Raw genomic sequence first — 454,487 nt, 5'->3', positions numbered from 1 at the left:
CATTGAGCTGGCCGCGCACCTGCGAGGTTGCCTCCGAAGCCAGCGCATAGAGCCCCTCGGCCTGTTCAACCAGACGCTTGGCCTCTTTCAGCATGATCTGGCCGATCGGCGTCAGCGACAGGCCCTGGGCGTGGTGGCGCACGAACAACTGCACATCGAGCTCGCGTTCGAGATGCGAGATCGCGGTGGAGATCGAGGGCTGCGAGATGTGCACCCGCTCCGAGGCCAGCGTAATGCTGCCGGTCTCCGCCGCGGCGATGAAATAGCCAAGCTGGCGCAACGTGTAACGCATGCTACGCCCTGATCATCCGCTGGCCGGCACGGCGGGACCGGGGCTCAGCGCCGCTTCAGTCGGCGTTCGATGCAGCGCTTTCCGACGAGGCACTGCGGGTTGTCCCCGGTTGGAATCCAGGCGGGTTCGGTGGTCTGCGTCAGTTCGCAATAGCCGGCATCGGTGACGAAGCGCTCATAGAGGTTGGGGCCGGTGCCGATGACCACCGCACCGGATCGCTGAACCAGGCCATAGGTCGCGGCACAGCTCATTCTCAGGGAATCCGGGCGCGCCTCGGCAAGCGTCGACGTTGCCATGACGATGAGGGGGACGGCGAGTAAAGCGGTTCGCATAATGCAGCCTCGTGCAGGACCCGCCCTACAATACCCGCTTCCGGTGTCTTCTGGCGACATCTCGGGCAGAATGAAGTTTTTGTGAAGCGTGCGCAGCACTTTCGGAAGACGAGGCAGCGATGTTGAGCCGCGATGTTGACTCGGTCCCTGGGGCCGCCCCGATAGATCGGCGGTCATGCAGCGACGAGGTGATTCGTGAGTTCGTCCGCCCGGTTCCTGAACGCTTCCGAAGCCGCAGGACAGCTTGGCGTGTCCGCCAAGGCCCTCCGGCTCTATGAGCAGCGCGGCCTGATCGCGCCGGTCCGCACCGTTGCCGGATGGCGGGCCTATGGTCCCGACCAGATGCGCCGGGCCGCCGAGATCGTCGCCTTGCGCGCGCTGGGCTTCAACCTCACCCAGGTGGCGCGGGTGCTGAACGGCGATCCCCAGGGCCTGGAGCCGGCCCTTGCCGCACACCAATCGGTTCTCGAGAGCCGGCTCCACGAGCTTGTCGGCACGATCGAGAAGCTGCGCGGCCTGCGGGGCGATCTTGCGCGCGGCGCGGCGCCCACCGCGGGCGAACTGGCGAAGTTGGCGGGCGCCGCCACGGCGCCCGGCGTCGCCTTCGACCTGCCCTGGCCCTGGGGCGGCGAGCGGTTCGAGCTCGGATACTTTCGACCGCTGAACTACATCATCGGTCCGCTCGGCAGCGGCAAGACCCAGCTGGCGCAGCGCTTCGCGCAGACGCTGCCCAACGCTGCCTTCCTCGGCCTGGACCGCCTGGCCGATGGCGGGGCGGCGGCGCGGGCTCGCATGGCGGCCGATCCCGCCCTGCGCTCGCGGGTCGAGACGGCGCTGGCCTGGCTCGTCGAGGATGGCGCAAGGGTGTCTGACGCGTTGACCGCCCTGCTGGGAGGATTGGAGGACGACGGTCCGGCCGTCACCGTGGTCGACATGATCGAGCAGGGGCTGGACCAGGCGACCCAGGAGGCGCTCATCGCCCATCTGCGCCGCCGCGGGCCCGATGCCCGGCCGCTTTTCATGCTGACCCGCTCCAGCGCGATCCTGGATCTGGCGGCCGTGGGCGCGGACGAGGCGATCATCCTCTGCCCGGCCAATCACAGCCCGCCATTCGAGGTCGCGCCCTATCCCGGCGCGCCGGGCTTCGAGGCCGTCGCCACCTGCCTGGCCTCGCCCGAGGTGCGGGCCCGCACCGAAGGCGTCATCGCCTGGCGGCCCCACGCGACGGCGGGTTGAAGGTCGGTATGGCGAGAGGCAGGGAAGCGGGCGGCCGGAGCGCGCTCTGGCCCGGCTTGGAAAATCGGAAGCCGAAGCGCTGAAAAGGGTAATCGATCGGCACGCGGCTCTAACTCGGGATGGACGGAAATTTGCATTGCCGGCATCGCCGTTCCGGCGCGTTGCAGGGAGACGTCCGTCTTATGAGTGTCGTGGCGCACAAGGATCCGAAGCTCGCGGGCAGGGCAATCGAACTCCCCGAAGGGCCGGAATGGGTGAGCGCGCTGCGCGTGTTCGATGGCCATGTGGCCGAGACGCTGGCGAGCGTGGCCCACACGCTCTACCCGCATGACGGCTTGCCGGAGCGGGTCTATCGCCGGGTGGTGGCGCAGTTCGACCGCATGGCGGCCGCCTCGCCCAATGCAGCACAGATGATGGCGCAACTCGTCGACCTCGTGGACGAGGCCATGCCGCTGCCTTTCGTCGAGCTGTCGGATGGCTATCGGACCGAGGTGCTGAAGCGCATCGAGGGCACACCGGCATTCCGGCTGGTGCAGCGCTCCACCGTGCGCTTCCTCTATGACGATATCGAGGTGTGGCAGGCCTTCGGCTATGAGGGCGCTTCCGTCCATCTCGGCGGCTATGTGAAGCGCGGCTTCGACGATCTCGACTGGCTGCCCGATCCCCCGGCAGCCAGCTGACCCCCTTCGCGCCTCAGCTTTCCGCTCAGACTGGACCTTCGCCATGGACGCCATTTCCACCCCCAAGCGCTACGACCTCGACGATGACGGCGTCGTGGTGATCATCGGCTCCGGCGCCGGCGGCGGCACGCTTGCCCATGAATTGACCAGGCGTGGCGTCGAGGTGGTGCTGATGGAGGCGGGCAAGCACCTCACTGCCGAAGATTTCGTCAATGACGAGTGGGGCGGCTACGAGATGCTGTCCTGGCTCGACAAGCGCACCGCCTCGGGAAGCTGGCGGGTGGCCAAGGACCATCCGGAAGCGCCGAGCTGGCATTGCCAGGTGGTCGGCGGCACCACCACCCACTGGTCCGGCTGCTGCTACCGTCTGATCGCCGACGAGATGCGCGCGCGCTCCGTCTATGGCGAGATCCCCGGCACCAGCCTGATCGACTGGCCGATCACGCTCGAAGAGCTGGAGCCCTATTACGACCTTGCCGAGACCAAGATGGGGGTCACCGGCACCAATGGCCTGCCGCCTTTGCCGCCGAACAACAATTTCAAGGTGATGTACTGGGGCGCATCGAGGCTCGGCTTCGATGTCTCGACCGGGCGCCACGCCATCAATTCCGTGGATTATGACGGCCGCCCCGCGACGATCCAGGACGGTTTCACCATCACCGGCGACAAGACCGGCTCGCGCTGGTCGACGCTGAATGTCGAGATTCCTCGCGCGCTGGCGACCGGCAAGCTCGACCTTCGCCCACAATCGCGCGCGGTGCAGGTCGAGCATGACGCGGCGGGCAAGGCGTCCGGGGTGGTCTATGTCGATGGCAATGGCGTGCGCCAGCGCCAGAAGGCGCGGGCGGTGGTGCTCGCCGGCAATTGCGTCGAGAGCCCGCGGCTGCTGCTGCACTCGGCAAGCGGGCGCTTTCCGAACGGCCTCGCCAATGGCTGGGGCCATGTCGGGCGGCATTATCTGCGCCATGTCATCCAGACCGTGTGGTCGGTGTTCGACAAGCCGGTGAACATGCACCGCGGCGAGATCATGACCGGGCTGGTGCGCGACTTCGTGCGCCATGACCCCGCGCGCGGCTTTGCCGGCGGCTATTATGTCGAACTGAACTCGATGGGTCTGCCGACCACGGCGGCGTTCCTCGAACCCGGCTGGTGGGGGCGCGACTTCGTCTCCGTCATCGAGCAATACAGCCATATGGCCGGCATGCTGCTGTCCGGCGAGGACATGCCGCAGCCGGGCAACCGGGTGACGCTGACCGATGAACTCGATGCCTTCGGCGTGCCGGTCGCCAACATCCACTATGACGACCACCCGAACGACCTGCGGCTGCGCAGCCACGGCTACAAGACCATGACGGCGATCCACAAGGCGGCCGGTGCGAAGCGCATCATCGAGGCGCCGGCCTATCCGGCGAGCCACAATCTCGGCTCCAACCGCATGGCGGCGCGCGCCGAGGACGGCGTGCTCGACGGCAATGGCCGCGCGCACGAGATGCGGAACCTGTTCGTTGCCGATGGCAGCAGCTTCGCCACCGGCGGCGCATGCAACCCGACACTGACCATTGTCGCGCTGGCGATCCGGCAGGCCGACTTCATCGCCGGCCAGATGGCCAAGGGAGAGCTGTGAGCGAGCGGGGCGATTTCACCGAGCCGACGCTCGCCTATTGGCAGGAGCTGACCGGCGAAGTGCCGGAGCGTTTCTCGGCGACGCCGCCTTATCGCTTCGGCTATCCGGTGGCTCTGCCCTGCGGGCGTTATCTCGTGCTGCCGTTGCGCGCCTTGCCGGACAAGGGGCTCGCCGTCGCTTCGCTGATCGCCAACCAGGCTTCGCATACGGTGGTGGCCGCGCTCGCCGACCATATGGCGGACGAGGCACGCTGGCTTGGCGCCGAGGTCGTGGTCGGGCTTCCGACGCTGGGCCTTGCCTTCGCTGCTTTGGTGGCCGAGCGGCTCGGGCAGCTGCGTTATGCCCCGCTCGGCTATAGCCGGAAGTTCTGGTACGACGACGCGCTTTCCGAGCCGGTCTCCTCCATCACCAGCCCGGAGGCGGGTAAGCGGCTGCGCCTCGATCCCAATCTTGCGCCGCTGGTCCGCGGCCGCCGCGTCGTCATCGTCGACGACGCCATCTCCACCGGCACCACGACAATCGCCGCCTGCCGGCTGCTGAGGCGCCTCGATGCCGAGGTTGCCGGCATCGTGGTGGCGATGAAGCAGACCAATCGCTGGCAGACACCGCTCGCCGCGCTGGCACCGCCACCGCCGGTGCGCGCCGGCTATGGCTGTCCGCTGTTCGAGCTGAGGGAAGACGGCTGGTGGCCGTTGCCCGCGACGATGCCGGACGTGCCATAGCGGAGATTGAGTGAAGCTCCCTCTCCCCGAGGGGGAGAGGGTTGGGGTGAGGGGGCCTTCCGCGGCTCCGCAATCGTGCTTCCCCTCACCGACCCGCGTCGCGGGCCACCTCTCCCCAACGGGGAGAGGGAATTTCAGCCAAAGCTCTAGCCTTGCTTCGCCGCCTCGATCGCTTCCCACACCCGCGACGGCGTGAGCGGCATGTCGAGATGGGCGATGCCGAGATGGGCCAGCGCATCGACCACCGCATTGACGAAGGCCGGCGGCGCGCCGATGGCGCCGGCTTCCCCGGCGCCCTTGATGCCGAGCGGATTGGTGGTGCAAGGCACGTTCTGCGTCGCGAAGTCGAAGAAGGGCAGGTCGTCGGCGCGCGGCAGGCCGTAATCCATGAAGGAGCCGGAGAGCAGTTGCCCGTTGTCGGGGTCGTAGACGGTGCGCTCCAGCATGGCCTGGCCGATGCCCTGGGCGATGCCGCCATGGATCTGGCCGCCGAGCAGCAGTGGATTGAGCACCCGGCCGAAATCATCGACCACGGTGTAGCGCTCGACCTCGATGCGCCCGGTCTCCAGATCGACCGCCACCTCGCAAATGTGCGCGCCATTCGGGAAGGTGCCGTCCTCTTGCGTGAAATCTCCGACACCGGTCAGCCCGCCAGCGGAGGCCGCGACCTCCAGCAGCCCGACATGGCGATTGGTGCCGGTGGCGCGGAAGGCGCCGCTGTCGAACTCCACCGCCTCGGGCAGCACATCGAGCAACTGCGCTGCGAGCGCGCGGCCCTCCGCAATCACCGCTTCCGCGGCAAGCTTGAGCGCACCACCGCCATGCACCATGGAGCGCGAGGCGACCGTGCCGCCGGCCGAGGGCAGCGGCTGGCGGGTGTCACCGGTCTTCACCGTGATGGATTCCGGGGGAACATCGAGCCGCTCGGCCAGCATCTGCACATAAGTGGTCTCGTGGCCCTGGCCGGTCGACTGGGTGCCGACATGCAGCACGATGCGGCCATCCGCACCGATCTCGACCACCGCGCCTTCATTACCCGGCACGCCGGTGCGCTCGATGTAATAGGCGAGGCCGATGCCGCGCAGCCGGCCGTCATTGCCCTCCCGCCGGTTCGCGAAGCCATGCCAGTCCGCCGCCGCGAGGCCGGTGCGCATTACCGCGGCGAAGTCACCGGAATCATAGGTGACGCCGGTATCGGTGGTATGCGGCATCTCCTCCGGCGCGATCATGTTGATGGCGCGTAACGCGTCCGGTGCGATGCCGGTCTCGCGTGCCGCCTTGTCGACGAGGCGCTCGATCAGATAGGCCGCCTCCGGCCGGCCGGCGCCGCGATAGGCGTCGATCGGCGCGTTGTTGGTGAAGGCGATGCGCACATCGGTCGCGACCTTGGGAATGCGATAGACGCCCGGCGCCATGGGCGGGCCGGACAGCGTCGGGCAATAGACGCCGAAGGCGGAGAGCGCACCGCCGCAACTCGCCAGCGTCTCCACCTTGAGCGCGGTGAAGCGGCCCTCGGCATCGAGACCAAGCCGGGCGCGCGAATGATTGTCCCGGCCCTGCGTGTCGGAGAGGAAGGCGTCCGAGCGCGAGGACTGCCAGCGCACCGGCCGCCCCAGCTTGCGGGCCGCGTAGAGCACCAGCGCCTGTTCGGGGTACGGCACCGCCTTCATGCCGAAGCCGCCGCCGACGTCGGGGGTGATCACCCGCAGCCTTTCCGGCGGCAGAGCGAAGACCGGTTCGAACAGCCACTCGCGGATCATGTGGCTGCCCTGCGTGCCCGAGATCAGCGTGAAATCGCCGGCCTCGGGCTCGAAGATGCCGATGGCGTTGCGCGCCTCCAGCGAGTTCACCACGATGCGGTTATTGACCAGATCGATCTCGACCACGCGGTCGGAGGCTTTGAGCGCGGCGTCGGCCGCCGCGATGTCGCCGAGCGTGAAATGCAGCGCGAGATTGCCCGGGGCTTCGTCGTAGAGAAGCGGTGCGCCGTCCGTGAGCGCCGCCGCCGGCTCGACCGCGACGGGCAGATCCTCGATGTCGATCTCGACCGCCTCGGCGGCTTCCACCGCCTCGATCAGCGTTTCCGCCACCACGAAGGCGATGGGCTCGCCGAGATAACGCACCTTGCCGCGGGCGAGCAGCGTGCGCGGCGGCACCGGCATGGTGCCACCCTCGGCATGGTCGAGCACGACGACGATGGGCAGCGTGCCGATGCCGTCGGCTTCAAGATCGGCAGCGGTGAAGACGCCGAGCACGCCCGGCATCTGCCGCGCCGCCTCGGCGTCCACCGAGCGCAGCACGCCGTGGGCGACACGCGAGCGCACCACCACGGCGAAGGCCTCGCCCGGGTGGCGATGGTCGTCAGTGTAGCGGCCGGTGCCGGTGATGAAGCGCAGATCCTCAACGCGCCGGAACGGCTGGCCGACACCGAATTTCATCATCGTTCCCCGCGCCCGCCGGGTGCCGACGAGGCATCCGGTTGCCAATGATACTATTTGTGCGAAGATCAGCACATAGCACTTGATATCGTCGATAATCGAATAAGATAGTGCATCGCACAAGGGGTTGGCGGAGGCGTTTGTGAGGCCCGTGGAGCAGCAAGTCGGTGAGCCCCGCGCCCATCGCGGTGTCGGCGCCTCGGTCCGCCGCAAGGAGGATGCTCGCCTGCTCGAGGGCCGCGGCCGCTTCATCGGCGATATGCGATTTCCGGGCCAGTTGGAGGCCGCATTCCTGCGCTCGCCGATCGCCCACGGGTGGATCAAGGCGATCCATATTCCCGAGCATCTGGAAGGCCGCGCCTTCACCCATGCCGACATGGTCGGGGTGAAGGACATCCTCGCCCGCACCGGCCTGCCGGGCTTCCGCGTCTCGGTGCAGCCCTCGCTCGCCAGCGACAAGGTGCGCTTCGCCGGCGAGCCGATCGTCATGGTGCTGGCCGACACGCGGGCCGAGGCCGAGGACCTGCTGGAGGAGATCTCCATTGAGTTCGAGGAACTGCCCGCCAATTGGGACATGCTGCGCGCGGTCGAGCCCGGTGCGGCGCTGATCCATGAGGACTGGCCGGAGAATGTGTTCCTGGTTTCCGCCGCCGAGAAGAATTTCGAGGCGCGGCGCGCCGAGCTTGAGGCCGCGCCGATCAAGGTGACGCGCCGGGTGCGCACCAGCCGGCAATGCATGGCGCCGCTGGAGGGCAAGGGCTGCATCGCGGTCTATGAGCGCCATATCGAGCAACTGGCGCTGTGGACCTCCACCCAGATGCCGCACATCGTGCGCTCGGGCCTTGCCGAGTGCCTGGGGCTGGACCTGCGCAAGATCCGTGTCGTGGCGCCGGATGTCGGCGGCGGCTTCGGCTGGAAGGGGCTCTTGCAGCCGGAGGAGGTGTGCTGCTCCTGGGCGGCACTCAGGCTCGACCGGCCGATCAAATGGCTGGAGGACCGCCGCGAGCATCTGATCGCCGCCGCCAATTGCCGCGAGCATCATTACGAGATGACCGCCTGGGCCGATGCCGATGGCCGGCTGCTCGGCCTCGACGCGGTAGCCCATGTCGATGCCGGCGCCTATTCGGCCTATCCGTTCTCGGCGTGCCTGGAAGGCGCGCAGGTCGTCTCGAACTTGCCGGGGCCCTACGATTTCGGTGCGTATCGCTGCAAGGCCTATTCGGTGTGCAGCAACAAGCCGCCGATCGTGCCCTATCGCGGCGTGGCGAGGACCGGGGTGTGCACCGCCATCGAGCTGATGGTCGACGCCGTCGCCCGCGCCGCCGGGCTTGAGCCCTGCGAGGTGCGGCTGCGCAATCTCGTCAAGCCGGAGCAGATGCCGTTCCGCAGCATCACCGGCAAGGATTTCGACATGGGCGACTATCCGGAGAGCCTGCGCCGGGCCCGCGCCATGATCGACCACGACGCCGTCCGCGCCCGGCAGCGCGGCGGCGAAATGGATGGCCGGCGCATCGGCGTCGGCTACGCGGTCTATTGCGAGCAGGGCGCGCACGGCACCTCGGTCTATCATGGCTGGGGCATTCCCATGGTCCCGGGCTTCGAGCAGTGCGGCGCGCGGCTCACCCCCGATGGCACGCTGGAAATCCGCGTCGGCAACCAGAGCCACGGCCAGTCTATGGAGACCACGCTGGCGCAGATCGCCTGCGAGGTACTCGGCATCGATCCTGAACTGGTCAATGTGGTGCATGGCGACACCGCCATGACGCCCTATTCCACCGGCACCTGGGGCTCTCGCTCGGCAGTGATGGCGGGCGGCGCGGTGGCGGCGGCCTGCGAGAAACTCGGCGAGCGGCTGAAGCGGATCGGTGCGCACTTGCTGCAAGCCGATCCCGGTGCGGTGTTCATCCGCGACGGCGAAGTGCATGGACCGGCCGGCTCGGTGACGTTCAGCGAGATCGCCGCGACCTGGTACCTCAAGCCGCAGAACCTGCCGGCCGATGTCGACCCGGACGGACTAGATCTCGTCGCCGGCTACCGGCCCGTAGTCGATACCGGCACCTTCTCCTATGCCACCCATGCCGCCGTGGTGGCGGTGACGCCAGGCACCGGCGCGGTCGAGATCCTCGATTACGTCGTGGTCGAGGATGGCGGCGTGCTGCTGAACCCGATGGTGGTGGAGGGCCAGATCTATGGCGGTACCGCGCAGGGTATCGGCACCGCGCTCTATGAGGAGATGGCCTATGACGAGAACGGCCAGCCGCTCGCCTCGACCTTCGCCGATTATCTGCTGCCCGGCGCCAACGAGATGCCGGACGTGCGCATCGCCCATATGCAGACGCCCTCGCCGAACACGAAATTCGGCCAGAAGGGCATAGGCGAGGGCGGCGCCATCGCGCCCCCGGCGGCGATCGGCAATGCCATCAATGATGCGCTGGGCGATCTCGGGGTGGAACTCGGCACCTGCCCGATGACGCCGCGCCGGGTGCGCGAGGCGCTGCAGGCCGCGCGTGCGGGGTTGCCGTCATGAAGGCCGCGCGGTTCGACTATGACCGGCCGGAGCGGCTCGACCAGGCGGTGGCGATGCTCGGCGGGGAGGGCGCGCGCGCCTTCGCCGGCGGCCAGAGCCTCGGCCCGATGCTGAACCTGCGCCTTGCCCGCCCGGTGGCGCTGGTCGATATCGCGCGACTGGCGGAACTGCGCCATGTGGAGGAGCGGCCCGACGGCGTGTTCTTTGGCGCCGGCATCACCCATGCAGAATTCGAGGACGGCGCGGTGCCGGATCCGACCGGCGGCGTGCTGGCGAGCATCGCGCGGGGCATCGCCTATCGCGCAGTGCGCAATCGCGGCACGGTCGGCGGCAGCCTCGCCCACGCTGATCCGGCGGCCGACTGGCCGACCACGCTGAGCGCCATGGGTGCGAACGTGTATCTCGCCGGCCCCGGCGGGCGGCGCGAAATGGCGGTCGAAGATTTTCTCCATGGCGCGTTCCAGACCGCGCTGGCGCCAGGCGAAATCATCGCCGGGGTCTTCGTGCCGCGGCTCTCGACGTCCGCCCGCTGGGGCTACCGCAAATCCTGCCGCAAGGCCGGGGAGTTTGCCGAGGCGATGTGCGCGGTGCTGCTGGATTCTGCGCGCAATATTTGCCGGCTCGCTATCGGCGCCACCGAGGGCAAGCCCATCGTGCTGACGGCGGCCGATGTGTTCGTCGCGAACCCCGACCTGATCGATCCCTATCTGGCGCAGGCCGGGCTCGCCGCGGATCCGGCGACGCTCGACCTGCATCGTGCTGTGTTCCGGGAGGCCATCGCAGCGATGGACGCGTGGGGGCGGCCCGCATGAAGCCGGTGCGCCTTGAGGTCAATGGCAGGCCAATCGCGGCGGACATCGAACCGCGCCAGCATCTGGCGGATTTCGTGCGCGAGGAGATGTTGCTCACCGGCACCCATCTCGGCTGCGAGCACGGCGTGTGCGGCGCCTGCACCGTGTTGATCGACGGCGCGCCGGCGCGCTCCTGCATCGCCTTCCCGGTGGCTCTCGATGGCGCGAGCATCACCACCATCGAAGGCCTCGCCGACGATCCGGTGACGGCGCGGCTCCGCGAGGCGTTCAGCGTCGAGCACGGCCTGCAATGCGGCTTCTGTACGCCCGGCATGCTGATCATGGCGCGCGATATCGTGCTGCGCCGCCCCGGAGCGTGCGCCGACGATATCCGCCACGAACTCGCCGGCAATCTCTGCCGCTGCACCGGCTATGTCGGCATCATTCGAGCGGTGCAGCAGGTGGCGGCGGAGCGGATCGGGGAAGCGGCGGTGATGACAAGGGGCACGACGGTGCCGGCGCCGGCCTATGTCTCGCCGCTGGCCCTGCCGATCGCGCCATCATCGGTCGCGAAGGCGCCGGAGCCGGCATGGCCCGCCGCCTCGCCGCAAGAGACGGCCGTTTCACTGGAGCCGCTGCGCAATCCGGTCGAACTGGTTGAACAGTTCCGGGTACCGGCCGATGCGGCGACGGTGTGGGCCTTCTTCCAGCAGCCCGACAAGGTGATTGCCTGCCTGCCCGGCGCCCGGCTCGTCGCGCCCAGCGACGGACGCAGCCTTGAGGCCGAGATGCTGGTGAAGCTCGGCCCGATGCAGGCGGCGTTCCGCGGCGCGGCGCTGCTCGCGGCCGATCCCGCGACACGAACCGGCACAATCAACGGCCAGGGCGTCGACACGAAGGGCGCGTCGCGGGTACGGGCGATGCTGACCTATCGGCTCGATGCGGTGGAGGGCGGCACGGCGACCGACGTGCATGTCGATGTCGCCTATGAGCTGAAGGGCCCGCTCGCCCAGATGAGCCGCGGCACCATCGCCCGCGACCTCGCCGGCCGCATCACCCGCAGCTTCGCCGAGAACCTCGCGGCGGCGCTATCGGGCGCTGCCCTTCCGGAGCAGGCGCGCTCCCTCGATGCCGGATCGCTGGCGTGGTCGATGCTGAAAGGCTGGATGGCCCGACTGTTCGGGCGGCGCTAGTGCTCACCCTTCCCGATTGGGTGTCCCGAGCACATGCGTGTTCGGCGGCAGCATGATCTGGTCGAAGGTCTGCGTGAACATCGCCGCAGCGAAGAAGGCGACGGCGCGCAGCGTCTCGGTGCCGGTATTGACGAGGTCGTGCCGCACATCCGTCGGCAGCACGAACACACTGCCGGGCCCGACCGCATGCTTGCCATCATCCATGAGCAACTCGCCGGTGCCGGCGATGATGTACTGGGTTTCCTCGGTTGCGTCGGTGTGCCAGCCAAGATGCCCGCCGGGCTCGATCTCATAGACGATGGTGGAGGATTGCGTGGCGTTATTTCCGCCGCACGTCGCAAAGGCTCCAGCCCAGTTTACGGATTTGTCCGCAGCACCCTGGACATGCGCGCGCGCAAGCATTGTGGAATCGACAACCGGGACCATAGCTTCCTCCGAAGTTATTTTTAATTTATGAAGTATTTGGAGCTTATTGAAATCGTTGGCAGAACAATACTATCGGCTCGCAAATATAACTTGCAAGCAAAGTCTTCGGCTCGGTGTCCCGTGTGTCGTCCGGTCCTGGCAGGGAGCCCTATTGCAGCAGGTCGATGTCCAACTGCACGCAGTCGCCGCGATAGATGATGTCGGCGACATAGATGACGACGTCGTCCGCGTCCGCCACCACGAGATGGGCTTCCACGGTGGGAAAGCCGATGCCCGTCGCCAGCAGGTTGGCGACGCGGGGCTCGACGGTGCCGACGATGAAGGATTGCCGCGCCCGCTTCACCTTCAACTCCTCCAGCGAGGCGACCACGCTGATGGTGGGCTCGCGCCCGAAGCGTTGATCGGCGAGGCGATAGACATTCTCGTCGAGATGCACGCGGGCGAAGGAATAAGGCTGGCCGCGCCGCGACTGCACGCTCTCCATATAGCGATAGTGCGCCGCCGGCGTGCCATCCTCCGGCTTCAGCGGCGGCTCCGGGGCGGGCGTGGTGACGGGCAGGAAGCGCGGCACGTTCATGCCGATGGTGCTGGCCAGCGAGCGCCATTTGAGGTCGAGCTTCAGCCAGCGCTTCTCCTCGACCGAGCCGGAGACGAAGGTGCCCTTGCCCTGGATGCGGCGGACCAGGCCCTCGGATTGCAGCAGTTCCACCGCCTGCCGAACGGTGACGCGAGCGACGCGGAACTCGGCCTCCAACTCCTGAAGGGTCGAGATCTTCTCGTTCGGCCGCCAGACGCCATCCTCGATGCGGCGCCGGATTACGCCGGCGATCTGCAGATAGCGCGGCACCGGGCTGCGGCGATAATCGGGACTGGCGAGTGCCGAGGCGGCATCCTTGGGCATGGGTCGTCGATCCGGCGAGATGTTCCAAAGCGAGGTGATTCCTCCCGGAATCAACCCGAACGTGCTGTCTTCTCTATCATGTAATGCCGTTCCCGCGGCAGAGCGGTGATTCCGTCGTGGCAGGTGAAGCGGGGCATCTCAATCGTCATGGCCGGGCTTGTCCCGGCCATCTCGGCCTCCGATGCGCAGTCCGGAACCGAGATCCCCGGCACAAGGCCGGGGATGACGGCGATCCTTGATTCAAGGAGCGTCCAGAGCGGTGACGACACCCGAAATGAGATTGGCCGAGAACAGCGCCCTCTCGTCGATGCTGGCCGCCTCGCGCACGGGCGCCATGCTCCCGATCAGTCGCGCAACTTCGCGCTCCAGCGTGCGGCGGGCCGCTTCCGCCTCGTGGACGCTCACCGGGCGGAAGCGGATCGCGGCGCCGGGCAGCAGCCGGCCGGCGGCGGGGAGATCGGCCGAGATGACGGTTGCGATCTTGGCGTAGCCGCCAATGGTCTGGTGGTCGGCGAGCAATATGATCGGCTGGCCGGAGCCCGGCACCTGGATGGCGCCGGTGGCGATGCCGTCGGAGACGATGTCAGCGCCGCGGAAGAAGGTGAGCGCCGGTCCCTGAAGGCGCATGCCCATGCGGTCGGCCTCGCGGGAGACCTCATAGGGCGTGTCGAGGAAGGTGGCGAGGCCCTCCGCCGTGAAGGCGTCCGATTGCGGGCCGAGCACGACGCGCAAGGTGCCGGCGAATTCCAGGGACGGCGGGGAGGGGAGTTCGAGCTCGGGGCCATCCAGTGGCGGCCGGTTCACGCCGATGATGTCATCAGCCCGCAACGCCCGACCCTGATGGCCGCCGAAGCCACCCTTCAGGTCGGTGGAATGCGAGCCCAGCACCTCGGGCAGATCGAGCCCGCCAGCCACTGCCAATATCGCGCAGCCGCTGCCGCGCAGCGCGCCGACCCGCACGGTTGCGCCCGCCGGCACGGTGACGGCGCGCCAGGCAGGGACTTGCCGTGTGTCGCCATCCATGTCGATTTCGATCGAGGCGGACGCCCCGGCAAGTGCAAGGCGCACCGGCGCACCTTGCACTTCGAAGCTTGGACCGATCAGCCGGCATTCCAGCGCGGCGGTGCCTTCCGCATTGCCGACCAGCCGGTTGGCAAGCCGAAGCGCGACCGGATCGAGCGCGCCGCAGCTCGGCACCCCCAGCGCCTGGAAGCCGAAGCGGCCGAGATCCTGCACCGTGGTCTGCGGCCTCGGCTGGAGGATGTGCAAGGTGGGCTTGGCCGCGCTGGTCATGGCCGCGTCTCGCATTCGGGCACGTAGTTGCCCTGCGCGACGACGGCCTTCACCCGTGCATGCTCGCTCGCCTCGACCGGCACGAAACGCACGCCGTCGCCCGGCGACAGCAAGGTCGGCGGCGTGTGCGCCGGGTTGAAGAAGCGCAGCGGCGTATTGCCGAGCAGCCGCCAGCCGCCCGGGGATTCCACCGGATAGACCCCGGTCATGCGTTGCGCGATGGCGACCGAGCCGGCCGGCACCCGCACCCGTGGCGTGGCGAGGCGCGGCAGGTCGAGCCGCTCCGGCAGGTCGCCGAGATAAGCGAAGCCCGGCAGGAAGCCCTGCACATAGACGCGGTACACTGTGTCGGCATGCAGGGCCACGACCTCGTCGGCGCCGAGCCCGAGTTCCGTGGCGACGGCTTCGAGGTCCGGGCCGGCTTCGCCGCCATAGAGCACCGGCAGATGCCAGATGCGCGTCGGCGTGGTCACTTCCACCGTGCCGAGATCGAGCGCTTCGATGCGCTGCTGCAACGCCTCGGCGCTGGTGAGGCGCGGATCATAATGCACCAGGAGGGAACGGAAGGTCGGCACCGTCTCGGTCAGGCCCTCGGGCGCCTCCGCTGCCAGCACCGCGGCGGCGCGGTGGACCATGGCGTTGAGCAGGGGATCGATGCGCGTGCCGAACTCGATGGCGAACGCCGTGTCGCCCACCGGCAGGAAGATGGCGGCGTCACCGAGGCGGGTTCCGTTTGGTGCTAGTTTCTCCATCATCCAAGCATCCGATCAATCATTCTAATGATAGTATGTTTCCTCTTGAAAGCGATGAAAACTTAATGCGTTAATGCCGTGAGACGCGGGAGCAGAGAGGGCTGGCGATGACGCTGCGGATGAACATCAATGCCGATATGGGCGAAGGCTACGGCCATTATGACATCGGCAACGACGATGCGATCCTCAAGATCGTGACCAGCGTGAATGTCGCCTGCGGCCTGCATGGCGGCGACGCCACGGTGATGCGCGATGTCTGCCTCAAGGCGAAGGAGAACGGCGTCTCGGTCGGCGCCCATCCCGGCTTCAACGATATCTGGGGCTTCGGCCGCCGGCAGATCCAGATGCGCCCGTCGGACCTCGAATATATGGTCGCCTACCAGCTCGGCGCGCTCGCCGGCATGGCTGCCTATGCCGGCATCAAGGTCACGCATGTGAAGCCGCACGGCGCGCTCAACAACATGGCCGCGGTGAATGCCGACTACGCGCTCGCCATCGGCCGCGCCATGAAGACGGTGGACCCCTCGCTCTGGTATCTCGCGCTCTCCGGCACCGAGATGGAGAAGGCGGCGCTGGCGCTCGATGTGCCGCTGGCGCGCGAAGCCTTCATCGACCGCATGTATGACGATGACGGCAATCTGCAATCGCGCGCCGTCCCCACCTCGGTGATCAAGGACCCGGCGGTGGCGACGCAGCGCGCCATCCGTATGGTGCTCGACGGCGAGATCATCTCGGTGACCGGCAAGAAGATGCCGACCAAGTTCGACTCGCTGTGCCTCCACGGCGACGAGCCGACCGCCATCGCGGTGGCAAGCGCGGTGCGCAAGGGCATGGAGGATGCCGGCATCAAGGTCGTCACGCTGCCGGAGATGATGGTGGGCTGAGGCGGGCGGGCGAGGGATGGGCTCGATAGCCGTGGGCGCGATCACCGAGCGTATCCTTGTGGGTGGCCGCCTCGGGCGCGACGAGGCGATGGCGCTGGCCGGCAACGATGACATTGCCGCCTTGGCCGCCGCAGCGGCGCGGATCCGCGATGCCGGGTTCGGCGATATCGTCACCGTCTCGCGCAAGGTGTTCATCCCGCTCACCCAGCTCTGCCGCGATGTCTGCCATTACTGTACCTTCGCCCATCCGCCGCGGCGCGGCGAGCGCGCCTTCCTCACTCCCGACGAGGTGCTCGCCATAGCGCGCGCCGGCGGCCGGGCCGGCTGCGACGAAGCTTTGTTCACGCTCGGCGACAAGCCGGAGCTGCGTTACCGGCAGGCGCGCGAGGAACTCGCCGCGCTTGGCCACGCGACCACGCTCTCCTATCTCGCCGCCATGGCGAGGCTGGTGCTGGAGGAGACCGGCCTGCTGCCGCACCTCAATGCCGGGGTGATGGGCGAGGACGACCTTGCCGCGCTCAAGACGGTCAGCGTCTCGCAGGGCACCATGATCGAGACCACCGCGACGCGGCTGTCGCAGCGCGGCGGCCCGCATTTCGGCTCGCCGGACAAGCACCCAACTGTTCGGCTCGCCACGCTGGAGGCGGCCGGCAAGGCGCGCGTGCCCTTCACCACCGGCATATTGATCGGCATCGGCGAAACCCGAGGCGAGCGGATCGAGGCGCTGCTGGCGATCCGCGACGCCCATGAGCGCCACGGCCACGTGCAGGAAGTCATCATCCAGAATTTCCGCGCCAAGGCGGGGACAAAGATGGCGGAGGCGCTTGAGCCTTCGCTGGACGAGCATCTCTGGACCGTGGCCGCTGCCCGGCTGGTGCTCGGGCCGGGCATCTCGATCCAGGCGCCGCCGAACCTGCAGCCGGACGGGCTGAAGGCGCTGGTCGACGCCGGCATCAATGATTGGGGCGGTGTCTCCCCGGTCACCCCCGACCATGTGAACCCGGAGGCGCCCTGGCCGGCGCTGGCCGCGCTCGGCGTCGCCACCGCGCGCGCCGGCAAGGTGCTGGCGCCACGGCTCGCCATATATCCGCGCCATCTCCACGCCGCGAACACCTGGCTCGATGCCAAGGTCGCGCCTCACGCGCTGCGCCGGGCCGATGGTGGTGGGCTGGCACAGGAGAGCGGCTGGCGCGTGGGCGCGTCCGTGGGAGAGGAGCGCGTCGTCGCATGGCCGGCGGCACCCGCGGTGGCGGCGAATGCCGCGCTGACCGCCTCGCTCGACGGTGTGTTCGCCGGCCGGATGCTTGGCGAGGACGCAATCATCCGCCTGTTCGAGGCGCGGGGCGCGCAGGCGAAGTTCGTCTGCGAGGCGGCGGACGAACTGCGTCGCGAAGTGGCGGGGGACGATGTCTCCTACGTCGTCACCCGCAACATCAACTACACCAATGTCTGCGCCTATCGCTGCGGCTTTTGCGCCTTCTCCAAGGGGCGGGCCAACGAGCATCTGCGCGGCCGGCCCTATGAGCTTGATCTCGACGAGATCGCCCGCCGCACGGTGGAAGCCTGGGAGCGCGGCGCCACCGAAGTGTGCATGCAGGGCGGCATCCACCCGGATTTCTCCGGCGAGACCTATGTCGCCATCCTGCGCGCGGTGAAGCGGGCGGTGCCGGAGATGCACGTCCACGCGTTCTCGCCGCTCGAAGTGCGGCACGGCGCGGCGACGCTTCGCATCCCGATCGCGGAATTCCTCGTGCGCCTCAAGGAAGCCGGCCTCGGCTCGCTGCCCGGCACCGCGGCGGAGATCCTCGATGACGAGGTGCGCGCCATCATCTGTCCTGACAAGCTCGACACTGACGAATGGCTGGAGACGGTGGCAACCGCACATCGGGTCGGCCTCAACACCACCTCGACCATCATGTTCGGCCATGTCGATGGCTACCATCATTGGGCGCGGCATCTGGCACGGCTGCGCGCCTTGCAGGCGGAGACCGGCGGCATCACCGAATTCGTGCCGCTGCCGTTCCTGCACATGGAAGCGCCGCTCTATCTCAAGGGCGGCACGCGGCAGGGGCCGAGCCATCGCGAGGCGATCCTGATGCATGCGGTGGCGCGCCTCGCGCTGCATCCGCTGATTCCGAACATCCAGGCCTCGTGGGTGAAGCTCGGAGAGGCCGGACTCACGGCTGCGCTACGTTCCGGTGCCAACGATCTCGGCGGCACGCTGATGAACGAATCCATCAGCCGCGCCGCCGGTGGCGCCCACGGCCAGGAGATGCCGCCGGAGCGGATGCAGGCGACGATCCGCGCGCTCGGCCGCCACCCCCGCCCGCGTACCACGCTCTATGCCGATGCGCCGGCCGGGCAGACCGCGCGCTCCTTCGCCGCCGCGCCGCTGACGGCGAGCATCGAGCCGCCCGCCGGCAAGAGGTCGCGGATCGGCGGCCTGGCGGCGCGTGGCTAGAGCGGTAACCGGTCGGCAGGACGCTCTCCCCACTCCGCCAAGGTCGGTGTCGGCATATCGAAGCGGTCGCGGATGGTGGCGCAGGTACTGCCGCCGAGCCGGGCAATGGCGTCGAGGCCGGCGGGATCGACGCGAAACCGCTCGGCATCGACGACATCGGCGCGATAATGCGCATAGACGATCTCGCCGAGGATGATCTGCCGGGACTTGCCGAGTTCCAGCGTCAGATGCCGGCGGCATTCGAAGGCGGCCGGGGCCTCCCTGATCCAGGGCGAGGCGACCTTCGCGCCGGGCATTGCGGTCAGCCCGGCGGCGCCGAGCTCATCGGTCCCCGGCGGAAAGCCGACCGCACAGACATGCATCGCCTCGGCAATCGCATGCGAGACGATGTTGACGGTGAACACCTCGGTCAGCCGGATGTTGAGCGCGGTGTCCTTGAACGACATGTCCGGATGGTTCTCGACGCCGAGCGCCAGGATCGGCGGATCGGCGGAGAGGCAGTTGAAGAAGCTGAAGGGGGCGGCGTTGACGCGGCCCTCGGCATCGACCGTCGTCACCAGGGCGATCGGCCGCGGGACGATGGTGCCGATCATCAGCTTGTAGCGCTCGCGCTCGGAGAGCGCGCGGAAATCGAAGGCCACCGTCCCAGTGGCGTCGTCGCGAATGGCGGTCATGGTCATAGGCCCTTGATCCGCGCCGCATAGGGCGCCAGCACATCGCGAATGTCGCGTTCCGCCTTCTCCTGGAGCAGAGCGCGGCTGGCGACCGAGGCGACGTGATGATCCATCAGTTGCGAAGCGCGGGCGGCGTCGCCCGCGATCAGCGCGTCGACGATCTCGATATGCTCCGACACGCCGCAATCGGTAGAGTGCGGGCGGCCATACATGGCGAGGATGAGCGAGCAGCGCGAGACCACTTCGGTCACGTAGCGGATCAGCACGTGGTTGCCGGTCAGCCGGGCGAGCAGGAGGTGGAATTCGCCGGCGAGGCGGATCGATTCCACCTCGTTGGCGCCGGCGGCCCGCTGCTCGAGCGCGACATGGGCACGGAGCTGTTCGATCTCCGCGGGCTTCAGCCGGCCGGCGAGGCATTCGGTGACGATGCGCTCGAGGCCGCGGCGGACCACGAAGACATCGCGGCCCTCGTCGAGGCTGGGATTGGCGACGAAGGCGCCGCGGTTCGGCTTCAGTTCGACCAGCCCCTCCACCGCGAGGCGCCCGAGAGCCTCGCGGGCGATGGTGCGGCTGGCGCCGAAGGCGTCGCCGATGGCGTCCTCCGGGAGCTTGGCGCCGGGCTGCAGGCGCTGCTCGATGATGGCTTGCCGAAGCGCTTCGTGGACGGCCTCGGTACGCGAGATGGCGATGGTCTCGGCGCTGGGGGCAGGGGGGCCCTTGCCCTTGGCGGTCGGGTCGTTGACGGAGCGTGCGGCTCCCCTGGCGGATCTCTCGGTCTTCATCGTCACACGCCCTGCGCTGTCGCCGCCTTGCGGGCCATGGCCCAGGCATCGAGAATCGCGACGGCCTCGCCGTCCATATGCTGGTGTGCCGGCATCGCGCGTTCCTCGACAAGGGCTCCCGCCGAGCGGCGCAGCGCGTCGGTATCGATGGGGTGACGCTCGGCAGGCGTGAGGTCGGCGAAGGCGCGGCCGGCCTGCTTCATCGAGGCGGCGTAATAGAGCCTGGAGATGCCGGCGACCTCCATGGTCGCGACACACATCGCGCAGGGTTCGCACGAGGTGTAGAGGTCGCAGCCGGTGAGGTCGACGCATTGCAGCCGGCGGCAGGCATCGCGGATCGCCTCCACCTCGCCATGCGAGGTCGGGTCGAAATGGGCGAGCGAGTGGTTCAGCCCCTCGCCGACAATGGTGCCGTCCTTTACGACGACGCAGCCGAACGGCTCCGTCCCCGGCTGTTCCAGCGCCTGCCGCGACAGCTCGACGGCGCGCTTCATGAAGTGTTCCTGGTACATGCTTTCCTCCTTGAAATTCAGGCGGCCTGCGGCAGCAGCCAGGCGTGCCGCGGGTCCCAACTCAGATTCACCTTGCGGCCGGGAACGAGGTCGAGCGCCTCGATCTCGTGCTGCTGCTTCTGCACGCGGAATTCGATGCCGTCGGCCACCTCCACGAATACCGTCTGCACCGAGCCGACGAACTCCAGGCCGAGCACCGTGCCGGCAATGCCGCCTGCCGGGCCGTCGTCGTTCGCGGCGCTGAGCGTGATGCGGTCGGCGGCGACCACGAAGCTCGCCTTGCCGACAGCGCTGCGGCCATCGACCATCGGCACCTTGAAGCTGCCCAGCCGGCTGTCGATGTCGAGCAAGCCGCCTTGAACGCCGCGCACATCACCGCGGATCAGGTTGTTCATGCCCATGAACTCGGCGACGAAGGCGTTGGCGGGTGCGCGATAGACGTCCTGCGGACGGCCGACCTGCTGGATGCGGCCCTCGCTCATGATGACGATGCGGTCGGCCAGCGCGAAGGCCTCCGACTGCGCGTGAGTGACATAGACGAAGGTGATGCCGAGCTGCTTGTGCAGCCGGGCGAGCTCGGTCTGCATGCGCACTCGCAAATGCGCGTCGAGCGCCGAGAGCGGCTCGTCGAGCAGCAGCACCGCCGGCTCGGTGACCAGCGCGCGGGCGATGGCGACGCGCTGGCGCTGGCCGCCGGAGAGCTGGGAGACGTGCCGATCCGCCATGCCGGCGAGGCCGAGCTTGTCCAGCCAGTCGAGCGCGCGCCTGCGCCGCTCATTGGCGCCGACCTTCTGCATGCGCAGCGGGAAGGCGACATTCTCCGCCACCGTCATGAAGGGGAACAGCGCCAGGCTCTGCCAGACCATCGGCGTGTTGCGCTGGAACGCCGGTACGTCGCGCATGCTGACGCCGCCAATCCGGATGTCGCCGCCGCTCGGCTGGTCCAGCCCGGCGATCAGCCGAAGTGTCGTCGACTTGCCGCAGCCGGACGGACCCATGATGGCGACGAATTCGCCGGCGGCGATATCGAGATCGATGCTGCGGACCGCGTGATGGTCCGGGTACTGCTTGTCGAGCGCTTCGAGCGCGAGGAAGGGGGATGCCATCGGGCTCTCCGGCTCAGGATTGGGAACTGCGGCGCCCGACGCGGACACCGGTGAAACGCTGGGCGATGAGGACGAGCACCACGCTGATCACCAGCACCACGGTGCCGATGGCGTTGATCTTCGGGTTCACCTGGCCCTGCAGCAGATTGAGGATGCGCACCGGCAGCGTCTCATGCACGCCGCCGACGAACCAGGCGATGAGGAACTCGTCGAACGAGACCGCGGCCGAAAGGAAGAAGGAGGCGATCAGCGCCGGCTTGCAGAACGGGATGACGACATGGAGCAGCGCCGCGGATGGCGAGGCACCGAGGTTCCAGGCTGCGGGCTCAAGATCCCGGCTCAGATCGTTCATCCGCAACCGGATGATCGCCATCGAGAACGAGGTCGCGATCGCGACATGGCAGGCCATGATGGTCTCCAGCCGCCCGAACAGGCCGATGCGCGACAGGAAGGCCAGCATCGCCATGCCGAGGATCGTCGCCGGCACTGCCGGCGGGATCGCCACCAGCAGCACGAAGCCGAGCTTGAAGCGGAAGCGGTAGCGGAAATCGACATAGGCGGCGGCGAAGCCGAGCACGGTGGACAACGCCGCGGTGCCGCAGCCGACCAGCACGCTGTTGACGAAGGCGTCGCGGATCATCGGATCGGCGAGGATCGCCCTGTGCCATTGCAGGCTGAAGCCGCCCCAGGGAATGGTGGGGAAGCGGTTGGCGTCGAACGAGAACACCACGATGACCAGCATGGGCATCGCGATGAACACGAACAGCGCGGCCAGGAAGGCATATTGGGTGAGCCGCGAGACGCGGGTGAGGAGCATGCGGTCCATCAGTGTGCTCCCGCCTTGGCGGTGCGTCCGCGCGCCAGGAACTGGCCGAGGCCGACCACGAGAGCAAGCACGACCAGCATGGCGACGCCGATGACCGAAGCGCGCGGCCATTGCGAGCCGGACTTCACCGTGTCGACGATGAGGATGGAGAGCGTCGGCGGCTTGCTGCCGGTCATGAAGAGCGGGCTGATATAGTCGCCGAACGCCAGCAGGAAGCTGGTGGTCGCGGCCAGCGTGATGGCCGGGCGCACCGCAGGCACGATGATGTGGGCGATCACCCGGCTGCGGCGGCAGCCGAGATTCTCCGCGGCCTCGATCAGCGTGTTGTCGATGCCCGACAGCGCGAACACCAGGATCAGTACCGCGATGGGCAGTGTCAGCGTCAGCAGGCCGACCTGGAGCGAGAAGGCGCCGCCCAGCAGCGGCAATGCGCCGATGCCGAGCCAGGCGAGCGCGCTGTTGGTCATGCCCTCCGGGCTCAGCACGATCTGCCAGGCATAGATGCGCAGCATGTAGCTGGAGAAGATCGGCACGATGAGGAAGGCGACGGTGAGATCGCGCAGCCGCGCCGGCAGCCGGAACGCGATGGTGTAGGCCGCCGGGAAGGCAATGAGCACCGCCAGCACCGTCGTCATCGTGGCGACGATGAAGGTGTGTCCGAGCGCACGCTGGAAGGTGGCCGAGAACAGGATGCGCGACCAGTTGTCGAGCACGAAGGCCGGCTCCAGCCGGAACGACTTGACCTGCCAGAAGGTGACGATGACGAGGAAGAGCAGGGGGGCCGCGAAGAACACGGCCTGCCACCCGACGACGGGCACGCCGAGCATTGCCGGCATCACCGCCGGCGCGCCCGACGTGCGGGCCGCCCCCGGGAAGGACCATCGCGGGGCAGCGATGGCACGCGCATTCGTTGAGACAGCCATGGCGGCAGCTCCCCTGCTCATGGTTGCTCTCAGAGGCTCTTGAACTCGCTCCAGGCGTCGTTCCAGTCGCCGATCTCCTGCTGCTTCGGCAGCTGGCGGAACTGGATCTTCTTGGCCTTGTACTCGTCCATGACGTTCGGCCCGGTCAGCGTCATGCGCAGGATCTCGGCCTCCTTCGGCATGGTCTGGTTGAGCAGCTTCCAGCCGGCGATGGAGGGGATGCTCTTCTTGTTGTCGACCTTGGTGGCCATCTTCACCTGGCCCTCGGGCGAGGTGGTGTACTGGATGAACTTGCGGGCGAGGTCCTGCTTCGGCGTTCCCTTCACGATGGAGAGCGACTCGGTCCATTGCAGGCCGCCTTCCTCCGGGATGATGGTGTCGACCGGCACGCCGTTCATGCGCAGGCCGAGCGTGATCCACTCGCCGATGCCGGGCACCAATTGGGCGCGGCCATTGGTGAGCGAGGAGAAGATGTCGGCGATGGTGTAGAAGCCCGAGGCCTGCGGCTTCAGCGAGAACAGCTTCTCCTTCATGGCGTCGAACTTGGCGGCGTCGATATCGAACGGCGGACGATTGCCGTTCGACAGGCTCACCGAGCCCATGGAGGGCAAATACCAGTCGAAGAAGCCGACCTTGCCCTTGGCCTTTTCCGACCACATGGCGGCATAGGAGGCGACCTCCTTCGGCGTGAATTCCCTGGTGTTGTAGGACAGGCCAAGATAGCCGAAATCGGTCATCACGCCGTAGAGCTTGCCGTCGAACCAGTGCAGCGGGAATTTCTGGAATTCCGGCCAGTAGTCCTTCAGCGGATAGTCGGCGGGATCAAGCTCCTCGACGAAGTCGGCCTCGTGCAGCAGGTGCATATATTCGGCGTCGGCCAGCACGACGTCGAACGAGCCGGGCGGCGACTGGTTGATGACGGCGAGCATCTGGTCGCCGCCGACATATTCCTTGATGCGGATCTTGACGCCGTTCTCCTTCTCGAACTGCTCGACGAGATAGGGATCGGCATTGCCCGGCCAGGACAGATAATTGAGCACCTTGGGATCATCGGCGGCGGCCGGCGACCAGCGGGAGGTCGCGGCGAGCGCACCGGCGGCGACGCCGGCCTTCAGGAAGGAGCGACGACTGATATCGCCGTGTAGCTGGAATGGATTGGACATTGGACTGACCCTGCTCTGGATTTGTTGATCGCATGCAGTTAGTGCATGCACAAATCACTATGCAGAGAGTGTGCCAACTCGCTGTTGGACAAAGTTCATCGCAAAATCAATGAATTGCGATTCAAGTGCTCCATTTCAAATGGAGTCCAGGTGCGTAATATGACAGCGCGTTGATCAAATCGCATGCAAATAGTGTATGCGATTGAGTGTTGCGTTGTGTTGCAGTTTCGCATGCAATCAGGTGTGTGTCGTGCGCGGGACGCGCGCCTACTGCCCGCAATAGCAGGCGGTGAAGCCGGCAGGGTCGACATGGCCGATGGCGCAGACATAGGCCGGGAGGCCCTCTGCGGGCAGTTCGCCCTTCTCGACATTATAGAGGCGTCGGAAGGTGTCGTCGGCTACCCCCTCCGCCTCGAACGTCCGCCATGCGGTCTCGACGCCGGCCGGCGAGTAGCCGCTCACGTCATAGGCCTTGGAGAAGATGTACTCTTCCCTCCATTCGGCCGCGAAGGGGTTCAGCGCCGTGCCGAGATTGGCGAGATAGCGCGTCGAGAAATCGGCGAGCGCGCCGGTCGTGCGGTCATAGCTGAAAATGTGGAAGCCCGGATTCTGCCCGAAGACCGGACTGATCGCCGGCGCGATCTTCTCCACGCCGGCGACCGCGCCATCGGCGTCGCGCAGCAGCCGGTAATCGTCATGGTGGATGTGGCCGCTGAAGCTCGCGGTGACCGTGCCGCCATACCGGACGAGCAACGCCACGAATTGTGAGGCGAACGGCTCGGCCAGCATCGGCACGATGCGCTCCTTGCAGGTCGCCTTGCGGGAATGGGTGGTGGCATAGGCGTCGAAACCCACCGGGATATGGTGGGCGAGCCAGACCTTGCGGCCAGCGGCCTTCGCCTGCGCCAGTTGCTTCTCCAGCCAGACCATCATGGCGTTGGCGCCATCGAGGCCGGTGGTGCTGCAGCCATTGCGATACCAGATCGACCACAGCACATCGTCGAGCACGATGATGGTGGTGTCGGGCAGCGTTGGGTGCTGGGCGGCATAATAGCCGCCGGCGAGATAGGTCTCGTCGAAATCCGCGGCGACGCGGCCGGGGCCGACCAGATCGCGCACCGCCTCGCGGGTGGCGGCGAGATAGGTGCCGCCGGGATCGATCCGGTAGTCGCCGCAGCTTGAATCATTATTGCCCAGCGAGACGAACACCGGCTTGCCGGGCGCGGCCGCGCGCAGGCGCTCCGCCACGAACAGCGTGGTTCGCACCGCGAAGGCGGCATTGGCCGGGGAGCCCTGCGGGAAGCCCAGCACGTCCTCGACATTGTCCTCGAAACGGTGGGCGATAAGGTCGCCGGTGACCAGCACGAAGTCGGCGTCGGCTGAAGCCTTGGCAAGCGCATCGAGCGAGGTGGCGAGCAGCGCGTGGTTGGTGTCCTCGCCCCACGTCGCCAGCGTCTGGTCCGGGTCGGCGGCGAAGAAGGCCGGCCAATCCTCGATCGGCATGCCGGCCAGCGCGCGGGCGCGCAATGGCGGGTCGAACGGATTGAAGTGGATGTCGGAGACGTGCACGAAAGTGCCTGTGTCGGCCTGCGCCGCGGGCGCGGCCAGCACCAGGGCTAGGGCGAACAAGACGGCGCGAGCGTTCATGGTGGAGGCTTCCCGGACGGCGGCATCATTATACGCAACGGACCGGCTACCAACCTGCCGATCGATGTTGCCGCCGGCCATCTCGCGCCCAATATCTGCCCTAACGTTATCTGGCGCCGGATCGCACGGGGTTGCCGACACATGTCGACAGGGACACTTGTACCGTCAATGCCGATCTCGTCGCGCGATGTCGCTTGGCAGGAATGGTCCGAGGTGCCGCGCTTCGGCGTGCGCTACCGCCATCTGACCCGCGCCGCGGTCGGCGAGGATTATCGCGTCGGCGTCGCCATCGAGGAACTGGCGCCGGGCAAGCAGAGCGCGCCGGCGCACTACCACGTCTTCGAGGAGGAGCATGTCTATGTCCTGGAAGGCGCGCTCACCGTGCGCATCGGTGCCGACAGCTATGAGATGAAGGCCGGCGACTATGTCTGTTTTCCCGCCGGGCAGCCGGCCGGACATTGCCTCATCAACAATGGCGACGCGACCTGCCGCTATGTGATCGTGGGCGAGCGCAATCCGAACGAGGTGGTGGTCTATACCGACTCCGGGAAAGTGCTGGTGCGTGCTTTGGGCCCGCGCGCCATCTTCGACCTCGCGGCGACGCGCGGCTATTGGGATGGGGAAGACACCGGTCTTCCCGCGGGTGCGATCCCGCCGTCCGATGCCGTGCGGCTCGTGCCCCCGATGGCGACGAAGCCGCGCCCGCCGATCTCCTCCCATGAGGTGAAACTGGAAGAGGCGAGCGAGGGCACGCGGTTCGGCGGCAGCGCCAGGCATCTCACCTATGCGGCCATCGGCAGCACCGACTATCGCGTCGGCGTGCTGATCGAAGCGCCGGCGCCCGGCCGGCGCCTGTGCCCCTTGCACTATCACATGCTGGAGGAGGAGCACGCGCTGATCCTGGAAGGGCAGGTGACGCTGCTGCTCGGCGATGAGCGCTACGAATTGAGACCGGGCGACTATGCCTGCTTCCCCGCTGGCCGTGAGGTCGGCCATTCCTTCATGAACAGCGGCTCGGGCCCGTGCAGCTACCTAATGATCGGCCAGCGCATCGCCAGCGACGTCTGCGTCTATCCGGACTCCAACAAGATTGGGGTCTATGCCGTGGACACCGTTTTCGACATGTCCGGCGCGCGGGGATATTGGGACGGCGAGCAGACCGGCTGATGAAGGCCTTTATTGCACGGCCGGCTTCGTCGCTCGCGATGATGTCCACGCACGATCGTCTGATCGAAGCAGGCTAATAATATATATGATATATCCGTATGTATAATAATGAACTCGCCTTGCCCCACCCATATCCGGTGAGCTTTCAAACGTTCTGAAGGCTTAGAGGTAAAGGAGAGTATCATGACGCGAGCAATGCCAATATTGGCGACCGCCGTTCTCGGTGCGGTGCTGGCGATCAGCTCGACGATGCCGTCCATGGCTCAGGCCACCACGCCGTCTTCGGTTCAGGTGACGAACGCCGTGTCGACCCCGGGCGATGCTTCGCTGATCTATGTGAGAGGCGGGGGCGGTGGTGGCGGAGGTGGAGGCGGCCATGGCGGCGGAGGCGGCTTCGGCGGCGGTGGCTTTGGCGGGGGAGGCTTTGGTGGCGGAGGCTTCGGTGGCGGCCATGGCGGCTTTGGCGGTGGCTTCGGTGGCACCCATGGAGGGTTCGCCGGTGGCTTCGGTCGTAGCCCGGCAGGCTTCGGCGGTGACCATGGAGGCTTCGGCGGCAACCATTTTGGTGGTCGCGATTTCTTCCATGGGCGCCGGCACCAGTCGGCGAGCTATGACGATAGTTACTGCGACTACCCGTATTCCTTCTTCCCGTACAATTGCTGGTGATCGCAGACTGGCGCCTCGAATCCGGACCGCGCAATATGGGCGCGGCCCCGGGTTTGAGCGCGCGAAAACGCTCGCGGCTACTGCAGTTGCGGGCGCTTGAGGAAGTCGCCGCGGTCGGCCGAGCGGACCCGAAGCCAGCTTTCGCGGCCGTTGCGGATGATCCTCATGGGAACCTCCGAACCGGCGGGCCCGCTCGCCCAGAGCTTGCGGTAGAAATCGGCCAGGCCTTCCACTTCCGCGTCCTTGACCTCGGAGATGATGTCGCCCGGCTGCACGCCCGCCTGCGCGGCTGGCCCGCCTTCGGTCACGCTCATCACCACCACCCGTCCGTTGTTCTCGGCCGAGAAGGTGCCGAGCCAGGGGCGCGGCGGCTTGTCGACCCGGCCCCGGCTGAGCAGATCGCCGAGGATCGGCGGCAGCAGGTCGATCGGCACCACCATGTTGATGTCCGAGACCTCGCCGTCCTGGCTCATCTGCAGATGCAGCGAGCCGATGCCGAGCAGCTTGCCGTCCGCATCGAGGAGCGCCGCGCCGCCCCATGACGGGTGGGCGGGGGCGGTGAAGATCGCCTCGTCCAGCAGATACTCCCAATAGCCGGCGAATTCCTGCCGGGCCACGATGTTGGCCTGGACGGTCTGGCCTTGCCCATCGGCGATCACCACCGCCTCGCCGATCGCGGCGCCGGCGGCATCGCCGAATTCCACCGGGCGCAGATCCAGCCGGTCGAGCGCCTGCACCACCCCGAATCCGGTCGCCTGGTCATAGCCGACCAGATGGGCGGGAACCACGCGCCCGTCCTGGGTGGTCAGCCAGATCTCCTCGGCCTCGGTGATCAGATAGCCGATGGTGAGCACCAGCCCGTTGTCGCCGATCACCACGCCGCTGCCCTCCCGGCGAGTGCCGAGGGTGGAGGCGGTGAAGGCGTCATCCGGAACATGGGCGCGCACGCCGACAACGGAACGCAAGATCGGACCGATATTCATCATTCCATCCCGAACGGAAGCTCCGGCGGGCGCCGGATATATCCGTTAGGTATGGACCGGCCCGATCATCGCAAGAGCTTGGCGAGCGCCCGGTGGATTCTCAATCCAGCGTGAAAGCCTCATGGACGGCGGATTGCAGCGAGCCGCCGAGCACGGCGCCGCCGCCCGCCACATAGATCCGGTCGCCCAGCACGGTCGCGCCCACCGCATGGCGCGGGGTCAGCATCGGCGCATGCTGCTGCCACGTATCGCTCTTCGGATCATAGCTCTCGGTCTGCCCGAACACCTTGGCCTGTTGCGGCACGCCCTTGTTGAGGATGCCGGCCTCGCCGCCCATGGCGAACAGGCGATCGTGATAGACCACCAGCCCGTGGCCGAACCGCGCCGTCGGCAGCGGCGAGCGCTCCTCCCAGGTGTCGCGCTCCGGCAGGTACACATGGTGCAGATTGGTGTTGTATTCGAACGTGTTGAAGCGACCGCCAATGATGTGGATCACCCCGTCATGGGCGACGCAGCCGACATGGTCGCGCGCGCCGGGCAGCGCCTTCCGCGCCGTCCATTGGTCTGCCTGTGGATCATAGACCTCATGCCAGCCGACGCTCGCCCGCTCCGCGGTCGGCGCACCGGCGCCACCGATGAGGTGGATCCTGCCGTTCAATGCGACCGCCGCGGCGGCGCCGCGCGGGCGGGGCAGGGGAGCGATCGAACTCCATCGGTCCGCCCCGACGTCATAGGCATAGGCGTTGGTGTCCGGATTGCGGTTCTGTTCGATGAAGCCGCCAAGCGCATAGACCTGCCCGGCATCCGCAGCGACTGCCACATGGTTGGCGCCGCGCGGCAGCGGCGCGGCATCGAACCAGCGATCGGCCTGCGGGTCGTAGACATGGTGATAGGCCCGATCGACGCGGCCTTCGCCATAGCCGCCGATAATATGCATGCGCCCCGCCCAGGCGGTCGCCCACGCCATCTCGCTGCGCGGCAGTGGCAACGGCGCCCGGGCAATCCAATGGCCGGGCGGCCCCTTTGACGCCGGGCTGTCGAACACGCGCTGCGCTTGCTGCGCCGGTTCGAGGTGATGCACGAAGCCGCCGCCCTGAAGCCGGGAATACGGCGCGGGCGAGGGCGGCGCTTCCTTCAGCGGCGGCAGATGATTGGCGTGCTGAGCACGCGCTTGCACTCCGAGCGCGAGCGTCGCGAACCCGGTCGCCAGAAAGCGTCGCCGATCCATCGAGGCCTCCGGGATGAGATCGTCGGAGCATGACGATAGGGAATGGAAGCAGCCTCGATCGCAGGGTGCAAGTCGTCGTGAAGCGTGATGCGTTCACGCCCTTGCGAGTTGTGGCGGCGCCCTCCTATTCGCTCAGCCGTCCGCTTCGGTGGGCCATCTGCATGCGGGACGCGTACATGGTCGGCGAGCGCTTGCCGGGCATGTTGGCGTCGAGGACAAGCTGCTCGACAAAGCCCTGGTTCATCTCGAATTCGACGCACTCGTCGAGCTTGTCGACGATCCAGAGCATGTATCTGTCCACACCGGTCGAGACTTTGTCGTTCTTCAGATCGTACCCGCAGTCATCAGGGGGTATTTTCTGAGGGAATACGGGGATCAGCATGATTTTAGGCTTTGGAAGATCGTAACAGTGCCCCTCATACGCATATCCGACAATAAGTCCGCACGAGAGAAGCTTACCCGTCTCTGATGCTTCCTTGAATGTCGTCACCGCGGTCAGGAAAATGTTTCCCAGTTTTCTCATATCCAGGGCAATCTGAAATGACATGCCAGAAAATATTGGGATTGTAATATTCTGCTTTACCAAATGGGCAAATTTATCCATGTCAGACATTTGTCTGTCAGGAACCATGTCGTTGATCACTTGCATCATTTGAGCGCGGGCTCGTTCGTCCTCCTCCGGGCTACCCGTCGACAAATTAGCCGATACAGAGATGTTGGCGCCGCCCGCCGCTCCGGACTCCCCGGCGAATAGCAGCCGGCCGACCCCCGGGAGGCCATAGAGGCGCACCTGGCTCGCATTGTAGGCGCCGTTGGGAAACGTCAGGGTAGGCCGGTGGAACTCGTCGCCCATTGCATTTTCCTCCCTAGGATCGTCGGTTCACGCAATCTCCCGCCATCGGAAGTTCTCTTCGAAGCCCGCCGCCACGTCCGCGCCCACGCGATCCGCCTTCTCCATGACGGTTGCGGCGGCGTCGGCGAAGGTGAGATCGTCGGGATCGAGGGCTGGCCATGCCTGCGCGAGCGCAAGCGCAACGGCGTCGCGCGCCTTGATCAGCTCGCTCTTGAAAAGCAGCGGACGGGCTTGGTACGCCTCGGCCGTAAAGCGGGAGATGCGCTGCATATCCGCCTGGCCGAGCTCCCTTATATCGAGACCGAGCAGCTTCTCGTCGGCGAGCCCCTGCCGCACCAGTCCGGCGTGGTAGAGATCGACGAGCGTATCGAAGACGGCGCCGGTAAACGGCCGCGAGCGGTCATGCATCTCACCCGTCACCTCCGACATCTTTCGCGCATTGCTGGCGAGCCGGATTTGCCGGTCGCCCGTGAGTTCGGCGATGCGGTTCAGTTCGTTGAGGACCAGCAGATTGGCCTGGCAATGGCGCAGCAGCCGGTCCATCCCACTATCGAAATGCAGGAATGACAGCAGCGAGATCAGGTCGGCGCTGGCTTCATGGAATGGACCGAAATCCGCGTCTCCCAGCCCTTTCGCCGGAATGCCGAAAAGCGAGAAGAGAATGGCGTGCCCCATTTCATGCGCGATGACGTCGAAATTGAGCGCGTAGGGATGGCCGCGCCCGTCCGTGCCAGCCTCCCGCCCGAGTTCGAGATAGCCATACCCCGACTGGGCGTTCTCCCAGTCCACATAGGGAATGATCTCGAGCCGCTCATAGGTATCGGCGAAGTACCAGGCCACCGGTTTGCCGAGATAACTCTCCCAGACGTCCAGCACCCGGCTCGCCGCGCCGAAGGCGTGCGCGGCCAGAAACTGGCGTGAGCTCACCGTAATCTGGTCGAAATGACCATCGAACCCGGCTTCCGCCGGGGGAAAAGTCGTGCCGACGAACGGAGGCAGATTCGGAAATTCGTAAGGCTCCTTGTCGAGAACCGGATCGCGCACGTACATGCGCCGATCTTCCGGCCCGGGATGCACCTGTCCTGGCGGCGTCGAGATCCACACCGTCTCGGGTCTTTCATACCCGGAAATTTGAGGTGCCTGAGGATAGAGCAGAAAGCGCGTTCCGGCCGACGGTGCCCCCGGGCCGGCCGTTTCAGGCGCGTTAAGCTGCTCAGACCCTCTCATGGGTGGTCATAGTACCATCTTTCTACTTCAGGTAAATTGCAGAAAGAATTGGCACAGTAGCCGTCAAATCGACAGGCCAGCTTCTTCCAGATCTCGGAGAAAGGCCGCCGTCACCTTGAAATGGGACAGCGATGTTGTCACGAGCGGGCTTTCGTTCAGAAGCTTTATTGCTTGAAGAGCGTCGTGCTTCTTCTGCTGGACGAAGGCCGCCCTCAGGACATTTGCACACATATCGATCTCGGCATCATTGCGGGCCGGCAGGCCGGCGCGAACCATGCGCTCCAGCGCGCGCTCGCGGAAGTTCAGGGACCGCGCCGCATCCTCCAGGCAAACGGCGACGTCGTTGGCGATCAGCCGGCGACGCCTCGCGGCTCGCACCGTCCGCCGCAGGTCGACAAGGGCGTCGGTGAGTGGGGAGAAGTCGACCGCCTCAGGACCGTGGAGCACGGCGACCGCGTCGTCCGGTGCGAACGCGTAGCGCCGATACCAGCGATATATGAGGCCGACCCCGCGCATATGGGGATGAAGCTCGGCGGCGCGCAGTGCGCCCATGCTGGCGGCGCCGATGACCGCAACGCCCTGGCTGATCGCCCAGAGAATCTCCTTGTGCCGCACTGCCGGCTCGGTCTGGAAGCCGCCATCCACGATCACGATGGCAGCGGGGTCATGGTGCTGCACGGCGGCCACGATGGAGCCCTGCACGGCCGGGGGGAGGCAGATCACGTCGGCCGCACGCCGTGCGTCCGCGTGTGAAAGCGTGGGGCCGGTGAATACGAGCTTGGGTCGCATCGGATCACGCCAGAAGAGGAAGAAGCTCGGGAACGACGACCCGAACGGCCGAGAGTCCCTCGCAAGGTTCGGTATCGAGGCCGACAACGAACAGATTTCCCACGCCGCTGGCCTCGAGACGAGCGAGGAGAGCGGGCAGGGGGGCTTGATTGTCCTTCGGCACGTCGGCGCAAAGCGCGGCGAAGTCGATATTGCGCGGACCTTCGGTAATCAGCCGGCGGTGCGCCGCGATCATCTGCCAATCCGGGTATTTGGGGTAGCACGCGCGGGTCACGTCGTCCCTGGCACCGGATATCGCGGCGAGCCGCGCCTGAGCCGCCTCATGGATCGCATGGATGATGGCTGCGGCCGGATCGAGCGCGGCTGCGGAGCCTTCTGCCGGGAGGTGCAGCAGTGCCGTCTCGCGCGGACCGCTCTCCAGCAGATGGCACCAGATCGCGGGCACGCCGGTTGGCGAAGGCGCCAGCCAGAGGCCGACGAGCAGGCCCTTTGCCGCGAGTTCGTCCAGCAGCGCCAGAACCCCGTCGTCCTCGATCGTCGCCGGATCGATGCGGCTGTGCTGGAAGAAGCCGTGTCTGCGGTGCGCGCGCGCCAGGGCGTCGCGCTCGACACATTCCAGCACGCCATGGGTCACCGCGTCTCTGGTATCGAGGGCGACCGCCAGTCCTGTCGTGGTCGCGATGAAGATCCCATCCGTCGGGCTCGGTGGGACGACATAGGCCGTGTGCACCAGTTCCAGCGGAACAAGGTGGCGCCCGCCGCCCATAAGATCATCCGCGGCGACCCACGCCGTCACCCTGTCCTGCCAGTCGGCCGGCACGTCGTCGCGAAGATGCAGCGCAAATCGCGCGTACGGCAGATCCAAGGCCGCGGCGGATGCCTCGACGATGTCGAAGCGCTCGGTGCGCTCGGCGAAGAAGCTCTCGGCGGATTCAAGGATCGCCGATATCGCTGCTCGGCCGAGGCTCGTCCCCTTGCCTTGAGCTACGGTGTTCGACAGCGAACACGGCCGCGTCACCTGGACGACGGGAATGCCGACGCGATCGAGCCCGGTAATGTCCGCCACGCGCGTAATGCCGAGGGTCTCGCGCATCCGCATCAGCGCCGCCAGTGTTGCATCCGGCGGCGGACCAAAGCGGGAATACTGCTCCAAGGCCGCCTAGCCCCACAGCGACGGTTCGGGGTTCACGATCAGGGGCGCGCCGGGTTCCACCGAGGCCTCGGCCGATCGGACGCGGTCGACGTAAAGCCGCAGCAGCTCGGGCGCGACGCGCGTCTCATTGAGCGTCTCATAGGCGCCGATGAGGAGCGGCACCGCCTGCTGCGTGGCTGCGGTGGCGAGGCTGCGCTCGAACGCTGCCGCTGCAAGACCCGGATCCGCGCCAGCTTGAAGGAACAGCAGTGCGGTTCGCCGATGCAGTTCGGCCAGCCAATAGCGGCTGCCGCCGGTTTCCGCCTGTTCCACGGCCGAGCGAAGCAGGGCGTGTGCCTCGTCGATCTCGCCCGACCGCGCCAGGAGTTCCGCGAGCATGGCGCAATAGACCGGTTCATCCTCCGGCGTCTGCACCTCGCCGTGCAGGCCGAGGCCCTCGCGCATCTTGGCCTTGCCCTCGTCAAGGCGGCAGGCATTGCCGTCGCACCAGCCTTCGAAGATCTGCGCCGAAACCGCGAGGGACGGAAGCTGGTGGCGCTCGGTCAGCTCGCGCAGGTCGGCGATCACGCCGCGCAAGGCGGCGAAGTCGCGTCGGTAGCAATGCAGCATCGCCTCGTTGATGCAGGCATGGGTGATGCTGCTGACATGGCCGGTCTGCCTGGCCCACGCCCTGGCCTCGGCCATGGATCGCAGGGCACTCGCCGCGTGCCCGATGAACCACTCCGACAGGGCCCGGTGTGCCAGGGCGCACACGCGCGCATCGTGCCCGCCGAAGCGGGTCGCGTTCGCATTGCCCTGGCCGGCGTCATAGAGCGGCAGGGCGGCGTCCACGGCCGCGATGCAGCCGTCATGGCTGCCACGGTTGAATTCGACCGCCCACAGGCAGTGCTTGGCCTGCAGCCGGACTTCCGGATCATCGACATCGCGCAGGTCGTTGACGACCGCCTGGGCGCGCTCGCCGTCGACGATCGATCCCGTGAACCACCACCCCCAATAGATGGGAAACCACTTGGCCCGTTCGGCCGACGGTCGCCGCCGGGCGATCTCGACGCCTCCCTCGTAGAGCTTCCGGGCGTATGTGGAGTTCGGCCCTTCGGCGGCGGTCAGGATGGGTCCGAGCGCGACCATGGCGGAAAGCTGCAGTTCGTCATGTCGGCCCGGCTCGGCCACCTGCCGGCAGAGATCGATCGCGTGTTCCAGCAGCGCTCTCGCTTCCGGTATGGCCGACCGGGACGAGCTTTCCACCCCTGCGCCCACAAACGCGCAGATCGCCTGTTCCAGAAGTCCGCCCCGTTCGGCGTGTTCGGCCAGTGCCGCGGTCGTCAGCCAGCCGGCAAGGTGGCGATCGCTACTGGCACTTGCATAGAGGCGCCGGTGCAGGTCTTGCCGGTGCTTGCGCAGCGTGTCGGCGTAGATTGTTTCCTGGATCAGCGCGTGCCGGAAGCCGTAGAGCGGAGGGTCGGACGGCCTCGAACGGACGACGAAGCCGGCCTCGGTGAGTGCTTCGAGCGCCTCGGCGATCTCAGGCCGGTCAAACTCGGGCAGCAATCTCTCCAGCAGTGCGGGGCTGAACCGATTGCCCGCCGCCGCCGCCGCGCGCGCGACGTCGCGTGCGGGCCCGAGAGATTCCAGCCGCGCACCGAGCACGCTCTCCAGTACCGAGATCCTGCTGGGCGAGGCGCCCTTGGGCAGGCGCCCGGTCTCGAGGGTCTCATTCTCCGCCAGCCACTGGCAGACCTCCTCGATGAAGAACGGCACGCCGCCGGTGACGCGCTCCACCAGGTCGACAAGCTCGGGTGCGACATTCCCCAATCCGGGCGGCCATAGTGTCTCGATGGCGCGCCGGGTGTCGGCATGATCGAGCGGCGCCAGTGCGATGCGTTCGTGCTCGACGTCCAGCCGGTCGCTGGAGCCGGGTCGTGTCGTCGCGATCAGAAGCGCCGGACAGTCCGGAACCGTCCTTGCGAGCTCGCCGAGAAGCTGCCTCGATGTCAGATCGATCCAGTGGATATCCTCGACGACGAGTATCACCGGTCCGCCAGCGCACATTGCGTGCAGCGCCGTGCGCACTGCAGCATTGGCCCGTGCCCGGATCGCGCCCGGATCCAGCTCCTTCAACTCCGCCGGCGCTCCTTCCAGCCCGAGCAGAAAGGAGAAGACGTCGACCACCTCGCCGTCGCGGACATCCTGAGCGGCGAAGATCTCGGCGGCGCGCTGCGCCGTCATCGCATGCCCGCTTTGACCCAATTCGCTTTGGAGCGCCTGCCGGAGCGGGTGGAGCGAGGAATGCGAGTTGCTAGGCATGCACTGGAAGAAAAGCAGCTTGTTGCGTTGCAGGCGCGTGCGCCGGCGCACCTCGTGGAGAAGGCGCGACTTGCCGACGCCGGCTTCGCCCTCGATGAGGATGACATGGCCGTGCCCGGAAACGGCGTCGTCCCAGCACCGCTGGATGAGCGCGAGCTCGCTGGTGCGATTGATCAACGGGCCGGCGAGGCGCCCAAAGGCAAAGAAGCGGTCGACCTCGCGCTTGTGGCGCAGCGCCTGCCAGACCCGCTCGGGCTGCGCAAAGCCCTTGAGCGCATGGACGCCGCAATTGCTGAAGACGTGGGAGCGCCGCGCCAGGCGGCGCGTTTCATCGGAGACGAAGACGCTGTCCGGGCGCGCCATGGCCTGCAGCCGAACCGCCATGGCGAAGGCGGCGCCCGTTTCATTGTCCGGCGCGGAGACTGGATCGCCTTTCAGTATCAGCGTGATGGAGGTTGCTACCCCGACCCTCACATGAAGGTCGCTGCGCCCATTCTCCGCCGCGACGCGCCGGCATGCCTCGATGATTCCCAAGCCGCATCGGATCGCCAGCGAAGCGGCGTCCTTGTCTCCCATCCTCGTAGGGAAGACGGCGATGCCGCCATCGCCGGCCTCTGCCCGCATCGTTCCCGAGCAGGAGCTTACTACCTGCTTCGCGGCTCGCTGGAACGCGGAGATCAGAGCTTCGAAATCCTCGATGTCGAGCTTGCCGAGCAGGGCAGTCGAGCCGACGAGGTCATAGGACAGGACGGTCAGGATTCTCTTCTCGTGGCGGGCTTCGCGAGAACCATTCTGTTCCGCACCCTCGCCGACCGGAGGGTCCAATTCGGCCCCGGCTCCCGGATTGGCGTTGTGCTTGGTGTCCGGCATGGCGGATGCCCTGGCTGCGAGCGCAGGTGTAGCTTAGCAAGAATCCAACCATGCACGAACCCGCAAAGGCATTTCTCCGCGAGGTGGCAAGAGTACCTCACCCATTCGTATTCAAGTGGCCAACGAGACACGATCGGTCTGAGCCGCTCGACAAGATTGCGAGCGCGAAGCGCCAGACTGGTACATCGAACGCTCATGTGGCGCATCCCGCCGATGCTCGCCCGCCGGTTTGCTTGCGTGCTGCATCTGAGATGCACGGACTTCCGCGCCGCGCGTCGCGTTGCTGGCATAGGTTCGATGGCTCTGCTTGTGACAAAGAGTTGGGCATGCAAGCATCGCTTGCGGCTACGGCGTCGGTAATGATTGCCGAGGAAAAATATAAATTTCTGCTTTATTTCCGTTTTATCATCCTAAGATGAGAGGGCGCGGCAATGTCTTTACCAATCAAGCGAGTGCTTCAGGCAAAATATCTTAACTGGGTGGGGCCTCTTAAAGATGATCTCGTAGATCTTCTCGAATTCTACTCCGGAATCGTGGAGATCAATGATCAGGGTGGCGCCCCGATTATGACGATATCTTATGCATTTTTTGTTCCGGTCAACATGTCGCGATCTATTCGGGATTATAAACGCAGCGAAGATCTCGAGTTTTCTCTGTCATCGGGACTGTCCACCATTAGCGTTGGCGGAGAAACTTCGCTCGTCGGCATCGATTTGGTAAAAATCGACACGGGACGCCAAAGGTTTCCTGGCGGCGCTTTGGAACGTGAAGTGTTGGTGATGACGGCGAGCGTTCCGACGCTTAGAAGTAATCTGGTGCGGCTTAATTACAATCTTGTCGTCAAATCCAGATGTCCAAAAGACGATAAGTCTGAAGAAGGGGTGCCTTTTCTTAGCAAATTCACGGTCGATTCGGAGTCCTCACCGCGAGAGTGAGCCAAATTAATCTTGGAGTCAGAAAGATGAATCCAACAATTCGTATTAGTAATCTTGGATTTGGCACGGACGGATTCGGAAATCCTGTCACGCTTATCACTGTGTACTTAAAGTCTGACCTGCTTGAGACGCCTATAGAGCTAAGTTTTCCACAAGACGAAAACCTGGGCTACACATTTGATCTCGCTGTCCAGCAACTGAGGAATCTTTCTGATCAAATCATTCTGGCGCTAGATGAGGGGCTAAAGTTCGAAGGCTCGGTGTAGATGATCTGCCAGGCCGCGTGATATCGCCAGTCTTCGACGTAATCAGCACCGTGCGCTGCGCGGCGCCAGCTTAAGTCTCGCCGTAACTTCAGATTCCACCGCCCATCACGCCCGGCGCCTCACCCCCGCAGCAGCGGCAGCACATCGCGCGCCAGCGCGTCGACCTGCTCGGCCTCGTAGCGGTACGGCACGAAGACGATCTTCTTCACCCCGCAGGCAATGTGGGCGGCGATCTGTTCGGCGCACTCTTGTGGGGTGCCGACTATGGCGCTGTCGAAGGTCGAGAGGCTGCCCTTGGAGAGGTCCCACTCGGCGTGCAGCCATTCGGTCATCTTCGCCATGCCGGTCGCTCGGTCGCCGACATAGATCGGCAGCTGGTTGAGGCTGTAGAGCGAGGCGGGATCGCGGCCGGCCTCCTCGGCATAGGCCGAGATCTTCGCCCAGGCTTCGTTGAAGCCTTGCGGCGTGTAGAAATAGGTGAGCCAGCCATCGCCCTTGGTCGCGGCGCGCTTCAGCACGACATCGACATAGCCGCCGATCAGGATCGGCGGATGCGGCTTCTGGATGGGTTTGGGGAACATCACCGCATTGCGCAGATTGAGCTCGTCCCATTCGCCGGTGACCGAATCCTCGGTCCAGAGCCGACGGAGGATGTCGAGGTTGCGGTCCATGATCTTGCCGCGACGCTCGAACGGGATGCCGACGGCGTCGAACTCGCGCTTGTACCAGCCGACCGCGGCGCCCAGCATCAGCCGGCCCTTGCTGATGAGGTCCAGCGAGGAGAGCTGCTTGGCGAGAATGACCGGATTGCGCAGCGGCAGCACCAGGACCCCGGTGCCGATCTTGATCGTGGTAGTGCGTGCGGCGACCGCGGTGAGCAGCGACAGCGAATCGATGATCGGGAAATGCGGGTCGGTGCCGAGCAATATGTGGTCCCAGACCCAGAGCGACTCGAAGCCCAGCTCCTCCATCCGCACGCCGTAATCGATCAACGCGCCGGCATCCGGCAGCTCCGGGAAGCGCGTGAAGTTGCGCATGGCAACGCCGAAGGCCGGGGTCGTCATCGGGCTCTCCATGAGGACAGGGAACTTCAGGCGGTGTAGAGCCGCTCGGGATCAAGCTCGCGCAATATGGTGAGCTCCACGGGCGTCGGCGGCTCGGTCACCGCGACATCCGCCGGCACCGGAAGCGGGAAGCCGGTATTGGCCTGGATCTGCGCGGCGGAGACGCCGGGATGCAGCGCCACCACCATCATGGCGCGGGTCTGCGCATCGAAGCCGAGAATGCCGAGATCGGTCACCACGCGGAACATGCCCCCGGCGGGCAGCCCGGAGGCGGCGCGGCTGTCGCCACCGTCGAGAAAGCCGGGGCTGGTAATGAAATCCACCTTCTCGACGAAGCGGCGCTTCTCGTGGCGCATGGCGACGATCATGTCGGCGAGGCTGGCAATGTCGTTGCCGCCGCCAGTGCCGGGCAGGCGAATCCTGGGCTTGTCGGCATCGCCGATGAAGGAGGAGTTGAGATTGCCGTAGCGATCGATCTGCGCGCCGCCCATGAAGCCGACATCGACATAGCCGCGCTGCAAGAGCAGCAGCACCTCGGTGATCGAGACCAGCATGTTGGCGCGCCGGGCGCAGCGCTGCTCATTGGTGGAGGGCGGCAGCCGACCCGGCACCACGAACGGCCCGATCACGCCGCCCTCGAACAATATGGTCAGCCCCGGCGCATGGGTGCGCTGGGCGAGGATCGCCGCCAGCAGCGGGATGCCGACGCCGGCGAACACGGTCTGGCCGTCCTTCAGGAGCCGCGCGCTCATCACCGCCAGCAATTCGGAGGCGGTGAAGTCGGCCCGCGCCTCGTCGGGCGGCAGTGCGGCGAGGGCCTCAATCGTCATTGATGCTGCTCCCGCGGCGCCGGGCATCGAGCAGTTCGGCCATGCCGATGCGGCCGAGATAATCGGCCCAATCCCGGGGCTCGTAATGGAAGCGCTCAAGATAAGCCTTGGCGCCAGCATCGGGGTCCCTGGCGGTCATCTCGGCATAGAGGTCCATATGGCCGTAGAACGGTTCATAGAGGCCGTAGCTTTCATGCGGCGCGGAACCGAACGGCACCTCGACCACCGCATCGACGGTAAAGAAGCCGATTTTGGTCTGATCCGGCGCGCGGCGGATCTGCTCGTTGGAGACGATGCGCTCGGTGGTCAGGATCACCCGCTTCGCCGCCATCGCCAGGTCGACATCCATGAAGGTCAGGCCGTCGATCTGCGCGTTGCCGAAGGCGTCGCAGCGCTGCACATGGATCAGCGCCACATCCGGGTTGAGCGCCGGCACCAGCAGCAGCGTCTCGCCGGTGAACGGGCATTCCATGGCCCTGGCGCCCTCCGCCCGATCGAGCACACCGGAGCCCAGCATCGAGCGCATCGGCAGGAACGGCACGCCCATGGCGCCGGCGCGATAGCGCAGGCCCATCGCCATGTGGCTCCATTCCTCGAAGCGCGCCCGCCCGGTCTCGGTATAGGCGCGCATCACCTTGGAGACACCCCAGACGATGCCCTGGCTGAACCAGCTGGTGATGATGTGGCTGGAGGCGCCGGAGGCGTAGAGCAAGTCGCCCTCGGTGGAGACGATGGAGCGTGAGACGGTCAGGTCCCGCGTCCCCGCGCGGATCAGCGCCCACAGCATCGCCATCGGCGTGCGGGAAGCGGTGCAGCCGCCGAGCGCGACGTGCTCGCCATTGCTGACCAGTTTCGCCGCTTCCTCCAGCGACATCACCTTGTCGCGCAGGCTGCGGTCGCGCTCGCGCGTCGCCTGCCTGAGTTCGAGATAAGGGGTGACGGCGCTCATGCTTGTCCTCAGGCGGCGATGGCGACGCCGGCGTCGCGGTTCATACGGGCGATCAGTTCGTCGAAGGCGCCGAGCTGGGCGTGCAGGCCCTTCCAGAACGACTGGTGGCGGCGGCGCTCGAAATCCTCGATCGCAATGCCCTGCTGCTCGACCCAGGTGTAGTAGCCGAGATTGAACACGCGCTGGCGGTCGCGATGGTCGAGTTCGAGCACATGGTCGGCATCGCCGCCGAGCAGATGCTGGCCGAACGCTTCCGCCGCATCGATCTGGTCGTAGCTCCCGCCCTTGCGCGCCAGATGCAAAGCGCGCTCGCTGCCATAGAGTTCGGCACCGTCGGTGGCGATGGTGAGGATCGCGTCGTCCGGCCCGAGGTCGAGACGGCGCGCGGTCTTGATCGCGGCCAGCACATTGGCGATGCCGGACAGTCCGAGCGTGCCGAGCGCCTCGACGAGGCCGGGCTCAAGCCCGCGCCGCTCCATCAGATAGGCGCGGCCCGCCGCGCTGCCGAACAGTAGGGCGAGGTCGTCCGAGGCCTGGTCGGAGACGCCGGCGATGATGTCGGTGTTGGTGACGTTGTGGATCAGCGGCACATGCTTGTCGCCGATGCCCTGGATGTTGTGCTCGCCGAAGCCGTTATAGAGCAGGGTCGGGCATTCCACCGGCTCCATGGCGACGATCTTCGCGCCATGCTCTTCCTTCAGCCGGTCGCCGGCGCCAAGCGTGCCGGCCGATCCGGTGCCGGCGACGAAGGCGGCGAGCCTGAGAGCCGGCGCGCCTTCGCGATGAGCCTCGAACAGCGCGGAGGCGGCGGCGCCGGTCACGGCATAATGCACGAGATAGTTCGGGAATTCGGAGAACTGGTTGAGGATGACATTGGCCTCGTCCTTCCCGATCTCGGCGCAGGCGTCATAGATCTCCTTGACGTTGGATTCCGTGCCGGGGGTGCGCACGATATCCGCCGGGTCGGTGACCCATTGCTCCAGCCAGTCGAAGCGCTCCGCGCTCATGCCGCCGGGCAGCACCGCGACGCCGCGGCAGCCGAGGATGCGCGATATGGCGACGCCGCCGCGGCAGTAATTGCCGGTCGACGGCCAAACCGCGCGATGGCGCGTCGGGTCGAACCGCCCGGTGACGAGGCGCGGGGCGAGGCAGGCATAGGCCGCCAGCACCTTGTGCGCCCGGATCAGCGGGAAATGCCGCCCGAGCATGACGAAGATGCGCGCCGGCACGCCGGTGACGCTGCTCGGCAATTCGATATGGGCAGGCACCTCGCGTCCCGCGACGCTCATCGCCGCATTGTACCAATGCACGCCGAACAGATTGTGCGGGTCGGGCGCGCTCGTGTCGGCCAGCGCCGCCGCGGCGCTGCGGCCGGCGGGCATGAGGCGAGGCTGCGCCAGTTCGGCGAAGCTCGGCAAGGCGATCCCGCGCCCGCGCAAATGAGCAACCGTGACGCGGTAGGCGGCGGGATCGGCGATGTCGGCAGTCAGTTCGAACGGATTCATGCGATGCCCGGTACGGTGACGCATGATGCGCCGGAACCATTATTCCCTATCGTTCTAATAATAGAACCATTGAGACAGAATTTCTTTTATTTACATGCATGTCAATTGACTAAATAGGCGGCGCGGCTGCCCGGATTGCGGGCAGATGGTGCCAGGGGAGCTGAAGTCGGACGACACAGCGCCCAGCTGCTCCGCTCGGCGGTGTGATGGCACGCCGGTTGCTGGATGGGGTAGCCGGCGTCGAGGCGCCGCAAGAATGAACTCGCGACCGGGAACGCGCCATGCCTCTCCTATCCATGACGGTGAACGGCGCTGCCGTCACCGCCGAGATCGACATACGCATGCTGCTGGTCGATTTCCTGCGCGAGGAATTGCGCCTGACCGGCACCCATGTCGGCTGCGACACCAGCCAGTGCGGCGCCTGCACGGTCCATATGGATGGCGAAGCGGTGAAGGCCTGCGCGGTACTCGCGGTCCAGGCCGAGGGCGCGCGGATCCTGACGATCGAAGGCGTCGGCACGCTGGCGCAGCTCCATCCGATGCAGGAAGCCTTTCGCGAGCATCACGGCCTGCAATGCGGCTTCTGCACGCCGGGCATGATCATGGCCGGCATCGACATCTCCCGCCGGCACGGTACCGAACTGGAGGTAGCGACGGTGCGCAGCGAACTGGAGGGCAATATCTGCCGCTGCACCGGCTACCACAACATCGTCACCGCCATCATCAGCGGCGCGCGCGCCATGGGCGATGCGTCCGCCACGTCGCATGCGGCCGAGTGAGCGGGAGCGCGCCATGTTCAGTTTCAACTATCACCGCCCGGAAAGCCTTGAGGCCGCGCTGGCGCTGGCGAGTGCGGGGGAGGATGCGCGGTTGCTTGCCGGCGGGCAGACACTCATCCCGACGCTGAAGCAGCGGCTGGCCAGCCCCAGCGACCTGATCGATCTCGCGGGCGTCCCGGCGTTGCGCGACATCGTGCGCGAAGCTGACGTCCTGCGCATCGGCGCCATGGTTCGGCACGCCGATGTCGCTGCCTCAAAGGTTGTGCGGGAAGCGATCCCGGCGCTGGCCGAGCTTGCCGGGCTGATCGGCGATCCCGCGGTGCGCCATCGCGGCACGCTCGGCGGCTCCATCGCCAATAACGACCCGTCGGCCGACTACCCGGCCGCGCTGCTTGCGCTCGACGCCACGGTCGAGACCGACCGCCGGCACATCGCGGCGGAAGATTTCTTCCTCGGTCTGTTCGAAACCGCGCTGGAGCCGGGCGAGATCGTCACCGCCGTCGCGTTCCCGGTGGGTGCGCGTGGCGCCTATGAGAAATTCCCCAATCCCGCCTCGCGCTACGCCATGGCCGGCGTCTTCGTGGCGCGGGGAGAGGGCAGGGTGCGGGTAGCCGTCACCGGTGCTGCGCAGGGCGGCGTGTTCCGCTGGAGCGAAGCCGAGGCAGCGCTGGAGACCGACTTCACTGTGGAGGCGCTCGTCGGGCTCGCTTTGCCGGCCCACGACATGATCGCCGATATCCACGGCACCGGCGCTTATCGCGCGCATCTCGCGGCGGTTATGGCGCGGCGGGCGGTGGAGAGGCTCCTCGGAGAGGTTGGCTAATCAACCCCTCTCCCCCACAGAACTCGGCTGTTGCCGAGTTCTGCATTCCAAGCGGTCAAAGTCGGATGCATCCGACTTTGACGGGAGAGGTGGCCCGCGAAGCGGGTCGGTGAGGGGGAGCGCGATTGCGGAGCAAGACCCCTCACCCCATCGCTCTCCCCCGACGGGGAGAGGGTGCTGCAACGTAGCAAGCGGCAGTTACGACAACAGCAAATTCAATGCTCGTCGTCCTTGATCTCGTTGCGCAGCAGGTCGAGGATCCGGCGTTTCACGGCGATGAACTCGGGGTCCATCACCATGTCGAGCGAGCGCGGGCGGGCGATCGGCACCTTGATCTCCTGCTTCAGCCGGCCGGGGCGCGCGGTCATCACATAGATGCGGTCGCCGAGCAGGATGGCCTCGTCGATGTCGTGGGTGACGAACAGCACGGTCTTCTGGTGCTGTTCCCACACCCTCAGCAGCAGCTTCTGCATGCTGGAGCGGGTCTGGCTGTCGAGCGCGCCGAACGGTTCGTCCATCAAGAGGATCTTGGGATCATTGGCGAGGGCTCGGGCAATCGCCACGCGTTGCATCATGCCGCCGGACAATTGCTTGGGATAGGCATCGTGGAAGGCGGCGAGGCCGGTTTCGTTGAGGTAGCGGTTGACGATGTCCTCGCGCTCCTGCGGCGCCACCTTGCGGCGCTTGAGGCCGAACTCGACATTCTCGCGCACGGTTAGCCACGGGAACAGCGTGTAGGACTGGAACACCATGCCGCGATCGGCGCCGGGCCCGTCGACCACGCTGTCGCCGAGCAATATGTCGCCCTCGGTCGGCTCGGCGAGGCCGGCGACCAGATAGAGCAGGCTCGACTTGCCGCAGCCCGAGGGGCCGACAATAACGGCGAACTCATTGTCGGGGACGTCGATCGAGATGCGATCGATGGCGGCCACGGTCTTGCCGCTCGGCATCTGGTATTCGAGCCGCACATCCTTGATGCGCAGGCGCGGCGGTGTGTCGATCCTGCCATGAGCATCGACCGCAGCGTCGAGGGGAATGACGGACTTCAGGGCTGCTGCAACGTTCATCGAGCCGTTTTCATCATCTGGAGGAAGGGCCTCGTGCCCGACATGCTCGGCACCGGGCGTCACTGCGCCCAGCCGACCATTTTCATGCGGATCACCCGGAAGATCAGGTCGGTGAACAGGCCGAGCAGGCCGATGACCGCGATGGCGAGGAAGATCACGTCGACCTGGAAGCCGCGCATCGCCTTCATGCTGATATAGCCGAGGCCCGAGGAGGCGGCGACGAGTTCGGCGACCACCAGATAGGTCCAGGCCCAGCCCATGGTGATGCGCAGCGTGTCGATGATGCCGGGCAGCGCCGCCGGGGTCAGCACATGCAGCAGCGCGTCCCGCCGGCTGGCGCCGAGCGTGTAGGAGGCGTTCAGGAGGTCCTTCGACACGCCGCGCGAGACATCGGCGATCATCACCAGTTGCTGGAAGAAGGTGCCGAAGAAGATGACGGCGATGCGCTGCTCGATGCCGATGCCGATCCACAGGATGAACAGCGGTACGAAAGAGGTAACCGGCAGATAGCGGATGAAGTTCACCAGCGGCTCGAGCCCGGCCTGCACGACCCGGAACGTGCCCATCAGCAGGCCGAGCGGCACCGCGATGATCGACGAGATGACGAACCCGATCACCACCACCTGGAGGCTGGCCCAGATGTGCTCGGCGAGCGTGCCATCACCCAGCAGGCGGAAGAACGCACCGGTCACGGCGGAGGGAGAAGGCAGGAAGATATCCTGCATGAAGCCGCCATAGGTCAGCAGCGACCACACCGCGATCACCGTGAGCCACACCGCGGCGGATATGACGAATTTGAGCGAGCCCGGCACATCGGCCTTGGGGGTCAGGCAGAGATCGATCAGGGAACGTTTGCGCGCCATTCAACAACCTGAAGGTCTGAGAGGTCCGGGCGCAGGCAGGCCCGCGCCCGGAATGTTCGGCTCAGGGATGGATCACTGGGTGAAGCCGGGATCGATCACGGCGTGGTAGTCGATCGTGGTCTTCATCTTGCCGAGGTCGGACCAGATTTCATTGCCGAGCTTGATCACGTCGGCGATCTGGCCCGGCTTCTCCTTGGTGCCGAGATAGGAGATCGTCATCGGCTTGTCGTAGAACTTCACGCCCGAGGCGGCGTCGGCGAAGTCCTTGGGCTCCTTGAGATAACCGCCGACGCCCTTGGCCATGATGGCGTAGGCCTTGTCGGGGTTGGTCTTGATGTAGTCGACCGCCTTCTGCAGCGCGGCGACGAAGCCCTTCACGTCGTTCGGCCGCTCTTCCAGCACCTTGCAGGAGATCTCCAGCACGTCGACGATCACGCCCGGGGTGGCGGCGCTGTCCATCAGCACCTTGCCGACCTTCTTGGTCTTCACCAGCGTCAGGTTCGGCTCCCAGGTCACGGCGACTGGGACCTGACCGGCGATGAAGGCGGCGGCGGCGGCGTCCGCGCTCATGTTCAGCACGGTGACATCCTTGAGCGGGATGCCCTGCTTCTTGAGCAGATAGGAGAACCAGAACTGCGAGGTGGAGCCCTCGTTCAGCGCCACGGTCTTGCCCTTGAGGTCGGGCAGGCCCTTGATGCTGTCGAGCGAGACCATGCCGTCGCCGCCATGGCTTTCATCGAACACCGCGACCGCCTTGAAGCAGAAATTGTCGGAGCGGTACTTCAGGATCTCGTCGACCGTGGTGGCAGTGCCGTCGAGCTTGCCGGCGGCCTGCGCCGCCATGGCGAGCGCGGAATCATCCACCACCTGGAAGTCGACATCGACGCCGTTTTCCTTGAAGTAGCCGAGCTCGCGGGCCAGATAGAGCGGGCCGTAGCCGACCCAGATGGTGTGGCCGATCGAGATCTTGCCGGCGAAGGCGGACGAGGTGGCAAGGGGCGCAATCATGGCCGCCATCACCGTGCCGCAGACCAGTCCGGCGACGCGCCGGCCGAGAACTTTATTGAGCATCGTCTTTATCCTTGGATCATGCCTCTATCGGTCGTGCAGGCGCAGACATCTTCGATGGTCCACGAACAGATGAAGGCCCGACCTTCACCGATGTGTTCGGGGGTTATCCCGCGGGGCGGAGCTGCAGGTCGGCTCCACCCGCCAATTAAAAGCAATTGCTATGCCAAGGCGCGGCCAGCCTGAAAACTGACGAGGGCAGGGGGCTAGATTTGTCGCCGGGCGCCACTTCTTTAGGCGCATGCCGCAAGGCGACCGACGATGCTTTGTTTTATTGGAAGTTGCGGCGCTCATTACGCCGATTCATGAAGAAGCACCGCCGGCGCCAATCAGCGCCACGGCTTCATTCACACGTCCGGTCGACCAAATGCCGGTCGCCGCCGGGCGAGAGACTTGCGCGGCCGGGATGGATTCAAAAATACATTTAATTGTTGCCCAGCTTCAGGATTGCCTATCCAGCGGGCGTGCCTTCCGGAGCGGCGGGGCAATGCCGCGCCGGTCAAGCGGCCAATTCCCGCGTCATGGCCGGCCTTGTGCCGGCCATCTCGGCGTCTGACGCGCTGTCCGGAATCGAGGTCCCCGGCACAAGGCCGAGGATGACGATCGTACCAGACGTTTTCGGTCGGGCAGGCTGAGGTCGTTCTGTGTCCGCTTTTCCGCCGTTCACCGAAAAAACTATCCGCAGCAACAGCTAATAATATTTTACCGACCCCGTCGGCTCTCGCACAAGATTTGATCACGAGAAAGGATGGGCAGGATGATCCGCACGGGTGATGAGTATCGGCAGGGGCTGCGCGATGGCCGCGAGGTCTGGATCGATGGCGAGCGCGTCGCCGACGTCACCCGGCACCCCGCCTTCAAGCCGATCGTCGATGTGCGGGCGCGGATCTACGACATGGCCCACGAGGCTGCCTATCAGGACCGCCTCACTTATGTCGCCGACAATGAGCGCAACACCATCTTCTACAAGCCGCCCCGCGAGACCAGCGACTGGACCGACAAGGTCGAGGCGGTCGATGCGGTGATGAAGGACATTGGCGGCGTCGTCACGAGGGTCGGCGACGAGACCATCGGCGAGGTCTGGTCGCTGATCGATGGCCGCGACGTGCTGGCCGAGTACGACCCGCGCTTTGCCGACAATGTCGACCGCCACGTCGCCAGCATCCTCGACAACGACATCTTCCACGTCTCCGCCAACACCGATCCGAAGGGCGACCGCTCGCGCGCCCCGCAGGACCAGGACCCGGACATGATGGTCCATGTAGTCAAGGAGACCGATGCCGGCATCGTCATCCGCGGTGCCAAGTACGAGACCGCCGCGGCCTATGCCGACCAGGCCTTCCTGAAGCCGACCGTCGGCGCCTGGACCAACGAGACGCTGTCGGACTATGCGGTCGGCGGCATCGTGAAGATGGGCGCGCCGGGGGTGAAGCACATCTGCCGCTCCGGCTTTGCCGGCAGGAGCGACCCGGCCGACTATCCGCTGGCCAACCGCTTCGACGAGGTCGAGGCGATGGTGATCTTCGACAATGTGCTGATCCCCTGGGAGGACATCTTCTTCTACCGCCACACCAAGGCGGCGCAGCATGTGCGCGGCACGCTGCACCGCTATTCGGCGTTTCCCTATGTGCAGCGCCTGCTCTATGTCGCCGACATGATGATCGGCGCGGCGATGTGGAACGCCAGGCAGACCGGTCTCGACAAGCTGCAGTCGGTCCGCGAGAAACTGGCGGACCTCGTCTGCTACCGCGAAGGCATCAACGCCCACCTGACCGCCTCGATCGCGATGGCGCAGAAGAGCCCCGGCGGGCTTTTGATGCCGCACCAGTCGATGCTCTATGCCGGGCGGGTGCATGCCTGCGCCAACCTGCCGGCGATGATGCATATCGCCCGCGAACTGTGCGGCGGGCAGATCTGCGTCACGCCGAACGCCGCCGCCTTCAACGCCGAGGGTTCGGGCGACTGGCTGAAGAAGTTCTACACGCTGAACGACCAGTGGGAGGCGGAGGACCGCCGCAAGCTGCTGGCGTTCGCCCGCGACCTGCTCAACTCCGACTATGCCGGGCACCGGCTGACCTTCGTGCAGTTCGCGCAGGCGCCGCACTTCAATCACCTGGCCGCGGTCTATAACAGCTTCGACTTCGAGGGCCCGCTCGACTTCGTCCGCAAGTCCGCAGGGCTCTCGGACAAGATCCTTTCCGACAAGGTGAAGGGCGGACGATGACGAGGCTCGAAGGCAAGGAGACTTCGCCGGATATCACCGCGATCCTGGGCGATCTCATCGCCTTCGAGAGCGTCAGCCATCGCTCCAATCTCGACATTGTCGATTATATCGGCGCGCTGCTCCGAAAGGCGGGCGTGCCGTACCGCCTGATCCCGAACGCCGCCGGCGACAAGGCTTCCATCCTCGCCACCATCGGCCCGGTCGAGCGGCCCGGCATTGTGCTCTCCGCGCACACCGATGTCGTCCCGGTCGAGGGGCAGGACTGGTCGAGCCCGCCCTTCGCGGCCACGCTGCGCGACGGCCGGCTGTATGGTCGCGGCTCCAGCGACATGAAGGGCTTCGTTGCCAGCGTGCTGGCTTATGTTCCCGTCTTCGCGGCTTCAGCCCGCGCCATGCCGGTGCATCTGGCCCTCTCCTATGACGAGGAGATCGGCTGCGCCGGCGCGCCCGATCTGGTGGCTGCCGTCGCGGCGCTGCCAATGCGTCCCTCGCTCTGCATCGTCGGCGAGCCGACCGGCATGCGCGTGGCCTATGCGCACAAGGGCAAGCTGGCGCGGCGCGTGACCGTGCTGGGCCGCGGCGGCCACTCCGCTTTGCCGCACCGCGCGGCGAACGCCGTGGAAGCCGCCGCCGCCATCGCCTGCGACCTCGCCGCGCTCGGCGCCGAACTGCGTGTCGTCAGCAATGAGGCGTTCGATCCGCCCTGGTCCAGCGTGCATGTCGGCTCGCTGCATGGCGGCGGCGCGCTGAACCTGGTACCCGACCGCGCCGTGCTCGAATTCGAGGTGCGCACGCTGCCCGGCACCGATGCCGCGGACGTCATCGCCCGTATCGACGCCATACTGCAGCGTGCGCGCCGTCGCATCCGCGAACAGGCGGCCGAGGCGGATGTGCGCGTGGAAGAGATCAGCGCCTATCCCAGCCTCGATACCCCCGCTGACAGCGCCGCCGTCGGGGCGGCGCGCGAACTCGCGGCGAGCGACGCACCGCCCTTGACGCTCGCCTTCGGCACCGAGGCGGGACTTTATGCCGAAGCCGGCATTCCCACCGTGGTCTGCGGCCCCGGCGACATCTCCCGTGCCCATAAGGCCGACGAGTGGATCGGCCTCGATGAACTCGCCGCCGCCGGCCGCATGATGCAGCGCCTGGCGGATCGGGCAAGCCAGGTTCCGCAATAATTGCAAGTCTTTGTCGGCGGAATGTGAATCACTTCATCAAGCGGTAATGCGCCGCTGCGGCGCAAGCCGCCTCATAGATAGGCGCCGACCTCCCCGGAGCCGCAGTCCTCATCTGCGTCCCTCTCCGTATAGAGCGACAAACGATCTTCCGGCGTCGGCCGCCCCGCATGCAATGGCGTACACGAGAAGGGCGGCTGTTCGGAACATGGCACGTAGGGAGCGCTCGCCGTCTGATGCACGGACGGCGCGTCGTAGTCTTCTTCTCGGGGGGCTCCCAGCGCGGACAAGCCGATGAGCGCCATTCCGAACAACAGGCAGCCGGCGCCGATGTCGCGCCATTCGATGATGAAGTCGTGCGGGTCGTAGGACATGTGAACCTCGATGATGGGATCGCCGTCGCACAGGCGCAGAGATGCGCGCCCGCTGAGCTGGCAAGCGTGCCGTGGAGTGCGGAAGCGCTATTTGTCGAAGGCCGCGCGGAACTTCGCGAGGTCGTCGGCGCTGGCGTCGGTGACCGCCCAGAACGCCAGCCCGTCGTTTGACCAGTTGGCCAAATTATAGCCGTCGCGCATGGCGGTCGTGGCGTCCCCGGGCGGCGCCGGCCAGATGAAGACATTGATGATGTGGCCGTGGCGCCGATACACCAGCGCCGCGACGACGCGCCCGCCAACATAGTCGACGCGTCCGCCGACCAGCGGGAAGCCGCTGGAGGCGAGATCGACCACGGGCGGCGCGAAGTCGATCTTGCCGTTGAACCACGGTTTCACCGTGTGCTGGTCCGAGGTCGCGACATCGGTGAGATGGTCGACCTGAAGCGATCGTATATGGCTCGCCAGCAATTCGTCTTCGAGAGTGCCCTGGTGCTGCCCCGGCAACACTACCAGGAACAGCATGGCCGCCAACGCCGCCAAGGTCGGCACGAAGCTCCATTGGCGGATGAAGGCGTAGAGGTCGAAGCGCCGCGGCGCCGGCTGCGCCTGCCATGGCGCGGGATAAGCCGCCCGGCCCGCGCTCGCCTCCCGCTCGACCGCCGCGAGGACCTGCGCCCGCAGGGCGTCGGTGGCGCGCCAGCGCACATCGGACTTGCCGATCACTCTTTTCATCGCGCGATATTTCGCGACCTCGGCGGCACATTGCGGGCATGCCGCGAGATGCTGCTCGAATTCGAGGGAATGCGCGGCATCGAGCTCGCCATCGATGAAGCCATGCAGCATCAGCGAGCGTTCGGTGCAGGCGGCATCGGATAAAGTCTTCATGCCCGCGCCTCCGCCGGGTCGGACGACCAGGACTTGGCGAATTCGCGGCGTGCCCGGGCAAGGCGCGACATCACCGTGCCGATCGGCAACGTGGTGATCTCGGCAATGTCGCGATAGGACAGATCCTCGATCTCGCGCAGCACCAGGATTTCGCGGAGCGGCCGCGGCAGCGCCATGAGCACCGTGCGCACCGCCTCGGCCTCGGTCTTGCGCAGCAGGCTGGTCTCCGGAGTGTCCGCCTCCGAGGCGATGGCATCGAGAGGAGATTCGTCATCTTCGTGGATTGAGGTCACTTCGAAGCGCGTTACTCGCCGCTTGGCCATCATCCAGTCGCGATAGCAATTGCGCACGATGGCGAAGACCCAGGCGCGGACATCGCCGCCCTTGAAACCGCCATAGGCGCGGAACGCCTTGACGAAGGCGTCCTGCACGATGTCGTGCGCCGCATCGCCGTCCTTGCAGAGAAAGCGCGCGAAACTGTAGGCGGCGTCGAGTTCCGGCAGCACCGATTGCCGGAAGCGCTGCGCCAGCTCGTCGACCGCCGGACCGGTGATGGTCTCCTGCCGGCTCGTCGAGCTTGCGAACAGGCGCGACTCCACCTTGCTCATCAGGATCGCCACACCGGCGCCGCGTCGCGCGGGCGCTGACGGCAATCCCATCAATTGTCTGGCGAATGCGCGGAATGAAAATCCTCGCGCGGGTCCGAACAGGATGCCCAGACCGATCGCGTTCGTCGAAGCCATTGCGCGGCTCATCACGTGCCCCCGGATGCGTGGCGCTTCAGTTCCCCTCCGGCGCGTCCGATCGATGATCGGTTTCGCACGCGGACGGAGCGGCGCGGCAGATACCGCAGCCAACCAGCACAGACAGTCCGACGCGCAGTTTTATTCCCGTTTCCGGAAAAATTCGCCGTCCCAAAATAATTTTCGGGGATCCGAGAATATATCCGCGCCGCCTCCGGTCTCTCCCACAGCGGGGGCATTCGTCCATGCACCACACCCCGCTCAAACGATCGCCTTGATCTTGGGAGAGCTGGAAATGTTCATCATGTCACGCCGCACCGTACTCGGTGCGGCCACCGCTATGGCTGCCTTGGGCCTTGGCAAACCTCTGGAATTCGTCCCGCCCGCATTTGCGGAGACACCACTGGAGCCGACCGTCGGCTTCTACAGGTACAAGGTTGGCGATATCGAGGTGACCGCGGTCTATGACGGTATCTGGCGCAAGCCTCATGATCCCACTTTCATCAAGAACGCCACGGTCGACGAGACCAAGGCGGCGCTGGCGAAGGCGGGCCTCACCACCGAATTCATGCCGATCCCACTGACGGTGATCGTGCTGAAGATCGGCGGCAAGTACATCATGGTCGATGCCGGCTCGGGCGTCGGCCAGTGGCAGGCCAACGCCACCCATCTGCCGGCCAATATGCGCGCCGCCGGCATCGATCGCGACCAGATCAACACCATCCTCGTCTCGCATTTTCACCCGGACCATGTCTGGGGGCTGATGGAAAAGGGGACCAACGCGGCGGTCTTCCCGAACGCCGAGCTGGTGGTCAACGCCACCGAATATAATTGGTGGACCGATCCGGGTCGGGTCGAGAAGCTTCCCGAAGGCCGCCGCGCCGCCGGCAAGCGCATCGCCGAGGTGTTCCCGACCTGGAAGAACTGGAAGCTGGTCGGCAAGGATGCCGAGGTCGCGCCCGGCGTGCGTATCGTCGAGGCGTTCGGCCACACACCCGGCCATTCCGCCTTCCTCGTCACCTCCGGCAAGGACCAGCTCATGGTGTCCAACGACACCATGTATGTGCCGGCTCTGCTCGCGCCGCACCCGGAATGGCAGGGCACCTACGACCAGGATGGGCCCACCGCCATCACCGCCCGGCGCGCGCTCGTCGACCGCGTCATCGCCGACAGAATCGCGATCTGCGGCGCGCATTTCCCGTTCCCCGGCGCCGGCACCTTCGTCAAGGACGGCAACGCCTACGCCTTCACCCCTGTCGTCCAGTCCTGAACGCTCACCGAGAAAGGAACATCCCATGAAGAAGCCGTCCCATCTGCGCGGCCTCGCCGCCGCCTTCGGTTGCGCCGCGGTGCTCGCCCTGAGCGTTCCCGCCTTCGCGGTCGACAACATGACGTCGAGCGACGAGGTCGACCTCACCTCGGTGCGCGCCAAGATCAAGGCCAAGGACTACAAGGCGGCTTTGGCCGAGTTGCGCGACCTCGCCGAGGATACCCAGCAGGCCGACGTCTATAATCTTCTCGGCTTCACGCTGCGCAAGACCGGCGATACCACGACCTCGCTGACCTATTACAACAAGGCGCTGGAGCTGCAGCCGGACCACAAGGCGGCGCGCGAATATCTCGGCGAACTCTTCATCGAGACCGGCCATATCGACAAGGCCAAGGAGCAACTCGCCGCGCTGGAGAAGCTCTGCCCGGCCGGCTGCGAGGAACGCGAAGACCTCGCACAGGCGATCGCGGCCAAAGCGGGCAATTGACCGGCCATGAGAAACCGATACGCGGAGGCGGGCGCCGTGGCCCGCCTCCATATCCTCCAACTGATCGTGGCTATGGCCGTGCCGCGCGTCCTTGAGGACGGCGTATTGCTCGCCGCGCGCGTGCTGCTGTCCACGATCTTCCTCCATGAGGCCGCAGTCCTCCTCGCTGCCGGCAATTTCGCGGCGACGGCGGCAGCGCTCGGCATACCCGCCGCGCTCTTCCTGGCGACCATCGCCCTGCAACTGGTGGCCGGGCTCGCCATCCTGACCGGCGGCTATACGCGCCTCGGCGCCGCTGCACTCGGTGGCTTCTGCCTCGCCACCGCCGTGCTGTTCCACACCAATTTCGGTGTTCGGAACGAACTGCTGCATTTCGAGAAGGACCTCGCCATCGCCGGCGGCATGTTCGCGCTGATGGTTCACGGGCCTGGCGGATGGTCGCTGGATCGGCATCTGGGGCGAAGATGAGCCCTGGCTGCCGGAGGCAGCGACCTGAGCGGTCGGGGTTTCGAAGCGGTCCATCCCGCTCTCGTTCGACAGGCCCCGACCGCTCTCCATTCAATCCTCGCCCTTGCCGCCACCTCTTGCCTTGCCGGCCGCGCTGTCCCTATCTGCCTTCCCCATGAGAACCGTCGCGATCATCGTGTTTCCCGGGGTGCAGGCGCTCGATGTCGCCGGCCCGCTGGACGTGTTTTCCGAGGCCAACGGCTTTCTCCCGGACGGGCAGGGCTATGAGGTGGTGGTGGTCGGCACCGAGGCCGGGCCGTTCCGCGCCTCCAACGGAATGCGCATCGTCCCAGACTGCACGCTGGAGACGGCCGAAGGTCCATTCGACATGGTGTTCGTCGCCGGCGGTCCGCTGCTGCCCGAGGCCGCGCCCAGCGCAGGGCTGTCGGATTGGCTGAGGCGCGAGGCCGAGCGGGCAGGGTGCTTCGGCTCGATCTGCACCGGGGCTTTTGCGCTCGGCCATGCCGGGCTGCTGGACGGCAAGCGCGCCACCACGCACTGGCAGAATGCCGAGGCGCTGGCGAACCGCTTCCCACAGGCGAGCATCGAGCGCGACCGCATCTTCCTGCGCGAGGGCGCGCTGGTGACCTCGGCCGGCGTCACCGCCGGCATCGATCTCGCGCTCGCCCTGGTCGCCGAGGATCATGGCGCCGAGATCGCCCTGGCGGTTGCCAAGCGCCTCGTCGTGGTGGCGCAGCGCCAGGGCGGCCAGTCGCAATTCAGCCCGCTCTTGAACATGGTGGCGGACGATGCCTCGCCCATCGCCAAGGCGCAGGACTTCATCGTTCGCAACATCGCCAGGAACATAAGCGTGAAGCAACTCGCATCGGTTGCCGGCATGAGCGAGCGCAACTTCGCCCGCCTGTTCGTCGAGACCGCCAGGGTCACGCCGCACCAGTTCATCGAACTCGCCCGCGTCGATGTAGCCCGCAATCTGCTGGAGGCGGGCGACAAGCCGCTGAAGGCGATCGCGCGCGATTGCGGCTTCGGCTCGGCGGACCGCATGCGCATCGTCTTCATGCGGCGGCTCGGCCTCACTCCGGTGCAGTATCGGGCGAGTTTTTCGCACGGCGCGAACGTCGGCTGAGCGAGCGGTCCGTCGGATCCTGCCAAATCGCAAGCCATTGCTGCCAAACTATAATACCAGGCTGGTCAGCGGCTTGCGCGCGCGCTGACGCTCCGCATTTTGGGACCGACCGCTTCTCGTTGAGGAGCCCAAATCATCCCAAGGAGCCACGCCATGACCAAGCCGCTCGAAGGCATCAAGATCATCGACTTCACCCATGTCCAGGCCGGACCGGCCTGCACGCAGATGCTCGCCTGGTTCGGCGCCGATGTGGTGAAGGTCGAGCGTCCTGGCGCCGGTGATGTCACCCGTACGCAGCTGCGCCATGTGAAGGATGTCGACGCGCTCTATTTCACCATGCTGAATTCCAACAAGAAGTCGCTCACGCTCGACACCAAGACCGCCAAGGGCAAAGAGGTGCTTGAGCGGCTGATCCGCGAGTCAGATGTGCTGGTGGAGAATTTCGCCCCCGGCGCGCTCGATCGCATGGGTTTCACCTGGGAGCACATAAGCGAGCTCAACCCCGGCATGATTGTCGCCTCGGTGAAGGGCTTCTCCGACGGCCATCATTACGAGGACCTGAAGGTCTATGAGAACGTCGCGCAATGCGCGGGCGGTGCGGCCTCGACCACCGGCTTCTGGGACGGCCCGCCGACGGTGAGCGGCGCGGCGCTGGGCGACAGCAACACCGGCATGCACCTCGCCATCGGCATCCTCACGGCGCTCCACCAGCGCGACAAGACCGGCAAGGGGCAGAAGGTGGGGGTCTCGATGCAGGACTCCGTGCTGAACCTCTGCCGGGTGAAGCTGCGCGACCAGCAGCGCCTGGAGGCGGTCGGCTATCTTGAGGAGTACCCGCAATATCCCCATGGCGAGTTCGGCGATGTGGTGCCGCGCGGCGGCAATGCCGGCGGCGGCGGCCAGCCCGGCTGGGTGCTGAAGTGCAAGGGCTGGGAGACCGATCCCAACGCCTATATCTACTTCACCATCCAGAGCCAGGCCTGGCCGAATGTCTGCAAGGCGTTGGGCCGCGAGGAGTGGATCGAGGATCCGGCCTACAGCACGCCGATCGCCCGCCAAGACAAGATCTTCGACATCTTCGCGGTGATCGAGGAATGGCTGGCCGACAAGACCAAGTTCGAGGCCATCGACATATTGCGCACATTCGACATCCCCTGTGCACCGGTGCTGTCGATGAAGGAGATCGCCAACGATCCCTCGTTGCGCAAGAGCGGCACCATCGTCGAGGTCGCCCACCCGACGCTCGGCACCTATCTGACGGTCGGCAGCCCGATCAAGTTCTCGGACCTCGATGTGGAGGTGACCGCGTCGCCGCTGCTCGGCCAGCACACCAACGAGATCCTGACCGGTCTCGGCTATAACCAGCAGGAAATCGCCGAACTGCACGACGAGAATGCGGTGTGAGGTCTTCCTTCCATTGAACCTCATCCTGAGGTGCGAGCGTAGCGAGCCTCGAAGGGTGCTGAAGCAGAGGAGCGGTCATCTGCGTGGGCATCCTTCGAGGCCATCTGCGACGGCACCTCAGGATGAGGTGGATTATTAGCGGCGCCAGTTTTGGCGCCGTTTTTCTTGTGATCGATATGTCCGTAATCGACGCAGTATTGGCGGATACCGACGCGTTGCTTTCATTGAGCGCGATCGTGGATCGGCAGAAACTCCGTTCACCTCAGATGAAGGAGAACATCCATGTCCACGAGCATAGGCGGCATCAGCATTCCCGACAGCAGGCTGGCGCGGGCGGTCACAGAGTTGGTGCGCGACACCGAACCCGCGCTGCTGTTCCACCACTCCAGCCGGGTCTATTATTTTGGCGCGCTGGCCGGGCTGCGCCGCGGCCTGAAGTTCGATGCCGAGCTGCTCTATACCGGCGCCATGTTCCACGACATGGGGCTGACGCACCAGCACAGCAGCCCGCACGAGCGCTTCGAGGTCGATGGCGCCAATGCCGCGCGGGATTTCCTGCGCAGCCACGGCATCGCCCAGGCCGACATCGACACGGTGTGGACCGCGATCGCCCTGCACACCACGCCCGGCATCCCCCAGCACATGCACCCGGTGGTGGCGCTGGTCACCGCGGGCGTCGAGATGGATGTGCTCGGTCTCACCTATCGCGAATACAGCGATGCCGAGCGCGAAGCCGTGGTTCACGCCCATCCCCGCACGCCACACTTCAAGGAGGACATCATCCAGAGCTTCTATGAGGGCATAAAGCACAAGCCGGAGACCACCTTCGGCAACGTGAAGGCGGACGTTCTGGCCGACAAGGATCCAGCCTTCCAGCGCGGCAATTTCTGCAGCGTCATCCGCGGCTCGGCGTGGGTGGGATGAGACTCCCTGTTCGCTGACCGTCGCGGCGGGATATCGAAGACGAGCGCATTGTGTTCTGGTCGGAAGGCGCAAATATCCGCTTGCCGATTCCGTTCCGCGGATCGGCGCCTTGAACTGGCGCACGCCGCCGACCAGACCTAACCGCTCCGCTCATGTCCTCCTTCAAATTCCTCCATGCCGCCGACCTGCATCTCGACAGCCCGCTGCGCGGTCTCGCCCGGCGCGGCGCGATCGCCGGCGCTTTCGTCGAGGCCTCGCGCCGGGCGCTGGAGAATCTGGTCTCGGTGGCGATCAGCGAGCAGGTGGCGTTCCTGATCATCGCCGGCGACATCTATGATGGCGACTGGCGCGACTACGCCACCGGGCAGTTCTTCGTGCGGCAGATGGGGCGGCTGGCACGCGCCGACATCCCGGTCTTCACCATTCGCGGCAATCACGACGCCGAATCCGTCGTCAGCAAGAGCCTGCCGCTGCCGACCAATGTGCGCAGCTTTTCGGTGCGCGCGGTGGAATCGGTCGCGATCGAGGAATTGCGCGTGACACTGCACGGGCGCGGTTTCGCCAACCGGCACGTCGCTGACAATGTCGCGCTCGAATATCCGCCGGCAACGCCCGGCTATTTCAATATCGGCCTCCTGCACACCTCGCTCACCGGTCGCGACGGCCACGATGTCTATGCGCCGTGCTCGGTCGAGGATCTGGAGCGGGCCGGCTATGATTATTGGGCGCTCGGCCATATCCACCAGCGCGAGGTGGTGCCGGGGCGGAGCACCATCGTATTCCCCGGCAATCTCCAGGGCCGCCACGCCCGCGAGACCGGCCCGAAGGGCGCCACGCTGGTCACCGTCACCGACGGGCGCATCGCCGGATTGGAGGCGCTGACGCTCGACGCCGCGCGCTTCGAGCATGTCATGCTTGATCTCTCCGGCATCGAGGCCAGGGCCGCGCTCGAGGAGCGGGTGCGCGATGCCATCAGGGCCGCCCGCGAGGCCGCCGACCGTCCGCTGGCGCTGCGCCTGACGCTGCATGGCGAGACCGTGCTCCACGGCCATCTCTCCGCCAATGCCGGGCAGGTGGCCGAGGACGCGCAGGCCATTGCCGCCGAGGTCGGCGACGACGTGCTGATCGAGAAGCTGCGCAACGCCACGACCGGCCCGCGCGGCTTTGCCTTGTCCGCCGCCATCGGCTTCGACGAGATCCTCGCCGCCATTGCCGCCGAGCCTGGCTTCCGGGACGACATCGCCGGCACGCTGGCCGAGATCCGCGGCAAGGCCCCGGCGGATGCCCTGAAGCTGCTCGGCGACGACACCGCCGATATCGGGCAGGTGGCGGTAGCTGCAATTGCTTCCGCGCAGCAGGCGGTACTGGCCGCGCTCGGCGGCATTGCGACCGAACCCGGCGAGCCTCAGCCATGAGGTTCCACAGCCTCGGCCTCGACCGTTACGGCCGCTTCACGGACCGCGTGCTGGAGTTCGACCCAAACTCGCGCGTTACCATCGTCCAGGGTGCCAATGAGGCGGGCAAGACCACGGCGCTGGCGGCGGTGACCGATGCGCTGTACGGCATCGAGCTGCGATCCCGCTTCGATTTCCTGCATGCATCGAAGGATATGCGTATTTCCGCGCGCATCGCGGCAGTGGACGGGCGCGGGCTCGCCTTCGCCCGGCTGAAGCGCCGTACCGCCACGCTGGTCGATCTCGAGACCGGTGCGCCGCTGAACGATGACTGCCTCGCGCCCTTCCTCGGCGCGCATGACCGGCGGGCCTTCCTCGACATTTTCGGCCTCGACCAGGCCCGCCTGCGCGCCGGCGGGCGCAGCCTGCTGGCCGGCGGCGGCGATCTCGCCGAGGCGCTGGTGGCGGCGGCGCCCGGCCTCGGCCAGGTGGCCCGCTTGCGCGACGATTTCCAGGCACGGGCGGCCAAGACCTTCAATCCCGACCGCCGCACCGCCTCGCACGAATTCTATGTCGCGATGGAAAGGCGCAAGGCCGCTCATGCCCTGGTAAGCGAGCAGGAAGTGCGCGTCACCGAAGTAAGACGCCTGCGCGAGGAAGCCGAGGCGGCGGCCGCGGCCCGCGGCCACGCGGTTGGCGCAGAGACTGATGCCGGTCTTGCCGCCGACCGCGCCCGTGCGCTCGGCCGGGCGGCGAGGGAGCTTCGCACTCTCGATATCCAATTGGCTGCCCGTGCGGCGCTGGGCGATGTGCCCTCCATGCCGGCCGGCTTCGTCGCCCGGGCGCGCGACCTGCTGGCGGCGATCGAGAAGGCGAGGGCGGCTGTCGCCACGGCCGACGGCGAACACGCCGCCGCCGAGGCAGCGCTCAACGCCATCGCGCTCGATGACGAAATCCTTGGCCTCGCTGAGGCGATCGAGAGCTCCGACGAGGCGCGCGCCGCGGTACAGGCCGAGCTGCGCAGCCTGCCCAATCGCCGTAACGAGGCGACCGAGGCGCGCGGCGCGCTGGTGCGCATCGCTACCGGCCTCGGCCTTGCCGATGTGGAAACGCTGCGCCAGCGCCTGCCCGGCGCGCCGTTGCTGGCGCGCGCCGATGCCCTGGTCGACCGGCTTGCCGCGGTCGAGGTGCGCAGCGCAACGCTTGCCGACGCCGAGCGCAATCTGGCGGCGCGGCGCACTGAGCTGGAGCAGGGGCGCGGCGCCGACGCGCCGGTCGAGGATCCGGCCTCGCTGCGGCGCCGGCTTGCCGCGCTGGACGGTGCCGAGGCGCGCGAGCGCGCCTTGCGCAGTCTCGATCACCGACTGGCGGCGAGCCGCACCGATCTCGCCGAGCGGGCCACGCGCCTCGCCATCGGCATTGCCGACGCTGATGCGCTCGCCGTGCGGCCGCTTCCGCTGCTCGCCGCAGCGGAAGCCGGCCTGCGGCACACGCGGGAGACCGCTGAAGCGGTGACGCGTCAAGGGCAAGCGCATGCCGACCTCGTCGAACAGCTCGCCCAGCTGGAGACGCGGCTTGCCGCCATCAATGCCGGCCGTCCGGCGCCGACCGATGCGGCGATCGAGACCGCCCGCCGCGAACGCGACGCGCTATGGGGCGCGGTGCGTCCGCTGGTGCTGCTGGAGCGCGGCCCGGCGGAAGGCGACCGCGCCGCCGCTTTGGGGCTCGACCGTGCCCTCGGTGCCGCCGATCTGCTGGCCGATGAGCGCCTGCGCGAGACCGAACGCCTCGCCGACCTCGCGAGCGCCGAGCGCGACATTGCCACGCTGAAGATCCGCATCGACGCCGCACAGCTACGCCTCACCGAAGCCGACGCGCGGCACGAAGGCTCCAGCGCGGCCTGGCGCGAGCTGTGGGCGGCAAGTCGCCTCGCGCCGCCGGCGGATGAGAGCGCCATCGCCTTGTTGCGCGAGGCGGAGACGATCCGCGTCGCCCGCGAGACGGCACGCAAGGAGGCGGCCGAGGCTGCGGGCCAGCGCGAGGAGACGCGCCGCGAGCGCGAGGATTATGCCCGGCTGCGCGCCGATCTCGGCCTGCCGGTGGCCGGCGAGGCGCCGATGCGCATGGCGGAACTGCGCGATGCGCTGGGTGAGCGCGAGGCGCGCTTCCAGCAGGCCCGAGACCGCGAGCGCGACCTTGGCGGACTCGGCAAGCAGCAGGCCGATCTCGCCAACCGCAGCGCCGAGATCGCCCGCGAGCGCCACGCGGTGGCCGAGGAAGCCGCCACGGTGTTTCCGCTGCTCGCCATCCGCACCGGGGCGCCGGTCGAGGAGGCGCGGGCGGCGCTCGGCCTCTGGCGCGAGGCGCTCACCTTCGACGAGAAGCTCGGCACCGCGGAGCACCGCGTCGCCGGCATCGAGCGCGACGAGGCGAATTTCATCGCGCGGGTCCGCGACGCGCAGCAGCGCGCCGGGCTCGCCGCCGAGGGCGACGCCTTCGAGGCGGTGCGGCATCTGCGATCACGGCTCGACGCCGCCCGGCAGGCGCGTTCACGGGCCGATGCCGCCGCCACGGCGCTGGAGACCCGGCGCGCGGCGCTGGAGCAGGCGCGCGCGGCACTGGAGCGCGGCGAGGCGGCGCTCGCCATTCTCGTCGAGCCGTTGCCGGCGGCTGCGCGCGAACCCTTGCCGCCATTGCTCGACCGGCTGGAGCAGGCGGTGACGATCGATGCCAGGCTCAAGGAGATTGGCGAACGGCTGGCTGATCTGCGCGGCTCGCGCAGCGAGGCCGATATCCGCGCCGATATCGCGGACCGGGACGACGAGGCGCTGGCCCGTCTCGCCGCCGAGGCGGACGCCGCCCACGCCGCAGCACGGCAGGCGCGCGATCTGGCGGTGGAGCGCGATACAAAGGCGCAGACCGCGCTGAAGGCACTGGACCAGCGCGAGGGCGCGGCCGCCGCGGCGCAGGACGAGCAGGACGCGCTGGCCGAGATCGCCGGCGCGGTAGAGCGCTTCACCCGCGATCATGTGGCAGCGCGGCTGCTCGGCGCCGCCATCGAGCGCTACCGCCAGCAGCACCAGAACCCCATCGTCGAGCGCGCCTCGCACGCCTTCGCCGCGCTGACCGGCGGGCGCTGGGAGGGCATCGGCATCGATTATGACCAGGACCCACCGCGGCTGGCCGCCTTGCGGGACGGCCAGTTGCTCGGCGTCGAGGCGCTGTCGGAAGGTACCGCCGACCAGCTGTTCCTCGCATTGCGCATCGCAGCCATCGAGGAACATGCCCGCCGCGCCACCCCCTTGCCCTTCATCGCCGACGACCTGTTCGTGACCTTCGACGAGCCTCGCACCGAAGCCGCGCTGCGCCTGCTGGCGGAACTCGGTGCGGTGACGCAGGTGATCGTCTTCACCCACCACGAGCATGTGGTGGAGTGGGGCACGCGGGCCTTGGGCGATGGAGTAGGGGTAATCCGGCTGTAGATCGAACTATGACAGGAATACAAAAAGGTCGATTCCTTAGTCGCTCGGATTGATCGGTGTTGTTGAACCCAAGCGGTTCAACCGGGCAGGGACGCAAGATATTTGCCGATCGCGCGAACGGTTTGCTCCGTGCGCAGCCGAGTGTCGTGGCGGCTTTCTAACCCCATATGATCAACTTCGATGTTCTCTAGGTAGCGCACGCACTCTTCCTCACTTGCCTTCTGTCGAAACAGACTGGCGACGTGTAGAAGATAACTATCATATTCGTCGGCAGGCGGACTGTCCTTCCACGCGTCCTTGATCGTTGCCAAGCCGATCGGGTCCCAAAGCGACCAGCCGATATCACGCAGTCGGGAAAGCTGTATCTTCGGGTATGTCGTCATGACCTGAGCATAGCTGCGGCAACAGTTCCAAGCCATTGCCGAGTGCGATTCCCCGGCGGGCGACGCAGTGGACGCGATCCGACGGCAGGCGGAGTTTGAAATTTTTCTTTGCTCGGCGCGTTCTCTGACGTTCCGACCTCTCTAAGTCATAGAAAGTATAAATCAGTGCCGAAGTCGTGATCTTTCGTAAAACTGGCCATAGGCGCGCGTACCCGCTTCGTGCTTCGTAAATGACCTGATTGACTGCATCGATTAGGCTTCACACCCCTCCAAGCGAAACTTTGCGGTATCCTCGACGTGAAGTTGTAGCCTGATTGACCCTCTGCGCGATGGAGCTTCGCGTTTGGGCCACAGCAGCGCGACGACGCCTTGTCAGCGACAGGAACTGCCCAAAAGTCACCGTGAAATGGGCCGCGGCGCGGCCGTCCGCGCTGTCACGCGAGCGTCGTCCAACTCTCCTAGCTGTTCCTAAGTCATTGCAGAATGTAGGAGAAATGACATGAAGCGCGCTCTTGCCGCCGCCGCGGCTTTGGTCGTCAGCCTTGCCGTACCGGCATATGCGGACAGCTCCGTCGTGACCATCTATTCGGCCGACGGCCTCCATGACGGCAAGGGTAGCTGGTACGAGACCCAGTTCGACGCCTTCACCAAGGCGACCGGGATCAAGGTCCAGTACATCGAGGGCGGCTCCGGCGGCGTGGTCGAACGCATCGCCAAGGAGAAGTCAAACCCGCAGGCCGACGTGCTGGTGACGCTGCCGCCCTTCGTGCAGCGCGCGGCCGCCGACGGGCTGTTGCAGAATTATACGCCGGAAGCTGCAGCGCAGATCGATGGCGGCGCGCCGATGTACCAGCCGCTCGTCAATAATTACATGAACTTCATCTATGACAGCGCCAAGCTGTCGGCGGCGCCGGCGAGCTACAAGGATCTGCTCGATCCGAAGTTCAAGGGCAAGATCCAGTATTCCACCCCCGGCCAGGCCGGCGACGGCACCGCCGTCATGCTGCAGGTCATCCACGCCTTCGGCAGCGAGGAGGCCGGCTTCGATTTCCTCAAGAAGCTGCAGCACAACAATGTCGGCCCGTCGGCCTCCACCGGCAAGCTGACCGCGCTCGTCAACAAGGGCGAGCTGTTCGTCGCCAATGGCGACCTGCAGATGAACATGTCGCAGATGGCCGACAACCCGAACATCAAGGTATTCTGGCCGGCCGGCACGGATGGCACCCGCTCGACCTTCGCACTGCCCTACTATATCGGCCTGGTGACCGGCGCGCCGAACGGCGACAACGGCAAGAAGCTGATCGACTTCCTGCTTTCGAAGGATGTGCAGGCGACCGTCTCTTCCATCGCCATCGGCATCCCGGCGCGCAAGGACGTCACCCCGACCGACGCCAACTTCACCCGGCTGCATGACGCCATGCAGGGTGTGACCGTGTGGCAGCCGGACTGGAACGAGGTGCTGCGGAAGCTGCCCGCCTACGTCAAGCGCTGGAACGAAGCGACCGGCTCCTGACCATGCCGGCTGTCGCTCTCGTAGCTACGGACGCTTCGGATATCGGCGCTGCGGAGGTTCGCGGCGCCGGCTCCAATGTCGCCTTTGACCGGGTCAGCGTCGCCTATCGTGGCCATGTGGTGCTGAAGCCGCTGACGCTGGACGTGGCGGCGGGCGAGATCCTGGCGCTGATCGGGCCATCGGGTTCGGGCAAGACCACGGCGCTGCGTGCGGTCGCCGGCTTCGTCAAACCGGCGAGCGGCCGCATTCTGATCGGCGCCACCGACGTCACCAATCTGCCGCCCTATGAGCGCGGGCTGGGCATGGTGGTGCAGAACTACGCGCTGTTCCCACATATGCGGGCGGCAGATAACGTCGCTTTCGGCTTGCGCGCGCAAGGCGCGGAGAAGGGGCTGATCGCCCAGCGGGTCGATCATGCGCTGGGCATCGTCGGCATGTCAGCCTATGCTAGGCGCTTTCCGCGCGAACTATCCGGCGGCCAGCAGCAGCGCGTCGCCATTGCACGTGCCCTGGCGGTGCGCCCGCGGGTGCTGCTGCTGGACGAGCCGCTCTCCGCGCTCGACGCACAGATCCGCCGCAACATGGTCGAGGAGATCGCACGGCTGCATCGCGAGCTGCCGGGCCTCACCATCCTCTATGTAACCCACGACCAGACCGAGGCGCTGACGCTGGCCGACAAGATCGCCATCATGCGCGACGGCGCGGTGTCCGCCCACGGCGCGACCGCCGAACTCTATCGGCGCCCGCCCAACCGCTTCACCGCCGAGTTTCTCGGCCGCGCCAATCTGGTGCCTGTCACGGTAGCCGAAGCACCGGGATCAAACGGCTTCGCGCGCGTCCGGATGGGCGAGACCATGCTCACCGCCGCCGGACGGGATGAGAAGGCGGGCGACGCCGTGCTGCTCTGCGTCCGCCCGCAGCATCTCTCGCTCACGCCGGACGGGGACCACGCCAATTCCATGGTCGGCACGCTGCGCGACGTGAACTGGCAGGGCGAGTTGACCCATCTGGTGCTCGACGTCGCAGGCACGGTGGTGCGCGTCGCCGCCACCCGCCTGCCGCTCGAATTGCCGGAAGCCGGCACGGCGATGACGCTCTATTTTGCGCCCGGCGACACCTCGCTGGTTCCGGAGGATGCCGGTGGCTGAGGCCGTCGCCACATCGCCGCGAACGAGGGCCGGGATCGGCGGCTGGTGGATCCTGCCGCCCGCCACGCTGCTTGCGCTGCTGTTCTTCTACCCGCTGGCCCTGATCGTGCGGCAGGCCTTCCTCGATGATGGCGGGGCGCCGAACGCCGCCGAATTCCTCGGCGTGCTCCAGTCGCGCTTCTTCTTCAACGCGCTCATCAACACTGTCACCATCTCGCTCTCGGCGACGCTCGGCTGTCTGGTGGTCGGCTTCGTGCTGGCGTTGATCCTCGCCTTCGTGCCGTTCAAGGGCAGCGTGTTCATCGCGCGGCTGATCGACACCTTCATCGCGCTGCCGACCTTCCTGGTCACGCTGGCCTTCACCTTCCTCTATGGCTCGGCCGGCGTGCTGAACGGCGCGCTGATGCATGCCCTGGCGCTGCCGCTGCCGCCGGTCGATTTCCTCTATTCGCGCTGGGGCGTCATCCTCGCCGAGGTCACCGTCTATTCGCCCTTCGTGCTCAGGCCCTTGCTGGCGGCGTTCTCGCTGGTCGACCGCGGCCAGATCGAGGCTGCCAGCATTCTCGGCGCTCGCCCGGCACGCATCGTGGCGCAGGTGATCCTGCCGGCGGCGCTGCCGGCCCTGATCGCGGGCGGCAGCCTCTGCCTGCTGCTCACCGTCAATGAGTTCGGCATCGTGCTGTTCATCGGCGCCAAGGGCGTCATCACCTTGCCGTTGCTGATCTATTCCAAGGCCATCCAGGAATCCGCCTACCAGGTCGCATGCATCGTCGCGGTGGTGAACATCGCGCTGTCGCTCGGCCTGTTCAGCCTGTACCGCTTCGCTGCGGCGCGTTTCGGGAGCTGACGATGCTGGTCTGGTCGCTCTCGGGTCGCGTCGCGCTGTGGGCCATCGCCGCGCTGATCTTCGGCGTGCTGTTCCTCTGCCCGCTGGCCGTCATCTTTCTCTCCAGCATCGCCCATCAGTGGAACGGCCTGCTGCCGAGCGGTTTCACGCTGGAGCATTATCGCGACGTGCTGTCGGGCGCTTCCTTCGATGCCGTCAAGGCCAGCCTCTTGACCGGTTTCGCCGCGTCGCTATTGGCCCTGGTGAGTGGCACCTGGGCGGCGCTGGGGCTGCGACTCCAGAGCGAGGGCGTGAGCAAGCTGCTCGGCCTGCTGTTCTTCATTCCCAGCGCGGTGCCGTCGGTGTCGGTCGGCCTCGGCCTGCTGGTCGCCTTCAGCCAGCCGCCCTTGCTGCTGAACGGCACGGTGGCGATCGTGATGATCGCGCATTTCACGCTGATCTCGGCCTTCACCTTCGGCAATGTCTCGGCCGGCCTGTCGCGGCTCTCGCCCGAATTCGAGCAGGTCGCCTCCAGCCTCGGCGCGCGTCCGGCCTATCGGCTCTGGCGGGTGACGCTGCCGCTCATCGCGCCCTATCTCGTCGCCGCGTTCGGCCTGTCGTTCGCGCTCTCCATGGGCGAACTCGGCGCGACGGTGATGGTCTATCCACCCGGCTGGGTGACGCTGCCGGTCTCGATCTTCTCGCTGACCGATCGTGGCGACATCTTCTCCGGTGCCGCGCTCACCATGATCCTGGTGGCGGTGACTGTGCTGTTACTGCTGGCTCTGGAGCGACTGGCGGTGCGTATTGCTCAGGCCTAGAGCGCCTTCCAAGATTATCAAGCCCCGTAATGTCAATAATGTTGTCCCATCAAGTTAGCCGTACCGCTATTCGGTCAAAGTATACATAATATTTTTAGATTATCCTCGATGTGATGTGGTAATATGTTACGACTGTCCACTCGTTTGTTACCCAACAACATCAAAACCCGGCGATGATGCTGCGTTGCTTATAGACAGCGCTGGCATAAGGGACGAACCATGTTGGCCGCATGATCGGGAGGTTCTCCATGGAACGACGCTCTTTCCTGCTCGGGCTGTTTGGTTTTGCCGGCTCAGCCGCGCTCGCCAGCACGCTTATTCCGACCGCCGAAGCGACCCCGCTTGACCAGCTCAGAAACCTCGCGCCTCCAGATGACATGCTGGATGCGGAAGAAATCGACGCCTCCGGCGAAACGCCGGACGGCACCCCGGTCGAGGAGGCGCAATATCGCCGCGGCCCGGCGCGCCGCACCGGCCGGCGCACGGGCCGGCGTACCGGCCGACGCTATCGTCGCGCAGGCCTGCCTTATGCGCGCGGATACCGGCGCGGATATCGCCGCGGTTACTGGCGAGGCGGTACTCGTCGCGGCCGCTATTGGCATGGCGGCCGTTGGTGGGGCGGACGTCGCTGGGTCTGCCGTACCCGCTTTGATCGCTGGGGCCGTCCGTTCCGCAGCTGCTTCTGGACCTACTGGTAAGCGGCAAGGCGCCTTGATCGACGCGGGCGCCCCGGGATTCTCCTGGCTGCGCCCGCTGCCTTTCATGGTATCTGCGGCCTTGGCGGCATCCGCCGTCCACCCTATGTTCGCCCTCGCATTGTCAGGCGGGGAGGGTGAGCGCGTGCCACAGCAAGATGCCAAGCACATCCGGGTCGGTGTCGGCGGCTGGACCTTCGAGCCGTGGCGCGGAGCGTTCTATCCGGACGGGCTGGCGCAGAAGCGCGAGCTGGAATATGCCGCCTCCAAGCTCACCTCCATCGAGGTCAACGGTACCTATTACGGCTCGCAGAAGCCCGAGAGCTTCGCCAAATGGCGGGCCGAGACGCCGGACGGTTTCATCTTCGCGCTGAAGGGCCCGCGCTTCGCCACCAATCGCCGGGTGCTGGCGGAAGCCGGCGAGTCGATCGAGCGCTTCTTCAAGAGCGGAGTGACCGAACTCAAGGAGAAGCTCGGCCCCATCAACTGGCAGTTCATGGCGACCAAGAAGTTCGACCCGGACGATTTCGCCGGTTTCCTTAAGCTGCTGCCCAGGAGCGTCGACGGCCACAAGGTGCGCCACGCCGTCGAGGTGCGCCATGACAGCTTCAAGTCGCCGGATTTCATCGCGCTCGCCCGCGAGCACGAGGTTGCCATCGTGCTGGCCGGCGACAGTGAGTTCCCTCAGATTGCCGATATCACCGCGCCCTTCGTCTATGCCCGCATCATGGGCACCAGCGAGGACGAGGCCGCCGGCTATTCGAAGGCCGATCTCGACCGCTGGGTGAAGCGGGCGCAGGCGCTGGCCGGCGGCAAGGTGCCGGACGATCTTTCGAGCGTGGCCAAGCCCGGGAAAGCCGGCCCGCACGAGGTGTTCCTTTATGTGATCAGCGGCTACAAGGTGCGCAATCCGGCCGCCGCCATGGCGCTGATCGAACGCCTCTGACCTGCCTGCTCACGGAAGACAAATGCCCGTCACCATCTATGGCATCAAGAACTGCGACACCATGAAGAAGGCGCGGACCTGGCTCGACGGCCACGGCGTCGCCTATGCCTTCCATGACTATAAGGAAACCGGCATCGACCTCGCCCATCTCAAGGCCTGGGCGAAGAAGGTGGGGTGGGAGACACTGCTGAACCGCAACGGCACCACCTTCCGCGCGCTTCCCGAGGCTGAGAAGCAGGATCTCGACGAGGAGCGCGCCTTCGCGCTCATGATGGCGAACCCGTCCATGATAAAGCGCCCGGTGCTCGATCTCGGCCGCGGACGCATACTGGTCGGCTTCAAGCCCGAGCTGTACGCGGCCAACGTCGCCGGTTGAGGAGCTGACTCAAAATTCACTGGGCCGAGGCGACCCAATTTACGCCCTCATCCCCGGGCTTGACCCGGGGATCCAGCCACGCCGCATGTACCCCGCCGAAGTCTGGGTCCCCGGGTCAAGCCCGGGGATGAGGGCCCTCTGGGCGTTACTCCGCCCGCGTGCCCTCGCGGTAGAACACCATGCCGCCATGATAAAGCACGTCGCCCTCGAACCGCCCGTCGGCGGTGAAGCCGGTGTCGTCCCAATAGTCGATATGGTTGCCCGTCACCTTGTAGCGCCCTTGATAGGCACTCTTGCGCGTGCCACGGGCTTCGTCATAGCGCCCGTTCGGCAGCAGTTGCTGCCGGATGTGGCCGTCGCCGGTGATCCACATGCCGATATAGGGGTGGTCTGCCATGCCGGCCTCCGTGCCGTGGGACGGGGTGCCCGTGAGCAGCGCGGCGGTGGTGAGCGCGGCGGCAAGCGCGGCCCGTGTCGAGACGCCCATGAGAGCCTCCATCCGATTGGTTTCAATGGAGGCAGTCTCCGGCAGCTACGGCCGACAGCGGTAGATCAGGGCTGGGCGATCCTTGCACGATCCTCCAGCCGCCGCGGCACTTTGGGCAACGCAGGCCGGTAGCGCAGCGAGGCGATGGCGAGGCCCCAGACCGCGCCCATCAGCAGGAAATAATGCCGCCAATGGTCGGTATCGATGATGAAGCCCTCCAGCGCCACGCCGAGATAGGTGGCGTAGACCGCGATCAGCGCCGGCTGCCAGGGGGCCCGCACCAATAGTCCCTTGAAGCCCACCACCAGCGTCGTGACCACCAGCACCGAGTAGGCGAAGCCGCCGATCCAGCCATGGGCATAGAGCGTGGCGAGATAGACATTGTGCGGGTCCTGGCCGAACACCACGGCGAAATATTTCGGCCCCACCCCGTTCGGATAATCGAACATATGGAGGAAGCCTTCGAGCTGGCGACCGAAACGCCCGCTCGGCGCGTCGGTGTCATAGTAGTTTATGAGGTTGGCACGCTGCGCGAACATGTCCTTCACCGAACCGAAGGACAGAAGGAGCATCAGCATCGCCGCAATGCCGCCGGCGGCGGCGAGCGTCAGCATGACGAGGCGGCGGCGGAAGCGCGGGCTCGGGCTGGTGAAGAACATCATCACCACCATGAACAGCGCCGAGCCCACCGCATGGCCCCAGGCGCCGCGCGAGAAGCTGAGGAACAGCGCCATCAATATGACGAGGCCGGTCACGATGTGGCGCAGCCGGAGGCCGCGATAGAGGAATTCCTGCACCAGGAACAGCAGCGGCAGGATCAGATAGGGGCCGAAGACGTTCGGGTCCTTGAAGGTCGCCTTGGCGCGGTCATTCTCCACCAGCAGGCCGCGCAGCCCGGGGATGACGTCGAAATAGCCGATGATGCCGAGGATCGCGGCGATCAGCCCGGCGACGATGTAGGAGCGCTGCAGCGTCAGGAGCCGCCGCTCGGTGTGCTCGGCGAACAGGCAGGCGAAGATCAGCGCCGAGATCGCGAGATACACTGAGACCAGGTAATAGGTGAGCGACTGGGTATTTTCGATCACCGGCATCAGTGCAAAGGCGCCGAACACCGCCCAGATCGCGATCAGCAGGATCATCGGCGCCAGCAGCCGGTCAACCCGCGCCCCCGCGAGCACGAGGGCGAGCGCCAGCAGCGCCACCAGGCCCTCATAGGGCGCCGGCTCGATGATGACGAGGAAACTGATGAGGATGGCGCCATAGAGCGCGCCATTGACCAGCGCCTCCGCGGAGACGGTGAGCGAAGATCGGGCGGTGGCGTGGGCGTTGGTGGCCATGGCTCGGTCGCGGTGGGGCAGGGCGCTCGGCTTGGGCATCCTTCGAGGCTCGCTGCGCGAGCACCTCAGGATGAGGTCGCTGTGAGAACCACCTCATCCTGAGGTGGCGCCATAGGCGGCCTCGAAGGATGCTCGAGCAAAGCTACAGCCACGCTACCCCTTCACCGCTTAACGAACGTACCCACCCGCCACCCTTGATCTCGCGCGGCTTCGCTGCGACATACGCGCCATGACCGACACAGCCATCATCGCCCGCTCCAACCAGCCCTCGCCGATTGCGCGCGAAGTGGCGCGCCGGCGCACCTTCGCCATCATCTCGCATCCGGACGCCGGCAAGACCACGCTCACCGAGAAGCTGCTGCTGTTTGGGGGTGCCATCCAGCTGGCCGGCCAGGTGCGGGCGAAGAAGGATCGGCGGTCCACCCGTTCGGACTGGATGGCAATCGAGCGCGAGCGCGGCATCTCGGTGGCCACCTCGGTGATGACGTTCGAGTTCGAGGACCATGTCTTCAACCTGCTCGACACGCCCGGCCACGAGGACTTCTCCGAGGACACCTACCGCACGCTGACCGCGGTCGACGCCGCGGTGATGGTGATCGACGGCGCCAAGGGCATCGAGGCGCGCACCCGCAAGCTGCTCGAAGTGTGCCGGCTGCGCGACATCCCGATCATCACCTTCATCAACAAGATGGACCGCGAGAGCCGCGATCCGTTCGACCTGCTCGACGAGATCGAGAAGACGCTGGCGCTCGACACCACGCCGATGACATGGCCGGTCGGGCGCGGGCGCGATTTCGTCGGCACCATGGACGTGGCCTCCGGCGGCATGCGGCTGCTCGACGGCGACGAGGGCAAGACCGGCCCGCTGCGGCAGATGAGCATGAGCGCGATTGCCGGGCTCAATGCCAGCCTCGACGAGGCGGCCCTCGGTGAGGAACTGACCCTGGTGCGCGAGGGCTGCAACCCTTTCGATCTCGATTCCTTCCTCGAGGGCCATCTGACGCCGGTGTTCTTCGGCTCGGCGCTGCGCAATTTCGGCGTCGGCGACCTGCTCGAAGGGCTCGGCCGCTACGCCCCGCCGCCGCGGGCGCAGGATGCCGATTTGCGCCGGGTCGAAGCCGAGGAGCCGCGCATGTCGGCCTTCGTCTTCAAGATCCAGGCGAACATGGATCCCAACCATCGCGACCGCATCGCCTTCGCGCGGCTCTGCTCCGGCAAGCTGACGCGCGGCATGAAGGCGAAGCTGGTGCGCACCGGCAAGCAGATGAGCCTGACGGCGCCGCAATTCTTCTTCGCCCAGGATCGCGCCATCGCCGACGAGGCCTATGCCGGCGACGTGGTCGGCATCCCCAATCATGGCGCGTTGCGCATCGGCGACACGCTGACCGAGGGCGAGGACCTGAATTTCGTCGGCGTGCCGTCCTTCGCGCCGGAAATCCTGCGCCGGGTGAAGCTCTCCGACGCCATGAAGGCGAAGAAACTGAAGCAGGCGCTGCAGGAAATGGCGGAAGAGGGCGTGGTGCAGGTGTTCCGCCCGACCGACGGCTCGCCCGCCATTGTCGGCGTGGTCGGCTCGCTGCAGCTCGACGTGTTGAAGAACCGCATGGAGGCGGAATACGGCCTCGATATCGGCTTCGACATGTCGGAGTTCCAGCTCGCCCGCTGGGTGTCGAGCGAGGACAAGAAGAAGCTTGAGGATTTCGCCACCGCCAACCGTTCCTCCACTGCGGAGGATCTCGACGGCGACCTGGTCTTCCTGGCCTCGTCGGCCTTCATGGTCGGCTATACCGGCGACCGCTGGCCCGGCATCGTCTTCACCGACATCAAGGACGTGAAGAAGGTCGGCTGAATCGAATTCAAAAGAATAACGTCATCCTGAGGTGCCCGGCAACGCCGGGCCTCGAAGGATGCCCACCCCAGCGGCCGCCCCCTGCTAGAACATCCTTCGAGGCTCGCCTTGCTCGCACCTCGGGATGACGTGGCTATGTTGAGTCACTAGCCTCCGAGCGTCCCAAAACTGCGCGCCACGTCCCGCATTCGCACGCCCGGGCGCCGGGCGACTTGACGGCCCGCCCACCCGATCCATTGACATGATCTTAGCCCGCGCGGCGCGCGTGCGGGCGATCATGTCACGCGGGTACCCATGGCTGCCGAACAGACGCAGAAATTCTCCGTCTTCACTTTGACCGCCATGGTGGTCGGCTCCATGGTCGGGGCCGGCATCTTCTCGCTGCCGCAGACCTTCGGCCGCGCCACCGGCGTCTATGGCGCGCTGATCGCCTGGGCCATTGCCGGCGGCGGCATGCTGATGCTGGCCTTCGTGTTCCAGACCCTGGCGCGCCGCAAGCCGGAGCTCGATGCCGGCGTCTATGCCTATGCCAAGGCCGGCTTCGGCGAATATCCCGGCTTCCTCTCCGCGCTTGGCTACTGGACCGTGTGCTGCCTCGGCAATGTCTCCTATTTCGTACTCATCAAGTCGACGCTCGGTGCGCTGATCCCCGTCTTCGGCGACGGCAACACCGTGCAGGCGGTCGCGGTCTCCTCGGTGATCCTGTGGACCGTGCATTTCCTGATCCTGCGCGGCGTCAAGGAGGCGGCGAGCCTCAACCGCATCGCCACCGTCGCCAAGATCATCCCGATCATCCTGTTCATCGTCATCGTCGCGGCGGCGTTCAAGCCGGACGTGTTCGCCGCCAACCTCTCCGGCGGCGCCGGCGCCGAGACCCCTAACCTGTTCGCCCAGGTGCGCGGCACCATGCTGGTGACGGTGTTCGTGTTCGTCGGCATCGAAGGCGCCAGCGTCTATTCGCGCTATGCCCGCCGGCGCGAGGATGTCGGCCTCGCCACGTTGCTCGGCTTCCTCGGCGTGCTGGCACTGATGGTCATGATCACCGTGCTGTCCTATGGCGTGCTGCCGCGCGAGGAACTGGGCGCCCTGCGCAACCCCTCCATGGCCGGGGTGCTGCAGGCGGTGGTCGGGCCTTGGGGCGCGGTGTTCGTCAGCGCCGGCCTCATCATCTCGGTGATGGGCGCCTATCTGTCCTGGTCGCTGCTCGCCGCCGAGGTGCTGTTTTCCGCCGCGAAGATGGAGAGCATGCCGGCCTTCCTGGCGCGGGAGAATGCCCGCGCCGTGCCGGCCGCCGCGCTCTGGCTCACCAATGCGCTGGTGCAGAGCTTCCTCATCATCACGCTGTTCGCCGAGCAGGCCTTCCTGCTGGCGCTGAAGCTCACCAGCTCGATGATCCTGATCCCCTATCTGCTGGTCGCCGCCTATGCGCTGAAGCTGGCTATAACGGGCGAGAGCTATCGTCCGGTTGCGCCGGAGCGGCGCGGCGATCTGGTCCGCGCCGGCCTCGCCACGCTCTACGCGCTTGGCCTGATCTATGCGGGCGGGTTGAAATTCCTGCTGCTGTCGGCGGTGATCTATGCGCCTGGCACGCTGCTTTATGTCATCACCCGGCGCGAGCAGGGGCGACCGGTGTTCACCGTCATCGAGGTGGTGATGTTCGCCGTCGCCGTGGCCGGCGCGCTCGCCGCCGCGTACGGGCTGGCGACGGGGCAGATCAGCGTCTGAAGCGCGGGCTCGGTTCGACGAGGCGCAGGCCGGCGGAGGCGATGCGGTCGCGCCCGGTGCGCTTGGCCTGGTAGAGCGCCTGGTCGGCGGCGTTCAGCACCGCCTCGAAGCTGCTGCCATGGGCCTCGCCGAAGGCGATGCCGGCGCTGGCGGTGCAGGCGAGACCGCCCTGGTGCAGCGCCAGCGCGGCGAAATCGGACCGAACCCGCTCGGCATGGCGCAGCGCGGCCTCGGCACTCGATTTCGGCAGCACCAGTGCGAACTCCTCGCCGCCGAGCCGCGCCGCGGATTCGCCGCCACCGAGGCTCTCGCGCAGCGCTTGCGCGAACAGCGAGATGACGAGGTCGCCGGTGGCGTGGCCGTGCTCGTCATTGATGCGCTTGAAGCGGTCGATGTCGAACAGGATCACCGCCATCTGGCCGCGCAGCGGTCCGCTATCATGGGCATCGAACAGCGCGCGGCGGTTCAGCAGCCCGGTCAGCGGATCGGTCATCGCCTCGCGCTTGTGGGTGCGGGCAAGGCGCGTCTGGTTGAGTGCCAGCGACATCGCGCCGATGCCCGGCACACCGGCGATGACGATGATGAGATTGAGGTCTTCCGCCCAGTTGCTCGGTGGCCCGTCAAGCACCAGCTTGCCGTCGAGGCTCAGCACCAGTCCGCACAGCGCGAAGGAGATGCCGACCAGCAGATAGAGCGCGGCGATGCCGGTGATGGCGCTCGGCGCCTCATGGCGTCCGATCCAATATTCATGAGCGGTGATGGCGAGCAGCAGCGCCGCCGCGATGTTCACCAGAGCGAAGCCGACGCCGTCATAGCCGATCCCGATCGGCGGCAGCGCGATGCCGAGCGAGAGTACGCCCGCTATCAATGTGCGACGCCACGGCAGGCGACCGAGGCGGAACTGCCGCGCCGCGCCATAGAGCACGCTGAGCCCCCCGAGCAGGAAGGCGAAGGCGATCACGCCGAGCGTCGGGCTCGGGGCATCGACATAGACGCTGTAGGTGAAGACATTGCCGACCACGCAGGCGGTGCCGGCTGCCCAGGTCAGCAGGAAGCCCTCGGTGCGCGCGGTGAGCCATGCGGCGAACAATATGGCCGACAGGCAGACAGCCGAGAAGCCGATGGACAGCAGGAGCGACGTGTAGTCGAGCAGCATGGGCCCTTCCGCGGCCGCATGCGCGACCTTGTCCGCCCGCGAAGGCGGACCGGGAGCACGATAGCATCATCGACCGGAGCACAAGTTCACATGTGGTGGGGCGTGTGAGCTAGCGTGCGATGACGATCCGCGTGTTGCCTTTACCGTATGATTGCACCAGCGAATAGAGCGTTGCCGCATTGCCGGGCGCCAGCCGGATGCAGCCATGCGAGGCCGGTCGGCCGAGCTGCCCCATATAGTTGGTGCCGTGGATCGCGTAGCCGCCGCGGAAGAAGATCGAATGCGGCATCGGCGAGTTGTAGTACTTCTTCGAGAAGTAGCTGCGGTACAGGCGCTGCGGCCGGTAGCTGCCGGTCGGCGTATTGAAGCCGCGCCGTGCGGTCGACACGGCCCAGCTATAGCGCGGCCAGCCGTCGACCGAGACGTTCATGCGCTGGCTGGAAATATCGACCCTCGCCACGACATTGGCACTGGCCACCGTCGATGACAAAACGCATGCAAGTCCTGCAAAGGCCATGCTTGCGAAGGCGGTGATGATCCGCTTCATCGCACTCCCCTCACTTCTACCCTGCCGCGATATTGCCACGATTGATCCTCCTGCGGGAAGCACGGAGCGTTCACATGGTTGAGGGCAGGTGACGACGAGCCGGAGAAATCGAGGAGGCGGTTTAAGAATTGGGAAGCGCGACAAAGAGACATGTCGATAGGTCAGCTCTGTCGGTGACTCGGTTGCACGCCTGAAATATGCTCGCCGCTCTTCAATTGGGGGTTGGCATGAACTGGTTTTTAGCGCTTTGCGCGATGATCGCGCTCGGCGCGTGTGCGAAGTCGGCTGACAAGGTCGCGGCGGCCTATGTGTCGCCACTGAGTTACCAGCAATATGACTGCGCACAGATCAGCCAGGAGGCGGAGCGCATTTCCGCACGGGTGCAGCAATTGACCGGCGTCCAGAACAAGAAGGCCACCAGCGACGCAGTGGCGACCACGGTGAGCATCGTGGTGTTCTGGCCCGCGCTGTTCTTCATCGGCGGCGATGATGCGACGACGGCCGAACTCGCCCGGCTGAAGGGCGAGATGGAGGCCATCGAGCGCGTATCCATCGAGAAGAAATGCGGCATCGTCTTCGAGCGCCCGCCGGAGCCGCCGCCGATCCAGCGCGAGGCGAAGGCAGACCGCTGAGATCGCTCACCAGAAACGCTTTGATCAAGCGGCGACGTACCATATTTTGGTACGTACCAGATCTTGGTACGCATGCTCTGATCGTCAGCTTTCGTGGGAACGAGGCGCAAGCTCTTTTGAGGGACGCTTTGTACGCGGCGTGCCGCCGGATGTTTGCAAAAGGACCGTGAAGAAGCTGTTCCTGCTGGATACGGCCGTCTGGCTGGAGGATTTGCGTGTGCCGCCTGGCAATCGACTGGAAAAGTTGGGCGGCAACCGAGCCGGGCAGCATTCGATCCGTGTAAACGACCAATGGCGCATCTGCTTCATCTGGTATGACGGCGATGCCCATGACGTCGAGTTTGTCGATTACCACGATTGATGGAGGCGACATTGGCAAGAGAAATTCCCCTTCCGCATCCCGGCGTTATCCTGAAGGAAGAGTTCCTCGATCCGATGGGCATCTCGGTCTACGCGCTTGCCAACGCCATCGGTGTATCCCGCGGCCAGCTGAACGATTTGTGCCATGGCCGCCACCGCATCACGGCGCCGCTCGCCCTCAAGCTCGGTCGCTATCTCGGCGTCGATGCGAGTTGGTTCATGAACATGCAGAGCAAATATGATCTTGAGGTTTCTCGGGAGGAGATGTCCGACGTTCTTGCCGCCATCGAGCCGCGGAATGCCGCGTGATGTGAGATCGTTTTGCTTCGGCATCCTTCGATGCCCACGCAAAGCGCGCGCCCTCATCCCCCGAGACCCTGTACCGCGGGCCGGGCGCGTGGCGCGTGGATTGGAATCCATCTAGCTTGCCGGCGACCTCAATCCTCCCGGAGCCGTCGCCATGATCCTGATGCTCGTCGGCCTTGCGCTGTTTCTCGGTGCGCACATCTTCACCACCCGCCGCGAGGCGCGCGCCGCGCTCATCGGCCGGATCGGGGAGGGGCCGTACAAGGGGCTCTATTCCGCGGTCTCCGCCGCCGGCCTGGTGCTCGCTGCCTATGGCTACGCGGCATGGCGGGCGCAGGGCCCGGCGCAGCTCTGGGATCCGCCGGTGGCGATGCGGCACATCACGCTGCTCCTGATGCTGTTCGCCTCCATCTTCGCCGCCGCCGCCTTTGTGCCGAGCCATATTCGGGCGACGCTGAAGCACCCGCTGCTGGTCGCGGTGAAGACCTGGGCGCTCGCGCATCTGCTGGCCAATGGTGATGCTGCCACCATCACCTTGTGCGTCCTGATACTGGCCTGGGCGGTCTATGACCGCATCGCGTTGAAGCGCCGCGGCGATCCGCTGCCGGTCGCGCCCTCCGGGTGGGGCGGCGATGTCGTTGCGGTCATTGCCGGTCTCGTGCTTTATGCCGCGCTCGCCTTCCTGTTCCACCCTTATGTGGTGGGCGTGCCCGTAATGCCGAGCTGAACATCATGTCCCTACAGTCCGCTGCCCGCAGGCTCACCGCGCCCGATATCCGGGCCCGCAAGGGCGGCGAGCCGATCGTCTCGCTCACCTCCTACCATGCCCATACCGCCCGGCTGATCGACCCGCATGTCGACTTCATCCTGGTTGGCGATTCGCTGGGCATGGTGATGCACGGCATGGAGACCACCGTGCCGGTCACGGTGGAGATGATGATCCTGCAGGGCCAAGCGGTTATGCGGGGTTCTTCACGTGCCTTGGTGGTTGTCGACCTGCCGTTCGGCTCCTATGAGGGCTCGCCGCAGCACGCCTTCGCCACCGCCTCGCGGGTGCTGAAGGAGACCGGCGCCGGCGCCATCAAGCTCGAGGGCGGGCGGCGCATGGCGGAGACGGTGCGCTTCCTCGCCGACCGTGGTGTACCGGTGATGGGCCATGTCGGCCTCACCCCGCAATCCATCAACACGCTCGGCTCGTTCAAGGCGCTGGGTCGCGACGAGGCCAGCGCCGACATCATCCGCGACGATGCCCGCGCCATTGCCGAGGCCGGCGCCTTCGCCATCGTCGTCGAGGCCGTGGCGGAGCCGGTGGCGCGCGCCATCACCCGGGAGGTCGCGCCGCCGACCATCGGCATTGGCGGCTCGGCTGCCTGCGACGGGCAGATCCTCGTGCTGGAGGACATGCTCGGCCTGTCCGACCGGGTGCCGCGCTTCGTCAAGAAGTTCGCCGATATCGGCCCCTCGATCGGCGCCGCCGTGGCGGATTACGCCGCCGAGGTGCGGGCCCGCAGCTTCCCCGGTCCGGAGCATGTTTACGCTGCGAAAAAGGGCTGATCCCGATACCTCGCGGCGGTTTGCCTTGATGAGGCCGCATCGCTAACTTACGCGGCCCTCAAGGCTGGCGCTCACCTGCGCTTCGCCTGCCGCCCAACGGATAAGAAATGGCTGATATTTTCAACGAGATCGACGAGGATCTCCGTCGCGAGCGGTTGGGCAAGATCTGGTCCCGCTTCGGCTCCTACATCATCGGGCTGGCCGTGCTCATCGTCATCGGCGTCGGCGCCTGGCGCGGCTATGAATGGTGGCAGACCCGCGAGGCCGCGGCCTCCGGGGCGCGCTTTGCCGCCGCGCTCAAGCTCTCCGACGAGGGCAAGCACGCCGAGGCGCAGGCCGCCTTCGCCCAGATCGCCAAGGACGGCACCAGCGGCTATCGCATCCTCGCCCGCTTCCGCGCCGCCACCGAGCTTGCCTATACCGACAAGGCCGCTGCGGTCGCCGCCTATGATGCGCTGGCGAACGAGAATGGCGTCGATCCGCTGGCTCGCGACGTCGCCCGCATCCGCGCCGGCCTGCTGCTGGTCGACACCGCGCCGCTTGCCGACATCGAGGCGCGGATGAAGCCGCTCGACACCCCGACCGGCGCGTTCCGCAACTCGGCGCGCGAGATCCTCGGCCTCGCCCAGTATCGCGCCGGCGACTATGACGCCGCGACCAAGACCTTCGAGGCCCTGCTCGCCGATGGCGAGTTGCCGCCTGGCATGCGCCAGCGCGCCGAACTGATGCGCACGCTCGCCACTGCCGGCGCCCCGCCGGCTACGAGCACCGCGCCTGCGCTGCCGGTGCCGAACGCGCCGATACTGCCGGTGCCGACCGCGCCCGTGCTACCGCCGGCCTCCGAGATGCCGACCTTGCCCGGTGCTTCGCCGATTCCCGAGGGATCGCTGACGCCGCCGGCCCCGGCCGCGCCCGCGGTGCCCGCCGTGCCGGAGGTTGCCGTGCCGGCGCCGGAACCTGTGGTGCCCGCGCCGGAAGCCGTTGTGCCGGCCGCGCCCGAGGTGACCGCTCCGGGGGCGACTGCGCCGGAAGCCGCCACGCCCGCGCCGGCCGAATCCGCGCCTGCGCCCGCCGAGCCTACGCCGCCTGCATCCGCCGCCCCGGCCCCTGCGCCGGACGCCGCTCCGCCCGCGGAGCCGGCTCCCGCGCCGGCAGCGCCGCAATAGGAGAACGCCCATGACCCTCCGGCAGCGCCCGCTCTATCGATTGGCTCTCGTCACCGCCGCACTCGGCCTTGCCTTGGCCGCGGCGGGCTGCGAGACGCTGGACGCGCTCAATCCGTTCGACAAGGAAAAGAAGTTGAGCGGCACGCGCGTGCAGGTATTCCCCGAGGGCGTGCCGGGCGTGGACTACAATGCGGCGCCGCCGCAGCCGGCGACGGCCGGCAGCTACGGCGCCGCTCCGACGCCGGAATCCCCGGCAGCCGTTGCCGCCAAGCCCGCGAAACCGGCGCAATAATCAGCCATGTCCCTCACCGTCGCCATTGTCGGCCGGCCGAATGTCGGCAAGTCGACGCTCTTCAATCGCCTCGTCGGCAAGCGCCTGGCGCTGGTCGACGACCGCCCCGGGGTCACCCGCGACCGCCGCGAGGGCGATGGCCGGCTCGGCCATCTCGAATTCCGCGTCATCGATACCGCCGGCCTTGAAGAGGCCAAGGCGGAGAGCCTGGAAGCCCGCATGCGGGCCCAGACCGAGGCCGCCATCGCCGAAGCCGACGTCCTGCTGTTCATGATCGACGCCCGTGCCGGGCTGACGCCGTCGGACCGTGCCTTCGCCGAACTGGCACGCCGCTCCGGACGTCACACCATCGTCGTCGCCAACAAGAGCGAGAGCCGCGACAGTGAGTCCGGGATGCTGGAGGCGTTCTCGCTCGGGCTCGGTGAGCCGGTCGCGATCTCCGCCGAGCATGGCGAGGGTATGGGCGACCTGTTCCGTGCGCTGAAAGAGTGTTTCCCCGACGATGGTGGCGAGGAGCCGGAAGAAGACGTGGCGGAGGAGGGGGCCGCCCGTCCGATTCGTGTCGCCGTGCTCGGCCGGCCCAACGCCGGCAAGTCGACCCTCATCAATGCGCTGCTCGGCGAGGACCGCTTGCTGGTCGGTCCCGAGGCCGGCATCACCCGCGATTCCATCGCCGTCGATGTCGAGCGCCATGGCGTGAAGCTGAAGGTGTTCGACACCGCGGGCATGAGGAAGCGCGCCCGCGTCGAGGATAAGCTGGAGAAGCTCTCGGTCGCGGACGGCCTGCGCGCCGCCAAGTTCGCCGAGGTGGTGGTGGTGCTGATGGATGCCACCCACGCCTTCGAGGAGCAGGACCTGCGCATCGCCGACCTGGTGGTGCGCGAGGGCCGGGCGCTGGTGGTGGCGCTCAGCAAGTCCGACCTCGTCAAGGATAGCGGCTTCGCCTCCCGCCTGCGCGAGGAGGCCGACCATTGGCTGCCGCAGGCGAAGGGCATGCCGGTGGTACTGGTCTCCGGCCTGACCGGCGCCGGCCTCGACCGGCTGGTGCAGGCGATCCAGTCCGCGCACGAGGTGTGGAACCGCCGCGTGGCGACCAATCCGCTGAACCGCTGGCTGAGCGAGACGGTGGACACCCATCCGCCGCCGGCGGTGTCCGGCCGGCGCATCAAGCTGCGCTACATCACCCAGCCCAAGAGCCGCCCGCCGAGCTTCGTGCTGTTCTGCTCGCGCGCCGATGCGCTGCCGGAGAGCTATATCCGCTATCTCACCAACGGCCTGCGCATCGCCTTCGACCTGCCCGGCGTGCCGATAAGGCTGACGCTGCGCGAGAAGGACAATCCGTACGCGGAGAAGGATTGAGGGCGCGCTGCTTCAGCATCCTTCGAGGCCCGGCTTTGCCGGGCACCTCAGGATGACGTTGCGCCTATAACCACGTCATCCTGAGGTGCGAGCGCAGCGAGCCTCGAAGGATGCCCGCACCGAGCGACATCACTCCGGAAGCTTGAACTCCAGGAACTTCCGCGCCGGGAAATTGTAGAGCCTGCCGGTCTCTTCGAAGCTCGGCAGGCAGAGTGCGAGGATGGCCTGAGCGGTTTCTTCGGGGGGCGGGAGCACCTCGGGATCTTCTCCCGGATAGGCCTTGGCGCGCATGCGGGTGCGGGTCGGGCCGGGATTGAACAGGTTCACCTTCAGGTTCGACAGATTCTCGGTTTCCGCCGCCCAGGTGCGCGCCAGCATTTCCACCGCGACCTTGGTGACGGCGTAGGGGCCCCAATAGGCTCGCGCCTTGTGCGCGGCGCTGGACGAGATGAGCACCGCGCGCCCGGCGGTCGAGAGCCGCAGCAGCGGATCGAGCGAGCGGATGAAGCGCCAGTTCGCGGTGAGGTTCACGGTGAGCGTGTCCGCCCATTCCTTCGGGTCGATCTGCGCCAGCGGCGTCATCGGGCCGAGCACGCCGGCATTGCCGACGAACACGTCGAGCCGGCCGAACCGCTCATAGAGCGCGCCGCCGAGACGGTCGATGCCGTCGCCATCCTTCAGGTCGAGCGGCACCAGCGTCGCCGTCGAGCCGGCATGCCGGATCTCGTCGTCCAGTTCCTCCAGCGCGCCCGACGTGCGGCCGATGGCGATGACGTGCGCGCCGGCCTGGGCAAGGGCGAGGGCGGTCGCCCGCCCGATGCCGCGCGTCGCGCCGGTCACGAGGGCATAGCGGCCGGCGAGCGGTCCGTCTGTCATGTCGGGGATTCCTGAAATATGCGGTCAGGCGTCGTCGGTGATGACCACCGAAGGCGCGGAGCGCGTTGCCGGACCATGATAAACCGCCTCGATATTATTGCCCTCGGGATCGAGGACGAAGGCGGCATAATATCCGGGATGGTACTCGCGCAAGCCCGGTCCGCCATTGTCGCGCCCGCCATTGGCGATCGCGGCCTGATGGAAGCGCTGCACGGCATCCTCGTCGCGGGCCTGGAAGGCGATATGGGCGCGCCCGGTCATCGGCACGCCGGCGCTGACGAAGAACTCGTCGCAGAAGAAATAGCCGGTGCCGTCGGTCAGCGGCACGCCGAGCGCTTCGAACACCGCGCCATAGAAGCGCCGGCAGGCGGGCAGGTCGGCGACGACGATCTGGATATGGTCGATCAACCGGCCGCGATGCCATTGATTGAGTTCGACCATGCCGTCCCCCCAAGCTTTCTTCAGGCGCCGGTCGGTGCCGGCATGTTCGGTCTGCCTCTCAGCTGGCTTCGGCCAGCAGCGAGAGCTGGCGCGGCGCCATCTCGCCCCTGAGGTCGGTGAGCGGCGTCGGATATTCGCCGGTGAAGCAATGGTCGGTGAATTGCGGCTGCGCCGGATTGCGGCCCTCATAGCCCATGGCGCGGTAGACGCCGTCAATGGAGAGGAAGGCGAGGCTGTCGGCGCCGATATAGCGGCGCATGCCTTCCACATCGAGGCTGGCGGCCAGCAGCTTGTCGCGGTCCGGGGTGTCGATGCCGTAGAAGTCCGGATGGGTGATGGGCGGCGAGGAGATGCGGAAATGCACCTCGCGGGCACCGGCCTCGCGCATCATGCGGACGATTTTGACGGATGTCGTCCCACGAACCAGGCTGTCGTCGAGCAGCACGATGCTCTTGCCCTCGACCACCGAGCGGTTGGCCGAATGCTTCATCCGCACACCCTGGTCGCGCACCGACTGGGTCGGCTGGATGAAGGTGCGGCCGACATAATGGTTGCGGATGATGCCGAGCTCATAGGGGATGCCGGAAGCCTGGGCATAGCCGATCGCGGCGGGCACGCCGGAATCCGGCACCGGCACCACCACATCGGCCAGCGCAGGCGATTCCAGCGCCAGCTGCTGGCCGAGCGTCTTGCGCACCTGATAGACGCTGCGCCCGCCGACGATGGAATCCGGCCGGGCGAAATAGATGTATTCGAAGATGTCCGGGCGCGGCGACACGACGGGGAAGGGGCGCAGCGTCTCCACCTTGTCGGAGGAGAACACGATCACTTCGCCGGGTTCGATGTCCCGCACGTGGCGCGCACCAATTATGTCGAGCGCGCAGGTCTCGGAGGTGAGGATCGGGTGGCCGTCGAGCTCGCCGAGCACCAGCGGGCGAATGCCGAGCGGGTCGCGGGCGCCGACCAGCTTCTTGTTGGTGAGGCCGACAAAGGCATAGGCGCCTTCAAGCGTGCGCAGCGCGTCGATGAAGCGATCAGTGAAGCGCGCCCGTTTGGAGCGCGCCACCAGATGCAGCATCACTTCGGTGTCGGAGGTCGACTGGCAGATGGCGCCGTCGCGAATGATCTGGCGGCGCAGCGTCAGGCCATTGGTGAGGTTGCCATTGTGGGCAATGGCGAAGCCGCCGCCGTCGAGTTCGGCGAACAGCGGCTGCACGTTGCGCAGTATGGTTTCGCCGGTGGTGGAATAGCGCACATGGCCAACCGCGACCTCGCCCGGCAGGCGCTTGATCGCCTCGCCGTCGGAGAAGGCGTCGCCGACCAGGCCCAGCCGGCGTTCCGAATGGAAGCGGCGGCCGTCATAGGTGACGATGCCGGCGGCTTCCTGGCCGCGATGCTGGAGCGCGTGGAGGCCGAGTGCGGTGATGGCGGCAGCGTCGGGATGGCCATAGATGCCGAACACGCCGCATTCTTCGCGCAGCCGGTCGGCATTGGGGTCGAAGGGCTCGAAATCCGCGACCGTCGCGCCTGCGCCGTCACCGCCAGATGCCATGATGGATCTCCTCAAGCGCGGATTGGGACCGCGCGCGCTCCGTTCCTGCCACTGCAACGAAAAACCGCCGAAACGATGTCCGTTCCGGCGATCCCTCCGCAATTACTGTGCCGGCGGCGCGGGCTGCTGCGGAGCGACAGGCTCCGGCGGCGGCTCGGTGGCCTCCTGGTCGGTATCCTTCGGCCCGCGAATTTCGCGGATCAGCTTCTCAGGATCATCCGGCAAAACGGAGATGAGCCAGTCACCGGCGCTTTGCAAGACCACCTTGGAGCGAGCGTCGCGAATCCACTCGGGTTGTCCCTGTTCGTTCTGGGCCAGCCAGTTGAAGAACAGGAAGGCTACAACCATAATGAGGAATCCGCGCGCCAGCCCGAACAGGAAGCCGAGCGTGCGGTCCAGCGCGCCGATGCGGCTGTCGAGAATGGCGTCGGAAATCCTGACCGTGATGATCGAGACGATCAGCAGCGTCAGCAGGAACACGCCGCCGATCGACACCGCCATGGCAAGGGTGTCCTGCGAAATATACTGCTTCGCGTAGGGCAGCGCGTGGGGATAGGCATAGAGCGTTACCACCGCCGCGATCACCCAGGACGCGATGGCGAAGATCTCCCGCATGAAGCCGCGCACCATAGCGAGCAGCCCGGAGACCAGCATGACGGCGAGGAGAATTATATCGAGCAGCGTCAAGGATTTGGCACCGTGACCGAAGCGCGTTCCGCCGGAGGAACAGGAGAATCGGCACCGGTAGAACCGGCCCGACCGGGAGCGCGCGAGGTATAGCGCGGCCGCGCGTCCGCGTCATCCGTCTTGTGGCACCGCACGCGGCCGTTTCGGGGCATTTGCCGCAATATCCGCCACCAGTTCGCCCAGGGAGGCGACACGAGAGGTGGCGATGGCGGTGTCCGGCGCCTCGCGGCCGCCATTCTCGCGCGCGGCGGGCGAGGGGATGACGGCGCGGGAGAAGCCGAGCTTCACCGCCTCCTTCAGCCGCGCCGGGGCGTGCGAGACCGGGCGCACCGCGCCAGTCAGGCTGATCTCGCCGAAATAGACCGCGTCCGCCGGCAGCGCCGCGCCGCTGAGCGAGGAGACCAGCGCCGCCGCCACCGCCAGGTCCGCCGCCGGTTCCGAGATGCGGAAGCCGCCCGCGACATTGAGGTGCACGTCGTGGCCCCCTAACTTCACGCCGCAGCGCGCCTCCAGCACGGCGAGCACCATGGAGAGCCGGTTATTGTCCCAGCCGACCACGGCGCGGCGCGGCGTGCCGAGGCTGGTCGGCACCACCAGCGCCTGGATCTCCACCAGCACCGGGCGCGTGCCCTCCATGCCGGCATAGACCGCAGTGCCCGGCGCGCCGCGGTCGCGATTGGAGAGAAAGAGTTCGGACGGGTTGGCCACCTCGGCGAGGCCGAGCCCGGTCATCTCGAATACGCCGATCTCGTCGGTCGGTCCAAAGCGGTTCTTCTGCGCGCGCAGGATGCGGAACTGGTGGGCGCCGTCGCCCTCGAAGGAGAGCACGGCATCCACCATGTGCTCGACCACGCGCGGGCCGGCGATCTGGCCGTCCTTGGTGACGTGGCCGACCAGCACCACGCTGGCGCCGGCGCGCTTGGCGTAGCGGATCAGGATCTGCGCCGAGGAGCGCACCTGCGTCACCGTGCCGGGCGCGGATTCCGCCGTCTCGGTCCACATGGTCTGGATCGAATCGACCACCAAGAGCGTCGGCGCCTTGCCGGAGGCGAGCGTGGCGACGATGTCCTCGACATTGGTCTCGGCGGCGAGCTCCACCGGCGCGCTGGTGAGGCCGAGACGGTCGGCGCGCATGCGCACCTGCGCCACCGCTTCTTCGCCGGAGACATAGATGACACGGTGGCCGCCATTCGCCAGCGCGGCGGCGGCCTGCATCAGCAGCGTCGACTTGCCGATGCCGGGATCGCCGCCCATCAGCAGCACCGAGCCCGGCACCAGCCCGCCGCCGGTGACGCGGTCGAACTCGGCAATGCCGACCTTGGCGCGCGGCGCCTCCTCGCTGGTGCCCGTGAGGCTTTCCAGCGGGAACACGCGGCCCTTGCGGGAGGTGCGCTGGGCGATCGGGGTTGCGTCGGTTGCCGCCTGTTCCTCGGCGATGGAGTTCCAGGCGCCGCAGGAATCGCATTTGCCCTGCCAGCGCAGATAGGTGGCGCCGCAATTCTGGCAGACGAAGCTGGAGGTACGCTTCGCCATCAGCCGATGCGCCGGTGATAGCGCCGGCCGAGCGAGGTCAGGATCTCATAGCCGATGGTCTCGCCATGGCGCGCCAGCTCGTCGACGCCGATTTGCCTGCCGAGCAGCGTCGCGAGGTCGCCGGCCTTCACCGCATCCTCCGGCAGGGCAGTGATGTCGAGCGCCATCAGGTCCATCGAGATGCGCCCGATCAGCGGGCAGCGCCGGCCGGCGATGATGGCCTCGGCGCCTCCGCGCGTGTCCGAGGAGCCGGCGAGGCGGGGAATGCCGTCGGCATAGCCGGCAGCGAGGATGGCGATGCGCATGGGCTCGCTTGCGGTAGCGGCGGCGCCATAGCCGATGGTCTCGCCCGCATGGACGTCGCGTACTTGGCTGACGCGCAATTCGAGCGTCACCACCGGGCGCAGCGGCGCCATGTCGGCGCGCGAGCGCCCGCCATAGAGCGCGATACCCGGCCGCACCAGGTCGAAATGGAAATCGGGTCCGCTCAGGCAGCCGGCGGAATTGGCGAGCGAGGCCGGCACTCCGGGGAAAAGCGCGGCGATAGCGCGGAAGTCTTCCAGCTGGCGCACGGTGAGCGGATGGCCCGGCTCGTCGGCGCAGGCGAGATGGCTCATCAGCAGAGCGAGTTCGAAGCCGATCTCCTCGCGGGTCTCGGCCAGTCCCACCGCTTCGCTCGGCGCGAGGCCGAGCCGGTTCATCCCGGTGTCGACATGCAGGGCGGCGGGAAGCCTGTTGCCGATCCTGGCGCAGAACGCGGTCCAGAGCGCAATCTCGGGCAGGCTGCCGAGCACCGGGCGCAGGCGGGAGTCGCGATAGGTCTCCTCGGTGCCCGCGAACAGGCCATTCAGCACATAGATCGTCGCGGCCGGCAGCACGGCGCGCAGCCGCTTTCCTTCCGAGAGCAGGGCGACGAAGAGGGTACGGGCGCCGGCATCCCACAGCGCCTGCGCCGAGGTCTCGAGCCCGGTGCCATAGGCGTCGCCCTTCACCACGGCGGCGCACTCGGCCGGCGCCACGCGGCCGGCAAGGTCGCGCCAGTTCGCGGCCAAGGCGCCGAGATCGACGGTGAGGATGCCGCCAGCTTCGGCCTGCGGAATGGCAGCGCGATCGATACCGCTCATGAATGCGGCACCGGCAGCCGGTCATCGCGGGCGAGCGAGGAGAAGCGGGTGAATTGCGGCTCGAACGCCACCCTCACGGTGCCGGTCGGGCCGTGGCGCTGCTTGCCGATGATGACTTCAGCGGTGTTCTGCACCGCCTTCAGATCGGTGTCCCACTTGAACCATTCCTCGGTGCCTTCCTTCGGCTCCTTGCCCTTCAGATAATATTCCTCGCGGAACACGAACATCACGACGTCGGCGTCCTGCTCGATCGAGCCGGATTCACGCAGGTCCGAAAGCTGCGGGCGCTTGTCGTCGCGGCTCTCGACCTGACGCGAGAGCTGGGACAGCGCCATGATCGGCACGGCGAGTTCCTTGGCCAGCGCCTTGAGGCCGGTGGTGATCTCGGTGATTTCCTGCACGCGCCCTTCCGAGGCCCGCTTGGAGGAGCCGGTGAGCAGCTGGAGATAGTCCACCACCATGAAGTCGAGCCCGCGCTGGCGCTTCAGCCGCCGCGCCCGGGCGCGCAGCTGGGCGATCGAGATGCCGCCGGTGTCGTCGATATAGAGCGGAACGGTCTGCATCATCTGCGCGCCGGCGGCCAGCTTGTCGAAATCGGATTCCGAGATATCGCCGCGGCGGATTTTGTAGGAGGGGATTTCGGTCTGCTCGGCGAGGATACGGGTGGCGAGCTGTTCGGCCGACATTTCCAGCGAGAAGAAGCCGCAAATGCCGCCATCGACCGCACGCACCGAGCCGTCCGGCAAGGTCTCGCCGCGATACGCGGCGGCGACATTGTAGGCGATGTTGGTGGCGAGCGCGGTCTTGCCCATGCCGGGGCGGCCGGCGAGGATGATCAGGTCCGACGACTGCAGGCCGCCCATGATGGCGTCGAGGTCGTCGAGCCCGGTGGCGAGACCGGAGAGGTGGCCGTCGCGCTGGAAGGCGCGGCTCGCCATGTCGACGGCTTCCTTCAGCGCGTCGGTGAAGCGCAGGAAGCCGCCATCGTAGCGCCCGGTCTCGGCCAGCTCGTAGAGCCGCTTCTCCGCTTCCTCGATCTGGCCCTGTGGCGTCGCGTCGATCGGCGCCTCATAGGCCTCGTTGACGATCTCCTCGCCGATCGCGATCAGGTCGCGGCGCACCGAGAGGTCGTAGATGGTGCGGCCATAATCCTCGGCATTGATGATGGTGGTGGCTTCGGCGGCGAGGCGCGCGAGATATTGCGGCGCGCTCATGCCGCCGACGTCGAAGTCCGCCGGCATGAAGGTCTTCAGCGTGACGGGAGTGGCCACCTTGCCGGCGCGAATCAGCGCGGCCGCGGTCTCGTAGATGCGCACATGGATCGGCTCGAAGTAGTGCCGCGGCTCCAGGAAGTCCGACACCCGGTAGAACGCCTCGTTATTGACGAGGATGGCGCCCAACAGCGCCTGCTCGGCCTCCACATTGTGGGGCGCGGTGCGGTAGCTGGGTTCGGACGCCGCCGTGGGGCGGGCGGGGGAGTCGAGCATTTCGTTCCAGATCTTCCGTGTTCGCGGTGCTTGTCCACCTCAACAGCTAACCCTCCGCGAGCGTCGAGTCTCACGCGATTCGGGCGGCGTTATTTTGTCCTGTGGAGCGGCTGTGGACAGCGAAATCGCGCTTGACCGTGACGTGGGGTGAGTCGGTGTCCGACTCATATGTATGTCTTCATCCCGGCCGTCGGCGAAGTCGGAGAGCCGGGATCGCGTGAAGGTAGAGAACGTCACGCGATCCCGGATATTGCCTGCGGCAATTCGGGGATGACGGATCGTGGGAAGGGGGTCACTCCCCTGCCAGCCGCAGGCCGGGCCGGTTGCGGTTCTCGGCGGCGCGCAGGCGCGTCTCGGCATGCGGGATATAGTCCCGCGTCATCGGCACCACGCCCTCGCGCCTGGCGAGCTGCACCTGGAACACCATCATGCCCTGGTGGCGGAACGCCATCTCGGAGGCGGCGAGATAGAACTCCCAGAGCCGGCAGAAACGCTCGTCATAGAGCCGCTCGGCCTCCTCGCGGTGCGCCATGAAGCGCTCGCGCCAGGCTTTCAGCGTCTCGGCATAATGCAGGCGCAGGATCTCGATGTCGGTGACGTAGAGCCCCGCTTTCTCGATCGCCGGCAGCACCTCGGACAGTGCCGGGATGTAGCCGCCCGGGAAGATGTAGCGGGCGATCCAGGGATTGGTGATGCCCGGTCCTTCCGAGCGGCCAATGGAATGGATCAGCGCGACGCCGTCGTCCTTCATCAACTCGGCGACACGGGCGAAATAGGTGTCGTAATGGCCGACGCCGACATGCTCGAACATGCCGACCGAGACGATGCGGTCGAACGTGCCCGGTGTCTTGCGATAGTCCTGAAGGCGGAACTCGGCGCGCCCATCCAGCCCGCGCTCCTGCGCGCGGCACTGGGCGATGCCGAGTTGCTCCTCGGAGAGCGTGATGCCGGTGACCCTGGCTCCCGCATTCTCCGCCATATAGAGCCCGAGCCCGCCCCAGCCGCAGCCAATGTCGAGCAGTTCGAGATCGGCCCGGTCGAGCAGCAGCTTGGCGGCGATGTGGCGGCGCTTGGCGAGCTGGGCGTCGTCCAGCGTCTGGCCCGGGCGCTCGAAATAGGCGCAGCTATATTGCCGGTCTGCATCGAGGAAGAGTGAATAGAGCCGCCCATCCAGGTCGTAATGATGCGCGACATTGCGCCGGGAGCGGTCCGGAGGGTTGAACTGGGCCAGGCGTCGCAGCAGATAGCGTAGCCCCAGCAATGCTTTGGCTGGGACAACCGGCGGCTTCAGCCCGACTTGCGACATCAACAGTGCCAGCACGCCGGCAATGTCGCCGCGCTCCACCACGACGCCGCCTTCGGTAAAGGCTTCGCCGAATTTCAGCTCCGGATCGAGCGCGATTGCGCGTTGCCACTTTTCCGAATTGAAGCGTATGGCGAGCGGTGGGCCGGAACCGTCGCCGAAGCGGCGGGCCTCGCCCGAGGCGAGGGTGACGATCAGGTCGCCGGTGCGAACCACCTTCGACAAGGCGCGAGCAAGCAACCGTTCCATCGGCCGCCTCCCTGGAATACCAGCGGCCGGTAATCAGAACCGCCTGCCCACTGAAGGGGCATGTTTCCCTTTGATGAAGATAATTGCATCATAATATTCGAGGCGTAGCAATGATGCCGTCGCATACCTGAATCGCAAAAAAGCCCGGCCGAGACCGGCCGGGCTACGCAATTCGACGTATGACGTTAGGTCAGTATCCGCGAAGGCGTCAGGACTGGGCTTCGTCGGCCTCGTCAGCCGCCTCGGAGGCCGCTTCCGCCTGAGCCTCGAGCGTCTCCTCGTCCTCATCCTCGTCGTCGCGATTGACCGAGAGGTCCTCGCCACGCGACTGGCGCACCGCCTCTTCGACGCTGCGGGCGACGTTGGCCTTCACCGAGACCTCGACTTCCGGGTGCAGCGTGACCGGCACCGCATGCAGGCCGATGGTCTTGATCGGGTGGTTCAGCACGATCTGGGTGCGGGTCACGGTGAAGCCGGCGGCGGTCAGCGCATCGGCGATGTCGCGGGTCGACACCGAGCCATAGAGCTGGCCGGTTTCGCCGGCCTGGCGCACCAGCGTCACTTCCGTGCCGTTGAGCTTCTCGCCGACCTTCGAGGCTTCCGACTTGAGTTCGAGGTTGCGGGCCTCGAGCTGCGACTTCATCGAGTCGAAGCGCTCCTTGTTGGCCTTGGTGGCGCGCAGCGCCTTGCCGGCCGGGAGCAGGAAATTGCGGGCGAACCCGTCCTTCACACGCACGGTCTCGCCCATCTGGCCGAGCTTGGCGACGCGTTCTAGCAGAATGACTTCCATCTCAGTTCTCCGTTTCTTGTCTGTGTCGTGATCGTCTCTAGGAATTCAATTCAAAGGTCGTTGGCGGCCGGCGGGCTGCCGGGCGGCCGGCGGTTGCGCATCCGCGCCCGCAGATCGAGGAAGAGGTCGGCGACACCCAGCATCGCCAGCACCGCGAACGGCCAGCCGAGCACCAAAGCGGCGAGCCATACGGTGGCAATGACGAGCGTGCGCCCGGCCGCGCCGCGGGTGGTGGCATGCACCACCGCGAGCCCGGCGAAGGCGAAGGCCATGATCAGTGTCGCCGACAGCGTCTCGGCGATCAGGCCGACAAAGCCGCTCATCAGCGCGGCAATGCCGATGGCGGCGCCGAACAGCACGATGGCGCCGCGCGGCAAGGTAAGGGAGGCGAGATCCGGCCAGGGCCGCATCAGCCGGCCCGAGGTGCGGGCGACCCGCCCGGCGAGCCAGAGATTGCCGAGCTGGGTCACCATGGTCAGCACCGCCGCGGCCGGCGGCATCACCAGCACCAGGAAGTCGGTGAGCCGGTCGGCGTCGGGCGGCAATTCGCCGGCGCGCTCCTGCAGCATGCTGGTCATCAGCGATTTCAGCGCCGCCTGATAGGCCTCGACATCGCCGGCGACCAGCGGGATCAGGGCTGCGACGGCGAGCGAGCCGAGAATGGCAGCTGCGAGCACCAGGCGCCCGACCGGGAACCATTCGAGTTCGCCCGAGGTCGGATTGGGCCGCGCCATCAGCGTGAGATAGGCGAGCGCATAGGCCGGGAGGCCGACGCCGGCCACATAGGCGACCAGCAACTCCACGCCGAACAGCACTCCGAGGCCCACCGCCGCTGCCGAGGCGGCGATCAGCGCGGACATTTGCGACCAGCCGAGGCCGACAATGAGCACGGGCAGGGGGGCGAGATAGAACAGCGGCACAGACAGCGCGCTACCCGTCGCAACCGTGGCGACGAGGAGGGCGGATGCCGCGCCGGCACCCAGCGCTATGAGGAGCGTCTGTATCATTCGACCAGCTGTCCCGCTTTCGAGCGGTTAGAGGCGGATCATGTCCGCCCCAGCCAAGGCCCGCGGGACCATTCCCGAAGACCTGTCGTTATCTGTCTGGCGTCCCCGGCACCCGGCCGGGGACGGAAGTCAGGTCCGGCTCAGCGGATCACGAAGGGCAGCAGGCCGAGGAAGCGCGCGCGCTTGATCGCGGCGGCCAGCTCGCGCTGCTTCTTGGCGGAGACCGCCGTGATGCGGCTCGGCACGATCTTGCCGCGCTCGGAGATGTAGCGCTGCAGCAGGCGCACGTCCTTGTAGTCGATCTTCGGCGCATTGGCGCCGGAGAACGGGCAGGTCTTGCGACGGCGGAAGAAGGGGCGGCGAGCGCCGCTGGAAGCGGGAGCGCCGCTGGTACCACTGAAAGCCATCACTCACTCTCCCCGCTGCTGGCCGGAGCCGCCTCTTCACGGTCACGACGCGGCGGACGATCGTCACGGTCGCCGCCGAAGCTGCGTCCACCGCCGCCACCACCGCCGCCGAAGCCGCGATCACCACCGCCGAAGCCACGGCCACCGCCGCCGCCGAAGCCGCGGTCGCCGCCGAAGCCGCGATCACCGAAGCCGCGATCGCCGCGATCGTCACGGTCGCGCTTCTGCAGCATGACCGACTGGCCTTCCTCGAGTTCCTCGACCCGGATGGTCAGGACGCGCAGGACGTCTTCGTCGATACGCATCTGGCGCTCCATCTCGGCGACGGCCGGAGCCGGGGCGTCGATGTTGAGCAGCGAGAAATGCGCCTTGCGATTCTTGCGGATGCGGTAGGTGAGCGTCTTCACGCCCCAGTATTCAGTCTTGCTGACCGTGCCGCCATTGGCCTCGATCACACCCTTGTAGCGGGTGGTCATCTCTTCGACCTGCTGCGCCGTGACGTCCTGGCGCGCAAGGAAGACGTGCTCGTAAAGAGCCATGTTCCTAGCCTTTCCATGGTATCCGGCATCCGTCATCGGATGCGGCCGTCATCCCGGCGGCGAGCCCTTCGAGCCTCGTGGAAAGGCTCGAAACCATCTCGAAGGCGGGGACACGGGACGGCGGCTTTTGTCAGGGAGCCTGTCGTGCGAATAAGCACGACCGTCCGTTCAGCCCCCGGCCGGGACTGACAGTGGGCGCGCTTATACGGCAAAAGCCGGCAAAAGCAAGGTGCGTGGCCTACAAGTTCGGCTTCGCCACCATCAGCCAGACGATGCCGATCACCGCGGCGAAGGCCGGGAAGCCGCACGCGAACCAGAGCCGGAACAGCCAATGATACTCCGCCGGCAGATCCTTCCTCGCCGCGGCAGCGGCGCGGGCGAGGTTGCGCATGCGCCATTGCATCCACACCACCGGCAGCCAGAACAGGCCAGTGACCACATAGAGCAGCAAGCTGAGGCCTATCCAGCCTTCGAAGAGTGGCCAGCCGGCGATGTTCGCCAGGGCCGCTCCTGTGATCGGCTGGAGGATCACCGCCGACGCGGTGAATATGGTGTCGGCGATGACGACGATACCGGCGACATGGGCGATGATCCGCGCATCGCCGGTACGGTGCGCCATCAGCATGAAGAAGGCGATGCCGGCGCCGGTGCCGAGCAGCATGGTGGCGCCGATCACATGCAGCGTCTTCAGCGCGAGATAGAGTTCCATCAGCGCTCATCCATGACCGCGAGGGCGGCGAGCGCCAGTACCATCCCAGGAACCACCTTGAGCAGCGGGCCGAGCGGATCCGCCCACAGGTCCGGCCGCGCCAGCGTGCCACCGAGCAGATAGAGCACTGACACCGCGATCATGCCCTTCAGTGCCGTCGGCGCGGTGCGGCGGAAGGCGGCGAGGGCGCCGAGCGCGATATCGACGAGCGAGCCCGCCACCACCGCGCCGATGGCGAGGATTGCCGGCCAGCCGGCGCGCTCCAGCACCGCGGCGGCAGCCGGGACGGTGGCGAGCCCGATCAGTCCGGACAGCAGCCAGAACAGCACGAGCGCCAGCAGCGCCAGCGGCTTGATGAAATAGAGCCGCGCGAACCAGCGCTCCTGCACGCTTGACGGCGATTGCGCCAGCATCTGCGAGAGTGAGGCCGGCCGGAAGCCGAACGCGCGCTCGCACGCCGCCCCATCGCCGGTGACGCCCATGCCGAGCTGGGCGAGCGTGGTGCTGCGGATCGGCGGGCGCCAGCCGAGCACGGCGAGCGCGTCGCCCGCCTTGGCAGCGAGGCCGGCGAGCCGGGTTGGGATGGCAATCACCTTCGCCGGTGGAAAGCCGAGCCAGCCGCGCAGCGCGGTGACGATCTCGGCCAGCCGGGTCGGCGCCTCATGGAGCAGGTCGACAGAAATCCGCGCCGGGGAGGGCGGCGACAGCGCGCGCAAAATTGCCTCCGTGACATCATGCACGCTGATGACCTGCGCGATGCGCTCCGGATGCACGGTGGGAATGAACCAGGGGAACCCCGCCAGCCCGCGCAGCAGCGCGGTGCCGCCATAGGCCGCGGGCGCCAGCACCAGCCCAGGCCGCAGTATCACCCAGTCGAGGTCGAGCGGCTTCAACAGCTCTTCCATTCGCTGCTTGGTGGTGTTGAAGGCGGTAGGCCGCCCGGCCGCAACCGAGGCCGCCGAGACATGGACCACTCGGCGGATGCCCAAGCCGGCACAGGCGCGATAGAGCGCCAGCGGGCCGTCCACATGCACCGCGGCGATATCGTCCCGCGGGCTCGCCTGGAGCGCGCCGGCGCAGTTCACTACCGCGTGGATGCCGGCAAGGTGCCGGTGCCAGTCCTCCGGCTGCCGCAACTTCGCCAGATCAGCCGCGACCCAGCGCAGATGCGGCATACGGCGCACTGCCGCGTCGATGTCCCGGCCGGCACCCACCACCTCGTACCCGGCCGCATGAAGGTGCGCCGCGACATGCGAGCCGATCAGCCCATAAGCGCCGAGGACAAGGATGCGCATCTGTCTGTCTCGCTCCGGCGCCGCGGAGCCCTAAAGCCCCATCCGCTCGGACATAATCGTCCGGTCGGCAGGATAATGCTCTGGATTCAATATGCTGGAGCGCGTCCGAGACACAAAAGTCCGCAAATGACGCACAACATGCATTAGCGTAAGGGGGACGTGTTTGCGAGCGGCTTGCCAAAACCACCCTGCGCTTGACAGGCCGGCCCTGCCGGTGTTCCTCCCCGCCCCAATTCCTTAATAGTTCGGAAACATCGCTTCATGAGCACCGCCTTCATCTTCCCCGGACAGGGCAGCCAGGCCGTCGGCATGGGCAAATCGCTCGCTGAGGCCTATCCCGCCGCCCGCGCGGTGTTCGAGGAAGTGGACGAGGCGCTCGGTCAGAAGCTGTCCTCCATCATGTGGGATGGGCCGATCGAGACGCTGACTCTGACCGCCAACACCCAGCCGGCGCTGATGGCACACTCGCTCGCCGCCATTCGCGCGCTGGAAGCCGAAGCCGGGCTCGACCTCTCCCGCGACGCCGGCTTCGTCGCCGGCCATTCGCTCGGCGAATATTCCGCGCTCGCCGCCGCCGGCAGCCTGACCATCGCCGATGCCGCGCGCCTCTTGCGCCTGCGCGGCATCGCCATGCAGTCGGCGGTGCCGGTCGGCGCCGGCGCCATGGCAGCGATCCTCGGGCTCGACTTCGACAAGGTGGTCGCGGTCGCTGCCGAGGCGGCGCAGGGCGAGGTCTGCGACATCGCCAATGACAATGCGCCCGGACAGGTCGTGGTCTCCGGCGATGCCGCCGCGGTCGCCCGCGCCTGCGAGATCGCCAAGCGCGAAGGCGCGATGCGCGCCATTCCGCTCACCGTCTCAGCGCCCTTCCATTGCCGCCTGATCGCTTCCGCCGCCGAGGCGATGCGCGCGGCGCTGGCCGGTGTGTCGCTCAAGGCCCCGGTGGTGCCGGTGGTGGCAAACGTCACCGCCGCGCCGGTGACCCAGCCGGACGAGATCCGCGCGCTGCTGGTGAAGCAGGTTACCGGCACCGTGCGCTGGCGCGAGTCGGTCGTCTATATGGCCGGGCAGGGCGTCGATCGCCTCGTCGAGGTCGGCACCGGCAAGGTGCTCGCCGGCCTCGCCAAGCGCATCGCCCGCGAGGTGGCGAGCGTGAACGTCGCCGAGCCGGCGGACGTCGCCGCCCTCGCGAGCGCCCGCCAACCCGCCTGAACTCCACGTCTGCACTTCGGCGTCCGACTCTGGCACCTGAATCCTGGGGGAACCTCATGTTCGATCTGACCGGCAAGACCGCGCTCGTCACCGGCGCCACCGGCGGCATTGGCGGCTCCATCGCCCGCGCCTTCCATGCCCAGGGCGCGACCGTCGCGGTCTCCGGCACCCGTCGCGAGGTGCTGGAGCAACTCGCCGGTGAACTCGGCGAGCGCGTCCATGTGCTGCCGTGCGATCTCTCCTCGACGGAAGAAGTCGAGGCGCTGGTGCCGCAGGCCGAGGCGGCGTTCGGCCCGCTCGACATCCTCGTCAACAATGCCGGCGTCACCCGCGACGGGCTGTTCATCCGCCTGCGCGACGAGGACTGGGACACCGTCATCGCCATCAACCTGACCGCCGGCTTCCGCCTGACGCGGGCGGCGGCGAAGTCCATGATGCGCCGGCGCACCGGCCGCATCATCGGCATCACCTCGGTGGTCGGCGTCACCGGCAATGCCGGGCAGGGCAATTATGCCGCGGCCAAGGCCGGCATGATCGGCATGTCCAAGGCGCTCGCCAAGGAAGTCGCGGCGCGCGGCGTCACCGTGAACTGCATCGCCCCCGGCTTCATCGCGACGCCGATGACCGACGTGCTGAACGACAAGCAGAAGGAAGCGATCCTGGCCGCGGTTCCGGCCGCCCGGCTCGGTGCGCCGCAGGACATTGCCGCCGCGGCAGTCTACCTTGCTTCGCAGGAGGCGAGCTACGTCACCGGCCAGACGCTGCACGTCAATGGCGGGATGGCCATGATCTGACGTAGAATCGAGTGATTCCGGCTGGTTCGGCGCCGCTGGCGGGCGCTGGTTTTGCCGGATGAAGTGTGCTAACAGCCGCCTCGGCTCACAGGGTCCGGACACCGCCACCGCACGGCGGACAAGTCCGGCAAGTCCTGTAATCGGGGCAGGAAAACGGGCCGCCCACCGTGCTTACGGCGTGGTGGCGTACATTGAAACAACGTAGCAAACCTCCGGATACGGACAGGGGTGAACCGATGAGCGATATTGCCGAGCGCGTGAAGAAGATTGTGGCCGAGCACCTCGGTGTCGAGCCGGAGAAGGTCACCGAGAATGCCAGCTTCATCGACGATCTCGGCGCGGACAGCCTCGACACGGTCGAGCTGGTGATGGCTTTCGAGGAAGCTTTCAACTGTGAGATCCCCGACGACGCTGCCGAGACCATCCTCACTGTCGGCGACGCCATCAAGTTCCTTGAGAAGAACGCGGCCTGAGGTCGTTCCCCGGCATGGCCGCGGCGGACCTTCCTCCGCGGCCTCCCTGCCCATGATATTTGAGTGCCCCGGAGATAACGCATGAGGCGCGTCGTCGTCACCGGTCTCGGAATGGTGACGCCGCTCGGCTGCGGCGTGGACACCACCTGGGGTCGCATCCTCGCCGGTGAAAGCGGCGCCCGCCGCATCGAGAACTTCGAGGTCGACGATCTGCCTTGCCGGATCGCCTGCCAGGTGCCGCGCGGCGACGGCTCGAACGGTTCCTTCAATCCCGATCAGTGGATGGAGCCGAAGGAGCAGCGCAAGGTCGACGACTTCATCATCTATGCGATGGCGGCGGCGACGCAGGCGCTCGATGACGCCGGCTGGCACCCCGAATCCCATGAGGACCAGTGCGCCTCCGGCGTGCTCATCGGCTCCGGCATTGGCGGTCTCTCCGGCATTGCCGAGACCTCGCTGCTCCTGAAGGAGCGCGGGCCGCGCCGGGTCTCGCCGTTCTTCATTCCCGGTCGGCTGATCAATCTCGCCGGCGGCTATGTCTCCATCACCCACGGCCTCAAGGGGCCGAATCACGCGGTCGTCACCGCCTGCTCGACCGGCGCGCATGCCATCGGCGATGCTGCTCGCATGGTCATGCTGGGCGACGCCGACGTCATGGTGGCCGGCGGCACCGAATCGCCGATCAGCCGCATCGGCATGGCCGGCTTCGCCGCCTGCCGCGCGCTCTCCACCGGCTTCAACGACACGCCGTCCAAGGCCTCGCGCCCTTATGACAAGGACCGGGACGGTTTCGTCATGGGCGAGGGCGCCGGTGTCGTCGTCGTCGAGGAACTCGAGCACGCACTCAATCGCGGCGCCAAGATCTATGGCGAGATCGTCGGCTACGGCCTCTCCGGCGACGCCTATCACATCACCGCCCCCGCCATGGATGGCGACGGCGCCTTCCGCTGCATGTCGATGGCGCTGAAGCGGGCCGGAATCTCGGCCTCGGAGCTCGACTATATCAATGCCCACGGCACCTCGACGCCGCTCGGCGACGAGATCGAGCTCGGCGCGGTGCAGCGCCTGGTCGGCAATGCCGGGGCCAAGGTCTCGATGTCCTCGACCAAGTCGGCGATCGGCCATCTGCTCGGCGCCGCCGGCGCGGTGGAGGCGATTTTCTCGCTGCTGGCGATTCGCGACCAGGTCGTGCCGCCGACCATCAATCTCGACAACCCCTCCGTCGATACCCCCATGGACCTCGTGCCGCACACGGCACGCGAGAAGACTGTGGATTACGCGTTGTCGAATTCCTTCGGTTTCGGCGGCACCAACGCTTCTCTTGTCGTCCGTCGCTACACCAACTGACCGTGCTTGGGTGAGGGCGGGAGCTTTGCCGCTGCGGCAGGCTTCCCGCTTTCGCCATATTTGAGGTTAGGCTGCGTTCGCGTCGCGCCGCCCGCGAATCGCTACGCGAGGGCCCATGACCGACCAAGCTCCCAAGCCGTCCCGGCCGCCCTCGCGTTGGGCCCGCCACCCGTTCGTCATCGCGGGCAATCTGTTCTTCACGCTGCTGCTGGTGCTCGTCATCATTGGCGGCGGCGCCTTCTGGATCGGCCGCATCCGCTATGAGGCGCCCGGTCCGTTGGCGCAGGACGAAAGCGTCATCATTCCCGAATCGACCGGGCTGATGGACATTGCCGACCTCCTGGTCACCAACGGCGTCATCAACGACAAATGGGTTTTCGTCGGCGCCGCGCTCGGCACCAAGGCCTCGGGCAAGCTCAAGGCCGGTGAGTACGCATTCCGCAAGGGCGCCTCGTCGCGAGACGTGCTTGCCACCATCGTCTCCGGGAAGGTGGTCGAATATACCATCTCGGTGCCCGAGGGCATGACCTCCGACCAGATCGTGCAGCGTCTCGCCGATGTCGACGTGCTCACCGGCACGGTGCGCCAGACCCCGCGCGAAGGCACGCTGCTGCCCGACACCTACAAGGTGACGCGTGGCACCACGCGCGACGACGTGCTTCGCCGCATGGCCCGCGAGCAGCAGAAGCTGCTGAAGGAAGTGTGGGCCGGTCGCAGCCCGGACCTGCCGCTGAAATCGCCGGATGAACTCGTCACCCTCGCTTCCATCGTGGAGAAGGAGACGGCGCAGTCGGACGAGCGCGCCCGGGTCGCCGCAGTGTTCATCAACCGGCTGAACAAGAAGATGAAGCTGCAGTCGGATCCGACCATCATCTACGGCATCGTGCGCGGCAAGGGCCGGCTCGACCGGCCGATCACCCGCACCGACATCACTACGCCGACGCCGTTCAACACCTATGCGATCGAGGGCCTGCCGCCGGGCCCGATCGGCAATCCGGGCAAGGCTTCGCTGGTCGCCACCGCCAATCCGGCGCAGACCAAGGATCTCTTTTTCGTCGCCGACGGGACCGGCGGCCACGCCTTCGCCGACACGCTCGACGGCCACAACAAGAACGTCGCGCGCTGGCGCCAGATCGAGAAGGACCAGAAGGCCGATCCGGCCCAGATCCCCGCGGGTACTGGAGGCAATACCGGCGCCACACCTTCCGTGGTCGCGCCCGCCACCTCCGGCGCCGCCACCCCGGCGCCGAAGCCGTCCGCAGTGAATTGAGCAACGGGCGTCGCTCCGCGTGAGCATCCTTCGAGGCCCGGCTTTGCCGGGCACCTCAGGATGAGGTTCATCGCGAAACAAAGAACCACCTCATCCTGAGGTGCGAGCGTAGCGAGCCTCGAAGGATGCTGAAGCCGATGACCTGCGTCGCGTCGCGGCTCTATGAAGACCAATCAACAGCTTGAGGCCGGTACGGTCGGTCGCTATGGTCCCGCCGGCTCGCCGTTCCGTGTGGGCAGGGGGATAAGATGGCGCTTGCGAGCATGACCGGCTTCGCCCGGACCCACGGCACCGCCGGCCCGTGGAACTGGGCGTGGGAGCTCAAATCCGTCAACGGCAAGGGGCTCGACCTGCGCCTGCGCCTGCCGGTCGGCTGGGAGGCCATCGAGGCCCCGCTGCGCCAGAGCGCGTCCCGCCGGCTCGCCCGCGGCAATGTCTCGGCCAACCTGACCATGGCGCGTACCGATGCCTCGGTGAGTGTTCGGGTCAATGAGGACCTGCTGCAGTCGGTCTATGCCGCAGTTGGCCGTGCCGCTGCGGCCGCCGGTGCCCCGGCGCCGGCGCTCGACAGCCTGCTGGGGCTGAAGGGCGTCATCGAGGTTGCCGAGCCCGAGGAGAGCGAGGCGGAGCGCCGGCAGATCGAGCAGGGCCTGCTGGTCGGCTTCGAGGCGGCGCTCGACGCGCTCATCGTGATGCGCAATGCCGAGGGCGCTTCGCTCAATGCGGTGCTGAGCGAGCGGCTTGACGCCATCGAGCGGCTGACCCAGGCCGCCGAGGCCAATCCGGCTCGCCGTCCCGAGGCGATCCGCGCCAAGCTTGCCGAGCAGGTCCGGGTGCTGCTCGACGCCAATAGCAATTTCGACCCCGACCGCCTGCACCAGGAGGCGATCATGATCGCCTCCAAGGTGGACGTGCGCGAGGAGCTGGATCGCCTGGTCACCCATATCGCCGCCGCTCGCGCCATGCTGAGCGAAGGCACGCCGGTCGGTCGCCGGCTGGATTTCCTGGCGCAGGAGTTCAACCGCGAGACCAATACGCTGTGCTCGAAAGCCAACGACGTCTCGCTCACCGCCATCGGGCTGGAGCTGAAGAGCGTGGTCGAGCAGTTCCGCGAGCAGGTCCAGAACATCGAGTGACGCCCATGGCCAAGGAAGCGCCCGTCATTGCCCGCCGCGGCCTGATGCTGATCCTCTCCTCGCCCTCCGGGGCGGGGAAGTCGACGCTGGCGCGCCTGCTGCTGGAGCGGAATCCCGATATCTATCTCTCGGTTTCGGTGACCACGCGCGGCCGCCGGCCGAGCGAGGTCGAAGGCGTGCACTACGTCTTCCTCACCCGGCAACAATTCGAGCGGCTGCGCGATGCCGGCGACCTGCTGGAGTGGGCGGAGGTGCACGGCAATTTCTACGGCACGCCGCGCGAACCGGTGGAAGCGGCGCTGAAGGCCGGCCGCGACGTGCTGTTCGACATCGATTATCAGGGCGCCGAACAGCTCTATGAGAAGATGCGCGAGGACATTGTCGGCGTCTTCGTGCTGCCGCCTTCGGCGGGCGAGCTGAAGACCCGGCTGGAGCGCCGTGCCGAGGATGCTTCCGGCGTGATCGAAAAGCGGCTGAAGAACGCCCGCACGGAGATCGCGCACTGGACCGATTACGACTATGTGCTGGTGAACGAGGACCTCAACAGCACCTTCGTCAATCTGAGCAACATATTGCTCGCCGAGCGCCTGCGCCGCGCCCGCCAACCCGGCCTCGCACCGGTAATCGAGCGACTGGACGAAGAACTGGCGCGGCTGACGGATTGATCTTCACAGCCCAGGCCGTCATTCCCGGCTCGCACCAATGCCGTCATCCCGGCCGAAGGCGAAGCCGTAGAGCGGGGATCGCGTGAAGTCCCGCACAGCACCTACCTACGATCCCGGATCGGCCTACCGTCCGGGATTGTCTGTTGGAGATGATGCATTGTGGTGTTGGCCGGAAGCAGATCCGGGGCCGGCCAGCCCCGGATCTGCGCCCGCCGCTGCGGCCGTTCTGGGATCGGGCGATACGCCCGTCGTCATCAAGGTCCGGCGGCGGGCCGGCTTCGTGTGCTTGTTGACTTGACTGGGCCGCGCGAGCGCGCCCGCAGACAATCCGAAGCCGAGCGAGATCATGCCTCAACCCATCCCGCCGGCCAATGCCGGCCTGCGCATCCTGGGCGCCGATGTCGCCAAGGGCAGCATCGTCTTCCATGACGACCAAACCGGCCGCAGCTGGAGCGCGGCCAACACCCCCGAGAGCCTGGGCGCGGCGCTGGCGCCCTACGCCGGCTATGACTGGCTGATTTGCGAGACCACTGGCGGCTACGAGCGCGCGCTGCTCGAGACGGCGGCCGCGGTGGGCTTGCCGGCCGCCCGCGTGGACGCCGCCCAGGCGAAGGCCTTCATCGCCTCCCATGGCGGACGCGCCAAGACCGACCGGATCGACGCCGCCTGGTTGAGCCGGTACGGCCGCGAACGCGCCGCCACCCTGACGCCCTGGCAAGTGCCCAGCCGCGAACGCGAAGCCTTCGCCGCACGGCTGCGCCATCGTCAGGATCTGCTGGCCCAGCGCACCCAGGCCAAGAACCGGCGCGGCGCTCCAGGCGCCGAACCGCTCCATCAATTGCTGGATCGGCAGATCCACTTCCTCACCAGCCAGATCGCCGAGATCGACCGCCTCATGGCCGAGCAACTCGACGCCGACCCCGACCTGGCGCGCCACGAGCAGATCCTGCGCGCCATCCCGGGCATCGGCCCGGTCGCCGCCCGCACCCTCATCGCCCTGCTGCCCGAACTCGGCCGGCTCGGCCCCAAACAGGCCGCCAGCCTCGCCGGCCTCGCTCCCCATCCCAGAGATTCCGGATCCGCCCGAAAATACCGAAGAATGACCGGCGGCCGCGCAGCCCTGCGCCCCGTGCTCTTCATGGCGGCGCTCTCCGCTGCACGCGCCCACCCAGCCTTGAGCGCCGTCTACCAGCGCCTCACCGCCGCTGGAAAACCAAAGCGCCTCGCCATCGCCGCTGTCGCGCGAAAGCTCGTCGTCATCGCCAACGCTACCCTGCGAGACGCTCAAATCCCTCAGCCAAACTGACTTGATGACGATTGGGGGAGCGAGTGAATTTGTCCTTGCGATCCCTACGCCTTCGTCGCACCCGTGAAGAATCCCTGCAGCTCGGCAAAACCCATCGCGCGCTCGGAGAACCGGAAGGTGCCCGTCGAGCGCATTTCCCGCGCGGCCTCGACGAACGCACCAAAGGCGAGCCGCGCCAGCGCCGAGCCGACGCTGATGCGCTTCACGCCGGCGGCTGCCAGTTCCGCCACGCCGAAGCTCGCGCCCGGCATGCCCATCACGACGTTCACCGGCCGCGTCACCGCTTCACAGACGGTGCGGATCGTGCCGAGATCGTGCAGGCCCGGCGCATAGAGTACGTCGGCCCCGGCGCGCTCGAAGGCCTGCAGACGCCGAATGGTGTCATCGAGATCGGGACGACCCCACAGGAAGTTCTCGCAGCGTGCCGTCAGCACGAAATCATGCGGCAGCGCGCGCCGGGCCTCGACCGCGGCGGCGATGCGCTCGACCGCCAAGGTGAAATCGAAGATCGGATCATCCCGGTCGCCGGTGTGGTCTTCCAGCGAACAGCCGGCAAGACCAATATCGGCCGCGGCCCGGATCGTCTCGGCCGCGCTCTCCGGGCTGTCGCCGAAGCCTTTTTCGAGATCCGCCGAGACCGGAAGCGGCGTCGCTCCGACGATCGCCCGGCAATGGCTGAGCACATCCTCTCGTGGCGTCGCGCCCTCGGCGCCGCCGAGCGAGAACGCCATGCCGGCGCTGGTGGTCGCGAGCGCGGGAAATCCCAGTGCGGCGAGGATGCGCGCGGTTCCTATGTCCCACGGATTGGGGATGATGAAGGTGCCGGGTTCATCATGCAGTTGGCGAAAGGCCGTCGCCTTGTCGTTCATCACGTTCCCCCTCGCTAACTCACCTATGGGCAACTCTGCCACGGTGGCCTGAACAAAGAAAGAACAAGCGCCTATGCGTGGGCCTTTTGCGCGCCCCGCATCGTCACCCAGGCATTGGCCAGCGCCACGAAACCCTCGACCGGGATCTCCTCGGCCCGCGCGGTCGGCTCGACGCTGGCGGCCTCCAGCAGCGCGCCGGCCTCGACGCCCAGGCTCTTCAGGCTCTGCCGCAGCATCTTGCGGCGCTGGCCGAACGCCGCCTCGGTGATGCGCTCCAGCGCGCGCCGCTCGCAGGGCAGGGGCGCGGGACGCGGCACAATGTGCACCACGGACGACGTTACCTTGGGCGGCGGCACGAAGGCCGAGGGTGCGACATCGAAGGCGATCCGGGCGCTCGCGCGCCAGCCGGTCAGCACGCCGAGCCGGCCATAATGCTCCGAGCCGGGCGCAGCGACGATGCGCTCGGCCACCTCGCGCTGGAACATCAGCGTCAGGCTGTCATACCAGGGCGGCCAAGGCTCGGTGGAGAGCCAGCCGATCAGCAGCGGCGTCGCGATATTATAGGGCAGGTTGGCGACCACCCGCGCCGGCCGACCGTCGGCGAGCGCCGCCATGTCGACGGCGAGCGCATCGCCCTCAACCACAGTGAGGCGTCCGGGATAGTGCGCCGCCACTTCATGGAGCGCGGCGATGCAGCGGGCGTCGCGCTCGATCGCGATCACAGTGGCGCCGAGCGCCAGCAGAGCGCGGGTCAGCCCCCCCGGTCCCGGGCCGACCTCGATTACGGTAGCGTCCTTGAGTTCGCCGCTGGCGCGGGCAATGCGCGCCGTCAAATTGAGATCGAGCAGGAAGTTCTGGCCGAGCGACTTCAGCGCCGAGAGCCCGTGCTCACGGATCACCTCACGCAGCGGTGGCAGATCATCGAGCGCGCTCATCGCCCTGCATCCGCCAGCCGCCGCGCCAGCTTGAGGGCGGCGATCAGGCTTGAAGGGTCGGCGCGGCCGGTGCCGGCAATGTCGAACGCGGTGCCGTGGTCGGGCGAGGTGCGCACGAAGGGCAGGCCGAGCGTGACATTCACCGCGCGGTCGAAGGCGAGCGCCTTGATCGGCGCCAGCACCTGGTCGTGATAGGCGCCGATGGCGACGTCATAGGTCTTCCGCGCCGCCGCATGGAACAGCGTGTCGGCCGGCAGCGGTCCTCGCACATCGATGCCCTCCGCCCGCAGCGCCTCGACCGCCGGGCGCACCACCTCTTCATCCTCGCGACCGATGGTGCCGTCCTCGCCGGCGTGCGGATTGAGCCCGCAGACCACGAGGCGCGGACGGGCGAGGCCGAAGCGGCGCTCATAGTCGCGCGCGACGATGCGGCCGGTCTCGACCAGCAACTCCCGGGTCAGGAGCCGCGGCACTTCGGCGAGCGGCACGTGGATGGTTGCCGGTACCACTGCGAGTTCCTCCGACCACAGCAGCATCACCGGGCGCAACGGCGGCTCGCCGGCAAGGTGGGCGAGGAATTCGGTGTGGCCGGGAAAGCGGAAGCCCGCCTCATAGAGCACGGATTTGGCGATCGGATTGGTGACGAGCGCGGCGGCCTCTCCGCTCTGCACCAGGCCTGCGGCGGTCTCGATGGCGATGCGCGCCGCCGCGGCGCTGCTGCCGTCCGGCCGGCCCGGCGCGGCGGTGGCTTCGGGGCCGGCCGGCAGCACGGGGAGGGCATCTCCGAATTTCGAGGCGGCATCGGCCCGAATCGCGGTGGCGAGCGGCACGTCAAGGCCGAGCATAGCGGCGCGCCGCTCCAGGCAAGAAGGATCGCCGACGACGATGAAAGGCGGGATATGGTCGGCTTCGCGGCGCAGCCAGGCGGCGAGCGTGATATCGGGCCCTATGCCCGCGGGCTCGCCAAGCGAGAGCACGAGGGCCTGCTGTCGGGAGGTGCGAAGCCGCTGTCCGGCGGTATCCGGCTTCAGTGTGTTGGTATCGATCACGTTCATGAATCTGGGTCCACTCGATCCAGACCAGGGCGATCGAGCACCGTCGAGGCGGCAGGCGGCGTCGGGTGTCAGCGGTATTCGATCAGCGCACCCTTGCGGGCTTCCTCCAGCAGGCGGGCGGATTGCTGCTCGAACTGCTTGGTCTGCAGCTCGCTCTGCACTTCCTTCTTCTGCACGCTGTCGCCGACCACTTCGCGCTTGTTGCAGATCGCCACCATCTCGATGCCCGCACGGGTCACCTCCGGCGGCGTGGTGCGGCCGATGGGGGTGTCGTCGAGGATCTTGCGCAGCGGCGCGGCGACGTCGGGCGAGGTACGGATGACCGGATCGCGCACCACCACCTCGCGCATCGCGCGCGCCTCGGCGACGCCGGCGTCGCAATCATTGAATTTGGCCCGTAGCGCGTTGGCTTCGGCCAGGCGCTGCGCCCGCGCCTGCGGTGGGGCGGTGCGCCCGACCACCAGCACGATCTGGCGGATGGTGTACTCGGTGGCGCGCTGCGCCTGGGTGGTGTCGGCGCCCTTGGCGTTCAGCGCGGCGAATACGTCGGAATCGCGTACCGAGGTGGCCGAGGAGAAGCGGCCACGCACATAGCTGCCCCACACATAGTCGGCATTCAGCTTGCTCTTCATGATGCGGTCGCTGAGGCCCTGCGCCGCCAGTGCCTCGGAGAACTGGGCCGCGGTGCGCCCGCTGCGGCTCGCGATGCTGGCGAACATCTTGTCGATGTCGCCCGCCTGCATCTCCACGCCGAAGCGCTGGGCGGTGAAGATCTTGAGACGGTCGTCGATCAGCTGGTCGAGCGCCTGCTTCTGGGTCAGCGTCTGGCGTTCGGTGAGCTGCATCAGCTTGATGCGCTGGGCGACGTCGAAATTGGTGATGGGCCGACCCTGAACCATGACCAGTATCTGCTGGGCCGAGGCCGGGGCGCCGCCTGCCAGCGCCAGCATCGCCAGCCCGAGGATGGCCGCGGCGCCGAGACGGAACGTCCTTAAGGTGATGCGCGCCCCGCGCACGCTGCGGATATCGGTGATGGGGATGCCGGCGACAGCCGTGCCGACTATGAGCGTGCCGATCTTGCGCATGGTGTGCGTCTTCCTCGAACCCGGCCGCAGGCGGCGCCGTGCCCCTCGCTCGCTCGCCCAGCCTGCCGGCTAGCTTCTGCGGAGTGCTTGTGGCGCCAATGCGACGTCGGAGCCTCTATACCCCGGATGTGCCGCCAAGACCGAGTATGATTCGATCGCAAAAGTCGTTCAACTTTTGCGGATCATGCCCAGGCCGCCCCGGCGCGCCCCCATCGGTGGTTCTTGCCGGCCCGGCTCATTCGGAGTCGAGCGTCGAGCCGATCTTGGTTGAGAAGCCGCCTTCGCCGAGCGTGCGCAGGCTGATCTTGAGCAGGAAGGTGTCGACCCGCTCGCGATTGCCGCTCTCGGTGTAGTCGGACTGGTAGCTGAAGCTGAGGCCGAAGCAGTCGTTGATGAAGCTGATGCCGACCACGCTGTAATCGACCTCGCTCTCCTCGAGATTGTAGCGCAGGCCGCCGAGCAGGCTCCAATTGTCCGTCAGCTTCATCGTGCCGGTGGTGTAGACGCCCTCGCGCCGGTCGTAGAAGCCGAGGTCGGGCTGCGCTTCATAGAAGCCGTAGAGCGCGCTGATGGTGAAGCGGTCGAACGCGGTGCGTCCCTCGAACTCGAAGCGCTGCATCGACATGTCGTCATTGTCGAAGCGGAAGCGGCTGATGAGGGCGAGATCCTTGTTCGGCGCGTAATAGACTCGGGCGACGTAGTCCGACTGGTCGGTCTCCAGGCCGGACTCGGCACCGGTATTGGCCATGTCGTCAATGGCGTAGGAGTTCTGGCCGGCGAGCTGGTAGGACTGCCCGAACAGCGCATTTATCTGGCCGGCACCACGAATGTTCGCGGTGTACTGGATGCCGACATTGGCCCGGGTGCCGCCCTCGACCCGGTCATAGCCGGAATATTTGTTGATCTCGAACAGGTTGGTGTCGTCGAACACCAGGCTCTGGGCATCTTCGTTGGGGAAGCGCCCGATCTGGCTCTCGTCCGGCCGCACGATCACCTGGGCGATCGGCTCGATGGTCTGGGTGCCCCAGTTCTGCACCGAGATGAAGGGATAGCGGTATTCGAGGCCCACCGCCGGCATGGCGCGGATCAGCGACTCGTCCTGGCCGCCACCCACCAGCCAGGGCGCATCGTCGGGGGACGATTCCACGGCGGCAACATCGACCTGGACGTTCAGGAACGGCGTCCACATCTGGCCGGCCGAATCGACGATGGTGCGCTTCCAGTTGGCCTCGCCCGACAGGCGCGTATAGGTGCCAGCAATGCCGCGCAGCAGGCAGTCCTTCGCAGGATCCGGTGTCAGCGCGAGGTCGCACTCATTGGTCGCGCCCTCGATCAGCTGGGGCACGACGAATTCCGGCGAGGTGGCGCGCAGGTCCGCTTCGTCGCGGGTCAGGCTGGTGAGGTTGAAATTATAGCTGAACTGGCCGCCCCAGACCGGCTCGTTGAGCACCTTGCTGTAGTCGACGACCGGATGGATGACCGGGAGCTGGCCCTGGTCATCAAATTCGGTCAGGCCGGTGAAATACATCGCCCGGGCGTCGAAATAGGAGCGGTCGCCCTGGCCGACGAGAAAGATCTGCGAGACCACTTCCTTGGACTTGTGTTCGATCAGATCATAGTCGCTGAGGAAGGTCTGGTCGGAAAGCAGCCAGCCATCCCAGCCCCAGTACCACTGCTTGTTGATGTTGAACTGGCCGTGGGTCTCCACCAGGCCGCGCTGGTCGCGATAGCCGGGCGTCGGGTCGGGTATGCCGTTCGTGGTGTCGTAGAAGGCGTCCTTGTCCAGCTGGTCGATGCCGGCGGCGCGTACGCTGTACGCGCCGGTCTCCAGCCGGTGGCGGAATTCGCCGTCAAGCAGCAGGCCCTGCTTGGAGGTGACCAGCGGGGAGAAGGTCACGTCCATGTTCGGGGCGATGTTCCAGAAATACGGCGTGCTTACGCCAAAGCCGATCTCGGTGGTGTTGATGAACTTCGGTACCAGGAAGCCGGACTTGCGCTTCACGGTCGGATCCGGCGCCGAGAAATAGGGCAACCAGGCGATCGGCACGCCCATGAATTCGAGCCGCGCATCCTCGAAATAGATGGTCTGCTCGGATTCGTTATGGATAATCTTGGCGGCCTTGACCTGCCAGAGCGGCGGCTTCTCCGGATTTTCCTTACAGGGCTCGCAGGGCGTGTAGGCGCCGCTAGTGAGCGTCGTGGTGTTGCCGCCGGTGCGCTCCGCGCGGGCGGCGGCGAAATGCATGTTGTCCGGCGTGTCGATGCGCAGCGAATTGACGAAGCCGGTGCTGAAGTCCTGGGCGAGGTCGAGGTTCTCGGCGGTGATGAGCTTGCCGTCGCGATCCTTCAGCCGGACATTGCCCTCGGCGCGGAGCCGGTTGTTCTTGCGGTCATAGACGACGCGTTTCGCCTCGAGCACCGCGCCGTCATAATAGATCTGGACATTGCCGACCGCCGCGACCTCGTCGCGCCGATAGTCGTAGACCAGCTCGTCGGCGGTCACGAGCATCTTGGCGTTCGGGTCGGTCTGGCGGCGGGCGATCATGTCGCGCGCTGCTGCCGACGACGGGCTGGGGCCAGTCGTCGCATCCCGGTTCGTCGAGCCCAATCCACGCTGGAAATTGCCGACGGTGTCGCCAAACACCGGCTTGGTGGCGTCAAAACCTTGAGCAAAGGCTTGGCTCGCCGGGCCCATTATGCCCAGCGCACCCAAAACCACCGTCAGGAGCGGCCAACAGACACGACCCGCGAGAGCGCCGTGGCGCTTCGCTTCCCCTGGCCGAGCCTGGCCGGCGTATACGCTGCCGACCTTCATCCGTCCTCCCGGTGAAGCAGGATGAGAACCCCCATCAATGCCCCAACGACTGCTGGAAACCACGCTGCAATAACGGGATACACGACCCCTGCCTCCCCGAGATCCTCGGCGAGCTTGGTTGATACATAAAGCAGAAAGCCGGCCGCGACGCCACCGAGAATCGTCTGACCGATACCGCCAAAACGGAAGACGCGCAGGCTGACTGACGCAGCGATCAGCACCATCGCCAGCAATAGCAATGGCCGGGCGAGCAAGCTCTGATACTGCAGCTCATAGCGGTCGGCGCCGAAGCCGACGCGGGTCGCGGCATCGATAGCCCCCGGCAAATCCCAAAATGAGACAGTCTCGCTCTGCAGGCTCTCCTGAACCTGATTCGGAGTGAGGTTGGTGGCGACGACATATTGGTCATACGTCTGTACCCCGATACTCGGGGTGAGCACGCGGGCCTCGCTCAGTATCCAGGCACCGGATTCGAGCTTCGCGCTGCGCGCCTCGATGCGTTCCGTGAGTACGCCCTTCGGATCGAACACGAACACGGTGACGCCGGAGAGCTGGCGTCCGCCATCGGCCTTGGCGGCAGCCTGGATGATGGCCTGGCCGTCGACGCTCTGCTGGCGGATCCAGAAGCCGCTGTTCGAGGCGGAGAACAGCCCGGTCTGGCGGTTGAAGATCTGCGCCTCGATCTGGTTCGCCTGTTCCTTGAAGGTCGCGGACATCGGGTTGTAGACCGCGGTCGACAGCACTCCGAGCGTGACCGCCGCCAGCGCCGCCGGGCCGATGAACTGCCAGGCCGAGATGCCCGCGGCCCGCGCCACCACGAGTTCAAGGCGTCGCGACAGCGTGAGGAAGGTGCCGATGGCGCCGAACAGCACCGCGAACGGCAGCAACTGCTCGGTGAAGAAGGGGGCGCGGTAGAGGATAAGCAGCAGCAGCGTGGTGGTGTCGACGTCGCGTTCGCCGACGCGGCGCGCCATCTCCAGGAAGTCGACCAGCATGATGAGGAACACGCAGCCGACGAAGATGCCGAGCACGGAGCCGAGGAAGCGCCGGCCGAAATAGAAGCCCAGGGTGCGCCCGATCATGACGGGCCTCCCACCGGGGTTCCCGGGACGTGCGTGTTCGCGTGCCGCATCAAGCGCCTGTCCATGGCCGGCTCAGTTGACCGTCGCGCGCACGACGCGCTGCGCCATCGCGTCGAAGAAGCGCGACACCGCCGCCGGCGCACGCGGCTTGAAGCGGCCGGACAGCACCAGCGCGCTGCCGAGCAGCACCACCAGCGGCACGATATAGACGAAGGGAACGATTCCCGGCTGCCCGCGTATCTGGTTGATCAGTCCGAAGCTCGCTATTTGCAGCATGACCACCCATGGAATGGTGCCGGCGAGCGCGAGGCCGCGCCCCTCGCGCGTGGTGCGCGGCTCGGCCAGCGCGGCGATGGCGATGCTGAAGAAGGCGAGCACATACAGCGGCAGCGACAGCCGCCGGTGTATTTCTTCGGTATAGCGTCCCGGCTCCTTCTTGTAGCCGGGATCGGTCGGCGAGGGGTTGAGCAGGGCACCGAAGCTCAGTTCGGGCGGGCGCAGCGACGGTCCGTCCTTGGAATTGGCAAAGGGCGAAAGATCGAAGGCGTAGCGCTGGAACTCCACCACATTGCTGTTGCTCTCGTTCTTGCCGATGGTGCGGCGGTGGATGGCGCCGTTCTCCAGGATCAGGAAGGTACCGTTCTCGGTGTCGACGATCTGGCCGCGATCGGCGAGATAGGTGCTCACCTCGTTCTCGTCGCTCGCGTCATTGATGAAGATGCCGCCGAGCACGCCGGTGGAGTTGCGCTCGCGCACATTGAAGACGATGCCCTTGGCGAGCGTGGTGAACTTGCCGGGCTGCGCGATGAAGGCGACGACGTCGGCGCGCACCCGCGTGATCTCGTAGCGGAACTGCCGCATCGCTGCCGGCACCACTTCCAGCGACAACAGGGCGCACAGCACCGCCACCAGCAAGGCAAGCGTGATCAGCGGGCGCAGGAAACGGCCCGTGGAGATACCGGCCGAACTCGCCACCACGATCTCCGAATCACCGTTCATCTTGAACAGCGTGTGGGCGACGGCGATGAACAGTGCCGCTGGCGCCAGCGCCAGCACCAAGGCGGGCAGCGCCAGGCCGGTGATGAAGATGAAGGCCAGGATGGTCTGGCCCTGGGTCGTCATGATGTCGAGTTCGCGCAGGGCCTGCGTCACCCAGATCATGCCGGCGAGCACGACAATGGTGCCGACGAAGGCGCTGCCCGCCATCCGGAACACGTAGCGGTCGAGCCGTGTGATCATGCGGCGCATTCCATCGTCAGTTCCGGTCGCTCAGCTTTTGGCTGATCCTCTCCGCCGCCGCGCGAGATGAATAGGCGCTGGCGCCGCCGTTCGCAAATCAAACGCGCAACCATATGAGAACGTGCTGCCTTGCATGGTCTCGTCGCGGCGTCATCGTTCGGTTAAAGATGGCCCAGAAGGCCGCGGAAACCGAAGGTGCGTGATGTCCGAGTCCATAAAGATCAATTTTGCGAAGCTGCCGGCGGCGCCGGAAGGCATCGTCATCCTGCTCGCAGGGGAGGGCGTCACGCTCGGCCCGTCGGCCGAGGCGCTGCTGGCGCCGGCCGGCGACCTGCTCACTCGTGCCGCCGCGGCCGAGCGATTCGAGGGCAAGGCCGGCAGCGCGCTCGATCTGGTGGCGCCGGCGGGGCTCAAAGCCTCCCGCCTGATCGTCGCCGGCGTCGGCAAGCCGGGCGAGATGAAGCCGTTCGACTGGCTGAAGCTCGGCGGCGCCGTCATGGGACGACTGCCGGCCTCCGCCCGCGAGGCAGCGGTAGTACTGGAACTGCCCAGCGCCACGGTCTCGCCGGAGGCTGCGGCCGAGTTCGCACTGGGCCTCAGGCTGCGCGCCTATTCCTTCGACCGCTACAAGACCAAGAAGAAGCCCGAGGACCAGACCGCCAAGCCGAAGGTCACACTCTATATAAGTGATGACTCCGCCGCCAAGCGAGCCTGGCGCAAGAAGGAAGGCATCGGCGAGGGCGTCACCATCGCCCGCGACCTCGTCAATGAGCCGGCCAACGTGCTCACTCCGCCGGAGTTTGCCCGCCGCGCTGAGGCGCTGGAAAAGGTGGGCGTCGACGTCGAGGTGCTCGGCGAGAAGGAATTGCGCAAGCTCGGCATGCGGGCGCTGCTCGGTGTCGGCCAGGGCTCGGCCCAGGAAAGCCGCGTCGTCGTCATGCGTTGGGATGGCGCCAAGTCGGATGCGGCGCCCGTCGCCTTTATCGGCAAGGGCGTGGTGTTTGATACCGGCGGCATCTCCATCAAGCAGGCTGCCGGCATGGAGGACATGAAGGGCGACATGGCGGGCGCCGCCTGCGTCGTCGGCCTGATGCATGCGCTGGCCAGCCGCAAGGCCAAGGTGAACGCTGTCGGCCTGATCGGCATCGTCGAGAACATGCCCGATGGCAACGCCCAGCGCCCGGGCGACATTGTCACCTCGATGTCCGGCCAGACCATCGAGATCATCAATACCGACGCCGAGGGCCGCCTCGTGCTCGGTGATGTGCTCTGGTACGCCAAGGAGCGCTTCAAGCCGCAATTCATGGTCGACCTGGCGACGCTCACCGGCGCCATCATGGTGGCGCTCGGCACCGAGAATGCCGGCCTGTTCTCCAATGACGACACGCTCTCGGTGCGGCTGACCGAATCTGGCCTCGCCACCGGAGAGAAGGTGTGGCGCATGCCGCTCTCGCCCGACTACGACAAGCTCATCGATTCGCGCTTCGCCGACATGAAGAACACCGGTGGGCGCTTCGGCGGCTCGATCACCGCGGCGCAGTTCCTGCAGCGCTTCGTCGGCGAGGTGCCATGGGCGCATCTCGACATCGCCGGCACCGGCATGTCGTCGCCGGCTTCCGAGTTCAACCGCAGCTGGGGCTCGGGCTGGGGCGTGCGCCTGCTCGACCGGCTGGTCGCCGACCACTACGAGAGCTGAACGAGCCGGAGCTGAGCGGCGGCACCATGACGGAAGTCTCGTTCTATCATCTCCAGCGCCTGCCACTGGAGCGGGTGCTGCCGCAACTCATCGAGAAATGCCTGGAGCGCGGCTGGCGCTGCGTCGTTCAGGCCGCATCGCGTGAGCGCATCGAGGCGCTCGACCAGCATTTGTGGACATACGACGACGCGTCCTTCCTGCCGCACGGCACCGACCGCGAGCCGGACGCCGCGCTGCAGCCGGTGCTGCTGACCAGTTCGGACGTGAATCCCAATGGCGCGGCGGTGCGATTCCTCATCGACGGGGTGGGGCTCGAGAGAATCGAGTCGTATCTGCGCCTCGTCCACCTGTTCGACGGTTCAGACCCGGAACAGGTGGACCGCGCGCGCGAGCACTGGCGAGGCGCGGTCCGTGGCGGCCACGAGGTCGCCTATTGGCAGCAGGACGCAGACGGACGCTGGCAGCGCAAGTAGCGCGGGGGCCTGCCGATCGGACCGGCGATTATCGCGAAGGCCAGCAAATTCGGGCTTTGTGCGGGCATCCGGCACCATTTTCCCGCCGCCATCGGGCCTTTATTGGCGGTATCGGCATGGCTTCGCTCAGGCTGGTCTATCCACACCATGGTGCCACCCCCGAAAATGTGACCCGGCGGCAACACTCTGTCGCGGAATAGCCCCAGAGCCCTGTTGACGGCTACTTAGCCTTTGCGCCGCTGGGGCGATTCAAACAATATCCTCCTCGGATGCCGCGGGGTTCTATGCGGTGGGTCCTGACAATCGAAAACCCAACATTGGTCCAATTTGGGGGAGAATGAAGTGAAGACGGTCATTAAGAACGTGCTACTCGGCTCGGTTGCCGGGCTTGCGATGGTCGGGACTGCTGCGGCGGCCGATCTGCCTGTGAAGGCAAAGGCTGCGGAATATGTGAAGATCTGCTCCACCTACGGCGCGGGCTACTACTACATTCCCGGCACCGACACCTGCCTGAAGATCGGTGGCTACGTCACCGCTGACTTCTATGTCGAGAACTTCAAGAACGAAGATAACTTCAGCGTCGATTACGACCACCCCGGTGGGTATAGCGACCGCACCAGCGGCAATGCTAACTTCAGCCAGAGCGACACTGAGAGCTACTTCAAGACTCGCGCCGCGATCCAGATGGACGCCCGCACTCAGACCGAGTACGGCACGCTGCGCAGCTACTTCGAAATGCGCTATACCTACGGCAGCGACAGCGCGCAGGACTACACTGCCGATACGCTCCGCCTGAAGTACGGCTACATCCAGTTCGCGGGCTTCACCTTCGGTAAGGCGACTTCGAACTTCGACTTCTGGGCCGGTGACTTCTACGAAGGTATCGATCCGGGCTTCTTCTACTCGGACGCCACTCCGCTGCAGATTGCCTACACGGCTGACTTCGGCAACGGCTTCTCGGCCACGATCGCCATCGAAGACGCTTACGAGCGTACTCGCGACTACTTCGACATCGGTATCGACAGCTCCTTCGGTGAGCACCGCCAGGAAGTTCCGGATATCGTCGCCAATCTGAGCTACGAAGGTTCGTGGGGCGCGGCTCGCCTGTCTGGCGCTCTTCATCGCCTCGAAGACCAGTACGGCAACTTCAATTCTCAGCCGAATGACGATTGGGGTTGGGCTGCCCTCGCCGGTGTCCGCTTCGACATCGCCGAGACCACCACTATCTACCTCGAAGGTGCGTATGCGGACGGCGCTCTGGGCTATCTTGGCTTTGGCGCGACGGGCGTGATGGACTTCGCTGATGGCGATGCCAGCAACTTCGGCGGCGCTCAGTCGGTGGACTTCAACGGCGACTCGATCTCCGGCTGGTACGTCGGCGGTGGTATTCGCCACTACTGGGTCCCGACCGTGTTCACGTCGTTTGTCGGCAGCTACGGCGAAACCGACAGCTACACCACGTTTGACGGCGTCAATACTGTCAATAGCGGTTTCCCGAATCCGGATTACGTCAATCAGTACGAGCAGGGTAAGGACAAGGTGTACAGCCTTGCTGCCAACATCGGCTGGAAGCCGGTCAAGGGTCTGCAGTTCGTCCTGCAGTATGATCGAGTCTGGACCGAGTTCAGCTACAACGGCCGCATCAACGACTCCGATGCGCCGAGCAACTACTGGGACGACAGCAACAGCTACTCTGGCAACAACAAGCAGATCACCGATCGTATCCTGCTTGAAGCCAAGCGCTCCTTCTGATCTCGTCTGAGATTGGATACGGAAAACCCCGGCGAAAGCCGGGGTTTTTTGTTGTCGGCTCTCGCCCTTGTCCAGCGGGGAGGCGCGGCAATGAGACGTGCCTCGCCTTGTCAGAGGCGGTGCCAGTCAAAGAATGGCGAAAGAACTGAAGCTATCAGTGCCGCTGCACGCGCGCGGTATCGAGGGGGCAGTCAGTATCCGTCCGGTCGTTCAACCGGCCGCCTGCGCCTCTTCATAGGAGGCGGACAGTTCCAGCCAGCTCTCCTCGGCGTGGCCGAGCGCCTCGGATGCCTCGGCCCGGGCCTTGCCGAGCTTCGCGGCCCCCGCCGGATCGCGCTCATAGAGCCCTGGCGCCGCGAGCTTCTCGTCAAGCACGGCGATTTCCCGCTCCAGCTTGGCGATACCTGCCTCGGCATCCTTGATGCGCTTGCGCATCGGGCCAAGTTCGGCGCGTTTGCTGGCGGCGATACGGCGCGCCTCGGCCCGATCGCCATCTGACTTTCCGTCGGTCTTGCCATTGCCGGCGGAGGTGTCGGTACGAGCCAGCACCAGCCGGCGATAATCCTCGAGATCACCCTCGAACGGCTTCACCGTGCCGCCGGAGACCAGCCACAGCCGCTCGGCGCAGGCATCGAGCAGCGTGGCGTCGTGGCTGATCAGGATCACCGCGCCGGGAAAGGCGCTGATCGCCTCGACCAGCGCCTGGCGCGCCACTATGTCGAGATGGTTGGTCGGCTCGTCGAGGATCAGCAGATGCGGCCCGTGGAAGGCGGCGAGCCCGAGCAGCAGCCGCGCCTTCTCGCCACCGGAAAGCGAGGCGATTCGGGTGTTGGCCGCCGCGCCGGAAAAGCCCATCTCCGCCGCGCGCGAGCGTACCTTGGCTTCCGGCGTGTCCGGCATCAGCCGGCGCACATGGTCATAGGCGCTATCGTCCGCCACCAGTTCGTCGAGCTGGTGCTGGGCGAGATAGGCAACCTCCAGCCCGCTTGCCCGCACGATACGCCCGCTTTGCGAGGCAATGCGCTCGGCGATCAGCTTGGCGAAGGTCGACTTGCCGTTGCCGTTCGGGCCAAGCAACGCGATACGGTCGTCGTGATCGATGCGCAAGGTGAGGTTGCGCAGGATCGGCTTGCCCGGCTCATAGCCGGCAGCGACGCCGTCGAGCGTGATGATCGGCGGCGAGAGCAGGCGCTCGGGATGGCGAATCGAGATCGCCGCCGCCTCCTCGCCTCCCACATCCGCGATGGGTGCGAGCTTGGCCAGCGCTTTGAGTCGCGACTGCGCCTGGCGGGCCTTGGACGCCTTGGCGCGGAAGCGCTCGACGAACGCCTCCATGTGCTTGCGCTTCGCCTCCTGCTTCATGCGCTGCTTGCTATCGAGGATCAGCTTTTCCTGGCGCTGCCGGTCGAAGGAATCATAGCCGCCGCGCCACAGCGTCAGCTTCTGCCGGTCGAGATGCAGGATGAAGGACACCGAGCTGTTGAGCAGTTCGCGGTCATGGCTGATCAGCAGCACGGTCCGCGGATAATGCGCGAGATAGTCCTGCAGCCATAGCGTGCCTTCGAGGTCGAGATAATTGGTCGGCTCGTCGAGCAAAAGCAGGTCCGGTTCGGCGAACAATATGGCGGCGAGCGCCACCCGCATCCGCCAGCCGCCGGAGAATTCCGCGCAGGGCCGCGCCTGCGCCGCCTCGTCGAAGCCGAGACCAGCGAGGATGCGCGCAGCGCGCGCCGGCGCGGCATGGGCGCCGATATCGGCCAGCCGGGTCTCGATCTCGGCGATGCGGGTGGGATCGGTGGCGGTGGCGCTCTCGCGGATCAGCGCGGCGCGCTCCTTGTCGGCGGCGAGCACCACTTCGAGCAGTGTCTCCGGCCCGGCCGGCGCCTCCTGCGCCACCTGGCCGATGCGCGCGCGGGTCGGCACGCGGATCTGCCCGGTCTCCAGCGAAAGTTCGCCGGTGATGGCGCGGAACAGCGTGGTCTTGCCGGCGCCGTTGCGCCCGACCAGTCCGACCCGCGCCCCCTCGGGGATGGCGACAAAGGCATGGTCGATCAGCAGGCGGCCCGCGAGCCGGAGCGAAATATCGTCAAGTGAGATCATGCCGAAGGCTTTAGCCTTGGCGGGGCAGGGCGGGCAAGCGCGGGGTGCGGGGGGCGCGCTGTTTCAGCATTCTCCGAGGCCGGCCGTTGGCCGGCACCTCAGGATGATGATCATCCAGGAGCTACGTCATCCTGAGGTGCGAGCGCGGCGAGCCTCGAAGGATGCTCAATACAACGTCGCCACCCCGCCCGGCAGACGCTGGAAGGCGATCAGGTCCAGTGAGGGTGTCGCCGCATTGCCGAGGAAATGGCTCAGCAGCGCGTGCACCTGGCCGCGATGGTGGGTCTGGTGGTTGAAGAAATGGTCGAGCGCGGTGTCGATCGGCTGGCTGAAGCGCCGGCCCGAGCTGTTCGAATACTCGATCACGCGGGCGAGCCCCGCCTCGTCCAGCCCGGCGACGAAGGCGACGATGCGGCCGTCCTCGGCTTCGCGCTCGGCGCGCAGATCCTCCAGGCGCTCGAACAATATGGCGTCGAGTGGGGATTCCTCGCCAATGCCGGTGAAGCGGCCCATCCAGACGCGGTCGGCGACGACGAGGTGGTTCAACGTGCCATGCACCGAACGGAAGAAAGCACCGCGATCCTCCCGGTATCGAGTATCGTCGAGCTTCGCCGCGGCGTCATAGAGGCGTTGATTGGCCCAGCGATTATAGCCGGCAAGCATATGGTAGCGAGAAAGCGACATTTACCGTCCTCATTCACGAAAAGGCGGAAAAGCGGATCAGGCCGAAGCTACTATACTGCCGGTGTGGGCACTCGATTCGCGCCGTGGGCGCAAGGGGGGATCATGAAGAAGTATGTAGCAGAATTCATCGGCACAGCCGTGCTCGTGCTGCTCGGCTGCGGCTCCGTCGCCATCACCGGCTTCGCGGGCGCCTCGCCGGTGTGGTTCCTGGCGGTGGCCTTTGCCTTCGGCCTTGCGGTGACGTCGATGGCCTATGGCATCGGCCCGATCTCGGGCTGCCACATCAATCCCGCGGTGAGCATCGGCGTCTGGGCGGCGGGCCGCCTGCCGACCTCCGAGCTGCCCGGCTACATTATCGCCCAGGTGCTGGGCGGCATCGCCGGCGCCGTCCTGCTCTACATCATCGTGTCCGGCAAGCTTGCCGGCTATGATGTCGCCGCCGCCGGCCTCGGCCAGAATGGCTGGGGCGAGGGCTATGGCGGCGGCTACGGTCTCGCCTCGGCGATCATCGTCGAACTGGTCGCTACCTTCATCTTCCTGGTGGTCATTCTCGGCGCCACCTCGAAGGCAGGCGCGACGCCGGCGGCCGGCCTCGCCATCGGCCTGTCGCTGGTGATGATCCACATCGCCTTCATCCCGGTCACCGGCGTGTCGGTCAATCCGGCCCGTAGCATCGGCCCGGCGCTGCTGGTCGGCGGCAAGGCTATCTCCCAGCTCTGGCTGTTCATCATTGTCCCGCCGATCGGCGGCTTCCTCGCCGGCCTGCTGTTCAAGAACAAGGTCCTCGAGGACTGATCTGGAGCTGAGTCTAGACGGAGACGGGCGACGGATTGCTCCGCCGCCCGTCATGTCGGCCCGGCCACGGGGGGCTTGCAGCCAAGCCGTCATTTGAAATCTGCTTTAAAGCCTCGCCCGGTCGCCGGGCGGGGCTTTTCTCATTCCGCCGCGCTCGGGGATGCGCTCGAGATTCTGGTGCGCCAGCTTCTGTAACGGATACTGAGCCGTTCCAATCGTAAGAGCCAATCAGTTTAAGTAGCTCATATGATAAGTTAAGCTGATGGCCATCATCTCCTTCCGGCAGCTGCGCTGTCTCGGCGCTTGGCCCGGCTTGGCCATCTCAGCCGCGCCGCGGAGGCGAGCGCCGTCGCGGAGCCGGCGCTCTCCATCCGGATCCGCGAGCCGGAGACACAGCTCGGCGGTGGCCTCGTTCGGGCGGCTGCCGGTTCGGGCGAATTTTCCGCTGCTGGAACCCGCCTTGCACGAGGCGCAGGCCAGCATGCTGATCACGGAATTGTTATCGGGTTGCGGTCACGGCCAGCTTGCCGGTCGATCATCCCGACTGCGCCAGCCTGTCTTTGTTCGAGGATGCCTTCCTGCTCGCGGTGCCGGCGGAGGGGTCGCTGGCGCTTGGTGAGGGTGCGGCCCGGCCGGCGTTACTCGATCGTCAGGATATTCTGCTGCTGGTAGATGGCCCTTGCCCGCGCGACCAGGCACTTAAGGTGCGCGCGAATGTCGATCCCCGGCGGCTCAGCAACCATCGCGCCACCTGCCGCCCAGCATCGTGCAGTTGGTGGCGAACGGGCAGGGGGTGACGCTGCTGCCGGAACTGTTCATCGACGCAGTGGGGGCACGGACCCGCGGGTGCGCCTACTGCGCTTCACCGATCCCGAGCCCAAGTGCGAGGTGGGCCTGGTAGAGCGGGGCTCTTCCCCGCGCCGGTACGAGCTGACCGGGCAGCTGTCCATTGAACGGGTGTGCTGAAATAGAAAGCCCCGATCCTGCTGGGCAGGACCGGGGCAACACGGCACCGGGGGTCGGCGAACCGGGGCCGTGCATTCGTGGAAGTGGTGGAGGGCATTCGCTATGTCCGCCCGCCTTGATGTCATTTATGGCGCACCGCGCAGGAACGCTTCCTGAACGCTTCGTTGCGTCAGATTCATCTACATGAACAATGGGTTGGTAGCCCGTTCATCGCCCGTTCAGCGGTGCCGGGAGGCTGCGCCTGCCGCGCAGCGCGGGCGGATTCGGGTACAAAAAAGAACGCCCCGGCTCCTGGGGAGGGAGTGCTGAGAAAAATTATCACGAAAAAATGTGAATAATAATATATAGATAGACGGACGGTCAGTCAGCTAGTAGCCAACACTGTAGCCTAAATTGTAACCCGAAATGAAGGTGCCCCGGCTCGCCTTGCCTCTACGATGCGTTTAGCTCGTCCAATTGCAAAATCGCGGTTGTGAGCTACCTCCAACTCGGCCTCATATCGCTCGAACAGAGGTAGAGCGACCTCACCAAAGCGCACGACTAAGTCAGCCGCATAGGCAAGCATCCGCTCGCGGTGCGGTACGTCGTACAAATCGGCGGGTAGGCGAGGGGGATGGTTCACGACGTTGCCGCTCTCACGTCCGTTACCATCGACGACCGGCACTCGCCGCGGGCGATCAACTCCGCCACGCCGCTCGAAATGCCCAGGCGCACGTACTGCTCCAGCGGCTCATAGCAATCGGTCTGCCAGGCACAGGCGACCGGTGCCCACTTGCCGAAGTGGAGAGTTCCGTTTGCGACCGATGACGACATCTTTGAAACGTCCATTCGACCAGTGTTGGACGTCATCCAGACATCCGATACCTCTCGACACAAGGTTTACGGATTTACGGAATTAATCCGAAGGAAAATTCAAAAAAAATCCGGCGCACGCCGGGGCCGTCGGGCGAACTTCGACTGGGCGTTATCCGCCCGTCTCTAGAAAGTCGATAATAACGATGTGGTTCTGGCCGCCCGATCGGCTAGCTGCCTTGGCGATCACCGTAATGATCGATCGCGAGGCGAAGGCCAAGCCATACGGGCTATTTGGAAGCATGATCGCGGGGTCCACGATGGTCGCTGCAATAGTAGCCTCGGGGTGCGAGTCCGTGGCGACCCCGCACGCGCCCGTTTCCAAATTCAGCCACTTGATCGAAACCCGGATCTCCTGCGCACGACTTACTTGATCCCAGCTCGTGCGAACCTCGGCCGGCAACCCGTTCATGGGTTCGGCTTTCCCTGAAGTTGCCGATCCAGATATCAGTGAAGCGTAGACAGTGGGCCCCCTGTCTTCCTCGCCGACTCCGCGTAGCAACCAAATTTCGGTGGTCTCTAAAACGCGGGCCAAATCGACGAGCTTGCCACCCTTGATGGTGCCCTTCTTGCCATAAAACAGATCCGACACGTACCCCCGGTTAAAGCCGGCACGCCGCTCGACCTCGACGGCGGTGAGTTCCAGGGCACTCATTCTCCGCTGAACCCGATCCGTGAACGTCATTTCCTGCGTCACAAAAGCCTCGTCTGGTTGGCCGTCCAAAATTCTCCGACACATCAGGCCGGGCGCGTCAATTACCAGAGTCCAAATTCTCCGCTTGACGCGATTTGGATATTCGGAGAAATTCCGAAAACAGTCAATCGTGATCTGAGCATTTCTAGAAAACTGCTCCCGCGTTCCGAAAATCTCGCCGGACATTGTTCACCGCTGCCCAAAGGGCTGAGTGCGCAGTGGTCGACGGTCCGATGGAAACACGCTCCATCGATCCATGAGGCTTCTGATGGCAAAGCTCGGCTTCCAACTCGTGCTGGACGAGTACGACCACATTGGCGAGAACGGCGAGGACATCCCCGCCTATGACGAGTTGCGCCAGCACCGCAAATGGGTGTCGTGGAAGCTCGGCGCCCCGAGGAGCGACTCTGGCAAGCAGACCAAGCTCCCCGTCAATCCGATGACTGGCCGGCTTGCCAGCAGTGGGAAGCCGGAAGATTGGGGCACCTACGAGCAGGCCAAAGCGCGCACGCTCGCGCAGGGCCTCGCCGGCAACGGCTATGTGTTCACGGCCGACGATAACTACACCGCGATCGACCTCGACCATTGCCGAGATCCGGACACAGGTGAGTTTGAGCCGTGGGCTGCGGAAATTCTGGCGTTCGAAGAGACCTATGCCGAGGGCAGTCCGTCCGGCACAGGCGTTCACATGATCGCCCGCGGCAAGATCGAGCGCACGATCAAATGCGACGAAGCCAATGTGGAGATGTACGTCTTCGGCCGCTACTTCACGATGACCGAGTCGCAGATCGACGGCTCGCCCATGTCGATCAGGCCGGCGCCGCGCACTATCGCAGCCCTGCTGGCACGTATCGAGGCGAACAGGCCCACGCCGGCACCGGCCGCCCCGGCGACGCCGAACCTGCCGGCGGTGCTGCCGCAGCCCGTGCGCCCCTCGAACGTGACGGTGCTGCCGCCTGTCAGGCCCGGCAACTTCTTCCGGAATGTGAACGATGCCGCGCTCGCCAACCTCGACGCATGGGTGCCGGCCGTATTCCCATCGGCCAGGACGCAGTTGAGCACGGGTGGCTACCGGATCAAAAGCAAAGCGCTTGGCCGCGCCCTTGAGGAAGACCTCGGCATCATTCCAACCGGGATCTGGGATTTCGGGCTGGAAGCGCCGAGCACGGCCATCAGCGTTGTCATGGACTTCGGCGGCGCACCGGATTCGCTCTCCGGAGCGAAGTGGCTGTGCGCGCAGATGGGGATCGACCCCGAGACGTTGGGCTTCGGCCAGGAGGACGCCGCGTTCATGGCCGAGGCGAATGCGCTGGGTGAGGCGATCCTTGCCAGTGCGTTGCGCGCCGACGCCGACGACGACGTAGAGCCGATCGAGGCCGCGCCCCAGCTCTCTGACGCCGATCGCGAGTTCCCCGAGGAGTACCTGAAGCTCCCCGGCATCCTCGGCGAGATGATGCGCTACGTGCTCGACAGTGGCGGCACGCGCATCCCGCTGTTCGCCGCGGCGGCGTCGCTTATGGCCGTCAGCACACTGATGGGACGGCGGCTCTATTACGGGCTCTCCGCCGATAAGACGCCGACGCACCTCTACATGGTCGGCATCATGGGTACGGGTGGCGGCAAGGATCACCCGCAGCAAGCCCTAAAGCGGCTGCTGGACGCCGCTTCGGGCGAGCACCCCATGATGACGCTGCACCGGACATCGGTGTCGTCAGCGGCCACGCTGGGCGTCCACCTGGGCTCACATCCGCTCCAGTGCCAGATCGTCGACGAGATCAGCGGCCTGTACGCCAAGATGACCGGCCGGAACGCCAGCTCGCAGGAATCCAACCTGCTGCTGAACCTCTGCACACTCTGGGGCCTGTCGGATGGCACGTTCGCGCCCGAGAGCACCATGTCGCGCGGCTATACGATCATCAAGCGCCCCAGCCTCTCGATCTTCGGCTTCACCACGCCCACGGGGTTCTATGAGAGCCTGCGGAGCAAGCACGTCGCGGGCGGCTTCCTGAACCGCTTCCTCGTGCTGCCGAAGTATCAGCGCGTGCGCTACTCGACCCCGGTCCTTGCCACCAAGGACGTGCCGGAAGGGCTGAGGCGACGGCTCCAGTTGCTGTACGACTTCCAGAACCAGCCTAAGCCCGGTCAAGTGGTCAAGCCCGGCCTGCCGCTCATGGGGCCGACCGATGCGGAGGTGCCGCCCGAGATGACCAGCGTCGGCGGAACACCGGAGGCCGAGGCACGGCTCGCCGAGCTGGCCGACGAACAGTACGACATGGTCTGCGGCGCGGACACAGACCCAATGCTCGAGACGTGGGTTCGCTTCACGGACATGGTGCGTCGGCTCGCGCTGATCCATGCGGTCGGCCGCTTCTCTGACCGGGATCTGCACGGCATCGTCGTCGACCTGTGCGACGTGACGTTCGCGGGGCGTCTGGTGCGTTGGTCGCTCGACACCTTCGTCACTGGCATGCGCCAGAACATGGTCGAGAACGAGCACCAGGCCGAATACAAGCGCGTGCTGGGGATCATCCGCACCACTGGCACGATCGGCCACCGCGAGCTTCTGCGGAAGCTGCAGGGCAGCATCAAAGCCCGCGAGCTTGGCCCGATGATGGACATGATGATGTCGGCAGGGCAGGTGAAGCCGATCAAGGAGCCTGCGAAGCGAGGCCCGCCGAAGGTCAGCTATCAGTTCGTGCGCGACTGACGATCCAACAGCGAAGACCAGCAGGCGTAGCTCAGACGGGCTTCCCCTGCTTCCGCATGACCAGAGCATTGCGCAGGCCGGAGCCACACGCTGCGAGCACCGCGCCGACCGCGCCGCCGCCGATCGCCTGTCCGAAGGCTTCGAATGCTACCAGGGATGAGGTGGTGTCGAGGCCGGTGTTCAGCAGAGCGTAGAGCGCGCCTACAAGTGCTCCATAAAGGGCAACGCGCCCCGTGTTCCATCGCCGCGGCATCGCCATCCCCTTCATGCCAGTGAAGGAGGACCATGGCGGTATTGTGGGAATATACCAATCGGGTGGCCAATCAAGACATCAGCGCAGCCTCGCCCAGACGCGGCGACGAGAACACCACGCGGGATGGTCATGCTTCGGCACCGCGGGAAGCGCAGCCGGCTCGCAAGGTCCGCAAGGGGGAAGTCCCGCCCTTGACCACCAGCGTCTTCAGATCGAGATCGGATGACCAGTCGCACCAGCCGACCTTGGTCACGCCCACGCGGCTCCCGCGCCCGCATCGCGCATGCACCTTCCACGACAAATCGTATGCCTCGCCCAGCGTCTCGATCATGCGAACAAAATGAAAACATGGGGCGGGGGCGTCAAGGGGGCTGGGGGCTGGGGGCTGGGGGTGTCATGACTAGTTTTGACAAGTTATGACTAGTTTTCTAGGTGGGTAAGCAGTGCTGTCGTTTATTGGCGAAACTAGTCAAAACTAGTCATGGTCGAATTTGACAGGTTTCGGCGGCAAAAAGATGAGCCTTTATATATAGTTATAGAGAGAGAATCCCCTTTATATAACTAGTCATGTCGTTTGATATCTCTATGTCCTCAGTGCATGGCTTATGCCGCGAGCTATGCAAAACCCCTGAAATCTCCATATCTACGTGTAAGAGCATGACAGGTTTGACAGGTTTTCATCGGGCACAAAAAAGCCGGGGCAGTGAGCCCCGGCGAGTTGCGGTCATTGGTGATGTGGAGCGCGGTCAGTAGTGGTGTCGCGAGCCGAAGTAGTTGAAGTCGTCCAGAGGATCGGCCTCGGGCGGCACGACCTCGACGCACCAGAGCCATCCGTTGATCCGGACGATGTCGCCCTCATCCTCGTCGAGCCTGCGGAAGACGACATCGATGCACTCGACGTCTTCTGCCAGGGTGCCATGGATGGTCCCGGCTCTAATATGCATTGGGCCAAAGGCGTCCTCAGGTACCTCAGAGGAACGAAAAGATGGGAAATTTTCCATATATTTTTCGATAATTAGTCGACATGCGGCATCCGAGTACGGCAATTTGCAGAAATTTTCAAAGTATTACGCTTCTGAGAGGTGCATATATACCTCGCTTATCTCCGGATCTCGACGCGCCCATCGTCAAATCGCGCCGTGTTCATTGCAGACTATCTCATTGATATTGTTGTTTTTTAGCGTTGTTTAGGGCTTGTTACAGCGCGAAGACGGCCTCCGAGTGGGCGGCAGTCCTCCTCATAAATGTTAACCTCGGCCACGCAAATCGAATGGCGATGCGCGATCGATCGCCGGGCAGAGATCGATGCTGACGTAGTCCTGCGCACTTCGTTCTTCGTAGGAGCACGTGTTGTTGCCGCTGGGAGCGTGCCCTGAATGCCCAGGGACCAGCCAGGGTGTCGTTCATGCCCTCGACAGTTATCCAGCCTCAAAGGATGAGCGCATCTGCTGTACGGGGGCGTCAAGAAGACCAAGGACGGCTTCGAGATTAAGCTTCGGGATCGCGACCGCGCGATGCAGCGGCCGCCACCTCGGCATGTTCTCCGAGAAGCTGATCCTCAAGGGCGACCCCGAGGACCCGCTGACAGTGATTTTGAGGAGCATGCAAGGGAAGTCGTTGCCGTACGTCGCCAGGCTGCCGTCGTATAAGTAGGCCAGACGCGGGACACCACGTGGGCCAGAGCCGCGAGATGCATCGCATGTCCCGACGGGACGGCGTCGTGGGACCTTCCCGAATGAGGAATGCCTCGGCGTTGAATGAAACACCTGTCAGGTGTTCTTGGCGACGAGACGCTTCACGATGTGGGGCAGGATGATCGTCGTTGCCACGCTCAGGATCACGTGGTTCGAGACGTGGCGCACTTGGCGGCTCGACTTTCGTGAGAGCGGCCAAATTCCACCAGCTAGCAGGCCGAACACCGCTCACCCGGCAGGTGACGCCTAGTGTTCGATGATCCTGGCGATTGCGCGCCCCACGCTCGACCCTCCAAGTTATTCAGTGACCCCCGGGTAGGTTTGTTTCGCAAGAAGCTCGGCCAAGTGAACCGCATTGGCCGCCATCATGCCTGTGGCCTGGGCTGTCTTGTCATAGGGCTTTCGCAGATCCGCGTACTCCGTTGAGCCCATAGCCTCGCCAATCCAATAGGTCCCGCCGCACGCTGGGATGGTGAACCCAACGTCATTGAGGGCCTGGAAGATTTCGGCGTGGCAATGGTGGGCGCCGTCTTCCTTGCCGACTATCGCCACGACGGCAACCTTGCCGAACGAGGGCATCCTGTCCTTGTCATCGGTCTCGTCCAGGAACGCGTCCATGCGCTCCAGCACACGTTTCGCAATGCTAGACGGTTGTCCGAGCCAGATCGGCGTGCCGAGAATGAGGATGTCGGCGTCGAGAATTCGTTGACGAAGCGCCGGCCACTCGTCGCCATCGCCCTCGTCCGACGTTACCCCGGGCTTGATGTCGAGATTGGCGACCCGCACGCGCTCGCCGTCGACGCCGAGCTTCGCGAGTTCCTCGAGCGCCTCGCCGAGCAACTTGTCGGTCGACGAGGATTCCTTCCCACGCTTCAAGGTACAATTGAGAGCTAGGGCCGTTAGGGACATGGGACGATCCACCCTGTTGTGACGGCTAACAACCGATCCTAGTCCTTGTTCCTGCCTCCAAGTCCTAATACGAAGCGCGCTTCCAAAAGCCGGCCATCTCTCACGGCATGGATAAGGTCGCCCGACGAGATCGTCTCGATCTGTTCAGCGAAGCGCTCGAGATTGAGCGTCATCTGCGCATCGTGGCCCGCGTCAGACGAACTGCATGAGCAAGGGCAAAGGCGCATAGGCATCCCGGTCGCGAGGCCGGTCAGGCGACACCTTTGCCGCCCGTGACGCCGAAGACCTCGCCGTTTATGAAGCTTGCCTCCTGCGAGGCGAGCAGCACATAAATCGGCGCGAGTTCGACGGGTTGGCCTGGTCGCCCGAAATCGCTGTCCTTGCCGAAATTCTCGACTTTCTCGTCAGGCTGGCCGCCGCTTGGTTGCAACGCCGTCCAGAAGGGGCCGGGCGCAACCACATTGGCGCGAATGCCCTTTTCGATGAGTTGCTTAGCGAGCGCCTTGGTATAGGCCACGATGCCGGCCTTGGTCGTTGCGTAGTCGAGCAGGATGGGAGAGGGCTTGTACGCTTGGATCGATGCCGTGGTGACGACCGATGCGCCGGGCGGCAGATGCGGCACCGCTGCCTGCGCGATCCAGTGCAGAGCGTACAGGTTGGTCTTCATCGTCTTGTCGAAGTCAGCCGTCGACAGCTCTTCGATGTTATCACGGTACTGTTGTCTGCCGGCGTTGATGACCAGAACGTCCAGCCCCCCAAGTTCTGATACCGCCTTCTGCACCAACTCGCGGCACCAGGCTTCCTCCTTGACATCGCCGGGGAGCGCGACCGCCTTGCGTCCTTCAACCTCAATGAGCGCGATGACCTCCTTGGCGTCAGCCTCTTCCTCAGGAAGGTAGGAAATGGCCACATCCGCGCCTTCGCGAGCGAAAGCGATAGCTGCCGCGCGGCCGATGCCGGAGTCGCCGCCAGTCACCAGTGCCTTACGCCCGTCGAGCTTTCCCGATCCGCGATAACTTTCCTCGCCATGATCTGGACGCGGGTCCATTTTTCGGGCGAGACCCGGCGCCGCCTGTGGCTGCTCGGGGAAAGGCGGCTTAGGATACTGCGAGCGCGGATCTTGCATTTTCAAACGATTGGGCATGGTGGCCTTCCTTTGAGTGTTTGCCCGAATGGCGGCAAGCGGCGGGTTTCCGAATTGGCAGCGACGACGGCCTCGCATTCCGGCGAGCCGTCATGGGGCAGGGAGATCGACAGCGTAACGAGAATGGTCGTCGACAGAATTCTGGCTGCCGGTTCTGGAAGGATTCGAGCCAGAGTTGCGTCTCCGTGGGCGTCTTAGGGCAAACATCCTTGAATACAGGACGAACGCTTCACCGCTCGGGCGAGTTCCGGTCGAGCGTTGCCGTCGTGAGCCGTTCTGCCTGCTGATACATCCCCGACGATATGCCCGATCGCCACGCGATCGCTTAGGAATGCGTCGCCGGCCAAATGCATTGACTCCCGCAACCCAAAAGGAAACAAAATAGGAACAACTAGGAGCCTGCCATGACGAAGCCTCGCCATTCACCGCCAAGGATCGAGGACAAGGAGCTTCTTGAGCTGCTCAGGAAGGCGCGGGATGGCGTCATCAAGTTCTCTGGCATGCACGGGCCGCGATCCGGTTATCGGGCCATGGCTGGCGCGGTCGTCAAGAACATCGACGAGCTGGCGCAGATCCTCACGGGCGATCCGGCCTACTTCCACCTCAAGGGGCACTCGGCGCCCCCGCCCCTGCACTCCCGACCGAAGGAATGAGAGGAGCAATGTCCACCATCACTTACTACGTAGCCCTTCCTTTCATTCGAACTGAGGAAGGCACCCTTGTTCCCGGCGAAGGCGTCGAGGCGCAGAACGAGCATCAGGCCAAGTCGCGTGCCCGCACCATGAGTTTATCGGTTGCCGCCGCAATCGCGTTCTCTCGCAAAGGCGATGCGGATCTCGGCGACTTTGAGCCGGCTGAAATCCTGGCACGCTACGGCGACACGCCGGACGAGGTTGATTAATAGGATTGCGCACGCGCATACCCAAAAGGCCGCCATGACAGATGTTCGTGTCCGACTGAATGGTGACCACTAACGTCACTTGATCAGCTGATGCCATTGCGGATCGCGGTCGACATCTGATCGGACCCAGCTGACCCGAGCTCTACCGCCGTGGGTCTCGGGGCTTAAGGGGCGTACCTTCGCGCGAGCCATCGACCGTGTTTTGCGTCTTCGGGCCGAGCCTCTTTTCGCGAGGGGTATTGTCATTGCGAACCTCGTCGAGCGGCGGCGCCGAGGGGTTGGTCACTGGCGTCGGCCTATCGTTCAGCACAGCATCAACGTTCGCTGGGTCAATCACGATGGTGTTTTGATCGAGACGGCGCGGATCGCGAACCATGTTTCCTCCGAATTTTCGTTCGGAAGGAAACTGATCGGCTGAAGTTTCGGTTCCATACAGTGTTGGGCCGACGGAGCAGAACGCCATGTCATGCGTTCTGGACGCAGCAGATGCGGGCTGCTCAGTGTGGCACCGCCTCGCAGGAGGAATCCGAATGCGTGTTCCCTTACGCCATCGCCTGCTACTTTTCGCCGTCTTAGCTACGTTTACCCAGGGCGCTTTATACGCCGTGGTTTCCGCGCAAGCACAGGAAGAAGGCCCCGCGGCCGCCTGCGCCAAGGGCACGGATGAATCGAATGCGGCGCTGGCGAGCGCGTACATGAACGCCTTCGCAGCCGCTGATGAGAGGGTATTCGATGAGATTCTGTCCACGGACTACAAACATCATTTCGGCATCGGTGAAGATGCGCAGACGCCCGCCGGGCTCAAGCAAAAGGTCGCCGAGTGGTACAAGGCTTTCAATGGTGGGGCGTTTGACGTCCAGCAGGTCATAGTTAGTGGCGACATGGTGGTGGTCCGCTGGAAGCGTACCGGCGTGCAAGTCGGGGACTTCGCAGGCGTTGGCCCGTCGAATGTCGAGACCACCTATACCGGCATCAACATCTTCCGGATGAAGTGCGGCAAGGTCGCTGAAAGCTGGAACGAGTCGGATCACTTGGGACGACTTCAGGCCGCTGGAGTGCTCACAAAAGACAAGCTGCTAAAGCCCTAAGGCGGCGGCCATCACGACAAATACACCGTCTAGTGTTCGCTCGGCGCACCGACCACGCTCGCGGGCAGAATATTCGCAACGCGAGGCGATCAAACGGATATGCGCTAGGAACTGAGTGTCCGGGTCTCGGAGGGTATCCCGCCACGGCGGGCCAGAAGCCGAAGCATAGAGTCATCATCGTACCGGGAACGGAGTCGTCGAGGCGCCGTTGAGTCTCTCGTAGTAGGGAGCGCGTCGATGGCACCTCGGGCACAATGGAAGGGCTTCCTGAAGGTGGCCGAATTGACCTGCCCGGTGGCGCTCTATACCGCGGCATCGACTTCGGAGCGGGTCGCTTTCCACACGCTCAATCAAACCACCGGTCATCGGCTGCGACGCGAATTCGTCGATCAGGACACCGGCGACGTCGTCGATCGCGAAAACCAGGTGAAAGGCTTTGAGGTCGGCAAAGACGAATACATCATACTTGAGCCCGAGGAGATTGCGGCGGCCACGCCTGTCAGCGACAAGACGCTCAGCGTCCTGCGCTTTGTTCCCTGCGATGACATCAACGACGTCTACCTCGACAAGCCTTATTACCTCGCTCCGGACGGCCGCATTGCCGCCGTCGCCTTCGGTGTAATCCGCGAAGCGATGAGGACGCAAAAGGTGGCTGCCTTAGCCCAGGCGGTACTGTTCCGTCGTATGCGCACGGTGCTACTACGACCGTTTGAAGGGGGCATTGTCGGCAACACGCTGCACTTCAACTACGAAATCCGCTCGGTTCAAGAAGCCTTCAATGACGTCCCCGAGATGAAGATCGAGGGCGAGATGTTGGATCTGGCCAAGCACATAATCAGCACAAAAGTCGGCAGCTTCGATCCCAAGAACTTTGATGACCGATACGAGGCCGCTCTCGCCGAACTAGTGAAGGCGAAGATGGAGGGGCGCACGATCCAGGCGCCCAAGCTGGCGAAGCGCGACAAGGTGGTGGACCTCATGGAAGCGCTGCGGCAGAGCGCCGGTGTCACGGGCAAGCCGGCCTCCGCGAAGACTTCTCCGAAGAAGGCAGTCAGAGCCGGGACGGCGCCCAAGAGGCCGGCAGCCCGGGCGCAGAGCCGCAAGGCAAGCTAATCAGCGCCGCTTGGTCTTCCCCTTGCTCTCGGTCTCCACGCTCTTGCGGAGAGCGTCGAGGATGCTCACGACGTTGGCTGGCCGCTCCGGTTCTTCTTCCTTGGCTTGTTTGACGGGCTTACGACCCTTGAGCTTGGCGTTGATCAAGTCCTGCAGGCGATCCTGGACAGGATCGTTGAGCGACTTTTCATCCCAGCGGCCGGTCTTTTCCTTTACGAGGTACGTGCCGAGAGACAACAGGTCCTTGTCGACCTCATCCTCGCCGATGCTCCCGAAATAATTGGCTGGATCGCGAACTTCATCGCCGTAGCGCAATGTCCAGAGCACGATGCCTTTGTCGCGCGGCTCCAACATCACTGCGCGCTCGCGCCGATACATGACAAGCCGCGATATGCCGACCATCTCTGTGGCCGCCATGGCGTCGCGAATGACGGAAAAAGCTTCCTCGCCGACCGGATCATCTGGCTTGAGGTAATGCGGCCGGTCGTACCAAATCCAGCTGATCGAATCCTTTGGCACGAACGTCTCTATGTTAATCGTGCGGGTACTCTCCAGCGCGACGGCCTCGATTTCGGCGTCGTCGAGAAGGACATACTCGTTCTCGCCGCGCTCATAACCCTTTACCTCTTCGTCTTCCTCGACGGGCTCGCCTGTTTCTGCGTCAACCATCTGCGTGACGAGTCGGTGGCCGGTGGCACGGTTCAACGTATGGAATTTGATCTTTTCGCGATCTGAGGTCGCGGGTGACATCTGCACCGGGCACGTAACCAGGGACAGCTTCAGGTAGCCTTTCCAGAATGAACGCGGTGCCATCGAATTCTCCGGCTGAATTGCCGAACAGGACAACGGGGCTGGCGGCCGTTGGTTGCGTCGAGGCCTGCCGTAGCTTGCTCGCTGCGACACGGCAGCGAGCAAGCGTGTCAAGCTGACAGAAGATCAGACGCTATAACGGTCACGCTCGCGAGTGATCTCTGTCAAGCGTAAAGGTCGGCGAGTTCGGGTCGAAGGCCCATCAGTGGGTCTGTCGGTAGACCAGCGAAACATCCACCGTCACGTGCCGTAGAGGGTGGAACAGTAAGCACTTTGCACCCTAGCGGAAGCGCCTAGGCAGCATTCAATCAAGTGATGGAATTGAACCTTGCGAGCGCTGCAAGGTAGTCCGAGAAATCACCTCGTCCACTCCGCTTCACTCAGGCCTGAACCGTCGATCGCTTTGGTTCGATTGTTGCGACGGCCGCCGGGTAGCGTTCACGCGCATCCTCGCGGACAAGAGTGTCCGCCAGGCGGAGAGCAAGAGCCATCGTTGTAAGGGTGGGATTGGCTTGGCTGGACGTTGGCAGCACGGCGCTGCTGACCGCGAATAGGTTCGGGGAATCGAACGCCCGGAGATCTTTGTCCACAACCGCGGTCGTACGGGATTTTCCCAAGCGGACGGTGCCAATCTGATGGCTGCCGTGACGCGCCTGTGCGAGCACTGCGTCGATGCGATCGGGCCGTGGCATCCTGTAACTCAATGTGCCCTGGCCACTGCGATGTAGCCACTGCGAGAATAGTTCGTGTGCCCGCACCACCGACTGCGCATCCTCTTCGCGTATCCGCAGATCGATCATCAGTTTGGGCAAGCCGGTGCGATCCACGGCGCTGGTCAGTGTGACCCGGCTATCAGGGTTCGGCGATTGCTCCGACTGGTAGAACAGTCCATAGCGATGATCAGGACTGCGCAGGAATAGCCCAGGCAGTCCAGGCTTCGAAACATAGCGGCGCCATAGAAAACTCGGCACAAAAGCCGCCGTGTGAGGGAGGTCCCTGAGCACGTTTCGCAGATGCAGGCCCCGATCGGCTTCCAGGCCGGCGTGCCGCTTGCGGATCAACTCGGCGACGAGGCGTCCGCCCAGCTTCTCATGCGACAATGCCAGGTAACTGAGCGACAGCACGCCATTGCCGTGCCCGGGGTCCGCCACCTTGGGAATGATCGGCCACATTGCGACATTGAGAATCTGCTCGCGCAACTGGGTTGCGAAACTCGGCACGAAGCGGCGGCGCGCATAGACCCCGTCATGGATGAAAAAGTCGAGTTCCTGATCGAGTTCCGGATTCTGGAACTCGATCTCCGCGATGATGCCGGTGACGTGCCCCATATAATAGCGCCCGAGCGAGCCGTTGCGGCCACCGAAGCGCTCGGGTGCATAGCGCTGCGCGGCGAGTAGAAGGCGTGTCGTCTCGAGCCCACCCGCGGCCAGGACAAGCTTGCGTACCCGGATGCGCCGGCGCTCATTGCCATCCGATCGCACGACGTCGATCGAGTGAACGCGGCCCGCTTCGGTGAAGTTCAGTCCCGTGGCGGTCACGCGCAAGCGGATATCGATGAGGCGGCTGTTGGTCAGTCGCGCCTTATGCGCGACGTGCATGCGCCGATCGCGGCTCCATCGCTCAAGCGTGGCGCAACTGAAGTCATCGTCGGAGGATCTGGAATTCTCCGAGGGAAGGCTAAATATCGGCGGCCCCGAATGAGCGTACCGGGACGCGCCATCATAGTAGGGAAGCAATTCCTCATAGCGAAACGGCCACGCGCCGTCGACCAGAGACGGCCTAGGCGCAAAGTCTATTGGATCGAACGGTACGCAACGGCCGCTCCAGAGATTCGACGTGCCACCTAATTGTCGGGAGACAATGGTGTCCATCTCGTAGTGCATATCGGAATCAGGAAAGTTGGCGCTGGAGAGGTCTTGATTGGCCACCTCGCGAGCCCGGGCGCCGGATTCCAGCACCAGGACCGATAGTCCGAAACGTTCCAGTTGGAGAGCGAGTGAAATACCTGCCGGGCCGGATCCTACGATGCAGATGTCATGGATTGAGTCATCCAACCCGTCCAGCCATTCATGAATCATTACTCACCTCAGAAATTGCAACCGGAAAGATAAGCTGAAACGGACACAAAGAATAGGTGATTTGTCGGTGTGCGAATGGTCGAAACATTTACTTTCGATAGGTGCCGCAGCGTAAGAAACAACGCTAAGGCTTCTTTCGCCTCCGATATTTCGAAATGGACAATAAATTAGAGGCTTTCCTCTCGATTGAGCGGGCTGCCCTTGCATGCGACGGGCCGACCGGGGTTGTCCCGTACCCCGGCGGCGAACCGATGGAAGGCTGCCGCGTTACACCCGCCATGCAAAGAAAACCTGATCTGCCTTTTTGGAATTCCAGCTTCGACAGGCCTGTCCGAACCGAGGATGGCACCGAGCTCCGCACGCTGCACGAAGCGGCGGCGTTTATCGAGGGGCACGCATCCCGCCGCCAGAGCCTCGCGTTCGATGCAGCGCGCCTGAGCTGCGAGGAGGCCGCGGAAACGGGCCATGGCTCCGACATCATAAGGGCGCGCCGCATGATCGAGCTCGCATTAGAGGACATCATGCTCCATCCGGCGAAGGCCGCAGACCACTCGCCACGGTTTCCGCGACCGATACGGCTAGAGAGCCGAGTGCTCTCTACCGTCGCAGACGGGATGGATTATCTTGCTAAGCTGGCCGCCGGCGCTTGGTGGCACGATGACTACCAACAGGCACAGGACGCCCTGGTCACTGCACTCGACACTCGAATAGATGGCGACGTCGCGCGTGCCGGCGCTCTGGTCTTGAAGTTGTTGCACGCGCGCCGCCTGATTTAACCCGCCGGTTGGCGCCGCTGCACTCCTCCGTGCGGAGATTGCAGCCTCGGCGATCTCGCGCTCGTGCGGTCCGCGGATGCGCGCGGCGAGCTCCTGACACTCAGCTCTTAATGAACTTTTGCGCCTCGTCGAGCGCCTTGCCGCACGCGGCAGCGTCGCCCTTGGCATCTGCAGCTTTGGCTGTGGCGAGCGCATCGCTCAATTGCTTGGACTGATCGCTACCGCCTTGCGCTGCAGTCGGATTACCCTGCGTCTGGGCTCGGACATCAGCCGGAGACGCCGCCTTGTTGCCAACGGTAGCGTTCATCGCCGGTGTAGCACTCGTTCCCGGCGTCTGGGCCGCTTGGCCCGACGGCGCGCCGGAACCGCCGGCACTCGGCGAGCCCATATTGGTCGGTCCCGATCCGGCGTCGGAGGTGTTCATGGACTTTTCGATCTGTGTGATCCGGTCGGTGCATGGGCCGGCGTAGGCAGTGCCCGTAAGCGCGAGTGTCGCGGCGATGGCCATTATGGTGCGTGACATTGGTTTCCTCCCTGCCGCCTGTGCGTGCGGCTCGATTACCAAGCGGCGGGGAAGCTTTCTGTTCCAGGGCCGCTCCGTTCGTGAGCGGCCCTTTCCTTAAGGTTCGTCGTCGAGGGTCCAAATAAGCTCATGCAGCGGTCGACGAGGTCCGTTGCACAGTTCTTCAAACGAGAACAGATTGACTCTCGGCGTCCGGCGTCGACTTCTCCACATGTGGATCCGCAGGCAGCTGTAGCACCTGCGCGAACTGCCCATCCTTCAGTTGCGTAAGGAGGACAATTCTTCCGTCGGCGAACTCTAGCGCGTCATGGTGCACGCGCGGAATGTTCTCATTGATATGGCGGAACCGCGCAACGGTCTGGTTGATCTTACGGGTCGAGAAGAAGCCAAACCGCCCTTCAAACTCAACCTGGTTTTCGAAGGCCAGTTCCGTTCCGGGAAGCAGGCAGACCGCGCATTCCGGTTCACCGACGGCGGCGAATCCGCGCGTTCCCGAGTTCGTAAAGAGGCTCGAAACCAGTTTGTCTCCGACCTCAGCTGGTCGGGAGGCGACAGACTCAAGGCTGTAATCGCACATGGAACGTCTCCTCTGACTGGGCAGCCAGGGTTGGCCACCCTTCCGGAAACGATAATTCCGCAGCGGTGGGCCTGTTTCTCACAATGGGGTCGCCTACGAGAATTTGACCGGGGCTACGAAGCGGTCGAAGCGGTCGCCGCACGAGGCAGACAGGTCTTTTCTCTCCGTCGGCCGCAGCCGGTGGCTCCGAGGGCAATGGTCTCTGAATGAAAATGCCGCCCATTGATGGCGCGGCCATTAGGTGATCTGGTAATTGGGATTCACTGTTCGAACGCCGAGACCTCGGCGGAACGCGGGAGTCAGGGCCATGCCATTCAGCGGCAGAGGTTATGATCCGGAGACAATCGCCTATCTTGTGCAATGCTTAGATGTGGCGATGGAAAAGGCGTGCCGGGCGACGGGTTCGCCGCCAAGTGATGATCTGCGGAAGAGGCTTGCCCTGGCGATCATGGAGGGCGTAGATACGGACCTCGGCAATCAAGACGATCTGATCGACTTCGCTCTCAGATCACTGCCGGAGCTGCGCGCCCGGTTGGCGAACTAGCTCTGCGCCAGCTCGACATCGTTGACGCTATGAGCACTTCGCGCGGCACTAGTGATCGCTAGGCCCAACGAGCGAGACAAGGTCGGCCCTGAGAATTGGCTTGTCAGTCGCTTTGGCCACCCACCTGACTTTCGCCAGTCCGCGTCGTAGGCACGCGGATGGTTACATCATGCCCCGCCTCAATCGCGTTGGTGGCCGCGCTCACAGCCGCTTCGAATGCGGCTTCCTTGGTCGTATAGGCCATTCCCAAGCCGGCTTCCTGGACCACATGCCAGGCGCCCTCTTGGCCGACGATGCGATAGATCTCATGCATCGCGACGCGCTCCCTGCTCACTGATGACCCAGTAAAACGGCGGATATAACAAGGCTCGCTCTCCGCAATCTGAGAGCGAGCCTCGTCTCGCCAATTTTCAGTCAGCCTTAGACCGTGGAACCATACCGGCTCCGTTCACGGGCTACTTCTTCTGCCGTATAGGTCGGCGCGTCTGGGTCGAAGCGCGACCACCCCGATTCACGGTAGGAGCGTTCGCGCGCGGTTAGGTCAACCGCCCTGTTGGCGTTCAGGATCGCGCGCGCTTCAGCTGCCCGACTGTCATCGACACGGGCCGATACGAGAGTTCCACCGCGGCGAACACCTTCGGCATAAACATTGGCTTCGGTCTCCGGGACACCTTCCGATGTCATCGCGCCGACTATGCCGCCGACGGCGCCGCCGGCAGCCGCACCAGCCACCGCACCGGCTGCGGTGGCGGCAAGCCAGCCGGCCGCCACGACAGGACCGATTCCCGGTATGGCGAGCAGGCCCAGTCCCGCGAGAAGACCGCCGGCTCCGCCGACGACAGCGCCTACACCGGCGCCTTTGGCCGCGTCCTCTCCAGCTTCGCTCTCGGTGTCAGCGCTCCCCGTCCGGCGGCTGTACCAGTCATCCGTATTGTTAGCCACGATGCTGATATTTGCACGATCGATACCCAATGCCTGGAGTTTGTTCGTCGCAGTGAGGGCGTCGTCGTAATTGTCAAACAGTCCGGAAATAGTCGTCATCGCACTTCCTCCATCGACACGATTCATTCTCAATGCGGGAATACATTCCCCTGGTAGTCGAGTGCGACGTCGTGAGAGGTGCCGCCCTTTGTAGCTTTTCCTCGCCAGACACCATCTTTATCCTTGGCGAGGTTAGTTACATGAGTAAATCCCTTTGCTTCGATGCGGGACTTAGCCTGAGCTTCCGTGAAGCTGTTGGCTCCCTTCGCCGGCATCGCCGGGCGATTGGTGTCCGGGTTGTTTGTAGCGGGCGTCGCGGGATCTGGGTTAGCCGCTGGGGCCTGGGCGAAGGCGGCGGCGCAACTCATAGCGAAAGCGACCGCGGCAACGGAAACGCGCTTCATGACAACCATCCGATTTGTTCAAAAGATGTGCGGAGTGAACAAGCGATAGGCAAGATAGTTCCCCTTCCGGGCCTACCCACACGCCTATGATTGCGGAAACTGTGATGGCCGGTTCGCGCAAACACGGAGGTCCGCAACCACGCGCTCGCCTTCGGTAATTGAGAACGTCAACTCTGGGTGCGGTGGAAGCTTTCCATCTATGTCCTTCAGGATCTCCGCGCTCCAGGCGACCAACGCGGACCAGGCAGCAGCATCGTCCATCAGTTCGACTTCTTCGTCGGACCCGTCTTCTTCAACTCTGAGCGTGTACGTCGGCATCGAAACTCCACGGATCGACCCAACCAAGGCAACACGAAACTCTAAGCTGCGCCCCCAGGCGAGTGGCGACGAGGATTCCTCATCGCCACTCTGGACGCGCGACCGAGGGTCAGCGGATCCGGACAGTGAAGCTTGGGTCGGAGTAATACTGCCCATTGTGATAATAGCGACCGCCCCGGCGAGGCTCTGCGTAGCGCGGACGGTCGGCACCGTAATAGCCGGGGCCCCGGCCCATGCGATCACAATCGCGCACGGTGACGCGCTTCGACTGACCCCATTTATTCGTGCGCCAGACGGTCTTCTCGCGGCAGACGACACGCACGTTTTCCGTCGAGCTGTTGAGCGACATATGCGAGCCCACAGTGAGCGGCGCAGCACTAGCGGCACTGGCGAGGCCGCAGGCGGCAAGTGCGAGAGCAGCGATCGCGATTCTTGACATTTTATCCTCCAAATCATCTGAACGATGCAATTACAACTCAGATAGACAGCATAAGTTCAGCAGATTAAACGCATATACTGGAGTCAATATCACATTCTAATACAAATTAATACAGTGTCATCCCAATCTATCGATACTCTTGCAGTGTTGTTGTAGTGATTCGGCGATACTCCACTATGTGAGCGCCGCGTTAGCTACCTAAAAGCTCCTGTCGTCTGATTGATTTCCTCTTCAACGGCCACTTTCCGATTGATCAGACTTTGAAGCTCGGCCTCCAGGGCAACTCGCTCTTCAGCCGCGACGCAGGTCGCAGCCTTAGACTGAATATCTTCGATTTCGCTCATCAAGGTTCGAAGAGATTTAAGCAAGTGATGCTGATCTGTCATTCTCTTCTCCAATGCACGTGAAGATCTAAGAGGCGGACCGCACAAAGCTATGCTTTTGGTTTGCGCGGCCGCCCGGCAGCGGGCAACGATGCTGCCGGGCGGCACAGGCTGCTTCCCGAGCGCCCCTCGGGGAGCAACACCTGTTGGGTTCAAGCCGTGATGATGTAGACGATCTTGTACGACGCCGGCTCGACGATGACGATCCGCCCGTCGGCGAGGATGAAGTAACGGTACCGCCGATATTGCGGGACGATCTCGATCACCCGTGCGGGCAGCGGGCGAAGCTCAATCGTCCGCGGCACTTCGATGCCGACGTTCACTGAGAAATTCACGTCGCGTATCGGCGTCACACGCTCTCGCGTGATCGTCTCGCGGATGGTTGTGCGCTTCTCGGCGGTGATACCAACGCTCCCAGTGGTCTCCACGTCGGAGCCCTGCTTGCTGCCGGAGCGCTGCTCTGTTTCGGTCTTGCTGCGCTGGGTCTCCTGGGTTGATGACGTGTCCGGCTTGCGCTGGGCACTGTTCGGCGAACTCTCATCCTGCCGCTGGGCGTCCTGCGTCTTCTTCTTTGAAGGAGTGGCGTCTTCCGTCTTGCCTTGTTGCTGCATCTCCTTCGATGGCGCGGTGCCTTCCTTGCCCTGCCGCTGTTCCATCTCCTTGGATGGAGCCGCGCCGCTCTTCTGTCGCGACATGGGTTGCTCGTTGCCTCGCGCGCTTTCGCCACCGCTTGCGTCGGGGGCGCGCTGTGCGTTGCCAGCTGCGCCCGGTTCCGTCTTGCCGCTGCCCGCGCCTGGGCTTTTCGGCGCCTCGGAAGCCGCAGGGCCACGCTGCTGCTCCTGCGGCAACGGGGTCTGCGCCGCAAGCGTCCCGGCGAACAACATCGCTGGAACCAACGTGCTCGCCGTGATAGCGAGTTTCCGCATCTTATCCTCCATGGATGAGTTGGCGTGAACGTGCGGCCTTACACGCTTACAGGGTCACTCGACGATCTGGACGACCTTGCGGGTCTTGGCCTCGACGATGACGCGGCGATCATTCACCACGGCGTAGCTATACGTTTCGTATTTGGGTACGGACCGCAGGACCACGGTGTCAGGCAGTTCCGAACCGACCACCACTTCGCGCTCTACACGGACCGAAGGGGCGTCTTCATGAATCACGTAGGTACGTACTTCGGCCGGCGGGGTGGCCGCCGCACCCACGGTAGCGCCCGCGACGCCCCCCACCACGGCACCCACTGGTCCGCCGATAACCGCGCCCGCTGCCGCGCCACCAATTGCACCTGGCACCGCGCCTTCCTGGGCGAACGCCTCGGCGGGAACGAGAAGGCCGCTCAACGCAACGGCACTCACGAGAAGAATTTTGTTCATGTTGCACTCCATTTGCCGAAAGAGAATGTAGAACGCGACCAGAGTGTAAAGTTTCCAATTATATGAATATAAATCTGTGACGATACGGTAGTACAAACGCCAAAGACCCCACGAATACTACATTCGCGGGAGAACAGATCGGACTAACTGTCTTCTGACGGCAGGGCGCGTTTGCGCATATCCCACCAATCAGGTTGGCGAGCGATGCGTGCCGCGGATTCATGACGCAAACGAATGAGAGAGGGAGTTTATTCCCGACCCTTGCGGGAAGATCCCTCGGCAGATCCCCCAGGCGTCATATCGCCAGCGATCGGCGCCATTGGTGCGGCTCGGGGCCAATCGCATATGCCAGCCGTTTGCAGCAAGCCCCAGCCATAAACAGGGTCCCGTCCGGGCCGACCGAGATCGCGGGCTGCCGTGGAGAGATATCCCGAGACCGCCGTGGCATCCAGCGCTGGGTCGCGTGACAATAGGCTGGCCACGGCGACCGTTACGAAAGGCACTGCGAATGATGTTCCCGAATGCGTGGTGTCTCCACCCCCAGCGGCAGCCGTCCTGATCCTCACGCCCGGGGCAGCGAGCGCGACGTAATCTCCCCGCGTGGCGCGACTATAGATCCGCGCGTCGCTATCGACGGCAGTAACGGCGAGGACGCCGGGATAGGCGGCAGGATATGCTGGGCCGCCACCCGCACCATTGTTCCCGGCAGCGGCCACCAAGATCATTCCTTCCGCCAGGGCTTTATCGATAGCCTGCTTGAGCACGGTATTAGGCGGCCCGGAGAAGCTGAGGTTCACGAGGCGGACGCCCCTTCGTGACAGCGCTTCAAGCGCATCGACCAGATGCACGACATCCGCACGCTCTTCACCGTCTTCAACGGCAAAGGCATCGACGGCGAGCAATTTTGCCTGCGGCATCAAGCCGGGAACTTCGCTTTCCCGCTTGCCGGTCAGCAATGCAGCGATAGCGGTTCCATGCTCAGCGCGTGACGTACCCGATCCGCCTGGAAGATCCACCACCTCAATGTCCTGGCCAATGAGGGCCTCATGGGCCGTGTCGACCTTGGTGTCGATCATTCCGATCACAGGCGGCCTGCCGCAGGTCGCGCCCGACCATTGAACCTGCGCCGCGGCGCACGAAGGGCAATCGGTGGGGCCGGCGTCGGTGTGATAGTAGGCATCGGCATCTGACACGGCTTGCGCATTTACTTCGGAGACGGCGCGAAGTCCGGCCTGCAATGACATTCCCGTAGGAAGCTGGAACGTGACAACCGGGGGGCGCGCGACGGTTGTGCCGCGTGTTACCCTTAGCCCCTTTGCCGACAGGCGCGCGATGTCGGCAGATTTCAGACCAGACACGACGATCCCGCTGCGCCGCGCAGGTCCCGAAAATTGCGCCATCGAAGCGGTGGACCCCGTTCCCCCGGCTGCCCAACTGCGCACGGCCGCCTGATTGCCTCGCCTTGTCGCGTTCGTGCTCTGTCTCCTCAACCCGGGCGTCGACACCTGGGCGATTTTTCTGCTGCGTTTGGCCTCTATCTTGAGAATAAAGGTTTTAAGAGGGGACAGGCCATACAATCCCGTAGCAGCGGTGAACGCGACGCCGGAGGATCGGGCTTCGACCTCGCCGACGTCTACACCCGCTTTCTTGCTGTTGCCGTTGGCCTTCCCATTCCCCTTCGCCCCGCCATTGCCATTGCCGCCGCCATTGCCATTGCCATTGCCACTGCCGCCGCCATTGCCATTGCCGTTGCCGCCGCCATTGCCGCCGCCATTGCCGTTGCCGTCCTTTGCGTCGGCTGCGGCGGTTTTGACGCCAGGCGTCCACCTCTCGATCGTCGGCTTTAGGGGAAGCATGGCGGCGAGGACGACGAGCCCCGTCAGCACAAGCAAATATCGGGATAAGCGCATGTGAGATCTGCCAAACGACGCCTCACGAGCGGCGCCCGGAACATAACGGCACCGCAAGCGATTTGATCCCTGCGCGATCCCCGGGGGAATAAACCGGACCGCTCGTTCGTTATTCCAGTACTTATCGGCAGGGTTGAGATGTCACCGTCCGTGCGCAGCGAACTGCCGATGCTGTTGCCTCGGCTCCGTCGGTATGCCTACGCGCTCTGCCAGTCATCCGCCCTCGCGGATGATCTAGTTCAGAGCGCCTGCGAGCGGGCGCTGCTGCAATCATCTTCCTGGACACCCGGCACGCGTCTGGATGCCTGGGTTTTTCGGATCATAAGGAACTGCTGGATTGACGGCGTGCGACGAGCGCGGGTCCAGGCCGAGGTTGAAGGCGCGGAGGCGAGCGACATGGTAATCGACGGCGAACGTCATGCGCTTAGCCGCGTTGAGTTCTCCCAGATTGCCGAACGAGTTGAGGATTTGCCTTGGGAGCAGCGCGAAGTGTTGTTGCTCGTCTGCGTTGACGAACTGTCCTACCGCGAGACAGCCGATATATTGAACGTTCCGATCGGTACAGTGATGAGCAGATTGGCACGAGCGCGCAAGCGGCTCGTCGAGGCGTACGGACACGAGACCGACGTGAGGGAGCGGGGATGAAGAACCTCCACCTGCATCCGAGTGACGAGACACTCATGGCGTATGCGGACGGCGAGCTTGACGAAGACGTCGCTCTGGCGGTGGAAACCGCGATGGCCAGCGATCCAGAGCTCATAAAGGAGTTGGTGGGATTTACTCGTAGTCGTCGTCTAGCGCGGGCGGCGATAAGCCGTGGCCTTGAACAGGCGTCACCGGAACTGATCTCGGCTATCTCTGCCATGGCTCGACGCCCAGACACGAGACCTGTTGAAGAAAAGCCATACCGGTGGTCCACGTTTCTGACCTCCCGCTATCGGATGACAGGCGCGGGCTTGTCCGCGGCTGCCCTCCTCGTATTCGCTGGTGGCCTCGGATATTTCCTGGGTGCGTCGCCCTTGGTTGATCCGGGACGCACGGCGCTCAGCCACCTCGACGATCCGGATGTCTCGGCGGCGCTGCAAAAGTTGGCGTCTGGGGAGCGGCGGCCAATTGCGGGCGGCGTGCTGGATCCCGTCGCTACCTACCGGCTCGAGGACGGCACTCTTTGTCGAGATTACGTACTTGTCGCTGACCAGACGAGGGCTGAAGCGCTAGCGTGCCGCTACGAGGGCACGTGGCGCACTATGGCCGCAATCGCCAAGCCGTCATCGGATGCATACGTTCCGGCGAGCGGCGAAACCGTCATCGACTTGTACCTGCAGCAGATAAAGGCAGGAGATCCGCTGACGCCCGAGGACGAGGAGCGCCAACTGGCGCGGTAGCTAGCGTTCCGGACGGCGTTTCTTTCTCTAGCGGCGAATAGAGCAGCGTCTCGTCCAACCAGGTATGCCGGGGTGGGGCGCGGGCCAGGTATGCCGGGGTGGGTCGCGGGCTCGCGAATGACTTGCAGCCCGCCACTTCGGTGTTAACCCCAGCACGCCATCGGTCACGCACTACGGAAGTCAGCCGCCCGGCAAAAGCAGGGGTGATTGCCGGGCGGCGTTTGGTCGCCCCCAGGGTTCCGGTGGGAACAACCTGCATCATCGCCGCTGCGCGATGATGAAGGTGTCGATTATCTTGCCGGCGGTTGACCTGACGACGACATGACCCTTCTCCGACTGCGTCGCTCGTTGGCACTCCTGCGAGCCTGCCTACGCGAAACGTTGTCGTTATCAGGGGTATTACGCTGCTCGTATCGCTGCACGCTGCCGGACGCTGATAAGCCGGCGAACACAATTGAGGGCATTTTGCGCATAGTCGCCTCCGAGATTCCGATGGCCACCGCGGCAATTACCGCCGCCGCGACCCATGAAATGAGCCCGACGGGCTACAGGCGATGATGGGCCTGTAGCGCAAACACTCCGTAGCCTGACGCGGGGCTGGTGCTCTCCTCGGGCATCGGTGTCGCCGCAGCGATGAGGCCAAAAAAGAGAGCAGATAATATTGCGGCGGATGCAAACACTATCTTCCGCATCGCCGTATTCTCAATCGATCACTTTGATTACTTTTCGCGTCTTCGCTTCGACGATGACGCGCCTGTTGTTCACCACTGCATAACTGTAAGTGTTGAACTTCGGAACGGCACGAAGCTCGATTGCGTCCGGGAGTTCGGATCCAACAATAACTTCGCGCTCGATCTTCACCGATGGAGTCTTTTCCTGCACGACATAGGTCTCAACCTCGGACGGCACAGCTACCACTGCTGACTGCGCAAACACCGACGACGGATGAGCAACAACACCGGCCACCAGCGCGGCATACAGAACCTTATTCATGCGAACCTCCATATGTAATCTCGCAGGTTGGAAATACTTGAAAGAGAAAGCTGTTCCCGGCAGAATTATTTATTTAAAAGTTACTGTAATGACGAAACGCAAATGACCACACCTTCGTCCGAAGGCGCGGTTGACGTCCATTTCCCAATCAGCAAACGAACAGGCGGGAGCGTTTATTCCACGGTGCGAGACCCACTCGTACGTAGGACGCGCGGTCGGTCCACCGTGGCGTCCCCTAAGTCGCCCTCTGGCGGGCCAGTATTTAGGGCACATGCGTAAGCCTGCAGTCGAACGGTCGAAGCCCGAATGCCACTGAACGGAATTGCGAACGTCGACGTTGATTCCGATCTTTCACCCAGCGGACGGCACGCATGATACTGATGAGCGACAGGGACGTGCTTCTGCAGATCTTTCACGCTCTACGAGTTCGCCAGATCGCTTTTGCAAGCCGAGCGGAGCTCGCTGGGTTTCTGTATCACCACGGTGGCGTGTCAAATGTCATCGTCAACCGTCTGATAAAGCACGGTCATATTATGGAAATACGCGGGACGATTATGTTGACCACCACAGGCATTGAGGAATGTATACGGCTAGAGAGGTGACTGCCTATACCAACTAAGGGTCCGCGTCTTTTATGCGCGGGCTGCGGTGGGTTCACGTTAGTCGAGCGGAGCAGCCCCCCGGCGTTCGTGGTGCAGGGCAACTGAGAGAGTGTGAGAGGCAAGCTGCCGCAGCGGACTAAGGGGTTGGCCTAAGGACAAATGAAAAAAGCCCAACCTTCCCGAAGGAGAACGGGGCGAGGTCCGGAAAGGGAAGGGGCGTTCGCTCTGCCGACCGGAGGCCATGTGGGCACGGGCGGCGGCACCGGCGCTAGCCAGAGCAGCGGCTCCGGGCTTGCGGGCAACCAGGGCAGCACCACCAGCAGAGATGGCTCAAACTCCAATACCTTGCGTCAGTCTGGCAGCTGTCCCGCAGGCGCGGCGGACTGTACCCACCGGCCGCAGACCAACCCGCAAGCCCCCACGAATCCGCAGTAGGCCCGACGCTCTTGGATGCGCCGCCATGTTCACAAACCATCGCGGCGCATCTCGATTCAAGTTCCCGTAGTCGGCATCTCGCTAACCTTCCGACAGACAAGGAACATTCGTCCATGTTGGCTTGTTTCAGCGACAGTCCGGCCGTTGCGGCCGGCGAGTGGAGGATTTTCCCATGGGTCGCGGCATTCTTCTTTGGCTGATCGGCATTCCGATTCCGATCATCATCCTTCTCGCGCTTTTCACGCGCTGAGAGACACATTCAGCCGTCTCAATCTGGAGTTTTTCGCAGATGTCCGATCGCGCAATTTTAGCAACCAGCGCCATAGGCGAAGAGTCAGCCCAATCCGCGGTTTCGTGGGGAGCAATTATCGCTGGCGCGGCGGTGGGCGCGGCTCTCACAATCACCTTGGTCTCGCTCGGGGCCGGTCTAGGCCTTGTGTCCATCTCCCCGTGGTCGAACAGCGGGGTCTCGGCCACAACATTGGGAGTGCTGGCAGTCGCCTGGCTCCTCGCCGTCCAGCTTTTTGCTTCGGGCGTGGGGGGGTATATCGCGGGTCGACTTCGTACGACCTGGGTCGGCGTTCACACCGATGAGGTGTTTTTCCGCGATACCGCTCACGGCTTCGCCGTGTGGGCCGTTGCCACGTTGGTGAGTGCGACGCTTTTGGCTTCCGCCCTGGCGACAGTCACGAGCGGTGCAGCGAATGTCGCTGGTGCGGCGGTGCAGGCCGGTGGCCAAGCAGCGTCTGCTGCAGTGGGAGCCACCGGCGCGAACGCAAATACCGACGGCCAAAGTCCGGTGGCCTATTTTACCGACATGCTTTTCCGCACGCAGACGCCACCTGCGCAAGGCGACGTAGGTAATGCGCGAGCGGAGGTCGGGCGGATACTCGCCCGATCGGCGATCAACGGTGATCTGTCTGCAGATGACAAGGCTTATGTCTCACAGGTGGTCGCGCGCGAAACCGGCCTCAGCCCGCAGGATGCGGAGAAGCGGGTAAACGACGTGCTTGCTAAGGCGAAGGCGACTGCGGACGAAGTCGCAGCCAAAGCAAAGCAGGCTGCGGAAACGGCGCGCAAGGTCGGGATTTACACCTCCCTCTGGGTGTTCGTCTCGCTTCTCGTAGGCGCCTTTTCGGCCACCTACTTCGCGACGGTGGGCGGCAGGTTGCGCGACGACTTGCCAGCAAGCTGAGGCGTGGTCCTTTGGCGCTCTCGCTATCCAGCGAGAGCGCCGAATGTAGGAGGGCGATCGGATGTCGGACACATACAAGCTTTTCGAGGTCTCGGCTGATTGGACTACGGAAAGCACCGTCGAGCCATTTGCTACGGTGGGCACTCTTGGTGAAGCACTTGCGACGCTTGAGCTCAGGGCAGCTGACCCCAACAGAATGACCGACCGCTTCCTGGTTCAGCGGGATAACGAGCCACCCATGACGTTGGAGGAAATCCGGGACAAGCTCATCTCGGAGGACAAGGTGGGATACCGGTTATAGGGAAAGCCAACTCGGGGTGGACCTATCCATTGGCTGGCCGCGGCAAGAGCCATCGCGCGGGTTGCCAAACCTGGGTCATGGGAGGACGGAGTGGACGCTAATGGCGGGCCAACGGGTGGTGACGGGCCGCAACGTCGATAGTGGCTACCCAACGCCCCCCTTGGCGGACGGTCAAACTCAAACCGTTCGATTCAGAAAGTTTGCCGCCTTCATCCCGTAACATTTCTCCGCACCACGTGACGAGCGCCGACCACGCGGCCGCGTCATCAGGCAGATCCGCCTCGCTGCCCCCGCGGTCGCCGCGAACCTCGAAAAGGTATGTCGCCATAGAGGTTCCTTTCTGGCAACCCAGCCTCGGGAAATGAGGTTAGTACGCGCGGCATCGTCGGCCACAACATTTGATGGCAGGTTCCACCGCGCATAGGGCCACAGTCGGTTGTGAACCGGTGCCGATAGATCGACGTTGAAGAAGACCGCGGGTTGCTCCCAGCGCCCGCGGTGCCGGTGAAGGCGTGGCTCGTCTCAACACCAAGCGGCGCCTTCCCGGCCTTGCTTATCTCCTTCTGTCCACGGGATCGAAGGCCGCTAAACCCGATGGCGACGAAGATACAAAAACTTCCGCACACGCTCATCAAAATCGGCCGGGAGAGCGACTCCGCGTTCCACGATATGGCCGCCGGCAATCTCGGCGGCGACAACCAGCCAATAGCGTTCGATGCAGGCTAACCGGTCTCTCACCGGAGGATCGGAGGCGTCCACGTCGGCGGCGCACTGGGCTCGCGCCCGCTCCTCGAGTTGCTGGTTCATCCGGAAAGCGTTCAACTCCGTCCGACCGGTAGGAACATTGGGACGAAAACGGTGAAGGCTCGCCAGTGGGTCGGTCGGAACACCAGCGAAACCTCCACCGTCACGTGCCGTAGAGGATAGATCGCTAGAGCACGGCGCACCCTAGCGGGGGTACCTTCGGCTTCATTCCATCAATTGATGGATTTGAGACTTTTATCGCGGGATGGCGATGGGCGTGACTGTTCCTGCTTGTCGTCTGAACGAAGCAGCCTTGCCTCCCTTAGACGAGCGGTCTTCGCGGCATCTTTAGACCGACGCATATCCTCCTCCCGCATCACGAGGTCGGTGACTTCGGCAAGCGAGGTCTTTTTGAGCGCGTTTGGGTTGATGCGCCTCGGTTCCTTGAACAAGCTTATTACCGCCGCCTCCTTTCGCAGTGGCTTTAGTTGGTCATGCTGCCGGGCTGGTGGACGAGTCGCGTCGCCCTACTTCAGCTCGTCGCCCTCGCCGCCAGTTTCGCCATACCGCGCCAGCACCAACGGGCCATCGCCGGCCCATGCAACGGCCAGCACGCCTGCACAGTTCGCCTGCATCCAGCCGGCCACCTCGATCGCGACCGGAGCGCTGCTGACAGCTATGGGCGCGCCCGGCCGGAGCGAGGTGGCGAGGCGTTCGATCGGGATTACAAATACGCCGGTTTCGAATGCGGCGCTTCCGCCAGGCCTTCCACGGCCCGGCGTATGGCACGCCACGTCTCGGTAAACATTTCAGCGCCCGATGAATGTGTGACGGGCGCCCAAAATGGGGAATGCCCGATCGTTTTTGGGCGCGGGCATTTATGCTGCCGCGAATACAGATAGCATAGGCCCTAGCATCCAGAATGTCGCTGGCGATTTCGGCTTAACACCTCAACGTGCTGAGGTCGGACTGAAGTCTCCTCCTAAACTGCGGGGTTTCCTCATTGCGGAAACAGTGCCTCCCGCAGCGATGAACGGCGCGCAACCAACCGATCATTCAGTCGCCAGCAATATCGCTGCCCTATGGCAGCAGGGCGTAATAGATCTAACCGCTGGAGGTTGTCGGCAAGCACCGCGTCGGCTTCGTCGACCCTTACCGCGTTGGGGTGCTCATAGACTGCTCGTCGCAGCAAGGCACGCTCTGCCAAGCTAAGGCCGGCGAGTTCGGCTTTGACGTAGCTGCTGCCATTTTCCTTCTTTGGCATTGATATACCGGCGCGGCACCATGGTGTGTTGCTGCGAACGGCGGCGCCGATGATGCCGACTCTGGCGCCGCCGCCCGTCCCGCGCCGGCTGGGAGGGGCGCAGCGACGGGAATCAATTCCGTAACGCAAGGAAAGTTCTAAGGAGCCGACGACTCGCGTAAGCTTAGCGCATGCAGCCCTATGAAATCGTCACCCGCCGGATAACGACCTATGCCGGAGTGCTTGCGGAAATCCCGTCAGACGCGCCAACCTACCTTCGCACATGGACCTGTCACGCCTTCTTTGTGCCAGGCGCCGCCGAGAAGGATCTAAAGGCCAAGGTGACAGAGCAGCATATCGACATTACCAAGGTCCACGGCGGATGCTGGATATACGGGCCGCGCTGGAAGCTTGAGCGCACCCTGTGGGCGTGCGCTCGATTCCCCATCCCATTCGCTAACGGCGCTCATGCAGGGCTGTGTTCGCCACATGGTCCTGCCGAATATGGACGTTATCTTTTTCCTGCGGCTAGCCGAAGTCGTTGATGACCCGACCTATCCATCCCACCTTGCGAATGTTCTGCGCTTCATCGCCTTTCGCGAGGAGCGTTGCGGCGAGAAATGAACGCGCCAGCCTTCTATAGCGTCTCGATCTGACAGAGCCGCGGCCTGGCGTCGTCAGCCGTGGGATAACAGATAAGGGTGCTCGAAGGCCCAAACCTATAGGCAGTCATCGGCTCGATCTGCCGCGATAGGCGGCACGGCATCGAGAGAGTTATGAGGCGCTTCATCGATTCCGCGAGCAGCTGTCCGACAGCGGCGCAGTTCAGATACATTGGGTTGCACGTATGAGGCGATCGAGGGGTCAAGGCGTGGCGGGCCTCACGGAGGTGACCATGAATCTTCGACAGCTCCGATATTTCGTCAGCGTGCTCGACGCGGGGAATATGACGAAAGCGGCTGATCGTCTTCATGTCGCGCAAACCGCACTCGGCATGCAAATCAGGCTATTAGAAGAAGACGTCGGCGTAGAACTTCTGGTACGACATTCACGCGGCGTCACCTCAACGCCGGCGGGAAGTTTGCTGTACGAGCGGGCGAGTGTAATTCTGAAGCTCATCGAACAGGTTCGACGGGAGGTCGCGGCTCTCGGCGGCGAGAGCACTGAATCGATCCGCCTGGGAACAACCCCCGCTCTTATGCCTGTCATCGGTCCCGAGATTGCGGTTACCGTCCGCGAGCGCCTCCCCAAGGTGGCGCTCAGCATGGTGGAGGCGATGAGCCATGTGCTGTTCGAACATCTCACACGGGGCGACGTCGACTTCATTCTAGCTTACGACGTTCCGGATCAGCCCCAAATCACCCGTACTGCGCTGCTTCAGGATGACCTGGTGCTTGTGAGCCTGCCCGGCCCGCACCGGGCCAAACCGGTTGCATTCGCAGATGCCCTTGAAGAAACTCTCGCCATGCCGGAACCGGGTGACACTGTGCGCGCAGCGGTGGCCAAACAGGCGGCCGAACAAGGCGTCGAACTCAGGGTGGTTTATGAGGTGCGCTCCGTATCCGCCATGAAAAGTCTCGTCAGCCGTGGAGCAGCGTGCAGCATCCTGCCATATTTTGCGGTCGCTGAAGAGGTGCGCAACGGCCTGCTCGAAGCGCGTCCCATTACCTTGCCCGCCGTCCGCCGCACGCTTTACCTTGCGTACGCGGCGCAACGTCCACGCTTTCGTAACGAAGCCGGCCTGACAGGTGCGGTCCGAAACTCCCTGCGAATGCTCTTCGATGTACTTGGGCCGCTGGCCCACCAAGTTTAGCTCGCTAGATCTTGCGATGGGCGGGCTCGCACTAATTCCGCGGGCTGGTATCGCTTAAACATTGTGGACGCATGGGCCCGACCTGATTGAGATAGCCGCCATCGGCTCAACCATGAGCTGACGATGTCCACTAGCCGGGGGGCGGATCGTGACGATGTCTGTAGCTCGATGCTCAGCAGAAAGTCGGTTGCCCAAGCAGGTTGGTTTGCTGGTTGGGCTGCTCGTCGCATGGCTTTCACTCGGGGCCAACGCGAACGCCCTCGATTATCCCGTTCGACAGATCAAGCTTGTCGTGCCGTTCATTGCAGGTGGTCCGGTCGATTTCCTGGGACGCGTAGTTGCCAAGGATATCTCGCAGAGGCTCGGCCAACCGGTCGTGGTCGACAATCAATCGGGGGCAGGCGGCGTAATCGGGACGGAATTTGTCGCGCGTGCCCCGGCCGATGGTTACACCCTCCTGCTCGCTATAAATTCTCAGACATTTGGTCTGCAGGGTTCGCGGGAACCCCACCTTGAAACTAGTTTTAGCGCTATCTCCACCATCGCCGTGTGGTCGCACGTGTTGGTGGTCCGCCCGGAGCTGCCGGTCCACTCGCTGACGGAACTGGTCGCGTATGCAAAGGCTAACCCTGGAGCGCTGACCTTCGGCTATGGCTTGAACACGCCGCCCCAGTTGCTGGGGGAAACCCTCAAGAGGTCGAGCGGCGTCGACATTCGCGGCATTCCTTATCGTGGTGGCGCGCAGGCCGTTGCCGACATGCTTGGCGGCCGGATCGACATGAACTTCGGCACATCAGCGATGCTGGCGCCGATGGTCCGAGAGGGCAAGCTACGGGCGATTGCCTATTCCGGCGCGCACCGGACCGCTGACCTGCCGGACGTACCAACTGTCACTGAGGCCGGCTTCCCGCAGCTCTCCTTCGATCCCGACGCTTGGGCAATGGTCCTCGCACCGACAGGAACCCCGACCGCCGTCGTCGACGCACTAAACACCGCGATTAACGAGGGATTGCGTGATGGTGATGTCCCCGCGCTCCTTGCAAAGTCCGGATACATACCTCGTACCGGCACGGCGGCAGATGCCCGCGCTTTTCTCGCCGCAGAGTCGCGCAAATGGCCGCCTGTTGCACAGGCAGCAGGTCTAAAAGCCGAGTAAAGCTCCCGTAAGCACCTCGCCGCGCCCAACTCAGCCACATTTGCACGCCTGCAAAACCGCCCGCAGCGACGGCAACGGCGACGTCCCAATGGGCAACGCGCTGCGGCGTCTATCCATGCCGCGGCTTCAACTACGTATTTCGCCAAGCAGGCCAGCGAGTTAATTCGGAGGATAGACGATGCGCGCCGACCTTATGTTCTCCTCGGCCACGGTGTCGGGCTTTGTATTCGGTCTTGGGCTAATCTTCTCTCTTGGCCCTCAGAATCTGATGCTTATCCGGGCGGGTATGCTGCGCAACCATCCCATGGCAGTCGCCTCGACCGGCTACGTGTCCGAGATTGCTTTGGTGGCCATGGGAATTGGTGGCCTCGGTACGGTGCTAACGCAGCATCCGACCCTATCTGGCACGCTACAGTTGGGCTGCGCGGGATTTCTAGCGTGGTGCGGCCTGCGCGTGCTGATCAGGGTCAGCCGAGCATCCGAGGCCGAGGTGCCGACCGAGGCCCGCGGATCCCGCTTCCGCGCAATCAGTTTGATGCTTGCGGTCACTTGGCTGAACCCATTGGCCTGGCTGGAGGTGATGTTTCTCGTCGGTGTTTTCTCGTCCGGATATGCCAGTGAGGCCCAAATAGGATTCGCATTCGGATTCCTCTCGGCTTCCGCAATCAGGTTTTACGGGTGGAGTCTGGCGGGGGTGGGATTGTCATCCAAGCTGAAGCTTCCAGCCTACCGAAGAAAGTTGGACGCGGTCGCTGGGGTAGTATTGATCTCTGCAGCCGTGGTTCTTTCGCTCAATATCTTGAATTCTGTTTAGTTTTCGTAGTATAATTATCATCGTTTCAAGAAATTGAGAGAATGTACAATGCAGAATGGCCTGTACAACGCCCGTTTTGAAGCGCCACTTGGACAAGGTTCGGGCGTCGTAATCGTCGCGATGGGTCAATTGGCGGAGGCGTTGTCCAAAACGGCTTGGAGCCATCGTCGTTGACTTGCCGCCGCGGGGAATCAACCAACAAGCTCGCGATGTCGGTGAAGGTATCGCCCCGGGCCTTTTGACGCCGCAGCGGTTCCTCCCCGGCTTGGGTATGCCGATTTTTCCGTCAGATGGCAGCTACGTAGCTGTGCGGCCTGAGGCTAGGAGTTGATTGCTGGCTGGACTTCCCGCCGGTGCCCGTGTGGAAGGTCAATGCGTGAGGCCCATCATCGCCGACGTGGTAGTGCTTCTGAACGCTGCGCTAAAGTGCACGGCTGGCGTTGCCCTTCATTAGGATTGGCCCGGTCGGCGATCCGCCTGCGGGCTCCAGCGTGACCTCGAAAAGTTGGTCCTGGCTTGTCACCAGCAGGCCTTCGATCTTCAGGTCAAGACTGCGCAGGGCATCGAACAGGCCGATGGAGACCGGACCGCGCGCGGTCAAACAAGGTCCATACCTGCAGCGACTTGCCTTCAGGGGCGCTCAGCGCTTCGAGCGGCACCAATGCGGTCCGGCCATCACGGTAGGCGTTCACGACCGCCGCTGGCCTGTTCTGGTCGGAGAGCAGGACGGCTACCATTACCGGTGTGCGTGCGGCATCCCGCATCAGGGTGTCTGTTTAAGACGGCGACGCTGGCAAGCGTTCGCTCGGGGACGTGGAGGGCGCGCTCGCCTTTCTCATGCTGCAGTCGCCAAGGGACTTCGTCGGGACAGAGGCTCACCACGCGGCCTGGATCGCGGCGCGAGACGTCGTCAATGGCGTCGCCGCTGCCGGCAAGTTCCGAGATGCATTTGTATTCGCGGCCAAGGAGGCTGGTGTGCTTGCGTAGGTGAGCCGCCCTCTAAAGGTACCAGCCGGCCGTCGGGATCCGGTGGCCCTCTGGCGCGTTATACTCGGCCATGAGCGAGACGGATTTACCCTATTGGAACGCAGACTTAGACAAACCTATCCTGTTGCGGGATGGAAAGGAGCTACGCACCCTGCATGAGGCCGTGGTGTTCCTCGAAGAACGGTTCATAGGCCAGCGTGGCGTTCAGCTCACCGGGGTGCTGCTCGCACTGAAATTCGCCGCTCGAACCGGCGCGGTGGCTGAGATTCTCGACGCTCGCCGTGTCGTAGAAATCCTGCTTCGTGGTAACGACCTCGCGTAAACCGGGGAGTATGCCTCGGACCAATCCTGGAGCCCTACCGGAATACGAACAACCCATGTGGTTGCGCCGGAAATGTCGACAGCGCAATGTGCGTTCCCGACAAGGTCACCCATCGAGAGTATCAATGGCGCTCGTTAAGTCGACGAAGATATCCTCCGGCGCCGATAAGCGACGTCCCGTTTCCGAGGGCGCATCGGCGTCCGCCACGCCTGTTCCGGCTGCCGCGCCCAAGGCGCTCCCTGCGGTTCGCCCCTCAGCGCCAGTGGAACGACATGAAAAGGTTGCCGAACGTCTCGCCGCGGCGACCGAGGAACTCGCCAGCGGGCTTGCGGAGGCATCTGCTGCCGCCGAGGAGCTTCGCCGCTCCATGGAGCAGATTGCCAGCGGCGCCGAGGAGTCCGCCGGTGGTTCGCAGGAACAACTCGCGGCGATCCAGAACGTTACGGAGAACCTGAAAGCGGCACGTGCGCAGGCGGACATATCCCGCAAGCGTACGGAGGCGGTCCAGTTGGTCCTTGCCGAGGCCGCCATACAGATCACGACGTCCATTCGTTCTATTGAGCGGAACGCGCAGCGTCAGGAAGCATCTGTCGCCATGATCGCGCAGCTGGAAAGCCGAGCGCGGGACGTCGGCGAGATCACGCAGACCGTGGCCCGGATCTCCGACCAGACGAACCTTTTGGCGTTGAACGCGGCCATCGAGGCTGCGAGGGCCGGCGATCAGGGCCGCGGCTTCGCCGTCGTTGCTGACGAGGTGAGGGCGCTCGCTGAGATCTCCGAGCGTAGCGCGTCCGAGGTACAGCAACTCGCTACGACCATACAGTCGGAGGTGGGGGACGTTGCGGCCACCATCAAGGCCGCCGCTGAGGTTGCCGCCACCGAAGCCCGAACTGGCAAAACGGTGGTTGTTGCCCTCAACACGCTTCGCCAGGACATGAGCGCATTATCCGAAGGCAGCGAGCGCATACTTCTCGCCGCCTTGGACGCGGAACGAGCCGCGATCGAGGCCCAGCGCGGTGCGGAGTTGGTAGCAGGCGCGGCTGAGGAGCAGGCCAGCGCTGCCAGCGAAGCCCAGTCGGCTGTCCAGCAGCAGGCGCTGTCGCTGGAAGAGGGACAGACGGCCGCGCACTCTTTGGCACGGGCGACGGAAGTCTTGCGCAAGCGCGACGGCGTTGGGGAGCAGGTCGAGCAGGTAGCCACAACGGCGGAAGAACTGTCGGCCACCATCCAGGAGCTCTCGAGCGCTGCCGCGCAGATCATGGCCGCCGTCGAGCAGATCAACCGGGGCTCGCAGCAGCAGGCCGGTGCCACTCAGGAGACCGCCGCCGCCCTGGCACAGATTGAGGCGAGTGCGGGTATCGCGCAGGACAAAGCCGTCGCCGCAAATGACGGTGTCGCTACAGCGCAGGCCGCACTCAGGGATAGCCGGCAGACGATCGAAAAACTCATGAACGGCGTTGCGACGGCTCTCGAAGGTACACAGACCAGCCTCGCTACGATCGAGCGGCTCGAGGGCATGGGCCGTGGGATCGAGAAGATCGTCGATGCCATTGCGCTGGTAGCGGTCCAGACCACCATGCTGGCAGTCAGCGGCGCCGTGGAGGCGGCTCGGGCCGGCGAGACAGGGCGAGGGTTTGCCCTCGTTTCAGGTGATATCCGCTCGCTGGCGCGGGAGTCTTCGGAAAGTGTCGGTCGGATAAAGGACACGGTGCGCACGATCCTCGATCAGATCTCGTCGCTACGCCGCGATTGCGAACAGAGCATCCTAACCGCCGAACTTGAGGTTCAAAGCAACCGTTCGATCTTTGGATCGCTGGAACGCCTCGATGGCGATGTTGCCGCCATGAGCGGGGCCAACGCGGCCATCCTGGATGGTGCGCGAGCCATCATGAGCGCGGCGGCGCAGGCGGCTGGGGGAGCCCGGCAGATCGCGGCGGCGGCCGAACAGGCGAGCTCGGCCTCTCGCCAAGCCGCAACGGCCGCCTCGCAGCAGGCACGCGGCGCGGAGGATCTCGCCGCGGCCATCGAGGAGATTGCCTCTCTCGCCGACGAATTGAAGCAGCAGAATGGATAAGCCCGCCCACCGGCCCGTGGGAGGGGGCGCGGGGCACCGCAGGTTTCTGACCTTCCGCATCGCTGCCGATTTTTACGCGCTGCCGGCAGATGAAGTGGCCGAGGTGGTCCGCGTGCCGGCGGTTGCGCGCGTGCCGCACGCTCCACGGGGCCTGATGGGTATCGGCTATCTGCGCGGCTCGCCGGTACCCGTCGCCAGCCTGCGCGCATTGCTCGGCTATGAGGATGCCGAAGACACCTCGCGGGCACGTGCTATCGTGTTGAGCGGCGCCGCGCCCGTGGCACTCGCGGTCGACTTCGTCGATGCCTTGGTAGTCATCAACTCCGATGAGGTGAAAGACGCGCTTGCCAGCGGCGTGGCCCGGCCCGATGAACGCTTGAAGGGCGTGTTCCGGTTCCACGATGACCGCGACATGGCGAAGGTGCTCGATATTCATCACCGGCTGGCGGAGGTCTTCGTTCCACGAAGCCGGCCGGCTCGCGCCCCTGCGCCGACCGCCGCGTTTGCTTCGCCCGCGACTGGCAACAACGCTGCCGATGGACTGCGCTTAATCAGCTTCGAGGTCGCGGACCAAGAATATGCACTTGCCATCGACGCGGTCCTGGAGATCGTGCCGATCCCGGCGACGCTGATGAAGGTGTCGCACCGCGAATCGCAGTCGCTTGGCGTCATGGCGTATCGCGAAGGGTTGCTGCCGCTGTTCTCGCTGCGTTGCCTGCTCGACCTTCCCGCTCCGGACAGGATGCACGGAAGTGAGAAGGTTGTCGTGGCCAAGATTGGCTCGATCCCTGTTGGGATCGTGGTCGATCGCATGCGCGCCATCATTCCCGCCGAGCACAGCATGATCGAGCCGATACCGGCGGTCCTAGCCGCGCGGATCGGCGGGGAAAGCCGCGTCAAGGCGATCTACCGCGGCGAGGCCGGCCGCCGCCTGATCTCGATCCTTGAACCTGAATCGCTGTTTCGGGAGGAGGTCATGCAACGCCTCGGTTCGCAACGCCATGATCCGCAGCGCGGAATCGGCAGCGACACGACGCACACCGGGTGCGCGTCGGCAAGGGACGTGCAGTTCCTCGTGTTCCGTTTGGGCGAGGACGAATATGGATTGCCCATCGATGCCATCGACGAGGTTACGCATCTACCCGGAAAGGTCACGCGAGTCCCAAAGACGCCCAAATTCCTCGAAGGCGTCATAAATCTTCGAGGCGAGGTGTTGCCCGTCATCGACCAGCGCCGGCGTTTCGACCTGCCCGCGAGCAAGGACGACACGCGTCGCCGGATCGTCGTAGTGCGCACCAAACGGCATCGTGCGGGCATCATTGTCGACAGCGTCACCGACATTCTGAGCAGTAGCGCGGATGCCATCGACCCCGCGCCCGACCTGACCGGCGAAGCCACTCGGCTGGTGTCTGGCATCCTCAATCTTCACTCGGTCGGCCGCATCGTCCTCATCCTCGATCCTGCCGAACTGCTGACGAGGGCGGAACGCGGGCTTCTGGATAGCTTTGCTGCCAAGACCAGACAGATCGATCCGTGATCCGTCTCCTGGTGGTGGACGATTCAGCCCTCGTGCGGAAGCTTCTCGGCGCAGTGTTCGCGCAGGAAGTTGATTTCGAAGTACGCTTCGCTCGGGACGGCTTCGAGGCGGTCGAGCTGAACCGGTCGTTCGCTCCCGATGTGGTCACTCTCGACCTTAACATGCCGCGCATGGACGGCCTCGCCTGCCTAGATCGGCTGATGATCGAACGGCCATGTCCGGTGGTGATGGTGTCCTCCTATGCCACAGCCGACACCGAGGCGACACTGGAGGCTTTCCGGCTGGGCGCGATCGATTTCGTTCCCAAGCCCACCGGCGCCGTATCGCTCCACATCGGCGAATGGGCGCCGCAATTGGTGGCAAAGGTACGTGGCGCGGCGGGAGCACGGGTGAAGGCCAGCGCGCGTCTTCGCGAGCGGGTCCGCCACCGCATCGGCAATGCCGGCACGGACACCCGCAGTACGACGGCGGCGCCGCGCCGGCTGAAGCGGCCGGTGGGTGAGGGCTTGGTCCTGATCGGCACATCGACTGGCGGCCCGCCCGCGCTGGAAGCCCTGCTAACAGCCCTGCCGGCGAACTTTCCCTGGCCGATCCTGGTCGCCCAGCACATGCCGGCGAGCTTTACCGGCGCGCTGTCGCGAAGGCTCGACGGCATATGCGCGCTGTCCGTCGTAGAGGTTAGGCAACCGACGCCGCTTCGGCCGGGCACGGTCTATATCGGCGTCGGCGATGCCGACCTGATCGTCGCCCGTCGCGCCGCCGGCCTGGTGGCGATGGCGGCTCCCGCGCATGCGCACTACCTTTGGCATCCCAGCACGGATCGCCTGGTGCGCAGTGCCATGGAGCATGTCTCGCCCAGCCAGCTCGTCGGCGTCCTCATGACCGGCATGGGCAATGACGGCGCCGATGCCATGGCCTTGCTGCAAGCCCAGGGTGGCGGCACCATCGCCGAGGCGGAGGAGACCGCGGTCGTATGGGGTATGCCGGGAGAGTTGGTGAAGGCGGGAGGGGCCGATTGGATCGTGCCGTTACCGCAGATTGCCGCGCGCCTACAGAAAATGGTGCCATGACATGCCTCTGATCCGGAAGAACACGGTCTCCGCGTCGCCCGAGGCTCCGTTTGATCTGGAGGCCGCGCGTTCCGCGCTCGGCCATGGCAATGTGGAGGAGCGCTGGCGTGCCGCGCGTGCTTTGCTCGCCATGCCCGGCGGTGTGACCATTGCCGGGGCTGCTTTGGCCGGCGAGAGCGACGCCCGGGTGCGCGAAGTCATTTTCACCGGTCTTGCTCGCAGCCCGACGGTGGAAGGCGCCGAAATCCTGCTGGCGCTGCTGCGCTCCGACGATGTCGGTCTGCGTACCGGATCACTCGACGCGATGCGGACAATGCCCGACCTCGTCGCCGCGCGCCTTCCTGCACTGCTCGCCGACGCCGACCCGGACGTCCGCCTGCTGTCGTGCGAGCTGGTGCGCGGATTACCCGCCGGCGAGGCGACGCGGCTTATGTGCGAACTGTTGGAACGCGAAGACCAGCCGAACGTTTGCGCTGCGGCAGTGGACGTCCTTGCGGAAATAGGGGAGCCACAGGCGCAGCCGGTATTGGAACTCTGCGCCGAAAGGTTTGCCGGTTCGCCCTTCCTCGCATTCGCGATCGAGATTGCCGTGAAGCGCTTGAGAAAACCATCCAATGCCAACCGCGACTGACGGCAGGGTCGTGAGCGAGGATGAGTTTGGACGGCTCTGCGAGTTTATCTATCGCCGTACCGGGATGGTTTTCACCGAGGCCAAGCGCTATTACGTCGAACGCCGGATTTATGATCGCATGATCGAAACTGGCACGACTTCCTTCGCCAGCTATTTCGCCCGGTTGCGCGCCGACGTTGCCGGCGAGGTCGAGCATTTCATAAACGCGTTTACCGTGAACGAGACATATTTCTATCGGGAAGAGCAGCAGCTCCAGTGCCTGACGACCGATCTTCTGCGGGACCGCACGCGCGCCCGCGGCCGAGGGGATACCATCCGCATCTGGTCGGTGCCGTGTTCGACCGGGGAAGAACCTTATTCGATCGCCATCTGGCTGCTCGAGAACTGGCCGCAGGTCGATTCCTACAACATCGAGATCGTCGGCTCAGACATTGATACGCGCGCGCTCGAGGCGGCGCAGCAGGGACTTTTCGGTCGCCGAGCCCTGATGAGGCTCTCGGACAAGCTGATCGCAAAGTATTTCGAACCGGTCGGTGAGGAACGCTGGCTGGTTCACCAGGATTTGAGGGATTCCATCAGCTTCTCACCGGTGAATCTGGTCCAAATCGGCCAGACCCGTGCGCATGGCATGTTCGACGTCATTTTCTGCCGCAACGTCCTGATATATTTTGATGACAGCTCGCGGAGGGTGGCTGCGGAAAACCTTTATGAAAATCTATTGCCTGGGGGGTTCATCTGCCTCGGTCATACCGAATCCATGAGCCGCATATCGCCGCTCTTCGAGGTGTGCCGATACTCCGACGCCATCGTATACCGGCGGCCGGCGGAGCGTGCCAATGGCTGATGCGGTGGGCAAGCGCGTGCTGGTGATCGACGATGCCAGCTTGGTCAGGCGGTATTACCGCGAAGCTCTGGAGCACGGCGGTTTCGAGGTCGACGAAGCATTGAATGGCCTGGAGGCCATGGAGAAGTTGCTGCTGGCAGAAGTCGACCTACTCGTAGTGGACGTCAACATGCCGCGGATGGATGGCCTGACCTTCCTCAAGGTTTTGAGACGGCAGGAATCCTCGATCGCTTCCATTCCCGCGCTGATCACCAGCACCGAGGCGGCACCGGAGGATATCGAAGCTGCGCGTGAGGCCGGGGCAAATTTCTATTTGGTGAAGCCGTTGAGCCAGGAGGGGCTGCTCCACTATGCTCGCATGCTGTGCGGGGTGCCTTCATGAACGAGTTCATGGAGCAGTTCCTCATCGAGGCGCGCGAACTCGTCGAGCAAGCCAACACCGATCTGCTTGCCATGGAGGAGCGACCCGGCGATGCGGACGCCATCGACGGCGCATTCCGGGCCTTCCACACCTTGAAGGGGGCAGCTGGCATCATCGAGTTTCCCGCGATGGAGCGGGCGGTCCACGCCGCCGAAGAGGTGCTGTCCAAGGCCAGGAGTGGCGCCGAGCCGGCCACTCAGCTTTCGATAAGCCGCTGTCTCTCGTGCCTCGACCAGGTCGCGCGCTGGCTCGATATGATGGAGGAAACCGGCGTCGCCCCGGACGGGGCTGAAGCCGCCGATGCGGTCGTCGCACTCTTTGCAAGCTATGCCGACGATGACCGTCCGGCGGCGTCGCGGTTGGACGCTTGGTTACGGGATCTTTGGCTAAAAAGCCCTACGATGCGGGCGCAGGCGCGATGCGCTGTGCTCTACTCTCCGGATCCCGACTGTTTCTTCGAAGGAGAGGATCCGCTTGCGCGCTTCGAGTCGGATGGCAATCTCCTCGCCATCGACCTCGTACCGCGCGATGCAGCCCGGATCGTGGGCGACATCAATCCCTTCACCTGCAACCTGCTGATCTTCGCCGTCACAGCGAGTTCAATGCAGACGGTCGCCGCGAGGCTGCGAACGGCTATCGGCGAGGTCGATCTGCATGAGCTGTCGCCCCCGGTTGGGGAACTGCCGCGGATGGCACGCGACCTCCTGGCCGCCCAAATCGATATCCTCCGAGGAGCGCGCGACGACGGCTTTGTCGGGCGGGCCGGCTCCGTAGCACGGCTCGCGGTCAATGTGCTGCATGCCGCCGGGAGAGACGGCGACGCTCATGTCATCGCCGACCTCGCCCGTAATGCGCCGGGCGACGACTATCGTTCGCTTCTTGAGGCGCTCGAGAACCTGGCAACCCTAGAGAACATTCCGTCGAGCGGGCCTGGAACATTGCCGCACGAGGCGCCGCAATCGCCCTTGTCGCCCCAAGATCAGGGCGCGCGGTCGCTTCGTGTCGATGTCGAGCGGATCGAGGCGCTGGTGCGCTTGGCCGGCGAGTTCACCGTCCTGAAGAATGCCGTGGGGCACACGGCTCGCCTTGCGGAACGCGGCGGCGACCTTCGCGGGGTGTCGGCCCTACTTAAGGATCAGCATGGTCGGCTAGGCAGGATGGTGGAAGATCTCCAGCACGCAGTGCTGAGCATGCGCGTCCTGCCGCTTCGCCATGTGTTCCACAGACTTCCGCGCCCCGTGCGCGACATGGGCAACGCGTTGGGAAAGTCGATCAGGCTCGACATCGAAGGCGACGAGACGGAAGCAGATAAGGCCGTCGCCGAAGCCCTCTTCGAGCCAATTCTCCATGTCCTGCGCAACGCTGCCGATCATGGCATCGAAAGCCCGGAAGGCCGGATCGCCGCAGGCAAGCCCGCTACTGGTGTGATCAGCCTGCGGGCGTGGCGGAATGGCGACCATCTCATTGTCGAGGTGGCAGACGACGGCCGTGGCATCGACGTCGCGCGGCTTCGTATCGTCGCTGCGGAACGCGGCGTGGCGCCGGCTGCGACGATCGCGGCGATGGACGACGCCCAGGCCATCGAGCTCATCTTTGTGCCGGGCTTTTCCACGGCGGCAAACATCACCGGCTATTCCGGGCGCGGGGTTGGGATGGATGCAGTGCGTGTGGCCGTGGAACGCTTGGGGGGCCGGGCGGGGGTGGAAAGTCGCCTCGGACATGGCAGCACGGTTCGGCTTACCCTTCCTTTCACCGTCATGAAAGCCCAGGTGATGACCGTCGAGGCTGGGGGACAGATCCTGGGCATTCCCCTCGAAGCGGTAATCGAGACCGTTCGTGTGCCCCGGACCGCGATCTCGGCGATCGGCGCGGCGCACGCTTTCGTGTGGCGGGAGCGGACAGTTCCCCTTTTCAACCTAGCGCAGGCTTTGGGTCTGGAGCGCGCTGCGCCGCTGGCCACCGAGGCAGTGGTTGCGATCACCATCGCCGCAGGCCAGGTGAACGGTCTGGAGGTGGAGCGGGTAGGGGAGCGCATCGATGTCATGCTGCGGCCGATGGAAAGCATATTGTCGGGATTGCCCTGCGCGGGCACCACATTGCTTGGCGACGGGCGCGTCCTCATCGTCCTCGATCTGCACGAGTTGCTTCTATGACGGTAAGGCTGCATGACAACGCGGTGATCGTTCTGGAAGGCGTGTGCCAGGTGGACGAGGCCGAGCAATTGCTGCGTCATCTTCAGTCGTCCCCGGGCGCCGGAGTTGACTGGACGACTTGCGATCGGGCGCACACCGCGGTCATCCAGATCCTTCTCGACGCCCGGCCGGCCATGATCGGCGCGCCCAAGGGGATCTTCCTACGTAAATTCGTGGCGCCGCTTCTTGGGAAAACGGATTCACGGTAGGCAGGTTCGGATTGAGGACCGGATGCATGTTAGGTAGGACGTCGCAAGCGCCGCCAGAACCCGGATTCCAGACAGAATGAACTATCAGGTCCTTATCGTCGACGACAGCAAACTGGCCCGCATGGCCATCGGCCGGGCGCTGACCCGACTCTATCCGGACTGGACCCAGCTGGAGGCCAAGAACGCCGATGAAGCGCTGGAGCTGGCGCGGACGGCGAGCGTGGACATCGCCTTGCTTGACTTCAACATGCCGGGACGCGATGGCCTGCAGCTCGCCGCTGAACTTCAGCACGTCGCTCCGAACGCCATTATCGCCTTGGTTTCTGCGAACAGCCAGAACGAGATCGTGGCGCAGACCCGAAACCTGGGCGCGACTTTCCTGTCCAAGCCGCTGACAGAGCCTGCTCTTGCCGAGTTCCTGCGCCTGACGCTGCAACGGAAGGGGGATGTGTGACCCCAGGAATTACCACTCCGCTGACTGAGCTGCAGATCGATGCGCTTGTCGAGCTCGTCAATATTGGCGTGAGCCGAGCGGCTGCCAGCTTGCGGGAGTTGGTAAACCAACAGGTCCTTCTATCGGTGCCCAATGTCGCCTTGGTCAGCCGCCGCGACGCGATCGAGATCATCGGAAACCACGAGGCCAAGCAGCTTGTAGCGGTACATCAGGTGTTTGAAGGCGACATCACCGGTCGGGCGCTGCTGATTTTTCCCGAAACCAACAGCCTCGAGCTGGTGCGAGCGGTAACCGGCGGCGAGCTGCCATTGGAAGACATCATCGATCTCGAACAAGAGGCCCTCGCGGAGACCGGCAACATAATCCTCAATGGTTGCCTGGCCACCATTGCCAATTTGCTGCATCGCAATCTGAAAATGTCCCTGCCTGAGATACTGCGCGGCCGGGGACAGGATCTCTTCAATCTCGCGCCGCCGCCGGAGGCGGGCGACGTCGTCCTGTTCCTCTATATAAATTTCGCTGTGCGCGAGCGGGATATTCGCGGTTATATCGCCATGCTCATGGACATGCCGTCGCTCGAGGCACTGCGTGGCCTGCTGGACGAGTTCATAGAGCGTGTGGCGGGTGAAACGGCTCCAGAGACAGATGGCCCCGGCTGACGTTTCATTGAACGACATCGTCGTAGAAGCCGCCGATATCGGCATCTTTGTCCTAGATGCCGAGCGACGCATCGTAAAATGGAACGCCTGGATGGCGACCGCGACTCAGAAGGCCGCTTCGGACTGCGTCGGCAGGACGCTCGCCGAGGTCTTTCCCGAGAGCGTCTCGCCACGGCTCCAGTCGGCGATTTCTGAAGCATTCGAATCTGGGTCTTCAAGCTTGCTCACCCAGGCCCTGCATTCGAAAATGCTGCCGCTCCGTACCCCGGCCGGCTTCGAGTTGATACACAACACCTCTATCCGTCCGCTGGGGCACAGGCCCTATTCGTCGTGTCTCGTGCAGATCGTCGACGTGACGGCTAGTGTCCATCGCGAGCGTGTATTGCGTGCGCGCCAGGACGCCCGCTACCGCGCCGTTGTCAACAGCGCGCTTGATGCCATATTGACCCTAGATGCCGAGGGGATAATCCAACTCGCCAATCCGGCCGCGGCGCAGCAATTTGGCTACTCGCCAGAGGAACTCGTCGGCCGCGCACTGTCGCCCATATTGGAAGACCAGGATGAATGGAGCGAGATATGGCATGGCCTCCTCAAGGGGGATGTCCTGACCCGGCCGATCGAAGTGATCGCGCGATGCAAGGATGGTTCGGCCACCTATCTCGAAGTAACCGCCTCGCGTTGGCGCAGCGATTCCCGCACCTTCGTGACCGCGATTTTCCGCGACGCGAATGAACGCAAGGCAGCCGAGGCGGAACTACGCGGCCTCAATTTGACGCTGGAGCTTCGCGTCGCCGAACGGACCGCGGATCGCGACCGCATGTGGCGGCTGTCCACCGACCTCATGGGCGTTCTCCAGCTCGACGGCACCATAAATGCCACCAATCCCGCTTGGACCCGCATCCTCGGCTGGACGGAATGCGAACTTGTCGGCGCTAATCTTGCCGACTTCGTGGTGCCAGCACAGCAGGCTGAACTCCGCCGCATACTGCGAGCCTTGGGCGATGGCACGCCGCCCGAGCCCTTCGTCCTCCAGTTGTGCGCTCGCGATGCCGGTGCCCGCTGGATCGAATGGAGTGCCGTTGCTTCCGAAGATCTACTTCAGGCAGTGGGGCGCGATATCACCGCGGAGCGAGAGGCCGAACAAGCGCTACTACTCGCCGAGGATGCGCTGCGGCAATCACAGAAGATGGAGGCAGTCGGCCAACTCACGGGAGGCATAGCGCACGACTTTAACAATATGCTCACAGGAGTGATCGGATCGATCGATATCGTGAAGCGGCGCGTCGCCGCCGGCCGGTTCACGGATCTCAGCCGCTTCATGGACGCGGCCTCGGTTTCGGCACTTCGGGCCGCGGCACTGACGCAGCGGCTCTTGGCGTTTTCGCGGCGGCAATCGCTCGATTCCAAGCCGACCAATGTGAACGTGCTAGTTGGGTCGCTTGAGGATTTGCTCAGTCGAACGACAGGCGAATCGATCCGCCTACGTGTCGAGCTCGATCACGACCTGCCGTTTGCGGTTGTTGATGGCAACCAACTGGAAAGCGCGATCCTCAACCTCGCGATCAATGCACGGGACGCGATGCCGGACGGCGGTGACCTGACGGTCAGAACCAGGCTCGCGGAACTTGGTGCAGCGGACGTCGTCGCCACTCCCGATATGAAGGCAGGCAGCTACATCGTCATCGCGGTTTCCGACACCGGAGTCGGCATGTCGGCCGATCTCCTCACCAAAGTCTTCGAGCCGTTTTTCACCACAAAGCCGGTAGGCCATGGCACTGGCCTCGGCCTGTCGATGGTCTATGGCTTTGCCAGGCAGAGCAACGGCCAGGTCCAGATCAAGAGCCAGCCCGGCGCCGGAACCTCTGTGGAGCTCTATCTACCTGTGGCTGATTCTCAGGCGACAGGTGACGCCGATGCGGTGCTTGCCACACATGGCGGAAGCGGACAGAGGGTCCTTGTCGTCGAGGACGATGAGGCCGTTCGAATGCTGGTGCGCGAAATCCTGCAAGAACTGGGCTATACGCCGATAGAAGCTCCGGAAGCTCAGGCTGCCATTCGCATTTTGGCCTCCCCGGAGCAGATCGACCTCATGATTTCCGACGTCGGCCTTCCGGGAATGAACGGGCGGCAGCTTGCCGAGGTCGCACGCCAGCAACGACCGGCATTGCCGATTCTGTTTCTGACGGGGTACGCGGAAAATGCTGCGATTCGCTCAGGCTTCCTCGGCACCAACATGGCGATGATTACGAAGCCATTTGCGATAGAGACGCTTTCCGCGAAGATCGGCGAGATGCTTACGACGGGATCGCTGCGGATTGTCGACTAGGCGTGCGGAAACTGTCTCCAAGGACATTTGGCCGGGTGATTCCATCACACAACTCGCGGCTCCTTCGCCGATGCCGCCGGGAACTGACTTTGGCGCGTGACGCGACGCAGGCTCGGAAGGGGCTATCTTGCGACCTTTGTCGCCAGTCAAAAACGGTAGAGGTCTCTGGCAATCATGAAAGTGACTGCCGCGCTCGGTAGGTTGGGCACAGCGAACGACGAAGGACGCCCAAGTAGGAGCGGGCGGGGCAGGCGAAAGTGCTCGCGACTCCCCAGAGCGACCTAACGCCACTCTGCCGAGTCACATCGCCCAGCCGCTGGTTACGCCCCGGAAGCGGCGGCAGGGAGGCTCGCGCGCAATAACCGATTTAGATTGGAACCGATTCTAGACAAAAGAGTTGTTGCGCCGCGCATAAACGCGAGTGTCTTCTCGATCCGCGAAATTCAGTGTCCGACGTCAACCCATCTTCGCGAAGCGTCGTCCTCGTCGTCGAGGATGAGCCGATCGTGCGCCTGTGCGCCGTCATCATGCTCGAAGACGCGGGATACGAGGTGCTGGAGGCGGCGAACGCTGATGTAGCGCTCGAAATCCTTGAATCTCGAAGCGACATCAACATCGTTTTCACCGACGTCAACATGCCAGGCTCGATTGACGGCCTTAGGCTTGCGTATGCCGTTCGAGAGCGGTGGCCACCAATCGAGTTAATCGTCACTTCTGGCCGATACACCGGCCAGGAATGCAAGCTTCCCTCGCGCGGACGGTTCCTCGTGAAGCCTTATTCGGATCACTCACTCATGCTTGCGATCGAGGGTTTCTAGGTCCGGGTCCATGTGCGGTGCCTTAGCTGCACCTAAGTCGGGTTCTCCGTGTGCCGATCAGCGTCAATTCGCAAGGTGGCGAGTTCCTTCCCGCCCTCGTTTGAGAGCCGCATCTCCAACTGGGCCTTGGGTGGCAGCTTGCCGTCGACGTCACGCAGAATCTCACCGCAGAGTGTTACAAGTTCGGACCAGGCCGCATTGTCGTCCGTGAGGAACAAATGCTGCGGCGTTGTCTCTCCGAGCATTTCGAACGTGTACTTCGGCATGACACAGCTCCTTGATCGGAGCCTCAACGCCCACCACAAACTACCGTTCCGTCATTCGCCGGTCTTGTTTCTAGTTAAGCCTAGACGCGCCTCACGAAGCTGAGCGGTCTTATTTGTGTGTTCGGAAAGGCGGGTCTGCTCTTCACGCTTTACCAGCTCGGTTACCTCGTCGAGTGTGGTGCGCTTGCGTGGATCCGGGTTGGCCCGCGGTGGCTCCGTGAACAAACTCGTCATACCTACTCTCCAATAGTTCAAATACCAAAGGATGAGCGCGGTTTAGTCATACCGTTGACTTCTTAATCTCCTCACGGATCTCCACACCAACAAATGATGTGTCTTTGCTTATCAAAAGAGAATTCATACCTTATGAAAAGGAGCGATTCATCGAAGGCGGTTTACCCGGCGCGGAGCTTTGTCTTGGAAATTCTGGTCTGCTCAGTCTGCCGTAAGCCGTTGCGGTTTGAAGCGGACATGACGTCGACGATCGAACCGGCGGTCGATGAGCCGATCATGTGCCCCTACGACCCGCACGACGCCGGCTCGCGCGTGACCACAGGCTTTGGCGCAGTACCGCGATGAGTCCAAATGAACAGGCAGAGTGGCTTGCCGCGGCGGAGAGTGGCCCGCACCGCCCTGAGATTCAAATCTGTGTCTCAATCCTCGTTCACGAGCGCGTCGAGCGGAGCTTGAAGTTTGAGAATTGCGCCTGTCGCTGCAAAACTTAGCAGAGCTGTTCCTCGAAAATAGCTGGCGAGGAAACGCTCGATAATCGTCGAGCCAAAGCCCTTCCGATCAGGCTCCACAACCGGCGGACCTCCGCTTTCTGCCCAGACCAGGCTGAATTCAGGGGCAGGGGTAGAGGCGTCGACTTCCCACCATACGTGGATACGACCGACACTGTTCGACAGCGCGCCGTACTTGGCGGCGTTGGTGGCGAGTTCATGCAGGGCTAGCATTAGACCCAGCCCGCAACGCGCCGAGAGATCTACGTCAGGTCCCGAGATGGAGAATCGTGCACCGTCGCCGCCATGCGCGGCGAGTGCGCCTTGTACGACATCCCTGATGGATGCCCGGGTCCAACTGGTTTGTGTCAGAATATCCTGCGCCTTACTCAAGGCTGCGAGCCGCGAAGCAAATGTCGTTCTCGCTTCGTCGACCGACACGCCGGCGCGGAGGGTCTGGTTAGCAATCGCCTGCACCATAGTCAGGGTGTTTTTCATTCGATGCTTCAGTTCGAATGCCAACACCCGCTGCTGCTCGGCCGCCAGTTGATGCTGCCGAAGCGCTTCTTCCTTATCCGCGAGTGACTTCCTCAGCTCGATCTGGGTCATCGCCTGCCGGGCAAGTAGCTTTAGCGTATTAATCTGGTGCTCATCTAGGCGCCGCGGCTGATAGTCCAGCACGCACATAGTACCGATCGGCACGCCATTGGGTGTCTTTAGAAGTGCGCCGGCATAAAACCGCAATCCGGGCTCGCCTGTGACGAGCGGATTGCAATCAAACCGCTCATCCTTGGTGGCATCAGGCACCATCATGAAATCGGAGGTGAGGATCGCATGGCCGCAGAAAGAAGTTTCAATGGGCGTTTCACGCACCCCAAGACCGACCTCGGCCTTGAACCATTGGCGTGATGTGGCAACGAGATTGACGACGGCAATCGGCGTGCCACACACCTCCGACGCAATCCGTGCCAGGTCGTCGAAGTCTTGCTCCCGTGGCGTGTCGAGTATCTGGTAGCTCTCAAGGAGGGCCAGGCGCTGGCCCTCGTCCCACGGTCGGCGATTTTCCACCATGTCGGATTACTCGTCCCCTGTCGCATGAGCAAGGCACCAGCGGCTCCGGCGAGGCTGACCTTCATTAACATGGGTATGGCACGCGACTAACATGACGTCTTCGCACCTATTGTTGGCATGCCATCAAAAGACTTGACTGTGAGCCGTCTAGATGGGGAACTTTGTGACAGGCCAACACTTTCCCCGACGCCCGTTAGGGGCGAGGAGAGAACTGCCATGGCCGACAAGGATTTGAATGCGCTCCTTCTGCACACCATGAAGGACGTCTACTTCGCCGAGAACGCCATTCTCAAGGCGCTGCCGAAGATGTCCAAGGCAGCCAAGTCCAAGGAACTGAAGGCCGCGTTCGACAAGCACCTGAAACAGACCGAGGGCCATGTTGCCCGCCTTGACCAGGCGTTCAAGTCGATCGGCGTGAAAGCCGAGGGCGTGCCCTGCGAAGCCATCAAGGGCATCTTGAAGGAAGGCGATGAGGTTGCGGAGGATTTCGCCGGCGGCATCGCCCTCGATGCCGGGTTGATCGCGGCGGCGCAGGCTGTCGAGCACTATGAAATCTCGCGATATGGCGCACTCCAGGCCTGGGCGAAGCAACTCGGCTTGAAGGAACCAGCCCGTTTGTTCGGCGAGACGCTGGATGAAGAGGAAAAGACCGATCAGGGTCTAACAGATCTCGCCAACTCGAAGGCCAATATTGCTGCCGCTGCCGCCTGAGGCAGCACTCGCCATACCGGCAGAAGGGCCGCCTTGCGCGGCTCTTTTCGGTTTCAGAGGTACGGGTGCGAGCGAAGGCTGGTTGATTGCGGGCTGGCCTCAGATCAGTTTATCCAAGGTAATGGGCAGGTCGCGCACGCGTCTTCCTGTCGCATTATAAACAGCATTGGCGACCGCCGCGGCGGTGCCTGTGATCCCGATCTCGCCCACCCCACGCGCACCCATCGGCGTGTGTGGATCCGGGATATCGGTCCACATCACCTCGATCTCCGGCACGTCCATGTGCACAGGCACGTGGTACTCGGCGAGGCTCGGATTCATGACCCGTCCTTTACGCTCGTCGAACTGGGTCTCTTCCATCAGCGCCAGGCCGAGGCCCATGATGATGCCACCCCGGAATTGGCTCGCCGCGGTCTTCGCATTTAGGATTCGGCCGCAGTCGAAGGATGCAAGGAACCGGCTCACCCGGATCTCGCCGGTGATGCTGTTGACCCGCACCTCGCAGAACATCGCGCCATGACTGTGCATTGACCAATGCATCGTTTCCAGCGGCATGGGCGGGGTCGCCTCAATGCTGACCTGGTCGCGTTGCGCGCGGGCGAGGATCGAGGCGTAGCTTTCGAACCGCTCATCGTCGTCGCGCTTGCAAAGTCCGCCATCGCGGCTCGCAATCTCGTCCGGCGTCAGGCCGGCAAGCGGACTATCGTTGCCGGCGAGCTTGATGAGTTCCGCGACCAATGCGCGATGTGCAGTGATAACCGAGGCTCCGATCGCAGCCGTCTGCTGTGAGCCGCCGGCCAACACCACGCCGGGCAGGGTTGAGTCACCATAATTGAAGGTGACGGCTGTCAATGGCAGGCCGAGGCGCTCGGCAATGACCTGGGTCTGCACCGTGGCGGTGCCCATACCCATCTCATGGGCGGCGATGTCGACCGTGGCCTCGGCGTTTTTGGTCAATGTGATCCGCGCGGCACCGCCAGGCATACGGTAATAGGGGTAGGTCGCGGTCGCGCAGCCAAGTCCTACCAGCCATTCGCCGTCCTGCTGGTTCCTCGGCAGGCTATCGCGATGCTGCCATCCAAATTTCTCCGCGCCGTGCCGCCACGCCACGTCGATATGACGCGCGGAGAAGGGCAGGCCCGATGTCGGATCCGTCTCGGGCTCGTTGAGGATGCGCAGCGCGATTGGATCGACGCCGAGTTTCTCGGCGAGTTCATCGATGGCGCATTCGAGCGCGAAGGTGCCGACCGACTCACCCGGCGCCCGCATGAAGGTGTTGGCGAGCATGTCGAGCTCGACCGACTGAACGTCGAGCAGATAATTTTCGGCGGCATAGGCGCTGCGCGTCGGCAAGATGAACGGCTCGGGCATGACGTTGCCGCTCGTCTTGGCCGTCGTTCCGGTGTGTATCAGCGCCCGCAGCCGCCCGTCTCCATCGGCGCCGAGCGCGACGCGCTGCTCGGTGAGGCTGCGCCCACCGACGACGCGATACACGCCTTCGCGCGACAGCACGAGCCGCACCGGCCTGCCGACCAGCTTCGCCGCGGCGGCGGCGAGTACCTGGTGCTGCCACAGGCACTTGCCGCCAAAACCGCCGCCGACGAACGGCGAAGTGACAAGCACCTGCTCCTCGCTGATCCCGAACATCTGGGCGAGCGACCACGCGGTGTGCGCGACCAACTGCGAGGCATCGTGGATGCGCAGCGTCTCGCCATCCCACGCGACGGTCACGCCATGAAGTTCAATGGCGTTATGGTTGTGGCGAGGCGTGGTGTATGTGGAATCAATGCTCGTCGCGGCGCTGGCCAATGCCTTCTCGGCATCGCCCTTCTCATTGTGGAGCGGTTGCCCCATGAAGAGACTTTGCGCCGTACCCTTGGCGACGGCTTCGGCAAACGAGACAAGCGCCTCTTCTTCATCATAAGTGGCGGTTACCAGCGAGGCGGCATATTCCGCCTGTTCCTGGGTTTCAGCGAGCACGACGGCAATCGGCTCGCCGTTCCAGCGAACCCTCGCATCTTGCATGATCGGCAGATTGTCGCCGCCCGCGGCCTTGCTTGCCGACATGAACACCGGCGGGGGCTTGAGGCGGGGGGCGTTTTCATGGGTCATCACCGAAACCACGCCAGGGGCGGCTTCGGCCTCGTTAGTGGCAAGGTGGGTGATCGTGCCTCTGGCGATAGTGGAGTAGGCCACTGCCGCGTAGACCATGCCCTCCATCGGGAATTCCGCCGCGAACCGTGCTTGTCCCGTGACCTTCAAGGGGCCGTCGATCCGGGAGAGCGGCTTGCCTATGTGCCCATTCTGGTGGCGGATCAGCGGATCGGGCTCGCCGCCGGGCATCCATCTATCCGGAGCCAGCGCAACCGCCTTGGCCATCGCGCCTTGAACCAGCCCCTGCATCGCCTGCTTGGCGTCTTGGACAATGCTCATGAGCGTGCCTCCGAAGACCGCGCCGCGAGATCACTCAGGACCGCGGCGATCGTGCGCCTCGCCAACTCGACCTTGAACGCGTTGAGCGGGAGCGGCTTCGCCTCCGCCAGTTCTGTATCGGCCGCAGCGAGATAGTTAGCGTGAGTGGCGTTTCGCCCGATAAGGGCGGCCTCGGCCTTTCGCGCGCGCCAAGGCCTATGCGCGACACCGCCGAGCGCGAGACGGACGTCAGTGATCTTGCCGTCCTTCACATCCAGTGCAGCGGCGACCGATATCAGCGCAAAGGCGTAGCTCGATCGATCACGCACCTTGCGATAGGTCGAGTTCCTTGCAAGCGGTAGGGCCGGAAGTTCGACGGCGGTGATCAATTCGCCAGGCCGCAGATCGGTCTCGATATCAGGGCGTTCACCCGGCAAGCGGTGGAGTTCCGTGACCGGCAGGCTGCGAACGCCGTCGCTGCTCTTCAGGTGGACCACAGCATCAAGGGCTGCCAAGGCAACGGCCATATCCGACGGGTGGGTCGCGATGCAGGTTTCGGAAGCGCCCAGTATCGCGTGATAGCGGTGAAATCCCTCCCGGGCATCGCAGCCTTGGCCTGGTGAGCGTTTGTTGCACGCGGACCCGTCGTCGTAGAAATAGGTGCAACGCGTTCGCTGCAGTAGATTCCCTGCTACCGTTGCCATGTTGCGGATCTGCGCGCTCGCGCCGGCAACGATCGCCCGAGTAAGCATCGGATAGTCAGTGCGTACGCGTCGGTTGGATGCGAGCGCGGAATTTCTGGTCGCTCCGCCAATCCTCAAACCGTCGTCGGAAGTTGCGGAGATGGTGCTGTCGAGGCCCGTCACATCGACCAGCACTGTCGGCCGTTCGATGGTCTCGCGCATCAGATCGACAAGATTGGTGCCTCCCCCGAGGAACTTGGCACCATTGTCCCCGGAGAGGCGGAGAGCGTCTGCGGGATCGGTCGCGCGACTATAGGTGAACGGGGTCATTGGGCCGCCTCCAAGGGAATAAGTTTCTCCACTTCGTCATGGGTGTAGGTCGCTTGGATGGCGGCGATTATGCCGTTATGCGCACCGCAGCGGCATAGATTGCCGCTCATGCGCTCGCGCAACTCGTCATGCGTGAGAGCATAGCTGTCCAGAGTGAGGTCAGCGGTGACATGGCTCGGGAACCCGGCGCGAGCCTCTTCGACCATCGCTACCGCTGAGCATATCTGTCCGGGCGTGCAGTAGCCGCACTGCAGTCCGTCGTGCTCGACGAAGGCCTCCTGAAGCGGGTGGAGTTCGGTCGGGGAGCCGAGCCCTTCAATAGTGGTGATGTTCCTATCCGCGAACTGCACAGCCAGGGCGAGGCAAGAGAGTATCCGCTCGCTCCCGACTAACACCGTGCAGGCGCCGCAGGCGCCTTGATTACAGCCCTTCTTGGTGCCGGTGAGGTGGAGCGTCTCGCGCAGGAAGTCCAGAAGCGAAACCCGTGGGTCGCCTGGAAGCAGAACATTGGTGCCATTGACGGTGGTGCGCATCGGATCTCGCTCTCGAGCAGGCGGTCTCGCATCCATTGCAGGCTCGCCACCCTGCCTAACGCCGCACCACGCGATTGGTGCCGCGAGTGCATTGGTCAGTCTACAGCGCCCGCGGACCAGACCGTGCCGGCCTGCAAGGTTCCGCGCTCGATCTACGAGGGCGCACGCGACATTGCCCGATCCGAAGAAGTCCGGACCTCACGCCGATTGCGCAAGAAGGTCGAGATGCTGTCCGCGCACCTGAAGCGCCTCCTGCGCCTCGACTGGCTGCGCCTGCGAGGGCCACAACGGGCCCACGACGAGTTCTTCCTCGCCGCCACCGCCCAGAACCTCAGAAAGCTCGCTTAGCTGATCCCAGCATCAGCTCTGAAAGTTGGTATGTCCTCTCAGGCCGGCATTGGACTGACGACCGGCCGTCAAGCTGAAGTTGGCGACTGCAGTGTTCACAGTTGGAGTGGTGTCTTCGCAATATGATCGGTCACGACGGTTATGAAGGCTCGCAGCCGCTGAAGGCGCCGGATGTCCCGGTGATAGCCCATCCAGATATCCCGTGAAGGTGGCTCTACCGGCAGATCGAGCTTGCGAAGACCCACTATCTGACTTCCGACCACTTGTGGGAGGACGGCGATGCCAATGCCCTGACGGCACATCCGCCCCTGCACGTTCCGATTGTTCGACCGGAGCAGCGGCTTTGCGTTTGGAAAGCTCTCGGTAAGCCAGGCAATATCCGGGAACTGGCCGGTCGACGTGTCGTGGGTGATGAGCCGAAAGCCGACTCCATCACCATACAACGGCTCGGGTGAGCCTGCCGCTACGTAGACGCCATAGGGCAGACGGACCAGTCGTCGCTGCACGACATCGGGGTTGTCGAACGGGACGATCCGGAAAGCGATGTCGGCCTCCCGCTGCGCGAGGCTGAACAGGCGGGTGCCGGTGAGAATTTCCAGATCCACGTACGGGTAGGCCTTCGCATAATCGTCGATGATCGGCGGCAGGACATAGGCGCCAAACCAGTCGGCCGAAGATATGCGCAAGGTGCCCTGAAGGGCTTGCTCCTGTCCGGCGAGCCGCCGCTCGATGGCCAGAGCGCCTTCCTCCATCTGCTCGGCCAGAGCGATGACGGCGTTGCCTTCTTCCGTCGGAATGAAACCGTCGGCCGTTCTCTGAAACAGCGTGTGGCCGGTGGCCTGTTCGAGAGCCCGAAGGCGACGTCCGACCGTAGGATGGCTGAGATGAAGCGCCCGGGCGGCGGCGCCCAGCGTGCCGGTACGGGCTATGGCCAGAAATATCCTGACGTCGCTCCACTCCATCGCCGCACCCACGAAAATGAACGGAGGATGTACGATACTGTCAGTTATCGAACAAATCCAATCACCTACATTCGCCTCATCCCGTCGGGGGATGGCAGCGCGCTGGCCGCCTATTGCGTCGGCCTATGCGGCGCTCGGTCCCACCGCTGAAGGAGAACATGATGAAAACCTGGCTGATCACAGGATGCTCGTCGGGCCTGGGCCGGCAGCTTGCCGAGGCCGTAGCCGCGCGAGGCGATCGCCTCGTCGCCACCGCCCGTTCGACGGATAGCTTGAAATCGCTGTGCGAACGCTATCCCGAGACGGTCCGCAGCATTTCGCTAGACGTCACCCGCGCCGGCGACGCCGCAAAGGCCGTGGCTCTGGCCGGAAGCGCGTTCGAGGGCCTCGACGTCCTCGTCAACAATGCCGGCTTCGGCTTCATCGGCGCGATCGAAGAGGGAGAGCCCGACGAATATCGGCCGATGTTCGAGGTGAACGTCTTCGGCCTGATCGAGACGACCCGCGCCGCCCTGCCGGCGCTGCGCAAACGTGCCGGAGCCCGCATCGTCAATCTCTCCTCCGGTGCCGGGATCGCCGGCTCGGCGGGTTTCGGCTTCTACAATGCGAGCAAGTTTGCCGTCGAAGGCCTGTCCGAAGCGCTCGCACAAGAGCTTCGACCGCTCGGCGTGCAAGTGATCATCGTTGAGCCCGGCCCCTTCCGCACCGAGTTTCTCGGTCGCTCGATGATCACCGCGGCGCGGGAGATCGCCGCCTACGCCGAGACGGTGCCGGCGAGACGACATTACCGCCAAACCAACAACGGCCGGCAGGCCGGCGACCCGGCCAAAGCCGTCGCCGTGATGCTGCAGGCCGTCGATGCCGAGCATCCTCCGCTGCACCTTCCGATCGGGCCGCGCGCCCACGCGATAACGGAGCAGAAGCTGGACTCCTTTCGCGCCGACATCGCCGCCTGGCGCGACGTATCCATCGCGACCGATTTCGAAACGCACAACTAGGAACCCCGCCGTGACCACCATGTACGTGACCTATGCAGGCGATGCCGACACGCCATTCGACCGTGAACACTGGATCAACGTCCATTTCCCGCTCGTGCGCGAATGCTGGGGTCCATACGGGCTCGAACGCCTCGCCGGCTTTTTCCCGCAGGGAGACGGCGGCGGCCTGATCGCAATCGCGACCTGCGTCTTCCGGGACGAGGCGGCCATGAAGGCGGCGTTGGCCTCGCCGGAAACGGTGCGCGTGATGGCCGACGTCGATCTCGTCACCGCCGTCAGGCCGCAGCGCAATCTGGCGACGCCGCTCAGCGGCAACGCGACGGCCACGGCGAACGGCTGAGGGGTACCGACCCGGCCGACCAGCAGGAGGCTGGCCGACAGGCGGCTAAGCGCCCGCGGCAAGGACAGCCAAGCTCTCTTCAACATGATGATCGCCATGGCCATCGGGCCATGACCGAGGGTGCTGCCGCCAGCGCGGGCTGCCGGCGCTTGAGCCTCCCCATGCCCGGATGGGTGCGGCAGTCGGCACCGGATAGGGCGGCCTGAATTGATCGGCGGCAGCGAAGTTTAGGTTCAAGAACGGAAATACACTCATGAGCGCGACAACATGTGAAGCCGCGGCCCTTACGGCCGCTATGGTCCGGGACGGTGACGTCCTGCTCGAGCCGCGGCGCTGGACGATGTTCGTGATCCTGCTGGTCGGTACGTTCCTGCCGCCGCTCGACTTCTTCATCGTCAATGTGGCGCTCCCCTCGATCCGGGGGGATTTGGGCGCCTCCTCCTCCGCCGAGCAGCTCGTCATTTCTTCCTATGCCGGGCTTTATGCCGTGACGCTGACGACCGGTGGGCGGCTTGGCGATCTGTTCGGTCGCGGCCGTGTGTTCTTCCTCGGCCTGATCGGCTTTGCCGCCGCCTCGACGCTGTGCGGCTTCGCCTGGTCGCCCTGGGTGCTGGTCGCCGGGCGCGCATTGCAGGGCGTAACGGCCGCCGTGATGGCGCCCCAGGCGCTCGCTTCGGTGCAGGCGATTTTCCCGGAGAGGGAGAAGCCGCTCGCCCTCAGCATCTATGGTGCGATCTTCGGTTTGGCCGCGGTGGTCGGGCAGGCATTGGGCGGCGTCCTGATCTCGATGGATCTTATGGGGCTGGGGTGGCGGGCGATCTTCCTGATCAACCTGCCGGTGGCGATGCTCGTCCTGCTGTTTGGCATTCCGCTGCTGAAAGAAACGCGCGCGCGCGACGCACGCCGGCTGGATCTCGGCGGCATGGCGCTGTCGATGCTGACGCTCGGTGCACTGCTCGTGCCGCTGATCGAGGGGCGCGAAGCTGGGTGGCCGCTCTGGTCCTGGGTCTTGCTCGTCGGGGTGCCGCTGCTGGCATGGCTCTTCTGGCGTTATGAGACCCGGCTGGCAGGTGCGGGCGGCGCCCCTCTGCTCGATCCCAGCGCCTTGCGGGCGCCGGGACTGGGCCGCGCGCTGCTGATCGCACTGTTGTTCTATTCGATCGGCAGCTTTTTCCTGCTGTTCTCGGTCTATCTACAGGGCGCACTACAGGTGACCCCGTTGCAGGCCGGCCTTGCCTTCCTGCCGTTTGGGGCCGGCTTCCTGTTCGGACCACTGTCGACGCCATTTTGCCGGCGGCTCTTCGGCGCCTATGTTAATCCGATCGGCATGGGGCTGGAGGTTGTCGGGTTCCTGGGTCTCGCCGGGCTCATCTCGGCGACACTGACCGGCGTGCATCCCGCACCGATGCCACTTGCCGCCCTCCTGTTTGTCATCGGTTTTGGGCAAGGGCTCGCGCTGCCCACCCTGATGGCGATGGTGACGGGCCGGGTCGCGCCGGCCTTTTCCGGCATGATCGCCGGGATCGCCAGCTCGACTCTCCAAGTCAGCACCGCGCTCAGTGTCGCAGTAATCGGTGGGGTCTTCTACGAGGTGCTGGGCGCACGAACCGATCCGGCCGCCATCACGCAGGCGCTCATCGTCGCCGTCCTTTGCATTGCCTTCTGTCTCGCCGGAAGCGTGGCTCTGAGCATCACCCTCGTTCGGGTTTCCCCCGCTTCCTTCGTCCGAGGTGGGGCTTCATTCGGCCCTAACGGACCAGAGGTCACGGGCGGCCCTGCGGACGCTGGCCACCGTGCGCCGGCCAGATAATTCTAGCGCGAGAAACGCGCAGGCCACAATCCGAAGCGCAAGGAGTGCTCGGCGCAGTTCTTCTGACCTCAAGCCGATAGCGTTAGCCCCACTTGAATTGGATGCGCTCCAGCAGCTCCTGCCGGCGCTTCATCTCGGCGCCGTCACCATATGTCGGCCGACCGAATTCGTGGCCCATAAGATCGGCCTGCATGCGGTCGGATGCACCCGCGTTCTCGATGCGATCTTGGAACGTGTGCCGTAGGGAATAGACCGTGTGCCGCGGCGTCGGACGCAAGCCAGCCTTGTTCATCAGATTGTTGATCGAGGACGAGGCGTTATCCGCCTTGTCGGCATACCGCTCGAATCCCTTCGGAGCCTGTTGCATCGCCCATAACGAGACGCCGACCAGTGGGACACGGCGAATCGAGTAATCCGTTTTTTGGCGACGGTCATCGCGCTCTGCCACGTCAAGATGCGGCACCTCATCGTCAAGATGGATATCTTCCTCCCGGAGATTGCACACCTCGCCCAGGCGCATGCCCGTCTCGACCATCGTGTAGACGATCAATTGGCATTCGAGGGTCATGGTGGCGAGCGCGCCAGGCTTCAGGATGTTCTTTTGAACCCACTCTGGCGGGAATGGCGGGCGCTTTCGCTGTTTCGTTTTGTTCGTCGCCTTGATGCGGACTTTCTCGAACACCGCGTGAAATTCGGTCTGCAATGCACCGTCGATCACCGTCATCATGCCAGCGATATCGCTGAAGCTTCGATTAGCGCTGTCGGCGCGCAACCCTTCCCTCGCGATCTTGTCGGTCCACCAGTTGCGGAATTTCAACGCGCCAGCTCGATCAATATTCTTGAGAAGGATGTCTCCGAGCACAGCTTTCAGGTAGGTCAGCGCACGCAATCGTGATGACTTGTGCTTCTCCCGCTGGCGGGGCGACATCCCCATCAAGCCAGCTCGGTTGTGGTCCTCGTACATTTCCCAAACGTCACTGACGCGTGGGTTGGGCTCGGGGGCAAGTCCGGCAAGGGCGACCTCGGCCTCCGGGTGCTGACTAGCAGACTCCATCGCCGCAGAAATTCTGGCATCCAGCAAAGCAAGTGGCTCTGTCGCCGATTCGGATATGGGACGGTAGGAAAAGCCCAAAGATTGCGCCAAGCGCACCGCGGCCTCGTGCCTCTCCCAATTCTGGCTAGTTCCCTTGCCAGCTGCCAGCGCCGCCCACAGGCGCTCTGTGGACGCGTTTATCGGGTCGGCGCGCTCAAGAGCCTCTTTGTGGTTTTTCGTTTTGAGACTTTTCTTGACGAACGTGCGGCGGTCTAAGTTCGCCACCTCGGCTGGAACTCGACGATAGTAGCGGTAAATGCCGCTGGCTTGTTTCTGCACATACCGGGAGACGTCCATGCCGCGGGCTCGCTGTAACCCAAAACGTAGCCCGATCAGTATGCGAATCGCGAAGTGAGTTCAAAGGGAAGCGGGTGGTAAGCTCACCAAAACAGGCCTAACCGATTGAAATGGAAAGCAAAAATAAATTTGCAAAACCCCACAAAAAAGAACGCCCCGGCTCCTGGGGAGGGAGCCGGGGCTGATAAGCTCGCGTGGGGCTTGGGGGAGTGGGGATGCCGCGAGCCTATTCCTGAATTTCTCGTGTCACGTCCTTGCGGACGTCAGTAGCAAACCGGGCGTTCCACCTGGACCATCTGTCCGGCGCTCTTCACCCAACGCATCTGTACAACGCAGTCGCCGGCGAGTTCCGGAGCGAGCGGAGCAGCCACGGTCGCGGCCTCGCGCTTCAGATATCCGGTCGCCGAAGCCGCGCCAGCGAACAGTGCGGCGATGGCGATTAAACTAGCGATACTTCCAATAGCGACGGTCTTGAGCATAGCACTTAACCTTCCCTGCCGATTATATCCGGCGGTTAGGTCGCCGGCTTTTTAACTCATCATGCCGTTACTCTCGCCTACTGCGTCAGAACCGAAGCTGAACCGCTTGTTGTGGACGGTTCAGCCTCATGAATGTTCGAGAACAGGTGCGTTCATCAATCATTCATAGTTTTCGGTCGTTCACGTCGGCTTAACGTGTGTGGTTACGAGAAAGTTCCAAGGCCCCTCAGCAATTCGTGATTAAAATCGCGATAGGGGCTTGACCGATGCGTCGATGCAACAGCGTCGGCGCGCGCAGTAGCCTACGTCTGCACGTACGTCAAGAGGTATTTATTGCCTGCCCCGGCAGGCGTCGGTTGCAAGGTGCCGTACAGCCTGCGCTGGCAGGTGTCAGTCGGCACACGTCGGCGTCATCACCTGCTTCGGGCCCTGCGCCGTGAAGGTCACGGTCCGCTTCATGAAGCAGGTGCGATAGCTGGACTGGCGGTTGGCCGCGAAGGCCGGCGCGTAATAGCTGCCGGAGCCGAAGCCGACACTCACCGGAGCCTGCATGGCCCGCTCGGCCACGTAGGCAACATCCGTCGGCGCCACATAGGTCGAGGTCGCGGAAGCGGTCGAAATCTGCGGTAGTACGGCGAGGCCACCGAGTGCGACGATGCCGACGATTCCGGTGATGATCAGCTTCGACATGTCGAACTCCTGATAGCGGTCTGCCGGGCGTCCCGGCCAAGCTGTACGGTCAAGCTGTGTGCGATTGCGTGGCGTCTCTATGAGGGATGAAGGCGCAACGCTGTCTGAACCGCTTGTTTTCTGTTGTTCATATTGGGCGGGCCGCGGATGCTTTCATCCCAAAACACACGGTTTTGTTCGTCTTGCCGTTGCAAAACACGGCCGCTATAAGCCGCCGCGAACTCCAACGGACCTCAAAATCCCGAACAAGGACCACACCCATGGCGCTCGAGCGCACCTTTTCGATCATCAAGCCGGACGCCACGCGCCGTAACCTCACTGGCGCGGTCAACGCCCTCATCGAGAAGGCGGGCCTGCGCATCGTCGCGCAGAAGCGCATCCTGATGACCCGCGCCCAGGCTGAGACCTTCTACGCCGTGCACAAGGAGCGCCCCTTCTTCGGCGAACTCGTCGAGTTCATGATCTCCGCGCCGGTGGTGGTGCAGGTGCTCGAAGCCGAAGGCGCCATCGCCAAGTATCGTGAAGTGATGGGCGCCACCAATCCGGCGAACGCCGCAGAAGGCACCATCCGCAAGGAGTTCGCGCTGTCCGTGGGCGAAAATTCGGCGCACGGTTCCGACAGCGCCGAGAATGCCGCGATCGAGATCGCGCAGTTCTTCGCCGGTAACGAGATCGTCGGCTGATACCGGCGCGGGCGCATTTCGCGCCCGCCAGTATTACCGATTACCGGTACTTGCCCGTTACCGGGCTGTTGTCTCTTGCTGCTGCGCCCGCTTGGTCCCATACCAAGCGGGCGTAGTTTTTTGCCCGGCGATTGCCAAACCTTCCCAAAGGGGCTTGGCCACCGCATGGATTATTATGTATGTTGGCGGCTATTAGGCGCTGCGGGGGTCCGGCCACGGAGAAGTGGCCCGCAGCGGGGATGCCGTTTGGCGCGCCATTTAGAGCGCCCTAGGAGTGGGCCCGCCGGAGCCACCTCCTCTTGCCTCAACTCGTGTCGGCGCGCCAACGCCGGAAAACCATAACGAGGCCCCATCCTGTCGGGATGGGAGGTGAGGGAAACACCACCAATGGACGTCATGCAGCCCCTGTTCTGGCTCGCACTTCTCAAGATCATCTGGATCAACATCCTGCTTTCGGGCGACAACGCCGTGGTCATCGCCATGGCCTGCCGCTCGCTTCCCGATAATCTGCGCCGCTGGGGCATGATTCTCGGTGCCGGCGTCGCCGTCGGCATGCGCGTCGTCTTCACCGCCGTCGTCGCCACGCTGCTCGGCCTGCCCTGGCTGAAGATCGTCGGCGCGCTGGCGTTGCTCTACATCGCGGTCGACCTGGTGCTGCCGGAGGAAGAAGGCGCTGAGGGCGGCGTTGCCGGTCATGACAATCTGTGGCGGGCGGTCGGCACCATCGCTGTCGCCGACCTGGTGATGAGCCTCGACAATGTCGTCGCCATCGCCGCCGTCGCCGACGGCAACTGGACGCTCATCATCATCGGCCTGATCATTTCCATCCCGATGATCATCGCCGGCGCCGCGCTCATCATGTCGCTGCTGTCGCGTTTCCCGGCCCTGGTGTGGGCGGGTGCCGCGCTGCTCGGCTGGGTGGCCGGCGAGATGTTCATCTCGGACGTGAAGATCCACGAGTTCTTCGGCGAAGCCTTCGCGCACAATATGGAATATCCGGTCGCCATCGCCGGTGCGCTGCTGGTCCTCGCCATCGGCTGGACCATCGCCCGCGCGCGCAAGGGCGCGCACGTGGAAAGCTCCAATCCCTGACACGATCTTGCACCCGCGGCCCCCAGGGCCGCGGGTGCCTCGGTTTGTTTCCCTCACCAACCGAATTGTGTCCGCCAAGTGACGTAGCGTAAATCTGGACCTTTGCGCGCGTTGCCCTATCGTCAGCTAAAGACCTGAGAGGAAATCGAATGAGCTTCGGGGATCCCATCTTCTGGGTGGCCTTGCTCCAGATCATCTGGATCGACCTGCTGTTGTCCGGCGACAACGCGGTCGTCATTGCCCTTGCCTGCCGCTCGCTGCCCGAGAGCCAGCGCAAATGGGGCATCATCCTCGGCGCCGGCGCCGCGGTCGGCCTGCGCATCATCTTTGCGCTGGCGGTGTCCTATCTGCTCGGCGTGCCCTTCCTGAAGGTGCTGGGCGGCGTGCTGCTGTTCTGGATCGCGATCAAGCTGGTGATCGACGAGGGCGGCGAAAGCCATGAGGTCGCGAGTTCCGACAGCCTGTGGAAGGCCGTGCGCACCATCGCCATCGCCGACGCGGTGATGAGCCTCGACAATGTCGTCGCCATCGCCGCCGCGGCGCGTGGCCATGCCGAACTCTTCATCTTCGGCCTGCTGCTCACCATCCCGCTGATCGTGTTCGGCTCGCAGCTCATATTGAAGCTGATCGCGCGCTTCCCGATCCTGATCTGGGCGGGTGCGGGCCTGCTCGGCTGGATCGCCGGCGAGATGTTGCTGGGCGACAAGGTGGTGCTGGAATATCTGGCCGGCACCGCGCCGGAGATGGTCGAGAAGATCGAGGATCCGAACGATCCGGTCGGCCTGAAGGCTGCGCCGCTACCGCATTACGTGGCGTCTGCGGTCGGCGCCGCCTTCGTCATCGCGTTCGGCTGGATCTGGAAGAGCCGGCGCGGTGCGCACACCGCCGAAAGCGGTTCGCACGGCTGAGCCTGAGCTGATCGTTGCTGCTTTTCGCAGCGCGGTATGAAATCGGGAAACGCTCCGCTACCATGGTGGCGGAGCGTTTTTCATGAATCAGCACGTCGCGCCGGTCCGCACCGGCCATTCCGCCTGCCCGCATGACTGCCCGTCGACCTGCGCACTGGAAATCGACATTTCCGGCAACCGCATCGGCCGGGTGCGCGGCTCGAGCGCCAACACCTTCACCGCCGGCATCATATGCGCCAAGGTCGCGCGCTATGCCGAGCGCGCCCATCATCCGGACCGGCTGACCCAGCCGCTGCGCCGCACCGGTCCCAAGGGCTCGGGCGAGTTCGCGCCGATCTCCTGGGACGATGCGCTGGACCTGATCGCCGAGCGTTTCCTGGAGGCCGAGCGTCTCCACGGCCCGGAAGCGGTGTGGCCGTATTATTATGCCGGCACCATGGGCCTGGTGATGCGCGACGGCATCAACCGGCTGACCCACGCCAAGCGCTATTCGCGCTTCTTCTCCACCATTTGTGTCAATCCGGCCTGGGCCGGCTTCCTCGCCGGCACCGGCAAGCTTGCCGGGCCCGATCCGCGCGAGATGGCGAAGTCCGACCTCGTCGTCATCTGGGGCACCAATCCGGTCTCGACCCAGATCAATGTGATGACCCACGCGGTGCGCGCCCGGAAGGAGCGCGGCGCGAAGATCGCGGTCGTCGATGTCTATAATTCCCCGACCATGGAGCAGGCGGACATACCGGTGCTGATCCGCCCCGGCACCGATGACGCGCTTGCCTGCGCCATCATGCACGTGCTGTTCCGCGACGACCTTGCCGACCGCGCCTATCTTGCGAAATTCGCCGACGATCCCGCTGGCCTCGAAGCCCACCTCAGGGACCGCACGCCGGAATGGGCGGCCGCCATTACCGGCCTGCCTGCGGCCGAGATCGAGGCGTTCGCCCGGGCGATCGGCGGGACGCCGCGCACCTTCATCCGTGCCGGCTACGGCTTCACCCGCTCGCGCAATGGCGCGGTGGCGATGCATGCGGTGAGTTGCATCCCGACCGTCACCGGCGCCTGGCAGCATGAAGGGGGAGGGGTCTTCCACTCCAACAGCGCGATCTATCGCTGGAACAAGCGCATGATCGAGGGCTCCGACCTGATGGTCGGCGCCGATGGCGTGAAGAACACGGCGCGCATGCTCGACCAGTCGCGCATCGGTGAGGTGCTCACCGGCGATGCGGATGCGCTCGCTGGCGGCCCGCCAGTCACCGCCATGCTGATCCAGAACACCAATCCGGTCTCCATCGCCCCCGATCAGGCGCGGGTGCGGGCCGGCTTCGCGCGCGAGGATCTGTTCGTCGCGGTGCATGAGCAGTTCATGACCGAAACCGCGCGCATGGCGGATATCGTGCTGCCGGCCACCATGTTCGTCGAGCATGACGACGTCTATCAGGGCGGCGGCAATCAATATGTCATCCTCGGCCCGAAGCTGATCGAGCCGCCGGGAGAATGCCGCTCCAACCATGAGGTGATCGCCGCCCTGGCCCAGCGCCTTGGTGCCGAGCACCCCGGCTTCACCATGAACCCACGCGAGCTGATCGACTGGACGCTGCAGAAGACCGGGCGCGGCACGCTCGAAGAGCTGGAGGAAAAGCGCTTTATCGACGTCCAGCCGGATTTCGAGACTGCGCATTATCTCAAGGGCTTCCACTGGCCGGACGGCAAGTTTCGCCTGAAGCCGGACTGGTCGCGCGCGCCATCCTCGGCGCCGAAGCGATTCGGCCCGGCCGACGCGATGCCGCAATGGCCGGACCATTGGGCGGTGATCGAGGAGGCGAATGCGGACTATCCGTTCCGCCTGGTCACGTCGCCGGCGCGCTCCTTCCTCAATTCCAGCTTCACCGAGACGCCGGGCTCGCTCAATCGCGAGAAGCGGCCGGAACTGATGGTCCATCCGGAGGACGCCGACGCGCTTGGCCTCGCTGAGGGCGAACTGGTCCGTGTCGCCAGCGCGCGCGGCGAGGTGCTGCTGCATCTGCGCCGCTTCAAGGGCGTGCGGCGCGGCGTGGTGGTGGCGGAATCGATCTGGCCGAACGGCAAGCACGAGGGCGGCCGCGGCATCAACACGCTCACCGGCGCCGACCCGGTCGCGCCTTATGGCGGCGCGGCGTTTCACGACAACCGGGTGCGGATCGAGCGGGCTTGAGGGCGTCCGGCTGGAGCATCCTTCGACGCCGCCTGCGGCGGCACCTCAGGATGAGGTTGTATCTAAGAACGACCTCATTCTGAGGTGCGAGCGTAGCGAGCCTCGAAGGATGCTCCAGCCGGACAACCGCGGAAGTGCTGGCACTATTTCTTCGTCAGGCGCCGATCCAGCCAGACCAGCGCAAGGATGGCGGCCAGGAAGCCCAGCAGGATGACGAAGGCGTTGGTGGCGGTCTGGAGCCAGCCGATCTTTGCGACGTCCATGAACGGATAGGCGTACTTGTTCTCGATCTCGCCTCGGGTCAGCGCATAGGCGAGATACGCCCCCGGATAGAGCGACCACAGCAAGCCGTCCCGAATCCGCAGGCCGCCCTTCGGCGCGAAGAGCAGCCAGAACAGCGGCACCAGAACCGGCACCATGTCGTGCAGGATGAAATTGGCCAGCTTCGCCGCGCCGTGTAACTCGATCAGCCCGCGCAGCACGAGATTATAGGTGACGCCGACAAGCAGGATGGCCAGCGTGATGCCGCCCAACAGCGCCGGCGATCGGAATGCCGGCTTGCCGAGCGCGATGCCGGTGAACACGATCGCCACCAGCAGATTGGTCAGGATGGTGAAGTAGCGGAGCAGGATCCAGACGGTGACGGCAAGCGACCCGCTTTGCTCGAAGGTGGCGCTGAACTGCACCGCCAGCCCCACCCAGCCGATCAATGCGATGGCCGCTGCGGCCATGCGCGCGGCACCGGATTCGCTGCCCATTGATCACCCCCGCCAGGGCTGCCCTAGATCCCCGGCGCCACCAGCGCGCGCTCGGCCACCTCGAATTCGTCCACCACCACCCGCTCGCCCTCAATCCGGGCCCGGCCTTCGCAGATCAGGCGCAGCGCGGCGGGATAGATGATGTGTTCCTGCGCCAGCACGCGCGCAGCCAGCAGTTCCGCGGTGTCGCCCTCGAGCACCGGCACGGCGGCTTGCATGATGATGGGGCCGACATCCATTTCCGGCGTCACGAAATGCACCGTGCAGCCATGGATCTTCACGCCGGCCTCCAGCGCCCGCTCATGGGTGTGCAGGCCGCGGAAGCTCGGCAGCAGCGCCGGATGGATATTGATCATCCGCCCCCGCCATTTCTCGGTGAAGCCGGGGGTGAGCAGCCGCATGAAACCGGCGAGGCAGACCAGTTCGACCTTCGCCTCTTCCAGTGCCGCATCGAGCGCGGCATCGAAGCTGGCGCGGTCGGCATGCGCCTTGTGGTCGATGACCACGGTGTCGATGCCGGCTTCCTCGGCGCGCACCAGCCCGCCGGCATCCGCCTTGTTGGAGATCACGGTGACGATCTCGGCCGGATAGCCCGGCTGGGCGGCGGCCTCGATCAGCGAGGCCATGTTCGAGCCGCGCCCGGAAATGAGGACGCCGACCCGCGTCTCGCTCACAGCGGGCATTCCAGGTCGAGCGCGCCGTCATAGATGGTGCGCGACGGGCCGGTACAGGGCTCGACGGCGCCGAGGTGGATCACTTCCTCGCCGCCATCGGCGAAGGCGTCCGCCACCGTCTCGGCGTCACCGGCATCGCAGATCACCACCATGCCGATCCCGCAATTGAAGGCGCGCAGCATTTCGGCCTCCGCGACGCCGCCGGTCTGCGCCAGCCAGCGGAACACCGGCGGCACCGGCAGGCCGGAGAGGTCGATCCGTCCCACCGTGCCGGCCGGCAGCACGCGCGGCAGGTTCTCGGTGAGGCCGCCGCCGGTGATGTGGGCGAGCGCCTTGACCTTGCCGGTCGAGCGGATGACGGCGAGCGCGGACTTCACATAGAGCCGCGTCGGCGTCAGCAGGGCGTCGCCGAGGCTATGGCCATGGCAGAACGGGGCTTCGGCGTCCCACGCGAGGCCGGAGCGCTCGACGATGCGGCGCACCAGCGAATAGCCGTTGGAATGCACGCCGGAGGAAGCGAGGCCGAGCAGCACGTCGCCTGGCTGCACGGTCGGCAGCGGCAACAACTCGCCGCGCTCCACGGCGCCGACCGAGAAGCCGGCGAGGTCGTAGTCGCCCTCGGCATACATGCCGGGCATCTCGGCAGTCTCGCCGCCGATCAGCGCGCAGCCGGCTTCCTGGCAACCCTTGGCGATGCCGGCGACAATGCTGGCGCCGACTTCCGGGGCCAGTTTTCCGGTCGCGAAATAATCCAGGAAGAACAGCGGCTCGGCGCCCTGCACCACGAGATCGTTGACGCACATGGCGACGAGGTCGATACCGATGGTGTCGTGCTTGCCGGTCTCGATGGCGATCTTCAGCTTGGTGCCGACGCCGTCGGTGGTGGCGACGATCAGGGGATCCTTGAAGCCGGCGGCCTTGGGATCGAACACCCCGCCAAAGCCGCCGATCTCGGCATCGGCGCCGGGACGGCGCGTCGCCTTCACCAGCGGCTTGATGAGGTCGACAAGGCGGTTGCCGGCGTCGATATCGACACCCGCATCGCGATAGCTGAGGCCTTTGTCCGTCTCGCTCATCATCTCCCCCGGAAGGTTCTGCGCGGATTAGCGGCTTATGCGGCGGGGGGCAAGCAGGGGAGAGTTACTTCCGCCGCGCATGATCGATGGCGAGTGCCAGCAATCCCGCCGCCAGCCCCCAGAAGGCGGAGCCGATACCGGCGAGCGAGACGCCCGAGGCGGTAACCGCGAGCGTCAGTACCGCTGGGAAGCGCCTTGTGATGTCGTGCAGCGCGGTGCCGAGCGCGTTCGCCAGCGGCCCGAGCAGGGCCAGCCCGGCAAAGGTCGCCACCAGTCCCGCCGGCAGCGCGGCGATCAGCGCCACGATGGAAGCCCCGCCAACCGCCAGCACCAGATAGCTCGCCGCGTAGAACGGCCCGGTCATCCAGCGCTTGTCCGGGTCCGGGTGGGTGTCCGGCCCGGTGCAGAGCGAGGCGGTGATGGCGGCAACGTTGCTGGTCAACGAGCCGAACGGGGCGGTGAGGAGCGAGGCGATGCCGGTGGCGGTGAGGATCGAGGTAACCGGCGGCTTGTAGCCGGCCGCCTGCAGCACCGCGAAGCCGGGCAGGTTCTGCGACGCCATGGTGACGAGATAGAGCGGCAGTCCGATGCCGATCAGCACCTGAGCATCGAACTCCGGCATGATCGGCGTGATGCTCGGCAGCGGGATCCCGGCAGGCAGCGGCCCGACCCGGCCAAGCGCGAAGGCGAGCGCGACGCCGACGCCGAGCACCACCAGCACCGCACCGAACGGGCTGACGCGGCGGGCGACGAGGAACAGCACCACAAGCGGCAGTACCAGCGCCGGGTCGGCCTGCGCCGAGGTGAAGACCGCGGCGGCGAAGCGGAACAGCACGCCTGCCAGCATCGCCGCGGCGATCGACACCGGGATGCGCTGCACCAGGGTGCCGAGCGGCTTCACCGTGGCGGTCAGCAGGATCAGCACGCCGACCAGCAGATAGGCGCCGGTCGCCGTACCCACCGTGAGCCCGTGCGAGGCGGCGATCAGTGCCGCGCCGGGCGTCGACCAGGCGGTCACGATCGGAATGCGGTGCCGCACGCTGAGGAACAGCGTCGTCAGCGCCATGGAGAGGCAAAGGCCCAGCACGCCGGAGGAGGTCTGCTCCGGGCTGGCGCCCACCGCCTGCGCGGCGGAGACGATGAGCGCGAGCGTGCCGCCGAACCCGACGAGAGCGGCGACGATGGCGGAGATGGCGATGGAAGGGCGCATGGAACACGGGGCGCTACACGGGCGGGAGCCGCCTTGTGCCATGTCCCGCGGGAGCCGTCACCGCCTGAACCAGGTGCCCTATCGGCAGCTTGCCTTGGCAAGCGAGCGGTACGGCATTATTTCATGATGGGGGAACGCCGAAAAAAATGAACCTTCCGAACATCATAACCATTGCCCGCATCTTCACGGTGCCGGTGGTGGTATGGGCCATCGTCTCCGGGCGGCCGGGCGTCGCCTTCTGGCTGTTCCTCGCTGCCGGTATTTCCGACGCCATCGATGGCTTCATCGCCAAGCGCTATGGCCTGCAGAGCGAACTCGGCGCTTATCTCGACCCGCTCGCCGACAAGGCGCTCCTCGTCTCGATCTATGTGACGCTGGCGGTGGCCGGCTATGTCCCGCAATGGGTGGCGATCGCGGTGGTGTCGCGCGACATCATGATCGTCTCGGCGGTGATCCTGTCCTGGGTGCTGGACAAGCCGGTGACCATCCGGCCGCTGGTGGTGTCCAAGCTGAACACCGCGGCACAGATCGTGTTCGCCGCCTTCGTGCTGGCCTCGCTCGGCTTCGGCTTTCCGCCGGGACCGGCCTTCGATCTCGGCATGGTGCTGGTCGGCGCGCTGACCACGCTCTCCGCCGCCGCCTATCTCGGCGAGTGGGCCCGCCACATGGCGGCGTGAGTTACGTAGCTGGTCCGCGCCGCACGCAGCGGAACCCGACATGGCTGGTCGAGGTGTCGACCGGCTCGGCATGGCGGGCGGCGGGGCGATAGCGGCGGCAATAGTTCGGCGCGCACAGATGCGAGCCGCCCTTCAGCACCTTGCGCGGTATGCGGATCTCCGGCTGTGTCGGATCGAAGCTCGCCGCCTCCGGCCCGCCGCGTGGGTTCAGCGGTACGCAACACGCCTTCGGCGCGTCCTGGGGATGGCGGGTCGACCAGAAATCGCTGGTCCATTCCCACACATTGCCGATCATGTCGTAGAGGCCGTAGCCGTTCGCGGGGAAGGACTTCACCGGCGAGGTGCGCTCGAAGCCGTCGAGCGCGAGGTTCTGGAACGGGAACTCGCCCTGCCAGGTATTGGCCATCTGCCGGCCTTCGGGGCTGAATTCCTCGCCCCAGGCGAATTCGGTGTCCTCCAGCCCGCCGCGGGCGGCGAATTCCCATTCGGCCTCGGTCGGCAGCGACTTGCCCACCCAGGCGGCATAGGCTTCGGCATCCGCATAGGCGACATGCACCACCGGATGGTCGTCGAGCCCCTTGATCGAGGAGCCCGGGCCGTAAGGCTTGCGCCAGTTCGCGCGGAAGCGGAACGCCCACCACTGGCTCCAGTTGCGCAGGTCCACCGGATGGTCCGGCGGGGTGAACACCAGCGAGCCGGCCTTCAGCATATGCGGCAGTGCGCCCGGATAATCCTTGGGATCGGGCGTGATCTCGGCCACGGTGACATGGCCGGTGGCCTCGACGAAGGCACGGAACTGCGCGTTGGTCACCGGCGTCGCGTCGATGAAGAAGCCGTCGACGCTCACCCGGTGCACCGGCCGCTCCTCGGCATAATGCCGGTCCGAGCCCATGCGGAAGGTGCCGCCGGCGATGAAGACCATCTCGCTCTCGAGAGGCGCCGGCGCGGAGTGCTGGCGGTCGCGGGCTGCTCTGTTCACACTGGCTCTCTTCTATTTGTCGAACGGGAAAATGCGCTTCCAGTCGTTCTTCATGCTGATCACGGTCCAGCCCGCCTTTTTGGCCTCGTCGTAAAGCGCCTGCGTGAAGGTGCCGACCTTGGTGGCGGGGAGGCCCTGTGCAGGACCGTAAGCGAACTCGCGCTCCGCGTCATCGTGGAGAACGAGCACCGAGAGCCGCGCGCCGTCACCGCCCTTGGTATATTCCAGCATCTGCTGGTCACCGGTGGAATTGCCGAACGCCGCATGGGGGCGACGGCCGATCATCAGATGAATGCCTTCCGCCTTGCCGGCATTATTGTCGTTGAGCAGCAGCTTCGGCTCTTTCGTCAGGAATGGCTTGCCATCCTTGCCATAGCCGTACTTCGTCCCGCCCGCGGTGCCCACGACCTGCTCGACCGGGACGCCGTAGACGCGCTGCGAATAGGAGCGCACGAAATCCTGGCCGCCTCCGGTGACGATGTAGGTCTTAAAGCCATTGGCTCGCAGATAGGCCATCACTTCGAGCATCGGCTGGTAGACAAGCTCGGTGTAGAGACGGCCGAAACGCTTGTCCTTGGCGCTTGACGTCCATTTCACCGCCTCGGCATTGAAGTCGTCGACCGACATGCCGGTCAAGGTGGCGACGGCGATGGTCTCGAGCTGCTTCATCGTGAGCTTGGCGATGGCTTCCTTATTGCCGGAAAGCACCGTCTTGAACGGCTCGACCTTCGCGAGCTCCGGCCGCTTGGCCACCACTGCGGGAACACGCTCCAGGCAGAAGATGAACTGGGTGTAGGAGGGCTGTTCGACCCACAACGTCCCATCCTGATCGAAGGTGGCGACCCGGTCGTCGGCAGGGACGAAATCCGGGCTCGCCTGCTCGGTCGTTTTATTGACGAAGTCCAGGATCGCCTGCCTGGCCTGGCCGTCGTTCCAGGACGGGAGCGGATCGGCACCCGGCGAGGCGCCCTGTGCCAAGGCGGGCACCGATGCCGCCAGCATCGCCAGCAGAAGCAGCGCCGCCGCCGCGGCCCGGCGGGTGATTGCGACGAGAGATCCGTGCGGCATGTTCAACCCCCAGGTTGGGAGGCGGGCGCAGGACGCCCGCCACTTTCTCAACCGCCGCTATTCGCCGGCGCGACTGGACGTCCTCATTGCCTTCACCTGCTGGATGACCTGTTCGAGGTTGTAGCTCGCCGGATCCTGCAGCGGAGGATAGTCGATGTAGCTTGAGAGTTCCTTCAGCCAGAGCGCCTGGCCGATCGGCAGCATGTTCCAATCATAGACATAAGCCGTCGAAGGTGAGGTAAGAGCACCGCCCATGCCGAAGAGTGTCTTGTACTGCTGGCCGATCGAGGTTTCGAAGGGATCGCGCTTGATGTTGACGACCTGCGTCCAGTGATAGGGCACCACGCCGGTCAGGAAGCCGGCCGGATCGTCCGAAACCATCGCGAAGTACATCTTCCAGTTCTTGTAGCGGACCGCGGACGGGTCCTTACCGGAATAATAGAAGAAGGTGTTGCGTGCCGACTTCGGCGATTTTCCTTCGAGGTAGTCACGCTCATTCACACCGTCGAGCGTGGTCTTGACGATACCGGGGTAAGCACCCTTCTCGATCCGCGCCTTGAGGTCGTTGCCCTTTTCGCCGCCGGCGATGTCCACCAGCGTCGGCAGCCAGTCGAGCGAGGCGAAGATGTCGGTCTTCACGGTTCCCGGCGCTATGTGGCCCGGCCAACGCACGACCAGAGGTGCGCGCATGCCACCCTCCCACGTGCTCAGCTTGCCGCCCTTGAACGGGGTGGTGCCGCCGTCGGGGAAGGTAATGGTCTCGGCGCCGTTGTCGGTCGTGAACATGATGATGGTGTTGTCGAGTTGGCCCATCTCCTCGAGCTTCTTGAGGACATAGCCGATATTGTCGTCCATCTGCTTCATGCCGGCTTCGTTGGCGCCCCAGTCCTTGCCGCCGGGCTCGCCGATCATGTTGTTGTACTTGTCCGACAGCACGGTGGTGATGTGCATGCGGGCGGGATTGTACCAGACGAAGAACGGCTTGCCGGTACTTGCGGGGTTGTTGCGATCGAGGAAATCGATCACCTTGCTCGAGATTTCCTCATCGACCGTCTTGGAGCGCTCGAGCGTGAGGGGGCCTTCGTCCTTGCAGGTCTGGTTCGCTGAGGTGCCGTCCGAGGACTTGCACGCCAGCACGGGACGAGGCGGCATGAGGCAGAGCGTGGTCTTGGGATCGACCGCGCCGGGAGGCTCGCTCAGGCCCGGAACCGGGGTGTTGCGGCAAGGCGGCGCGACGGTCTGTTCCGTCGGGGTCTTGTTGATGTCCGGGAAGCTGACGCCCTGCATGGCATCGAGGTGATACAGATAACCCCAGAATTCCTGGAAGCCGTGCGCGGTCGGCAGCGCGTCGGTGTGGTCGCCGAGATGGTTCTTGCCGAACTCGCCGGTGGAATAGCCGAGGTCATACAGGAACTTGGCGAGCGCCGGCGTGCCCGGGCGCAGATAGGACGGGCTGCCCGGCAGTTGCGGCGGGATCATGCCGGTGCGCAGGGGATGCATGCCGGTGAAGAAGGCGTTGCGCCCGGCCGTGCAGCTTTGCTCGGCATAGTAGTCGGTGAAGAGCGCGCCCTCCCGGCCGATGCGATCGATGTTCGGCGTCTCGCCGACCATCAGGCCACGATGGTAGATGCTCGGCTGCATGTAGCCGATGTCGTCGCCCATGATGAAGAGGATGTTGGGCTTGGCCGGTGTCTGCGCCGCTGCGGGCTGCGCGTGTCCGACCGTCGCCGCTATTGCTAGTCCACCTGCCAGGGCGGTGGAGGCCCACCACGATTTCGATCGAATGTCCATCTTGAGGCTCCCATAGCTGCTCATTGGTTGCACCCGACCCAAGGATGCGCGCCACCATCGCGCGTAGCGGCGCCAGCGACTATTGGGCCGACGGGCGACGCGATTTGCCCGAAAGGGCAATTGCTTCCCGGATGGCTTCGATCAGTTCGAAGCCGGCAAATGGTTTGGTGAGATAGGCAATGGCGCCGTCACTGAGCGCGCGGGCGCCTAAACCGGGACTGTCGAACGCGGTAATCAGGATGAACGGGATTTCTTCTTGTCGTTTACGAATGAGTTGCAGTAATTCAAGCCCGGGCATTGCCGGCAAATTCTGGTCGCATACGATGCAGCTGGAACGGCTATCCGCGCTATCCTCCAAAAATGCTTCCGAGGAGCCGTAGGCGACGGGTTGGAATCCCGCGGCCGCGAGCAAGCGCTGGAGCGCTTTTCTCATGCTGTCGTCATCATCTATTATGACAACCCGGGCGGTGGCCATGGATCCTCCAATGGCCACCATTGCACCCAAATCCGGCTTGGCCCATTGGACGCAAGGGCAGGTCGGATTTCCCTTAAGGGCTGTTTGCCTCGCTCTGGAGGCCCCTGATATCGCGGATGCGCATGAGGCGCTCGGCAAGTCGGCCGAGCTCGGCGGATGATCCGACCCCCAGTTTTTCCATCATATGAGCGCGCTGCGCTTTCACCGTGCGCTCGGCGACGCCGAGTTCGTCGGCAATCTGCTTGTTGAGCTTGCCGGCTATGACGCCATCGAACACTTGCCTCTCCCGGGGAGAAAGCGAGCCGTACCTGTTGCTCAGGCTTTCTTCCTGGGTTCGCTCGGTGCGCCGTTGCAGGTCGAGTGCAAGAGCGCGCCGCACCGCTTCGAGCAGCGTCTCCGCCTTGATCGGCTTTTCCAGGAAATCGACCGCGCCGGCCTTCATTGCGCGCAGACACGTCGGCACGTCGGCGTGCCCTGTCATGAACACCACCGGCAGGTCGGCGCCGAGTTCCCGTAAGGCAGCGTGGAGGTCGAGACCCGAGGGCCCGGCCGGCAGCCTGACATCGAGCAACAGGCATCCATGACGGCTCTCCGGTCGGCTAAGCAGATAGTCGCCAGTCGACGCATAGCCGACGGCGTCGAAGCCGGCTGCGCCAAGCAGACGGATAAGCGCGGTTCGCAATGAGGCATCGTCGTCGACGATGTGTATTTGTGCCTTAGTGGTCATTTTCTTCCCCCCACGAGGCAGTCTGGCCAGCAAGCGGCAATCTCACGCGGAAAACTGCGCCGTCGCCGGGCGCGTCTTCTACCCACACATTACCATTCTGCGCTTCGACAAGCGTTCGCACGATCGACAATCCGAGGCCAATACCGGTGCGCTTGGTGCTGAAGAAAGAGTCGAAGAGTTTTGAACGATGCTCCGGAGCGATACCGTGGCCCCGATCCTGAACGGTTATGAGCGCGTCTCCCAAGCGGCGCTCCGTCGAAATCATGACCGTCTTTCGCTCATCCGGCACGTCGCTGACAGCATCCATTGCATTGAGGGCGAGATTGAGCAGCACCTGCTGCATCTGGATACGGTCGGCTATGACCTCGACACTGGGTAACTCTGGCCGGATTGCGAGAGTTACGCGCCGACGGTGTGCCTCTGCACGCAGTATCGTTGCCATGTCTGCGAGCGAGTCATTCAGGTCGATGACCTTGCGTTCGACCTGGTGCTTGGTGAGAAGGCTCCTGAGCCTGCGGATGACTTCGCTGGCGCGGATATTGTCGCGGTGTATGTCGCCAAGAATCTGCTGGAGCTCGCTGGCCTGGGCGGTGCCGGAATGGAGCATCAACTCAGCCGCGTTCACATTGCTGAGGATGGCACCCAGCGGCTGGTTGATCTCATGGGCAATCGAGGCTGTCAGCTCGCCCGCAATCGCCAGACGGGAAGCGTGCGCAAGTTCAAAGCGGTGCTTGTCTACCGAAGCCTCGGCGCCTCGACGGCGGCGACGTTCGATCAATAGCCCTGCAACCAATCCCGATTGCAGGAGGACGATTGCAATCGCAATGAGCGCCTCGGTCTTGTACGCCTCCCAGAATGTCGGCTCCTTGAAATGCACGACCGTACCAGGGGGGATCTCGCTCTCGCTGATGCCCCAGCGTCGAACTTGCCGCCAGTCGACATTCAGCGTGGTTGGCATGATCTGCGGCAATTGCAATGTCGCGGGGTCAGTACCGGTGAACAACCGGTTCACGATACCCCCGGCTTCGCGCCCCATGGCCTCGAAGCTTGGCATCGCGCCGCCGACAATGCCGACACCGATGAAGGTGTTGTAAGGCCCGTAGACCGGGGCGGTGGAAGCCGCTGCCATTGCCCGCGCTGCCTCGCGAGGGGCGAAATCGCGGCCTGCGCCATCCTGGAAGTAGCCTGGCGTGAACACCACCGTATTGCGATCAAGCGCGCCGAGGTGCTTCAGCACTTCATCGGTCGGCAGGCCGCCCAGGAACTCTGTGGTAACTCGCCCGGCGAATTGTCCTGTCAAAGCTTTTAGCGAGGCCTCCATTTCGCGATCGGGCGCCGACGCGCCGGTAACCACGACGAGCCGCTTGGCGTCTGGATGCCATTTCAGAGCCTGGTCTATCGTCCCCGCCAGATCATACTCGACCGGAATGCCGACGACGTCCGTGGGCAATGGCTGCTTCAGCTTCACGAACGCGAAGTCGACGCCCATGAATACGACCGGGACAGATGGGAAAAGTTTCGTCCGATTGTTGAGCAGGAAGCCCAATGCTCCGTTCCCTGCTGCAACGATGACATCAGGGGGATGGGCGGTGTATTTTTCACGAAGGAAGGTGACGACCGTCTGCACATAGTCCTGGCCGGTAAAACGCGGCGCATCGAGGAATTCGGTGCTGACGACGGTGTTTCCCTCCCGACCGGAAAGGACCTGATTGAGTCCGCGATCCCCCTCGACATTGGCCGGAAGCAGCCGGTTGTTTTCATAAAGCACAAGGACGTGCCTGGCTTCCGAAGCTGCTTCGCTTCGACCACCAGGAGACGATGCTACAAGGATCAAGAAGATCAGAAGCGGCGCGGAGCAAAGCCACCGCCGACCGAGTTTGGCCCATTCAAAGAGGCTCGGCCCGCACGAACGCACAGCTTGCCCCCCGACCGCCAACAAGTGGTTGATGCTACCTGAAGTTTCGTCGGTGGCGTAGGGCGCCCCTGCGTGCTCGTACGCGGCCACGCGCTTCCGCCAAATTCGCCCCCGCGGCCGGCGACAGGGCCGCGCCTTTTGCACAATCGCCCGTGCCGTGTTTGTCCTGTATCAATGAATCGGGCGTACCAAGCGTAAGGCGGAGCGCGGGGTCGGGCGCGAGGCCAAGCACAAAGCGTTGTCGGAAGGCGCAGTTCGGATGGTCCTGCATCGACAGGTAAAGTTCTGGCTGGCCGTGCTGGTCGGCTTCGTCCTGCTATGCTGGCTGCTGAGCGGGGTGCTGATACCCTTTGTCGCCGGCCTCGCGCTGGCTTATTTCCTCAACCCCATCACCACGCGGCTGGAGCGCCTCGGCATCGACCGCCTCATCGCCTCGCTGGTGGTGATCGGGCTGGCGCTGATGTGCATCATCATGTTGATGCTGCTGGTCATACCGATCCTCGGCAGCCAGTTCGCCGCCTTCCTGGAGCGGCTGCCAGAATACATCCTCAAGCTCCAGTCGCTGGCCACCGGGGAGGGTGCTCGCTGGCTGCGCTCGGTGATCGGCGACCGGCTACCCAATATCCAGCGCAGCATGAGCGACCTCGTCACCCAGGGCGCGGCCTATATGCTCACCTTGCTGCAGTCGATCTGGACCGGCGGGCAGGCGCTGATCTCGCTGTTCTCGCTGCTGGTCATCACCCCGGTCGTCGCCTTCTACATGCTGAACGACTGGAACCGCATGGTGGAGAAGGTCGATTCCTGGCTGCCTTTGAACAATCGCGAGACCATCCGCGAGATCGCCCGCGAGATGGACAGCGCCATTGCCGGCTTCGTGCGCGGGCAGGCGGCGGTGTGCCTCATCCTCGGCGCCTTCTATTCGATCGCGCTCACCATTTCCGGGCTGAATTTCGGCCTGGTGATCGGCTTCGTCTCCGGCGTCATCACCTTCATCCCCTATGTCGGCTCGCTCACCGGGCTGGTGCTGGCGGTCGGCGTCGCCATCGTGCAGTTCTTCCCCGACTGGGGCATGATCGCGATCATCGCCGGCATCTTCCTGTTCGGGCAGTTCATCGAGGGCTATATTCTCTCGCCCAAGCTGGTCGGCGACAGCGTCGGCCTGCACCCGGTCTGGCTGATGTTCGCGTTGCTCGCCTTCGGCTATGTGCTCGGCTTCCTCGGCCTGCTGCTCGCGGTGCCGATGGCGGCGGCGATCGGCGTGCTGATGCGCTTCGCGCTTTACCAATATCTTCACAGTCCGCTCTATACCGGGGAGGAGACCGACCCGGCGGATGGCGGAGTGAGTTGAGACCATGGCTGCGCGCCAGATTCCGCTCGACCTGCCGCACCCGGAGAGCCGGGCGCGGGCGGATTTCCTTGCCGCGCCGTCGAACCGCGACGCTTTGGCACTGATCGACGCCTGGCCGGAGTGGCCGGCGCTCATCGTTGCGCTGATCGGGCCGGAAGGCTCCGGCAAGAGCCACCTCGCCAGCATCTTCGCCGCGCGCAGCGGAGCCGCCATCCTGCCCGCCGGCGCGCTCGATGCCGCGACGGTGCCCCGCGCGCTCGCGGAGGGCGCGCTGGTGCTGGAGGATATCGGCGACGATGCCTTTGACGAGGCGGCGCTGTTCCATCTGATGAACCTCGCCGGCGAGCAGCGCGCCAATGTGCTGATGACGGCGCGTCGCGCCCCGGCGGCGCTGGCGGCGGGGCTCGCCACCGCCGACCTCGCCTCGCGGCTGCGTGCAGTGCCGGCGGTCGAGATCGGCGCACCGGACGATGCGTTGCTCGCGGCGGTGGCGTTCAAGCTGTTCGCCGACCGGCAGATCACCCCGGAGGAGGGGCTGGTGCCCTTCATGCTGGCGCGCATGGAGCGCTCGCTGGCGGCGCTGCGCGATCTTGTCGCCGCGCTCGACCGTGAGGCGCTGGCGCGCAAGCGCCCGCTCAACAAATCGTTGGCCTCCGAACTGCTTCGCGCGCAACCGCCGTCCGGCAACGGCGAAACCGACGAGGATGGTTGATCAACCGACGTTCCCCCAGCGTCATCGAGCCGTCATGATGGACGGCGAAGGTCCGCCGTAAAAAGCGGCGCGGCGGCCGCCGAACAGCGTATAACGGGGCATGACCGTGGCGCAGAAACAGGAGCAGCCGGTGGCGGAAGCGATTCGTGAGCAGGTGGCTCCGGCTGAACCGGCATTCGACTGGATGACGAGCCCGGACCGCTTCATCAATCGTGAGTTGTCCTGGATCGAGTTCAATCGCCGCGTGCTGGAGGAGGCCTCCAACCTCGACCATCCGCTCCTGGAGCAGCTTCGCTTCCTCTCGATCTCGGCGAACAATCTCGACGAGTTCTTCATGGTGCGCGTCGCCGGCGTGAAGGAGCAGGTGCGCGAAGGCATCACCGCCAAGAGCCCGGACGGACTCTCGCCCTCCGCCCAGCTGACCGTCATCTCCGCCGAGGTGGCCAAGCTCGCCAGCGACCAGCAGGCGCGCTGGCGCGAATTGCGTATCGCCATCGCCAAGGTGGGTATCGTGCTGGTCGACGGCGCCGACGTGAAGAAGAGCGATCGCCAGCAGCTCGACGAGCATTTCCTCAATCACGTCTTCCCGGTGCTGACGCCGCTCGCCATCGATCCCGCGCACCCATTCCCCTTCATCCCCAATCTCGGCTTCTCGCTGGCGCTCCAGCTCTCGCGCATCAGCGACGGGCGCTCGATGAACGCGCTGATCCGCGTGCCGGCCAAGATCGACCGCTTCATCCGCCTGCCGGACGATGCCCAGGGCACGATGCGCTTCATCACCCTGGAACAGATGATCGGGCTTTATATCGGCCGCCTGTTCCCGGGCTATCAGGTGAGGGGGCAGGGCGGCTTCCGCGTCATCCGCGACAGCGATCTCGAAGTCGAGGAGGAGGCGGAGGACCTGGTCCGCCTGTTCGAGAGTGCGCTGAAGCGCCGGCGCCGTGGCTCGGTGATCCGCATGGAGGTCGACGCCTCGATGCCGGAGGAACTGCGCAACTTCGTCGCCCGCGAGATCGGCGTCGCCGGCGACGAGATCTTCCTGGTCGACGGCGTGCTGGCGCTGAACGAGTTCAGCCAGCTGGTCTCGCTGGAGCGGCCGGACCTGAAGTTCAAGCCGTATAATGCGCGCTTCCCCGAGCGCATCCGCGACCATGCCGGCGACTGCTTCGCGGCGATCCGCGAAAAGGACCTCGTCGTCCACCATCCCTATGAGAGCTTCGACGTTGTGGTGCAGTTCCTGCGCCAGGCGGCGCGCGACCCCAACGTCGTCGCCATCAAGCAGACGCTCTACCGCACCTCGTCCGACAGCCCGATCGTGAAGGCGCTCGCCGAGGCCGCCGAGGCCGGCAAGTCGGTCACCGCGCTGGTCGAGTTGAAGGCTCGCTTCGACGAGGAAGCCAACATCCGCTGGGCCCGCGACCTGGAGCGCGCCGGCGTGCAGGTGGTGTTCGGCTTCCTGGAGCTGAAGACCCACGCCAAGCTCTCGCTGGTGGTGCGCCGCGAGGGCGGCAGTCTGGCGAGCTACTGCCATGTCGGCACCGGCAACTACCACCCGATCACGGCGCGCATCTATACCGACCTCTCCTACTTCACCGCCGATCCGGTGATCGGCCGCGACGTGGCGCGCATCTTCAACTTCATCACCGGCTATGCCGAGCCGGCGGAGCTGGAGGCGATGTCGGTGTCGCCGCTGACGCTGAAGACGCGCATCCTCGACCACATCGAGGCCGAGATCGGCTTCGCCAAGGCCGGCAAGCCTGCCGCCATCTGGCTGAAGATGAACTCGCTGGTCGATCCGGTGATCATCGACGCGCTCTATGATGCGAGCCAGGCCGGCGTGCCGATCGACATCGTGGTGCGCGGCATCTGCTGCCTGCGTCCTGGTTTGCCGGGTCTGTCCGACAATATCCGCGCCAAATCGATCGTCGGGCGCTTCCTCGAGCATTCGCGCATCTATGCCTTCGGCAATGGCCACGGCCTGCCGAGCCCGAAATCGGCTGTGTATATCTCCTCCGCCGACCTGATGCCGCGCAACCTTGATCGCCGAGTTGAATCATTGTGCCCGATCGTCAATCCGACCGTGCACATGCAGATACTGGACCAGATCATGGTCGCCAACTTCGAAGATAACCAGCAAAGCTGGCGTCTATTGCCTGACGGAACCTCCGAACGCATAGTGCCGGGCCCGGGCGATGAGTCGTTCAACGCCCACCAGTATTTCATGACCAATCCGAGTCTATCTGGACGTGGCAAATCACTTAAAGAATCTTCTCCGCGCAGCCTCGTCCGCCGCCGCGAACGTTCGTGACGCGATGATCGAAGTCAGCCGCGAGGCGCCGGGCCGCCTCGTTGCGGGGGCCCCAGTCGCTGTCATCGACATCGGCTCCAACTCCGTGCGCCTTGTGGTCTATGAGCGCCTGTCGCGCTCGCCGACGCCTATCTTCAACGAGAAGGCGTCATGCGGGCTCGGGCGCGAGGTGGCGACCACCAGGCGCCTGAACGCCGAGGCGGTGGAGAAGGCGCTCAGCGTGCTGCGCCGCTTCCGCGCGCTGTGCGACCATATGGGCGTCGGCCGGCTCCAGGTGCTGGCCACCGCCGCCGCGCGCGACGCCACCAATGGTCCGGACTTTATCGCCCAATGCTCGGCGATCTGCCGCACCGAGGTCGAATTGCTGTCCGGCAAGCGCGAGGCCCAGCTCTCCGCGCTCGGCGTGGTCTCCGGCGTGCACCGCGCCAATGGCGTGGTGGGCGATCTCGGCGGCGGCTCGCTTGAGTTGGCCGACCTGCACGGCCACCGCATCGGCTCCGGCGCCACCTTCCAGCTCGGCGGTCTCGCTCTGCAGGACGCCTCCGGCCGCTCGCTGAAGAAGGCCGAGAAGATCGTCAAGGAAGCGCTGGCCGGCAGCAGCCATCTGGAGCACCTCCAGGGCCGGGCTTTCTATGCGGTGGGCGGCACCTGGCGCGCGCTTACCCGCCTGCACATGTGGCAGCGCGGCTATCCGCTGCATGTGATGCACGGCTATGTCATGCCGGCCAAGGAGGCGCTGGAATTCTGCCGCCTCATCCGCCGCGTGCCGACCGATACCCTCTCCAAGATCGAGATGGTCTCCGAGGTGCGGCGGCCGCTGCTGGCCTATGGCGCGCTGGTGCTGGAGCACATCATTCGACTCGGCAAGCCGGAGAGCATCCATGTCTCCGCGCTCGGCGTGCGCGAGGGCCTGCTCTATGAGGCGCTCTCCGACGAGGAGCAGCGCACCGATCCGCTGATCGCCGCCGCGACCGAGCTGAACTGGCTGCGCTCGCGCTCGCCGCGCCATGGCGAGGAACTGGCGGAGTGGACCGACAAGTTCATGGCCTCGACCGGCATCGACGAGAGCGTCGAGGAGAAGCGGCTGCGCCACGCCGCCTGCCTGCTCGCCGATATCGGCTGGCGCGCCCATCCCGACTATCGCGGCGAGCAGAGCCTGAACATCATTGCCCACGCCGCCTTCATCGGCGTCGACCATCCGGGCCGCGCCTTCCTCGCTCTGTCGATCTTCTACCGCCATGTCGGGCTGATCGACGACGAGCTCTCGCCGCGTATCCGCGAACTGGTGACGACCCGCCTGCTGGACCGCGCCCGCATCCTCGGCGCGGCAATGCGCGTCGCCTATCTGGTCTCGGCTTCGATGCCCGACACGCTGCCGTCCGCACCGCTCACCGTCGATCGCGGCAAGCTGGTGCTGCACCTCGAAGGCGAACTGGCCATGCTCGCCGGCGAGCGCATCGCCTCGCGCCTGAAGACGCTGGCCCGCCTGATCGGCCGCGACTCGGTGATCTCGACGGGATGAGGAGCGGCGCCCACGGACGCCGCCGCGGGCAGAGGCCTACTTCGTCGTATAGCCGCCATTGACCAGGATGGTCTGGCCGGTCATCCACCAGCCGTCCGAGACCAGGAAGCGGATATAGGGCACGATGTCCTCGATATCGGTGAGGCCGGTCTTGGAGAATTTCGACAGCGCCGCTGCGCCCTTGTGATAGGCGACCGCGTCGGCACCCTCGGCCGGATAGAAGAAGGGCGTGTCCATCGGGCCGGGCCCGATCGCCGTCACCGATATGCCGCGCTCGCCGAATTCCTTGGAGGCGGCGCGCGTGAAATGCTCGACCGGCGCCTTGGTGCCGGCATAGGCGGCATAGAACGGCGTGAAGGCGCCGAGCAGCGACGTCACCAGCGTGCAGATCTTGCCATTCTCATTGAGATGCCGGCCGGCCTCCTTGATGAAGAAGAAGGCGGACTTCGAGTTGACCGCGGTCATCTCGTCATACTCGGCCTCGGTGATCTCGACGAACGGCTTCTTCAGCACCTTGCCGACCGTGTTGATGGCGATGTCCGGCCTGCCGACCGCAGCAATGGCATCGGCGAACAGCGCCTCCACCGCGCCGGCCGTGCTCAGGTCGCCCTGGAAGGCGACGCCCTCGGCGCCGGTGGCCTTGATCGCCGCGACGGTGTCGTCCGCCGCAGCCTTGGTTGATGCGCTGTTGTAGTGGATCGCCACCGCCTTCGCGCCGTGCAGGGCGAGATCATAGGCGAGCAGCCCGCCGAGATTCTTCGCCCCGCCCGCGATGAGAACGGTCTTGCCCTTGATGCTGTGGTCGGTCATGGCCCTGGCCTTCTGTGCCGTCGAGCGGGCCACCTTGCGCAGCCGCTTTCCGCAGCGGACCATATCGTCTAGCCTGGCGCCATAAACTGCCCATTGCTGACATGACTTGTCAGTAATGGCGAACAATTGGCGCGGCGGAGGCCATGGATCGCATCGACCTGTTCCGCACCTTCGCGCGCGTGGTCGAATGCGCGAGCTTCACCCGCGCAGCCGATACGCTCGGGCTGCCGCGTTCGTCAGTCTCTGCGGCGATCCACGATCTGGAACTGCGCGTCGGCGCCCGCCTGCTCCACCGCACCACCCGCAAGGTCGCCCCGACGCAGGATGGCGCCGCATTCTACGAGCGCTGCCTGCAACTGGTCGCCGATGTCGAGGAGGCGGAAAACCTCTTCCGGCAGCAGGCGACAGGTCCGGCCGGCAAGTTGCGGATCGATGTTCCCGGACGGATCGGCCGCCTGATCATCGCGCCCGTCTTGCCGGAGTTCCTCGCGCTCTATCCCGAGATCGACATCGATTTCGGCCTCACCGACCGGATGGTCAATCTCGTCGAGGACAGTGTCGACTGCGTGCTGCGCGTCGGCCCCTTGAGCGATTCCGGCCTCATCGCCCGCAGCATCGGCGAACTGCAGCTCATCAATGTCGCGAGCCCGCATTATCTCGAACGCCATGGCGTGCCGCAAACCCCGGCCGATCTCGGCGCGCATCTCGCCGTGAACTACGCCTCGCCATCGAGCGGGCGTGTCGAGGACTGGGAATGGATGGAGAACGGCGCGTTGCGCAGCCTGCCGATGCGCGGCCGCGTCACCGTCAACAACGCCGAATCCTACATCGCCTGCTGCCTCGCGGGGCTCGGCCTGATCCAGATCCCGGCCTATGACGTGAAGTCCGATCTGGCGGCGGGCGAACTGGTCGAGGTGCTGCCGGACCATCGCGCCACGCCGATGCCGATGACGCTGCTCTACCCGCACCGCCAGCATCTCTCCCGCCGGCTCCAGGTCTTTGCCGATTGGCTGGAAGCGCTGCTGCGGCGGGAGTTGCTGACGTAAGGGCGGCTTACTCCCCCGGCCGTTCCAGTGCGATCACCCGGCCGCGCTGCATGGCGAGCGCGAGGCGCCCCGCCTTGAGCGCCAAGGCCCGTTCGCCGAACAATTCGCGGCGCCAGCCGCGCAGGGCGCCGACCTCGGCCTCGTCCTCGCTGGCGATCTGTTCGAGATCGTCCACCGTGGCGATGATCTTGGCGGCGACGCCGTGCTGCTCCGAGGTCATGCGCAGCAGCACCTTCAAGAGCTCCACCGTCGCCGAGGCGCCGTTGGAGAGCGGCCGCTCGCGTTCGATGCGCGGCAGCGTCTTGGGATCGCGCGCCAGCCCGGCCTTCACCGCTTCCAGAATCTGCTCGCCGGCGCGCGAGCGCTCGAACCCCTTGGGGATGGAGCGCAACTGCGCCAGCCGCTCCGGCGTCGTCGGCTGCTGCGTGGCGATCTCGCCGATCACTTCGTCCTTCAGGATGCGCGAGCGCGGCATGTCGCGGCCCTGCGCCTCGCGCTCGCGCCACGCCGCCACCTCGATCAGCACGCCGAGCTCCTTGGGCTTGCGGGCGCGCGAGCGCAGCCGCTCCCAGGCGTGCTCCGGCTCCTGCCGATAGGTCTCAGGCGAGGTCAGCACCGCCATCTCCTCGCTCACCCATTCGCTGCGGCCCCGCTTGGCGAGGTCGGCGTCGAGCTTCACGAAGACGTCGCGCAGATGGGTGACGTCGGCCTCGGCATAGGTGATCTGCGCGGTCGAGAGCGGGCGCCGCGACCAATCGGTGAAGCGCAGCGACTTGTCGAGCACATGGCCGGTCAGGCGCTGCACCAGCTGGTCGTAGGAGATGGAATCACCGTGGCCGAGCACCATGGCGGCGACCTGGGTGTCGAACACCGGGTGCGGCACGATGCCCGCGAGGTGCCACACGATCTCGATGTCCTGCCGCGCGGCATGGAACACCTTCAGCACCTGCTCATTCGCCATCAGCTCGAAGAACGGCGCGAGGTCGAGCCCCTCGGCGAGCGCATCGACCACCACCGCCTCGTCGAGGCTGGCGAGCTGGACGACGCAGAGCTTCGGCCAGAAGGTCGTTTCCCGCAGGAATTCGGTGTCGACCGTGATGAACGGATGGCGCGCGAGGCGTTCGCAGGCACCAGCGAGGTCGGATGTCGAACTGATCATGTCCATGCTCCCTGTTTCATAACGGAGCCGGAGCGGAATTGTCAGCCGGAAAGGTGAGGTTTTGTACGGAACAAGGCCGCTATGCGCCTGTTGCCCTACAGGAAGAGAGGAGAAATCTCATGCGCGAGACCACCAGGACCATCGAATCCGCCCGCGAGCAGGAGCGCCGCGCCTTGCGTTCGACCGGCGATGCCCGGGTGATTCCCGGCAGGCGCCAGCCGAAGCAGACGGTGCAGCCCTCGCTCGGCGACCCCGAGAACGCCCCGGGCCACCCCGCCGACCGACCGGATGCACCGCGCGATTAAGATTGCCGGCGCAAAGCGCTGAAGTCGGGGGTGCACCTGCGCCCGACTTCATTTATGTCTTTCCGCGAGGCTGAGGGTCGGCGAGGCCGGCCGGGCCTTGGGGGAATAGGACCATGAAGATGACGTTGGCGGCGCTCGCCGCCGTTGCATGCGTTGCCGGATCCGTGGCGGCAGCGCCGCGTGCCGAGGCCGCCGACCGCGTCGATGTCGGTGTGCTGGTGTGCCATGTCAAAGCCAGCATCGGCTGGATCGTAACCTCCAAGCAGGAGATGACCTGCACCTTCAGCTCCAGCCAGGGTGACCTGCCGCAGCGTTATGCCGGCTCCATCACCACGGTTGGCCTCGATCTCGGCGTCACCGGCGCGGGCATCATGACCTGGGGCGTGCTGGCGGTGACCGCGCAGGTCGCGCCCGGCGCGCTGGCCGGTACCTATGTCGGCGCCACCGGCGACATCGCACTCGGCGTCGGCGTTGCCGGCAATGCGCTGATCGGCGCCGACAAGGCGTTCGCGCTCAACCCGTTCTCGGTCGAGGGCAATGTCGGCGCCTCGCTGGCGCTGGGCGCCGCGGGCCTTACCCTGCGCTACGTGCCCTGATCGCTGCGTCCGTTTTGTCCGACGTTCCTTGACAAAACCGACACCTGCATGCACCCCTCCGCGCGCCCCGCGGAGGGGTTTTTCGTGTTGCCGGCCCAGGAAGAACGCACCATGCACCGTTATCGCTCGCACACCTGCGGAGCCCTTCGCGCCACGGATGTGGGGGAGAATGCGCGCATTTCTGGCTGGTGCCATCGCATCCGCGACCATGGCGGCGTGCTGTTCATCGACCTGCGCGACCATTACGGCCTGACCCAGGTGGTGGCCGATCCCGACAGCCCGGCCTTCAAGCTCGCCGAGACGCTGCGTTCGGAATGGGTGGTCCGCATCGATGGCCGCGTGCGCCTGCGCCCGGCCGGCACCGAGAACCCGGACCTGCCGACCGGGCAGGTCGAGCTCTATGCCACCGACATCGAAGTGCTCGGCCCGGCCGCCGAATTGCCGCTGCCGGTGTTCGGCGAGCAGGAATATCCGGAGGAGACGCGGCTGCGCTACCGCTTCCTCGATTTGCGCCGCGAGAAGCTGCACAAGAACATCATGACGCGCGGGGCGATCATCGACGCGATGCGCCTGCGCATGAAGGGCCAGGGCTTCTTCGAGTTCCAGACGCCGATCCTTACCGCATCGAGCCCGGAAGGCGCCCGCGACTTCCTGGTGCCGAGCCGCATCCATCCCGGCAAGTTCTACGCGCTGCCGCAGGCGCCCCAGCAATACAAGCAGCTGATCATGATGAGCGGCTTTGACCGCTACTTCCAGATCGCGCCCTGCTTCCGCGACGAGGATCCGCGCGCCGACCGCCTGCCGGGCGAGTTCTACCAACTCGACCTGGAAATGAGCTTCGTCGAGCAGGAAGACGTATTCGCCGCCGTCGAGCCGGTGATCCGTGGCGTGTTCGAGGAATTCGCCGAGGGCAAGCCGGTCACGCAGAACTGGCCGCGCATCCCCTACGCCGAGTCGATGCGCAAATACGGCACCGACAAGCCGGACCTGCGCAACCCGCTGGTGATGCAGGACGTCTCCGAGCATTTCCGCGGCTCCGGCTTCAAGGTGTTCGCGCGCATGCTGGAGAGCGAGGCCAACCAGGTGTGGGCCATCCCCGGCCCGACCGGCGGCAGCAGAGCCTTCTGCGACCGCATGAACTCCTGGGCGCAGGGCGAGGGCCAGCCCGGCCTCGGCTACATCATGTGGCGTGAAGGCGGGGAGGGCGCCGGCCCGATCGCCAACAATGTCGGCCCGGAGCGCGCTGCCGCGATCCGCGAACAGCTCGGCCTGAAGGAGGGCGATGCCGCCTTCTTCGTCGCCGGCGATCCCTTGAAGTTCGTGAAGTTTGCAGGCGCGGCGCGCACCAAGGTCGGCGAGGAATTGAAGCTGGTCGATTTCGACCGCTTCGAGCTGGCCTGGATCGTCGACTTCCCGATGTATGAGTGGAACGAGGACGACAAGAAGGTCGACTTCTCGCACAACCCCTTCTCCATGCCGCAGGGCGGGCTGGAGGCGCTGAACGGCCAGGATCCGCTGACCATCAAGGCGTTCCAGTACGACATCGCCTGCAACGGCTATGAGATCGCCTCCGGCGGCATCCGCAACCATCGCCCTGAGGCGATGGTGAAGGCGTTCGAGATCGCCGGCTATGGCGAGAAGGAAGTGGTAGACCGCTTCGGCGGCATGTACCGCGCCTTCCAGTACGGCGCGCCGCCCCATGGCGGCATGGCCGCCGGCGTCGACCGCATCGTCATGCTGCTGTGCGGCACCACGAACCTGCGGGAGATCTCGATCTTCCCGATGAACCAGCAGGCGCTGGACTTGCTGATGGGCGCGCCGAACGAGGCCAGCCCGAAGCAGCTGCGCGAGCTGCACATCCGGACGAACCTGCCGGAGAAGTGAGACGCGCGCTCTGCGTGGGCATCCTTCGAGGCCGGCCGTTGGCCGGCACCTCAGGATGACGTCGCATTTATAACCAGGTCATCCCTAGCAGTTGGCCCATGGCCAACTGCGGGGGTGCGAGCGCAGAGAGCCTCGAAGGAGGCTGAAGCAGCGCACCCTCACCGCGACGCCGTCGCCTCGATGTTCACCAGGTCGAGCAGGCTCATCGGGTCGTCGTTGGCGGCCTTCACCACGGTGATCAGCGGCAGGCTGGCCTTCGGCGTGATCTTCAGCACCAGCTTGCCCTTCGGCGCCGAGAGGAAGTCGATGATCGCCTTCGCCGCGCCCCCCAGTTCCGGCCGGTCGGAGGTGAGCTGCTGGGCGAAGATCTGGGCGATGCCCACCGTCATCTGCTGCACCGCCTCCGGCGTCGCGCCCTGGTCTTCGGCAACCTGCTTCAGCTTCATCTCATAGATGCCGGCATCGGTGAGGGCGACGTCGATGGAGCCGAGATTGGAGGCCAGCGTGCCCTTGAGCGCCTCGGCCTCGTCGGCGGAGAAGAAGCTCGCCTTGTCGATGCCGGTAAGCGTCACCTTGGCCGAGGCGGAGAAGGCGTTGCCGATCTCGACGAACAGCGGCGCGGCGGTGACGGTCTTGTCCGCCTCGTTCCAGTTCAGCCCGCCGTCGAAGGCGAGGCTGGCGCGGTTCATGCCGCTCGCCACCAGCAGCGAGAACGGCTCCTCATTGGCAAGCTGGGCGATGGGGCCGGAGATGCGCAGGCTCGTCGCCATCTTAGATGGCACCGGTCCGATGAAGCCGCCCCAGGAGAACTGGAAGGTGCCGAGCTTCACCACATCGTCCGGGGTGGGGCCGATCGGCGCCTCCACGCCTTCGATCTCGACGCCGTCGAGCGCGCGCAGCGCGGCAAGATGGTGCTGCGCCGTGTTCAGCTCGGCCGGGTTGATGACCGCATCGGCGCCGAGCTGCATCAGCTCGCCGGGCCGCAACCCGTTGAGCACGAAGCGGTCGATCTTCACCGCCTTGCCGGACGGGTCGCTCCCGCTGAAACCCTCCAGCGCCACCGTGCCGACGCGTCCATCCTTCATCTCGCCAATGAGCAGCGTCTTCAGCGTGAAGTCGGTCACATCCGGCTGCTGCATCGTCAATTCATCGAGCGTCATGCCGCCGAGCTCGATCGCGCCATAGAGCCCGGCCATGGCAGCCAGCATGCCGGCGATCTCGGCGGGGGGCGCGGTCTCGTCTTTGGCCTGCAATTCCTGCATGCGGCGGCTGAAGGCCATGAGTTGGTCGACCGGCAGCGCCGACGGCTTCACCGCCACCTTGCCTAGCGTGACCTTCTTCCATTGCTGCGCGATGCCGTTGTCGAAGCTGATCTTGTAGCCGTCGGCCTCGATGCTCTCATAGAGTGTGCGGAAGGTGGTGGCCGCGGCGCGGCGCTCGGGATCGACCAGCGCGATCATGGCGCCGATGTCCATCGCCTTGGCGGTCATGGCGCTGATTTCGCCCTTCGCCGAGGTGCCCGGCAGCTTGCCGGCGCTGTCGATGGCGAAGGTCGCGGCCGCGATCTGCATGGTCGCGATCTTGCCGCCGGCAATGTCGGACAGACGCGTCGGCCCGTAATTGAAACTGCTCGAGGTAACGCCATCGCCGGTCCCGGCATTGGTGGTGATGGTGAAGCCCGGCGCGCTCACCGAACTGGCGGAGGCCGATTCGAGGAAGCTCAGCAGCAATTGCCACGGCTCGGAGCTGGAGGCGGCGACGTTCTCCGGGCCTTCATAATTCTCGATGGTGATGAGCGGGATGCGGTAGCCGGTCTTGATGCCGGCATAGAACGGGCTCGGCCCGTCAAAGGCGATGTCGGCGATCTCGATCTTCGCCGCCTTCACCCTCCCGTCGACCGGCGGCGAAAAGCCGCTGGCGGTCACCCGGCCGATGCTCGTCGCGCCGCCGCCATCGGGCGTCGCCAGATTGATGGCGGCAATGTCGAGACGGCGGGCGAACAGGTCGAACCCCACCGTGCCGTGGTTCGCCTTCAGCCCACCCGCTTCGAGATTGCCGAACAGCGTCGTGACCTGGCGCTCTGCTTCGTTCTGCGCGTAGGCGTTGACGCCGAAATAGCCGGCAAGGGCAGCGACGACGAGCACGAGGACGGCAATGGCGATTCTACGCATGGATCTCGACCTGAGAGGCGCGGGGGAAGCGGAAGCGGGCTGCAACTTCGGCGATGCACGCCGAACCCAAGATGAACGCGACGTGCGACGCCGCGAGTATAACGTGCGAAATCACGGCCCCGCCATGCGCGGAAAGGCGTTGTGCCGCACCTCAAATTCCATATTCTGCGCCGCCTGATCGGGGGAAGGGAAACGCCAATGGCTTCTTATATATCGGACGACCTGCGCTCGGGCGCGATGATCTATCATCGCCTGCCGCGCCCCGGTAAGCTTGAAATCCAGCCCACCAAGCCGCTCGCCAACCAGCGCGACCTCGCGCTCGCCTATACGCCCGGCGTCGCCGCGGTGTGCGAGGCCATCGCTGCCGAGCCCGCCCTGGCCGCCGAACTGACCAGCCGGCAGAACCTCGTCGCCGTCGTCTCGAACGGCACCGCGGTGCTCGGTCTCGGCAATATCGGACCGCTCGCCTCCAAACCGGTGATGGAAGGCAAGGCCGTCCTGTTCAAGAAATTCGCCGGCATCGACGTGTTCGACATCGAGATCGACGCCCACGAGCCGGACCATGTGGTGAGCGTCGTTGCCGCGCTGGAGCCGACCTTCGGCGGCATCAATCTCGAGGACTTCAAGGCACCCGAGTGCTTCGAGATCGAGACCCGCCTGCGCGAGAAGATGAACATCCCGGTGTTCCATGACGACCAGCACGGCACCGCGATCATCGTCGTCGCCGCCGTGGTCAACGCGCTGCATCTCGGCGGCAAGAAGCTGGAGGAGGTGAAGATCGTCACCTCCGGTGCCGGCGCCGCCGCCATCGCCACGCTGAACCTGCTCGTCTCCATGGGCGCGAAGCGCGAGAACATCTGGGTCACCGACATCGAGGGCGTGGTCTATGAAGGCCGCGCCGCCCTGATGGACCCCTACAAGGGCGCCTTCGCCCAGAACACCGCGTGCCGCACCCTCGCCGAAGTGATCGTCGGCGCCGACATCTTCATCGGCCTGTCCGCCGGCGGCGTGCTGAAGCCGGAAATGCTGAAGACCATGGGCGATCGTCCGCTCATCATGGCGCTCGCCAATCCGACGCCGGAAATCATGCCGGACCTCGCCCGCGACGCCCGGCCGGACGCCATGATCTGCACCGGCCGCTCCGACTTCCCGAATCAGGTCAACAACGTCCTGTGCTTCCCCTTCATCTTCCGCGGTGCGCTCGATGCCGGCGCCACCACCATCAATGAGGAGATGAAGGCGGCGGCGGTGAACGCCATCGCCGAGCTTGCCCGCGAGACGCCGTCCGACGTGGTGGCCCGCGCCTATGGCGGCGAGACCCCGGTGTTCGGCCCGAACTCGCTGATTCCCTCGCCGTTCGATCCGCGCCTGATCCTGCGCATCGCCCCTGCGGTGGCCCGCGCGGCGATGGACAGCGGCGTTGCCCAGCGGCCGATCGCCGACTTCGACACCTATCAGGAAACCCTCGACCGCTTCGTGTTCCGCTCCGGCCTCGTGATGAAGCCGCTGTTCGGCCTCGCCAAGCAGGCGCCGAAGCGGGTCATCTATGCCGAAGGCGAGGATGAGCGGATCCTGCGTGCCGCGCAGGTGGTGATCGAGGAGGGCATCGCCCGCCCGATCCTGATCGGCCGTCCGGCGGTGATCGACACCCGCCTGGAGCGCTTCGGCCTGTCCATGAAGCCGGGCCGCGATTTCGACCTGATCAACCCGGACGATGATCCGCGCTATCGCGACTATGTGCACACTTACGTCGAGTGCGCCGGCCGTCGCGGCGTGACGCCGGAACTGGCCCGCACGCTGGTGCGCACCACGCCCACCGTGATCGCGGCGCTCGCCGTGGTGCGAGGCGACGCCGACACCATGCTGTGCGGCGTCGAGGGACGCTTCATCCGCCATCTGCGCCACATCCGCACCATCATCGGCCTCGCGCCCGGCGTGCGCGACGTGGCGGCACTGTCGCTGCTGCTGACGCAGAAGGGCGCCTTCTTCCTCTGCGATACCCAGGTGACGACCGACCCGACCGCCGACGACCTGGTGGAGATGTCGATCCTCGCCGCCGCACATGTGCGCCGCTTCGGCATCGAGCCGCGCATCGCCATGCTCTCGCACTCCGATTTCGGCAGCCGCGATGACGAGAGCGCCAAGAAGATGCGCCATGCGGTGGAACTGCTTACCGAGCGTGCCCCGCATCTGATGGTCGATGGCGAGATGGAAGGCGACAGCGCCATCATCCCGGAGATGCGCGAGCGGGTGCTTCCCGGCGGGCGGCTGCATGGCGTCGCCAACATACTGGTCATGCCGAACCTCGACGCCGCCAATATCGCCTATCAGATGGTGAAGGTGTTCGGCGATTCGCTCCCGGTCGGGCCGATTCTGCTCGGCACGGCATGTCCCGCGCACATCCTCACCCCGTCGGTCACCGCGCGCGGCGTGGTCAACATGACGGCGCTGGCGGTCGTGGAAGCACAGCATTGCCTGAGCGCCGGCACACAAAAGTGAAGGTCCGGGCCGAGACCGTCGGCCACTGATGGAGACGTCGCTATGTTTCGCACTTCCCTTCTTGCGGCCGTGATCGCCGTTGGCGCTCTGCTCGCTGCGCCGGCCTCGGCGCAGAACAACACCACGCGTGGCGCCGTGATCGGCGGCGCCACCGGTGCCGTCATTGGCGGGGTGGCGACCGGCCGGGCCGGCGGTGCCGTCGCCGGCGCGGTGATCGGCGGCGTGGCCGGCGGCGCCATCGGCGCCAGCCAGGATCGCCGGAACCGGCGCTCCTATCATTTCTGGCGCGGCGGGCGCTGCTATTTCCGCGCCTCGAACGGGCGTATCACCCGCGTCAGCAATAATCGCTGCCGTTAAGGCAGGGGCGGGCGCTCCGTTCATCTGGCGTTCGGATTCGGCCGTGTAGTTAATGACTTACGCGGTGCAAGCGGGCGTAGCGCAGGCAATCATCGCCTGCCGCCCCAAGCCGTATGCAATCAGCGGTCGGAGACCCATCAATGTTCGCTCGTCTTTCTCTTGCGGCGCTGCTCGTCGCCGGTGCCGTCGCCAGCTCCAACACTGCGGCGTCCGCCAATGACACCGCGGCCGGCGCGCTGATCGGCGGCGCCACCGGCGCCATCATCGGCGGTGCCGTCACCGGTCGCGCCGGCGGCGCGGTGGCAGGCGCGGTGATCGGCGGCGTGACCGGTGCCGCCATCGGCAATCAAAGCGACCGTCGCCGCGGCCGCAACTCCTATTACTACTGGTCCGGTGGGCGCTGCATGTACCACTACCCGAACGGCCGGGTCGTGCGCGTCGACCGCGGCAACTGCTATTGATCCTGGTCGCGCGGCCGGCATCGAGCTGCCGGCCGGGACCTTGCAGCCGCGAAGGGCGCCGGTCCTGGGCCGGCGCTTTTTCGTCTCCGCTGCCCCTCTGCGCCGCAGCGCAGCAACGATGGGGCGCGTTGGTGGCAGTCTTTGCGGCATACACGCCGCGTAAAAGCCACATTTTTGACGAATCTGAGCGCAGCTCGAATTTGGCCGAATGACTGTGCCGTTGCGTCTGCGATGTCCGCGACCTGCGATCAGCCGCTTCCCCAAAACTCGACTGAACCAGACAGGCGCCATCGTGTTAGCTTGTCTGTCGTGAAAACCTAGGTTCTTCGAAGGTACGTCTATGGCTGATACCGGCACCGTGAAGTGGTTCAACGAGCAGAAGGGTTACGGCTTCATCCAGCCGGACAGCGGCGGCAAGGACGTCTTCGTCCATATCAGTGCGGTTCAGCGTTCTGGCCTGCAGGGCCTGCGCGACGGCGAGAAGATCTCGTTCGAGCTGCAGACCGACCAGCGTTCCGGCAAGACGTCAGCCGTCAACCTGCGCACGATCTGAGGTCGCCTGGCTCGTTCGCGCACACATCTCGTGCGTTCGCGCCTTCGACGCTTATGGTATAAAATAACCGCCATTCCGCTCGCGGAATGGCGGTTTTGCTGCATTGTGCCGGTGCCAGCGCTTGCAAAGGGCATTATTCCGGCTAGTCTCTCCAGCAGACTTTGGCCGGACGACTGGGCCGTTCCACCTGCTAATCGCCGGGGCACGTTCAGCACTTCTTCCAAAATCGCACGTCTTCCAAGATCGACTGAGCGGCGGGGGTCGCGCGCGGCACCCACCTGAATGTGCAATCAATATCCTGAAAGAGACCGAGGCTATGTCTACCGAAACCGGTACCGTGAAGTGGTTCAATGACCAGAAGGGCTATGGATTCATCCAGCCCGACAACGGTGGCAAGGACGTGTTCGTGCATATCAGCGCCGTGCAGCGCTCCGGCCTGCAGGGCCTGCGCGATGGTGAGAAGATCTCGTTCGAGCTGCAGACCGACCAGCGCTCCGGCAAGACCGCCGCTGTCAATCTGCGCGTTTCCTGATCTTCCGGCGGCAACAACTTAGCCGCCTGCGTATCGAGAAGCCGCCGCTCCCGCCGGGGCGGCGGCTTTTCTTTGGCCGTTGCGAGGCGAGGGGGCGCGATGGCCACAATAGACAACCTTATCCTGAGAGCCTGACTCAAACAGACGACCTCATCCTGAGGTGCCGCCGCAGGCGGCCTCGAAGGATGCTGAAACCGAGCGCCGGCGACCGGCAACGAGCATCCTTCGAGGCTCGGGCCTTGCCCGAGCACTCCCGGGTTGGCCCACGGGCCAACCGCCGGGGATGAGGTGGTTCCAGAATCGCCGCCGAGTTTTCGGTCGGGCTCTGAGGCGCCGCCGCGGCGGCTTCGAAATATCCTGAAACAGGGTGTCGGTCATCGGGGACGAGCATCCTTCCAGGCTCGCTACGCGAGTACCTCAGGATCAGGTCGTTCCGGTATCGCGAATGAGTCTCCGGCCATCCTGCCGGGACGACCCCCCACATATTGTGGTGGGCGATCTCCGCTATCCCCGTTGTCCACTGTTCCCCGGCGTTAGAGCCGCTGGACTCCTCGCGCGAATCCGCGCTCGATAGGGGCCGTGGGACTGGATTCCCGTTATCCACACCCTACATACGAGATGTAGGGGTTTGTTCACGACTTTCCGCTATCCCTTGACGGGCCAGAGAGAGTCGGACAGTTTGAGTGTCGGTTCGGCGCGGCGTTCTTGCACTCGGACCTTCCCAGGATCGAACGACCCTTATGCGGCTGGCGGCGACGCTGGTGCAGGCAAATTGCGCCTGCGGTTGGGCGTTCGCCCGGGATCATGAGAAGATGACGGGGACCGTTCAGTCCCCGCGACAGGGCAGGCTTCGGGCAGAAAACCGGGCCGACAATTGGGGCGACGCCAGCCGGGGCAACAGGGCAGGCGCGTAAACTGGGACGAAGGACATGCGCATCGAGCGCCGCTACACCAAGGCAGGCCGTTCTCCTTATGCGGACATCGCGTTCCGCACCGTGACCAGCGAGATCCGCAACCCGGACGGCTCCATCGTCTTCCGGCAGGACGGGATCGAGGTGCCCGAGCACTTCTCCCAGGTCGCCAGCGACATCCTCGCCCAGAAGTACTTCCGCAAGGCCGGCGTGCCGGCGCGGCTGAAGCGCGTCGAGGAGGAGACCGTCCCGTCCTTCCTGTGGCGCGGCACCGCCGACACCAAGGCGCTCGCCTCGCTCGCCGAGAAGGACCGCTATGTCGGCGAGCATCTCTCCACCCAGGTGTTCGACCGGCTGGCCGGCACCTGGACCTATTGGGGCTGGAAGGGCGGCTATTTCGACAGCGAGGAAGATGCCCACGCCTTCTATGACGAGCACCGCTACATGCTCGCCATGCAGATGGCCGCGCCCAACTCGCCGCAATGGTTCAATACCGGCCTGCACTGGGCCTATGGCATCGACGGTCCGAGCCAGGGCCACTTCTATGTCGACTACATCACCGGCAAGCTGGTCCGCTCCAAGACCTCCTATGAGCATCCGCAGCCGCACGCCTGCTTCATCCAGTCGGTCTCCGACGACCTGGTGAACGAGGGCGGCATCATGGACCTTTGGGTGCGCGAGGCGCGCCTGTTCAAATACGGCTCCGGCACCGGCTCCAACTTCTCCGCGTTGCGCGGCGAGGGCGAGCGGCTCTCCGGCGGCGGGCGCTCCTCCGGCCTGATGAGCTTCCTGAAGATCGGCGATCGTGCCGCCGGCGCCATCAAGTCGGGCGGCACCACGCGCCGTGCCGCCAAGATGGTGGTGGTCGATGTCGACCATCCGGACATCGAGACCTATGTCGACTGGAAGGTGAAGGAGGAGCAGAAGGTCGCTGCCCTCGTCGCCGGCTCGAAGCTGCTCTCCCGCCACATGAAGGCGGTGATGAAGGCCTGCGTGAATTGCGAAGGCGAGGGCGAGGATTGCTTCGACCCCGAGAAGAACCCGGCGCTCAAGCGCGAGATCCGCGCCGCCAAGAAGGCGCAGGTGCCGGAGAGCTATATCCGCCGCGTCATCCAGTTCGCCCGCCAGGGCTACAAGGACATCGACATCCCGGTCTATGACACCGACTGGGATTCCGAGGCGTATCTCACCGTCGCCGGCCAGAACTCCAACAATTCGGTGCGCGTCGAGGACGGCTTCCTCGATGCGGTGGCCGCCGATGCCGACTGGAACCTCACCGCCCGCACCTCGGGCAAGGTGACGAAGACGCTGAAGGCCCGCGACCTGTGGGAGAAGATCGGCCACGCCGCGTGGGCCTGCGCCGATCCCGGCATCCAGTTCCACACCACCATCAATGACTGGCACACCTGCCCGGCGGCAGGGCCGATCAACGCCTCGAATCCGTGCTCGGAGTACATGTTCCTCGACGACACGGCGTGCAACCTCGCCTCGATGAACCTCTTGCAGTTCCGCGAGGCGGACGGGCGCTTCAATGTCGAGAGCTATGAGCATGCCTGCCGGCTGTGGACGGTGGTGCTCGAAATCTCGATCCTGATGGCGCAGTTCCCCTCGAAGGAGATTGCGCAGCTCTCCTATGAGTACCGCACCCTCGGCCTCGGCTACGCCAATATTGGCGGCCTGCTGATGACTTCGGGCATCCCCTATGACTCGCCCGCCGGCCGCGCCTATTGCGGCGCGCTGACCGCGATCATGACCGGCGTATCCTATGCCACCTCCGCCGAGATGGCGAAGGAACTCGGCGCTTTCCCCGGCTATGCGCCGAATGCGGAGCACATGCTGCGCGTCATCCGCAACCATCGCCGCGCCGCCTATGGCGAGGCTGCCGGCTATGAGAAGCTGGCGACCGCGCCGGTGCCGCTCGACCACGCCTCCTGCCCGGACGCCATCCTGATCGACCATGCCAAGGCGGCGTGGGACAAGGCGCTCGCGCTCGGCGCCGAGCATGGCTACCGCAATGCGCAGACCACGCTGCTGGCGCCGACCGGCACCATCGGCCTGGTGATGGATTGCGACACCACCGGCATCGAGCCCGACTTCGCGCTGGTGAAGTTCAAGAAGCTGGCCGGCGGCGGCTACTTCAAGATCATCAACCGCGCCGTGCCGGAGGCGCTGCGGACGCTCGGCTACAGCGAAAGCCAGCTCGCCGAGATCGAGGTCTATGCGGTCGGCCATGGCTCGATCACCCAGGCCCCGGCGATCAACCACTCGACGCTGCGCACCAAGGGCTTCGACGACGCCATGCTGGCCAAGGTCGATGCCAGCGTGAAGGCCGCCTTCGACATCAAGTTCGTGCTGAACCGCTGGACGCTCGGCGACGAGGCGCTGGCCAAGCTCGGCGTGCCCGCCGACAAGCTGGCCGATCCGGCCTTCGACCTCCTGTCCTTCCTCGGCTTCTCGAAGAAGGATGTCGAGGCCGCCAACATCCATGTCTGCGGGGCGATGACGCTGGAAGGCGCGCCGTTCCTCAAGCTCGAGCACTATCCGGTGTTCGATTGCGCCAATCCGTGCGGGCGCATCGGCAAGCGCTATCTCTCGGTGGACAGCCACATCCACATGATGGCGGCGGCGCAGCCCTTCCTCTCGGGCGCCATCTCCAAGACCATCAACATGCCGAACGAGGCGAGCGTCGAGGACTGCAAGGAGGCGTATCTGCTCTCCTGGCGCCTGGCGCTCAAGGCCAACGCGCTCTATCGCGACGGCTCCAAGCTGTCGCAGCCGCTGAACTCGCAACTCATCGCCGACGACGAAGACGAGGAGGACGCGGTCGAGGCTCTGATCGAGAAGCCGGCGGCGGCGCGCACCGTGCAGGTGACGGAGAAGATCGTCGAGAAGATCGTGGAGCGCATCGTTGCGATCCATGACCGCGAGCGCATGCCGGACCGCCGCAAGGGCTATACCCAGAAGGCGGTGGTCGGCGGCCACAAGGTCTATCTGCGCACCGGCGAATATGATGATGGCCGGCTCGGCGAGATCTTCATCGACATGCACAAGGAAGGCGCGGCGCTACGCTCCTTCATCAACAACTTCGCCATCTCGGTGTCGCTCGGCCTGCAATATGGCGTGCCGCTGGAAGAATATGTCGACGCCTTCACCTTCACCCGCTTCGAACCCGCGGGGCCGGTGCAGGGCAACGACACCATCAAGTACGCCACCTCGATCCTCGACTACATCTTCCGCGAGCTTGCGGTGTCCTATCTCGGCCGCAACGATCTCGGCCATGTCGAGCCGGCCGAGTCCGCCTTCGACGCGCTGGGCAAGGGCGTCGAGGAAGGCAAGCCGGTGGGCGCACCGGCCTCGCGCATGGTCTCCAAGGGCCTGACGCGCGGCAAGTCGGTGGGGCTGATGGTGGTGCCGAGCCCGGTGGCCGGCGGCGAGACCCGCTCGGTGGGCGGCGCCAGCGTCACCGCGCTGCGCGGCGGCCTGACCCAGGGCGCGACGGCCTTGAAGCCGAGCGTCGAGGAAGAGGCCGTTGAGACCGCGGACCTGCCCTGGTCCGCTCCGGCCCCGGCGGCGAACCCGACCAAGGCGGAGGCCCGCGCCATCGCCAAGGCCAAGGGCTATGAAGGCGAAGCCTGCCCCGAGTGCCAGAACTTCACCATGGTGCGGAACGGCACCTGCCTGAAGTGCGAGACCTGTGGGTCAACGACGGGCTGTTCGTGAGCGCTGGCGCTCTGCTCTGACGAGATTGAAATGGCCGGGCTCGTCCCGGCCATTCCTGCATCTGCTGCCTTGTCACCAACATGGTGACATAATAGTCTCGCGATATGCAGATCATCGCGCGGCGGACGCTCAGGCAATTCTGGGACAGGCATCCGCCGTCCGAGGGTCCATTGAAGGCATGGTTTGCTGCAACGTCGCGAGCCGATTGGAGCAGTCCGTCGGACGTCAAACGCCAATTCGGGACGACTGTTGATTTCGTCGGCGACAATCGCGTCATCTTCGACATCGGTGGCAACAAGTATCGCTTGATCGTTCATGTCTCTTACGAATTCAAACGAGTGCTGGTGAAGTTCATCGGCGCTCATGCGGACTATGACCGCATCAAGCCGGAGACCGTGTGATGAAACACATCCGCCCGCTCCATACCGAGGCCGAGTACGACGACGCCCTGGCGGAGATCGCGCTCGCCTTCGACAACGAGCCGACGCCCGGCACGCCGGCTGCCGACCGGTTCGATCTCCTCGCTCTCGTCATCGAGGATTATGAGCGCCGCCATTGGCCGATCGACCTGCCAGATGCTCTCGACGCCATCCGCTACCGAATGGAAACCGGCGGCTACAGCCAGGCCGATCTCGGCCGCCTGCTCGGCTCACGCCAGCGCGCCTCGGACATATTGAACGGCAAGCGGCCGCTTACCCTTACCATGATCCGCAAGCTGCACGCGGAGTGGGGAATTCCGGCGGAAGCGCTCATCGGTACCGAGGCGACGCGGGCCGCATAAGCAACCGCCATCCGCTGGACATCGCGTCCCCCATCGCCCACCCTCGCGCCCAAGAACCGAGACGCGAGGAGCCCCGATGAGCGATACCGCCACCGTCACCGCCGCCCCGGCCGAAGCCGCAGCCAAGCCGGCCGAAACCGGCAAGCAGACCTACACCGGTTCCTGCCATTGCGGCGCCGTGCGTTATGAGGCGGAAGCCGAGATCAGCGGCGTCGTCGCCTGCAACTGCTCCTTCTGTCAGAAAAAGGGCACGCTGCTCGCCTTCACCGACGAGGAGGATTTCCGGCTTACCGAGGGCGCCGACCGAATCGCCGAATACCGTTTCAACAAGCACGTCATCGGCCACGTGTTCTGCACCACCTGCGGCGTCGAGCCGTTCGCCCGGGGCATGCGCCCCGATGGCGTGCACATGGTGGCGCTCAATGTGCGCTGCCTCGACGGTGTCGAGCCGGACAGCTTCCCGGTGCGCCATTTCGACGGCCGCAGCCGCTGAACGCCGCACCCGAAGCGCCTGCATTTGCTGGACACCGCCTTGGCCGGATGGCATGTTCCGGCCGATACTTGACGCTCAGAACTGCCAGGATGCCCTCGTGAATCTGTCCACCTTCATCACCGAAGTCTTCACCTGGTGGAACGGCCAGACCATGGGCACGCGCCTCCACACCTGGCGCTTCGGCGAACGGGTCGGCGAGGACGAGTTCGGCAACGTCTATTACCGCACCAAAGGCGGCAAGATCGACCCGGCGCTCGGCTTTGAGCGGCGCTGGGTGATCTTCAACGGCGTCGCCGAGGCGACCTCCATACCGCCGGGCTGGCACGCCTGGATGCATCAGCGCACCGACGTGCCGCCGAGCCAGGAAGAGTACAAGGCGCACCCGTGGGAGCTGCCGCACCGCGCCAACCCCACCGGCACCCCCGGCGCCTATCGCCCGCCGGGCTCGACGCTGGGCTATGGCCATCGTCCCGCGGTGACCGGCGACTACAAGGCCTGGTCGCCGGATTGATGGATATTGATCGGCGGTGCCGTCCTGTGCCGCCCCTTGCTCGCCGTATTGCAGGTGTCTACGGGCGCCTTCCGTGACCTTCCGAGCCATCGCCTGATGCGCCATCGATTGATGCCTGGCCCGTTTCGCCTCCTTTGTCTGGCGAGCCTTCTCCTGTTTGGCGGGATAGGCGCTGCCGGCGCGCAGGGCTGGCAGGGCGGCGTCGATACCCGCCCGCTGCCGCCGGCCAATCTGCCCGATGGCGGGCCGGTGCAGGATCCTGATTCGCCACCTGGCGGTGCCGGCGTGCCGCCGATCATGGAGCCGCCGATCGGCGCGCCCGTGGCGCCGCGCAATGGCCAATTCCCCGGCAACGGCCAGCCACCCGTTGCCGGCCAGCCGCCAAACGGCGCGCCGAACGTTCCGGGCGCCGCGACCGTCGGCCCCGGGGGCGATATCGAGGTCACCCAGCCGCCGTCGCAGAAGATCACCAACAAGACCGCGGTGTTCTCCGGCCTCGACAAGATCACCGGCCGCATCATCACCTTCGACGTCTCGATCAATGAGACGGTGCAGTTCGGCGCGCTGCGCATCACGCCGCGCGCCTGCTACACGCGGCCATCCACCGAGACGCAGAACACCACTGGTTTCGTCGAGGTGCAGGAGATCGAGCTGGATGGCGGGGTGAAGCATTTGTTCGGCGGCTGGATGTTCGCCAACAGCCCCGGCCTGCACGGCGTCGAGCACCCGATCTATGATGTCTGGCTGATCGACTGCAAGCAGACCGCGCCGCAGATCGCCTCGCCCGGCGGCCAGCAATAGAAATTGCCTTCGCCGTCGAGCGCCTGCGCCAGCAGCCGGGTGTATTGCCGCCGCGTCACCTCGACCGCGCCGAAGCTGCGCAGATGGTCGGTGATGAACTGGGTGTCGAGCAGCGCGAAGCCGCCTTTGCGCAGCCGTGCCACCAGATGCACCAGCGCCACCTTCGAGGCGTCGCGCGAGGTGTGGAACATGCTCTCGCCGAAGAAGGCGCGCCCGAGCCGCACCCCATAGAGCCCGCCGACCAGCTTGCCGTCTTCCCACGCCTCGACCGAGTGGCAGAAGCCGCGCGCATGCAGGTCGCAATAGAGCTTGCGGATGCGGGCATTGATCCAGGTCTTGGTGCGTCCGGGGGCGGGCGCCGCGCAGCCATCCATCACCGCGTCGAAATCATGATCGACGCGGATCTCGAAACGGTCGGAGCGTACGGTGCGGGCCAGCCGGTCGGGGATGTGGAAGCCATGCAGCGGAATGACGCCGCGCCGCTCCGGCTCGATCCAGTAGAGGCCGGGATCTTCCGCGCTCTCGGCCATCGGGAAGATGCCGCAGGCATAGGCCTTCAGCAGCACTTCCGGAGTGATCTCGACCTGATGATCGCGCGGGCGGGACATGTCACCAGCATGACGGAGAAGGGCGAGACTGTGAAGCGGGGCCTACTTCAACATCCTTCGAGGCTCGCTACGCTCGCACCTCAGGATGACGTCGCTTTTTGAGAACTACGTCATCCTGAGGTGCCCGGCCAAGCCGGGCCTCGAAGGATGCTCAAGCCGAGCGCATCTTAGCTCCCCGGCTCGCCTTCGGCGAGGAAGTGCTCCAGCCAGTGGATGTCGTAGGCGCCGCGTATGATGTCGTCGTTATGCACCAGCTCGCGGAACAGCGGCAGCGTGGTCTCGATGCCGTCGACCACGAACTCGTCGAGCGCACGGCGCAGCCGCATCAGGCATTCGGCACGGGTGCGGGCGGTGACGATCAGCTTGCCGGCGAGGCTGTCATAGAAGGGCGGGATGGAATAGCCCTGATAGACCGCCGAATCGACACGCACGCCCGGCCCGCCCGGCACGTGCCAATTGGTGACCTTGCCCGGCGAGGGGCGGAAGGTGCGCGGATGCTCCGCATTCACCCGCACCTCGATGGCGTGGCCCTTCAGCACGATGTCGTCCTGGGTGATGTCGAGCGGCTCGCCGGCGGCGACGCGGATCTGCTCGTTGATCAGGTCGATGCCGGTGATGGCCTCGGTCACCGGATGCTCCACCTGGATGCGGGTGTTCATCTCGATGAAATAGAAGCGACCCTGCTCGTACAGGAACTCGACCGTGCCGGCGCCGAGATACTTCATCTCGCGCATGGCGCTGGCCACGGTCTCGCCGATCTCGGCGCGCTGCTCCGGCGTGATGGTCGGGGAGGGGGCTTCCTCCCACACCTTCTGGTGCCGGCGCTGCAGCGAGCAGTCGCGCTCGCCGAGATGGACGGCATTGCCGCGCCCGTCGCCCAGCACCTGGATCTCGATGTGTCGCGGCGTGCTGAGATACTTCTCCAGATAGACCGAATCATCGCCGAAGGCGTTGCGCGCCTCGGAACGGGCCGTATAGAGCGCGGAAGCCAGCTCCTCGGCCGAGCGGGCCACCTTCATGCCACGCCCGCCGCCGCCGGCCGCAGCCTTCACCAGCACCGGGAAGCCGATCTCGGCGGCGACCTTGCGCGCCTCCTCGTCGGAGGAGACGCCGCCTTCCGAACCCGGCACGCAGGGTATGCCGAGCTTCTTGGCGGTCCGCTTCGCCTCGATCTTGTCGCCCATGATGCGGATGTGCTCGGGCTTCGGCCCGATGAACTGCACGCCGTGGTCGATCAGGATTTCCGCGAAACGGGCATTCTCGGCGAGGAAGCCATAACCCGGATGCACCGCATCGGCGCCGGTGATCTCGCAGGCGGCCAGCAGGTTCGGGATGTTGAGGTAGCTGTCCTTGGCGGTCGGCGGACCGATGCACACGCTCTCATCGGCGAGCTTGACGTGCATGGCGTCGGCGTCCGCCGTGGAGTGCACCGCGACGGTGGCGATGCCGAGCTCCTTGCAGGCGCGCAGCACCCGCAGAGCGATCTCGCCGCGATTGGCAATCAGGATCTTGCCGAACATCAGTGGCACCTCACTCGATGATCAGCAGCGGCTCGCCATATTCGACCGGCTGCGCATTGGTGACGAGGATTCGCGTCACCGTGCCGGCGCGGGGGGCAGGAATGGCGTTCATCGTCTTCATGGCTTCGACGATGAGCAGGGTCTGGCCTTCCTTCACCACGGCGCCGACCTCGATGAAGGGGCGGGCGCCGGGATCCGGGCCGAGATAGGCGGTGCCGACCATGGGTGAGGGCACGACGCCGGGATGCTTGGCCGGATCGGCCGCTTCCGCGGTGACCACCGGGGCGGGCGCAGCAGCCGGGGCCGTGGCCGGCGCGGCCGCAACCGCATAAGGCGCCGCTGCCACCAGGGTCGGCGGCTGGCGCACGACACGGATGCGCAGATCCTCGCGCTGCACCTCGATCTCGGTGAGGTCGCTCTCGGAGAGCAGATTGGCGATCTCGCGCACCAGCGCAGGGTCGATTTCCGGCTTGTTGGTTTTCATCATGATCCTGTGACGGTCGCTTCCAAGCCCGTCTCCCTCACATGGCGCGTCGCGGGGCGAGCGCGTCGATGGCGAGCCGGTAGCCGTCGATCCCGAGACCGCAGATCACCCCACGGGCGACCGGCGAAATGTAGGAATGGTGACGGAAGGCTTCGCGGGCGAAGACGTTGGATAGGTGCACTTCGACGACATTGAGGCCGACGGCCTTGATCGCATCCGCCAGCGCAATGGATGTGTGGGTATAGGCGGCGGCGTTGAGCACCACGCCGAGCGAGCCGCGCGCCTCCTGGAGGAGGGTGACGAGCTCGCCTTCATGATTGCTCTGGCGGAACACCAGCTCGAGCCCGTGCCGTGCGCAGGCTTCGCGGCAGGCATCTTCCACATCGGCCAGCGTGGCCCGGCCATAGACCTCCGGCTCGCGCGTGCCGAGCAGGTTCAAATTCGGTCCGTTGATGACATGGATGGTGTCGGGCATCGCGACTCGTGGAACGGGGCACGCGCGGCACCCATGCCGCACGGCCGCGGCGTTATAGCAAACCCGGCGCGCGCGCCAAGCCCTTGCAAGGCTTCTGTGCACGGCTCAAGCGCCGCATGCCTGCAATTTCGGCGAGTTTTTCCTTTGGATGTCATCCCGGCCGCGCAAAAGGCGCGCGCCGGGATCGCATGATGCTCGTCACCTTCCCACGATCCCGGCTCGCCGCTGCGCGGCGTCCGAGATGACGACATGGGAGAATGGGCACCTCAGCACTGCGCCTTGCCGCAGGCGCGGATCGACTGGATAGTGTCGCGCAGCTTGTCGTGACCGACCGCGCCGACGATCACCTCGTCGCCGACGATATAGCTCGGCGTGCCGTTGATGCCGAGCGCGTCGGCGATCTTGAAGCTCTCCTCCAGCGTCGCCCGCACTTCCGGATCGGCCATCGCCTTCTCCAGCTTGGCACGGTCGATGCCGACGTCCGCCGCGACTTCCAGGGCCTTGGCCTTGTTGGCCTGGCCGCGCTGGCCGAGCAGCTTGTCATGGAAGGCGTAATACTTGTCCGGCGCCACCAGCCGCACGCCGACCGCGACCTGCGCCGCCTCGACCGAGCCCGGGCCGAGCACCGGGAATTCCTTCAGGATGATCTTCAGCTTGGGGTCGCTCTTCACCAGCTCTTCGAGGTCGGCCAGCGCCCGCTTGCAGTAGCCGCAATTGTAATCGAAGAACTCGACCAAAGTGACGTCGCCCTTGGCATTGCCGACCACCGCGCCGCGCGCCGAATCGAAGATCAGCGGCTTCAGGTCGGCCATGGCGCCCTTGCGCTGGGCGGATTCCGCCGCCTCCTGCCGCTTCTGCAATTCCGCGATCGCTTCCTGGATCACCTCCGGATTCTTCAGGAGGTAATCGCGGACCACGCTTTCCATCTCCTTGCGCTGGGCGTCGTCGAGGGCGTTCGCCGGGGCAAGGGCCGCGAAGAGCGCGAAGCCCGCCGCGGCGAGGCTAATCGCGAGCGGTCGCAGGGCAAAAAGCGGCATGGTGGTCTCCGAAATTGGGTTTGGCCGCTGGAAAGCGGCGCCGTTCACTGACTTCTTACCGGCATGTTCGGCGGTTTGAAATTGACGATGTCGTCAGCTTTCAGCCAGCCGGGCGAGCCGAGCGGGAATTTCTGCCGCGCGCGGCCGGCCAATTCGCGGGCGAGCTTATAGTCGCCGCCATAGAAGGCAGACTGCGCCGAGGCGAGGTCGGCATTGGGAATATCGCCCTTCTGGCCATAGGCGGTGGCGAGATAGCGCCAGCTGGAGGACGAACTCGAATCGCGCTGCAAGCCGAAATTGAGCTCGCGGATCGCCTCGTCGGTGGAGGCCTTGTCGCCGGATTCGACCAGGGACTGGCCGAGCATGGTGCGGATCAGCGGATTGCCGCCGGTGAGCTCCGACGCCTTGCGCAGCGGCGCCGTTGCGTCGCGTGCGCGGCCGGCTTCCAGCAGCGCCTGGCCCTTCAGCTCGTAGAAATACGGGTTGCCGGGCTGCTCGGCGATCAGCGCATCGATCTGCCGCACACCTTCTTGCACGTTGCCGAAGCGATAGGTGGAGATGGCACGCGCGTAGCGCGCCGGCAGCGAGTTGTCGGAGAGCGGGTAGCGCCGCGCGATTGTGTCGCCACGCTCGGTGAAGCCGACCAGCTTGGCCCGCATCATGTCATGCCGCGCCTGCAGGGCCGGCGGATCCTTGACGTTGAGATACGGGCTCTTGGCCGCCAGGTCTTCCAGCGCGGCGATGCGCTCGCGTGCCATCGGATGGCTCAGCACATAGGGATCGACCCGCTGGCTGATGAAGATCTGATCGTTCTGGAAGCGCTCGAACGTCTTTACCATGCCGCGGGGCGACTGCTTGGTGGCGGTGAGATAGCTCACCGCGGCGCGGTCGGCGGACTGCTCCTCGCCGCGCTGATAGGCCAGCAGCGAGCGCCGGATCATCTCCTGCGGACCGGCGATGAGGCCGGCGGGATTGCCGCCGACATTGTTGCTGCCGGCAGTCGCCGCGACGCCGCCGATGGCAAGCAGCATGGCGGCAATGGCGATTGTCTGCGCGCTCTCCATCTGCTGGCGCATGCGCGCCAGATGGCCGCCGGCGATATGGCCGGTCTCGTGAGCGAGCACGCCGATGATCTCGTTCGGTGTTTCCGACTGCATCAGCGCGCCGGTGTTCACGAAGATGCGCTTGCCGTCCATGACGAAGGCGTTGAAGGACGGATCGGCGATCAGCACCACGCGGATATTCTGCTGGCCGAGACCGGCGGCCGCCCAGATCGGCCGCATATAATCGCGCAGCAGCGTCTCGATCTCGACGTCGCGGATGATGTTCGGGCGTTTCTGCTGGGCTGCAGCGGGTTGCACCACGAGCGCCAGCGCAGCGGCGAATGCGCCGATATGGGCAGCGAGGCGCAACGCCTTGCGCGCCACGCGGGCGGGCAGTCCCTGGGGGTTGTCAAGCCGCGTCGGAAGCATCATGCATCGTTCGGATGGGGTGGGGGGCACACGAACCGCAGAATGCGGCAACGGTGCGGCAACCTACAGCACGTACCGACCTGGACGGCAACGGACACGACATGAGTGACATTTCCGCCCGCCTGGCGACTGCCGGCCTGATTGAGGCGTCGCGGCGCAGCGAGATCGCCCCCTTCATCGTCATGGATGTGATGGAGCGTGCTGCTCGCATCGAGGCGGCAGGCGGGCAGGTCATCCACATGGAGGTCGGCCAGCCGGCGGCGCCGGCGCCGCTCACCGCGCGGGAGGCGGCGCGCCGCAGGCTCGATGATGGGCGCATCGGCTACACCATGGCGCTCGGCATCCCCTCGCTGCGCGCCCGCATCGCCCGGCACTATGGCGAGAGCTATGGGCTCAATCTCGATCCGGCGCGGGTGGTGGTGACCACCGGCTCCTCCGGCGGCTTCATCCTCGCCTTCCTTGCCATGTTCGAGCCAGGCGATCGCGTTGCCATCGCCAATCCCGGCTATCCGCCCTATCGGCACATCTTGACGGCGCTCGGCTGCGAGCCGGTGCTGATCGACACCGACGCGCATTCGCGCTGGACCATCACGCCGGAGGCACTGCGCGAGACGCATCGCAGGACGCCGCTGAAGGGGCTGCTGGTGGCGAGCCCGGCCAATCCCACCGGCACCATGATGACGCCCGACGGCCTCGCGCAGCTCCTTGCCACCGCGAACGAGCTCGGCATCCGCTTCATCTCCGACGAGATCTATCACGGGCTCGATTACGCCTTCCCGGCGGCGACCGCGGCGGCGCTGTCGCCGGATGCCACGGTGATCCATTCCTTCTCGAAATATTTCTGCATGACCGGCTGGCGCGTCGGCTGGATGGTGATGCCGCAGCCGCTGGTGCGCGCCGCCGAGCGGCTCCAGCAGAATCTGATGATCTCGGTGCCGACGCTCTCGCAGGTCGCGGCCGAGGCGGCGTTCGACGGGCGCGAGGAGATGGAGGCGGTAAAGCACGGCTATGAGGAGAATCGGCTGATCCTGATGCAGGGCCTGCCTTCCGCCGGCCTGCCGGAGTTCCTGCCGGTGGATGGCGCCTTCTATCTCTATGCCGATGTCGGGCGCTTCACCGCGGATTCCGCCGCCTTCGCCCGCCGCCTGCTGGACGAGGCGCATGTGGCGGCGACGCCGGGCGTCGATTTCGACCCGCACCGCGGCCACCATTATCTGCGCCTGTCCTATGCCGGCTCGGCCGCCGACATGCGCGAGGCGGTGGCGCGGATCGGGGACTTCCTGAAGCGGGGGTGACGGGCGCGGGCATCCTTCGAGGCTCGCTACGCTTGCACCTCAGGATGACCTTGTTCTCATAACCACGTCATCCTGAGGTGCCCGGCAAAGCCGGGCCTCGAAGGATATTCAAGCAGATCAATCCCTTGGCGCCGTTTCCGGACTCAATCCCTCAATTCCCGTCCTTGCATCCGGTCCACACGCTTGCCGCCTGCTCGGCGCTCATCTGCCCGCCGGCGGCGCCGGCGGCGGTGACGACCTGCTGCTGATTGAGACGACGCCGCGCGCCGAGTTCGACGGCATTGGCCATCCAGGCGGCACCGAGCGCCTCGATCTCCTGCGGGTCGATGCCGGTGCCGTCGCCGTTCTTGTGCAGTCGGGCGATAGCGCCGCCGCACTCGATGGCGCGGTCATAGTTCTTGTTGGTGACGACGATCGAACTGCGCGTGCCGGCGCCAAGATAGCCGGAATTGTCGGCGGTTCCCTTCGGAAACTGGGTCTGGCCCGCGCACCCGGCCAGAACAAGGGTAGCCAGAGCGAGGCACAGCGAGCGGGCACGACAGTTCGCGTCACGATAAGGCAAATCGATTCCTCCGGTTACGGAGGTATCGAAGCAGGCGGGATGGCCTGAGGCAACGAGGCCCCAAGCTCCTCCGCTTCAACATCCTTCGAGGTTCGCTGCGCGAGCACCTCAGGATGAGGTTGTTTGTGCAAGTACCACCTCATCCTGAGGTGCCCGGCCATGCCGGGCCTCGAAGGATGTTGAAGCAGGGGAAGCCCCGGCAGGCAGCGCGTCCGCGCCGCCCGCCGGGCATTCATCTCAGACGCCGAACAGCTTGCGCTGCCACCAACCGGTGCGGCGCGGGCGGTCATCCTGCTCCTGCGCCGCCGGTGCCTCGGGAGCTGCCGGGGCGGGCTCGGCGGCCTGGGGTTCCGGCGCCTCGTGTGACGCCGCGGGCTCGGGCGCGCTCTCCACCGGAGCAGGCGCCGGCTCGACCGGCGTCTCGACCGGCGTTTGCTGCGGCTCGACCGAGAGCGGCAGCGATTCCTGGGTCACCGAAGCGCTGGTGTCGGAGTTCAGCAGCGGCGCCGGTTCGCGCACCGTGGAACGGCGGCGACGCGGCGCCGGCTTGGCGTCCTCGACAGCGGGGGCAGGGGCCTCCGTCGCAGTAGCCTCCGATGCAGCAGGTGCCTCGCCCGAAGCTACGGCAGCGGCCGCTTCGGCCTCCGCCTTTGCACCGCGCGGGCGGCGCGTGGTGGCGCGGCGGGCGCGCTTGCGCGGCGCCCCCTCGACAGGAGCCTCTTCGGCGGACGTGGCCTCGGCAGGAGCCGCCTCGGCCGGCACCTCCGCGACAGGCGTCGTTTCGACAGGCGGAGCCTCGACCGGAGCCGGGGCCGATGCCTCGTCCGGCGTCGGCGCATAATAGTCCGGCTGCGGATCGGACGGCGGCACGAAGCTGGTGGTCAGCCCGGGTGCCGCCTCGTCGGCAGCCGGAGCGTCCGCGGTGACGCCGGACTCGATGCCCGCATCGGCATCGTCCTCGCCGTCATCATCATCCTCGCCATCATCGGCACCGCCAGCCTCGTATCCGTCCTGCTGGCCCTCGGAGCCGGGACGCTGGCCGTTCTCGCCGCCACCGCCACGCCGGCGCCGACGGCGCCGACGGCGGCGACGATTGGCGCCTTCGCCTTCCTCGCCCTCGCCACGCGGCTGGGGGGCGCCCTCGCGGGCCTCGGAAGCCGGCGCGGCAGCCTCGGCAACCACCACCTCGTCCTCGACCTCTTCGGCCTCGATGACCGGCTCTTCCTCTTCCTCGATCGCCTCGACCACGGCGACCGGCGCGCGCGGCATCGGGATCGGGTTCGGAACCGGTTCGCCGCGATCGATCGCGAATGGTGTGTAGCCGGCGAGCGTATTGTCCGCCGCCACCACGATGGCGACGCCGAAGCGCTCCTCAAGCTCGTGCAGATGCGCGCGCTTATGGTTCAGCACATAGATCGCGTTCTCGGCGCGGGTGCGCACGATGACGTTGTAGGCGTTGGACTTGAGCAAATAATCTTCCACCGCCCGCAGCAATTGCAGCGCGACCGAGGACACCGAGCGCACATGGCCGGTGCCGCCGCAATGCGGGCAGACTTCGGTGGAGCTTTCCAGCACGCCGGTGCGGATGCGCTGGCGGCTCATCTCCATCAGGCCGAAATGCGAAATGCGGCCGAGCTGGATGCGGGCGCGGTCGTTCTTCAGGCAATCCTTCAGCTTGCGCTCGACCGCCCGGTTGTTGCGCTTCTCGTCCATGTCGATGAAATCGATGACGATCAGCCCGGCAAGGTCGCGCAGGCGCAACTGGCGGGCGACTTCTTCAGCCGCCTCCAGGTTGGTCTTCAGCGCCGTGTCCTCGATATTGTGCTCGCGGGTCGAGCGGCCCGAGTTCACGTCGATGGAGACCAGCGCCTCGGTCGGATTGATGACGATGTAGCCGCCCGATCTCAACTGCACGATCGGCAGGAACATCGCGTCGAGCTGGCTCTCCACGCCGAAGCGGGCGAACACCGGCTGCGGGTCGCGATAGGGCTTCACATTCTTGGCATGGCTTGGCATGAGCATGCGCATGAAGTCTTTGGCCTCGCGATAGCCTTCATCGCCGGAGACCAGGACTTCCTCGATGTCCTTGTTGTAGAGGTCGCGGATCGAGCGCTTGACCAGCGAGCCTTCCTCATAGACCAGCGATGGCGCGGTCGAGGCCAGCGTCAGCTCGCGCACATTCTCCCAGAGCCGCAGCAGATACTCGAAGTCGCGCTTGATCTCGGTCTTGGTGCGGTTGGCACCGGCGGTGCGCAGGATGACGCCCATGCCCTCCGGCACGTCGAGGTCGGAGGCGACCTCCTTCAGCCGCTTGCGGTCCTCGGCCGAGGTGATCTTGCGGGAGATGCCGCCGCCGCGCGCGGTGTTGGGCATCAGCACCGAATAGCGGCCGGCGAGCGAGAGGTACGTGGTGAGCGCCGCGCCCTTGTTGCCGCGCTCTTCCTTGACCACCTGCACCAGCATGATCTGCCGGCGCTTGATGACTTCCTGGATCTTGTAGGAACGGGCGCGGCGCTGCGGGCCGCGCTCCGGGACCTCTTCCATGGCGTCGTCGGAGCCGACCTGCTCGACCACCTCTTCCTCGCCGGCGACTTCCTCGACCCCGCCGCCGCCTTCATCGTCGGAGGACGGCTTGTGGCGCGAGGGACGCGGACGGGGGGCCTCGTTCTCGGTCTCGCCGGCAGCCTCGGCGGCTTCCGAAACTTCGCCGTCGCCGGGGTCCGTGCCTTCGGGCGATTCCGAGACGCTTTCATCGCCGTCGCTGCGCTTCGGGCTGGCCGAGCGCTGGCGGCGCGGACGACCGCCGCGCGGCTTGTCCTCGTTCTCCTCCTCGGCGTCGCGGCGCTGCTGGCGCTCCTCCTCGGCAAGCAGCGCCTGCCGGTCGGCGACCGGGATCTGGTAATAGTCGGGATGGATCTCGCTGAAGGCGAGGAAGCCGTGGCGGTTGCCGCCATATTCGACGAAGGCGGCCTGCAGCGACGGCTCGACCCGCGTTACCTTCGCGAGATAGATGTTGCCGCGCAGCGGCTTGCGATTGGCGGCCTCGAAGTCGAACTCTTCGACCCGGCTGCCGCGCACCACCACAACCCGGGTCTCTTCCGGATGGGTGGCGTCGATGAGCATCTTGTTGGCCATGGAACTCTCATAAGCGGGCACGGTGGCGCGGATGCCGCGGAAAAAGCCGCGTCGCGCGAGATGTGCCCATAAGCGGTGACTGGAACCGGGAGAGGATGGCGCAATGCCTGACGAAATGTGCGCAGGCGGCGATGCGGAGCAGCCGTCCGGCAGTCGCGGAAGGCACGGCTCAGCCGGTCCTCTCGCTCAACTGCCCCGTGTGGCTGACGCCTCATATCGTACTGCCGTCCATCCTCGAACCGAACGCGGTAAGCCGCGATCGCTCGGACCCGGCCTCGGCATCTGGCGGCAATGCGCGCGGCACGCTTGAAGAACAGGCGTGCGACAGCTACGCCGGGTGCCCGGAAGAAGATGTCGGCGAACGGAGACCGACCGGAACCGGCGACCTGTGGAAGGCCGCGCTGCGCGTCGCCACGCTCCCGGAGGGGACCAGTCGTGGCGAGGGGCGGACCTATTCCATTCCTGGCGGTCGGTCCGCGCCGTCGGACCGCGAGAGCCGGACACCGATGGGGCGACCCGGAATGCGAACCATATGCGTGCTCTTAATAGCGGCATGCGTGCCGATTTGGCAAGGCATTGGAAACATGGGGCGTGCCCATTCGACAGGCATCCGGTGATGTAAGGCGTTGCATCGGCGACACGCCGCACGTCGAGCGGCACGGCCATGGTCAAGCTTCGGTTAACCCCGCCGGTCTATTCGGGTATGAGTTCGACTGGAGCATGTTCCGCAAAAGGTGGAAGACTTTTGCGATCAGAGCATGCTCCAGCGTTTCAACCGAGAGCGCTATCTCATCGCTCGGATGGTTCCATCCGAGCGGATAGGGCTCTTGGCGGTGGAGGCCGTGGCGGGAATGAACGGACGCAGGCGGGCAGGCGCGGCGGTGCTGGCGATTGCGGGTTTTCTCGCCGCCATGACGCCTTACGCCCTCGCGGCGCAACCGGATACCCCCGCCGCACCGTCCCCGGCACCTACGGCGCCTGCAATGCCGGTCGCCGTGGCTCCAGCCGTCGAGGCGGCGCCCGCCGAGCCGGCGGTGGCGACCGATGCGCGCCTTGCCGGCGACGAGGAGCGCACCCGCCTCATTGTCGATCTGTCGCGCCGCATCACGCTCGGCGCCTTCACCCTCGCCAATCCCTATCGTGTCGTGGTCGACCTGCCCGACGTGGTGTTCGCGCTGCCCTCCGAGGCCGGCCGCGAGGGCAGGGGCCTCATCTCGGCCTATCGCTTCGGCCTGTTCGCGCCGGGCAAGGCACGCCTGGTGATCGACGTCTCATCGCCGGTGAAGATCGACAAGGCCTTCGTGCTCGATCCGGTGGACGGCCAGCCGGCGCGCCTCGTGGTCGATCTCACCAGGACTGACCGCGAAAGCTTCATGAAATCGGTCGCCGCCCCGGTGCGCCGCGCCGAGGACCCGCCCGGCCTGCGCGCCGGCCTTGCCGCGGACGGCGACACCCGCCCGGTGATCGTGATCGATCCCGGCCATGGCGGCATCGATTCCGGCGCGGTGAATACCGGCGCCGGCATCAACGAGAAATCGGTGGTGCTCGATATCGCCCGCGCGCTGCGCGACAAGCTGGCCGCGACCGGGCGCTACCGCACCGTGATGACACGCGACGGCGACACCTTCGTGCCGCTCGGTGACCGGGTGCGCATCGCCCGCGAATTGCAGGCCAAGCTGTTCATCTCGCTGCACGCCGATTCGCTGTCGCGGCGCGGCAATGACGATGTGCGCGGCGCCACCGTCTATACGCTGTCCGACAAGGCGTCGGACGCCGAGGCCCAGCGCCTCGCCGACGATGAAAACCGGGCCGACCTGATCGCCGGCCTTGATCTGTCGGAAGAGCCGAGCGACGTCGCCGGCATCCTGCTCGACCTTGCCCAGCGCGAGACCAAGAATTTCTCCGCGCAGTTCGCCCGCACCCTCGGCGGGGCGGTAGCCGGCGCCGCGCGCATGCACAAGTCGCCGCTGAAATCGGCTGGATTCAAGGTGTTGAAGGCGCCGGACGTGCCATCCGTGCTGTTCGAGCTCGGCTATTTGTCGAGCAAGCGCGACGTCGACCTCATGACATCGCCGGAATGGCGGGCTAATGTGACGTCTGCCATGGTCACGGCGATCGACGCCTATTTCTCGGCCCAGGTCGCGAAACCGGCGGCGACGCCGATCTCGATCGGATCGGCGACAGCCGGGACGGGCGGGGCCGGGGCGAACGGCATTCAGGGAAGCGGCGTCCAGGCGCAGCCGGCCGCGATAAGGCCATAGTTCGCACGCACACGGGCTAAAGGCGGGCACGCATCGGACGCTTGAGCATGTTCCGCAAAAGTTGGCTAACTTTTGCGATCAGAACATGCTCCAGCCGTTATTGAGCGAGAGCACTTTCTTGTCGTTCGGATGAAGCCATCCGAACGACAAGAAAGTGCTCGAAGCCGTCAGGCGTCGGCGAAGGACCGAAAACAAAGGTCTCTCGCCGCTGTTGCAGCAATTGGGGTCGGGGCCGGATGCGGCTGCTTCTGCGTTTCATGGGCTTCCTGTTCGCGCTCGGCACGATCGTGTTCGTGGTGGTGGGCGCCGGCGCGAGCTATTTCGTCTGGAAATTCTCGCAGGATCTGCCGGACTATTCGCAGCTCCAGAATTACGAACCGCCGGTGATGACGCGCATCCACGCTGCCGACGGCGCATTGCTCGCGGAATATGCCAAGGAACGCCGGCTCTATCTGCCGATCCAGAATATTCCGAAGCTGGTCATCGATGCCTTCCTGTCCGCCGAGGACAAGAATTTCTATGACCATGGCGGCATTGACATTTTCGGCATTGGCCGCGCCGGCTACGCCTATCTGCAGAATTATGGCTCCGGCCGCCGCCCGCAGGGCGCCTCGACCATTACCCAGCAGGTGGCGAAGAACTTCCTCCTGACCAATGAGGTCTCGTTCGACCGCAAGATCAAGGAAGCGCTGCTGGCGCTACGCATCGAGCGCACCTATTCCAAGGACAAGATTCTCGAGCTGTACCTGAACGAGATCTATCTCGGCATCGGCTCCTATGGCGTCGCCGCGGCCTCGCTGCTGTATTTCGACAAGTCGGTCTCCGAGCTGACCGTCGCGGAGGCCGCCTATCTCGCGGCGCTGCCCAAGGGCCCAAACAATTACCACCCGTTCCGCCGCCACGACGCCGCCGTCGAGCGCCGCAACTGGGTGATCGACCGCATGGCGGAGAATGGCTACGTCTCGGTGGCCGACGCCGAGAAGGCCAAGGCCACAGACCTCGCCGTCACCGTGCGCCCGACCGGCGCGCACATCTTCTCCGCCGAGTATTTCGCCGAGGAAGTGCGCCGCGAGATCTTCGAGCGCTATGGCGAGGACAAGCTCTATGGCGGCGGCCTCTCGGTCCGCACCACGCTGAATCCGAAGCTCCAGGTCATCGCCAAGAAGGCGCTGCTCGACGGGCTGACGCGCTATGACGAGCAGCGCGGCTGGCGCGGGCCGGTGACGCGCATCGAGACCTCGGGCGACTGGGGCGCGCGGCTCGCCGATGTGCGCACCTTCACCGACATTCCCTGGCGCCTCGCCGTGGTGCTGGAAAGCAACGACACGGTGGCCAGGATCGGCCTGCAGCCGCAGCGCGACAAGTCCGGCGAGCTGATGACCACGCGCGATGTCGGGCTGGTGACGCCCGACGGCGTGAAATGGGCGCGGCGCGGCGGCAAGGGCGGCGTCTCGGCGGTACTGAAGCCGGGCGACGTCGTCTATGTCGAGCCGGTCACCGGCCAGGACGGCCAGTGGCGGCTGCGCCAGCAGCCGCAGATCGAAGGCGCCATGGTGGCGATGGACCCGTACACCGGGCGCGTGCTGGCGCTCGCCGGCGGCTTCTCCTTCGACGAGAGCCAGTTCAACAGGGCGACGCAGGCGATGCGTCAGCCCGGCTCCTCCTTCAAGCCGTTCGTCTATTCGGCGGCGCTCGACAATGGCTACACGCCGTCCAGCGTCATCCTCGACGCGCCGTTCGAACTGGCGCAGGCCGGGCAGGAGACATGGCGGCCGGAAAACTATTCCGGCAAGTTCTATGGGCCCCAGACGCTGCGCTTCGGCCTGGAGCAGTCGCGCAACGTGATGACGGTGCGCCTCGCCAATGATCTCGGCATGCCGACCGTGGTGCAGTACGCCAAGAATTTCGGCATCTACGACAATCTGCTCCCGGTGCTCTCCATGGCGCTCGGCGCCGGCGAGACCACGGTGTTCAAGATGGTCAGCGGCTATTCGATGATTGCGAACGGCGGCAAGCGCATCAAGCCAACGCTGATCGATCGCATCCAGGACCGCTACGGCAAGACCATCTACAAGCACGACGAGCGCGAGTGCCGCGGCTGCGACGCCGAGAAATGGACCAACCAAGCCGAGCCGACGCTGGTCGACCGGCGCGAGCAGGTGCTCGATCCGATGACCGCCTACCAGATCACGTCGATGATGGAAGGCGTGGTCCAGCGCGGCACGGGCACGGCACTGAAGGCGCTGGGCAAGCCGATCGCCGGCAAGACCGGCACCACCAATGACGAGAAGGACGCCTGGTTCATCGGCTTCACGCCGGACATCGTGGTCGGCGTCTATCTCGGCTTCGACACGCCCAAGCCCATGGGCAAGGGCTCGACCGGCGGCGTTATCGCCGCCCCGGTGGTGCGCGACTTCCTCCAGGTGGCGATTGCCGATCGTCCCGCGGTGCCGTTCCGCGTGCCGCCGGGCATCAAGCTGATCCGCATCAATCCAAAGACCGGCCTGCGCGCCGGGCCGGGCGACAATGCGATCCTGGAAGCCTTCAAGCCCGGCACCGCGCCGCCTGACAGCTATTCGGTGATCGGCTCCGGCGGCGCCTCGTTGAACGTGACCCCGGAAGCCGACCGCGCGGTCGGCAACAACGGCACCGGCGGGCTGTACTGAGGTCGCCCTGCGCGAGCATCCTTCGAGGCTCGCTGCGCGAGCGCCTCAGGATGAGGTTGCTCTTTTAGTGCGACCTCATCCTGAGGTGCCCGGCAAAGCCGGGCCTCGAAGGATGCTCAAGGCGCGCAACCTGCCTCACTCGTAAGGCGCCTTCACGAACTCCGGCAGTGCCTCGGCGCGCTCGGCGAGGCGCGCCAGCTTCGGATGGGCCTCCGCCGCGACCACGCCCGGCAATTCGCCATTGGTGAAGCGCCAGGCCACCGCCGAGCTGATGTCCGCCTGCAGCGGCCGGTCGCCGAACAGCCAGGTCTCGCCTGAGCCGATCTCGGCTTCCAGCAGCCGATACGCGGCGGCAAGCTGGCTAAGCACGCGCTCCCGCCACCAGTCGTGCTGCTTCTCCTCCGGGCGCAGCTTGGTCTCATAGACCAGTTGCATGGTCTTCTCGCAGGCGGCGAGCGCCAGTCCGACCACGCGCTGTGCACGGGCATGGGCTTCGATGGTGGTCGGCGAGAGCTGCCGCTCCGGAGCGACTATGCGGTCGAGATGGGCGAGGATCAGCGTCGAATCGACCAGCATGATGCCCTCGTCGGTGACGAAGGTCGGGGCTTTCACCACCGGATTGATTGCGGCAAAGGCATCGAAATGCCGGAACACCGAGACCGGCTCATGGTCGTATTTGAGCCCCATGGCGTTCATCGATACCGCGACGCGGCGCACATAGGGCGAATCCATCATGCCGATCAGGCGCATAAGCTGTAACTCCGATTTTGCGCCGCCAGCATGACCGAAGCCGGCCTTGGGATCGAGGGCGTTTACAGTCAGCCCCGTCGCCTCTATTTTCCGCCCCCTTTCGCACCCCCTTGAAGAGTGTCCAACATATGCGCGCCGATCTCGAAACGAGCATCGACGAGATCCGGGAAGCCGCCGGCCTGCTCCGGCAGCACATCGATTTCGACCGCTCCAAGGCGCGCCTCGCCGAGCTGAATGCGCTCGCCGAGGATCCGAACCTGTGGAACGATCCCGAGCGCGCGCAGAAGCTGATGCAGGAGCGCGGCACGCTGGAGGACGGCCTCGGTTCGCTCGAGCGCATCGAGCGCGAGCTGTCCGACAATGTCGAGCTGATCGAACTCGGCGAGGCCGAGGGCGATGACGGCATCGTCAAGGAGGCCGAGGCCTCGCTCGCCAAGCTGAAGGCCGAGGTCGCCCGCCGCCAGCTGGAAGCCCTGCTCTCCGGCGAGGCCGACGGCAATGATTCGTATCTCGAAGTCCATGCCGGCGCCGGCGGCACCGACAGTCAGGACTGGGCGCTGATGCTGCTGCGCATGTACACGCGCTGGGCGGAACGGCGCGGCTTCAAGGTCGAACTGCTCGAAGAATCCGCCGGTGAAACCGCGGGCCTCAAGTCGGCGACCATCCAGGTGAAGGGCCACAATGCCTATGGCTGGCTGAAGACCGAAGCCGGCGTGCACCGCCTGGTGCGCATCTCGCCGTTTGATTCCAACGCCCGCCGCCAGACCTCGTTCGCCAGCGTCGACGTCTATCCTGTCATCGATGACCGCATCGTCGTCGACATCAAGGAAAGCGACCTGCGCATCGACACCATGCGCTCCGGCGGCGCCGGCGGCCAGCACGTCAACAAGACCGAATCGGCGGTGCGCTTCACCCATATCCCCACCGGCATCGCCGTGGTGGCGCAGGGCGACCGCTCGCAGCACAAGAACCGCGCCACGGCGTGGGAGATGCTGCGTGCCAAGCTCTATGAGCTGGAGCTGAAGAAGCGCGAGGCGCAGGCCGCCGCCGACCAGGCCGCCAAGACCGACATCGGCTGGGGTCACCAGATCCGCTCCTATGTGCTGCAGCCCTACCAGCTGGTGAAGGATTTGCGCACCGGCGTGCAGACCGGCACCCCGCAGGAAGTGCTGGACGGCGCGCTCGACCCCTTCATGGAAGCCGCTCTGGCGCAGCGCGCCTATGGCGGCGGCCCGGCAAGCGTCGAGGACGTGGACTGAGGCTGCTCGGCGTGAACATCCTTCCTTCCCCGCTCCCCAAAGCCGTCATTCCGGCCGAAGCCCGAAGGGCGTAGAGCCGGGATCGCGCAAAATCCTGCGCATCACCTTCCTGCGATCCCGGATCGGCCTGCGGCCGTCCGGGATGACGCTTGAGGAGCGAGCGGCCCGGACTTACCGCCGCGCCTCCAGGATCAGGTTGAACGGCGTCTCCGCCGCCTTGCGGATGCGGGTGAAGCCGGCCTGGAGCAGCACCTCGCTCAGGCGCGCCTCGCCGGCCTGCGCGCCGAGCGCCATGCCGACCTCCTGGTCGAGCGAGGCCGGGGTGCAGATCATGGTCGAGGCGGCGTAATAGACCCGGCCGATCGGGTTCAGATTGTCCTCCAGCCGGTCGCGGGCGAACGGCTCGACGATCATGAAGGTGCCGTCCGGCGCCAGCGTCTCGCGCACATGCGTCGCGGCGCCGACCGGGTCGCCCATGTCGTGCAGGCAGTCGAAGCAGCAGACGAGATCGTAGCCTCCGCCGGGATAGGCCTTGGCCGAGGCGACCTCGAACTGCGTATGGTCGGCGACGCCCGCCGCCTGCGCGCGCTGGCGCGCCGCCTCGATAGAGGCCGGATGATAGTCGAAGCCGTGGAAGGTGGACCTCGGGTAGGCCTGCGCCATGAAAAGCGTCGAAATGCCGTGGCCGCAGCCGACATCGGCGACCTTGGCGCCGCGCATGAGCTTTTGCTCCACACCGTCGAGCGCCGGCAGCCATTCCTGCACCAGATGGTGCTTGTAGCCGGTGCGGAAGAAGCGCTCGGTGCCGCAGAACAGGCATGGGTCGTGCTCGTGCCAGCCGACACCCTTGCCCGACTTGAAGGCGGCGGTGATCTTCGGCTCGTCGCGGAACACCGCCTGGACGATGTCGCCGAAGCCGCCGAGGAAGGCCGGGCTGTCCTCGTCGGCAAAGACGAGGGCCTGCTCCGGATCGAGCGAGAAGCGCTTCGCCTCCGGGTCGTAACGCACATAGCCGGCGGCGGCCTGCGCCGAGAGCCACTCGCGCACATAGCGCTCGGCGGTGCCGGTGCGCTTGGCGAGCTCGCCGGGCGTCATGGGTTCGGCGGCGAGCGCCTTGTAGAGGCCGAGACGATCACCCACCAGCACGAGTGCGGCGGTCATCGCCGCGCCCATGTCGGTGATCATCGTGCCGAGGAATTGATTGAGCTTGTCTTCGTTGACCGGCTGCATGGTGCCCTCCCTGGATCAACGGGTGGAAACCGACCAGCCACAACCTTACGCCTCGCAGTGCCGCGCGTCACGGAAGCTGCGGCGTCAGCTCATGTCGCCGAGCCGCACCGCCGCGCGCAGAAAACGCTGCGGATCGACCGGCTCGCCCTTGATGCGAGTCTCGTAATGCAGATGCGGCCCGGTGGAGCGGCCGGTGGAGCCGACCCGGCCCACCACGCCGCCGGCCGCGATCTTGTCGCCGACCGAGACACTGATGGCGGAGAGGTGCGCGTAGCGCGTCGCCAGCCCATTGCCGTGGTCGACCTCGACCATCAGCCCGTAGCCGCCGTCGCGGCCGGCGATCGTCACAGTGCCGGCTGCGGTAGCGCGCGCGGGATCGCCGGTGTCGCCGCGAAAATCGATGCCGGTATGGAACGCCGCCTTGCCGAGGAACGGATCGACGCGCACGCCGAAGCCGCTGGTGGTCTCGATGCTCCCGGCGATTGGCCGGCGCAGCGGCACGGTGTCGAGCTTCTGCTTCAGCTGGGTCAGATCCGCGAGCATGGCCCGCGCCCGCCCGCTCTGCTGGTCGAAGCCATCGCCCGTCGGGCCGACCGGCACAAACGGGCCGCCGGCGGCGGCCTGGATCGGCACCCCGATTGGACGCACCGGCGCGGCGACGCCGAGATCGGCCAGTACGGTGCGGATGCGGCGGTCGCGCCGCTCCAGCGTCTCCTCGATCACGTCGAGCGCGCCGGCCTGTTCGCGCTCCAGCCGGTCGAGCGTGCCATTGAGCGCGGCGAGATCGGAGGACCCGGGAGCGGCCTGCGCGGAGGCAAGCGCGGTCGGCTCCGCACCGGCCTCGAGGCGGGCCTCGCGCAAGTCGGTGGCGCCCAGGATCACGGTGTCGGAAATCGGCCGCGACCCCGCGGGCGTGTTGAGCATGCTGCTGCGATCGCCGCTCTTCGGCGGACGCGGCGCCTCGGGCGCGGCGTTCATCAGGTCGGACAGCAGGCCGTGCCGGGCCTCGATGGCGATCTGGCGCTGGCGCAACTGTTCGATCGTGGTGGCGGTGCGCCGCTGCTCGACCGCGAGACGCGAGCGCTGCTCTTCGAGGCTCGCTTCCAGTGTCGCGATCTGCCGCTGATAGGCCTCGGCCTGGCTGTGCGCCCGGTTGTTGAGGAGCCGCAGCGCATCGTCATGGAAAAGTATGTAGCTGGTGGTCGCCGCCGACCAGGTGAGCAGGAAAGCGCCGGCCAGCAGCGCGCCGGCGCAGGCGAGGGGATGGCGGCGTGCGACGGTCGGCAGCACGTGCGACCATCGCGGGGGCGACCATTGCCATGCTCTTGAAGGCGAACGCGCTAGAGACACCATGCAACCCGCCACGCACACCGGGAATCATCGCCGATCGACGGTATGAGCTTCCCGTCGGCATGGTTAATTTCAGGTATCGCCCGGCGCGCGGATGCCGAATCAGAGGGCGCGCGCCGCTGCCAGCACCTCCTCCGCATGCCCGGTGACTTTGACCTTCGGCCAGATTCGGGCGATGTGGCCGGTGGCGTCAATCAGCACGGTGGTGCGCTCCACGCCCATGAAGCGGTGCCCATACATGCTTTTCTCGACCCAGATTCCATGGGCCTCGATGAGTTGGTGGGCCTCGTCCGCCGCCAGCGGGAAGCCGATCTCGTGCTTGGCAGTGAAGCGCCCGAGCGCTTTTGCGGGGTCCGGCGAGACGCCCAGCAGCGCGGTGCCGGCTGCGTCAAAATCTCCCCGTAATTTATTGAAATCATGCGCTTCTCGGGTGCAGGCCTCGGTTCCCGCCTTGGGGTAGAAATAGATTACGAGCTTTCGCCCGGCAAAGTCGGCGAGGGAAAGGGTGTCGCCGCCTGGTGCGGGAAGCGTGAAGTCCGGTGCAGGGTCGCCGGCCGTGAGCGTCGTCATCTGCCTTCCTTTCGTCGGGTTTTCAGGGAATTCGCATCAAGGGGAAACATTTGTCGATACGGATTGCGATCCGGAATGGATCGGCCATCCTGCGTGACGATGCCGCCGCCACTATTCGGCCACGGCGGCATCGGGGCGGAGCGTGCGGGGGATCGAGCGCCTGATGAACGCCGAGACGACGCAGAAGGCCGCGATCGCCCGGGCCAAGGCGGGGCGGCGGCCTCAGCTTCGACGCATGGCACGGCGCTGTGAGGCGCCGCGCGCCGGTCGTCGCTGGCTGCGCCTTTGCGGCTGGTCGTGCGGCGGGCTGGTCGCGCTGGTGCTGATCGGCGCCGGCGCGATCTATACGCTGTTCGCCTCCGGCATCCTCACCGCCGATCTCGCCCGCCCCTATGTGGCGCGGGCGCTGGAAGAGCGGCTCGGCAATGGCAACAAGGTGGAGATCGGCAGCCTTTCGGCGGCGCGGGACGCTTCCGGCGGCACGCTGCTGCGGGTCAATGACGTGACGGTGCGCGATGCGCAGGGCGAGATCATCGCCAATGCGCCGCAAGCCGAGGTGACGCTGCAATCCGGCACCATGCCCTGGACTGCCACGCCGCGGCGTATCGATCTCGTCGGCGTCGAGCTCACCGTCCACATCAATGCGCAGGGTGAGCTCTCCGTCGCTACTGGGCGCAACGCCAAGCCGCTGCACGCGCCGGCGCGCCAACCGGATCTCAGGACCACCCAGGGCGCGGCGGCGCCGGCACCCAATGGTGCGCCCACGGCCGACGCCGCGCCGGCTGCGCCGCCGGCCGAACCGACGCCCTCCGACACCCTGCCATTCGACCCGATGCACCTGCAGGGCCTGGCCGTGCTCGCCGACAGCATCGATCGTGGTGGGCTCGACGGCGCCGCATTGACCGATATCGGCCTCAAGGACGGCACGCTGCGCATCGAGAGCGAGATCAGCGGCCGGCGCTGGGCATTCGAGCATATCAGCATCGCGGTGAGCCGCCCGCCGGCCGGCGGCATGACGCTCGACCTCACCTCCGGCGGCACTGACGGGCCGTGGTCGGCCAAGGCCACCATCGGCACCCTCGGGGCTGACGGGCGGCCGATCTCGGTGCAGATCCGCGACCTCTCCCCGCACGATCTGATGATCGCCGCCGGCAAGGGCGATGGCGACCTGATCGCCACTTCGCCGCTGTCCGTCGACCTCAACAGCCGAATCGACGCCGAAGGGCGCCTTGTCGCCAGTTCCGGCAAGCTGGTCGCCGGGGCCGGCGAACTGCAGATCGGCGCCGATGCCGCCGGCCGCATGGTGATCGACGAGGCCTCCATCACCTTCCGCTTCGACCCCGCGCGCAAGGTGATGGTGTTCGAGCCGCTGGCAGTGCAGGCCGGCCCGCTCGACATCGCCGTCGGCGCCGAGATCGTGGCGCCTCCGGTGCCCGGCCAGCCCTGGCGGCTGCACGCCACCAGCCTCGACGCAAAGCTCGGCGGCGGCGGACCGGACTCCGAGAAGGACCCGCCGCTGATCATCAACCGCGCCGCCTTCGACGTGCGCTTCGAGCCCGCCGGCGGCCGCATGGTGATCGAGCAGGGCACTCTGTCGGGTCCGCTGGCTGGGGTTACCATTGGCGGCGAGCTCAATCTCGGTGCGGCCGAACCGTTCCTGGAGATGAGTGTCTCCGGCGCGCCGATGTCGGCCACCGCGCTGAAGCGGCTTTGGCCGATCCTGGCGGCGCCGGATGTGCGGCGCTGGGTTTACGACCACATCGTCTCCGGTGATGTCACCAAGGCGGAAGTCAATTTCCACGCGCCGCTCAACTCGATCGGCAACAAGGATCGCCCGCTCCCGGCCGAGGGGCTGAGCGTCGTCGTGGCCGGCAGCAATGGCGTGCTGCGCCCGGTGCCCGGCCTGCCGCCGATGCGCAAGGCCGACGTCGTCGTGCAGGCAAGCGGCCGCAGCGCCCATGTCGTCGTCAATAATTCGGTGCTCGACACCCCCGGCGGGCGCAGTATCACTTTGCCGCAGAGCGTGCTCGACATTCCCAACACCGTGCCGAAGAACCCGGCCGCCAAGGTAACCGTCAAGGTTGCCGGCTCCGCAGCCGCCGCGGTCGAATTGATGTCGATCCCGCCGCTACGCGGCCCGGTGGGCGAGCAGGTCGACCCGGCCGGCGTAAAAGGCACCATAGACGGCCTCGCCCAGATCAACCTGACCTTGCGCGAGAAGATGACCGAGCAGGATGTCGACTTCGCCTTCGAGGCCAGCCTTGCCGGCTTCAGCGCCGAGAAGGTGCTGATGGGCCAGAAGCTCGAGGCCGCGGCGGTAAAGGTGTTTGCCACCTCTGCCGCGACCGTGCTGCGCGGTGACGGCAAGATCGGCGGCGCGCCGGCGAGCTTCGAATTGCGCAAGCCGCGCGACGGCAGCGACAACGAATTCCGCCTTGCCGCCAATCTCGACGATGCCGCGCGCAACCGCATGGACCTCGACCTTGCGGGCCTCTCCGGCACGGTCGGCGTCAAGCTCTCCGGCACGATGAACGACAAGGCCAAGACCGCCGATGTCGAACTCGACCTTGGCGCCGCGCGGCTCGCCGAATTGGTGCCGGGCTGGTCCAAGCCCGCCGGCAAGCCGGCCAAGCTCACCGCCAAGGCGACGATGACCAATGGCGGCACCAAGCTCGACGACCTCGCCATCACCGGCTCCGGCGTCAGCGTAAAGGGCAACATCGTCCTCGATTCCAAGGCCTCTCTGGTCTCGGCCGACCTGCCGACCTTCCAGCTCTCCGATGGCGACAAGGCCAGTGTGAAGGTCGACAGCGACGACGGCGCGCTGAAGATCACCGTCCGCGGCGAGGTGATCGAGGCCCGCGCCTTCCTGAAGAGCCTGCTCGAGGCGCCGGTCGCCGGCCGCAAGGACGAGAAGCCGATGGACATCGACCTCGATGTCAATCTCGGCGTCGTCGCCGGCAATAATGGCGAGGTGATGCGGCAGGCGGTGCTGAAGATGTCGCGCCGCAATGGCGACCTGCGTGCCTTCTCGCTGGGGGCGTTGGTCGGGCGCGACGGCGGCGTGACCGGCGAGTTGAAGGCCCGCGACAATGGCCGGCCGATGCTGCAGATCGCCACCACCGATGCCGGCGCGCTGCTGCGCTTCATCGACCTCTACCCGAAGATCAATGGCGGCGATCTCTGGATCAATGTCGACGCCCCGCGCGGCGACGGCGCGCCGCAGGACGGCGTCGTCAATATGCGCGACTTCGTCATCCGCGGCGAAGGCGGCCTCGACCGGCTGATCGCCGCTGCCCCCTCGCAGAGCCGCGACGGCCGCCCGGCGCCGGGCGCGGCGATCGCCTTCTCCAAGCTTCAGGTGGATTTCCAGCGCTCGCAGGGCCGTCTCGCAATACGCGAGGGCGCCATCTGGGGACCGGCCATCGGCTCGACCTTCGACGGGTTGATGGATTTTGCCGGCGACCGCGTCTCGGTGCGCGGCACCTATGTGCCGGCCTATGGGCTGAACAATATCTTCAGCAAGCTGCCGGTTCTCGGCTTCTTCCTCGGCGGCGGCCCGAATGAGGGGCTGGTCGGCGTCACCTATGAGATCGTCGGGCCGATGAGCGGGCCGACGCTGCGGGTGAACCCGATCTCGATGGTGGCGCCGGGCTTCCTGCGCAAGATCTTCGAGTTCCGCGCCGCCCCCGATCCGACCCCGCCGAAGATGGTGCCGACCAGATAAGGCGTCGCACTGCTTGAATATCCTTCGAGGCTCGCTGCGCTCGCACCTCAGGATGACGTTGCTTTGAAGAACCACGTCATCCTGAGGTGGCCGGCAAAGCCGGGCCTCGAAGGATGCTCAAGCAGCGCGCTCCGGTAATTATGTCCTCCGCGGCGGGTGGCGCTTGAGGCTGCGCGCGGTTAGCGTACGCCCGGTTCGGGGGCGTCTTCCATGCGTGCACTTCTTCTCAAACACATCGGTCTGGTCGCAGCCGCGCTGGTCGCCTGCCTGATCGCCGGTGCCGGCGCCGCCACGGCGCAGGACATCAGGATCCAGGGCGTCGCACCCCAGAAGACCGCGCCGCCTTACGTGCCCGGCGCCGAACTGGTGGTGGCGACACGCCTTATCCCACCCTTCGTCATGGACAAGGGCGCCAAAGGCAAGACGCCGGGGACCGGCGAACTTGAAGGTTTCAGCGTCGAGCTCTGGCAGGCGATCGCCAATGAGACCGGCCTGAAGAGCCGCTTCCAGGTCTATCCGACGCTGCCGGCACTGCTCGATTCGGTGCGGACCGGCGCGAACCCCGCCGGCATCGCCGCCATCTCCGTCACCTCGGACCGCGCGCTGGTGATGGACTTCTCCCAGCCCATGTTCCGCTCCGGCCTGTCCATACTGGTGCCGGCGGGTGGGCGGCCCGGCCTCGCGGTGTTCGCAAGCTTCATCACCTCCGACGTGCTGGCGGCGCTCGCGGTGTTCTTCGCGCTGCTGCTGATCCCGGCGCACCTGTTCTGGTTCATGCAGCGCGGACGCAAGGAGGGCGAGTGGCTGGTGCCGAAGTCGTATGGGCGCGGCATGGCAGAGACGCTGTATTGGTCGGCCGAAGCCATGATCGGCCAGGCCTCCGCCACGGCGAAGAGCTGGTACGGTCGTTTCCTGGCCTTCGTCTGGAAGGCGGCGGGTGTGCTGCTGATCGCCTACTTCACCGCGCTGATCGCCACCACGCTCACCGTTTCGTCGCTGCGCGGCGGCATCGAGGGGCCGGCCGACCTGATCGGCAAGCGCGTCGCCACCATCTCCGGCAGCACCTCGGCGCGCTATCTCCGGGAGCTGAAGGCCGATCCGCTGGAATTCGATAATTTCGACCAGGCGGTCGAGTACATGTTGAAGGGACAGGCCATCGCCACCGTCTATGACACCCCGATGATCCTGTTCTACGCCCGTCACGCCGGCAATGGCCGGGTCAAGGTCGCCGGCTCACCGTTCCGCACCGAGGATTACGGCATCGTCTTCCCGGCCGGCAGTGACCTGCGCCCGGTGGTCAATGCCGGCCTGCTCAAGACCGTCGAGAACGGCACCTATCAGGCCATCTACGACAAGTGGTTCGGCAGCGACAACAGCCGGTGAGGGGCCTCACAGCGGCCGTAGCAGCACGTGCTTCTTCTTGCCGAACGACAACTTGATCACGCCTTCCGGCGTCAGGTCGGCCTTGGTCAGCACCGCCTTCTCGTCGGTGACGGTGGCATCATTGACCTTGAGCCCACCGCTCTTCACCTGACGGCGCGCCTCGCCGTTCGAGGCCACCAGCCCCGCCTTCTCGGCGAACGCCGCCAGCACACCGATGCCGGCCTCCAGCTCGGCCCCTGGCACTTCGACCGTCGGCAGGTCGGCGCTGATCGCGCCTTCCTCGAAGGTCTTGCGCGCGGTCTCGGCTGCGCCCTCCGCCGCCTCGCGGCCGTGCAGGATCGCCGTCACCTCGGTGGCGAGGATCTTCTTCACCTCGTTGATCTCCGGGCCATTGAGCGCAGAGAGCCGCGCGATCTCGGCCATCGGCAGCGTGGTGTAGAGCTTGAGGAAGCGCGTGACGTCGGCATCCTCGGTATTACGCCAGTACTGCCAGAACTCGTACGGCCCGAGCATGTCGGCGTTCAGCCACACCGCGCCATTGGCCGACTTGCCCATCTTGGCGCCCGAGGAGGTCGTGAGCAGCGGCGAGGTCAGGGCATAAAGCTGCGGCGTGCCCATGCGGTGGCCGAGATCGATGCCGTTGACGATGTTGCCCCACTGGTCCGAGCCGCCCATCTGCAGCCGGCAGTCATAGCGCTTCGCCAGCTCGACGAAGTCATAGGCCTGCAGGATCATGTAGTTGAATTCGAGGAAGGACAGCGACTGCTCGCGGTCGATCCGCGTCTTCACGCTGTCGAAGGACAGCATGCGGTTGACCGAGAAATGCCGGCCGACATCGCGCAGGAATTCCAGGTAATTGAGCGCGCGCAGCCATTCCGCGTTGTTGATCATCAACGCGTCCCTGGGGCCCTCGCCATAGCTCAGATAGTTCGAGAAGACCCGCTTGATCGAGGCGATATTGGCCTCGATGGTGTCCAGCGTCATCAGCTGGCGCGCCTCGTCCTTGAAGGAGGGGTCGCCCACCATGCCGGTGCCCCCACCCATCAGCGAGACGGCGCGGTGGCCGGTGGCCTGCAGCCAGTGCAGCATCATGATCTGGATCAGCGAGCCGGCATGCAGGCTCGGCGCGGTCGGATCGAAGCCGATATAGGCGGTCACCGTCTCCTTGGCGAACAGGTCGTCGAGGCCCTTTTCATCGGAGATCTGATGAATGAAGCCGCGCTCGTCGAGGGTGCGCAGGAAATCGGACTTGTAGCTGCTCATAATCGGCCTGCTGGCGGTCAATCATTTAAGGTCGGGCGGGTCTAGTATCAGCTTCGAGCCTTCAGTGCATCCCGGGGAGACGTGGCAATGAAAGCGATCGGCCTGATGAGCGGCACCTCGCTCGACGGCATCGATGTGGCGCTAATCGAGACCGACGGCGAGACGGTCGTGAGCTTCGGCCCGGGTCGTACCTACCCTTACGCGCCGGAGGACCGCCAGCTGTTCTTCCGCGCGCTGGAGGAGGCGGCCACGCTCGGTGATCGCACCGAACGCCCCGGCTCGCTGCGCGGCGCTGAGATCCTGCTGACCACCCGCCATGCCGAGGCGGCGGCGCGCTTCCTCGCCGAATCCCCGGTCGAGGGCGGCATCGATGTGATCGGCTTCCACGGCCAGACAGTGCTGCACAAGCCGGAGGAGCGGCTCACCGTGCAACTCGGCGATGGTGCGCGGCTGATCGAGGCGCTGCGGCCTCTCGCCGGGCAGGGTGTGCGGCTGGTGCATGATTTCCGCGCCGCCGATGTCGCGGCCGGCGGGCAGGGCGCGCCGTTCGTGCCGGTCTATCACCGCGCGCTGGCTCGCGCGCTTGGCCGGCCGCAGCCGCTGCTGGTGCTCAATCTCGGCGGCGTCGCCAACATCACCTTCATCGATGGCGAGGCGGATCCGATCGCCTGCGACACCGGCCCGGCCAATGCGCTGATCGACGATTTCATGAAGGAGCGCACCGGCGAGGCGTTCGACTGCGAGGGCGCTGCGGCGGCGAACGGCACGGTGGACGAGGCGGCGGTGGAGCGGCTGCTGCGCCACGGTTTCTTTCGGCTGTCGCCGCCGAAATCGCTCGACCGCAACGCTTTCCGCAACTGGGTGGCCGAGCAGACGAGCCTCGACGACATGAGTACGCAGGATGGCGCGGCGACGCTTACCGCACTCACCGCCGCCTCGGTCGCGGCGGTCCTGCCGCTGCTGCCGCGCCGGCCGCAAAGAGTGATCGCCGCCGGCGGCGGTGCCCATAATCCGACGCTGCTGCGCATGCTGGCGGAGCGGCTGGGCGTCGAGGTGGTGAGCGCGGATGCCGTCGGCTGGTCGGCGGATTTCCTGGAGGCGCAGGCCTTCGGCTTCCTTGCCGTGCGCTCGCTGAAAGGTTTGCCGCTGAGCTTCCCGACGACGACGGGGGTGCCCGAGCCGATGCGGGGCGGAGTGCATAGTTAGGCCGGGTCGCTCGGCTTCAGCATCCTTCGAGGCCCGGCATTGCCGGGCACCTCAGGATGAGGTCGCACATAAAAAAACCACCTCATCCTGAGGTGCGAGCGCAGCGAGCCTCGAAGGATGTTGAAGCAGGAGAGCACCCCCTCGCTCACACCCTGAATACCTCATTCAGAAAAACTGAATTTTGATACCTTTCGCCACAGTTTCCTAAAACGCATTGGTGCGATGCAAGATCTCATGATGCATCGCACAATAATTTCCCTACGTTAGCGGCTCCCGGAGCCTCCGGCTCGCCAGGCGACTCGATGAACGGGTCAAAGAACCTGGACAGAACATATGGAGCAAACTCGGATGCGCGTATTTCTCGGCGCCCTTATCCCGGCCGGCGTGATCGGCCTCATCCTTGGCGCAGCAGCGATGGCCCCGGCCAGCGCGGTCGACAAGTCACAGAACATCTCGCCCGGCCATGCCCAGACCATCGATCTCGGCTATGTCCATGGCGTTGCCTATTACACGCCGGAGCGCGACGGCTATCAGGTCGTCGCCACGCTGAGCATTGGCGGCGGTGCGCCGGTGCGCGTCACCGCGACGCTGCAGCCCGAGCAGCATGTCAGCTTTTCGGTTCCCGCCGAAGACAGCGCGGATGTCCGCCAGATCGAGCTTTATCGCCGCGGCGACGTGGTGACGCTCAGCCAGCCGGCGCGCTTGGTCCTGAATTGAAATGAAAATGGCCGGGCGATGCCCGGCCATTGGCAATTGCGATGACGGCGCTGACCCTCAGGCCGCGCTTTCCTTCTTGCGCGTGCCGGGCAGGCGCTTGTCGAGATAGGCACCGATCACTTCCATCAGTTCGTCGGTCTTGCCGTCGAAGAAATGGTTGGCGCCGGGCACGGTCTGCTGGTCGATGATGATGCCGCGCTGTGTCTTCAGCTTCTCGACCAGGCCGGTGACGGCGGAGAACGGCACCACCGCATCCTTGTCGCCATGGACGAACAGCCCGGACGAGGGGCAGGGCGCCAGGAACGAGAAGTCGTAGAGATTGGCCGGCGCGGCGATGGAGATGAAGCCCTCCACCTCGGGGCGGCGCATCAGCAGTTGCATGCCGATCCAGGCGCCGAACGAGAAGCCGGCGATCCAGCAGGCGCGCGCGTCCGGATTGATGGACTGCGCCCAGTCAAGCGCCGCGGCGGCGTCCGCCAGTTCGCCCTGGCCGTGGTCGAACGAGCCCTGGCTGCGGCCGACGCCGCGAAAATTGAAGCGCAGGGTCGAGAAGCCACGGTTCACGAACTGGTAATAGAGATTATAGACCACCGGATTGTTCATCGTGCCGCCGAACTGCGGGTGCGGATGCAGGATGATGGCGATGGGGGCATTGCGCGTCTTGGCCGGCTGGTAGCGGCCTTCAAGCCGCCCCTTCTCGCCGGTGAAGATGACCTCGGGCATGGAAATTCGTGACCTTGAAGCTGCGACCCGTTGGGGCGTATGGGAGCTAGGTTCCGGAAAGGAGTTCCGGCGAAACCCCTGTCGCCAAGCGGGTTTCCAACCTTGCCGGGTGTCTGGCCCGTGTGGGGTTTTCCGCCCTGATACCTTGACGCCAGGAGTTGTTACTCCTAACTTGTTAGAATAATTCTAATCTTCTACGTCAGGTTGCAATTCTTGAGCTGTACACCAGCGCAAAATGCCGCCCGACGGAGGTGGCGGAAGCCAAACCTATGAAGGAGATGGCCTTGATTTGCAAGCATGCAAGAGGCATGCGCAAGCAAGGTCAGGGAATCGTACCTATATAGGGTGCGTCCCGCCTCCTCTCGCGGTAAGCAACGGCCATTCTCTTCGAATTCGAGACGATGACGACGACCGAGCGCAGCTATTTCGACCACAATGCCACAGCGCCGATCCGCCCCGAGGCGGCGGAGGCGCTGCTTGCGGCGTTGAACCGTACCGGCAATGCCTCCGCCATCCATGGCGAGGGCAGGGCGTCCCGTTCGCGTCTGGAGGATGCCCGCAAGCAGGTGGCGGATCTGGTCGGCGCGGATCCCGCCGGCGTTGTCTTCACCTCGTCCGGCACCGAGGCCGACGTACTGGCCCTGACCCCCGACATCTCTCGCGGTGGCGAGCCGCTCGCCTGCAACGTGCTGGTGACCACGCCGGTAGAGCATTCCGCGGTGCTGCGCGGCCATCGCTTTGCCGCCGATCGGGTCGAACTGATCCCGGTCGATGCCCGCGGCCGCATCAAGCTTGATGCGCTCGATACGATGCTCGCCGGCCATGCCGAAGCCGGGCGCCGTCCGCTGGTCTCCATCATGGTCGCCAATAACGAGACCGGCGTCATCCAGCCGGTAGCGGAAGCCGCCCGGCGGGCGCGGGCGCACGGCGCCGTCATCCATTCCGATGCGGTGCAGGCCGCCGGCCGCATCCCGGTCGATATCGGCGCGCTCGGCGTCGACATGCTCTCGATCTCCGCCCACAAGCTCGGCGGCGCGCCGGGCTCCGGCGCGCTCGTCATGGCCGATCCCGATCTGCGCCCCGCGGCGCTGATCGCCGGTGGCGGCCAGGAGCGTGGCCGCCGCGCCGGCAGCGAGAACGTGCCCGCCGCCGCCGCCTTTGGCGCCGCGGCGGAAAGTGCGAAGCGTGACCTCGCTACCGAGATGCCGCGCATCGCTGCCTTGCGCGACCGGCTTGAAAGCGCTCTAAGGTGCGAATTCCCAGAGCTGGTGCTTCTCGTCGGCGATGTCGAGCGGTTGCCCAACACCTCGTGCATCGCCTTGCCCGGCGTGCCGTCCGAGACGCTGCTGATCGCGCTCGATCTTGCCGGTGTCGCGGTCAGCGCCGGGTCGGCCTGCTCCTCGGGCAAGGTCGCGCCGTCCCATGTGCTCGCCGCCATGGGCGTGCCCGAGCGCATCGCCCGCTCGGCGGTGCGCATGTCGCTCGGCTGGTCGAGCGTCGAGGAAGACGTGGAACGTGCGCTCGGCACCTTTCGCCGGGTGCTGCCGAACCTGCTGCGCCGACGCGCGGCGTGATTTTGAGGCGGTCCTGCCGTGCTTCGGGCGGCGTGACCGGAACGTGAGTGTGGACTTGACCCGCGGGCCTTGACCCCGCGTGGGAGAGGAGAAAGACGATGCCGGCCGTACAGGAGACTGTGGAGCAGGTCCGCTCCATCGACGTCGATCAGTACAAGTACGGGTTCTTCACCGATATCGAATCGGAGAAGGCGCCCAAGGGTCTGGACGAGGATACCGTCCGCTTCATCTCGGCGAAGAAGGACGAGCCGGAGTGGATGCTGGAATGGCGGCTAGAGGCGTTCCGCCGCTGGCAGACCATGCGCGAGCCGGATTGGGCGCGGGTGAGCTATCCGCCGATCGCCTATCAGGAACTCTATTATTACTCCGCGCCGAAGCGGAAGGCGGCGATGTCGATCGACGAGATCGACCCCGAGATCCTCAAGACCTATGAGAAGCTCGGCATCCCGCTGCGCGAGCGTGACGCTTTGCTCGGCATCGAGAGCGGCAGCACTTCGCGCGTCGCGGTCGATGCAGTGTTCGATTCGGTCTCGGTGGCGACCACCTTCAAGGAAGAGCTCGCCAAGGCCGGCGTGATCTTCATGCCGATCTCCGAAGCGATCCGCGAATATCCGGAGCTGGTGCGCCAGTATCTCGGCTCCGTGGTGCCGGTGACCGACAATTTCTTCGCCACGCTGAACTCCGCGGTCTTCTCGGACGGCTCCTTCGTCTATGTGCCGAAGGGCGTGCGCTGCCCGATGGAGCTCTCCACCTATTTCCGCATCAATGAGCGCAACACCGGCCAGTTCGAGCGCACCCTCATCATCGCCGACGAGGGCGCCTATGTGAGCTATCTCGAAGGCTGCACCGCCCCCCAGCGCGACGAGAACCAGCTGCACGCCGCCGTGGTCGAGCTGGTGGCTCTGGCCGATGCCGAGATCAAGTACTCCACCGTCCAGAACTGGTATCCCGGCGACAAGGACGGCAAGGGCGGCATCTTCAATTTCGTCACCAAGCGCGGCGATTGCCGTGGTGACCGCTCCAAGATCTCCTGGACGCAGGTCGAGACCGGCTCGGCCATCACCTGGAAATACCCCAGCTGCATCCTGCGCGGCGACGGGAGCCAGGGCGAGTTCTATTCCATCGCCATCTCGAACGGCCGCCAGCAGGTCGACAGCGGCACCAAGATGATCCATCTCGGCAAGAACACGTCGAGCCGCATCATCTCCAAGGGCATCGCGGCGGGCCACTCGGACAACACCTATCGCGGCCTCGTCTCCGCCCATCGCAAGGCCACCGGCGCTCGCAACTTCACCAATTGCGATAGTCTGCTGATCGGCGACAAGTGCGGCGCGCATACCGTGCCCTACATCGAGAGCAAGAATTCGAGCGCGCACTTCGAGCACGAAGCGACGACCTCGAAGATCTCCGAGGACCAGATGTTCTACTGCCAGCAGCGCGGGCTGTCGGCGGAAGAGGCGACGGCCCTCATCGTCAACGGCTTCGTCAAGGACGTGCTCCAGCAACTCCCGATGGAGTTCGCGGTGGAAGCGCAGAAGCTGATCTCGGTGAGCCTCGAAGGCTCGGTGGGCTGACGTCCGGCTCCGCATTCGTCATCCCGGACGTAGCACGGCTGCGATCCGGGATCGCCCCCAGGAATTTTGCGCGATCCCGACCGACCCGGATGCCTCGCGCCAGAACGGAATGAACGCAATGGCCATGCTCGAAATCGACAATCTCCACGCCAGGATCGACGGCGACGAGGGCCGGGAAATCCTCAAGGGGCTCTCGCTCCAGGTGAATCCCGGCGAAGTGCACGCCATCATGGGCCCGAACGGTTCGGGGAAGTCGACGCTGTCCTACATCCTCGCCGGAAAGCAGGATTATGAGGTCACCGAGGGCACCGTGACGCTCGACGGCGAGGACCTCTTGGAGATGGAGATCGACGAGCGCGCCGCGAAGGGCGTGTTCCTCGCCTTCCAGTACCCGATCGAGGTGCCCGGCGTCGCCACCATGAACTTCCTGCGCTCGGCGCTGAACGCGCAGCGCAAGACCCGCGGCGAGGAAGAGGTCTCCACCCCGGATTTCCTGCGCCTCATCCGCGACAAGGCGGGCGCGCTCGGCATCAGCCAGGACATGCTGCGCCGCGGCGTCAATGTCGGTTTCTCCGGCGGCGAGAAGAAGCGCATGGAGATCCTGCAGATGGCGGTGCTGGCGCCGAAGCTCTGCATCCTCGACGAGACCGATTCCGGCCTCGACATCGACGCGCTGAAGGTCGTCTCTGAAGGCGTCAACGCGCTGCGCTCGCCGGATCGCGGCATGATCGTCATCACCCACTATCAGCGCCTCTTGAACCACATCGTGCCGGACTTCGTGCACGTCATGAACAATGGCCGCATTGTCCGCTCCGGCGGCAAGGAGCTGGCGCTGGAGCTGGAAGCCAATGGCTATGCCGAGTACCAGCAGAGCGCGGCGTGAGGTGAAGTCATGAACGCCGAAGTCCGCCCCATCCGCACTCCTGCCGAGCAGGCGCTGATCGCCGCGCTCGACACGCTGCCGGCGACGCCGGGCCGGCTCGCCGACCTGCGCCGCTCGGCGGCCCGCAGCTTCGCCGAGCAGGGCCTGCCGCACCGCCGCATCGAGGAGTGGAAATACACCGATCTGCGCACCATCCTGCGCGACGCGGTTCCCCTTGCAGGCAAGGCATCGACGCCACCGGACGTGCAGGCCCTTGCCGATGCCGGCACGCGCCGCATCGTCGTCGCCAATGGCGTCGTGGTTCCCGAACTCTCCGATCTCGCCGATCTGGAGCCGGGCCTGACCATCCAGCCGCTCGCTGCCGCCATCAAGGACGGCAATGAATTGCTGAGCCGTCTCGGCGGCATCGTGCCGTCGCGCTATGACGCCGCGCTGGCGCTCAACACCGCGCTCGCGGAGGACGGCGTGCTGGTCCATGTCGCTCCCGGCACGGTGGTCGAACGTCCGGTGCAGGTCGCTCACATCTATGTCGGTGCTGCCCCGGCGCTCGGCCACGCCCGCTCGCTGGTGGTGGTCGGCGAGGGCGCAAAGCTCACTTATGTCGAGAGCTTCGAGGGTCCGGAGGCGGTTGCCTACCAGACCAACAGCGCCACCGAGTTCACTGTCGGCGACGACGCCCGGCTCGATATCGTCCGCCTCCAGGCGGAAGGCACCAGCGCCGTGCATCTCGCGACCCTGCTGTTCGAGGTCGGCCGCAATGTCGAGCTGCGCAGCTTCACCTTCACCAGCGGCGCCGCGGTCTCGCGCACCTCGCTCTATGCGACGCTGGCGGGCGAGGACACGAAGGTGTCGATCAATGGCGCGGCGCTGCTCAAGGATCGGCAGCACGCCGATTCGACGCTGTTCGTCGATCACACCGTGCCCGGCTGCGAGAGCCGCGAATTGTTCAAGCACGTGCTCGACGATCAGAGCCGCGGCGTGTTCCAGGGCAAGATCGTGGTCCGCCAGGCCGCCCAGAAGACCGACGGGCGCATGATGAGCCGCGCTCTGCTGCTCGGCGACGATGCCGAGATGGACAACAAGCCGGAGCTGGAGATCTTCGCCGACGACGTCGCCTGCGGCCATGGTGCCACCTGCGGCGCGCTCGATGACGATCTGCTGTTCTATCTGCGCGCCCGGGGCATTCCGCTGAAGGAAGCGCAGAGCCTGCTGGTACAGGCCTTCGTCGGCGAAGCCATCGAGACCGTGGAGCATGACGGCCTGCGCGAAGCGCTGGTCGCCCGCGCCGAGGCATGGCTGAAGGCACGGGGCTGATCTGAGGGCGCGCGGAGTGGGCATCCTTCGAGGCTCGCTCCGCTCGCACCTCAGGATGACGTTCATCTTTTAGCGACCGTCATCCTGAGGTGCCGGGCGCAGCCCGGCCTCGAAGGATGTTCGCCAGGCCGGCGAGAGCAAAGGTCGTGCAATGACCACCATCCACCCAGCCGTCCTCGACGGCACCTACGACGTCGCCCGCGTCCGCCAGGATTTTCCCATCCTGGCCAAGCAGGTCTATGGCAAGCCGCTGGTCTATCTCGACAATGCCGCCTCGGCGCAGAAGCCGGTGCAGGTGCTGGATCGCATGCGCTATGCCTATGAGAACGAATATTCCAACGTCCATCGCGGCCTGCACTTCCTCGCCAATGCGATGACCGAGGCGTACGAGGAGGCCCGCGAGCGCTGCCGCGCCTTCCTCAATGCCGGCTCGCTGGAAGAGGTGATCTTCACCCGCTCGGTCACCGGCGGGCTGAACCTCGTCGCCTCCTCGCTCGGCCAGTCGATTGGCGAGGGCGACGAGATCGTGCTCTCCATCATGGAGCACCACTCCAACATCGTGCCGTGGAATTACCTGCGCGAACGCAAGGGCGCGGTGATCAAATGGGCACCGGTGACGGAAGACGGCGCCTTCGATCTCGACGCCTTCAAGGACCTCATCACCGAGCGGACCAAGATCGTCGCCATCACCCATATGTCGAACGTGCTCGGCACGGTGACGCCGATCAAGGAGATCACCCGCCTTGCCCATGAGGTCGGGGCGCTGGTGGTGGTCGATGGCGCGCAGGCCGCCGTGCACATGCCGGTCGACGTGAAGGATCTCGATGTCGATTTCTACGGCATCACCGGCCACAAGCTCTACGGCCCCACCGGCATCGGCGTGCTCTACGGCAAGCGGCATCTGCTGGAGAAGATGCCGCCCTATGAGGGCGGCGGCGAGATGATCCGCACGGTGACGGAAGAGGGCGTCACCTATGGCGAGCCGCCCCACCGTTTCGAGGCCGGCACGCCGCCCATCGTGCAGGCCATCGGCCTCGGCGAGGCGCTGGTCTATATGGAGAGCCTTGGCCGCGAGCGCATCGCCGCGCATGAGGCGTCCCTGGGCGCCTATGCCAAGGAGCGGCTCTCGCGCATCAATTCCATCCGCATCTATGGCGATGCACCGGGCAAGGGCGCGATCCTCGCCTTCGACGTGAAAGGCGCCCATCCGCACGACATTGCTACCGTGATCGACCGCTCCGGTGTTGCGGTGCGGGCCGGTACCCATTGCGCAATGCCGCTGCTTGGCCGATATGGTGTGACGGCGACGTGCCGGGCCTCCTTCGCGCTGTACAACACGCACGAGGAAGTCGACCGCCTCGCCGAGGCCCTCATCAAGGCGCAGGATCTTTTCGCATGAGCGAGATCGACACCGAGGCTCCGAACGTCCCGACGATCGCCTCCGCGATTCCCGAGGACGAGCTTGAGCGCCTGACCGACGACATCGTCGGCGCGCTGAAGACCGTCTATGACCCGGAAATCCCGGTCGACATCTATGAACTCGGCCTGATTTACAAGGTCGACATAGCCGATGACCGCCAGGTTGCGGTGGAGATGACGCTGACCACGCCGAACTGTCCCTCCGCCGCCGAGCTTCCCGGCATGGTGGAAGGCGCAGTGGCGAGTGTTGGCGGGGTGTCGGGCGTCACCGTCAACCTCACCTTCGACCCGCCCTGGGATCAGGGGCGCATGTCGGAGGAAGCGCGGCTTGCGCTGAATCTCTGGTGAGCGCGCCGCGGATCAGCGGCGTCCTCGAAACCTGCCTCTATGTCGACGATCTCAAGCGGGCGCGGGCCTTCTATGACCGCGTCTTCGCCTTGCCGGTGATGTTCGGTGACGAGCGCCTCGTGGTCTATGACGCCGGTCCGGCGAGCGCGCTGCTGCTGTTCAAGCGTGGCAGCACGCTGCATACCGTGCATCTGCCGGGCGGCGCCATCCCGCCGCATGACGGCCACGGGCCGCTCCATTTTGCCCTCGCCATTCCCACCGAGGCGCTGGACGCCTGGCGCGCGCATCTCGCCAGCGAGAACGTGCCGATCGAATCGGAAGTGACGTGGCCGCGCGGTGGCGTGAGCGTCTATTTCCGTGACCCGGACGGTCACCTTGCGGAACTGGGCACGCCGGGGCTTTGGAAGAATTATCAAGCCGAAGCGGGGACTTGAGTCCAGCGCGCACATCCCCCATCTTAAGACGACCGATCCGCCGGCCTTGAACCGGCGTCGATTAGGAGACGATTATGGCTGAAGCCCGCCCCCGTCCTTCCGTCATGCGCCTGACGGATGCCGCCGCGTCCCGCGTGCGGGAGATCATGGCGCGCGCCGACAAGCCCGTCGCGGGCTTGCGCGTCGGCGTGAAGAATGGCGGCTGCGCCGGCATGGAATACACGCTGGAGTTCGCCGAGGAGGCGGGCCGCTTTGACGAGGTCGTCGAGGACAAGGGCGTGAAGATCCTCATCGACCCCAAGGCCATCCTCTATCTGCTCGGCACCGAGATGGACTTCCGCGCCGACAAGATGTCCGCACAGTTCGTCTTCAACAATCCGAACCAGACCTCGGCCTGCGGCTGCGGCGAATCCGTCGCCATCACCCCGGCGAAGGGCGAGCCGGCCGACGCGCACGCCTGAGGCGGCTGTTCCACTGCTTCGGCATCCTTCGAGGCCCGGCTTTGCCGGGCACCTCAGGATGAGGTCGTATTTTTAGGAACCACCTCATCCTGAGGTGCTCGCGCAGCGAGCCTCGAGGGATGCTCAAGCCGAGCTACAGCGAAGCTCAAGCCAAGCCACAGCCAAACCACAGCAAAGCCATGGACGCCGATGAGGTCGCCGACATCTTCGCTTCCTTCGGCCCGGTGAAGTGCCGGCGCATGTTCGGCGGCCTCGGCATCTATGCCGACGGCGTGATGTTCGCGCTTTCCGGCTTCGGCGAGATCTACCTCAAGGCCGACCAGGCGCTGGCTGCCCGCCTCGAAGGCGAGGGCTCGAAGCCGTTCGCCTATGAGGGCAAGGGCCGCATCATCTCGCTCGGCTATTGGTCGATCCCGGACCGCCGGCTCGACGATCCCGACGCGGTGGCCGAGATCGCTTATGCCGCGCTGGATGTGGCCCGCCGCGCGGCGGAGGCCAAGGCCGCCAAACCTAAGCGAACAAGGCGAACCTGACGGCGTCTCGGCCGTTGCCCCTACTGGTGCAATGGCAAAGGCGGTCTCATGAACTTCGAAGAACTCGGCAATCTGTTCGTGCTGTACGGACTGAACGTCCTCTATGCGCTCGGCCTGCTCATTGTCGGCTGGTGGGTGGCGACCCTCGTGGACCGTGCGGTGACGCGGGCGCTCGCCTCGACGCATCGGGTCGACATCACCGTCATCGGCTTCATCGGGAGTCTCGCCAAATACACAGTGCTGGCTTTTGTCGGCGTCGCCGTGCTGCAACGCTTCGGCATTCAGACCACCAGCATCATCGCGGTGCTGGGCGCCGCATCGCTGGCCATCGGCCTTGCGCTGCAAGGCACGCTATCGAATCTTGCGGCGGGCGTCATGCTGCTGCTGTTCCGCCCGTTCCGGGTCGGGGACAGCGTGGAGGTGGCCGGGCGCGCCGGCACGGTGAAGAACCTCACTCTGTTCACCACCGAACTTGCCAGCGGCGACAACGTGCAGGTGCTGATCCCCAACGGCCAGGTCTGGGGTTCGGCGATCGTCAACCAGTCGGCCTATGGCGAGCGGCGGCTCGATCTGACCGTTGAGATGAAGCCGGGCGGCGATATTGACGGCACGATCGCGGAAGGCCTGGCGTTCCTGCAAAACGATCCGCGCACCAACAAATCGCCGGGCCCCTCGGCCAATGTCGCCAAGTTCACGCTCGACAAGGTGGAAATCGCATTCTCCGCCTGGGCCAAGGCTGCCGATGCCGGATCGCTCAAGGCGGATCTGGTGCGGCGTCTGCGCAGCCGGCTGGCGCCGGGACTGCCGGAGCAGCCCCAACAGGCAGCGCTCAGCCCGCCTTGATCTTCACCGGGCGCAGCAGGAAGGCCGGCAGGTGCGAAGTATCCGCCGGCTCGTCATTGTGCGGCCGCTCGGCCTGCGGGCGGCGCGCGGTGGTCGGATTGACCGGCGCACGCGGCGCGGGGCGCGGTCCAGTCTCCACCGGCGCGGGCGCGGCACTGGCGCGCTCGCGACGCGGCGGGCGGTTGCCACGCGGCAGTTCCTCGACATTGCTCGCGACCGCGACGGGCGCTTCTTCGCGATGCGAATGGCTGCGCTCGGAATGGCCGCGTTCGTCTTGCGGGCGCTCCTCGCGACGGCGGGCCGGACGGGCGCCACGGCGTTGTTCGCCACGCTCGCCACCGCGTTCCCCGCCGCGCTCGCCACCGCGACTGGAGGAACGAGCCTCGCGCGGCGGTGCATCGCCGAGTGTCTGCCCGTTCATCCATTCGATCGGATTGCCGATCAGCTTCTCGATAGCGGCAAGCGACTTCACGTCGGCATGGGTGACGATGGTGAAAGCGGCACCCGAGCGGCCGGCACGGCCGGTCCGGCCGATGCGGTGGATATAGTCTTCCGCGTGGTGCGGCGTGTCGTAATTGAAGACGTGGCTCACCGCCGGAATGTCGAGGCCGCGCGCCGCGACGTCGGACGCCACCAGCAAAGTGGCCTCGCCGGTGCGGAACTGCTCGAGCGCCTGCATGCGCGAGCGCTGGTCCATGTCGCCGTGCAGCGCCACCACATTGAAGCCGTGCCGCTGAAGGGACTTGTGCACCACCCCGACGTCGCGCTTGCGGTTGCAGAAGATAATGCCGTTTTGCAGGTTTTCCGCGCCGCGGATGAGATCGCGCAGCTTGTCGCGCTTCTCATGGTCCTCGCGCCCGCAGGCCACCAGCAATTGGGTGATGTTGGCTGCGGTGGAGGAGGGGCGGGACGCCTCGATCTGCACCGGGTTGGAGAGGAATTGCGAGACCAGCCGCTGGATTTCCGGCGGCATGGTGGCCGAGAAGAACAGCGTCTGCCGGGTGAATGGCACCAGCTTGCAGACGCGTTCGATGTCAGGGATGAAGCCCATGTCGAGCATGCGGTCCGCCTCGTCGATGACGAGGATCTCGATGCCCGAGAGCAGCAGCCGGCCGCGCTCCACATGGTCGAGCAGGCGGCCCGGCGTTGCGATCAGCACATCGACGCCGCGCAGCAGCTTGCTGTCCTGGTCGCCGAAGGAGACGCCGCCGATCAGCAATGCGACGTTGAGTTTGTGGTTCTTGCCGTATTTGACAAAGTTCTCCTCGACCTGCGCCGCGAGTTCGCGCGTCGGCTCGAGGATGAGGGTGCGCGGCATCCGGGCGCGGGCGCGGCCCTGCTCCAGCAGCGTCAGCATCGGCAGCACGAAGGCAGCGGTCTTGCCGGTGCCGGTCTGCGCGAGGCCGAGCACATCTCGCCGTGCGAGCACGTGGGGGATGGCTTGCGCCTGGATGGGCGTGGGCTCGGTATACCCGGCGTCGGTGACGGCCGAGAGCACCTTGTCGCTCAGGCCCAGTTCGTTAAAAGGCATAGAGGGTCTATTCTGCGGCAGCGCACCGCTCACCGGCATTCCCCGAGCCGTATCCGGGGACGGCTTGCATCGTCTAAGCGCGGAGCGCATCAATCGGAACGGTGTGACGACGCAACGCAACATAGGGACAAACCCCGCAAAGTCAACGCATTTCGCCGCTGTCAAGGTCTTCCGAACATGAGCCGTGCCTTCGTGAAGGAGGATTCCGGCGCCGAGGTGCTCCCCGAGCGCCCGATCAGCCCGAATCGCAACCTCGTCACCCGTCGCGGCCTCGCTCTGATCGAGGCCGAGATCGAGCGCTTGCGCGAGGAACTCGCCACTGCCGGCGGGCAGGGGGATCGCGACGGCGTCGCCCGCGCCTCGCGCGACCTGCGCTACTGGACCGCCCGCCGTGCCAATGCCGAGCCGGTCGATCCGCCGGCCGAGGGCGATACCGTCACCGTCGGCATGGCGGTGACGCTGGTCGACGAGGATGACGAACAGCGCACCTGGCGCATCGTCGGCGAGGACGAGGCCGATCCCAAGGCCGGCCGCATCGCCTGGAGCGCCCCGGTCGCCCGCACCCTGCTGGGCAAGACGGTCGGCGAGGAGGTCGCGCTGCCGGCGGGGACCATGGAGATCGTGGCGATCGATCGCGAGTCGGAGAGGTTTTGAGGGTGTCCTGCTTGAGCATCCTTCGAGGCTCGCTGCGCTCGCGCCTCAGGATGAGGTTGCTTTAAAAGAACGACCTCATCCTGAGGTGTCCGGCAAAGCCGGGCCTCGAAGGATGCTCAAGCAAAGCCACAGCCGACCTGAAGCCAAGCTAGCTCATGATCCCCCTCGACACCCTCCTCATCTTCATCCCCGCCGCCCTCGCGCTGAACCTCACGCCGGGCAACGACATGCTGTTCTGCCTCGGCCAAGGCATGAAGTCGGGCCCGAGGGCGGGGATGGCGGCGAGTCTCGGCATCGCCACCGGCGGCTTCATCTACACTCTGGCCGCGGGGATCGGGCTGGCATCGCTGCTCGTCGCGCACCCGGGCGCGTTCGAGGCGATACGCTGGGGTGGCGTCTTCTATCTGGTGTGGCTGGCGATCCAGGCGTTCCGCCGGCCGGTCGTGCTCACGGCGCCGCAAGGGGCGCGCGGCAGCGCGTGGAAAGCCGGGCGCGATGCCGTGGTGGTGAGCCTGCTCAATCCCAAGATCGCGGTGTTCGTGCTGGCTTTCCTGCCGCAATTCGTCGATCCGGCGCGCGGCTCGACCTTCCTGCAATTCCTGCTGCTGGGCACCGTCTTCAATGTCGGCGGCACGCTGGTCAATCTGGCGGTGGGCGGCTTTGCCGGCAGCATCGGCCGCTGGCTGGCGGCGAGCCGCCGCGCGGCGCGTGCCTTCCAGATGCTGACCGGCTTCGTCTTTCTCGGCCTTGCCGCACGGATCGCGTTCGATCGGCGCTGAGCATGTCCCGCAAAAGTTGAACGACTTTTGCGATCAGGACCTGCTCGACGAGCAAGCTCACTCGGGCTTGTGGCAGACCGCCTCGATATTGTGGCCGTCGGGATCGAGCACGAAGGCGCCGTAATAATCCGGGTGGTAATGCGGGCGCAGTCCCGGCGCGCCATTGTCGCGGGCGCCCGCCGCCATCGCTGCCTCATAGAAGGCGTCGACCGAACGGCGGTCGGGCGAGGCAAGCGCCACATGCACATGGCTTCCGACCGCGTCCTCCTCGCCGATCCAGAAATACGGCTTGCCGTCCGAGCCGAAGCCCGCCGCCGCGCCATTGCCGGTCTGCTCGGCCGTGACCTCCATGACCAGGGACATGCCGAGCGGCTTCAAGGCGTTGAGATAGAAGGCCTTCGAACGGTCGAAATCCGAAACGGCAAAACCGACATGGTCGAGCATGGAGCGCCTCCCTGTGCTTTTGGCACAGCATAACACCGTCATGGCCGGGCTTGGACCGGCCATCTGTGTGACTGACGTGCTGTCAGGAATCGAGATCCCCGGCACGAGGCCGGGGATGACGGCGTGAGGGCCATGTAACGCCGCGAAGGAGACGTCAGATATCCAGCAATTCTTCGCCTGCGAACGCCGCGCGCTCGGAGATGAAGGCGAACCGGCTTTCCGGCTTGTTGCCCATCAGCCGCTCCACCGTGTCGGCGGTGGCGACCTGCTCGGCGTCGCCGACAGTGACGCGCAGCAGCAGGCGCGTCTTCGGGCTCATCGTGGTTTCCTTGAGCTGCGCCGGCATCATCTCGCCGAGGCCCTTGAAGCGGCCGATCTCCACCTTGCCGCGCCCGCTGAACTCGCTCTTCAGCAGAGCGTCGCGGTGCGGCTCGTCGCGCGCATAGAGCGTCTTGGTGCCTTGCGTGATGCGATAGAGCGGCGGCACGGCGAGGAACAGATGCCCGTTTTCGATCAGCTTCGGCGTCTGCCGGAAGAAGAAGGTGACGAGCAGCGAGGCGATGTGCGCGCCGTCGACATCGGCGTCGGTCATGATGATGACCCGCTCATAGCGCAGGTCCTGGTCGCGATACTGCGTGCCGGTGCCGCAGCCGAGCGCCTGCATCAGGTCGGAGAGCTGCTGGTTCTGCGCCAGCTTATCCTTGCCGGCGCTCGCGACGTTGAGGATCTTGCCGCGCAGCGGCAGCACCGCCTGGGTCTGGCGCTCGCGCGCCTGCTTGGCGGAGCCGCCGGCCGAATCGCCCTCGACGATGAAGATCTCGGAGCCGGCCGCCGAATTGTTCGAGCAGTCTGCGAGCTTGCCCGGCAAACGGAGCTTGCGAACCGCGGTCTTGCGGGAGATCTCCTTCTCCTGCCGGCGCCGCAGCCGCTCCTCGGCGCGCTCCACCACCCAGTCGAGCAGTTTGCTGGCCTGAACCGGATTGCCGCCGAGCCAATGGTCGAACGGATCGCGGATCGCGGTCTCGACGATGCGCGTCGCCTCGGAGGTGGCGAGCTTCTCCTTGGTCTGGCCCTGGAATTCCGGCTCGCGGATGAACACCGAGAGCATCGCCGCGCAGCCCACCATCACGTCGTCGGTGGTGATGCTTGCCGCCCGCTTGGCATTGCCGGTGCGCTCGGCATGGTCGCGCAGGCCGCGCAGCAGTGCCACGCGGAACCCGGTTTCGTGGGTGCCGCCCTCGATGGTCGGGATGGTGTTGCAATAGGAGGAGACGCCGCCATCGGCATCGCCGAGCCACGCCACCGCCCATTCCACCGAACCGTGCCCGCCGGGCTTGGTTATCTTGCCGGCGAAGATGTCGGGATGAACGCGGGTCTGGCCCTCGATGTCGCCGGCGAGATAGTCGCGCAGGCCTCCCGGAAAGCGGAACGTCGCCTTTTCCGGGACATCGGTCCCGGCGACGAGCTCGGCGTCACAGCTCCAGCGCACCTCGACGCCGCCGAACAGATACGCCTTGGAGCGCGACATGCGGAACACGCGGGCCGGCTTGAAGCGCGCGCCCTCGCCGAAGATCTGCGGATCGGGCCGGAAGCGCACGCGGGTGCCGCGCCGGTTCTGCACCCGGCCGACCTCCTGCACCTTGCCCTGCGGGATGCCGCGCGAATAGCTCTGCTTGTAGAGTACCTGGTTGCGCGCGACCTCGACCTCCAACACGTCGGAGAGCGCGTTCACCACCGATGCGCCGACGCCATGCAGGCCGCCGGAGGTCTCATAGACCTTGCTGTCGAACTTGCCGCCGGCATGCAGCACGGTGAGGATCACTTCGAGCGTCGACTTGCCGGGGAATTTCGGGTGGTTCTCCACCGGGATGCCGCGGCCATTGTCGGTGACGGTGATGAAGCCGTCGGCGGTCATCTCCACATCGATGAAGGTGGCATGGCCGGCCACCGCCTCGTCCATCGAATTATCGATCACCTCGGCGAAGAGGTGATGCATCGCCTTCTCGTCGGTGCCGCCGATATACATGCCCGGCCGGCGCCGCACCGGCTCGAGCCCTTCCAGCACTTCGATATGGGCCGCGGTATAGGCAGCTTCGGCGGGCGGCGCGGCGGGGCGCGGCTCGCGCGCCGGGCGCCGCGGTTCCGGCTCGGGAATCGCGGCGAACAGGTCGTTCGGCTTGGCCATCAGGGATCAGCGCTTTCCGGTCATGCGGTCGATTCGAAACCCGCATGCACTATGCCAGCGTGCAACGCAAACCGGAACCTCAAATCAGAACCAATCGTGAACAGGGATTTCAGCGTGACAGCCGGCGGCGATTGGCGCGTACCCGGCGGCGATACAGCACCACCACGTCGTGCGCCGCATGCTCGAGCCGGCCGGTTGCTGCCGCGGAGGCGAGATGCATGCCGACTTCACCGGCGGCGAGCGCCTTTTCCGTCACCATGCGCATTATTTCCGTGCCGGCGTCGGCATCGCCGACCGAGATTCGCGCCAGACGCAGCGCGATCACCGACTGGGCTTCGCCGGCGAGGCGAGCCATATCCAGCCCCAGATTGAAGAGGGCAAAAGGGAAAAGCATGACGGTGTCGCTCCTGATTCGTTGCCGAGCGGCCCGCACCGCGATTGCATTCAATATTTGCTGTTGAAACGTTTACTACAAGATGCCGCAGCGGCAGATTGTCCATGCGTCCACAGAAGTCGTCTTCCGTCTGCCATGCGTTGGGTGTAGACCCGCGCGCTTGCAAAGCCGCCGCGACGCGGCCATTTGCGCAGTTCCGCGGCCGCAGCCACTCTCTGCGGCCGCTTTTTCACGCAGGCGGGAGAAGGACATGTCGGACGCCAAGGCGCGGATCGCGATACTCGGGGCTTCGGGCTATACGGGCTCGGAACTGCTGCGCCTGTTGCTGCGCCATCCGCGAGCCGCCATCGTCGCGCTGACCGCCGACCGCAAGGCCGGCCAGGCGATGGCTGACGTGTTCCCGCAATTCGCGCCGTTCGACCTGCCGAAGCTCGTCACCATCGACGAGCTTGACTGGTCCGGCATCGATCTCGCTTTCTGCGCGCTGCCGCACGGCACCACGCAGCAGGTGATCAAGCGTTCCTTCGAACTGGCGCCGCACATCAAGATCGTGGACCTGTCGGCCGATTTCCGGCTGCGCGATCCCGGCGCCTATGAGCAATGGTACGGGCATCCGCACCAGGCGCTCGAATTGCAGCAGGAGGCGGTCTACGGCCTCGTCGAGCTGTATCGCTCCGACATCAAGAAGGCGCGCCTCGTCGCCAATCCTGGCTGCTACACCACGACGGCGATCCTCCCCGTTGTCCCGCTGATCGAGGCCGGCGCCATCGAGCCGGAGAACATCGTCATCGACGCCAAGAGCGGCGTCACCGGCGCCGGCCGCTCGGCCAAGGAGTCGCTGCTCTTCTCCGAGGTGACCGATGGCATGCACGCCTATGGCGTCGGCAATCACCGGCACATGGGCGAGCTCGACCAGGAATATTCTAAGGCCGCCGGCCGCAGCATCGTGCCGAGCTTCACGCCGCATCTGGTGCCGATGAACCGCGGCATCTACGCCACCATCTATGTGAAGACCGCGCCGGGTGTCGGCGCCGCCGGCGTGCACCGGGTGCTGGCGGATTTCTACAAGGCCGAGCCGTTCGTCCACGTGCTGCCGGCCGGCCAGGTACCGCAGTCGCGCTTCGTGAAAGGCTCGAACATGGCGTTCATCGGCGTGGTGCCGGATCGCCAGCCGGATCGCGTCATCATCATCTCGGCGACCGACAATCTGGTGAAGGGCGCCTCCGGCCAGGCGGTGCAGAACATGAACCTGGTGCTCGGCTATCCCGAGACGCTCGGCCTGGAGCAGATCGCGCTGTTCCCGTGAGGCGCTCGGCTCAACATCCTTCGAGGCCGGCCGTCGGCCGGCACCTCAGGATGACGTCGCATTTTAATGAACCACGTCATCCTGAGGTGCGAGCGCAGCGAGCCTCGAAGGATGGTCGAACAGAGCGTCAAAACGAAAAATCGGCCCCGCGAGGGGCCGATCTCGTATCAGGGCTGGAAGCCGCCGCCCGGCAGCGGGCCGTGATAGGGCGTGTTGCGGCAATGGCCCCAGGGGCCGCGCCAGTAGCCGGGCGGGCAGGGGCCGGTGCCCGACGGGGGCTCCTGATAGTAGCCGTTCGGCAGCGGGCCGTAATAGGGCGTGGTGCGGCAATGGCCCCACGGGCCACGCCAGGCGCCGGGGCCGCAGCCTTCGGCGACATTGATGGTCAGTGAGGGAAGATCAATGCGGGCGGGCACCGCTTGAGCCGGCGCGGTGAACGCGGCGAGGGCGACGCTTGCGCACAGGGCAGCGCCAAGCTTGAACATTGGGGGCTCCATTAGGACAGACAGGCGGCGTGGCGAGAATTGCACGCACACACATAGTCTCAATGACGGTATCCTGAGGCAACCATATCAAGTGCGTCGTCAACCAAAGTGACTAACGGCTTGTGAAGGCTTGGCGCTGGTTTGAAGTGGCCCGCCTTGGGCATCCTTCGAGGCCCGCCAAGGCGGGCGCCTCAGGATGAGGTCGCTCTTATTAGAGCAACCTCATCCTGAGGTGCGAGCGACAGCGAGCCTCGAAGGATGCTCACGCGGCACAACGCTTCAGCCCCGCACCTTCACATAGCTGCCCGGCGCGTCCTCGATCGGGGCGAGGCGGCCGCCGCCGGGCTCGCGCGCCGGCACTTCGTGGCTGTCCTGCTGCTGGATCCAGGCGAACCAGTCCGGCCACCACGAGCCGGCATGCATCTCCGCCTTGCCGATCCAGCTCTCCACCGTCCCCTTCGGCGCCCCGCCGGTCCAATACTGGTACTTGGCGCGCGCCGGCGGGTTGATGACGCCGGCAATGTGCCCGGATCCCGCCAGCACGAAACGCGTGGCGTTGCCGAACAGCTGCATGCCGAGGAACACTGATGCCGCGGGAGCGATGTGGTCCTCGCGGGTGGCGAGGCAATAGGTCGGCAGCGAGATCTGCGAGAGGTCGAGCTTGCGCCCGGCCAGTTCCAGCTCGCCGGTGGCGAGGCGATTGTCGAGATAGCAATTGCGCAGATAGAAGGAATGGTTCGCCGCCGGCAGCCGCGTCGAATCCGAATTCCAGTACAGCATGTCGAACGGGAAGGGCGCCTGGCCCTTCAGGTAATTGTTCACGACATAGGGCCAGATCAGGTCATTGGCCCTGAGCATGTTGAAGGCATTGGCCATCTTGCGGCCTTCCATCACCCCGGTCTCGAGCATCTTGCGCTCGAGGTTAGCGATCTGCTCCTCGTCGATGAACACCTTGAGGTCGCCGGCCTGGGAGAAATCGACCTGGGTGGTGAGGAAGCTGGCGGAGCGTATGCCCACCTTGCGGCGCATCGCCGCCAGCCAGGCCAGCGTGATGGCGAGCATGGTGCCGCCGACGCAGTAGCCGACCGCATGCACCTCGCGGGTGTGCGCGGCCTGCCTGGCGACCTCGATCGCCTTCAGCACGCCGTCCTGCATGTAGTCGGCGAAGCCCTTGCCGCCGAGCTCCGGACCGGGATTGACCCAGGAGACCACGAACACGGTGAGGCCCTGCGCCACCGCCCAGCGGATGAACGACTTCTCCGGATTGAGGTCCAATATGTAGAACTTGTTGATCCAGGGCGGGATGATCACCACCGGGATGCGCAGCACCGTCTCGGTGCTCGGCGCATACTGGATGAGTTGCATCAGCTCGTTCTGGAAGATCACCTTGCCCGGCGTGGTGGCGAGGTTCTCGCCGACCTTGAACTTGGAATCGTCGGACTGGCGGATCCTCAGATCGCCGCCGCCGGCCTCGATATCCTCCGCCAGCATCTTCATGCCGCGCACCAGGTTCTCGCCATTGGATTCGAGGGTGGTGCGCAGCAGCTCCGGATTGGTCAGGACGAAGTTCGAGGGCGACACCGCGCCGGCGATCTGGCGGACGTAGAAATCCGCCTTGTGCTTGGTGTGCTCGTCGATCTCGGCTTCCTTGACCAGGCCCTCGGCCCAGTTCGAGGTGAGCAGATAGGTCTGCTTGAGCGCGTCGAAGAACGGATTGCTGCTCCAGGCGGGATCGGCGAAGCGCGCATCGCGCACGCTCGGCGCCGCCACCGGATCGGTCTCCTCGCCGCCGAGCCGCTTCAGCGTCGACGACCACAGCGAGAGATAGCCGCCGAACAGCCGCGACTGCGCCTCGACCGTGCGCCGCGGGTCGGAGAGCCAGTATTCCGCGACCTGCCCGAGTGTCTTCATCACCTCGGCGATGTCCTCGGCGACGTCGTCCTTGATACGGCCGTCCTCGCGCGGACGCAGATAGGCTGCCATGGCCCGTCCGCCCTCTTCGACGAGGCGGGCGAGGTTGCCGGCAAAGGCTTCCAGATCGATCCCGGAGGCCGCGTTCGGCGCATCGGGAGCGGCCGATTCGTCCGGAGGCGTCCCCAAGGCGTTGCGTTTACTCACCGCTTGCTCCCGCGGGCACTCGTGTTCATATGTCGCCATCATAGACAGGCCCGGCGGCTCCCGCGAGAGCGTTCGCTGCGGGGCGTTTGGTAGCAGGAGTACGTCTCGCTTGAGCGACAGCGTAACAACGCGGCAGCTGCGTCGGCGCGTCGGCAAGCCGGCCCTGTTCGGTGCGCTTGCGTTTCTGCTCGCGGGCTGTGCTGGCGCCGATGCGCCGCTGCCGTTCATCACCAGCCCGGATCCCGAGACGACCGCGACCGCCACGCCCGCGGAGCCGGCGCCTTCCGCTCACGGCACGGCGACGAACGAGGCGACACACGCACCGGCGGCGTCGCAGGCCGCTGGTGCTGCTGCCCCGGGTGGCACGACGACAGGTGTCGCCACCAATGCTGCCGCTGCATCGGGCACCGCCTCGCATCAGGCACCCCATTCCCCGGTGCGGCAGGACCTGCCGTTCCCGAGCTTCGCGACGCCGACGACGGCGGGCACCCGTCCGGTGCTGAACGACACCGAGAAGGCGAAGATGCAGTCCGATCTCGAAGGACTGGCGAAGAGCCGCGAGACCAAGATGCGTCAGGATATCGAGCAGGCGCAGTAGGCGCGGTAAATCGGCGCGCGCAATAAACGAAAATGGCGCGCCGCCTCACGCGCATCATTCTTCCGCCAATTTAGCCTGCGAAGCACCGCGATGCGGGCGCGCGCATTCGGTGATATGAAGCGCCCGATCGCCTCCCGCTATTTGATCGGGAAGGCCTGGAGCAAGGGACCCATGACTGACTTCCACCGCATCCGCCGGCTGCCACCTTACGTTTTCGAGCAAGTCAACCGCGTCAAGGCGGCCGCTCGCAACGCCGGGGCCGACATCGTGGACCTCGGCATGGGCAATCCCGACCTCGACGCTCCGGCCCATGTGGTCGAGAAGCTGAAGGACACCATTGGCCGGCCGCGCACCGATCGCTATTCGGCCTCCAAGGGCATTCCGGGGCTGCGCCGCGCGCAGGCGGCCTATTATGAGCGCCGCTTCGGCGTGAAGGTCGATCCGGAGCGCCAGGTGGTCGCCACGCTCGGCTCCAAGGAAGGCTTCGCCAATATGGCGCAGGCCATCACTGCGCCGGGCGACGTGATCCTGGTGCCGAACCCGAGCTATCCGATCCACGCCTTCGGCTTCCTTATGGCTGGTGCGGCGATCCGCTCGGTACCATGTGAGCCGGGACCGGACTTCTTCCACGCGCTGGAGCGCGCCGTGGCGCATTCGATTCCCTCGCCGCTGGCGCTGGTACTTTGCTACCCGTCGAACCCGACCGCCTGCGTCGCCGACCTCGATTTCTATCGCGACGTCGTGGCGTTCGCGAAGAAGCACGACCTCATCGTGCTGTCCGACCTCGCTTATTCCGAGGTGTATTTCGACGACAACCCGCCGCCCTCGGTGCTGCAGGTTCCGGGCGCCATGGATGTGACGGTGGAGTTCACCTCGATGTCCAAGACCTTCTCCATGGCCGGCTGGCGCATGGGCTTCGCGGTCGGCAATGAGCGGTTGATCGCGGCGCTGGCGCGGGTGAAGTCCTATCTCGACTATGGCGCCTATACGCCGATCCAGGTGGCGGCGACCGCCGCGCTCAATGGCCCGCAGGACTGCATCGCCGAGATGCGCGAGGTCTACAAGAAGCGCCGCGACGCCCTCGTCGACAGCTTCGGCCGGGCCGGGTGGGAGATTCCCTCGCCCAACGCCTCGATGTTCGCCTGGGCGCCGATCCCGGAGAAATTCCGTTCGCTGGGCAGCCTGGAGTTCTCCAAGCTGTTGATCGAGAAGGCGGATGTCGCCGTGGCGCCGGGCGTCGGCTTCGGCGAGCACGGCGACGATTATGTCCGCATCGCCCTGGTGGAGAACGAGCAGCGCATCCGCCAGGCGGCGCGCAATGTCCGCCGCTTCCTTGAATCGGGCGCGGAAACATTGCACAACGTCGTCCCTCTCGCCGCGGCGCGCTGATCCCCTGGGCTTCCGGGTCCGGGGCAGTGCCCGTACCCCGGATTTCGTTGCGTTTTCGGATCGTTCCATGGCGCCCGCGCTCAAGATTGGCATCGCCGGCCTCGGCACGGTTGGCGCGGGCGTGGTGCGCATGCTCGCCCGCCGCCACAACACCATCGCCGCCATTGCCGGCCGCCCGGTCGAACTGGTGGCGGTCGCCGCCCGCGACCGCTCCCGCGATCGCGGCATCGACCTCTCGAATGTGCGCTGGGCGGACGATGCGGTGGCGCTGGCCCGCGATCCCGGCATCGACGTCTTCGTCGAACTGATCGGCGGGGAGGGCGGTGTCGCCAGGGAGGCGGTGGAAACTGCGCTTGCCAATGGCAAGCACGTCGTCACCGCCAACAAGGCGCTGCTCGCCCATCATGGCGTGGCGCTGGCCCATCTTGCCGCCGACAAGGGTGTTTCGCTGAATTTCGAGGCGGCGGTGGCGGGCGGCATCCCCATCGTCAAGACGCTGCGCGAGGCGCTGCTCGGCAACACGGTCGCCCGCGTCTCCGGCATCCTCAACGGCACCTGTAACTACATACTGACGCGGATGCAGGAAGAGGGGCTGTCCTTCGAGGCGTGCCTCAAGGAGGCCCAGCGGCTCGGCTATGCCGAGGCCGATCCGAGCTTCGATGTCGACGGCTTCGATACCGCCCACAAGCTCACCATCCTCGCCAGCCTCGCCTTCGGCGTCGCGCCCGACGCCGGCGCGGTGCATGTCGAGGGCATCCGCTCCATCACGCTGGCCGATCTCGATGCGGCGGACGAACTCGGCTACCGCATCAAGCTGCTCGGCGTCGCGGTGCGCACCGAGGCCGGAGTGGAGCAGCGGGTGCATCCGACCATGGTGCCCAAACATTGGCCGATCGCCCAGGTTTCGGGCGTGACCAATGCGGTGGCCGTCGATGGCGACGCCGTGCCGCTCACTTTGGTCGGCCCCGGCGCCGGCGGTGATGCCACTGCCTCCGCCGTGGTCGCCGATCTCTGCGACCTTGCGGCGCAACGTTTCGCGCCGGCTTTCGGCAGTGCCGCCAAAGATTTGCGCAATGCCGAGCGGGCGACAATGCAACGTCATGAGGGCGGGTATTATATCCGCCTCGCGGCAGTGGACCGGCCTGGAACGGCGGCAGCGATTGCCCGCCATATGGCCGAGCAGAACATTTCTCTCGAGTCCATAATGCAGCACCGACGCGGTCGTCCCCATGGTGGCGACCGCCCGGAAAGCGCGGAGGACCCGGCACCGGTGGTGCTGATCACCTACGCGACGACGGAAGACGCGGTGCGCCGCGCTATCGCCGCCATCGAGGCCGATGGGGTGATCGCGTCTGCACCGCAGGTGATACGGATCGAGAAGGATTGAGAGGGGCTTATGGCGGAAATTACGGTGAAGGCTGGCCAGGCGCTTGAGCGCATCTTGACGCTTGAGCTGGTGCGCGTGACCGAACGCGCGGCGGTGGCGGCCGCCCGGCTCAGGGGACGCGGCGACGAGAAGGCTGCCGACCAGGCCGCCGTCGACGCCATGCGCCGCGAGCTGAACCGCCTGCCGATCGCCGGCCGCATCGTCATCGGCGAGGGTGAGCGCGACGAGGCGCCGATGCTGTTCATCGGCGAGGAAGTCGGCACCGGCAGGGGTCCGGCAGTCGACATCGCGGTCGATCCGCTCGAAGGCACTACGCTGTGCGCCAAGAACATGCCCGGCTCCATCGCGGTGATGGCAATGGCCGAAGGCGGCACGCTGCTGAACGCGCCCGACGTCTATATGGACAAGATCGCCATCGGCCCCGGCTATGCGAAGGGCGTCATCGACCTCGACGCCTCGCCGGAGGAGAACATCCACTCGTTGGCCAAGGCCAAGGGCGTGAAGCCGAACGAGATCACCGCGCTGATCCTTGATCGTCCGCGCCATGCCGGCATCATCGCCGCGGTGCGCAACACCGGCGCCTCGGTGCAACTCATCACCGACGGCGACGTCGCCGGCGTGATCCACACCACCGACCCGGACGAGACCGGCGTCGATATCTATCTCGGCACCGGCGGCGCGCCCGAGGGCGTGCTGGCGGCGGCGGCGCTGCGCTGCATCGGCGGCCAGATGTACACCCGCCTCATCCTCGACACCGACGAGAAGCGCGCCCGCGCCAAGAAGATGGGCGTCGCCGATCCGCGGAAGGTCTACGACATCTTCGACATGGTGCGCGGCGACTGCCTGATCTCGGCGACCGGGGTGTCGACTGGCAACATGCTGAAGGGCGTCAAGTTCGACAAGGACGTCATCAAGACCCACACCGTGGTCATGCGCTCGGCCTCCGGCACGGTGCGCTGGATCGAAGCCGAGCACCGCGACCATTCGAAGTTCGGCTTCGATTGATCTCGCTACTTCCCCCTCTCCCCGTTGGGGAGAGGGCAGGGGTGAGGGGCCTTTTGGGCGGCGGTCGAAACCCCTCACCCAACCCTCTCCCCGACGGGGAGAGGGCTTAAGGTCTCACTGCAGCGAGCTGATCAGCTCGCGATAGGCGGCCTCCGGGAACGCTTTCATGGTGCGCGAGCGTACATTGCCCAGCATGCCGAGTTGCAGGGTGTAGCGGGCGGCGACCGCATCGTCGGGCGCCTCGTAATTCATCACGAAGTCATAGTCGCCCATGGTGAGATGGAAGCTCCTGATCTCGCCACCCATGTCCTTGAGCATCTTCTTTGCCGCGTCGAGCCGCTTGGCGGAATCGCGAACACTGCGGATGCCCTGCTCGGTCCATTTGCCGAGCATGATGTAAGTGGTCATGGTGTTCCCTCCGTGATGCGTCGGAGGCCGCGCCGACGCGCGGCACGCGCATCGATTGAACCTTGACAGCCTAGCACGTCGGGCTGTCCGCTGCGATTTTGCCGCGGCGCGGAAAAACTTCCCATCGCGGCCTTGCACCGCACCTCCGATCCGCTTACCTCGGAGGCCGGCCGGGCCGGGCGTGGACCTTTCCGCGCGGTGCTCCGGCACGCGATTCCGATGGATGAGGAACTGATCCATGACCGCTGCCGAATATCAGAAGACCCATCACTCGCCGCTCATCCCGCTGCTGGCGAAGTTCGACGAACTCGCGGCCGCCGACCAGTATCGCGCACTGGCCGAAACCTACGCCGCCTTCATCAAGGAGCACGAGACGACGCGCTACCTCGCGTCCGAGCCGGTGCCGTTCAAGATCAGCGACCATCTGGTGAGGAAGTACGGCTCCTCGTCCTTCACCACCTACACGCTGCGCCACGCCACCTGGTCGAGCGACCTGCGCCAGGCGCTGGACAAGGGCGCCGACGCCTTCGTCGCGCTGCTGGGCGACATCGAGACCCAGGTCGCCGAGATCGCCAAGGGCGCGAAGAAGCCGAACTGATCGCGACGTTTTCTCCCTCTCCCCATTGGGGAGAGGGTAGGGGTGAGGGGTCTTCGCCGCTCCGCAGCCGCGCTCCCCCTCACCGACCCGCTGCGCGGGCCACCTCTCCCCGTCGGGGAGAGGAAAGCGTTTGGTAAGCGCCGCTACCCGCGGATCCGGTCCGCCAGGAAGAAGTCCACCGCCAGCGCCACCATCGGCGGCTGCGAGGCGTGCGGGCCGTCATATTCGACATATTGCAGGTCGTAGCCCGCCGCGCGCAGCTTGGCGGCGTGGGAACGCCCCGCCGTCTCGATCGGCGTCTGGGTGTCCTGCCGGCCGTGGGCGATGAAGACGCGCGGCGCGCCCTCCTGCGCCAGCACCGTCATGAAGCCGGCCGAGAACGCCAGTATGTGGCTGACGATCCGCCCGTTCGAAAGACCGGTCGACAGCGAATAGCTGCCGCCGTCGGAATGGCCGGCAAAGGCGAAATGCGTGGGGTCCAGCGTGAAGCGCGCGGCAACCTCGGCCAGCCCGATGTCGAGCCGCTCGCGGTCCGGGCCATTGCCGGCGATGACGATGTCCCAGGTCGGGAACAGCGATTGCGGCACCAGCAGCAGGAATTTGTTCTGCTCGGCATGGCCGCGCAGGATCGGCATGATCTTCTCGGCGCTGCCGCCGCCGCCATGGAACAGCGTCACCAGCGGCGTCGGCACTGTGGCGTCGATGCCTTCGGGGACGACCAGCGCATAGTCGCGCTCCTCGAACAGGCCGAGATCGTGCCGGCCCGGCGGCAGCGGCGGCTTGGTCGGGGCAGCGTGCTGGAAATTCAGGCGGCCGAGGAGGGTAAGGTCGAGCATGGCGCGCACCTTACCCGGCGCGAGGCATGAGGCAAGGCGGCGTTCCGCCGCCATGGGGTGTGGCCGAATAGATGCCCGCAAACCGCGCATGCCCGCGATCCATGCAGCGTCCGCACGGCAGGCATGACCACGCCGCGCTCTGCTTTAAGGCGTTGTTGGTATACCAAGGATTACGGATGCGGTCGCGCGGATCGCCGCCTTCTCTTATCGCACCCGGTTTCCCATGCCGTTGAAGGACAAGCTGCTCGCTCTCGCCGTCGTCGTGGCGTGGGCGCTGAACATCGTGGTGGTGAAGCTCGGCATCGCCGAGATCCCGCCGATCTTCCTCAGCGCGCTGCGTTTCGCGCTGGTGGCGGCGCTCATCATTCCCTTCACCCGCATCACGCTGCGCCAGCTGCCCTGGGTGGTGCTGGTCTCCATCACCTTTGGCGGCATGCATTTCGGGCTGCTGTTCGTTGCGCTCTCCGAATCGGAAGCCGGGACCGCGGCGATCCTGGTGCAACTCGGCGCGCCGATCGCGACCGTGCTGGCCTGCCTGCTGTTCCGCGAGCCGTTCGGCGTGGTCCGGCTGCTCGGCCTGGCGCTTGCGGTCGTTGGTATCGGCGTGCTCGCCGCCGGCCCGACCTTGCCGGGCCCGCTGCCGCTCGCCTTGCTGCTGCTGAGCGCTACCGGCTGGGCGGTGACCAATCTCATCATCAAGTCGATGCCGGACATCTCGCCGCTGACCGTGACCGGCTGGTCCTCGCTGATCGCCGTGCCGCAATTGCTGGTGGCTTCGGCCTTCTTCGAGCAGGGCCAGTGGGAATCGCTCGGCACCGCGACCTGGCACGGCTGGCTGTCGATCGTCTACAGCGCGGTGATCTCCTCGATCGCCGCCTATGGCATCTGGTACTGGCTGCTGCGCAAGCACTCGATCAACAGCGTGGTGCCCTATTCGATGCTGAACCCGCTGCTCAGCGTGCTGTTCGGCATCGTGCTGCTGGGCGACACGCCGGCGCCGGTGAAGCTGGTCGGCGCGCTGGTCATGCTGGCCGGCGTCGGCCTGATCCTGCGCCAGTCGCCCGCCATCGTCGCCGCGAGCGAACCTGCAAGCTGAAGGCTCGTCCCTGAATGGCCGTCATCCCCGGCATTGTGCCGGGGATCTCGATTCTGGACAGCGCGACAGAGGCCGAGATGGCCGGGACAAGCCCGGCCATGACGACTTGAAGGGCTCACTTCGCCTTCAGGAACTCGCCCACTTCGAGCAGGATCATCTCGTTGTCGTCGGCCCGCTTCGGGTCTCGGCTCGACGAGAAGGGCAGGTTGTTGTCGTTGCCGACCACGATGTGGGTGGCGTCCACCACATCGACATTCTCGATGGTGAAGAACGGGAAGGCGAGCGCGCCGTCGGTAAGCGGCTTGCGGGCCTTCTTATCGGGATCGGCGATCTTCATCAGGTCGATATGGCCGATCTTGCGCACCGGCTTGCCGACATTGGCGTCGGTGAGCTCGACCTTGTAGACCCGCTTGAACTTGGCGATGTCGTGGAAGCAGTCGGGCGCCTTCTTGCCTTCTGCGCACGCCTTGTCGGCGGTGCCTTCGCCATTGTCGCGCTCGATGATCAGGCCGGTGGAGGCGTCGATCATGTTGAAGTCGCCGATGGCATTGCCGTTCTGCTCCAGCTCATACTGCCAGAAGCGGCCGGTCCACTTGCCCGCCTTCACGTCGAATTCGAGGATCGGCAGCACTTCGCGCCCATTGGCGCTCCTCTGCCAGTCCTTCTTCTCCTTGTCCCACAGCGGGCCTTCGAGCAGCGCATAGAGGAAGCGACCGTCCTTGGAGGAGGCCATGCCCTCGAAGCCCTTGGAGCGGCGATCGTTGAAATCGGCGGTGACGTTCGGCGCGCCGGCCGAGGTGACGAGATAATGGTCGGGCGAGCGCACCGGGGTTTCGCCGGCCATGGTCTCGAAGATCTCGACCACCTTGCCCTTCATGTCGGCCTTGATGAGATAGGGGCCGAATTCGTCGCCGATCCACAAGTCGTCGCCGATGATCTGGAAGCTCTCGGTGTCGAAATCGGCGCCGGTGAGATAGCGCGCGTCGGTGCCTTCATGGACGATGCGGAACGGCACTTTCTTGTCGGGATCGCGCAGGAAGATGGTCTCGACCGGCTCGAACGTGCCTTCCTTGAAGTCGATCTTGTAGCGGTTGAGATAGAGCGCGGAATCCGGGCTGTTCGCCTTGGCGCCCATACCGTTGTCGGTGAGGATCCAGAAGGTGCCGTCGGGCATGGTCTTGATGCCGGAATGGCCCTGCAGCGGCTGGCCTTGGAACGGCAGGAAGACGCCGGTCGGGCGCCCGCCCGAGGTGCCTTCCACGGTGCCGATCGCCTCGACGCGCTTGCCGGTGGTGTATTTGCCGGAAGTCTTGAGATCGGCCGGGGCGTCGGCCGGCATGGTGAGGAAGCTTTCGGCCGGCATCACGGCATGGCCGGTCAGCGTCGCCGGATAGGTCTGGTCGGCGTGGGCGCCGGTGGTGAGCGCAAACGCCAATGCGACGCCGGCGAGCAGAGAAGCGCGCGACATGGGTGGTCTCCTTCGGGGACGAGTGGGGACCCGCGTTCCTCTGAAGGCTTCCCATGTCCGGCACGTAACGGAAGGATGACAGCGGGATGACGTTGCGTCGTGTACTCTCATGATCGTCATCCCGATCGCAGGCGCATCCAACAACCGCCGTCATCCCCGGGCTCGTCCCGGGATCTCGATTCCTGAATGCGCATCGGGAATCGAGATGGCCGGCACAAGGCCGGCCATGGCGATGGAAAGGGCGCACTTTCGGTGCGTTTACGCCGCCTTGCTCACCGGCAGGCAGGCGAAGCAGATCTGCTCGACATGGCGCAAATCCGTGCCGCAGCAGCCGCCGAGTATGTTGAGGTTGCGCATGCGCCCCCTCAGGCTCCGATACTGCCGGCCGAGCTCTTCCGGATTGCCCGGATCGAGGTCCGGCGCCGAATCGAGCTCGGCATGCGAGCGCGAGGAGGCGTTGGCGCGCAGTCCGCGAATGCGGTCGAGCCAGACGCCACCCTCCGCGATCACATGGTTGAAATGCGTCGGGTGGGCGCAATTCAGCATGTAGTAGACGGGCGCATTGGCGGTCTCGGCGTCGACCTGCTCGATTGCGTCGCGCAGCGGCTGCCCGGTCGGCAGGCGCCCATCGGTCTCCAGCGTGAAGGAGATGGCTGAGGGCAGGCCGGCATCCTTCGCCGCAATGGCGACGCCGATCGCTTCCTCGACATAGTTCAGCGTGTAGGCGCTCACCATGTCGGCATCGGCCTTGGCGAAGGTGCGGGCCTGGCCAGCGTGATAATCCGCCGCCGCCAGCGCCGACATGGCGTTGTCGGCGCGGTAGCCGTCGCCGCGCGGGCCGATCACTCCGCTCACCACCATGGGCGAGGAGGGCGTCTCGTAGATCTCGCGCATGCCGAGCAGCAACTCGATGCTGCGCCGGTTGACGTCGTCGAGCGCCGCGGCGTTGAAGCCGAGCTTGGCCGCCCAGTCCGGATTGGCACGCCAGGTCGGCGCGTCGAACACGAAGCCGACGCCGCGGGTGCGGGCGAGGTCGACATAGCGGGTGTAATAGGCGCGCAACTGCCGGCGGCCGATCTCGTCATTCATCAGGGTGAACGAGGCAAAGCACGGCAGGTCGATGCCCTCATGGAAGATGAAGGTGGTCTCCATGCCGCCATCCATCAGGAAGACGGTATCGGAGAGCAGGGGAAGATTATTGCGATACTTGGCCATGACGGCTCCTTGGCGTAGCGGCCGACCGCTGTGTGATCCGTGGTGGTTTTGGCCTATCCGCCGGGGCGCCTCTAGCGGGCACGTGGTCAAGTTGGTTCGAAAGCTAATTCATTTTGCATTCACAGCGGCTTGGCTAAAGCCATGGTGTGCCGCAACCGCAGCGCAACATAAAACCGACGCGCTCAACTGTACCTATGGTAGAGTAAGCCATGCTGGATATGACCCCGCGCCGCCGCTCGGATACTCGCAAGCGCTTGCTTGAGCTTGCCGAGCAGATGGTGCTGGCCAAGGGATTCTCCTCCACCTCGATCGAGGAGCTGATCGTCGGCGTCGGCATCACCAAGAGCGGCTTTTTCTATCATTTCAAGGACAAGAATGATCTCGCCCGCGCCTTGCTGGAGCGCCACCTGGAGCACGACAAGGCACTGATCGACGAGTTGTTCGCCCGCGCCGACGAACTGAACGAGGATCCGCTGCACGGTTTCCTGGTGTTCCTGCGGCTGTTCGCCGAGATGATGGCCGAGCTGCCGGAGGCGCATCCCGGCTGCCTTGCCGCGACGCTGTGCTACCAGGACCAATTGTTCAGCCGCGACGTCCGCGAACTCAACGCCTCCGGCATGCTGCTCTGGCGGACACGCTTCCGCGAACGGCTCGACCGCATCGCCGCTCGCTATCCGCCGCGCGACAGCGTCGACCTCGATACGCTGGCCGATTCCGTCACCACGGTGGTGGAGGGCGGATTGGTGCTCGGCCGCGCGCTGCAGGACCCGACCATCCTGCCGAAGCAGATCCTGCTGCTGCGCGAATTCGTGCGGCAGGCGTTTGTGGCGTGAGGTTTTAAACGCCACCTCATCCTGAGGTGCCCGCCATCGGCGGGCCTCGAAGGATGTCCACGCAGAACACGGCATCCCCAACCTTTAGCGCCATACCCCTCGACGTGGCCCCACATATCGGGCTTGATCCTCCCTCATGAGTCTCGCCGTCTCCGCACTGCCGCCGCCGCGGGCCTTCCTCGGCGTCGAGCGTTCCGTCACCGGCCGCTTCTGGCGGGACCGGCTGGATCTGCGCAGCTCGCAGGCGGCGCTCGCCATCGTGCAGCGTCAAGGCGTGCCGGAACTGCTGGCCCGTGTGCTGGCCGGACGCAATGTCCCGGTCGACGAGGTGGAAGCCTGGCTCGACCCCACGGTGCGCCGCCTGTTGCCCGATCCCGACACGCTCACCGGCATGCCGGCGGCCGTCGCCCGCCTTGCCGATGCGGTGACCAGCGGCGAACAAGTCGCGGTGTTCGGCGATTATGATGTCGACGGCGCCACTTCCACCGCGCTGCTCGTCGCGGTGCTGCGCAGCGGGGGGCTCGATCCCTGGTTCCACATTCCGGACCGCATCTTCGAAGGCTATGGCCCCAATATCCCGGCCATCGAGCAATTGGCGGCGCGTGGCGCCAAGCTGCTGGTGACGGTCGATTGCGGCACGGTGAGCTTCGAGCCGTTCGCCCGCGCCCATGAGCTCGGCCTCGATGTCGTGGTGATCGACCATCATCAGGCCGGCGAGGAACTGCCCGACGTTGCCGGCCTGGTGAATCCGAACCGCGCCGACGATCTCTCCGGCCTCGGTCATCTGTGCGCCGCCGGCCTCGTCTTCGTCGTCGCGGTCGGGCTGGTGCGCGAACTGCGGCGCCGCGGCTGGTGGCAACCCGCGCGGCCGGAGCCGGATTTGCTCGCCATGCTGGATCTGGTGGCGCTTGGCACGGTAGCCGACGTGGTGCCGCTGATCGGCCTTAACCGCGCCTTCGTCACCAAGGGCCTGATCGCCATGCGCCGACGCGAGCGGCCGGGCCTTACCGCCCTGATGGACGCCGCCCGGCTGAACGGCCCGCTGAAGTGCTGGCATCTTGGCTTCCTGCTCGGCCCGCGCATCAATGCCGGCGGGCGCATCGGCGATGCCACGCTCGGCACCCGGCTGCTGCTGGCGAAAGACCCGGTCGAGGCCGGGGCCATCGCTGTCGAGCTTGACCGGCTGAATGCCGAGCGCCAGGCAGTGGAGCGCTCCATCGTCGCCGAGGCGGAGGCCGAGGCCGATGCTGCGCTCGGGGCGCAGGGGCAAAGCGCGGTGGTGCTGGCGAGCGGGCAGGGTTGGCACCCCGGCGTGGTCGGGCTGGTGGCGGCGCGGCTGAAGGAGAAGTTCGGCCGGCCGGCCTTTGCGGTGGCCTTCACCGGCGATGTCGGCACCGGCTCGGCGCGCTCCATTCCCGGTGTCGATGTCGGGCGCGCGGTGCGCGGTGCCGTCGAGCGCGGTTTGCTGGTCAAGGGCGGCGGCCACGCCATGGCGGCCGGCCTCACCGTGGAGCGCGGCCGGCTCGGCGCGCTCCGGGCCTATCTCGAAGAGGTGCTGGCCGGCGCGGTCGAGGACGCCCGTGCGGTGGATGAGCTCGCCATTGACGGCGCGCTCTCGGCCGGCGCGGCGACGCCGGAACTGGTCGATCTGGTGGAACGGGCCGGGCCCTATGGCGCCGGCAATCCGCAGCCGGTTTTCGCCTTTCCGGCCCACCGCGTCGCCCATGCCGAGGCGGGGAACGCCGACCAGGTGCGGGTGCGGCTGCGCGCGAGCGACGGTTCGTCGCTCTCCGCCGTCGCCTTCCGTGCGGCCCAAAGCCCGCTCGGCAAGGCGCTCCTGGGCGCGCGTGGGCAACAGATTCATGTCGCCGGCACGCTCGATCTCGACAGCTGGCAGGGCCGTAGCCAGGTGAGCCTGCGCATTACCGACGTAGCCGAACAAAGCTGACATATCAGTAGCTTGTCGGAGGTTTCGGACTCATTTTCGCAACCGCCTGAATCTATTTGTGTGCAAGCGGAATTGGAATCGGGATGCCATCTTCCGCCTCCAAATGATTGACAGGACTCGCGGAATGTTTGAGCGCTCGCAACTCGGGCATGTTCGGCAAAAGTTCGAAGATTTGTCCGCCTGGATGAAATCGCCCGAGCGGATGGGGCCCTCGTGAATCGGAGTATCAAGCGTTGGCGCCAAGCCCAGGATCTGACTCGAATATTCCGAACGTCGCTATCATCGGTGCCGGCCCCGCGGGGCTGATGGCGGCGGAGACGCTGGCGGAGGCCGGATGCCGGGTCACGCTGTTCGAGCGCATGGCCTCGCCGGCGCGCAAATTCCTGCTGGCCGGGCGCGGCGGGCTGAACCTGACGCATTCCGAACCGCGCGAGCGTTTCCTCACGCGCTTTGGCGAGGCGGCCTTCTGGCTGGAGCCGATGCTCGACGCCTTCCCGCCGGCCCGGCTTCGCGAATGGGCGGACCGGCTCGGCGAGGCCACCTTCATCGGCTCGAGCGGCCGCGTCTTTCCAAAAAGCTTCAAGGCCTCGCCGCTGCTGCGCGCCTGGGCCCATCGGCTCGATGGGCTTGGCGTGCGGCTGGAGACCCGGCATTTGTGGACCGGCTGGGGCCAAGAGGGACGGCCGCATTTCGAGACGCCGGATGGCGAGCGTAGCGTTGCGGCCGATGCGGTGATCCTCGCGCTTGGCGGCGCCAGCTGGCCGCGGCTCGGCAGCGACGGCGCCTGGGTGCCGCGGCTGGAGGCCGAGGGCGTCGCGGTGGCGCGCCTGCGTCCGGCCAACAGCGGGGCGCTGGTCGCCTGGTCGGTGCCGTTCCGCGAGCGCTTCGCCGGGGCGCCGCTGAAGCGCATCGCCATGGCGCTGGAGGGCAGGAGCGTGCGCGGCGAGGCGATCGTCACCTCGACCGGGCTGGAGGGCGGCGCGATCTATGCGCTCGCATCGACCATCCGCGACGTTCTGGACCGCGACGGCGCGGCGACACTCGCTGTCGATCTCCGGCCGGATCTCACCGAGGTGGCCATCGCCAGGAAGCTCGCCGCCGTGCGCAAGGGTGAATCCACCTCGAACCGCCTGCGCAAGGCCGCTGGCCTCGATCCCGCCGCCATCGGCCTGATGCGCGAGGCAGCGCCCACGCTGCCCGTTGCGCCCGAAGAACTCGCGGCTCTCGTCAAGGCGGTGCCGCTGCGCATCGAGGGCGTCGCGCCGCTTGCCCGCGCCATCTCCACCGCCGGCGGCATCGCCCAGGCGGGTCTCGACGCGAACCTCATGCTGCGGGCCCGGCCCGGCGTGTTCGCGGCGGGCGAGATGCTGGACTGGGAGGCGCCGACCGGCGGCTACCTGCTGCAGGCCAGCTTCGCCACCGGCCACGCCGCCGCGCGCGGCGTGCTGGCCTTCCTCCGCCGCGACCCGCCCGCGCCGTGGGTCGGCGGATTCCAGCGGGAGGGCGAGGGGGATGCGGCAAGGGCCACGTCATCCTGAGAGTGTGACCGAAAACTCCAATTGGCCCTCATCCCCGGACTTGATCCGGGGATCCAGCCCCTCCGCATGCACCCGGTTGAAGTCTGGATCCCCGGATCAAGTCCGGGGATGAGGGTGGAAAGCTGGCTCCTTCAACGGATAAGTCGAATCTTGAGTCAGGCTCTGAGGTGCCCGGCAACGCCGGGCCTCGAAGGATGCTCACGCAGGACGCCCCGTTGACGCACACTGCCATTCGCGCCTACTCATGATACAGACCTGTCTCATCACATTCCGTTGCCATGTCCCCCGCACCCGCCCGTCCCGACAAGCGCCAGCACATCGTGGAAACCGCCTACCGGCTGTTCAAGCGTGGTGGCTTCCACGCCACCGGCATCGACCGGATCATCGCCGAGGCGGACGTGGCGAAGATGACCATGTACCGCAACTTCCCGAGCAAAGACGGCCTGATCGTCGAAGTGCTGGACGATCGCGCCCGCCGTTTCGAACGCCAGCTCGATCAACTGGCGGAACAGGCCGGCACGCCCGGCCAGAAGATCGGCACCATCTTCGACTGGTACGCGCGATGGTTCCGCAGCCCGGATTTCCATGGCTGCCTGTTCGCACATGCTCTTGCCGAATTCGGCGATCCCGCGCATCCGGCCTTCCAGGCCGTCGCGGCGCAGAAGAACGGTCTCAGGCGGCGCATGGCGCGGATACTCGCCGGCATCATGCCCGGCGAGCGGGCAGAGAGCACCGCCGTGGTGCTGCTGATGCTGATCGAGGGAGCGACCTTGCTCGCGGAGATGGGGCAGGGCGATGAGGCGATCGGCAACGCACGCGCCACCGCCCTCCGCCTGATCGCGACGCCGGATACGCAGCCATGAGCCCCACAGTCATCGGCCTCGCGCTGCTCGCGGCCATCCTCCACGCCACATGGAACGCCTTCCTGCGCACCGGTGCCGACCGGCTATGGACGGTGACCGTGATGAGCTTCGCCAGCACCGTGGTCGCGCTTCCGTTCGCCATCTATTACGGACTCCCATCGTCCGTGGTCTGGCCTTATGTCCTCGCCTCCGCCGGTCTCCAGGTCGTCTACAGCCTGTTCCTGGTGGCGGCCTATCGGCAGGGCGAACTGGGGCAGGTGTATCCGATCGTACGCGGCAGCGTGCCGCTGCTGGTGCTGCTCGGCGCTTCGGTGATGGCGCACCAGCATCCGTCCCTGCTGCAGACCGTCGGCGTCAGCCTGGTCGCGGGCGGGATTGCCAGCCTCGCCTTCGGCAAGGCCAGTGCGCCTACCTCATCGATCCTCTATGCGCTCGCCACCGGCGCGATCATCGCGCTCTATGCCACCGTCGACGCCATCGGCGTGCGCCAAGCGGGAAGTGCCGGCGCCTATGCCGCCTGGGTTCTGGTGGTCTACGGCATCCTTTTGCTGGCTACCTTTCTGGTTTGCCGCGGCAGGATCGCCGTCGATCTCCGTGCGCCGCAGACGCTGAATGCACTCGGTGGCGGCGTGGTTTCGCTCGTTGCGTATGGCCTCGTAGTCGCTGCTTTCAAGCTCGGCCCGGCCGGTCCGGTGGCGGCGATCCGCGAGACCAGCGTGGTCTTCGCGGCGCTGATCGGATGGCTGTTCCTGGGCGAGAAGCTGACGCTGCGCCGCATTGCCGCCTGCGCTGTCGTCACGCTCGGTGCGGTCTGTCTCGGCTATCCCCCATGATCGGGTGACACCATGGCGGAAAGTGCTGAAACCAGACAAGAAAACTGACGTTCGTCAGTTTCTCCCTCATTGTCGCCTGAAACCTGAATTCAACTCGCCGTGAATGGGCCGGCGAGAGGAAAGGGGCACGCCGCACGTCGATGGAGACTATTACCCTCACGAATATTTTCCTGCTCGCCGGCGCCGCCCTCATGGTGGTTGGCGTCTTCTCCAGCCTCATAGCCTCTCGCTTCGGCGCTCCTTTGCTGCTGGTCTTCCTCGTCATCGGCATGCTGGCCGGCGAGGACGGGCCGGGGCAAATCCATTTCAGCGACTATCGCGCCACGTACCTCGTCGGCTCGGCGGCGCTCGCCATCATCCTGTTCGATGGCGGGCTGCGCACCCGGCTCTCGAGCTTTCGCGGCACGCTGGCGCCCGCCGTGCTGCTCTCCACCGCCGGCGTGCTGGTAACCGCCGGCCTGGTCGGCATCGTCGCCTATTTCCTGCTCGGCCTGCCGCCGCTGGAAGCGCTGCTGGTCGGCTCGGTGGTGGCCTCGACCGATGCGGCCGCGGTGTTCTTCCTGCTGAAGGCCGGCGGGCTGCAACTGCGCAAGCGTGTCGGCGCAGTGCTCGAGATCGAATCCGCCACCAATGATCCGGTGGCGATCTTCCTCTCTGTCGTGCTGGTCGGTCTCATCGCCGCCGGCGAGCACTATCCGGGCTGGGATTCGCTGCGCGCCCTGGCGCAGCAGGCGGTGCTCGGCGCCGCGGTCGGCGTCGCCGGCGGGCTTGGCCTCGCCGCGCTGCTGAACCGCTTCGATCTGCCGAGCGGGCTGCACCCGCTGCTCGCCATCGGCGCCGCCATCGTCATCTTCGGCCTTGCGGCGGTGGCCGACGGTTCCGGCTTCCTCGCCGTCTATCTCGCCGGCCTCGTGCTCGGCAACCGTCCGGTGCGCGCCATCGCCTCCATTGTCAGCTTCCACGACGCCGCCACCTGGCTTTGCCAGCTGGTGATGTTCGTCATGCTCGGGCTGCTGGTGACACCCTCCAAGGTGATCGAATACGCGCCGCCGGCGCTCGGCATCGCCGTGTTCCTCATCGTGGTCGGACGGCCGGTGGCGGTGTGGCTGTGCCTGTCGCCGTTCGGCTTCAAGCCCGAGGAGAAGGCCTATGTCTCCTGGGTCGGGCTGCGCGGCGCGGTGTCGATCTTCCTCGCCACCATTCCGACGCTGGCCGGGGTGCCGAGCGCCGAGGTCTATTTCAACGTCGCTTTCACCGTGGTGCTGGTGTCGCTGATCGTGCAGGGCTGGAGCCTGACCTATGCCGCACGCCGCTTCGGCGTGGCGCTGCCCGAGCCACTGCGCGAGGCGCGGCGCTTCGAGATCGACCTGCCGGGCCAGCTCGATTACGAGCTGGTGGCCTATCCGGTGGCGAGCGGCAGCCCGGTGCTGAGCCACGGCACGCTGCCGAACTGGGCGCGCATGCTGATCGTGGTGCGCGACGGCGCCATTCTCTCCGCCGAGCAGGCCGGCCTGCCGCAGAATGGCGACTATGCCTATCTGCTGGCGCCGCCCGAGCGGGTGCGCCGGCTCGACCGCCTGTTCGTCGCCGGCGACGAGCGGCCCGATGTCGAGCTGGCGACCGCCTTCCCGTTCCGCGGCGAGATCGTGCTCGGCGCCATCTCCGATCTCTACGGCCTGCCGGTCGAGCCGCACGAGCGCGACCTCACCATCGCCGACCTGTTCGCCGAGCGCTTCGACGAGCGCCCCAGCATCGGCAACCGGGTGCATATCGGCGCGGCGACGCTGGTGGTGCGCGCGGTGGAGGATGAGCGGGTGACGCTGGCCGGCCTCGTCCTCGACGATGAGGACGAGACCCGCGACAAGAGCATCCTCACCGGCGCTGCCATCGCCCGCCTGCTCGGCCCGCGCCGCACCGCCCGCGAACGCGCGCGGCGGCGGGGGTGAGTGGGACATCTACCTGAGCATCCTTCGAGGCCCGGCGCTGCCGGGCACCTCAGGATGAGGTCCCACTGAAAGAACGACCTCATCCTGAGGTGCCGCGTAGCGGCCTCGAAGGATGCTCAAGCCGAGCGACTTTTCATGAAAAGGGGATCGCGGGACGACGGCTCTTGAGGGAGCGCGTGCCGCCGTCCCGCGCAGCCCACGAGACCAGCCGGGAAAGAGGCCTCGCGAACGGTTCCGGTCCTGACCGGCGGGTGACTTGATCCAGCATCGCCCGCCGCGACTTCGTTGGCATTGCTACGCGCCGGCGATGAATTCGGCAAGAATTATCTTCCGTGATTATTATAGTTCTAAACTAAAACAGCGAACGAATACTTAAGTGGGATCGGTCGCGTTTGATGATGCTTCACGTATCCGTTCCAGCAGATTTGGCCGGCGCTCACTAGCGGCGAAGCCGAGCAGGATGGTGCAGGCGCCGGTCTCGAAGGTCGCGGCGAGCCGGTCATCGCCCAGCTCGCCGGCGATCCAGAAGGACAGGCAGCCGCGAAACGAATAGGCGAGCTGCTCGGGCAGCACGGCCTGGGCGAGGCGGCTCATGTCGCCGGCGATGCCGGCGTAATCGCCGAGCGCCAGCGACCACAGAAGCTGCGATTTCGGCCGGACATTGCTCGGCGTGGAGCTGAGCACGCTGAGCGAGCTCACTACCGCCTTGGCGATCACCGGCCGCTCCAGCGTCTGCGCGATGGCGAACTCTCCCATCGCGAGCACGCGGTCGATGGCGTCGCCGGCTGGGCTCACCGCACCGTAGCGCGCGGCCATGCGTTCGATCAGCCGCGTCGACAGCGCCTGCATGATCGCGTTCTTGCTGCCGAAATGGTTGAAGGGCGTGGCGAAACCGACGCCGGCCTCCGCCGCCAGCTCGCGCATCGAGAAATCGCTGTTCTCGCTCCGGTCGAGCAGGCGCTCCGCAGCATCGAGCACGACCTCGCGCGCCTGCAGCCGGTTCTGCTCCCTCAAGGGTGGCTGGCCGTGTCCCATGACCTCACAAACCCGTGTGCGTCGTCCCTCTGTTAAAATTCTATATCACGATATAAATTCAATATCACGATATCAATTTCAAACAGCGACGGCCCCGATGGTTCCGTCGCCGCGCGCTTTGAGGAGCAGGACATGGGCGACCAGAAGATTTTTCTCATCACCGGCATCAATTCCGGTCTCGGCAAGGCCTTTGCCGAAGGCGCGATTGGTGCCGGGCACACCGTGATCGGCACGGCACGCCATCCCGATGCGGCGGCTGATTTCGAGGCGCTGGCACCAGGTCGCGCCCACGCCGTGGTGCTCGACGTGACTGATTTCGACGCCATTCCCGGCGCGGTCGCCGAGGCCGAGGCGGAGGTCGGGCCGATCGACGTGCTGGTCAACAATGCCGGCTATGGCCAGGAAGGCGTGATCGAGGAATCCTCGCTGGACGAACTGCGCCGCCAGTTCGACACCAATGTCTATGGCGCGGTCGCGATGATCAAGGCGGTGCTGCCGGGCATGCGCCATCGCCGTTCCGGCCACATCGTCAATGTCACCTCGATGGGCGGCTTCATCACCTTCCCGGGCATTGCCTATTACCATGGCAGCAAGTTCGCGCTGGAGGGCATCTCGGAATCGCTCGGCAAGGAGGTGAAGCCGTTCGGCGTGCATGTCACCGCGCTGGCGCCCGGCGGGTTCCGCACCGATTGGGCCGGCCGCTCCATGGTGCGCTCGCCGCGCGCCATTGCCGACTATGACGCGGTGATGGACCCGATCCGCGCCGGACGGCAGGCCCGCCGCGGCAACCAGCTCGGCGATCCCGCCAAGGCGGCGCAGGCTTTGCTCAAGCTGGTGGAGGCGGAGAATCCGCCGGCGCATCTCTTTCTCGGCACCGACGCGCTCCAACTGGTGGCCGAGAAGCTGGCGGCATTGAAGGCCGAGATCGCGGCGTGGGACGAGGTGTCGCGCTCGACGGATTTCGCCTGACGCTCGCCGTGGGCATCCTTCGAGGCTCGCTACGCGAGCACCTCAGGATGAGGTCGTATCTTCACAGAGGAACCTCATCCTGAAGTGCCGGCCTCGGGCCGGCCTCGAAGGATGCCCGGCAGCGCACCGCCCCGCTGTCGCCGTTTTCCAAGTCTCACGCTATGACGCCACACGGTAAAGCGGGGCGCGCGAACGGAGTCGGATCATGGCACGGCTGTTCTTCCGTCGGGGGCGGGATCGTGAAGCGGCACCGGATGCAGCGCGCGAACTTGCGGACAAGGCGCGCGCGGTGCTGGGCGTCGGCGAGGAGACCACTGTCTCCATCACCGAGATCGCCTGCGGCGATCCCGCCTGCGGTGGCGCCGAGACCGTGGTGCTGGTGATGCGGCCGGGCCGGCGCACCGAGGCGGCCAAGCTGATGAAGCCGCTCTCCACCGTGACGGACGAAGACCTTGCCGAGGCGCTGGCGCCCTTGATAGCCAATAGCGTCTAGTTGTTTGTATAGATTCCAAACAGGACAGGTAACGTCTTGTAATTCATTGATGACGCAGCGGAATGATTAAGAATAAAACAATTCCAATGTAACTTCGAAGTCTTGCAGCATCTTCCCGCACTGGCGTAGGACTGGCCCATCGTCGGCGCCGCCGCGACGCCCAAGGAGATGTCCATGCGAGCCAGAGCCCTTTTCGCCGCGCCGCTGCTTGCCGCCGCGCTCGGCGTCTTTGCCGCCGCCCCCGCATCCGCGCAGGGCGCGGCCCCCAAGCCGCGCGAGATTCTCGTCACCTACGCCAACATCGCCGAGGCCATGTATGGCGACAGCCTGAAGACCGCCAAGGATCTGCAGGCCGCGGTCGACGCCTTCCTCGCCGCGCCGACCACCGAGAATCAGGACAAGGCCAAGGCGGCCTGGAAGGCGGCCCGCGTGCCGTACCAGCAGACCGAGGGCTTTCGCTTCGGCAACGCCATCGTCGATGACTGGGAGGGCAAGGTGAATGCCTGGCCGCTCGACGAGGGGCTGATCGACTATGTCGACACCAAATCCTATGGCGAGAAGTCGGACGAGAACCCGCTCTACACCGCCAATGTGATCGCCAACACCAAGATCCGCGTCGGCAAGAAGACCATCGACGCCACCAAGATCACGCCGAAGCTGCTGGAGAGCCTGCAGGAAGCAGGCGGCGTCGAATCCAACGTCGCCACCGGCTATCACGCCATCGAATTCCTGCTCTGGGGCCAGGATCTGAACGGCACCGGGCCCGGCGCCGGCAAGCGTCCCGCCAGCGACTACGATACCAAGAACTGCACCGGCGGCAATTGCGAGCGCCGCGCCGCCTACCTGAAGGCCGCGACCGACCTGCTGGTCTCCGACCTTCAGGAGATGGCCGACAATTGGGCAGCCAAGGGCAAGGCCCGCAAGTCGGTGCTGGCCAAGAAGGACAAGGCCGGTCTCGCCGTCATCCTCACCGGCCTCGGCTCGCTCTCCTATGGCGAACTCGCCGGCGAGCGCATGAAACTCGGCCTCATCCTCCATGATCCGGAGGAAGAGCACGACTGCTTCTCCGACAACACCCACAACTCGCATTACTACGACGAAGTCGGCATCGCCTCGATCTATCGCGGCAAGTACACCCGCGTCGATGGCTCGGTGGTCGAAGGCCCGTCCATCGCCGCCTATGCTGCCGCGCTCGCGCCGAAGGCGGCGGACGAAGCCGCCATCAAGGTCGACGCCGCGCTCGCCGCTCTCAAGGCGATCAAGGACGAGGCCGACAGCGGCAAGGAGGCCTATGACCAGATGATTGGCGAGGGCAACACCGAGGGCAACGCGCTGGTGCAGAAGGGCGTCGACAGCCTGGTCGCCCAGACCCGCGCCTTCGAGGGCGTGGTCGCCGGCCTGAAGCTGAAGATCAAGGTCGAGGGCTCCGACAGCCTCGACGACCCGTCCAAGGTCACGCAGTGAGGGCACTGTGACCAAAAGCGGCGCGATGCTTTCGCGCCGCGCCTTCCTCCTGGCCGGGGCGACGCTCGGCACGGGTTCTGTGCTCGCGCCCTCGCAAACCAGCGAGGCGCGGGTGCTTCCGTCGGCGGTAGCGTCCCGCACCGTGGCGCTCTCGGCCGGCGAGATGGACCTGCATCTGCTCGGCCCCGACAAGCCCGCCACGCGCATCTTCGCCTATGATGGCGAGCCGTTCCGGCTGATCCGGGCGAAGCGCGGCGAACAGATCGAATTCACCTTCGACAATCATCTGAGCGAAGGCTCGACCGTGCATTTCCACGGCATCCGCATGCCGAACGAATATGACGGCGTGCCCACCTTGACCCAGCCCGTGGTCCAGCCCGGCGGCCGCTTCGTCTATCGCATCCCGTTCAACGATCCCGGCACCTTCTTCTTCCACCCGCATTGCGACGAGACCGGCCAGGTCGGCCGCGGTCTTGCGGGGGTGATGATCGTCGATGATCCGCGGGATCCGAAGTTCGACGCCGAGCACATTCTCTGCCTGAAGGACTGGCGGCTTGCCGAGGACGGCACGTACCTCGCCATGTCCGAGCCGGACGGCGCCTCCAAGGCCGGCACCTATGGCGCCACCCGTACCGTGAACGGCGTCCCGACGCTCGATCTCAAGGCGCCCGCAAATAGCGACGTGCGCGTGCGCATCCTCAATCTCGATTCGACGCGGGTGATGGATATCGGCGTCGAAGGCGCCGACGCGGCTTTGATCGCCATTGATGGACACGCTTTGCCGCCGATCCCGCTGGACAAGCTGCCCGACGGCATCTGGCGTTTCGGCCCGGCGCAGCGCATCGACCTGCATATCCGCATGCCCGAAGCCGGCAAGAGCGTGCAGATCGGCGATTACCGTGCCGCCGACATCTATCATTTCGCTACGCTCACCGCCGAGCCCTCCGACAAGCGCAAGCGCCCGTTCCGCGCGCTTGCTCTGCCCGCGGCCAAGCTGCCGCAGCCGGACCTGAAGCGCGCCGAACAATCGACCTTCACTCTCCAGCAGGCCACCGACGCCGCGGTGAAGGAGACCGGCTTGCCGCCGGACGATCCGCTGGCGAAAGCTTTGATCGACAGCCTGTGCGTCGGCTCGACCACCTATTGGGCGATCAGCCAGGAATCCTGGCCGACCGGCGACAAGCGCAATGTGCCGCCGCCGCTGGCGAGGATGGTCGAGGGCAAGAGCTACCGCGTCACCATCAAGAACGGCACGCGCTATCCGCATCCGGTGCACCTGCACGGCCACGCCTTCGCGGTGATCGACTCTTCGTCCGGCCGCCTGCCGAAGCACTTCGCCGACACTGTGCTGGTGCAGCCCGACGAGACCGTCGATATCGCCTTCGTCGCGGCGAGCGGCGACTGGGTGTTCCACTGCCATATATTGGAGCACATGGAGGCCGGCATGATGGGCTGGTTCCGGGTGGTGTGATGGCGGAAGGAGCGGCCGAAGCTCCCTCTCCCCGAGGGGGAGAGGGTTGGGGTGAGGGGGCGCTACGCGTCGGCAGCGTTCCTCCACCCTCACCCGGCGCTGCGCGCCGACCTCTCCCTCGAGGGAGAGGTTTGCTTGCCGCGGTACTCGCCGCTCTCCTCCTCACCCCCGCCGCGGCCGACGATGCCGGCCTCGACCGCGCCATCGGCAAGGCGCTGTTCGAGCGCGCCTGGGTGCCGGCGCCGAGCTCGACCCGCGCCAATGACGGGCTCGGCCCGCTGTTCGATGCCCGCTCCTGCGCCTCCTGCCATCCCGGCGGCGCCGGTCGCGGCGCGACCGCGCTCGATGCGCAGGGGCACCCCGAGGGCCTCGGTCTCGTGCTCTCGCTGATCCGCCCCGACGGCACGGGCGATCCGACCTATGGGCACCGGCTGGAGACCATGACGCTCCCCGGCATTCCGGCCGAGGGCGTGATCGCTGTGGATGTGCAGGATGGCGGCCGCATCCCGCGCATCGAGCAACCCGGCTACGGCCCTCTCGATCCGGCGACCCGGATCTCGCTGCGCGCCGCGCCGGACCTGCGCGGCCGAGGCCGGCTGGAGGATGTCACCGACGCCACCATCCTCGCCATGGAAGATCCCGACGACAGGAACGGCGACGGCATACGTGGCCATGCGCGCCGTCTGGCAATGCCGGAGCATGGCTCAAGTATTGGCAGGTTCGGCTGGAAGGCCAGCCACGCCACGCTGGAGAGCCAGGCCTCGGAAGCTTTCGCGCTCGATCTCGGCCTGTCGACGCCGCTGCGGCTGGAGCCGTGGGGCGACTGCACCGAGGTGCAGACCGCCTGCCGCAACGCCCCGCATGGCCGCGAGGTGGAGGGCGAGCCCGAGATTGGCGAGGCGATTGTGCAACGCCTCGTCGCCTATCTCCGTGGGCTCGACATCCCGAAATCCGAACCCGACAAGCGCGGCGCGAAGTTATTTGCAGCGGTCGGCTGCGCCGCCTGCCACCGTCCACACCTGCCCACCCGGGACGGCGGCAGCGCCGCGCTGTTCACCGATGTCTTGCTGCACGATATGGGCGAGGGGCTTGCCGATCCCACCGGCGTGCCCGGCGCCGCGGCGGGCGAATGGCGCACCGCGCCGCTCGCCGGCCTGTCGCGGGCGCTGGCGCGGGGCACCGGCCTGCTGCATGACGGGCGCGCCGCCGATGTAAACGCGGCGATCGGCTGGCACGGCGGCGAGGCCTCGTCCGCCCGCGCGCGCTTTGACAAACTGAGCGCCGGCGAGCGCCGCGCGCTCATTGAGTATGTATCCTCCCTCTGACCGAGGACTGAGAGATGTTTCGTTCTTTGATGGCCCTGCTGGTGGCGCTTGCCGCGCAGATCGGCCAGAGCGTGCCCGGCGTCGCGGCGGCCGCCGCCTTGCTGACGCAGGTCTTCGTCAGCCGCGCCCAGGCCGCTCCGGTCTCGGCACCCGAGGTGGTCGAGCAATGGCTGCTGCCACGCTATGACGCGCTCGCCGCCGCCACCACGGCGCAGCTCGATGCCTGGAAGGCCTTCTGCAAGGCACCGGGCGCGGATGGCATAGCCGGGCTCAAGCAACGCTTCGGCACGGCTTCGGATGCCTGGGCCGCTGTCGAGTTCATCACCTCCGGCCCGGTGATCCTCGCCTTGCGCGCCGACCGCTTCAACCTGTTCCCGGAGCGGCGCAATGCGGTGGCACGCTCGCTGGCCGAACTGATCGCCGATCCCAATGAGGAGCGCCTCGCCCCGGAGCGCTTCGGCCGGCTCAGCGCCGCCGCGCAGGGCCTGCCGGCGCTGGAGCGCCTGCTCTATGAGGATGGCGCGTCCGCGGCGCTGGCGAGCGGCCCGGAATCGGCGCGCCGCTGCGCCATCGGCCTCGCCATCGCCGGCAATCTCGACGAGATCGCCCGCGGCATCCGCTCCGGCTGGGGCGATCGCTCGACCGGATTGCTGGCGCAACTCATCGCCGGCAAGTCGGATCCGGTGTTCTTCCCAGATCCGAATGCGCTGCTCAGCCAGATGGTGACCGACCTAGCCGGTGCCTACCAGCGCGTCGTCGACCAGCGCTTGCTGGTGGTCGCCGGTAAGACCATTGCCGATGCCAAGCCGGCACTCGCCGACCGCCGCCGCAGTGGCCGCTCCAAGGCGACCATCCTCGCCACCATCGCCAGCGCCGACGCGCTCTCCGAGGCGCTGGCCAAGGGCCTGGATGCCAAGTCGCAGGGCGTGGTCGACAAGGCCGGCCAGGCGGCGCTCGATGCCGTGAAGCGGCTGCCCGACGATGTCGGCGCCGCCGCCGCCGACGCCAAGGGTCGTAGGGTGCTGGAGGCGACGGTTGTGGCGCTGAAGGCGGCGCAGAAGACCGTGGCCGAGCCGCTCGCCTCCGGCCTCGGCGTGCCGCTGGGTTTCAACGCGCTGGATGGGGATTAGCCGTTCTGCGTGAGTATCCTTCGAGGCCGGCCGTTGGCCGGCACCTCAGGATGTGGTCGTTCAATAAAGCAGAACCTCATCCTGAGGCGCTCGCGCAGCGAGCCTCGAAGGATGCTGAAGCCGAGCGACACCTTCCGGCCCACGGAAAAGGACACCGCCATGCGCCTCTCCGACCTCTCCCGCCGCTCGCTGCTGGCGCGGCTCGGCGGCCTTGCCCTGGCGCCGCGCGCTTTGCTCGGCGCCGCCCATGCGCAGGACCATGCGCTCGATGCGGAGTGGCTGGCGACCGCCGGCGTCGAGGGCGGCTTCGCCCCCGTCGTGCTGGCGCCCGATTATGCCGCGACCCAGGTCGGGCTCGGCACGCAGCGCCTGCATTGGGTGGAGCCGGCGCCGGATGGGCGCAGCGCCATCGCCGTCGCCCGCCGGCCGGGCACCACCGCGATCCTGTTTGACCGCATCAACGGCACGGTGACCGCTACCTTCGAGCCCGGCGAGGGGCGCGTCTTCTCCGGCCATGGCCGCTTCAGCGATGACGGCCGGCGCTTCCTGGCGGTGGAGATCGACCGGATAAGCGGGCAGGGTACCGTGACCCTGCGCGATCCCGCGGCGGGCTTCGCCATCCGCACCGAATGGGCGTCGTCCGGCATCGGCCCGCACGACCTATTGCGCGCCGGTGATGCGCTGGTGGTGGCCAATGGCGGCGTCGAGCCGCATACGCCGGAGGCGCTCGGCGCCGAGGTCGCCGGCGCCAGTATCGCCGTGATCGACCCGGCCAGCGGGGAGACCCGCGCGCTGGCGCAACTCGGCGCCGACCTGGAATCTCTCTCGCTGCGCCACCTTGCGGTCGCAGTGGACGGGCTGGTGGTGGTCGCGGCGCAGGATCTGCTCAACGACGGACTCGCCCGCCCGCTGCTCTATGCGGTGCAACCGGAGGGCGCATTGCGCGCCTTCGATGCGCCGGACGCCGAGTGGCGGGGCTTGCGCACCTATATCGGCTCCGTCGCCTTCGATGCCTCCGGGGCCTATGTCGCGGCGGCGAGCCCGCGCGGCAATCGGGTTTGCCTGTGGCAGCGCGACGGGCGCTTCATCGGCTCGGTTCCGATGGTCGACGGTTGCGGCCTCGCCGCCACCCGGGAGGCCGGCCAATTCCTTGCTACCAGCGGGCTTGGCGAGATTGCGCTCATGGTTACCGATGGTGAAGGCGTTGGTGTCGCGGCCCGGAAATCCGGCAGCTTACGTTTCGACAACCACGCCGTTCTGGTTCCCTGAGTCACGGCGTACGAGTCGCCGGCAACGGCCTTCACGGGCCCGTTACGCAATACTGGCACATTGCATTCATTGCTGATTTCTTAAGGTAAAATATGCTGAATGATACCTTAAAAAGGTATTATGATGATCCAAATGGTATCATGGCACGGAAGTATAGGCTGATCGATCTCGGAGGAGTGTTGCCTATTCGCACTAGTTGCGGAGACGGGCTTCGCTACAATCAGGGACAGTTCAATTGGGGGATGCCCACTATGAAGAAGTACCTGCTCGCGACCGTGTTCCTGGGCGCGCTCCTGCCGGTTTCCGGCGCCTACGCAGCTGACCTGTCCTACCCGGTGAAGGCTCCGCCGGTCGTGGTGATCCCGGTGTTCTCCTGGACTGGCTTCTACCTCGGCGCGAACGTCGGCTACGGCGGCGACAAGTTCAAATATCCGTACAATGTCTCGGATGATTTCCGCGAAGACGACTTCGATCTCAACGGTGATTTCAAGCTCACCTCGAGCGGCTTCTTCGGCGGCGGTCAGATCGGCTACAACTACCAGTTCGACAATAGCTGGGTGATCGGCATCGAGGCCGATTTCCAGTGGTCGGGCATCGAGGGCGAGCTTTCCGGTAACGCTTCTCTGGACGTTAACGGCAATAACGAGCTTGACGCCAGCTTCAGCGCCGGCTCCGAGGTCGAGTGGTTCGGCACCATCCGCGGCCGCCTCGGCTATGCGTGGGACAAGGTCTTCCTGTACGGCACCGGTGGTGCTGCCTACGGCAAGGTCAAGTCGCATTACAGCATCAATATCGACGATTTCAACGCCAGCGACTCGGTGAGCGACACCCAGTGGGGCTGGACGGTCGGTGCTGGTCTCGAATACGCCATCACCAACAACTGGACCTTCAAGACCGAATATCTCTACGTCGATCTGGGCAGCCAGAACCTCGTTGACATCTCGGATGATGGTTTCAACGCCAATCTCGACGTCGAGACCAAGTTCCACACCATCAAGGCCGGCCTGAACTACAAGTTCTGATCGTCTTCGCGAATCTTCCCGCGACCAGCCTTTGAAGGGCCGCACGCAAGTGCGGCCCTTTTTCTTTGTTCGTGCTGCTACCGGTCGTCATCCCGGACGGCCGCAAGGCCCAGCCGGGATCCCAGACAAGGTGTTGGGCGGGACTTCACGCGATCCCGGCTCTTCGGCCGGGATGACGACAGGTTGGAGAAAAAGAACGACCTTATCCTGAGGTGCCCGGCAAAGCCGGGCCTCGAAGGATGCTGAAGCAGGAGGGCGCGCCTCTCTTCCCTTTTGCCGCGCACGGGAGGATAAAGGCGCAAGTCGCCTGTTCATCATCAAGAACAACATCCAGCGCGCGTAAAATGAACTCGCTCTTTGCCAACCTGCCTACCACCGTGTTCGAAACCATGTCGCGGCTCGCCCGCGAGCATGGCGCCGTCAATCTCGGCCAGGGCTTTCCGGATGATCCCGGCCCCGAGGACGTGCGGGCGAAGGCAGCGGAGGCGGTGCTCAACGGCTGGAACCAATACCCGCCGATGATGGGCGTGCCGGAATTGCGCCATGCCGTTGCCCGCCATTACCGGGACTGGCAGGGCCTCGATCTCGATGCCGAGAGCGAGGTGATGATTACCTCCGGCGCCACCGAGGCGATCGCCGGCGCGCTGTTCGCGCTGATCGAGCCCGGCGATGAAGTGGTGCTGTTCCAGCCGCTTTACGATGCCTATTTGCCGCTGGTGCAGCGCGCCGGCGGCGTGCCGCGCCTCGTCGGCCTGTCGCCGCCCGGCTGGCGGATCACCGAAGAGGCGCTGGAGCGCGCCTTCTCAGCCCGCACCCGCGTCGTGCTGTTCAACAACCCGCACAATCCGACCGGCCGCGTCTTCGATGCCGAGGAACTGGAACTGCTCGCCCGCTTTGTACGGCGCAGCAATGCCGTGCTGGTGTCCGACGAGGTGTGGGAGCACGTGGTGTTCGATGGTCGCCGCCACGTCTCCGTGCTCGCATTGCCGGGCCTGCGCGAGCGCGCGGTCAAGATCGGCTCGGCCGGCAAGATCTTCGGCATGACCGGCTGGAAGGTCGGCTTCGTCTGCGCCGCGCCGGAACTGATGCGGGCGCTGTCGAAAGCGCACCAGTTCCTCACCTTCACCACGCCGCCCTCGCTCCAGCAAGCCGTCGCCTATGGGCTCGGCAAGGAGCCGGAATGGTTCGAGGCGATGCGCGCCGGCCTGCAGCGCTCGCGCGACCGGCTGGGGCAGGGGCTGGCGGATCTCGGCTACCGGGTGCTGCCTTCGGCCGGCACCTATTTCCTCAATATCGATATCGGTCCGCTCGGTGCGACGCTTGATGATGAGGCCTTCTGCCGCCGGCTGGTGGCGGAGGGTGGCGTCGCCGCCATTCCGGTCTCGGCCTTTTACGCCCAGGAGCCGGTGCGCAGCGTGGTGCGCTTCTGCTTTGCCAAGCATGACGCCACGCTGGATTCCGCGATTAGCCGGCTATCTGCCTTCATTCCGGCATTTGTGACAGCGTGAGCCTTGCGGCCGATGCATGCATAGGGATTCGGCTGCCGCCGGAGCATGCATTTGGTGAGGGCCTGCCGCCTTTCTAGGCAAAGCTCGCGGTAATTCGACTTTCCGAGCGTTGCCGAAGGTATCTCGCGGGCGCTGGCCGGTGCCCCGGCTCGCTTGGCACGGCCATTGCTAACCTTCTGACCCGGCGCGCGGACGGGGGTCCTGCGTGCGAACTCCAGAAGGGAACGACTATGTTTAATCTGTTTTCCCATGCGGGCCGCGTGGCCGCGGGCGCGGCTGCGCTCGTGCTGGCCGGCGCTCTCGTCCCCGCCAAGGCCCAGGAGACGATCAAGGTCGGCGTGCTGCACTCGCTTTCCGGCACCATGGCCATCAGCGAGACCACGCTGAAGGACACCGTGTTGTTCCTCGTCGACGAGCAGAACAAGAAGGGTGGCGTGCTCGGCAAGAAGCTCGAGGCGGTGGTCGTCGATCCTGCTTCCAACTGGCCGCTGTTCGCCGAAAAGGCCCGCGAGCTGATTTCCAAGGACAAGGTCGCCGTGGTGTTCGGCTGCTGGACCTCGGTGTCCCGCAAGTCCGTGCTGCCGGTGTTCAAGGAACTGAACTCCATCCTCTTCTATCCCGTCCAGTACGAGGGCGAGGAGAGCGAGCGCAACGTGTTCTACACCGGCGCCGCTCCGAACCAGCAGGCGATCCCGGCGGTCGACTATCTGATGTCGAAGGACGGCGGCGAGGTGAAGCGCTGGGTGCTGGCCGGCACCGACTACGTCTATCCGCGCACCACCAACAAGATCCTCGAGGCGTACCTGCTCTCCAAGGGCGTCGCGAAGGAAGACATCATGATCAACTACACGCCGTTTGGTCATTCCGACTGGCAGACGATCGTGGCGGACATCAAGAAGTTCGGCTCGACCGGCAAGAAGACCGCGGTAGTCTCGACCATCAATGGCGACGCCAACGTTCCGTTCTACAAGGAACTCGGCAACCAGGGCATCAAGGCCACCGACATCCCGGTGGTGGCGTTCTCGGTCGGCGAAGAAGAGCTCGCGGGCATCGACACCAAGCCGCTGGTCGGCCATCTCGCCGCCTGGAACTACTTCGAGTCGATCGATACCCCTGCCAACAAGGACTTCATCGCCAAGTGGCAGGCCTATACCAAGAACCCGAAGCGCACCACCAATGACCCGATGGAAGCCACCGTCATCGGCTTCAACGCCTGGGTCGCCGCGGTCGAGAAGGTGAAGTCCACCGACGCCGACAAGGTGATCGACGCCCTGCCGGGAATCAAGGTGCCGAACCTCACCGGCGGCGTCGCCGAAGTGCTGCCGAACCACCACATCACCAAGCCCGTCTTCATCGGCGAGATCGAGGATAACGGCCAGTTCGACGTGGTGTGGAAGAGCAACGGTCTGGTGCCGGGCGACGCCTGGTCCGACTTCCTCGAAGGCTCGAAGGACCTCGACGCCGACTGGGTGAAGCTGAAGTGCGGCAACTACAACGCCAAGACCAAGAAGTGCGGCGGCGCGTGAGATCACGGCCTTAGCCCCTCGCCCCCATGGGAAGAGGGAGAAGAATGCGGCCGGGCGGGGCGTTGCAGCCCCGCCCGTTCCACCTGCCGATCGGCGTTTTGTCGATCGCGCTTTTGCCGATCGAACTTCAGGAATTGTGATGCGGCTTCCATCGAGCTTCGCCGCCGCCCTGTTTTTGGGGCTGGCGCTGTTTGCGGCCCTCCTGCCGTCCGATGCCAAGGCGGGTCCCTATGAGGACGCCCTCGCGAAATTCACCACCGACTCCTACGCCGACACCTTCGCCGGGCTTGGCCTGCTGGTCACCAGCGGCAATGAGCGCGCCGGCAGCGTGGTCGCGGCGCTGGGCGACGGCCGGCTGCTGTTCGATCCGGCGAGCAAGCTCGTCTACATCAAGGGCACCGACGGTGCGTTGATCGACGCCACCACCGGCGCCCCGGCGACCGTCGATGCGGCGAGCCTGAAGACGGTTCGTGCCAATAACCGGGTGCGCGGCGCCATCGAGGCCGCCAGTGGCGCGCTCTCGCTGATGGCGCCGGACCCGGCCAAGCGGCTTGAGGCTGCGATCTCGGTGTTCAAGTCGCGCGATGTCGCGGCGTTGCCCGCATTGCAGACCGCGCTCGCCCGCGAGACCGATCCGAAGGTGAAGGCGGCGATGGAGGAGGCCCGCGCGGCGCTCATCATCGGTAATCCTGCCGCGCCTGAGGCCGAGCGCGTCGCCGCGGTCGCCACCATCGCCGATGCCGGCGACCAGGACGCGCTCGCCATTCTGCGCAACCTGCCGGCCGACACCCCGGCCACGGTGAAGTCCGCCGCGGCAACCGCCATTGCCGGCATCGACCGCAACCTCGCGGTCTGGGGCGTGGCGCAGAATGTCTGGTACGGCGTCTCGCTCGGCTCGGTGCTGCTGCTGGCCGCCATCGGCCTCGCCATCACCTTCGGCGTGATGGGCGTCATCAACATGGCCCATGGCGAGATGGTGATGCTCGGCGCCTACACCACTTTCGTGGTGCAGGAGGCGATCCGCTCCTATGCGCCCGGCTTGTTCGACTGGTCGCTCATCATCGCCATCCCGCTCGCCTTCATCTTCACCGCGCTGATCGGCGTGATCATCGAGCGCACCGTGATCCGTTTCCTCTATGGCCGCGCGCTGGAAACCCTGCTCGCCACATGGGGCATCTCGCTGATCCTGCAGCAGGCCATCCGCACCATATTCGGCGCCAACAACCGCGAGGTCGGCGCGCCGAGTTGGATGTCCGGCACCTTCGATATCGGCCATCTCTCGGTCACCTATGGCCGGATGTGGATCATTGTCTTCGCCATCCTGGTGTTCATCGCGCTGATGGGCGTGCTGCGGCTGACCCGCATCGGGCTGGAGATGCGCGCGGTGACGCAGAACCGCCGCATGGCCGCCTCCATGGGCATCCGCACCAACTGGGTCGACGCCGCCACCTTCGGCCTCGGCTCCGGCATTGCCGGCATGGCGGGCGTGGCGCTGTCGCAGATCGATAACGTGTCGCCCAATCTCGGCCAGAGCTACATCATCGACAGCTTCCTGGTCGTGGTGTTCGGCGGCGTCGGCAATCTCTGGGGCACGCTGGTCGGCGCCATGTCGCTCGGCATCGCCAACAAGCTGCTGGAGCCCTATGCCGGCGCAGTGCTCGGCAAGATCGCGCTGCTGGTGATCGTCATCCTGTTCATCCAGAAGCGACCGCGCGGCCTGTTCGCGCTGAAGGGAAGGGCGATCGAGGCATGAGTACGCCCAGCACCAGTACGCCCAGCATGAATACGCCCGGCACAGGCCCGCTCGACACGCCGATTCCGGCGCTGCTCGGCACGAGCGGCCGCATCTTCCTCGCCATCGTCATCGGCGCGGCCATCCTCATCCCGGCGCTGAACCTGTTCACCGCGCCGGACTCCGCCCTGCACGTGCCGACCTATGTGATGGCGCTGCTCGGCAAATATCTCTGCTACGCGCTGCTCGCGCTCTCAGTCGATCTGATCTGGGGCTATGTCGGCATCCTCTCGCTCGGCCACGGCGCCTTCTTCGCGCTCGGCGGCTATGCGATGGGCATGTACCTGATGCGCCAGATCGGGACCCGCGGCGTCTATGGCGATCCGGTGCTGCCGGACTTCATGGTGTTCCTGAACTGGAAGGAACTGCCCTGGTTCTGGTACGGCTTCGACTGGTTCCCCTTCGCCGTGATCATGGTGCTGCTGGCGCCGGGCATCCTCGCTCTGGTGTTCGGCTGGTTCGCCTTCCGCTCGCGCGTCACCGGCGTCTATCTGTCGATCATCACCCAGGCGATGACCTTCGCCTTGCTGCTGGCCTTCTTCCGCAACGACATGGGCTTTGGCGGCAATAACGGCCTGACCGACTTCAAGGATATCCTCGGCTTCAACATCCAGGCCGACGGTACCCGCGCCGTGCTGTTTGCGCTCTCCGCGCTCGCGCTCGCCGGCGGCTATGTGCTGTGCCGGTTCCTGGTGCGCTCGCATTTCGGCAAGGTGCTGATCGCCATCCGCGACGCCGAGACCCGGGTGCGCTTCACCGGCTATCGCGCCGAAAACTACAAGCTGGTCGCCTTCGTGGTCTCGGCCTGCCTCGCCGGCATTGCCGGGGCGCTCTATGTGCCGCAGGTCGGCATCATCAATCCGAGCGAGTTCTCCCCCGCCAACTCCATCGAGATCATCGTCTGGGTGGCGGTTGGGGGACGCGGCACGCTCGCCGGCGCGGCGCTTGGCGCCGTTCTGGTGAACTACGCCAAGACCTATTTCACCTCCGGCTTCCTCGCGCCCTACTGGCTGTTCATGCTGGGCGGCCTGTTCGTCGCGGTGACGCTGTTCCTGCCAAAGGGCATCCTCGGCACCTTCCTGGAATGGCGGGCCAAGCGCTTGCCATCGCCCGATGTGCTGCCCGAGGTCGCCGAACCCAAGCCGGCCGAGTGAGGAGGCGGACATGAGCGACATTGATACGCTGGAGCCGCCCGCAGAGCACGAGGCCAGGGCCATCTCCGACAGGAGCCTCACCGAGGCGCTGCTCTATCTCAACGACGTGACCGTCACCTTCGATGGCTTCCGAGCCTTGAACGCGCTGTCCTTCACCGTCGATCCCGGCGAGATGCGGGCCATCATCGGCCCGAACGGCGCCGGCAAGACCACGATGATGGACGTCATCACCGGCAAGACCCGGCCGGACCGCGGCGACGTATTGTTCGCCGGCACCACCGACCTCACCAAGCTCGACGAGACCGAGATCTGCACGCTCGGCATCGGCCGCAAGTTCCAGAAGCCGACGGTGTTCGAGAGCCACACGGTGATCGACAATCTGCGCCTCGCCCTGAAGGGCCAGCGCGGCGCGCTCGCCAATATCTTCCAGAAGGAAACCGGTGCGCAGCGCGACCGCATCGACGAGATCTTCCACACCATCAAGCTCTCGGATCACCGCAACCGCCTGGGCGGCGCGCTCTCGCATGGCCAGAAGCAGTGGCTGGAGATCGGCATGTTGCTGGCGCAGGACCCGAAGCTGCTTCTCGTCGACGAGCCGGTCGCCGGCATGACCGATGCCGAGACCGCGCAGACCGCGGAATTGCTGCGCTCGATCCACGATAACGGGCACTCCGTGGTTGTGGTCGAGCACGACATGACCTTCGTGCGTGATCTCGGCGTGCGCGTGATGTGCCTGCACGAAGGCTCGGTGCTGGCGGAAGGCTCGCTCGACCAGGTCAGCGCCAATGAGCGCGTCATCGAAGTGTATCTGGGGCGCTGACGCATCATGCTCGAAGTCAAGGACGTCAATCTGTTCTACGGCGCCGCCCAGGCACTGCGCGGGGTCTCGCTGAAGGCCGAGGCCGGCAAGGTCACGTGCGTGCTCGGGCGCAATGGTGTCGGCAAGACCAGCCTGATGCGCGCCATTGTCGGCCAGGCGCCGATCGCCAGGGGGGCCATCCATTTCAATGGCGCCGACATCACCACCCTGGCGCCGGCCGAGCGCGCGCGCCGCGGCATCGCCTTCGTGCCGCAGGGCCGCGAGATCTTTCCGCTCCTCACCGTGGCGGAAAATCTGGAGACCGGCTTCGCGCCGCTGAAGCGCAGCGAGCGCGAGATACCGGACGATGTGTTCTCGCTGTTTCCGGTGCTGGATTCCATGCTGCGCCGGCGTGGCGGCGACCTCTCCGGCGGCCAGCAGCAGCAGCTCGCCATCGGCCGCGCACTGGTGATGCGGCCCAAGGTGCTGGTGCTGGACGAGCCGACCGAGGGCATCCAGCCCTCCATCATCAAGGACATCGGCAACGCCATCCGTTATCTGCGTTCCAAGGGCGACATGGCGATCGTGCTGGTCGAGCAGTATTTTGACTTCGCCAAGGAACTTGCCGACCATTTCATCGTGATGGAGCGCGGCGCGGTGGTGATGTCGGGCGACGGCGCGGCGCTCGAGGACCCGGATGTACGTAACCGCATTGCCGTCTGATTTCTCTCCGATCGAGCGCGTTCCCGCCGGCTTGCGCTCGCATGGCCGGGTGCTGGTCGAGGCGAGGGCGCTGGGTGAGCGCACCGTGCTCGGCCGGCTGGAGGAGGCCGGGCCGAGCCGCGCCCGTTTCCCGCGCTCCGGCAAGCGCGGTGCCGCGCTGGAGGCGGTGCTGATCAATACCGGCGGAGGGATCGCGGGCGGCGACGCGGTGGCGACGCAGATGATCGCCCGCGCCGGTGCCCATCTGGTGGCGACGACGCAGGCGGCGGAGAAGATCTATCGCTCCGACGGCGCGGTCTCGAAGATCGACGTCGATCTCCTGGTCGAGCCCGGCGCCAGCCTCGACTGGCTGCCGCAATGGACCATCCTCTTCGATCAGGCGAGGGTGGAGCGCACCATCTCCGCCGAGGTCAGGGAGGGCGCCCGCCTGCTTCTGGTGGAACCGGTCGCGCTCGGCCGCGCCGCGCGGGGCGAGCGCTTTGCGACCGGGGCGCTCCATGATCGCTGGCGCATCCGTCGCAATGGCCGGCTGATCTATGCCGATGGGCTCGATCTCGGCGGCGACATAGCAAAGCTGCTCGATCGCCCCAGCATTGCTCTGGGGGCGGCCGCCTTTGCCACGGTTCTGCTGGTGGCCCCCGATGCCGAGGCGCGGCTGGAGGCGGTGCGCGCTGCGCTCGGTCTGCCCGATGATCTCGCCCCCACGCTCGAGGCCGGCGCCAGCGCCTGGGACGGCATGCTTTCGGTTCGCCTGCTGGCGCGCGACAGCGCGGTACTGGACAAGGCGCTGCGCCGCATCATCGGCGAATTGGGCATAGCTGACCCGCCGCGCATCTGGCATTCCTGATGCCTGTTTTCCGCTTCTGATCCGCCTGTTTCCGGAGAGTCCCGATGAATCTGAGCCCCCGTGAGAAGGACAAGCTGCTGGTCGCCATGGCTGCCATGGTGGCGCGCCGCCGGTTGGAGCGCGGCGTGAAGCTCAACCATCCGGAGGCGATCGCGCTGATCACCGATGTCGTCATCGAGGGCGCGCGCGACGGCAAGAGCGTCGCCGAACTGATGACCCTTGGCGCCACCGTGCTGACCGCCGAGCAGGTGATGCCCGGCATCGCCGAGATCATCCATGACGTGCAGGTCGAGGCGACCTTCCCGGATGGCACCAAGCTGGTGACGGTGCATGAGCCGATCCGCGGCGCGCATGCCGCCGTCGTGCCCGGCGAGGTGCTGGTGGAGGACGGCGAGATCGAGCTGCTCGCCGGCCGCGAGACCGTCGCGCTCACGGTCGCCAATACCGGCGACCGGCCGATCCAGGTCGGCAGCCATTACCATTTCTTCGAGACCAACCCGGCGCTCGCCTTCGAGCGGGACAAGGCGCGCGGCATGCGCCTCGCCATCCCCTCCGGCACCGCGGTGCGCTTCGAGCCCGGCCAGTCCCGCGAGGTGACGCTGGTCGCGCTCGCCGGCAAGCGCGAGGTCTATGGGTTCCGGCAGGACGTGATGGGGAAGCTGTGAGTTGCCTTGCGGAAGGCTGTCGTAAGGCATATCTTCAAAGTAAGGAGATTGCGTCATGCCTTACGAGACTGACATCACCCTCACCAGCAAGGGCCAGTTCACCTTGCCGGCCGAACTGCGCAAGCGCTGGAACATGAAGGCCGGCGACAAGCTCCACGTGGTACTCCGCGACGACGGCACCGCCGAGGTGGCGCCGCGCAAGCCGAAGCGTTTCCTCGACTGGGTGCGCTCGCGCGAGCCGGTGAAGCTGGAGCGGCCGCTGACGGACGAGGATATCGACGCGGCGATCGACGAAGCGATGCGGGAACGCTATTTGAGCGGGCTGGGCAAGAAGCCATGATCGGGTTCGACACCAATGTCCTGCTGCGTCTGATCCTGCAGGACAGCCCGATCGAAAGCGGGAAGGCACAGCAACTACTCGAATCCATCGCTCCCGACACGCCCGTGCTCGTCAATGCGGTCGTCGTCCACGAGATGGTGTGGGTGCTGCGTCGCACGCTCGGCTGGAGCAAGGCGGATGTGCTGTCGGTCCTGCAATCGCTGCTCGATCAGGACGACCTGACCTTCTCGCATGAAGGGGCGATCCGCCGCGCCATGGCCGCATGGGAAGATGGATCCGCTCACTTCGCCGACTACTTCATCGCCGAGATCAATGCCGATCTCGAGTGTGCGACGACCTATACGTTCGATCGAAAAGCCGCCACGCATCCCGCCTTCTCACCCGTGATGTGACGAGACCCCCATGTCCCTGAAGATCTCCCGCGCCTTCTATGCCGAGATGTACGGCCCCACCACCGGCGATCGGGTGCGCCTTGCCGATACCTCGCTCGTCATCGAGGTGGAGCGCGACCTCACCGTCTATGGTGAGGAGGTGAAGTTCGGCGGCGGCAAGACCATTCGCGACGGCATGGGGCAGGCGCAGACCACGCGGGCCGGCGGCACCGCCGACACGGTCATCACCAATGCGCTGATCCTCGATCATTGGGGGATCGTGAAGGCCGATATCGGCCTGCGCGACGGCCGCATCCTCGCCATCGGCAAGGCCGGCAATCCGGATATCCAGCCGGGGATCGATATCGTTATCGGGCCGGGCACCGAGATCATCGCCGGCGAGGGCAAGATCGTCACCGCCGGCGGCTTCGACTGCCACATCCATTTCATCTGCCCGCAGCAGATCGAGCATGCGCTGATGAGCGGCGTCACCACCATGCTCGGCGGCGGCACCGGGCCGGCGGCCGGCACCAACGCCACCACCTGCACACCCGGTGCCTGGCACATCGAGATGATGCTGCGCGCCTTCGACAGCTTCCCGGTGAACCTCGCGCTCTCCGGCAAGGGTAATGCCTCGCTGCCCGCGGCGCTCACCGAGCAGATCGAGGCCGGCGCCTGTTCGCTGAAGCTGCACGAGGACTGGGGCACCACGCCCGCGGCCATCGACTGCGCTTTGTCGGTGGCGGACGAGCATGACATCCAGATCATGATCCACACCGACACGCTCAATGAGAGCGGCTTCGTCGAGGACACCGTCGCCGCCTTCAAGGGCCGTACCATCCACGCCTTCCACACCGAAGGTGCCGGCGGCGGCCATGCGCCCGATATCATGAAGGTGGCAAGCCTGCCGAACGTGCTGCCGTCCTCCACCAACCCGACGCGGCCCTTCACGGTGAACACGCTCGACGAGCATCTCGACATGCTCATGGTGTGCCACCACCTCGATCCGCTGATCGCCGAAGACCTCGCCTTCGCCGAGAGCCGCATCCGCAAGGAGACCATCGCGGCGGAGGACATCCTCCACGATCTCGGCGCGCTCTCGATGATCTCGTCCGACAGCCAGGCCATGGGCCGGCTCGGCGAAGTGATCACCCGCACCTGGCAGACCGCGCACAAGATGAAGCTGCAGCGCGGCCCGCTGCCCGGGGATTCCGAGCGTAACGACAATCTGCGCGCCAAGCGCTATGTGGCGAAATACACCATCAATCCCGCCATCGCCCACGGCATCTCGCGCCATATCGGCTCGGTGGAGCCGGGCAAGCTCGCCGACCTCGTCATCTGGTCGCCGGCCTTCTTCGGCACCAAGCCGGACATGGTGGTGAAGGGCGGCGCCATCGTCGCGGCGCAGATGGGCGATCCCAACGCCTCGATCCCGACCCCGCAGCCGGTTCACTATCGCGAGATGTTCGGTGCCTACGGCAAGGCCCGTACCGCCACGTCGGTGACCTTCACCTCGCGCGCGGCCGTCGAGCGCGGCGTCGGCGCCCGGCTTGGGCTGGAGAAGGCTTTCCTCGCTGTGGAGAACGTCCGCGCCGGCATCGGCAAGGCCTCGATGATCCACAACAGCGCGACGCCGCACATCGAGATCGACCCGGAGACCTATGAGGTCCGCGCCGATGGCGAACTGCTCACCTGCGCACCGGCGACCGAGCTGCCCATGGCGCAGCGCTACTTCCTGTTCTAAGTGAATGCGGGGCATCGCGACCGAGCAGGAGTTCACCCATGATCCGCGCCAATGAGGTCCTTCCCGCCGGCACCTGGAATGCGGCGAGCGCCGCCGACCGCGTGGTGCTGCCGCATGATGGCCGCCACCGCCGCCGCATCGCCATGCGCGGGGAGGGCGATGTAGCCTTCCTGCTGGACCTCACTGAGGCGACCCACCTGAAGCATGGCGACGGCCTGAAGCTCGATGACGGCCGGATCGTCGCCGTGGTCGCGGCCGAGGAGCCGGTGGCGGAGATCGTCGCCCGCGACGCCCATCACCTCGCCCGCCTCGCCTGGCATCTCGGCAATCGCCACGTGGCGGCGGAGTTGCTGGCCGACCGCATCCGCATTGCGCGCGACAACGTGCTGGAAGAGATGGCGCGCGGTCTCGGCGCCACCGTGTCGGTGGTGGAAGCCGCGTTCGAGCCGGAAGGCGGCGCCTATGAGGCGGCGGAAGCCCACGGCCACGAGCATCACGCACATGAACACCATGCCCACGATCATCATGAGCACGGTGAAGCATGCGGCTGCGGCCACAGCCACCACGATCACGCGCACCACGATCACGCGCACCACGACCACGCGCACCATGGTCACGACCATGATCATGGGCACGATCATGGCCACGACCACGACCACAAACATGCTCACGAGCCGGCCCGCGACGTGATCCACGTGCACGACCATGACCACAAGCGCGGCCACGACCACGACGATCACCACCACGACCATGCCCACCGGCACGGCTGAGGCCGGCGGGCACCAGGACGCCGTCGACCTGCTGCCGCTGCTGGTCTGGCTGTCGCCGGCCTATCCGGTCGGCGCCTTCGCCTATTCGCACGGGCTCGAATGGGCAGTGGAGACCGGGGACATCCGCGATGCGGCGACGCTGATGGATTGGGTCTCCGACCTGATCCGGCACGGCGGGCCGTTCTGCGATGCGGTGCTGCTCGCTCTTGCCTGGCGCGCACTGCGCGATGGTTCGGACGCCGATCTGCGCGAAGTGGCGGAACTGGCGGCGGCGTTCGCACCCTCGCGCGAGCGGCAGATGGAGACGCTGAACCAGGGCGACGCCTTCATGACCGCGACCCGCGCCGCCTGGCCGGCGCCCAGGCTCGACCGGCTGGCGCACGCCTGGGACGGACGCGTCGCCTATCCGGTGGCGGTCGGCGTCAGCGCGGCGGCACATGGCCTGCCGCTTGCCTCCACACTCTCGGCTTTCCTCACCGCGGTGGCCGCCAATCTGGTCTCCGCCGCGGTGCGCCTGGTGCCGCTGGGCCAGACCGACGGCAACCGCGTGCTGGCCGGCCTCGTCGCCGAGGTGCGGGCCGCGGCTCAGGCGGCGCCCGACGTGCCGCTCGATGCGATCGCCTGCGCTGCGCTGCGCTCCGATATCGCCTCGATGCGCCACGAGACGCAATATACGAGACTGTTCCGAAGCTGAGTGCAGATGGGAGAAGGATGATGGAGACGAGCGGGCCGCTGCGGGTCGGCATTGGCGGGCCGGTGGGCTCGGGCAAGACCGCGCTGATGGAAGCGCTGTGCCGGACATTCCGCGAGCGCTACGACCTCTGCGCCATCACCAACGATATCTACACCAAGGAGGATGCCGAAATCCTCACCCGCGCCGGGGCGCTGCCCGCCGAGCGCATCATGGGGGTGGAGACCGGCGGCTGCCCGCACACCGCGATCCGCGAGGACGCCTCTGCGAACCTTGCGGCGATCGCGGACATGCGCGCGCGCTTCCCGAAGCTCGACCTCATCCTGATCGAATCCGGCGGCGACAATCTCGCCGCGACCTTCTCGCCCGAGCTTGCCGACATCACCATCTACGTCATCGACGTTTCGGCGGGGGAGAAGATCCCGCGCAAGGGCGGTCCCGGCATCACCCGCTCGGACCTCCTCGTCATCAACAAGATCGACCTCGCGCCCTATGTCGGCGCCTCGCTGGAGGTGATGGACCGGGATTCGCAGCGCATGCGCGGACGCCGTCCTTTCGTCTTCGCCAATGTGCGGGCGGGCCAGGGCGTCGAGGACGTGGCGCGCTTCATCGAGCAGGCCGGCGGCCTGGTGCCGCATGGTTCGAAGAGCCCGGCTCTCGCCGGTGTCTGAAAGGAGTGGTGTGGCACCCGGAAGTTTCGCTGAACGGGTTCACACCACATTCACTAAACATAAAAAGCGGGCATTAACAGCCCCAAAGTAACGTAGGGTTGCGCGTTTCGATATGGCATCTAGACGACGCGCGGGGTGAGGGCTGTTTGGAAGGTCGACACCGGTGAAGGGCAGAAAAATCTGCCGGACCGGCGCGTTCGACATCCGAAAACGCTCCTCGATCTTCGCCGACCGGGAAGACATATTCGATGGCATATCCGGTACCGGAGAACGAGGCGGAGCGGCTTGCGGAACTCTATGCCCTCGACATCCTGAATGCCTGCCCGACGCCGTCGATGGACGGCATCTGCGCCATTGCGTGTGAAGCGCTCGGTGCGACGTCGGCCTGCGTCGGCATGGTCGATCGCGACCGGCAATGGTTCAAGGCGACCTCCGGCATCGGCCTCGCCATTGACGGGACATCGCGCGAGGATTCCTTCAGCACCTGGACCATCCTGTCCGACGACATCCTCGTCGTGCCCGACACCACCGCCGATCCGCGCTTCCGCGACAATGCCTATGTCACCGGCGCGCCGCATATCCGCTTCTATGCCGGCGCTCCGGTCGCGGTGCGGCCCGGCCTCAATATCGGCGCGCTGTGCATCTTCGGGCCGGAGCCGCGCGAACTGACCGCCGGGGAGGCCGAGATCGTGCGCCATCTGGCGTCCGTCGTCGCCGACCAGATCCGCCTCCACGAGGCCACCCGCAGCGCCAAGAGCGAGCTCGAGCATCGCCGCACCAGCCAGAACCAGCTGGAGCACCAGAGCCGTGAACTGTGGCGGCGCCAGACGCTGCTGGCGCAGACCGAGCGCCTCGCCAAGGTTGGCGGCTGGGAATTCGACGTCGCCAGCGGCAAGCTCACCTGGTCGGACGGCGTCTATCGCATCTATGGCATGACGCCCGGGCGCGAGCCCTCGCCGGACCTTGCTTTGTCGCATTTCCCGAGCGAGGCCCGTGCCCAGTTCCAGCGCCGCTTCGAAGCCTCGCTGCGAACTGGCGAATCCTTCGAGCTGGAGCTGCCCTTCATCGATGCGCAGGGCCGCAACCGCATGGTGCGCAAGAGCTGCGACATCGAGCGCGACGGCGAGGCCGCGGTCCGCGCCTTCGGCATCCTGCAGGACGTCACCGAGCAGAAGGAAGCCGAGCAGCGCATGTGGCACATGGCCAATCATGATGCGCTGACCGACCTGCCCAATCGCGGCCTGATGCGCGACCGGCTCGACGTCGCGCTGCGCCGCGCCCGCCGCGCCGGCTGCCATGTCGTGCTGCTGCTGATCGATCTCGACCAGTTCAAGGACGTCAACGACGCGCTCGGCCACGATGCCGGCGACGCGCTGCTGATCGAGGCGGCGCGCCGGCTGATCGAATGCGTGCGCGAGGTCGACACCGTCGCCCGGCTCGGCGGCGACGAGTTCGTCGTGGTGCTGGACCGCGTCACCAGCGCGGCCGAGGGCATGGAAGTTGCCGAACGTATCCTCGAGGCGCTGCGCGAGCCCTTCGTCTATCGCCGTGGCAAGCTCTCGTGCCGCGGCAGCATCGGCTTCGCCATGGCACCGGAGCACGGCACCGATCCGCAGGAACTGCTCAAGAACGCCGACATCGCGCTCTACCGCGCCAAGGCCGCCGGGCGCGGCATCGTGGTGCAGTATGACGTGGTGATGCGCGAGGCCACCGAGAGCCGCGTCCAGCTCAATGGCCGCGTGCGCATGGGGCTCGAGAATGGCGAGTTCCTGCCTTATTACCAGCCGAAGATCTCGCTGCGCACCGGCGCCATTGCCGGCTTCGAGGCGCTGCTGCGCTGGCGCCATCCGCGCAAGGGGCTGCTCGGCCCGGGCGATTTCGCCGGCGCGTTCGAGGACACCGACCTCGCCATCGCCATCGGCGCCCGGGTGCTGGATGTCGCGGTGCGCGACATGCGCGAATGGCTGGATGCCGGCCACGAGTTCGGCCGCGTCGCCATCAATGTCACCTCGGCCGAATTCGCCCGCGGCGAGTTGGCCGAGCGGGTGCTCGACGCGCTTGCCGAGCGCTCGGTACCACCCGAGCGCCTCGCCATCGAGGTGACGGAGAGCGTGTTCCTCGGCCGCGGCATCGAGGCGGTGCGCCACAGCCTGTCGAAGCTGCACCATGCCGGCGTGCTGATCGCGCTCGACGATTTCGGCACCGGCTACGCCTCGCTCACCCATCTCAAGCAATTCCCGGTCGACCGCATCAAGATCGACCGCTCCTTCATCAGCGACATCGAGCGCGACGCCGATGACGCTGCCATCGTCCGCGCCGTGGTCAATCTCGGCCACAGCCTCGGCATCAAGACCACCGCCGAGGGCGTCGAGACGGTGTCGCAGGCGGCCTATCTCAGGATGAATGGCTGCGACTTCGCGCAGGGCTTCCTGTTCTCCAAGGCGCTGCCCGCGACCCGCGTGCCCTGGCTGCTGCGCAACTGGACCCCCGGCCGCTGGGCGGGCCTCGGCTTCCCGTTGGTCGGTGGCTCGGATCTGCTGCGCGGGCAGGATGCGCAGGGCGCGTAGCCAGCGACCCGTATTGTGCTGAGAGTTCGGCCGTGAGGGGCCTGTTCCGATCGTAGTTGACGACTTTCGCCGCTCCCGCCGCGCGGCTATGATGCCAATTGCGCGAGCTTATGTTCAGCGCTCAGGGTTGCAGCCATGTCGGTCGCCGGCCGAGACGACCTCCTGCCGCATCGCTCGGGCTCTCGCCGAGCAACAGCCTGGATGCGGCGGCGCGACTTCATCGCTTCGATGGTTGGGGTCGTGGCATGGGCAGGACCGGCACGCGCGCAACCGTCCGCCATGCCTGTGATCGGCTATCTCGGCTCCGAGAATCCGGAACGTTACGCCAGCCGCCTTGCCGCCTTCGCGGAAGGGCTGGCCGAGACCGGATATGTCGAGGGACGCAACGTCGCCATCCAGTTCCAATGGGCGGACGGGCAATATCGTCAATTGCCGGCGCTGGCGGCGGAACTCGTCAAGCGCGCGGTGACGGTGATTGTCGCACCGGGCGGTGCGGAGGTGGCGCTCGCGGCGAAGTCGGCCACGAGCGACATCCCGATCGTCTTCGAACTTGGCGGTGATCCCGTCGCGCTTGGGCTGGTAACCAGCCTGTCCCGGCCGGACGGCAACATGACCGGGGTGACGAGCCTGAGCGTCGAGGTTTCGCGCAAGCGCCTGGAGTTCATGAGCGAGTTGTTCCCGGAGGCCAAGCGCTTCGCGATTGCGGCCAACCCGACCAGCCCGACCGTCAACTCGCAATTGACGAATCTCCATGCCGCCGCCGCTACGCTCGGCCTGCAGCTGCGGGTGCTGAACGCCAGCAAGTCCGACGAATTCGAGGGGATGTTCGCGTCGGTCCGCGACATGGAGGCCGCCGGGCTCGTCTTCACTTCCGATCCCTATTTCGCCAATCGCAGCCGGCGGCTCGCCGAACTTGCCGCGCAGCATGCCGTTCCGGCGATCACCCAGAGCCGCGATTTTCCGGTGGCCGGCGGGCTGATGAGCTATGGCGGCGATTTCCAGCAATCGCATCGACACACTGGAATCTATGCCGGGCGCATCCTCAAGGGCGAGAAGCCGGCCGATCTGCCGGTCCAGCGCGTGACGAAAGTGGAGTTCTTCATCAATCTGAAGGCCGCCCAGTCGCTCGGCCTGACGGTCCCGCCTTCGCTCCTGAGCAGCGCCGACGTCGTGATCGAATAGCCTGTTCAACAGCCTGCTTGGCCGGAGAGACGGCGGACAAGGCCAGATGGTGACCAACGCACCGGCGCGCCCCCGGACCTCGCTGTTCACGAAATACTTCCTCGCCCTGTTCGCGGCGGTGGTTGTACCGCTTTTGATCGCGGGCGGAAGCGAGGCATGGCTCGGCTATCGCGATCAGCGGGCCCGGTTGAGCGATTTGCTCGACGCGGAGGCGCGACTCGCGGCCGTCAAGATCCAGGAATTCCTCGAAGGGATCCGCGACCAGCTCGGATGGATGGTGCAGCTTCCATGGTCGGTCGGCGCCGATGAGCGGCGCCGGCTGGACGGATTGCGCCTGCTGCGCCAGGTGCAACCCGTCCTGAGCCTGCGCCTGGTCGATTCTGCCGGCAAGGAGCGGCTTTTCGTTTCGCGGATCGGCCTCAACCGCATCGAGAGCGGCGACGACGATTCCCGCAATCCCGCCGTGATCGGCGCGAGAGCTCAGCGGGTCTGGTTCGGACCGGTCACCTTCCAGGGCGGTTCGGAACCCTACATGACGGTTGCAGTCGCGGGAAATCGCTCGGCCGTTGGCGTGGCGATCGCGGAGGTCAACCTGAAGTTCATCTGGGAGGTGATCTCCGCGATACGGGTGGGGCAGACCGGCAAGGCCTTCGTGCTCGACCAGCCGGGACGCCTCGTTGCGCATCCCGACATTAGCCTGGTGCTGCGTGCCGACCACGCCACGACCCGGCCGCTGCAGCTCCTGCGCGCCGCCATCCTGGCGCAGCCCGGCCAGGCCATCGCCGGTCGGGATATCGAGGGAGACGCCGTCATGGCAGCGATGGCGTCGATCCCCATGGTGGAATGGAGCGTCATCGTCGAGCAGCCGGCGGCGGAGGCGTTTGGGCCGATTTATGCGGCGCTGTGGCGGACCGGCGCCCTGCTCATCGCGGGCGCGATCCTCGCCGCGCTGCTCGCCTATTGGCTGACGCAGCGCATGGTCGGGCCGATCCGCCTCCTCGAGGATGGGGTCGCCCGGATCGGCGCGGGCCAGTTCGATCATCGCATCGAGCTGACCACCGGCGACGAACTCGAGCGCCTCGCGCAGCGCTTCAACGAGATGGCCGGCGAACTCGCCGTTTCGCAGGAGCGCTCGGAACGCATCAGCCGGCTCAAGCGCTTCCTCGCGCCGCAGGTCGCCGAACTTGTCGACCAAAGCGGCGACGATCGGGTGCTCGACGGGCGGCGCGTCGAAGTGGTGGCGGTGTTCTGCGATCTCCGCGGCTTCACCGCCTTCTCGACCCAGGTGAAGCCCGAGACCATCATCGGGGTGCTCGGCAGCTATTACGATGCGCTCGGAAGGGTGGTCGCGACGCATGGGGCGACGCTTACCAACTTTTCGGGCGATGGCGCGATGGTGCTGGTGAACGCGCCGGTCGCCTGCCCGGACCCGGCCGGGCGCGCGGTCGCGATGGCGCGCGACATGCAGGCAAGCGTTCAGACGCTTCTGGCCGAATGGCGCGCAGCGGGACATCAGCTCGGCTTCGGTGTCGGGTTGGCGATGGGGCCGGCGACAGTGGGGCGGATCGGCTCCGAAGGCCGCCTCGACTACACCGCGGTCGGCAATGTCGTAAACCTCGCCTCGCGCCTCTGCGCGAGCGCGAAGGACGGCGAAATCCTTATCGACCGCGTGGCGGCCCAGGCGGTCGGGACGGCCGTTGCGCTCGTCGAGCTGGAGGCGCGCTCCTTGAAGGGGTTCAACCGGCACGTTCATGTCTTCGGCGTCGATACGACTGCCACGCGTTAAAGCCCTTTCCGTTCGGATGGGATCATCCGAACGATCAGCACTCAACCCCGGTAGCGCAGCGCGTCGGCCAGCACGGCGAAAGCCGCCGAGGATTGGCGCCGGCTCGGATAATAGAGGTGATAGCCGGGGAAGGGCGGGCACCAATCTGCGAGCACGCGCACCAGGCGGCCCTCGGCAAGATGCGTCCGCACTGCATCCTCCGGCATATAAGCGAGCCCCAGGCCCGCAAGGGCCGCATTCAGCCTGAGGGCGAGGGTATTGAACACCAGTTGGCCTTCGACGCGTACCTTCAGCTCGCGTCCGTCCTTCTCGAACTCCCAGGCATAGAGCCCGCCATAAGTGGGCAGGCGCAGATTGATGCAGCTGTGAGCGGTGAGGTCCTGCGGCGCGAGCGGCGCCGGTCGGCTGGCGAAATAGGCGGGGGCGCCCACCAGGGCCATGCGCATGTCCGGCCCGATGCGCATCGCGATCATGTCCCGCGCCACCTGCTCGCCGAGCCGCACTCCCGCGTCATAGCCCTCGGCGACGATGTCGATCATGCCGTAATTGACGATGATCTCGACCTTGATGTCCGGATAGTCCGGCAGGACCTTTTCCAGCGCCGGCCAGAGGATCGCGTCGGCCGCGTGCTCGCCTGCGGTGATGCGGATGGTCCCGGCGGGCTTGTCCCGAAGCTCGCTCAGGGCCGCGAGTTCCAGTTCGATCTCCTCGAACCGCGGGCCCAGGCTCTGGAGCAGGCGCTCCCCCGCGACGGTCGGCGACACGCTGCGCGTGGTGCGGGTCAGCAGTCGAACTCCGAGCCGCTCCTCGAGCCGGCGGATGGTGTGGCTGAGCGCGGATTGCGAGGTGCCGAGTTGCGCAGCCGCCCGCGTGAAGCTCCGCTCCCTGGCGACGGCGAGGAATGCCGCCAGGTCTCCCAGTTCTTCGCGGCGCATTCATGAGCCTCCGATATAAGTCCATGCGATCTTTAGCGCCTAATCGCTAGAAGCGGCACGACCTATTTTCACGGCCTGGCGGATTGCTGGCCCCTCGCGTGCTGCGAGAGGGCAAGCGAGCGGCCCGCCTGTTCCGCAGCCCGTACACCGACGCTGCCCAATCAGAGAGCTGATCAATGAAGCTGCCCGCTGCCATGGCTGCCGTCATTTCGCTCGCCGTGCCCGCCGAGGCGGAGCAGGCCGGAGCACCCAGGCGTGTGGCGCCCGCCATCGTATATGAGGTCGCGCCGGCACTTGGCGCCTATACTGATGAGGTGCTGTTCGGCGATGTCTGGAAGCGCACCGAGCTCGCTCCACGCGATCGCAGCATGGTTACCATCGCCGCGCTCATCGCCGGCGGGCATACCGCCCAGATGACGGGCCACTTCAATCGCGCGCTGGACAATGGGGTGAAGCCCGGCGAGATCGCCGGGACCATCACGCACCTTGCCTTCTATGCCGGCTGGCCGCGGGCCATGTCGGCGGTCGGCGTCGCCAAGGACGTATTCACGCAGCGCGGCATCGGAGCCGAGCAACTCGCAGCGCAATCGAGCGAACGCATCCCCGTCGATGACGCCAGCGAGGCGCAGCGCGCGGCAGCGGTGGAGGCGCAGGCCGGAGCTGTCGCGCCGGCGCTCGCCCGTTACACCAACGTCGTCCTGTTCGGCGATCTGTGGCGCCGCGCCGACCTTGCGCCGCGCGATCGCAGCCTGGTGACGATCACCGCCTTGATCGCGGCCGGCCAGGTCGACCAACTGGCCTTCCACATGAACCGGGGGATGGACAACGGCCTGAGCCAGACCCAGCTTTCCGAAGTCATCACGCACCTTGCGTTCTATGCTGGCTGGCCGCGGGCGATGTCCGCGCTACCTGTTGCCAAGACGGTGTTCGAGACGCGCGCGGGCAGGCAAGACGTGGCCCCGGCGTCCGGCACGCGAGGGAGAACGGCCATGGAAATTCTGCGCCACGGTTCCCAGCCGCCCAGCGACGGGCCGGCGGATTATTTCACCGGCCGCGTCCGCATCGAGCAGCGGTTCCAGCGGAATGATCCGGCGCGCATCGGCGGCGCGTTTGTCTCGTTCGAGCCCGGCGCGCGCACCGCGTGGCATACGCATCCGCTCGGCCAGACGCTGATCGTGACCTCGGGCACCGGCTGGGTGCAGCGCGAGGGCGAGGACATCCAGGAAATCCGCGTGGGCGACATCGTCTGGATCCCGCCGGGCGAAAAGCACTGGCACGGCGCCACCGCGACATCGGCCATGACCCACATCGCCATAGCGGAGGCACGAGACGGCAAGAGCGTCGACTGGATGGAGCAGGTGTCCGACGAACAGTACGGACGCTGAAGCCCCGTTCCTCCGCGATGCAATGGAAGGAACAACAAGATGCAGATGCGCAAACTCGGAAACGGCGGCCTCGAAGTCTCGGCCATCGGCCTGGGCTGTATGGGCCTGAGCTTCGGCTATGGTCCGGCTCTGGACAAGCCGGCAGGGGTCGCGCTGATCCGCTCGGCGATCGAGCGCGGCGTCACCTTCTTCGACACCGCGGAAGTCTATGGCCCGTTCACCAATGAGGAACTGGTCGGTGAAGCGCTTGCCCCGGTTCGCGACCGGGTCGTGATCGCCACCAAGTTCGGTTTCGATACCAATGGCGGCGCGCGGCACGGCCTCAACAGCCGGCCCGAGCACATCAAGCGCGTCGCCGAGGCTTCGCTCAAGCGATTGAGGACGGAGTTCATCGATCTGTTCTATCAGCACCGAGTCGATCCGCAGGTGCCGATCGAGGATGTCGCGGGCGCGGTGAAGGAGCTGATCGCGGAAGGCAAGGTCAGGCATTTCGGGCTTTCCGAGCCCGGCGTGCAGACGATCCGTCGGGCCCACGCCGTCCAGCCGGTCGCGGCGGTCCAGAGCGAGTATTCGCTGTGGTGGCGCGAGCCCGAACAGGAGGTGCTGCCGGCGCTGGAAGAACTCGGGATCGGCTTCGTGCCGTTCAGCCCGCTGGGCAAGGGCTTCCTCACCGGCGCCATCAGCGAGACCACGACCTTCGACAGTAACGATTTCCGCAATGTCGTGCCGCGCTTCACGCCGGAGGCGCGAAAGGCCAATCAGGCTCTGGTCGATCGGCTCGGCGACATCGCCGCCCGCAAGCGGGCGACGCCCGCGCAGATCGCGCTCGCCTGGCTGCTGGCGCAGAAGCCGTGGATCGTCCCGATCCCCGGGACCACCAAGCTGCATCGGCTGGAGGAGAATATCGCCGCGACGGGTGTCGAGCTGACGCCCGATGATCTCGGCGAGATCGCAGGCGCCGTCTCCGCGATCACGGTGGAAGGCGCCCGCTATCCGGAGCATCTGCAGAAGCTGGTCGGCCGCTGAGCATCGGTGCCGCCCCCAAACGACAGGACCTGGGACTCATGACACAGGGCATCAAGGACAAGGTGATCGTCATCACCGGCGCCAGCAGCGGCCTTGGCGAAGCGGCGGCGCGCCGCCTTGCCGCAGAGGGTGCGAAACTCATCCTCGGCGCCCGCCGCCTCGATCGACTCCAGGCCCTCGCCGGCGAGCTGTCGCTCGGCGAGGGTGCTTTCGTGCGCACCGACGTGACCAGGGCCGAGGAGGTCAGGCATCTGGTTGACCATGCGGTGCGGACCCATGGGCGCGTCGATGTCATCATCAACAATGCCGGCCTCATGCCGCATTCGCCGCTGGAGCGCGGCAAGGTGGAGGACTGGGACCGCATGATCGATGTGAACATCAAGGGCGTGCTCTACGGCATCGCCGCAGTCCTGCCCTACATGAGCGCGCAGAAGAGCGGGCACATCATCAATGTGTCCTCGGTGGCGGGTCACAAGGTGCGCGCCGGCAGCGCGGTCTATGCCGCGACCAAGGCGGCGGTGCGGATGCTTTCGGAAGGGCTGCGCCAGGAAGTGAAGCCGTACAACATCCGGACCACGATCATTTCGCCGGGCGCCGTGGAATCCGAACTGCCGCAGAGCATCACCGAGGCGGACGTCGCCAAGGGGGTTCAGGACTTCTACGAGGCCAACGCCATCCCTGCCGACAGCTTCGCGCGCGCCGTCGCCTTTGCCATCAGCCAGCCCGCGGAGGTGGACATCAACGAGATCCTGTTCCGGCCGACGCAACAGGAATTCTAAGGCGAGCGCGCATAACTCCCTCTCCCGCTTGCGGGGGAGGGTCGGGAAGGGGGCCTCGCCGCACTCGGCCGCTTCCCCCTCCCGACCGGCTTCGCCGGCCACCTCCCCGCAAGCGGGAGAGGGAAGGAAGTAGTCCCACCGAATAGCCGGCAATCCTCCCTTGCGACCGCTACGTCAACGGAACGACTGACGCTGCGTCCGCATTATTGCCTTGATCGGCGCCGAGCCTCGTTCCACAAAACAGTGCTGGGCGCGAACCTGCGCCGCTTCCGGGGGGAAGGCATGCGTTGCTTGAAGGCGTTGCGCCGCCACTGCGCCAACATCGGTGCGGTGATCACGGCAAGTGTTGCGTTACTCTGCGCCTCGCTTCCCGCCCCCCTTTATGCCCAAGGCGCCATGGCGCCGGGCGACGCCGTCGTCACCGGCTTCTCCGGTGTTCGGCCCGGGCAGGGCGGTCCTGACGGGCTCGCCATCGATCTCGACGGCCCCTCCGCTCGCGTCGTCGCGCTGCAGAATCTCGGCGGCCCACCGCGCGGCCAGCTGGTCAATGCGCCGAAGCCCGGCACCATCACCGCCGGCCAGGTCGGCCAGGTGTTCGGTGTCGCGCTCGACGATGCCACCCCGCCGAACATCTATCTCGCCGCCACCTCCGCCTATGGCCTGCCGATCGTCGGCTCGAACGGCGCGCGGCTGCGCCAGGGTGCGCCCGGCGCCGCCTTCATGCCCGGCCTGTTCGGCCCGGCGCAGCAAAACGGCGGACCCGGCTCGATCTGGCGGGTGGATGGCCGCAGCGGGCAAGTGAACCTGTTCGCCGATGTGCGCTTCAATGGCCAGCCCAACACCGGCACCGGCCTCGGCGGCCTCGCCTTCGATCCCGCCAGCAAGCAGGTCTTCGCCGCCGACCGTTCGACCGGCATGATCCACGCCTTCGGCCTCGATGGCCGCGAGCATGGCGTCTATGACCATGGCAATGCCGGCCGCACCGCGCTCGGCATGGAACCGGTGGTGGACGCGCCGGAAGGCCGGCTCGACATCACGCAATCCGGTTTCGAGGTGGAACGGCCCGAGACCTGGGGCTTCGCCCCGCTGCCGCGCCTCGTCGGCGCGCTCGGCGTGCGCGAGGGTCGTCTCTATTATTCCGTGGCCGAAGGCCCGCAAATCTGGTCGGTCGGCGTCGGTCCGAACGGCTTCACCAGCGATATCCGCTTCGAGGTCGAGGTCCCCGCGCTGCGCGAGGGCATCGAGATTGCCAGCCTCACCTTCGACCGCTCCGGCCTGCTCTATGTGGCCGAGCGCGGCCAGCCGCTCGGCTCCTATGATTTCGGCGAGCTGGCGTCCCCGGGCGAAGCGCGCGTCATGCGCTTCCGGCCGCTGCGCGATCCCGATCCCGACAGCGGTGCGCTGTGGGATTCGGTCGGCGACGAATATGCCGTCGGCCTGTTGCCGGCCTTCTCCAATGGTGATGGCGGCGTCGCCATCGGCAATGGCTACAATGCGTCCGGCGCACTCGGCCCCTCGACCTGCGGCACCACGCTGTGGAGCACCGGCGAGCGGCTGCGCGATCCCGGTAACAACGCCCAGCCGCCCGGCGGCGGGCCGGCCGACATAGACGGCCTGCAGGGCAACGCGCTCGACATGATCCGGCCGAAGAACGAGCCGCCGACGACCGCCTGGTACATCGATTATGACGACAAGCCGGGCAACCCGGCGGCGCGCGGCTATATGGGCGCGATCGCGACCTGGCAGTTTTGCCGCCCGGTGCAGGGCAGCGCGGCTCCGCCGCCGCCTCCGCCGGTGGCGTTCGCCGCACCGCCGCCGCCGATGGTGGCTTATGGCTGCCCGCCGGGCACGGTGTGGGACGGTGAATTCTGCGCCGTGCCGGTGCGCTGCCCGGTCGGCACCCGCTTCCGCGACGGCGAGTGCGTCTATGACTGCCCGCCGGGCTTCGTGCGCTATCGCGGCACGTGCGCGCCGCCGCCGATCGTCTGCGACCGCTACGACATCTTCGTTGACGGGCGCTGCATACGGCCGGGCTGCCCGCCGGGCCTCGTCTGGCGCCGCGGCGGCTATTGCGGCTGCCCGCCGGACCTCGTCTATTTCAATGGCCGCTGCGGACGTCAGGATTTCTGCCCGCCGGGCCTGCGGCCGATGCCGGGCGGCTATTGCGGCTGCCCCCGCGGCGAGCGCTTCGACCGCGGTCGCTGCGAGCAGTATCGCCCCGATTGCCGCCGCGACGAGATCTTCCGCGACGGCCGTTGCTGGCCGCGGCCGATCGGCGATCGCTGCCCGCCGGGCTCGATCCGTCGCGGCGACTTCTGCGTGCGGCCGAACGATCCGTGGGTCGGCCCGCGCCCGGGTCCGGACTTCTGCCGCCGCGACGAGGTGTTCGTCGACGGCCGCTGCCGGCCGCGGCCGATCAGCGACCGCTGCCCGCCCGGCTGGGTGAGGCAGGGCGATTCCTGCACCCCCGGCTTCCGTCCGAAGCCCGGCGACGACCGTTGCCCGCCCGGCTGGGATCGTGACCGCGGCAGCTGCGTGCAGCGGCCGATAGGCCCGCGCCCGGGCGGTCCCGGCATCGGGCTGCCGCCCGGCATGGGCGGCTGCGCGCCTGGCTTCACGCGGCGCGACGGCAATTGTGTCGACAACCGCCCCGGCCGCCGTCCGCGTTCGGATGATGGACGGCCGGGCGGTGGGCCTGGTGGTCCCGGCCCGTTCGTTCCGGGCCAGGGCCAAGGTGGCGGTCAGGGCCAAGGTCGTGGCCAGGATCAAGGTCAGGGCCAGGGGCAAGGTCAGGGACGTGGCCAGGATCAGGGCCAAGGTCAGGGCCAAGGTCAGGGACGTGGCCAAGGCCAAGGCCAAGGTCAGGGACGTGGTCAGGGCCAAGGCCAAGGCCAAGGCCAAGGTCAGGGACGTGGCCAGGATCAGGGTCAGGGCCAAGGTCAGGGTCAGGGTCAGGGTCAGGGTCAGGGTCAGGGACGTGGCCAAGGCCAAGATCAGGGCCAAGGTCAGGGACGTGGCCAGGATCAGGGCCAAGGTCAGGGACAGGGCCAAGGTCAGGGTCAGGGCCAAGGTCAGGGTCAGGGACGTGGCCAGGGCCAGGGCCAAGGCCAAGGCCAAGGCCAAGGCCAAGGCCAAGGCCAAGGCCAAGGCCAAGGTCAGGGACGTGGCCAGGATCAGGGCCAAGGTCAGGGTCAGGGACGTGGCCAAGATCAAGGCCAAGGCCAAGGTCAGGGACGTGGCCAGGATCAGGGCCAAGGTCAGGGTCAGGGACGTGGCCAGGATCAGGGCCAAGGTCAGGGTCAGGGACGTGGCCAAGGCCAAGATCAAGGCCAAGGCCAAGGCCAAGGCCAAGGCCAAGGCCAAGGCCAAGGCCAAGGCCAAGGCCAAGGCCAAGGCCAAGGTCAGGGACGTGGTCAGGATCAGGGCCAAGGTCAGGGACAAGGTCAGGGACGTGGCCAAGGCCAGGATCAGGGTCAGGGACGTGGTCAAGGCCAAGGTCGCGGTCAGGGCCAGGATCAGCGCCAGCAACAAGAGCAGCAGCGGCGCGACGATCAGCAGCGCCAGCAGGACCAGCAGCGCCAGCAGCAGGAGCAAAAGCGCCAGCAGCAGGAGCAAAAGCGCCAGCAGCAACAGGACCAGCAGCGTCAGCAGCAGGAGCAGCGTCGCCAGCAGGACCAGCAGCGCCAACAGCAGCAGGACCAGCAGCGTCAGCAGCAGCGCGATGAGCAGCAGCGTCGTCAGCAACAGCAGCAGGAGCAGCGCCAGCAACAGCAGCGCGACAACCAGCAACGCCAGCAGCAACAGCGCAACGACCAGCAGCGCAATGACGAGCAGCGCCAGCAGCAGCAACGCGACGACCAGCGTCGCCGTCAGCAGCAGCAGGAGCAGCAGGGCCAGCAGCAGCGGCAACAGCAGCAGGAGCAACGCCAGAAGCCGCAGCAGCAACAGGACCAGCGCCGCCAGGGTGGCCAGCAGCAGGATGGTGGCCAGCAACAGCAGGACCGAAAGCAGCGCAATCGCGGTTGCCAGCCCGGACAGGAGAACTGCCCGCAGTGACTTGCGGGCAGTGACGGGCAGGGGAGGCTGGCGCTAGCTCGGGCGCAGCCCATCGGCGATTTCCATCGCCATGGCCGGGTTTGTCCCGGCCATCCACGGTCACTCTCCCGGCGCAGCCATGGATCTCCGGGACGAGCCCGGGATGACAGGTCGATCGGTCCAGCGGCGAGCAGCCTCTCAACCAGCGGTACCCCGTTGTGTTGTCGGCGCTCCTCGCGGCATGGCTGCAACACAGTGTCGCCGTCCGCTTCCGTGGTGCGCCGCACTCTTCCGGCGCGCTGCGTATCTGATAAGGTCCGCCCGCTTTTTGAGGCGCGGACCACATGGTGCATACTGAAGACGGCCTGAAGACGACCCGCCCGCTGCGGGTCGACGAATATGGCCGGCGCATCGTGCACTGGATCGCCGGCCTGTTCGACTGGGCCACCCGTTCGAACGGCCGGGCGGTGGCCTTCCTGCTGGCGCTCTGCGCGGTGTCGCTGCTGCCGGGCTTCTTCTTCATTCCCGTCGTCGACCGCGACGAGGCCCGCTTCGTCCAGGCCTCGCGGCAGATGGTGGAGAGCGGCGATCTCGTCGATATCCGGCTCGGCGACGTGCCGCGCTACAAAAAGCCGATCGGCATCTACTGGATGCAGTCGGCGATCGTCGGCGCCGCGCAGGCGCTCGGCGTGCCCGACGCCACCCGCACCATCTGGCTCTACCGCATCCCCTCGCTCATCGGCGCCGTGCTCGCGGTGCTGCTCACCTTCTGGGCAGCCTTGCCTTTTGTCGGAAGGCGCGGCGCGGTGTTCGCCGCCATCCTGCTCGCTACCTGCGCCGCGGTGGCGGTGGAGGCGCGGCTCGCCAAGACCGACGCGATGCTGCTCGCCACCATGGTCGCGACCATGGGCGCGCTGGCCCGCGCCTATCTCGCCCCGCCGGAGCGGTCCGGCAAGGTCGATATCCGCCTCGCCGCCATCTTCTGGGTGGCGATGGCCATCGGCATATTGGTGAAGGGGCCGCTGACGCCGATGTTCGCCGGCGTCACCATCATCACCCTTGCCGTCATCGAGCGCTCGATGCGTTTCGTGCGCCCGCTGGCGCCGGTGACCGGGCTGGTGCTGTGCCTCGTCGCCGTCTCCCCCTGGTTCGCGCTGATCCTGCTGCGCGCCGGCGACAGCTTCATCGCGCAATCGGTCGGCGGCGACATGATGAGCAAGCTGGCGGGCGGCCAGGAGGGCCACGGCGCTCCGCCCGGCACCTATCTGCTCGCCTTCTGGGGCTCGTTCTGGCCGGCGGCGCCGCTGGCTGCGCTCGCCGCGCCGCTGGTCTGGCGTGCCCGCCGGCTGAAGCCGGTGCGCTTCCTGCTGGCCTGGGTGGTGCCGAACTGGCTGATCTTCGAACTGATCCCCACCAAGCTGCCGCATTACGTGATGCCGACCTTCCCGGCCATCGCCATCCTTGTCGCCATGGTGGTGGAGCGCGGGGGCATGGCATTGGGCAATATGCGCTATGCCCGCGCGCTGTGGATGTGGCCGATCTTCGGCGCGGCGATCGCGGTGGGTGCGCTGGTCGGGCTTGCCGTGCTCGACGGCTCGACCTCGATCCTCGCCTGGCCCCTGCTGGTGGTCGGCTTCTTCGCCCTCGTCGTCGCCGTGGTGTTCGTCGGTGAGTACGGCGTGGAGAAATCCTCGCTGCTGGCCGTCGCCGGCATGCTGGTCTCCGGCTTCGGCGTGATGCAACTCATCGTGCCGGACATGAAGAGCGTGTGGATCTCGCCGCGCCTCGAGGAACTTGCTGCCAAGGAGCGCTGTGCGACGCCGGGCGTACCGGCGCAGATCGCCTCTGCCGGCTTCAACGAAGTGAGCCTGATGTTCGTGATGCCGGGGAAGGTGACCTTCACCAATGCCACCGGCGCCGCCGAATTCCTCGCCGAAGGCGGCTGCCGTGTCGTCTTCGTCGAGCGCCGCATGGAAGATGCGTTCGCGCGCCGCGCCGAGGAGTTGGGCCTGCGCCTTGAGCGCGGCGAGTCGGTGTTCGGCATGAATTTCAACAATGGCCGCAAGCTCGACATCTCGCTCTATCGCGGCAGCCGTCCGTAGCGGCACCTGGCGCTCCACCCGAGGATCGCTCCAGCACTGTCATCCAGACGCAATCATTGACGGACATTGCAGGGGCCTTCGGGCACGCGTGCGGCCCTGGATCCCGGCGAGGGCCGGACGGAGTGCCGAATTCCCTATGTCCGACCAACTGCTTGATACTGCCGCAACCGCACCGGCCAGAGTGACGCTGCTGGCGAGCCTGGTGATCCCGGCCCGCAACGAGGCTGGCAACATGGCGCCGCTGATCGCCGATATCGAGCGCATGGCCAAAGGCTTCGGTGCGCTGGAGGTGATCGTGGTGAGCGACGGCTCGACCGACGGCACCGATGCCGAGCTCGCCCGGCTGATGGCGACGCGCCCATGGCTCCGGGGGCTGCGTCATGATCGCTCCTGCGGCCAGTCCGCGGCGATTCGCACTGGTGCCCGAGCGGCCGGCAGTGGCGTCATCGTCACGTTGGACGGCGACGGCCAGAACGATCCCGCCTTCATCCCCGCCCTGGTACGCGCTTTGATCGATGGCGGGCCGGCGGTCGGGCTGGCGCAGGGCCAGCGGGTCGGGCGCAAGGACACCGTCTCAAAGCGTTACCAGTCGAAGATCGCCAATGCGGTGCGCCGCGCCGTGCTGCGCGACGACACCCGCGACACCGGTTGCGGGCTGAAGGCGATCCGCCGCGAGCTCTATCTCGCTCTGCCCTATTTCGATGCGCTGCACCGGTTCATGCCTGCCTTGGTGCGGCGCGAAGGCTATGAGGTACGGCTCGTGGACGTGCTCGACCGCCCGCGGTTCACCGGCCAGTCCAATTACGGCATCTGGGACCGCATGTGGGTCGGCATGCTCGATCTCGCCGGGGTTTGGTGGCTGATCCGCCGCCGCCGGCCATCCCCCGTCGTCACCGAGGTGCCAGGCCATGCTGGTTGATATCGCCCACGCCGTTGGCGACTATCTGCACGATGTGTTCGTGATCCAGATCGATGGCTGGATCATTCTTGGCTTCGTCGCCCAATTGCTGTTCACCGGCCGCTTCGTGGTGCAGTGGCTGGCGAGCGAGAAGGCCGGCCGCAGCGTGGTGCCCTTCGCCTTCTGGAGCTTCTCCATCGGCGGCGGCGCGCTGCTGCTGATCTATGCGCTGTACCGCAAGGACCCGGTGTTCATCGCCGGGCAGCTGCTGAGCCTCGTCATCTATCTGCGCAACGTCCAGTTCGTGCTGCGCGAGCGCCGCCGCGACAACGCCGAGGCGGCACAGCAACAGGCGTGAGAACCACGTCATCCTGAGGTGCCCGGAGCCAGCCGGGCCTCGAAGGATGCTGAAGCAGAAGACGGCTATCGGGGATCGGCATCCTTCGAGGCTCGCCTTGCTCGCACCTCAGGATGACGTTGTACCTAAGCCAGCTTCGCGAGCCCGCGCTCCAGATCGGCGATGAGGTCTGCCGGATCCTCCAGCCCGATATGGAAGCGCACCGCCGGCCCACCCGCCGCCCATTGCGTCGCGGTGCGGTAGGTCGAGCAGTCGAACGGGATGGCAAGGCTCTCGAAGCCGCCCCAGCTATAGCCGAGGCCGAACAGCCCCAGGCTGTCGAGGAAGGCGTCGACCGCGCTTTTCGGCGCTGGCTTGAGGATGATGCTGAACAGGCCGGACGAGCCCTTGAAGTCGCGCTGCCAGATGGCGTGGCCGGGATGCTCCGGCAGCGCCGGGTGCAGCACGCTGAGTACTTCCGGGCGCGCGGCAAGCCAGCGTGCCACTTTCAGCGCCGATTCCTGGTGCCGCTCCAGCCGCACCGCCATGGTGCGCAGCCCGCGCGCGGCGAGGAAGGCGTCTTCCGGCGCCACGGTGATGCCGAGATCGCTATAGGCACCCTTAATGCGTGGCCATAGCGCGGCATTGGCCGAGATGGTGCCGAGATTGAGGTCGGAATGGCCGCCGAGATATTTGGTGCCGGCCTGGATCGAGACATCGACGCCAAAATCGTGCGGGCGGAAGAAATAGGGCGTCGCCCAGGTATTATCCATCAGTGTGGTGACGCCGCGCGCGCGTGCCGCCGCGACGATGGCCGGCACATCCTGCATCTCGAAGGATTGCGAGCCCGGTGATTCCATGAACACCGCCCTGGTGTTCTCGCGGAACAGCCCGGCGATGTCGGCGCCGACCAGCGGATCGTAGAAGGTGGTGGCGATTCCGAGGCGCCGCAGCTGCGCAGTGCAGATGCGCCGGCTCGGCTGATAGACAGTGTCGACCATCAGCAGGTGATCGCCGGCATCGAGCAACGCGAGCAGCGCCAGGCCGACCGCCGACAGCCCGGAGGGGGTCAACACCACGCCGGCTCCGCCTTCCAGCTTGGTCAGGGCCGTCTCAAGGCCCTCCAGTGTCGGGCTGCCGCGCCTTCCATAGCTATAGCGGCCGGTATGGCCTTCCATGTCCGCGACGGTGGGGGAGAGGACGGTTGAGCCCCGCACCACCGGGACATTCACGAAGCCGTCAAAACGCGCGGGATCGCGGCCGGCGACGACGATCTCGGTCGCCGTTGCGAGCGGTGGTCCGTTATGGCCGCCACTCTTGTTCTTGTTGTCGTTCCCCGAATGCCCTGCCATCTCGTCTGCCATCTGCTCGCGGCGCCCCGCAGGCATTGACGCCATCGCCGACAGTAGCGTCAAGCGCTTGACCGGGCAGTGGTAGGGCGCTCAGACTGACGTGGCGTCGGCTACCATAGGGAGAGCCGGCGGACGCGCTGTTCCCAGACGAAAGGCGCACCGCCGACAGCCCGGAGGGGGTCAACACCACGCCGGCTCCGCCTTCCAGCTTGGTCAGGGCCGTCTCAAGGCCCTCCAGTGTCGGGCTGCCGCGCCTTCCATAGCTATAGCGGCCGGTATGGCCTTCCATGTCCGCGACGGTGGGGGAGAGGACGGTTGAGCCCCGCACCACCGGGACATTCACGAAGCCGTCAAAACGCGCGGGATCGCGGCCGGCGACGACGATCTCGGTCGCCGTTGCGAGCGGTGGTCCGTTATGGCCGCCACTCTTGTTCTTGTTGTCGTTCCCCGAATGCCCTGCCATCTCGTCTGCCATCTGCTCGCGGCGCCCCGCAGGCATTGACGCCATCGCCGACAGTAGCGTCAAGCGCTTGACCGGGCAGTGGTAGGGCGCTCAGACTGACGTGGCGTCGGCTACCATAGGGAGAGCCGGCGGACGCGCTGTTCCCAGACGAAAGGCGCACCTCGCCATGATGCGAATCTGTGTGGGACGGCACGCTACTTGCCTACGAATTTCACCCATGACGCCGGGGAAGCGGCGTTCATGCACAAAACGATACTCATGAAGAAGGCTGCCGCCATGAAACGCCTCCTCTCCACACTGGCTCTCGCCGGTGCCTTCGGCCTCGTCGCCGCCGGCGCGCAGGCCGCGAAGCTGGATCAGATCAAGTCCAAGGGCTTTGTCACCTGCGGCGTGAGCCAGGGCCTGCCGGGCTTCTCCACGCCCGATGACAAGGGCAACTGGACCGGCATGGACGTGGATCTGTGCCGCGCCGTCGCCGCGGCGATCTTCAACGACGCCACCAAGGTCAAGTTCACCCCGCTCTCGGCCAAGGACCGCTTCACTGCGCTGCAGTCCGGCGACATCGACGTGCTGTCGCGCAACACCACCTGGACCATGTCGCGCGATACCCAGCTCGGCCTGAACTTCGCCGGCGTGAACTATTATGACGGCCAGGGCTTCATGATCCGCAAGGACAAGAAGGTGAACTCGGCCCTCGAGCTCTCCGGCGCCTCGGTCTGCACCCAGACCGGCACCACCACCGAGCAGAACCTTGCCGACTTCTTCCGCGCCAACAACATGACCTATGAAGTCATCGCCTTCGCCACCAATGACGAGGTGGTCAAGGCCTATGATGCCGGCCGCTGCGACGCGCTCACCACCGATCGCTCGGGCCTGGCCGGCGAGCGCCTCAAGCTGACCAACCCGGACGACCACATCGTGCTGCCGGAGATCATCTCCAAGGAGCCGCTCGGCCCGGTGGTCGCCCATGGTGACGACCAGTGGTTCGACCTGGTGAAGTGGACGCTGTTCGCCCAGATCAATGCCGAAGAGCTCGGCATTACCTCGAAGAACGTCGACGAGCAGCTGAAGTCGGCCAACCCCGAAGTAAAGCGCCTGCTCGGCACCGAAGGCAATTTCGGCGAAATGCTCGGTCTCTCCAAGGACTGGGTGGTGCAGATCGTGAAGCTCGTCGGCAATTATGGCGAGGTCTATGATCGCAATGTCGGGCCCAACACCCCGCTGAAGCTCGAGCGCGGCACCAATGCGCTGTGGAGCAAGGGCGGCCTGCAATACGCCCCGCCGGTTCGCTGATGACGACACGCGGCTTCCCGGTCCACCGGGAAGCCGCCCTGCTATTGAGCCGGCATAAGATCGGCGCGATAATCGCATGAAGCGGGCCTCGAATGAGGCGAAGGGGGATCATGGCAGACATAGCTCAACCCGTTCCGCTCCGGACGGGGACGTCGTTCGTAAACGATCCGCGCGTGCGCAGCATCGTGCTGCAGGTGGTGGCACTGGCCCTGGTCATCTTCCTAGGCTGGATGTTCTTCGACAATGTCCGCGACAACCTTGCCGCGCAGCGCATCGCCACCGGCTTTGGCTTCTTCGACAAGACCGCCGGCTTCGGCATCAACCAGACCCTGATCTCCTACAGCGAGACCTCGACCTATGGCCGCGCCTTCCTGGTCGGCCTGCTGAACACCCTGCTGGTCGCCGTGGTCGGCATCTTCTTCGCCACCATCATCGGCTTCCTGGTCGGCATCGGGCGGCTTTCCAAGAACTTCGTGGTGCGGCTGCTCTCGACCGTCTATGTCGAGGTGCTGCGCAATCTGCCGCCGCTGTTCCAGATCCTGTTCTGGTACCTCGCCGTGCTGAGCGCGATGCCCAATCCGCGCCAGAGCATCAGCATCTTCGGCGAGGCGTTCGTGTCCAATCGCGGCATCATCGTGCCGCGCCCGCTGTTCGGCGAGGGCACCGGCCTCGTACTCTGGGCGTTCGGCCTCGGCCTGCTGCTCACCATCCTGCTGTCCGGCCTGTCGGCGAGCCGGCGCGAGGAAACCGGTCGCGGCCTGCGCATGCTGCCGATCGGCCTCGGTTTGCTGGTCGGCCTGCCGCTGCTGGCGATGGTCTATACCGGCTTTCCCATCAGCTTCGAGCGCCCCGAGCTGAAGGGCTTCAACTTCGTCGGCGGGGTGCGGGTGATCCCGGAATTCGTCGCGCTCACCGTGGCGCTCTCCACCTATACGGCGGCCTTCATCGCCGAGAATGTGCGCTCCGGCATCCAGTCGGTGAGCCATGGCCAGACCGAGGCGGCGAACTCGCTCGGCCTGCGCTCCGGCCCGACCTTGCGCCTCGTGGTCATTCCGCAGGCGATGCGGGTGATCATCCCGCCGCTGACCAGCCAGTATCTCAACCTCACCAAGAACTCCTCGCTGGCGGTCGGCATCGGCTATCCCGATCTGGTCGCGGTGTTCGCCGGCACCTCGCTCAACCAGACCGGCCAGGCGATCGAGATCATCGCCGTCACCATGGGCGTCTATCTCGCCATCTCGATCTTCACCTCCGTCATCATGAACGCCTACAACAAGCGCGTCGCGCTGGTCGAACGGTGAGGGCGCGGACATGACGATGAGCGACAGCTCCTCTTACATCCGCACCGAGATGGAGGCGTCGCGGCCGCCTCCCGGCAGCCAGGTCGGCGTCATCGGGTGGATGCGCGCGAACCTGTTCTCCAGCGCGCTCAACACCATCCTGACCGTCATCGGCATTGCGCTGGTGGTCTGGATCGTGCCGCCAATGGTGAAATTCTTCTTCATCGACGCGGTGTGGAAGGGGCAGAACCGCGAAGCCTGCCTCGGCCCCGGCGTCGGTGCCTGCTGGCCGTTCATCCAGGCGAAGTTCGGCCAGTTCATCTATGGCTTCTATCCGGGCTCCGAGCGCTGGCGCGTCAATATCGTCTTTGCGCTGGGCGCCTTGTTGCTGGTGCCGCTGCTGGTGCTGTCCTGGCCCGGCAAGCGGCTGAACGCGATCCTGTTCTTCGCCGTCTACCCAGTCGTCGCCTTCATCTTGCTTACCGGCGGCAACGTCAACGCCAACGCCTTCCTGTTGCAGCGCTTCGGCCTGATCCGCCCGCTCACCGGCGACGTCATGGTGATGGGCGTCAACCTCGCCTTCTGGGCGGATTACGTGCTCACGACATTGATCGTCATGGGTGTCGCGTCGCTGATCGGCTCGCTGGTCGGCGCCGGCAAGGCCACGGCGCAGACGGTGTTCTGGATCTTCCTGGCGCTTGGCATCGTCATCTTCGTCTGCGACATCGATTTCGGCCTGCCTTATGTCGAGACCAGGCAATGGGGCGGGCTCTTGGTGACGCTGGTGATCGCCGTCACCGGCATCGTCACCTCGCTGCCGCTCGGCATATTGCTGGCGCTCGGCCGGCGCTCGAAAATGCCGATCGTGCGGCTGCTGTGCGTGATCTTCATCGAGTTCTGGCGCGGCGTGCCGCTCATCACCGTGCTGTTCTTCGCCACCTACATGCTGCCGCTGTTCCTGCCGGCCGGTACCAATCCGGACGGCTTGCTCCGGGCGCTGGTCGGCGTCGCGCTGTTCTCGGCCGCCTATCTCGCCGAAGTGGTGCGCGGCGGCCTGCAGGCGATCCCCAAGGGCCAGTATGAAGGCGCCATGGCGATGGGGCTCACCTGGAGCCAGATGATGCGGCTCATCGTCCTGCCGCAGGCTTTGACGATGGTGATCCCGAGCATCGTGAACAGCTTCATCAGCCTGTTCAAGGACACCACGCTGGTGCTGATCGTCGCCATCTTCGACTTCCTCGGCCAGCTGCGCGCGGCGTTCACCGACCCGAACTGGGCAAGCCCGGTAACCCTCTATACCGGCTTTGCTTTTGCCGGTGTCGTGTATTTCTTCTTCTGTTTCGGCATGTCACGCTACTCGCTGTTTGTGGAACGGCGGCTCAACACCTCCCACCGGCATTGAACGACGGAGACCATGGATGTCCCAAGCCCCCTCGATCGTCCCAAGCGATGAAATTCCTGCCGTTCATGTCGAGCCGGCCAAGGAAGTCGCCGTCGAACTTATCGGTGTGCATAAATGGTTTGGCGAATTCCATGTGCTGAAGGACATCAACCTTCGGGTGAAGCGCCGCGAGCGCATCGTCGTCTGCGGGCCCTCGGGTTCCGGCAAGTCGACCATGATCCGCTGCATCAACCGGCTGGAGGAGCACCAGCAGGGCAGCATCGTGGTCGATGGCATCGAGCTCACCAACGACCTCAAGCGCATCGATGAGATCCGACGCGAGGTGGGCATGTGCTTCCAGCACTTCAACCTGTTCCCGCATCTGACCATCCTGGAGAACTGCACGCTTGCCCCGATCTGGGTGCGCAAGATGCCGAAGAAGGATGCGGAAGACCTCGCCATGCACTTCCTGCGCAAGGTGAAGATCCCCGAGCAGGCCAACAAGTATCCCGGCCAGCTTTCCGGCGGCCAGCAGCAGCGCGTCGCCATTGCCCGCGCGCTGTGCATGAAGCCGAAGATCATGCTGTTCGACGAGCCGACCTCCGCCCTCGACCCGGAAATGGTGAAGGAGGTGCTGGAGACCATGGTGAGCCTCGCCGAGGAAGGCATGACCATGCTGTGCGTGACCCACGAGATGGGCTTCGCCCGCCAGGTGGCGAACCGCGTCATCTTCATGGATGCCGGCCAGATCATCGAGATGAACGAGCCGAACGAGTTCTTCTCCAACCCGCAGCACGAGCGCACCAAGCTGTTCCTCAGCCAGATCCTGCATTGAGGGGTGGTTTGATAGCCCATTAAGTCGTCATCCCGGCCGCAGCCCACGGGTCTTGCCTTTGGCAAGCCCGAGGACAGGCTCCGTGGAGAGCCGGGATCGTAGGAAGGTGAAGAGCGTTTGCGCGATCCCGGATCGGCCTGACGGCCGTCCGGGATGACGTCTTCAGGGCACCACATCCCCCAACGTTCAGTGCCGGTTCAGGTGCTCCGCCCGATGTATCGCGGCGGCTGCACCGATGCGGCGGACAGCGATCCAGGAGACGTGGCACATGATCATGAAAACGCGGAACAGCTTCCGCGTCGCGCTGGGCGGCGCGGCGCTTTCAGGTGTCCTGCTGCTCGCCGGCGCCGGTGGCGCGCTCGGCCAGTCGGCCCAGGCGATCAAGGAGATCCCGGCCGACAAGGGCAAGGTCGCCGGCTCCATCATCATCGACTACAATTCGCGCTCCGAGCGCAGCGCCAGCGGCGTCGACACCTATGACATCAGCGAGATCGCGGTCGCCGACCTATTCCTGATGAAGGGCACCATCCAGCGCACGCCGGGCAGCAAGCTCGCTTATTCGGTGCGCTACGATGTCATCAATCCCACCAATCCCGGCCAGATCGCCCGCGACGTCGCCATCCTGCGCGGCGAGATGCAGATCGACAATCGCGGCCGCTATCTGCCCGAGACCGGCCAGCTCCGGCTCGATGTGGTGAAGGGCAACCAGACCACCTCCAAGGTCACCGGCTCGATCCAGGGCCGCGAGGTGACGCGCTGGTGGGAAGTGGGCGAACTGGTGCGCCGCGCCAAGACCGAGGCCACCAAGGTCTATTCGCGCTATGTCGACGGCAAGGTGGTCTCGATCCAGGTCAAGAACCCCGACCCGCTGCGCTTCGAGCGGCTCGGTCTGCCCTCAGGCCCGTTCTCCTTCCTGCCCGAGACCCGCGTTTCCGGTAATCTCGACTACGACTACGAACTGGGCAACTGGCTGACCGACCAGAACGGCGTGACCTTCGCCTATACGGTCGGCGACAAGAGCTACACCGACCGCGTCACCGGCTCGATCCGCTATGTCGAGGAGACCGGCTCGACCACCGACGCCAAGGGCAAGAAGCGCGAATACACCGGCTACTACGAATATAATCTGCGCTGGAACGAGCAGCAGGCGGCCTCGGGCGGCGATCAGTTCTTCGACGAGGCCAATGCGGCGGCGCAGTCCGACGCCTTCTTCTCGACCTCCGACCAGACCAAGCCGGGCCTCTATGGCAAGGTCTTCTATTCGGACACCGATGACGCCTGCAAGCGCATCAAGAAGGATGACGGCAAGATGGAGTGCGTCGGCCCGACGCGCTCCGAGGTCACCTACAGCCTCAACGCCGTGAAGCTGAACTACCAGCAGCTGGCGAGCTGGATGAAGCTGGAACTGCTGGTGATCGGTCCGTTTACCGACGAATGAGAGCGATCATGCCGCCGGCGGCGCCATGAACGGGACGCCGAACAGCTTGAAGTGACGGGTATTGGCCGTCACCACAACCAACTCATGGACCGCCGCGATCGCTGCGATCGCGGCGTCCTCGAAGCCGGGCTCACCGCCAGCACCGATCGACCGATCAAGCAGGCGACCGGTTTCAAGCGCGGCATGGGCGTCAAGGGCAAGAATGCGGGGGGCATAGAGCTCCAGCACAAGATGCAGCCAGCGCGATAGCGCTTCGGCCTTGCGCGTTGCGCCCTTTCTTTCCAGGCGAGAAACCCCCGCCTGCAATTCGGCGATTGTGATCGCCGACAGAAACAATTCACCCCCACGCTCGCCCACCCACGCCCGGAATCCGGCTGCATCGCTCGCCTCTTGACCAGGGGCGAGCAGGGAAATTGCATTGGTGTCGAGTAGATAGCCGGACATCAATCGGATGACATCATGCGGGCGGGGCGGCGTTTCGGCACGTCATCCTCATCGAGCGAGGGAACCGCAAGGAGCAATTCTGCAAAATCCGGCAGTTGGCGGCGAAGCCGATTCCATTCCTCATAGGAAACGACGACCGCGGCAGGACGGCCATGCTTGGTGATGGTCGTCGGTTCCCCGCGCTCTGCCGCCTCGATAACCGCGGAAAAGCCGGCTTTGGCGTCCCGAAGCTGGAGTTCCTTCATCCGTCATCATCCTAATATGACTACAATGACCAATGTGGGCTCAAGCTTGCTCACGTCAAGACCCTTCTACTAAGCCGGTCCGATCGCCAGCGGCATGTCGGAGGCGCCCCATTCCGCCCAGGAGCCGTCATAGATCGCCACCGGCGGCTGGTTGATGCTCTCCAGCGCCAGCCATAGGATCGCGGCGGAGACGCCGGAACCGCAACTGGTGATGGTCGGCCTGGCGGGGTCGACGCCGGCGGCATTGAAGGCGGAGCGGATGGTCTCCGGCGTGGCGAGCTTGCCGTTCGCCACCACTTCGGGGAAGGGCAGGTTGCGGCTGCCAGGTATGTGGCCGGGGCGCACACCCGGGCGTGGCTCCGGCGCCTCGCCGCGGAAGCGGTCGGCAGGGCGGGCATCGACCACCTGCGCAGTGCCGTCCTCCAGCTTGCGGGCGACCTCTTCGATATTGGCGACGACGGCGCTGTCGAGCATGGCGGTGAAGGTCCTCAGCGCCGGCGAGGCCGATCCGGCCACGACCGGCCGGCCCTCGGCCTGCCACATCGGGAACCCGCCATCGAGGATGCGCACGTTCTTCGCGCCGAAGGCGCGCAGCGTCCACCACACCCGCGGCGCCGAGAACAGCCCGGAGCCGTCATAGACGACGATCGTCATGCCGTCGCCAATGCCCAGCGCGCCGACCGCGGCGCCGAACGCCCCGGACTTCGGCAGCATGTGCGGCAGGCCGCTCGACGTATCGGAGATCTTGTCGATGTCGAAGAACACCGCGCCGGGGACGTGCGCGGCGAGATACTCGGCGTGCCCGTTGCGGCCGCTCGTGGGCAGGTGCCAGGAGCCGTCGACCACGACGAGGTCGGGATCGTTCAGATGGCTGGCCAGCCACTCGGTGGACACCAGCCAGGAGGAGCGTTCATCGGTCATGGGATTTCTCCGTCGTCTCTCAGGCCCAGCCGAGCCGCACCCGGCGGTTCTGCTGGCCTTTCTTCTCGATCTTGGTCACCTGCACCGCGCCGATCTCACGGACGTTGCGCACATGGGTGCCGCCGCAGGGCTGCAGATCGAGCCCGTCGATCTTCACCAGCCGCACCCGGCCGCTGCCCATCGGCGGCTTCACCGACATGGTCTTCACGAGGCCCGGATTGGCGAGCAGCTCGTCATCGCTGATCCAGCTCTCGGTCACCGCGGCATTTGTCGCGATCATCTCGGCGAGCCGGGCGGTGATGGCATCCTTGTCGAGGCCGGCATCGGGAATGTCGAAATCGAGCCGGCTATCTTCATCGCCGATCGAGCCACCGGTCACCGGATAGGGCAGGGCGACCGAGAGCAGATGCAGCGCGGTGTGCATGCGCATGCGCTTGTAGCGCGGCTCCCAATCGAGCCGGAGCGTCACCGCCTCGCCGATCTCGGGAAGCTCCACACCCGCCGCAGGCACATGGATCACGTCGGACTTGTCCGGCCCGTAGGTGGCCGTCGCAATCGCGATCTCGCTGCCGTTGCCGCGCACCAGCGTGCCCTTGTCGCCCGGCTGGCCGCCGGCGGTGGCGTAGAACACGGTGCGGTCGACGATCACGCCACCTTCCGGCGTCAGCGCGGTCACCACTGCCGGGGTCTCGCGCAGATAGGCGTCGTCGCGAAAGAGCAGGGAGGTTGCCATCACACCAGCACGTTGGGAACGCTCACCTCGCGTTCGAGCCAGGCCGGCACCGGCAGGCCCTTCTCGCGCAGGAAATCCGGGTTGAAGAGCTTCGACTGATAGCGCGTGCCGTAATCGGCGAGGATGGTGGCGATGGTGTGGCCCGGTCCCAGCTCCCTGGCCAGCCGGATGGCGCCGGCGACATTGATGCCGGACGAGCCGCCAAGGCACAGTCCCTCATACTCCAGCAGATCGAACACGATCTGCACCGCTTCGGCGTCGGGGATCTGGTAGGCGACGTCGATCGGCGCATCCTCGAGATTCGCAGTGATGCGGCCCTGGCCGATGCCTTCGGTGATGGAGGAGCCTTCGCTCTTCAGTTCGCCGGTAGTGTAGTAGCTGAACAAAGCCGCGCCCATCGGATCGGCGAGGCCGATCTTGATGCGGGAATTGCGCTCCTTCAGCGCAATCCCGACGCCTGCCAGCGTGCCGCCGGTGCCGACCGAGCAGACGAAGCCGTCAAGCGCGCCCTCGGTCTGCTTCCACAATTCCGGGCCGGTGGTCTCGATATGTGCCTGCCGGTTGGCGACATTGTCGAACTGGTTGGCCCAGATAGCACCGTTCGGCTCGGTTTTCGCCAGTTCCTCGGCGAGGCGGCCGGAGACCTTCACATAATTGTTCGGATTGGCGTACGCCACGGCGGGCACCTCGACCAGCGTGGCGCCGGCGAGCCGCAGCATGTCCTTCTTCTCCTGGCTCTGGGTGTCCGGGATGACGATCACCGAGCGGAAACCGAGCGCATTGCCGACCAAAGCGAGGCCGATGCCGGTATTGCCGGCGGTGCCCTCGACGATGACGCCGCCACGCTTGAGGTGACCTTTCGCGACGGCATCCTTGATGATGAAGAGCGCAGCGCGATCCTTCACCGATTGGCCGGGATTGAGGAATTCCGCCTTGCCGAGGACGTTGCAGCCGGTCGCCTTCGAGGCGCGCTCCAGCTTGATGAGCGGCGTGTTGCCGATCGCTTCGACGAGGCCGTTTCGGATGTCCATGGGAAAACTTGTGTGCCAGTGAGCCAAAGGTCGACGAAACTAGTGGACCATGGTTCCGCGGGCAACCGGGTGAGGCTGCTCCGTCACGGATTCCCGCGTTTCATTTGACGCGGGCGAAGGCGTCGAGCGCGCGTTGGCGTGCCGCGGCATGGTCGATGATCGGGCGCGGATAGGTCTCGCCGAGCCGCACGTCCGCTTGCTTCAACACCGGCTCGCTCGCCGCCCATGGCTGGTGGATGGTCTGCGCGGGCAACTCGGCCAATTCCGGGACGAAGCGGCGGATATAGTCGCCTTGCGGGTCGAACTTTTCACTCTGCGTCACCGGGTTGAAGATGCGGAAATAGGGCGCGGCATCCGCGCCGGAGCCCGCTACCCATTGCCAGCTTGCCGTGTTGTTGGCGGGATCGGCATCGACCAGCGTATCCCAGAACCAGGCTTCGCCGTCGCGCCAATCGATCAGGCCGTGCTTGATCAGGAAGGAGGCGGCGACCATGCGCACCCGGTTGTGCATCCATCCGGTCTCCCACAATTGCCGCATGCCGGCATCGACCAGCGGATAGCCGGTTCGCCCGCGCTGCCACGCTTTCAGGAAGGCGGTATCGCTCCGCCATGGGAAAGCATCGAAGCGCCGCTGGAAATTGCGCGTGCCGAGGTCCGGGAAATGGAACAGCAGCGCATAGGAGAATTCCCGCCAATAAAGCTCGGCGAAGAATTTCGCGGCGTCGTGGGCGGGGATGGTGCCGGCATCTTCGGCATGGCCGACGGCAGCGAGAACCTGGTGCGGCGAGATATTGCCGAAGCGCAGATAGGGCGAGAGCCGCGAGGTGTGGTCCTGGTCCGGCCGGTCGCGGCCGCCGGCATAGCCTTTCATGCCGCCATCGAGGAAATCCGCGATGCGCTCGCGCGCGCCGTCTTCGCCCGGCGTCCAGAAGGTACGAAGGCCACCCGCCCAGTCGGGATGCTGCGGTTCCAGCGTCCAGTCGGCGAGCGTGTCGCTGGAGATCCCGTTGACGAGACGCGGCGAGGGCGGCGCCGGGCAGGGCGCACGGACCGGCCGGGCCGCCGCCGCGCGATGATAGGGCGTGAACACCCGGAACGGTTCGCCCGCCTTGTTCAGCACCTCCCACGGCTCATGCAGCAGGGCACCATTGCTGCTCGTCGCTTCGACACCTTGCCGCTTCAGCGCTTCCTTGATCGCGGTGTCGACGGCGATCTCGGCAGCCCCGTAGCGCCGGTTCCAATAGACCGCCTTCGCGGCGGTCTCCGCGACCAGCTCGCCGATGATATGCGCCGCCTTGCCACGCCGCAGCACCAGGGTGCCGCCGTGCCGCTTTATGGCGGTTTCCAGCGCCGCCAGTGAGCGAGAGAGCCACCAGCGTGCCGCGCCGCCGAGCGGGCGGACGCCGGCGCTCTCCTCATCCAGCACATAGCAACAGATCACCGGCCGGTCGGAGGCGCACGCCGCAGCCAGCGCCGGATTGTCGGCGACCCGCAGATCGTCGCGGAACCAGAAAAGCGCAGGCGCCGGCTTGGTCATGCTAAGATTCTCCGTTCGTCCGTTCCGACATACGCCGGGCGACACCAGAGGGTTCACGGAAATCTCGGCTTTCGCGAGCTTGCGGATTTTAGATGATGATCATAATTTAAATGCCGACATCAGCTACGGGCTCGACGCCCGCACCCATTGGGAGGATTTCATGGCTCACACAGAAGCAAAGGGCACGGCGCTCGTCACCGGCGCCTCGTCCGGCATCGGCAAGGTCTACGCGCAGCGCCTGGCCGCACGCGGCTACGATCTTGTCATCGTCGCCCGCAACAAGGGCCGCCTCGACGACCTCGCCGCCGACCTCGCCCGCAGCACCGGCCGCAAGGTCGATGTGCTCGCCGCCGATCTCGGCAAGAGGGACGACGTGCGTCGCGTCGCCGAACGTATCCGCGACGACGCCGCCATCACCCTGCTGGTCAATAATGCCGGCTCGGGCACGGAAGGCCCGGTGCTCGGTGCCGACATCGATCGGATCGAAGCGATGGTCGACTTGAACGTCGTCGCCCTGAACCGCCTCGCGGTTACAGCGGTGAACGCGTTCAGCGCGCGTGGCAAGGGCACGCTCGTCAATGTCGCTTCCGTCGTCGCCTTCGTGTCGGACCATTTCCTCGGTGCCTACGCCGGCACCAAGGCCTTCGTGCTCGGCCTTACCCAGTCCCTGCAGAGCGAGCTGAAGGACACCCCGGTACGCGTTCAGGCCGTGCTGCCGGGCTACACTCGCACCGAGTTCTTCGGCAGCGCCGGAATCGCGGAGCAGCAGATACCGGCCGAGATGATGATGTCGGCCGAAGACCTTGTCGACGCCGCGCTTGCCGGCCTGGACCAGGGCGAGCTCATCACCATCCCGTCGATGCCCGACGTGAAGGTATTCGAGGCATACGACGCCGCGCGCCTCGCCATGGTGCCCGACCTCTCGCGCGACCGTCCGGCGGCGCGCTATGGCATCAAGGACGATGCCGTAGCGGCGTGAGAAGCATGTCATCCCGGCCGGAGCCTGCAGGGCGCAGAGCCGGGATCGCCCAACAGATCGTCACGCGATCCCGGATCGGCCTGTGGCCGTCTGGGATCACGGAACGCTGGAATTAAGCGGGGAATTGATCCCTCTGTCCCGGATGCGCACTATGGTGTGGCATCTGGGGGGCAGGGAACAGACACCGTGCGTAGCTCGATATTCGTTCTCGCCGCCATCATTGCGGTGGCGGCTTCTCCGGCTTTCGCCGACGACGCCTTCTACCAGACCCAGCCCGCCGAACTGCACGGCCATCCCGGCACGCTGATCCGCGCCGAGCCGATGACGCCGCCGCCGCATGCCGCGAGTGCCTACCGTATCCTCTACCGCTCTATCGGGCTGAAGGGCGAGCCGATCGCGGTTTCCGGCGTCGTCGCCATCCCTGCTTCGGGCGGGGCTGCGAATCGTCCGCTGGTGGTGTGGGCGCACCCCACCAGCGGCGTCGCCCGGCACTGCGCGCCCTCGCTGATGTCCGATGTATTCGACCGCGTGCATGGTCTCGGTGACCTGCTCTCCCATGGCTATGTCGTCGCCGCGCCGGACTATCCCGGCCTCGGTACCGGCGGCATCCACCCCTATCTCATCGGGGTGAGCGAAGGCCGCGCCGTGCTCGATGCCGCCCGCGCCGCCCGTGCGCTGCCAAATGCCGCGGCCGGCGAGCGCTTCATCCCGTGGGGCTATTCGCAGGGCGGCCATGCCGCGCTGTGGGCCGGCAATCTCGCCAAATCCTATGCGCCGGAACTGAAGCTCGCCGGCATCGCCGCGCAGGCGCCGCCGACCGAACTCGGCACCATCATCCGCGCCGATCTCAGCGGCCGGCCGGGCAAGGTGCTCTCGGCGTATGCGCTGTGGTCCTGGTCGCAGCTTTACAATATCCCGGCCGGGACCGCCGTCGAGGAACGCGTCAGCTTGGTGTTGAACCCCATCGCTCGCGAGTGCGCCGAGACCTTCCAGGAGGTGCTGTCGCTTGGCGTCGACGAGGCGCCCTTCGAGCGCGAAGGGTTCCTCGCAACCGACGTGACGGTGATCCAGCCCTGGCGCGGCCTCATCGAGGGCAACACGCCGGGCGTCACGCCGCCGGGTGTGCCGGTCTTCATTGCGCAGGGCGGCTCCGACACCATCGTGCAGCCGCTGGTCACCAGCCTCTACCGCGACGAATTGTGCGCCCACAAGGTGCCGGTGCGCTTCCTGGTGGAATCTGGCGCCGAGCACACCGACGTACCCGAGCGCTCGTACAACGCCGCGGTGCAATGGATCGAGGCGCGCTTCGCCGGCGAGCCGGCGCCCGACGATTGCGGCAGCAGGTAAGATTCTGCAGACAGAACTCTATTGCGTGATGATCGACGGCACGCCGGGGCCGACTGCCCGCTCGTCGCTGGCGACCCAGAAAACCATCAGCAGCGCCAGCGCAACGATCACCACCCCGATCAAGGCGCGCGCGCCATAGGCGCGCTGCCCGTAATAGCCGCCGCCCAGCAGGATGATGATCAGGATCAGGAGGAGAATGGTCAGCATCTGGGGTCCGCCGGCTATTACCGTTGCCAACGCAACGATACGCCGCCAGTTCCTCGGTTCGGGTGCGACCGAGTGTTCCGCCGGGGTGCTAATCGGCCAAAACAGCTGCGGCCGACTGCCGCCGTAGCCGCGACCGGGTGAAGATCACCGCTACTAGCGAGAGCACGGCGGCGAGCGCGAACAGCGGCCCATAGCCCATGAGGTCCGCCAACACACCGGCCAGGCTGGCGCCGATCAGATAGATCACCAGCTGCGCGCAGGCGAGGATGGTGAAGTCGGTGCCGGGCTGGGCCTTCGAGGACACCGCCATGAACACGCTGTAGAGCGCGACGATCTCCATGTAGCGGATCAGCGTCTGGAACGCCGCAGCACCGAACAGCGTCGGCCAGCCGGTGACGAGGTCGAGCGCATGCGCAGCGAACAGCGTGAAGCAGATCGTCCGCAGCAGGCCGAGCAGCGTCAGCACGCCGGAGGCGCCGAGCCGCAGCATCAATATGGCGGCAAGGCCGGAGCCGATCAGGCCGGCAGTGGCGGCGGCGCCGCCGGAGAGATAGCCGACAATGTCGAGCGGCACGCCGCGATCGACGAGATAGGGGCCCTCCATCGCCTTTATCAGCCCCTCGCTGGCGCGATAGACCAATGCGATGAGCAGCGCCTCGCGCGCCTCGGGCCGCGCCCAGAACGCCTTGAGCGAAGCGCGCGGTTGGTCGGCGGGTTCCGGGTCGGCGTCCTCGCGCATCGACAGCGCGGCGATCAGCGGCAACAGCGAGGCGGCGCACATGGTCCATATCATCGGCCGCCAGCCGAAGTGGTGGTAGATGACGAGGCTCAAGGTACCCCCGACGACCACCCCGAGCGCCACCGCGCCGCCCTGTATGGCGTTGCCGAGCGGCCGGTCGCGTGCCGCCAGCTGGCGCACCGCATAGCCGTCGGTGGCGATGTCCTGCGTCGAGACCAGCACCGACATGATCAGGCCGATGGTCATGAAGGCGACGATGTCGGTCGGCTCGAAGAAGGCGAGCGCGAACAGCGCCAGCACCGTGCCGGTCTGGGTGATGAGGATCCAGCTCGCCCGGTGCGCCCGCGCGACAGGCCGGATCTGGTCGATCTTCGCCGCCCACAGGAATTTCAGCACGCCGGGGACCAGCAATATGGCGATCAGCCCGATGGTGGTGCGTGACACGCCCTGCTCGCGCATGATCGGCGGCACCGCGGCGACCATGAGATAGGCCGGGATCGCCTGGGCGAGATAGAGCCCGGCCAACACCAGGAACAGCCGGGTGCGACCGAGCGGCGGCGCCGTTGCCTCGATTGCCGTCTGCTCAGCCACGCTCACGAGCGACCCCCATATTCCCCATCGTCATGTAGCGCGAAAGCATCCGGCGCGCTTCCCCCTCATCCGGCGTCGCATGGATCGGGAACGACCACAGCCGCCGGAACACCGCGGCCATGTCGTCGCTGGCATTCGGCCGCACGATGGCGCAGGCGCGGCACTTGTGCTGCATCGCCCCCCGGCTGCGCTTGAACCACAGCGCCTGCGCCCGCTCGCCGGCCTGCGACAGGCCGGGTCCGCCCCCGAACACGGTGAGCAGTACGAAAGGCTCGGTCAACGCCGCGAGTGTCTCAAGGGCCGCGAGATAGTCCGCCTCGTCGGCGTCGGCATAAGGCTGATGGAAGCGCAGCGTGACCAGACTGCCGGCCTCATTGTCGAGACGCACCATGGTGGATCTACTTCAATTCCTACCGCCTCATCCTGAGGTGCGAGCGCAGCGAGCCTCGAAGGATGTTCACGCAGAGGGACGTTGCTCTGCTTCAACATCCTTCGAGGCCGCCTATGGCGGCACCTCAGGATGAGGTGGTCCTCAACCAGGAATGACTCTTGTCCGGCATTTAAAACGTCTTGCTGAAGCCGAGCGTGACGGTGCGGCCCCAGCCATTCACCGGCAGATTGCGGGTGGCGGTCGCGGTCGGGTTCGCGTAGTCGGCGTCGAGCAGGTTGTCGACCGACACATAAAGCGTGCCGCCGCCGAGCGGCTGGCTGATCGCGGCATTGATGGTGGCGCCGCTGTCGATCTCGTAGATGGTCAGGCCGTCGGCCGGATTGCTGTCGGTGCCGTCATATTCGTCGCGGCCGGACCAGAACTCGCCCTCCAGCCGGAAGCGGGTGCCGGTCTTGAAGACATAGTCGCCGTAGACCGTGCCGCGGAACGGCGTCGAGATGCGGTTGTTCGGCAGGTAGTAGTCGATGTCGCCGTCGCCGTCGGAATCCCATTTGCCCTCGCGCCAGCCGAGATTGGTGCCGAGGGTGAGCTGGTCGTTCACCGCGTACTCGCCGGTGAACTCGACGCCATAGATGATCTCCTTCTGCTGCTTGATGCTGTTGGTGGCGGCGACGAAGTTCACGCCCTGGTCGGAGGTGGAGACGAAGCCTGCGAGGCTGCCGCGGAAGCGTCCGAAGCCGTAGCGCAGGCCAAGCTCGTAATTGTTGACGATCTGCGCCTCGATGCCGAGATCGTCATAGGAGAGCGTCCAGGACCTGTTGCAGGGATTGACGCCGGCCGGCACGTTGCCCGGCAGCGGATATGGCATCAGCCCGCAGCTATGGGCGAGCGCGTCGGCCGTGGTCTGCGCGCCGGCGCGCCGGGTGAAGGCGCCGAGGTCCGGAAGCGCGAAACCCTGGCTGAAGCCACCATAGATCTCCGAGGTCTCGGTCAGCTTGAAGGTGGCGCCGATATTGAAGGTCGGCGCGGAATAATTGTAGTCGCCGCCGGTTACGTTCAGCGGCGGCAGGATGGCGGCGACCGGGCCGTAAGGCGGAATCACGCCGCCCGTGAATGCCGCCGGCCGCGTATAATCGGATACCGAGAGGTCGAGATATTCGTAGCGGACGCCGGCACGCACCACGAGGCGCTCGCCGATCGGCACCTGCAATTGGGCGAAGCCGGCATAGGTGGTCTGCTGCAATGGCGTGAAGATGTCCTCGCCATTGGTCATGGTCTGCCACGTCCGGTCATAGACGACGTCGGAGCCCCAGGTCAGCTTGGCGCCGTCGATGAAGTTGATGGGCGTGTCGATGGTGAGGTTGAGGCCGGCGCGTTCGGAATAGAGCTCGCTCTGATTATACGGTGAGGTCGGCGAGGCCGGGTTACCCGAATAATACACCGTGTTGTTGTAGCCGATGTCGAACTCGCTGTAGTTGAAGCGCTTCTTGATGTCGTTGTAATACGCCAGCACGCTCAGCTCGCCGAGCGCGAAGCCAGTATCGGTGTAGCGCGCCGACACCGATTTGGTGTCCTCCAGCACGCTCTCGCCAGTATAGGCATTGCCGATGTCCGGCCGGGCGAACGGTGCCTGGTAGAGCGTCATCCATTGCGGATCCTGCTCCATATAGATCCAGGAGGCGGACACCTCGAAGCGGCGGGCGGCGTCGAAGTCGTAGCCGACCTTGCCGAGGAAATTGCCACGCCCGAAGCGGTCGCCGCCGCCCTGGCCGAGCATGCCGTCGGAGGGCAATTCGCGGCCGTCGCCGTCATAGGTCTTGTTGGCGAAGGTGCCGCTGCCGCTGAACAGATAGTCGACGCCGCTCGTTGCCTTGCCCGACACCGTGGCCGAGACCTCCGGCGCCAGCGATTCCCCCAGCTTGGCGGTGAAGGCGCGGATGGCGGCATTCACCGCGACCGTCGGCTTGCCCTCGGTCGGCTTGCGGGTAATGAAGTTCACCGTGCCGCCGGTGGCGCCCGAGCCGTACAGGCTCGAGGCGCCGGCCACCACCTCGATGCGCTCGACCGTATTGAGGTCGATCATCGGCAAGATGCGCGAGACGTCGCGCAGCGGCGTGTTCATCGGCACGCCGTCGATCATCACCAGCAGGTCGCGGCCGCGAAAGGTCTCGGAGGCGCTGGAGATGGTCTGCGTCGGCAGCGTATAGCCGGGGATCAGCTTGGCCAGCACCGCGGCGGCGCTGTTGGTAAGCTGAAGCTGCTCCTCGATCTCGGCGCGCTCGACGACGCGCACGGTCTGCGGCACGTCGCTGAGCGGGCGATCGGCGCGGGTGGCGGTCACCGTAACGGTGTCGAGATCGATGGTCTCGCCGTCATTGGTCGCTTGCTGGGCCAAGGCCGGATGCGACAGGCAGAACGCCAGAACACTGAAGGACGATAAGAGAACACCGCGCGCCGACCGCTTCATAGTTTATAACATTTCCGAATAAGCAGCCGCCGCACCTCAGGCGATCTGCGTTGAGCCCATCGGACTGACTTGTAAATATTTATGAAGTGGTTCTGCTTGGGCAGACACGAAACCGAAACTGGCCTAGAACGAACTCGGGCACTTAAAGACGCGGTGTTACTGTGCGGCAACGACTTGGAATCATTCCATGATGCATGCGCCTTACCAGCCGGCCTGGTTCGAAAGCTCTCATTTCCCGGCTGCGCAACGGGTCGACGCCTTCCGCAGCGCCTTTGCCGGGATGATGGCGGGCATCGAGATCGAGGTGGCGGAAGGCGCGCTGTTCAAGGGCCGGATCGTGCATTGCGCGCTGCCCGGTGCGCTGCTTGCCAGTTGCTTCAGCGTCGCTGCGCGATTCCGGCACGCCGAGCACGCGGAGAGCGAACCGGCAGGGGAGGTGCTGCTGCTGCGCCCGGTCGGCGGTGCCATGCCGGTTCGCCAGGGTGGACGCGAACTGGTGATCTCGGCCGGCGACGCTGCCTTGCTCACGCTGGATGAGCCTTTCGAATATGACTCCACCAAGCCGGTACGGGTCGACCATCTGCGCATCTCCGCGCCGGCCGTCGCCCGCGGCGCGCATCGCGACGGGCTGCTGCTGCGGCCGGCATCCGCGAACGACAACCGGCTGCTGCTGCTCGCGCACTACGCCGGCGCGCTGATGCAGGGCATGATCCCGCTGGAGAGCGAGCGCCATGCCCGGCTCGCCGGCAACCACATACGCGACCTCGCCGGCGTGCTGTTCGGGCTGGACGGCGCGCACGAGCGCGCACCGAACCCTGCCGCCCGCCTCGCCACGCTGAAGGATCATATCGGCCGCGAACTCGCTCGCCGCGATCTCTCGGTGGAGACCATCGCCGAGGCGCACGGCATCACGCCGCGCTATGTGCAGAAGCTGTTCGAGGCGGAGGCCACCACCTTCACCGCCTATGTGCTGGAGCAGCGGCTGGAAGTGGCGCGGGCCATGCTGGAGCGGCGCGGCGAGGGCGCGTTGCGCTCGGTCAGCGCCATCGCCTATGAGGCCGGATTCGGCGACCTCTCTTACTTCAACCGCAGCTTCCGCCGCCGCTTCGGCCTGCCGCCCTCGCAGTTCCGCAAGCAATGCCAGGGCGGTGCTTGAGCAGGGCTGTGGCTTGGCTTCAGCATCCTTCGAGGCTCGCTACGCTCGCACCTCAGGATGACGTCGCGTTTATAAGAACCACGTCATCCTGAGGTGCCGCCGCAGGCGGCCTCGAAGGATGCTGAAGCCAAGTTCCGCCATCCCGATGTCATGACACCGGAGCGGCTTTGTGAAATATACCCTCGCCACGGCCTCGCCGATCGGCGGACGGCCCATTGCCCGATGCACGTGAAAATGACCATCCTGAAGCAGTTCTTCGCCTATTACGCCCCCTATAAGGGCCTGTTCCTGCTCGACTTCTCCTGCGCGGTGATCTCGGGTCTGCTGGAACTCGGCTTCCCCATGGCGGTGAAGCTGTTCATCGACGAACTGCTGCCCGAGCAGAATTGGAGCCTGATCGCCGCGGCGGCTGCTGCGCTGCTGGTGATCTATGTGCTGAATGCCGGGCTGATGGCGATCGTCACCTATTGGGGGCACATGCTCGGCATCAATATCGAGACCGAGATGCGCCGCCGCAGCTTCGACCATCTGCAGAAGCTGTCCTTCAGTTTCTACGACAACCACAAGACCGGGCATCTCGTCGCCCGCATCACCAAGAATCTGGAGGAGGTGGGCGAGGTCGCCCATCACGGTCCGGAAGACGCCTTCATCGCGGTGATGACCTTCCTCGGCGCCTTCGCCCTGATGTTGACGGTGAACGTGCCGCTGGCGCTCATCACCTTCGCCGTGGTGCCGGTCACCGCCTGGTTCACCAGCCACTATGGCGGACGGATGACGCACAATTTCCGCGCGCTGTTCGCCCGCGTGGGCGACTTCAATGCGCGGCTGGAGGAGAATGTCGGGGGCATGCGCGTGGTGCAGGCGTTCGGCAATGAGGACCATGAGCGCGCGCTGTTCGCCCACGACAATGCGCGCTACCGCGAGACCAAGCTCGCCGCCTATCGCATCATGGCCGCCAATGCCTCGCTGTCCTATCTCGGCATGCGGCTCACGCAGATGGTGGTGATGGTTGCCGGCACTTGGTTCGTCATCCGCGGCGACCTGTCGAATGGCGGCTTCATCGGCTTCCTGCTGCTGGTCGGCGTGTTCTTCCGGCCGATCGAGAAGATCAACGCCATCATCGAGATCTATCCCAAGGGCATTGCCGGCTTCCGCTCCTATCTCGACCTCTTGGCGACCAAGGCCGATATCGCCGACCGCCCGCAGGCGACCGAGATGACCGGGCTGCGCGACGCGATCCGCTACGAGCAGGTGAGCTTCGGCTATGGCGGCGCCGCCTCGCTCGTGCTGCGCGGGCTCGACCTCACCATCCGCGCCGGCGAGACGGTGGCGTTCGTCGGCCCGTCAGGCGCCGGCAAGACCACCATCTGTTCGCTGCTGCCGCGCTTCTACGAGCCGAGCGCCGGGCGCATCAGCATTGACGGCGTGGACATCCGCGACCTGACGCTGGCCTCGCTGCGCGCCCATATCGGCATCGTGCAGCAGGACGTGTTCCTGTTCGCCGGCACGCTGCGCGACAACATCGCCTATGGCCGGCTCGACGCCACCGAGGCCGAGATCGCGGAGGCGGTGCACCGCGCCCGGCTCGACGTCATGGTGGCCGGCCTGCCGGCCGGGCTCGACACCATTGTCGGCGAGCGCGGCGTGAAGCTTTCCGGCGGGCAGAAGCAGCGCGTCGCCATCGCCCGCATCTTCCTCAAGGACCCGCCGATCCTGATACTCGACGAGGCGACCTCGGCGCTCGACACCGAGACCGAACGCGAGATCCAGCAGTCGCTCGCCGCGCTGTCGGAAGGGCGTACCACGCTGGTGATCGCCCACCGCCTCGCCACCATCCGCAATGCCGACCGCATCGTGGTGGTGACCGATGGCGGCATCGCCGAACAGGGTCGCCACGGCGACCTGATCGCCGGCCCCGGCATCTATCGCCGCCTTCACGACACCCAGTTCGCCGGGGCGGACGAAATGGCCACGGAGCGGACATGAGGGTCGAGGCGATCTCCGGGTTCGGGGTCAAGGGACCGGCGGCATTCCTGGTCGAGATCGACGGGCGACGCCTGCTGCTGGACTGCGGCGAGGGCCCGGACAACAAGCGGCGGCCGGACCTCAGCGGGATCGGCACGCTCGACGCCGTGCTCGTCTCCCATGGCCATCTCGACCATATCGCCGCGCTTGATCTCGTCCCGCCCGAAGTGCCGGTGTTCATGACGGCGCTGGTCCATGATCTGGCAGGCGACACGCTGACACGCCCGACGTCGGCGCTGCCGCTGCGCGGCATGGCGGACATCCTCGGCCTTCGGGTGACGACGGGGCGCAACGGGCACGCGCCGGGCGGGGTGTGGCTGCATATTGCCGATGCCGCTGCCAATGAGAGCCTGCTCTATACTGGCGACGTCAGCCGGGAGTCCGCGCTCTACCCGTTCGACATGCCGCCGCCGGCGACGTTGGCGATCGTCGACGCCTCCTATGGCGACTATGACGAGCCGCTCGATATCGGTGCGGCAAAGCTCGTCGCCATGGCAGGCGAGGGGCCGTTGTTGCTGCCGGCGCCGGCCGATGGGCGCGGGCTGGAGATGGCGGTGGTGCTGGCCCGCTCCGGCGCACATGTACGGCTCTGCCCGGCGCATCGGCACATCGCGGAAGCCGTGATTGCTGCCGAGGACGAGGTGCTGACGGCCCACGGCCGCGCCGCGCTCGCCGGCATGCTGTCGAATGCCGGTCCGCTCGACGCCGGAGCGGCGCCGGAAGGCGTGATGATCGTCGCCAAGCCGGCCCTCGGCAGCGGTCTCGGCCGCGAGCTCGCCGTGAAATGGCGCGACGAGCCTAGCGTGCGCATCGCCTTCACCGGCCATGTCGGCAGCGGCACCCTCGCGGCGGAACTGGTCGGCGAGGGCCGCGCCTCTTTCGTGCGCTGGAACGTGCACCCACCACTGTCGGACCTCAAAGCCGTCATCGCTGCCATTGCCGCGGTGGAGGTGCTGCCGGCCTTCCTCGACCGCACCAAGCTGCCCGCGCTTTACGCCGCGCTGCCGCAGGCGCGCTTCGCGACGTCGGGCGTGATGGCGAGTGTGCCCGAAAGTGCCCCAAGGTAAGACAACGCTTCGGAATCGCGACTGTCGTCGAACTGTCATGAAGCGTTGCTAACCGACGGCGGCGCAGTCACGTTCGACCGCTTTCCCTCGGCTTTTCCGGTTCGGCCATGCCATCCCCTTCAGCTCGCGAAGGCGCGCCCGCGGTCGAGATCGCCGGCCTTTCCCAGAGCTACGGTACGGCGACCATTCTCGACGGCATCGATCTTGTGCTGCCGGCCGGCCACGTGCTGGCGCTGCTCGGTCCCTCCGGCTGTGGCAAGACCACGCTGTTACGGCTGGCCGCCGGCCTCGCGGCGCCGACCAAGGGCACCATTCACCTCGCCGGCGCGCCGGTCGCCGACGCGGCGAAGGGATTGTTCGTGCCACCCGAGCGGCGCGGGCTCGGCATGGTGTTCCAGGATTACGCGCTGTGGCCGCATCTCAGCGTCGGCGCCAACGTCTCCTTCCCGCTCGAAATGCGGAAGGTGCCGCGCAGCGAGCGCGAGACGCGGGTGCGCACCGCGCTGGAGCGCGTCGGGCTCGGCGGCTTCGAGGCGCGGGCCATTTCGAGCCTTTCCGGCGGCCAGCAGCAGCGCGTCGCCATCGCGCGCGCCATCGTCGCCGAGCCGAGCCTGGTGCTGTTCGACGAGCCGCTGTCGAACCTCGACCGCGAATTGCGCGAGGAACTGGCGAGCGAACTCGCCGCGCTGCTGCGCCGGCTGAAGCTCACCGCGATCTATGTCACTCACGACCAGAGCGAAGCCTTCGCCTTGGCGGACACTGTCGCCGTCATGCGTGGCGGGCGCATCGTGCAGCGCGCCGCGCCTGAGGAGATCGTCGAGCGCCCCGCCGATCCCGCGGTGTCTGACCAGCTCAATCTCGGTCCGACGGTGGAGGTCGAGCGCCGCACCGAGGGCTGGTGGCTGACCGCGATCGGCCAGCGGCTCACGGATGCCGGGCAGGGGCCGCGCGAGGCTGGCCGGGCCAGCGTGCTGCTCGCCCGCAACGCCCTGCATGTAGCGAACGGCGCGGATGCGGTTTTGACCGGAGTTGTCATCGGCTCGCAGTTCCGCGGTGACCATCATCTGCTCACCGTCCAGCTCGGCGCGGGCGATACCCCGGCGCCGACCGTGGTCAGGCTCGCCAATCGGGAGCGCGGCACGATCGGCGCGCGCATCGGACTTTCCGTCGACGCCACGCGGCTGTGCTGGTTTGCCGACACCGCCGCGACGGGCCTTCCGCTTTCATCCAAGGAGACCATCCATGTCTAGGAGCATTGCCATGCGCAGGACCATTGCCGTCGCGGCACTCGCCGCGAGCCTTGCCTTTAGCGGCGCCGCCCGCGCCGACATCACGGTTTATTCGGCCGGCCCGGCCAATCTGATCGAGGCGTTGGCCAGCGGCTTCACCAAGTCGACCGGCATCAAGGCCAATGTCTTCCAGGGCACCACCGGCCAGGTGATGGGCCGCATCGAGGCCGAAGCGTCGAACCCGGTGGTCGACGTGCTGATCTCCGCCTCGTGGGATACCGCGACCGATTTCGACAAGCGCGGCTGGCTGGTCGCCTATGAGAGCCCGAACGCCAAGACCGTGCCGGACGCCTACAAGACCAGGACCGCTGTGGCACAGGGCATCTCGGCGCTCGCCATCGCCTGGAACCCGAAGAGCGGCACGCCGAAGCCGGCGGAATGGACCGACCTCGCCAAGGCCGACTACAAGGACCTGGTGGTGCTGCCGGACCCGACGCAGTCCGGCGCCTCCTTCGAACTGGTCGCCGCCGAGCAGGCGCGCAATGGCTGGAAGCTGTTCGAGGATCTGAAGGCGAATGGCGCGGTGATCGGCGGCGCCAATGCCGCCGCGCTCAACCCGGTGCTGCAGGGCGCCAAGGCCGCGGTGTTCGGCGGCGTCGACTATCTGGCCTTCGCCGCCGCCAAGAAGGGCGAGTCGCTGGAAGTTATCTTCCCGGCTTCCGGCACCATCGTCGCGCCGCGCCCGATGATGATCCTCAACTGGTCGAAGCAGCAGGACGACGCCAGGAAGTTCATCGACTATGTGCTGTCCGATGAGGGCCAGGCTGCCGTGGCCAAGGTGTTCCTGATCCCGGCGCGCACCGACATCGCCGCCGGCCGCCCGCTGATCAAGGACATCAAGGTCATCACCATCGACGCCGCCGCGGTCTATCCGAAGCGCGACGAGACGCTGGCCCGGTTCGCCAAGACCTTCGGCCACTGAGATGCGCTCAGGCCAGCAGACCGCAGACCAGCAGACCGCTGGACCTGCGGTCTGGTTCGGCATGGCGGGCCTTCTCATCCTCGTCGCCGTGCCGATCGCCTTCGTCATCCTGCAGGCCGTGTTCCCCGAGCTCGGCCGCGGGTCCTTCGCGCGACCATTCGGTCAGGTCGCCGCCGTACTGGGCGACCCCGCCTTGCTGCGCCTGACCCGCAACACGCTGCTGCTCGGCGTCTGCGTGGTGGCGCTCGCAGCCATCATCGCCGTGCCGCTCGGCTTCCTGCGCGCACTCTATGCGGTGCCGCTGGCCCCGCTGTGGGATGTGCTGTTCCTGGTGCCGTTCATGGTGCCGCCTTACATCGCGACGCTCGGCTGGATCATGACGCTGCAGCCGCGGGGCTATCTGGCTCAGCTCACCAGCCTGCATGCCGGGCCGTTCCTGTTCTCCTTTGCCGGCCTCGTCTTCGTGATGGCGCTGAACCTGTTCCCCGCCATCTATTTTGCGGTTTCCCGTACCGCGGTCGCCATCGGCTCGCGCTATGCCGATGTCGGCCGGGTGTGCGGGGCGGGGCCATGGACCGCCTTCCGCCGCATCACCCTGCCGCTGGCGACGCCGGCGCTGGTGGCAAGCGCGCTCCTGGTGTTCGCGTTGACCATCGAGGAATACGGCACGCCCGCCGCGCTCGGCCGGCAGTCCGGCTATCTGGTGCTGGTCACCGCGATCGAGACCCGCACCGCCGACTGGCCGGTGGACCTGCCGGGCGCCGCGATCCTGTCGCTGATATTGGTGCTGCTGTCGGTCGGGGCCTTCGCGCTGCAATTGAAGATCCTTGCCGGGCGCTCCTTCGAGACCACCGGCGGCAAGCCGCAGGCCTTCGTTCCGGCGCCGCTCGGCGCGATGGCGCTGCCGGTGCTGATCGGCTTCACGCTCATAGCGCTGCTCGCGACCGGCGTGCCGCTGTTCGCCATCCTCGCCACGGCGCTGTCGCGCACCATCTCCGGCGGGCTCAGTCCCGGGAATCTCGGCTTCGAGAATTTCGAAGCCCTGCTGAGCCTCGAGAGCGGCGGCCTGCGTGCGCTCGGCAACAGCCTGGCGCTCGGCCTTGCCACCGCACTGCTCACCGGCTTCATCGGTGCGATGGTCGCCTACGCGGTGGTGAAGACGCGGTTCCGGGGCAAGGCGGTGTTCGATGCGCTCAGCATGCTGCCGAATGCGCTGCCCGGCGTGGTGGTCGCGGTCGGCCTGATCCTGGCGTGGAACCGGCCGCTGCCGCTCTCGCCCTACAACACGCCGTTCATCCTGCTGCTGGCCTATTCCTGCATCCTGCTGCCCTATCCGATCCGCTATGCCAATGCGGCGCTCCGGCAGATCAACGACAATCTGGAGGCGGCGGCGCGGGTCTCCGGCGCCTCGTCGTTGACCAGCCTCCGGCGCATCGTGCTGCCGCTGATCTGGCCGAGCCTGCTCTCCGCGATGCTGCTGGTGTTCGCCGTCGCCTCGCGCGAGCTGGTGGCCTCGGTGCTGGTCGCCCCGGTGGGGATGATGACGGTCGCGACCTTCATCTGGCGGCAGTTCGAGCAGGGCTCGATTGGCCTCGGCATGGCAATGAGCACCATCGCGCTCATCGTCACGCTGAGCGTACCACTCGCCATCACCGCGCTGACACGCGGCATGGGCGGGATCGCGCGATAGGGTTCTTGAACCCGAACTACGTCATCCTGAGGTGCCGCGAAGCGGCCTCGAAGGATACCCGTCCCCGAGGACCGTCTTCTGCCTGAGCATCCTTCGAGGCTCGCCTTGCTCGCACCTCAGGATGACGTCGTATCAGGAAGCGAACGCCTCGCGCTCCTTGAGCAGCGTGTCGAGGATCGCCTGCTGCTCGGCGATGCGGTCGGCGTTGCGGGCTTCGTCCTCCGCGCCGGAATAGGCGGCGGCCTGTTCGGTCAGGTCGCTGATGTTCTGGCGGACGGCGGCGATGCGCTGATCCAGTTCGATGAGAGTTGCGGCATCGACCATCTGAGAAGCACTCCTGTTGCCGGCTATTTCCGCTTCAGCCGCGCGCACACTGCCCGCGGCGAAGCACCTGCCTCAACATAGCAATAGTCGAGCGTGTTGTTGTTGACGAGTTCGAACGAATAGACGCCTTCCTCGTCGGCGCCGGCCATCAGCCGGCCACCCGGCGTGAAGGCACCCCAGAGCGGCTCGTCGACATCGCCGCTGGGGTTGGCGCGCTTGAGATGGCCCATGAAGGTGAGACCCTTCTGCTCGGTGATGACCAGCGTCGCCTCGCCATCGCGCCAGCCCTCGACCTTCGCCACCCGCTCGCGATGGCCGGTCCAGGTGCCGACCAGCGACACCGCATCTTTTGCCTGTGCGACCGAAACAAGCCCGGCGACCGCAGCCACGCCGATGATGATGCCCTTCATGACGCCCTCCCTTGTTGGCGGGCGAATGCTAGCCGCGGTCGGCGGCAAGCGAAGGTAATTTCCCATCATCTGTTAGCGTCACCGTTAATGACGGGTCCTTCAGTCCGGCAGTGCCTCCACGACCGCCGCGAGCTGCTCGGCGAAGGCGGAGATCTGCTCGATGCGCGCCTTCATCTCCGTCGCGGTGCCGGCTTCCTCGAGGTCGGGGAAGGTCGGCGTCGGGACCGCCGCCTGCGAGGCAAACGGGGCAACGGATTGCAGCAGGGCGACGATGGTGCCGGAAGCGGCAAGGGCGGTGTTGAACGGCTCGATCTGCGCGCTGCGAAGCGCCAATTTGCCGGCAGCCGGCAAACGCTTAGCCGGCAGGTTCTTGATCGGCATGACCTCGGCCGGCAGCAGCGTGATGAGCTCCCCCTGTAGCTCGCGGGTCATCACCAGGGCGAGTGTGTAGACGTCCTTCACGAATGGCAGCCCGCCGGCCGGAACGCCGGCATTCAGCAGCGGCGCGATTGCGGCGAGAGAAGCTTTCGCGTGCTGTCGGGCGGTGGGCAGCCGCGAGGGATCATCGAGCGCGTCCACCACCGCGCCGAAATCCTGCAGGACGGCGCCGATCCGGGTCATCCAGCCGAAGGCCGCGCCATAGGAGGCGACCTGGCTCGCGAGATCGCGATAGGCCGGCCATGTCGGGCTGTCCATCAGGGAAGGCGAGGGCGCCAGGATCTCGCCGGTCGGCAGCCTTACAGTTAGGGTCTCGGCCATAAGGCGATGGTGTCCTGCGGTGCTGGTTGGAGGCGTCTCATTTGGAACTGAGCGCCCCGCTATAGCATCATCGCATGAGACCGGCGGTGCGAAGTGCGTCTTCGATCACCTTTCGTATCTTTGCCGATTGCGACGAGGTGGCATGGCCCGCCATCGACGTGAAAGCCTGCGGCGCGATTTCCGGCGTGTTTTCCGCATGTGACGGCTGTAGGGCCGCCTCGGCCCCAACATCATCAGCCACCAGCGCGCCGGCATCCGCTATCCCCCAGAAACGGGCGATCTGGAGCGTCGAGGAGATGCCGGCTTCCAGCATATAGGGGGCTGCCTCGCCATAATGGTGTTGGCCGCGCGTATCGAGCGGGACGCCATGGCCCATGCCGGCGATGCTGTATTCCTCGATGAGCTCTCGCCCCCGCCGATCGCGCCAGACACGGCGGGACTGGCCCTGGGCCGTCGTCACCTGCGGCGTAACACCATCCAGCCCGTGGATGCCCTGCCATTGTGCCACGATGGCCTGCGCGTTCACGGGTGTGACGGTGTGGTCGGCCGTGCCCTGCCAGACCGAAATGCGCGGCCAGTGGCCGCTATTGCCGGACGCCTGGCGCAGCAGGCTCCGAAGCGCCGTATCCGATGGCATGCCGAGGCCGCGCATCCGGTCGAACGCTTCCGGGATTGTCGTGGCGACGCCATAGGCGAGGCCGGCAATGATGCCGCCGCCGGCAAAGACCTCGGGATAAGTCGCCAGCATCACCGATGTCATGGCGCCGCCCGCCGACAGGCCGGTGACGAAGACGCGCGTGCGATCCAGCCCTTCGCGGGCGATGATGGTCTCCACCATCTGCCGGATCGAGAGCGCCTCGCCGCTGCCCCGCCGAATGTCGTCCGGCGCGAACCAGTTGAAACAGAGGTTCGGGTTATTGGTGCGCTGCTGCTCCGGATAGAGCACCGCGAAACCTTGCTGGTCGGCGAGCTGCGACCAACCCGAGCCATTGTCATAGTCGCCGGCGGTCTGCGTGCAGCCATGGAGCGCCACGACCAGCGGGGCATTCGGCGGCAGGTTCGCCGGGACGTGGCATCGGGCCCGCAGCGCTCCGGGATTGGAGCCGAAATCCTCCAGGTCGCGCAGCCGATCGGGGCGACGCGATTGCGGAAGCGGCAGCCCGCGAAGGCGAAAGACCGGTCCGCGCCGGATCTCGGAAAACATGTCTTTCATTACGCAACCCTCTGCGGCGAACCGCTGGATTCCGCTGCCGAACAGCTAACTTCCCACATTAACGTTCGTTGCTGCACTGCACAATTTTTTGTTCGATGCACAGCATCACCGACGTTCGAAATGGAAAAGCCAAACGCCGAGGCGGCGGAAATGGGCCGTTTCTATCGTCATGGCCGGGCAAAGCGACTTCCAGTCGCCGTCTCACGAGAGACGTCGAGGCTCGCCCTCGGGCGCGGAGAGGTACGGTGGCGCTTTCGCACGTTCTGCTAGCGTGAGGCGCCGGTCGCCTGATCGATCTCCTCCTCGATCGCGACTTTCCGATCGACGAGTTGCTTCAGGCCATGCTCAAGCGCCTGCCGGTCTTCGGAGGAAGCCGACGCCCCGACTTTCTCCTGGAGCTCATCGATCTCGCGCAACACGGCCTGGAGCTCAGCGTACAATGCGTCGGGATCGACCATGACATCCTCCATCGTGCGGCGGGTTGCGGCGCGCGAATTGTGCCGGCTTTGAGCCGGAGCCGCAATTCTCGCCCACTCATGGTCCCGGCGGAGCCGCGATGATGACGGCTCCGGTCCGATCATCACGACGGCGTGGCCCCGACGCCGAATTCGTCCATCAGCCAGGCTTTGAACTCCCGCGTGGTGCGGGATTGCTGCGTGCGTCCGGGCATGGTGATGAGGTGATAGCCGCGGCCGGTGCGAACGCGCGGCAGCGGCGCCTCGGCCAGCAGGCCCTGCCGCAGCAGGTCGTCGGTGAGCGGACGCCAGCCGAGCGCGATGCCCTGGCCGGCAATCGCCGCCTGCAGCACCAGCATGTAATTGTTGAACGAGAGGCCGGACTGGACCTGCCGGGCGCCGGCCGCGTCCGGCAATCCGCAACCTTCCATATATTCGCCCCAGCTCAGCCACCGGTCGGGATCGGGCCGCTCCAGATGCAACAGCGGCAGCGCGGCGAGATCAACTGCGGAGCGCAGGCGATGCCGGCCGAGAAACCCGGGGCTCGCCACCGGCACCACATCCTCCTCGACGAGCCGCACGGTTTCGTAGCGATGCCAGGAGGCGGCGCCGAATAGGATCGCGAAGTCGGCGAGGGCGCCTTCGAGGTCGGCTGCGCCCTGCGCCGTGATCACCCGCACATCCACATCCGGCAGCCTGTCGCGGAGCTGGGCGAGGCGCGGCATCAGCCAGAAGGCGGCGAAGCCGAAATCGGTCAGCACGGTCAGCTGGCTGCGCCGCCCTATGGCGCGCGCCACTTCGATCGCCGCGGCGATCTCGCTGATGCCGCGGCGGGCCGCCTCGAACAGAAAGCTGCCGGCCTCGGTGGTCGTCACCCCGCGCCACACCCGCTGGAACAACTGGATGCCCAGCTCCGCTTCGAGATCGGCGATCTGGTGGCTCACCGCCGACTGCGTCATGCCGAGCTCACGGGCCGCCATGCTGAAGCTGCCATGGCGCGCCGCCACCTCGAATACGGCGAGGCGATGCAGCGGCACGAGCTGGCGGCTTTCTCGCATGAGTAGATCTCATGGCTCCATGACGAATTCGGACGTTTACGCACCGCGCTGCTGGCCCGAGCCTCGATGATCAAAGGCTTTGCCTCAAGTGACGTCAAGGCCTGGGGTGACGTCAAGATCGGCTGGAGATCGGAATGGGCGGTCGGCGCTTGAACATACTTCTGATCATGGCGGACCAGATGGCGCCGGCGGCCATGCCGACCTATGGCCACGCCTTGACCCGAGCGCCGAACATGGCCGCGCTCGGCAGTGCCGGCGTGGTTTTTGACAATGCCTATTGCAACAGCCCGCTGTGCTCGCCGTCGCGCGCGGCGTTCATGAGCGGACGGATGCCCTCCGCCACGCAGGCCTATGACAATGCCGCCGAATTTCGCGCCGACATCCCGACCTTCGCGCATTATCTGCGGCGGGCCGGCTACCGGACCACACTGTCCGGCAAGATGCATTTCTGCGGGCCCGACCAGTTGCACGGCTTCGAGCAGCGGCTGACCACGGACATCTACCCCGCCGACTATGGCTGGACGCCGGACTGGTCCCGGCCGCAGGAGCGCCCGAGCTGGTATCACAATATGAGCTCGGTGACCGATGCCGGGCTGTGCGTGCGCACCAACCAGCTCGACTATGATGACGAGGTGGTGTTCGCCGCCGAGCGTGCCATCTATGACGCCGCCCGCGGGCGCGATGAGCGGCCGTTCTGCATGGTGGTGTCGCTGACCCACCCGCACGACCCCTTCGCGATTCCCGAACGCTACTGGAATCTCTATCGCGACGAGGAGATCGAACTGCCGAAGGTCGGCCTGGCCGACTGGGCGCCGGATCCGCATTCGCACCGCCTCCGGCACGTCTGCGACATGGACAATGCCGAGATCACCGAAACGCATGTCCGCAACGCCCGCCGCGCCTATTACGGGGCGATATCCTATGTCGACGACAATGTCGGGCGGCTGATGGCGGCTTTGCGGGCAACCAATCTCGCCGACGATACCGTGGTGATCGTCACCAGCGATCATGGCGAGATGCTGGGCGAGCGCGGCTTCTGGTACAAGATGAGCTTCTTCGAGGGTGCTGCGCGGGTGCCGCTGATCGTCCACGCGCCGAAGCACTTCGCGCGGCGCCGTGTCGCGAATGCAGTCTCCCTCGTCGACATGCTGCCCACTCTGGTGGAACTCGCGAATGATGGACGCGCAGGCGACTATGCGGCCCCACTGGATGGGCGCAGCCTGCTGCCGCACCTCGCGGGCGGCGACGGCCATGATGAGGTGATCGGCGAATATCTCGCCGAGGGCGCCATCGCCCCGCTGGTCATGATCCGCCGCGGCCCCTGGAAGTTCGTGCACAGCCCCGCCGATCCGGACCAGCTCTATCATCTCGTGGACGATCCGCTTGAGCTTGCCAACCTCGCGCAGGCGGCGGTTGCGCCCGACGCGCTGGCCAACTTCCGCTCCGAGGCCGCCGGGCGGTGGGATTTCGTGGCGCTCGACCGGGCGGTGCGCGAAAGCCAGCGCCGGCGCCACTTCGTCAACGCCGCGCTCGACATCGGTACCCCCACGCCGTGGGACTACCAGCCGTTCCGCGACGCCAGCACGCAATACATCCGCAACCGCGCCGACCTCGATGATCTCGAGGCCATGGCCCGCTATCCGCGGGTGCGGCCGATCAACACCTGAACCGCATATCAGACTGGACACACGAGGGAGACGGAAATGTCGAAGACGCTGCTACGCCTGCTCTGCATGTCCGCTTTGGTGCTCCCGCTGGGCACGTCTCTGTTCTCCGAGCGCGCCGCAGCCGCGGAGCCGGAAGCCTGCACCACGGTGCGCATGTCCGATCCCGGCTGGACCGACATCACCTCGACCAATGCCGTTGCGGGCGTGCTGCTGGAGGCGCTCGGCTACAAGCAGAAGGTCGAGACGCTGGCGGTTCCGGTCACCTTCGAAGCGCTGAAGAACCGCCAGCTCGACGTGTTCCTCGGCAACTGGATGCCGGCGCAGAAGCGCTTCGTCGAGCCGCTGACCGCGAGCGGCGACATCGTCGTGCTGCATCAGAACCTGGAGCAGATCCGCTTCACTCTGGCGGTGCCGAAATATGTGGCGGATGCCGGCGTCGCCAATTTCGCCGACCTGGCCAAGAACGCCGACAAGTTCGACAAGAAGATCTATGGCATCGAGCCTGGCGCCCCCTCGAACCAGAACATCCAGAAGATGATCACGGCGAAGCAGTTCGGCCTCGACGGCTGGACGCTGGTGGAATCGAGCGAGCAGGGCATGCTCAGCCAGGTGACGCGGGCCGGCAAGCGCAAGGATTGGATCGTGTTCCTCGCCTGGGAGCCGCATCCGATGAACACCAATTTCGACCTCGTCTATCTCTCGGGCGGAGACGAGTATTTCGGTGCCAACTACGGTGCGTCCTCGATCTACACCATCACCCGCAAGGGTTACGCGGCCGATTGCCCGAACGTGGCGAAATTGATGAACCAGCTTACCTTCAACGTGCCGATGGAGAACACCATCATGGGTGGGATCCTGGACAATGGCAGCGACGCCAAGGCCGCGGCGAAGGCCTATCTCAAGAGCAAGCCGGAGCTGATCGTGCCATGGCTTGCCGGCGTGAGCACGCGCGATGGGCAGGACGGGATGACGGCCGTGAAGAAGGCGCTAGGGGTATAAGTCTGCGGCAAGGCTGCCGGCTCGGGATCGCGGTCGTCGATCGCGGTCCCGATTTGTACTGTCGACACCTTGAATGATCCTGAAATATTGCTACGATGTTGTAACAACTTTTAATTGTACGCGCTGTCCAGCCTGGTAGGTCATTCAGGCTGACATAAATATTTTTCTTTCCTTTGCCTCCATGGCGCCTAGATTTGGAGCCGACGGGGGTCGTGTCGTGGCGTTCATCGATATATTCGCCATCATTGTTCTTGTGGTAGCGATCGCTTCAGCGGTCGGCATCTTCATCATACTCGGCATGGCGCCCGGATATGTCGCGCGCAAGCGCGGTCATCCATGGGCCGAGGCAGTATCCGTAGCCGGCTGGATCACCTTGATCTTTGGCTTCGTGCTGTGGCCGCTGGCCTTCATCTGGGCCTATGTCGACGTGCCGGCGCGGCCGGCGACGGGCCGGCAGGAGCCGGTCCCATGATCGTCTTCCTGCTCAATGCGTACATACTGATCCTGGTGATCCTGATCTGGCTCAAGATCGTTCCCAGCAATCTGTTCTGGAAGATTTCCCCCATCCTCGTGCTGCTTGTCCTGCTGGTCGGGCTGTTCATCCCGATGGGGTGGGGGGCGCCGGCAGGTGCTGCCATTATCGGCCGGCAGTCAGTGCAGATCGTGCCCAACGTTGCCGGTGAGGTGACCGAGGTACCGGTCGCGCCGAACACCCCGCTCAAGGCCGGGGATGTCCTCTTCAAGATCGACCCCACGCCCTATCAGGCGCAACTCGGCGCGCTGGAGGCGCAGCTGAAGCTCGCCGAATTGCGGCTCGGGCAGATGACCGAGCTCGCCCGGAAACAGGCTTCCCCCGAATTCAATGTCGAGCAGCGCCAGAGCGAGGTCGACCAGCTGAAAGCCCAGGTCGACGGCGCCAAATGGAACCTCGACAAGACCACGGTACGTGCGCCGTCCGATGGCTACGTCACCAATGTCACGCTGCGCAAGGGCGCCCGGGTGTCGAACCTCACGCTCTCGCCGGTCATGGCCTTCATCGACACCTCCGAGACCGTGACCGTGGTCGAGGTGCCGCAAATCTATGCGCGCTACATCGCGCCGGGGCAGAAGGTCGAGATCACCTTCAAATATCTTCCGGGCGAGGTCTTCACCGGCAGCGTCGAGACCGTGCTGCAGGCGATCGCCAGCGGGCAGGCGGCGCCATCCGGCACCGCGGCCGCGCCGGTGCAGATCAATGCCGCGCCGTTCGTGGTGCGGGTGAAGCTCGACGATCCGAAACTCGGCGAGCGCCTGCCGGCGGGCAGCGCCGGCAGTGCGGCGATCTACACCGACCACGTCAAGGCCAGCCACATCATCCGCCAGGTGGTGCTGCGGCAGGAAGCGATCGTGAACTACGTCGTGCCGTTCTGAGGCTGGAGAGACCGCTGAATTTCCAGTTCACCTGAGAATTCATTCGAGGCAATAGCTGTCGGAGGCAAGGATGGCTGAGAAGTCGAACAATGCTGGTGAAAGCGGTTCCGTGAGCAGGCGTTCGCTGCTGACGGGAACAACCGCACTTGTCGCTGCATCCACAATAAGCGGCACCGCGATTGCCCAAGCCCAAACGCCGGCTCAGACAGCTGCACCGGCCTCAGGTAAAGCTCCGAACATTCTGGTGATTTTCGGCGACGATATCGGCATTTCGCAAATCAGCGCCTACACCATGGGTCTGATGGGCTATCGCACGCCGAACATCGACAGGATTGCCGCTGAAGGCGCCATCTTCACCGATTCCTACGGGCAGCAGAGCTGCACGGCCGGGCGGGCGTCATTCATTCTCGGCCAGGAGCCTTTCCGGACCGGCCTACTTACCATCGGCATGCCCGGCGACCCGCATGGGATTACGGACTGGATGCCGACCATCGCGGACGTGATGAAAACCAAGGGCTACGCCACCGGCCAATTCGGCAAGAACCATCTTGGCGATCAAGACCAGCATTTGCCGACCAATCACGGCTTCGACGAGTTCTTCGGCAATCTCTACCACCTCAATGCGGAGGAAGAGCCGGAGGGCTATTTCTACCCGAAGGATCCGGCCTTCCGAAAGCAGTACGGGCCTCGGGGGGTTATCCATTCCCATGCGGACGGACGGATCGAAGACACCGGGCCGCTCGATACAAAGCGCATGGAGACGATCGACGAGGAATTCCTTGCGGCGGCAAAAGATTTCATTGATCGCCAGAACAAGGCGAGCAAGCCCTTCTTCGTCTGGTTCAACGCCACGCGCATGCACATCTTTACCCACCTCAAGCCGGAGAGCACGGGAAAGACAGGCAAGGGCCTTGAGGCCGATGGCATGGCGGAACACGATGGCCACGTCGGGCAGTTGCTGAAGCAACTCGATGACCTTGGGATCGCGGACGATACCATCGTGCTCTACACGACGGATAACGGCGCAGAACTCGCACTGTGGCCGGATGGGGCGATGACCCCGTTTCATGGCGAAAAGGGCACGACCTGGGAAGGCGGCATGCGCATCCCGATGATGGTGCGCTGGCCGGGCGTGGTGAAGCCGGGCAGCCAGGTCAACGATATCGTTACGCTGATGGACTGGATGCCGACCTTCGCCGCGGCGGCGGGTATCCCTGACTTGGCCGAGAAAATGAAGGCAGGCTTCAACGCGGGAACCAAGACTTTCAAGGTGCATCTTGACGGTTACGATCTGACACCTCTGCTCAAGGGTGGGGCCAAGGTGCCGCCGCGCGATGTCATGTACTACTTCGATCAGGGCGGAAATCTCAATGCTATCCGGTGGAATGACTGGAAGCTGAGTTTCGCGGTGGCAAGTGAAGGCAACATCGCAACGGCTACGCGCGAGACCCCCGGTTGGGCGTTGATCGCGAATCTGCGCATGGACCCGTATGAACGGGCAATGAAGGAAGGTGGCGGCGCTCTTGAATTTCTTGCCCGCAACATGTGGCTGCTCGTGCCCATCCAAGGAAAGATCAAGGAGTTCTTCTCCGACTTCGACCAGTTCCCATTCCAGGAAGGTAGTTCGCTCAATGCAAGTGGCATCAACTACGGCATGTTGCGCCAACAGGCGGCGCTGAAGCGCCTCCAGGAGGTGGAGAGGATGACGCCTGTGCGGTGAGGTCCGGAATGGAAAAGGCAGGCGACACCTCAAAAGAGAGAGGCGTCCGAATGAGAGGGCGTTACGCCGCCGGCGGCGATCACCGCAGTGCCTTTCTAGGTGCGGGTGAAGTTCGCGATCTTCACGTCGCAAGTGCGTGCAGGCGGCCGGAGGAAGTGGGCCGCCATCTACGACGATTACGGCTAGGCTACGTCGTGCCGTTCTGAGGCGTAACAGGGAGGGCGTTATGCGGATTGGAAAGCTATTGGCATCGGCCGCGATCCTATGCGGCGGACTTGCCGGATTGGTAAGCGTCAGTTCGGCGCAGACAGCGCCGCCGGCGCAGACGGCAAAGCCGAACATCCTCGTCATTTTCGGCGATGACGTCGGCTTGACGAATGTCAGCGCCTACTCGATGGGGCTGATGGGGTATCGCACGCCGAATATCGACAGCATTGCGCGCGATGGCATGATCTTCACCGATTACTATGCGGAGCAGAGTTGTACGGCGGGGCGCTCTACCTTCATCACCGGCGAAGCGACGCTGCGCACCGGCCTCTCGAAGGTCGGATTGCCGGGCGCCGATCTCGGCTTGCGAGCGCAGAACATCACAATTGCCGAGGCGCTAAAACCGCTCGGTTACGCCACCGGCCAGTTCGGCAAGAACCATCTCGGCGACAAGGATGAGTTCCTGCCGACGGCGCACGGTTTCGACGAGTTCTTCGGCAACCTTTACCACCTCAATGCCGAAGAGGAGCCGGAGAATCCGGACTATCCGAAGGATCCCGCGTTCCGCAAGAAATACGGCCCGCGCGGCGTCATCAAGTCGAGTGCCGACGGCAAGATCGAGGACACTGGTCCGCTGACCATAAAGCGGATGGAGACCATCGACGACGAGACCACCAACGCCGCGATGGATTTCATGGATCGCCAGGTGAAGGCCGGCAAGCCGTTCTTCACCTGGATGAACACCACCCGCATGCATCTCTACACGCATGTGCGCCCGGAAATGCTCGGCAAGAGCGGCATCTCCGAATATTTCGACGGCATGCTCGAACATGACGGCGACGTCGGCAAGCTGCTGCAGAAGCTGAAGGACCTTGGTGTCGAAAACAACACCATCGTGATCTACAGCACCGACAACGGTCCTCACATGAATTCGTGGCCGGATGGCGCGATGACCCCGTTCCGTGGCGAGAAGAACACAAATTGGGAAGGTGCCTATCGGGTTCCGGCCATGGTGAGATGGCCCGGCCATATCAAGCCGGGCGTGATCTCGACGGAGATTGTCTCCGGCCTCGACTGGTTTCCGACCTTGCTGGCGGCAGCCGGTGATCCGGATGTGACGAAACGATTGCTGGACGGCTGGAGCCTGAACGGTCGGACCTACAAGGTCCATCTCGATGGCTTCAACCAGCTCCCTTTGCTGACCGGCCAGACCGACAAATCGGCGCGTGACAGCTTCTTCTACTTCAATGACGACAATCAGCTGGTCGCCGTCCGCTACCAGAACTGGAAGTTCAATTTCTGCGAGCAACGCGTGGAGGGCACGCTGCGGGTCTGGCAGGCACAGTTCGATTGTGGACGCCTGCCAACCATCATCAATCTCCGTATGGACCCGTTCGAGCGGGCACCGATCACCTCCAACACCTATTGGGACTGGTCGCTGCGCCATTCCTTCCTGGTGGTGCCGGTGCAGGCGCTGGTGGCGCAGTTCCTTTCGACCTTCAAGGACTACCCACCGGCGCAGAAGCCGGCGAGTTTCTCGATCGACCAGATCACCGAACAGATGATGCGGCAGCTTCCGAACTAGGATGTCCTCGCAATGAAGCGAGCGGCGGGGCGATTCGCCCTGCCGCTCCATCCGCCACCGCGTGACTTCGGGGATCTGCTCGAGCCGGGAGTGCCCGGTTGCCTGGCGCGGATGCGGCCTCGCAAATGCATCTATGGGAGCGGCCACATGAAGAAGATGATCGCGGCGACTATCTTCTTGTCATTCACGGCATTCGGCGCCCTGGCGCAGGCGTCCTCATCCGACGATCTCGCCCGCCGCATGATCGAGCGCCGCGGCGTCGAGGCGATGATCTGGGGCATGCCGGCGGTGAATGCCGACCTGATGCTGCAGGAAGCCTTGAGCAAGACCACTGCCAAGCCGAACGATGTCGTCTTCTGGTCGCGTCCGGCTGACTGGAAGAACCAGACGCTGACGCCCAATCCCGACGCGATCTACTTCATGTCCTTCTGGAACGTGAAGGACGGCCCGATCGTGATCGATATCCCGCCTGCGGTCGGCGGCTCGATTGCCGGCAATATTGTCAATGTCTGGCAGATGCCGCTCGAGGATGCCGGCCCTGAAGGCGCCGACAAGGGCAAGGGCGGCAAGTACCTGATCCTGCCGCCGGGCTACACCGGCAAGGTGCCGAAGGGCTATATCGCCCTGCCGTCGGACACCTTCAGCGGCTTCGCGCTGATGCGCTCGAACCTCAAGAGCCACAGCGACGAGGACATTGCGAAGTCGGTCGCCTATGGCAAGCAGATCAAGGTCTATCCGCTGGCCAAGGCGGCCAGTCCGCCGCCGACCAATTTCGTCGATGCGTCGGGCACGCTGTTCGACACGACGATCAAGTACGATGCGAGCTTCTACCGCAATCTCGACCGCATCGTGCAGAGCGAGCCCTGGTTGCCGCGCGACCGCGCCATGATCGATCAGCTGAAGACGATCGGCATCGAGAAAGGCAAGCCCTACAATCCAGATGCCAAGACCGAAGAGGCGCTGAACGCCGCCGCGCGTGAGGCCCATGCCTGGCTCTCGGATCAATATGATCAGGGCTTCCCGGTGATGAATGCCGGGATTCGCTGGTTTCCGGCGGCCCGGGCCGATTTCGCGAAGAGTGTGCAGAACGGCTATGCCGACAACGACATCTATATGGTCGACGTACGCGGCGTGAGCTACACGCTCGGCTTTACCGGCATCAAGCGGCTCGGCACCGCGCAATTCTATCTGCTGACCAGCAAGGACAAGGACGGCAATCCGTTCGACGGTGCCGGCACCTATCGCCTCACCGTGCCGCCGAACGCGCCGGTCAAGCAATACTGGTCCGCTACCGTCTATGACCGCGACACCCACGCGCTGGTGCGCAACATGCACCGCGCCAGCGTCGCCTCCATCTCCGCGGGCGTCGAGAAGAACCCGGACGGCTCGGTCGACGTCTATTTCGGGCCGAAGGCACCGGCCGGCAAGGAGGCGAACTGGGTGCCGACCGATCCGAACCGCGAGTTCGAGCTCATGTTCCGGCTCTATGGGCCGGAGAAACCACTGTTCGACAAGAGCTGGAAACTGCCCGACGTGGAGAAGGTGGCGGCGGCCGCGTCCACAGGCGGGGCAGGCGGCGCGTCGCCGGTCGCGACAGTCCCGGTCACGGCCGATAATTTCGCGCGCGCCGAGAGCGACCTGTATTTCTCGAACCTCGTGAAGCAGGGCGGTCTCGGCAAACTCTCCCATCGTCGCGAGCCGGCCTCGATCGATCATCAGGACGTGGTCCGGCTCAACCGGGACACGCTCTACACAAGTGCGGTGTTCGATCTCGACGCCGGCCCGGTCACCATTTCCCTTCCCGATCCGGGCACACGCTTCCTGTCACTCCAGATCATCGATGAAGACCAGTACACCCATTCGGTGAGCTATGGGGCTGGCGAGCACACGCTGAGCAAGGACCAGATCGGCACGCGCTACGTGGTCGCCGGCATCCGCATCCTCGTCGACCCCAACGACGCAAAGGACGTCGCCGCCGTCCACGCCTTGCAGGACGCGATAAAGGTCAGTCAGCCGGGAGGACCGGGAAGCTTCGAGGTCCCGAACTGGGATCCGGTCAGCCAGAAGAAGGTTCGCGACGCGTTGCGGGCGCTTGCTTCCACGCTTCCGGACACCAAGCACATGTTTGGTCGGAAGGAAGACGTCGACCCCGTGCGCCGCCTCCTTGGGTCAGCATCCGCCTGGGGCGGAAATCCCGAGACGGAGGCCCTGTATCTCAACGTGGTGCCTGCGAAGAATGACGGCAACACGATCTACAGGCTTGCCGTAAGGGACGTTCCGGTCGACGCATTCTGGTCGATCAGCCTCTATAACGCCCAGGGATACTACCAGAAGAACGATCTGAACGCGTACAACATCAACAACATAACGGCTGCCAAGGATTCGGACGGGAGCGTGGTGGTTCAGTTCGGCGGCTGCGATGGAAAGGTGCCGAACTGCCTGCCGGTCATGCCGGGCTGGAATTACATGGTTCGGCTCTATCGGCCACGTGCCGAGGTGCTGGACGGAACATGGAAATTCCCGACTGCGAAGGAGATGTGACTAGCCGGTAGCCGATCATTCTGAGGGGGCAACCATGCGGATACGGACAGGGGGAAGTTGTGCATCGATCGTAGCGCTCACATGCGCGGCGTTGCACATGACGGTCTACCCAATGGAGGCCAGCGCGACCGAGGCGGTCGCCGGCCGGTATTTTCCGGCCGCGCTCGCCGGGCCCGGCATGGGCATCGTGCCGCCGGTGCCCGGCTTCTATTGGATCGCGACCAGCATGTACTACCATGGTTCAACGGCGGGCGACGTGCCGTTCGGCGGCGGCTCGATCGCGGTCGGGCTGGAAGCCGACATGTATGTCACTGCCCTCGCCGGCATCTATGTGCCGAAGCTGGACCTGCCCGGCAACTGGACCTATGCGTTCCAGGGCGCAATTCCGGTCGGCTGGACCAAGGCGAAGGCTGATGTCGGCCCATTCGAGGTGGTTCAGGAGGCCTCCGGGCTGGGCGACATCGCGTTCGCACCGGCGGTCATGGGATGGCACAGCGATGCGATGGACATGTTCTTCGCGCTGTCGCTGACGGTGACGGCGCCGACCGGCGAATGGGGGAAGGGGGATCTCGCCTTCATCGGCCTGAACTACTGGACCTTCACCCCGGGCATCGCCTTCACCCGCCTGATCCCGGAATACGGGCTCGACTTTTCGGGAGCCTTCGGCATCGACATCAACACCCGGAATACGGACACCGATTACTACAGCGGCGCGGTGGCCCATCTCGATCTGGCACTGACCAAGAGCCTGACCAAGGAATTCTCCATCGGGGCTATCGGCGGCATCCTCTATCAGTTCGAGGACGACGACAGCACCTTCGCCGACAACCATGGTGGTTTCAAAGGGCGCTCGATCGCCGTCGGCCCGCTCATCAAATACAAGGCCACCTTCAACGAGCACACCGAAGTCGATTTCACGCTGAAATGGGCGCACGAAGTCGAGGTCGAGAACCGCATGAAGGGCAATGCCGTGGCGTTGCAGATCAGCGGCAAGTTCTGAGCGCAAGAAAGCGGGGAATGAGCCATGCCGTTTCGTTTCCTGAAACTCAGCCGACGCCTCCTGATAGCCGGCGTGCTCGCGCTGGGCCTCGTCACGCTGATCCAGCCGGGCGCCTTCGCACAGACCGACCCGCTGCCTTCCTGGAATGACGGCGCCGCCAAGACGGCGATCGTCGATTTCGTCGGCCGCGTCACCGGCGAAGGCGGACCGGATTTCGTGCCCGTCCAGGAGCGCATCGCCACTTTCGACAATGACGGCACGCTCTGGTCCGAGCAGCCGATGTATTTCCAGATCCTGTTCGCCATCGACCGCCTCAAGGCGCTTGTGAAGGCCAATCCGGCGCTCGCCGAGACCCAGCCCTACAAGGCGGTGCTCTCCGGCGACAAGGCGGCGCTCGCGGCGCTGGGCGAGAAGGGCCTCCTGCAGATCGTCGCCCTGACTCATGCCGGCATGACGGTGGCCGATTTCCACGCGCTCGTAACCGAGTGGATCAAGACCGCGCGCCATCCGCGCTTCGACCGGCCTTACACCGATCTTGTGTATCAGCCGATGCTGGAACTGCTGGCCTATCTCAGGGCCAACAGCTTCAAGACCTTCATCGTCTCCGGCGGCGGCATCGAGTTCATGCGGCCCTGGACGATGCAGACCTACGGTATCCCCCCCGAACAGGTCGTGGGCTCGTCCGGCAAGACCGAGTACCAGCTGAACGGCGATACGCCGATCCTGCGCAAGCTCCCCGAGGTCGAGTTCATCGATGACGGGCCGGGCAAGGCGGTCGGCATCAACCGCTTCATCGGCCGCCGCCCGGTGTTCGCCGCCGGCAATTCCGACGGCGACCTTGAAATGCTGCAATGGACCACGCTGAACACCGGCCCGCGCTTCGCCTTGATCGTCCACCACACCGATGCGGTGCGCGAATGGGCCTATGACCGCGACTCCCAGGTCGGCAAGCTCGACAAGGCGCTGGACGAAGCACCAAAGCGCGGCTGGCTGGTGGTCGACATGAAGAATGACTGGAAGGTCATTTACCCGTTCGAGAAGAACTGAGCGATGGCGGCGCGCGACTCCGTCATCGAGATCCAGAAGCGGGTCAACCAGGCCGTCATCGGCCAGCAGCGGGTGGTCGAGCGCCTCGTCATCGCGCTGCTCGCCAATGGCAATGTGCTGCTGGAGGGCTTGCCCGGCCTCGCCAAGACCCGCGCCATCAAGAGCCTGTCGCAGGCGCTGGAGAGCGAGTTCAGCCGCATCCAGTTCACCCCGGACCTGCTGCCGTCGGATGTGACCGGCGGCGAGATCTACCGCACCGACGGGCAGGGCGCCGGCAGCTTCGAGTTCCGCAAGGGGCCGATCTTCGGCAATCTCGTGCTGGCCGACGAGATCAACCGCGCCCCCGCCAAGGTGCAGTCCGCGCTGCTGGAGGCGATGGAGGAGCGCCAGGTCACGGTCTCCGGCAAGCGCTACGGCCTGCCGGACCTGTTCATGGTGCTGGCGACGCAGAACCCGATCGAGCAGGAAGGCACCTATCCGCTGCCCGAAGCGCAGATGGACCGGTTCCTGATGCATGTGCGGATCGATTATCCGAGCGATGCCGACGAAGCGAAGGTGCTGCGGCTGGTGCGCGCCGAGCAGGCCGGCACCGCGGAGGCGCCGCCCGCCAAGATCGCTCAGGCGGAGATCTTTGCCGCCCGCAAGGAGATCGACGCGGTCTCCATGGTCGAGGCGGTGGAGACGTACATCGTCGCCCTCGTCGCGGCGACGCGCCGGCCGGCGGAGTATGGCGACAAGCTCAAGGGCTGGATCGGCATCGGCGCCAGCCCGCGTGGCACGCTGGCGCTCGACCGTTCCTCGCGCACCTACGCCTGGCTGCAAGGGCGCGACTACGTCACGCCCGAGGACGTTCAGGCGGTGGTGCATGACTGCCTGCGCCATCGCGTGTCGCTGACCTATGAGGCCGGCGCCGACGGCATGCGGGCGGACGACGTCATTGACGAACTGGTGAAGCAGGTCGCCGTGGCGGTCTGACGGGGAGGGCGCATATGGCCGAGGAGGCGCGGGTCCATGTGACACTCGACGAACTGCTGCGCCTGCGCCACCGCGCCAAGGGCTTCAGCTTCCTGCCGAAGCAGCCGGTGCACAGCCTGTTGGCCGGCCGCCACGCGTCGCGGCTGCGCGGCCGCGGGCTCGAATTCGAGGAGCTGCGCCACTATTACGAGGGCGACGATGTCCGCGCCATCGACTGGCCGGCCACCGCGCGGCTCGGCTCGCCGCATGTGCGGGTCTTCACCGAGGAGCGCGATCGGCCGGTGCTACTGCTGGTGGACCAGCGGCTCGGCATGTTCTTCGGCAGCCGGCGGGCCATGAAATCGGTCGTCGCGGCCGAGGCGGCGGCGCTGGCGGCGTGGCGGGTGACCTCGCTCGGCGACCGCGTCGGCGCCATCGTGTTCTCCGAGGACGGGATCGACGAGATCCGGCCGCGCGCCCGCAACGCTGCGGTGGCGCCGATCCTCGACGCCATCGTGCGGCGGAACCAGGCCCTGCGCGCGGATGATCCGCGGCCGACCGACCCCGGCCTATTCAACGAGGCCCTGCGCAAGGCATCCAGGCTGATGCCACATGACGGGCTCGTCACCCTCATCACCGACGCGGCCGGGGCGGACGCCGAGACGGTGAGACTGGTGACCGAGATCACCGCCCATAATGACGTGCTGACGATCTTCATCTCCGACCCGCTGGAGGCCGAACTGCCGGATGTCGGGCGCGCCGTCATCGCCGAGGCCGCGCGGCAGATGAATATCGACATGTCCGGCCGGGATCTGCGCACGCGCTTTGCTGCCGACTTCAACGCCCGGAGGGATGCGATCGAGCGCTTCTCGCGCCGCCGCGCTATCCCGGTGCTGCCCCTCTCCACCGTGCGGGACACGTCGGAACAGCTTCGCGAACTGCTGGGCCGCCGCCTTGCCAGAAAGGCGCCGGCCGCGCGTGCTGCGAGTGCCGCGTGATGAGCGATCCGGCCGACCTCTCCAACCTGCGCGACATTATCGTGCCGCCACCGGTGCCATGGTGGCCGCCGGCGCCGGGCTGGTGGATCGTGGCCGCGGCGCTGGCGGCGGCATTGGCGATACTCGCCGTGCACATGATCCGGCGCCATCGCCACAATGCCTATCGCCGAGCCGCTTTGGCCGAACTCGCCGCGCTCGATCCCGTCAATGAGCCGGCTCGGGTGTTGGCGCTCTCCGCCATCCTCAAGCGCGCCGCGCTGGTCGCCTATCCGCGCGCCGAGGTGGCGAGCCTCACCGGCGCCGCCTGGCTGGCCTTCCTCGACCGCACCGCGGAAACGGATGCCTTTACCAAGGGCCCCGCTGCCGCGCTCGAACGCGCCGCCTATGGCGCACAGAGCGGCGACGGCGCGGCGATCGTGGCGGCGGCGCGGCGCTGGGTGAAGCGCCATCGGGCGGCGGAGTAGCGCCCATGCTTGGTTTCGCGCACCCGTGGCTCGCATTGCTTCTGCCGCTGCCGGCGCTGGTCTATTGGCTGGTGCCGCCCTACGCCGCGCGCCGCGCTGCGGTCCGCGTGCCGTTCTTCGTTCAACTCGCGACGCTCACCGGCGCTTCGCCACGGGGAGGGGCGAGCATCAGCCGGCGCGGGCTGTGGCGCAGCCTCGGGCTTGCCGCCTGCTGGTGCCTCGCACTCGGCGCGCTGATGCGCCCGCAATGGACCTTGCCGCCGGTCCATCACGACCAGCCGGCGCGCGACCTGCTGCTGCTGGTCGACCTGTCCGGCTCGATGGACACCGCCGACTTCACCGATGCCGCCGGCAACAAGGTCAACCGGCTCACTGCAGTGAAGCAGGTGCTGGACGATTTCCTTGCCCGCCGGCAGGGCGACCGCGTCGGCGTCGTGGTGTTCGGCAATGCGCCGTTCGCGCTGGTGCCGTTCACCACCGATCTGAAGCTCGCCCGCCAATTGCTCGGCGAGATGCAGGTCGGCATGGCCGGGCCGCGCACCGTGTTCGGCGATGCCATCGGGCTCGGCATCAATTTGTTCGCGACATCGACCGCGCCGGCCAAAACCATGATCGCGCTCACCGACGGCAATGATACGGCGAGCAGCGTGCCGCCGGACGAGGCCGCGCGTATTGCGAAGGACAAGGGCATCGTCATCCACACCGTGGCGGTCGGCGATCCGGCGGCGGCGGGCGAGGAGAAGCTCGACGAGGCCGCCTTGAAGCAGGTCGCCGACCTGACTGGCGGCGGCTATTACCGCGCGCTCGACCGCGACCAGTTGGCCGGCATCTATACAAGGCTCGATGCGATCGAGACCCGGAAGGTCGATACCGTCTCGTTCCAGCCGCGGGTCGAACTGTACTGGCTGCCGCTGGCGGCGCTGACGCTGCTGTCCATGCTTATGCAGGCGATCCGGCTGGTGCGCTGGCCGCGCCGGCGGGTGGCGGAGGCGACGCGATGATGGACGCGCTCGCCGCATTCCACTTCCTGCGGCCATGGTGGCTGCTGCTCCTGCTGCCGGCCCTCGCGCTGTGGTGGCTGGAGCGGCGCGAGACCGACACCACGGCGCGCTGGCGGGCGGCGATCGACCCGGCCCTGCTGCGCCATCTCATCGTCGGCGGCGACACGCGGCGGTTCAAGCCGAGCGACCTGCTGCTGGCGGGCTGGATCGTCGGCGTCCTCGCCATTGCCGGCCCGGCCTGGCGGCAGGCGCCGTCGCCGTTTGCGCAGAGCGCGCGACCGGCCATGTTCGTGCTGAAGGTCGCTCCGTCCATGCTCGGCACCGACCTCCAGCCGACGCGGCTCGACCGCGCCCGCCAGAAGATGAGCGACCTCCTGGCTCTGCGCGAGGGCGCGCCGACCGGGCTCGTCGCCTATGCCGGCTCGGCGCATCTGGTGCTGCCGCCGACCCCGGACGCCGCGGTGGTGGAGACGATGGCGGGCGCGCTGGCGCCCGACGTGATGCCGCGCGAGGGCGACGATCTCGCTGCTGCGGTGAAGCTCGCCGGGCAGGTGTTGACCGATGGCAGGCAGGGCGGTTCCATCGTCGTGTTCGCCGACACGGTGGCGCCCGGTGCGATTGCCGCGCTCAAGGATGAGCGCGACGTCCCGGTGACGCTGTTCGCCATGCAGCCCGCTGCTCGCGTGTCCGCTGATCCCAGCCTCAACTCTGCGGTATCCGCACTCGACGCCGATCTCGTGGTGCCGACGCTCGACACCGCGGATGTCGCCGGCCTCGCCCGCACGCTCGCCACCAAGGGCGCTGCACCGCCGCTCGCCGGCGAGGCGCCGCGCTGGGAGGAGGCGGGCTATTGGCTGACGCCGCTGATCGCGCTGCTGGTGCTCGGCTGGTTCCGCCGCGGCTGGGTGTTGGCATGAACGCGCGCAAGCACCACTCAAGCCGGGCTGTGGCAATGCTGGTAGCAATGCTTGTCGCGGCGCTTGGCATTGCTGCGTGGCTGGTCGGCTGGAGCGCGCTCTGGGCAAGCCCCGACCAGCGTGGGCGCTATCTGTTCGAGCACGGCAAGTATCAGCAGGCTGCCGATGCCTTCCTCGATCCGATGTGGCGCGGCGCCGCCCTGATGCGCGCCGGCAACTTCAAGGACGCCGCGCAGACTTTCGCCGGCATCGACACCGCGGACGGCGCCTACGATCATGGCAATGCCCTGGTGATGCTCGGCAAATATGACGACGCCGTCGCCCGCTATGACCGCGCGCTGGGATTGCGGCCGGGCTTTGCGGACGCCGAGGCCAATCGCACGCTCGCGCAATTGCGCGCGGAGCGCATGAAGGCGCCGGGAGGGGAAGCCGGCGACCAGCGCGAGGGCGCCGACCAGATCGTCTATGACAAGGATGCGAAGAACCCGGGCGGCCAGCAGACCGACACCGCCGGCGCGCCGATGAGCGACGAGGCAGTGCGCGCGCTGTGGCTGAAGCGGGTGCAGACCAGGCCTGCCGACTTCCTGCGCGCCCGCTTCGGCTATCAGCTCCAGCAGCAGGGCGGGACGTCGCCATGAGATGGCCGCTTGCGTTCCTGCTGCTCGGCCTGGCCGGCCCGCTCGCGGCGCAGGAGGCCGTGGTGGTGCGCACCAAGGCCGATCCTGCGGCCGGCGCCGTCATCGGCCAGCATGTCGCGCTGTATGTCGATGTGCTGTTCCATAATGCGATGCGGAGGCCGCCGCGTGTCGCGGTGCCGGACGTCGCCGGCGTGCAGGCGTTCCGCTTCGAGACGCAGGGCACCACGGTGCGCGATACCATCGGCGGCGAGCCCTATGTCGGCCAGCGCTTCGAGTTCGCGCTCTATCCGCGGCGCGGTGGCGAATTCGCGATCCCACCCGCGACCGTGACCCTGCTCGATTCCGCCGGCGAGACGACGGGCAGCACACGCGGCGAACCGGTGGAGATGAGCGTTACGGTGCCGGCAGGTGTCGATCCCTCCCAGCCGGTCGTCGCCACCCGGCACCTCACGCTCGACGAGCAATGGGCGCCGGCACCGGGTGGCACCTTCAAGGCGGGCGATGCCATCGTCCGCACCGTCACCCGCACGGCCGAGGACGTTCCCGGCCTCGTGTTGCGCGATCTGCCGCTCGGCGCGCCGGACGGCGTGCGCGTCTATACCGATCCGCCGGACAGCGAGGACCGCATGAATCGCGGCGCCATCACCGGGCGGCGGGTCGACCGCATCACCTATGTGTTCGAGCGTGGCGGGCGGTTCGAACTGCCGGCGGTCGCACAGCCCTGGTGGAATCTGGGCGAGGGTGCACTGAAGGCGGCCGCAGGGGCCGGGGCAACGATCAGCGTTGCGGAAGAGCCGGCTTCAGGCGTCGAGACGGCCCCACCAAACCGGCGCCTCGCCTATGCGGCGCTGTTCGCCGCACTCTGTCTCGTGTTCTGGATCGGCACGCGCTATGCCGCCCATGCCCGTGCGCGGCACGCGGCGGCGGCGACGCCGGAAAGCAGGGCTTTTGCCGCGCTGCGCGACGCCTGCAGGGCCGGCGATGCGCGCGCCGTCTATCGCGCATACTCGGCCTGGTGTGCCGACCTCTCGCCGGCCGCACGTGCAAAGGCCCGGGAGTTCGTCCGTCCTTTGGAGGCTTCATTGTTCGGCACGGCGGCGGTGCCGTGGAGCGCGAGCGACGCAAACCTGTTGCTCGATCGCCTCGAGTCGCTCCGCGCGACGCGGGCGTCGGCATCGCCCCCATCGTCCTTGCCGCCGCTCAATCCGCTCGCCGACGCGCCGACATGAAGAAAGCGAGCCGGTCGCCCGGCTCGCCCAAGCCTTCAATCCTCGATGAGCCGCTTCAGCCCTTGATGAAGGCCAGCAGGTCCGGATTGACCACCTCCGGATGGGTGGTGCACATGCCGTGCGGCAGGCCTTCATAGCTCTTGAGCGTGCCGTTCTTCAGCAGCTTCACCGCGAGCGGCGCGGAGTCGGCATAGGGCACGATCTGGTCGTCGGTGCCGTGCATCACCAGGACCGGAACCTCGATGGTCTTGAGGTCTTCGGTGAAGTCGGTCTCGGAGAATGCCTTGATGCAGTCGTAATGCGCCTTGGTGCCGCCCATCATGCCCTGGCGCCACCAATTGTCGATGACGCCCTGCGAGACCTTCGCGCCCTCACGGTTGTAGCCGTAGAACGGGCCGGCCGGCACATCGATGTAGAACTGCGCGCGGTTGGCGACCAGCGCCGCGCGGAAGCCGTCGAACACCTCGATCGGCAGGCCGCCCGGATTCTTCTCGGACTTGACCATGATCGGGGGCACCGCGCCGATCAACACCGCCTTGGCGACGCGGCCGGGCTCGGCACGGGCCACATAATGCGCCACCTCGCCGCCGCCGGTGGAATGGCCGATATGGATCGCGTTGCGCAGATCGAGCGCTTTGGCGAGCTCGATAACGTCGGCCGCATAGGTGTCCATCTCGTTGCCGGTCGCGGTCTGCATCGAGCGGCCGTGGCCGCGGCGATCATGCGCGATCACCCGATAGCCCTGGCCGAGGAAATAGAGCATCTGGTTGTCCCAATCGTCGGCGCTCAGCGGCCAGCCATGGTGGAAGACGATCGGCTGCGCGTCCTTGGAACCCCAGTCCTTGTAGTAGATCTCGGTGCCGTCCTTCGTGGTGATAGTGCTCATGTCGGTTCTCCTCGTTTTGCTGTGGGCCGCCGCTCTGTGCGCCTCGGTGTGGATGTTGTAGGCGAGAGGGCTGACGGGCGCGCTTGGCAGAACTGACATCGGGCGGGCCGAAACTGACAGAGTGCCGAGGGACCCGTGATCGTCGCCGAGATTGGACTGCTCATCTATCCGGACGCGCAACTGGCTGCGGTCTATGGCCTGACCGACCTGTTCCGCATCGCCGGCGACGTCACCGCGGCGAGCGACGACGGCGACCCGGCGGCGATACGTGTCACCCACTGGAGACAGGCCGATGACGGGGCGGGGGTGGCGTGCACCTATGACAGCCATCCCGGCAAACCGCACAAGCCCAGTCACCTGATCGCCCCGCCCAGCCTGGTGATGCCGGGCAAGATGCAGTCGATGCGCGGCTTCGCCACCTGGATGGCGGATCGCCATGCCGAGGGCACCACGCTGTGTTCGGTGTGCGCGGGCGCCTTCGTGCTCGGCGAGACCGGCCTGCTCGAAGGGCGGCAGGCGACCACCCACTGGGCATTCGCCGATGCGCTGGGCGAGCGTTTCCCCGCCATCAAGGTCGATGTCGACCGCATGGTGATCGATGATGGCGACATCATCACCGCCGGCGGCATCCTCGCCTGGACCGATCTCGGGCTCACGCTGGTGGAGCGTCTGCTGGGGCCTAGCGTGATGCTGGAGACCGCCCGCTTCCTGATCGTCGATCCGCCCGGTCGCGCCCAGCGGCCATACAATCACTTCGTCCCGCGCCTAGATCACGGCGATGCCGCGATCCTGAAGGTGCAGCACTGGCTGCAGGCGACCGGGGCGAAAGACCATGCGGTCACCGCGCTGGCGCGGCGCGCAGGGCTGGAAGAGCGCACCTTCCTGCGCCGGTTCCAGAAGGCGACCGGCCTCAAGCCCACCGAATATGCCCAGCAGATCCGGATCGCCAAGGCACGCGAGGCGCTGGAACTCAGCCGCCGCCCGGTGGAACAGATCGCCTGGGAGGTCGGCTACAGCGATGCCTCCGCCTTCCGCAAGCTGTTCCAGCGCATCACCGGCCTGGCGCCGACGGATTATCGTCGCAGGTTCGGCGTCGCGGCAGGTTAGAGAGCCGGCTAATAGGCAGGCCAGAATCTCCATTCTACCTCATCCCCGGGCTTGACCCGGGGATCTAGCCCATCCGCATGCACCCGGTTGAAGTCTGGATCCCCGGGTCAAGTCCGGGGATGAGGGAGTAGGGTAGCTCCCTATGAGCCATCCGCGACCGGCGCCCCGTCTGGATGTTTCATGATAAGGTCCGTGCCGCTCGATGAAGACCGTCAGGAGGGCGCCCATGGACTACCGCAACGCGTTCGACATGACGGGATCCGTCGCCGTCGTCACCGGCGGCTCGAGCGGCATCGGCTTCGAGTCGGCGACGGCGCTCGGGGCATGCGGGGCAAAGGTCATCGTCGCAGGTCGACATCAGACTGCGCTGGATGCGGCCGTGAAACGTCTCGCCGAGAGCGGAGTGGATGCCGCTTCCGCGGTTCTGGACGTGACCGATCCGGCTGCCGTGACCACGGCAGCCGCCGCGATCGTCGAGGAACACGGCAAGGTCGACGTCCTCGTCAACAGCGCCGGCATTGCCCGGCTCAATTCGGCGGTCGAAACGCCTGACGACGAATGGCGCGAGGTGATGGACGTCAACGTCAATGGCGTATTCTGGTGCTGCCGTGCCTTCGGGCGCCATATGGTCGACCGAAGGCAGGGCAGCATCGTCAATCTCGGCTCGATGTCCGGCCTGATCATCAATCGCCCGCAGACGGCGGCCTCCTACATGGCGAGCAAGGGTGCCGTGCACATGCTCACCAAGGCTCTGGCGACCGAGTGGGCGAAGAGCGGGGTGCGCGTGAACGCGCTGGCGCCGGGCTACATCGCGACCGAGATGACGCTGAAAATGCGCGAGCGGCCCGAGCTGTTCAATGTCTGGCTGGACATGACGCCGATGGGCCGCGTCGGCGAACCCTCCGAGGTCGCCGCCGCGGTGGTCTATCTGGCCTCCGCGGCTTCGACCTATGTGACGGGGACCATCCTGACGATCGATGGCGGCTACACCGCCTGGTGAGATCCCGGCACCAGATAGCTCGCCAGATGGGCGTCGAGCGCGGCCATCGTCGCCTCGTCAGCCGGGGCAGCGCGGAACCCGATGAAGCCGTCCGGCCGGACCAGTATGGCGCCGCCATTGGGCACGCCGGCTGCGGATGCATCGAAGCCCTCGCTTGAGGCATCGACGACCGAGACGAGGCCGTTCCAACGTGCACGCAAATGGTCGAGGCGCGGCGCTTCGCCGAACACGATCACATGGTGGCCGGTGCCGCTGAGGCGATGGCGGACCGGGAAGCGCTCTCCGGGTGCCGGGCCTTCCACTGCCGCGCTGGCCTCGCCGACGAGCGCGCTGCCCGCATAGGAGACGTCGAGCATCGAACGCCGGCGCACGATCGCCATGCCCTTCACCGGATCGGCCGGCGGCAAAGTCGGCATGCCGTCCCGACACATCGCGATCAGCTCCATCACGGCGTTATGGATCTCGTTGGAGACCTCCAGCACGTGATGGTCCGCCGCGCCGCGCTCCGCTGCGTAGCTGTCGAGCAGCGCCGGCTTGCCGGACCCGTGCACGACGAGGGCGAGCTTCCAGGCGATGTCGGCCGCATCCATGAAAGCGGCATTGATGCCTTCGCCGCCCATCGGACTGGAGAGGTGCGCCGCATCGCCCAGCAGGAACCGCCGCCCGTCGCTCAGGCGCTCGGCGGCGCGCATGTGCATGTTGAAATAGGAGGCCCAGCGCAGATCGTGCATGCCGAGATCGACGCCGGCGCGACGATTGAGCAGTTCGCTCAATTCGGCCGCGCTCGGAAGCTCGGAGCGCGTATCGGCCTCGTCGCGATTGACGAAGATCAGCCAGCGCTCGTCCGGCAGCGGCGAGACCAGCACGAAGCCTTCCGCGCCCACGATCACCCGTCCGCATTCGGGCTGGTAGGGCAGGCGATGCTTCATGTCGGCGACGATGTACCGGCCGCCATAGGTGTCCCCGGCGAGATGCTCGTGCATCGAATGGCGGGTGATGCTGTGGGCGCCGCCCGCGCCCAGCACGTAGGACGTGGTGAAGACCTCCTCGCGGCCGCCGGCCTCGACCGTCACCCGCAGGCCCGCCGGGTCGTCCTCGATCGCCTTCACTTGCGTGCCGTACTCGATCCGGACGCCGCAGCTCTCCAGATGCTCGCGCAGGATCGCCTCGGTGTGCCACTGCGGCAGGCTGCACTGATGCTCATATTTGCAACCGATATTGGCGAGGGTCATTTCCGCGAGCTGCTGCAGGCCCGGGCCGAGCACGTGAACCCGCTTGATATGCACGCTGGCGTCAAGGAACGGCTCGATCAGGCCGCCGCGGTCGATGAGTTCGAGCACCGCCGGCTGCAGAGCGGTGCCGCGCGTCTCGTGATGCGGTTCGAGCCTGCTCTCCACGATGCGCGGCGTGACGCCATGCCGAACCAGTTCGCACGCTGCAAACAATCCGGCCGGGCCGCTCCCCACGATCAGGACGGTCGGTTCGGCGGCGCTCTCGCTTTGCATTCACCAAACTCCTATTGGGCGCCTACGGCCGCAGCGCGCCTTGTGCATTGACATAGATGGCATACAGCGAGGTCTGCGCGGTGACGAACAGCCGGTTGCGCTTGCGTCCGCCGAAGCAGACGTTGGAGACCAGTTCCGGGATTGGGATGGTGCCGATATGGGTGCCGTCCGGCGCATGGCAGTGGACGCCACCGAGCGCGGAGCTCCATACATTGCCCTGGGCATCGCAGCGGAAGCCGTCATAGGCGCCGTCCGGCAAGGTTGCGAAGGTGCGCGGATTGGCGAGGGTGTTGTCGGGCCACACCTCATAGGCGGTGATGGTGCGCGGATGCCCGGCGACATGGCTCGACCCCGTGTCGCTGACATAGAGGATCCCCTCGTCGGGCGAGAAGGCAAGGCCGTTGGGCTGCACGCGATCGGTCACGACCGCCGTGACCGTGCCGGTGGCCGGGTCGAGGCGATAGACGTTGGCTTCCCCGATTTCCGATGGGGCGGCGTCGCCTTCATAGTCGCCGTCAATGCCGTAGGTCGGATCGCTGAACCAGATGCTGCCGTCCGATTTCACCACGATGTCGTTCGGCGAGTTGAACCGCTGGCCCTCGAAATGCGTCGCCAGGGCAATGACGCTGCCGTCGTGCTCGGTGCGGGTGATCCGCCGCCCCTTGTGCTCGCAAGAGACCAGCCGGCCTTCGAGATCGACGGTGTTGCCGTTGTTGTTGGCAGAAGGCTCGCGGAACACGGAGACGACGCCGCTGGTCTCGTCGTAGCGCATGAGCCGGTCGTTCGGAATGTCGGAGAAAATCAGGTAGCGCCCGGCCGGGAAATAGGCCGGCCCCTCGACCCATCGCGCGCCGGTCCATAGCTGCTCAAGCTTCGCACTCGCGATGATCAGCTTGCCGAAGCGCGGATCGAGAACTTCAAGCTCGCCCATGCCCGCCCTCGTGCCGGTCGCGACGCCGCTCCCGACGCCTCAACGCGGCACCTTAGTGTCAGGCCGTGACCGTCTCAAGCGCTTCCCTTGGAGCAACTCATTGCTCGGAACCGGAGATCAGGCCCGCGCCGATGGCGAGCCAGACCAGATGCGCATCGGTCCGTGCGCCGAGCTTGGACTTGATCTGATAGTGGTAATTCTGGACCGTCTTCAGGCTCAGCCGCAATTCCCCGGCGATCTGCTGCGTGTCCATCCCCGAGGCCACCATGCGCAGTATCTCGGTCTCCCGCGTCCCGAGGCCGTCGAGGGCGGACGAGCGGTTCGACAGCCGGTCGGCGGCGATCTCCTGGGCGATGTCGTCGCTCAGCGCCCGCCCGCCTCGCGCCACCGACTGGACGGCGCGCACCAGTTGGTCCGGCGCGCTGCTCTTCGTCACATAGCCGGATGCGCCGGCTTCGAACGCCTTGAGCGCGAAAGCGGCCGCCTGGTGCATGGTGAAGACCAGGATGCGGGCGGCACGGTCCCACTGCCGGATATGGCGGACAGCTTCCAGGCCACCCGCCCCGGGCATCGACAGGTCCATGATGACGATATCGGGCGCGCTCTCCTTGTAGGCCCGGTACGCCTCGGCCGCGTTCTCCGCCTCCGCCACGACGCGATAGCCCGGTTGGCGTTCGAGAAGCCGCCGATAGCCCTCCCGCACCACCGGATGGTCGTCCACCAGCAGGATCGACAGGCCGCTCATGACGCCGCGCCCGCCAGCGGCACCAGCGCGGCGATACGCACCCCGCCCGCCGAGCGCCCGATGGACAGCGTTCCGCCGAGCGCACCGATGCGCTCGCGGATGCCGAGGATGCCGAAACCGGAACCCGCTCCAACGAGATCGGGATCGCCGCCGCCGTTGTCGTCGACGACAAGGCCGACGCTGCCGCCGCTTTGGCCCTCCCGTGTCAGGCGCATCACCACCCGCGTCGGGTTGCCGTGGCGGGCGGCGTTGGTGAAGCACTCCTGCGCAATGCGGTAGATGTTGAGCGCGGCGCCGGGCGGCACCGAGGCAAGGTCGCCCTCCACCTCCATGCGGAACTCGGCGCGCCCGCCGCGCAGCGTGTTCCAGCCGGCCACCATGTTGCGCAGGCTGGTCTCGAGGCCGAGCTCGTCGAGGTCGGGCGGGCGCAGGCGGGCGAAGGCGCCGCGCAGCGTCGCCATCATCTGCGCGGTTATCCGGGAGATCGCGCTGGCGTCGGCGGCGATATCGGGCCGTTCCGCCCCTGCCTCCATCGAGGCGGCGAGGGCGCTCACCGCGGTGAGGCACTGGCCGAACTCGTCGTGCAGCTCGCGCGCCAGCGCGCGGCGCTCGTCCTCCTGCACCTGGAACAGGCGGCGCGTCAGCGCGGTGCGCTCTGCCGTGGTGCGCTCCAGCCGGTCGGCGAGGTCGTTCACCGCTTCGGCGATGCGCCGGAACTCGGTGATGCGCAGGGCGGGCAGGCGGCTGGCATGGTCGCCGGCTTCGAGCCGCCGCAAACCCGCTATGATCGCCTGCACCGGCAGCAGCGCGTGGCCGACCGCGAGTGCCGCCAGCAGGCACATGCCGAGCGCGATCGCCACCGCCATCCCCGCCATGACGCGGACCTGCCGCCATGCCCCGGTCACCGCCGCGACCCGGTCGAGGGAGGCGATCACCGTGCCGACTTCCCGGCCGCGGAACATGATCGGCCGCACCACCGGGACGCCGACATCGAAAACGCGGTCATACACCGCGCCGAACCATTGCGGCGCGGTGTCGCCGAGCCCGTCCCAACCGCCGCACAGCCGGCGGCGTACCTCGCTGGGTATGCCGAACTCCACGCATACGCCCGGCAGGATCGAGGCGATGGCGGCATCCATCTGCCAGTCCGACAGCGAGGGCGGCTGGAAGGCCTGTATGCCGGCGCTGCCGAGGCCGGGCCGCGTCTCGATCTGCCGTGCGACCCGCTGGGCGGAGGCCTCGACGCCGAGCCGCATGCTCTGGTCGGTGTCCTGCATGATCCAGCCGATGGCGCAGACCAGGCAGAACAGCACCACGCCGATCAGGCGCAAGGTGAGGCTGAGAAGCAGGCTCATGCGGCGTCTCCGGGCGCGCGGTCTTCGAGCCCTATCCGCTCGGATGAAATCATCCGAGCGAAAAGATAGTGCTCTCGATTCAAGAAGCTGGAGCATGTTCTGATCGCAAAAGTCTTCCAACTTTTGCGGAACATGCTCTAGCCGCGTGGGGTGATTTCGCGCCTGACGTAGCGCGCAGGCAAGGGGCAGCGCGAGTATCGGGAAATTTGCCCAACCGGGTTCGGGAAGATCGCCCCGTTCCTAGCGGCGGTATTCGCTAGACACTGCGCTTCGGATCGCAACAACCGCGGGGCAGGCATGAACATGATGCGCGAGGCCGTCACCCGGCCACAGACCGAGGTGCAGCATCGCGTCGCCGCCCTTGCGCAGACGCTGGAGCGCGGGCTGATCGGCCGCACGCCGCTGGTCGAGCGGCTGCTCATTGCCCTCATCAGCGGCGGGCATGTGCTGATCGAGGGTGCGCCCGGCCTCGCCAAGACGCGCGCGGTCAAGCGCCTCTCCGGCGGTCTCGATGCCTCCTTCGCCCGCATCCAGTGCACGCCGGACCTGATGCCGGCCGACCTCACCGGAACCCCGGTGTGGCGTCCCGACACCGGTGTCTTCGAGTTCGTGCCGGGGCCGGTGTTCCATTCGCTGGTGCTGGTCGACGAGATCAACCGCGCCCCGCCCAAGGTGCAGTCGGCGCTGCTGGAGGCCATGGGCGAGGGGCAGGTGACGGCCGGCGGCACCACCCACAAGCTGCCCGATCCGTTCATGGTCGTCGCTACGCAGAACCCCATCGAGCATGAGGGCACGTTCCCGCTGCCGGAAGCCCAGCTCGACCGATTCCTGTTCCACGTACCGGTGACGATGCCGGATGCGGCGAGCGAGCGGGCCATCCTCGATCTGGTCGAGCGCGAGACCTCTGCGCCGGAGGACGTGCCGCTGCGCCTCGACGCGCACGAGATCAGGCTGGCGCGGCAGGAGGCGAACGCGGTCCATCTGGCGCCGGCGCTGAAGGACTTCATGGTCCGGCTGGTGATGGCGACGCGCGACGGCTCGGCCGGGCCGGAGGTAGCGGCCGCCATCGAGCACGCGGTCTCGCCGCGCGGCACGCTGTCGCTTGCCGCCGCGACGCGGGCGCGGGCCTATCTCGCGGGCCGCGCGCACGGCACGCCGCAGGACGTGCAGGCGCTGGCGCAGGATATCCTCGCCCATCGCCTCGGCCTGACATGGCGCGCTGCTGCCGAGGGCGAGACGGCGCGCAGCGTGGTCGCTCGCATCCTCGAGCGCGTGGCGCCGCTGTGATCGGCGAGGGCGCCGGCACCGCGATCGACATCAAGGCGCTGCTCGGCCTGCGCCATGTCGTCCACAACCTCCAAAGCGCGCGGGTCCACCGGACCGCCGCGCTGCCGGGGCCGATCGTGACGAAGAGGCGCGGCCGGGGCATGGAAGTCGACGAGGTGCGGGCCTGGACGCACGGCGACGATGTCCGCCATATCGACCGCAACACCACCGCCCGCACCGGCCGGCCGCATGTGCGCACCTTCCGCGACGAGCGCGAGCAGACGACGCTGCTGCTCGCCGATTTCCGCGCCTCCATGCTGTTCGGCACCCGGCGCGCCTTCCGCTCGGTGGTGGCGGCGGAAATCCTCGCTCTGGCCGGATGGCGGGCGGCGGTCCTTGGCGGGCGGGTCGCACTGCTCGCCATTGGCGGGTCCGAGCCGTTGCTGCTGAAGCCGGCGGCCGGCGACCGGGCGATGACCCGGATCATCGGCGGCCTGCACCGCGCCCATGGCGAGGCCATTGCCGCGCCATTCATGGCGGAGGCACCGCTTGCCGAAGCCCTGGAGATGGCGGCGCGCGCGCTGCCGCGCGGCGGCACCATCGTGCTGGCGAGCGGGCTCGACAGCGCCGGTATCGGCTTCGACGACGCGGTGCGCGCCGCGACCCACCGCGTCGACCTGCGGATCGCGCTGGTCAGCGACGCCTTCGAGCGGACGGCGCCGCGCGGTGCGTACCCGTTCATAACGCCGGAGGGCAAACGCGGCCTCCACATCGTCACGCATCCGCGTGCCGAGGCAGGCGAGGCCCGCATCGCGGCGCTGCGCCGGCTGGGAGCGCACGCGGTGCGGTTCGACGCCGAGCTGATGCCGGAACGGCAAATGGCGATGCTGGGGCGGCTGCATGGCGACGATGCCTGATCCGCTCGATGCCTTGCACGCGATGCGGCTGCCGGCGCCGCCCGCTTCCTCGCTGGTCGAGATGCTCGCGCTCAGTGTTGCCGCTGGGGCGTTGGTCGCGTTGCTGCTGGCGGGCGTACTCGCGCTGTTCTCGGCGTGGCGGCAACGCCGCGCCCCATCGCGCGATGCCCTGCGCAAGCTCGACTTGGCACGGCGCCTGGAGCCGGCGGAGCGCGTCTGCGCCCACGCCGTCGCGCTCCGCCATTATGCGGTTGCGACCGTGGGGGCGGACACCGGTCACCTGCAGGGCCCGGCCTGGCTCGACCGGCTGGACCACTTGTTCGCGACCGACTTCTTCACCCGTGGCGACGGCATGGTGTTTGGCGAGGCGCTCTACCGGCCGCTCCAAGACACCGATGTCGATGCAGTCGAGACGACGCTTTGCCGGCTATTGAAACGTCGGCGGCCGCGATGACGATGCCAGATCTGGCGAGCCTCGCCTTCGCGTCACCGCTCGCTTTGCTTGCCTTGCCGCTCCCGCTTCTTGCGGTGGTCCTGCTGCGGCCTCGCGCTGCATCGTCGGCCGCCTTGCGTGTGCCCCTCTCCATCCTCCTGAACGCGGAGGGGCGCGCGCCGGGCGAGTGGGCGCCGGAGCCGGGCCGCCGCGCTTTTCCCTGGCTGGCCTGGGCGGCATGGGTCGCGCTGGTGGTCGGACTTGCCGGGCCGCAGATGATCTCCGCCAGCGTCGCGCTGCCGATGAGCGGGCGGGATCTCATGCTGGTGCTCGACGTCTCCGGCAGCATGGAGGCCAAGGATTTCACGCTGGACGGGCAGCCTGCGCGCCGGCTCGACGTGGTGAAGGCGGTGACGCGGGATTTCCTGCGCCGGCGCGCGGGCGACCGCATCGGGCTGGTGTTCTTCGCCGAGAACGCGGAGCTCGCCGCCGTGCCGACCTTCGATATCGCCGCCATCCAGGACGTGCTGGCCGATACCGAGATCGGCATGCTCGGCCGCTCCACCGCCATTGGCGACGGGCTCGGCCTCGCCTTGAAGCGGCTGAAGGACTCCTCGTCCGCTTCGAAAGTGGTGGTGCTGCTGTCGGACGGCGCCAACACCGCCGGCATCGTCAGCGCGCAGGCCGCGGCGCAACTTGCCCGGACGCTCGGCGTACGCGTGCACAGCATCGCGCTCGGCAGCGACACCACAGCGGGCGAGGGCGCCGGCGAGCAGGTGGACGCCGCGGCGCTGGAGGATATCGCCGCGACCGCCGGCGGTGAGTCGTTCCGCGTCCGCACCACCGACGATTTGCGCACTGTGACCGCGGCCATCGACGCGCTGGAGCCGACGCGCATCGAGGGCGCGCCGGTCGCCATCGCCCGCGAGCTATGGCCTTATCCGGCCGGGATGGCACTGCTGCTCTGCCTCATGGGCTTCGCCATGGGGCGTCGCACATGAGCGGCGTCGACATCACGCTGCTGCGCCCGTTCTGGCTGGCCGCGCCGCCGCTCGTCGCGCTGATTGCCATCGCCTGGCGGGCGCGCGGATCGCTGGGTGACTGGCGTCGCGCCGTGGACCCGCATCTGCTGGCGGCACTGGAACGGCGCGGCGCGGTGGTCGCCGCCAAGTCCGCCGGCCTCTCGCTCTGGCTGCTCGCCGCCGGCATCATCGGCGCCGCCCTGGCCGGCCCTGCCGTTGAGCGACGCACCGCGGAAACCTTCCGCAATCTCGATGGCCTTGCCATCCTGATCGACACATCGCGTTCAATCACCGACGGCGGCGGATCGGGCGATGCGCGGCTCGCCGCCATGCAGGCGCTGGAGGCGGCCGGCTCGCGGCAGGCCATGCTCGTGCTCTATGCCGGAGACGCCTACGCGGCGGCGGCCTTCACCGGCGACCGTCAAGTACTGCGCCCGCTCATCATGGGCGAGACCGCCGGCGTCGTGCCGGACGCCGGGAGCAATCCGACCCGTGCGCTGGCGCTCGCCCGCCGCAGCTTTGCTCAGGCGCGCATGCTGGGCGGCGATATCGTGATGGTGACGGATGGCGGCGGCATCGTCGAAGCGACACTGGCGCAGGCGGCCGCGCTCCGCGGGGAGGGCCGTCATGTGCATGTGATCTACGCGCCGGCGCCTCATCCCTCGGATTCCGCGCCGCTGCCCGATCTCAACGCGGCCGCCGATCTCGCCCGCGCCGGTGGCGGGCGCCTTGCCACCGGCAGCGATGCTTCGGCCGTGGCCGAGGCCATTCGCGAAAGCCCGGCCCGCCGGACCGGGCAGGCGGACTATATCGCTCTCGCCTGGACCGATTATGGCCGCTACGCCCTCATCCTCGCGATGCCGGCACTGCTGCTGCTGTTCCGGAGGCGGGCATGATGCGCGTGCTCGCGATCGCGGCGTGCGTGCTCGCGGGCGCGGTCGCGCTGGCCGGCGGCGATCGTGGCGGCCGGCTGCTGCTGCATTGGGGCATGCCGTCTCTGGCTGCGTCGGTGCTGCACGATCAGGCGTGGCGCGGCATCGCGCTCTATCAGGCCGGCCGGCATGATGAGGCGCTTTCCGCCCTGCGCGCGACCCGCAGTCCGGAGGCGGCTTACAATCTCGGCAACGTGCTGGCCCATACCGGCGATTTCAAGCTCGCGGTCAAGGCTTACGACCTGGCGCTGCGGCGCGATCCGGATGATGGCGATGCGCGGGCCAATCGCGCGCTGGTACTGGCGCTCATGAGCCCGCACGCGCCAGCCGTGAAGGGCAAGGCTGCCAGCGTCGCCAGCGCCACCGCGACCAAGGAGAGCGCCAGCGAGAACACTGCGGGCGACGCCGCCGGCCTGCAATCCTCCCAGGGCGACGGCATGGCCGGCACGCGGGAATCCGGGGCCAGTGCCGACAAGGCCGGCTCCAGCCGGGTCGACCGACGCGGCGACGCCGAGGCCGGCATCAGCGAGCAGGGCGTTAGCTCGTCGAAGGGCGCCGCTTCGGACAGTGCCGGACGGGCCGGCCGCGGCGGCGGCCAGACCAGCCTCGCTAAGTCGGATGGACCGAGCCCGCGCGAGGCAGCGCCGCCGCCGACCATGGAGACGGCACAGGCGACGCTGCAATGGCTCGCCTCGCTGCCGGACGATCCGGTGCGCTTCCTGCGCGCCCGCATCGCCGCCGAACACCAGCGGCGCATCGAGGCCGCAACCGCGGCACCGCCGGGAGCCTCGCCATGGTGATCGCACGATGGCTGGTGTTGCTGCTTCTCCTCGCCGCATCTCCCGCCGTGGCTGACACAGTCGCGATCCCCGGCGCGCGGCTGTGGGTCGAGGTCGAGGACAAGGGCCGCGCGCCTTATCCGCAGGAAATGGTTCTGGTGCGCATTCGCGGTCTCTACACCATGCCCATCGCACTGGAAAAGCTGGAGGTTCCAGCGCTTCCCGGCTTCCGCGTCGTGCAACTCGGTGGCGACGTCTGGACCTCGGCGACCGATAATGGCCGGCCGGCCCGTGCTCTCCAGCGCACCCTGGCGCTGTTCGCGCAGCATGGCGGCATGCTGACGATTCCGACCTTCACCCACCGGCTGACGGTGATCGATGCGTCCGGCGAGCGGCGCGAGGTGACGCTGGCGAGCGCGCCGCAAACGCTGAACGTGGCGCCGATGCCGGAGGACAAAGGCGCCTGGTGGCTCCCGGCGCGTTCGGTGACGCTCACGGAAAGCTGGAGCGTGCCCCCGGAGGCGCTCGGCATCGGACAATCGACCCGGCGCACCGTCACCCTCGAAGCCGAGGGCGTCGCCGACGACCAGCTTCCTCCGCTTGCCATGCCGCCGGTGCCGAAGCTGATCGCCTTCGCGTCCCCGGTGACGCGGGCGACCACGCTCGCCGTCGCGCTCGACGAAGCCACGGCCGAGCAGCGGCGCCAGGCGCTGCGCCGTCCCGGCCGGCTGCCCGTGGTGTCCGGTCGCGACGGACCACGGGCGAGGGCGACCTTCGTGTGGGACATCCGCCCGACCACGGACGAAGCCGTCGAGCTGCCAGCGATCGAGGTGCCGTGGTTCGACACCGATGCAGGCGCGATGCGGATGGCCAAGCTGCCGGCACATACAGTGGCGATCGCGGCGACCGGGCCCAGCGTCGAGGCGCTGGAAGCCGCGCTCGGCATCGCCACGTCCGCACCCGACAGGACGAACTGGCCGGACATCGTCCTCGGCGTGTTGGTCAGCGGGCTCGCCTTTGCCGGCGTCTTCGCGATGCTGAGAGCGATAAGCCGCGCAGGCTTCACCGGCCGTCGGGCAGCGCGAACACCGTGAGCTGCCCGCCGAGCGCGGTGTAGCTGCCGAGCGCGGCATAGGCATCCTTGGCGCCGGAGCCGGCATTCGGGTCCGTCAGGCCGGCGGCCAATCCGATCCCCGCCCAGCCGCCGACCCCCGACAGTACCGCGACATACTGGCGGCCCCGGTGCTCATAGGTCGTGACGTTGCCGACGATGCCGGAAGGGGTCTTGAAGCGGTAGAGTTCCTTGCCGGTGAGGGCGTCGACCGCCTTCAGATAGCCTTCCAGCGTGCCGTAGAACACGACGTCGCCGGCGGTGGCGAGGGCGCCGGACCAGACCGAGAAACGCTCCGGCACCGACCAGACGATCCTCCCCTTCACATTGTCCCAGGCGATGAAGCCGCCGGTGCGCCCGTCGCCGCCCGCCGCCGGATACATCGACAGCGTGGCGCCGACATAGGGCTGGCCAGCGACATAGTCGACATGGAACGGCTCGTAATCCATGCACATGTGGCTCGTCGGCACGTACATGAGCTGGGTTTTCGGGGAGTAGGCCGCCGGCTGCTGGTTCTTGGCGCCGATCGCCGCCGGACAGATGCCGGAATAGGTGACATCCTCGCCCTGCGCCTCGGTGCCATGCGCCGGGTCGAGGACCGGCCGGCCATAGGTCGGGCTGCTCCTGTCCGTATCGACCTTGCTGGCCCAGTTCACCGTCGCATCGTATTTCTCGGCGACCAGCAACTCTCCGGTCGCGCGGTTAAGCGTGTAGGCGAAGCCGTTGCGGTCGAAATGGGTGAGCAGCGGCGTCGGTTTTCCGTCGACGGCCTGGTCGGTCAGGATCATCTCGTTGACGCCGTCATAGTCCCACTGGTCGTGCGGGGTCATCTGGTAGACCCAGCGAGCGACGCCGGTATCGGCATCGCGCGCGAAGATCGTCATCGACCATTTATTGTCGCCGGGGCGCTGCGAGGGGTTCCATGTCGAGGGATTGGCGCTGCCATAATAGACGAGGTTGAGCTTCGGGTCGTAGGCGAACCAGCCCCAGGTCGCGCCGCCGCCGATCTTCCACTGCTCGCCCTGCCAGCTCCTAAGCGAGGAGTCCTTGCCGACCGGCTTGCCGAGCTCGGTGGTCTTTTCCGGTTCGATCAGCAGGTCGGCGTCCGGGCCGGTGCTGTAGGCACGCCAGGCCAGCGTGCCGTCCTTGATGTTGTAGGCGCTGAGGTGGCCGCGCGCGCCGAACTCGGCGCCGGCGATGCCGACGATCAGCTTGTCCTTCACCGGCATCACCGTCGCGGTGTTGGATTCACCCTTCTTCGGATCGCCGTTCGCCACCGACCACTTCTTCTCGCCGGTGCGGGCATCGAGCGCGACGATGGTGGTGTCGGCCTGATGCAGGAAGACCATGCCGTCCGCATAAGCGAGGCCGCGATAGACCAGGTCGCAGCACATGATGCCGGCGACCTGCTGCTCCTGCCGCGGCTCGTACTTCCACAGGATGCGGCCGTCATGGTCGAGGTCGAGCGCATAGACGATGTTGGGGAAGGGGGTGTGCAGGTACATCACGCCGTCGACGACGAGCGGGCCGCCCTCATGGCCGCGCAGCACGCCGGTCGAGAAGCTCCACGCCACCTGGAGCTTGCCGACATTGCCCGCATTGATCTGGTCGAGGCGGGAGTAGCGGGTGTTGGCGTAGTCGACCGTCTGGAGCACTTGCTGCGTCGGGTCCTGGATGCGCTTCAGCACGTCCTCATTGCCGAGCGCCGCCACCAGCCCGGCAGCGAGGATGACGCCGACGCCGGCACTGCGCACCACCACCTTGAATACACTCACCAATTCCTCCCGGTAACCGGGTCGCGACCTGCCATCGGACCAAACGCATCCGCCATGTTAAGCCCGGTCAGGTGGCCCGTAAGCCCCGGCACGAGGTGCGGAGCTCGCGACAAATTGGCCGGGGCCGGCTTCGACGCCATATGTGCATCTGCCACGCCTCTCGAATTACGGAACCGAATTCATGCCGCGGCACTACAGCAATGGCGGTCGGAGCGCGCCCGCGGCCACCCGAAGAATGATGGCGGCGCCGCCCTTGCCGAACACCCACACCCTCAAGGAACGGGTCGGCGCACTGCGCAATCTGCGCCCCTTCATGGCGATGGTCTGGCGCACCAGCCCGCAACTGACGGCAGCCTCGCTCGTGCTGCGGCTGTTGCGTGCACTGCTGCCGGTCGTGACGCTCTATGTCGGCAAGCTGATCATCGATGACGTCGTGCTGCTGGTGCAGATGCCGGGCAAGCCGGAAACATTGGCGCAATGGCTGGCCAGCGGCCTGCTCGAATGGCTCGGCTTCCTGCTGTTAGCCGAATTCGTGCTCGCCGTCCTGGCGGATCTTCTCGGCCGGGTCGTCTCGCTGGTCGACAGCCTGTTGTCGGAACGCGTCACCAACGCCTCCAGCGTCCGGCTCATGGAGCATGCCGCCAAGCTCGACCTCGAGGATTTCGAGGATGCCGATTTCCAGGACCAGTTGGAGCGGGCGCGCCGCCAGACCAGCGGGCGCATGACCCTGATGGGGCAATTGTTCGGCCAGGCGCAGGATCTGGTGACGGTGGCGAGCTTCGCCGCCGGCCTGGTGTTCTACGCGCCCTGGCTCATTGCGTTGCTGCTGGTGGCGCTGGTGCCGGCCTTCCTCGGCGAGGCGCACTTCAACGCCAAGAGCTATTCGCTCGATTTCACCCGCACGCCGGAGCGGCGCGAACTCGATTATGTGCGCCAGACCGCCGCCAGCGTCGAGACCGCCAAGGAAGTGAAGATCTTCGGCCTCAATAGCTTCCTGATCGACCGCTATGTCAGCCTCGCCGCGGACTTCTACGCCGCCAACCGGCGGCTCGCGATGCGGCGCGCCACCTGGGGCGGCCTGTTCACCGCGATCGGCACGGTCGGCTATTATCTGGCCTACGCCTATATTGCGTGGCGCACACTCGCCGGCGAATTCTCGGTGGGTGACCTGACCTTCCTTGCCGGCTCGTTCCGCCGGCTGCGCACCCTTCTGGAAGGCCTGTTGTCCAGCTTTTCGACCACCGCAAGCCAGGCGCTCTATCTGAACGACCTCTTCTCCTTCTTCGAAGTCCGGCCCGAAATCCTGTCGCCGGCCAATCCCCGCGCCTTTCCCCGGCCGATCCGCCAGGGCTTCGTGTTCGACGATGTCGGCTTCATCTATCCCGGCGCCGAGCGCTGGGCGGTGCGTCATCTCAGCTTCACGCTGGAGGCCGGCGAGGTCATCGCGCTGGTCGGCGAGAACGGTGCCGGCAAGACCACGCTGGTGAAGTTGCTGACCCGCCTCTACGATCCGGACGAGGGCCGGATCCTGCTCGATGGCCATGATCTGCGCGAGTACGATCTCGACGATCTGCGCGGCAATATCGGCGTGATCTTCCAGGATTTCGTCCGCTACAATCTCAGCGCCGCCGACAACATCGCCGTCGGCAGGATCGCGGCGCGGACCGACCGCGCCCGGATCGAGCAGGCGGCTTCCCGTAGCCAGGCCGACGCGGTGATCGCCAGGCTGCCGGCCGGCTATGACCAGATGATCGGCAAGCGCTTCAAGAACGGCGTCGAACTCTCCGGCGGCGAATGGCAGAAGATCGCGATTGCCCGCGCCTATATGCGCGAAGCGGAGGTGCTGGTGCTCGACGAGCCGACGGCGGCGCTGGATGCCCGCTCCGAGTTCGAAGTGTTCCGGCGCTTCAAGGAACTGAGCAAGGACAAGACCGCGATCCTCATCTCGCATCGCTTTTCCAGCGTCCGTATGGCCGACCGCATACTGGTGCTTGCTGAGGGCAAGGTGGAGGCCGCGGGCACGCACGAGGAACTCATCGCGCAGGCCGGCCGCTACGCCGACCTCTTCGAACTGCAGGCAGCAGGCTATCGGTAGCGCAATGTGCTAAACGGCCTGGTGGCGGCCAAGGCGCGGTGGTGATGACGGCGACGGAAGATTTCTATGCCCGCGTGCCGCTGTTCGAGCGCTTCGACAGCCTCATGGACCAGGGCCACTATGTACCGCTGCCGGACGATTGGTGGATCGGCATCACCGATGTCGTCGCCTCCAGCGAGGCCATCGCGCAGGGGCGCTACAAGATGGTGAACATGGCCGGCGCCTCGATCATCGCGGCGATGGCGAATGCTCTCGACCACAGCCCCTTTCCCTACGCCTTCGGCGGCGATGGCGCGACCTTCGCCGTCGCGCCTGCCGAGGCGGCGCCGGCCCGCGAGGCGCTCGCCGCCACCAGCGCCTTCTCCCGCGACGAATTCGACCTGCCGCTGCGCGCGGCGCTGATCCCCGTCGCGGCGCTGCGCGCGCAGGGGCGGGACGTGAGGGTCGCCCGCTTCGCCACCTCGCCGCAGGCGCGGTACGCGATGTTCGCCGGCGGCGGCATCGCGCTGGCCGAGCAGGCGCTCAAGCGCGGCGAGTTCGCCGTGCCCGCCGCCGCGCCCGGCGCGCGACCCGACCTTTCCGGGCTTTCCTGCCGCTGGCAGCAGATGGTGGCGCGGCACGGATTCATCCTGTCGCTGATCGTCGTGCCCTCCGGCGACGAGCAAGGCGGGGCGTTCCATGCGCTCATCGCCGACATATTGGCCATGACCGGCAGCGGGACCGACGCGGCGCGGCCGATCCCCGACGAGGGACCAGCGCTGCGCTGGGCCACCGATGGCATCGGTGTCGAGGCGTCGATGGCGGCGCCCGACCGCATGCCGATGCTGCTGCGCCGCCTCAGGATCGCCGCGCAGTGGACCGGCGCCGCACTCGTATTCCGCCTGGGCTTGCGGCTCGGCAGGTTCGATCCCGCGGTCTATCGGCGCGAAATCGCCGAGAATGCCGACTTCCGCAAATACGACGATGGCCTGCGCATGACGCTGGACGGCACGCCCGCGCTTGCCGACCGGCTGGAAGCGCGGCTGGAAGCGGCCGTTGCCGATCGCGTCGCCGAATACGGCCTGCATCGGCAGGATGCGGCGATCGTGACCTGTTTCGTCCCATCCGTGGTCGGCCATGACCATGTGCATTTCGTCGACGGCGCCACCGGCGGCTATGCCGCCGCCGCCACGCGTCTCAAGGAGCGACGCGCCGCCGCAAGCTAGCAGGGGGCGCCTCCCAGGTTGTGTGGCACCATCCCATGCCGGGCCGTTGCGCTGCCCGGTTTTCGACCTCCCGCCAATTGTGCTAACAAGACCTTAATATCCTGGGCGCGGAAAGACGGTGGATGCGCGGGCGATACGGGGCGGTCCTTACATTGCTGAGCCTGGCGCTGGTCGGCGTCTGGACGCTGGAGGCTGCGCACGCGGCTGAGCGAAAGGCCCTTTCTGCCCAGAAGGCGACTTTATCCGGACCGGCTGTGTCTTCCGGGCCGCAGCTCGTTCTGCAGCCGATCCCCGCCGAATTGCTGGTGCCGGTGGAGCATTTTCCTGCCGAACTGTCGGCCCCATTGGCGGCGGACTGGCTCACATCACCTTCGCTGCTGGCGACGTCGGGCGAGAGGTTCGCTGCCTGGAGGCAGGCTTCCGTCGATCCCAGGGTCGTCGCCGCGCCGGCAGACCTGCGAGGGTCCTTCACGGATAAGGTTGCCGTAAACCAGGGCACGCTCACGGGCGTGCCTGTTCCCCTGCCACCGAGACGACCCGCGGTGGTGATGGCCTCCCTGGAGCAGGACGTCGTCGAGCCGCCCGTCGACAATGCGTCGACGCCTGACCTCGAGGAGAACTCCCCTGCGGAGGCGGTACCCGCGGCGCGGCCGATCCGCGCCGGTCGTGTCACGGCTTCACAGGCCCCGGCCGAGATCGAGGCGTTGATCCTGCGTCATGCCGATCGCTTCGCATTGCCTGCGAGCCTCGTTCGTCGCGTGGCCTGGAGAGAAAGCAAGTTCGATCCGAAACAGCGCAATGGTCCCTATTGGGGGCTGATGCAGATCCGCGTCCAGACCGCCCGTGGCCTCGGTTTCCGTGGCGAGCCCGCGGATTTGCTCGATGCCGACACCAATATGACCTATGCCGTCGCCTATCTCGCCAACGCCTACAAGGTCGCCGGCCGCAACGAGACGCGGGCCGTGGCGCTCTACGCCAAGGGCTACTATTACGAAGCCAAGCGCAAAGGCATGCTCAGGGCGTTGATCAAGACCGCGTCCGTCGACCAATAGCTCCAATCCCCCAAGCTCGACACTGCAACGCTTCGGAACGTCCGTCGACGACGGTGGACGGGGGAGTTGGTGCCGGTTGATGGCGGCAAGTCGGCGTGTCTAAGTACAAGTCGGCGTGCCTAAGCATCTGATAAAAAAACAGAAACGACGTTTGCCGTTCGCGCGACGTACCAACGGATTCCAGCATTCTGCGCGAGCCAGGTGTCGGGGCGGCTTTCCGTTTCCGGCGCCGATTGGTTGCAGACCGACGAACCCTGCCTGTCGCGCGAGGTATCGCATCGACCATTCCGTCGGACTTTATGGCGCGCTTACACGCCTCGGCCACAATCCCAATCGCGGTTTTATTCGCCCCAGAGCATATCTCCCTCCGCGGCCATCCGGTCGCATGGAGAAGAAAATGACGATCCGCTCTTTCAGGCGGGCCCTTCGGCGGTTCTTTGATCGCGCCAATCGCCAGATCACGGACGCGGCCAATATGCATGCTCGATACGACGTTCGGTCTCGAAGCCCGCATTGGTGAGCCGCGCGTTCGCGGCGCTTGATCCGTCGTCACGGGCCGCTCTCGGCCGCCTCCAGCTGAAGGCGGCCTTCGAGATCCTCTGGTCCCTCTTCCTCGCGCACACGCCGAGGTTGGCGCATCAGGCCGCTTCTTGAAGCCCCAGGATTGGATCGCTCACGGATTGCGAGCACAGCGGGCAGCTGGCGCATCTGCAGTCAGGATCAAAGTGACAATGAACAAGGGTTGGCGAACGATATCTCATCTGGAGCTGGAGCTCGATGAGGAGGGCCTGAGCCAGGCTCTATGGCTGAGGAACGGCAATGCGGAAGCGATGGGCTTTTATTGCGACCTTGGCGCCCGGTACGTGAAGGGTGACGATTTTCCTCCGACATCGGGATGGTACGACACCGCCGGACACTCGCTGACCTTCACGCCCGCATATTATCGGCCTGTGGAAGAGGCAGGGGAGGTGAGAAGCCAACCCGTGTCTGATTCCGGTCACAAGCCTGCTTTGGGAAAGCGGCCGCGGGCAGGGCTGCAGACCTAGCAACCGGGAAAGGCACTTTAGGAACGGCACCGACGCCCTGACGTTGAAGCTGCAGGCTCGTATTCCTTTGCCCGCCCCCTCTGAGAACATAGCGGTCGGAGGCCGGATGAGCGTTATTGCAGCCTATATTTATGGCGACGGAAAGCGGCGGCGTGAGATCAATCTCAATGCGCCCGAGAGTCTGGAACTCGCGGAGGGCGAGTTCGCCTGGATAGGTCTGCTCGAACCGGACGAGGACGAGCTACGCATCCTGCAGGACCGCTTCGACCTCCACCCCCTGGCGGTCGAGGACGCGCTGAAAGCCCGCCAGCTCCCCAAGGTCGATGTCTACGGCGACCAGATCTTCGTGGTCGCCCGCACGGCCTATCTGGAGGGCGAGCAGATCGGCTACGGCGAGACCGACATGTTCGTCGGCTCCAACCACATCATCACCGTGCGGCACGGCTCCGCGCGGTCCCACAGCGACTTGCGCCAGCAATTGGAGGCGGCGCCCGCGCATCTGAAGTATGGCCCGGATTACATCCTGCACGCGGCACTCGATTTCATCGTCGACGGCTATTTCCCCATCGTCGAGGCGATCGAGGAAGAAGTGCTCGCCATGGAGCGGCATGCGCTCGATGCCTTCCTCCGCCGCGAGGAAATCGCCCGCATCTTCAATCTGCGGCGCGAGCTCATGCGATTTCGGCGAATCCTCGGGCCTATGGAAGAGGTCGCCAGCCGCCTCGAACACCACGAAATGCCCTGCGTCGACTTCGAGGTGCGCCCCTATTTCCGTGACGTCCGCGATCATGTCCGACGGGTCGCCTCGATGGTCGAGACGCTACGTGACGTCCTGTCCTCGGTGTTCGAGGCAAGCACCCTGCTGGAGCAACAGCGCCAGGGCGCGATCACCCGCCAGCTTGCCGCCTGGGCGGCAATGCTGGCCGTCCCGACCGCCATCGCCGGCATCTACGGGATGAACTTCGACGTCATGCCCGAACTGCGATGGAAGTACGGCTACTTCGCCGTGGTGGGGGTGATCACGGTGCTCTGCGGGGTGCTGTACGTGCGCTTCAAGCGCGCCAGGTGGCTGTAAAGGATCCACAGGCGGAACTGACGGACCCACATGACCACTGTGCGTTTTCAATGGGTTGGTCAATCGCGTTAGGGGTGGTTCCACCCCGCGTCTAAAGGCTTGGACCACACCCTGACGGGGTGAAACGGTGCGGGAGCTTCCCACTCCTTGCTCTTCGTTTACTGCGTAGCGGGTGGCAGAAGGTAAAGCGTCATGGAGAAAATCACATAGACCATCAGCAAGAGCACACCGACGAACCAAGCCGAACGTCCGCCACTGGTAGTCAGGAACGCTGTGAACGTGGAAATGAGCACCATGACAACCGCGCCTGGCCAGAACAGCAGGTCCATCGGTGCCGGGCCGATGACGTAGCTGATGAGAACCAGCATTGGAGCGACGAAGAGCGCAATCTGGGATGCGCTCCCCAGGGCAATGCCCACGCTCAAGTCCAGCCGATTCCTGCTTGCGCCGGAAAATGCCGAAGCCATTTCGGCGGCGCCGCCGACCAGCGCTACCACAATGAAGCCGACAAAGGCGGCGGTCATTCCGAATGCGATGGCAGCGTGCTGCACCGATTCTACGAATACCTCGCTTACCAATGCCACGAGGACCGTGACTCCGGCCAAGGTCGCCAGCGCCAATCCCAACGGCAACGCCACTTCGCCAGCTTCCTCCTCTGGAGCGATGGCACCGAAGAACTCCCGATGTGTCTTAAGCGAGAACACCAGGCCCAATGCATAAGTCCCGATGAGCAGCACCGACAGGCCCACGCTCAATTTGTTCACGAACGCCGTTGAGGTTGCGGAATCGGCATCGGCGACAATCGACGGAGCCAGCATCGCGATAACCGCGAGAAACAGAAGGCTGGTCTGGAGGCGGGCGCTGACCCGATTGAAGTCCTGCACATGGTACTTGAGGCCTCCAATCAAGAAGGATGCCCCCAACATGAAAAGCGTGTTGGTGACAATTGCTCCGGCGATGGATGCCTTCACCAGGGTGTACTGTCCGGCACGCAACGCGGCCAGAGCAATGATCAGCTCGGTCAGGTTGCCTAGCGTGGCGTTGAGGAGGCCACCCACGGCATCGCCCGTTCTGGCGGCGACGGATTCCGTCGCATGGCTCAGCAGCGTGGCCAGGGGCACAATCGCCAGCACGGAGAGTACAAACAGCAGCGTATGCGCTTCGGGTTGGAACGCCTGGGCAAGGAATACCGCAGGAACCACAATCAATAGCCACAGAACTGCGTTGTCGCGGATTTCCCGGAGCAGTGGGGCAATGGTCGCCATCAGGGAGGTCTCCCTTGTCTTGGAACCGGCGCCTCGTGCAAGCTCCAAATCGATCCAACGTCACGTTGCCGGGCTACGTCGTGCCGGCCTTCGGCACCCCGCGTTGGAGGCGGCAAGCTCGTGCGGCGTAGGCAGGAGCGAAACCACTTTTGCCTAGTTGACGCTTTTCTGCCCCCAGACGGAGACTCCGCCACCGCCGAATGCCCAGAAATCGGGAGATGTCAGAAGCGCCAGCGCCCGATCGAGCTTGTCTTTGTCCAACGCACCTGAGGCCAACATCCGGCCCTGCATCTGTTCTGCGGTAAGACTGAAGAACTCCGCGACGGGAGAGCCGCCTTGCAGCAATGAAAAGTCGCCTTCGCCACCCACATCCTTGAGCCCGGAGCCGGCTAGAATCTTCGGCAATGCGCGTGCCCAGAAGCAGTCCCTTCCTGACGCTTTGACGACCGTATCGGTCAGCGCAACCATGAAGTCTCGGTAATCGGACGATTCGGACGCATGGACAGGGAAAAAGTCCACCTCCTCGAGGAGAAGCCAGCCGCCAGGCCGGAGCGCTGAGACCATCCGGCTGATTGCCAGTTCCGGATCAGGAAGATGATGAAGCAGCCATCGCGAATGGACGAAATCGAAATCGCCCTCGGGCAATGGCTCCAATAGGATGTCGTGCTGCTTTGCTTCCAGATTTGGTCGCACCAGTTCTTGTAGCAGCGCCACATTGATATCTGTGGCCACAACGCTTCCTGCGGCGCCCACCTGCTCGCTTAGCCATAGTGCGATCGACCCGCCACCCGCACCGACCTCTAGACAACGCGCCCCTTCACGAAGCCCCAGAGCGCCAATGCGACGCTTGGTCATCGGATCAAGGTAAAACTCCAGGAGAGCCAGTCGTCTTTTTGCCTTGTCCCACGAGTTATCCAATGCGTAGCCAGACATGGTCGCCCTCCACGGTCATCAGCAACGCCGAATTCAATCGGTGGAGTTTATTCGATGGGCTCAGCAATCAGCAATTGGTAGATGCGCGAGTTCCGTTATATCACTGCCCTGTGCTGCTGGCCTGCACCTTGGTGTCCACGCTTTCTCCGATCGCTTTCAGCCCGCAATAGGCCAGCCAGCGGCGCCACCCGGTGGTGCCCCCCTGGCTTCCTCGCGGGTTGCGGCCGATGTCCGGGTTGTCTGGTGCGATTGAGGGTAGGGTAGGGTAGATCAGCCCGGATTTCGCGGGATCGGCCGAGGACGTCCTCTGTCCAATCCCGGGATTTGCGCAACTCGCCTTCTCGCAGAGTGAACGCGAAGCAATGTTAGGATCCAGTAACAGGACGTGTGCGGGGCTTGCCGGGGAGGCAGGCCTCGTCGGTCCTGGCGACAGGTATGCGGACGGTACCGGAAGCATTTTGGGACGATGCGGCTCGAACAACTGAAATTTCTCTGCGCGATCGTCGACAACGGCTTCAGCATCACCCGTGCGGCGGAGGCGCTGCATATCTCGCAGCCTGGGATCAGCAAGCAGATCAACAGCCTGGAACTGGAGCTCGGTGCGGAGCTGCTGGTGCGGGTCGGCGGCCGGATTGTCGGCCTCACCGGAGCAGGCCACACCACGCTCGCCGTCGCCCGCCGTGTGCTGCTGGAGATCAACGATCTCGTCCATTCCGATCAGAGCCTGAAGGATCAGACCAGCGGCCGGCTGACGATCGCCACCACGCACACCCATGCGCGCTACGCGCTGCTGCCGATCATCAAGGATTTTCGCCAGGCCTACCCGCTGGTCCATCTGCATCTGCTGCAGGCGAACCCGGCGCAGGTGATCGGCGCCATCGCGAGCGGCACCGCCGATGTCGGCATCACCAGCGCAGAAGGCGAACTCGAGGGTGAGCTGCGCATCTTTCGTGGGCGCGATCTCGCACGCAGCGTGATCGCGCCCATCGGCCATCCGGTGTTCCGTGAAACTCCGCTGACGCTGAAGCGACTGAGCAGCCACCCGCTGCTCACCCTCGATGCCTCATTCCCCGGCGGCCACGCCGTGCACGTTGCCTTCGAGCGCGCCGGGATCGAGCCGAACATCGCCATGACCGCGATCGATGCCGATGTCATCAAGGCCTATGTCCGCGTCGGTCTCGGCATCGCCGTGCTGCCGACCATCACCTTTGAGCGCACCGTCGATCCCGCGCTGGATGCGATCGATGCGACGCATCTGTTCGGCTCGGCGCCGGTGGTGATCCTGACGCGGCCGGAGACGCGCCTGAGCGGCTACATGGCGGATTTCATCAATCGCGTGGCGCCCGGACAGCTTGCGAACGGATAACCGCTGGTTATGCGTCCATGACAACAAAATCCTTCAAGGCATAAACGCCTCTGTCTACCTTCCTCCTCGACGCCAATAGCAACAGCCGAAACCCCTCCAAGAAGGGGCGGCCGGGAGGAAGTTTGTGCCTCAGAAAAGCGGCTCGCGAATATTCGCCGAGTTCCTGGCAGACAGCGGTGTAACGCACGTCTTCTTTCTGCCCGCGATCATGCTCAAGGGGCTCGCGGAGATGGAGGACCTCGGCATTCGCCGCGTCATGGTCCATGGCGAGAAGGCCTCCGCGTACATGGCCGATGGCTATGCCCGGGCCAGCGGCCGTCCGGGAATCTGCATGGCGCAGTATATCGGCGCGTCCAACCTGTCGGCGGGCCTGCGCGACGCCAAGCTCGCCAGCAGCCCCGTCATCGCCATCACCGGGGGCCCGACGCCCAGTTCGCGCTACCGGCACGCCTACCAGGAGCTGGAGGACTTCACGCAGTTCGACCCCGTGACCAAGTTCAACGCCCGGGTCGACGACGCCAGGCGCCTGCCGGACCTGCTGCGCCAGGCCTTCCGCGAGGCCACCTCCGGTTGTCCGGGCCCGGCGCATTTGCAGATCGCCGGACCGCATGCCCAGGTCGCCGAGGGCCGCACCGACCTCGACACCATCGTCGAGCAGCGCTTCACCAGGGTGCCGGCCTTCCGGCCGGAGCCGGAACCGGAAGCGATCCGCGAGGCTGCGCGCCTGCTCTCCCGGGCCACGCGCCCTGTCATCGTCGCCGGCGGCGGCGTGATCTCCTCCGGCGCCGCGGCGGAGGTGCTGGCGCTGGCGGAGGCGCTGAACATTCCGCTTGCCACCTCGATGAACGCCAAGGGCACGATCGTCGACGATCACCGCCTCTCTGCCGGCGTCGTCGGCACCTATTCGCGGGGTTGCGCCAACCGGACCGTGGTCGGAGCCGATCTCGTGCTGTTCATCGGCAGCCATACCGGCGGGCAGGTGACGCACAATTGGCAGGTGCCGCCGCGCGGCACGCGCGTCATCCAGATCGACATCGATCCCGCCGAACTCGGCCGCAACTACGTCAACGCCGTCTCGGTTCTCGGCGACGCGAAAGTCGCCACGGCCAGGCTGCTGGATGTCGCACGCGGGGAGCCGCAGGCGGATCGCTCCGGCTGGATCGAGGAAGTCGGCGGCTTCGTGAAGCAGTGGCGTGCGGAGATGGAGCCGTTCCTCTCGTCAAGCGCCAGGCCGATGCGTCCCGAGCGCATCTGCCGCGCCATCGGCGAGACCCTGCCGCCGGATGGCGTCGTCGTCACCGACACCGGGCATTCGGGCATCTGGTCATCGACGATGATCGATCTCCGCCATCCGACGCAACGTTTCATCCGCTGCGCCGGCTCGATGGGCTGGGGCTTCCCGGGTTCGCTCGGCGTGAAATGCGCGCTGCCGGATCGGCCGGTGCTGTGCTGGAGCGGCGATGGCGCCTTCTACTATCACATCGCCGAACTGGAGACGGCGGCGCGCTACGGCATCAACGTCGTCACCGTCGTCAACAACAACTCGTCGCTCAATCAGGAAATTCCGCTGTTCGATAAGGCTTATGGCGGAGAGCAGCGCGGCCGCGCCGACGAGATGTGGCGTCACTCCAACATCAATTTCGCCAAGGTCGCCGAAAGCTTCGGCTGCGTCGGCATGCGCGTCGAGGACCCTCGGGATCTCGATGGCGCGCTCAGGGAAGCCTATGCCGCCAATCGGCCGGTGGTGATCGACGCGGTAAGCGACGAGCGCGCCATGGCCAAGCAACCGTGGCTGCCATGAAGATCGGAACCCGCTTCGGCACCGACCTCGCGACCGACGCGCTCGACGCGATCGTCGATCGCGAACCGCAGATCGAGCAGATTGCGCACGGCCTTCTGTTCGGCGAAGGCCCGGTCTGGGATGCGCGCGAGAACCGCCTGATCTGGACCGACATCATCGGCGACACGATCTGGCAGTGGAAGCCGGGCGTCGGCGTCTCGGCCTTCCTCGAAGGCTCGCGCCATGCCAATGGCCTCACTTTCGACCGGCAGGGCCGCCTCAACGTCGCCGGTTGGTCGGCGCGCACCATCTGGCGCATCGAGCATGACGGGCGCTTCGTCGATGTGGCCTCGCGCTACGACGGGAAGAAATTCAACAGCCCGAACGACATCGTGGTGCGCTCGGACGGCCGCATCTACTGGACCGACTCGGCCGGCGGCCTCGTCATTCCCGGCATGGTCGGCGAGGACCTGCAGCGCTACCTCGATATTCAGGGCGTCTACTCGGTCGGCGTCGACGGCGGCGAGACCAGCCTTGTCGTCCCGGACGTCACCTATCCCAACGGGCTCTGCTTCTCGCCCGACGAGAGCATCCTCTATGTCAACGACACCAGGCTGGCGCTGATCCGCGCGTTCGATGTCGCCGCCGATGGCAGCGTCAGCAATGGCCGCATCTTCCATCGCCTTGCCGGTACCGAGCCCGGCGTCGCCGACGGCATGAAGGTCGATCGCAACGGCACGCTCTACTGCACGGGGCCGGGCGGCATCCATGTGATCGCGACGGACGGCAGCCTGATCGGGCGCATCCGCATCGCGGGCCATGCCACCAACCTCGCGTGGGGCGAGGAGGACTGGCGCACGCTGTTCGTCACCACCTACGAGAACGTATTGCGGATCCGCATGAAGCAGCAGGGCATTCCCGTGCCGGTCGGAGGGCTCGCCCGATGAGCTGGCAATTCGAACGTGTTGCGGGTCCCTTCGAAGGCGAGGCCGGCGGGCTGGTGTGGGACGGTGCGGCCATGCTCTTCACCACGGTGGATGAGCATCGTCTGCTCCGCTTCGATCCCAAGACCGGCGCCACCGAGGAGGCGCGCCGCTACACCAATCGTGCCAAGGGTCTGGCCTACGGTCCCAATGGCGAGCTCTATGCCGCGCAGGAAGGCGGCCGCCGCATCATCCAGTTGATGGCGGACGGCTCGGTGACGGCGCTGAAGGCGCTGCTCGACGGCAAGTACCATAACAATCCCTGCGCGCTCACGGTCGACGCGGCGGGGCGGGTCTGGTTCTGCGATCCCTTCCATCCGATCCGGGTCTTCGGGCCGGCGCTGTTCCCGCCGCTGCCGCACGGCTCGATACTGCGGCTGCATCGCGACGACCGGCGCAACTGGGCGCTGAGGCGCATCACCTTCGACACCGTATCGCCGCGCACGCTTGCCTTGTCCGCCGACGAGAAAACACTGTTCGTCGCGGATGGCGAACCCTCCTCGCCGGGCGACCGCGAGCTGCGCGCCTATCCGGTTCGGCCGGACGGCTCGGTCGGCACGCCGCGGGTGCTGCATGCCTTCGGCCGGGACGGGCAGGGCGCGCATCGTGGCATCGAGGGCATGTGCCTCGATGCCGAGGGCAACATCGTCGCCGTCGCCGGCTCGCGGGCGGCCGGCCCCGGGCCGCTGGTCTATGTGTTCACCCCCGAGGGCCGCATCCTCGCGACCCATTCGCTTCCGGGCGATCTCCCGGCCGCCTGCGCCTTTGGCGGCGACGGGCTCGAGGACCTGTATGTGACGACCGCGCAAGGCGAACTGTATCGCGCCCGGACCGACCGGCGCGGAGCGGCGAAGACGGGGGCGAACTGAAATGGATGTCGAATTCCGCCACCCGAGGATGCGCGACATCGCCGATGTCACCGCACCGCTGGTCCAGATCGCGCGCGGCACGACCTTCGCGGAGGGCCCGGTCTGGGACTGGCGCAACCGCCGGCTCTATTTCACCGACATCATCGAGGACCGGATCTGGCAGTGGACGCCCGGAATCGGGATGGAAGAGGTGATCCATCCGTCCGGCCATGCCGACGGGATGACCATCGACCACGAAGGGCGCCTGGTTGTCGCCGGCTGGGCGTCGCGCTCGGTGTGGCGGCGCGAGGCGGACGGCTCCATCGTGCCGCTCGCCACGCATTATCAGGGCACCAAGATCAACACCCCGAACGACATCGTCGTGCATTCCAGCGGTGCCATCTATTGGACCGACGGCGACGGGGCGTTCTACATCCCCGGAATGGAGAGCGACGATCTCCAGCGCTATCTCGACTTCAACGCCGTGTTCCGGCTCTCCCCTGGTGGCGAACTGACGCCGGTGATCACCGATTTCGTCTTCCCCAACGGACTGACCTTCTCGCCGGACGAGACGCGGCTTTATGTGAACGATACGCGCCAGTCGCTGGTCCGGGTGTTCGACGTGAGTGCCGATGGCAGCATCGGCGATGGCCGCATCTTCTATGAGCTCCAGGGCGAGGAGGTCGGGCACGCCGACGGCATGAAGGTCGACATAGAGGGTAATCTCTACTGCACCGGCCCTGCGGGCGTGCATGTGATCGCGCCGGATGGCACGCTGCTCGGGCGGCTTAAGATTCCCGCCGAATGCACCAATCTGGCATTCGGCGATGATGACTGGCGCTCGCTTTACATCACCACGCATCACGCGATCTATCGCGCCCGGATGCTGATCCCGGGGATTCCGGTCGGAGGCACCGATGCGCGCTGAAATCGAACGCATCGCCGGTCCCTTCAACGGCGCCGCCGGCGGCGTCGCCTGGGACGGCGCCCGGGTGCTGTTCTCCATCGTCGGCGAGAGCCGCGTCATGAGCTTCGATCCGGCGACCGGGGAGGTGGCCCAGTTTCGCCGCTTCACCAACCGGGTCAACGGCATCGCGGTTGGTCCGGCCGGCGAGGTGTACGGCGCGCAGGAAGGCAGCCGGCGGGTCATCGAGTTCGTCGCCGACGGCTCGTCGCGCCCGACGCAAAGCCGGCTAAGGGGGAAGTTTCACAATTTTCCGACCGACCTCACGGTCGACGGCAAAGGGCGCATCTGGTTCGCCGATCCGTATAATCCGGTGCGTGCCACCGGCCCGCAGATCTTCCCGCCGCTGGATCACGCCTCGGTGCTGCGCGCGTCACGCGAAAAGGCCTATGGCATATTCCTGCCATGGTTCCTGACGCGTGTGACCCATGACACGACGGCACCGCGCGCCGTGCTGCTGAGCCCGGACGAGCGGACGCTCTACGTGGCGGAAGGCGAGGGCGGCGGTCCGCGCCGTTGCGAACTGCGCGCCTATCCCATCGCCGATAATGGCGAGGTGGGCGACTATCGCGTGCTGCACACCTTCACCTCCACCGGCGGCAAGGCGGATCGCGGCGTGGAAGGCATGTGCCTCGATCGCGACGGCAACATCGTCGCCTGCGCCGGATGGGCGCGTGGCGGCCCGGGACCGCTGATCTATGTGTTCGCACCCTCCGGCGCGGTGATCGAAACCCTCGCCTTTCCCGCGGAAATGCCGGCGCGCTGTGCCTTCGGAGAAAAAGGTCTCGCCTGTCTCTACCTTACCTGTGGGCAAGGAAATCTCTATCGTGTGAAGAATTTCCGTCAAGGTATTGAGCGAAATGCAGGCTGATTATCTGTATTATCGTTTTGCCTTTGAAGTCGATGCGCCAATGTCGACTGAGGCGAGCACGGTAATCGATCGTAAAGGCTGCGTAACTAGTTTTTGGATAGTCGACGCGTAAACGAATAAGACGTGACTACGTGATCATGAACACAAGCAGAACAATCTGCGATCACATCTGGGAGGATGGAAATGCAAGCACCGACCCGCAGGTCCGCAGTGCACGGCGCACTCGGCGTCCTCGGCCTCGCCGCCGTCACAACGCTCGCTCCACAGGTTGCATCCGCGCAGGCGCCGCGGGCACCCGTCGGTCCGATCGAGATCACCGTCGGCACCGGTGCCGGCGGCACGCCCGACGTGGTGATGCGCCAGGTCGCCAAGGTGCTGAATGAAAGCGGCCTCGTGCCCAACCCGATCGTGGTGCAGAACCGCACCGGCGGGTCGTGGACGGTCGCGGCGAAGTTCGTGATCGGCAAGGCCGGCCACGACAATGTGCTGCTCGCTCTGGCGGGGCCGATCTGGGGTACGCCGATCACGCAGGGCGTCGACACCTTCTACGACAAGGTCACGCCGATCGCGATGTTCGTGCGCGGCGAAGTCGCCGTGGCCGTGCAGCCTGACAGTCCGATCAACAACCTCAAGGACCTGATCGCCAAGGCCGGCGAGCGCGAGCGCGGCATGAAGATCGCCGGCGCCCAGGTCGGAGCGGTCGACCACATCGTCACCGGCATGATCGAGAAGGCCGGCAATGTGAAGTTCAACTACATCCCGTTCGACGGCGGCGGCGCCGCGCAGACCGCCTTCCTCGGCAAGAATTCGGACATGATCGTGCTCGGTGTCGCCGAAGCGATTGAGCTGAAGAAACAGAACAAGATCAAGGTCATCGCCCTGTTCAGCGAACAGCGCCGGCCGGACCCCGAGTTCAGCGACGTGCCGACCGCACGCGAGCAGGGCTACGACCTCATCTGGGATCAGACCTGGGGCCTCGCCGGTCCTCCCGGCCTCGACCCTGCCGTCGTGAAGTGGTGGGACGAGAAGCTCGCCGCCATGGTGAAGCAGCCGGAATGGCAGAAGATGGTCAAGGACAATTGGTGGACCACCGTCTTCGTGCCGAGCGACAAGGTCAGGGCCTGGACCGACGACTACCAGAAGAAGTGGCGGGCGGCCCTCACCAATGTCGGTCTTGCGAAGAACTGAGCGGCACGATGATCAACATCGTCGCCATTATTCTCGTCCTTGGAGCACTGGGGGCCGGCACCGTCTCGTTGCTGGGCGACAGCTACTGGACGGGGTTCTCGCCGGGCCCGGCCTTCATGCCCTATTGGGTGGCCGGGTTCGGACTGGTGGTCGCGGTGTTGCTGCTGGTGCAGACCATCCGCGGCACCGGTCCGCGCGAAGAACAACCCGACTTCTCGGACTTTCCGCAGGCCGGGACCGTCATCGCACTGCTGTTGGCGCTGGTCCTGCTGATACCGGTGCTCGGCATGCTGGTTGGATCGGTACTGCTGATGCTCACCTTCCTGCTCGTGCTCAAGCGGCGACCGCTATTCCCCAGCCTGCTGGCGACAGCAATCACCGCCGCCATCGTCTACGGCGTGTTCGAGACCTGGCTCAACGTCGATCTGCCCAAGGGCATGGTCGGTCTGTAGGCGTACGATCATGGACGAACTGATCTCGCTGGCGCACGGCTTCGAAACGGCGCTCAGCCCGCACGGCCTGCTGTTCACCTTCATCGGTGTGCTGCTCGGCCAGCTGATCGGCGCGCTGCCCGGCATCGGGCCGGCGGCGGGTATGGCGCTGCTGCTTCCCGTGACGTTCGGCATGCCGCCGACCATCGCCGTGATGATGCTCGCCGGGATCATGTACGGCGCACAATACGGCGGCACGCTGACGTCCGTGCTGATCAACGTGCCGGGCGAAGCCTCCAGCGTCATGACCGCGGTCGACGGCCACCAATTGGCGCGGCAGGGGCATGCCGGCAAGGCGCTCAGCATCGCGGCAATCGGCTCCTTCCTCGCGGGCATCGGCGCGGTGGTCGTGCTCGTTTTCGCCGCGCCCGCGCTCAGCCAGTTCGCGCTCAGCTTCAACACGCCGGAATATTTCCTGCTCGCGACTTTGGGCCTCACTGCGTCCGCCGGATTCGGCAGTTCCTCGGTGCTGAAGGCGCTGCTCGTCACCGCCTTCGGCCTGATGATCGCGCTGATCGGCACCGATCCGATGACCGGCACGCCGCGCATGAGCTTCGGCAGTGACGATCTTGCGGACGGGCTCGACTTTCTGCCGGTGGCCATCGGCCTGTTCGGCATCGGCGAAGTGCTGGCTTCGCTCGATACTCCCGACGCCGGCCCCGTCGCCAAGATGCGGCTGCGCGAGCTGTGGCTGACCAAGGCAGACTGGATCAAGTGTCGTGCCGCCATACTGCGCGGCGGCATCATCGGCTTCATCATCGGCGTCATGCCGGGGGCGGGCGCGGCGGTGTCTTCGCTGATGGCCTATTTCGTCGAGCGTCGCTTCAGCAAGCATCCGGAGCAGTTCGGCCACGGCGCACTCGACGGCATCGCGGCGGCCGAATCCGCCAACAACGCATCGGCACACGGTGCCTATGTGCCGATGCTGGCGCTCGGCATTCCCGGTGGTCCCGGCACCGCGGTGCTGCTCGGCGCGCTCATCCTGGCGGGCATCCGGCCCGGCCCGTCGCTGATGACCGAGCAGCCGGCCCTCGTCTGGGGCCTTATCGCCAGCATGTTCACCGGCAACCTCATGCTGCTGATCCTGAACCTGCCGCTGGCACCGCTGTTCGCCTCGGTGCTGCGCGTTCCCTACGTCTATCTGGCGCCGGGCATCATCGTGCTCTCGCTCGTTGGCGCCTACGCCCAGACGCTCACCATCTTCCCGGTCGTGGTGGCGATCGTGTTCGGCGTGATCGGCTACTTCATGATCAAGACGGACTTTCCGCGCGCGCCGCTGGTGCTGGCCATGGTGCTCACGCCCATCATGGAAAGCTCGCTCAGGCAGTCGCTGATGTTCTCCGAAGGATCGCTCCTGATCTTCATCCAGCGCCCGATCGCGGCGATCCTGCTGTTCGCGGTGATCTTCTCGCTCGTCGGGCCGCTGCTGATCTCCCTTCAAAGGCGGCGCGCACGCCGCACGGCTCTCAAAGCAGGGTAAGCTCCATGACGCAGGTAATCGATGTCCACGCCCACATCCTCTCCGAGGAGACGATGCGGCTGATGTGCGCGGAATCGTCGGAGATGGGGCCCCGGCTCTCCAATATGCGGGCCGAGGGCGCCACCCTCGAGATGATGGGGCGGACCCGCGGCAACTTCCCGCGCCTCGCCTGGGACGTGGATCTGCGCCTGAAGACGATGGCCGATACTGGCGTCGACATGCAGGTGCTCTCGGTCGTGCCGCACACGCTCGTCTACAATGCCGAGCCGCAGCTCGCCCAGGCGTTCGCGCAGATCCAGAACGAGCAGATCGCCGCGCAGGTGCGCGCCATGCCGGATCGTTTCGCTGGCCTGGCGACCCTGCCGCTGCAGTCGCCGGCCGCCGCCGCCCAGGAATTGCGCCGTGCGATGAAGCAACTCGGGCTCAAGGGAGCGATGCTGGGCTCGCATATCGAAGGCAAGAACCTCGACGACCCGGATCTCGAGGAGATCTGGGAGGTCGCCGACGAACTCGGCGCCTTCATCTTCATCCATCCGCAGAAGCCGGCCGGCGCGGACCGGACCAAGTCCTACTATCTGTCCAACCTCATTGGAAACCCGCTCGACACCACGATCGCCGCGGCCAGCCTGGTGTTTGGCGGGGTGTTCCAGCGCCACCCGAACCTCAAGGTGATGCTCTCGCATGGCGGCGGCTTCACGCCCTACCAGGTCGGCCGCTTCGTCCATGGCTGGCACGAGCGGGCGGAGGCGAAGGTGCATCTCAAGGTCTCGCCCGAAGAGGATTTCGGCCGCTTCTTCTACGACACGCTCACCCATTCGCAGCCGACGCTGCGATCGCTCATCGAGTGGGTCGGTTCGGGCCATGTGCTGTTCGGCACCGACTATCCGTTCGACATGGGCGAGTTCGATTGCGCGGCACACGTCAAGGCGCTGAATCTCCCGCGTTCCGACGAGGAGATCATTCTCGGCAAGCGGGCGGCCGAACTGCTGTCGCTGACCCTGACCGTCGAGGCAAATGGATGACACTCATGCCGGGTCTCGATACGAGCCCGGCAATTGGTGACGCCTGCCAAAACGATGTCGGGGCATTCGGCTCAGGTGCGCCAGGTCAGGCGTCCCGGTTCATTTCCTCGCGCTCCGCCGCGACCTTCTTCAATCCCTCGCGCAACTCGGGATGCCGTGAGACGAAGGACTGGAAGTCCCGCCGCGTGAGCACGAGGAACTCGCAATAGTCGATGGCGGTCACGTCGGCGGTGCGCCGCGCGCCGCTCAACAGGGCCATCTCGCCGAAGAAGTCACCGTGGCTCAATCGGATGTTGCGCTTGGGAATGGCAACCTCCACCGCTCCGGTCGAAATGAAATAGGCGGCGTCTGGCCGGTCCCCCTTGCGGATGAGGCGCTCACCCGGCATCGCGGTGCGAGAGCTGAAGAGTAGCAGCAGGTTCTCGCGTGCCTGCGCGTCGAGGGCGGCAAAGATCGGGAACCGCTCGACCAGTCGCTCGACCTGCAGCCTGTGTTCGGCTTCGCGCTCGGACTGCCGCTTGCTTGTGTCCTGCAGCCGCTGAAGCAGGACGGCGAGACGCTCCCGGCCGTAGGCGTTCGCCCCGCCTGCCGCTCGCAGCTTCGGCACGAGTGCGTCGACCGTGGCGAAGAGGAAGGGGTTCAGGATGATCGACAGGAGCGAGCCTGCCAGAATCAGGTCACGCGCCTCCGCCGTGAGCAGCCCGGTGGCGATGCCGAGTCCGGCCAGAATGAAGGAGAATTCGCCGATCTGCGCGAGCGAGGCGGAAATGGCGAGCGCGGTCGGTATCGGATAGCCCAGCCCAAGCACGATCACGAAGGCTGCGAGCGACTTGCCGAACAGGATGACGGCTAGCACGGTGACGACCGCAAGCGGCTGGTAGATGAGGATCGAGGGGTCGAACAGCATCCCGACGGAGACGAAGAACAGTACAGCGAACGCATTCTGCAGCGGCAAGGAGTCGGCCGCGGCGCGGTGACTGAAGTGGGACTCGCTCAAAACGACGCCCGCAAAGAACGCCCCGAGAGCGAACGAAACGCCGAATATTTCGGCCGAGCCATAGGCGATGCCGAGCGCCACGGCGAGGACGGCGAGCGTGAACAACTCGCGCGAGCCCGTGCGTGCCGCCTGCTTGAGCAGCCAGGGCACCAGGCGCGGACCAAGCAGCATCGCCAGTGCAACGAAGCCTCCGACCTTGCAGAGCGTGACGACGAGCGCGAAGGCGACCGCGAGGCCACCTGCCGGTGCGCCGTCGCCGTGCGGGCTGACATGGCCGCCGAGGAGCTCGGCCAGCGTCGGCAGCAGCACCAAGGCAAATACCGTCACCAGGTCTTCCACGATGAGCCAGCCGATCGAGATGCGTCCGGCGGTCGAGGTCATCTCGTTGCGATCCTCGAGCGCGCGCAGCAGCACGACGGTGCTGGCGATCGAGAGGCTGAGACCAAAGACGAGGCCGGTGCCGAAGCTCCAGCCCCATGCCGCGGCCAACCCTATCCCCATGGTGGTGGCAATGACGATTTGGCCAATCGCGCCAGGAATCGCGATCGAGCGCACGGCCATGAGATCCGCGGCTGAAAAATGCAGGCCGACCCCGAACATCAGCAGGATAACGCCAACTTCGGCGAGTTGGCCGGCGATGGCGGCGTCGGCGACGAAGCCGGGTGTCGATGAGCCAAGCGCGACACCGGCGACCAGATAGCCGACCAGCGGCGGCAACCGCAGGCGTATGGCGAGATAACCGAAGCAGAAAGCCAGGACGAAGCCCATGGCGATAGTGGCGATGAGCGAGACATCGTGGTTCATCGAGACACGCTGCGGCCGTGACGTGCGCGCGTCGGCGCGGCGAGTTGTGCCGACCGCCCGGGAGGATCAATCGTCGCTTGAGGCATTCAGCTGCTCCGGCGCCAATCCCAGGGATTGAGCCCTTATCCGCACGCCCGGCTGGCTGTGGTTCAGGAACTCGATCCCGGCGGCTTCGAGGGCGGCTACAACGGCGCCGACGTTGTTTGCCATCCCGACCGCCGCGCCGACGCTTGCCTCCATGCGCTTCAGGGTCGGGGTCGAGATTTTTGCCAACTGCGATAACTCCGGCTGAGACAGCCCAAGCAGGACTCTCGCTGCAGCGAGTTGTCGACCAGTAGGACGATTGTCCATTTAGCTCACATTTATCTAAAAGTACAGACAATTGGATTGCGTTAATACAATCGTATCATGCTGGTCCAATTGAACAACCGCGAGATCAGCATGCCGAACGACAGCGTTCCGGCAGCCGGCACAGGCTTGCCTTCTATCTCCAGCGTGATTCGCCCGGGTACATCGCCGGGAAGTCGCCGGACATCGAGGTCTGCCATCTCGCCACCTGGCTGAACGGCTGCAGAGGGGACGACGAGTGGCCGCACCCGGCGGCCAAGCGAGACGGCAGGGCAGGGCGGGTTCGAGGTGGCGATGCAGTGATGGCGGGCATGAGCCGCCCTGCGGGGCGCTTCGCCGACCGGATGACGCCGTACGAGAGGATGGTGGTCGGCTTCGCAGCCGATCTGGCTGAGCAGTTCGGAACGCGCATCAGAGCAGAGACCGCGAGCGGGGCATGAACGTCCGAACCAGCGGTTGGCTGGCTGCATGGTCATCATGGGGTATCTTGCACGAATCATGTTCGCGAGGCGGAGGCACATCCGCTTGAAAGAAAACAGGGGAAGCTATGGGGAACGATTGCGAATTGCCGGCGCGCGTCGCCGACGCCGAATGCAGAATTCCGATGAGCGAAATGCAGGTGCTCGAGCACGCAGGTGAGGCGACGGAATCCTTCTTCCGAAGCCTCGAAGCAAGGGGATTTCGCACGGTCGAAGGCCCGCAGGGCGTGACCCTCGCGTCGCCATGGCATGTGTCGGAATCGGTCGGCCGAGAATTCAAGACGTTTCGGCAGTGGTGGGTGGATTGATCCTCGATCGGCGCCACCCTCGCCATGCTGAATTTCGGAGAGGTCATGCAAACGCTGCTGGTCGACGCCGCGAAGCTCAGCGAGCGCCTGCGCGCTCGCGGTGAGACTGTTGCGGTGGGAGAATCGTCCACTGGTGGCTTGATCGCTGCCTCATTGCTTGCACAAGCCGGAGCATCCGCCTTCTTCCTCGGCGGCGCAGTCCTCTATACGGGCCATGCGCGCGAGGGTCTGCTCGGGATCACGCCGGCCGATATGCAAGGGATCAGGCCGGCGACCGAAGCCTACGCCCTGCTTGTCGCGCGTCGGCTCCGTGAGCGGCTCAGAGCGACCTGGGGTCTGGCGGAAACCGGCGCCGCGGGACCGGCGGGCAATCGATATGGCGATGCGGCGGGGCACAGCTGCATCGCCGTGTCTGGTCCGATCGAGGCGGTCCGGACCATGGAAACCGGCTCCGCGGATCGTCTGGCGAACATGCGAACTTTTGCATCCGAGGCCATCATGTGGCTGCACGGCAAGCTGTGACCGTTCAGTGGCCTGCGGAAGCGTCTGCTTCCGAGTGCGTTGCGGGCGGGCCATAAGGTGGCAGTATGAGCATCACCTACTACGTCGTCATCCCATTCGTTCGCACTGAAGACGGCGAGCTCGTCGGCGAGGAGGCGCGAGAGATGCAGAGCAAAGCCCAGGCCGAAGCGACGGCGCTCGCCCTCGCCAACAGCAAGGCTGGCGTAATTGCATTCTCGAGGACAGGCGATCCGGACGTCGGCGAGTTCGAACCCGCCGTGATCATCCGCCGGTACGGCGAGACGCCGGAGGATCTGGACTAGCATCAGCTATCATCTGGATATCGCCATCGTCAGCCTTTGACCCGGCGCCCGGAAGCCGGTCCTCTACGCCCGCGGTTGTGACAGTTGCGAACGGTGCCTCTCGTGCCGCCTTTTTGCTGGCGGAGGGATCGATGCCCTGCTTCAAACCACGCTTCGCGCTCTCCCGCTCCTCCGGGGCCGCCGCGAGCGAAATTGAGGGATAAACACCGAGCGCGAGGAGCTTCTGCATGCCGCCGAACCGATATGCCAGCCGCCAGAGCCCCCGCCAGATGGCGGTGGACGGCTCAGCGCTCGGAAACCGTTAGGTAGAAACGCTTTATGGACGTCTGTCGCCCAGCGTGGACGGGGCGTTGGTGCCGGTTGAGGGGATTGAACCCCCGACCTTCGGTTTACAAAACCGCTGCTCTACCGCTGAGCTAAACCGGCTTGGCGCAGAGCCGTAGCAGCGGGCCGCGCGCGCCGCAACCCGCACACCGGCATAACCATGTTTCGTCACCGCCGTTGCGTGAAGACGGACTATCCAGCGAGATAATGCTACCAGTCGCGGCGCCGCGGCTGGTATTGCCGTGCTGCGACTTGAGACAGGCTCTATTGAACTGGGGGAAGAATGACACGCATCGCAATCGCACTGGCTGCGCTGGTGTTCGCCGGCTGGGCCGGCAGCGCCGAGGCGCAGACCATGAGCTACCGGCAGGCCGGCGCACTGATCGCGCAGAGCTGCGGGCCGTCCATCGAGAAATACTGCGGCAAGGTCAATATCGGCAGCGGGCAGGTGATGCAGTGCCTCAATGAGCACCAGGCCGAGGTGCCGCCGCAGTGCTTTGCCGACTATCAGCGCGTGGTCGCCTCGATCCAGCAGCGCGCCGCGGCCCAGGCCGGCTCCTTCAAGGCCTGCAGCGCCGATGTCGCCGAGTTCTGCAGCGGCGTGCAGCCGGGCGATGCCAACATCCTCGACTGCCTGCTGGGCTCCAGCAAGGTGGTGCGCGGTGTGTGCAAGCAGACCCTCATCGACGCCGGCTGGCAATGATGGCCGACCACGCAACGCCCAAGGGAAGATCATCCGCCATGTCGACCTATCTTCGCCGCCTCGCCGGCCCGGCCATGCTCGCCGCCGCACTCGCCCTCGTCGCCGCGCCCGCGGCAGTCCGTGCCCAGACCGTGACCTCCGATGCGGAGATCATCCAGGGGCTACAGAGCGTCACCTCCGACGATCCGGGCATCAGTGCCGCCTTGCTGCGCCAGATGGCCCAGCAGAGCATCGCGCAGAATCCGGGCATCCCGACGCAGACACCCAATCTCGTCCAGAAGCTCAACCAGCTTGCGCAGATCACCGTGCAGATCCAGTTCGCGCTGAATTCGCCGATCATCCGGCCGGAATCCTACGCGACGCTCGGCTCGATCGCCGACGCCATGCATCATCCGATGCTGTGGAATTACAAGTTCCTGGTGGTCGGTAACACCGACGCCACCGGCACCCGCGAATATAATCTGCGGCTCAGCCAGGAACGGGCCGACGCCATCGTGCAGGCGCTGGTCACGCTGTTCCGCGTCGCGCCGAACCGTCTGGAAGCGGTCGGTCTAGGCCAAGAGGCGCTGCAGGATCCGAGCAAGCCGGATGCGGCAGTCAATCGGCGGGTGCAGATCTACAATATCGGCACCGTGAAGCCGATGCCGGCGGCGCAGTGAGCTGAATGCTTGACCTGACGGGGCAGGGCGCGCTAGGCGCCCGTCCCAACAGCTCGCGCGCCGCGCCGAGCGTAGGGAGACGGACCAATGAGCATTAAGCGTTTCGACGGCGGGCCGCGCATGAGCCAGGCGGTGGTCCATGGATCGGTCGTGTATCTCGCCGGGCAGGTGGCGCTCGGCTCCAGCGTGACCGAGCAGACGGGCGCGGTGCTCGCGCAGATCGATCATTTTCTGGCCGCCGCCGGCAGCGACAAGTCGAAGCTGCTCTCGGCCACCATCTACCTCACTGATATGGCGACCTTCGGCGAGATGAACGCGGTGTGGGAGTCCTGGGTCTCGCCCGGCAACACCCCGGCGCGTGCCACCGTCGAAGCGGCGCTGGCAACCCCGGACTACAAGGTCGAGATCGTCGTCGTCGCGGCGATCTGACGGCGCTCGAAGCGAGCATCCCGATAGCCTGACTGAAGACCCCAACGCCCTCATCCCCGGACTTGATCCGGGGATCCAGCCATGTCGCATGCACCGGCGGAAGTCTAGGTAGCCGGGTCAAGCCCGGCTATGAGCGCGTCAAGGAACGGTCCGTTCCCTGAAAAACAGAACGGCCCCGCTCGCGCGGGGCCGTTTTCGTTTGCAGATTTGACGACTGGCTCTAGTGCCAGTTGTCGAGATTGCGGTCCTTGGTCTCCGGCAGGAAGATCAGGCCGATCACGAAGGTCATCAAGGCGATCACGATCGGGTACCACAGGCCGGAGAAGATGTTGCCGGAGGCCGCCACGATGGCGAAGGCGGTGGGCGGCAGGAAGCCGCCGAACCAGCCATTGCCGATGTGGTAGGGCAGCGACATGCCGGTGTAGCGGATGCGGGTCGGGAACAGTTCGACCAGCAGCGCAGCGATCGGGCCGTACACCATCGTCACATAGAGCACGAGGATGAACAGCAGGCCGATCAGGCTCAGCGTCCGCGGATCGCTCAGCACGCCGCCGACCGAGGGCTGCTTGACGATCGAGGCATCGCCAGGCTTGGGATAGCCGGCGGCCTGCGCCGCCGCGACAGTGGCGGTGCCGACGGCAGCGCCGGTGGCGTCAGCCGCGGTTACCGCGGTGCCGTTAACCGTCACGGCCACCGGAGAGCCGGCAGCGCCGGGCTTCAGTTCATAGTGCATCGAGTTGGTCGCCAGCGTACGGCGGATCACGTCGCACGGTGCGGTGAAGGTGCGCACGCCGACTGGGTCGAACAGCGTGCCGCAGCCCGCGGGATCGGCGGTGATGTCGATCTTCACGTTCTCGGTGGCCGCGATGAGGGCCGGATTGGCGGTCTTGGCGATCATCTCGAACAGCGGGAAATAGGTCACCGCCGCGATCAGGCAGCCGGCGAGCAGGATCGGCTTGCGGCCGATCTTGTCCGACAGCCAGCCGAAGAAGATGAAGAACGGCGTGCCGATCAGGAGGCTGAACGCGATCAGCAGGTTCGCCGTGGTGCCGTCGACCTTCAGCGTCTGCGTCAGGAAGAACAGCGCGTAGAACTGCCCGCAATACCACACCACGGCCTGGCCGGCGGTGCCGCCGAGCAGCGCGATCAGCGCGATCTTGGCGTTGTCCCAGCGGCCGAAGGCCTCGGTGAGCGGCGCTTTCGAGCGCAGGCCCTCTTCCTTCATCTTCTTGAACGCCGGCGATTCATTGAGCGAGAGCCGGATCCAGATCGAGAAGCCCAGCAGGATGATCGACAGCAGGAAGGGGATGCGCCAGCCATAGGAGGCGAAGTCTTCCGGCGTCATGTTGAGGCGCAGCACCAGGATCACCAGCAGCGACAGGAACAGGCCGACCGTCGCCGTGGTCTGGATCCAGGAGGTGTAGAAGCCGCGCCGGCCATGCGGCGCATGCTCGGCCACATAGGTCGCGGCGCCGCCATACTCGCCACCGAGCGCGAGTCCCTGCAGCAGGCGGCAGATGATGAAGATCACCGGGGCGGCATAGCCGATGCTGGCATAGCCGGGCAAAAGGCCGACCACGAAGGTGGCGATGCCCATCAGCGTCATGGTGATGAGGAAGGTGTATTTGCGGCCGATCAGGTCGCCGAGGCGGCCGAACACCAGCGCACCGAACGGGCGCACCGCGAAACCGGCGGCAAAGCCGAACAGCACGAAGATGAATTTCGCGGTGTCGTTGGTGCCGGGCACGAAGGTGGCGGCGATGTTGGCGGCAAGCGAGCCCGCCAGGTAGAAATCATACCATTCGAAGACGGTGCCCGCGGAGGAGGCGATGATGACCTTCCGCTCCTCCCGGGTCATGGGCGCCGTCTTTCCGACGGGCCCGGCGGTCGTGACTGACATGGTGGCTTCCCTTCCCCACTGCTGATTGTCATGGCGCGCGACAACGGGCGCGCCGCCCGCATGGGCATGCACGTCATCGCTGGCGCCGATGGCGGCGCCTTCCGGTTCTTCAGGTCGAGTTGCGGGAATTCCCTAAAGGAACACCCCGGCTCGGGCCGTTTCTCCTCCAGAGAAGGTCCGCCGTCTCGATGCAGCGGTGCCGAACTCCGGCTTGCGTCGCGCGCGAACTATCCAGAATCCGCGCGCATCCAGGCCGGAGCTTGTCGAAATAACCGTTAATTGACGATTGGTAATTGGTCGTAAGTGCAGTGCAACGTTGCAATCACTGCGGTTTGCTTATGGCGCGCCGGGCCGCGTGCAGCGCCAGCACGGCGGCGTTCGACACATTCAGGCTGACGATCTTGCCGGGCAGGTCGATCCGCGCCAGCACGTCGCAGGTCTGCCGTGTCAGCTGTCGCAGCCCCTTGCCCTCGGCGCCCAGCACCAGTGCGAGCGGTGCACGCAACGGTGTGTCGAGCAGGTCCGCCGGACCTTCGCTGTCGAGGCCGACCACCAGCACGCCGAGCGATTTCAACTCGTCGAGGGCACGGGCGAGATTCGGCACGAAGCAGAACGGCACATGCTCCAGCCCGCCGCTGGCGCTTTTCGCCAGGACGCCGGTGGCCGCCGGGCTGTGCCGCGCCGTCGTCACGATGGCGCCCACCGCCAGCGCCGCCGCCGAGCGCACGATGGCGCCGACATTGTGCGGGTCGGTGATCTGGTCGAGCACCAGGATCAGGTCGCTCTTCGATGCCTGCTTGAGCGAAGGCGAGGGCAGGGCGTCGGCCTCGGCATAGATGCCCTGGTGCACGGCGTCCGGCTCCAGCAGCCGGTCGATCTCGCCGGGGCGGACGATCTCGGCGGCGGGCGAGGGTTCGATTCCCTCTTCCACCAGGCGCTTGGCGGCATTCTCCGTGGCGAGCAGGCGGCGGATGCGCCGCTGCGGATTGCGCAGCGCCTCGGCGACGCTGTGCCAGCCATAGAGAATCGCCACGTCCTCCGGCCATTCGCCGAAAGGGCGCCCGGCTGGGCGTTCGCCGCGCCGGCGCTGCGGCGCGGAACGGCTCGGGGAGCGTTTGAAAGGAGGAGGACGGCCGGTCATGCCGCGGTTCTTGTCACGGTCGCCGCCGCTTTGCAATTTCCGCCGTGCGGGCCGCTCGATCGGCCGGATTGGACACTGCCTGTGGGCGCATGGTCCGAGCGGGGTTGACAGGGCAGGGGCCGCTCACCATAAAGCCGGCCGCACGGGTGGCCCGGCACTGCGTCGTCTGGTCCCCGAGTGGTCGCAAGACCGGTTCAGACTATGCGTACCGGGCACGACCGACGTGCGAGGGGGAGTGTCCCGAGCGGCAAAGGGGGCGGACTGTAAATCCGCTGGCTACGCCTTCGTAGGTTCGAGTCCTACCTCCCCCACCACGTCGCCCCTCGACCCTGTTTCGTGCCGGCTCCGCGGGTGTAGCTCAATGGTAGAGCAGCAGCCTTCCAAGCTGAATACGAGGGTTCGATTCCCTTCACCCGCTCCAGCCCCTTGCCTAGCGCCGGTTACCTCGTCCACAGTCCGCCATCTTCCCCAACGGATGGTCGGTTATGCGTCGCCTGTGGATACCGGTGCTTTCTCTTTGCGGTATGATGGTAGCGTCGTGCGCCACACTGCCACCTCCGTCCCCTTCCGCTCCGCTTGAGGAGTTCCACATCGCCTCCGTCGAGCTTGATGGCGCCAGCACGGTTCGCTCCTGGCCGGTGGAGGAGGAGGCGTTCATCCGCGCCCGCAACCTCGACGCCACGGCCGCAGGCCGCATTCGCACCAATCCGGTCAGTGCGGAACCCGAGCTTGCCTCCCATGTCAGCCGGCTCCTCACGGAAATCTTCACGAGCGATTTGAAGGCGGCAACGGCGGGGAAACTCGCCGGGCCGAAGCCGGCGAAGGCGGTAGTGCGGCTTCAGCGCTTCGACGTTCCTTCGCTGGCGCGCCGCGTCTTCACCGACCAGATTGCGAGCCTTGCCGCCACCGTCACCCTGGTCGAGCCCGGCGGAGCGACGCTTGTCGCCTCGCCAGAGATTACGGTGGCCGTGCCGCTGCTCGGAGGACTGTCCAGCCCTGTGGCGGCATTGGTCGAAAGCTCCAATGCGACGCTCGATCCGGGCCGTACGCTGGTAAAGAACTACGCCGCGAAATACGCCGAGTGGCTTGCGATGAAATAGCTTGCCTGCCCGTGTCGGCGCCGGAGGGGCGAAGCGCTTGCGGAAACCGTTGAAACCACCTATTTCACGCCCGATTTTTCGTGGCTCGGTTGCCGCGCAAGGGAAGATGCAATGGCCAAAGAGAAGTTCAACCGTTCGAAGCCGCACTGCAACATTGGTACGATTGGCCATGTCGACCATGGCAAGACGTCGTTGACGGCGGCGATCACGAAGGTTCTCGCCGAGACGGGCGGGGCGACGTTCACGGCGTACGACCAGATTGACAAGGCGCCGGAAGAGAAGGCGCGCGGCATCACGATCTCGACGGCGCACGTCGAGTACGAGACGTCGAACCGTCACTATGCGCACGTCGACTGCCCCGGTCACGCCGACTATGTGAAGAACATGATCACCGGCGCGGCGCAGATGGACGGCGCGATCCTGGTGGTGTCGGCGGCGGACGGCCCGATGCCGCAGACCCGCGAGCACATCCTTCTGGCGCGCCAGGTCGGCGTTCCTGCGCTGGTGGTGTTCCTCAACAAGTGCGACATGGTCGACGACGAGGAACTGCTGGAGCTGGTTGAGCTCGAGGTTCGCGAGCTGCTGTCGAAGTACGACTTCCCCGGCGACGACATTCCGATCGTGCGCGGCTCGGCGCTGGTGGCGCTGGAGAACGGCGATCCGAAGCTCGGCAAGGAAGCCATCCAGAAGCTGATGAGCGAAGTGGATGCCTACATCCCGCAGCCGGAGCGTCCGATCGACCAGCCGTTCCTGATGCCGATCGAGGACGTGTTCTCGATCTCGGGCCGCGGCACGGTGGTGACCGGTCGCGTCGAGCGCGGCATCGTGAAGGTCGGCGAGGAAGTCGAGATCGTCGGCATCCGTCCGACGGTGAAGACCACGGTGACCGGCATCGAGATGTTCCGCAAGCTGTTGGACCAGGGCCAGGCCGGCGACAATGTCGGCGTGCTGCTGCGCGGCACCAAGCGCGAGGACGTCGAGCGCGGCCAGGTTGTGTGCAAGCCGGGTTCGGTGAAGCCGCACACCAAGTTCAAGGCCGAGGCGTACATCCTGACCAAGGAAGAAGGCGGTCGTCACACCCCGTTCTTCACCAACTACCGTCCGCAGTTCTACTTCCGGACCACGGACGTGACCGGGATCGTGACGCTGCCGGAAGGCACCGAGATGGTGATGCCGGGCGACAACGTGACGGTCGACGTTGCGCTGATCGTGCCGATCGCGATGGAAGAGAAGCTGCGCTTCGCCATCCGCGAAGGCGGCCGCACCGTCGGTGCCGGCGTCGTCGCCAGCATCATCGAGTGAGCGAGGCTCTGCTTCGCAATGAAGATGTTTCGGGCGCCCCCAAGGGCGCCCGATTCGTTTTGCGCTATATTCCGCAGGCGTGTGCTCGTAGCCGCGGCGTGATGCGTGAATTGGGGCCGTCTGCCCCTTTACAGGTGCGGGCCGGATCAACTAGGAACAGCGCCCGGGCCGCCTCGGCGTGCTTAGGAGTGTAGCTCAACTGGTTAGAGCACCGGTCTCCAAAACCGGGGGTTGGGGGTTCGAGTCCCTCCACTCCTGCCACCTTCAAGAAGACGGCGGCAGGACAAGGATTGCAGCGCTCCCCATACTTGCGGATTCGGTGGCGCGTACAAATCTTCAGCATGTCCTTTGACGTAACCCGCCGCACAGGCTATACGCCCGCTCTACCCATTTGATTTGATGTGGACAGCGCGGGAATAACTCCCCCGCGCTAGAGGCGTTTCGAGACGAGCATGGCGAAGACGAACCCCGTCGAGTTCTTTCAGCAGGTCCGCGCGGAAACCCGCAAGGTCACCTGGCCGACCCGTCGCGAGACGCTCATCACCACGGCGATGGTGTTCGTCATGGTGGTGCTGGCGTCCCTCTTCTTCCTGGTCGCGGACCAGATCCTGAGCTTCGCCGTGGCGCAGCTCCTGCAGATCGGCCGTTGAGGGAAGGCGAGATGACGAAGCGCTGGTACATCGTCCACGCCTATTCGAACTTCGAGAAGAAGGTCGCGGACTCGATCAAGGAGCAGGCCGGGCAGCGTGGCCTCACCGACCTGTTCGAGCAGGTGCTGGTGCCGACCGAGAAGGTCGTCGAGGTACGCCGCGGCCGCAAGGTCGATGCCGAGCGGAAGTTCTTCCCGGGCTATGTGCTGGTGAAGATGGACCTCACCGACGAGGCGTTCCATCTGATCAAGAATACCCCGAAGGTGACCGGCTTCCTCGGCGCCGACAACAAGCCGATGCCGATCCCCGAGAGCGAGGCGATGCGCATCCTGCAGCAGGTGCAGGAGGGTATCGAGCGCCCGAAGCCCTCCATCACCTTCGAGGTGGGCGAGACGGTGAAGGTCGCGGACGGCCCGTTCGCTTCCTTCAACGGCATTGTCGAGGAAGTCGACGACGCCCGCTCGCGCCTCAAGGTGGCGGTGTCGATCTTCGGCCGGGCCACCCCGGTCGAACTGGAATTCGCGCAGGTCGAAAAGACCTGAGCGATCACGCCGGGGCGGCTCGCGCCACCCTGGCAGGTCGTGGGAGGGCAAGGCGGTCGCCAACCGTCTTCAACCCGCACCACGGACCCCTAAGCCGGCGGAGCGCCGGCGCATATTGGGAGTAAGACATGGCGAAGAAGATTACCGGCTATATCAAACTGCAAGTGCCCGCCGGGTCGGCGAATCCCGCCCCCCCGATCGGCCCCGCGCTCGGCCAGCGCGGCCTGAACATCATGGAGTTCTGCAAGGCGTTCAACGCGCAGACCGGCCAGCTGGAAAAGGGCATGCCGATCCCGGTCGTCATCACGGCGTACCAGGACCGTTCCTTCACCTTCGAGCTCAAGACCCCTCCGGTCTCCTACTTCCTGAAGAAGGCGGCGGGTCTCGAGACCAAGAAGAAGCCCGGCTCCGGCTCGAAGACGCCCGGCAAGGGCTTCGTCGGCAAGATCTCCAACGCCCAGATGCGCGAGATCGCCGAGAAGAAGATGAAGGATCTGAACTGCGACACCGTCGAATCGGCCGTGCGCATGATCGAAGGCTCCGCCCGTTCCATGGGCCTCGAGGTGGTGGGCTGAACCGATGGCAAACATTGCAAAGCGTGTCCGTGCTACCCGTGAAGGCGTCGATCGCCTGAAGCTCTATGGCCTCGACGAGGCTCTGGGCATGATCAAGGAGCGGGCCACCGCCAAGTTCGACGAGACCATCGAGGTCGCGATCAATCTCGGCGTCGATCCCCGCCATGCCGACCAGATGGTCCGCGGCGTGTGCAACCTGCCGAACGGCTCCGGCCGTACCGTGCGCGTTGCCGTGTTCGCGCGCGGCGCCAAGGCCGACGAGGCCAAGGCGGCCGGTGCCGACATCGTCGGCGCCGAGGACCTCCTGGAGATCGTCCAGGGCGGCACCATCGAGTTCGATCGCTGCATCGCCACGCCGGACCTGATGCCGCTGGTCGGCCGTCTCGGCAAGGTGCTCGGCCCGCGCGGCCTGATGCCGAACCCGAAGGTCGGCACCGTGACCATGGACGTGAAGGGCGCGGTGGAAGCTGCCAAGGGCGGCGCCGTCGAGTTCCGCGTCGAGAAGGCCGGCATCATCCACGCCGGCATCGGCAAGGCCTCGTTCCCGGTCGACAAGCTGGCCCAGAACATCCGCGCCTTCGCCGACGCGGTGGTCCGCGCCAAGCCGACCGGCGCCAAGGGCACCTATGTCCAGCGCATCGCGGTGTCCTCGACCATGGGCCCGGGCGTGAAGGTCGAGCCGGCCACGGTGCTCACCGCGGGTGCCGGCGCCTGATCGAGGTCGCGGTGGCGTGATCGCCGCTATGTGGAAATGTCAAGCCCCTGATGCTATCGGGGGTGACAAATCCACTTCGACCCTCTATATGGCAGGTTTCGCTCCGGACTCGTTCGGGGCGATATCGAAGAAATTTCAGACTTTCGTCCATTAACCCGGACGAAGGGGCCGGTGGGGCTCGCCCTGCCGGCCTAGAGCATGTTCCGCGATGTCCAAGGACGGAAGGGGAACACGCTCTAAGTCCTGTCCGAGACTGCAGGTGCCGCGCCCTCAAAAGCCCGGCGTAATCCCAATCCGGGGCCTGCATAGACGGGGTACGACCGAGACGTGATGCCCGGCTTGCCGGTCGTTGGGTTTCGGCTCGAACCAGCGCCTTGGCCGGAATTTCCGGGTCCCAGGGGGACAGGAACTAAGCGTCGACCCGTCTTCTCGAAGATGGGCCGGCAAGGCGCAAACCGGCGGAGCGGGATCCTCCCAATCCGCCACCGGAGAGCAAGAGAAGTGGATCGAGCGCAAAAAGAAGAGCTCGTCGCGTCGCTTTCCGAAGTGTTCAAGAGCACTTCGGTTGTCGTCGTGGCCCACTATTCCGGTATCACCGTCGCTCAGATGTCCAAGCTGCGTCAGCAGATGAAGGCGAGCGGCGCGACCGTGAAAGTGGCTAAGAACCGCCTCGCGAAGATCGCTCTCGAAGGATCGGACGTCGCACATGTCGGCTCCCTGCTGAAGGGCCCGACCATCATCGCTTATTCGAGCGATCCTGTTGCGGCGCCGAAGGTTGCCGTCGACTTCGCCAAGACCAATGACAAGTTCGTCATCCTTGGCGGGGCATTCGGCAAGACCGCCCTCAACCCCGACGGTGTCAAGGCCCTGGCCACGATGCCGTCTCTGGACGAACTGCGCGCCAAGCTGATTGGGCTCATCAACGCCCCGGCTACCAAGATCGCACAGGTCGTCAACGCGCCGGCGGCGAAGCTCGCCCGCGTGTTCGGGGCTTACGGCCGCGAGAACGAAGCCGCGTGAGGCTTTCCCGGTAAAATCTGGTTCGAACCGAAATCCAAGGACTTAGATAAAATGGCTGATCTGTCGAAGCTCGTCGACGAGCTTTCCAACCTGACCGTCCTCGAGGCTGCCGAGCTCGCGAAGCTCCTCGAAGAGAAGTGGGGCGTCTCCGCTGCGGCCGCCGTGGCCGTCGCCGCCGCTCCGGGTGCTGCCGCCGCCGCTCCGGTGGAAGAGCAGACCGAGTTCACCGTCGTCCTTGCCGCCGCCGGCGACAAGAAGATCGAGGTCATCAAGGAAGTCCGTGCCATCACGGGCCTCGGCCTCAAGGAAGCCAAGGACCTCGTCGAAGCGGCCCCCAAGGCCGTCAAGGAAGGCGTGTCCAAGGAAGAAGCCGAGAAGATCAAGGCGCAGATCGAAAAGGCCGGCGCCAAGGTCGAGCTTAAGTGAGCTCATGAATTTCGGGGTCGCCGGTTCGCCGGCGGCCCCGCGCTTCCGCCTTTCGGAAGCGCGACGAGAGCGTGACGGCTCTCCCGGCGATCTCAGACGGGATCGCCCGGCGAGCCGTCAGGTGCGCAGATGGTCGGAGCATGGGCGCTGGCAAGGCGCCCTTCGGTGTTTCGGCACTCTCGCAATCATGCGGTTCCATGGCCCAGCGGCGGGGCATGGAACGCGCGGACGGATACTCGGACGGAGCGAGGAGCGACATGGCGCAGACGTTCACCGGTCGTAAGCGGGTCCGCAAGTTCTTCGGCAAGATCCAGGAAGTGGCTGAGATGCCGAACCTCATCGAGGTTCAGAAGGCATCCTATGACCAGTTCCTGCAGATCCAGGAGCCGAAGGGCGGGCGCGACGACGACGGCATTCAGGCGGTTTTCAAGTCCGTATTCCCGATTTCCGACTTTTCGGGCGCGGCCATGCTGGAATTCGTACGCTACGAATTCGAGCCGCCAAAATATGACGTCGACGAGTGCCGCCAGCGCGGCATGACATTCGCGGCTCCGCTCAAGGTGACGCTGCGTCTCATCGTGTTCGATGTCGACCCGGATACCGGCGCCAAGTCCGTCAAGGACATCAAGGAGCAGGATGTCTATATGGGCGACATCCCGCTGATGACGATGAACGGTACCTTCATCGTCAACGGCACCGAGCGCGTCATCGTCTCCCAGATGCACCGCTCGCCGGGCGTGTTCTTCGATCACGACAAGGGCAAGACGCACTCCAGCGGCAAGCTGCTGTTCGCCGCCCGCATCATCCCGTATCGCGGTTCCTGGCTCGACATCGAGTTCGACGCCAAGGACATCGTCTATGCGCGCATCGACCGCCGTCGCAAGATCCCGACGACATCGCTGCTGTTCGCGCTCGGGCTGGACGGCGAGGAGATCCTCAACACCTTCTACAACACCATCACCTTCTCCCGCGCGAAGGACGGCTGGCGCATGCCGTTCGATCCCAAGCGCATGAAGGGCTACAAGGCGGTCGCCGACCTGATCGACGCCGACACCGGCGAAGTCGTGGTCGAGGCCGGCAAGAAGGTGACCGTCCGCCAGGCGCGCCAGCTCGCCGAGAAGGGCCTCAAGGCCCTGAAGATCTCGGACGACGAGATGGTCGGCCAGTACATCGCCGAGGATCTGGTCAACCCGACCTCGGGTGAGATCTATGTCGAGGCCGGTGACGAGATCACCGAGAAGATGCTGAAGCAGCTCGTCGAGCTTGGCTATGACGAGGTGCCGGTACTCGACATCGACCACATCAATGTCGGCGCCTATATCCGCAACACCCTCGCGGTCGACAAGAACATGACGCGCGAGGACGCGCTGTTCGACATCTACCGCGTGATGCGTCCCGGCGAGCCGCCGACGCTGGATTCCGCGCAGGCGATGTTCCACTCGCTGTTCTTCGATTCCGAGCGCTACGACCTCTCCGCGGTCGGCCGCGTGAAGATGAACATGCGCCTCGACCTCGATGCGCCGGACACCATGCGCGTGCTGCGCCGCGAGGACATACTCGCGGTCATCAAGACGCTGGTCGAACTGCGCGACGGCAAGGGCGAGATCGACGACATCGATCATCTCGGCAACCGGCGCGTGCGCTCGGTCGGCGAGCTGATGGAGAACCAGTACCGCGTCGGCCTGCTGCGCATGGAACGCGCCATCAAGGAGCGCATGAGCTCCGTCGATGTCGACACCGTGATGCCGCAGGACCTGATCAACGCCAAGCCGGTGGCTGCGGCGGTACGCGAGTTCTTCGGCTCGTCGCAGCTCTCGCAGTTCATGGACCAGACCAACCCGCTCTCGGAGATCACCCACAAGCGCCGTCTCTCGGCGCTTGGCCCGGGCGGTCTGACCCGTGAGCGTGCCGGCTTCGAGGTGCGCGACGTGCACCCGACGCACTATGGCCGCATCTGCCCGATCGAGACGCCGGAAGGCCCGAACATCGGCCTGATCAACTCGCTCGCGACCTTCGCCCGCGTGAACAAGTACGGCTTCATCGAGACGCCGTACCGCCGCGTGCGCGACGCCCAGGTGCAGGACGAGGTGGTCTATCTCTCCGCCATGGAGGAGGGGAAGTACTACGTCGCCCAGGCCAACATCCCGCTCGACGGCGAAGGCCGCTTCGTCGAAGACCTGGTGGTGTGCCGCCATGCCGGCGACGTGCTGCTGGTGAGCCCGGACCGCGTCGACTTCATGGACGTCTCGCCGAAGCAGCTGGTTTCGGTCGCGGCGGCGCTCATCCCGTTCCTCGAGAACGACGACGCCAACCGCGCGCTGATGGGCTCGAACATGCAGCGCCAGGCGGTGCCGCTGGTTCGCGCCGACGCGCCCTTCGTCGGTACCGGCATGGAGAGCGTGGTCGCCCGTGACTCGGGCGCTGCCATCGCCGCCCGCCGCACCGGCGTGATCGACCAGGTGGACGCGACGCGTATCGTTATCCGCGCCACGGAAGAGAACGACGCCTCCAAGTCCGGCGTCGACATCTACCGCCTGCAGAAGTTCCAGCGCTCCAACCAGTCGACCTGCATCAACCAGCGTCCGCTGGTGCGTGTCGGCGACCGGGTGAAGAAGGGCGACATCATCGCCGACGGTCCCTCGACCGATCTCGGCGACCTGGCGCTCGGCCGGAACATCCTCGTCGCCTTCATGCCGTGGAACGGCTACAATTTCGAGGACTCCATCCTGCTCTCCGAGAACATCTCGAAGGGCGACATCTTTACCTCGATCCACATCGAGGAATTCGAGGTGATGGCCCGCGACACCAAGCTCGGGCCGGAGGAGATCACGCGCGACATTCCGAACGTGTCGGAAGAGGCGCTGAAGAACCTCGACGAAGCCGGCATCGTCTATATCGGCGCCGAAGTTCAGGCGGGCGACATCCTCTGCGGCAAGATCACGCCGAAGGGCGAGAGCCCGATGACGCCGGAAGAGAAGCTGCTGCGCGCCATCTTCGGCGAGAAGGCAGCTGACGTCCGCGACACCTCGCTGCGCGTCCCGCCGGGTGTCACCGGCACCGTCGTCGAGGTGCGCGTGTTCAACCGCCACGGCGTCGACAAGGACGAGCGCGCCCAGGCGATCGAGCGCGAAGAGATCGAGCGGCTCGCCAAGGACCGTGACGACGAGCAGGCCATCCTCGACCGCAACGTCTTCGGGCGCCTTGCGGAGATGCTGGACGGCAAGGTCGGCGTCGCCGGTCCGAAGGGCTTCAAGAAGGAGACGGCAGTCAGCCGCTCGCTGCTCGCGGAATATCCGCGCAGCCAGTGGTGGCAGTTCGCGGTCGCCGACGACCAGCTCATGGGCGAGCTGGAAGCCATGCGCAACCAGTACGACGAATCGAAGAAGCGGCTCGAGCAGCGCTTCCTCGACAAGGTCGAGAAGCTGCAGCGCGGCGACGAGCTGCCTCCGGGCGTGATGAAGATGGTCAAGGTCTTCATCGCCGTGAAGCGCAAGATCCAGCCGGGCGACAAGATGGCCGGCCGGCACGGCAACAAGGGCGTGGTCTCGCGCATCGTCCCGGTCGAGGACATGCCGTTCCTTGAGGACGGCACCCCGGTCGACATGGTGCTCAACCCGCTCGGCGTGCCGAGCCGCATGAATGTCGGGCAGATCCTCGAGACCCATCTCGGCTGGGCCTGCGCCGGCCTCGGCCGGGTGATCGATCGTGCGGTCGAAGCCTACAAGCTGGCGCACGACGTCAAGCCGCTGAAGGAGGCCTTCACCAAGGTCTATGGCAAGGACGAGACCATCGACTCGCTCGACGAGGAGGGCCTGGTCGAACTGGGTTCGAACCTGCGCCGCGGCGTGCCGATCGCCACTCCGGTGTTCGATGGCGCCCGCGAGGCGGACATCGAGCACATGCTGGAGCTGGCCGGCCTCGACAAGTCGGCGCAGTCGACGCTGTTCGACGGCCGTACCGGCGAGGTGTTCGATCGCAAAGTGACGGTGGGCTACATATATATGCTGAAGCTCCACCATCTGGTCGACGACAAGATCCATGCCCGCTCCATCGGGCCGTACTCGCTCGTCACCCAGCAGCCGCTGGGCGGAAAGGCGCAGTTCGGCGGCCAGCGCTTCGGCGAAATGGAGGTCTGGGCGCTGGAAGCTTACGGCGCGGCCTACACCTTGCAGGAGATGCTCACGGTGAAGTCGGACGACGTGGCCGGTCGCACCAAGGTCTATGAGGCGATCGTGCGCGGCGACGATACCTTCGAGGCGGGTATCCCTGAGAGCTTCAACGTGCTCGTCAAGGAAATGCGCTCGCTGGGTCTCAACGTCGAGTTGATGAACTCCAAGACCAAGTCGGTCGTGCCGGGCGCGGGCGAGAGCCTGCCGGCGGCCGAGTGAGGTCAACAGGGTGCGGACGCTCCGGTGTCCGCACCCGCGCCTATGCTTTGCATATGAGTGACGTTTTCAGTGACGCGAGGCGGCCATGGCGGTGGCAGCCCGGTCCGAGCCGAAGGAGACGGCGATGAATCAAGAGGTGATGAATCTCTTCAATCCGGCAGCTCCGGCGCCCACGTTCGATCAGATCAAGATCTCGATCGCGAGCCCGGATAAGATCGCGTCGTGGTCGTTCGGCGAGATCAAGAAGCCGGAAACCATCAACTACCGGACCTTCAAGCCGGAACGTGATGGCCTGTTCTGCGCGCGCATCTTCGGCCCGATCAAGGACTACGAGTGCTTGTGCGGCAAGTACAAGCGCATGAAGTACAAGGGCATCATCTGCGAGAAGTGCGGCGTCGAGGTCACCCTCTCGCGCGTACGCCGCGAGCGCATGGGCCATATCGAGCTCGCCGCTCCGGTTGCGCACATCTGGTTCCTGAAGTCACTGCCGAGCCGCATTGGCCTCTTGCTCGACATGACGCTCAAGGACCTCGAGCGCATCCTGTACTTCGAATATTACTGCGTCATCGAGCCGGGCCTCACCCCGCTGAAGGAGCGTCAGCTCCTCTCGGAGGAGGACTATCTGCGTGCGCAGGAAGAGTATGGCGACGATTCGTTCACCGCGCTGATCGGCGCGGAGGCGATCCGCGAACTGCTGCGCGCCATGGATCTCGAGCAGATCGCGGCGAACCTGCGCAAGGAGATCGCCGAGGCCACCACCGAGCTGAAGCCGAAGAAGCTCGCCAAGCGCCTGAAGATCGTCGAGGCGTTCCAGATGTCCGGCAACAAGCCGGAATGGATGATCCTGACGCATGTGCCCGTCATCCCGCCGGACCTGCGTCCGCTGGTCCCGCTCGATGGCGGCCGCTTCGCGACCTCCGACCTCAACGACCTGTACCGTCGCGTCATCAACCGCAACAACCGCCTGAAGCGGCTGATCGAGCTGAAGGCGCCGGACATCATCATCCGCAACGAGAAGCGCATGCTTCAGGAAGCGGTCGATGCGCTGTTCGACAATGGCCGTCGCGGCCGCGTCATCACGGGTGCCAACAAGCGCCCGCTGAAGTCGCTCGCCGATATGCTGAAGGGCAAGCAGGGCCGGTTCCGCCAGAACCTGCTCGGCAAGCGCGTCGACTATTCCGGTCGTTCGGTGATCGTGGTCGGTCCCGAGCTGAAGCTGCACCAGTGCGGCCTGCCGAAGAAGATGGCGCTGGAGCTGTTCAAGCCGTTCATCTATTCGCGCCTCGACGCCAAGGGCCTGTCCGCCACCGTGAAGCAGGCGAAGAAGCTCGTCGAGAAGGAGCGTCCCGAGGTTTGGGACATCCTCGACGAGGTGATCCGCGAGCATCCGGTGATGCTGAACCGCGCCCCGACGCTGCATCGCCTGGGCATCCAGGCGTTCGAGCCGGTGCTGATCGAAGGCAAGGCGATCCAGCTTCACCCGCTGGTCTGCGCCGCCTTCAACGCGGACTTCGACGGCGACCAGATGGCGGTGCACGTCCCGCTGTCCATCGAGGCGCAGCTTGAAGCCCGCGTGCTGATGATGTCGACCAACAACATCCTGCACCCGGCAAACGGCGCGCCGATCATCGTGCCGTCGCAGGACATCGTGCTCGGCCTCTATTATCTCTCCCTGATGCGCGACAACGAGCCCGGCGAGGGCATGGCGCTCGCGAACATGGGCGAGATCGACCACGCGATCGCCGCCAAGGCGGTCACGCTGCACACCAAGGTGCGCGGCCGCTATATCGGTGTGGGCGAAAACGGTGAGAAGGTTTCGAAGATCTACGAGACCACGCCTGGCCGCCTCAAGCTCGGTGAGCTGCTGCCGAAGAACCCGAAGATCACCTTCGACGTCGTCAACCGTTTGATGACGAAGAAGGAAATCTCCAACATGATCGACACCGTCTACCGCCACTGCGGTCAGAAGGAGACGGTCATCTTCTGCGACCGCATCATGTCGCTCGGCTTCCACCACGCCTTCCGCGCCGGCATCTCGTTCGGCAAGGACGACATGGTGGTCCCGGCCAAGAAGTGGGATCTGGTCGAGGAGACGCGTGCGCTCACCAAGGAATACGAGCAGCAGTACAATGACGGCCTGATTACCCAGGGCGAGAAGTACAACAAGGTCGTCGATGCGTGGGGCAAGTGCACCGACCGCATCGCCGAGGAGATGATGAAGGAAATCTCCGCGGTCAAGAAGGACCCGGAGACCGGCCGGACCAAGCAGATCAACTCGATCTACATGATGTCCCACTCCGGGGCGCGCGGTTCGCCGGCGCAGATGAAGCAGCTTGCCGGCATGCGCGGCCTCATGGCCAAGCCGTCGGGCGAGATCATCGAGAGCCCGATCATCTCGAACTTCAAGGAAGGCCTGTCCGTCCTTGAGTACTTCAACTCGACCCACGGCGCCCGCAAGGGTCTCGCCGACACCGCGCTGAAGACCGCGAACTCCGGCTACCTGACCCGTCGTCTCGTCGACGTGGCGCAGGACAGCATCATCACGACCGTCGACTGCGGTACCGAGAATGGTATCGGCATGCGCGCGATCGTCGATGCCGGCCAGATCGTGGCTTCGCTCGGCTCGCGCGTCCTCGGCCGCACTGCGGCGGAAGACGTGGTCGAGCCGGCGTCCGGCAAGGTCATCGTGCCGTCGGGCCGCATGATCGAGGAAGTCGACGTCGAGCGCATCACCAAGGCCGGCATCCAGCAGATCAAGATCCGCTCGGTGCTGACCTGCGAGGCCAAGAACGGCGTCTGCGGCACCTGCTACGGTCGCGACCTGGCACGTGGCACGCCCGTCAATATGGGCGAGGCCGTCGGCGTCATCGCGGCGCAGTCGATCGGCGAGCCGGGCACCCAGCTCACCATGCGCACCTTCCACATCGGTGGTGCGGCGCAGCTGGCTGACTCGTCGTTCGTCGAGTCGAACTTCGAAGGCACCGTCCGCATCCGCAACCGCAACGCGGCGCGGAACTCGGAAGGCGAACTGATCGCGATGAGCCGCAACCTCTCCGTCGTGGTCGTCGACCATGACGGCACCGAGCGCGCGGTCCACCGCATCAATTTCGGCGCCAAGCTGAAGGTCGATGAAGGCGACACCATCAAGCGCGGCCAGCGCATCGCCGAGTGGGATCCCTATACCCGCCCGATCCTCACCGAGATCGACGGCATCGTCGGCTTCGAGGACCTGGTGGAAGGGGCGTCCATGAGCGAGTCGGTCGACGAATCGACCGGCATCGCCAAGCGCGTCGTTACCGACTGGCGTACCGGCCGCGGCACCGAGCTGCGTCCGTCTATCGTCGTCAAGTCGGCCGACGGCAAGATTGCGAAGCTGCCGCGCGGCGGCGACGCCCGCTACACGCTGCCCGTGGACGCGATCCTCTCGGTCGATCCCGGCTCCACCACCAAGGCGGGTGACGCTTTGGCGCGCGTGCCGATGGAAAGCGCCAAGACCCGCGACATCACCGGCGGTCTGCCGCGGGTGGCGGAGCTGTTCGAGGCGCGCAGGCCGAAGGATGCGGCGATCATCGCCGAGATCGCCGGCACCATCCGCTTCGGCAAGGACTACAAGAACAAGCGCCGCGTCACCATCGAGCCCCAGGACTCGACGGACGATCCGGTCGAGTACCTGATCCCGAAGGGCAAGCACATCCATCTGCAGGATGGCGACCTCGTCGAGAAGGGCGACTTCATCGTCGACGGCAACCCGGCGCCGCACGACATCCTGGCCATCAAGGGCGTCGAGGAACTCGCCGCCTATCTCGTCAACGAGATCCAGGAGGTCTACCGGCTGCAGGGCGTGCTCATCAACGACAAGCACATCGAGGTGATCGTCCGCCAGATGCTGCAGAAGGTCGAGATCGACGACGCCGGCGACACCGAGCTGCTCACCAACGAGCAGATCGACGTCTCCGAGCTCGACGAGATCAACGCCCAGATGGCGCTGGAGGGCAAGAAGCCCGCCTCCGGTCATCCGGTCCTGCTCGGCATCACCAAGGCGTCGCTGCAGACGCGCTCCTTCATCTCCGCCGCCTCCTTCCAGGAGACGACGCGAGTGCTCACGGAAGCTGCGGTCAACGGCAAGTCCGATGATCTTGGCGGCCTGAAGGAGAACGTCATCGTCGGCCGGCTGATCCCGGCCGGCACCGGCGCCCAGATGTCGAAGCTGCGGGTGACCGCGACCTCGCGCGACGAGCTGATCCTCGCTCAGAACGAGCAGGATGCCGGCGCCGCCGAGGCCATCGAAGGCCCCGCCGCCGCGGAGTGATCCGCAGGCAGCGTGGTTTGGAACAGAGGGAAGGGTCGCCCGCGAGGGCGGCCTTTTCTTTTCTGACGCGCCCGCTTGTCGTCCTCCCGGCCGCAGGCGCGGCCGGAGAGCCGGGATTGCGTGAAGGTGCCGATCAATACCTTCAGCCGTCCCGGATCGACCCGCGGCCGTCCGGGACGACGAATGCGGGGAGGGTGGACGGATGTTCCAGCCGAGTACCGCAGAATCAGGCGCTACCGATTCCTGGATTGAAGGGTCTCGGCCACCCGTCCTTCCGTTACGATCTTGCGTGGCGGCTGAGTCGAACGAAATCTAATGATCGTCGGGCTTCGCGCGCCCTCTCCGTCATCTGAATTTCACGGTTCGGGGTTGACTAAACCCGAGTCGACGCGTAGAAGGCCCGGACTTTCGCGGCAGGCGGTCGGTTTTACCGCGTTCGGACGCCTTGTCTGGACGGAGAAATCCGAGACGCTGCCGGATCGAAGTATGAGCAAATCAGGCGCATGACCGCGCCGCAATAGCCAATCTGGCTGCTGCGCGGTCCTCTGAACGTGCAGCGCCCTCGGCCGAGATTCGGCCGGCGGCGCGTTTTTCGTTCGTGGGCTGGGTTTCGCTATGCCGGCATTGCCGGTGCTCATGCGCGTTCCGACCCGTGAAAACTAGATGCGGTTGCTGCCGCGGAAATGGGTATGCGCGGGGGTTCCTCCCCGCCCAGCGAGACGAAGGCGAGAAGCGTGCCGACGATCAACCAGCTAATCCGCAAGCCGCGGGAAGCCCAGAAGGCCCGGAACAAGGTTCCGGCCCTGCAGGCGAGCCCGCAGAAGCGCGGCGTATGCACCCGCGTTTACACCACGACCCCGAAGAAGCCGAACTCGGCGCTTCGTAAGGTGGCCAAGGTCCGTCTGACCAATGGCTACGAGGTCATCGGCTACATCCCCGGTGAGGGTCATAACCTTCAAGAGCACTCCGTGGTGATGATCCGCGGCGGCCGCGTGAAGGACCTTCCGGGCGTGCGTTACCACATTCTGCGCGGTGTGCTTGATACCCAGGGTGTCAAGAACCGTAAGCAGCGCCGTTCGAAGTACGGCGCCAAGCGGCCCAAGTGATGGCTGAAGTGAGGATCTGAACGATGTCCCGTCGTCACCGCGCGGAACGCCGCGAAGTCACCCCGGACCCGAAGTTCGGCAGCGAAGTGCTGAGCCGCTTCATGAACGCCGTCATGTATGACGGCAAGAAGTCGGTTGCGGAAACGATCGTCTATGGCGCGCTCGACCTGGTCGAGAATCGCGCCAAGTCCGAGCCGCTCGGCGTGTTCACGCAGGCGCTGGACAATGTGAGCCCCTCCATCGAGGTGCGCTCGCGCCGCGTCGGCGGCGCCACCTACCAGGTGCCGGTCGAAGTTCGCCCGGAGCGCCGTCAGGCGCTGGCCATTCGCTGGCTCATCATTGCGGCCCGTGCCCGCAACGAGAAGACCATGGTCGAGCGCCTGTCCGGCGAGCTGCTGGACGCCTCGAACAATCGCGGTACCGCCGTGAAGAAGCGTGAAGACACCCACCGTATGGCGGAGGCGAACCGCGCCTTCTCTCACTACCGCTGGTGACGAAGAGAGCCGGGACGAGGAACTGACATGTCGCGCATACATGCCATCGAGGACTACCGCAACTTCGGCATCATGGCCCACATTGATGCCGGCAAGACCACGACCACCGAGCGGATCCTCTACTATACCGGCAAGAGCCATAAGATCGGCGAAGTCCATGACGGCGCCGCCACCATGGATTGGATGACCCAGGAGCAGGAGCGCGGCATCACCATCACGTCCGCCGCGACGACCGCTTTCTGGAATGGCAAGCGCCTGAACATCATCGACACTCCCGGCCACGTCGATTTCACCATCGAAGTCGAGCGTTCGCTGCGCGTGCTCGACGGTGCGGTGTGCGTGCTCGACGGCAACCAGGGCGTGGAGCCGCAGACCGAGACGGTGTGGCGCCAGGCCGACAAGTACAATGTTCCGCGCATCGTGTTCGTCAACAAGATGGACAAGATCGGCGCCGACTTTAACAACTGCGTCGAGATGATCGCCGACCGCGTCGCCGGCAACCCGGTGTGCGTGCAGCTCCCCATTGGTTCCGAGGCCAACTTCAAGGGCGTGATCGATCTCGTCCGCATGAAGGCGATCGTTTGGGACAATGAAGAGCTCGGCGCCAAGTACCACGACGAAGAGATCCCGGCTGACCTCCTCGACAAGGCTGTCGAATATCGCGGCAAGCTGCTCGAGGCCTCGGTCGAGCTCGACGACGACGCGCTTGCCGCCTATCTCGACGGCCAGGAGCCGTCCGAGGAGGTCCTGAAGGGCCTGATCCGCAAGGCGGTTGTCCGCCGCGTCTTCACCCCGGTGTTCTGTGGCTCGGCCTTCAAGAACAAGGGCGTGCAGCCGCTGCTCGACGGCGTGGTGGACTATCTGCCGAACCCGCTCGACCGCGGCGCGATCAAGGGCATCGACTTCAACACCGAAGAAGAGACCGATCGCAAGCCGTCGGACAGCGAGCCGCTGTCGGTCCTCGCCTTCAAGATCATGGACGACCCCTTCGTCGGCACCATCACCTTCTGCCGTATCTATTCGGGCAAGCTCGAAACCGGCATGGGCCTGCTGAACTCCACCCGCGACAAGCGTGAGCGCGTCGGGCGGATGCTGCTGATGCATGCCAACAACCGCGAAGACATCAAGGAAGCCTATGCGGGCGACATCGTCGCTCTCGCCGGCCTCAAGGATGTGCGCACCGGTGACACGCTGTGCGACCCGGCCAAGCCCGTGATCCTCGAGAAGATGGAGTTCCCGGAACCCGTCATCGAGATCGCGATCGAGCCGAAGTCGAAGGCCGACCAGGAGAAGCTGGGCATTGCGCTTGCCAAGCTCGCCGCGGAGGATCCGTCCTTCCGCGTGTCGACCGATCACGAGAGCGGCCAGACCATCCTCAAGGGGATGGGCGAACTGCACCTCGACATCAAGGTCGACATCCTGAAGCGCACCTACAAGGTCGATGCCAATATCGGCCAGCCGCAGGTGGCCTATCGCGAGACGATCACCCGCAAGACCGAAGTCGACTACACCCACAAGAAGCAGACCGGTGGTACCGGCCAGTTCGCGCGGGTGAAGTTCACGGTCGAGCCGAACGAAGTCGGCAAGGGCTTCGCCTTCGACAGCGCGATCGTCGGTGGCGCGGTGCCCAAGGAATACATCCCGGGCGTCAACAAGGGCCTCGAGAGCGTGCTGGGTTCCGGCGTGCTGGCGGGCTTCCCGGTGGTCGACGTCAAGGTGACGCTGACCGACGGTGCCTACCACGAAGTCGACTCGTCGGCCCTGGCCTTCGAAATCGCGTCCCGTGCGGCGTTCCGTGAAGCCCTGCAGAAGGGCAGCCCGGTGTTGCTCGAGCCGATCATGAAGGTCGAGGTGGTGACCCCGGAAGACTATACCGGTTCGGTCATCGGCGACCTGAACTCGCGGCGTGGCCAGATCCAGGGCCAGGACATGCGTGGCAATGCGAACGTCGTGAACGCGATGGTGCCGCTGGCCAACATGTTCGGCTACGTCAACACGCTGCGGTCCTTCAGCCAGGGCCGCGCGACCTTCACCATGCAGTTCGACCACTACGAGCAGGTGCCGTCGAACGTCGCGCAGGAAGTCCAGGCCAAGTACGCGTAAGCGTCCGGCCTGAACCGACTGAGCAGCTGTAACCAGATTTAAGACCGACCGACGGAGAGTCCCGTGGCCAAAGAGAAGTTCAACCGTTCGAAGCCGCACTGCAACATTGGTACGATTGGCCATGTCGACCATGGCAAGACGTCGTTGACGGCGGCGATCACGAAGGTTCTCGCCGAGACGGGCGGGGCGACGTTCACGGCGTACGACCAGATTGACAAGGCGCCGGAAGAGAAGGCGCGCGGCATCACGATCTCGACGGCGCACGTCGAGTACGAGACGTCGAACCGTCACTATGCGCACGTCGACTGCCCCGGTCACGCCGACTATGTGAAGAACATGATCACCGGCGCGGCGCAGATGGACGGCGCGATCCTGGTGGTGTCGGCGGCGGACGGCCCGATGCCGCAGACCCGCGAGCACATCCTTCTGGCGCGCCAGGTCGGCGTTCCTGCGCTGGTGGTGTTCCTCAACAAGTGCGACATGGTCGACGACGAGGAACTGCTGGAGCTGGTTGAGCTCGAGGTTCGCGAGCTGCTGTCGAAGTACGACTTCCCCGGCGACGACATTCCGATCGTGCGCGGCTCGGCGCTGGTGGCGCTGGAGAACGGCGATCCGAAGCTCGGCAAGGAAGCCATCCAGAAGCTGATGAGCGAAGTGGATGCCTACATCCCGCAGCCGGAGCGTCCGATCGACCAGCCGTTCCTGATGCCGATCGAGGACGTGTTCTCGATCTCGGGCCGCGGCACGGTGGTGACCGGTCGCGTCGAGCGCGGCATCGTGAAGGTCGGCGAGGAAGTCGAGATCGTCGGCATCCGTCCGACGGTGAAGACCACGGTGACCGGCATCGAGATGTTCCGCAAGCTGTTGGACCAGGGCCAGGCCGGCGACAATGTCGGCGTGCTGCTGCGCGGCACCAAGCGCGAGGACGTCGAGCGCGGCCAGGTTGTGTGCAAGCCGGGTTCGGTGAAGCCGCACACCAAGTTCAAGGCCGAGGCGTACATCCTGACCAAGGAAGAAGGCGGTCGTCACACCCCGTTCTTCACCAACTACCGTCCGCAGTTCTACTTCCGGACCACGGACGTGACCGGTATCGTGACGCTGCCGGAAGGCACCGAGATGGTGATGCCGGGCGACAACGTGACGGTCGACGTTGCGCTGATCGTGCCGATCGCGATGGAAGAGAAGCTGCGCTTCGCCATCCGCGAAGGCGGCCGCACCGTCGGTGCCGGCGTCGTCGCCAGCATTATCGAGTGAGCGATTACTACCGGGGCGCCCCGGTCCGCCGGCGCGCCCCACTTCGTTGAGCTCGACAGTCGAGCCGAATGACGAGCCAAACGAATATAGCCCAAGCAGTGGCGAGCCCTCTGGGAGCCTGAAGTAAATGAACGGCCAGAACATCCGGATCCGCCTCAAAGCGTTCGACCATCGAATCTTGGACGCTTCGACCCGCGAGATCGTCAACACCGCGAAGCGCACTGGTGCGCAGGTTCGCGGTCCGATTCCGCTGCCGACCCGGATCGAGAGGTTCACCGTCAACCGCTCGCCGCACGTCGACAAGAAATCCCGTGAACAGTTCGAGATGCGCACCCATAAGCGCCTCCTGGACATCGTCGACCCGACGCCGCAGACCGTGGACGCGCTGATGAAGCTCGACCTCGCCGCCGGCGTCGACGTCGAGATCAAGCTCTGAGAAAGGCGAGGGGACACGGCCATGCGGTCAGGCGTCATCGCCCAGAAGGTCGGCATGACCCGCATCTTTACCGATGCAGGTGAACATGTTCCGGTCACTGTGCTGAAAGTCGATAATTGCCAGGTGGTTGCTCACCGCACGCTGGATCAGAACGGCTATGTCGCCGTTCAGCTCGGCGTCGGGAAGGCGAAGCCGCAGAACACCCCGCGCGCCATGCGCGGCCACTTCGCCGTGGCGAAGGTGGAGCCGAAGCGCAAGCTCGCGGAGTTCCGCGTCGAGGAAGAGGGGCTGATCCCGGTCGGCGCCGAACTGACCGTCGATCATTTCGTGGTCGGCCAGTTCGTGGACGTCACCGGTACCTCGACCGGTAAGGGTTTTGCCGGCGGCATGAAGCGCCATAATTTCGGCGGCCTGCGCGCCACCCACGGCGTGTCGGTCTCGCACCGTTCGATCGGTTCGACCGGTGGCCGTCAGGACCCGGGCAAGACCTTCAAGAACAAGAAGATGCCCGGTCACATGGGCGTCGAGACGGTGACCACCCAGAACCTCAAGGTCGTGCTGACCGATGTCGAGCGCGGTCTGATCGCGGTCGAGGGCGCGGTTCCTGGCCACAAGGGCGGCTGGATCCTGGTCGCCGACGCGGTGAAGAAGAAGCTGCCGGCCGAAGCGCCGAAGCCGGGCAAGTTCCGGCTCCCGGGCTCCGAGGCCGAGACGGCTGATGCGCAGACTGATGCCGCTCCCGCGGCCGAGGCCAGCGCCGAGGAGACGGTGTGATGGAATTGGCGGTCAAAACTCTCGAAGGTGCCGACGCCGGCTCCGTCACCGTGTCCGACGCGATCTTCGGCCTCGAGCCGCGCCAGGACATCCTGCACCGCTGCGTGGTGTGGCAGCTCTCGCGTCGCCAGGCCGGCACGCATCAGACGCTGTCGCGCGCCGACATCAACCGCACCAAGCGGAAGATGTACAAGCAGAAGGGCACCGGCGGCGCTCGCCACGGTGCGGCTTCCGCTCCGCAGTTCCGCGGCGGCGGTCGGGCATTCGGTCCGGTGCAGCGCAGCCACGCGTCCGACCTTCCCAAGAAGGTCCGTGCGCTCGCTCTGAAGCATGCGCTCTCGGTGAAGGCGAAGGATCAGCAGATCGTCGTCCTCGACGAGGCGGTGCTCGCCGAGCCGAAGACCAAGCTGCTCAAGGAGCGGCTGGCGGGTCTCGGCCTGTCGAACGCGCTCGTGATTTCGGGCGCCGAGGTGGATGCTAATTTCGGCCTCGCCTCGCGCAATATCGGCCATTTCGACGTGCTGCCCGTCCAGGGCATCAACGTCTACGACATCCTGCGCCGTCAGACCCTGGTCCTGACGAAGGCGGCTGTCGATGCGCTGGAGGCGCGCTTCAAATGAGCATCGATCCGCGCCACTACGACGTGATCGTGTCCCCGGTGATCACCGAGAAGGCCACGACCGCGTCCGAGCACAACCAGGTCGTCTTCAAGGTTGCTCTGACGGCTACCAAGCCGCAGATCAAGGAGGCGGTCGAGAAGCTCTTCGACGTCAAGGTGAAGAGCGTCAACACGCTGGTCCGCAAGGGGAAGACGAAGTTCTTCAAGGGCCGCAAGGGCGTACAGAACGACGTGAAGAAGGCGGTCGTGACCCTCGTCGAGGGCCACACCATCGACATCACGACGGGTCTGTGAGCCGGGCATTAGGGGAACGCAGACAATGGCGCTCAAAACCTTCAAGCCGGTAACGCCGAGCCTTCGCCAGCTCGTCATCGTCGACCGCTCGGCCCTCTACAAGGGCAAGCCGGTCAAGACGCTGACCGAAGGCAAGAGTTCGGCCGGCGGCCGCAACAATCATGGTCGCATCACCGTCCGTTTCCGCGGCGGTGGGCACAAGCAGGCTTATCGCCTGGTCGACTTCAAGCGCGCCAAGCGTGACATGCCGGCCGTGGTGGAGCGGATCGAATATGATCCGAACCGCACCGCCTTCATCGCGCTCCTGAAGTACCAGGACGGCGAGCTGGCCTACATTCTCGCGCCGCAGCGTCTCGCGGTGGGTGATCAGGTGATCGCCGGCAAGAGCGTCGACGTGAAGCCCGGCAATGCGGCTCCGCTCGGCAACCTGCCGGTCGGCACCATCGTCCACAATGTCGAGATGAAGATCGGCAAGGGTGGGCAGATCGCTCGCTCTGCCGGCTCCTATGCGCAGATCGTGGGCCGCGACCAGGGCTACGTCATCGTTCGCCTGAACTCGGGCGAGCAGCGCCTGGTGCATGGCGAGTGCTTCGGCACGGTGGGCGCGGTCTCGAACCCCGACCACATGAACATCAATCTTGGCAAGGCCGGCCGTCAACGCTGGCTTGGCCGCAAGCCGCACAACCGCGGCGTCACGATGAACCCGGTTGACCATCCGCACGGCGGCGGCGAAGGCCGCACTTCGGGCGGCCGTCATCCGGTCACCCCGTGGGGTTTCCCCACCAAGGGCAAGAAGACCCGGAAGAACAAGTCGACCGGTAAGTTCATCGTGTCCAGCCGTCACGCCCGCAAGAAGTGAGCGAGGGAACCTGAAGAATGTCTCGTTCGGTCTGGAAAGGTCCGTTCGTCGACGGCTACCTCCTCAAGAAGGCGGAAGCCGCTCGCTCGTCGACGCGTCACGACGTGGTCAAGATCTGGAGCCGTCGCTCAACGATCCTGCCGCAGTTCGTGGGTATCACGTTCGGCGTCTATAACGGCAACAAGCATGTCCCGGTCTCGGTGAACGAGGACATGGTCGGCCACAAGTTCGGCGAGTTCGCCCCGACCCGTACCTATTACGGGCACGCGGCGGACAAGAAAGCCAAGCGCAAGTAGAGGTCAGAGTCATGGGTAAGGCAGCTCGTCCGCGCGCGCTCGCGGATACGGAAGCCAAGGCGGTTGCTCGCAATCTTCGCGTCAGCCCCCAGAAGCTCAACCTCGTCGCGGGTCTGATCCGCGGCAAGAAGGTCGCGACCGCGCTCGCCGACCTTGAATTCTCGCGCAAGCGCATCGCCGGCGATGTTCGCAAGTGCCTGGAATCGGCCATCGCCAATGCCGAGAACAACCATGAGCTGGACGTCGACGATCTCGTCGTCGCCGAGGCCCATGTCGGCAAGGGCATCGTCATGAAGCGGTTCGCCGCTCGCGCCCGCGGCCGCGCCAGCCGTATCGAGAAGCCGTTCTCGCACATCACCATCGTGGTGCGTGAAGTTGAGGAGAAGGCCTGATGGGTCAGAAGGTCAATCCGATCGGGCTGCGGCTCGGCATCAACCGTACCTGGGACTCGCGCTGGTTCGCCAGCAAGGGCGAGTACGGCCAGCTGCTGCACGAGGACATCAAGATCCGCGAGATGCTGCAGAAGCTGCTCAAGCAGGCTGCGGTCAGCAAGATCGTGATCGAGCGTCCGCACAAGAAGTGCCGCGTCACCATCCACTCGGCTCGTCCGGGCGTGGTGATCGGCAAGAAGGGCGCGGACATCGACAAGCTGCGCAAGAAGGTCGCCGAGATGACCGCCTCCGAGGTGTTCATCAACATCGTCGAGATCCGCAAGCCGGAAATCGACGCGCGCCTGGTCGCCGAATCGATCGCCCAGCAGCTCGAGCGCCGCGTGGCTTTCCGCCGCGCCATGAAGCGCGCCGTGCAGTCCGCGATCCGTCTCGGCGCCGAAGGCATCCGCATCAACTGCTCCGGCCGTCTTGGCGGCGCCGAAATTGCGCGCCTGGAATGGTATCGTGAAGGCCGCGTGCCGCTGCACACCTTGCGCGCGGACGTGGATTACGGTACGGCCACCGCCTTCACGACCTACGGCACCTGCGGTGTCAAGGTCTGGATCTTCAAGGGCGAAATCCTCGAGCACGATCCGATGGCGCAGGACAAGCGTCAGGCGGATGCAGAGCCGTCGGGTGGTCGTTCCTCGCGCCGCGACGCGGCGTGAGTCAATTGCGAGAATAATGAGAGGCGCGAGTCATGTTGCAACCGAAGCGCACCAAGTTCCGCAAGCAGTTCAAGGGCCGCATCCACGGCACTGCGAAAGGCGGGACTGACCTCAACTTCGGCCAGTTCGGGCTGAAGGCGATGGAGCCGGAGCGCGTTACCGCGCGCCAGATCGAAGCCGCGCGTCGCGCGCTCACCCGTCACATGAAGCGTGCGGGCCGGGTGTGGATCCGCGTCTTCCCGGACGTGCCGGTGTCGAAGAAGCCGACCGAAGTCCGCATGGGTAAGGGCAAGGGCGCGCCGGAGTTCTGGGCGGCCAAGGTGAAGCCCGGCCGCATCATGTTCGAGATCGACGGCGTCAGCCAGGACGTCGCCAAGGAAGCGCTGACGCTGGCCGCTGCCAAGCTGCCGATCAAGACGCGCTTCGTCGAACGCATCGCCGAGTGAGGGGGATCATCATGGCAAAGGCTTCCGATCTCCGGACCAAGACCCCGGACGAGCTTTCCGACGATGTGCTGTCGCTGAAGAAGGAGCAGTTCAACCTGCGCTTCCAGCGTGCCACCGGCCAGCTCGAGAACACGGCGCGGGTGCGTCAGATCCGCCGCGATATCGCGCGGATCAAGACCATCCAGGCGCAGAAGGCCGCGACTGCGGCCAAGGCGAAGTGAGGAGATAACGATGCCGAAGCGTTTGCTGCAGGGCGTCGTGGTGAGCGACAAGCAGGACAAGACCGTCGTGGTCCGGGTCGAGCGTCGCTTCACGCATCCGCTGCTGAAGAAGACCGTCCGCCGTTCCAAGAAGTACCACGCCCATGACGAGGCGAACTCCTGGAAGGAAGGCGACACGGTCTGGATCGAGGAAAGCCGTCCTCTGTCCAAGCTGAAGCACTGGACCGTGGTCCAGGGCGAGAAGCGCGTCGAGGTCTGATCCTCGCTTCGCTGACAAGTTTCCCGGAAACGGGGTGAGGTGCGCCAGGTTCCACTGGTCGCGCGCAGGTTACGAGAAAAAGGTGCGTCATGATCCAGATGCAGACCAATCTCGACGTGGCGGACAATTCCGGCGCGCGTCGCGTCATGTGCATCAAGGTGCTGGGCGGGTCGAAGCGTAAGTATGCCCATGTCGGCGACATCATCGTGGTGTCGGTGAAGGAAGCCATTCCGCGCGGCCGCGTGAAGAAGGGCGACGTGATGAAGGCGGTCGTGGTTCGCACGGCCAAGGACATCCGCCGCGTCGACGGCACGGTGATCCGCTTCGACCGCAATGCTGCGGTGCTGATCAACAACAACAAGGAGCCGGTCGGCACCCGTATCTTCGGGCCGGTTCCGCGCGAGCTTCGCGCCAAGAACCACATGAAGATCATCTCGCTGGCGCCGGAGGTGCTGTGATGGCGGCGAAGATTAAAAAGGGCGACAAGGTCGTCGTCCTCGCCGGCCGCGACAAGGGTCGCAGCGGCGAGGTCATCGAAGTGCTGCCGAAGGAGAGCACCGCGAAGGTTCGCGGCGTGAACCTCGTGAAGCGCCACCAGCGGCAGAGCGCGAACCAGGAAGGCGGGATCATCTCCAAGGAGGGTCCCATCCACCTGTCGAACATCGCGATCGCCGATCCGAAGGACGGCAAGCCGACCCGCGTCGGTTTCCTTGTGCAGGCCGACGGCACCAAGGTGCGCGTCGCCAAGCGCTCGGGGGAGAAGATCGATGGCTGAGGCCAATTACACCCCGCGGA

425 protein-coding genes, 4 tRNA genes and 3 pseudogenes (2 of these 432 cut by a window edge) are annotated in these 454,487 nt (G+C 65.7%); 266 read left to right on the top strand and 166 right to left on the bottom strand.

Annotation, left to right across the window (positions count from 1 at the left end):
* Positions 1–292, bottom strand: partial view of a LysR family transcriptional regulator gene (locus G3545_RS06870; protein WP_170011113.1) — the 5' end (the start) only. It extends 656 nt beyond the left edge of the window; 292 of the gene's 948 nt are visible here — the first part of the coding sequence; its start codon is at positions 290–292; its stop codon lies beyond the left edge, outside the window.
* A gap of 44 nt (positions 293–336) precedes the next feature.
* A complete protein-coding gene (locus G3545_RS06865) occupies positions 337–624 on the bottom strand; it encodes a hypothetical protein (protein ID WP_170011111.1) in 288 nt (95 codons plus the stop codon).
* Between the two features lie 195 nt (positions 625–819).
* On the opposite strand from G3545_RS06865, the gene G3545_RS06860 reads away from it, so the two are divergent.
* The 4 genes from G3545_RS06860 (at position 820) to G3545_RS06845 (ending at position 4,886) form a co-directional block, all read left to right on the top strand.
* Positions 820–1,860, top strand: coding sequence for a MerR family transcriptional regulator (locus G3545_RS06860; protein WP_170011109.1), 1,041 nt, complete (start codon positions 820–822; stop codon positions 1,858–1,860).
* Between the two features lie 182 nt (positions 1,861–2,042).
* A complete protein-coding gene (locus G3545_RS06855) occupies positions 2,043–2,540 on the top strand; it encodes a hypothetical protein (protein WP_246702723.1) in 498 nt (165 codons plus the stop codon).
* A gap of 43 nt (positions 2,541–2,583) precedes the next feature.
* Positions 2,584–4,164, top strand: a complete 1,581-nt coding sequence (locus tag G3545_RS06850) for a GMC family oxidoreductase (protein ID WP_170011105.1) — start codon at positions 2,584–2,586, stop codon at positions 4,162–4,164.
* Positions 4,161–4,886 (top strand): phosphoribosyltransferase, encoded by a 726-nt coding sequence (locus tag G3545_RS06845; protein ID WP_246702722.1) that lies wholly within the window; start codon positions 4,161–4,163, stop codon positions 4,884–4,886. Before G3545_RS06850 ends, G3545_RS06845 begins: the two co-directional genes overlap by 4 nt.
* A gap of 146 nt (positions 4,887–5,032) precedes the next feature.
* Here G3545_RS06845 and G3545_RS06840 read toward each other — a convergent pair whose 3' ends face one another.
* Positions 5,033–7,324, bottom strand: coding sequence for a xanthine dehydrogenase family protein molybdopterin-binding subunit (locus G3545_RS06840; RefSeq protein WP_170011101.1), 2,292 nt, complete (start codon positions 7,322–7,324; stop codon positions 5,033–5,035).
* Between the two features lie 151 nt (positions 7,325–7,475).
* On the opposite strand from G3545_RS06840, the gene G3545_RS06835 reads away from it, so the two are divergent.
* From G3545_RS06835 to G3545_RS06825, 3 genes are read left to right on the top strand one after another with little or no spacing between them, the layout of a single operon-like run.
* A complete protein-coding gene (locus G3545_RS06835; protein ID WP_170011099.1) occupies positions 7,476–9,851 on the top strand; it encodes a xanthine dehydrogenase family protein molybdopterin-binding subunit in 2,376 nt (791 codons plus the stop codon).
* The gene (locus tag G3545_RS06830; RefSeq protein WP_170011097.1) at positions 9,848–10,663 is read left to right on the top strand and encodes an FAD binding domain-containing protein; all 816 of its coding nucleotides are present in this window, start codon (positions 9,848–9,850) and stop codon (positions 10,661–10,663) included. The genes G3545_RS06835 and G3545_RS06830 overlap by 4 nt, the downstream gene beginning before the upstream one ends.
* The gene (locus G3545_RS06825) at positions 10,660–11,835 is read left to right on the top strand and encodes a 2Fe-2S iron-sulfur cluster-binding protein (RefSeq protein WP_170011095.1); all 1,176 of its coding nucleotides are present in this window, start codon (positions 10,660–10,662) and stop codon (positions 11,833–11,835) included. The genes G3545_RS06830 and G3545_RS06825 overlap by 4 nt, the downstream gene beginning before the upstream one ends.
* A 3-nt stretch (positions 11,836–11,838) precedes the next feature.
* Here the strand turns inward: G3545_RS06825 and G3545_RS06820 are convergent, their stop codons facing one another.
* The 4 genes from G3545_RS06820 to pxpB form a co-directional block, all read right to left on the bottom strand.
* A complete protein-coding gene (locus tag G3545_RS06820) occupies positions 11,839–12,261 on the bottom strand; it encodes a cupin domain-containing protein (RefSeq protein WP_170011092.1) in 423 nt (140 codons plus the stop codon).
* Positions 12,262–12,409: 148 nt separating this feature from the next.
* Entirely contained in the window at positions 12,410–13,162 is a 753-nt protein-coding gene (locus tag G3545_RS06815; protein WP_170011090.1) for a GntR family transcriptional regulator, read from the bottom strand.
* Between the two features lie 240 nt (positions 13,163–13,402).
* Entirely contained in the window at positions 13,403–14,455 is a 1,053-nt protein-coding gene (locus tag G3545_RS06810) for a biotin-dependent carboxyltransferase family protein (RefSeq protein WP_170011088.1), read from the bottom strand.
* Positions 14,452–15,210 carry a 5-oxoprolinase subunit PxpB gene (gene pxpB, locus G3545_RS06805; RefSeq protein ID WP_170011086.1) on the bottom strand — a complete coding sequence of 253 codons (759 nt, stop codon included), beginning with the start codon at positions 15,208–15,210 and terminating at the stop codon, positions 14,452–14,454. Before pxpB ends, G3545_RS06810 begins: the two co-directional genes overlap by 4 nt.
* Positions 15,211–15,314: 104 nt before the next feature.
* Here pxpB and G3545_RS06800 point away from each other — a divergent pair, with 104 nt between their 5' ends.
* Together G3545_RS06800 and cofH are read left to right on the top strand one after the other, a co-directional pair.
* Positions 15,315–16,091 (top strand): 5-oxoprolinase subunit PxpA, encoded by a 777-nt coding sequence (locus G3545_RS06800; protein WP_170011076.1) that lies wholly within the window; start codon positions 15,315–15,317, stop codon positions 16,089–16,091.
* A 16-nt stretch (positions 16,092–16,107) separates the two neighbouring features.
* Entirely contained in the window at positions 16,108–18,552 is a 2,445-nt protein-coding gene (gene cofH / locus G3545_RS06795) for a 5-amino-6-(D-ribitylamino)uracil--L-tyrosine 4-hydroxyphenyl transferase CofH (RefSeq protein ID WP_170011074.1), read from the top strand.
* Here cofH and G3545_RS06790 read toward each other — a convergent pair.
* The 8 genes from G3545_RS06790 to G3545_RS06755 form a co-directional block, all read right to left on the bottom strand.
* A complete protein-coding gene (locus G3545_RS06790; RefSeq protein ID WP_170011072.1) occupies positions 18,549–19,232 on the bottom strand; it encodes a flavin reductase family protein in 684 nt (227 codons plus the stop codon). The two genes, cofH and G3545_RS06790, sit on opposite strands and share 4 nt — an antisense overlap.
* Complete coding sequence (locus G3545_RS06785; protein ID WP_170011070.1) at positions 19,229–20,008, bottom strand: GntR family transcriptional regulator; 780 nt, start codon at positions 20,006–20,008, stop codon at positions 19,229–19,231. The genes G3545_RS06790 and G3545_RS06785 overlap by 4 nt, the downstream gene beginning before the upstream one ends.
* Positions 20,009–20,010: 2 nt before the next feature.
* A complete protein-coding gene (locus G3545_RS06780) occupies positions 20,011–20,520 on the bottom strand; it encodes a nucleoside deaminase (protein ID WP_170011068.1) in 510 nt (169 codons plus the stop codon).
* 17 nt (positions 20,521–20,537) lie between these two features.
* The gene (locus G3545_RS06775) at positions 20,538–21,626 is read right to left on the bottom strand and encodes an ABC transporter ATP-binding protein (protein ID WP_170011066.1); all 1,089 of its coding nucleotides are present in this window, start codon (positions 21,624–21,626) and stop codon (positions 20,538–20,540) included.
* 13 nt (positions 21,627–21,639) lie between these two features.
* Positions 21,640–22,452: an ABC transporter permease gene (locus tag G3545_RS06770; RefSeq protein ID WP_246702721.1), complete on the bottom strand. Its 813-nt coding sequence runs from the start codon at positions 22,450–22,452 to the stop codon at positions 21,640–21,642.
* Positions 22,452–23,375, bottom strand: a complete 924-nt coding sequence (locus tag G3545_RS06765; protein ID WP_170011064.1) for an ABC transporter permease — start codon at positions 23,373–23,375, stop codon at positions 22,452–22,454. Before G3545_RS06765 ends, G3545_RS06770 begins: the two co-directional genes overlap by 1 nt.
* 29 nt (positions 23,376–23,404) lie before the next feature.
* A complete protein-coding gene (locus tag G3545_RS06760) occupies positions 23,405–24,538 on the bottom strand; it encodes a spermidine/putrescine ABC transporter substrate-binding protein (RefSeq protein ID WP_170011062.1) in 1,134 nt (377 codons plus the stop codon).
* Between the two features lie 267 nt (positions 24,539–24,805).
* Positions 24,806–26,185, bottom strand: a complete 1,380-nt coding sequence (locus tag G3545_RS06755; RefSeq protein WP_170011060.1) for a metallophosphoesterase — start codon at positions 26,183–26,185, stop codon at positions 24,806–24,808.
* Between the two features lie 168 nt (positions 26,186–26,353).
* Here G3545_RS06755 and G3545_RS06750 point away from each other — a divergent pair, with 168 nt between their 5' ends.
* Together G3545_RS06750 and G3545_RS06745 are read left to right on the top strand one after the other, a co-directional pair.
* On the top strand, positions 26,354–27,352 hold the full coding sequence (locus G3545_RS06750) for a cupin domain-containing protein (protein WP_246702720.1): 999 nt from the start codon (positions 26,354–26,356) through the stop codon (positions 27,350–27,352).
* A 183-nt stretch (positions 27,353–27,535) separates the two neighbouring features.
* Positions 27,536–28,018 (top strand): hypothetical protein, encoded by a 483-nt coding sequence (locus G3545_RS06745; protein WP_170011057.1) that lies wholly within the window; start codon positions 27,536–27,538, stop codon positions 28,016–28,018.
* A gap of 77 nt (positions 28,019–28,095) precedes the next feature.
* Here G3545_RS06745 and G3545_RS06740 read toward each other — a convergent pair whose 3' ends face one another.
* From G3545_RS06740 to G3545_RS06710, 7 genes are all read right to left on the bottom strand, one after another.
* On the bottom strand, positions 28,096–29,001 hold the full coding sequence (locus G3545_RS06740; protein WP_170011055.1) for a S1C family serine protease: 906 nt from the start codon (positions 28,999–29,001) through the stop codon (positions 28,096–28,098).
* 100 nt (positions 29,002–29,101) lie between these two features.
* Positions 29,102–30,229, bottom strand: coding sequence for a kelch repeat-containing protein (locus G3545_RS06735; RefSeq protein ID WP_170011053.1), 1,128 nt, complete (start codon positions 30,227–30,229; stop codon positions 29,102–29,104).
* Positions 30,230–30,353: 124 nt separating this feature from the next.
* Positions 30,354–31,082 carry a hypothetical protein gene (locus G3545_RS06730; RefSeq protein ID WP_170011051.1) on the bottom strand — a complete coding sequence of 243 codons (729 nt, stop codon included), beginning with the start codon at positions 31,080–31,082 and terminating at the stop codon, positions 30,354–30,356.
* Between the two features lie 27 nt (positions 31,083–31,109).
* Positions 31,110–32,132 carry a hypothetical protein gene (locus G3545_RS06725; RefSeq protein ID WP_246702719.1) on the bottom strand — a complete coding sequence of 341 codons (1,023 nt, stop codon included), beginning with the start codon at positions 32,130–32,132 and terminating at the stop codon, positions 31,110–31,112.
* A 240-nt stretch (positions 32,133–32,372) separates the two neighbouring features.
* Positions 32,373–33,098: a TfuA-like protein gene (locus G3545_RS06720; protein WP_170011047.1), complete on the bottom strand. Its 726-nt coding sequence runs from the start codon at positions 33,096–33,098 to the stop codon at positions 32,373–32,375.
* A gap of 4 nt (positions 33,099–33,102) precedes the next feature.
* A complete protein-coding gene (locus G3545_RS06715) occupies positions 33,103–34,251 on the bottom strand; it encodes a YcaO-like family protein (RefSeq protein WP_170011045.1) in 1,149 nt (382 codons plus the stop codon).
* A 6-nt stretch (positions 34,252–34,257) separates the two neighbouring features.
* Positions 34,258–37,425 carry an AAA family ATPase gene (locus G3545_RS06710; protein WP_170011044.1) on the bottom strand — a complete coding sequence of 1,056 codons (3,168 nt, stop codon included), beginning with the start codon at positions 37,423–37,425 and terminating at the stop codon, positions 34,258–34,260.
* A gap of 431 nt (positions 37,426–37,856) precedes the next feature.
* Between G3545_RS06710 and G3545_RS06705 the strand changes: the two genes are divergently transcribed.
* Entirely contained in the window at positions 37,857–38,360 is a 504-nt protein-coding gene (locus G3545_RS06705; protein ID WP_170011042.1) for a hypothetical protein, read from the top strand.
* Between the two features lie 26 nt (positions 38,361–38,386).
* On the top strand, positions 38,387–38,626 hold the full coding sequence (locus tag G3545_RS06700) for a hypothetical protein (RefSeq protein ID WP_170011040.1): 240 nt from the start codon (positions 38,387–38,389) through the stop codon (positions 38,624–38,626).
* 119 nt (positions 38,627–38,745) lie between these two features.
* Here G3545_RS06700 and G3545_RS06695 read toward each other — a convergent pair whose 3' ends face one another.
* The 4 genes from G3545_RS06695 to G3545_RS06680 are packed head-to-tail and all read right to left on the bottom strand — an operon-like array spanning position 38,746 to position 42,974.
* Entirely contained in the window at positions 38,746–39,690 is a 945-nt protein-coding gene (locus tag G3545_RS06695; protein WP_170011038.1) for a TIGR03619 family F420-dependent LLM class oxidoreductase, read from the bottom strand.
* Between the two features lie 26 nt (positions 39,691–39,716).
* Complete coding sequence (locus G3545_RS06690) at positions 39,717–40,520, bottom strand: CoA-transferase (RefSeq protein WP_170011036.1); 804 nt, start codon at positions 40,518–40,520, stop codon at positions 39,717–39,719.
* The gene (locus G3545_RS06685; RefSeq protein WP_170011034.1) at positions 40,510–41,469 is read right to left on the bottom strand and encodes a CoA transferase subunit A; all 960 of its coding nucleotides are present in this window, start codon (positions 41,467–41,469) and stop codon (positions 40,510–40,512) included. Before G3545_RS06685 ends, G3545_RS06690 begins: the two co-directional genes overlap by 11 nt.
* A gap of 8 nt (positions 41,470–41,477) precedes the next feature.
* Positions 41,478–42,974, bottom strand: coding sequence for a pyridoxal-phosphate dependent enzyme (locus G3545_RS06680; protein ID WP_170011032.1), 1,497 nt, complete (start codon positions 42,972–42,974; stop codon positions 41,478–41,480).
* A 281-nt stretch (positions 42,975–43,255) separates the two neighbouring features.
* On the opposite strand from G3545_RS06680, the gene G3545_RS06675 reads away from it, so the two are divergent.
* Entirely contained in the window at positions 43,256–43,753 is a 498-nt protein-coding gene (locus G3545_RS06675; RefSeq protein ID WP_170011030.1) for a (2Fe-2S)-binding protein, read from the top strand.
* Between the two features lie 13 nt (positions 43,754–43,766).
* Positions 43,767–44,576 carry a xanthine dehydrogenase family protein subunit M gene (locus G3545_RS06670; RefSeq protein WP_170011028.1) on the top strand — a complete coding sequence of 270 codons (810 nt, stop codon included), beginning with the start codon at positions 43,767–43,769 and terminating at the stop codon, positions 44,574–44,576.
* Between the two features lie 215 nt (positions 44,577–44,791).
* Here the strand turns inward: G3545_RS06670 and G3545_RS06665 are convergent, their stop codons facing one another.
* From G3545_RS06665 to G3545_RS06655, 3 genes are all read right to left on the bottom strand, one after another.
* Positions 44,792–45,526: an ABC transporter ATP-binding protein gene (locus tag G3545_RS06665; RefSeq protein ID WP_246702870.1), complete on the bottom strand. Its 735-nt coding sequence runs from the start codon at positions 45,524–45,526 to the stop codon at positions 44,792–44,794.
* 176 nt (positions 45,527–45,702) lie between these two features.
* Entirely contained in the window at positions 45,703–46,506 is an 804-nt protein-coding gene (locus G3545_RS06660; protein WP_170011024.1) for an ABC transporter permease, read from the bottom strand.
* A gap of 72 nt (positions 46,507–46,578) precedes the next feature.
* A complete protein-coding gene (locus G3545_RS06655; protein WP_170011021.1) occupies positions 46,579–47,577 on the bottom strand; it encodes an ABC transporter substrate-binding protein in 999 nt (332 codons plus the stop codon).
* Positions 47,578–48,331: 754 nt separating this feature from the next.
* Between G3545_RS06655 and G3545_RS06650 the strand changes: the two genes are divergently transcribed.
* Positions 48,332–49,798, top strand: a complete 1,467-nt coding sequence (locus G3545_RS06650) for a 4-hydroxyphenylacetate 3-hydroxylase family protein (RefSeq protein WP_170011019.1) — start codon at positions 48,332–48,334, stop codon at positions 49,796–49,798.
* The gene (argE, locus tag G3545_RS06645) at positions 49,795–50,976 is read left to right on the top strand and encodes an acetylornithine deacetylase (RefSeq protein ID WP_170011017.1); all 1,182 of its coding nucleotides are present in this window, start codon (positions 49,795–49,797) and stop codon (positions 50,974–50,976) included. The genes G3545_RS06650 and argE overlap by 4 nt, the downstream gene beginning before the upstream one ends.
* 71 nt (positions 50,977–51,047) lie before the next feature.
* Here the strand turns inward: argE and G3545_RS06640 are convergent, their stop codons facing one another.
* From G3545_RS06640 to G3545_RS06630, 3 genes are all read right to left on the bottom strand, one after another.
* Entirely contained in the window at positions 51,048–51,347 is a 300-nt protein-coding gene (locus G3545_RS06640) for a hypothetical protein (protein ID WP_170011015.1), read from the bottom strand.
* Positions 51,348–51,434: 87 nt separating this feature from the next.
* On the bottom strand, positions 51,435–52,232 hold the full coding sequence (locus G3545_RS06635) for an anti-sigma factor (protein WP_170011013.1): 798 nt from the start codon (positions 52,230–52,232) through the stop codon (positions 51,435–51,437).
* Complete coding sequence (locus G3545_RS06630; protein WP_170011011.1) at positions 52,229–52,840, bottom strand: sigma-70 family RNA polymerase sigma factor; 612 nt, start codon at positions 52,838–52,840, stop codon at positions 52,229–52,231. Before G3545_RS06630 ends, G3545_RS06635 begins: the two co-directional genes overlap by 4 nt.
* Before the next feature lie 430 nt (positions 52,841–53,270).
* On the opposite strand from G3545_RS06630, the gene G3545_RS06625 reads away from it, so the two are divergent.
* The 8 genes from G3545_RS06625 (at position 53,271) to G3545_RS06590 (ending at position 63,530) form a co-directional block, all read left to right on the top strand.
* Entirely contained in the window at positions 53,271–54,245 is a 975-nt protein-coding gene (locus G3545_RS06625) for an MBL fold metallo-hydrolase (RefSeq protein WP_170011009.1), read from the top strand.
* A 25-nt stretch (positions 54,246–54,270) separates the two neighbouring features.
* Positions 54,271–54,732 carry a tetratricopeptide repeat protein gene (locus G3545_RS06620; RefSeq protein WP_170011007.1) on the top strand — a complete coding sequence of 154 codons (462 nt, stop codon included), beginning with the start codon at positions 54,271–54,273 and terminating at the stop codon, positions 54,730–54,732.
* A 72-nt stretch (positions 54,733–54,804) separates the two neighbouring features.
* Positions 54,805–55,200 (top strand): DoxX family protein, encoded by a 396-nt coding sequence (locus G3545_RS06615; protein WP_246702869.1) that lies wholly within the window; start codon positions 54,805–54,807, stop codon positions 55,198–55,200.
* A gap of 154 nt (positions 55,201–55,354) precedes the next feature.
* A complete protein-coding gene (locus G3545_RS06610; protein WP_170010981.1) occupies positions 55,355–56,326 on the top strand; it encodes a GlxA family transcriptional regulator in 972 nt (323 codons plus the stop codon).
* 153 nt (positions 56,327–56,479) lie between these two features.
* Positions 56,480–57,730: a formyl-CoA transferase gene (frc, locus tag G3545_RS06605; protein ID WP_170010979.1), complete on the top strand. Its 1,251-nt coding sequence runs from the start codon at positions 56,480–56,482 to the stop codon at positions 57,728–57,730.
* A gap of 282 nt (positions 57,731–58,012) precedes the next feature.
* Positions 58,013–58,654 (top strand): HD domain-containing protein, encoded by a 642-nt coding sequence (locus tag G3545_RS06600; protein ID WP_170010977.1) that lies wholly within the window; start codon positions 58,013–58,015, stop codon positions 58,652–58,654.
* 152 nt (positions 58,655–58,806) lie between these two features.
* On the top strand, positions 58,807–60,069 hold the full coding sequence (locus G3545_RS06595; RefSeq protein ID WP_170010975.1) for a DNA repair exonuclease: 1,263 nt from the start codon (positions 58,807–58,809) through the stop codon (positions 60,067–60,069).
* The gene (locus G3545_RS06590) at positions 60,066–63,530 is read left to right on the top strand and encodes a YhaN family protein (RefSeq protein WP_170010973.1); all 3,465 of its coding nucleotides are present in this window, start codon (positions 60,066–60,068) and stop codon (positions 63,528–63,530) included. Before G3545_RS06595 ends, G3545_RS06590 begins: the two co-directional genes overlap by 4 nt.
* A gap of 77 nt (positions 63,531–63,607) precedes the next feature.
* On the opposite strand, the gene G3545_RS06585 is transcribed toward G3545_RS06590, so the two are convergent.
* Positions 63,608–63,913 carry a hypothetical protein gene (locus G3545_RS06585; protein ID WP_170010971.1) on the bottom strand — a complete coding sequence of 102 codons (306 nt, stop codon included), beginning with the start codon at positions 63,911–63,913 and terminating at the stop codon, positions 63,608–63,610.
* Between the two features lie 499 nt (positions 63,914–64,412).
* On the opposite strand from G3545_RS06585, the gene G3545_RS06580 reads away from it, so the two are divergent.
* The 7 genes from G3545_RS06580 to G3545_RS06550 all read left to right on the top strand — a co-directional run bounded on the left by G3545_RS06580 (position 64,413) and on the right by G3545_RS06550 (position 70,238).
* Positions 64,413–65,426 carry a 2-aminoethylphosphonate ABC transporter substrate-binding protein gene (locus G3545_RS06580; protein WP_170010969.1) on the top strand — a complete coding sequence of 338 codons (1,014 nt, stop codon included), beginning with the start codon at positions 64,413–64,415 and terminating at the stop codon, positions 65,424–65,426.
* Between the two features lie 2 nt (positions 65,427–65,428).
* On the top strand, positions 65,429–66,574 hold the full coding sequence (locus tag G3545_RS06575; protein WP_170010967.1) for an ATP-binding cassette domain-containing protein: 1,146 nt from the start codon (positions 65,429–65,431) through the stop codon (positions 66,572–66,574).
* Positions 66,567–67,421 (top strand): 2-aminoethylphosphonate ABC transporter permease subunit, encoded by an 855-nt coding sequence (locus G3545_RS06570; protein WP_246702718.1) that lies wholly within the window; start codon positions 66,567–66,569, stop codon positions 67,419–67,421. The genes G3545_RS06575 and G3545_RS06570 overlap by 8 nt, the downstream gene beginning before the upstream one ends.
* A 2-nt stretch (positions 67,422–67,423) precedes the next feature.
* A complete protein-coding gene (locus G3545_RS06565; protein WP_170010963.1) occupies positions 67,424–68,221 on the top strand; it encodes an ABC transporter permease subunit in 798 nt (265 codons plus the stop codon).
* Between the two features lie 248 nt (positions 68,222–68,469).
* Positions 68,470–68,919, top strand: a complete 450-nt coding sequence (locus G3545_RS06560) for a hypothetical protein (RefSeq protein ID WP_170010961.1) — start codon at positions 68,470–68,472, stop codon at positions 68,917–68,919.
* A gap of 142 nt (positions 68,920–69,061) precedes the next feature.
* Complete coding sequence (locus tag G3545_RS06555; RefSeq protein WP_246702717.1) at positions 69,062–69,862, top strand: DUF72 domain-containing protein; 801 nt, start codon at positions 69,062–69,064, stop codon at positions 69,860–69,862.
* A gap of 22 nt (positions 69,863–69,884) precedes the next feature.
* Positions 69,885–70,238: an ArsC family reductase gene (locus tag G3545_RS06550; RefSeq protein WP_170010957.1), complete on the top strand. Its 354-nt coding sequence runs from the start codon at positions 69,885–69,887 to the stop codon at positions 70,236–70,238.
* A gap of 145 nt (positions 70,239–70,383) precedes the next feature.
* Here G3545_RS06550 and G3545_RS06545 read toward each other — a convergent pair whose 3' ends face one another.
* Together G3545_RS06545 and G3545_RS06540 are read right to left on the bottom strand one after the other, a co-directional pair.
* Positions 70,384–70,725, bottom strand: coding sequence for an Atu4866 domain-containing protein (locus G3545_RS06545; protein ID WP_206151390.1), 342 nt, complete (start codon positions 70,723–70,725; stop codon positions 70,384–70,386).
* 65 nt (positions 70,726–70,790) lie between these two features.
* Positions 70,791–72,062, bottom strand: a complete 1,272-nt coding sequence (locus tag G3545_RS06540) for an O-antigen ligase domain-containing protein (RefSeq protein WP_170010953.1) — start codon at positions 72,060–72,062, stop codon at positions 70,791–70,793.
* 229 nt (positions 72,063–72,291) lie between these two features.
* On the opposite strand from G3545_RS06540, the gene G3545_RS06535 reads away from it, so the two are divergent.
* Together G3545_RS06535 and G3545_RS06530 are read left to right on the top strand one after the other, a co-directional pair.
* Positions 72,292–73,911, top strand: coding sequence for a peptide chain release factor 3 (locus G3545_RS06535; RefSeq protein ID WP_170010951.1), 1,620 nt, complete (start codon positions 72,292–72,294; stop codon positions 73,909–73,911).
* A 294-nt stretch (positions 73,912–74,205) separates the two neighbouring features.
* Positions 74,206–75,636, top strand: coding sequence for a basic amino acid/polyamine antiporter (locus G3545_RS06530; RefSeq protein WP_170010949.1), 1,431 nt, complete (start codon positions 74,206–74,208; stop codon positions 75,634–75,636).
* Here the strand turns inward: G3545_RS06530 and G3545_RS06525 are convergent.
* Both G3545_RS06525 and G3545_RS06520 read right to left on the bottom strand, forming a co-directional pair.
* Positions 75,626–76,792, bottom strand: coding sequence for a GGDEF domain-containing protein (locus G3545_RS06525; RefSeq protein WP_170010947.1), 1,167 nt, complete (start codon positions 76,790–76,792; stop codon positions 75,626–75,628). The two genes, G3545_RS06530 and G3545_RS06525, sit on opposite strands and share 11 nt — an antisense overlap.
* Positions 76,793–76,901: 109 nt before the next feature.
* The gene (locus G3545_RS06520) at positions 76,902–77,339 is read right to left on the bottom strand and encodes a L,D-transpeptidase (protein WP_170010945.1); all 438 of its coding nucleotides are present in this window, start codon (positions 77,337–77,339) and stop codon (positions 76,902–76,904) included.
* Between the two features lie 227 nt (positions 77,340–77,566).
* Between G3545_RS06520 and G3545_RS06515 the strand changes: the two genes are divergently transcribed.
* The 8 genes from G3545_RS06515 to der all read left to right on the top strand — a co-directional run bounded on the left by G3545_RS06515 (position 77,567) and on the right by der (position 83,008).
* A complete protein-coding gene (locus G3545_RS06515) occupies positions 77,567–77,971 on the top strand; it encodes a hypothetical protein (RefSeq protein ID WP_170010943.1) in 405 nt (134 codons plus the stop codon).
* A gap of 166 nt (positions 77,972–78,137) precedes the next feature.
* Entirely contained in the window at positions 78,138–78,332 is a 195-nt protein-coding gene (locus G3545_RS29980; RefSeq protein WP_348644639.1) for a type II toxin-antitoxin system RelE/ParE family toxin, read from the top strand.
* Positions 78,332–78,640, top strand: coding sequence for a HigA family addiction module antitoxin (locus tag G3545_RS06505; RefSeq protein WP_206151386.1), 309 nt, complete (start codon positions 78,332–78,334; stop codon positions 78,638–78,640). Before G3545_RS29980 ends, G3545_RS06505 begins: the two co-directional genes overlap by 1 nt.
* 151 nt (positions 78,641–78,791) lie before the next feature.
* Positions 78,792–79,364 carry an NnrU family protein gene (locus tag G3545_RS06500; protein ID WP_170010939.1) on the top strand — a complete coding sequence of 191 codons (573 nt, stop codon included), beginning with the start codon at positions 78,792–78,794 and terminating at the stop codon, positions 79,362–79,364.
* A gap of 5 nt (positions 79,365–79,369) precedes the next feature.
* On the top strand, positions 79,370–80,191 hold the full coding sequence (gene panB, locus G3545_RS06495; RefSeq protein WP_170010937.1) for a 3-methyl-2-oxobutanoate hydroxymethyltransferase: 822 nt from the start codon (positions 79,370–79,372) through the stop codon (positions 80,189–80,191).
* Between the two features lie 107 nt (positions 80,192–80,298).
* A complete protein-coding gene (locus tag G3545_RS29475) occupies positions 80,299–81,357 on the top strand; it encodes a tetratricopeptide repeat protein (protein WP_206151385.1) in 1,059 nt (352 codons plus the stop codon).
* 10 nt (positions 81,358–81,367) lie between these two features.
* Positions 81,368–81,649 carry a hypothetical protein gene (locus G3545_RS06485; RefSeq protein ID WP_170010935.1) on the top strand — a complete coding sequence of 94 codons (282 nt, stop codon included), beginning with the start codon at positions 81,368–81,370 and terminating at the stop codon, positions 81,647–81,649.
* Between the two features lie 6 nt (positions 81,650–81,655).
* Positions 81,656–83,008: a ribosome biogenesis GTPase Der gene (der, locus tag G3545_RS06480; RefSeq protein ID WP_170010933.1), complete on the top strand. Its 1,353-nt coding sequence runs from the start codon at positions 81,656–81,658 to the stop codon at positions 83,006–83,008.
* A 129-nt stretch (positions 83,009–83,137) separates the two neighbouring features.
* On the opposite strand, the gene G3545_RS06475 is transcribed toward der, so the two are convergent.
* The 14 genes from G3545_RS06475 to G3545_RS06410 all read right to left on the bottom strand — a co-directional run bounded on the left by G3545_RS06475 (position 83,138) and on the right by G3545_RS06410 (position 97,007).
* Complete coding sequence (locus G3545_RS06475; RefSeq protein ID WP_170010931.1) at positions 83,138–83,884, bottom strand: SDR family NAD(P)-dependent oxidoreductase; 747 nt, start codon at positions 83,882–83,884, stop codon at positions 83,138–83,140.
* Between the two features lie 24 nt (positions 83,885–83,908).
* Complete coding sequence (locus G3545_RS06470; RefSeq protein WP_170010929.1) at positions 83,909–84,325, bottom strand: VOC family protein; 417 nt, start codon at positions 84,323–84,325, stop codon at positions 83,909–83,911.
* A 58-nt stretch (positions 84,326–84,383) separates the two neighbouring features.
* A complete protein-coding gene (gene purF, locus G3545_RS06465; protein ID WP_170010927.1) occupies positions 84,384–85,877 on the bottom strand; it encodes an amidophosphoribosyltransferase in 1,494 nt (497 codons plus the stop codon).
* A gap of 102 nt (positions 85,878–85,979) precedes the next feature.
* The gene (locus tag G3545_RS06460; RefSeq protein ID WP_170010925.1) at positions 85,980–86,564 is read right to left on the bottom strand and encodes a CvpA family protein; all 585 of its coding nucleotides are present in this window, start codon (positions 86,562–86,564) and stop codon (positions 85,980–85,982) included.
* A gap of 111 nt (positions 86,565–86,675) precedes the next feature.
* Entirely contained in the window at positions 86,676–88,097 is a 1,422-nt protein-coding gene (gene radA, locus G3545_RS06455; RefSeq protein ID WP_170010923.1) for a DNA repair protein RadA, read from the bottom strand.
* On the bottom strand, positions 88,097–89,221 hold the full coding sequence (gene alr, locus G3545_RS06450) for an alanine racemase (RefSeq protein WP_170010921.1): 1,125 nt from the start codon (positions 89,219–89,221) through the stop codon (positions 88,097–88,099). The genes radA and alr overlap by 1 nt, the downstream gene beginning before the upstream one ends.
* The gene (locus G3545_RS06445; RefSeq protein WP_170010919.1) at positions 89,218–90,708 is read right to left on the bottom strand and encodes a replicative DNA helicase; all 1,491 of its coding nucleotides are present in this window, start codon (positions 90,706–90,708) and stop codon (positions 89,218–89,220) included. Before G3545_RS06445 ends, alr begins: the two co-directional genes overlap by 4 nt.
* Positions 90,709–91,000: 292 nt before the next feature.
* Entirely contained in the window at positions 91,001–92,260 is a 1,260-nt protein-coding gene (locus G3545_RS06440) for a cyclopropane-fatty-acyl-phospholipid synthase family protein (protein WP_170010917.1), read from the bottom strand.
* 208 nt (positions 92,261–92,468) lie between these two features.
* Positions 92,469–93,050 carry a 50S ribosomal protein L9 gene (gene rplI, locus G3545_RS06435; protein WP_170010915.1) on the bottom strand — a complete coding sequence of 194 codons (582 nt, stop codon included), beginning with the start codon at positions 93,048–93,050 and terminating at the stop codon, positions 92,469–92,471.
* Positions 93,051–93,100: 50 nt separating this feature from the next.
* A complete protein-coding gene (locus G3545_RS06430) occupies positions 93,101–94,057 on the bottom strand; it encodes a DUF2232 domain-containing protein (RefSeq protein WP_170010913.1) in 957 nt (318 codons plus the stop codon).
* A 140-nt stretch (positions 94,058–94,197) separates the two neighbouring features.
* Positions 94,198–94,464, bottom strand: coding sequence for a 30S ribosomal protein S18 (gene rpsR, locus G3545_RS06425; protein WP_170010911.1), 267 nt, complete (start codon positions 94,462–94,464; stop codon positions 94,198–94,200).
* On the bottom strand, positions 94,464–95,003 hold the full coding sequence (gene rpsF, locus G3545_RS06420; RefSeq protein ID WP_170010909.1) for a 30S ribosomal protein S6: 540 nt from the start codon (positions 95,001–95,003) through the stop codon (positions 94,464–94,466). The genes rpsR and rpsF overlap by 1 nt, the downstream gene beginning before the upstream one ends.
* Before the next feature lie 238 nt (positions 95,004–95,241).
* Positions 95,242–95,715 (bottom strand): DUF2269 domain-containing protein, encoded by a 474-nt coding sequence (locus tag G3545_RS06415; protein ID WP_170017939.1) that lies wholly within the window; start codon positions 95,713–95,715, stop codon positions 95,242–95,244.
* Positions 95,712–97,007: an SDR family oxidoreductase gene (locus tag G3545_RS06410; protein WP_170010907.1), complete on the bottom strand. Its 1,296-nt coding sequence runs from the start codon at positions 97,005–97,007 to the stop codon at positions 95,712–95,714. Before G3545_RS06410 ends, G3545_RS06415 begins: the two co-directional genes overlap by 4 nt.
* A 261-nt stretch (positions 97,008–97,268) precedes the next feature.
* On the opposite strand from G3545_RS06410, the gene fabD reads away from it, so the two are divergent.
* From fabD to G3545_RS06370, 8 genes are all read left to right on the top strand, one after another.
* Positions 97,269–98,219: an ACP S-malonyltransferase gene (gene fabD, locus G3545_RS06405; protein ID WP_170010905.1), complete on the top strand. Its 951-nt coding sequence runs from the start codon at positions 97,269–97,271 to the stop codon at positions 98,217–98,219.
* Between the two features lie 56 nt (positions 98,220–98,275).
* Positions 98,276–99,013, top strand: coding sequence for a 3-oxoacyl-[acyl-carrier-protein] reductase (gene fabG, locus G3545_RS06400; protein ID WP_170010903.1), 738 nt, complete (start codon positions 98,276–98,278; stop codon positions 99,011–99,013).
* Positions 99,014–99,249: 236 nt separating this feature from the next.
* A complete protein-coding gene (locus tag G3545_RS06395; protein ID WP_013165911.1) occupies positions 99,250–99,486 on the top strand; it encodes an acyl carrier protein in 237 nt (78 codons plus the stop codon).
* Between the two features lie 81 nt (positions 99,487–99,567).
* Positions 99,568–100,833 (top strand): beta-ketoacyl-ACP synthase II, encoded by a 1,266-nt coding sequence (gene fabF, locus G3545_RS06390; protein WP_170010901.1) that lies wholly within the window; start codon positions 99,568–99,570, stop codon positions 100,831–100,833.
* Positions 100,834–100,948: 115 nt separating this feature from the next.
* Positions 100,949–102,103, top strand: a complete 1,155-nt coding sequence (gene mltG, locus G3545_RS06385; RefSeq protein ID WP_170010899.1) for an endolytic transglycosylase MltG — start codon at positions 100,949–100,951, stop codon at positions 102,101–102,103.
* A gap of 248 nt (positions 102,104–102,351) precedes the next feature.
* On the top strand, positions 102,352–103,239 hold the full coding sequence (locus tag G3545_RS06380; RefSeq protein ID WP_170010897.1) for a YicC/YloC family endoribonuclease: 888 nt from the start codon (positions 102,352–102,354) through the stop codon (positions 103,237–103,239).
* A gap of 5 nt (positions 103,240–103,244) precedes the next feature.
* Positions 103,245–103,904 carry a guanylate kinase gene (gene gmk, locus G3545_RS06375; protein ID WP_170010895.1) on the top strand — a complete coding sequence of 220 codons (660 nt, stop codon included), beginning with the start codon at positions 103,245–103,247 and terminating at the stop codon, positions 103,902–103,904.
* A 346-nt stretch (positions 103,905–104,250) separates the two neighbouring features.
* Positions 104,251–105,210 carry a transposase gene (locus G3545_RS06370; protein ID WP_170010893.1) on the top strand — a complete coding sequence of 320 codons (960 nt, stop codon included), beginning with the start codon at positions 104,251–104,253 and terminating at the stop codon, positions 105,208–105,210.
* A gap of 44 nt (positions 105,211–105,254) precedes the next feature.
* On the opposite strand, the gene G3545_RS06365 is transcribed toward G3545_RS06370, so the two are convergent.
* From G3545_RS06365 to lptF, 7 genes are all read right to left on the bottom strand, one after another.
* Positions 105,255–106,079 (bottom strand): isocitrate lyase/phosphoenolpyruvate mutase family protein, encoded by an 825-nt coding sequence (locus G3545_RS06365; protein ID WP_170010890.1) that lies wholly within the window; start codon positions 106,077–106,079, stop codon positions 105,255–105,257.
* A 71-nt stretch (positions 106,080–106,150) separates the two neighbouring features.
* Positions 106,151–107,014 (bottom strand): 16S rRNA (adenine(1518)-N(6)/adenine(1519)-N(6))-dimethyltransferase RsmA, encoded by an 864-nt coding sequence (gene rsmA, locus G3545_RS06360; RefSeq protein WP_170010888.1) that lies wholly within the window; start codon positions 107,012–107,014, stop codon positions 106,151–106,153.
* Positions 107,011–108,069: a 4-hydroxythreonine-4-phosphate dehydrogenase PdxA gene (pdxA, locus tag G3545_RS06355; RefSeq protein WP_170010886.1), complete on the bottom strand. Its 1,059-nt coding sequence runs from the start codon at positions 108,067–108,069 to the stop codon at positions 107,011–107,013. Before pdxA ends, rsmA begins: the two co-directional genes overlap by 4 nt.
* 68 nt (positions 108,070–108,137) lie before the next feature.
* Entirely contained in the window at positions 108,138–109,154 is a 1,017-nt protein-coding gene (locus G3545_RS06350) for a peptidylprolyl isomerase (RefSeq protein ID WP_246702715.1), read from the bottom strand.
* 235 nt (positions 109,155–109,389) lie between these two features.
* Positions 109,390–111,699, bottom strand: a complete 2,310-nt coding sequence (locus tag G3545_RS06345; RefSeq protein ID WP_246702714.1) for an LPS-assembly protein LptD — start codon at positions 111,697–111,699, stop codon at positions 109,390–109,392.
* 266 nt (positions 111,700–111,965) lie between these two features.
* Positions 111,966–113,051, bottom strand: a complete 1,086-nt coding sequence (gene lptG, locus G3545_RS06340) for an LPS export ABC transporter permease LptG (RefSeq protein ID WP_170010882.1) — start codon at positions 113,049–113,051, stop codon at positions 111,966–111,968.
* Between the two features lie 72 nt (positions 113,052–113,123).
* Positions 113,124–114,290 carry an LPS export ABC transporter permease LptF gene (lptF, locus tag G3545_RS06335; protein WP_246702713.1) on the bottom strand — a complete coding sequence of 389 codons (1,167 nt, stop codon included), beginning with the start codon at positions 114,288–114,290 and terminating at the stop codon, positions 113,124–113,126.
* Between the two features lie 202 nt (positions 114,291–114,492).
* Between lptF and G3545_RS06330 the strand changes: the two genes are divergently transcribed.
* The 3 genes from G3545_RS06330 to G3545_RS06320 all read left to right on the top strand — a co-directional run bounded on the left by G3545_RS06330 (position 114,493) and on the right by G3545_RS06320 (position 118,211).
* Positions 114,493–115,986 (top strand): leucyl aminopeptidase, encoded by a 1,494-nt coding sequence (locus G3545_RS06330; protein ID WP_170010880.1) that lies wholly within the window; start codon positions 114,493–114,495, stop codon positions 115,984–115,986.
* A 26-nt stretch (positions 115,987–116,012) separates the two neighbouring features.
* Complete coding sequence (locus G3545_RS06325; RefSeq protein ID WP_170010878.1) at positions 116,013–116,459, top strand: DNA polymerase III subunit chi; 447 nt, start codon at positions 116,013–116,015, stop codon at positions 116,457–116,459.
* A gap of 342 nt (positions 116,460–116,801) precedes the next feature.
* A complete protein-coding gene (locus G3545_RS06320) occupies positions 116,802–118,211 on the top strand; it encodes a porin (protein ID WP_246702712.1) in 1,410 nt (469 codons plus the stop codon).
* 210 nt (positions 118,212–118,421) lie between these two features.
* Here the strand turns inward: G3545_RS06320 and G3545_RS06315 are convergent, their stop codons facing one another.
* Entirely contained in the window at positions 118,422–120,311 is a 1,890-nt protein-coding gene (locus tag G3545_RS06315; protein WP_170010876.1) for an ABC-F family ATP-binding cassette domain-containing protein, read from the bottom strand.
* 165 nt (positions 120,312–120,476) lie between these two features.
* Complete coding sequence (locus G3545_RS06310; protein ID WP_170010874.1) at positions 120,477–120,995, bottom strand: DinB family protein; 519 nt, start codon at positions 120,993–120,995, stop codon at positions 120,477–120,479.
* A 102-nt stretch (positions 120,996–121,097) separates the two neighbouring features.
* On the opposite strand from G3545_RS06310, the gene G3545_RS06305 reads away from it, so the two are divergent.
* A complete protein-coding gene (locus G3545_RS06305; protein ID WP_170010872.1) occupies positions 121,098–121,790 on the top strand; it encodes an aquaporin in 693 nt (230 codons plus the stop codon).
* A 1,584-nt stretch (positions 121,791–123,374) separates the two neighbouring features.
* On the opposite strand, the gene G3545_RS06300 is transcribed toward G3545_RS06305, so the two are convergent.
* Together G3545_RS06300 and G3545_RS06295 are read right to left on the bottom strand one after the other, a co-directional pair.
* Positions 123,375–123,605 carry a hypothetical protein gene (locus G3545_RS06300; protein WP_170010870.1) on the bottom strand — a complete coding sequence of 77 codons (231 nt, stop codon included), beginning with the start codon at positions 123,603–123,605 and terminating at the stop codon, positions 123,375–123,377.
* A 115-nt stretch (positions 123,606–123,720) separates the two neighbouring features.
* Positions 123,721–124,488, bottom strand: coding sequence for a hypothetical protein (locus G3545_RS06295; protein ID WP_170010868.1), 768 nt, complete (start codon positions 124,486–124,488; stop codon positions 123,721–123,723).
* Between the two features lie 82 nt (positions 124,489–124,570).
* On the opposite strand from G3545_RS06295, the gene G3545_RS06290 reads away from it, so the two are divergent.
* The gene (locus G3545_RS06290) at positions 124,571–127,009 is read left to right on the top strand and encodes a hypothetical protein (protein ID WP_170010866.1); all 2,439 of its coding nucleotides are present in this window, start codon (positions 124,571–124,573) and stop codon (positions 127,007–127,009) included.
* A gap of 31 nt (positions 127,010–127,040) precedes the next feature.
* Here G3545_RS06290 and G3545_RS06285 read toward each other — a convergent pair whose 3' ends face one another.
* The 6 genes from G3545_RS06285 to G3545_RS06265 form a co-directional block, all read right to left on the bottom strand.
* Positions 127,041–127,262 (bottom strand): hypothetical protein, encoded by a 222-nt coding sequence (locus G3545_RS06285; protein ID WP_170010864.1) that lies wholly within the window; start codon positions 127,260–127,262, stop codon positions 127,041–127,043.
* A gap of 127 nt (positions 127,263–127,389) precedes the next feature.
* Positions 127,390–127,593 (bottom strand): hypothetical protein, encoded by a 204-nt coding sequence (locus tag G3545_RS06280; RefSeq protein ID WP_170010862.1) that lies wholly within the window; start codon positions 127,591–127,593, stop codon positions 127,390–127,392.
* Positions 127,594–128,008: 415 nt separating this feature from the next.
* Positions 128,009–128,206, bottom strand: coding sequence for a hypothetical protein (locus G3545_RS06275; RefSeq protein ID WP_170010860.1), 198 nt, complete (start codon positions 128,204–128,206; stop codon positions 128,009–128,011).
* Positions 128,207–129,253: 1,047 nt separating this feature from the next.
* Entirely contained in the window at positions 129,254–129,865 is a 612-nt protein-coding gene (locus tag G3545_RS06270) for a flavodoxin family protein (RefSeq protein WP_170010858.1), read from the bottom strand.
* A 38-nt stretch (positions 129,866–129,903) separates the two neighbouring features.
* Positions 129,904–130,038: a hypothetical protein gene (locus G3545_RS29875; protein ID WP_281411708.1), complete on the bottom strand. Its 135-nt coding sequence runs from the start codon at positions 130,036–130,038 to the stop codon at positions 129,904–129,906.
* Between the two features lie 77 nt (positions 130,039–130,115).
* Positions 130,116–131,009, bottom strand: coding sequence for an SDR family oxidoreductase (locus G3545_RS06265; RefSeq protein WP_170010856.1), 894 nt, complete (start codon positions 131,007–131,009; stop codon positions 130,116–130,118).
* Positions 131,010–131,413: 404 nt separating this feature from the next.
* On the opposite strand from G3545_RS06265, the gene G3545_RS06260 reads away from it, so the two are divergent.
* The 4 genes from G3545_RS06260 (at position 131,414) to G3545_RS06245 (ending at position 134,111) form a co-directional block, all read left to right on the top strand.
* Positions 131,414–131,662 carry a hypothetical protein gene (locus tag G3545_RS06260; RefSeq protein WP_170010854.1) on the top strand — a complete coding sequence of 83 codons (249 nt, stop codon included), beginning with the start codon at positions 131,414–131,416 and terminating at the stop codon, positions 131,660–131,662.
* An 8-nt stretch (positions 131,663–131,670) separates the two neighbouring features.
* The gene (locus G3545_RS06255; RefSeq protein WP_170010852.1) at positions 131,671–131,910 is read left to right on the top strand and encodes a hypothetical protein; all 240 of its coding nucleotides are present in this window, start codon (positions 131,671–131,673) and stop codon (positions 131,908–131,910) included.
* A 530-nt stretch (positions 131,911–132,440) separates the two neighbouring features.
* Positions 132,441–132,998: an ester cyclase gene (locus G3545_RS06250; protein WP_170010850.1), complete on the top strand. Its 558-nt coding sequence runs from the start codon at positions 132,441–132,443 to the stop codon at positions 132,996–132,998.
* Positions 132,999–133,235: 237 nt separating this feature from the next.
* Positions 133,236–134,111, top strand: a complete 876-nt coding sequence (locus tag G3545_RS06245) for a Ku protein (protein WP_170010848.1) — start codon at positions 133,236–133,238, stop codon at positions 134,109–134,111.
* Here the strand turns inward: G3545_RS06245 and G3545_RS06240 are convergent, their stop codons facing one another.
* Both G3545_RS06240 and G3545_RS06235 read right to left on the bottom strand, forming a co-directional pair.
* Positions 134,112–134,924: a Ku protein gene (locus G3545_RS06240; RefSeq protein ID WP_170010846.1), complete on the bottom strand. Its 813-nt coding sequence runs from the start codon at positions 134,922–134,924 to the stop codon at positions 134,112–134,114. It abuts the gene before it with no gap.
* 377 nt (positions 134,925–135,301) lie between these two features.
* A complete protein-coding gene (locus G3545_RS06235) occupies positions 135,302–136,999 on the bottom strand; it encodes a GMC family oxidoreductase (protein WP_170010844.1) in 1,698 nt (565 codons plus the stop codon).
* Positions 137,000–137,154: 155 nt separating this feature from the next.
* Between G3545_RS06235 and G3545_RS06230 the strand changes: the two genes are divergently transcribed.
* Positions 137,155–137,775: a hypothetical protein gene (locus tag G3545_RS06230; RefSeq protein WP_170010842.1), complete on the top strand. Its 621-nt coding sequence runs from the start codon at positions 137,155–137,157 to the stop codon at positions 137,773–137,775.
* Between the two features lie 100 nt (positions 137,776–137,875).
* Here the strand turns inward: G3545_RS06230 and G3545_RS06225 are convergent, their stop codons facing one another.
* Together G3545_RS06225 and G3545_RS06220 are read right to left on the bottom strand one after the other, a co-directional pair.
* Positions 137,876–138,298 (bottom strand): hypothetical protein, encoded by a 423-nt coding sequence (locus tag G3545_RS06225; RefSeq protein ID WP_246702711.1) that lies wholly within the window; start codon positions 138,296–138,298, stop codon positions 137,876–137,878.
* Positions 138,299–138,461: 163 nt separating this feature from the next.
* Positions 138,462–138,875 carry a hypothetical protein gene (locus G3545_RS06220; RefSeq protein ID WP_170010840.1) on the bottom strand — a complete coding sequence of 138 codons (414 nt, stop codon included), beginning with the start codon at positions 138,873–138,875 and terminating at the stop codon, positions 138,462–138,464.
* A 307-nt stretch (positions 138,876–139,182) separates the two neighbouring features.
* On the opposite strand from G3545_RS06220, the gene G3545_RS06215 reads away from it, so the two are divergent.
* The gene (locus tag G3545_RS06215) at positions 139,183–139,419 is read left to right on the top strand and encodes a hypothetical protein (RefSeq protein ID WP_170010838.1); all 237 of its coding nucleotides are present in this window, start codon (positions 139,183–139,185) and stop codon (positions 139,417–139,419) included.
* A gap of 103 nt (positions 139,420–139,522) precedes the next feature.
* On the opposite strand, the gene G3545_RS06210 is transcribed toward G3545_RS06215, so the two are convergent.
* The 9 genes from G3545_RS06210 to G3545_RS06170 form a co-directional block, all read right to left on the bottom strand.
* Positions 139,523–139,732, bottom strand: coding sequence for a hypothetical protein (locus G3545_RS06210; protein ID WP_170010836.1), 210 nt, complete (start codon positions 139,730–139,732; stop codon positions 139,523–139,525).
* A 107-nt stretch (positions 139,733–139,839) separates the two neighbouring features.
* The gene (locus tag G3545_RS06205) at positions 139,840–140,460 is read right to left on the bottom strand and encodes a general stress protein (protein WP_170010834.1); all 621 of its coding nucleotides are present in this window, start codon (positions 140,458–140,460) and stop codon (positions 139,840–139,842) included.
* A 29-nt stretch (positions 140,461–140,489) separates the two neighbouring features.
* Positions 140,490–140,804, bottom strand: coding sequence for a PepSY domain-containing protein (locus tag G3545_RS06200; protein WP_170010832.1), 315 nt, complete (start codon positions 140,802–140,804; stop codon positions 140,490–140,492).
* An 84-nt stretch (positions 140,805–140,888) separates the two neighbouring features.
* Positions 140,889–141,122: a hypothetical protein gene (locus tag G3545_RS06195; RefSeq protein ID WP_170010830.1), complete on the bottom strand. Its 234-nt coding sequence runs from the start codon at positions 141,120–141,122 to the stop codon at positions 140,889–140,891.
* A 109-nt stretch (positions 141,123–141,231) separates the two neighbouring features.
* Positions 141,232–141,561, bottom strand: a complete 330-nt coding sequence (locus tag G3545_RS06190; RefSeq protein WP_170010828.1) for a hypothetical protein — start codon at positions 141,559–141,561, stop codon at positions 141,232–141,234.
* Between the two features lie 194 nt (positions 141,562–141,755).
* Positions 141,756–141,947: a hypothetical protein gene (locus tag G3545_RS06185; RefSeq protein WP_170010826.1), complete on the bottom strand. Its 192-nt coding sequence runs from the start codon at positions 141,945–141,947 to the stop codon at positions 141,756–141,758.
* Positions 141,948–142,096: 149 nt separating this feature from the next.
* On the bottom strand, positions 142,097–142,870 hold the full coding sequence (locus tag G3545_RS06180) for a DUF1236 domain-containing protein (RefSeq protein ID WP_170010824.1): 774 nt from the start codon (positions 142,868–142,870) through the stop codon (positions 142,097–142,099).
* A gap of 54 nt (positions 142,871–142,924) precedes the next feature.
* Positions 142,925–143,317: a DUF1236 domain-containing protein gene (locus G3545_RS06175; RefSeq protein WP_170010822.1), complete on the bottom strand. Its 393-nt coding sequence runs from the start codon at positions 143,315–143,317 to the stop codon at positions 142,925–142,927.
* Positions 143,318–143,565: 248 nt separating this feature from the next.
* Positions 143,566–145,227 (bottom strand): S8 family serine peptidase, encoded by a 1,662-nt coding sequence (locus tag G3545_RS06170; protein ID WP_206151383.1) that lies wholly within the window; start codon positions 145,225–145,227, stop codon positions 143,566–143,568.
* Between the two features lie 138 nt (positions 145,228–145,365).
* On the opposite strand from G3545_RS06170, the gene G3545_RS06160 reads away from it, so the two are divergent.
* Positions 145,366–145,872 (top strand): RNA polymerase sigma factor, encoded by a 507-nt coding sequence (locus tag G3545_RS06160; protein ID WP_170010818.1) that lies wholly within the window; start codon positions 145,366–145,368, stop codon positions 145,870–145,872.
* Positions 145,869–146,612 carry a hypothetical protein gene (locus G3545_RS06155; RefSeq protein WP_170010816.1) on the top strand — a complete coding sequence of 248 codons (744 nt, stop codon included), beginning with the start codon at positions 145,869–145,871 and terminating at the stop codon, positions 146,610–146,612. The genes G3545_RS06160 and G3545_RS06155 overlap by 4 nt, the downstream gene beginning before the upstream one ends.
* 702 nt (positions 146,613–147,314) lie before the next feature.
* Here G3545_RS06155 and G3545_RS06150 read toward each other — a convergent pair.
* On the bottom strand, positions 147,315–147,605 hold the full coding sequence (locus G3545_RS06150) for a DUF1236 domain-containing protein (protein ID WP_170010814.1): 291 nt from the start codon (positions 147,603–147,605) through the stop codon (positions 147,315–147,317).
* Positions 147,606–148,931: 1,326 nt separating this feature from the next.
* Here G3545_RS06150 and G3545_RS06145 point away from each other — a divergent pair.
* The 3 genes from G3545_RS06145 to G3545_RS29870 all read left to right on the top strand — a co-directional run bounded on the left by G3545_RS06145 (position 148,932) and on the right by G3545_RS29870 (position 150,864).
* Entirely contained in the window at positions 148,932–149,837 is a 906-nt protein-coding gene (locus tag G3545_RS06145; RefSeq protein ID WP_170010812.1) for a hypothetical protein, read from the top strand.
* Positions 149,838–149,898: 61 nt separating this feature from the next.
* Positions 149,899–150,138 carry a hypothetical protein gene (locus G3545_RS06140; protein ID WP_170010810.1) on the top strand — a complete coding sequence of 80 codons (240 nt, stop codon included), beginning with the start codon at positions 149,899–149,901 and terminating at the stop codon, positions 150,136–150,138.
* Positions 150,139–150,732: 594 nt separating this feature from the next.
* Positions 150,733–150,864, top strand: a complete 132-nt coding sequence (locus tag G3545_RS29870) for a hypothetical protein (RefSeq protein ID WP_281411707.1) — start codon at positions 150,733–150,735, stop codon at positions 150,862–150,864.
* A 1,018-nt stretch (positions 150,865–151,882) separates the two neighbouring features.
* On the opposite strand, the gene G3545_RS06135 is transcribed toward G3545_RS29870, so the two are convergent.
* Positions 151,883–152,146: a hypothetical protein gene (locus tag G3545_RS06135; protein ID WP_170010808.1), complete on the bottom strand. Its 264-nt coding sequence runs from the start codon at positions 152,144–152,146 to the stop codon at positions 151,883–151,885.
* An 874-nt stretch (positions 152,147–153,020) separates the two neighbouring features.
* Between G3545_RS06135 and G3545_RS06130 the strand changes: the two genes are divergently transcribed.
* The 3 genes from G3545_RS06130 (at position 153,021) to G3545_RS06120 (ending at position 155,908) form a co-directional block, all read left to right on the top strand.
* Positions 153,021–153,938, top strand: coding sequence for a LysR family transcriptional regulator (locus tag G3545_RS06130; protein WP_170010806.1), 918 nt, complete (start codon positions 153,021–153,023; stop codon positions 153,936–153,938).
* A 187-nt stretch (positions 153,939–154,125) separates the two neighbouring features.
* Positions 154,126–155,094: a tripartite tricarboxylate transporter substrate-binding protein gene (locus G3545_RS06125; protein WP_170010804.1), complete on the top strand. Its 969-nt coding sequence runs from the start codon at positions 154,126–154,128 to the stop codon at positions 155,092–155,094.
* Positions 155,095–155,272: 178 nt separating this feature from the next.
* A complete protein-coding gene (locus G3545_RS06120) occupies positions 155,273–155,908 on the top strand; it encodes a LysE family transporter (RefSeq protein WP_170010802.1) in 636 nt (211 codons plus the stop codon).
* 421 nt (positions 155,909–156,329) lie between these two features.
* On the opposite strand, the gene G3545_RS29625 is transcribed toward G3545_RS06120, so the two are convergent.
* Positions 156,330–156,509: an anti-sigma factor gene (locus G3545_RS29625; protein ID WP_246702710.1), complete on the bottom strand. Its 180-nt coding sequence runs from the start codon at positions 156,507–156,509 to the stop codon at positions 156,330–156,332.
* Between the two features lie 456 nt (positions 156,510–156,965).
* On the opposite strand from G3545_RS29625, the gene G3545_RS06105 reads away from it, so the two are divergent.
* The 13 genes from G3545_RS06105 (at position 156,966) to G3545_RS06045 (ending at position 170,452) form a co-directional block, all read left to right on the top strand.
* A complete protein-coding gene (locus G3545_RS06105) occupies positions 156,966–157,217 on the top strand; it encodes a hypothetical protein (RefSeq protein WP_170010798.1) in 252 nt (83 codons plus the stop codon).
* A gap of 124 nt (positions 157,218–157,341) precedes the next feature.
* Positions 157,342–159,291, top strand: a complete 1,950-nt coding sequence (locus G3545_RS06100; protein WP_170010796.1) for a methyl-accepting chemotaxis protein — start codon at positions 157,342–157,344, stop codon at positions 159,289–159,291.
* A complete protein-coding gene (locus tag G3545_RS06095) occupies positions 159,284–160,828 on the top strand; it encodes a chemotaxis protein CheW (RefSeq protein WP_170010794.1) in 1,545 nt (514 codons plus the stop codon). The genes G3545_RS06100 and G3545_RS06095 overlap by 8 nt, the downstream gene beginning before the upstream one ends.
* A complete protein-coding gene (gene cheB, locus G3545_RS06090; protein WP_170010792.1) occupies positions 160,825–161,898 on the top strand; it encodes a chemotaxis-specific protein-glutamate methyltransferase CheB in 1,074 nt (357 codons plus the stop codon). Before G3545_RS06095 ends, cheB begins: the two co-directional genes overlap by 4 nt.
* 1 nt (position 161,899) lies before the next feature.
* Positions 161,900–162,529 carry a HEAT repeat domain-containing protein gene (locus G3545_RS06085; protein ID WP_170010790.1) on the top strand — a complete coding sequence of 210 codons (630 nt, stop codon included), beginning with the start codon at positions 161,900–161,902 and terminating at the stop codon, positions 162,527–162,529.
* 10 nt (positions 162,530–162,539) lie between these two features.
* Entirely contained in the window at positions 162,540–163,373 is an 834-nt protein-coding gene (locus G3545_RS06080) for a protein-glutamate O-methyltransferase CheR (RefSeq protein WP_246702709.1), read from the top strand.
* Complete coding sequence (locus G3545_RS06075; protein WP_170010786.1) at positions 163,366–163,755, top strand: response regulator; 390 nt, start codon at positions 163,366–163,368, stop codon at positions 163,753–163,755. The genes G3545_RS06080 and G3545_RS06075 overlap by 8 nt, the downstream gene beginning before the upstream one ends.
* Positions 163,752–165,947: a chemotaxis protein CheA gene (locus G3545_RS06070; RefSeq protein WP_246702708.1), complete on the top strand. Its 2,196-nt coding sequence runs from the start codon at positions 163,752–163,754 to the stop codon at positions 165,945–165,947. Before G3545_RS06075 ends, G3545_RS06070 begins: the two co-directional genes overlap by 4 nt.
* A complete protein-coding gene (locus G3545_RS06065; protein WP_170010782.1) occupies positions 165,944–166,195 on the top strand; it encodes a hypothetical protein in 252 nt (83 codons plus the stop codon). Before G3545_RS06070 ends, G3545_RS06065 begins: the two co-directional genes overlap by 4 nt.
* A 76-nt stretch (positions 166,196–166,271) precedes the next feature.
* Positions 166,272–166,649, top strand: a complete 378-nt coding sequence (locus tag G3545_RS06060; protein WP_170010780.1) for a response regulator — start codon at positions 166,272–166,274, stop codon at positions 166,647–166,649.
* The gene (locus G3545_RS06055) at positions 166,646–167,308 is read left to right on the top strand and encodes a chemotaxis protein CheX (RefSeq protein ID WP_246702707.1); all 663 of its coding nucleotides are present in this window, start codon (positions 166,646–166,648) and stop codon (positions 167,306–167,308) included. Before G3545_RS06060 ends, G3545_RS06055 begins: the two co-directional genes overlap by 4 nt.
* 7 nt (positions 167,309–167,315) lie before the next feature.
* Positions 167,316–169,634: a PAS domain S-box protein gene (locus G3545_RS06050; RefSeq protein ID WP_246702706.1), complete on the top strand. Its 2,319-nt coding sequence runs from the start codon at positions 167,316–167,318 to the stop codon at positions 169,632–169,634.
* A 446-nt stretch (positions 169,635–170,080) separates the two neighbouring features.
* Positions 170,081–170,452, top strand: coding sequence for a response regulator (locus G3545_RS06045; RefSeq protein WP_170010776.1), 372 nt, complete (start codon positions 170,081–170,083; stop codon positions 170,450–170,452).
* A gap of 32 nt (positions 170,453–170,484) precedes the next feature.
* On the opposite strand, the gene G3545_RS06040 is transcribed toward G3545_RS06045, so the two are convergent.
* Positions 170,485–170,718, bottom strand: coding sequence for a hypothetical protein (locus G3545_RS06040; protein ID WP_170010774.1), 234 nt, complete (start codon positions 170,716–170,718; stop codon positions 170,485–170,487).
* A gap of 51 nt (positions 170,719–170,769) precedes the next feature.
* The gene (locus G3545_RS06035; RefSeq protein WP_170010772.1) at positions 170,770–170,952 is read right to left on the bottom strand and encodes a hypothetical protein; all 183 of its coding nucleotides are present in this window, start codon (positions 170,950–170,952) and stop codon (positions 170,770–170,772) included.
* Between the two features lie 183 nt (positions 170,953–171,135).
* On the opposite strand from G3545_RS06035, the gene G3545_RS06030 reads away from it, so the two are divergent.
* On the top strand, positions 171,136–171,297 hold the full coding sequence (locus G3545_RS06030) for a hypothetical protein (protein WP_170010770.1): 162 nt from the start codon (positions 171,136–171,138) through the stop codon (positions 171,295–171,297).
* 74 nt (positions 171,298–171,371) lie between these two features.
* Here the strand turns inward: G3545_RS06030 and G3545_RS06025 are convergent, their stop codons facing one another.
* Positions 171,372–172,511 (bottom strand): HWE histidine kinase domain-containing protein, encoded by a 1,140-nt coding sequence (locus G3545_RS06025; protein ID WP_170010768.1) that lies wholly within the window; start codon positions 172,509–172,511, stop codon positions 171,372–171,374.
* A 216-nt stretch (positions 172,512–172,727) separates the two neighbouring features.
* On the opposite strand from G3545_RS06025, the gene G3545_RS06020 reads away from it, so the two are divergent.
* Positions 172,728–173,222, top strand: a complete 495-nt coding sequence (locus G3545_RS06020; RefSeq protein ID WP_170010766.1) for a ferritin-like domain-containing protein — start codon at positions 172,728–172,730, stop codon at positions 173,220–173,222.
* A 99-nt stretch (positions 173,223–173,321) separates the two neighbouring features.
* Here the strand turns inward: G3545_RS06020 and G3545_RS06015 are convergent, their stop codons facing one another.
* From G3545_RS06015 to G3545_RS06005, 3 genes are read right to left on the bottom strand one after another with little or no spacing between them, the layout of a single operon-like run.
* Positions 173,322–175,601 (bottom strand): xanthine dehydrogenase family protein molybdopterin-binding subunit, encoded by a 2,280-nt coding sequence (locus tag G3545_RS06015; protein WP_206151444.1) that lies wholly within the window; start codon positions 175,599–175,601, stop codon positions 173,322–173,324.
* A 50-nt stretch (positions 175,602–175,651) separates the two neighbouring features.
* On the bottom strand, positions 175,652–176,647 hold the full coding sequence (locus G3545_RS06010; RefSeq protein WP_170010762.1) for a xanthine dehydrogenase family protein subunit M: 996 nt from the start codon (positions 176,645–176,647) through the stop codon (positions 175,652–175,654).
* A complete protein-coding gene (locus tag G3545_RS06005; RefSeq protein ID WP_170010760.1) occupies positions 176,644–177,180 on the bottom strand; it encodes a 2Fe-2S iron-sulfur cluster-binding protein in 537 nt (178 codons plus the stop codon). Before G3545_RS06005 ends, G3545_RS06010 begins: the two co-directional genes overlap by 4 nt.
* A gap of 135 nt (positions 177,181–177,315) precedes the next feature.
* On the opposite strand from G3545_RS06005, the pseudogene G3545_RS06000 reads away from it, so the two are divergent.
* Positions 177,316–177,528: pseudogene (locus tag G3545_RS06000) on the top strand (transposase); the annotation flags it as partial.
* A 95-nt stretch (positions 177,529–177,623) separates the two neighbouring features.
* Here the strand turns inward: G3545_RS06000 and G3545_RS05995 are convergent.
* A complete protein-coding gene (locus tag G3545_RS05995; protein WP_170010758.1) occupies positions 177,624–178,490 on the bottom strand; it encodes a LysR family transcriptional regulator in 867 nt (288 codons plus the stop codon).
* A gap of 161 nt (positions 178,491–178,651) precedes the next feature.
* On the opposite strand from G3545_RS05995, the gene G3545_RS05990 reads away from it, so the two are divergent.
* From G3545_RS05990 to G3545_RS05980, 3 genes are all read left to right on the top strand, one after another.
* A complete protein-coding gene (locus G3545_RS05990; protein ID WP_170010756.1) occupies positions 178,652–179,488 on the top strand; it encodes an oxidoreductase in 837 nt (278 codons plus the stop codon).
* Between the two features lie 19 nt (positions 179,489–179,507).
* Positions 179,508–179,828, top strand: a complete 321-nt coding sequence (locus G3545_RS05985) for an EthD family reductase (RefSeq protein WP_246702868.1) — start codon at positions 179,508–179,510, stop codon at positions 179,826–179,828.
* 253 nt (positions 179,829–180,081) lie between these two features.
* Complete coding sequence (locus G3545_RS05980; protein ID WP_348644637.1) at positions 180,082–181,638, top strand: MFS transporter; 1,557 nt, start codon at positions 180,082–180,084, stop codon at positions 181,636–181,638.
* 82 nt (positions 181,639–181,720) lie between these two features.
* Here the strand turns inward: G3545_RS05980 and G3545_RS05975 are convergent, their stop codons facing one another.
* From G3545_RS05975 to G3545_RS05965, 3 genes are all read right to left on the bottom strand, one after another.
* Positions 181,721–183,028, bottom strand: coding sequence for a site-specific integrase (locus tag G3545_RS05975; protein WP_170010752.1), 1,308 nt, complete (start codon positions 183,026–183,028; stop codon positions 181,721–181,723).
* A gap of 263 nt (positions 183,029–183,291) precedes the next feature.
* Positions 183,292–183,507, bottom strand: coding sequence for a hypothetical protein (locus G3545_RS05970; RefSeq protein WP_170010750.1), 216 nt, complete (start codon positions 183,505–183,507; stop codon positions 183,292–183,294).
* A 390-nt stretch (positions 183,508–183,897) separates the two neighbouring features.
* Entirely contained in the window at positions 183,898–184,197 is a 300-nt protein-coding gene (locus G3545_RS05965; protein WP_170010748.1) for a hypothetical protein, read from the bottom strand.
* 260 nt (positions 184,198–184,457) lie between these two features.
* On the opposite strand from G3545_RS05965, the gene ndk reads away from it, so the two are divergent.
* From ndk to G3545_RS05945, 4 genes are all read left to right on the top strand, one after another.
* A complete protein-coding gene (ndk, locus tag G3545_RS05960) occupies positions 184,458–184,880 on the top strand; it encodes a nucleoside-diphosphate kinase (protein ID WP_170017932.1) in 423 nt (140 codons plus the stop codon).
* Positions 184,881–185,267: 387 nt separating this feature from the next.
* Positions 185,268–185,972, top strand: coding sequence for a TerC family protein (locus G3545_RS05955; RefSeq protein WP_170010746.1), 705 nt, complete (start codon positions 185,268–185,270; stop codon positions 185,970–185,972).
* Positions 185,973–186,121: 149 nt separating this feature from the next.
* Positions 186,122–186,880 (top strand): TerC family protein, encoded by a 759-nt coding sequence (locus G3545_RS05950; RefSeq protein WP_170010744.1) that lies wholly within the window; start codon positions 186,122–186,124, stop codon positions 186,878–186,880.
* An 82-nt stretch (positions 186,881–186,962) separates the two neighbouring features.
* Entirely contained in the window at positions 186,963–189,068 is a 2,106-nt protein-coding gene (locus G3545_RS05945) for a molybdopterin oxidoreductase family protein (protein ID WP_170010742.1), read from the top strand.
* A gap of 143 nt (positions 189,069–189,211) precedes the next feature.
* Here the strand turns inward: G3545_RS05945 and G3545_RS05940 are convergent, their stop codons facing one another.
* From G3545_RS05940 to G3545_RS05925, 4 genes are all read right to left on the bottom strand, one after another.
* The gene (locus G3545_RS05940; RefSeq protein WP_170010740.1) at positions 189,212–189,826 is read right to left on the bottom strand and encodes a Pr6Pr family membrane protein; all 615 of its coding nucleotides are present in this window, start codon (positions 189,824–189,826) and stop codon (positions 189,212–189,214) included.
* Positions 189,827–189,849: 23 nt separating this feature from the next.
* Positions 189,850–190,509 carry a phosphoribosylglycinamide formyltransferase gene (gene purN, locus G3545_RS05935; protein WP_170010738.1) on the bottom strand — a complete coding sequence of 220 codons (660 nt, stop codon included), beginning with the start codon at positions 190,507–190,509 and terminating at the stop codon, positions 189,850–189,852.
* Positions 190,497–191,576: a phosphoribosylformylglycinamidine cyclo-ligase gene (gene purM, locus G3545_RS05930; protein ID WP_170010736.1), complete on the bottom strand. Its 1,080-nt coding sequence runs from the start codon at positions 191,574–191,576 to the stop codon at positions 190,497–190,499. Before purM ends, purN begins: the two co-directional genes overlap by 13 nt.
* Positions 191,577–191,640: 64 nt before the next feature.
* The gene (locus tag G3545_RS05925; RefSeq protein ID WP_170010734.1) at positions 191,641–192,786 is read right to left on the bottom strand and encodes a benzoate/H(+) symporter BenE family transporter; all 1,146 of its coding nucleotides are present in this window, start codon (positions 192,784–192,786) and stop codon (positions 191,641–191,643) included.
* 146 nt (positions 192,787–192,932) lie between these two features.
* Here G3545_RS05925 and G3545_RS05920 point away from each other — a divergent pair, with 146 nt between their 5' ends.
* Complete coding sequence (locus tag G3545_RS05920; RefSeq protein WP_170010732.1) at positions 192,933–193,463, top strand: CDP-alcohol phosphatidyltransferase family protein; 531 nt, start codon at positions 192,933–192,935, stop codon at positions 193,461–193,463.
* A gap of 1 nt (position 193,464) precedes the next feature.
* On the opposite strand, the gene G3545_RS05915 is transcribed toward G3545_RS05920, so the two are convergent.
* The 6 genes from G3545_RS05915 to G3545_RS05890 all read right to left on the bottom strand — a co-directional run bounded on the left by G3545_RS05915 (position 193,465) and on the right by G3545_RS05890 (position 200,508).
* Entirely contained in the window at positions 193,465–194,385 is a 921-nt protein-coding gene (locus G3545_RS05915) for a formylglycine-generating enzyme family protein (RefSeq protein ID WP_170017931.1), read from the bottom strand.
* Between the two features lie 69 nt (positions 194,386–194,454).
* Positions 194,455–195,510 carry an HAD family hydrolase gene (locus tag G3545_RS05910; protein WP_170010730.1) on the bottom strand — a complete coding sequence of 352 codons (1,056 nt, stop codon included), beginning with the start codon at positions 195,508–195,510 and terminating at the stop codon, positions 194,455–194,457.
* A gap of 57 nt (positions 195,511–195,567) precedes the next feature.
* Positions 195,568–197,301: an arylsulfatase gene (locus G3545_RS05905; RefSeq protein ID WP_170010728.1), complete on the bottom strand. Its 1,734-nt coding sequence runs from the start codon at positions 197,299–197,301 to the stop codon at positions 195,568–195,570.
* A 79-nt stretch (positions 197,302–197,380) separates the two neighbouring features.
* Positions 197,381–197,776, bottom strand: a complete 396-nt coding sequence (locus tag G3545_RS05900) for a response regulator (protein WP_170010726.1) — start codon at positions 197,774–197,776, stop codon at positions 197,381–197,383.
* 73 nt (positions 197,777–197,849) lie between these two features.
* Entirely contained in the window at positions 197,850–198,503 is a 654-nt protein-coding gene (locus tag G3545_RS05895) for a response regulator (protein ID WP_170010724.1), read from the bottom strand.
* Complete coding sequence (locus G3545_RS05890; RefSeq protein WP_170010722.1) at positions 198,493–200,508, bottom strand: HAMP domain-containing sensor histidine kinase; 2,016 nt, start codon at positions 200,506–200,508, stop codon at positions 198,493–198,495. The genes G3545_RS05895 and G3545_RS05890 overlap by 11 nt, the downstream gene beginning before the upstream one ends.
* A gap of 169 nt (positions 200,509–200,677) precedes the next feature.
* On the opposite strand from G3545_RS05890, the gene G3545_RS05885 reads away from it, so the two are divergent.
* From G3545_RS05885 to ppx, 4 genes are all read left to right on the top strand, one after another.
* Positions 200,678–201,766: an AI-2E family transporter gene (locus G3545_RS05885; protein WP_170010720.1), complete on the top strand. Its 1,089-nt coding sequence runs from the start codon at positions 200,678–200,680 to the stop codon at positions 201,764–201,766.
* A 4-nt stretch (positions 201,767–201,770) separates the two neighbouring features.
* Positions 201,771–202,478 (top strand): chromosomal replication initiator DnaA, encoded by a 708-nt coding sequence (locus G3545_RS05880; RefSeq protein ID WP_170010718.1) that lies wholly within the window; start codon positions 201,771–201,773, stop codon positions 202,476–202,478.
* Between the two features lie 142 nt (positions 202,479–202,620).
* A complete protein-coding gene (locus G3545_RS05875; RefSeq protein ID WP_246702866.1) occupies positions 202,621–204,786 on the top strand; it encodes an RNA degradosome polyphosphate kinase in 2,166 nt (721 codons plus the stop codon).
* A 4-nt stretch (positions 204,787–204,790) separates the two neighbouring features.
* Positions 204,791–206,308, top strand: coding sequence for an exopolyphosphatase (gene ppx, locus G3545_RS05870; protein WP_170010714.1), 1,518 nt, complete (start codon positions 204,791–204,793; stop codon positions 206,306–206,308).
* 36 nt (positions 206,309–206,344) lie between these two features.
* On the opposite strand, the gene G3545_RS05865 is transcribed toward ppx, so the two are convergent.
* Positions 206,345–207,118, bottom strand: a complete 774-nt coding sequence (locus tag G3545_RS05865) for an SDR family oxidoreductase (protein WP_170017930.1) — start codon at positions 207,116–207,118, stop codon at positions 206,345–206,347.
* A 143-nt stretch (positions 207,119–207,261) separates the two neighbouring features.
* On the opposite strand from G3545_RS05865, the gene G3545_RS05860 reads away from it, so the two are divergent.
* Complete coding sequence (locus G3545_RS05860) at positions 207,262–208,164, top strand: LysR family transcriptional regulator (protein ID WP_170010712.1); 903 nt, start codon at positions 207,262–207,264, stop codon at positions 208,162–208,164.
* Between the two features lie 7 nt (positions 208,165–208,171).
* On the opposite strand, the gene rnd is transcribed toward G3545_RS05860, so the two are convergent.
* Positions 208,172–209,329 (bottom strand): ribonuclease D, encoded by a 1,158-nt coding sequence (gene rnd / locus G3545_RS05855; protein WP_170010710.1) that lies wholly within the window; start codon positions 209,327–209,329, stop codon positions 208,172–208,174.
* A 113-nt stretch (positions 209,330–209,442) separates the two neighbouring features.
* On the opposite strand from rnd, the gene G3545_RS05850 reads away from it, so the two are divergent.
* From G3545_RS05850 to aspS, 3 genes are all read left to right on the top strand, one after another.
* Entirely contained in the window at positions 209,443–209,628 is a 186-nt protein-coding gene (locus G3545_RS05850; protein WP_170010708.1) for a hypothetical protein, read from the top strand.
* Between the two features lie 113 nt (positions 209,629–209,741).
* Positions 209,742–210,224 carry a DUF992 domain-containing protein gene (locus tag G3545_RS05845; RefSeq protein ID WP_170010706.1) on the top strand — a complete coding sequence of 161 codons (483 nt, stop codon included), beginning with the start codon at positions 209,742–209,744 and terminating at the stop codon, positions 210,222–210,224.
* A 111-nt stretch (positions 210,225–210,335) separates the two neighbouring features.
* Positions 210,336–212,108: an aspartate--tRNA ligase gene (gene aspS / locus G3545_RS05840; protein WP_170010704.1), complete on the top strand. Its 1,773-nt coding sequence runs from the start codon at positions 210,336–210,338 to the stop codon at positions 212,106–212,108.
* 158 nt (positions 212,109–212,266) lie between these two features.
* Here the strand turns inward: aspS and G3545_RS05835 are convergent, their stop codons facing one another.
* Positions 212,267–214,279 carry a hypothetical protein gene (locus G3545_RS05835; protein ID WP_170010702.1) on the bottom strand — a complete coding sequence of 671 codons (2,013 nt, stop codon included), beginning with the start codon at positions 214,277–214,279 and terminating at the stop codon, positions 212,267–212,269.
* A gap of 198 nt (positions 214,280–214,477) precedes the next feature.
* On the opposite strand from G3545_RS05835, the gene G3545_RS05830 reads away from it, so the two are divergent.
* From G3545_RS05830 to G3545_RS29620, 11 genes and pseudogenes are all read left to right on the top strand, one after another.
* Positions 214,478–216,778 carry an NADP-dependent malic enzyme gene (locus G3545_RS05830; protein ID WP_170010700.1) on the top strand — a complete coding sequence of 767 codons (2,301 nt, stop codon included), beginning with the start codon at positions 214,478–214,480 and terminating at the stop codon, positions 216,776–216,778.
* A 42-nt stretch (positions 216,779–216,820) separates the two neighbouring features.
* Entirely contained in the window at positions 216,821–217,135 is a 315-nt protein-coding gene (locus G3545_RS05825) for a glycine zipper domain-containing protein (protein ID WP_170010698.1), read from the top strand.
* A 140-nt stretch (positions 217,136–217,275) separates the two neighbouring features.
* Positions 217,276–217,596, top strand: coding sequence for a glycine zipper domain-containing protein (locus G3545_RS05820; RefSeq protein WP_206151382.1), 321 nt, complete (start codon positions 217,276–217,278; stop codon positions 217,594–217,596).
* Positions 217,597–217,936: 340 nt separating this feature from the next.
* A complete protein-coding gene (locus G3545_RS05815; RefSeq protein WP_170010694.1) occupies positions 217,937–218,149 on the top strand; it encodes a cold-shock protein in 213 nt (70 codons plus the stop codon).
* A gap of 316 nt (positions 218,150–218,465) precedes the next feature.
* Entirely contained in the window at positions 218,466–218,681 is a 216-nt protein-coding gene (locus G3545_RS05810) for a cold-shock protein (RefSeq protein ID WP_170010692.1), read from the top strand.
* A 929-nt stretch (positions 218,682–219,610) separates the two neighbouring features.
* Positions 219,611–223,312, top strand: coding sequence for a vitamin B12-dependent ribonucleotide reductase (locus tag G3545_RS05805; protein ID WP_170010690.1), 3,702 nt, complete (start codon positions 219,611–219,613; stop codon positions 223,310–223,312).
* Between the two features lie 104 nt (positions 223,313–223,416).
* Complete coding sequence (locus tag G3545_RS05800) at positions 223,417–223,713, top strand: type II toxin-antitoxin system HigB family toxin (RefSeq protein WP_170010688.1); 297 nt, start codon at positions 223,417–223,419, stop codon at positions 223,711–223,713.
* Complete coding sequence (locus G3545_RS05795) at positions 223,713–224,093, top strand: helix-turn-helix domain-containing protein (RefSeq protein ID WP_170010686.1); 381 nt, start codon at positions 223,713–223,715, stop codon at positions 224,091–224,093. Before G3545_RS05800 ends, G3545_RS05795 begins: the two co-directional genes overlap by 1 nt.
* 76 nt (positions 224,094–224,169) lie before the next feature.
* Entirely contained in the window at positions 224,170–224,586 is a 417-nt protein-coding gene (locus tag G3545_RS05790) for a GFA family protein (protein WP_170010684.1), read from the top strand.
* 103 nt (positions 224,587–224,689) lie between these two features.
* Positions 224,690–225,097, top strand: coding sequence for an NADH:ubiquinone oxidoreductase subunit NDUFA12 (locus G3545_RS05785; RefSeq protein ID WP_281411729.1), 408 nt, complete (start codon positions 224,690–224,692; stop codon positions 225,095–225,097).
* Between the two features lie 378 nt (positions 225,098–225,475).
* Positions 225,476–225,859: pseudogene (locus tag G3545_RS29620) on the top strand (DUF2155 domain-containing protein); the annotation flags it as partial.
* Here G3545_RS29620 and aat read toward each other — a convergent pair.
* The 6 genes from aat to G3545_RS05750 form a co-directional block, all read right to left on the bottom strand.
* Entirely contained in the window at positions 225,829–226,506 is a 678-nt protein-coding gene (aat, locus tag G3545_RS05775; RefSeq protein ID WP_170010678.1) for a leucyl/phenylalanyl-tRNA--protein transferase, read from the bottom strand. The pseudogene G3545_RS29620 and the gene aat overlap by 31 nt on opposite strands.
* Positions 226,507–226,673: 167 nt before the next feature.
* The gene (accC, locus tag G3545_RS05770; RefSeq protein ID WP_170010676.1) at positions 226,674–228,026 is read right to left on the bottom strand and encodes an acetyl-CoA carboxylase biotin carboxylase subunit; all 1,353 of its coding nucleotides are present in this window, start codon (positions 228,024–228,026) and stop codon (positions 226,674–226,676) included.
* A 10-nt stretch (positions 228,027–228,036) separates the two neighbouring features.
* Positions 228,037–228,513 (bottom strand): acetyl-CoA carboxylase biotin carboxyl carrier protein, encoded by a 477-nt coding sequence (gene accB / locus G3545_RS05765; protein ID WP_170010674.1) that lies wholly within the window; start codon positions 228,511–228,513, stop codon positions 228,037–228,039.
* Between the two features lie 34 nt (positions 228,514–228,547).
* Positions 228,548–228,985 carry a type II 3-dehydroquinate dehydratase gene (gene aroQ, locus G3545_RS05760; RefSeq protein WP_170010672.1) on the bottom strand — a complete coding sequence of 146 codons (438 nt, stop codon included), beginning with the start codon at positions 228,983–228,985 and terminating at the stop codon, positions 228,548–228,550.
* A gap of 266 nt (positions 228,986–229,251) precedes the next feature.
* Positions 229,252–230,022, bottom strand: a complete 771-nt coding sequence (locus G3545_RS05755; RefSeq protein ID WP_170010670.1) for a DsbA family protein — start codon at positions 230,020–230,022, stop codon at positions 229,252–229,254.
* 44 nt (positions 230,023–230,066) lie between these two features.
* Positions 230,067–231,494, bottom strand: coding sequence for a M48 family metalloprotease (locus G3545_RS05750; RefSeq protein ID WP_170017929.1), 1,428 nt, complete (start codon positions 231,492–231,494; stop codon positions 230,067–230,069).
* Positions 231,495–231,595: 101 nt separating this feature from the next.
* On the opposite strand from G3545_RS05750, the gene G3545_RS05745 reads away from it, so the two are divergent.
* Positions 231,596–232,789 carry an aminotransferase class I/II-fold pyridoxal phosphate-dependent enzyme gene (locus tag G3545_RS05745; protein ID WP_170010668.1) on the top strand — a complete coding sequence of 398 codons (1,194 nt, stop codon included), beginning with the start codon at positions 231,596–231,598 and terminating at the stop codon, positions 232,787–232,789.
* Positions 232,790–232,940: 151 nt separating this feature from the next.
* Here G3545_RS05745 and G3545_RS05740 read toward each other — a convergent pair whose 3' ends face one another.
* Entirely contained in the window at positions 232,941–233,351 is a 411-nt protein-coding gene (locus tag G3545_RS05740; RefSeq protein WP_170010666.1) for a hypothetical protein, read from the bottom strand.
* A gap of 237 nt (positions 233,352–233,588) precedes the next feature.
* Positions 233,589–236,486, bottom strand: coding sequence for a ribonuclease E/G (locus tag G3545_RS05735; protein WP_170010664.1), 2,898 nt, complete (start codon positions 236,484–236,486; stop codon positions 233,589–233,591).
* Between the two features lie 983 nt (positions 236,487–237,469).
* Between G3545_RS05735 and G3545_RS05730 the strand changes: the two genes are divergently transcribed.
* Both G3545_RS05730 and G3545_RS05725 read left to right on the top strand, forming a co-directional pair.
* A complete protein-coding gene (locus G3545_RS05730) occupies positions 237,470–238,747 on the top strand; it encodes an N-acetylmuramoyl-L-alanine amidase (protein ID WP_170017928.1) in 1,278 nt (425 codons plus the stop codon).
* Between the two features lie 236 nt (positions 238,748–238,983).
* Entirely contained in the window at positions 238,984–241,413 is a 2,430-nt protein-coding gene (locus G3545_RS05725; protein WP_170010662.1) for a penicillin-binding protein 1A, read from the top strand.
* Between the two features lie 135 nt (positions 241,414–241,548).
* On the opposite strand, the gene G3545_RS05720 is transcribed toward G3545_RS05725, so the two are convergent.
* Positions 241,549–242,163, bottom strand: coding sequence for a glutathione S-transferase (locus tag G3545_RS05720; protein ID WP_170010660.1), 615 nt, complete (start codon positions 242,161–242,163; stop codon positions 241,549–241,551).
* Between the two features lie 128 nt (positions 242,164–242,291).
* Here G3545_RS05720 and prfB point away from each other — a divergent pair, with 128 nt between their 5' ends.
* Positions 242,292–243,422 carry a peptide chain release factor 2 gene (gene prfB / locus G3545_RS05715; RefSeq protein ID WP_170010658.1) on the top strand — a complete coding sequence of 377 codons (1,131 nt, stop codon included), beginning with the start codon at positions 242,292–242,294 and terminating at the stop codon, positions 243,420–243,422.
* 171 nt (positions 243,423–243,593) lie between these two features.
* Here the strand turns inward: prfB and G3545_RS05710 are convergent, their stop codons facing one another.
* The 3 genes from G3545_RS05710 to G3545_RS05700 all read right to left on the bottom strand — a co-directional run bounded on the left by G3545_RS05710 (position 243,594) and on the right by G3545_RS05700 (position 246,572).
* Entirely contained in the window at positions 243,594–244,652 is a 1,059-nt protein-coding gene (locus G3545_RS05710) for a methyltransferase domain-containing protein (RefSeq protein ID WP_170010656.1), read from the bottom strand.
* 84 nt (positions 244,653–244,736) lie between these two features.
* Positions 244,737–245,942: a M23 family metallopeptidase gene (locus G3545_RS29865; RefSeq protein WP_281411706.1), complete on the bottom strand. Its 1,206-nt coding sequence runs from the start codon at positions 245,940–245,942 to the stop codon at positions 244,737–244,739.
* A 162-nt stretch (positions 245,943–246,104) separates the two neighbouring features.
* Positions 246,105–246,572 carry a peroxiredoxin gene (locus tag G3545_RS05700; protein WP_170010651.1) on the bottom strand — a complete coding sequence of 156 codons (468 nt, stop codon included), beginning with the start codon at positions 246,570–246,572 and terminating at the stop codon, positions 246,105–246,107.
* Positions 246,573–246,735: 163 nt separating this feature from the next.
* Between G3545_RS05700 and G3545_RS05695 the strand changes: the two genes are divergently transcribed.
* Complete coding sequence (locus G3545_RS05695; RefSeq protein WP_170010649.1) at positions 246,736–250,299, top strand: DUF3971 domain-containing protein; 3,564 nt, start codon at positions 246,736–246,738, stop codon at positions 250,297–250,299.
* A 210-nt stretch (positions 250,300–250,509) separates the two neighbouring features.
* Complete coding sequence (locus G3545_RS05690) at positions 250,510–251,682, top strand: transporter substrate-binding domain-containing protein (RefSeq protein WP_170010647.1); 1,173 nt, start codon at positions 250,510–250,512, stop codon at positions 251,680–251,682.
* 6 nt (positions 251,683–251,688) lie between these two features.
* Here the strand turns inward: G3545_RS05690 and tyrS are convergent, their stop codons facing one another.
* Entirely contained in the window at positions 251,689–252,945 is a 1,257-nt protein-coding gene (gene tyrS, locus G3545_RS05685; protein ID WP_170010645.1) for a tyrosine--tRNA ligase, read from the bottom strand.
* An 81-nt stretch (positions 252,946–253,026) separates the two neighbouring features.
* On the opposite strand from tyrS, the gene G3545_RS05680 reads away from it, so the two are divergent.
* Complete coding sequence (locus tag G3545_RS05680) at positions 253,027–254,151, top strand: anhydro-N-acetylmuramic acid kinase (RefSeq protein WP_246702705.1); 1,125 nt, start codon at positions 253,027–253,029, stop codon at positions 254,149–254,151.
* A 348-nt stretch (positions 254,152–254,499) separates the two neighbouring features.
* The gene (locus G3545_RS05675; RefSeq protein ID WP_170010641.1) at positions 254,500–254,868 is read left to right on the top strand and encodes a hypothetical protein; all 369 of its coding nucleotides are present in this window, start codon (positions 254,500–254,502) and stop codon (positions 254,866–254,868) included.
* Positions 254,869–254,925: 57 nt separating this feature from the next.
* Here the strand turns inward: G3545_RS05675 and G3545_RS05670 are convergent, their stop codons facing one another.
* Complete coding sequence (locus tag G3545_RS05670; RefSeq protein WP_170010639.1) at positions 254,926–255,591, bottom strand: alpha/beta hydrolase; 666 nt, start codon at positions 255,589–255,591, stop codon at positions 254,926–254,928.
* A 401-nt stretch (positions 255,592–255,992) separates the two neighbouring features.
* Between G3545_RS05670 and G3545_RS05665 the strand changes: the two genes are divergently transcribed.
* The 10 genes from G3545_RS05665 (at position 255,993) to G3545_RS05620 (ending at position 264,974) form a co-directional block, all read left to right on the top strand.
* Positions 255,993–257,165: a cysteine desulfurase family protein gene (locus G3545_RS05665; RefSeq protein ID WP_170010637.1), complete on the top strand. Its 1,173-nt coding sequence runs from the start codon at positions 255,993–255,995 to the stop codon at positions 257,163–257,165.
* 98 nt (positions 257,166–257,263) lie between these two features.
* Positions 257,264–258,739 carry a Fe-S cluster assembly protein SufB gene (gene sufB, locus G3545_RS05660; protein ID WP_170010635.1) on the top strand — a complete coding sequence of 492 codons (1,476 nt, stop codon included), beginning with the start codon at positions 257,264–257,266 and terminating at the stop codon, positions 258,737–258,739.
* A 118-nt stretch (positions 258,740–258,857) separates the two neighbouring features.
* A complete protein-coding gene (sufC, locus tag G3545_RS05655; RefSeq protein ID WP_170010633.1) occupies positions 258,858–259,622 on the top strand; it encodes a Fe-S cluster assembly ATPase SufC in 765 nt (254 codons plus the stop codon).
* 9 nt (positions 259,623–259,631) lie between these two features.
* Complete coding sequence (gene sufD, locus G3545_RS05650; RefSeq protein ID WP_170010631.1) at positions 259,632–260,936, top strand: Fe-S cluster assembly protein SufD; 1,305 nt, start codon at positions 259,632–259,634, stop codon at positions 260,934–260,936.
* A 151-nt stretch (positions 260,937–261,087) separates the two neighbouring features.
* Positions 261,088–262,335, top strand: coding sequence for a cysteine desulfurase (locus tag G3545_RS05645; RefSeq protein WP_170010629.1), 1,248 nt, complete (start codon positions 261,088–261,090; stop codon positions 262,333–262,335).
* Positions 262,332–262,703 carry an SUF system Fe-S cluster assembly protein gene (locus G3545_RS05640; protein ID WP_170010627.1) on the top strand — a complete coding sequence of 124 codons (372 nt, stop codon included), beginning with the start codon at positions 262,332–262,334 and terminating at the stop codon, positions 262,701–262,703. Before G3545_RS05645 ends, G3545_RS05640 begins: the two co-directional genes overlap by 4 nt.
* Positions 262,697–263,137, top strand: coding sequence for a VOC family protein (locus G3545_RS05635; protein WP_170017927.1), 441 nt, complete (start codon positions 262,697–262,699; stop codon positions 263,135–263,137). Before G3545_RS05640 ends, G3545_RS05635 begins: the two co-directional genes overlap by 7 nt.
* Before the next feature lie 74 nt (positions 263,138–263,211).
* Positions 263,212–263,598 (top strand): iron-sulfur cluster assembly accessory protein, encoded by a 387-nt coding sequence (locus tag G3545_RS05630; protein WP_170010625.1) that lies wholly within the window; start codon positions 263,212–263,214, stop codon positions 263,596–263,598.
* A gap of 179 nt (positions 263,599–263,777) precedes the next feature.
* Complete coding sequence (locus G3545_RS05625) at positions 263,778–264,131, top strand: TfoX/Sxy family protein (protein ID WP_170010623.1); 354 nt, start codon at positions 263,778–263,780, stop codon at positions 264,129–264,131.
* Between the two features lie 48 nt (positions 264,132–264,179).
* Positions 264,180–264,974, top strand: coding sequence for a mechanosensitive ion channel domain-containing protein (locus G3545_RS05620; protein ID WP_170010621.1), 795 nt, complete (start codon positions 264,180–264,182; stop codon positions 264,972–264,974).
* Here G3545_RS05620 and G3545_RS05615 read toward each other — a convergent pair.
* Positions 264,961–266,505 (bottom strand): DEAD/DEAH box helicase, encoded by a 1,545-nt coding sequence (locus tag G3545_RS05615; protein WP_170010619.1) that lies wholly within the window; start codon positions 266,503–266,505, stop codon positions 264,961–264,963. The two genes, G3545_RS05620 and G3545_RS05615, sit on opposite strands and share 14 nt — an antisense overlap.
* Before the next feature lie 177 nt (positions 266,506–266,682).
* Here G3545_RS05615 and G3545_RS05610 point away from each other — a divergent pair, with 177 nt between their 5' ends.
* Together G3545_RS05610 and G3545_RS05605 are read left to right on the top strand one after the other, a co-directional pair.
* Positions 266,683–267,159, top strand: coding sequence for a GreA/GreB family elongation factor (locus tag G3545_RS05610; protein WP_170010617.1), 477 nt, complete (start codon positions 266,683–266,685; stop codon positions 267,157–267,159).
* A gap of 155 nt (positions 267,160–267,314) precedes the next feature.
* Positions 267,315–267,938, top strand: coding sequence for a LysE family translocator (locus G3545_RS05605; RefSeq protein WP_170010615.1), 624 nt, complete (start codon positions 267,315–267,317; stop codon positions 267,936–267,938).
* A gap of 57 nt (positions 267,939–267,995) precedes the next feature.
* On the opposite strand, the gene G3545_RS05600 is transcribed toward G3545_RS05605, so the two are convergent.
* The 3 genes from G3545_RS05600 to G3545_RS05590 form a co-directional block, all read right to left on the bottom strand.
* On the bottom strand, positions 267,996–268,382 hold the full coding sequence (locus G3545_RS05600) for a VOC family protein (protein WP_170010613.1): 387 nt from the start codon (positions 268,380–268,382) through the stop codon (positions 267,996–267,998).
* 154 nt (positions 268,383–268,536) lie between these two features.
* Positions 268,537–270,567, bottom strand: a complete 2,031-nt coding sequence (gene parE / locus G3545_RS05595; RefSeq protein ID WP_170010611.1) for a DNA topoisomerase IV subunit B — start codon at positions 270,565–270,567, stop codon at positions 268,537–268,539.
* Between the two features lie 109 nt (positions 270,568–270,676).
* Entirely contained in the window at positions 270,677–271,015 is a 339-nt protein-coding gene (locus tag G3545_RS05590) for a hypothetical protein (RefSeq protein ID WP_348644634.1), read from the bottom strand.
* Positions 271,016–271,211: 196 nt separating this feature from the next.
* On the opposite strand from G3545_RS05590, the gene argC reads away from it, so the two are divergent.
* The gene (gene argC, locus G3545_RS05585) at positions 271,212–272,267 is read left to right on the top strand and encodes an N-acetyl-gamma-glutamyl-phosphate reductase (protein ID WP_170010610.1); all 1,056 of its coding nucleotides are present in this window, start codon (positions 271,212–271,214) and stop codon (positions 272,265–272,267) included.
* A 167-nt stretch (positions 272,268–272,434) separates the two neighbouring features.
* On the opposite strand, the gene G3545_RS05580 is transcribed toward argC, so the two are convergent.
* The gene (locus G3545_RS05580; protein WP_170010608.1) at positions 272,435–272,752 is read right to left on the bottom strand and encodes a hypothetical protein; all 318 of its coding nucleotides are present in this window, start codon (positions 272,750–272,752) and stop codon (positions 272,435–272,437) included.
* 279 nt (positions 272,753–273,031) lie between these two features.
* Positions 273,032–274,795 (bottom strand): class I poly(R)-hydroxyalkanoic acid synthase, encoded by a 1,764-nt coding sequence (phaC, locus tag G3545_RS05575; RefSeq protein ID WP_281411728.1) that lies wholly within the window; start codon positions 274,793–274,795, stop codon positions 273,032–273,034.
* 184 nt (positions 274,796–274,979) lie between these two features.
* On the opposite strand from phaC, the gene G3545_RS05570 reads away from it, so the two are divergent.
* The 4 genes from G3545_RS05570 to glpX all read left to right on the top strand — a co-directional run bounded on the left by G3545_RS05570 (position 274,980) and on the right by glpX (position 279,249).
* On the top strand, positions 274,980–275,468 hold the full coding sequence (locus G3545_RS05570) for a hypothetical protein (RefSeq protein WP_170008848.1): 489 nt from the start codon (positions 274,980–274,982) through the stop codon (positions 275,466–275,468).
* Positions 275,469–275,639: 171 nt separating this feature from the next.
* Positions 275,640–276,857: an LL-diaminopimelate aminotransferase gene (locus tag G3545_RS05565; RefSeq protein ID WP_170010606.1), complete on the top strand. Its 1,218-nt coding sequence runs from the start codon at positions 275,640–275,642 to the stop codon at positions 276,855–276,857.
* A gap of 67 nt (positions 276,858–276,924) precedes the next feature.
* Entirely contained in the window at positions 276,925–278,244 is a 1,320-nt protein-coding gene (locus G3545_RS05560; RefSeq protein WP_170010604.1) for a homoserine dehydrogenase, read from the top strand.
* Positions 278,245–278,253: 9 nt separating this feature from the next.
* Positions 278,254–279,249: a class II fructose-bisphosphatase gene (gene glpX, locus G3545_RS05555; RefSeq protein ID WP_170010602.1), complete on the top strand. Its 996-nt coding sequence runs from the start codon at positions 278,254–278,256 to the stop codon at positions 279,247–279,249.
* A 114-nt stretch (positions 279,250–279,363) separates the two neighbouring features.
* Here the strand turns inward: glpX and G3545_RS05550 are convergent, their stop codons facing one another.
* On the bottom strand, positions 279,364–279,657 hold the full coding sequence (locus G3545_RS05550; RefSeq protein ID WP_170010600.1) for a GYD domain-containing protein: 294 nt from the start codon (positions 279,655–279,657) through the stop codon (positions 279,364–279,366).
* Between the two features lie 238 nt (positions 279,658–279,895).
* On the opposite strand from G3545_RS05550, the gene G3545_RS05545 reads away from it, so the two are divergent.
* The gene (locus tag G3545_RS05545; protein WP_170010598.1) at positions 279,896–280,255 is read left to right on the top strand and encodes a hypothetical protein; all 360 of its coding nucleotides are present in this window, start codon (positions 279,896–279,898) and stop codon (positions 280,253–280,255) included.
* Positions 280,256–280,398: 143 nt separating this feature from the next.
* On the opposite strand, the gene G3545_RS05540 is transcribed toward G3545_RS05545, so the two are convergent.
* On the bottom strand, positions 280,399–281,091 hold the full coding sequence (locus G3545_RS05540; protein ID WP_170010596.1) for an esterase: 693 nt from the start codon (positions 281,089–281,091) through the stop codon (positions 280,399–280,401).
* Positions 281,092–281,314: 223 nt separating this feature from the next.
* On the opposite strand from G3545_RS05540, the gene G3545_RS05535 reads away from it, so the two are divergent.
* Positions 281,315–282,187, top strand: a complete 873-nt coding sequence (locus G3545_RS05535) for an EamA family transporter (protein WP_170010594.1) — start codon at positions 281,315–281,317, stop codon at positions 282,185–282,187.
* 115 nt (positions 282,188–282,302) lie between these two features.
* On the opposite strand, the gene G3545_RS05530 is transcribed toward G3545_RS05535, so the two are convergent.
* Both G3545_RS05530 and G3545_RS05525 read right to left on the bottom strand, forming a co-directional pair.
* Positions 282,303–283,655 carry an esterase-like activity of phytase family protein gene (locus G3545_RS05530; protein WP_170010592.1) on the bottom strand — a complete coding sequence of 451 codons (1,353 nt, stop codon included), beginning with the start codon at positions 283,653–283,655 and terminating at the stop codon, positions 282,303–282,305.
* A gap of 258 nt (positions 283,656–283,913) precedes the next feature.
* A complete protein-coding gene (locus G3545_RS05525) occupies positions 283,914–284,870 on the bottom strand; it encodes a homocysteine S-methyltransferase family protein (protein ID WP_170010590.1) in 957 nt (318 codons plus the stop codon).
* A 209-nt stretch (positions 284,871–285,079) separates the two neighbouring features.
* Here G3545_RS05525 and G3545_RS05520 point away from each other — a divergent pair, with 209 nt between their 5' ends.
* The 6 genes from G3545_RS05520 to G3545_RS05495 all read left to right on the top strand — a co-directional run bounded on the left by G3545_RS05520 (position 285,080) and on the right by G3545_RS05495 (position 292,831).
* The gene (locus G3545_RS05520; protein ID WP_170010588.1) at positions 285,080–285,703 is read left to right on the top strand and encodes a TetR/AcrR family transcriptional regulator; all 624 of its coding nucleotides are present in this window, start codon (positions 285,080–285,082) and stop codon (positions 285,701–285,703) included.
* A 136-nt stretch (positions 285,704–285,839) separates the two neighbouring features.
* On the top strand, positions 285,840–287,651 hold the full coding sequence (gene recJ / locus G3545_RS05515; RefSeq protein WP_170010586.1) for a single-stranded-DNA-specific exonuclease RecJ: 1,812 nt from the start codon (positions 285,840–285,842) through the stop codon (positions 287,649–287,651).
* A gap of 263 nt (positions 287,652–287,914) precedes the next feature.
* The gene (locus tag G3545_RS05510; RefSeq protein WP_170017924.1) at positions 287,915–289,189 is read left to right on the top strand and encodes a TIGR03862 family flavoprotein; all 1,275 of its coding nucleotides are present in this window, start codon (positions 287,915–287,917) and stop codon (positions 289,187–289,189) included.
* A 278-nt stretch (positions 289,190–289,467) separates the two neighbouring features.
* On the top strand, positions 289,468–290,052 hold the full coding sequence (locus G3545_RS05505) for a TetR/AcrR family transcriptional regulator (protein WP_170010584.1): 585 nt from the start codon (positions 289,468–289,470) through the stop codon (positions 290,050–290,052).
* Entirely contained in the window at positions 290,049–290,885 is an 837-nt protein-coding gene (locus G3545_RS05500) for a DMT family transporter (RefSeq protein ID WP_170010583.1), read from the top strand. Before G3545_RS05505 ends, G3545_RS05500 begins: the two co-directional genes overlap by 4 nt.
* Before the next feature lie 140 nt (positions 290,886–291,025).
* Positions 291,026–292,831 carry a potassium/proton antiporter gene (locus G3545_RS05495; RefSeq protein WP_170010581.1) on the top strand — a complete coding sequence of 602 codons (1,806 nt, stop codon included), beginning with the start codon at positions 291,026–291,028 and terminating at the stop codon, positions 292,829–292,831.
* A gap of 372 nt (positions 292,832–293,203) precedes the next feature.
* Here G3545_RS05495 and G3545_RS05490 read toward each other — a convergent pair whose 3' ends face one another.
* Positions 293,204–293,866 carry a TetR/AcrR family transcriptional regulator gene (locus G3545_RS05490; RefSeq protein WP_206151381.1) on the bottom strand — a complete coding sequence of 221 codons (663 nt, stop codon included), beginning with the start codon at positions 293,864–293,866 and terminating at the stop codon, positions 293,204–293,206.
* A gap of 132 nt (positions 293,867–293,998) precedes the next feature.
* Here G3545_RS05490 and G3545_RS05485 point away from each other — a divergent pair, with 132 nt between their 5' ends.
* The 25 genes from G3545_RS05485 to G3545_RS05365 all read left to right on the top strand — a co-directional run bounded on the left by G3545_RS05485 (position 293,999) and on the right by G3545_RS05365 (position 322,145).
* Positions 293,999–294,835 (top strand): oxidoreductase, encoded by an 837-nt coding sequence (locus G3545_RS05485; protein WP_170010579.1) that lies wholly within the window; start codon positions 293,999–294,001, stop codon positions 294,833–294,835.
* A gap of 205 nt (positions 294,836–295,040) precedes the next feature.
* Positions 295,041–295,328 carry a hypothetical protein gene (locus G3545_RS05480; RefSeq protein WP_170010577.1) on the top strand — a complete coding sequence of 96 codons (288 nt, stop codon included), beginning with the start codon at positions 295,041–295,043 and terminating at the stop codon, positions 295,326–295,328.
* 174 nt (positions 295,329–295,502) lie between these two features.
* A complete protein-coding gene (locus tag G3545_RS05475) occupies positions 295,503–296,792 on the top strand; it encodes an imelysin family protein (protein ID WP_170010575.1) in 1,290 nt (429 codons plus the stop codon).
* A gap of 7 nt (positions 296,793–296,799) precedes the next feature.
* Positions 296,800–298,263 (top strand): multicopper oxidase family protein, encoded by a 1,464-nt coding sequence (locus G3545_RS05470; protein WP_170010573.1) that lies wholly within the window; start codon positions 296,800–296,802, stop codon positions 298,261–298,263.
* A 131-nt stretch (positions 298,264–298,394) separates the two neighbouring features.
* Complete coding sequence (locus tag G3545_RS05465) at positions 298,395–299,588, top strand: di-heme oxidoredictase family protein (RefSeq protein ID WP_246702703.1); 1,194 nt, start codon at positions 298,395–298,397, stop codon at positions 299,586–299,588.
* A gap of 14 nt (positions 299,589–299,602) precedes the next feature.
* A complete protein-coding gene (locus tag G3545_RS05460) occupies positions 299,603–300,718 on the top strand; it encodes an imelysin family protein (RefSeq protein ID WP_170010569.1) in 1,116 nt (371 codons plus the stop codon).
* 111 nt (positions 300,719–300,829) lie between these two features.
* Positions 300,830–301,987 carry a DUF1513 domain-containing protein gene (locus tag G3545_RS05455; protein WP_246702702.1) on the top strand — a complete coding sequence of 386 codons (1,158 nt, stop codon included), beginning with the start codon at positions 300,830–300,832 and terminating at the stop codon, positions 301,985–301,987.
* A gap of 251 nt (positions 301,988–302,238) precedes the next feature.
* A complete protein-coding gene (locus G3545_RS05450) occupies positions 302,239–303,009 on the top strand; it encodes an outer membrane protein (RefSeq protein WP_170010567.1) in 771 nt (256 codons plus the stop codon).
* A 344-nt stretch (positions 303,010–303,353) separates the two neighbouring features.
* The gene (locus G3545_RS05445; protein WP_170010565.1) at positions 303,354–304,517 is read left to right on the top strand and encodes an aminotransferase; all 1,164 of its coding nucleotides are present in this window, start codon (positions 303,354–303,356) and stop codon (positions 304,515–304,517) included.
* 230 nt (positions 304,518–304,747) lie between these two features.
* Positions 304,748–306,043, top strand: a complete 1,296-nt coding sequence (gene urtA / locus G3545_RS05440) for an urea ABC transporter substrate-binding protein (RefSeq protein WP_170010563.1) — start codon at positions 304,748–304,750, stop codon at positions 306,041–306,043.
* Between the two features lie 139 nt (positions 306,044–306,182).
* On the top strand, positions 306,183–307,796 hold the full coding sequence (gene urtB / locus G3545_RS05435; RefSeq protein ID WP_170010561.1) for an urea ABC transporter permease subunit UrtB: 1,614 nt from the start codon (positions 306,183–306,185) through the stop codon (positions 307,794–307,796).
* A 26-nt stretch (positions 307,797–307,822) separates the two neighbouring features.
* A complete protein-coding gene (urtC, locus tag G3545_RS05430; protein ID WP_170017921.1) occupies positions 307,823–308,989 on the top strand; it encodes an urea ABC transporter permease subunit UrtC in 1,167 nt (388 codons plus the stop codon).
* A gap of 10 nt (positions 308,990–308,999) precedes the next feature.
* The gene (urtD, locus tag G3545_RS05425) at positions 309,000–309,809 is read left to right on the top strand and encodes an urea ABC transporter ATP-binding protein UrtD (protein ID WP_170010559.1); all 810 of its coding nucleotides are present in this window, start codon (positions 309,000–309,002) and stop codon (positions 309,807–309,809) included.
* Positions 309,810–309,815: 6 nt separating this feature from the next.
* A complete protein-coding gene (gene urtE / locus G3545_RS05420) occupies positions 309,816–310,511 on the top strand; it encodes an urea ABC transporter ATP-binding subunit UrtE (protein WP_170010557.1) in 696 nt (231 codons plus the stop codon).
* Positions 310,486–311,358 carry an urease accessory protein UreD gene (locus G3545_RS05415; protein ID WP_170010555.1) on the top strand — a complete coding sequence of 291 codons (873 nt, stop codon included), beginning with the start codon at positions 310,486–310,488 and terminating at the stop codon, positions 311,356–311,358. The genes urtE and G3545_RS05415 overlap by 26 nt, the downstream gene beginning before the upstream one ends.
* A 44-nt stretch (positions 311,359–311,402) precedes the next feature.
* Positions 311,403–312,023 carry an urease subunit gamma gene (locus G3545_RS05410; protein WP_170010553.1) on the top strand — a complete coding sequence of 207 codons (621 nt, stop codon included), beginning with the start codon at positions 311,403–311,405 and terminating at the stop codon, positions 312,021–312,023.
* Between the two features lie 55 nt (positions 312,024–312,078).
* The gene (locus G3545_RS05405; RefSeq protein WP_170010551.1) at positions 312,079–312,363 is read left to right on the top strand and encodes an AbrB/MazE/SpoVT family DNA-binding domain-containing protein; all 285 of its coding nucleotides are present in this window, start codon (positions 312,079–312,081) and stop codon (positions 312,361–312,363) included.
* Positions 312,360–312,755, top strand: a complete 396-nt coding sequence (locus tag G3545_RS05400) for a type II toxin-antitoxin system VapC family toxin (RefSeq protein ID WP_170010549.1) — start codon at positions 312,360–312,362, stop codon at positions 312,753–312,755. The genes G3545_RS05405 and G3545_RS05400 overlap by 4 nt, the downstream gene beginning before the upstream one ends.
* Positions 312,756–312,765: 10 nt before the next feature.
* A complete protein-coding gene (ureC, locus tag G3545_RS05395; RefSeq protein ID WP_170010547.1) occupies positions 312,766–314,478 on the top strand; it encodes an urease subunit alpha in 1,713 nt (570 codons plus the stop codon).
* A gap of 38 nt (positions 314,479–314,516) precedes the next feature.
* Positions 314,517–315,248: an urease accessory protein UreE gene (locus tag G3545_RS05390; RefSeq protein ID WP_170010545.1), complete on the top strand. Its 732-nt coding sequence runs from the start codon at positions 314,517–314,519 to the stop codon at positions 315,246–315,248.
* On the top strand, positions 315,184–315,942 hold the full coding sequence (locus tag G3545_RS05385; protein ID WP_170010543.1) for an urease accessory protein UreF: 759 nt from the start codon (positions 315,184–315,186) through the stop codon (positions 315,940–315,942). The genes G3545_RS05390 and G3545_RS05385 overlap by 65 nt, the downstream gene beginning before the upstream one ends.
* Positions 315,943–315,959: 17 nt before the next feature.
* The gene (gene ureG / locus G3545_RS05380) at positions 315,960–316,610 is read left to right on the top strand and encodes an urease accessory protein UreG (RefSeq protein ID WP_170010541.1); all 651 of its coding nucleotides are present in this window, start codon (positions 315,960–315,962) and stop codon (positions 316,608–316,610) included.
* Between the two features lie 248 nt (positions 316,611–316,858).
* Positions 316,859–319,177 (top strand): EAL domain-containing protein, encoded by a 2,319-nt coding sequence (locus tag G3545_RS05375; RefSeq protein ID WP_170010539.1) that lies wholly within the window; start codon positions 316,859–316,861, stop codon positions 319,175–319,177.
* Between the two features lie 201 nt (positions 319,178–319,378).
* Positions 319,379–320,359: an ABC transporter substrate-binding protein gene (locus tag G3545_RS05370; RefSeq protein WP_170010537.1), complete on the top strand. Its 981-nt coding sequence runs from the start codon at positions 319,379–319,381 to the stop codon at positions 320,357–320,359.
* Between the two features lie 49 nt (positions 320,360–320,408).
* Positions 320,409–322,145, top strand: a complete 1,737-nt coding sequence (locus G3545_RS05365) for an adenylate/guanylate cyclase domain-containing protein (protein WP_246702701.1) — start codon at positions 320,409–320,411, stop codon at positions 322,143–322,145.
* A gap of 41 nt (positions 322,146–322,186) precedes the next feature.
* Here the strand turns inward: G3545_RS05365 and G3545_RS05360 are convergent, their stop codons facing one another.
* Entirely contained in the window at positions 322,187–323,080 is an 894-nt protein-coding gene (locus tag G3545_RS05360) for a LysR family transcriptional regulator (RefSeq protein ID WP_170010533.1), read from the bottom strand.
* Positions 323,081–323,256: 176 nt separating this feature from the next.
* On the opposite strand from G3545_RS05360, the gene G3545_RS05355 reads away from it, so the two are divergent.
* The 7 genes from G3545_RS05355 to G3545_RS05325 all read left to right on the top strand — a co-directional run bounded on the left by G3545_RS05355 (position 323,257) and on the right by G3545_RS05325 (position 333,663).
* Positions 323,257–324,465 (top strand): carboxymuconolactone decarboxylase family protein, encoded by a 1,209-nt coding sequence (locus tag G3545_RS05355; protein ID WP_170010531.1) that lies wholly within the window; start codon positions 323,257–323,259, stop codon positions 324,463–324,465.
* A gap of 39 nt (positions 324,466–324,504) precedes the next feature.
* Positions 324,505–325,491: an aldo/keto reductase gene (locus G3545_RS05350; protein ID WP_170010529.1), complete on the top strand. Its 987-nt coding sequence runs from the start codon at positions 324,505–324,507 to the stop codon at positions 325,489–325,491.
* 38 nt (positions 325,492–325,529) lie between these two features.
* On the top strand, positions 325,530–326,270 hold the full coding sequence (locus tag G3545_RS05345; protein ID WP_170010527.1) for an SDR family oxidoreductase: 741 nt from the start codon (positions 325,530–325,532) through the stop codon (positions 326,268–326,270).
* A 282-nt stretch (positions 326,271–326,552) separates the two neighbouring features.
* Positions 326,553–330,326, top strand: coding sequence for a hypothetical protein (locus G3545_RS05340; RefSeq protein ID WP_170010526.1), 3,774 nt, complete (start codon positions 326,553–326,555; stop codon positions 330,324–330,326).
* Positions 330,327–330,649: 323 nt separating this feature from the next.
* Positions 330,650–332,407, top strand: a complete 1,758-nt coding sequence (locus G3545_RS05335) for a glycosyltransferase family 39 protein (RefSeq protein WP_170010524.1) — start codon at positions 330,650–330,652, stop codon at positions 332,405–332,407.
* A gap of 136 nt (positions 332,408–332,543) precedes the next feature.
* Positions 332,544–333,326, top strand: a complete 783-nt coding sequence (locus tag G3545_RS05330; RefSeq protein WP_170010522.1) for a glycosyltransferase family 2 protein — start codon at positions 332,544–332,546, stop codon at positions 333,324–333,326.
* Positions 333,316–333,663, top strand: a complete 348-nt coding sequence (locus G3545_RS05325; RefSeq protein ID WP_170010520.1) for a lipid-A-disaccharide synthase N-terminal domain-containing protein — start codon at positions 333,316–333,318, stop codon at positions 333,661–333,663. Before G3545_RS05330 ends, G3545_RS05325 begins: the two co-directional genes overlap by 11 nt.
* Before the next feature lie 125 nt (positions 333,664–333,788).
* Here the strand turns inward: G3545_RS05325 and metC are convergent, their stop codons facing one another.
* A complete protein-coding gene (gene metC, locus G3545_RS05320; protein WP_170010518.1) occupies positions 333,789–334,994 on the bottom strand; it encodes a cystathionine beta-lyase in 1,206 nt (401 codons plus the stop codon).
* A complete protein-coding gene (locus tag G3545_RS29860; protein WP_281411727.1) occupies positions 334,945–335,457 on the bottom strand; it encodes a PLP-dependent transferase in 513 nt (170 codons plus the stop codon). Before G3545_RS29860 ends, metC begins: the two co-directional genes overlap by 50 nt.
* A 276-nt stretch (positions 335,458–335,733) precedes the next feature.
* Here G3545_RS29860 and G3545_RS05310 point away from each other — a divergent pair, with 276 nt between their 5' ends.
* From G3545_RS05310 to G3545_RS05290, 5 genes are all read left to right on the top strand, one after another.
* Positions 335,734–336,750 (top strand): amino acid ABC transporter substrate-binding protein, encoded by a 1,017-nt coding sequence (locus G3545_RS05310; RefSeq protein ID WP_170010516.1) that lies wholly within the window; start codon positions 335,734–335,736, stop codon positions 336,748–336,750.
* A gap of 110 nt (positions 336,751–336,860) precedes the next feature.
* Positions 336,861–338,051, top strand: coding sequence for an amino acid ABC transporter permease (locus G3545_RS05305; RefSeq protein WP_170010514.1), 1,191 nt, complete (start codon positions 336,861–336,863; stop codon positions 338,049–338,051).
* 10 nt (positions 338,052–338,061) lie between these two features.
* Entirely contained in the window at positions 338,062–339,432 is a 1,371-nt protein-coding gene (locus G3545_RS05300) for an amino acid ABC transporter permease (protein WP_170010512.1), read from the top strand.
* Positions 339,433–339,448: 16 nt separating this feature from the next.
* Positions 339,449–340,246, top strand: a complete 798-nt coding sequence (locus tag G3545_RS05295; RefSeq protein WP_170010510.1) for an amino acid ABC transporter ATP-binding protein — start codon at positions 339,449–339,451, stop codon at positions 340,244–340,246.
* A 268-nt stretch (positions 340,247–340,514) separates the two neighbouring features.
* The gene (locus tag G3545_RS05290; RefSeq protein WP_246702700.1) at positions 340,515–341,684 is read left to right on the top strand and encodes a hypothetical protein; all 1,170 of its coding nucleotides are present in this window, start codon (positions 340,515–340,517) and stop codon (positions 341,682–341,684) included.
* Positions 341,685–341,690: 6 nt separating this feature from the next.
* On the opposite strand, the gene G3545_RS05285 is transcribed toward G3545_RS05290, so the two are convergent.
* The 6 genes from G3545_RS05285 to G3545_RS05260 all read right to left on the bottom strand — a co-directional run bounded on the left by G3545_RS05285 (position 341,691) and on the right by G3545_RS05260 (position 346,595).
* Positions 341,691–342,128 (bottom strand): PIN domain-containing protein, encoded by a 438-nt coding sequence (locus tag G3545_RS05285; protein WP_170010508.1) that lies wholly within the window; start codon positions 342,126–342,128, stop codon positions 341,691–341,693.
* Positions 342,128–342,373: a type II toxin-antitoxin system Phd/YefM family antitoxin gene (locus G3545_RS05280; RefSeq protein WP_170010506.1), complete on the bottom strand. Its 246-nt coding sequence runs from the start codon at positions 342,371–342,373 to the stop codon at positions 342,128–342,130. Before G3545_RS05280 ends, G3545_RS05285 begins: the two co-directional genes overlap by 1 nt.
* A gap of 69 nt (positions 342,374–342,442) precedes the next feature.
* Positions 342,443–343,294: a 3-mercaptopyruvate sulfurtransferase gene (gene sseA, locus G3545_RS05275; protein WP_170010504.1), complete on the bottom strand. Its 852-nt coding sequence runs from the start codon at positions 343,292–343,294 to the stop codon at positions 342,443–342,445.
* A 19-nt stretch (positions 343,295–343,313) separates the two neighbouring features.
* Positions 343,314–344,027, bottom strand: a complete 714-nt coding sequence (locus G3545_RS05270) for an alanyl-tRNA editing protein (RefSeq protein ID WP_170010502.1) — start codon at positions 344,025–344,027, stop codon at positions 343,314–343,316.
* Positions 344,027–345,058 (bottom strand): cysteine synthase A, encoded by a 1,032-nt coding sequence (locus G3545_RS05265; protein ID WP_170010500.1) that lies wholly within the window; start codon positions 345,056–345,058, stop codon positions 344,027–344,029. The genes G3545_RS05270 and G3545_RS05265 overlap by 1 nt, the downstream gene beginning before the upstream one ends.
* Positions 345,059–345,158: 100 nt before the next feature.
* Entirely contained in the window at positions 345,159–346,595 is a 1,437-nt protein-coding gene (locus tag G3545_RS05260; RefSeq protein ID WP_170010498.1) for a deoxyribodipyrimidine photo-lyase, read from the bottom strand.
* Between the two features lie 160 nt (positions 346,596–346,755).
* Between G3545_RS05260 and G3545_RS05255 the strand changes: the two genes are divergently transcribed.
* Entirely contained in the window at positions 346,756–347,574 is an 819-nt protein-coding gene (locus tag G3545_RS05255) for an SDR family oxidoreductase (protein ID WP_170010496.1), read from the top strand.
* A 186-nt stretch (positions 347,575–347,760) separates the two neighbouring features.
* Entirely contained in the window at positions 347,761–348,921 is a 1,161-nt protein-coding gene (locus G3545_RS05250; protein WP_170010494.1) for an alpha/beta fold hydrolase, read from the top strand.
* Between the two features lie 18 nt (positions 348,922–348,939).
* Here the strand turns inward: G3545_RS05250 and G3545_RS05245 are convergent, their stop codons facing one another.
* The 4 genes from G3545_RS05245 to G3545_RS05230 form a co-directional block, all read right to left on the bottom strand.
* Positions 348,940–349,128, bottom strand: a complete 189-nt coding sequence (locus tag G3545_RS05245; protein WP_170010492.1) for a hypothetical protein — start codon at positions 349,126–349,128, stop codon at positions 348,940–348,942.
* An 88-nt stretch (positions 349,129–349,216) separates the two neighbouring features.
* Positions 349,217–350,464: an MFS transporter gene (locus G3545_RS05240; protein WP_348644633.1), complete on the bottom strand. Its 1,248-nt coding sequence runs from the start codon at positions 350,462–350,464 to the stop codon at positions 349,217–349,219.
* Entirely contained in the window at positions 350,451–350,849 is a 399-nt protein-coding gene (locus G3545_RS05235; RefSeq protein ID WP_170010490.1) for a hypothetical protein, read from the bottom strand. Before G3545_RS05235 ends, G3545_RS05240 begins: the two co-directional genes overlap by 14 nt.
* A gap of 169 nt (positions 350,850–351,018) precedes the next feature.
* Positions 351,019–353,244 carry a TonB-dependent receptor gene (locus tag G3545_RS05230; protein ID WP_246702699.1) on the bottom strand — a complete coding sequence of 742 codons (2,226 nt, stop codon included), beginning with the start codon at positions 353,242–353,244 and terminating at the stop codon, positions 351,019–351,021.
* A gap of 259 nt (positions 353,245–353,503) precedes the next feature.
* Here G3545_RS05230 and G3545_RS29610 point away from each other — a divergent pair, with 259 nt between their 5' ends.
* From G3545_RS29610 to G3545_RS05200, 6 genes are all read left to right on the top strand, one after another.
* Entirely contained in the window at positions 353,504–354,472 is a 969-nt protein-coding gene (locus G3545_RS29610; RefSeq protein WP_170010486.1) for an AraC family transcriptional regulator, read from the top strand.
* Positions 354,473–354,712: 240 nt separating this feature from the next.
* Complete coding sequence (locus G3545_RS05220) at positions 354,713–356,458, top strand: ABC transporter ATP-binding protein (protein WP_206151441.1); 1,746 nt, start codon at positions 354,713–354,715, stop codon at positions 356,456–356,458.
* On the top strand, positions 356,455–357,564 hold the full coding sequence (locus G3545_RS05215; RefSeq protein WP_170010482.1) for an MBL fold metallo-hydrolase: 1,110 nt from the start codon (positions 356,455–356,457) through the stop codon (positions 357,562–357,564). Before G3545_RS05220 ends, G3545_RS05215 begins: the two co-directional genes overlap by 4 nt.
* 107 nt (positions 357,565–357,671) lie before the next feature.
* Positions 357,672–358,814 carry an ABC transporter ATP-binding protein gene (locus G3545_RS05210; protein ID WP_170010480.1) on the top strand — a complete coding sequence of 381 codons (1,143 nt, stop codon included), beginning with the start codon at positions 357,672–357,674 and terminating at the stop codon, positions 358,812–358,814.
* A 10-nt stretch (positions 358,815–358,824) separates the two neighbouring features.
* Positions 358,825–359,775 (top strand): ABC transporter substrate-binding protein, encoded by a 951-nt coding sequence (locus G3545_RS05205; protein WP_170010478.1) that lies wholly within the window; start codon positions 358,825–358,827, stop codon positions 359,773–359,775.
* Position 359,776: 1 nt separating this feature from the next.
* A complete protein-coding gene (locus G3545_RS05200) occupies positions 359,777–361,465 on the top strand; it encodes an iron ABC transporter permease (protein WP_170010476.1) in 1,689 nt (562 codons plus the stop codon).
* Positions 361,466–361,597: 132 nt separating this feature from the next.
* Here G3545_RS05200 and G3545_RS05195 read toward each other — a convergent pair whose 3' ends face one another.
* The 6 genes from G3545_RS05195 to G3545_RS05170 form a co-directional block, all read right to left on the bottom strand.
* On the bottom strand, positions 361,598–361,789 hold the full coding sequence (locus tag G3545_RS05195; protein ID WP_170010474.1) for a hypothetical protein: 192 nt from the start codon (positions 361,787–361,789) through the stop codon (positions 361,598–361,600).
* Positions 361,790–361,812: 23 nt separating this feature from the next.
* Entirely contained in the window at positions 361,813–362,199 is a 387-nt protein-coding gene (locus tag G3545_RS05190) for a hypothetical protein (protein ID WP_170010472.1), read from the bottom strand.
* Between the two features lie 99 nt (positions 362,200–362,298).
* Positions 362,299–362,958, bottom strand: a complete 660-nt coding sequence (locus G3545_RS05185; protein ID WP_170010470.1) for a hypothetical protein — start codon at positions 362,956–362,958, stop codon at positions 362,299–362,301.
* A 67-nt stretch (positions 362,959–363,025) separates the two neighbouring features.
* Positions 363,026–364,171 carry a PHB depolymerase family esterase gene (locus G3545_RS05180; protein WP_170010468.1) on the bottom strand — a complete coding sequence of 382 codons (1,146 nt, stop codon included), beginning with the start codon at positions 364,169–364,171 and terminating at the stop codon, positions 363,026–363,028.
* 266 nt (positions 364,172–364,437) lie between these two features.
* Positions 364,438–364,629 (bottom strand): hypothetical protein, encoded by a 192-nt coding sequence (locus G3545_RS05175; RefSeq protein ID WP_170010466.1) that lies wholly within the window; start codon positions 364,627–364,629, stop codon positions 364,438–364,440.
* A gap of 122 nt (positions 364,630–364,751) precedes the next feature.
* Positions 364,752–365,684, bottom strand: coding sequence for a LysR substrate-binding domain-containing protein (locus G3545_RS05170; RefSeq protein WP_170010464.1), 933 nt, complete (start codon positions 365,682–365,684; stop codon positions 364,752–364,754).
* A gap of 149 nt (positions 365,685–365,833) precedes the next feature.
* On the opposite strand from G3545_RS05170, the gene betC reads away from it, so the two are divergent.
* The 16 genes from betC to G3545_RS05090 all read left to right on the top strand — a co-directional run bounded on the left by betC (position 365,834) and on the right by G3545_RS05090 (position 384,061).
* Positions 365,834–367,351, top strand: a complete 1,518-nt coding sequence (gene betC, locus G3545_RS05165) for a choline-sulfatase (RefSeq protein WP_246702698.1) — start codon at positions 365,834–365,836, stop codon at positions 367,349–367,351.
* Positions 367,352–367,387: 36 nt separating this feature from the next.
* Positions 367,388–368,350: a choline ABC transporter substrate-binding protein gene (choX, locus tag G3545_RS05160; RefSeq protein ID WP_206151380.1), complete on the top strand. Its 963-nt coding sequence runs from the start codon at positions 367,388–367,390 to the stop codon at positions 368,348–368,350.
* 217 nt (positions 368,351–368,567) lie between these two features.
* On the top strand, positions 368,568–368,822 hold the full coding sequence (locus tag G3545_RS05155; protein ID WP_170010459.1) for a DUF3302 domain-containing protein: 255 nt from the start codon (positions 368,568–368,570) through the stop codon (positions 368,820–368,822).
* Positions 368,819–369,760, top strand: coding sequence for an efflux RND transporter periplasmic adaptor subunit (locus G3545_RS05150; RefSeq protein WP_170010457.1), 942 nt, complete (start codon positions 368,819–368,821; stop codon positions 369,758–369,760). Before G3545_RS05155 ends, G3545_RS05150 begins: the two co-directional genes overlap by 4 nt.
* Before the next feature lie 70 nt (positions 369,761–369,830).
* Positions 369,831–371,480, top strand: coding sequence for an arylsulfatase (locus tag G3545_RS05145; protein ID WP_170010455.1), 1,650 nt, complete (start codon positions 369,831–369,833; stop codon positions 371,478–371,480).
* 226 nt (positions 371,481–371,706) lie between these two features.
* Positions 371,707–373,272 carry an arylsulfatase gene (locus G3545_RS05140; RefSeq protein ID WP_170010453.1) on the top strand — a complete coding sequence of 522 codons (1,566 nt, stop codon included), beginning with the start codon at positions 371,707–371,709 and terminating at the stop codon, positions 373,270–373,272.
* A 147-nt stretch (positions 373,273–373,419) separates the two neighbouring features.
* Positions 373,420–375,813, top strand: a complete 2,394-nt coding sequence (locus G3545_RS29975; RefSeq protein ID WP_348644632.1) for a DUF1214 domain-containing protein — start codon at positions 373,420–373,422, stop codon at positions 375,811–375,813.
* Positions 375,814–375,910: 97 nt separating this feature from the next.
* Positions 375,911–376,813, top strand: coding sequence for a transporter (locus G3545_RS05130; RefSeq protein WP_170010451.1), 903 nt, complete (start codon positions 375,911–375,913; stop codon positions 376,811–376,813).
* A gap of 24 nt (positions 376,814–376,837) precedes the next feature.
* Entirely contained in the window at positions 376,838–377,860 is a 1,023-nt protein-coding gene (locus G3545_RS05125; RefSeq protein ID WP_170010449.1) for an HAD family hydrolase, read from the top strand.
* A 3-nt stretch (positions 377,861–377,863) separates the two neighbouring features.
* Entirely contained in the window at positions 377,864–378,835 is a 972-nt protein-coding gene (locus G3545_RS05120; RefSeq protein ID WP_170010447.1) for a MoxR family ATPase, read from the top strand.
* A gap of 14 nt (positions 378,836–378,849) precedes the next feature.
* Entirely contained in the window at positions 378,850–379,812 is a 963-nt protein-coding gene (locus G3545_RS05115) for a DUF58 domain-containing protein (RefSeq protein WP_170010445.1), read from the top strand.
* Positions 379,812–380,276: a DUF4381 domain-containing protein gene (locus tag G3545_RS05110; RefSeq protein ID WP_246702697.1), complete on the top strand. Its 465-nt coding sequence runs from the start codon at positions 379,812–379,814 to the stop codon at positions 380,274–380,276. The genes G3545_RS05115 and G3545_RS05110 overlap by 1 nt, the downstream gene beginning before the upstream one ends.
* A gap of 5 nt (positions 380,277–380,281) precedes the next feature.
* Entirely contained in the window at positions 380,282–381,277 is a 996-nt protein-coding gene (locus tag G3545_RS05105) for a VWA domain-containing protein (protein WP_170010441.1), read from the top strand.
* Positions 381,274–382,194 (top strand): VWA domain-containing protein, encoded by a 921-nt coding sequence (locus G3545_RS05100; protein ID WP_246702696.1) that lies wholly within the window; start codon positions 381,274–381,276, stop codon positions 382,192–382,194. Before G3545_RS05105 ends, G3545_RS05100 begins: the two co-directional genes overlap by 4 nt.
* On the top strand, positions 382,191–382,832 hold the full coding sequence (locus G3545_RS05095; protein ID WP_246702695.1) for a tetratricopeptide repeat protein: 642 nt from the start codon (positions 382,191–382,193) through the stop codon (positions 382,830–382,832). The genes G3545_RS05100 and G3545_RS05095 overlap by 4 nt, the downstream gene beginning before the upstream one ends.
* A complete protein-coding gene (locus tag G3545_RS05090) occupies positions 382,829–384,061 on the top strand; it encodes a BatD family protein (RefSeq protein ID WP_170010439.1) in 1,233 nt (410 codons plus the stop codon). Before G3545_RS05095 ends, G3545_RS05090 begins: the two co-directional genes overlap by 4 nt.
* A gap of 55 nt (positions 384,062–384,116) precedes the next feature.
* Here the strand turns inward: G3545_RS05090 and G3545_RS05085 are convergent, their stop codons facing one another.
* Complete coding sequence (locus G3545_RS05085; protein WP_170010437.1) at positions 384,117–384,947, bottom strand: alpha/beta hydrolase; 831 nt, start codon at positions 384,945–384,947, stop codon at positions 384,117–384,119.
* 135 nt (positions 384,948–385,082) lie between these two features.
* Between G3545_RS05085 and G3545_RS05080 the strand changes: the two genes are divergently transcribed.
* Entirely contained in the window at positions 385,083–386,054 is a 972-nt protein-coding gene (locus G3545_RS05080) for a GlxA family transcriptional regulator (RefSeq protein WP_206151379.1), read from the top strand.
* Between the two features lie 226 nt (positions 386,055–386,280).
* Positions 386,281–387,054: a glucose 1-dehydrogenase gene (locus tag G3545_RS05075; protein WP_170010435.1), complete on the top strand. Its 774-nt coding sequence runs from the start codon at positions 386,281–386,283 to the stop codon at positions 387,052–387,054.
* Here the strand turns inward: G3545_RS05075 and G3545_RS05070 are convergent.
* From G3545_RS05070 to G3545_RS05055, 4 genes are all read right to left on the bottom strand, one after another.
* A complete protein-coding gene (locus G3545_RS05070; RefSeq protein WP_170010433.1) occupies positions 387,039–388,559 on the bottom strand; it encodes an FAD-dependent monooxygenase in 1,521 nt (506 codons plus the stop codon). The two genes, G3545_RS05075 and G3545_RS05070, sit on opposite strands and share 16 nt — an antisense overlap.
* Positions 388,560–388,581: 22 nt before the next feature.
* Positions 388,582–389,490, bottom strand: a complete 909-nt coding sequence (locus G3545_RS05065; RefSeq protein WP_170010431.1) for an SMP-30/gluconolactonase/LRE family protein — start codon at positions 389,488–389,490, stop codon at positions 388,582–388,584.
* 97 nt (positions 389,491–389,587) lie between these two features.
* Positions 389,588–390,235, bottom strand: coding sequence for a response regulator transcription factor (locus G3545_RS05060; RefSeq protein ID WP_170010429.1), 648 nt, complete (start codon positions 390,233–390,235; stop codon positions 389,588–389,590).
* The gene (locus G3545_RS05055) at positions 390,232–391,590 is read right to left on the bottom strand and encodes a histidine kinase (RefSeq protein ID WP_170010426.1); all 1,359 of its coding nucleotides are present in this window, start codon (positions 391,588–391,590) and stop codon (positions 390,232–390,234) included. The genes G3545_RS05060 and G3545_RS05055 overlap by 4 nt, the downstream gene beginning before the upstream one ends.
* Before the next feature lie 303 nt (positions 391,591–391,893).
* Between G3545_RS05055 and G3545_RS05050 the strand changes: the two genes are divergently transcribed.
* From G3545_RS05050 to G3545_RS05020, 7 genes are read left to right on the top strand one after another with little or no spacing between them, the layout of a single operon-like run.
* Entirely contained in the window at positions 391,894–392,877 is a 984-nt protein-coding gene (locus G3545_RS05050; RefSeq protein ID WP_170017914.1) for an AAA family ATPase, read from the top strand.
* The gene (locus G3545_RS05045; RefSeq protein WP_246702694.1) at positions 392,874–393,773 is read left to right on the top strand and encodes a DUF58 domain-containing protein; all 900 of its coding nucleotides are present in this window, start codon (positions 392,874–392,876) and stop codon (positions 393,771–393,773) included. The genes G3545_RS05050 and G3545_RS05045 overlap by 4 nt, the downstream gene beginning before the upstream one ends.
* Positions 393,757–394,227 (top strand): DUF4381 domain-containing protein, encoded by a 471-nt coding sequence (locus G3545_RS05040; protein ID WP_170010422.1) that lies wholly within the window; start codon positions 393,757–393,759, stop codon positions 394,225–394,227. Before G3545_RS05045 ends, G3545_RS05040 begins: the two co-directional genes overlap by 17 nt.
* Positions 394,228–394,229: 2 nt before the next feature.
* Positions 394,230–395,207 (top strand): VWA domain-containing protein, encoded by a 978-nt coding sequence (locus tag G3545_RS05035; RefSeq protein WP_170017913.1) that lies wholly within the window; start codon positions 394,230–394,232, stop codon positions 395,205–395,207.
* A complete protein-coding gene (locus G3545_RS05030) occupies positions 395,204–396,124 on the top strand; it encodes a VWA domain-containing protein (protein WP_170010420.1) in 921 nt (306 codons plus the stop codon). Before G3545_RS05035 ends, G3545_RS05030 begins: the two co-directional genes overlap by 4 nt.
* Positions 396,121–396,960, top strand: a complete 840-nt coding sequence (locus tag G3545_RS05025) for a tetratricopeptide repeat protein (RefSeq protein WP_170010418.1) — start codon at positions 396,121–396,123, stop codon at positions 396,958–396,960. The genes G3545_RS05030 and G3545_RS05025 overlap by 4 nt, the downstream gene beginning before the upstream one ends.
* A complete protein-coding gene (locus G3545_RS05020; protein WP_170010416.1) occupies positions 396,954–398,033 on the top strand; it encodes a BatD family protein in 1,080 nt (359 codons plus the stop codon). The genes G3545_RS05025 and G3545_RS05020 overlap by 7 nt, the downstream gene beginning before the upstream one ends.
* Here the strand turns inward: G3545_RS05020 and G3545_RS05015 are convergent.
* The gene (locus tag G3545_RS05015) at positions 398,002–399,804 is read right to left on the bottom strand and encodes a methanol/ethanol family PQQ-dependent dehydrogenase (RefSeq protein ID WP_170017912.1); all 1,803 of its coding nucleotides are present in this window, start codon (positions 399,802–399,804) and stop codon (positions 398,002–398,004) included. The two genes, G3545_RS05020 and G3545_RS05015, sit on opposite strands and share 32 nt — an antisense overlap.
* A 256-nt stretch (positions 399,805–400,060) precedes the next feature.
* On the opposite strand from G3545_RS05015, the gene G3545_RS05010 reads away from it, so the two are divergent.
* From G3545_RS05010 to corA, 4 genes are all read left to right on the top strand, one after another.
* A complete protein-coding gene (locus G3545_RS05010) occupies positions 400,061–401,920 on the top strand; it encodes an ABC transporter ATP-binding protein (RefSeq protein WP_206151439.1) in 1,860 nt (619 codons plus the stop codon).
* A gap of 44 nt (positions 401,921–401,964) precedes the next feature.
* Complete coding sequence (locus tag G3545_RS05005) at positions 401,965–403,125, top strand: DUF3095 domain-containing protein (RefSeq protein ID WP_170010412.1); 1,161 nt, start codon at positions 401,965–401,967, stop codon at positions 403,123–403,125.
* 122 nt (positions 403,126–403,247) lie between these two features.
* Positions 403,248–404,177, top strand: a complete 930-nt coding sequence (locus G3545_RS29600) for a lytic transglycosylase domain-containing protein (RefSeq protein ID WP_246702693.1) — start codon at positions 403,248–403,250, stop codon at positions 404,175–404,177.
* Positions 404,178–405,329: 1,152 nt separating this feature from the next.
* On the top strand, positions 405,330–406,298 hold the full coding sequence (gene corA, locus G3545_RS04995; RefSeq protein WP_170017910.1) for a magnesium/cobalt transporter CorA: 969 nt from the start codon (positions 405,330–405,332) through the stop codon (positions 406,296–406,298).
* Positions 406,299–406,456: 158 nt separating this feature from the next.
* Here the strand turns inward: corA and cax are convergent, their stop codons facing one another.
* Both cax and G3545_RS04985 read right to left on the bottom strand, forming a co-directional pair.
* Positions 406,457–407,554: a calcium/proton exchanger gene (gene cax / locus G3545_RS04990; protein WP_170017909.1), complete on the bottom strand. Its 1,098-nt coding sequence runs from the start codon at positions 407,552–407,554 to the stop codon at positions 406,457–406,459.
* A gap of 162 nt (positions 407,555–407,716) precedes the next feature.
* Positions 407,717–408,496, bottom strand: coding sequence for a methyltransferase domain-containing protein (locus tag G3545_RS04985; protein WP_170010410.1), 780 nt, complete (start codon positions 408,494–408,496; stop codon positions 407,717–407,719).
* 466 nt (positions 408,497–408,962) lie between these two features.
* Between G3545_RS04985 and G3545_RS04980 the strand changes: the two genes are divergently transcribed.
* The 10 genes from G3545_RS04980 (at position 408,963) to G3545_RS04935 (ending at position 419,489) form a co-directional block, all read left to right on the top strand.
* Positions 408,963–409,862, top strand: coding sequence for a LysR substrate-binding domain-containing protein (locus tag G3545_RS04980; RefSeq protein ID WP_170010408.1), 900 nt, complete (start codon positions 408,963–408,965; stop codon positions 409,860–409,862).
* A 124-nt stretch (positions 409,863–409,986) separates the two neighbouring features.
* Positions 409,987–411,663: a thiamine pyrophosphate-binding protein gene (locus tag G3545_RS04975; protein ID WP_206151378.1), complete on the top strand. Its 1,677-nt coding sequence runs from the start codon at positions 409,987–409,989 to the stop codon at positions 411,661–411,663.
* On the top strand, positions 411,660–412,589 hold the full coding sequence (locus tag G3545_RS04970; RefSeq protein ID WP_170010406.1) for an SMP-30/gluconolactonase/LRE family protein: 930 nt from the start codon (positions 411,660–411,662) through the stop codon (positions 412,587–412,589). Before G3545_RS04975 ends, G3545_RS04970 begins: the two co-directional genes overlap by 4 nt.
* Positions 412,586–413,494, top strand: a complete 909-nt coding sequence (locus G3545_RS04965) for an SMP-30/gluconolactonase/LRE family protein (RefSeq protein WP_170010404.1) — start codon at positions 412,586–412,588, stop codon at positions 413,492–413,494. Before G3545_RS04970 ends, G3545_RS04965 begins: the two co-directional genes overlap by 4 nt.
* Position 413,495: 1 nt before the next feature.
* On the top strand, positions 413,496–414,401 hold the full coding sequence (locus tag G3545_RS04960) for an SMP-30/gluconolactonase/LRE family protein (protein ID WP_170010402.1): 906 nt from the start codon (positions 413,496–413,498) through the stop codon (positions 414,399–414,401).
* Positions 414,391–415,308, top strand: a complete 918-nt coding sequence (locus tag G3545_RS04955) for an SMP-30/gluconolactonase/LRE family protein (RefSeq protein ID WP_170010400.1) — start codon at positions 414,391–414,393, stop codon at positions 415,306–415,308. The genes G3545_RS04960 and G3545_RS04955 overlap by 11 nt, the downstream gene beginning before the upstream one ends.
* A 183-nt stretch (positions 415,309–415,491) precedes the next feature.
* Positions 415,492–416,496 carry a tripartite tricarboxylate transporter substrate binding protein gene (locus G3545_RS04950; protein WP_170010398.1) on the top strand — a complete coding sequence of 335 codons (1,005 nt, stop codon included), beginning with the start codon at positions 415,492–415,494 and terminating at the stop codon, positions 416,494–416,496.
* Between the two features lie 8 nt (positions 416,497–416,504).
* Positions 416,505–416,948, top strand: a complete 444-nt coding sequence (locus tag G3545_RS04945; RefSeq protein WP_170010396.1) for a tripartite tricarboxylate transporter TctB family protein — start codon at positions 416,505–416,507, stop codon at positions 416,946–416,948.
* 10 nt (positions 416,949–416,958) lie between these two features.
* Complete coding sequence (locus G3545_RS04940) at positions 416,959–418,467, top strand: tripartite tricarboxylate transporter permease (RefSeq protein ID WP_170010394.1); 1,509 nt, start codon at positions 416,959–416,961, stop codon at positions 418,465–418,467.
* A gap of 5 nt (positions 418,468–418,472) precedes the next feature.
* A complete protein-coding gene (locus G3545_RS04935; protein WP_170010392.1) occupies positions 418,473–419,489 on the top strand; it encodes an amidohydrolase family protein in 1,017 nt (338 codons plus the stop codon).
* Positions 419,490–419,574: 85 nt separating this feature from the next.
* Here G3545_RS04935 and G3545_RS04930 read toward each other — a convergent pair whose 3' ends face one another.
* From G3545_RS04930 to G3545_RS04920, 3 genes are all read right to left on the bottom strand, one after another.
* Positions 419,575–421,290: a cation:proton antiporter gene (locus tag G3545_RS04930; RefSeq protein WP_170010390.1), complete on the bottom strand. Its 1,716-nt coding sequence runs from the start codon at positions 421,288–421,290 to the stop codon at positions 419,575–419,577.
* A 66-nt stretch (positions 421,291–421,356) separates the two neighbouring features.
* Positions 421,357–421,641, bottom strand: coding sequence for a helix-turn-helix domain-containing protein (locus G3545_RS04925; RefSeq protein ID WP_170010388.1), 285 nt, complete (start codon positions 421,639–421,641; stop codon positions 421,357–421,359).
* 41 nt (positions 421,642–421,682) lie between these two features.
* Positions 421,683–422,117: a hypothetical protein gene (locus G3545_RS04920; RefSeq protein WP_170010386.1), complete on the bottom strand. Its 435-nt coding sequence runs from the start codon at positions 422,115–422,117 to the stop codon at positions 421,683–421,685.
* 125 nt (positions 422,118–422,242) lie between these two features.
* Here G3545_RS04920 and G3545_RS04915 point away from each other — a divergent pair, with 125 nt between their 5' ends.
* The 3 genes from G3545_RS04915 (at position 422,243) to G3545_RS04905 (ending at position 423,249) form a co-directional block, all read left to right on the top strand.
* Positions 422,243–422,425 carry a hypothetical protein gene (locus tag G3545_RS04915; protein ID WP_170010384.1) on the top strand — a complete coding sequence of 61 codons (183 nt, stop codon included), beginning with the start codon at positions 422,243–422,245 and terminating at the stop codon, positions 422,423–422,425.
* 45 nt (positions 422,426–422,470) lie between these two features.
* Positions 422,471–422,947, top strand: a complete 477-nt coding sequence (locus tag G3545_RS04910; RefSeq protein ID WP_170010382.1) for a CinA family protein — start codon at positions 422,471–422,473, stop codon at positions 422,945–422,947.
* Positions 422,948–423,012: 65 nt separating this feature from the next.
* Entirely contained in the window at positions 423,013–423,249 is a 237-nt protein-coding gene (locus tag G3545_RS04905) for a hypothetical protein (protein WP_170010380.1), read from the top strand.
* A gap of 112 nt (positions 423,250–423,361) precedes the next feature.
* Here the strand turns inward: G3545_RS04905 and G3545_RS29595 are convergent.
* Positions 423,362–423,508: pseudogene (locus G3545_RS29595) on the bottom strand (Arm DNA-binding domain-containing protein); the annotation flags it as partial.
* A 92-nt stretch (positions 423,509–423,600) separates the two neighbouring features.
* Positions 423,601–423,675: transfer RNA gene (locus tag G3545_RS04895), tRNA-Thr, on the bottom strand.
* Between the two features lie 181 nt (positions 423,676–423,856).
* On the opposite strand from G3545_RS04895, the gene G3545_RS04890 reads away from it, so the two are divergent.
* From G3545_RS04890 to G3545_RS04880, 3 genes are all read left to right on the top strand, one after another.
* Complete coding sequence (locus G3545_RS04890) at positions 423,857–424,276, top strand: cysteine rich repeat-containing protein (protein ID WP_170010376.1); 420 nt, start codon at positions 423,857–423,859, stop codon at positions 424,274–424,276.
* 38 nt (positions 424,277–424,314) lie between these two features.
* The gene (locus G3545_RS04885; RefSeq protein ID WP_170010374.1) at positions 424,315–424,935 is read left to right on the top strand and encodes an OmpA family protein; all 621 of its coding nucleotides are present in this window, start codon (positions 424,315–424,317) and stop codon (positions 424,933–424,935) included.
* 87 nt (positions 424,936–425,022) lie between these two features.
* A complete protein-coding gene (locus G3545_RS04880; protein WP_170010372.1) occupies positions 425,023–425,364 on the top strand; it encodes a RidA family protein in 342 nt (113 codons plus the stop codon).
* A 220-nt stretch (positions 425,365–425,584) separates the two neighbouring features.
* Here the strand turns inward: G3545_RS04880 and G3545_RS04875 are convergent, their stop codons facing one another.
* Both G3545_RS04875 and rlmB read right to left on the bottom strand, forming a co-directional pair.
* Positions 425,585–427,264: an MFS transporter gene (locus G3545_RS04875; protein ID WP_170010370.1), complete on the bottom strand. Its 1,680-nt coding sequence runs from the start codon at positions 427,262–427,264 to the stop codon at positions 425,585–425,587.
* A gap of 322 nt (positions 427,265–427,586) precedes the next feature.
* Positions 427,587–428,405, bottom strand: coding sequence for a 23S rRNA (guanosine(2251)-2'-O)-methyltransferase RlmB (gene rlmB / locus G3545_RS04870; RefSeq protein ID WP_170010368.1), 819 nt, complete (start codon positions 428,403–428,405; stop codon positions 427,587–427,589).
* A gap of 229 nt (positions 428,406–428,634) precedes the next feature.
* Here rlmB and G3545_RS04865 point away from each other — a divergent pair.
* From G3545_RS04865 to rplE, 31 genes are all read left to right on the top strand, one after another.
* Positions 428,635–428,719: transfer RNA gene (locus G3545_RS04865), tRNA-Tyr, on the top strand.
* Positions 428,720–428,752: 33 nt separating this feature from the next.
* Positions 428,753–428,826: transfer RNA gene (locus tag G3545_RS04860), tRNA-Gly, on the top strand.
* Between the two features lie 64 nt (positions 428,827–428,890).
* Complete coding sequence (locus tag G3545_RS04855) at positions 428,891–429,505, top strand: hypothetical protein (protein ID WP_170010366.1); 615 nt, start codon at positions 428,891–428,893, stop codon at positions 429,503–429,505.
* A 111-nt stretch (positions 429,506–429,616) separates the two neighbouring features.
* A complete protein-coding gene (tuf, locus tag G3545_RS04850; protein ID WP_170010343.1) occupies positions 429,617–430,807 on the top strand; it encodes an elongation factor Tu in 1,191 nt (396 codons plus the stop codon).
* 184 nt (positions 430,808–430,991) lie between these two features.
* Positions 430,992–431,068: transfer RNA gene (locus G3545_RS04845), tRNA-Trp, on the top strand.
* Positions 431,069–431,259: 191 nt separating this feature from the next.
* The gene (gene secE / locus G3545_RS04840) at positions 431,260–431,457 is read left to right on the top strand and encodes a preprotein translocase subunit SecE (RefSeq protein ID WP_170010364.1); all 198 of its coding nucleotides are present in this window, start codon (positions 431,260–431,262) and stop codon (positions 431,455–431,457) included.
* An 11-nt stretch (positions 431,458–431,468) separates the two neighbouring features.
* On the top strand, positions 431,469–431,999 hold the full coding sequence (gene nusG / locus G3545_RS04835; RefSeq protein ID WP_170010362.1) for a transcription termination/antitermination protein NusG: 531 nt from the start codon (positions 431,469–431,471) through the stop codon (positions 431,997–431,999).
* Between the two features lie 128 nt (positions 432,000–432,127).
* On the top strand, positions 432,128–432,574 hold the full coding sequence (gene rplK / locus G3545_RS04830; protein WP_170010360.1) for a 50S ribosomal protein L11: 447 nt from the start codon (positions 432,128–432,130) through the stop codon (positions 432,572–432,574).
* A 4-nt stretch (positions 432,575–432,578) separates the two neighbouring features.
* Positions 432,579–433,289: a 50S ribosomal protein L1 gene (gene rplA / locus G3545_RS04825; RefSeq protein WP_170010358.1), complete on the top strand. Its 711-nt coding sequence runs from the start codon at positions 432,579–432,581 to the stop codon at positions 433,287–433,289.
* Positions 433,290–433,790: 501 nt separating this feature from the next.
* Positions 433,791–434,309: a 50S ribosomal protein L10 gene (rplJ, locus tag G3545_RS04820; protein ID WP_170010355.1), complete on the top strand. Its 519-nt coding sequence runs from the start codon at positions 433,791–433,793 to the stop codon at positions 434,307–434,309.
* A 51-nt stretch (positions 434,310–434,360) separates the two neighbouring features.
* Positions 434,361–434,735, top strand: coding sequence for a 50S ribosomal protein L7/L12 (gene rplL, locus G3545_RS04815; RefSeq protein ID WP_170010353.1), 375 nt, complete (start codon positions 434,361–434,363; stop codon positions 434,733–434,735).
* 257 nt (positions 434,736–434,992) lie between these two features.
* Positions 434,993–439,123 carry a DNA-directed RNA polymerase subunit beta gene (gene rpoB / locus G3545_RS04810; RefSeq protein ID WP_170010351.1) on the top strand — a complete coding sequence of 1,377 codons (4,131 nt, stop codon included), beginning with the start codon at positions 434,993–434,995 and terminating at the stop codon, positions 439,121–439,123.
* A 124-nt stretch (positions 439,124–439,247) separates the two neighbouring features.
* Complete coding sequence (gene rpoC / locus G3545_RS04805; protein WP_170010349.1) at positions 439,248–443,432, top strand: DNA-directed RNA polymerase subunit beta'; 4,185 nt, start codon at positions 439,248–439,250, stop codon at positions 443,430–443,432.
* A gap of 734 nt (positions 443,433–444,166) precedes the next feature.
* Positions 444,167–444,538 carry a 30S ribosomal protein S12 gene (gene rpsL / locus G3545_RS04800; RefSeq protein WP_018390597.1) on the top strand — a complete coding sequence of 124 codons (372 nt, stop codon included), beginning with the start codon at positions 444,167–444,169 and terminating at the stop codon, positions 444,536–444,538.
* A gap of 23 nt (positions 444,539–444,561) precedes the next feature.
* On the top strand, positions 444,562–445,032 hold the full coding sequence (gene rpsG, locus G3545_RS04795) for a 30S ribosomal protein S7 (RefSeq protein ID WP_170010347.1): 471 nt from the start codon (positions 444,562–444,564) through the stop codon (positions 445,030–445,032).
* A gap of 27 nt (positions 445,033–445,059) precedes the next feature.
* Positions 445,060–447,135 (top strand): elongation factor G, encoded by a 2,076-nt coding sequence (gene fusA / locus G3545_RS04790; protein ID WP_170010345.1) that lies wholly within the window; start codon positions 445,060–445,062, stop codon positions 447,133–447,135.
* 63 nt (positions 447,136–447,198) lie between these two features.
* Positions 447,199–448,389 carry an elongation factor Tu gene (gene tuf, locus G3545_RS04785; protein WP_170010343.1) on the top strand — a complete coding sequence of 397 codons (1,191 nt, stop codon included), beginning with the start codon at positions 447,199–447,201 and terminating at the stop codon, positions 448,387–448,389.
* Positions 448,390–448,516: 127 nt separating this feature from the next.
* Positions 448,517–448,825 (top strand): 30S ribosomal protein S10, encoded by a 309-nt coding sequence (rpsJ, locus tag G3545_RS04780; RefSeq protein ID WP_170010341.1) that lies wholly within the window; start codon positions 448,517–448,519, stop codon positions 448,823–448,825.
* A gap of 21 nt (positions 448,826–448,846) precedes the next feature.
* On the top strand, positions 448,847–449,599 hold the full coding sequence (gene rplC, locus G3545_RS04775; RefSeq protein WP_170010338.1) for a 50S ribosomal protein L3: 753 nt from the start codon (positions 448,847–448,849) through the stop codon (positions 449,597–449,599).
* Positions 449,599–450,219: a 50S ribosomal protein L4 gene (gene rplD / locus G3545_RS04770; RefSeq protein WP_170010336.1), complete on the top strand. Its 621-nt coding sequence runs from the start codon at positions 449,599–449,601 to the stop codon at positions 450,217–450,219. Before rplC ends, rplD begins: the two co-directional genes overlap by 1 nt.
* Complete coding sequence (locus G3545_RS04765; RefSeq protein ID WP_170010334.1) at positions 450,216–450,512, top strand: 50S ribosomal protein L23; 297 nt, start codon at positions 450,216–450,218, stop codon at positions 450,510–450,512. The genes rplD and G3545_RS04765 overlap by 4 nt, the downstream gene beginning before the upstream one ends.
* A 25-nt stretch (positions 450,513–450,537) precedes the next feature.
* The gene (rplB, locus tag G3545_RS04760; RefSeq protein ID WP_170010332.1) at positions 450,538–451,371 is read left to right on the top strand and encodes a 50S ribosomal protein L2; all 834 of its coding nucleotides are present in this window, start codon (positions 450,538–450,540) and stop codon (positions 451,369–451,371) included.
* Positions 451,372–451,388: 17 nt separating this feature from the next.
* Positions 451,389–451,667 (top strand): 30S ribosomal protein S19, encoded by a 279-nt coding sequence (rpsS, locus tag G3545_RS04755; RefSeq protein WP_170010330.1) that lies wholly within the window; start codon positions 451,389–451,391, stop codon positions 451,665–451,667.
* A gap of 11 nt (positions 451,668–451,678) precedes the next feature.
* On the top strand, positions 451,679–452,059 hold the full coding sequence (rplV, locus tag G3545_RS04750; RefSeq protein WP_170010328.1) for a 50S ribosomal protein L22: 381 nt from the start codon (positions 451,679–451,681) through the stop codon (positions 452,057–452,059).
* Positions 452,059–452,766: a 30S ribosomal protein S3 gene (rpsC, locus tag G3545_RS04745; protein WP_170010326.1), complete on the top strand. Its 708-nt coding sequence runs from the start codon at positions 452,059–452,061 to the stop codon at positions 452,764–452,766. The genes rplV and rpsC overlap by 1 nt, the downstream gene beginning before the upstream one ends.
* A gap of 32 nt (positions 452,767–452,798) precedes the next feature.
* Positions 452,799–453,212, top strand: coding sequence for a 50S ribosomal protein L16 (gene rplP / locus G3545_RS04740; protein WP_170010323.1), 414 nt, complete (start codon positions 452,799–452,801; stop codon positions 453,210–453,212).
* Positions 453,213–453,223: 11 nt separating this feature from the next.
* A complete protein-coding gene (gene rpmC / locus G3545_RS04735) occupies positions 453,224–453,433 on the top strand; it encodes a 50S ribosomal protein L29 (RefSeq protein ID WP_170010321.1) in 210 nt (69 codons plus the stop codon).
* Between the two features lie 10 nt (positions 453,434–453,443).
* Positions 453,444–453,692 (top strand): 30S ribosomal protein S17, encoded by a 249-nt coding sequence (gene rpsQ / locus G3545_RS04730; RefSeq protein ID WP_170010319.1) that lies wholly within the window; start codon positions 453,444–453,446, stop codon positions 453,690–453,692.
* An 89-nt stretch (positions 453,693–453,781) separates the two neighbouring features.
* On the top strand, positions 453,782–454,150 hold the full coding sequence (gene rplN, locus G3545_RS04725) for a 50S ribosomal protein L14 (protein ID WP_163073307.1): 369 nt from the start codon (positions 453,782–453,784) through the stop codon (positions 454,148–454,150).
* Positions 454,150–454,467: a 50S ribosomal protein L24 gene (gene rplX / locus G3545_RS04720; protein WP_170010316.1), complete on the top strand. Its 318-nt coding sequence runs from the start codon at positions 454,150–454,152 to the stop codon at positions 454,465–454,467. Before rplN ends, rplX begins: the two co-directional genes overlap by 1 nt.
* Positions 454,460–454,487 carry the 5' portion of a 50S ribosomal protein L5 gene (gene rplE, locus G3545_RS04715; RefSeq protein WP_170010314.1) on the top strand. It continues 530 nt past the right edge of the window, so only the first 28 of its 558 coding nucleotides appear in the window; the start codon lies at positions 454,460–454,462; its stop codon lies off the right edge, out of view. Before rplX ends, rplE begins: the two co-directional genes overlap by 8 nt.

The organism is Starkeya sp. ORNL1, from assembly GCF_012971745.1.
Classification (GTDB): Bacteria; Pseudomonadota; Alphaproteobacteria; order Rhizobiales; family Xanthobacteraceae; genus Ancylobacter.
Note: the sequence above shows the minus strand (reverse complement) of the source record. Positions and strands in the feature narration are given on the sequence as shown.

What these genes read in the sequence shown, in the direction of transcription:
- G3545_RS05825 (WP_170010698.1), top strand. Translation starts at nt 216,821, where the DNA reads ATGTTTCGCACTTCCCTTCTTGCGGCCGTGATCGCCGTTGGCGCTCTG.
- G3545_RS05530 (WP_170010592.1), bottom strand. Translation starts at nt 283,655, where the DNA reads ATGTCGCGCGCTTCTCTGCTCGCCGGCGTCGCATTGGCGTTTGCGCTC.
- G3545_RS06185 (WP_170010826.1), bottom strand. Translation starts at nt 141,947, where the DNA reads ATGACAGATCAGCATCACTTGCTTAAATCTCTTCGAACCTTGATGAGC.
- G3545_RS04965 (WP_170010404.1), top strand. Translation starts at nt 412,586, where the DNA reads ATGAGCTGGCAATTCGAACGTGTTGCGGGTCCCTTCGAAGGCGAGGCC.
- rplV (WP_170010328.1), top strand. Translation starts at nt 451,679, where the DNA reads ATGGGTAAGGCAGCTCGTCCGCGCGCGCTCGCGGATACGGAAGCCAAG.
- urtA (WP_170010563.1), top strand. Translation starts at nt 304,748, where the DNA reads ATGTTTAATCTGTTTTCCCATGCGGGCCGCGTGGCCGCGGGCGCGGCT.
- lptF (WP_246702713.1), bottom strand. Translation starts at nt 114,290, where the DNA reads ATGATCACACGGCTCGACCGCTACGTGTTCCGGATGGCGGGCAGCGCC.
- G3545_RS06100 (WP_170010796.1), top strand. Translation starts at nt 157,342, where the DNA reads ATGGCGCTCGTTAAGTCGACGAAGATATCCTCCGGCGCCGATAAGCGA.
- G3545_RS05370 (WP_170010537.1), top strand. Translation starts at nt 319,379, where the DNA reads ATGCGGCGGCGCGACTTCATCGCTTCGATGGTTGGGGTCGTGGCATGG.
- G3545_RS05810 (WP_170010692.1), top strand. Translation starts at nt 218,466, where the DNA reads ATGTCTACCGAAACCGGTACCGTGAAGTGGTTCAATGACCAGAAGGGC.
- rplI (WP_170010915.1), bottom strand. Translation starts at nt 93,050, where the DNA reads ATGGAAGTCATTCTGCTAGAACGCGTCGCCAAGCTCGGCCAGATGGGC.
- G3545_RS05730 (WP_170017928.1), top strand. Translation starts at nt 237,470, where the DNA reads ATGCCGGTCGCCGTGGCTCCAGCCGTCGAGGCGGCGCCCGCCGAGCCG.
- G3545_RS05105 (WP_170010441.1), top strand. Translation starts at nt 380,282, where the DNA reads ATGCTTGGTTTCGCGCACCCGTGGCTCGCATTGCTTCTGCCGCTGCCG.
- G3545_RS05025 (WP_170010418.1), top strand. Translation starts at nt 396,121, where the DNA reads ATGATGCGCGTGCTCGCGATCGCGGCGTGCGTGCTCGCGGGCGCGGTC.
- G3545_RS05360 (WP_170010533.1), bottom strand. Translation starts at nt 323,080, where the DNA reads ATGCGCCGCGAAGAACTGGGAGACCTGGCGGCATTCCTCGCCGTCGCC.
- G3545_RS04910 (WP_170010382.1), top strand. Translation starts at nt 422,471, where the DNA reads ATGCAAACGCTGCTGGTCGACGCCGCGAAGCTCAGCGAGCGCCTGCGC.
- G3545_RS06295 (WP_170010868.1), bottom strand. Translation starts at nt 124,488, where the DNA reads ATGTCCGGCGAGATTTTCGGAACGCGGGAGCAGTTTTCTAGAAATGCT.
- G3545_RS29475 (WP_206151385.1), top strand. Translation starts at nt 80,299, where the DNA reads ATGGCTGATATTTTCAACGAGATCGACGAGGATCTCCGTCGCGAGCGG.
- G3545_RS05700 (WP_170010651.1), bottom strand. Translation starts at nt 246,572, where the DNA reads ATGACGACGCTCACGGCCGGCGACCCTGCACCGGACTTCACGCTTCCC.
- secE (WP_170010364.1), top strand. Translation starts at nt 431,260, where the DNA reads ATGGCGAAGACGAACCCCGTCGAGTTCTTTCAGCAGGTCCGCGCGGAA.
- G3545_RS06520 (WP_170010945.1), bottom strand. Translation starts at nt 77,339, where the DNA reads ATGAAGCGGATCATCACCGCCTTCGCAAGCATGGCCTTTGCAGGACTT.
- G3545_RS05100 (WP_246702696.1), top strand. Translation starts at nt 381,274, where the DNA reads ATGATGGACGCGCTCGCCGCATTCCACTTCCTGCGGCCATGGTGGCTG.
- G3545_RS05560 (WP_170010604.1), top strand. Translation starts at nt 276,925, where the DNA reads ATGGCGCCCGCGCTCAAGATTGGCATCGCCGGCCTCGGCACGGTTGGC.
- G3545_RS05355 (WP_170010531.1), top strand. Translation starts at nt 323,257, where the DNA reads ATGAAGCTGCCCGCTGCCATGGCTGCCGTCATTTCGCTCGCCGTGCCC.
- G3545_RS06395 (WP_013165911.1), top strand. Translation starts at nt 99,250, where the DNA reads ATGAGCGATATTGCCGAGCGCGTGAAGAAGATTGTGGCCGAGCACCTC.
- G3545_RS05505 (WP_170010584.1), top strand. Translation starts at nt 289,468, where the DNA reads ATGTCCCCCGCACCCGCCCGTCCCGACAAGCGCCAGCACATCGTGGAA.
- G3545_RS05290 (WP_246702700.1), top strand. Translation starts at nt 340,515, where the DNA reads ATGATCATGAAAACGCGGAACAGCTTCCGCGTCGCGCTGGGCGGCGCG.
- G3545_RS05910 (WP_170010730.1), bottom strand. Translation starts at nt 195,510, where the DNA reads ATGCCGCACGGATCTCTCGTCGCAATCACCCGCCGGGCCGCGGCGGCG.
- nusG (WP_170010362.1), top strand. Translation starts at nt 431,469, where the DNA reads ATGACGAAGCGCTGGTACATCGTCCACGCCTATTCGAACTTCGAGAAG.
- G3545_RS05965 (WP_170010748.1), bottom strand. Translation starts at nt 184,197, where the DNA reads ATGTCGAAGCTGATCATCACCGGAATCGTCGGCATCGTCGCACTCGGT.
- G3545_RS05170 (WP_170010464.1), bottom strand. Translation starts at nt 365,684, where the DNA reads ATGCGAGAAAGCCGCCAGCTCGTGCCGCTGCATCGCCTCGCCGTATTC.
- G3545_RS05095 (WP_246702695.1), top strand. Translation starts at nt 382,191, where the DNA reads ATGAACGCGCGCAAGCACCACTCAAGCCGGGCTGTGGCAATGCTGGTA.
- G3545_RS05405 (WP_170010551.1), top strand. Translation starts at nt 312,079, where the DNA reads ATGCCTTACGAGACTGACATCACCCTCACCAGCAAGGGCCAGTTCACC.
- G3545_RS05525 (WP_170010590.1), bottom strand. Translation starts at nt 284,870, where the DNA reads ATGGCCAAGTATCGCAATAATCTTCCCCTGCTCTCCGATACCGTCTTC.
- G3545_RS06075 (WP_170010786.1), top strand. Translation starts at nt 163,366, where the DNA reads ATGGCTGATGCGGTGGGCAAGCGCGTGCTGGTGATCGACGATGCCAGC.
- G3545_RS06780 (WP_170011068.1), bottom strand. Translation starts at nt 20,520, where the DNA reads ATGTACCAGGAACACTTCATGAAGCGCGCCGTCGAGCTGTCGCGGCAG.
- G3545_RS05345 (WP_170010527.1), top strand. Translation starts at nt 325,530, where the DNA reads ATGACACAGGGCATCAAGGACAAGGTGATCGTCATCACCGGCGCCAGC.
- G3545_RS05085 (WP_170010437.1), bottom strand. Translation starts at nt 384,947, where the DNA reads ATGAGCACTATCACCACGAAGGACGGCACCGAGATCTACTACAAGGAC.
- rplN (WP_163073307.1), top strand. Translation starts at nt 453,782, where the DNA reads ATGATCCAGATGCAGACCAATCTCGACGTGGCGGACAATTCCGGCGCG.
- G3545_RS04950 (WP_170010398.1), top strand. Translation starts at nt 415,492, where the DNA reads ATGCAAGCACCGACCCGCAGGTCCGCAGTGCACGGCGCACTCGGCGTC.
- G3545_RS05325 (WP_170010520.1), top strand. Translation starts at nt 333,316, where the DNA reads ATGCTGGTTGATATCGCCCACGCCGTTGGCGACTATCTGCACGATGTG.
- rplL (WP_170010353.1), top strand. Translation starts at nt 434,361, where the DNA reads ATGGCTGATCTGTCGAAGCTCGTCGACGAGCTTTCCAACCTGACCGTC.
- G3545_RS05860 (WP_170010712.1), top strand. Translation starts at nt 207,262, where the DNA reads ATGGATCGCATCGACCTGTTCCGCACCTTCGCGCGCGTGGTCGAATGC.
- G3545_RS06830 (WP_170011097.1), top strand. Translation starts at nt 9,848, where the DNA reads ATGAAGGCCGCGCGGTTCGACTATGACCGGCCGGAGCGGCTCGACCAG.
- G3545_RS04945 (WP_170010396.1), top strand. Translation starts at nt 416,505, where the DNA reads ATGATCAACATCGTCGCCATTATTCTCGTCCTTGGAGCACTGGGGGCC.
- G3545_RS06615 (WP_246702869.1), top strand. Translation starts at nt 54,805, where the DNA reads ATGGCCGTGCCGCGCGTCCTTGAGGACGGCGTATTGCTCGCCGCGCGC.
- G3545_RS05050 (WP_170017914.1), top strand. Translation starts at nt 391,894, where the DNA reads ATGATGCGCGAGGCCGTCACCCGGCCACAGACCGAGGTGCAGCATCGC.
- G3545_RS05125 (WP_170010449.1), top strand. Translation starts at nt 376,838, where the DNA reads ATGCCGTTTCGTTTCCTGAAACTCAGCCGACGCCTCCTGATAGCCGGC.
- G3545_RS05385 (WP_170010543.1), top strand. Translation starts at nt 315,184, where the DNA reads ATGACCACAAGCGCGGCCACGACCACGACGATCACCACCACGACCATG.
- sufD (WP_170010631.1), top strand. Translation starts at nt 259,632, where the DNA reads ATGAACGCCGAAGTCCGCCCCATCCGCACTCCTGCCGAGCAGGCGCTG.
- G3545_RS06825 (WP_170011095.1), top strand. Translation starts at nt 10,660, where the DNA reads ATGAAGCCGGTGCGCCTTGAGGTCAATGGCAGGCCAATCGCGGCGGAC.
- G3545_RS06630 (WP_170011011.1), bottom strand. Translation starts at nt 52,840, where the DNA reads ATGAGCAAGGTGGAGTCGCGCCTGTTCGCAAGCTCGACGAGCCGGCAG.
- G3545_RS05915 (WP_170017931.1), bottom strand. Translation starts at nt 194,385, where the DNA reads ATGGTCTTCATCGCCGGCGGCACCTTCCGCATGGGCTCGGACCGGCAT.
- choX (WP_206151380.1), top strand. Translation starts at nt 367,388, where the DNA reads ATGTCGAAGACGCTGCTACGCCTGCTCTGCATGTCCGCTTTGGTGCTC.
- G3545_RS06660 (WP_170011024.1), bottom strand. Translation starts at nt 46,506, where the DNA reads ATGGCGCGCAAACGTTCCCTGATCGATCTCTGCCTGACCCCCAAGGCC.
- aspS (WP_170010704.1), top strand. Translation starts at nt 210,336, where the DNA reads ATGCACCGTTATCGCTCGCACACCTGCGGAGCCCTTCGCGCCACGGAT.
- G3545_RS05130 (WP_170010451.1), top strand. Translation starts at nt 375,911, where the DNA reads ATGACGGTCTACCCAATGGAGGCCAGCGCGACCGAGGCGGTCGCCGGC.
- G3545_RS06230 (WP_170010842.1), top strand. Translation starts at nt 137,155, where the DNA reads ATGGACAATAAATTAGAGGCTTTCCTCTCGATTGAGCGGGCTGCCCTT.
- sufB (WP_170010635.1), top strand. Translation starts at nt 257,264, where the DNA reads ATGCCGGCCGTACAGGAGACTGTGGAGCAGGTCCGCTCCATCGACGTC.
- G3545_RS05920 (WP_170010732.1), top strand. Translation starts at nt 192,933, where the DNA reads ATGAACCTTCCGAACATCATAACCATTGCCCGCATCTTCACGGTGCCG.
- G3545_RS05580 (WP_170010608.1), bottom strand. Translation starts at nt 272,752, where the DNA reads ATGTTCAAGCTTGGCGCTGCCCTGTGCGCAAGCGTCGCCCTCGCCGCG.
- pdxA (WP_170010886.1), bottom strand. Translation starts at nt 108,069, where the DNA reads ATGAACGTGATCGATACCAACACACTGAAGCCGGATACCGCCGGACAG.
- G3545_RS06620 (WP_170011007.1), top strand. Translation starts at nt 54,271, where the DNA reads ATGAAGAAGCCGTCCCATCTGCGCGGCCTCGCCGCCGCCTTCGGTTGC.
- G3545_RS05695 (WP_170010649.1), top strand. Translation starts at nt 246,736, where the DNA reads ATGAACGCCGAGACGACGCAGAAGGCCGCGATCGCCCGGGCCAAGGCG.
- G3545_RS06170 (WP_206151383.1), bottom strand. Translation starts at nt 145,227, where the DNA reads ATGCGCTTATCCCGATATTTGCTTGTGCTGACGGGGCTCGTCGTCCTC.
- G3545_RS05990 (WP_170010756.1), top strand. Translation starts at nt 178,652, where the DNA reads ATGAAAACCTGGCTGATCACAGGATGCTCGTCGGGCCTGGGCCGGCAG.
- G3545_RS05280 (WP_170010506.1), bottom strand. Translation starts at nt 342,373, where the DNA reads ATGAAGGAACTCCAGCTTCGGGACGCCAAAGCCGGCTTTTCCGCGGTT.
- G3545_RS06545 (WP_206151390.1), bottom strand. Translation starts at nt 70,725, where the DNA reads ATGGGCGTCTCGACACGGGCCGCGCTTGCCGCCGCGCTCACCACCGCC.
- ndk (WP_170017932.1), top strand. Translation starts at nt 184,458, where the DNA reads ATGGCGCTCGAGCGCACCTTTTCGATCATCAAGCCGGACGCCACGCGC.
- G3545_RS06550 (WP_170010957.1), top strand. Translation starts at nt 69,885, where the DNA reads ATGCCCGTCACCATCTATGGCATCAAGAACTGCGACACCATGAAGAAG.
- G3545_RS05500 (WP_170010583.1), top strand. Translation starts at nt 290,049, where the DNA reads ATGAGCCCCACAGTCATCGGCCTCGCGCTGCTCGCGGCCATCCTCCAC.
- G3545_RS06070 (WP_246702708.1), top strand. Translation starts at nt 163,752, where the DNA reads ATGAACGAGTTCATGGAGCAGTTCCTCATCGAGGCGCGCGAACTCGTC.
- G3545_RS05675 (WP_170010641.1), top strand. Translation starts at nt 254,500, where the DNA reads ATGCGCGTATTTCTCGGCGCCCTTATCCCGGCCGGCGTGATCGGCCTC.
- ureC (WP_170010547.1), top strand. Translation starts at nt 312,766, where the DNA reads ATGTCCCTGAAGATCTCCCGCGCCTTCTATGCCGAGATGTACGGCCCC.
- G3545_RS05115 (WP_170010445.1), top strand. Translation starts at nt 378,850, where the DNA reads ATGGCCGAGGAGGCGCGGGTCCATGTGACACTCGACGAACTGCTGCGC.
- G3545_RS05950 (WP_170010744.1), top strand. Translation starts at nt 186,122, where the DNA reads ATGAGCTTCGGGGATCCCATCTTCTGGGTGGCCTTGCTCCAGATCATC.
- sufC (WP_170010633.1), top strand. Translation starts at nt 258,858, where the DNA reads ATGGCCATGCTCGAAATCGACAATCTCCACGCCAGGATCGACGGCGAC.
- G3545_RS06665 (WP_246702870.1), bottom strand. Translation starts at nt 45,526, where the DNA reads ATGCCGAGCGGCAAGACCGTGGCCGCCATCGATCGCATCTCGATCGAC.
- G3545_RS06445 (WP_170010919.1), bottom strand. Translation starts at nt 90,708, where the DNA reads ATGCTCGACTCCCCCGCCCGCCCCACGGCGGCGTCCGAACCCAGCTAC.
- G3545_RS05285 (WP_170010508.1), bottom strand. Translation starts at nt 342,128, where the DNA reads ATGTCCGGCTATCTACTCGACACCAATGCAATTTCCCTGCTCGCCCCT.
- G3545_RS06740 (WP_170011055.1), bottom strand. Translation starts at nt 29,001, where the DNA reads ATGAATATCGGTCCGATCTTGCGTTCCGTTGTCGGCGTGCGCGCCCAT.
- G3545_RS04960 (WP_170010402.1), top strand. Translation starts at nt 413,496, where the DNA reads ATGGATGTCGAATTCCGCCACCCGAGGATGCGCGACATCGCCGATGTC.
- G3545_RS05150 (WP_170010457.1), top strand. Translation starts at nt 368,819, where the DNA reads ATGATCGTCTTCCTGCTCAATGCGTACATACTGATCCTGGTGATCCTG.
- G3545_RS05310 (WP_170010516.1), top strand. Translation starts at nt 335,734, where the DNA reads ATGAAACGCCTCCTCTCCACACTGGCTCTCGCCGGTGCCTTCGGCCTC.
- G3545_RS05845 (WP_170010706.1), top strand. Translation starts at nt 209,742, where the DNA reads ATGAAGATGACGTTGGCGGCGCTCGCCGCCGTTGCATGCGTTGCCGGA.
- G3545_RS05415 (WP_170010555.1), top strand. Translation starts at nt 310,486, where the DNA reads ATGTACGTAACCGCATTGCCGTCTGATTTCTCTCCGATCGAGCGCGTT.
- G3545_RS05615 (WP_170010619.1), bottom strand. Translation starts at nt 266,505, where the DNA reads ATGCCTTTTAACGAACTGGGCCTGAGCGACAAGGTGCTCTCGGCCGTC.
- urtE (WP_170010557.1), top strand. Translation starts at nt 309,816, where the DNA reads ATGCTCGAAGTCAAGGACGTCAATCTGTTCTACGGCGCCGCCCAGGCA.
- G3545_RS06190 (WP_170010828.1), bottom strand. Translation starts at nt 141,561, where the DNA reads ATGTCAAGAATCGCGATCGCTGCTCTCGCACTTGCCGCCTGCGGCCTC.
- G3545_RS05670 (WP_170010639.1), bottom strand. Translation starts at nt 255,591, where the DNA reads ATGCCCGAGGTCATCTTCACCGGCGAGAAGGGGCGGCTTGAAGGCCGC.
- G3545_RS06485 (WP_170010935.1), top strand. Translation starts at nt 81,368, where the DNA reads ATGACCCTCCGGCAGCGCCCGCTCTATCGATTGGCTCTCGTCACCGCC.
- fusA (WP_170010345.1), top strand. Translation starts at nt 445,060, where the DNA reads ATGTCGCGCATACATGCCATCGAGGACTACCGCAACTTCGGCATCATG.
- G3545_RS05255 (WP_170010496.1), top strand. Translation starts at nt 346,756, where the DNA reads ATGGCTCACACAGAAGCAAAGGGCACGGCGCTCGTCACCGGCGCCTCG.
- G3545_RS06430 (WP_170010913.1), bottom strand. Translation starts at nt 94,057, where the DNA reads ATGATACAGACGCTCCTCATAGCGCTGGGTGCCGGCGCGGCATCCGCC.
- corA (WP_170017910.1), top strand. Translation starts at nt 405,330, where the DNA reads ATGAGCGTTATTGCAGCCTATATTTATGGCGACGGAAAGCGGCGGCGT.
- G3545_RS06440 (WP_170010917.1), bottom strand. Translation starts at nt 92,260, where the DNA reads ATGGAACGGTTGCTTGCTCGCGCCTTGTCGAAGGTGGTTCGCACCGGC.
- rlmB (WP_170010368.1), bottom strand. Translation starts at nt 428,405, where the DNA reads ATGACCGGCCGTCCTCCTCCTTTCAAACGCTCCCCGAGCCGTTCCGCG.
- G3545_RS06695 (WP_170011038.1), bottom strand. Translation starts at nt 39,690, where the DNA reads ATGACGACCCCGGCCTTCGGCGTTGCCATGCGCAACTTCACGCGCTTC.
- G3545_RS05205 (WP_170010478.1), top strand. Translation starts at nt 358,825, where the DNA reads ATGCGCAGGACCATTGCCGTCGCGGCACTCGCCGCGAGCCTTGCCTTT.
- G3545_RS05065 (WP_170010431.1), bottom strand. Translation starts at nt 389,490, where the DNA reads ATGGGCGAGCTTGAAGTTCTCGATCCGCGCTTCGGCAAGCTGATCATC.
- G3545_RS06235 (WP_170010844.1), bottom strand. Translation starts at nt 136,999, where the DNA reads ATGATTCATGAATGGCTGGACGGGTTGGATGACTCAATCCATGACATC.
- rpsJ (WP_170010341.1), top strand. Translation starts at nt 448,517, where the DNA reads ATGAACGGCCAGAACATCCGGATCCGCCTCAAAGCGTTCGACCATCGA.
- G3545_RS04970 (WP_170010406.1), top strand. Translation starts at nt 411,660, where the DNA reads ATGAAGATCGGAACCCGCTTCGGCACCGACCTCGCGACCGACGCGCTC.
- G3545_RS06770 (WP_246702721.1), bottom strand. Translation starts at nt 22,452, where the DNA reads ATGGACCGCATGCTCCTCACCCGCGTCTCGCGGCTCACCCAATATGCC.
- G3545_RS06140 (WP_170010810.1), top strand. Translation starts at nt 149,899, where the DNA reads ATGTCGGACACATACAAGCTTTTCGAGGTCTCGGCTGATTGGACTACG.
- G3545_RS29975 (WP_348644632.1), top strand. Translation starts at nt 373,420, where the DNA reads ATGAAGAAGATGATCGCGGCGACTATCTTCTTGTCATTCACGGCATTC.
- rplA (WP_170010358.1), top strand. Translation starts at nt 432,579, where the DNA reads ATGGCAAACATTGCAAAGCGTGTCCGTGCTACCCGTGAAGGCGTCGAT.
- G3545_RS05460 (WP_170010569.1), top strand. Translation starts at nt 299,603, where the DNA reads ATGTTTCGTTCTTTGATGGCCCTGCTGGTGGCGCTTGCCGCGCAGATC.
- parE (WP_170010611.1), bottom strand. Translation starts at nt 270,567, where the DNA reads ATGGCCAAGCCGAACGACCTGTTCGCCGCGATTCCCGAGCCGGAACCG.
- G3545_RS05620 (WP_170010621.1), top strand. Translation starts at nt 264,180, where the DNA reads ATGAACTTCGAAGAACTCGGCAATCTGTTCGTGCTGTACGGACTGAAC.
- G3545_RS06750 (WP_246702720.1), top strand. Translation starts at nt 26,354, where the DNA reads ATGCCGATCTCGTCGCGCGATGTCGCTTGGCAGGAATGGTCCGAGGTG.
- G3545_RS04890 (WP_170010376.1), top strand. Translation starts at nt 423,857, where the DNA reads ATGACACGCATCGCAATCGCACTGGCTGCGCTGGTGTTCGCCGGCTGG.
- G3545_RS06260 (WP_170010854.1), top strand. Translation starts at nt 131,414, where the DNA reads ATGACGAAGCCTCGCCATTCACCGCCAAGGATCGAGGACAAGGAGCTT.
- G3545_RS06300 (WP_170010870.1), bottom strand. Translation starts at nt 123,605, where the DNA reads ATGACGTCCAACACTGGTCGAATGGACGTTTCAAAGATGTCGTCATCG.
- G3545_RS05235 (WP_170010490.1), bottom strand. Translation starts at nt 350,849, where the DNA reads ATGGTGCGTCTCGACAATGAGGCCGGCAGTCTGGTCACGCTGCGCTTC.
- frc (WP_170010979.1), top strand. Translation starts at nt 56,480, where the DNA reads ATGACCAAGCCGCTCGAAGGCATCAAGATCATCGACTTCACCCATGTC.
- G3545_RS05535 (WP_170010594.1), top strand. Translation starts at nt 281,315, where the DNA reads ATGCCGTTGAAGGACAAGCTGCTCGCTCTCGCCGTCGTCGTGGCGTGG.
- G3545_RS06590 (WP_170010973.1), top strand. Translation starts at nt 60,066, where the DNA reads ATGAGGTTCCACAGCCTCGGCCTCGACCGTTACGGCCGCTTCACGGAC.
- rpoB (WP_170010351.1), top strand. Translation starts at nt 434,993, where the DNA reads ATGGCGCAGACGTTCACCGGTCGTAAGCGGGTCCGCAAGTTCTTCGGC.
- G3545_RS05970 (WP_170010750.1), bottom strand. Translation starts at nt 183,507, where the DNA reads ATGCTCAAGACCGTCGCTATTGGAAGTATCGCTAGTTTAATCGCCATC.
- G3545_RS05640 (WP_170010627.1), top strand. Translation starts at nt 262,332, where the DNA reads ATGAGCGAGATCGACACCGAGGCTCCGAACGTCCCGACGATCGCCTCC.
- G3545_RS05905 (WP_170010728.1), bottom strand. Translation starts at nt 197,301, where the DNA reads ATGGACATTCGATCGAAATCGTGGTGGGCCTCCACCGCCCTGGCAGGT.
- G3545_RS06500 (WP_170010939.1), top strand. Translation starts at nt 78,792, where the DNA reads ATGATCCTGATGCTCGTCGGCCTTGCGCTGTTTCTCGGTGCGCACATC.
- rnd (WP_170010710.1), bottom strand. Translation starts at nt 209,329, where the DNA reads ATGGACATGATCAGTTCGACATCCGACCTCGCTGGTGCCTGCGAACGC.
- G3545_RS05900 (WP_170010726.1), bottom strand. Translation starts at nt 197,776, where the DNA reads ATGGCCACCGCCCGGGTTGTCATAATAGATGATGACGACAGCATGAGA.
- purM (WP_170010736.1), bottom strand. Translation starts at nt 191,576, where the DNA reads ATGAGCGAGACGGACAAAGGCCTCAGCTATCGCGATGCGGGTGTCGAT.
- G3545_RS06155 (WP_170010816.1), top strand. Translation starts at nt 145,869, where the DNA reads ATGAAGAACCTCCACCTGCATCCGAGTGACGAGACACTCATGGCGTAT.
- rpsS (WP_170010330.1), top strand. Translation starts at nt 451,389, where the DNA reads ATGTCTCGTTCGGTCTGGAAAGGTCCGTTCGTCGACGGCTACCTCCTC.
- G3545_RS05490 (WP_206151381.1), bottom strand. Translation starts at nt 293,866, where the DNA reads ATGGGACACGGCCAGCCACCCTTGAGGGAGCAGAACCGGCTGCAGGCG.
- rpsQ (WP_170010319.1), top strand. Translation starts at nt 453,444, where the DNA reads ATGCCGAAGCGTTTGCTGCAGGGCGTCGTGGTGAGCGACAAGCAGGAC.
- G3545_RS06060 (WP_170010780.1), top strand. Translation starts at nt 166,272, where the DNA reads ATGAACTATCAGGTCCTTATCGTCGACGACAGCAAACTGGCCCGCATG.
- G3545_RS05300 (WP_170010512.1), top strand. Translation starts at nt 338,062, where the DNA reads ATGACGATGAGCGACAGCTCCTCTTACATCCGCACCGAGATGGAGGCG.
- G3545_RS06225 (WP_246702711.1), bottom strand. Translation starts at nt 138,298, where the DNA reads ATGTCACGCACCATAATGGCCATCGCCGCGACACTCGCGCTTACGGGC.
- G3545_RS06680 (WP_170011032.1), bottom strand. Translation starts at nt 42,974, where the DNA reads ATGAATCCGTTCGAACTGACTGCCGACATCGCCGATCCCGCCGCCTAC.
- G3545_RS05450 (WP_170010567.1), top strand. Translation starts at nt 302,239, where the DNA reads ATGAAGAAGTACCTGCTCGCGACCGTGTTCCTGGGCGCGCTCCTGCCG.
- G3545_RS05455 (WP_246702702.1), top strand. Translation starts at nt 300,830, where the DNA reads ATGCTGAAGCCGAGCGACACCTTCCGGCCCACGGAAAAGGACACCGCC.
- G3545_RS06120 (WP_170010802.1), top strand. Translation starts at nt 155,273, where the DNA reads ATGCGCGCCGACCTTATGTTCTCCTCGGCCACGGTGTCGGGCTTTGTA.
- G3545_RS05895 (WP_170010724.1), bottom strand. Translation starts at nt 198,503, where the DNA reads ATGACCACTAAGGCACAAATACACATCGTCGACGACGATGCCTCATTG.
- G3545_RS06540 (WP_170010953.1), bottom strand. Translation starts at nt 72,062, where the DNA reads ATGGCCACCAACGCCCACGCCACCGCCCGATCTTCGCTCACCGTCTCC.
- G3545_RS06815 (WP_170011090.1), bottom strand. Translation starts at nt 13,162, where the DNA reads ATGCCCAAGGATGCCGCCTCGGCACTCGCCAGTCCCGATTATCGCCGC.
- G3545_RS06040 (WP_170010774.1), bottom strand. Translation starts at nt 170,718, where the DNA reads ATGCCGAAGTACACGTTCGAAATGCTCGGAGAGACAACGCCGCAGCAT.
- rpsF (WP_170010909.1), bottom strand. Translation starts at nt 95,003, where the DNA reads ATGGCTCTTTACGAGCACGTCTTCCTTGCGCGCCAGGACGTCACGGCG.
- G3545_RS06725 (WP_246702719.1), bottom strand. Translation starts at nt 32,132, where the DNA reads ATGTACGTGCGCGATCCGGTTCTCGACAAGGAGCCTTACGAATTTCCG.
- G3545_RS05215 (WP_170010482.1), top strand. Translation starts at nt 356,455, where the DNA reads ATGAGGGTCGAGGCGATCTCCGGGTTCGGGGTCAAGGGACCGGCGGCA.
- der (WP_170010933.1), top strand. Translation starts at nt 81,656, where the DNA reads ATGTCCCTCACCGTCGCCATTGTCGGCCGGCCGAATGTCGGCAAGTCG.
- G3545_RS06305 (WP_170010872.1), top strand. Translation starts at nt 121,098, where the DNA reads ATGAAGAAGTATGTAGCAGAATTCATCGGCACAGCCGTGCTCGTGCTG.
- G3545_RS06370 (WP_170010893.1), top strand. Translation starts at nt 104,251, where the DNA reads ATGCCTCAACCCATCCCGCCGGCCAATGCCGGCCTGCGCATCCTGGGC.
- G3545_RS05335 (WP_170010524.1), top strand. Translation starts at nt 330,650, where the DNA reads ATGGTGCATACTGAAGACGGCCTGAAGACGACCCGCCCGCTGCGGGTC.
- G3545_RS05805 (WP_170010690.1), top strand. Translation starts at nt 219,611, where the DNA reads ATGCGCATCGAGCGCCGCTACACCAAGGCAGGCCGTTCTCCTTATGCG.
- G3545_RS05975 (WP_170010752.1), bottom strand. Translation starts at nt 183,028, where the DNA reads ATGGACGTCTCCCGGTATGTGCAGAAACAAGCCAGCGGCATTTACCGC.
- G3545_RS06535 (WP_170010951.1), top strand. Translation starts at nt 72,292, where the DNA reads ATGACCGACACAGCCATCATCGCCCGCTCCAACCAGCCCTCGCCGATT.
- rplP (WP_170010323.1), top strand. Translation starts at nt 452,799, where the DNA reads ATGTTGCAACCGAAGCGCACCAAGTTCCGCAAGCAGTTCAAGGGCCGC.
- G3545_RS06700 (WP_170011040.1), top strand. Translation starts at nt 38,387, where the DNA reads ATGAATCCAACAATTCGTATTAGTAATCTTGGATTTGGCACGGACGGA.
- argC (WP_170010610.1), top strand. Translation starts at nt 271,212, where the DNA reads ATGTCGGACGCCAAGGCGCGGATCGCGATACTCGGGGCTTCGGGCTAT.
- rplK (WP_170010360.1), top strand. Translation starts at nt 432,128, where the DNA reads ATGGCGAAGAAGATTACCGGCTATATCAAACTGCAAGTGCCCGCCGGG.
- G3545_RS05940 (WP_170010740.1), bottom strand. Translation starts at nt 189,826, where the DNA reads ATGGGCAGCGAATCCGGTGCCGCGCGCATGGCCGCAGCGGCCATCGCA.
- G3545_RS06265 (WP_170010856.1), bottom strand. Translation starts at nt 131,009, where the DNA reads ATGCCCAATCGTTTGAAAATGCAAGATCCGCGCTCGCAGTATCCTAAG.
- G3545_RS05835 (WP_170010702.1), bottom strand. Translation starts at nt 214,279, where the DNA reads ATGCGTAGAATCGCCATTGCCGTCCTCGTGCTCGTCGTCGCTGCCCTT.
- G3545_RS06010 (WP_170010762.1), bottom strand. Translation starts at nt 176,647, where the DNA reads ATGACCCCGTTCACCTATAGTCGCGCGACCGATCCCGCAGACGCTCTC.
- G3545_RS06475 (WP_170010931.1), bottom strand. Translation starts at nt 83,884, where the DNA reads ATGACAGACGGACCGCTCGCCGGCCGCTATGCCCTCGTGACCGGCGCG.
- gmk (WP_170010895.1), top strand. Translation starts at nt 103,245, where the DNA reads ATGGCCAAGGAAGCGCCCGTCATTGCCCGCCGCGGCCTGATGCTGATC.
- G3545_RS06595 (WP_170010975.1), top strand. Translation starts at nt 58,807, where the DNA reads ATGTCCTCCTTCAAATTCCTCCATGCCGCCGACCTGCATCTCGACAGC.
- G3545_RS05070 (WP_170010433.1), bottom strand. Translation starts at nt 388,559, where the DNA reads ATGCAAAGCGAGAGCGCCGCCGAACCGACCGTCCTGATCGTGGGGAGC.
- G3545_RS05200 (WP_170010476.1), top strand. Translation starts at nt 359,777, where the DNA reads ATGCGCTCAGGCCAGCAGACCGCAGACCAGCAGACCGCTGGACCTGCG.
- mltG (WP_170010899.1), top strand. Translation starts at nt 100,949, where the DNA reads ATGACCGACCAAGCTCCCAAGCCGTCCCGGCCGCCCTCGCGTTGGGCC.
- G3545_RS05690 (WP_170010647.1), top strand. Translation starts at nt 250,510, where the DNA reads ATGCGTGCACTTCTTCTCAAACACATCGGTCTGGTCGCAGCCGCGCTG.
- G3545_RS06610 (WP_170010981.1), top strand. Translation starts at nt 55,355, where the DNA reads ATGAGAACCGTCGCGATCATCGTGTTTCCCGGGGTGCAGGCGCTCGAT.
- G3545_RS05790 (WP_170010684.1), top strand. Translation starts at nt 224,170, where the DNA reads ATGAGCGATACCGCCACCGTCACCGCCGCCCCGGCCGAAGCCGCAGCC.
- G3545_RS05815 (WP_170010694.1), top strand. Translation starts at nt 217,937, where the DNA reads ATGGCTGATACCGGCACCGTGAAGTGGTTCAACGAGCAGAAGGGTTAC.
- G3545_RS06635 (WP_170011013.1), bottom strand. Translation starts at nt 52,232, where the DNA reads ATGAAGACTTTATCCGATGCCGCCTGCACCGAACGCTCGCTGATGCTG.
- G3545_RS05540 (WP_170010596.1), bottom strand. Translation starts at nt 281,091, where the DNA reads ATGCTCGACCTTACCCTCCTCGGCCGCCTGAATTTCCAGCACGCTGCC.
- pxpB (WP_170011086.1), bottom strand. Translation starts at nt 15,210, where the DNA reads ATGATGGAGAAACTAGCACCAAACGGAACCCGCCTCGGTGACGCCGCC.
- G3545_RS05995 (WP_170010758.1), bottom strand. Translation starts at nt 178,490, where the DNA reads ATGGAGTGGAGCGACGTCAGGATATTTCTGGCCATAGCCCGTACCGGC.
- G3545_RS06130 (WP_170010806.1), top strand. Translation starts at nt 153,021, where the DNA reads ATGAATCTTCGACAGCTCCGATATTTCGTCAGCGTGCTCGACGCGGGG.
- rplC (WP_170010338.1), top strand. Translation starts at nt 448,847, where the DNA reads ATGCGGTCAGGCGTCATCGCCCAGAAGGTCGGCATGACCCGCATCTTT.
- G3545_RS06105 (WP_170010798.1), top strand. Translation starts at nt 156,966, where the DNA reads ATGAGCGAGACGGATTTACCCTATTGGAACGCAGACTTAGACAAACCT.
- G3545_RS05475 (WP_170010575.1), top strand. Translation starts at nt 295,503, where the DNA reads ATGCGAGCCAGAGCCCTTTTCGCCGCGCCGCTGCTTGCCGCCGCGCTC.
- G3545_RS05090 (WP_170010439.1), top strand. Translation starts at nt 382,829, where the DNA reads ATGAGATGGCCGCTTGCGTTCCTGCTGCTCGGCCTGGCCGGCCCGCTC.
- G3545_RS06735 (WP_170011053.1), bottom strand. Translation starts at nt 30,229, where the DNA reads ATGGATCGGCGACGCTTTCTGGCGACCGGGTTCGCGACGCTCGCGCTC.
- G3545_RS06015 (WP_206151444.1), bottom strand. Translation starts at nt 175,601, where the DNA reads ATGGCCAAGGCGGTTGCGCTGGCTCCGGATAGATGGATGCCCGGCGGC.
- G3545_RS06205 (WP_170010834.1), bottom strand. Translation starts at nt 140,460, where the DNA reads ATGACGACTATTTCCGGACTGTTTGACAATTACGACGACGCCCTCACT.
- G3545_RS06565 (WP_170010963.1), top strand. Translation starts at nt 67,424, where the DNA reads ATGCTGGTCTGGTCGCTCTCGGGTCGCGTCGCGCTGTGGGCCATCGCC.
- G3545_RS05035 (WP_170017913.1), top strand. Translation starts at nt 394,230, where the DNA reads ATGCCAGATCTGGCGAGCCTCGCCTTCGCGTCACCGCTCGCTTTGCTT.
- G3545_RS05020 (WP_170010416.1), top strand. Translation starts at nt 396,954, where the DNA reads ATGGTGATCGCACGATGGCTGGTGTTGCTGCTTCTCCTCGCCGCATCT.
- fabD (WP_170010905.1), top strand. Translation starts at nt 97,269, where the DNA reads ATGAGCACCGCCTTCATCTTCCCCGGACAGGGCAGCCAGGCCGTCGGC.
- G3545_RS06470 (WP_170010929.1), bottom strand. Translation starts at nt 84,325, where the DNA reads ATGGTCGAACTCAATCAATGGCATCGCGGCCGGTTGATCGACCATATC.
- G3545_RS06285 (WP_170010864.1), bottom strand. Translation starts at nt 127,262, where the DNA reads ATGCCGCGGCGATGGAACACGGGGCGCGTTGCCCTTTATGGAGCACTT.
- purF (WP_170010927.1), bottom strand. Translation starts at nt 85,877, where the DNA reads ATGGCATCTGGCGGTGACGGCGCAGGCGCGACGGTCGCGGATTTCGAG.
- G3545_RS06670 (WP_170011028.1), top strand. Translation starts at nt 43,767, where the DNA reads ATGTTCAGTTTCAACTATCACCGCCCGGAAAGCCTTGAGGCCGCGCTG.
- panB (WP_170010937.1), top strand. Translation starts at nt 79,370, where the DNA reads ATGTCCCTACAGTCCGCTGCCCGCAGGCTCACCGCGCCCGATATCCGG.
- G3545_RS05340 (WP_170010526.1), top strand. Translation starts at nt 326,553, where the DNA reads ATGCGTTGCTTGAAGGCGTTGCGCCGCCACTGCGCCAACATCGGTGCG.
- G3545_RS05120 (WP_170010447.1), top strand. Translation starts at nt 377,864, where the DNA reads ATGGCGGCGCGCGACTCCGTCATCGAGATCCAGAAGCGGGTCAACCAG.
- G3545_RS04980 (WP_170010408.1), top strand. Translation starts at nt 408,963, where the DNA reads ATGCGGCTCGAACAACTGAAATTTCTCTGCGCGATCGTCGACAACGGC.
- G3545_RS06650 (WP_170011019.1), top strand. Translation starts at nt 48,332, where the DNA reads ATGATCCGCACGGGTGATGAGTATCGGCAGGGGCTGCGCGATGGCCGC.
- ureG (WP_170010541.1), top strand. Translation starts at nt 315,960, where the DNA reads ATGATGGAGACGAGCGGGCCGCTGCGGGTCGGCATTGGCGGGCCGGTG.
- G3545_RS05030 (WP_170010420.1), top strand. Translation starts at nt 395,204, where the DNA reads ATGAGCGGCGTCGACATCACGCTGCTGCGCCCGTTCTGGCTGGCCGCG.
- rplB (WP_170010332.1), top strand. Translation starts at nt 450,538, where the DNA reads ATGGCGCTCAAAACCTTCAAGCCGGTAACGCCGAGCCTTCGCCAGCTC.
- ppx (WP_170010714.1), top strand. Translation starts at nt 204,791, where the DNA reads ATGATCGAAGTCAGCCGCGAGGCGCCGGGCCGCCTCGTTGCGGGGGCC.
- G3545_RS04930 (WP_170010390.1), bottom strand. Translation starts at nt 421,290, where the DNA reads ATGAACCACGATGTCTCGCTCATCGCCACTATCGCCATGGGCTTCGTC.
- G3545_RS06025 (WP_170010768.1), bottom strand. Translation starts at nt 172,511, where the DNA reads ATGGTGGAAAATCGCCGACCGTGGGACGAGGGCCAGCGCCTGGCCCTC.
- tuf (WP_170010343.1), top strand. Translation starts at nt 429,617, where the DNA reads ATGGCCAAAGAGAAGTTCAACCGTTCGAAGCCGCACTGCAACATTGGT.
- G3545_RS06760 (WP_170011062.1), bottom strand. Translation starts at nt 24,538, where the DNA reads ATGTCCAATCCATTCCAGCTACACGGCGATATCAGTCGTCGCTCCTTC.
- metC (WP_170010518.1), bottom strand. Translation starts at nt 334,994, where the DNA reads ATGGCAGGGCATTCGGGGAACGACAACAAGAACAAGAGTGGCGGCCAT.
- G3545_RS06800 (WP_170011076.1), top strand. Translation starts at nt 15,315, where the DNA reads ATGACGCTGCGGATGAACATCAATGCCGATATGGGCGAAGGCTACGGC.
- G3545_RS06705 (WP_170011042.1), top strand. Translation starts at nt 37,857, where the DNA reads ATGTCTTTACCAATCAAGCGAGTGCTTCAGGCAAAATATCTTAACTGG.
- G3545_RS05210 (WP_170010480.1), top strand. Translation starts at nt 357,672, where the DNA reads ATGCCATCCCCTTCAGCTCGCGAAGGCGCGCCCGCGGTCGAGATCGCC.
- G3545_RS05820 (WP_206151382.1), top strand. Translation starts at nt 217,276, where the DNA reads ATGTTCGCTCGTCTTTCTCTTGCGGCGCTGCTCGTCGCCGGTGCCGTC.
- urtB (WP_170010561.1), top strand. Translation starts at nt 306,183, where the DNA reads ATGCGGCTTCCATCGAGCTTCGCCGCCGCCCTGTTTTTGGGGCTGGCG.
- G3545_RS05720 (WP_170010660.1), bottom strand. Translation starts at nt 242,163, where the DNA reads ATGCGCCTGATCGGCATGATGGATTCGCCCTATGTGCGCCGCGTCGCG.
- G3545_RS06625 (WP_170011009.1), top strand. Translation starts at nt 53,271, where the DNA reads ATGTTCATCATGTCACGCCGCACCGTACTCGGTGCGGCCACCGCTATG.
- radA (WP_170010923.1), bottom strand. Translation starts at nt 88,097, where the DNA reads ATGGCGAAGCGTACCTCCAGCTTCGTCTGCCAGAATTGCGGCGCCACC.
- G3545_RS06640 (WP_170011015.1), bottom strand. Translation starts at nt 51,347, where the DNA reads ATGTCCTACGACCCGCACGACTTCATCATCGAATGGCGCGACATCGGC.
- G3545_RS06775 (WP_170011066.1), bottom strand. Translation starts at nt 21,626, where the DNA reads ATGGCATCCCCCTTCCTCGCGCTCGAAGCGCTCGACAAGCAGTACCCG.
- G3545_RS05630 (WP_170010625.1), top strand. Translation starts at nt 263,212, where the DNA reads ATGGCTGAAGCCCGCCCCCGTCCTTCCGTCATGCGCCTGACGGATGCC.
- G3545_RS04905 (WP_170010380.1), top strand. Translation starts at nt 423,013, where the DNA reads ATGAGCATCACCTACTACGTCGTCATCCCATTCGTTCGCACTGAAGAC.
- G3545_RS05400 (WP_170010549.1), top strand. Translation starts at nt 312,360, where the DNA reads ATGATCGGGTTCGACACCAATGTCCTGCTGCGTCTGATCCTGCAGGAC.
- urtD (WP_170010559.1), top strand. Translation starts at nt 309,000, where the DNA reads ATGAGCGACATTGATACGCTGGAGCCGCCCGCAGAGCACGAGGCCAGG.
- G3545_RS06275 (WP_170010860.1), bottom strand. Translation starts at nt 128,206, where the DNA reads ATGCATATTAGAGCCGGGACCATCCATGGCACCCTGGCAGAAGACGTC.
- G3545_RS05480 (WP_170010577.1), top strand. Translation starts at nt 295,041, where the DNA reads ATGGCACGGCTGTTCTTCCGTCGGGGGCGGGATCGTGAAGCGGCACCG.
- G3545_RS06005 (WP_170010760.1), bottom strand. Translation starts at nt 177,180, where the DNA reads ATGCGCACCACCGTCAATGGCACCAATGTTCTGCTTCCAGGCGACCCA.
- G3545_RS06840 (WP_170011101.1), bottom strand. Translation starts at nt 7,324, where the DNA reads ATGAAATTCGGTGTCGGCCAGCCGTTCCGGCGCGTTGAGGATCTGCGC.
- G3545_RS06560 (WP_170010961.1), top strand. Translation starts at nt 68,470, where the DNA reads ATGGAACGACGCTCTTTCCTGCTCGGGCTGTTTGGTTTTGCCGGCTCA.
- G3545_RS06655 (WP_170011021.1), bottom strand. Translation starts at nt 47,577, where the DNA reads ATGCTCAATAAAGTTCTCGGCCGGCGCGTCGCCGGACTGGTCTGCGGC.
- rpsG (WP_170010347.1), top strand. Translation starts at nt 444,562, where the DNA reads ATGTCCCGTCGTCACCGCGCGGAACGCCGCGAAGTCACCCCGGACCCG.
- G3545_RS04935 (WP_170010392.1), top strand. Translation starts at nt 418,473, where the DNA reads ATGACGCAGGTAATCGATGTCCACGCCCACATCCTCTCCGAGGAGACG.
- glpX (WP_170010602.1), top strand. Translation starts at nt 278,254, where the DNA reads ATGGCGGAAATTACGGTGAAGGCTGGCCAGGCGCTTGAGCGCATCTTG.
- fabF (WP_170010901.1), top strand. Translation starts at nt 99,568, where the DNA reads ATGAGGCGCGTCGTCGTCACCGGTCTCGGAATGGTGACGCCGCTCGGC.
- G3545_RS05830 (WP_170010700.1), top strand. Translation starts at nt 214,478, where the DNA reads ATGGCTTCTTATATATCGGACGACCTGCGCTCGGGCGCGATGATCTAT.
- aroQ (WP_170010672.1), bottom strand. Translation starts at nt 228,985, where the DNA reads ATGCCCGACACCATCCATGTCATCAACGGACCGAATTTGAACCTGCTC.
- G3545_RS05260 (WP_170010498.1), bottom strand. Translation starts at nt 346,595, where the DNA reads ATGACCAAGCCGGCGCCTGCGCTTTTCTGGTTCCGCGACGATCTGCGG.
- G3545_RS05980 (WP_348644637.1), top strand. Translation starts at nt 180,082, where the DNA reads ATGAGCGCGACAACATGTGAAGCCGCGGCCCTTACGGCCGCTATGGTC.
- G3545_RS06380 (WP_170010897.1), top strand. Translation starts at nt 102,352, where the DNA reads ATGGCGCTTGCGAGCATGACCGGCTTCGCCCGGACCCACGGCACCGCC.
- G3545_RS06330 (WP_170010880.1), top strand. Translation starts at nt 114,493, where the DNA reads ATGTCCGAGTCCATAAAGATCAATTTTGCGAAGCTGCCGGCGGCGCCG.
- G3545_RS06785 (WP_170011070.1), bottom strand. Translation starts at nt 20,008, where the DNA reads ATGAAGACCGAGAGATCCGCCAGGGGAGCCGCACGCTCCGTCAACGAC.
- G3545_RS06530 (WP_170010949.1), top strand. Translation starts at nt 74,206, where the DNA reads ATGGCTGCCGAACAGACGCAGAAATTCTCCGTCTTCACTTTGACCGCC.
- G3545_RS05175 (WP_170010466.1), bottom strand. Translation starts at nt 364,629, where the DNA reads ATGGTCGATCCCGACGCATTGTACGCTGAGCTCCAGGCCGTGTTGCGC.
- G3545_RS04875 (WP_170010370.1), bottom strand. Translation starts at nt 427,264, where the DNA reads ATGTCAGTCACGACCGCCGGGCCCGTCGGAAAGACGGCGCCCATGACC.
- accC (WP_170010676.1), bottom strand. Translation starts at nt 228,026, where the DNA reads ATGTTCGGCAAGATCCTGATTGCCAATCGCGGCGAGATCGCTCTGCGG.
- G3545_RS06690 (WP_170011036.1), bottom strand. Translation starts at nt 40,520, where the DNA reads ATGACGATTGAGGCCCTCGCCGCACTGCCGCCCGACGAGGCGCGGGCC.
- G3545_RS06035 (WP_170010772.1), bottom strand. Translation starts at nt 170,952, where the DNA reads ATGACGAGTTTGTTCACGGAGCCACCGCGGGCCAACCCGGATCCACGC.
- G3545_RS05330 (WP_170010522.1), top strand. Translation starts at nt 332,544, where the DNA reads ATGTCCGACCAACTGCTTGATACTGCCGCAACCGCACCGGCCAGAGTG.
- G3545_RS04920 (WP_170010386.1), bottom strand. Translation starts at nt 422,117, where the DNA reads ATGATGACCATGCAGCCAGCCAACCGCTGGTTCGGACGTTCATGCCCC.
- G3545_RS06240 (WP_170010846.1), bottom strand. Translation starts at nt 134,924, where the DNA reads ATGGCACCGCGTTCATTCTGGAAAGGCTACCTGAAGCTGTCCCTGGTT.
- G3545_RS05735 (WP_170010664.1), bottom strand. Translation starts at nt 236,486, where the DNA reads ATGGCCAACAAGATGCTCATCGACGCCACCCATCCGGAAGAGACCCGG.
- G3545_RS05755 (WP_170010670.1), bottom strand. Translation starts at nt 230,022, where the DNA reads ATGCCGCTTTTTGCCCTGCGACCGCTCGCGATTAGCCTCGCCGCGGCG.
- G3545_RS06575 (WP_170010967.1), top strand. Translation starts at nt 65,429, where the DNA reads ATGCCGGCTGTCGCTCTCGTAGCTACGGACGCTTCGGATATCGGCGCT.
- G3545_RS05880 (WP_170010718.1), top strand. Translation starts at nt 201,771, where the DNA reads ATGGCTGCGCGCCAGATTCCGCTCGACCTGCCGCACCCGGAGAGCCGG.
- G3545_RS06865 (WP_170011111.1), bottom strand. Translation starts at nt 624, where the DNA reads ATGCGAACCGCTTTACTCGCCGTCCCCCTCATCGTCATGGCAACGTCG.
- G3545_RS05605 (WP_170010615.1), top strand. Translation starts at nt 267,315, where the DNA reads ATGATCCCCCTCGACACCCTCCTCATCTTCATCCCCGCCGCCCTCGCG.
- G3545_RS06730 (WP_170011051.1), bottom strand. Translation starts at nt 31,082, where the DNA reads ATGGGCGACGAGTTCCACCGGCCTACCCTGACGTTTCCCAACGGCGCC.
- G3545_RS05350 (WP_170010529.1), top strand. Translation starts at nt 324,505, where the DNA reads ATGCAGATGCGCAAACTCGGAAACGGCGGCCTCGAAGTCTCGGCCATC.
- G3545_RS05075 (WP_170010435.1), top strand. Translation starts at nt 386,281, where the DNA reads ATGGACTACCGCAACGCGTTCGACATGACGGGATCCGTCGCCGTCGTC.
- G3545_RS05190 (WP_170010472.1), bottom strand. Translation starts at nt 362,199, where the DNA reads ATGAAGGGCATCATCATCGGCGTGGCTGCGGTCGCCGGGCTTGTTTCG.
- G3545_RS06215 (WP_170010838.1), top strand. Translation starts at nt 139,183, where the DNA reads ATGCCATTCAGCGGCAGAGGTTATGATCCGGAGACAATCGCCTATCTT.
- G3545_RS04855 (WP_170010366.1), top strand. Translation starts at nt 428,891, where the DNA reads ATGCGTCGCCTGTGGATACCGGTGCTTTCTCTTTGCGGTATGATGGTA.
- G3545_RS05375 (WP_170010539.1), top strand. Translation starts at nt 316,859, where the DNA reads ATGGCATATCCGGTACCGGAGAACGAGGCGGAGCGGCTTGCGGAACTC.
- G3545_RS06505 (WP_206151386.1), top strand. Translation starts at nt 78,332, where the DNA reads ATGGAGGCGACATTGGCAAGAGAAATTCCCCTTCCGCATCCCGGCGTT.
- G3545_RS05485 (WP_170010579.1), top strand. Translation starts at nt 293,999, where the DNA reads ATGGGCGACCAGAAGATTTTTCTCATCACCGGCATCAATTCCGGTCTC.
- G3545_RS06150 (WP_170010814.1), bottom strand. Translation starts at nt 147,605, where the DNA reads ATGAATAAGGTTCTGTATGCCGCGCTGGTGGCCGGTGTTGTTGCTCAT.
- G3545_RS06745 (WP_170011057.1), top strand. Translation starts at nt 27,536, where the DNA reads ATGACGCGAGCAATGCCAATATTGGCGACCGCCGTTCTCGGTGCGGTG.
- G3545_RS06600 (WP_170010977.1), top strand. Translation starts at nt 58,013, where the DNA reads ATGTCCACGAGCATAGGCGGCATCAGCATTCCCGACAGCAGGCTGGCG.
- purN (WP_170010738.1), bottom strand. Translation starts at nt 190,509, where the DNA reads ATGCCCGCTGTGAGCGAGACGCGGGTCGGCGTCCTCATTTCCGGGCGC.
- accB (WP_170010674.1), bottom strand. Translation starts at nt 228,513, where the DNA reads ATGATGAAAACCAACAAGCCGGAAATCGACCCTGCGCTGGTGCGCGAG.
- rpsR (WP_170010911.1), bottom strand. Translation starts at nt 94,464, where the DNA reads ATGGCTTTCAGTGGTACCAGCGGCGCTCCCGCTTCCAGCGGCGCTCGC.
- G3545_RS06850 (WP_170011105.1), top strand. Translation starts at nt 2,584, where the DNA reads ATGGACGCCATTTCCACCCCCAAGCGCTACGACCTCGACGATGACGGC.
- G3545_RS06210 (WP_170010836.1), bottom strand. Translation starts at nt 139,732, where the DNA reads ATGCATGAGATCTATCGCATCGTCGGCCAAGAGGGCGCCTGGCATGTG.
- G3545_RS06220 (WP_170010840.1), bottom strand. Translation starts at nt 138,875, where the DNA reads ATGTGCGATTACAGCCTTGAGTCTGTCGCCTCCCGACCAGCTGAGGTC.
- G3545_RS06675 (WP_170011030.1), top strand. Translation starts at nt 43,256, where the DNA reads ATGCCTCTCCTATCCATGACGGTGAACGGCGCTGCCGTCACCGCCGAG.
- G3545_RS05180 (WP_170010468.1), bottom strand. Translation starts at nt 364,171, where the DNA reads ATGAAAGACATGTTTTCCGAGATCCGGCGCGGACCGGTCTTTCGCCTT.
- G3545_RS05645 (WP_170010629.1), top strand. Translation starts at nt 261,088, where the DNA reads ATGACCACCATCCACCCAGCCGTCCTCGACGGCACCTACGACGTCGCC.
- sseA (WP_170010504.1), bottom strand. Translation starts at nt 343,294, where the DNA reads ATGACCGATGAACGCTCCTCCTGGCTGGTGTCCACCGAGTGGCTGGCC.
- G3545_RS06720 (WP_170011047.1), bottom strand. Translation starts at nt 33,098, where the DNA reads ATGCGACCCAAGCTCGTATTCACCGGCCCCACGCTTTCACACGCGGAC.
- G3545_RS05600 (WP_170010613.1), bottom strand. Translation starts at nt 268,382, where the DNA reads ATGCTCGACCATGTCGGTTTTGCCGTTTCGGATTTCGACCGTTCGAAG.
- G3545_RS06410 (WP_170010907.1), bottom strand. Translation starts at nt 97,007, where the DNA reads ATGCGCATCCTTGTCCTCGGCGCTTATGGGCTGATCGGCTCGCATGTC.
- G3545_RS06710 (WP_170011044.1), bottom strand. Translation starts at nt 37,425, where the DNA reads ATGCCGGACACCAAGCACAACGCCAATCCGGGAGCCGGGGCCGAATTG.
- G3545_RS04985 (WP_170010410.1), bottom strand. Translation starts at nt 408,496, where the DNA reads ATGTCTGGCTACGCATTGGATAACTCGTGGGACAAGGCAAAAAGACGA.
- G3545_RS06365 (WP_170010890.1), bottom strand. Translation starts at nt 106,079, where the DNA reads ATGAACGACAAGGCGACGGCCTTTCGCCAACTGCATGATGAACCCGGC.
- rplD (WP_170010336.1), top strand. Translation starts at nt 449,599, where the DNA reads ATGGAATTGGCGGTCAAAACTCTCGAAGGTGCCGACGCCGGCTCCGTC.
- G3545_RS06200 (WP_170010832.1), bottom strand. Translation starts at nt 140,804, where the DNA reads ATGAAGCGCGTTTCCGTTGCCGCGGTCGCTTTCGCTATGAGTTGCGCC.
- rpoC (WP_170010349.1), top strand. Translation starts at nt 439,248, where the DNA reads ATGAATCAAGAGGTGATGAATCTCTTCAATCCGGCAGCTCCGGCGCCC.
- G3545_RS04925 (WP_170010388.1), bottom strand. Translation starts at nt 421,641, where the DNA reads ATGGACAATCGTCCTACTGGTCGACAACTCGCTGCAGCGAGAGTCCTG.
- G3545_RS06250 (WP_170010850.1), top strand. Translation starts at nt 132,441, where the DNA reads ATGCGTGTTCCCTTACGCCATCGCCTGCTACTTTTCGCCGTCTTAGCT.
- G3545_RS05925 (WP_170010734.1), bottom strand. Translation starts at nt 192,786, where the DNA reads ATGCGCCCTTCCATCGCCATCTCCGCCATCGTCGCCGCTCTCGTCGGG.
- G3545_RS06325 (WP_170010878.1), top strand. Translation starts at nt 116,013, where the DNA reads ATGACGGAAGTCTCGTTCTATCATCTCCAGCGCCTGCCACTGGAGCGG.
- G3545_RS06345 (WP_246702714.1), bottom strand. Translation starts at nt 111,699, where the DNA reads ATGATCGCCCGCCGCCAGACCGACCCGAACGCCAAGATGCTCGTGACC.
- G3545_RS06315 (WP_170010876.1), bottom strand. Translation starts at nt 120,311, where the DNA reads ATGATCTCACTTGACGATATTTCGCTCCGGCTCGCGGGCCGCCTGCTG.
- G3545_RS05005 (WP_170010412.1), top strand. Translation starts at nt 401,965, where the DNA reads ATGACGGCGACGGAAGATTTCTATGCCCGCGTGCCGCTGTTCGAGCGC.
- G3545_RS04765 (WP_170010334.1), top strand. Translation starts at nt 450,216, where the DNA reads ATGAGCATCGATCCGCGCCACTACGACGTGATCGTGTCCCCGGTGATC.
- G3545_RS06685 (WP_170011034.1), bottom strand. Translation starts at nt 41,469, where the DNA reads ATGAGCGCCGTCACCCCTTATCTCGAACTCAGGCAGGCGACGCGCGAG.
- G3545_RS05495 (WP_170010581.1), top strand. Translation starts at nt 291,026, where the DNA reads ATGGAGACTATTACCCTCACGAATATTTTCCTGCTCGCCGGCGCCGCC.
- G3545_RS06820 (WP_170011092.1), bottom strand. Translation starts at nt 12,261, where the DNA reads ATGGTCCCGGTTGTCGATTCCACAATGCTTGCGCGCGCGCATGTCCAG.
- G3545_RS06515 (WP_170010943.1), top strand. Translation starts at nt 77,567, where the DNA reads ATGAACTGGTTTTTAGCGCTTTGCGCGATGATCGCGCTCGGCGCGTGT.
- G3545_RS06525 (WP_170010947.1), bottom strand. Translation starts at nt 76,792, where the DNA reads ATGCTGCTCGACTACACGTCGCTCCTGCTGTCCATCGGCTTCTCGGCT.
- rsmA (WP_170010888.1), bottom strand. Translation starts at nt 107,014, where the DNA reads ATGAGCGCGCTCGATGATCTGCCACCGCTGCGTGAGGTGATCCGTGAG.
- G3545_RS04915 (WP_170010384.1), top strand. Translation starts at nt 422,243, where the DNA reads ATGAGCGAAATGCAGGTGCTCGAGCACGCAGGTGAGGCGACGGAATCC.
- lptG (WP_170010882.1), bottom strand. Translation starts at nt 113,051, where the DNA reads ATGATCGGGCGCACCCTGGGCTTCTATTTCGGCCGGCGCTTCCTCGGC.
- G3545_RS05885 (WP_170010720.1), top strand. Translation starts at nt 200,678, where the DNA reads ATGGTCCTGCATCGACAGGTAAAGTTCTGGCTGGCCGTGCTGGTCGGC.
- G3545_RS06160 (WP_170010818.1), top strand. Translation starts at nt 145,366, where the DNA reads ATGTCACCGTCCGTGCGCAGCGAACTGCCGATGCTGTTGCCTCGGCTC.
- G3545_RS05060 (WP_170010429.1), bottom strand. Translation starts at nt 390,235, where the DNA reads ATGAGCGGCCTGTCGATCCTGCTGGTGGACGACCATCCGGTGGTGCGG.
- G3545_RS06270 (WP_170010858.1), bottom strand. Translation starts at nt 129,865, where the DNA reads ATGTCCCTAACGGCCCTAGCTCTCAATTGTACCTTGAAGCGTGGGAAG.
- G3545_RS05305 (WP_170010514.1), top strand. Translation starts at nt 336,861, where the DNA reads ATGGCAGACATAGCTCAACCCGTTCCGCTCCGGACGGGGACGTCGTTC.
- G3545_RS05295 (WP_170010510.1), top strand. Translation starts at nt 339,449, where the DNA reads ATGTCCCAAGCCCCCTCGATCGTCCCAAGCGATGAAATTCCTGCCGTT.
- G3545_RS06195 (WP_170010830.1), bottom strand. Translation starts at nt 141,122, where the DNA reads ATGCCGACGTACACGCTCAGAGTTGAAGAAGACGGGTCCGACGAAGAA.
- G3545_RS06065 (WP_170010782.1), top strand. Translation starts at nt 165,944, where the DNA reads ATGACGGTAAGGCTGCATGACAACGCGGTGATCGTTCTGGAAGGCGTG.
- G3545_RS06585 (WP_170010971.1), bottom strand. Translation starts at nt 63,913, where the DNA reads ATGACGACATACCCGAAGATACAGCTTTCCCGACTGCGTGATATCGGC.
- G3545_RS05745 (WP_170010668.1), top strand. Translation starts at nt 231,596, where the DNA reads ATGAGTGACATTTCCGCCCGCCTGGCGACTGCCGGCCTGATTGAGGCG.
- G3545_RS05265 (WP_170010500.1), bottom strand. Translation starts at nt 345,058, where the DNA reads ATGGACATCCGAAACGGCCTCGTCGAAGCGATCGGCAACACGCCGCTC.
- cofH (WP_170011074.1), top strand. Translation starts at nt 16,108, where the DNA reads ATGGGCTCGATAGCCGTGGGCGCGATCACCGAGCGTATCCTTGTGGGT.
- G3545_RS05710 (WP_170010656.1), bottom strand. Translation starts at nt 244,652, where the DNA reads ATGCAGCCGGTCAACGAAGACAAGCTCAATCAATTCCTCGGCACGATG.
- G3545_RS05055 (WP_170010426.1), bottom strand. Translation starts at nt 391,590, where the DNA reads ATGAGCCTGCTTCTCAGCCTCACCTTGCGCCTGATCGGCGTGGTGCTG.
- G3545_RS05040 (WP_170010422.1), top strand. Translation starts at nt 393,757, where the DNA reads ATGGCGACGATGCCTGATCCGCTCGATGCCTTGCACGCGATGCGGCTG.
- G3545_RS06085 (WP_170010790.1), top strand. Translation starts at nt 161,900, where the DNA reads ATGCCTCTGATCCGGAAGAACACGGTCTCCGCGTCGCCCGAGGCTCCG.
- G3545_RS06095 (WP_170010794.1), top strand. Translation starts at nt 159,284, where the DNA reads ATGGATAAGCCCGCCCACCGGCCCGTGGGAGGGGGCGCGGGGCACCGC.
- G3545_RS06755 (WP_170011060.1), bottom strand. Translation starts at nt 26,185, where the DNA reads ATGAACGCTCGCGCCGTCTTGTTCGCCCTAGCCCTGGTGCTGGCCGCG.
- G3545_RS06145 (WP_170010812.1), top strand. Translation starts at nt 148,932, where the DNA reads ATGTCCGATCGCGCAATTTTAGCAACCAGCGCCATAGGCGAAGAGTCA.
- G3545_RS29610 (WP_170010486.1), top strand. Translation starts at nt 353,504, where the DNA reads ATGATGCATGCGCCTTACCAGCCGGCCTGGTTCGAAAGCTCTCATTTC.
- G3545_RS05195 (WP_170010474.1), bottom strand. Translation starts at nt 361,789, where the DNA reads ATGGTCGATGCCGCAACTCTCATCGAACTGGATCAGCGCATCGCCGCC.
- G3545_RS05985 (WP_246702868.1), top strand. Translation starts at nt 179,508, where the DNA reads ATGTACGTGACCTATGCAGGCGATGCCGACACGCCATTCGACCGTGAA.
- G3545_RS05245 (WP_170010492.1), bottom strand. Translation starts at nt 349,128, where the DNA reads ATGCTGACCATTCTCCTCCTGATCCTGATCATCATCCTGCTGGGCGGC.
- G3545_RS05545 (WP_170010598.1), top strand. Translation starts at nt 279,896, where the DNA reads ATGACCGCTGCCGAATATCAGAAGACCCATCACTCGCCGCTCATCCCG.
- G3545_RS05140 (WP_170010453.1), top strand. Translation starts at nt 371,707, where the DNA reads ATGCGGATTGGAAAGCTATTGGCATCGGCCGCGATCCTATGCGGCGGA.
- urtC (WP_170017921.1), top strand. Translation starts at nt 307,823, where the DNA reads ATGAATACGCCCGGCACAGGCCCGCTCGACACGCCGATTCCGGCGCTG.
- G3545_RS05110 (WP_246702697.1), top strand. Translation starts at nt 379,812, where the DNA reads ATGAGCGATCCGGCCGACCTCTCCAACCTGCGCGACATTATCGTGCCG.
- G3545_RS05955 (WP_170010746.1), top strand. Translation starts at nt 185,268, where the DNA reads ATGGACGTCATGCAGCCCCTGTTCTGGCTCGCACTTCTCAAGATCATC.
- G3545_RS06255 (WP_170010852.1), top strand. Translation starts at nt 131,671, where the DNA reads ATGTCCACCATCACTTACTACGTAGCCCTTCCTTTCATTCGAACTGAG.
- G3545_RS06245 (WP_170010848.1), top strand. Translation starts at nt 133,236, where the DNA reads ATGGCACCTCGGGCACAATGGAAGGGCTTCCTGAAGGTGGCCGAATTG.
- G3545_RS06310 (WP_170010874.1), bottom strand. Translation starts at nt 120,995, where the DNA reads ATGTCGCTTTCTCGCTACCATATGCTTGCCGGCTATAATCGCTGGGCC.
- aat (WP_170010678.1), bottom strand. Translation starts at nt 226,506, where the DNA reads ATGTCCCGCCCGCGCGATCATCAGGTCGAGATCACTCCGGAAGTGCTG.
- G3545_RS05800 (WP_170010688.1), top strand. Translation starts at nt 223,417, where the DNA reads ATGCAGATCATCGCGCGGCGGACGCTCAGGCAATTCTGGGACAGGCAT.
- recJ (WP_170010586.1), top strand. Translation starts at nt 285,840, where the DNA reads ATGAGTCTCGCCGTCTCCGCACTGCCGCCGCCGCGGGCCTTCCTCGGC.
- G3545_RS05390 (WP_170010545.1), top strand. Translation starts at nt 314,517, where the DNA reads ATGATCCGCGCCAATGAGGTCCTTCCCGCCGGCACCTGGAATGCGGCG.
- G3545_RS05865 (WP_170017930.1), bottom strand. Translation starts at nt 207,118, where the DNA reads ATGACCGACCACAGCATCAAGGGCAAGACCGTTCTCATCGCGGGCGGG.
- tyrS (WP_170010645.1), bottom strand. Translation starts at nt 252,945, where the DNA reads ATGAGCAGCTACAAGTCCGATTTCCTGCGCACCCTCGACGAGCGCGGC.
- G3545_RS04880 (WP_170010372.1), top strand. Translation starts at nt 425,023, where the DNA reads ATGAGCATTAAGCGTTTCGACGGCGGGCCGCGCATGAGCCAGGCGGTG.
- G3545_RS06280 (WP_170010862.1), bottom strand. Translation starts at nt 127,593, where the DNA reads ATGATCGAGACGCTGGGCGAGGCATACGATTTGTCGTGGAAGGTGCAT.
- G3545_RS29600 (WP_246702693.1), top strand. Translation starts at nt 403,248, where the DNA reads ATGCGCGGGCGATACGGGGCGGTCCTTACATTGCTGAGCCTGGCGCTG.
- G3545_RS29875 (WP_281411708.1), bottom strand. Translation starts at nt 130,038, where the DNA reads ATGACGCTCAATCTCGAGCGCTTCGCTGAACAGATCGAGACGATCTCG.
- rpmC (WP_170010321.1), top strand. Translation starts at nt 453,224, where the DNA reads ATGGCAAAGGCTTCCGATCTCCGGACCAAGACCCCGGACGAGCTTTCC.
- G3545_RS05410 (WP_170010553.1), top strand. Translation starts at nt 311,403, where the DNA reads ATGAATCTGAGCCCCCGTGAGAAGGACAAGCTGCTGGTCGCCATGGCT.
- G3545_RS06020 (WP_170010766.1), top strand. Translation starts at nt 172,728, where the DNA reads ATGGCCGACAAGGATTTGAATGCGCTCCTTCTGCACACCATGAAGGAC.
- G3545_RS06790 (WP_170011072.1), bottom strand. Translation starts at nt 19,232, where the DNA reads ATGACCATGACCGCCATTCGCGACGACGCCACTGGGACGGTGGCCTTC.
- G3545_RS06810 (WP_170011088.1), bottom strand. Translation starts at nt 14,455, where the DNA reads ATGACCAGCGCGGCCAAGCCCACCTTGCACATCCTCCAGCCGAGGCCG.
- G3545_RS05795 (WP_170010686.1), top strand. Translation starts at nt 223,713, where the DNA reads ATGAAACACATCCGCCCGCTCCATACCGAGGCCGAGTACGACGACGCC.
- G3545_RS04955 (WP_170010400.1), top strand. Translation starts at nt 414,391, where the DNA reads ATGCGCGCTGAAATCGAACGCATCGCCGGTCCCTTCAACGGCGCCGCC.
- G3545_RS05445 (WP_170010565.1), top strand. Translation starts at nt 303,354, where the DNA reads ATGAACTCGCTCTTTGCCAACCTGCCTACCACCGTGTTCGAAACCATG.
- G3545_RS05850 (WP_170010708.1), top strand. Translation starts at nt 209,443, where the DNA reads ATGCGCGAGACCACCAGGACCATCGAATCCGCCCGCGAGCAGGAGCGC.
- G3545_RS05945 (WP_170010742.1), top strand. Translation starts at nt 186,963, where the DNA reads ATGAATCAGCACGTCGCGCCGGTCCGCACCGGCCATTCCGCCTGCCCG.
- G3545_RS06855 (WP_246702723.1), top strand. Translation starts at nt 2,043, where the DNA reads ATGAGTGTCGTGGCGCACAAGGATCCGAAGCTCGCGGGCAGGGCAATC.
- G3545_RS05270 (WP_170010502.1), bottom strand. Translation starts at nt 344,027, where the DNA reads ATGGCAACCTCCCTGCTCTTTCGCGACGACGCCTATCTGCGCGAGACC.
- G3545_RS05610 (WP_170010617.1), top strand. Translation starts at nt 266,683, where the DNA reads ATGAGCCGTGCCTTCGTGAAGGAGGATTCCGGCGCCGAGGTGCTCCCC.
- G3545_RS05725 (WP_170010662.1), top strand. Translation starts at nt 238,984, where the DNA reads ATGCGGCTGCTTCTGCGTTTCATGGGCTTCCTGTTCGCGCTCGGCACG.
- fabG (WP_170010903.1), top strand. Translation starts at nt 98,276, where the DNA reads ATGTTCGATCTGACCGGCAAGACCGCGCTCGTCACCGGCGCCACCGGC.
- G3545_RS05145 (WP_170010455.1), top strand. Translation starts at nt 369,831, where the DNA reads ATGGCTGAGAAGTCGAACAATGCTGGTGAAAGCGGTTCCGTGAGCAGG.
- prfB (WP_170010658.1), top strand. Translation starts at nt 242,292, where the DNA reads ATGCGCGCCGATCTCGAAACGAGCATCGACGAGATCCGGGAAGCCGCC.
- G3545_RS29870 (WP_281411707.1), top strand. Translation starts at nt 150,733, where the DNA reads ATGGCGACGAAGATACAAAAACTTCCGCACACGCTCATCAAAATCGGC.
- rplX (WP_170010316.1), top strand. Translation starts at nt 454,150, where the DNA reads ATGGCGGCGAAGATTAAAAAGGGCGACAAGGTCGTCGTCCTCGCCGGC.
- G3545_RS06765 (WP_170011064.1), bottom strand. Translation starts at nt 23,375, where the DNA reads ATGGCTGTCTCAACGAATGCGCGTGCCATCGCTGCCCCGCGATGGTCC.
- alr (WP_170010921.1), bottom strand. Translation starts at nt 89,221, where the DNA reads ATGAGCGGTATCGATCGCGCTGCCATTCCGCAGGCCGAAGCTGGCGGC.
- G3545_RS05625 (WP_170010623.1), top strand. Translation starts at nt 263,778, where the DNA reads ATGGACGCCGATGAGGTCGCCGACATCTTCGCTTCCTTCGGCCCGGTG.
- argE (WP_170011017.1), top strand. Translation starts at nt 49,795, where the DNA reads ATGACGAGGCTCGAAGGCAAGGAGACTTCGCCGGATATCACCGCGATC.
- G3545_RS06350 (WP_246702715.1), bottom strand. Translation starts at nt 109,154, where the DNA reads ATGCGCAAGATCGGCACGCTCATAGTCGGCACGGCTGTCGCCGGCATC.
- rpsC (WP_170010326.1), top strand. Translation starts at nt 452,059, where the DNA reads ATGGGTCAGAAGGTCAATCCGATCGGGCTGCGGCTCGGCATCAACCGT.
- G3545_RS05520 (WP_170010588.1), top strand. Translation starts at nt 285,080, where the DNA reads ATGCTGGATATGACCCCGCGCCGCCGCTCGGATACTCGCAAGCGCTTG.
- G3545_RS05750 (WP_170017929.1), bottom strand. Translation starts at nt 231,494, where the DNA reads ATGCTTCCGACGCGGCTTGACAACCCCCAGGGACTGCCCGCCCGCGTG.
- G3545_RS05665 (WP_170010637.1), top strand. Translation starts at nt 255,993, where the DNA reads ATGACGACGACCGAGCGCAGCTATTTCGACCACAATGCCACAGCGCCG.
- G3545_RS04885 (WP_170010374.1), top strand. Translation starts at nt 424,315, where the DNA reads ATGTCGACCTATCTTCGCCGCCTCGCCGGCCCGGCCATGCTCGCCGCC.
- G3545_RS29860 (WP_281411727.1), bottom strand. Translation starts at nt 335,457, where the DNA reads ATGGCAGGGCATTCGGGGAACGACAACAAGAACAAGAGTGGCGGCCAT.
- G3545_RS05565 (WP_170010606.1), top strand. Translation starts at nt 275,640, where the DNA reads ATGACTGACTTCCACCGCATCCGCCGGCTGCCACCTTACGTTTTCGAG.
- G3545_RS05010 (WP_206151439.1), top strand. Translation starts at nt 400,061, where the DNA reads ATGATGGCGGCGCCGCCCTTGCCGAACACCCACACCCTCAAGGAACGG.
- G3545_RS05550 (WP_170010600.1), bottom strand. Translation starts at nt 279,657, where the DNA reads ATGACCACTTACATCATGCTCGGCAAATGGACCGAGCAGGGCATCCGC.
- G3545_RS06290 (WP_170010866.1), top strand. Translation starts at nt 124,571, where the DNA reads ATGGCAAAGCTCGGCTTCCAACTCGTGCTGGACGAGTACGACCACATT.
- G3545_RS06175 (WP_170010822.1), bottom strand. Translation starts at nt 143,317, where the DNA reads ATGAACAAAATTCTTCTCGTGAGTGCCGTTGCGTTGAGCGGCCTTCTC.
- G3545_RS06135 (WP_170010808.1), bottom strand. Translation starts at nt 152,146, where the DNA reads ATGCCAAAGAAGGAAAATGGCAGCAGCTACGTCAAAGCCGAACTCGCC.
- G3545_RS05185 (WP_170010470.1), bottom strand. Translation starts at nt 362,958, where the DNA reads ATGGCCGAGACCCTAACTGTAAGGCTGCCGACCGGCGAGATCCTGGCG.
- G3545_RS06180 (WP_170010824.1), bottom strand. Translation starts at nt 142,870, where the DNA reads ATGCGGAAACTCGCTATCACGGCGAGCACGTTGGTTCCAGCGATGTTG.
- G3545_RS06580 (WP_170010969.1), top strand. Translation starts at nt 64,413, where the DNA reads ATGAAGCGCGCTCTTGCCGCCGCCGCGGCTTTGGTCGTCAGCCTTGCC.
- G3545_RS04940 (WP_170010394.1), top strand. Translation starts at nt 416,959, where the DNA reads ATGGACGAACTGATCTCGCTGGCGCACGGCTTCGAAACGGCGCTCAGC.